Raw genomic sequence first — 451,957 nt, 5'->3', positions numbered from 1 at the left:
CGCCCACGGTGTTCATTGACGGCAAGCAGTGGGATGGCGGCACCGACCTGAACGCGGAGATCCAGGCGGCAATCGACTCCAAGGCCTAAAGCCTTCCGTACCATTCCCAGCCAGCGGCCCGCTCCCGGATTCTTCCGGGAGCGGGCCGCCCGCGTTAAGCCGGATTCCCATGGAACCGCGGACGTTTTTACCACCGGCACCAGTTGGGCTAACCTTATCTAGCGCCGTTCAGGCGCCCGCCCGCAGGGGCACGCCTCCTTAGCTCAGTTGGCCAGAGCACCGCTCTTGTAAAGCGGGGGTCGTCGGTTCGAATCCGACAGGGGGCTCCACCGCAAAACCCTCCAGGCCGCCCGCCGCCTGGTGCTCCCCGCAGCTAAGCTGGGGTCATCCGCATGATCAGCCTGCTGATGAAAGGAGTGTGGGTGCCGTGCCCAAGACCGGCAAGAACGACCACGCCCGCAAGGAAGAGCTGCCCTCCACCCTGCAGCGCTCTGAACAAAAGGCCCAGGACACCTTCGCCAAGACCTACGATTCAGCCCTTGAAAGCTATGACAACGATGAGGGCCGGGCTGCGCGCGCGGCCTACGCCTCCCTCAAGCACAGCTATGAGAAGGTGGGTGACCACTGGGAGCCTAAGGAAAAGCGCGGCCCCTCGGACAAGCGGGCCGAGGAAGGCGGCACGTCCTCCGAGCCCACCGCCGGCGGGGTGAATGCCAACGCCTCCAAGGAGCACCTCTACAAGCTTGCCCAGGAGCTGGACATCGACGGCCGTTCCACCATGGACAAGGATGAGCTGGTCAAAGCCATCCAGAAGGCCAACGACGCCGCCACCCGGAAGGCGCGCGGCGGCTGACCCGGGGCCCAATGGCTCTTGCCGATCCACCCTCCAGGGTGTCGAATCAGAGGACACGTTTCAGTCCGGTCGGATGGCAAAGACGCCAGGAGGTTTCCCATGTCGGTCAAGGGCACCAAGGACCCAGCCAGGACGGCAGCCGGCCGCAACGGAGCCGAGTCGCGCCGTGCGGACGCCTCTTCCGGTTTTGCCGCGGAAGATCCGGCCAAAATCCGGAATGTGGCGCTGGTAGGACATTCCGGTGCCGGAAAAACCATGCTGATAGAAGCACTGCTCGCTGCCCAGGGCATGATCACGCGCAAAGGATCCATCCCGGACGGGACAACGGTCAGCGATTCCGACCCCGCGGCCGTGCACCAGCAACGCTCAGTGACCCTGTCCCTGGTGCCGCTGCTGATCGACGGCATCAAAGTGAACCTCCTGGACACCCCTGGCTACCCCGATTTCATCGGCGAGCTCCGGGCCGGCCTGCGCGCGGCGGACGCCGCCTTGTTCGTGGTGTCCGCCGTGGACGGCATCGACGCCACTACCACCGCGCTGTGGGGTGAATGCGAGCTCATACAGCTGCCCCGCGCGGTCGCCATCACCCGCATGGACCACCCCCGGGCGGATTACGACGGCGTCCTGGCCGCCTGCCGGAAGGCATTCGGCGAGGGCGTCCTGCCGCTGTATGTCCCAGTGCGGACGGGCGGTGAGGTCACCGGCCTGCTGGGACTGCTGTCCGGGACGGTCACGGACTATTCGTCCGGGGAGCCCGCCGCTGCCCTCCGGGCAGCGGATGCGGCGGAGCTTGCAGCGTCCACTTCCGCAAGGGGCGAGCTCATTGAGGGGATCATCGCCGAGAGCGAGGACGAGACCCTGATGGACCGCTATCTCGAAGGCGAGGACATCGATACTGACGTCCTGGTCGCCGACCTGGAAACCGCCGTCGAACGCGGCACCTTCTTCCCGGTGCTGTCCACATCCGCCGTGAGCGGGCTGGGCACCGCGGAACTGCTGGAAGTGCTGGTCCGGGCCTTTCCGTCTCCGCCGGCCGGCCGCCTGCCCGGGGCGGCCGACCTGGCGGGGGTACCGGCGGAAGCCCTGCGGTGCGATCCCGCGGGGCCGCTGGCGGCTGAAGTGGTCCGGACCTCCGTGGATCCATTCCTGGGAAGGGTGTGCCTGGTCCGGGTATTCTCCGGGACGCTGCGGGAGGATGCGCCGGTGCACGTCGGAGGACACGGGCTGGCGGACCGCGGCCACCAGGACCATGATTCGGATGAACGTGTCACGCACCTCTACTCACCGCTGGGGGCGTCCCTGCGGCCCGTTCCGTACTGCGTGGCCGGCGACATGTGCGCCGTGGCAAAACTGGGAAGCGCCGAAACCGGCGACACCATCTCCGGGCGGGACCGGCCACTGCTGCTGGCCACGTGGGAGATGCCCGAGCCGCTGCTGCCAGTGGCGGTAGAACCCGATTCACGCAGCGACGAGGACGCGCTGGCGCGCAGCCTGGGGAAGATCGCCGCCGGCGATCCCACCCTCCGCGTGGAGCGGAATGCCGAAACGCACCAGCTGGTCCTCTGGTGCATGGGAGAGGCCCACGTCGAGGTAGTCCTGGACCGGCTTCGCGATCAGGGCGTGAAACTGCACACCGTGGACGTGGTAACGCCCTTGCGTGAAACCTTCGCAGCGCCCGCAGCCGGACACGGCCGGCACGTGAAGCAGTCCGGAGGGCACGGGCAGTACGCCGTCTGCGACATCGACGTGGAGCCGCTTCCCCGCGGCGGGGGTTTCGAATTCGTTGACAAAACGGTGGGTGGCGTCATTCCCGGGACCTTCATCCCGTCCGTGGAAAAGGGCGTCCGAGCCCAGATGGAGAAGGGCGTGAGCGCGGGATTCCCTGTGGTGGACCTGCGGGTCACACTCACGGGAGGCAAGGCGCACAGCGTGGATTCCTCGGACGCAGCATTCCAGGCGGCGGGGGCACTGGCGCTGCGGGAGGCCGCAGCGGCCGGGCGGATCCAACTGCTTGAACCGGTGTCCTCAGTGACCATCACGGTGGCGGACGAGCACGTGGGGTCAGTAATGAGCGACCTGTCAGCCCGTCGCGGCCGGCTCACCGGCACCACATCCTCCGGCGAGGGACTCACTGAGATCGGCGCCGAGGTCCCGGACCAGGAACTCCTGCGGTACGCCGTGGACCTGCGGGCACTCACCGCCGGTACCGGGCGCTTCCGCCGCCGGTACCTGCGGCACGACCCTGTGCCTGCCAGCTTCAGCCCCTCATAGCAGCAACCGCCATGAACGCGGCTGCCCGGAAAATCCAGCGCGTCTACCTCACACTGACCCTGGGAAACACCCTCGCGGCCTCGTTCATCTGGGGGATCAATACGCTCTTCCTGCTGGATGCCGGGCTGACCAATCTTGAGGCTTTTGCCGCGAACGCCTTCTTCACGGCGGGCATGGTGCTCTTCGAGGTGCCCACCGGAGTGGTGGCGGATGGTTGGGGGCGGCGGATGTCCTTCCTCCTCGGGACAGTCACCCTGGCCGGATCCACCTTCCTGTACTTCCTGCTGTGGCAGTTTTCGGCCCCCTTCTGGTGGTGGGCCGCGGTCTCGGTCCTGTTGGGCCTGGGCTTCACCTTCTTTTCGGGTGCGGTGGAGGCCTGGTTGGTGGATGCCCTGCGCTTCTCCGGATATGAGGGCGGGCTGGAGCTGGTGCTCGGGCGCGGACAAATGGTCTCCGGGGTGGCCATGCTCAGCGGCTCCGTGGCAGGCGGGGTGATCGCCCAGGCCACGAACCTGGGGGTTCCGTTCCTGGTGCGCGTGGGTGTGCTGGTGGCAATGTTCGCGGTGGCTTTCCTGCTCATGCACGACGTCGGTTTCACACCCGAACGTTCGGCCCACCCCCTGCAGGCCACCCGGGCAGTCCTTAAAGCGTCGGTGGACGGCGGCCTGAGGCATCCGCCCGTGCGGTACATCATGCTGGCCGCACCGTTCACCGAAGGTGTGGGGATCTACGTGTTCTACGCCCTGCAGCCCTACCTGCTGCAGCTGTTTGGAGATCCCCGGGCCTATGCAATCGCGGGCCTGGCGGCGGCACTGGTGGCAGGAGCGGACATCGTGGGCGGCTGGATGGCGCCGCGCATCCGGAAACGGGTCAAACGGCGGACCAGCGTGCTGATTGCCACCAACATCTTCAGTGCACTCATCCTGGTGGTACTGATGTTCACCACGGTCTTTTGGCTTGCCCTGGCGCTCCTGGCGCTGTGGGCCGTGGTGGCGTCCGCAGGCACCCCCGTGCGGCAGGCATACCTCAACGACATGATTGCGTCGAAGCAGCGGGCAACAGTGCTGAGCTTCGATTCCCTGATGGGTTCGGCAGGGGGAGTTGTGGTGCAGCCTGCGCTGGGCAGGACCGCCGACCTCTACGGCTATCCCGCTTCCCTGGCTGTGGGCGGCGCGCTGCAGCTGATCGCGGCGCCCTTCATCCTGCTCAGCCGCAGGCAGCGCCCGCAAGCGGACACAGCATCGGAGGGGAGCCCGGCTGCGCCCTAGCAGCCGCCCGGGCTGCGCCGGACGTGTTGTTCAGTCGGAGTCCATCAGGTCGAGCAGCTTCCTGGCCGCGTCTCTGATGTCATCTTGCCCGTACTGCCCCGCCCTGCTTTCCAGCGAAATGACGGCGCAGCGGTGGACTTTGCTGAAATCCCCAAAAGGGAAGCTGACACTTCCCTTGGTCCCCTCCGACTTGTCGCCGTCCAGGCCAAGGTGCCACTCCGCGAAGTCGCCGAACCCGTGCTTGTCGATAAAGGTGTTCTCCTGCTCCGTGGACGGCGCGTGTTCACTCCAGTCATCCCGGACATCGCGTTCCACCTTTCCTGCCTGAATGAGCTTGCGGGCGTTGGCGAGTGCCTTCCGGTTCAGCCGTACTGCCATCCTGTGTCCTTCCTGGCCGGGCTCCAGCCGCGGTCAGCCGGAGGGCTTCCAGCGTAGAACCGCGGCAGGGAAACCGCTACGGATTAACGCCGGGGAGACCGCGACGAAACGCGCCCACAACAATAGCTGCATAGGTTTCAGGCATGAGCGCAAACATCCTCGACCGGTTCCGCGCGTGGTTTATTGACACGTTCACCTACGAACCAGGCCAGCACGCTGCCGATGCCATGGCTGACGCCACCCGCTGGGGATGGCTGCCCGCCCTGAGCGGGGTTGCGGTAGGGGGAGAGCACGCCCGGCAGAGCCACGCTGAATCCGTGGCGCAGCGCAGCGGAATGTCTGGTTGAGCACACTATTGCACCGGTAGCGGGATCATGCCCTAAACTGCTTCACTGAGGTGCCTGAAATGGTGCTGCGCAGCAACGAAAGTGAACACGCTATGGCTACCGATTATGATGCCCCACGCAAGCAGGAAGAAGAATCTCCAGCCGACTCGCTGGAGGCCCTCCAGGCGTCCCGTGGCGGCAACGCGCAGACCGCAGTCATCGACGTCGATGAGAACGACACCGCCGAAGGCATCGACCTGCCCGGCGCTGATCTTTCCAACGAGGAACTGACGGTCATTGTTGTTCCTGAACAGTCTGATGAGTTCACCTGCTCATCCTGCTTCCTGGTCCGCCACCGCTCCCAGGTTGCCCGCGAAAAGAACGGCATGAAGTACTGCCGGGACTGCGAAGGCTGACGCCACCGAACTTCCCTGCGCCGGCCACCGCCCCAACGGGGCGGCCGGCGCTTCTTCGCCTCCCGCCGTCGTCGTTATGCCGGTAACGGCAAGGTGCCGGACCAAGGCAACAACGCAGCAGAACCAGCGCATAAGGGCCACGGAACGCCCGGTTTCCGCTCCGGATTTATGTGGGCGTGATGCGCGGCGCCGCACCCTAACGGTTGCGCGGCGAACCGGCCACGGCCCTCGATCTGCGCCGTAAACGCTCCTACCCTTGAGCTATCCAATCGCTCAACGTATGGGTGGCTCCACAATGAAAAAGTTTTCCACCTGGCTCGCCGCCATCCTCATGGCTGCCGGGCTGGGAATCGTTGCACCGGGGCCCGCCTCGGCAACCACCTCCTATTGCGGGCTTGTGTGGGGGTCCCTGGCGAAAGCCGACCCGGACATGGGCACCGCCAACGTCAACAACGTCCGCACGGGGCAGCACTACTGCTTCGACAGGATGGTGGTGGACCTCAACGGCACAGCCGCCGGCTACACCGTGCGGTACGTTCCCCAGATCGTCCAGGACGGCTCCGGCTTCACCATCCCCGTCCGGGGAAACGGGCGCCTGCAGGTGACAGTCAACGCTCCCGCCTACGACGGCAACGGCAACTCCACCTATACCCCGGCTGACCCGAACGAGCTGTCCAACGCCGCCGGCTACCAGACGTTCCGCCAGGTGGTCTGGGCCGGAAGCTACGAGGGCTACACCAGCATCGGCCTGGGCGTCCGGGCCCGCCTTCCCTTCCGGGTCTTCACCCTGGATGGACCGGGCTCCGGGTCCCGCCTGGTGGTGGACGTGGCACACTACTGGTGATATTCGGCCGTAGACGCCAAAGGTGCCGTTCCCCCTGTGTGCGGGGCACGGCACCTTTCCTGCGGCCGGGCGGTTGGACTAGCCCACGGCGGCTACTCCGGCACCACCAGCGCGGGGGTATCCCGCTTAAGGGTTTCGCCGCGGAAGAAGCCGGGGCGGACCTTGGCCATGATGAGCATGACGGCGGCGCCTGAGGCCAGGATGCCGACTCCGAGGACAAACACCAGGCCCACTCCAAAGATCTCCGAGCCGCTGCCGAACTCCGGGGCCACGCTGTCCACTGCGGTCTGCAGGAACACCACGAACAGCCCCACCCCGCCCACCACCGGGCACACCAGGCGGAGAACGAAGTGCCGCAGGCTGTCGAAAACGCTGTGGCGGAAGTACCAGGCGCAGGCCAGCGCGGTCAGCCCGTAGTAGAAGCAGATCATCAGGCCGAGCGCCAGGATGGTGTCGTTGAGGACGTTCTCGCTGACCACATGCATCACCGCGTAGAAGCCCGCAGACATGATGCCGGCGGCAACGGTGGCGAAGCCCGGCGTCGCGAACTTCCTGCTGACGCGGCCGAACGGTGCGGGCAGGGCGCCGTAGAACCCCATGGCCAGCATACTCCGGGAGGGTGACATGAAGGTGGACTGCAGGGAAGCGGCCGAGCTGGACAGTACGGCCAGGGACATCAGGATGGCGAAGGGACCCATGATGGGGGAAGCCAGGGCGGTGAAGATGTTCTCGTGGATCTCGGTATTGTTCAGGCCGTTGCCGGTATCCCCGACGCCGGCGAACATCATGGTGGCGATGCTCACCAGCAGGTAGATCGCCAGGACGATGAGGGCGGTGAGCGTGCCGGCGAGCCCGGAAGTCTTCCTGCCGTTGGACGTTTCCTCATTGACCGTCAGGCACACGTCCCAGCCCCAGTAGACAAAGATGGAAAGTGAGATGCCGGCGGCGATCTGACCGAAGGTCTCGATTTTGGTGACGTCGAACCATTCCCAGCTGAAGGGAATGGCGGTTTCCGAGGAAGACCAGGTGGCGAAGGCCATGCCCACAAACAAGCCCAGGACCAGCAGCTGGAATCCCACCAGGCTGTACTGGACGAGCTTGGTGGTGTGGAGTCCGCGGTAGCTGACCCAGACCGCCAGGGCCACGAACACAAAGCAGGTCAGCACGTTCAGGGCTTTGTTTGCGGACAGGTCGGCGAGCTCCGGGGAGCCGGTCAGCTGCGAAAGGAAGAGGTAGAAGAAGTCGACGGCGACTCCCGCGAGGTTGGAGAGCACAATAATGTTTGCGGCCAGCAGGCCCCAGCCTCCCATCCAGCCCACCCAGGGGCCGAAGGCCTTGGTAACCCAGGTGAAGGTGGTACCGCTGTCCGGGGAATCGGCGTTGAGCTCCCGGTAGGCCAGCGAGACCAGGATCATGGGGATGAACCCGATCAGGAAAATGACAGGCAGCTGGAGCCCGGCCTCATTGACTGTGGGGCCCAGGGCGCTGGTCAGGGTGTAGGCGGGGGCGATGGTGGAAATGCCCAGGACGACGACGGCCAGCAATCCCAGCTGCCCGCCCTTCAGTCCTTTGGGGCTGATGCCGGAAGTCCCCGGGGAGTGCGGCCCGGAACCGGCAGGGGCTGTTCTGGTGCGGATGGTCTCGGTCATGGCACCACTTTCTGGAAGAAGTTGAGACTACGATCACTATATGAATGGCGTTCATTTAGTATGGGGGCGTGTGACGCGCGACGCAAGGGGGAATATGAATGACGTTCTTTTATGTCTCCGCCTGCGGAGTTAGTAAGCTCACTGAGAAATCCCCTGCCGACCGGCCACAGCGCGCTGTTGTGCTGATAGCGTCGGGATTACTGGACCATTTGAGGAGGACGCATGAAAGCTTCACCGACACTGACCAATAACCTGCAGGCCGTGCTCGCCGACCTGATCGAACTGCACATCCAGGGCAAGCAGGCGCACTGGAACATCGTGGGAACCAACTTCCGCGACCTGCACCTGCAGCTGGATGAGATTGTGGATGCTGCCCGCCAGTTCGCTGATGACACCGCCGAGCGGATGCGGGCACTGCACGCTTTGCCGGACGGCCGCAGCTCCACCGTGGCCGAGTCCACGTCCCTGGCCCAGTTCCCTGAAGGCCTGATCAGCACCAAGGACGCGATCGAACGCATCGTTGCTGCCCTTGAGGCTGCCGTGGGCACTATGCGCAAGGTTCACGATGAAGTGGATGAAGAGGATCCCACTACCGCGGACCTGCTGCACGAGTTCATCGCCAAGCTCGAGCAGTACGCCTGGATGGTGAACGCGGAAAACATGAAGCCCACCGCCAGCGTTACGGCGCCGGACGCAAAGTAGGCAGCGCCCGCAGGATTGCGGAGTGCAGGGCGCCCGCTGCTGGAGGTTATCCTCCGGCTGCGGGCGCCTTTGCTGTCCCCGGGCCCGGTGCGCAGTGCAGCTTTCAGCCGTCCGCCTTGGGCACGCTGCGAAGCACGACGGCGGCGAGGACGGCCGCCGTCGCCATCAGTACCAGCCCGATTGCCGCCGTGATGTGCACTCCTGAATCGAACGCTGCCGCTGCAGCCTGGCGTACGGCGTCTGCCAGGGGCTGCGGCAGCCGGGCCGCGAGCTCCATGGCGCCGGCAAGGGTCTCGCCGGCATGCACAGTTCCTGAGGCGGGGGCGGCTTCGGTGATGCCCGCCGGGAGCCGCAGGTTGTGCTGGTAGGAGGCGGTAAGGATGGAACCCAGGATGGCGGTTCCCAGCAGGGCACCCACCTCGTAGCCCGTCTCGGAGATTGCTGCTGCCGGGCCTGATTTTTCCGGGGGAGCGCTTCCCAGGATGAGGTCATTGGAGATTGTCTCGGCAGTCCCCACGCCCAGCGCGAGGACCAGCAGTGCGGCCAGCAGTAGCGAAGGTCCGCCCGCATGGCTGCCAAAAGTCACCAGGCTGTAGCCGGCGGCACTCATCGCAAGCCCGGCCGCCACCACGAAGCCCGGGCGTATCTTCCTGACGGCCGGCACTGCCGCAAGGCCCGCGACGATGGTGGCCACCAGGGCCGGGATCATTGCCATCCCGGCGGCCGAAGGCGACATCCCTTCGATGAGCTGGAGGTGCTGGGCCAGGAAGAGGATGAACCCGTTGAAGGAGAACAGGGCCAGGACATTGGCAGTGATGGCCATGCTGAAAACCCTGTTGCGGAACAGGGAAAGATCCAGCAGCGGGCTGGGCAGGCGCTGCTGGCGGTGGACAAAAACAGTACCCATCAACACGCCGAACGCTATGGTGCCAAGGCCCGCTGCGCCTGGCCCTTCGGTGGCGAACTCCTTGATCCCATAGACCACCGGGGCCATGGTGAACAGCGAGAGCAGGATGCTGGGCGCGTCCACCTTTCCCGGTGATGGATCCCGGGATTCAGGGATGAAGGCGGGGCCGAGGATCAGGAGGGGGAGCATGATGGGTACCGCCACCAGAAGCACTGCGCCCCACCAGAACTGTTCCACCAGCCAGCCGCCAAAGACCGGCCCGAGCACGGCGCCGCCAGAGAACCCCGCAGCCCAGATGGCAATGGCCAGCCGCCGCCGGTTGGGGTCCGGGAAGATGTTCCGGATCAGTGACAGCGTGGAGGGCATCAGCATGGCGCCAAAGAATCCCAGCGCCGCCCTGCCGGCGATAAGCCAGCCGGCATTGGACGCAAAGGCGGTGGCTGCTGATACCGCCGCGAAGCCGATGCTGCCGATGATCAGCAGCCGACGGCGCCCGATCCTGTCACCCAGGCTGCCCATGGCAACCAGCAGGCCGGCCAGTACCAGCGGGTAGGCATCCACGACCCAAAGGAGCTCAACCCCCGAGGTGTTCAAGGCACCCGCGATGGCCGGCAGCGCAAAGGTCAGCGCCGTGTTGTCCACGGCCACCAGGAGGACGGGGAACATCAGCAATGCCAGGGCCAGCCAGTCCCTCCGGGTGCCACGGGATGGGTTGCCCGCGGGCAGGGCGGATGACGTGGGCTGGCAGGTCCTGGGCTGGGAAGTGGCGAACGGGGTCATGAGCTTAACTGTACCGTCTGGACGGTACAGTTCAGTAATCAAATCCCCACCGTGCATGATGGGAACCATGGCCAGAAAACCCGTAGCGCGAGATGCCGTCCTCGATGCCTTTGAAGAGCTCCTCATCGATGTGGGGGAGAGGGCCGCCACCTTGGATGCGGTGGCCAAGCGTGCCGGGGTCTCCAAAGGAGGCCTGCTGTACCACTTCCCCAACAAGGAAGCGCTGATCACGGCCACCCTGGAGCGGCTGGACCGGCTGGCGGGGGAGGACCTCGCGGCGATGGCCGCCGCGCAGGAAGGCGCGGCCGCGTACTTCATCCGGTCCTCGCTCTGGTCCGACACCCCGATGGACCGCTCCTTTGTTGCTGCCACCCGCCTGGCGGAGGTGGCGCACGAGGGCGCACGGCGCCGTTTTGCCGCGATCCAGCAGCAATGGCTGGACCTGATCGGGAAAGATGTGGGCGCGGGAATGGCCAAGGCGGTGCTGTACATGGGTGATGGGCTCTATTTCAATGCCATGTGGGAGAGCGGTCCGTCCGGTAGTCCCGGGAATCGGCAGGAGGAAGTGCAAGAACTCCTTGCGGCGGTGGAGCGCCTGAGGGGTTAGCCGGCATTTGCCCGGCGGCCCGCAGCGTAGGAGAATTGCAGCATGTGTGGGCCGTCACCGGCAAGCACAGACAACAACCCAAATTAATAGCCTTTGATCTGCGGCGGGAGAGTTCTGCCAGAAGGTACAAGCAGGCGCCGTAGGAGCAATACCTCCCCAGGAATCTCACAGGCCCATGTACCGCCGCGGCGAGGCAACTCTGGAAAGCAGCAGGCTGTTCGCGCGGAGATCCGGTTCCGGAACTCCAGGCAGCTGTGCTCACCGACGGTGCAAGCGGGGCCAGCCCAGGCAGGCCGCGCGGAAACTCTCAGGTCCAATACAGAGCGGGGAGGGACACGAATCGATGCGGCGTACCCTGCGCCGCCTTAGTTATGGAGTTCCTCGTGACTGTATCTCCGGCCTCCGCCACCCCGGCCTCCGCCGTCCATGCTCCTGCCGCCGCCTTCGTTGACCGGCACATCGGCGCACGGCGCCAGTCCGACGTCGACACCATGCTCAAAGCCGTGGGCTACGACACCGTGGACGCCCTGGTTGACACCGCCGTCCCCAAGGACATCAGGCAGGACTCGCCGCTGGAACTGGCAGGCGCGCTCAGCGAGGTGGAAACCCTCAGCGAACTCCGCAGGCTGGCCGGCAAGAACAAGACCGCCGTGCAGATGATCGGCCAGGGCTACTACGACACTGTCACCCCGCCGGTGATCCGCCGCAACATCCTCGAGGGCCCGGCCTGGTACACGGCCTATACGCCCTACCAGCCGGAAATCTCCCAGGGCCGGCTCGAGGCGCTGCTGAACTTCCAGACCATGGTGCAGGACCTGGTGGGCCTGCCCATCGCCAATGCTTCCCTCCTGGACGAAGCCACCGCCGTTGCAGAGGCCGTGCTGATGATGCGCCGGGCCAACAAAAATAAGGACGCCCGGGACGGCAAGACCGTGCTGGACGCCGACTGCCTGCCGCAGACCATTGCCATCGTCAAGGGCCGGGCCGAGGCACTCGGCTTTGAGGTCGAAGTAGCTGACCTTTCCCAGGGACTGCCGGGCGGCGCCATCAACGGGATCGTCCTGCAGCAGCCCGGCGCTTCAGGCCGGGTCTTCGACCACAGCCAGGTCATTGCCGAGGCTAAGGAGCGGGGCGCGCTGGTGACTGTCGCCGCCGACCTCCTGGCCCTGACGCTCATCACCCCGCCAGGCGAACAGGGCGCGGACATCGCTGTGGGCTCGGCGCAGCGCTTCGGCGTCCCGCTGTTCTACGGCGGTCCGCACGCCGCCTACATGGCCGTGCAGAAGGGCCTGGAGCGGTCGATGCCCGGCCGCCTGGTGGGTGTCTCGAAGGACAACGCCGGCGTCCCCGCCTACCGTCTGGCACTGCAGACGCGCGAGCAGCACATCCGCCGCGAGAAGGCCACGTCCAACATCTGCACCGCGCAGGCACTGCTGGCCATCGTGGCCTCCATGTATGCCGTCTACCACGGCCCGGAGGGCCTGAAGGCGATTGCCCAGTCGGCGCACGCCCACGCCAGGAGCCTGGCTGCGTCCCTCAAGGCAGCAGGCCTCGACGTGCTGCACACCAGCTTTTTCGACACCGTGACCGTTGCGGTGCCGGGCAAGGCTGCCGGAATCCTCGCCGCAGCCGAGGCCAAGGGGATCAACCTGCGCGGCATTGACGCTGACACCGTCGGCTTCTCCACTGACGAAACCACGACGACGGCAATCGTCGAGGGCGTCCTCGAAGCCTTCGGCGTTTCCGTTGTTGACGCCGAAGGTGACCCTGCCTTCGGCCTGGACGCCGCCGTCGAACGCTCCTCCGACTTCCTGCAGCACCCGGTGTTCAACACCTACCGCTCCGAGACCCAGCTCCTGCGCTACATCCGGAAGCTCAGCGACCGTGACCTGGCGCTGGACCGCACCATGATTCCGCTGGGTTCCTGCACCATGAAGCTGAACGCCACGGCCGAGATGGAAGCGATCTCGTGGCCGGAGTTCGCCTCCATCCACCCGTTCGCCCCGGACTCCCAGACCGAGGGCTGGCGTGAACTCATCGCAGACCTGGAAGCCCAGCTGACGGAGATCACCGGGTACGACCAGGTGTCCATCCAGCCCAACGCCGGATCCCAGGGCGAGCTCGCAGGCCTGCTGGCGATCCGCGGCTACCACCACTCCCGTGGCGACCAGCAGCGCAACGTCTGCCTGATCCCCGCCTCGGCCCACGGCACCAACGCCGCGTCCGCTGTCCTCGCGGGCATGAAGGTTGTTGTGGTGGCCACCGCCGCCGACGGCACCATCGACCACGCCGACCTGTACGCCAAGATCGAGGCGAACAAGGACGCCCTGTCCTGCATCATGATTACCTACCCGTCCACGCACGGCGTCTATGACGCCGACGTCCGCGAGGTCTGCGACGCCGTCCACGCCGCCGGCGGCCAGGTGTACATCGACGGAGCCAACCTGAACGCCCTTGTGGGGCTGGCGCAGCCGGGCAAGTTCGGCGGGGACGTGTCCCACCTGAACCTGCACAAGACTTTCTGCATCCCGCACGGCGGCGGGGGACCCGGCGTCGGGCCCGTCGCGGCGAAGGCGCACCTGGCACCGTTCATGCCGGGCAACGCCGCCACCTGGACGGAAGGCAACGACGTCCCCATCTCCGCCTCCAAGTTTGGTTCCGCCGGTGTGCTGCCCATTTCCTGGGCTTACGTGAAGCTGATGGGCGGCCAGGGCCTCACCGAGGCCACCAAATCAGCGCTGCTGGCGGCCAACTACGTCGCGGCACGGCTGGACGGGCACTTCCCGGTCCTGTACACCGGCGAAGCCGGGCTGGTGGCGCATGAATGCATCCTGGATCTGCGCGAACTTACAGCCCGCACCGGCGTCACTGCCGAAGATGTGGCCAAGCGCCTCATCGACTACGGTTTCCACGCTCCCACGCTGGCCTTCCCGGTGGCGGGCACACTGATGGTGGAGCCCACGGAATCCGAGGACCTCGGCGAGATCGACCGCTTCATCGAAGCCATGATCGCCATCCGAAAGGAAATCGACCAGGTGGCCAACGGCGACTTCACGGTGGCGGACAGCCCGCTCCGGAACGCACCGCACACCGCTGCTGCCGCCATCAGCAGCGACTGGGGCCGCGCCTACCCGCGGGAGCAGGCCGTATTCCCGGTGAAGTCGCTTAAGCAGGACAAGTACTTCCCGCCCGTTGGCCGCATCGACGGCGCCGCCGGGGACCGGAACCTGATCTGCTCCTGCCCGCCGCTGTCCGAATTCGAAAACTGAGGACGCCTGCCATGACTGAGAAGCGCACCGCCCTCTACGACGAGCACAAGAAGCTGGGGGCCTCCTTCACCGATTTCGGCGGCTGGCAGATGCCGCTCAAGTACAGCTCGGAGCTGGCCGAGCACCACGCCGTGCGGAACTCCGCCGGGCTCTTTGACCTTTCCCACATGGGCGAGGTCTGGGTCACCGGGCCGGATGCCGCCGCGTTCCTGGATTACGCGCTGGTGGGAAAGATCTCGGCCATGGCTGTAGGCAAGGCGAAGTACTCACTGATCTGCAATGAGGACGGCGGCATCATCGACGACCTCATCACCTACCGCCGTCCGGCAAGCGCGGGTACCGCGCCAGGCAGTACCGACCGTTTCCTGGTGGTTCCCAACGCAGGCAACGCCGGTGCGGTGGCCGCGGCCCTGACTGAACGTGCAGCCGGCTTCGACGTCCAGGTGGACGACGCCTCCGCGGCCACCTCGCTGGTCGCCGTCCAGGGTCCCAAGGCACAGGAGCTGCTGCTGCGCCTTGTCCCCGCAGCCCAGCACAGCCTCGTGGCGGAGCTGAAATACTACGCCGCCGTGGAGGTCCCCTTCCTGGTGGGCGGTGCCGGGCAGGGCCTCCTCCTCGCCCGCACCGGCTACACCGGTGAGGACGGCTTCGAGGTCTTTGTGGCGAAGGACGACGCCCCCGGCCTTTGGCAGGCACTCGTCGCCATCGCGGAGGACGGGGAGCTGACGCCAGCCGGGCTGGCTTCGCGCGACTCCCTCCGGCTCGAAGCGGGGATGCCGCTGTACGGGAACGAACTTTCGCTGCAGGGCGACCCCTTCGCGGCCGGCCTGGGCCCCGTGGTCGCGCTTTCCAAGGAAGGCGACTTCGTGGGCAAGGCAGCGCTTGCCGCGAAAAAGGGAGCCGGCGCCGGCTCCACTGCCGGCCGCCGGCTCGTGGGACTCAAGGGACTGGGCCGCCGCGCGGGACGCGCACATTACCCCGTGCTCAAGGACGGCAACGTGGTGGGCGAAGTGACCTCGGGCCAGCCTTCGCCCACCCTCGGCTACCCGATCGCGATGGCCTACGTCGACGTCGCGTTTACTGCCGTAGGCACAGCACTGGACGTTGATTTGCGCGGCAAGGCAGAGCCGTTCGAAGTCGTCGACCTGCCGTTCTATAAACGCGCCAAGTAGGTGCACCCGGCCTGACTTACGTCCGGGGACGCCGGACCGGACATTTTCACGCGTGCTGGCTCGTTCCTCGCCTTTGACGCACGCTTTCGAAAAGTCCGGCTCCGCCGGCCCCTCGTGCGCACGTCCCCGTGTGGAAACGGGCAGGAGCCAAGAGAGGAAACGGGTGGACGCGGACTACGTGCGTGTTTCTCCATTTCACCGGCCCACGTTATCGAAAAGTCCGGCTCCGCCAGCCCCTCGTGCGTTCATCACCTTAGGTGACGGGCCCCGGCGGCTGGGCGGATTCCGGAGGCGGGCGTCTAAGGGAGCGTCACGTCCGCTCAGCGGGCGTCCACGCGACCGAGCCCGCGGAGGAATTCGGCCGGCCGCACCCAACCCACCACGAACTCTTTAGTTAGGAACTAATCGCATGGCTGTTGGAGTCTTTGACCTTTTCTCTATTGGGATTGGTCCTTCGTCGTCACACACTGTTGGGCCGATGCGGGCTGCTGCCGTGTTTGCGGAGGAGTTGAGGGCTTCGGGGGTGTTGGCGGGGGTGGCGTCGTTGCGGGTGGATCTGTATGGGTCGTTGGCGGCGACGGGTCATGGGCATGGGACGATGACGGCCATTTTGTTGGGGTTGGAGGGGTTCCATCCGGAGTTGATCCTGCCCGATGAGGTGGAGGAGCGGCTGGCCGCGATCGCGGAGACGGGAATCCTCCAGCTGGCGGGAGCCGTGCCCCTGCCATACGGGGTGAAGGATATGGTGCTGCGGCCGTTGACCGTCCTGCCGCGGCACACCAACGGGATGACTTTTACGGTGTCCGACGCCGAAGGCAACGTCCTCCACAGCGCCACGTTCTTCTCGGTGGGCGGCGGGTTCATTGTCCGGGAGGGTGAGGAGGACGCCGCGCTGCAGGAGCTGGAGGAGTCCAAGAAGGAACTGCCGCTGCCGTTCCGGACCGCCGCCGAGCTGCTGGAGCATTGCCGGGAGACCGGTTTGGGCATCAGCGACGTGATGCGGGTCAACGAGGAAGACAGCCGCACCCCGGAGCAGATCCGGGCGGGCCTGCTGCACATCTACTCCGTGATGGAAGGGTGTGTGGCCACGTCCCTGAAGCGTGAGGGGGTGCTGCCGGGCGGGTTGAAGGTCCGACGTCGTGCGCCTGACTGGTATGACCGGTTGCGGAAGGAAAGCGCCCGGCCCGCCGGTGACAGCCAGGACGGTGAAGGCGCGGATACCGAGTTCCATGACCCGACGTATTGGCAGGAGTGGGTTAACTTGGTCGCCCTGGCGGTGAATGAGGAGAACGCCTCCGGCGGCCGGGTGGTCACGGCCCCGACGAACGGGGCGGCAGGGATCATCCCCGCGGTGCTGTACTACGCGCTGCATTTCGCGCCGGGCATGGAGAACGCCTCCCAGCAGGACCGGGATGACGTGGTGGTGAGGTTCCTGCTCGCCGCCGGCGCCGTCGGGGTGCTTTACAAGGAGCAGGCATCCATTTCCGGAGCTGAGGTGGGCTGCCAGGGCGAGGTGGGCTCGGCGTCGTCGATGGCCGCCGCCGGCCTGGCCGAGGTGATGGGCGGGTCTCCGGCGCAGGTGGAAAACGCCGCTGAAATTGCGATGGAGCACAACCTGGGGTTGACGTGTGATCCGATCGGGGGTCTGGTGCAGGTCCCGTGTATCGAGCGGAACGCGATCGCGGCGGCGAAGGCGATCAACGCCGCGAAGATGGCGCTCTGGGGTGACGGGTCGCACCGGGTCTCGCTGGACGAGGTCATCGTGACCATGCGCGAGACCGGCAAGGACATGAGCTCCAAATACAAGGAAACGGCCATGGGCGGCCTCGCCGTCAACGTCGTCGAATGCTGACAGCCCCAGGAAACGTTCAGTTGTGGACTGCGGCCCACCAGTTCAAGGTGGAAGCGAAGACCAGCCAGGCAATGTAGGGGAGCAGCAGAAGTCCTGCGGTTCGGCTGATGGGGCCGAAATAGAGCACCGTCACCGTAACCGCGGCGATCAGGGCCACGATAATGGCCAGAGCCAGCCAAAGGGCCGCCGTCCCCATAGCGGGGTAGAGGCCGAAGAACACCGGAGTCCAGGCGAGGTTCAGGCCCAACTGGACCGCGTAGGCCGTTAAAGCCGGCCTGGTCTTAGGAGTCCGCTTCCGCCAGACCAGCCAGGCAGCCACCGCCATGGCTGTGTAGAGCAGTGTCCATACCGGGCCGAAGAGCCAGTTGGGCGGGGACCACGGTGCCTTGTCAGCTGTGGAATACCACCCGTCCACATTGTCAACGGTGGAAAATCCGCCGAGCCCGGCCACCAGGAAGGATGCCAACAGGAATCCGGCCAGCACCGCTGCCTGGACCCGCGCGCTGTACGGCTGGCCGCTTCCATCCGGCGGGGATGACAACTCTTCACGGTTTGGCTGCATGCCTCCACCCTTGCCAACCGGTCCACCCGAGTCAAGGCCACGGGCCAAGGCAGGCACGGGCGGGCTGCTGAAAAGCCCTAGGGCCTTCAGGCTTTAGACTTGAGGCTGCATGTCCGCACGCAGACACGAGTACCGAAACCGCGCACAAAACCGATTGGACACGGCCCCCTTGCGAGAATTTACCGCACGTTTTGCCACAGCCGAAGAGATTGAGAACTGGGACAAGCACGTCACGGCCAACCCCAACGGCGGCAACATGCTGCAGTCCGCCGCGTACGCGTCGGTAAAGAACGGCAGCGGCTGGAAAGTCCGCTTCCTGGTCCTCGAAAACGGTGCATCTGCCAGCTACAACCTGGTACTCGAAAAGAGCTTTCCCCTGCTGGGCCGGCTTTGGTACCTCATCAAAGGCCCCGACCTTGAAGCGGCGGCGGACCTGAAAGCGGCGCTGGAGGCCTGCGCAGCTTTCGTGCGCGGCCGGAAGCTCAACGTCTTCACCATCAAGATCGAACCGGACATCGTGGATTCTGAAGAGGCCCAAGCACGACTGTTGGAGGCGGGCCTGGTCAAGGCGCCCAACATTCAGTCCAATGACTCCACTGCGGTGCTAGATATCTCCGGCCCCGAAGAAGCAGTGTTCAAGGCCATCTCCTCCCGGGCACGTAACGCCATCCGCCGGGCCGAGCGGGAAGGCTGCGAAGTGGTCCGCCAGGAACACGGTCCGGAAACCTACCGGGCCCTCTACGACCTCATGGCGGACACGGTCAACGCCAAAGGCTCCATGCCGCTGCGCAGTTACGAGTATTACGCAGCCTTCTGGGACGAATTCTGCAACCGGGGCCAAGGCAACTTCTTCTTCACCTACGAAGACGGAAAACCCAGCGTGGGAGCCTTCGTCATCAACTACGGGGCCAAAGCAACCTACAAGGACGGCGGCTCCACCCAGAACCGCAAGCAGTACGGCGACTCGCACCTGGTCCAGTGGGCTGCCATCCGGCGCATGCAGGAACTGGGATGCATGGAATACGACTTCTGCGGCACCCCGCCAGCCTCACGGATCAAGGACAAGAGCCACAATCTTTACGGGATGGGTATGTTCAAGACCAGCTTCACCAAAACCGTCACCGATTTTGTGGGCTGCCACGACTACGTTCTTTCGCCCGTGAAACACAAGCTCTGGGTCAAGGGAGCCGAGAAGGTGTTCCGCCGGATCGAAACTGCCCGCACCGGCCAGCAGTTCTACTGACCCGGAAGCGGGGAACGCCGCCTTTCCTGTTCCGCGTTCCGCCGCCGACCCAGCCCACAGCCTGCCTCTGCCAGCCCCATTCGTGAAGAAGGTAACCCCTTGACTGCAATTTCCGCCGCCGACCTGGAGCTCGCCGTGCTCAGCGACGCCGAATTCGAACAGTTCGCGCTGAAGCACCCACAAAACAGCTTCCTCCAGTCCCTCGACTTCACAAGGTTCCAGCGCGCCAGGGGGCAGCAGGTTGAGCTCTTCGGCGTCCGCCGCGACGGTGAACTGGTAGCGGCCGGCAAACTGAACTACACCACCACACGCCTCGGCTACACCATCTGCGAATGCGCCAAGGGCCCCCTGATGGACTACACGGACGCTGGGCTGGTGCGCGCCGTCGTCGGACTTCTCCGCAAACGCGCCGTGGAACGGAAAGCCGCGGAGCTGCGGATCTCCCCGAACCTCAAGTACATTGCCCGCGACGCCGACGGCGCGGAACACCCCGAGGTGGAGGACAACAGGCCGCTGGTGGCACAGCTCGACGGGCTGGGCTTCCAGCACCAGGGGCAGGACATGAACTTCGTCAACGTGAACTGGATGTTCATCAAGAGCCTGGAAGGCGTCCAGGACGCGGAAGAACTGATCATGGGCACCAGCTACCGGACCCGGAAAGCCATCCGCAAAGCGGAAAAGAACGGTGTCTTCCTGGAACAGGCAACGCTGGAAACCCTTGACGAGTTCTACGGCGCCCTGAGCCGGGCCGGCGACGAAAAGGGTTTCGTCTACCGCGAACGCGCCTACTACGAACAGCTGCTCCGCACCACCTCCGCCGAGTTCACCAAACTCATGATGGCCAAGATCGACATTCCCGCCTACCGGAAATCCATTACGGACCGGCTTGCCGAGGAATCGGCCACCGCGGCGGAACTCCGCCGCGAAGTGGAAGAGACAGGCAGCAAGAAAAAGGCCAACCGGCTCAAAGTGGTCCAGGACCTGGTGGACAGCTACGAGCGAAGCCTCAAGGACATCGAACGCTTTCCGGATTCCGTTGGCGTGGCCACGGTGGCCGCCATCCACTTCGTCTGCTACGGCGACGAGGTGGTCTGCGTCATCGGCGGCACCGTGCAGGACTACATCTACTTCAATGGCGCCACGTCGCTGTACTGGGGAATGATGCTGCACGCCCTGGAAAAGGGGTACCCGCGGTACAACTTCTACGGCACGTTCGGCATTTCCGGCCAGGACGAGGAAGGCCACGGCGGCTACGAGTTCAAGAAGGGCTTCGGCGGGGAAGTGGTCCAGCTCGTGGGCGACTTCGTAATGCCCGTCCGCCCGGCCGTGTTCCGCGCCAACAAGCTTGCCCGCGCGGCAGCAGGCGCCGCCCGCCTCCTGCTGGCCAAGCTGCCCCTGCGGCGCTCCGCCTGACGCGCCCCGCGGGACAAGCACTGCACATCACCATCACGGGAGGAGGGACCCATGACCGACCGGCCTGACTATCCCGGCGGCGGATCACCGAAAGCAACGCCGCGCACCGACGGCCTACCCAAAACCGAGCCGCTGACTCCCTCCCAAGTACGGCAGAACGCAGCTGCGAAAAGGATGCTGCGGCGCCTGGTCCAGGGTGAGAACCCGCCCACTGCTCCCATGAGCATCGTGGACAGGCTCACCGGAAGCCCCTACGCAAACCCCATGATCCAGGTTGGCGGCGTGGACACGTCCGCCCGGAAGACCCTGGATTTCGCGCTGCACCTGGCCGAAACCATGTTCCGCTACGGTGCAGGAGCCCTCGAGGTTGAAACCAGCATCATTGCCGTCACGGCGGCGCTGGGCCTGAAGAACATCGAAGTGGACATCACCAACCAGTCGGTGGGCATCAACTACGCCCCCAAGGACCAGACGCCCATCGCGCTGCTGCGGGTGGTGCGGTCCTGGACCAACAACTATGCGGGCCTGGCGAAGGTCCACCAGCTGGTGACGGACATTGTTGCCGGGGGAGTGGGGCGTGACGAGGCGATCCGCAGGCTGGATGAGGCAATCACGAGCCCCAAGCCTTTCCCCCGCTGGATGGTGACGGCGGCGTTCGGGATTTTCGCCGCAGCGTTCGTCGCCGTGCTGGGCGGCGGGCCGGTGTCCTCCGCCATAGCGTTCGCCGTCAACATCGGCGTGAGCCTGCTGGCCCGCCAGCTGGGCCGGTGGCGGGTGCCGGACTTCTTCACCACCGCCAGCTGTTCCTTCGCCGTGACCCTGCTTGCCCTGCTCCTGTGGCAGTTTGGGCTGACAACCTCGCCAGCCATCGTGGTGGTGGGGGGAATCCTGCTGCTCCTGCCCACGGGCCGTTTGGTCTCCTCGGTGCAGGACGCCATCAACGGTTTCCCCGTGACCGCAGCGGGGCGGTTCCTTTCCACCCTCCTGACTTTTGGTGCGCTCGTGGCGGGCATCGCCGTCGCTTTTGTGGTGGGCCAGCTGACGGGCATGCAGGGCATCGACGTAACGCAGACCTTCCCGCCGGCCTACGACCTGTGGGTCCTGGTAATCCTTGTGGCAGTGGCAGTGATGGCCATCGGGGTCACGGAGCAGACCACCTGGCAGCTCCTGCTTCCCACAGCGGCAGTGGGCGTCGCCGGTTACCTCGTCCTCTTGGGCGGCGGCCTGCTGGGCATCGGCGACCGGTTCTCTCCGGCACTGGCCGCCGTGGTGATCGGCCTGCTTGCCCGGGTGGTCGCCTTGCGGATGGGTGCACCCCAGCTGGTGGTAGCGGTGCCCGCGGCACTGATCCTGCTGCCCGGCCTCACCATCTTCCGATCGATGTACGTGCTGACCATCGAGGAAGCCGAGATCCTGCTCGGCGCCGGCGGGATGCTCAACGCCGGTGCCATTGTCCTGGGGACTGCCGGCGGGATCGTGCTGGGGGATACCCTGGCGAGGCCCCTGACCCGCAGCCTGGCCAGCAACGAGCGCCGGCGGGCCCGCCGCCGCTGATCCGGCCCGGCCGCCTAGAGCTGCCCTACGGGCAGTTTCTTCTCCGCCTGGAAAACGTCTTCAACGCGGCCCTTGGCCCAGTACCCCGACAGGGACACCTGCTTGCGCTCCAGGCCGCGCTGGACGAGCAAGACATCGCGGAGCGCCTTCATGTACCCCCGCTCGCCGTGGGCAAAAACGTCCACTCTGCCGGCGGGCCAGTCAGCATCGGCGACGGCCTGCACCAGGAGGCTGCTTTCGCCAGCCGGGACGCCACGGCGGAAGAGCCAGTGCAGTTCAAGTCCGGCCGGGGCGGCAATGGGTTGGATGTCGGCCTCGGAATCAACCTCGAGGAAAGCGACGCCGGCCGCTTCCGCCGGGAGGGATTCGATGCAGGCGGCAATGGCGGGCAGGGCTGCCTCGTCACCTGCGAACAGGTACCAGTCAGCTTCGGGGTTCGGGTTGTACGCACCGCCCGGGCCGGTGAAGGTCAGGCTGTCTCCCGGCTGGGCCCTGGCCGCCCATGGCCCTGCCAGCCCTTCGTCGCCGTGGACCACAAAGTCGATGGCAAGTTCCCGTGCTCCGGTATCCACCCAGCGAAGGGTGTAGGTGCGCGTGAAAGGCCATTGTTCCCGCGGCATGGTCTCGCGGATGCTCCACAGATCAAGGGGTGAGGGGTACTGGACACCTGGCTGCGGGAAGACAATCTTGACGTAGCGGTCAACAAAGCCGTTGTTGACGAAATCGGCAAAACTGTCCCCGCCCGCAACAATCCGGACCATATGCGGCGCCAGTTGTTCGCGGCGCACCACCGTGAGGTTGACCTGGGGGCGGCTTTTCTTGCTGGCGCTGGTGGCGGCGGGAACAATGCTCATAAGGCAAGCCTAAGCTAGGGCACTGCCGGGAGCTCCCAGGTTACGCCGGCTGCCCCCTGCTCCCGCAGGAGCGCGTTGACGCGGCTGAAGGGGCGGGAACCGAAAAAGCCCCGTGAAGCCGACAACGGGCTGGGGTGCGCGCTGGACACCGCGGGGACCCCGGGCAGCAGCGGGCGCACGCTCTCGGCGTCCTTTCCCCACAGGACCGCGACCAGCGGCAGGGGTGACCCGTCCGGTGCCCGCCGCGCGCCCAAAGCCTTGACTGCCGCCGTCGTAATTTCTTCCCAGCCCTTCCTTCGGTGGGATCCCGCAGACCCTGCCCGTACCGTCATCACGCGGTTCAGGAGCAGCACCCCCTGGCCGGCCCACGCAGAGAGGTCACCGTGCACCCTCGGTGGAATTCCCAGGTCTTCCTCGAGCTCGCGGTAGATGTTCGCGAGGCTCCGGGGAATGGGCCGGACGTGCGGATCCACGGAGAAGGACAGCCCGACTGCATGCCCCGGCGTGGGGTACGGGTCCTGTCCCACAATCAGGACCTTCACCTCCGCAAGGGGCTGGCGGAAGGCCCGCAGGACGTTCGACGGCGCCGGGAGGACCTGGTGCCCTGCCGCCACTTCACCGGCCGCGAACCGAAGAACGGCGCGAAGTCCGGCGTCCACGTCCGAGAGAGCCGCGGCCCAGTCCGGTGCCATCAGCTCTGCCAGTGGAAGCTGGGCCTGCCCGGCGAAGCCCGTGCTGCCGGCCGGTTCCTGCTCCAGCTCAAACAAGGCGTCTGATTCAAACATCAGTCCATTCTTACAGGCGGCAGGAGGCGCCGGCTGTGCCTGCGGCGGGTGCGTCTCAGCTTCCGCGCAAATGACAACGGTGTTGTTCGTCCGTAGCATGGGGGTCAGACATTTACGCAACCAGCTAAGGAGAGTGCGCCGTGGCGGAGCCAGCTCGGGAGCACCTGCCGGAGCAGGAGCAACGGAACACCCTGTTGGCGGACTTCACGCTGCGGGAGTCGCCGCTCAGCGAGCGGGAGCAGCAGATGCTTGCCCTGGAGCGGCAGTGGTGGAAGTATGCCGGCGCCAAGGAACAGGCCATCCGGGAACTGTTCGATCTGTCCGCCACGCACTATTACCAGCTCCTCAACGCCCTGATCGACACCGAGGATGCGCTGGCGCATGACCCCATGCTGGTCAAGAGATTGCGTAGACTACGTACGTCGCGTCACCGTGCACGCACTGCACGCCGCCTGGGGTCCGACGCTTAAGACGCTCACGCTGACTCCTCAGCAGCTACACACAAGGATGTCTCTTTCCCATGACCAAATACGCCCGCGATGAATTCGACAAGGTTCCGCAGACCGCGTCGCGACAAGGTGTACACCGCACAGCATCCGCTCCGGCCCGGGTCCGTCTGTGGCCCATCCTGACCGCAGGGATTGTTGCGCTGGCCATCGGCATGGTTTCCTTCCTGATCCTGCCCAAGCTTGGATTCGACGGCCCTGCCACCCAGGCGGCGTCGAGCCTGGAAGCAGCACCGCTGGCTGAAACCGGTCCGACCCCGTCCGCTGCTCCGGGCGCGTCAGCAGGCGCCTCCACCGAACCGGACCCGTCGTCTTCTTCCGAGCCGGACGCAGTGGGCAACGAGACTCCGTCCAGCCCAGAGCCGACAGTTCAAACGGCAACGGTGGATAAAACCCAGGCCGTGGCGGTGTACAACGCTTCCGGAATTGCCGGGTTGGCAGGCCGGGTGGGGGGAACCGTGCAGTCGGACGGCTGGACCCTGGGCCAGGTAGGCAACTGGGCAGGGGCGCCGCAGCAGGGCTCCGTCATCTTCTACGCGGGAGCAGCGCAGGAGGCCAGCGCGCAGGCCCTCGCTGAACTCCTGGGCGTTCCCGCCGTAGTGGAGAGCGCCGAATTCCAGGTTCCCCTGGTGGTGGTGCTCGGCCCCGGATACCGGTAGCGCCGGGTTCCCCAACAAAACACTTTCCGTAGCATGCTCCCCTGTCAGGGCCAGGGGTTACGCCTGAATAACGTTTGCCGACGGCCATGCCGTGCCCCGGCGCTGCCGGTGTGTATTGGCTAAAGTGAATTCCGGGCTTCGAGTCACGGCGGCACCGGCGCAACACCCCGCACCTAACGGAAAGAGTGGTCATCATGGCACGAGGAACCGTCAAATGGTTCAACGCGGAAAAGGGCTACGGCTTCATCACCGTTGACGGCTCCGGGGACGACATCTTTGTCCACTGGTCCGCCATCCAGGGTGAGGGCTACCGTGCGCTGGATGAAGGCCAGCGGGTGGAACTTGAAGTCGGCGAAGGCGAAAAAGGCCCGCAGGCCGAAAGCGTCCGGCCGGCCGAGTGAAGCACCCGTTTTCCTCCGCTGCACCCATCCGTCCGTTGTTCGCCGCAGCGCTCTGCGGCACGCTGGCCCTGACCGCCTGCTCCGGAGTGACCGGAAATGCGCGCACGGAACCGGCGGAGGCCTCGGGGGACGGCACGCTGCGGGTTGGGCTGATCCTGGACAACGCCGGTGCCAACAGCTTCCTGAACGGTCCCCAACTGGCGGCCGCCAGGCTCGCCGTCAAGGAGATCAATGCCGCCGGCGGGCACAAGGGCCGGCCGGTGGAACTCCTGCCTGTTGAAGCCGGCGGGGACACGGCGTCCCAGGCGCAGGCGCTGGTCCAGGCCAAGGCGGATGTGGTCATCGGCCCTACCGACTCCAGCCATGCCGCCGCGGCCGTTGACGTCCTCTCCAGGGCTCGGACGCCGCTGGTTTCCCCTGCCAACACCGCGGCCGCGCTCAGTGGCCTTGCCAGCGGCGGATACTACTTCAGGACGGCCGCCGCCGACGTCGCGCAGGGACCCGTGCTGGCCAAGCTCGCAAAGGACGCCGGAGCCGCCACCATCTCAGTGGTGTACCAGGAAGGTTCCTACGGCGGCGATGTCTCCGCAGCCGTTTCCGCGTCCGCTGAACAGGCGGGCCTGGATGTGCTGGCATCAGTTGGCTTCACCCCGGGCGAGGCGGGGGCTGCCGCGGCCGCAATCCGCGAGGCGCAACCGGACGCCGTCATCCTGATAGCACGTGACGGCGCGCAGGGCGCCCTGGCTGAGCTGAACAACGCAGCCCTTGCGGGCTCAAGGCTCATTTTGAGCGACGGCGCCTTCAGCCGGTATGGCTCCAGGCTGGGAACCCAAGCCCTGGACGGTGCACGGGCGGTAGTCCCGGGGCAGCTTCCCTCGGCAGGGTTCCAGGAAAGGCTGCTGGGCATCGACCCGGCCCTGAAGGACGTGTCCTTTGCGGCCGAGACGTACGACGCCGTGACCCTTGCCGCGCTCGCGGCGGCAAAGGCTGAGGATGATGCCGGGCGTTCCATCGCTGCAGGGCTGATCGCAGTTTCAGGCGGCACCGCCGACGGCGCGGGCGCAGCCGGAACGGCGCCCTGCTCCAGCTACAAAGACTGCCTGGCGGGCAAGGCGGCCGGTGCGGAGATTAATTACGACGGCGAATCGGGCCCTGTTGCGTTCGATGCCAACGGTGACATCACCTCAGCCACCTTCACGGTGTTCACGTACGGCGCGGACAACATTCCCGCGGCCACCGGCGTTGAAACGGCAGGCCGCACCGCCGGTTGATCGCCCTCGGCGAAGACGCGCCCGCCAGGGCGCTTTACGCTGCTTATTCGCTTGCACTCTCACGTGGGGAGTGCTAATTATTGAGTTAGCACTCTGACGTACCGACTGCTAAGCAAAGCGTGGCTTCGGCCAGCGGCGCCGGCACCGGTCAAGGAGCGAAGAAACACCTAACTGGAGTGAGACCCACACCCCGAAGGCATACAGAGGCCGCCGGTAACGGGTCGTCCGTCGCGGGCACTGCAGCGAAGGTTCATTCTTAACGACTGTCCCGAAAGGACTACTGCCGTTATGGCCAAGATCATTGCATTTGATGAAGAGGCACGCCGCGGCCTTGAGCGGGGCCTGAACATCCTCGCCGACGCCGTTAAGGTCACCCTCGGCCCGCGTGGACGCAACGTCGTCCTCGAGAAGAAGTGGGGCGCTCCCACGATCACCAACGATGGTGTTTCCATCGCCAAGGAGATCGAGCTGGACGATCCTTACGAGAAGATCGGCGCCGAGCTGGTCAAGGAAGTTGCCAAGAAGACTGACGATGTCGCCGGCGATGGCACCACCACGGCTACCGTGCTGGCCCAGGCCCTGGTCAAGGAAGGCCTGCGCAACGTTGCCGCCGGCGCCGACCCGCTGTCCCTCAAGCGCGGCATCGAGAAGGCCGTTGAAGCCGTCACCGCCGAGCTGCTGAACTCCGCCAAGGAGATCGAAACCAAGGAAGAGATCGCCGCCACGGCATCCATCTCCGCCGGTGACGAGGAAATTGGTGCACTCATCGCCGAAGCCCTGGACAAGGTGGGCAAGGAAGGCGTCATCACGGTCGAGGAGTCCAACACCTTCGGCCTGGAACTCGAGCTCACCGAAGGCATGCGCTTCGACAAGGGCTACATCTCCGCCTACTTCGTCACCGACGCTGAGCGCCAGGAAACGGTCCTCGAGGATCCGTACATCCTGATCGTCAACTCCAAGATCTCCAACGTCAAGGAACTGGTTGCTGTCCTGGAAAAGGTCATGCAGTCCAACAAGCCGCTGCTGATCATCGCTGAGGACATCGAGGGCGAGGCCCTGGCCACCCTGATCGTCAACAAGATCCGCGGCACCTTCAAGTCCGTCGCCGTCAAGGCTCCGGGCTTCGGCGACCGCCGCAAGGCGCAGCTTGCCGACATCGCCGTCCTCACCGGTGGCCAGGTCATTTCCGAGGAAGTGGGCCTCAAGCTGGAGAACGCCGGACTGGAACTCCTGGGCCAGGCCCGCAAGGTTGTTGTCACCAAGGACGAGACCACCATCGTCGAAGGTGCCGGCGACGCCGACCAGATCGCAGGCCGCGTTTCCCAGATCCGCGCCGAGATCGAGAACTCGGACTCCGACTACGACCGCGAGAAGCTGCAGGAGCGCCTGGCCAAGCTGGCCGGCGGCGTTGCAGTCATCAAGGCAGGTGCTGCCACCGAGGTTGAGCTCAAGGAACGCAAGCACCGCATCGAGGACGCAGTCCGCAACGCCAAGGCTGCAGTTGAAGAAGGCATCGTTGCCGGTGGCGGCGTGGCCCTGATCCAGGCCGGCGCCAAGGCATTCGCCAACCTGAACCTGACGGGTGACGAGGCGACCGGTGCGAACATCGTCCGCGTTGCCATCGACGCCCCGCTGAAGCAGATCGCCTTCAACGCAGGCCTCGAGCCCGGCGTGGTCGTGGACAAGGTCCGCGGCCTGCCCGCAGGCCACGGCCTGAACGCAGCGACCGGCGAGTACGTCGACCTGCTGGCTGCCGGCGTCAACGATCCGGTCAAGGTAACCCGCTCTGCCCTGCAGAACGCGGCCTCCATCGCCGGCCTGTTCCTCACCACCGAAGCAGTGGTGGCTGACAAGCCCGAGAAGAACGCTGCCCCCGCAGGCGGAGACGACATGGGCGGCATGGGCGGCATGGGCGGCTTCTAAGCCTTCCTGCCGGGACCTGTCCCGCTGCACATAAATGTGGCCCCCTCTCCGGAGGGGGCCACATTTGTGTTTACCGCGGGCTGTTACTACCTGGCGCTGGCCAGCATCCCTTCAACTTCCTTCTTGAAGGCTTCAGCGGCGGCCTGGGGGCTGAGGTGGTCATACAGAACCTCATCGGTGTAGCGCTTGATGACGTTCTGCACGCTGCCTGCGCCCACCGGCGGGACCGGCGGAGCCTCCTTGATATCGGGCGCAATGTCCTTCAGGAAGCCCACAACCGTGGTGTCGGCAGGCTTCAGGGACGTCGTGATGCTCTCAACGATTTCAGGGTTGGTCGGCACGCCGCGGTCCGTCATCAGGATTGCCCCGGCCTCCGGGCTGTTGGCCAGGTAGTTGATGAAGGTGGAAGCGGCTTCCGGGTGCTTGGAGCGTGACGAGGCGGACCAGAACATGGTGGGCTTGTAGTACATCCCGTTCTCAGCCGCTGAACCGTCGATGCTGGGTGCCCGGAGCATCTTGATGCTGCTTCCGGTGGTGGACTCGAGGGATCCGAGCTGGTTGGTCCACCACCATGCCATGCCCACCCTGTTGGTGCCGAAGAGGCTTTCCTCGAGCCCGGCGCCGGAGTCCTCTGTGGCCACCGTGGCCGGCGGGCTCGCCTTGGAGTCGCGCTGTTCCTTCAGCCGTTCCCAGAACGATGCTGCGGTGGCGGTATCGAAGTCGAGATTGCCGTCCTGGGAGTAAAGGTTTTCCCCGTGCTGGCGCAGCCAGATGATCAGGTCTGCTTCATTGCTGCCGTACGCGGCGCCGTAATTCTTGCCGTCTCCGGCGGCGCTGATCTTCGAGGCTGTTTCCATGAATTCGTCCCACGTCCACGTGGTGTCATCCGGAATGGGAACATTCGCTGCTTCAAAGACCTTGGTGTTGGCCATGATGACATAGGCGTTCTGGCCGGTGCTGAGTCCGTACTGGGCGCCGTCATACTGGCCGGAGGCCAAGGCTTCCTTATCGAGTTTGGAAGTATCGATGCCTTCCTGCTTGGACAGGTCGAGGAGCGCCGCGCGCCCGCCGTATTCCGCGATGTACTTCTGGTCCATCTGGATGACATCCGGTGCATCGTTGGCCGCAGTCTTGGTGGCCAGCTTGTCCCAGTAGCTGCCCCACTCGCCGGGCTCGGATTCAATCTTGATGTTCGGGTGTTCCGCCTCGAAGGCGTCGATCACCTTTTCGGTCTGGGCGTTGAGGTACTCGTTGCCCCACCAGGCAAACCTGAGGGTTACTTCCTCGTTGCTCTCCGAGCCTGAAGAGGTGCCGCAGCCTGTGGCGAGGAGGGAAAACGCAACTGCTGCTGCGCCGAGCTGGAATTTCCTCCGGCTGAGGGTTGGGATCGTCATTGATGTGCCTTCCTGGTGCTGAGGGCGCTTCCCGTCGGCTGCCGCTGCATCTGTGTACATCGGGTGGATGAGAAAACGCTTTCTCGTTTCAATACAGCGATTCTGCCTGTCCCGCTCTGTCCGCGTCAAGTACTTTCGGTAACCGCTTTCCAGGCACTGGCCGGGGCCGGTCTCCGGTTTGTCGTAACCGTCTGGCAGGATGGACCGGTGACGATAACTGCAGCGGCTGACGGCTCGGCCTTGGGAAACCCTGGTCCGGCCGGCTGGGCCTGGTACGTGAATGACGACTGCTGGCGTGCCGGCGGGTGGCCCCATGGGACAAACAACCAGGGCGAACTGATGGCGGTCCTGGACCTGTTGCGGGCCACGGCCCACCTTCCCCAGGAGGACCTTCACATCCTCTGCGACAGCCAGTACGTCATCAATTCGATTACCAAGTGGATGCCGGGGTGGAAGCGGAAGGGCTGGCGCAAAGCCGACGGCAAGCCGGTCCTCAATGTGGACCTGCTCAAGGAACTGGACCGGGAGCTTGCCGGCCGGAAGTACACCTTCGAGTGGGTGAAAGGGCATGCCGGGCATGACCTGAACGAGGCCGCCGACGAACGTGCCAGGGCAGCCGCGACGGCCTACCAGCAGGGCGTGGCTGCCCGTTCAGGGCCAGGCTTTCCCGGGGCCCACCATGCCCACCCGGTGGCGGCAAAGCAGGAAGCCGGAAGCGCACCCCTGCAACCAGAAAAACCGGCAGTGGCCTACGAGGAACTGGACCTGTTCAGCCAGCTGGATAACGGTGGGTTCGACGAGCCCGGGACTGCAGCGAAGGCAGCTGAAGCGCCGCCTGAGGCCATAGTGGAGGAACTTGAACGGGAGCTGCTGGGGCCGCTGGTTCGCGGGGATATCGGCCGGACAGCGGTCCTGCTCCACCCCGACTTCACGGAGATCGGCAGTTCGGGCAGGATGTGGACCCGGGACGCCATGATGATGGCACTCGAGGAGGACCCTGGCGAGCGTACGGATATTGAGATCCTGGGCGCGGAACGCATCGGTGCGGAGGCGGTCCTCCTTACCTACCGCAGCTATGCGCGCGCAGGCACCACGCTGCGAAGTTCACTGTGGGTGTTGGACGGCGGCCGGTGGCGGCTGCGGTTCCACCAGGGGACACCTGAAGCCTAGCCGCCGCTCAGCTGAACCGCTGGGTGTTGCCCTGCTCCGCCTGCGCGTAGGTGGCCGCTGCTGAGGCAAGCGCCGTGTTGATGGATGCAAGTGAGGCTTCCACCCGTCCCTGCGTTAGAGTCCATTCGGTTATGAGTGCCTGGAAGTTCGTGGCGGCAGAGCCCCGCCACGAACCCTGGAGTTCGTCCAGGCCTCGTTTCATGGCCTGGACGTCGGCGCTGATTCTGTCCACTGTGGCCTGGACACTGGCGGACTTCAGCTGGAGGAGCTCGGTATCGACGGAGATAATGCTCATGGTGGTGCCTTTCGCTGTGCGGCAGCTTGCGCCTGCGGGCCCGGCCGGTCCGGCCCCTTGCCCTCGAGCGTAGGGAAACCGCACCGGACGCTTCCACCGCCGGCGGCTATATGTGCATAACCTCGCCGTTGCCCTTATTCTCGTCCACACGGTCTGCTTCCCCGGGGCTCTCGTCCACGCGCATCCCTGAATCCGGAACGTCGTCACGCTGCGGGAGGCTGACCACAAGGGTGGCGCCGCCGCCGTCGGTATTTTCAACCCGTACGCTGCCGCCGTGGGAGCCCACGATCGCGGCGACAATGGCGAGTCCCAGCCCACTGCCTCCCGTGTCCCGCGTCCTGGACGTGTCCGCCCGGTAGAACCGCTCGAAGACCTTGGACGCGTCTTCTTCCGAGATGCCCGGACCGTGGTCCCGAACTTCGATGACGGAGCGCAGCTGACCGTCTTCCGCCGGCCGGACCCCCACCGCCAGCTCGATGGGGCTGCCCTCCGGGGTGTAACGCAGGGCGTTGCCCACCAGGTTGCCTACCACCTGGCGGAGCTTGGCTTCGTCGCCCAGGGCAGGGGCCGGCATGGCGGGACCGCCGTCGAGGCCCGTCAGCGATATCACGCGGGAGCGGTCGCTGGCCTGGGTGTCCACCACAGCGTCATGCGCAATGAGCTGCAGGTCCACGGGCTTTTGCTGCAGCGGACGCTGCTCATCAAGGCGGGCCAGCAGCAGCAGGTCCTCCACCATCGAACCCATGCGCTTGGCTTCGCTTTCGATCCTCCCCATGGCAGTGGACACGTCTTCCTCCGTGGCCAGCGCGCCATGCCGGTACAGCTCGGAGAACCCCCGGATGGTCACCAGCGGGGTCCGCAGCTCATGGGAGGCGTCGGCCGCGAAGCGCCGCATCCTCGCCTCCGACGCTGTGCGGGCCGCGAAGGCTGTTTCGATATGGGCGAGCATGGCATTCAATGACCTGCTCAGCCGCCCGAGCTCGGTGCCGGGGTTTTCGACCTCCACGCGGCGGGAGAGATCACCGGCGGCGATGGCGGCCGCGGTCTTTTCCACCCGGGCAAGGGGCCGGAAGGAACGGGAGACGGTCCAGCTTGCAATGAGGGAGGCGAGCAGCAGGGTCAGGAGGCCCACTCCGGTCACCACCAGGGTGGCGTGCTTGAGGACGTCGTCCACGCTCCGCAGGGGCAGCCCGATGGCCACCACCGCAGTCGTCTGGCCGTTCTGGACGGGTACGGCGACCACCCGCCAGTTCTCGCCGTCCGTGCCGCGCACCTGGTAGGGGACCGCCCCGCGTGCCTGGGCCTGTTCCACTGAGATGGAGCTGATGTCCGGGCGGTTGTCCACATCGCCGCCGAACGGATACGGGTCTTCGCCCGGGGCGAAGAGAATCAGCGAATAATCTGTGGGGACCATTGGGTTGGTGGGAGCCTGCAGGGGCGTAAAGGAGCGCTGTTTCCGGGCCAGGTCAACAGCTGCATACAGTTTGTCGTCCACCTGCGCCTGCAGGTAGCTGTGCAGCAACGCCAACGTTCCAGCTCCGGTCACCGTCAGGGCAACTATCAGCAGCGCCATGATCATGGCCACCAGCTGCGTCCTCAGGGACGCCGACTTCCATCGCTGCAGCAAGGTCAGCGCTTTTCTGCCGTCCGGAGCACATAGCCCACGCCGCGCTTGGTCTGGATCAGCGCGGGGGCGTCGGGATCGATGTCCACCTTCCGCCGAAGGTAGGAAATGTACGATTCCACGATGGAGGCGTCACCGTTGAAGTTGTATTCCCAGACGTGGTCCAGGATCTGCGACTTGGAGAGCACCCGGTTGGGGTTGAGCATGAGGTAGCGGAGCAGCTTGAACTCGGTAGGGGAGAGCTCAATGACGGTGCCGCCGCGGCGTACCTCGTGGGCGTCATCGTCGAGCTCAAGGTCGTCCACGCGGATCACGGCGTCGTCATCCACCATAGGCTGCGTCCGGCGCAGGACAGCCCGGATCCGGGCCACCACCTCATCGAGGCTGAACGGTTTGGTGACGTAATCATCCCCGCCGACAGTGAGCCCGGTGACCTTGTCCTCGGTGTCGTCCTTGGCGGTGAGGAACAGGACAGGGAAGTGTTTCCCGGCGGCGCGGAGCCGGCGGGTGACAGTAAAACCGTCCATGTCAGGGAGCATGACATCCAGCACGGCCAGGTCCGGGGTGTGGGCATCCGCGGCGGCAAGGGCGTCACGTCCGTTCGACGCCGAAACGACGTCGAATCCGGCGAACCGCAGCGAGGTGGACAGCAGCTCGCGGATGTTGGGTTCGTCGTCGACAACGAGGAGCTTCGCTTCTGGACCGTTCTTGTTCATGCTTCCATCATGCTCCCGGACTCTGGGAGTTGTCTGGACGTTGGGTGGAAGCCGGGTGGGGAAAGCCGGCGCCTACCAGCCCATGGTCCCCGGTTCGCCCTTGAACGGGCCGGCTACCCGGTCAGTGATCCAGCCGCCGTAGAAGCCCCCTGCCTGCGGACGGACACGCTCGCCCTCCACTTCGCAGTAGTCCATCCTGCCCGGGTACACGGCCACCCGGTCAGCCAACGCCTCGTACCCCTTTGACGGCTCCGGGTAGAACCACGCTGCTGCTTCAGCCACCGCCCCGCCCCCTCGGACAGTGAGGTAGTGCGCTGCACCTTTGAACTCGCAGAAGCTGCTTCCGGGTGCCGGCTCCAAAGCTCCTGGCAGAAACGCCGACCGGGGCAGGTAGTAGACCGGCGGGTGGCTGGTTTCGAGGACCCGGAGCGAGTCAACGGTGTCGAGGATCAGTTCGCCGCCCAGGACGATGCGGATCCGTTCGGTCCCCGGCTCGACGCGTGGGGGCCGGGGGTAGTCCCATACGGATTCCTGTCCGGGACGGGGCACATCGGGGGTAACTTTGCGGCGCATGCCTCCAGTGTGCCCGACGGGAACCCAAACCGGAGTGAGAACGTTCCGTGCTGCACTCCTTCCGCCCGGTGCAGCACGGGAATACAGTGATGGTGCCGGGCTTGGCTCCGTCCCGATCCGGCATCGCAGGGCCCTCCCGGCGCCCGCAGATCCGCGCTTGGCTGCTCCACACCACGTTTTTCAATGATTTCCAACCCAATGAAGGGCATAACCATCATGACTGACCTGAGTGCATCCGAAAACACCGCATCCAACGAACGCAGCATCCGGGACTGGGCGGACCTGGCAGAGGAAATGTGGTCATATCTCACCGGCAAGGGTGCGGCGATCAACTACCAGTTCGTGGACATGACCATCGAAGTGCCGCGAGACATTGGCCCCGATGCTCCGCGCGCCACCTGGAAGCTCAATGGCAGCCTGCGCGTCACAACCAGCGACAAGGATGCCGCCGGCTCCGATCTGAACCGTGGCTGACGGAGATGGCTGAATACCGCCTGGACGTGGACCTGGACTTCTCCTACACAGACGGGGCCGGATCGGTTACCAGGGGAAGTGCCCGGTCCTCGGGCATGGACGTCACGGTGTCCATGGACAGCCTGGCACCCCTGGGAGGCGGAGGCATCCCGTCACTGGAGGAAATCAGGCCCCTGGCGGAGATGCTGGCCGGGAAGGGGCTCAGTGTCACCCTCTCAGGTCCGGACGGCAGCATCGTCAGCCTGGGCGCGGTGAACAGCCCGGCATCGCAGCGCCTGGTGACCCGCTCCCCGCACATCAAACTGGGCAAACTGGGAGCGCTCGTGCCGGTTGTCAGGCAGGGCCGGCGCAAGTCTGCGGGTCTCCCGCTGCTGCCGCCCTCCACCCCCTTGCCCCTGCTGCCCACCGTCAGGCGGAAAATCAGCCGCCGGATCACCACGACGCACTACACCCGGGGCAGTGGCCGGCCACGGCTGATCTTCGTCCAGGACGCGGACACATGGACCGGGCAAATCCCCCGGGAGGTAACGCTTGCAGGGGAGAAGACCACCATCGGCAGCGACCCGGGCTCCGACATCGTCCTGGACGGCCTGGAAGGGCTCCACGCCGAGATCAGGCATGACGAGCTGGACGAGTACGTCCTGGTTCCGCATGGCTCTGTCAGCGGCAGCGTGGCGCAGGGCGGGCCTTCAGTGCTCCGTACCGGCGCCAGGATACAGATGGGGCAGTGGTGCCTCGCCTTCTTCCGGGAAGAATTCGCCGACCACGGGCGCCCCTACGGCGGCCGCAGCGGTGGAGAACTGGCTTACGAGCGCCCGCAGTTCGATCCGCGGACCGGAACCATGGAAAGGGACAGTTCGCGCGGCGTTAGCTGACCCTGCTCTGCCTGACGGGCGACGGTCCTAGTCAGCCGTTTCCACATCCTTGGCGTCCATGATCCGGTACGCGTAGCCCTGTTCCGCAAGGAACCGCTGGCGTTTGGCGGCGAAGTCCTGGTCCAGCGTGTCGCGGGCCACGAGCGAGTAGAAGCGTGCCGAGCGGCCGTCCTTCTTGGGCCGCAGGAGCCTGCCCAGCCGCTGGGCTTCCTCCTGCCGGGAACCGAATGAGCCCGAGACCTGGATGGCCACCGAGGCCTCGGGAAGGTCGATGGAAAAGTTGGCCACCTTGGAGACCACCAGCGTCTGGATTTCCCCGGTACGGAAGGCGTCAAACAGTTTTTGGCGCACCTTCACCGAGGTGTCGCCCTTGATCACGGGCGCGTTGAGGCGCTCGCCGAGCTCATCCAGCTGGTCGATGTACTGGCCGATGACCAGCAGCTGTTCACCGGCATGCCGGCCAACCAGCTGCTCCACCACCTGCGTCTTGGACTCCGAGGTGGCGCACAGCCGGTACTTGTCGGCGTCCTCAGCCATGGCGTACGCAACCCGTTCGTCCTTGGGCAGGTCCACGCGGACTTCCACGCAATCAGCCGGCGCGATGTAGCCCTGCGATTCGATGTCTTTCCAGGGCGCGTCGTACCGTTTGGGCCCGATCAGGCTGAACACCTCGCCCTCCCGGCCGTCCTCCCGCACCAGGGTTGCCGTCAGTCCAAGGCGCCGCCTTGCCTGGAGGTCCGCCGTCATCCGGAAGATCGGCGCGGGCAGGAGATGCACCTCGTCGTAGATGATCAACCCCCAGTCGTGCCCGTCCACCAGCTCCAGGTGGGGGTAGAGTCCGCCGCGCTTCATGGTGAGGACCTGGTACGTGGCAATGGTCACCGGGCGGACTTCCTTGACCGCTCCGGAGTACTCGCCGATTTCGTCCTCGGTGAGGGACGTGCGCTTGAGCAGTTCGTCCTTCCACTGCCGGGCTGCAACTGTGTTGGTGACGAGGATCAGGGTAGTGGTGGAGCCGGTGGCCATGGCCGCGGCCCCCACCAGCGTCTTCCCGGCACCGCAGGGCAGCACCACCACGCCGCTGCCTCCGGACCAGAAGTTGTCGCTCGCCATCTGCTGGTACGGCCGCAGCTTCCAGCCGTCCTCATTCAGCGCGATCAGGTGCGGAGTGCCGTCCACGTAGCCCGCAAGATCCTCCGCAGGCCAGCCGATCTTCAGCAGCAGCTGCTTGAGCTGGCCCCGCTGGGAGGCATGCACCACCACGGTTTCGCCGTCAATCCGGGGGCCCAGCAGCGGCTGGATTTTCTTGGCCCGGATCACTTCCTCCAGGACAGGATAGTCATCGGTGCGCATGACCAGCCCGTGCTGCGGGTCCTTCTCCAGGCGCAGCCGTCCGTACCGGGACATGGTTTCTTCGACATCGATCAGCAGCGAATGGGGTACAGGGAAGCGCGAGTACTTCAGCAACGTGTCCAGCACCTTTTCCGCATCCAGTCCGGCGGCGCGGGCGTTCCAGAGCCCCAGCGGCGTGAGCCGGTAGCTGTGCATATGCTCCGGCGCACGCTCGAGTTCGGCGAAAGGTGCAATGGCATGGCGGGCTTCGGTGGCCAGCTCGTGGTCCACCTCAAGCAAGATGGTCTTATCGCTTTGGACAATCAAAGGTCCGTCGTTCACGCCGGGAAGTCCCTCACTGGCGCAGATTCCCCTGCAGCCTCAATATCGATGATGCGGTGGATGGACAGCACCCGTTCTGTTTCCTTGGCGGGATCAAATACCCGGACGCGTCCGCCGCTTACAGAGAGCGGAACAACCGTTTCCAGGTTGGCATTCCCCAGGCCGTCCACCACGTTCATGCTGATCCGCTGCTTGAGCCTGATGGCGCGCTGCAGGGCCTCAAGCCCCAGTTGCGTTCCTGCCTCGCCGGCGTGGTCTCCGGAACCACCGCGGTGTCCGACGGCGGCGCCCCCCTGGCGCAGGACCGCGAGCTGGGCTTCCACCTCCTCCGTCCCGGGCGCCGTACGCGGCGCGGTGTACACCGGGCGGGCGTCCTGGGCAGTGTGGGTTCCGCGGAGCCGGACCACGGGCTCATCCGCGCCGTCCACGGAAGGGGAAAGGCCCAGGCTGCGGAGAACCTGCGCGGTTTCCCGCGGCGGCGCGGAGGAGACCAGGACTGTGGGGGCGATCTTCTCCAGTTTCAGGGCGGCTGCCTTCGGCCCGGAAAGGAGCTCCAGCAAGGTGCCCTCGTCCTCGCTGTGGACAAAGCTGGCCGCTGTCCCCACGCGGAGCCTTCCGTGCCGCAGGGCGGTGTCCTCCACGAGGTATTGCAGCGGCTGGGGCACCGCGGTGGCGGAGTGCTCGCGGAGGAAGTCCATGATGCCGGCAGCGTCGTATCCCGTGTCCAGGGCCCGCTTGATGGAGGCTTCCGAGAAGCGGTAGATGGTGGCCGGCCCCTGGCCTTCGGCATCAGCCATGACCAGCAGTTTTTCGGTCAGCGCGGGGGCAAGGTAGCCGGGGGCGACTGCGGTCAGGTCTGCCTGGAGCAGGACATGGCTCAAAGCCGCCGGCAGGTGCTCGCCCAGGATGCCAATGGCGGCCTCAGGGTTGTCTTCCGCCAGCGCGCTGCCCAACTGGCTCAGGGCGCCGGACCCCACAAGGCCCAGGAATTCAGCTTCGGCGAGCACGCCGCGGATCATCGAGCTGAAACGCCGTGCCATCCGCGGCTGGGCCCATTCGGCGCGCTGGAGAACCGCTGCCGCGTCCAGCACCGGCGCGGTGCCGTCCGCCGGGCCCGCCTCCACGGTCAGCTCGTGCAGGATTTCGAGGATGCGTTTGCGGACCAGCGGGGCATCAGGCCGTTGGGCTTCCGCCGACAACGCAATGATGGTGCTTCCAGAGGCTGAACGGTGCGCCCCCGGCACGCCGCGCGACCCGTTGATGGGCTGGCCCACCAGGGACGGCACCCGCTCGCTGGCCAGCCAGGCGTTTACCAGCCAGAGCCACTGCTCCTGGCGCGGCAGGACAAGCCATTCAAGCTGCGGAGGCTGGACCCAGGACGAGGAATCGACGTCCAGCCGGATCAGGCCCGCCAGCGCGGCAAATTCCAGCAGGAGGCCCGCCTGCTGCTGGTCGATCCGCAGCAATTCGGCCAACCGCCTCATCTCGCGCACCCCTACGCCGCCGCTGCGCAGCGTGGCCAGGGGTTGGTCCCGTACGGCGTGGAGGAGCTCGCCCATGAGCCGCAACGTCTCCGATATTGCACTGAGCGCAGCGTTCCTGCGCAGCACCGCCGAGGTCCGGCCGAGCTCAGGGACGGGGGGCTGCAGGGTGAAATCGTTGATGATCGCACCGCCGCGCAGGGAGAGCCCCACGCTGTGGGGCAGCTCCACGTGCGCGGCGTCCAGCGGCACCAGCAATCCGCGCGCCAGCAACCAGTCGACGGGCCCGACGTCGGACCCCTCCGCGGCGATGGAAGCCTTCCGTTGCGCCTGGGGGACTGCGCCCATGGCCCAGTTGCGGAACCTGGCGAGCAGCGCCGTCGTCCGTTCCGGGGCCGTGGACAGGATGCTGTTGAGGGCGTCAGGAGAGGAGGTCCAGTGCTGCAGCGCAAGCGCCGCCTCCATGGGGGTGGTGGCGTCGTGGATGGCCACGCCGCTGCGGTGCAGCTCGGAGACCAGCTGGACAACGCGCTGCGCGAAGGCGGGCTGAAGCCGGACCAATTCCGTGTAGCTCCTGCCCAGCCCGGCGGGATAGATCCCCACCACGTCCTTCAGGGAACCCACCGGGAGGTAGTGGCGCTGTTTTGCTGCGGAATCCGGGGTCCCGTGCGGAGGCTCGGCGCGGTGCACCAGCGCCAGGTCCTGCAGCGTATGCAGGATCCGCTCAATCGCGGCTCCCGACGATCCCGGAATCATTTTGCGGAGTCCGGCCGCCGAGACGCTGTGCCCGGTGTCCGTATTGGTGCACAGGTGGAGTGTTTCGAGGACCTGCATCTGCGGCCTGTTAAGCCGCTCCAGCGCACGCTGCACGCTGAGCCGGGCGCTGGCCCGCGCCGCGAGGGCGCTGAAGTCGGGGACCGGCGGGGAGATGAGGTCCGGCCGGGCGTCGAACAGTGCACGCAGGGAATCGTCGCTGCGTGCCTCCAGCTCCTTGCTCAACGCACGAATGAGGGACATCAGTCCAACGTTACCGCTGGTCCGGCTTTCCTGCCCGGCGCCGCCCGGCAACGCTGTCCAGAACCAGGAAAAGCATCAGGAGGAAGGCGAGCGGCAGGCCGTAGAGCGCCGAGTACGTCACCCAGGCGGGGGCCACTGACCCGGCGAAGGCCAAAGCCATCACGGCGCCCACTGCCACCAGGGAGAGCACAGCGACAGCTGCGGCGGTGATCATCAGGGCACGCCGGTAACGCGAGGGTGTCATGGACGTAACGCTACAGCTCCCGCACCCTGCGGCGTGAACGCTGCCGCACGAAGCCCTTAGATGCCTCCGCGAGGCGGGTTAAAGCAGGAATAGGGCGGTGGGCAGGATAACCTTGAGGGATAGACCAACACGGTCTGCAGCCGCCATACCCTAAACCCGCACAGCAATGCGGATGCGGTGGCGGGCGGCCGTGTCAGAAGACGCAGAACGAAGAAGGTTGATTACGTGCCTACCGGCAAGGTCAAGTGGTATGACAAGGACAAGGGCTTTGGTTTCCTCGCGGGCGAGGACGGCCAGGAGGTATTCCTGCCCAAATCGTCGCTGCCCGAGGGCGTAACTGAGCTTAAGGCCGGCACCCGGGTTGAATTCGGTGTGGCTGACGGCCGGAAGGGCGCCCAGGCCCTGGGCCTGCGCGTACTGGACAAGACACCCTCCATTGCCAAGGCAAAGCGGCCCAGTGCAAAGGACCTCGCTCCTCTTGTGCAGGATCTTGTGACGGTCCTGGACAACCTGTCCGGAACCCTCTCCGCTGGAAAATACCCGGAAGGCAACAAGGGCAAGGCCATCGCCGCTGCCCTGCGTAAGGTTGCCGACGAGCTGGACGTTTAGGCACTGATGAACCCGGAAGCTGAACAGCCGGTCCCAGCTGTGCCGGAACAGGACGGCACGACGACGGCTGGCCCAGCCGCTGCCGGCCCGGCCGTTGCAGGGGCCAAGGCTGCGTCCAAGCGCCGCGCGGGCGTCCCCGTATGGCGGACAGGGAAACCGGATGCCTTCCTCGCCGCTGCCGTGGACACGGCGCGTGCCGCTGTGGAGGAAATCACGGCTGCGCCCACTATTGGCCGCCACCTGGCTGCCAAAAGCGAGGGCGACCGCCTGGTGACGCACCTGTTTGAATCCAGGCTGCCTGGCTACCTGGGCTGGCAGTGGTATGCGGTACTTACCCGCAACTCCCGCTCCAAGGTGGTCACTGTCAGCGAGCTCGGCCTGCTGCCGTCGGAAGATGCGATCCTTGCCCCGGAATGGGTGCCGTGGGCTGAACGCGTCCGGCCCGAGGACGAGCAGGAGCAGGACCAGGAGCAGGACCAGATACGGGTAGGGAAACCGGAAACTGGCGGGCAGGAAGCCAATCCTGCAGACGGCGAAACCCCTGCCGACGCCCAGGGGGCCGGGAGCCTGGACGCGGCCGCCACGGAGCCTGCCGCAAGCTGGCCAGCCGTCGAGCCCGCTGATGCCGTAGCCGCTGCCCCTGGTGCGCCCGACCAGTTCGCAGAAGCTCAGTTCGCAGAAGCCCAGCCCGCAGAAGCCCAGCCCGCGGAAGACCGCGCCGCCAAGCCTTAGGCAGGCCGCGCCCCAGGACGCAGTCCTTACGACATGCACAAAGGCGCCGCCCGGAACTGATCCCGGGCGGCGCCGTCGTACATTAATGCGCCGTCGTACAACAATGCTCTGTTCAATTCGGTAATGCCCGGCAGTTCGGTGGGCCCGCGGCCGAACTGCCGGCGGACCGCTACTTGCGCATTTCGCCCACCACGAAGTCGATGCTGGCCAGCAGCGCAGAAACGTCGTCGGGTTCGATGGCCACGAAAGTGGCGATGCGCAGCTGGTTGCGGCCGAGCTTGCGGTAGGGTTCGGTGTCCACGACGCCGTTGGCCCGCAGGACCTTTGCCACCAAGGCTGCGTCCACTGACTCGTCAAAGTCGATGGTGGCGATGACGTTGGAGCGTTCGTCCGGGTTGCTGACGAACGGGGTGGCGAATTCGGAAGCTTCTGCCCAGCTGTAGATGCGGCCTGCGGAGTCAGCAGTGCGCGCGGAGGCGAAGTCCAGGCCGCCGTTGGCGTTCAGCCACTGCACCTGTGCGTCCAGGGTCACCAGGGTGGACAGGGACGGCGTGTTGTAGGTCTGGTTCAGCCGTGAGTTGTCGATTGCGGTCTGCAGGTCGAGGAAGTCGGGGATCCAGCGGTTGGTGGACTTGATGCGCGCCGCGCGGTCCAGGGCGGCGGGGGAGAACAGGCCAAGCCAGAGTCCGCCGTCGGAGGCAAAGTTCTTCTGCGGGGCGAAATAGTAGACGTCGCTCTCCGCCACGTCCACGTCCAGGCCGCCGGCGGCTGACGTCGCGTCAACCAGCACCAGCGCGCCCTCGTCTGCGCCAGCTACGCGCTTGACGGGGGCGGAGACGCCCGTGGAGGTCTCGTTCTGCGGCCAGGCGTAGGCATCGACGCCCGCTTCAGCCTGGGCGACCGGGCGGGTACCTGGTTCTGACTTGATGATGGATGAGGCATCCAGGAAGGGCGCCTTGTTGGTGGCGGCAGCGAATTTGGACCCGAACTCACCGAACGAGAGGTGCTGGGCCTTCTGCTCCACCAGGCCGAAGCTGGCAATGTCCCAGAACGCAGTGGAACCGCCGACGCCGAGGACTACTTCATAGCCCTCGGGTGCCCGGAAGAACTGGCTGAGGCCCTCGCGTACGGACCCCACCAGGTTTTTCACCGGTGCCTGCCGGTGCGAGGTTCCGAGGATGGTTTTCGACGCAGCGGAAAGCGCATCGATCTGCTCCTGCCGGACCTTTGACGGCCCGGCGCCGAACCGTCCGTCCTTGGGCAGGAGGTCGGCGGGAATAGTGATGCTGTTTTCGCTCACAGGTGCTCCAATTTCGGCGTGGACGCGGTTGGGGTCCGGACGGGTGGTTGCTTGGCGGACAGTCGGCTGTGACTGCAACTTTCGGCCCTCCTCATTCTGCCTGAACAGGCGTTGGGGCGGGAACCGGCACCGTCATAGTCCAGAAATTGAGACAGGGCCCAGACACTGGGACAGGCCTCCTGTGACGGCCGTGAACTATTCGGACAAAGTCAAAATAGGCTAAGCTTTCCAACGGACTACGTCGCGCGGACGGCGATACGGTGGGACAACGCAAGGTACTGCGCTCGAGGAGCTGAGCTGGATGACGGATCTGATCGACACTACGGAGATGTACCTTCGGACCATCTTGGAGCTTGAGGAAGAGAACATTGTTGCCCTCCGCGCCCGGATCGCCGAACGCCTTCGCCACTCAGGACCTACGGTCTCCCAGACCATCGGCAGGATGGAGCGGGATGGCCTGGTGGTTGTCTCCGGCGACCGGCACCTGGAGCTGACGGAAACCGGCCGGAAACGCGCTACCGAAGTGATGCGCAAGCACCGGCTCGCGGAGCGGCTGCTGGCAGACGTTATCGGGCTGGACTGGGCTTACGTCCATGACGAAGCCTGCCGATGGGAGCACGTTATGAGCGAACGCGTGGAGCGGCGCATCTACGAACTGCTTGACCACCCGACGGAGTCCCCGTACGGAAACCCCATCCCGGGCCTGGCCGCCCTCGGGGGCCAGGCATCCGCAGGCTTCGCTGACGGGGCCATCAGCCTGCTTGAAGCAATGAAGTCCTATGGCCCGGCGTCGGAAGTGACCGTCAGCCGGCTGGCTGAGCCGATCCAGGTGGAGCCCGAGCTGCTGGTCCAGCTGGACGAGGGCGGAATCCGTCCGGGAGCCGCAGTCTCGCTGGAGCGGGTGGGGGACTACATTTCAGTCCGGGTGCCCGGCATCGAAGGTGCGCTGGAGCTGCCGCCGGAGGTGGCGGCCCACGTGTTCGTCGCCATCCGTTAATTCTGGCGCTGTACCCGCCGGGAGTGGATTGGCCAAAGATAACGGAATTGTTACTTTGGGACTTCTGGCCCTATAGTTAAACCCAAGCGTAGATACTAAAGCGTTACCTGATCCGGAGCCGAGCTCTGCCAGCGGATCAGGTGCACGAGTCATTACTGGCAGAGGCGGGGGAACCACAACTGGCAGACGGGGGACTGCCTTGGGGTGAAGTCCGTCAGCAGCAAGCCTCTTCCAGCGAAGGATCCTTCCGGGGATATCTCTGTGCCGAGCTTGCTTAGGCGGACCGGGTCTTTGAACTCTCTGACCCGAATCCGACAGCTAACTTCGCAGGCTTTCCAGAGAGGAACCCTTCTTGTCCATAGAGACCCCCAAGGGGCGCCGCCGCGCGGCGTCTCCCGTTTCAACGCCGCGCGTTGTCGAGGTCGTCACCACGGAACGCCCCCGCGATCCGCACCGTGATGCGCGCCGCCGTCGAGGACCCTTCCGGCAGATCACCGAATTCGCCGCCGCCAGCGGGATCGGCCAGAAGGCGGGAATCGCACTTGCCGCCACCGGCCTGGTGTTGACCGTCACCGTTCCGGCAACAAGCCCCGTCATGGCAACCGACAACGCAAGCGGCGTTACTCCGGTGGCAGCGTCAGCAGTTACCCCGCAGCCGCAGGTATCCGCCGAGGCCGGCGCCCAGATCGACTTCAGCCGCTCTGCCGTGGTGACCCAAGCGGACCCTGATGGCAAGCTGAAGCAGTTGCTCAGCGCCCAGTCCGCAGGTTCGGTGTCCCGTGCAGCCTCGGCCGGAAGCCTCGGGGCCCCGCTGGCCGCGCTCTCCACAGCCTCCCCGTTCGGTTACCGGGTCAGCCCCATCACCGGCGGCGCCGGTGACTTCCACCGCGGCCAGGACTACGTGGCCCAGTGCGGCACCTCGGTCCTGGCGGCTGCCACCGGCACCGTGACGTTCGTGGGCTGGCACCAGTACGGCGGTGGAAACCGCGTTGTCGTGGACCACGGCAACGGCCTGGAAACCACGTACAACCACCTCTCGTCCTTCAGCGTCACCGAGGGCCAGACGGTCTCCCGGGGCGATGTCCTGGCCCTCAGCGGAACCACGGGCGCTTCCACCGGCTGCCACCTCCACTTCGAGGTCCAGGTCAACGGTGAAGTCGTCGATCCCACGGGCTGGCTCTAGTCAAATGATGGTTTGCTATCGAATCATCGTGACCCGCCGTGACCTGAATGTGACATTCAACGAAAACTGCTGTACCGTCTAACTCGCGTCAACTTTTCCGAAGTTGACGCTCTTGTGCGGATTGCCTAGCTCTGCCACCGCTCAAGGTCCGTTCGCATTTCATCGTCTGGCAGGGGCGGGGGAACCAATTTTGGTCTTTGCTTAAGCGAAGGCCTTGGGGTTAAGTCGCAAAGCTTCCTTGGAAGACGCGCGGCCGGGTGACTCCCATCCGAATCCGACAGCTCACCTCGCAGGCATTGGGAGAGGCTACCTTCGTGTCTTCACGCCATCATTCTGCGCGCCACCGTGCGCAAACGGTTCGTACCAACCCCTTGGACACCGTGTCCAAGGCTGTTAGTGCCAATGCCGGGACAGTAGGTCGCCAGGCTGCGGTTATCGCAGCTGCTTCCGGTCTCATCCTCAGCATGGGCCTGCCTGCCAACGCCGCGGACACCACCGCCGGCGTTTCCGCTTCCACCGAGTCCGGGTCGGCCCAGTCCGCCCTGGCAGTGACTGCAGCACCCACCGCCACCGTCTCCTTCGAGCGCCCCGTGGTGAAGACCACCGCCGCACCGAAGCCGGCCCCGGTGCGGGCGCAGTCCACCGATTCCGAGGACCGCGCTGCCGCCGCTACCCGGACGGCCTCCACCGCAACGGCTCCCGAAGCTGCAGCGGAGAAGCTGGCCGAGACGGTTTCCTCGGCCTCCACCTCCGGCATTGCCGCACTCGCATACACCGGCATCGGCCGTCCCTACGTCTGGGGAGGCACCACTCCCAACGGCTGGGATTGCTCCGGATTCACCCAGTGGGTCTACGCCCAGGCCGGCATCAGCATCCCGCGCGTCAACGCCTGGACGGCAATGACGCCCACCTCCACTCCGCAGCCGGGCGACCTGGTCATGCAGAACGGTGGCGCGCACGTGGGCATCTACGTGGGCAACGGCATGATGATTAGCGCGCTCAACCCCTCCCAGGGCACGCTCCTCCACTCGGTAGCCGCCACCGGAAGCTCCGCCTTCTTCACGATCAACAAATAGTTCTTGGGCCTTCGGGCCCAAGAGCTATTTCTTTGCTCCATCACGCTTTCCACACACACCACATCCCCGTTCGGGGCCTGCCGGCGTACCCCCAAGATGCCGGCACGCCCAGACCCTTGGTGCCCACAACGGCCTGAGGAAAACGAAAGAGAGAACTGATGACTACTCGTGCCACCGCACGGCATCGCGCCGAAGTCACCAAGACCAACTCAATCGCTGTTATTGCCAAGGCTGTTGGCGGCAACGCCGGTGGCATGGGCCGCCAGGCAGCGGTTATCGCCGCCGCTTCCGGCCTGGTGCTGACCAGCGGCATCGCTGCAAACGCAGCTGACTCCAGCGTCCAGCGCGACTCCGCCCCCGCGTCCACCCTGGAAGTAGAGTCCTCCGTCGAGGCGCCGATCTCCGCTGCCTCCACCATCGCCATCACCTTCGAAAAGCCGGCCGTCACCACCACGCCCGCGCCTGTTGTCGTTGTCGAAGAAGAGCCCGCTCCTGTTGAGGTCGAGGAAGCCGAGCCGGCTCCCGCCGTCGCCCAGCCTGCTGCGGCCCCTAAGGTCACCGCCAAGGTAACCACCGCCTCCGCACCCGCTGCAGCTCCTGCTGCTTCGGCCAGCGGCAAGGGCGCAGCCATCCTCTCGGCAGCGTACGCCCAGCTGGGTGTCACCCAGGACTGCACCATGCTGGTCACCAACTCCCTGGCAGCAGTGGGCATCAACTTCCACGACTGGCCCGCAGGCTACCTCTCCCTGGGCCGCACCGTAAGCGCCGCCGAAGCGCAGCCGGGCGACCTTATCTACTACGCAGACGGTGGCGCAGGCATGGCCCACATCGCTGTCTACGCCGGCAACGGCCAGGCTGTCCACGGTGGATACAACGGAAACCAGACTGTCGTCTTCAGCGCCAACGTTGGCTCCGGCCCCGTTTTCATCCGTGTGAACTAATAACGCTCCGCGTCAGGCTGTCCCACAGGGACGGCACAAGAACCCCTGCCTTTGCGGCAGGGGTTCTTGCTTTTAAGCGCCGGATGGGTGAGCGCCAGCCAGGCGCAGGCCGCACCCGCCCGATCAGCGCCCGCCGGCCCGACACGGCAGTTTTGGGAAACGGCGATTAGCTGATAGTGGGCTTCTATGTTTACTCTTGTGGTGTCGATCCATAGCCCGGACATGCCGAGGGCAGCCGGCCCTCGTGCCCCTGACGGGTGCGGCCGTGAAGAGGTACGTGCATGCGCACTCTCGTTCTGAATGCTGGATATGAACCGCTGGCGGTCATCACGTTCCGCCGGGCGCTGGTGCTTGTGCTCACGGGCAAAGCCAGTGTGGTTGCCGAAGGTGACGATCCCGTGGTGGGGCCCCAGGAGATATTGGGCCGCCCGTCCGTTATCCTCCTGAACCGCTATATCCGCCCCAGGTACAACCAGGCCACCGCTGTCAGCCGCCGCGGCGTGCTGAGGCGCGATGGCCACCGGTGCGCCTACTGCGGAAAAGCGGCCCACACCATCGACCATGTCCAGCCCAAGTCCCGCGGTGGTGCCGATTCCTGGGAGAACCTGGTGGCGGCTTGCCTGCGTTGCAACAACGTCAAGGGCGACCATACTCCTGCTGAGATGGGGTGGAAGCTGAGGTTCGTCCCGGAACCCCCGCACGGAACCATCTGGCAGATCAAGGAACTCGAAAAGCCCACCCCTGCCTGGGACCCGTTCCTGCTGCCCGAGCGCGCAGCCTGACCCAGCCTGCGCCAGGCCTTCCTGATCCATACAGTTAGGCTGGGGGAGTGGAAGAGAACCGGTTGCCTTTCGATGCCGTGATCCTGGCCGGCGGACGGTCGTCCCGGCTGGGCGGAGTGCCCAAGCAGGACCTCGTCTTCCACCATGCCACCCTCCTGCAGCGCGCGTTGGCCGCGTCCGCGGGCGCTGCCGGCACCGTGGTGGTGGGTCCGCGCCCGGAATTTTCGCTTCCGGGGGTGATCTTGTGCCGTGAAGAGCCGGAGTTCGCGGGTCCGGCGGCTGCTATCTCGGCCGGACTGGAGGCTCTTGCGCGGCACTGCACCAGCGCATCGGAGTACACCCTCGTGCTGGCGTGCGACATGCCGCTTGTCCAGGACGCCGTGGCGGTGCTGAAGGAAGCGCTGGTCCCAGCAAAGGGAGACGGCGTCATGGCCCGCTCTGGTGACGGGACCCTTCAGCCGCTGGCGGGGATCTACCGCACGACTGGGTTAAAAAAAGCAGCGGAGGAGCTGGCTTCACGCGGCACGTTAAACAACGGTTCCGTACGTTCCCTCCTTGCTAGTCTGGAGGTGCAGCCTGTCACCGTCCCCGCAGGTTCCACGGCAGACGTGGATACGTGGGATGATGCCGCCGCACTAGGGATTGCCGCCGGTAACCAGGACAAAAAGCCAGGACCGGCGCAGCCGCAGTTAACTTGGGAGGCACGTTCGTGAAAAGTCAGGATGAAACGCTGGAGGAGTGGTGCAGGTCCCTGCTCCAGGCCTATGAGCTTGAGGACGTCCAGGTGGATGTCAACGCCATCCTTGCTTTGGCGGGCGTGGCCGCACATTCGGTGGTCCGCCCGGCAGCACCGCTGACCACCTTTATTGCCGGCTACGCCGCTGGCCTGGCATCCGGGTCCGGGCAGCCAACGAACGCCGCTTCCATGGAATCCGCGCTCGCCGTGGCCCGTGCCCTGGCCGCCGACTACGATGCTGAAGCCGCCGGGACTCCCGGCGGATGACCAGCGACGCCCAGAAGGAACCAAGCAAATCCGACGCTGACCATCCCCGGCACCTCGACCACACGTGGGACGAGGCCCGCCAAGCCGCCTTTGACGCTGCCCATCCGATTCCCGCCGGGCCGGTCGCGCTGGAGCTGGCGCTCGGACGAAAACTCGACCAGGACATCGTGGCACTGCAGGACATGCCCCATTATGCGTCGTCGGCCATGGACGGCTGGGCGGTGAACGGCACCGGGCCGTGGATCCCGGTTGAACCCGGCACCCCCCTTGCCCCCCACCAGGCCAGTCCTATCGCCACGGGGGGACTCATCCCACCGGGTGGCAAGTCGGTGCTGCGCAGTGAAAGTGCCCGGCTGGACAAGGACGAGGACGGACTGCCCGTCCTGGTAACGGGCGGGACGGCCCGTCCCGGCGAGCCCCGCACCGGCCAGCATGTGCGTAAAGCGGGTGAAGAGGCTTCGGAAGGCGACGTCCTTGTCAAGGCAGGCGTGGTGCTCAACCCCGCGCATCTGGCGCTGGCCGCCCTTGCCGGGTATGACGAACTTGTGGTCCAGGGTAAGCCGATGGTCCGGCTTCTGCTGACCGGTTCCGAGGTGGTTGGCCACGGCGTGCCCGTCCCCGGGCAGGTGCGGGACACCTTCGGCCCCCAACTGCCGGCAGTGGTGGGCATGCTGGGCGGGATCCCCGGCGGGCAGCAAAGGATCGGTGATTCCTATGCTGAATGGCTGGGCGCGCTGGAGGACGTGGTCCCGGAGGTGCCGGGCGCACCGGACCTGCCGGCCGACGTCGTTATTACCACCGGCGGGACGGGAAAATCCGGCACTGACCATCTTCGCAGGGCAGTAGCTGAGCTGGGAGGCCGCCTGATCATCGACGGCGTGGCCATGCGCCCGGGGCATCCTGCGGTCCTGGCCGAACTTCCGGACGGACGCTTCGTGCTCGGATTGCCGGGGAATCCGCTTGCCGCCATGATTGCGCTGTCCACGGTGGGCGCGCCGCTGCTGGCGGCGCTGGGACACGGCGACATGCCGGCGGTACAGGAAGTGCCGTGTGGAATCACCCTTGAGCCGGAGCCCGGGCGCACCCGCCTTATGCCGTTCCGGCTGCTGTACGGCATGGCCTCGCCTGCCCAGCACACGGGCCCGGGCATGATGCGGGGGCTGGCCTTCGCCGACGGCGTTATGGTTGTTCCTCCCCACGGGGTGAAGCTCGGCGAACAGGTGCCGGCCTTTGCCCTGCCCTGGGGGCCGCCCATCCCCGCGCCCCCTGACCCCAACGCGAAGCCGAAGACGCGCAGCGCCGGTCGGACGGGCCGGACAGCTGCCAAACCCGCGGCCACCGGCCCGGTGGACTGGGGCGAGCTCCTTGGCTGACGACGCCCGGGGAACGGCCGCTGCGCTGGCATCACCCCGGGGCGGTTGCGATGATGGAATCATGAACAGGAACGGTGGAAGATGGGACGTGTAACCCAGCGCCGCAAGGTGCACAAGTACGTGCTGGATGGCTCCCCGAACGCCCTCGAGTTCCCGGTCCGGTACCGGGAGGATGTCCTTGCGGTGGAGGAACCGCTGGAAATCCGGCTGGGCAGCATGTCCTACTCCGTGACGATGCGGACCCCTGGCCATGACTTCGACCTGGTGGCCGGGTTCCTGGTGTCCGAAGGCGTCATCTGGGATTCCGGGCAACTGGTCTCGCTGCGATTCTGCGCCGGCGAGGACGAAAACGGCGTGCAGACCTTCAACGTGGTGGAGGCCCAGCTGCGGCCGGATGTCGAGGCTCCGTCCATGGGCCGGCACGTGTACACCTCCAGCTCATGCGGCATCTGCGGCACCGATTCCATCGAGTCCGTCAGTAAGTCCTCGCACTTCACTCCCGCCGCGGATCCCCTGAGCGTTTCCGCGGAGGTGCTCGCCTCGCTTCCGGACATCCTTCGGCAGTCCCAGCGCCTCTTCGACGACACCGGCGGCGTCCATGCGGCCGGCCTCTTCCGCATCGGGGACGACGGCGGCGCGAACCTTCTGTGCCTTCGGGAGGACGTGGGACGGCACAACGCCGTGGACAAGGTGGTGGGGTGGGCCTTACGTGAAGGTTTGCTGCCACTGAGCGGCACGGTCCTCCAGGTCTCGGGCCGGGCATCCTTCGAATTGGTCCAGAAGGCTGCTTTGGCCGGGATACCAGTACTGGCTGCCGTGAGTGCGCCATCCAGCCTTGCGGTTGAACTGGCTGAGGCCAGCGGCCTGACACTTGCTGGCTTCAGCCGGGGAACCAGCCTCAACATCTATGCAGGTGACGGGAGGATACGGCGGCCGGTAGCTGCTGCGCCGGCGTAGGCCTATCCAGCCGCCCTGACAATCCAGCCGCCATGCCAGCCCGGAGCACTCCCGGAGCACTTCGCAAACAGTCCGGGAAACGGTTTCGAAAGGGTTGGTAAAAGGGGTACCAGCAGGTAGATTTATCCATCGAATGGACACCAGGATCCAGTCCCAAACGCTAAAGAGGGCACATATTGCATGACGACCGCCGGATCACGGAAGTGCGCCTGCATAGGTTCGTGCGGGAGCGTATTGCCCCTGCGGTCTACAGCCGGACACTTCCCCTCACGCTGAGCAGCTGGGACGCCCCGGATGAACCCGTCCCGGCGCTGGACGCCATGCGGCAGGAGTTCCAGCCGCAGGAACACGGAGCGTTGTGGGGCAAACCCTGGGGAACCAAGTGGCTCCGCCTCCAGGGGGAGGTCCCCGAATCATGGGGCACGGAACCGGACACCACTGTTGAAGTGCTCGTGGATCTCGGGTTTACGGTCGAAATACCCGGCTTTCAGTGCGAGGGCATCGCGTGGCGCCCGGACGGCACCATTATCAAGGCGGTCTCGCCCCGGAACCAGTACATTCCGCTGAAGCTCCTGGGCGGCGGCATGGCGGTGGACTTCTACGTCGAGGCTGCAGCGAATCCAGACGTCGCCCAGGGCTGGACCTTTGCTGCCACGCCCTACGGCGACAAGTCAACGGCCGGGACAGCACCGCAGTACAGGCTGGGAAGCATTGCCATTGCAGAACTGAACCAGAACGTTTGGGAACTGCAGCAGGACATTTCCACCCTTTCGGGACTCATGGCAATGCTGCCCCTCGAGCTGCCCCGGCGGCACGAGATCCTCCGGGCCCTCGAGCGCATGATGGACATCATGGATCCGGACGATGTTGCCGGAACCGCCGCCGCAGGACGCGAAGCGCTCGCAGAAGTACTTGCCCGCCCGGCCTATGCTTCTGCGCACCAGCTGGTGGCTACCGGCCATGCCCACATAGATTCGGCCTGGCTCTGGCCGGTCCGGGAGACTGTCAGGAAATGCGCAAGGACGTTCTCCAACGTCGTGGCACTGATGGATGAAAACCCGGATTTTGTCTTTTCCTGCTCCTCAGCCCAGCAGTTTGCCTGGATCAAGGAGTTCTACCCCGAACTCTTCGGCCGCATCCGCGAGAAAATCCGTGCCGGCCAGTTCGTTCCCGTGGGCGGGATGTGGGTTGAATCGGACACCAACATGCCCGGCGGCGAGGCAATGGCGCGGCAGTTCGTGGAAGGGAAGGGTTTCTTCCTGGCGGAATTTGGTGTGGATTGTCAGGAGGCCTGGCTGCCGGATTCGTTTGGGTATTCTGCGGCGCTGCCGCAGATCGTCAAGTCTGCAGGCAGCCGGTGGTTCCTGACCCAGAAAATTTCCTGGAACCAGATCAACAGGATGCCGCACCACACTTTCAACTGGGAGGGCATCGACGGGACCCGGCTCTTCACCCACTTCCCGCCTGTGGACACCTACAATTCGGAGTTGAGCGGGCGTGAACTTGCGCACGCGGAGCGGAATTACCGCGACCACGGCCACGGCAGCGTGTCACTGGTGCCGTTCGGCTACGGCGACGGCGGCGGCGGACCAACGCGGGAAATGCTGGCGGCTGCGTCACGCGCCGCGGACCTGGAAGGATCCCCGAAGGTCCGGATCGGCTCCGCGGAAAGCTTCTTCACGCAGGCCGAGGCCGACTACCCGGTCCTGCCCGTGTGGGTGGGCGAGATGTACCTTGAGCTGCACCGTGGAACCTACACCAGCCAGGCCAGGACCAAAAAGGGGAACCGCCGCAGTGAGCACCTGCTGCGGGAAGCCGAATTGTGGTGCGCAACGGCTGCTGTGCGCACCGGCGGCAGCTTCGCCTATCCGGCTGTGGAACTCAAGCGCCTGTGGCGGCTGGTCCTTCTGCAGCAGTTCCACGACATTCTTCCAGGGAGCTCCATCGCCTGGGTCCATCAGGACGCCGAGCGGAACTACCAGGCCGTAAGTAATGCCCTTGAGGCCATCATCGGTGAGGCTGCCACCGCACTTCTGGGCAGCGGCGAGCGGACCTTCCTGCTGAACGCGGCGCCCCATGCCAGGGACGGAGTGCCTGCACTGGCCGCAGGCGAGCCGGCCTCGGCGGATGGCGCGGTCCAGGCCGACGCCTATAACGGGGGCTTCGTCCTGGACAACGGAGTCATCCGCGCTGTCCTGGACGCCGACGGGCTTCTCGCCTCGCTGGTGGACCGCGCCAGCGGACGCGAAGCAATCGCCCCCGGCCAGCGCGGTAACCTGCTTGAACTTCACCGCGATACTCCCAACGAGTGGGACGCCTGGGACATCGACGAGTTCTACCGGCGCAACGTCACGCCGCTGACCCAAGCCGCTTCCGTCCGGCTGGTCCGCGAAGGGGCAGACGCCGTCGTACTCGTGGAGCGGCTTGCCGGGACGTCCACCACTACCCAGCGGATCAGGCTTGGCGCAGGGAGTCCGTCCCTCTCAATCACCACCTCGGTGGACTGGCAGGAACGCGAGAAGCTGTTGAAGCTTGGCTTCGCCCTGGACGTCCGGGCGGACAGGTCCGCTGCGGAGACGCAGTTTGGCCACGTGTTCCGGCCCACCCACACCAACACCTCATGGGAAACGGCGAAGTTCGAGATTTGTGCGCACCGGTGGATCCATGTGGCGGAGCCGGGCTATGGTGTGGCGATTTCCAACTCGTCCACGTACGGCCACGACGTCGCGCGGAACATCAGGGATGACGACGGCGGCACCACCACGACAGTGCGGCTGTCCCTGTTGCGCGCTCCCAAGTTCCCCGATCCGGAAGCCGACCGCGGGGTGCATGAGCTGACCGTCACCATCCGCCCGGGGGCGGACATTGCCGACGCCGTGGAGGAAGGCTACCGAACCAATCTGGTTCCCCGGCTGGTTCACGGCGGTTCGCCGGCGGAACCGCTGTTTTCGGTAACGAACCCCGCCCTGGTGATTGAAGCCGTCAAGCTGGCCGAGGACGGCTCCGGGGACGTGATCGTCCGCCTCTACGAGTCCTTGGGCCAGCGGTCGGCAGGAAAGGTGACCGCGAATTTTTCCGTGCAGGGCGTTACTTCTGTGGATTTGCTGGAGCGTCCGCTCGAGGCGCCGGGCGTGAAAGCCTGCGCTGACGGAGCGGAACTGGGCCTGCGGCCCTTCCAGTTGGTGACCCTGCGGTTCGGCCGCGACTAGGGGTAGCCGCTTCTACAGCTCATGGGACCGTGAATTCTGGCCAGGCATTGCGGGGTGTCTGCGTCAGGAAAGCACGCGCCCAAACCGGCTTTAACCAGGCTGAGTGGGGGCGGTCCCCAACGGCCGCCACCACTCATCCCCCCAATAGGTGTGAAGGCCCCCGGAGCGGCCAACGTTTTGGAATTTATCCCCGTTCGAAAACGACCTTCGCTCCACCTTCACACATTCATGATTGTTTCACATTCTAATGAATTTGTGAAAGCCAGTAGGGTTACTTTTCGGTATATGTCCTTTTGGCGGGCGACGTCTTTCTGTTCTGCACCCGTGCCGCCCAGATCAGCGCCAGGCCAAGGACGTAGCACAGCACGGCGGTGTAGTTGATGACGAACTCCGCCGCCCCCCACTCAGGAGGCACCACGGGAAAGAGCAGTGTCAGGGCGATAGCCACCCCGCCCACTGCCAGGAGTGCAGCGGCAACCCGCACGAGGACCGGCAAACGGCTCCGGACAGCGCGGACCATGGCGGGCAGCAGCACTAGGGATACGTATGCGGGATAAGCCCTTCCGGCTGCTCCGTAGTACTCCACGAGGACAAAGTTCCGCTCGTTCTTTGCTGACACGGCGGCAAGTCCTGCCGAGGACCCCACCGTGTCCATCATGAAGAACAGGGCCACGAGCACAAGGGAAATGATCAGCAGGACAACCATGCCGGCTTTCCCCGTGATGAGCCGGTGGGCGCTGTCGGCGCCGAAACCGCGGGTGACCCGGATCCCCACGAAGTAGATGGCTGCGAAGATGATGAAGCGGAGCAGCAGGTTGGCAAGGTTGATTCCGCCCAGGGCCTGGTCGATGGCCACGTAGGGGGCTTCGATGCTCAAGAGGATGGCGGCGGTCATCAGCGCGAAGATGTAGAACAGCGACCTGTTCTCTCCGCGGATGGCGCTGGGCACCCGGGCTGCTGCGGTGAGCGCGCAGATGGCCAGCGTGGACCATTGAAGAATGTCGATCATCCCAGGTTCTCCCAAATTTTTTCAGTTTGCGCTTGGTCCTGCTCCTGGCGCTTGAGCACCTTGCCCAGTGCCTGCAGCCGGTCGCCCGCCAAGGCGGTGAGGTCGCCGTCGGACAGGCTGTCCAGGGCGGCCTGCCGCGCACCCGGCGGCCAGCCCGCTTCCTCTTCTGTGACCAGGCCGGTGGCCACCAGGCCACCAGCCGGTCCGACGCCGGCAGCAAGCGCGGTGGCAAGCGCCAGCTCCGGAGACAGGCGGTTGGCCGTCAGCTGCGCCGAATAGTTCTGCGGGGCCACTCCCGTGGCCGCGGAAACGCGGTGCCGCACTTCGCCGTCGTCGATGGCGTCAACCCAGTTCTTTACCGAGGTGGCGTGCGGGGCGGCGGTAAGGGGTGGTGACGCTGACCCCGAAGTGCCGGCGGGCTCCATCACCGGACGCGCAAGGACAGCCCGCAGGAGATCGGCCGTGGAAACCTGGCTGACAAGTTCGCAACGCGTTGGCGGAGCCTGGGGACCGGCGAGGTCCCGGTATGCCTCGAAAGTGGCCAGGGCCGCGAGCGGGTTGACGTTGTAGGCACGGCTGATGCTGACCACGGTGCTGACCGAGACTTTTCCACGGACCAGCTGCTGGGCCAGGGTAGTCCGCTTGATCCCTGAGATCCTGCAGACGTCAGCCGTGCTCACGTCCGGCGCAATGCCTTGCAGCCACCGCTGGAACGCCTTGGCGGGGATGGTCATGGAGGGCTCTCTGCAGAACGGATGGTGTGTCGATTTTAGCGTGCCGCATCAGGGCGGTTTTACCCGTGCTGCCGTTTCGACTATGCTTGTTGGTCGAGCCCGTTGGTCCGTACACCCCCCAAGTCCGGACCAGCGGGTTCTTTCATGTCCTGCCGCCCGCGCTCCTTCCTCCGGGTAAAAGTCAGGGCCCTGCCAGCCAGTGTCCGGGCAGGAAACCCGCTGCGGACGCAGTGGCGAAAGGATAGAACGATGACTGCAACCCTCGTAGCGAAGGACGTTTCCGGCGGTCACGACCACCGGCAGCTTTTCTCCGGGCTCTCCCTCACAGTGGCCCCCGGGGACGTGGTGGGCGTGGTGGGTGCCAATGGGGCGGGAAAGTCCACGTTGCTGCGGCTCCTCGCCGGCGTGGACCAGCCGCAGGAAGGCTCGGTCAGCCTCGCCCCCGCCGATGCGTTCGTGGGCTGGCTTCCCCAGGAACACGAACGCGTGCCTGGTGAAACAGTGGCGGGGTACATCGCCCGGCGCACCGGCTGCGCCCAGGCCACCGCCGAGATGGAATCAACGGCTGAAGCCCTTGGCAGCGGCGCGCCAGGAGCGGACGACGCCTACGCGCTCGCCTTCGACAGGTGGATGGCCTCCGGCGCTGCCGACCTTGATGACCGGATTCCTGCTGTCCTGGCGGACCTTGGCCTGGAGACCGGTCCGGAGGCTGCAATGACCGGCCTCTCCGGTGGGCAGGCAGCGAGGGTGGCGCTGGCGGCGCTGCTGCTGAGCCGGTTCGACGTGGTGCTGCTCGATGAGCCCACCAATGATCTTGACCTCGAAGGCCTCGCCAAACTGGAGGACTTCGTCACAGGCCTTCGCGGCGGCGTTGTGCTGGTAAGCCACGACCGCGAGTTCCTTGCGCGGTGCGTCACCACGGTGGTGGAACTGGACCTGGCGCAGAACGCCGTGGGCGTGTACGACGGCGGCTACGACGCCTTCCTGGAGGAACGGGCAGTTGCCAGGCGGCACGCCCGGGAGAAGTACGAGGAATTTGCGGCCACCAAGGCCGACCTGGTGTCCCGGGCGCGGACCCAGCGTGAATGGAGCTCCCAGGGAGTCCGGAACGCCATGAAGAAGAGCCCGGACAATGACAAGATCCGACGCGCAGCCAGCACGGAATCCTCCGAGAAACAGGCCCAGAAAGTGCGGCAGATGGAATCGCGGATCTCGCGGCTGGACGCGGTGGAGGAGCCGCGGAAGGAATGGCAGCTGCAGTTCTCCATCGGTAAGGCCCCACGCTCCAGCTCAGTGGTGGCAACCCTCCGCGATGCCGTGGTCCGGCAGGGCGGCTTCACCCTGGGTCCAGTTAACCTCCAGCTGAATGCCGGCGAGCGGATCGGCATTACAGGACCCAACGGCGCCGGTAAGTCCACGCTGCTGCGCCTGCTGCTGGGCGGCGTCGAGCCTGACTCGGGCAGTGCCGCGATGGGCGCTTCCGTGGCCGTCGGGGAGATCGACCAGGCCCGCGGACTGCTTGCCGGCGAGCTGACCCTGGGCGAGGCCGTGGAGGCAGTCCTCGTGGACCTTAATCCGGCCGAGGTCCGCACACTCCTGGCGAAGTTCGGGCTGAAAGCCGACCATACGTCACGGACCGTTGAATCCCTTTCGCCGGGCGAGCGGACAAGGGCTGCGCTCGCGCTGCTCCAGGCCAAGGGAGTGAACCTCCTTGTCCTGGACGAGCCCACCAACCACCTGGACCTTCCCGCCATAGAGCAACTCGAAGAAGCCCTGGAAAGCTACGAGGGCGCGCTGCTGCTGGTCACCCACGACCGCAGGCTGCTGGAAAACGTACGGCTGGATGTACGTTGGAATGTGGTTGACGGTGTGGTCACAGAAGTGTTGGCCGCCAGCGCCCCGAAAGGCACCAAAAAATGAGTATGGACAGGGTTGCCTGGAGCTCCCTCTACAACATCACCCGCGCCTCCAACGGCTCCAAGCCATTCTCCAAGGAGCTCCTCAAACGGGTGTTTGGCTTCGCGCGGCCGCACCGCAGCCGGCTGATCGCCTTCGTTCTGCTGTCCATCGTGATGGCCGTCCTGGCGGTGGCAACGCCGGTGCTCGCCGGGCAGGTGGTGGACGCGATTATCGCCAAGGCAGACGCCGGCACCGTGATTTGGCTGGCAATACTGATTGCGATCGTGGCCGTGGCAGAGGCAGGGCTTGGGCTTGTAACCCGCTGGCTGTCCTCTTCGATCGGCGAGGGCGTGATCCTGGACCTGCGCACCAAGGTGTTCGACCACGTACAGAAGATGCCAATCGCCTTCTTCACCCGGACCCGCACAGGTGCGCTGGTAAGCCGGCTTAACAACGATGTGATCGGTGCGCAGGCGGCCTTCGCCGGCACGCTCTCCGGCGTGGTCAGCAATGTGGTGGCGCTGGCCCTGACGCTGGTGGTGATGCTGAACAAATCCTGGCTGGTGACAGTGCTGGCCATGATCCTGCTGCCGATCTTCCTCCTCCCCGCCCGCCGGATGGGTTCGAGGCTTGCCGAGCTGCGCCGCGAGGCCGCCGAGCACAACGCCACCATGGGCACGCAGATGACTGAGCGCTTTTCCGCCCCCGGCGCCACCCTGGTGAAGCTCTTCGGGCGCCCGGACGAGGAGTCCCGTGAGTTCGCGCTCCGGGCCGGACGGGTGCGGGACATTGGTGTCCGCACGGCGATGCTCCAGTTCACCTTCGTCACAGCCCTGACCCTGGTCTCCGCGCTGGCCTTGGCCTTGGTGTACGGCCTGGGCGGCTGGCTGGCGCTGGGTGGACAGTTGGCCGCCGGTGACGTCGTGGTGCTGGCTTTGCTGCTCACCCGGCTCTACGCTCCGCTCACGGCACTCTCCAACGCGCGTGTGGAGATCATGAGTGCCTTGGTCAGCTTCGAGCGCGTCTTCGAAATCCTTGACCTCAAGCCGCTCATCAGCCAGAAGCCGGACGCTGTGGAATCGCCCCGCGGCCCGCTCTCCGTAGAGTTCGACGACGTCCGGTTCTCCTATCCGTCAGCGGACAAGGTATCCCTGGCCTCCCTCGAAGACGTCTCCACCCTGGATACCCGCGGCGGCGAGGAAGTCCTGCACGGGGTCAGCTTCCGGGTTGAGCCCGGGCAGACGGTGGCGCTGGTGGGCTCCTCGGGTGCCGGCAAATCAACCATCGCCCAGCTGCTGGCCCGGCTGTATGACGTGGATTCCGGCGCCGTCCGCTTTGGTGGCGTGCGGCCCGGAACAGGGGTGGACGTCCGCGACCTGACCTTCGACTCGATGCGGGAAACGCTGGGCATGGTGACCCAGGACGGCCACCTGTTCCACGAGAGCATTGCCTCCAACCTGCGCCTGGCCCGGCCGGACGCAACCGAAGAGGACATGTGGGAGGCCATCCGGCAGGCCCGGCTGGAAGCTATGATCCGGTCCCTCCCAGACGGTCTGGACACTGTGGTGGGGGAGCGCGGCTACCGGCTTTCCGGCGGTGAACGCCAGCGGCTCACCATCGCCCGGCTGCTGATCGCCCAGCCCCGCGTGGTCATCCTCGATGAGGCAACGGCGGCGCTCGACTCCACCAACGAAGCCGCCGTGCAGGCTGCCCTGGGGGCCGCACTCGAGGGGCGCACCGCCGTCGTGATTGCGCACCGCCTGTCCACCGTCCGGGCAGCGGACGCCATCCTGGTGGTGGAGGACGGCCGGATTGTTGAACGCGGGACCCACACCGAACTCCTGGCTGCCGAGGGACGGTACGCCGAGCTCTACCGCACCCAGTTCAACGAGGCCACCGCTGTGGCCCAAGAAGCAGTTCCCGAGCTCTAGGCCTGACTGGCCGTGCGGCCGGAGCTGCCGAGTTCCGGGAGGATGTGGTCCGTCAACAGCGGGGCAAGGTCCTGGGTGGGCTCGGCGCCCAGTTCCAGCCACCTGATCTCGGCGATTTCCGCCGAGAGGTGCGCCTCCCACACTCCGGGGGCCAGGAAAACTGTTGCTTCGATGTCCGTGGCCGCCTCATTCGCCGCATCGGCGATCCACACGCCCATCAGCTCCAAATCCTTCGGGTCGAGGACGATGCCCACTTCTTCCTCGAGTTCCCGCGCCGCCGCCTGGACGGCTGTCTCCCCGGCCTCCGGCTTGCCGCCGGGATGCATGAACATGCCGGTGCCGCGTTTCCTAACGGTCAAGAGGCGGCCTGCCCTATCGAAGACGCAGACGGCCGAAACCACAATGCGGTTCTTCATGCTGCCGCGCCGTGCCTGCGAACCAGGTGGGAGGTCAGCAGCAGGTCCTTGCGCGGGCCCTGGACATCCCAGGTGTAGCTGAACCTGTCCCCGCCCTCGTAAACGTAGGTAACCCGGTAGGTATCGGGATCGCACCAGTGGTTGTCAAGGTTGGACTCCGGAGCGAAGCTCATCCGGTGGAAGGGGCGGCCGTCCGGAAAGAACACATCCAGCGTGTCCGGGCTCCCGGTGGTCCGCAGCAGGTACTCGCGGGAGGCCGGGCCCGTGAAGGAGGGCCAGCGCATGGTGCCTTCCTCACGGAAGGCCAGTCCGCCGTCGTCCGCAGGGACAAAATGTACGACGCCGGAGAAGGTTCCGCGGGTGCCCTCCGCCCGGTCCAGCAGGTCCCGCTGGACCGTCCACTGCCCGGCGCTGACCGCGTCCGCGGTGGGGCCGGGCTGCGTGGGGCCAAGAAGATAGGCGCGGAGTGCGAACTGCGGGGGAGGAAAGTTCAAGTGCCCTCGATTGGAATCGAACCAACGACACCGGCTTTAGGAGAGCCGTGCTCTATCCACTGAGCTACGAGGGCTTGCATCCGTTGGATCGGCAGGCCAGTCCGGCCGGACACGGATACAAGCATACAAGGTGCTGGGCAGTACTACGCTCAAGGCATGAGTTCCGCGCCGTCCGCCGCCAGGCCTGCCACACTAATTCCGGACACCGCGTCCACCCGCCAGTACATTGGCGCCTGGTCGGTGCTGAGCGTGCTGCAGTACTTTGCGGCGGAGGCAGCGGTGATAGGAGCCTGGGCGGGCCCCCGGCCCTATGACCTGCGGACCGGCTACATCAGCGACCTCGGCGCCCTGAACTGCGGCATCTTTGACGGCCGCGAGGTCTGTTCCCCTCTGAACTGGCTCATGAACGCCTCATTCGTGGTGCAGGGCCTCGGCATGCTGCTGGGTGCCCTTTTGCTGAGCTCCGGGCTGCTCTGCGTGGCGGCCCGGGCGGATCTGCGGGTGCAGCCGCGGCGGCGGCCGTGGCTGGCGGCTGTCTGGGTCCGGATCCTGACCGGGACCGCCGGCGCCGGCACGGTAATCGTGGGACTGGTGCCCGAGGACGTGGGTTCCAGCTGGCACATTGTTGGCGCTGTGATGTACTTCCTCGCCGGGGCCGCCGCCTTGCTGGTCCTGGGCATCCTCTGGTTGCGGAAAACAAACTTCGCCTGGTTCATCCTGGTGTGCGGTGCCGTGTCCCTCACCGCTCTGGGGACAGGGGGCCTGACGGGAATGGACATCCCGGAGCCCGGCACGCTGGAGCGGCTCATGGGGTATCCGGTCACCCTGGGGATGGCCACCGCAGGACTGGTTATTGCACGCCAGGTCCACCGCCACCGCAAGGAGATGCGGGCCAGGGCGGCCCTCAGCTAGCGGCTTTGGGCTGGCGGGCCCCGAGGAAGACGGCGGCGGCACCCGCCAGCAGGCTGAGGACCAAGAGTACCCAGCCGGCCACCGTGAGCCCAGAGGCAAGGGCCACCTGGCCGGCATCGGCAGTGCCGGAAGCCAGCACTCCGTCGATGGCGGCGTTGCCCCAGAGCCGGACCACAACGAACAGCAGCGGCAAGGACCAGAGAGCCCAGCGCAAGGCTTTACGGGCCACGTTCGTCCCGATCAGCAGCAGCCAGGTGAATCCGAAGATCAACGGGAACAGGGTTCCCGCCGTTTTGTGCACGTAATTGAGCTGGCCGCGGGCGTCATCGTTCATGGCCGCCTGGAGCTGGCTGACGTAAGCCGCGTCGAAACCGCCGATGAGCGAGTCCGGCATGGCCAGGTCCGCGGAGAGGTCACCGAGCTGGTCCAGGGTCAGCAGGTGCAGGTACCAGAAAAGGAACAGGCTGGCCACCACACCGGCGATCAGGATGAGGCTGCTGTTGCTCTGGGCTTTTTCCGGCGTGCGCGCCGTGGTGGGATTCACCACGGCCGGAAGCTGGTGCTGCGGTACTACCGCCTTGGAGCCGTGCTTCTTGATCCGCTGGGCAGGTGTTTTGGCCATGGCTTAATTATCGCGCCCCATAAACTGAAGCCATGACCACTGGCCGGCACAGCGCTGTTGAACTTGACCCTTCTTTGGACGACTACCAGCTGGCAGCAGCCCTGGTGCGGGAGGCCGGGCAGCTGGCACTGCTCATGCGGATGGCGGGCCTGCAGTCGCAGCAGAAGACCTCCATTTCAGATGTAGTAACCGCCGCTGACCATGCCGCAGAAGCCTATGTGCTGGAACAACTGCAGCGCTGCCGTCCCGAGGACGGCATCCTGGGGGAGGAGGGCGCCTCAGTACAGGGCAGCAGCGGCCGGACCTGGGTTATCGATCCCGTGGACGGCACCTACAACTTCCTGCATGGCTCAACCTACTGGTGCTCGGCGATCGCATTGAAGGACCGCTCCGATGTGCTGCTCGGTGCCATCTTCCAGCCGGAGGAGGACAAGCTTTGGCTTGGTGGCAGGGAACATCCGGCCAGCCTGAACGGTGAACGGTTGACGGTATTCCACGACAACAGGGGAGAGCGCAATGCAACACCCGCGGCCCAGCTGGGGGCGGCAACCTACATCCACCCCAGCTGGCTGATGGATCCGCTCTGCGCCATGCCATGGCATGCAGCCGCGACCTCCGCCGCTGCGCTGAGGATGCTGGGCTCCGGCTCTTGCGACCTTGGCCGGGTGGCGGACGGCCAGCTGGGGTGCTGGTTCCAGCACAGCTGTCCGGAATGGGACTGGCTGCCCGGTAAAGCGATTGTCCGGGCCGCCGGAGGCGCAGTGGACACGGTGCGCGTTAACGGCCTGGAATGGTTCATGGCGGGAGGGACGACGGCGGTCCGCGAGTTGCGCGCAGCCCTCGAGTCCGGCTCCGTGGCTTAGCCCATGCCCAGGCCGCTGCTGAGTCTGCGCCGGTAGGACTAGGGCGGTGCAGCTGCAGCTGCAGCTGCTGCGGCCAGGGGCCGGTGCGGTACAACACGGCCCAGTACGACGACGCCGTGTTTCCTTTGCTGGCCGGACTTCGGCAAGCCCTTCGGCAGGGTTTCCGGGTCAGTGCAGTTCGGGCCCGCTCCGGCAACATCGGGTGCGGTGCCGGGTGGGGGTGGGGCAGTGGAGTGGTAGGTGTGGCTGGTGGGGGTTTGGAGTTCGACTGTGTGTCTGGGTCCGGGAACTGGTCTGGCTGAGAACCCGGGTGTTTCTTTGGTGTGGTTGCAGGCTTCGCAGAGGCCTTGGCCGTTGTTGCTGGTGGTTGGGCCGTCCTGGTGCCGGGGGATGATGTGGTCGTGGTGGCGGATGGGTGCGTCGCAGTAGGGGGTGCGGCAGGTGTCGTCGCGGATCTGGAGGAATCGGCGGAGGCCGGGCGGGAAGAGCCGGGCCTTGGAGTCCATGGCGAGGAGTTCTCCGGTGCCGGGGGCTGTGTAAAGCCGGCGGAGCCAGATGTTCAGTTCCCCGGCGTTAGCTTCCGATTCGGTGCGGACTGCTTTCCTGGCCCATTCGGCGGGGACGATGCCGTAGCCTGCGAGGCGGGCGGGTTCGCTGTCGCCCTGGAAGAGGGTGCGGTCGGTCATGACCAGCTGCACCTCGAGGCCGGCGACCCCGCCAGGGGTGCCGGTAACGTTCTCAACGAGCTGGTCGGCCATGATCTGGCCCTTGGACCGTTCGTCCCCGGAGGACCGCAACGTGTCCGCATGCCGGGTCAGGGCGGCGTAGGCGGCGACCCCCTGGGCGACGGGCAGCAGGGCGGTCAGGCGGGCCATGGTGTCTGGCGCCGGGCGGAGGCTGACCGTACGCTCATTCACCGCATGGCTGGCCCGTTTCGCCACTGACCTCGGATCCCGCCGGTAGGCAGCCGCACGCACGGCGGCAATGATAGCCCGGTCCCCGCATCCTGAAAGCGTTCCGGTGTTGGCGGCGAGTTCCTCGTCCACGGCGCACCGGTCTTCGGCGGACAGGCACGCTGTTTCCTTCACGATGCGGGTGGCGCGCCATTCGTTCAGCTGCCCGGTTTCCAGGGCGGCCAGGGCGTGGGGCATCTCGGTGGCGAGGGCTTTGGCCAGTCCCAGGAGCCGGCTGCCGCGGGCCGGGGACTCCCGGCGTGCCAGCGCGACCTGCGCGGCAACGCCGGCGCCTTGTTCTTTGGCCGGGACGCCGGCCGCGGCCTGCTCCCGCCGCTGGGAGAGATCAAAAGCCACGGTAATCCGGGCCTGTTTAGCAGCGGCCAGTGACTTCAGATCCTCAAGCTCCCGCAACTGATCAATCATCCCCGGACCGGTAGAAGCAGGACGGACGGACGCCAGGACTTTCACGACGTCGCCAATGCGAGTGCCATCGAGGCTCCCCGCACTTTGCGCTGGCACCGCCGTCGTTATTGCATCCATCACCTAAGCCTTCCAACTGCATGCCCTCCTTGCACGCACCCTTCAGCGCTATGTGGATAAAGCCTGCAGGACCGCTAAAAGCGCACGGGTCTGGAGCCGGTAATTCACAGCCTGGAAGTCCGTGTCGGTCCCACCGCCTAGACTTGTAGGCACCATGGATATGTTGTTTGACCCGTACTCTGACGGACCGTTCAAGGCTGCTTCCCCGGCGGCTGCCCGCACCAAGTCACGCCCTGAAGGCGCTACGGCGGCCGGTCCAGGCGGTGCTGCGCCGTGGGAAAACCGGCAAGGAATGGGGCTGTCCGGGGGGCAGCAGCGCGATGGGCTGCACGCCGAGGGCCAGCAAACGGAGGGGCACCGCCACGGCCACCACCGGCCGGATGCGGCCCAGCTCCTGGAAGGGCTGAACCCGCAGCAGGAGGAAGCGGTAAAGCACGCAGGCTCCGCGTTGCTTATCGTTGCCGGCGCCGGTTCGGGCAAAACCCGCGTGCTCAGTAACAGGATTGCCTACCTGATCGCCACGGGGCGCGCCCACCATGGCGAGATCCTGGCGATCACCTTCACCAACAAGGCAGCCGCGGAAATGCGGGAACGCATCGAGGCGCTGGTGGGCGGCCGCGCCAAGATCATGTGGATTTCCACTTTCCACTCATCCTGCGTCCGGATCCTGCGCCAGGAAGCCGCGAACGTCGGGCTGAAATCGAATTTCTCCATCTACGACTCCGCCGACTCCCTCCGGCTGGTAACCCAGGTGTCCAAGGCCCTGGACCTGGATCCAAAAAAGTTTGCGCCCAAGGCCATCCAGCACAAGATCTCCGCTTTGAAGAACGAGCTCATCGATGCTGACTCCTACGCCTCCGCCGCGAACTACAACGATCCTTTCGAGCAGGCTGTTGCAGAGGTCTACAAGGGCTACACGCAGCGGCTGCGCCAGGCCAACGCCATGGACTTCGATGACCTGATCGCCGAAACCGTGTTTATGTTCCGGGCCTTCCCGGCCCTCGCTGACTCCTACCGCCGGAGGTTCAGGCATGTCCTGGTGGACGAATACCAGGACACCAACCACGCCCAGTACGCTTTGGTCCGCGAAATCGTGGGCGAAGGTCCCGGCGCATCAGAGCTGACCGTCGTGGGCGATTCGGACCAATCCATCTATGCCTTCCGGGGCGCGGACATCCGCAACATCGTGGAGTTCGAAAAGGACTACCCCGAGGCACGGACCATCAAGCTGGAGCAGAACTACCGCTCCACGCAGAACATCCTCAGCGCGGCCAACTCGGTTATTTCCCGGAATCCCAACCGCCCCGAGAAACGGCTGTGGACCGCTGAGGGCGACGGCCACAAGATCATCGGCTACGTGGGCGAGAACGAGCACGACGAAGCCCAGTTCATTGCCAAGGAAATTGACCGGCTCCAGGATGAGGACAACCTCCGTCCCGGGGACGTCGCAATCTTTTACCGCACCAACGCCCAGTCCCGCTCCATCGAGGATGTGCTGGTCAGGGTGGGCCTGCCGTACAAGGTGGTGGGCGGCACACGCTTCTACGAGCGCAAGGAAATCAAGGACGCCCTCGCCTACCTGCGCGTCCTGGTAAATCCGGACGACGACGTCAACTTGCGCCGGGTGCTCAACGAGCCGAAGCGGGGGATCGGCGACCGTGCCGAAGGTGCGGTGGCGGCATTGGCCCAGCGTGAACGCATTTCGTTTATGGCCGCTGCCCGCCGCGCCGAGCAGGCTCCGGCGATGGCAACCCGCTCCGTCAATGCCGTCCTCGGCTTTGTGAAGCTGCTGGACGACCTGGCCGAAGTGGCTGCAGGTTCAGGCGCCGCAGCAGCCCTTGAGGCCGTCCTGGAGCAGACCGGCTACCTGGCCGCACTGCGTTCCAGCACTGACCCGCAGGACGAGTCCAGGGTGGAGAACCTCGCAGAGCTCGTGGCCGTGGTGCGTGAGTACGAACAGGAGAACCCGGAAGGGTCGCTGGGTGCGTTCCTGGAGCAGGTCTCGCTGGTGGCGGACGCGGACCAGATCCCGGACGCCCCGGGCGCGGATATCGACGCGGCAGTGGCGGAAGCTAAGCGGCTGGGCGTCGTGACACTGATGACGCTGCACACCGCCAAGGGACTCGAGTTCCCGGTGGTGTTCCTCACCGGCATGGAGCACGGGCTGTTTCCGCACCAGCGGTCAGCCACTGACCCCAAGGAGCTGGCTGAAGAACGACGGCTCGCCTATGTTGGCCTGACGCGTGCCCGGAAACGGCTGTACGTCACGCGTTCCGAGGTCCGGAGCATGTGGGGCCAGAGCCAGTACAACCCTGCCAGCCAGTTCCTGGAAGAGATCCCTGCCGAGCTCCTGGAATGGAAGCGCGAAGGAACCAGCAGGCAGGCTGGCGGGTGGGGCGGCGGATCAATCGGTTCGAGCCGCTACAGCGGATCCTTCTGGGGCGCCGGGACGGCACGCGGCGCGGCTGCAGATTCGTCAGCCGGATTCAACGCCGACGTTCCCGCAGCTATTGCGAAGAACCGTGTGCAGCCGCAGAAGGAAATCGTGGCGGTCAGCGTGGGGGACAAGGTCAACCACACGAGTTTCGGCAACGGAACCGTCCTGGCGTTGGAAGGCGCCGGGGACAAGACCGTGGCCAAGGTGAAGTTCGACGTCGGCGAGAAGCGTTTGCTGCTGCGGTACGCGCCGCTGACTAAGCTCGACGCCTGAACGTATGCGACGGACTGTACGGGGAATGCTCGCCGCCCTTTTCCTGCTGGCTTCAACAGGCTGCACCGTGACGGTGGAGGACCCTGGATACGTGGCGCCGCCTCCGCTGCCGCCGATGGAGCAGCTGGAACAGGCGCCGCTTGTTGACCCGCAGGAATACGCTGGCGGTGATGACATCCTGTCCTTCGTCACCGAGGACCGGACAGTGGCGTGCTCGCTCACGGCAGCCCGCGGGCCGCATATCAACCTCCCCTATGAGCAAAACACCTTCAGTGACAGCGAAAACAACAAACTGGCCATCGTGCCGGTGGCCCACTGCGAGCTGGCCAAGTATCCGAAACCTGTCCCGGACGATGTGGCGGATGATTGCGCGGGAACGAACCTCGGCTATCTGGGCGGAGTAGCCCTGCTGACACCGGACAAAGCAACGTATGGAGAGTGCCGGTCCGGCGTCACACAAATGGAGGCAACGTACGGTCCCCGCGGAAACAAGGCCGGACCGATCGCGGAACTGGCTGTGCTGGGTGACGGGCAGAACCTCGAACGCAACGGGCTGCGCTGTTCCGCCTACAACGGCGGCGTAGCCTGCGGAAACGTCTCGGCCGGCGTCGGGTTCTTCGTTTCGGAGGACCGTTACGAGCTAATTTCAGGCTCCCCGGAAAGTACAGCGCCGGCACCCTGAAGCCCCCAAAAACCGCGTAAATCCGCGGTTTTTCTACGCTCCATAGAATAGTGTCCTTACTCACATAAGGGGTAGTCTGGGACGGCCCGGTCCTCCCAAAGGACTAGAGTTCCCAATGGAGCATCACGCCGCGTGGCTCGTTTCCAACAGGCCGCCGGTGCGTGCAATTCCGCAGCCCGGTCATCGTCTTCGATGGTGTCCGACTGTACAGAAACTACTTCGACGTAGAAGGACACTAAACCGTGGACCTGTTTGAATACCAGGCGCGCGATATGTTCGAGGCGCACGGTGTACCCGTGCTTGCCGGCATCGTGGCGTACACCCCAGAAGAAGCAAAGGCAGCTGCCGAGAAGATCGGCGGCGTTACCGTTGTCAAGGCACAGGTCAAGGTTGGCGGCCGCGGCAAGGCCGGCGGCGTCAAAGTCGCAAAGTCCGCCGACGAGGCATTTGAGCACGCCTCCAACATCCTGGGCATGGACATCAAGGGCCACACCGTCAAAAAGGTGATGATTGCCCAGGGTGCGGACATTGCCGAGGAGTACTACTTCTCCGTCCTGCTGGACCGGGCCAACCGCAACTACCTGGCCATGTGCTCTGTTGAAGGCGGCATGGAAATCGAACAGCTCGCCGTCGAACGCCCCGAGGCGCTGGCGAAGATCGCCATCGATCCCGCCGTCGGCATCGACCAGGCCAAGGCTGACGAAATCGTTGCAGCCGCAGGCTTCGCCGAGGAACTGCGCGGCAAGGTCGCCGCCGTGATCCTCAAGCTCTGGGATGTCTTCAAGAAGGAAGACGCCACCCTGGTTGAGGTCAACCCGCTGGTCAAGACCGGCGCGGGAGACATCGTGGCACTGGACGGCAAGGTCTCGCTGGACGAGAACGCCGACTTCCGCCACGCCAAGCACGCCCTCCTTGAAGACAAGGACGCTGCCGATCCGCTCGAGGCCAAGGCCAAGGCGCAGGACCTGAACTACGTCAAGCTGGACGGCTCCGTAGGCATCATCGGCAACGGCGCCGGCCTGGTCATGTCCACCCTCGACGTCGTTGCCTACGCCGGTGAAAACCACGGCAACGTCAAGCCCGCCAACTTCCTGGACATCGGCGGTGGAGCTTCCGCCGAGGTCATGGCGGCCGGCCTCGACGTCATCCTGGGCGACGAGCAGGTCAAGTCGGTGTTCGTGAACGTCTTCGGCGGCATCACTGCGTGTGACGCCGTCGCCAAGGGCATCGTTGGTGCGCTGGCCGAGCTGGGCCACTCCGCGAACAAGCCGCTGGTAGTCCGCCTCGACGGTAACAACGTTGAGGAAGGCCGCCGCATCCTGGCCGAGGCCAACCACCCGCTGGTTACCCTGGCCGCAACCATGGACGAGGGCGCCGACAAGGCCGCCGAGCTCGCCAACGCAGCTAAGTAAAGGGACGCACCATGTCTATCTATCTGAACAAGGACTCCAAGGTCATCGTCCAGGGCATCACCGGCGGCGAAGGCACCAAGCACACCGCCCTGATGCTCAAGGCCGGCACCAACATTGTTGGCGGCGTCAACGCCCGCAAGGCCGGCACCACGGTCCTGCACGGCGACAAGGAAATCACTGTCTTCGGCACCGTCAAGGAAGCCATGGCCGAAACCGGCGCTGACGTCTCCATCGTCTTCGTGCCGCCGGCATTCACCAAGGCAGCTGTCGTCGAAGCCATCGAGGCCGGCATCGGCCTGGTCGTCGTTATCACCGAAGGCGTGCCGGTCCAGGACTCTGCCGAGTTCTGGGCACTGGCCCAGTCCACGGTGGACGCCGACGGCAACCAGGTCACCCGCATCATCGGACCGAACTGCCCCGGCATCATCACCCCGGGTGAGGCCCTCGTTGGCATCACCCCGGCCAACATCACCGGCAAGGGCCCCATCGGCCTGGTTTCCAAGTCGGGCACGCTGACCTACCAGATGATGTACGAGCTGCGCGACCTGGGCTTCTCCACCGCCATCGGCATCGGCGGCGATCCCATCATCGGCACCACCCACATCGACGCCCTGGCCGCGTTCGAGGCTGACCCCGAGACCAAGGCGATCGTGATGATCGGCGAAATCGGCGGCGATGCTGAAGAGCGCGCTGCCGACTTCATCAAGGCCAACGTAACCAAGCCGGTTGTCGGCTACGTGGCAGGCTTCACCGCTCCTGAAGGCAAGACCATGGGCCACGCCGGCGCCATCGTCTCCGGCTCCGCCGGAACCGCCCAGGCCAAAAAGGAAGCACTCGAGGCCGCTGGCGTGAAGGTCGGCAAGACGCCGTCCGAGACCGCAAAGCTGCTGCGCGAAGTCTACGCAGCGCTCTAGTACGCAGTACCATCCAACGCGGGGTCGCCTCCCGCCCGTCACACGTGGATGGGCGGGGTTGCGGCCCCGCGTTGCCGTTTAAGTACGACGGCGGGCGGTTACCTTCCAAGCCAAAGGTAACCGCCCGTCGTCGTACTTTTGCGTCCTACACCTTTGCCCCGCTGAGCAGCTCATCGAGCCGCTCGTAGCCTTCGGACATGCCGCCTTCCATGCCTGACTGCGCCATGCCGTCGCGGGCCTCCTGCGTGGGATAGACGGAATGCCCGCGGAGGCGGCACCGGCCATTGCCCAGGTCCTCGAACGTCATGAACTCCAGGCTGACGACGTCCGGGTACCCGCCGAACTCGAACGTCTGGATGGCGAATTCATTTTCCCGGACCGTGTGGAAGACGCCCTTGAACTCATACGGCACCCCCTCCGGTCCGGTATGCAGGTAGCTGTAACTGCCGCCGGTCCGGAAATCGTAATGGTCGACGTCCATTGTGTAGCCCCGCGGACCGAGCCACTGGACTATGAGGTCCGGATCCTTGTGGGCCCGGAACACATCCGTGACCGGGAAATCGAACTCGCGCTCGTAGTCGATGAAGGGGACTCCCTCAGGAACGCTGAGTTTCAGGGAATTGCTCATGATGATTCCTTCGAACTAGTCGCTGCCATCTGCAGCTCGTGACCTAAGCACGGCATCAAGGCTGCGGAACTGCCCCTCCCGGACCAACCTGTACTGGTCAATCCAGGCGGTGAGCGCCTCAAGCCGCGCGGGATTCAGGTGCACGGGCCGCCGCTGGGCCTCCCTAGTCCGGGTGACCAGCTCCGCCTGCTCGAGTACCTGGATATGCTTCGAAACCGCCTGCTTGGAAATTTCGAAGGGTTCCGCCAATTCATTTACTGTGGCCGGTCCCCGGCTGAGCCGGGCAATGATGCTCCGCCGCACAGGATCCGCCAAGGCCATAAACGCCGAGTCCAGCCCCGTTCCGTCGGTTTCCACTGCCACTCCGTTAATTACCCAATTTCTTAATCAACTACTTAGTTTATCAACCTTTCGGTTGTTTAAGTCTAAGCCCGCTCCGCCTGTCCGGCAATACCCTTTCTTGCGCACCGTTCGCCAACTTTGTTAGTATGTCAGTACAAATATTGAGGAGAGAAAGTGCCACTCGTTCGAATTGATGTAAACCAAGGCCGCAGCCAAGAGGATCTGCAGCGGCTGAGCCGAGGGATCCATGACGCAATCCTTGCCGAGTACGGCATCCCGGAGCGCGACTACTTCCACATCCTGAGCGAGCACCCCGCCGGGCAGATATATGCCCAGGATGCGGGGCTTGGTTTTGAGCGGACAAGCGGGGTTGTGATGATCCAGATTTTCACCCAGGGCGGCCGTTCGCAGGAGGCCAAGCAGCGCCTCTTCGCCGCAGTGGCGGACAAGCTCGCGGAGGTCGGCGTCGCCGGCGAGGACGTATTCATCGGCTACGTGGAGAACACTGCCGGTGACTGGTCATTCGGCTTCGGCCGGGCCCAGTATGTCACCGGCGAGTTGGCCGTACCCCGGAAGTAGCGCCGTCTTCGGCGCGGCTCGTCGTTAGGCAGCCACCGACAAAATAGGCCGTTATGGCAACTTGTAAACATGTCAGTACAAACCTTTGACAGGACATTGATTCTAGGGCAAAGTAGTGGATGTGACCCCGCTCATGGCAGGGCCAGCCAAGGCACCGGAGCTCTAGCTGTTGAGGTACAGAGTTCAAACGAGAAAGGTCCGCAACACCGTGACCCACGAACTGCTCACGATCGGGCGCATCAGCGTTGATATTTACCCGAATGACATCGGGGTTGGCCTGGAGGACGTCACGTCCTTCGGCAAGTACCTTGGCGGATCGCCGTCCAACGTTGCAGTAGCCGCTGCCAGGCACGGCCGCCGTACGGGGGTCATTACCCGCACCGGTGACGACCCCTTTGGTACCTACCTGCACCGCGAACTCAAGAAATTCGGGGTGGACGATTCCTTCGTCATCCCGGTCCAGGGCCTCCAGACGCCGGCCACCTTCTGTGCCATCCAACCGCCAGAGGATTTCCCGCTGTATTTCTACGGACGCTTTCCCACTGCCCCGGATCTGCAGGTAAGGGCCGAAGAGCTGGACCTGGACGCCATCCGCAGCGCGGGAATCTTCTGGTCCACGGTGACTGGCCTCTGCCAGGAGCCCAGCAGGACAGCGCACATCAGGGCACACGAGGCCCGGCCTCGGACTGCCCTCAAAGAAGGCCAGTTCACCATCCTTGACCTCGACTACCGGCCCATGTTCTGGGCATCTGAAGAGGAAGCGCGGGCCGAGGTGGCCAAGATCCTGCCGCACGTCACCGTCGCCATCGGCAACGACAAGGAATGCGCCGTGGCGGTAGGGGAGGGAACCCCCGATGAGCAGGCCGACCGCCTGCTGGCCGCCGGCGTCGAGATCGCCGTCGTCAAGCTCGGCCCCGAAGGCGTCATGGCGAAAACCCGTACTGAGCGCGTAGTCTCCGCCCCCGTCCCGGTGGAGACCCTCAACGGCCTCGGTGCCGGCGATTCCTTCGGCGGTGCCTTCTGTCACGGACTGCTGGCCGGCTGGCCGCTCGCCCAGGTCCTGGACTACGCAAACGCCGCCGGCGCAATCGTCGCCTCGCGCCTTTCCTGCGCCGACGCCATGCCGACGCCGGATGAGGTCACCTCGCTGCTGGCGGAGCGCGGCCGCCTGGTGCCTGGCCAGTTTGCCACCGAAGGAGCAGCACTGTGACCCTCACGCCACTGGCCTCGAACAATGCGCTGGACGACGACCCGCGCCGCTACGCCCACCTGAGCACCATCAGGCTTGAGGATCCGGACGCCATAGCCCGGGCAGCCAAGGCGCGGCGCCGCCACCCCGGCCTGAAGTATGGACGGCAGAACTTCATCGTCGCTGCCGACCATCCCGCCCGCGGCGCCCTGGCCGTCGGCAACGACCCGGTGGCCATGGCAGACCGCCGGCAGCTCCTTGACCGGCTGCAGGTCGCCCTGGCAAACCCGGACGTGGATGGCGTGCTTGCGTCGCCGGACATCATGGATGACCTGCTGCTGCTGGGTGCTCTGGAAGGCAAGCTCGTCTTCGGCTCGATGAACCGCGGCGGGCTCGCCGGCCTGGTCAACGAATTCGACGACCGCTTCACCGGACATACTGCAGCCGCGCTGGAAGCACTCGGTGCCGACGGCGGCAAGATGCTCACCCGCATCTGCCTCGGGGACCCGGACACCGTTGCCACCCTTGAGGCCACTGCCAGGGCCATCGATTCGCTGGCTGAGCGCAAACTGATCGCCATGGTGGAACCCTTCCTGTCGGTCCGCGAGAACGGCAGGGTCCGGAACGACCTTTCTACGGACGCGGTGATTAAGTCGATCGCGATCGCTGAGGGCCTGGGCTCCACCAGCGCCTACACGTGGATGAAGCTCCCCGTCGTGGCGGACATGGAACGGGTCATGGCGGCCACCACCATGCCCACCGTCCTGCTGGGCGGGGATCCGGACACCAGCCAGGACGAGGTTTTCGCAAGCTGGCAGGCAGCCCTCGCGCTGCCCGGAGTTCAGGGCCTCACTGTTGGCCGGACGCTCCTGTACCCGGCGGACGGCGATGTTGCCGGCGCCGTGGCCACTGCTGCCTCACTGCTGAACCACACCACCCCAAACCGAACCGAAGAAGTATCGGAGTAGCCTTCCCATGGGAACAACATCAGGAACCGCCACCCGCAGAATGACGGTCGCCCAGGCCGTCGTCGAGTATCTTTCGAAGCAGTACACGGTGGACTCCATTGGAGGCGTTGAGTACCGTGAGCGGCTGATTCCGGGAACCTTCGGCATTTTCGGGCACGGGAACGTGGCCGGCGTGGGCCAGGCGCTGAAACAGTACCAGCAGCTGGATCCGGCCATCATGCCGTACTACCAGGGCCGGAATGAGCAGGCCCAGGCGCATCAGGCCGTGGGGTATGCCCGGCACACCCGCCGCCGCCAGACCTTTGCCATCAGCACGTCCATCGGACCGGGCTCCTCGAACCTGCTGACCGGCGCAGCCCTGGCGACGACAAACCGCCTGCCGGTGCTGCTGCTGCCCAGTGACACCTTCGCCACGCGGGCCGCAGACCCCGTGCTCCAGCAGCTCGAGCAGCCCTACGCCTACGACATCACGGTCAATGACGCGTTCCGGCCGCTGTCCAAGTTCTTCGACCGCGTCTCCCGGCCCGAGCAGCTGTTCTCCGCCTTCCACCATGGCCTGCGTGTCCTGACGGATCCGGCGGAGACCGGCGCGGTGACCATCTCGCTGCCGCAGGACGTCCAGGCGGAGGCCTTCGACGTCCCTGCGGAGTTCCTGGCAGAGCGCGAGTGGCGGATCCGCCGCCCGGACGCGGACGATGACGACATCGCCCGCGCTGCCGAGGCCATCCGTGCTGCAAAGCGGCCGCTGATCATCGCCGGTGGCGGCGTTCTATACTCCTACGCCAACGAGGAACTCGCGAAGTTCGTGGAACTGACCGGCATCCCGGTGGGCAACACCCAGGCCGGCGTTGGCGTCCTGCCGTGGGACCACAAGCACTCCCTCGGAGCCATTGGTTCCACGGGCACGACGGCGGCCAACGCCATCGCTGCCGAGGCGGACCTGATCATAGGCATCGGCACGCGCTACGAGGACTTCACCACCGCGTCCCGCACCGCGTTCCAGAACCCGGACGTGCGCTTCATCAACATCAACGTCGCCCCGATCGACGCGTACAAGCACGGCACCACGCTGCCCATCGTGGCCGACGCCCGCAAGGCGCTGGTCAAGCTAAACCAGGCCCTGGGCGGCTACCGGGTGGGCGCGGACCTGGAGCAGAAAATCGCGGCCGAGAAGAAGCGCTGGGACGCCACCGTGGACGAGGCCTTTGACACCCGGCACACGCCGCTGCCGGCGCAGAACGAGATCATCGGCGCCACCAGCCGGGCCATGGATGCCCGGGACGTCGTGATCTGCGCAGCGGGTTCGCTGCCCGGTGACCTGCACAAAATGTGGCGCGTCCGCGACCCCTTCGGCTACCACGTGGAATACGCGTACTCCTGCATGGGCTATGAAATCCCCGGCGGCCTGGGCGTCAAGCGTGCCGCCCTGGCTGAGGCCGCGGCAAGTACGACGGCGGCCGGCGACGGCCGTGCGGACGTAAGGGACGTCGTCGTCATGGTGGGGGACGGCTCCTACCTGATGATGCACACCGAACTGGTCACCGCCGTCGCCGAACGGATCAAACTGATTGTTGTCCTGATCCAGAACCACGGCTACGCCTCCATCGGTTCGCTGTCCGAATCGCTGGGCTCACAGCGGTTTGGCACCCAGTACCGGACGCTGGACGAAGAGCATCACAGCTTCGACGGCGGTGAAACCCTGCCCGTGGACCTCGCCCTGAACGCCGAATCCCTGGGCGTGAAGGTCATCCGGATCGAGCCGGGGGACAAGGTCATCGCCGAACTCGAGCAGGCTATCCGCGATGCCAAGGCCGCCCCTGAAGGCACCGGTCCCATCCTGATCCACGTCGAGTCCGACCCGCTCCTGGACGCCCCCAGTTCAGAGTCGTGGTGGGACGTTCCCGTCTCCCAGGTCTCCGAACTGGACACCACGAAAGCGGCTTTCCAGACCTACGCCGAGCACAAGGCCCGCCAGCGCAAGCTGCTCGGCTGATTCCCCTTCGACACCCGAATGCTTACAACTCAAGGAAGAGTCGCCATGACTGTTGCAACCGAGACCTCCACCATCAACCACTTCATCAACGGCGCCGAAAGCGCCGGCGAGGGTGACCGCACCACATCCGTCTACAACCCGGCCACCGGCGCCGTGTCCGCACAGCTGCGCCTGGCCAACCGGGCCGACCTGGACACCACCGTCGCCGCTGCCCGCAAGGCCGCCGACACCTGGGGCGACATCTCCCTGGCCAAGCGCACCGCCGTGCTCTTCAAATTCCGCGAACTGGTGGCCTCCCACGTGGACGAGCTCGCCCAGCTGGTCACCGCCGAGCACGGCAAGGTCATCTCCGACGCCAAGGGTGAAATCGGCCGCGGCCTGGAAGTCATCGAGTACGCCTGCGGCATCCCCACGCTGCTCAAGGGCGACTACTCGGACCAGGTCTCCACCGGGATTGATGTCTTCAACTTCCGCGAGCCCCTCGGTGTGGTTGCCGGCATCACGCCGTTCAACTTCCCGGTGATGGTGCCGCTGTGGATGGCACCGATGGCCATCGCCACCGGCAATGCGTTCATCCTCAAGCCCTCCGAGCGCGACCCGTCCGCCTCCATGCTGCTGGCCAAGCTCTGGAAGCAGGCAGGCCTGCCCGACGGCGTGTTCCAGGTCCTGCACGGCGACAAAGAAACGGTGGACGGGCTCCTGACCCACCCGGACGTGGACGGCATCTCCTTCGTCGGCTCCACCCCGATCGCCCAGTACGTCCACGAAACCGCCACCAAGCACGGCAAGCGCGTCCAGGCCCTGGGCGGGGCGAAGAACCACGCCATCGTGATGCCCGACGCCGATCTGGACAACGCCGCCGACCACCTCGCCGCCGCCGCCTTCGGCTCCGCCGGGGAACGCTGCATGGCCATCTCCGTCGCCGTCGCCGTCGGGGACGCCGCGGACCTCATCGTCAAAAAGGTCGAAGAGCGCGCCCTGGCCGTCAAGGTCAACAACGGCACCGCCGCCGACGCCGAAATGGGCCCGGTCATCACCCCCGCCTCCAAGGAACGCATCGTACGGATCGTCACCGAAGCCGAACAGGCCGGCGCCGCCATGGTGGTGGACGGCCGCGACCTCGTGGTTCCCGGCCACGAAGACGGCTTCTGGGTAGGCCCCACCGTCATCGACCACGTGAAGACCGAAATGACTGCCTACACCGAGGAGATCTTCGGCCCCGTCCTCGTTGTGGTCCGCGTGGATACCCTTGAAGACGGCATCGCGCTGATCAACGCCAACCCCTACGGCAACGGCACCGCCATCTTCACCTCCTCCGGCGCCCACGCCCGGAAGTTCCAGCGCTCCGTCACGGTGGGCATGATCGGGATCAACGTGCCCCTGCCCGTCCCGGTGGCTTACCACTCCTTCGGCGGCTGGAAGGCCTCCCTCTTCGGGGACAAGCACATCTACGGCCCCGAAGGCGTCTCCTTCTACACCCGCGGCAAGGTCATCACCTCCCGCTGGCCCGAACCCACCCACGCCTCCGGCGCCTCCTACAACTTCCCGTCCAACTGAATCCTCACGCCCGACAAGAAAGACAACGCTGTCATGACTGAGAACAAGCTGATCATCGGCACGGCACCGGACTCCTGGGGAGTCTGGTTCGCGGATGACCCCAAGCAGACGCCCTGGGAACGGTTCCTGGACGAGGTGGCCGAGTCCGGCTACAAGTGGATCGAGCTGGGCCCGTACGGCTACCTGCCCACCGACCCCGCACGGCTGGCCGAGGAACTGAAGCAGCGTGACCTCAAGGTCACCGCGGGCACGGTGTTCACCGCCTTCCACCGCGGGCTGGACCAGTGGGAAACCGCCTGGGAGCCTGCACGCAAGGTAGCCGAACTGACGGCGGCCATGGGTGGCGAGCACATTGTGGTCATCCCGGCCATGTGGCGCGACGACGTCACCGGGGAGGCCGTGGAGAGCGGCGAACTCAGCGACAAAGCCTGGAGCGACCTGTTCGCCGGCCACAACCGCCTGGGCAAGACCCTGCTGGAGGACTTCGGCCTGAAGCAGCAGTTCCACTCCCACGCGGACTCCCATGTTGGCGCCCAGGAAGACATTGAAACCCTCCTGGCCGCAACGGAGGCGAAGTACCTGAACCTGTGCCTGGACACGGGCCACGCCGAGTACTGCGGCGCGTCCAGCCTTGAGCTGATCAAGAACTACCCGGACAGGATCGGCTACCTGCACCTGAAGCAGATCAACCCGGAGATCCTCAGGCAGGTCAATGAGGAAAACATGACGTGGGCCGCAGCCAACCTGGCCGGCGTCATGACCGAGCCGCCGAACGGGCTTCCCGATTTGCGTGCCGTCATCGAAGCAGTGGAGGCCCTCAACCGGCCCATCTTCGGCATCGTGGAGCAGGACATGTATCCGGTCGCTTTCGATGTGCCCATGCCCATTGCCAAGCGCACCCGCAACTACCTGCTGTCCTGCGGTTCCCGGACCACCGTCAACTGACAGCCACACCGCCCGCATCCGTAACAGACCCTGAAGGAACGAAACAATGACTGAAGCACTCCGCGTCGCCGTCATCGGCGCCGGGCGCATGGGCGCCGACCACATCCAGCGCCTCAACACCCGCATCCACGGAGCCGAGGTTGCCGCCGTCGTGGACGTTGACCTTGCCCGTGCCCAGGCGGCCGTGGATGGCATCCCGGGCGCCGTCGCGCTTGCCGATGCCGAGGAAGCCCTCAACAACGGCGACGTCAATGCGGTACTCATCGCCACGCCCGGATTCCTGCACGAGGACATCCTGCTGAAGGCCATCGCCAAGGACATCCCGATCCTTTGCGAGAAGCCGCTGACCCCCGACGCCCAGTCCTCCTGGAAGATCGTGCAGGCTGAGGTTGAGCTGGGCCGCAAGCGGATCCAGGTTGGCTTCATGCGCCGCTTCGACGCCGAGTACGCCGCGCTGGGCCAGATCATCCGGAACAACGAACTGGGCGAACTGCTGATGCTGCACCACCAGCACCGCAACCCCACCACGCCGCCTGGCTTCACCAATGAGATGCTGATCAACGATTCCGTGGTGCACGAGTTCGATGCCATCCGCTACTTCACCGGTGAGGAGATCACCAGCGTCCAGGTGCGCCTGGGCAAGGCCACCAGGAACGCCCCGGCCGGCCAGCACGATCCGCAGCACGTCCTGCTGGAGACCGAATCAGGCGTCCTGGCTGACGTTGAGATCTTCGTCAACGCCAAGTACGGCTATGAGGTTGGAACCCAGGCTTCGTTTGAAGAAGGTGTTGTCAGCATTGGCGGCGACAAGGGCCCTTACACCCGCAGCGCCGGCCGCTGGGGCGGCAACGTCACCCCGGGATTCGAGGAGCGCTTCGGCGCGGCGTACGACGTCGAAATCCAGTCATGGGTGGACGCCGCGCTGAAGGGCGAAATCGGTGGACCCACCGCGTGGGACGGCTACGCCACCGCAGCATGCTGCGAGGCCGGCGTCGAAGCGCAGAAGTCGGGAGAAAAGGTGAAGGTCCAGCTCAACTCAAAGCCGGACCTCTACAACTAGTCGCCCGCTGGAGTTTTTGTCCAGATATGCCGACTTTCGGGCATGCCAGCCCTCCATATCTGGACAAAAACTCCTCCAGCCTTACTGATCCACCATGGAGTGTTTTACGTGAAAATCGCGCTTGACCCCACCCCGTTTCACCACTCGCACAGCCTGCTTGAGTTTCCGAGGGTGGTGGCCGATCTCGGATACAAGTACATGCAGATGACTCCGCACGCGGACTTCATTCCCTTCTACAACCATCCCAAGGCCGATGATGAACTGGTGGGCCAGCTCAGCAAGGCCTGCAAGGACGCCGGCGTGGAAATCGCCTCCGTCCTTCCTGTGCTGCGCTGGTCAGGCCCGGACGAGGATGCCCGCGAAGCGGCTGTCCGGTACTGGAAGCGTGCCATCCAGATCACCGTGGACCTTGGCGTCAGCACAATGAACACCGAGTTCAGCGGCCGCCCCGAGAAAGCGGAGGAGTCCGAGCGGGCGTTCTACCGCTCCATGGAGGAACTCCTGCCGATCATCGAACGGGAGGGCATCGACCTGCTCATTGATCCCCACCCTGACGACTTTGTCGAGGAGGGGCTGGCCGCCATCCGCGTCATCCGCGGCCTGAACTCGAAGAACGTGGGCCTGGTCTACGTCGCCTCGCACAGCTTCCATATGAAAAACGACCCGCTGGAGATCATGCGTGCGGCGGGGGACAAGCTGCGCCTGGTCCATGTTGCTGACACCATGAACCACCATGCTTCGCACGGTCTCCGGTACATCACCAACCCGCCGGGCAACCCCGTCCGGGTGCACCAGCACCTGAAAATTGGCGACGGCGATGTGAACTGGGACGGGTTCTTCGGCGGCCTCAAGGAAATCGGCTTCCTGGACAAGGACAACACCGTCATGGTGTCCAGTGTGTTTGCAGAGGACGAGCACGCCGGGGACGTTTCCCGGTACCAGCTGGAAACCATGAAGCAGTACGTCCAGAAGGTCAGCCTATGAGTGTTGCCGGCCCGGCCGGGGCCATCAAGAACCGGCAGCCGTCCAACCACAAGCGGGCGCTCCGGACCGTAACCATTATCTCCACCTTCGGCGGGCTGTTGTTTGGCTACGACACCGGCGTGATCAATGGCGCGCTTCCCTACATGCAGGAAGACCTCGGGCTCACGCCGCTGACCGAGGGCCTGGTCACATCCTCCCTCCTGTTTGGAGCAGCCTTCGGTGCACTGTTCGGCGGCCGCCTGGCCGACCGGAACGGCCGCCGAAAGATGATCATGGTCCTGGCGATGATCTTCCTCGTGGGAACGCTGGCCTGTACGTTCTCGCCGAGCACGGAGGTGATGATCGCAGCCCGGTTCGTCCTGGGACTGGCAGTGGGCGGCGCTTCTGTCACCGTCCCCGTCTACCTGGCTGAGGTTTCGCCCAGTGCACGGCGCGGCCGGATCGTCACGCAGAACGAACTGATGATCGTCACCGGGCAGCTGTTGGCCTTCATCTTCAATGCCTACCTGGGCAACACCTTCGGCGAAACCGGGGGGATTTGGCGCTGGATGCTGGTGATTGCCACCCTGCCCGCCATAGCACTGTGGATCGGCATGACCTTTATGCCGGAAAGCCCGCGGTGGCTCGCCTCGATGGGCAGCTTCGGTGAGACGCTCAGCGTCCTGCAGCGCATCCGGTCCGAGGAAGAAGCCCGGAAGGAATTCGAAGAAGTCAAGGCCATGGCCGTGGAGGACTACAAGTCCAAGATGGGCTCGTGGAAGGATCTGGGTGTTCCCTGGCTGCGCCGGATCTTCGTCGTGGGAATCGGGCTTGCGGTGATCCAACAAATCACCGGCGTCAATTCGATCATGTACTACGGAACCCAAATCCTTGCGCAGTCCGGCTTCGCCCGGGAGGCTGCGCTGACCGCCAATATTGCCAACGGCGTCATCTCCGTGCTCGCGACGTTCGTGGGGATATGGCTGCTCGGCAGGGTGGGCCGCCGTCGGATGCTTATCACGGGGCAGATAGGCACGACGACGGCGCTCCTGCTGATCGGCCTGTTCTCGCTGATCCTGCCAGAAGGCTCAGCCCGCGGTTTCGTGATCCTTTCCCTGACAGTGACTTTCCTTGCCTTCCAGCAGGGTGCCATCTCCCCAGTGACGTGGCTGATGCTCTCCGAGATCTTTCCGCTGAAGATCCGCGGGCTCGGGATGGGCGCCTCCGCCTTCGTCCTGTGGACCGTTAACTTCATGGTGGGCTTCGGATTCCCGCAGCTGCTGGCGGCGATCGGCCTGTCCAGCACCTTCTTTGTGTTCGCCGTGCTCGGAGTGGGTGCCATTGCGTTTGCCGCCAAGTTCGTCCCGGAAACCAAGGACAAGAGCCTTGAAGACGTGGAGCACTACTTCAAGAACGCCGCTGCTGTGAAAACTGAAGCAACCGCCGGGGCAGGTGCCTCCTAGCTCACCCCGATTACAGGCCTGCCAAAGAAGCACCCTCGTCCTCCCGGACGAGGGTGCTTCTTTGCGTTGAGGAGGCGTTGGGCAGCGCGTGCCAACCGATCATTTTCGAACTTCAAACCGCACATTACGTGTTTACATACTAATGTCAGGACAAAGTCTTGACATGTGTGGCTCAAGTCACGATGATCGTACTAAGCACATTCCGGCAGCTGCACCGCGGCAGCCCGGAGCTGAAATCAAAGGAGATTCACGTGGCTAAATTTTCTTGGCGCAAGGCGACCCTGGTGGCAGCCATTGCGCCGATGCTGGCCCTGAGTGCATGCTCAAGCACCGGCGGCAGGACCGAAGAGGCAGGCGGCGCAGGCGGAGGGGGGCAAGTCGCCACAACAGAACGCATGAAGATCGCCCTCATTACCCACGCCGCTCCCGGCGACACCTTCTGGGACATCCTCCGCAAGGGTGCCGAAGAGGCCGCCGCCAAAGACAACGTTGAATTGCTCTACACCTCGGATCCTGAGGGTGGACGCCAGGCCCAGCTCATCCAGCAGGCCATCGACCAGAAAGTGGAAGGGATCGCCGTCACCCTCGCCAAGCCGGACGCACTCAAAGACGCCCTGAAGAAAGCTACTGACGCCGGCATCCCCGTCGTCAGCCTGAACTCCGGAGCGGATGTGTGGCAGCAGGTAGGCGCTTTCACCCACTTCGGATCCGATGAGAACCTCGCCGGTGCCGCTGTTGGCGACAAGCTCAACTCGCTGGGAGCAAAGCGCCCCATCTGCGTGATCATGGAACAAGGCAACGTGGCCCTGGACGCCCGCTGTGCCGGCGTCAAGTCCAAGATCCCGGCAACCGAGAACCTGTTCGTGCAGGGCACTGACATGACGCAGGTGTCCTCGACCGTCAGTGCGAAGCTCCAGGCCACTCCGGATGCAGATGCCATCATCGGCCTCGGAGCGCCCTTCACGCTGACCATCCACAAAGCAGTCGAATCCTTGGGCCTGAAGGACAAAGTCAAGGTTGCGTCCTTTGACATGAACGGTGAACTGGCCCAGGCCATCATCGATGGCAAGGTTGCCTTCACCGTAGACCAGCAGCCGTGGCTCCAGGGCTATGGCGCCATCGACGCTCTGTGGCAGGTCAAGAGGGCCGGCATTCACGTAGGTGGCGGGCTCCCGGTCCTGACCGGCCCGTCGATCATTGATCAGGCAGCCGCTCCTGACGTTCTCAAGTTCGCCAAGGAAGGCATCCGCTAAGGATGACTGAGCCGGGTTCCGGGGCCTTGCGGCTCCGGAACCCGCCTAGCAGGAGAAACCCATGACACAGACACTCACCAAAACATCCACCGTCGTAACCGATGAGCGCGTCGGCAAACGAAACCCTCTCCAGAAGCTGCTCGCCCGCCCCGAGGTCGGCGCCCTTGTGGGCGCCATTGTCCTCTTCATCTTCTTTGCATTGGTGTCCTCGACGTTCACCCAGCCCAATGCGCTGGCTACTATCCTGTACGGCAGTTCCACGATCGGGATCATGGCGGTCGGGGTGTCGCTGCTGATGATTGGCGGGGAGTTCGACCTGTCCACCGGTGTCGCCGTGATCTCCTCGGCACTGACGGCCTCGATGTTCAGCTGGTACTTCAGCACCAACGTCTGGGTGGGCGTCCTCCTGGCTCTGCTGGTGTCTCTTTCCATCGGGTACATCAATGGGTGGATCCTGATGAAGACCAAGCTGCCCAGCTTCATCGTCACCCTGGCTACCTTCCTGATGCTGACCGGCCTGAACCTGGGCCTGACCCGCATGATCGGCGGCGGTGTTTCGTCCCCCTCGATTTCGGACATGGACGGCTTCGCCTCCGCCCGCGCGGTTTTTGCCTCTTCAGTGCGGATCGGCGGGATAGATGTCCAGATCACGGTCTTCATCTGGATTGCGCTGGTTGCGGTGGCCACCTGGGTGCTGATGCGGACCAAGGTAGGGAACTGGATCTTCGCCGTCGGCGGAGACGAGAACGCAGCCCGTGCCGTGGGCGTTCCGGTCAAAGCCACCAAGATCGGACTGTTCATGGGCGTCGGTTTCTGCGGCTGGATCCTGGGCATGCACAACCTTTTCGCCTTCGACACCGTGCAGTCCGGTGAAGGCGTGGGCAACGAGTTCCTCTACATCATCGCCGCTGTCATCGGCGGATGCCTGCTCACCGGCGGCTACGGCTCAGCGATTGGCGGTGCGATCGGCGCATTCATCTTCGGTATGGCCAACAAGGGCATCGTCTACGCCCAGTGGAACCCGGACTGGTTCAAGTTCTTCCTGGGCCTGATGCTGCTGCTGGCCACCATCGTCAACCTCATCGTCAAACGCCGCGCGGAACTGAAGTAAGGGGTCCAGAGATCATGAACGCACAAGAGATCAACCAGCAGACGCTGCTTCAGAACGAGCGCGACCCCCTCACCCACACTCCGGTGCACCTGCTTTCACTCGAGGGAGTCGGCAAGCACTACGGCAACATCGTGGCCCTGAGGGATGTCACCATGGCGGTGGACAACGGCCGCGTCACGTGCGTCCTGGGAGACAACGGCGCCGGCAAGTCCACGTTGATCAAGATCATCGCGGGACTGCATCAGCACGACGCCGGGACGCTGAACGTCATGGGGGAGGAGCGGAAGTTCGATTCACCCCGCGACGCGCTGGATGCCGGAATTGCCACCGTCTACCAGGACCTGGCGGTAGTTCCCCTGATGCCGATCTGGCGGAACTTCTTCCTCGGCTCTGAACTGACCAGCGGTTTTGGTCCTTTCAAGAGCATGGATGTCCAGAAGATGAAGGACATCACCAAAAAGGAACTGGCTGAAATGGGCATCGACCTCCGCGATGTGGAACAGCCCATCGGTCAGCTCTCCGGCGGCGAGCGCCAGTGCGTGGCCATTGCCCGCGCCGTCCACTTCGGCGCCAAGGTCCTGATCCTGGACGAGCCGACGGCGGCGCTTGGCGTGAAGCAGTCGGGCGTGGTCCTGCGCTACATCCTGCAAGCCAGGGACCGGGGACTCGGCGTCATCTTCATTACCCACAACCCGCACCATGCCTTCCCCGTGGGGGACCGGTTCCTGCTGCTCAAGCGCGGCAAGTCCATCGGTTACTACGACAAGAAGGACATCACCCTGGACGAGCTCACGGCCCAGATGGCCGGCGGCGCCGAACTTGCCGAACTCGCCCACGAACTTGAGCAGCTGGGCGGGCACAGTGATGTGGTCAAGGAAGTCCAGGCCGAGGTGGCCGACGTCGCCCACACCGCAGAGATGCCAAAGGAAGGCAGCGCACGGCACCTCTAGCAGGACCGGAGCGGTACCCGCCGGACATGCCCCGCCGGACATGCCGGCCGGGCACTGCGGGACTGGTGCTGGAATGCTTCGAGGCCATGACACCGGTGCTGTGCAATCCGCCCTCCTGACCCATTGTTGTACGCCCCATCGAAAGGACGAGCCATTGGCTTACATCTCCCAGCAAAGTTCGGTAACACCCGTACCGGTACGCATCGGACTCATCGGCTCAGGCTGGATGGGTGCGTTCCATGCCGAGAGCGTTGCCCGCCGCGTCCCCGGTGCCGCCCTGGCGGCCATCGCGGACCCCAATATCGAGTCCGCGCAGAACCTCGCCCTGCAGCTGGGTACGGCCAAAGTGACGGCCAGTGCCGAGGATATCTTCGCCGATCCGGAGATCGACGCCGTGGTCATCGCCAGCCCGGCCCGGTTCCATTCCCCACTGATTGCCCAGGCCGCCGCCGCAGGAAAGCACGTATTTTGCGAGAAACCGGCCGGCCAGTCGCTGGCGGAACTCGACGCCGCGCTCGCGGCTGTGGAGCAAGCGGGGGTGCACTTCCAGATCGGATTCAACCGCCGGTACGCCGATGGCTTCCGGGCAGCGAAGGAAGACCTCGCCGCCGGAGCAGCCGGAACCCCGCAACTCCTGCGCTCGCTGACCCGCGATCCCGGGACCGGAAGCATTCCCAACGCGGCCAGGGTGCCGGCATGGACTATCTTCCTGGAAACGCTCATCCACGACTTCGACACCCTCAACTGGTTCAACGAGGGGGCCGAGCCCACCGAGGTGTACGCCGTGGCGGATGCCCTCGTGGAGCCGTCCCTGCGCGACCAGGGATTCCTGGACACTGCAGTAGTAACCATCAGGTACAGCAACGGTGCCATCGCCGTGGCCGAGGCGAACTTCAGCGCACTCTACGGGTATGACGTCCGCGGCGAGGTGTTTGGCTCAAAGGGCATGGTGCAGGCGGGCCGGACCACCGAAACGGAGGCCCGGCGCTATACCGCCGAGGGACTCTCGGCGGATACGCCACGCCTCAACGTCGAGCTGTTCCGCCAGGCCTACACCGACGAACTCGCGGACTTCGCCGCATCCGTGCGGGCAAAGCGCGACGGCGGGACCTCGCCGTCGTCGGACATCACCCTTACGCCCGGCGCCGCCGACGCCCGCCGCGCCCTGGCCATGGCACTTGCCTGTATCGAATCGGTGAAAAGCGGCGCCCCGGTCGCCGTCGCCGAAAAGGCGGCCGTCTGATGCGGCTGGCGGTCTGCGCGGAAATGGTCTTCCTGGACCTTCCGTTCGAGGAGCGGGTGCGGCGGGTCCACGAGGCGGGATTCGACGTGGAACTCTGGGATTCCCGGCACAGGGACATTCCCGCGCTGGCAGCCACTGGGGCCGTCTTCTCCTCCATGACCGGCTACACGTCCGGCAGCCTGGTGGATCCGGACACGGCCGGTCACGTGGTCCAAACAGCCGAATCGCTGATCCCCACCGCCCTTGAGCTCGGAGTCAGCCGGATGGTGGTGCACCCTGCCGAACTCATTGACGGCAAGGCCGCCAGGCCCGTCTTCCGTTCCAGCGGGAGGATGTGGAGCACTGGTGCCAGGACCCTGGAGCGGCTTGGCAGGCTGGGCGAAAAACACGGCCTCACGTTCTGCCTGGAAAACCTCAACACGGTGCTTGACCATCCAGGCATTCCGCTGGCCCGCGCCAAGGACACCCTTGCGCTCGTGGAGGCGGCCGGGCACCCCAACGTCAAGCTCATGCTGGACCTGTACCACGCGCAGCTCGGGGAGGGGAACCTCATTGAGCTGGTTCGGACGGCCCTCCCTCATATCGGCGAAGTCCAGGTGGCGGATGTTCCCGGACGCTGCGAGCCAGGCACCGGGGAAATCAATTACGCAGCTGTGGCCCGTGCCCTCGCGGAGGCCGGCTATCAGGGCACCGTGGGCATGGAGGCGTGGGCGAAGGATGACAGCAACGCAGCCCTCGACGCCTTCCGGACCGCCTTTACGGTCTATGCAGAGGAAAAAGCATGAAAAACGTAACGCTTGGACTGGTCGGAGTGGGCCGGATCGGCGTCATGCATGCCAACAACATCGCGTCCCTCAACGGCGTTTTGAATCCGGAGGGGATCAACGTGCGCCTCCTGCTGACGGACGTGGCTGAAGAGCATGCCCGGCGAGTAGCAGCAGGCCTGGAGGCGGAGTATCTGCCCTCGGTTGACGCACTGCTGGCCTCGGGAGTGGACGGCCTGGTGGTGGCCACCGGCACCGCCACCCATCCCGAACTCATCAAGGCGGGAGTGGACGCCGGCATCCCGGCTTTCTGCGAGAAGCCCGTGGCCATGAACGTTGCGGACGCCCTGCCGGTGCTGGACTACATCCGGGACAAGAACGGCGTTGTGCAGATTGGCCACCAGCGCCGGTTCGACGCCGGCTACCTGGAAGCCAGGAGGGCTTACCGGGCCGGCGAGCTGGGATGGATCCACTCCCTGCGCGCGGTGACCTGCGACATGGCCCCGCCGCCCGTGGAGTTCCTTGCAACCTCCGGCGGGCTCTTCCGCGACTGCTCGGTCCACGACTTCGACATCCTGCGCTGGCTGACCGGCCGCGAAATCGTCGAGGTCTACGCCAAGGGCTCGAACAACGGTGACCCGGCCATCGGCGGAGTCGGGGACGTGGACACCGCGCTGGCCCTGGTGACGTTCGACGACGGCACGGTGGGGACAGTGTCAGCCACCCGCTACAACGGGGCCGGCCATGATGTCCGGCTGGAAATCCAGGGGTCCAGCCGTTCGCTCATGGTGGGGCTGGACGATAAGACGGCGATGGTGTCAGCCGAACCCGGCGTCGCTTTCCCTTCGGGCGAGCCGCACCGGACGTTTGCCGAGCGCTTCGACCAGGCCTACCGTTCCGAAATGGCCGCTTTCGTTGAGCTTGTCCTGGGCCAGCGGGACAACCCGTGTACCCCCGAGGACGCTGTGGCCGCCTCCCGGGTGGCCGACGCCGCCCAGGAGTCCCTGGCCAGCGGCCTTCCGGTGCGCGTGGCAGGAGCCGTGGCCAGCCAACTGTCCTGAGCGGCCCCGAACCCGTTCAGGACACCGCGTGCAGCTTGGGAAGCGCGTCAACCAGGGGGGCCAGTTCAGGGATGTCCTGCGCTGCTGCCAGCGCACGCTCGAGGGTGGCGTCGTGCGCCGGCCTCGCTTCCTCAAGGAGGCTGAGGCCGGCGGGCGTCAGTTCCGTGTAAATACCCCTGCGGTCGTCATCGCACAGGATGCGCGTCAGCAGGCCCCTGCCCTCCAGCCGGTTGACCAGCCGGGTGGTGGCGCTTGGGCTCAAAGCAGAAGCGCGGGCCAGTTGCTGCATCCGCATGTGCCAGCCGTCCTGCCTGCTCAGCGCGTCCAGGACTGTGTACTCCACCACGGACAGCTTTGACTCAGCCTGGAGGGCGCGCTCCAGCTCGCCCTCGATCAGCCCGTGAAGGGCCGCCAAAGTCCGCCATCCCTGCGCCCGGACCTCGACGGCGTCGTCCTTAATGCCCATGGTGCTGCTCCTTATCCATATAGTTGCTTGCGCGGGATAATTGCGTATGCAACAATAAATACCGCGCCTGCAACTAGTTTATGGCGTCATTCTGCGCCCAGCAACATGCGCGTTCCCACACAACACGGAGGAGTACCGGCATGCCCGTCGGTTTGATAGCCCTGGCCCTCGGAGGGTTTGGAATTGGTCTTACAGAGTTCGTCATTATGGGGCTGCTGCCTGAAGTGGCAGCGGACGTTGGTGTAACCGAAGCGGAAGCCGGCTGGCTGATCTCCGGCTATGCACTGGCGGTGGTGGTCGGCGCCCTCGGTCTCACCGCCGCCGTCACCCGTTTCCCGCGGAAGCCTGTGCTGGCGGCGCTGCTTGTCCTGTTCATCGTGGGAAACCTGTTGTCGGCCACCGCAGCAGACTACTGGCCCATGATGGCCGGCCGGGTAATTGCCGCACTGGCCCACGGTGCCTTCTTCGGCATTGGGGCGGTGGTCGCCGCGGGCATGGTTTCCCCTACAAAGAAGGCCGGTGCCATTGCGCTGATGTTCACCGGGCTGACTGCGGCCAACGTTCTGGGGGTGCCGTTCGGCACCCTCCTCGGGCAGGCCGCCGGATGGCGCGCCACGTTCTGGGCGATCACCGCTATTGGTGTTGTGGCCCTCGCCGGGATCCTGGCGCTCGTCCCCAGGGCAGCCGGAGCGCCCGGGGAAACAGGAGGGCTGCGCGGCGAGCTGCGGGCCTTCCGCTCCCGGCAGGTATGGCTCTCGATTGTGGTGACCATCCTCGGGTTCGGAGGCATGTTCGGTGCCTTCACGTACATCGCCTACACACTGACCGAGGTATCCGGCTTCGCTGCCGGCACGGTGCCCTGGCTCCTGATCCTGTTTGGCCTGGGACTCTTCGCGGGCAACACGCTCGGCGGAAAGGCCGCCGACCGGAACCTTGACCGCACCCTGCTTGTGGTCCTGGCCGTCCTGTTCGTTGTCCTGGTGGCCTTCGCGCTGACCGCCGCCAGCCAGGTACTGGCCACTGCGTCCCTGGTGCTCATGGGTGGCTTTGGCTTTGCCACCGTCCCCGGGCTGCAGATGCGCGTCATGAAGTACGCCAGCAGTGCACCCACCCTGGCATCGGGCGCCAATATCGGGGCGTTCAATGTGGGCAACGCCCTGGGCGCGTGGCTCGGCGGTGTCACCATTACCGCCGGGCTCGGCTACACCTCACCCATCTGGGCCGGTGCCGGTATCACGCTGGTGGGGGTGGCTGTCATGGCCTTCGCTGCCGCCGCCGCCAAGCGGAGCAGCGTGGGGCCGCGTCCGGAAGCGGAAATGCCAGCGGACCGCACGGACGCCCTGCACGTGTGAGTTTTCGTCCATTTATGCAGGGCTGGAGGCCCTTTAAGTCTCCATACCTGGACAAAAACTCCAGCCGGATCGCGGGATGTGCGGGCGCTCAGGCGCCGAACGGGAGCCGCGGGTCCACGTCCTGGCCGTCCCAGGTCTGGCGCACCCAGCCGTGGTGGGGGTCGTCGCTGATGAGCCATTCGCGCACGGGCCCGGGGCCTGCCATGACGTTCAGGTAGTAGAGGTCGTATCCCGGCGCAGCCATTGCGGGACCGTGCCAGCCGTACGGAACCAGGACAACGTCACCGGTGCGCACCTCCGCCGAGACGTCGATGGGGCGCTCGTCTGATGCGTAAACGCGCTGGTAGCCGATTGCGTCCGCATCCGCCGGCGCCGCTGACCCGTCCGCCACGCGCGTCTCGAAGTAGTAGATCTCCTCGAGGTGCGTCTCGCCGTCCTTCTCCTCGTCGTGCTTGTGAGGGGGATAGGAGGACCAGTTGCCTGCCGGAGTGAGGACCTCGCAGACAATGAACCGGTCAGCCTCCAGCGCGGCGGGTGTCCCGAAGTTGTGGACCTGGCGGGAGCAGTTGCCCGCGCCGCGCAGCTCAACCGGGGTTTCGGCGGCGGTCACCAGCCGGGTGGGGTACGCGTCCTTTGCCGGGGCCGTGGCAACCGCTACCCTCCCGCCGTCGGCCGAGGTGATGCTTACGGCGCGTCCGGTGCCCGAGTACAGAACGTCGCTGGGGCCGTGGAACACGGAGTCGCGGCCGCCCAGGTCGTATTCGGTGCCGTCGACCGTAACGGTGAAGGAGCCGTTGAGGGGCACCACGATGCGTTCCTCACCTGCGGCGGGAAGGACGACGTCGGCACCGGCAGCGAGCGTGGCCACCTTCAGTCCGGTATGTGCCCAGCCGTCCACGGACAGGGAGGAGTCCGAGGTTCCGATGGAAACGTCCCATGTGCCGTCGGTGGCGGTGCCCAGGGGGTAGACCCAGTTGGTCATGGAGTGTAGCTCCTTGCGTCAGCGCTGTACGAGTGTCATTTCAAAGCTGTAGGAATCCCCGCGGTACACGTGGTGTCCGGTTTCCACGCGCCGGCCGGTGTCATCGGTGGCAGTACGCTCCATGGTGACCAGCGCGGACCCGGGCGCGGTCTCGAGGAGTGAGGCCTGGTAGTCGTTGGCCACCACGGCGCCGATCCGCTGGTTGGCGAGGCGGAAGTTCACGCCGCCGCGGCGCAGGATGGCGTAGAGGCCCTCAGCGGACAGCGCGGCTTCATCCATCTCGGCAATGTCATCCCGGACCCAGTTCTCCATGAGCGCCAGCGGCTTGCCCCCCACTTTGCGCAGGCGGGTGAAGTGGTAGACCTTGGAGCCGGCCGGCAGCTGGAGGGTTGCCAGCGTGGCGTCGTCGGCCTCCACATGGGCGAAGCTCAGGACGTCGGTGGTGGGCTTCTTGCCGTTGTTGGTGAGGTCGTCGTAAAGGCTGGAGAGCTCAAGCGGACGGCGCACCTGGCTTGAGACCACCTGCGTTCCGACGCCGCGCTTGCGCACCAGCAGCCCGGATCGGACCAGCTCGTCCATGGCCTTGCGCATCGTGGGGCGGGAAAGGTTCAGCTGGGCCGCGAGGTCGATTTCGTTATCAAGCCGGCTGCCGGGCTCCAGGACTCCGCTGAAGATTGCGGCTTCGATCCCCTGCACCACCTGGTGGTAGAGCGGGACGGGGGAGGAGCGGTCGATGCTGAGACCCAGGTTGTGCGCCACGGTACTTCCCTCATGTTCCTTGTTGCGGGACGTCTCCGCCCGGGTGGGGCGCGAACGGCCGCCTTGCCGCTATATGTTCGCTTGATAGGACATACTATTTACTTCTTCGATCCTAGCAGCCGTGCCATCCCGGTCAAGGGGAGCGCCGGGAACCAGCGCAGCGGCGTCCGGCCTTGCAATAGGTTTGGACAGTGAACCTTTCCGGAAACGTGGGCCCCCACCCGCACAACCTCGAAGTACAGGACCTGGACAGCTTCGACCGGCTGGTCGGCGCCGGTGCGGTGGACATGCGCGGCTGGCACGCGCAGTCCCTGGACCTGCGGGGGAGGACCGATGCCCTGCAGCGCCTGCGCGTGGAGGGCGCCATCTTCCTCGGCTGCACGTTCGACGACGGCGTGGAGGACCTGCTGCGGCGAAGGGGAGCGCTGATCTTCCCGCGGCTGGAGACTGTGCCGTTCAACCCCTACCGGGCCGCCTTGTACTCGCCGGAGGAACTGTACGCCGGACTGCCCGGTGCCCCGTACGAAGCCCTTCCGGATGCCCGTATCTACCAATGGAGCATCCAGCCCGGCATGCGGCACCGGCTGGATGCAACCCTGGCCTCAGCGCTTCACGACCACGCCATCGGCGATGCCCTGGGCGACGCGATCCGGACAGGCCCGTTCCAGGGCCGGGCCATGGTGGGTGTCATGGGCGGGCACGCCGCGCAGCGCGGCAGCAGCGGCTTTGCCCAGGCCGCCCAGCTGGGCAGGCTCCTCGCGCGGGACGGACACGTAGTGGCCACCGGAGGGGGACCGGGGGCCATGGAGGCGGCCAACCTCGGTGCCTACCTCAGCGAAGCGGACGACGACGGCCTGCAGGCTGCGCTTGACCTGCTCGCCTCCGTCCCCGGGTTCCGTCCCTCGGTGTCGGCGTGGGCGCGGGCGGCTGCCGCCGTCGTCGAACGCTTTCCGGGCGGGACGCCATCGCTGGGCATCCCCACCTGGTTCTACGGGCATGAGCCGCCCAACTACTTCGCCACGCACATCGCAAAATATTTCGCCAACGCCATCCGGGAAGCGATCCTCCTGGAACTGTGCACAGGAGGGATCGTGTTCCTGCCCGGGGCCGCCGGCACTGTGCAGGAGATCTTCCAGGATGCGTGCGAAAACTACTACGGCGCGCGGGAAAAGGTGACGCCCATGGTGCTGGTGGGCCGGCATCACTGGGAGCGCCAGTACCCTGCCTGGCCCATGCTCCAGAGCCTGGCGGCCGGCCGGCCCATGGAGGACCGGATTTTCCTGGTGGACACAGTCCAGGAGGCAGTAGACGTACTGCGGCTGTCCCCTTAGCCCCTGGGGCAGCAGCAGGTCAGAGATCCTTCCGGCACTGCGCCTTGCTGAGCTCATAGAGCCCGTTGAGGTCCCCGGCAGAGAGCCCCTCGGGGGTGCCGATCTCGGGATACATCAGCTGGGTGGGGTCATCCACGTGGTCGAGGCCCATTACGTGGCTGAGCTCGTGCAGGATCACGGCACGCGCATACAGGTGGCCGTCCGGGTTGAGCAGTTCATCGGCAATCTGCGGTGCGTCGAGGTCCAGGCCGCCCGTGACGAAGGCCTTGGGACCGTCGTCGTAACTGAAATGGGTGCTGCCCCCGGTTCCGATCACCTTGCCTTTGAGCTGCGGTGCAACCTCCGGTGTTGTCCAGGCGATGAGCAGCGGAGCCCAGCGCTCGCCGTAGGCCTCGGGCTGGTAGGGCGGACGCTGTGGGGACGGCTGCTCTGCGGTGGTGCCGTCGTAGATGAACCGGATGCCGGTGGCGGCCGAGATGGTGGCGATGGATTCCGTGACCAGCTGCTGCGAGCCTGCCGGTGCGAGATCGTCATTGATGACATAGTGCAGCGGCCTGCAGGGGGAATAGCCAACCGGGCTGCCGTCCCCGTTGACGGCCAGGAAGCGGTAGGAATCGCTGCCCAGAGGCGGAGGATCGGCGGCGGACAGGGGAGCGTCCGACTCCTCCAATCCCGGAGGCGGCGCGCCCATCCGGCCTTCGGCCCGCGGCGGCTGGCCGGCTTCCCCGGAAGGGCCCGCATCCTGCTGCCCGGCGGACTGCCCGTTTCCGGGGCCGATCCGGACATCCAGCAGCTCTTTGAAGCGCGGGTCATTCAGTGCCAGTGCTGCTCCAAACACGGCGCCCGCGGTGAGGGCGGCGGTGAGCAGCAGCTCCAGGCCCCGGCGCATGCCCAGGCGGGCTTTGGTCCCCGCATGGCGCGACGCTGCGCGGCGCGGCGGCCGGGTCTCCACTAGGCCACAACGGTGCCGAAGGCCAGCCCCAGCAGGTAGGTGACTGCCGCCGCGCCCAGCCCGATGGCCAGCTGGCGGAGTCCACGCGTCAGGGGCGACGTGCCGGAAAGCAGGCCCACCGTGGCGCCGGTGACCAGGAGGGCGAGGCCCACCAGGATGCCGGCCGCCACCAGGGCGGCGATGCCGGTCAGGCCAAACAGGAACGGCAGGATGGGCACGATGGCGCCGGAGGCGAAGAAGCAGAAGCTGGAAAGTGCCGCGCCCCAGGCGGTCCCCACGGCTTCGTGCTGGTCCTCGACGTCCGGCAGTTCCGGCTGCAGCGACAGGCTGGGATCGCAGTCGCAGGGCAGCAGGCCCATGCGTTCAGCCACGCGGTGCTCGGCTGCCTCCTGCGTCATGCCCCGGGCAAGGTACACCAGCAGCAGTTCGTTGTGCTCAAGGTCCAGCTTGGGAGCCGCCACCAGGGTGACCTGGGTGGGGCGTGTTGCCGCGAGCAGTTCCCGCTGGGAACGGACCGAAATGAACTCGCCGGCGCCCATGGACATGGCACCGGCCAGCAGCCCGGCGATTCCGCTGAGCAGCACCACGCTGCTGGCAACGCCGGAGGCCGCCATGCCCATGACCAGGGAAAGGTTGCTGACCAGGCCGTCATTGGCGCCGAACACAGCGGCGCGGAAGGTGCCTGCCAGGCGGTTGCGCCCCCGGGTTGCCAGCCCTCGAACCACTTCTTCATGGATCTGCTCGTCCGCTGCCATCGCATCCGTGGCGTTGGGGTCCTTTGCATAGGGGGAGCGGCCTTCTGCACGCTGGGCCAGGGCAAGCACAAACACCGACCCGAAGTGGCGGGCCAGGAAGCCCAGCATGCGGCTCCGCAGGGATGCCCGCCGGGGCTTGCCCGCACGGTCACCCAGCAGGCCCAGCCAGTGTGCTTCATGGCGGCCTTCGGCTTCAGCCAGCGCAAGGAGGATGTCGCGCTCTTCGCCCTGGCGGTTCTGTGCCAGGTCCCGGTAGACGGCGGCTTCGGCCCGTTCGTCCGCCAAATACTGCCGCCACCGCTTGACGTCCGACGGCGAAGGCTGGGCCTGCTGCGCGTGCCTGGCTGGTCCCCGGGCCGGGGAAGGTTGCGGCGCTTGCGGCGCGGACGGGCGGTTGAACTCGGCGTGCTGAGACACGGAAACTCCTGGGCTGGATGGGGCATGGTGCGGCCCCATTGCAGAGCAAGCTTACTGCGAAAATCCGCGGATTTTTGGCAGGTATTCCTGCCTCGGATATTTCGGCTTGCCTTAATCCGGGTGGTATCCACAGGTACCGTGACACGCTATTGACCACCCTTCGGTGCGGTGCTGTGATGAAGGTGTGGCGCGGCCAGCGCCCTCACTGAAAGAGCACGTCAGGCGAACAAACGGAGGTTCAATCATGAGCACCACCGGACAGCACCCGGACATGCCGCACCTGGATGCCGTAGAGGCGGATCCCGCCTATGACTACGCCGAGGATGCACCGGTAGTTGAGGACGACTGGGATACCGAGGACGACCTCCTGGACGAGGAAGAGCCGGTGGTCCAGGTGCCTCCCGTCGTGGTCGACGCCGAGGACCGTGTTGTCCCGCTGGATGACCCTGACGAGGTCCGCGAAACCGACTAGCGAACCCGGCAGGACATAACGACGGCGGCACCCCGCCTTCGCCGGAAAGCGAAGGTGGGGTGCCGCCGTCGTGCTCCTCTGCTGCTGTTGTCCTGGTCTGCCGGGCCTAGCGGGCTGCGGTGGGAAGGGGCGCTTCTTCTGCGGCCTGCCCTGCCACCCGGCGCTGCCAGTTGCGCATTACCTGCGGGTCGGTCGGTTTGCTCAGCAGGGAAACCGCAACGTAGACCAGGGCGGACGCCAGCAGGCCGTAGTAGATGGGCTCGTTCGCGTAGATGCCTTCCAGCGGTGCCTCGGCGTTGACTTCCAGGATGATCATGGTGCCCAGCGTCACCACGGAACCCACGGCCATGGATGCTGCCGCAGCGATGCCCGTACCGCGCTTCCAGACCAGGCCGCCGAGGATCGCCACGAGGAGGCCGCCCACCAGGATGTCATAGGCAATGGTCAGGGCTGCCACCACGTCCTTGGTGATGATGGCGATGACGATGGCGATGATTCCCAGCGCAAGGACCCAGATGCGGTTGGCCTTGACGTCATGCTCGGGGTTGTCCGAGTCGTCCGTGTTGATGTCCTTGCCGAACCAGCTGGCAACGAACGGCAGGACGTCGGCACGGGCCACGGTTGCGGCAGCGATGAGGGCGCCTGACGCGGTGGACATCATCGCTGCCACGGCTGCTGCCAGGACCAGCCCGCCGATGCCGACGGGCAGCAGGGTCTGGGCCACCTCCGCGTAGACGTCGTCCTTGACTGCGATGTCGACGCCGGAGAGGGCCACGCTGGCGGCCATGCCGATCAGGGCGCCGGCAACTCCGTAGAGGATGCAGTAGATGCCTGCGGTGGCGCCGCCCCAGCGTGCCACGGTGGGGGTCTTCGCCGTGAAGACGCGCTGCCAGATGTCCTGGCCGATCAGCAAGCCCAGTGTGTAGACAACGAAGTAGGTGATGATCGTCTGGACGCCGATGCCGTCGATCTGGAAGAAACTCTCGTCCACCCGGCTGCGGATGCCCTCGAAGCCGCCCGCCGCGTTGAGCGTGAAGGGCAGCATCAGGAAGAAGATGCCCACGGTCTTGATGATGAACTGCACCTGGTCGGCCAGGGTAATGGACCACATGCCGCCCACCGTCGAGTAGACCAGTACGATGGCTCCGCCAACGGCGATCGCAATCGGACGCTCCCAGTCGAAAAGCACCACGAAGATGGTGGCGTAGGCGCCGGTGGATGTGGCACACAGCATCAGGGTGTAGGCGAGCATCACAATGCCGGAGGCCTCCGTGGCCCTGCTGCCGTAGCGCAGGGTGAGCATCTGGGACACCGTGTAGATCTTCAGCTTCTGGATGGTCCCGGCAAACAGAAGGCTCAGGAGCAGGACGCCGGCGCCGATGGCCACTACCAGCCACATGCCCGAGATGCCGAACTTGTAGCCCAAGCCCACACCGCCCACTGTGGAGGCGCCGCCCAGGACGACGGCGGCCATGGTTCCGGTATAGAGGAACGGGCCGAGGCGGCGGCCGGCCACCAGGAAATCGCTGTTGTTCTTGGTGCGGGACTTGCCCCACCAGCCGAAGGCCAGCATCGCGAGCAGGTACACCACCACGATGGCGATGTTGATGAAACTTGCATCCATGTTGGCTCCTTGGAGCGTGTTTGGCAGCGTGGGGCGCCCCGGAGACGGTGGGCCGGATGCCGCTGCGGAATTTTGGGGAGTGAGGGGGCTCAGCTATTGCTCTATAGGCAACAAGTGTTTCCAAAGCGTAGGCTGTGACGGTGATAACAGTCAAGGCAACCCTGGGTGCCGGGCCACGCGTGCAATGAGCCGTCACAGAAGGGGCAGGCCATTAGTATTGCTCCAAAGTGGAGCCGGGCTGCCGGCCATGAAAGGTTCGTAGATGAAGGCACTGCCAGTTGAGCCGAGCAACGTACCGGTGGCCATCGGCTCGAGGATCCGGGCCGCCCGGCAGTCACAGCGGTTGACCATCGAGCAGGTTGCTGACGCGACGGGGCTGACCAAGGGGTTCCTCAGCAGGGTGGAGCGGGACCTCACGTCCCCGTCCGTGGCGTCCCTGGTCACGCTGTGCCAGGTCCTCTCGGTCTCCATCGGCGACCTTTTCGCGGCGCCCGAAACGCATCTGACCAAGCGCAATGACGGTCCGCGGATCTCGCTGGGCGGCCAGGGGATCGTGGAGCGGCTCCTCACGGCGCGTTCGGAACGGCGCGTCCAGATTATCCAGGCCTGCATCGAACCACACGGCCGCGGCGAATCCGAGCTCTACGCCGTGGACTGCGACGTTGACGTCCTCCATGTGATCAAAGGCAATATCCGGCTGATCCTCACCAACGAGGAATATGATCTGAGCGCCGGGGACACCGTCACCTTCCCCGGCCGTGAGCCGCACACGTGGATCAACCCCACCGACAAGCCTGTTGAGGTTCTCTGGGTCCTGGTTCCGGCCGCAAGCCGCTAACTCTCCCGCCCAAGTAGGTAGCACTAAGTGTCGTTATGAGCGCTCATAACGACACTTAGTGCTACCCAGTTGCGGCCAGATGCCGTTTCGGTAAACAAGTGGTGCACACTGAGAAACAAGATGTATGATGGCAGTCACATCAGTCCCTCAACTCCTTGAAGGAGAGGCCTCCCTTGGAAGAGCTGCGCATCGAAGCCAACGGCAACCTTGGTCCGATCGATTCATCCCGGATTCCCCGGTACGCGGGAGCTGCCACGTATGCCCGCCTTCCGCGCCTGGACCAGGTGGCCAAGGCCGACGTCACAGTGGTGGGCGTCCCCTTCGACTCCGGTGTCTCCTACCGCCCGGGTGCCCGCTTCGGCGCCAACCATGTCCGCGAGGCCAGCCGGCTGCTGCGCCCGTACAACCCGGCGTGGGACGTCAGCCCGTTTGAAAACATCCAGGTGGCCGACGCCGGGGACATGGCCGTCAACCCGTTCAACATCAATGAAGCCATCGAAACCATCCAGCAGAACGCCCTTGACCTGACGGCCGGCGGCAGCAAGCTGGTGACCCTGGGCGGTGACCACACCATCGCCCTGCCGCTCCTTCGCGCCGCCGCCGAGCGAGCCGGAGAGCCCATCGCCATGCTCCACTTCGATGCGCACCTGGACACCTGGGACACCTACTTCGGCGCCGAGTACACCCACGGCACCCCGTTCCGCCGCGCCGTCGAGGAAGGCATCCTGGATACGGAAGCCATCAGCCACATCGGCACCCGGGGGCCGCTCTACGGCAAAAAGGACCTCGACGACGACCACCGCTTTGGGTTCGGCATCGTCACCTCCGCTGACATCTACTACCAGGGCGTCCTGGAAACCGTGGCCAAGGTCCGCGACCGGATCGGCAACCGCCCGCTGTACATCTCCGTGGATATCGACGTCCTGGACCCCGCCCACGCGCCGGGCACCGGTACCCCCGAGGCCGGTGGCATTACCAGCCGCGAGCTGCTGGAAATCATCCGCGGCTTCCGCGGCATGAACCTGGTGGGCGCCGACATCGTGGAGGTTGCCCCCGCGTACGACCACGCCGAAATCACCGGCGTCGCCGCCAGCCACGTCGCCTACGAATTGGTCACGCTGATGGCTGACAACGCCGTGGCGGGGGACCGCTTCGGAGCGGCCACCGGTTACGCCGCCCAGGCGCTCGGGCAGGAGGCCCGCCGACCGGCAGGTTTCGCTCCGGCAGGCAGGGAGTAACGGTGGGCGACGCCACTGCGGGTGTGGCCGCTGTGCCCGCAATAAACAGTTCGGGCGTGCGCAACGGCGGGGACCTCGTCGTCGAAACCCTCGAGGCGCTGGGTGCCAAGACCGTCTTTGGCATCCCGGGCCAGCACGCCCTGGGCCTCTTTGATGCGATGGGCCGCGGGAACCTGCAGTTCGTCTCCTCCCGGGTGGAAAACAACAGTGCCTTTGCCGCGGACGGGTATTCCCGGGCGACGGGCGAAGTGGGAGTCCTGTTCCTCTCCACCGGACCCGGCGCGCTGACGTCCCTGGCCGGGCTGCAGGAAGCCTATGCCACGGGAGTTCCCATGGTTGTGGTGGCCAGCCAGATCCCGCTCGAGGGGCTCGGCGCGCGCCGCAAGGGCATGCTGCACCAGCTTGACGACCAGAAGGCGTCGGCGGCTAACGTCACCAAGAGCCAGCGGCTGATCCAGCACGCGTCCGGCATCCCGTCCGCCATCCAGGACGCCTGGACCGAGGCGATCTCCTCGCCCCAAGGCCCCGTCTGGCTGGAGATCCCGCAGAACGTCCTGCTTGATCCCATCATGGTGCCACCGGTGGAGGATGCGCTTGCCGAGGCGGCTGACAACCCGCCCCGTGTGGAACTGGTCCGGGAGGCGGTGAAATGGCTTCAGTCCGCGGAGCGTCCGGCCATCATCGCCGGCGGCGGCACACGGCGGGGCCGGGCAGAAAAGTCCCTGCTCTCGATTGCCGAGAAGCTTCGCGCGCCCGTGATCTGCACTCCGGGCGGAAACGGCGCCTTCCCCTGGAACCATGAGCTGTCGCTGCAGTCCTGGATTGAGGACCGCTACATGACCGATCTCCTGGAAGACGCGGACGTCCTGGTGGTGATCGGCTCGTCCCTGGGCGAGGTCACCTCCAACTACTTCACGTTCGAGCCCCGGGGCCGGATCATCCAGATCGATGCCGAACCCAGGGTCCTGGAGTCCAACCGGCCCGGGCTGGGCATCCGGGCAGACGCAGGCCAGGCGCTCGCGGCCCTTGATGAAGCCCTGGAGGCTGGGGCTGGCCGGACTGTTCCCAGCTGGCACGGCACGTCGCCGGAAAACCTGGTGAGCGAATCCCTGGCGAAGGTCCGCGCACGGCTGGAATCGCAGGACCTGGCCAAGGAACTGAAGTTCATGGCGGACATCCGCGAAGCGGTGCCGGCGGACATGCAGACCTTCTGGGACATGACCATCGCGGCCTACTGGGGCTGGAGCTGCTGGGACGCCCGCGAGGGCCAGTTCCATTCTGCCCAGGGAGCCGGCGGGCTGGGCTTCGGCTTCCCGGCGGCCATCGGCGCGGCCGTAGGACTCGAGACGGTGGGCAGGCCCGCTGGCTCTGCCCGAGTGCTGGCAGTATCCGGCGACGGATCCTCGATGTATTCGATCTCTGAACTCGCCACGGCGAAGCAGCACAACGTTCCGGTCACCTGGCTGATTGTGGACGACGGCGGCTACGGCATCCTTCGCGAATACATGGTGGGCGCCTTCGGTAAAGCCACGGCCACGGAGCTGGCCCGCCCGGATTTCGTCAAGCTTGCCGAGGCGTTCGGCGTGCCTGCCGTCAAGGTGGCGCCGGCGGATGTGGGGGACGCGTTGAAGGCGGGGTTCGCTGCCGACGGGCCAAACGTCGTTGTGGTGGAAACCCTGCTGAAGATGTTTGCCCCCACGCACCTGGCGGACTGACCAGCACCTCCTCCTTACCTTGGTCCCCTTGAGGCCCCGGCTCGCACAGAGCTGGGGCCTTTCGCGTTCAGCCCTTCAAGCGGTTAGTTTCCCAGCAACAACTTTGAGTATATAGTTGCTTCAGGCAAGCAACTGAGGAGTCGAGCAACCATGGCAGTAGCGCCGGATACGGCAGCCGACCTTGTGTACCAGATCTTCGATCTCCAGCGCGCAGTGCGGTGTATCGCCACCGCCAGCGTGCGCGGGCAGGACACCGGGGTGGCGCTGCAGGGCGTACTGCGCTTCGTGGGCGAAGGGGAGAGCAGGGCCACGCGCCTGGCCGAGCGGCTGGGAGTCAGCGCGCCGGTGCTCAGCCGGCACATCGCGGACCTGGAGGAGCACGGGCTGGTGGTCCGCAGACAGGACCCCGACGACGGCCGGGCCCAGCTGGTTGCCCTGACACCCCTGGGAGCGGCAAAACTCCGCAGCATCGAGCACCAGCGGACGGCGGTCCTGCAGGACTACCTGCGCGACTGGAGCGAGGAAGACGCTGGCACTACGGCCAGAATCCTGCACAAGCTCACCGAATCACTCAAACAATCAGCCCGGGCAACGGCGGCCGGCACCATCACAACCAGCGCTTAGGAGCAGACCCATGGCAAGACCAGCCGCCCCCGCCGCATTGGCCGGCGCACCCGCGGGCACGCCGCCCGAGATGTCCCACCGCCAGATCATGGAAGCCCTCACCGGGCTCCTCGCCGCCTTCTTCACGGCCATCCTCAGCAGCACCATCGTGGCCAACGCGCTGCCCACCATCATGTCCGACCTGCACGGCACCCAGACCGACTTCGCCTGGGTCATCACCGCCGCGCTGCTGGCCAACGCCGCCACCACCCCCATCTGGGGCAAACTCGCCGACCTCTTTAACAAGAAGGTCCTGGTCCAGCTCAGCATCATCATCTTCGTGGCCGGCTCCGTCATGGCGGGCCTGTCCGAAACCATCCCGCTGCTGCTGGGCGCCCGCGTGATCCAGGGTGTGGCCATGGGGGGACTCACGGCACTGTCGCAGGCCATCATCGGCACCATGATCCCGCCGCGCAACCGCGGGAAGTACTCCGGTTACATGGGCGGGGTCATGGCAGTCGGGACCGCCGGCGGGCCGCTGCTCGGCGGCTTCATCGTGGACAGCCCGCTCGGCTGGCGCTGGACGTTCTTCGTCTGCGTGCCGCTCGCCGTCGTCGCCCTCATCCTGCTGCAGGTCACCCTCAAAATCAGCCACATAAGGCGGCCCGCCAAGATCGACTGGCTGGGCTCCATCCTGCTGACCTCCGGCGTGAGCCTGCTGCTGATCTGGGTCTCCTTCGCCGGCAACCCCGCCTACTATGACTGGGTCTCCTGGCATTCCGCCGTCATGGTGGGCGGCGGAATCCTCCTGCTGGCCCTGCTGGTGCTGGTGGAATCCAAGGTGGAGCAGCCCATCATCCCGCTCAAGATCATCTCCGAACGCACCACGGCACTGGCCATCCTCGCTTCCGTGGCCGTGGGCGTGGCGATGTTCGGCTCTTCAACCTTCCTGGGCCAGTACTTCCAGGTGGCGCGCGGTGCCAGCCCCACCGAGGCCGGGCTCCTGACCCTGCCGATGATCGCCGGAAACCTGGCGGGTTCTGTGGTGTCCGGGCAACTGATCAGCCGGACGGGCAAGTGGAAGGGCTACCTGATCGCCGGTTCCATCCTGCTGATCGGCGGGCTGGGACTGTCCGGAACCCTGGACCACACCACCGAGCTCTGGCACGCAGGGCTCTTCACCGCAGTGCTTGGCCTCGGCCTGGGCATGCTGATGCAGAACCTCGTGCTGGCCGTCCAGAACACAGTCCGGGCATCGGACATCGGAACGGCGAGTGCTTCGGTTGCGTTCTTCCGGTCCGTGGGCGGCGCCATCGGCGTCTCCGTCCTGGGCGCCATCCTGGCCAACCGCGTCAGCGAGCTGGCAACTCAGGGCCTGGCAACTGCAGGCATCCCCGTTGAAGGAGGCGCGGCCGGCGCCAGCATGGACCTGGCGCACATGCCGGAACCCGTCCGCGACATCATGCGGGCCGCCTACGGTGACGCCACCGCCGAGGTGTTCCTGATCTCCGCTGCCGTGGCCGTTGTGGCGCTGGTGTCCGTACTGTTCATCAAGGAGAAGCCCCTCCGGCGCACGGTGGACATCCAGCCGGGGGCCGGGGAAAAGAGCACGACGGCGGAGCTCGCCCCGGCAGGCAGGTGACCCTGAGGGGTAATCCCCACGGATGATCTTTCCCTGGGCCTGTTTCGCCAGGGGGAGGAGTTTCGTAGAGTGGGAAAGCTGAACTGTCGGCCCCGGCTGCTACTACTTAGGCCTCCTGCTCTTGCGAACCATCACCGAACTCACCACTAAGGACCCGTGGGCATGCTCCTCACCCTCATACGGCGGTTTTCCCGGCCGTATAGGCCGTACATCGCGGCCGTCATTGTGTTCCAGCTGGCGTCCACCATCGCCGCGCTGTACTTGCCCAGCCTGAACGCCCAGATCATCGACGAAGGGGTGTCCCGCGGGGACACCGCCTTCATCTGGCGGACGGGCGCGGTGATGCTGGTGGTGGCGTTCATCCAGGTGGGCACCGCCATTGCAGGGGTCTATTTCGGCTCGAAGACGGCCATGGCCATAGGCCGGGACCTGCGGCGCGGGGTTTTCCGCAAAGTCACCAGTTTCTCGGCCATGGACGTTAACGCTTTTGGCGCCCCCACGCTCATCACCCGCGGCACCAATGATGTCCAGCAGGTGCAGATGCTTGTGCTGATGGGGCTGAACTTCATGGTGGCAACGCCCATCATGTGCATTGGCGGCATCATCATGGCGCTGCGCGAGGACCTCAACCTGTCCTGGCTGGTGTGGGTTTCCGTGCCCCTCCTGACGGTGGTGGTGGGGTACCTGGTGGTCCGGCTCATGCCGCTGTTCCGGTCCATGCAGAAAAAGATCGACCGCATCAACGCCGTGCTGCGGGAGCAGATCATCGGCATCCGGGTGGTCCGGGCCTTCGTCCGGGAACCGTATGAAACAGGGCGCTTTGGCGAGGCGAACAAGGAACTGACGGATGTCTCGCTGAAGATCGGCGCCCTGTTCGTCCTGATGTTCCCTGCCATCGGCATGATCCTCCACCTGTCCACCGCGGCCGTGCTGTGGTTCGGCGGGCAGCGCGTGGATTCCGGCGAGATGCAGGTGGGTGCCCTGACCGCCTTCCTGCAGTACCTGCTGCAGATCCTGGTGGCCGTCATGATGGGCACCTTCATGGCCATGATGATCCCGCGCGCGTCTGTCTGCGCGGACCGCATCGGCGAACTGCTCGACGTCGAGCCCTCCATCCATGATCCGGAACGGCCCGAGGTGCCGGGCGCGCTGGCCGGCGTGGTGGAGTACCGGAACGTCACCTTCGCCTATCCCGGTGCCGAGTCACCGGTGCTGAGCAACATCAGCTTCACGGCCCGTCCCGGCCAGACCATCGCCATTATCGGGTCCACCGGCGCGGGAAAAACCTCCCTGCTCTCCCTCCTGCCCCGGCTTTACGATCCCGCCGAGGGGGAGGTTTTGCTGGACGGAGTCCCCGTCAGCAGGATGGACCGGGCCGACATCACCCGGCGCGTGGCCCTGGTGCCCCAACGCCCATACCTCTTCTCCGGAACCATCGAGCACAACCTCAGGTTCGGAAAAACCGAGGCCACCGACCAGGAACTGTGGGAAGCGCTGCAGGTGGCGCAGGGCGACGAGTTTGTCCGCGCCAAGAAGAACGGCCTCGGATCCCGCATCTCCCAGGGCGGAACCAACGTCTCCGGCGGCCAGCGCCAGCGCCTTTGCATCGCCAGGGCACTCGTGAGCAGGCCCCGGGTGTACCTCTTCGACGATTCCTTCTCCGCACTGGACGTGGCCACGGATGCCCGGCTCCGGACCGCGCTGAAAGGCATCACCGCCGATGCCACCGTGATCATCGTGGCGCAGCGGATCTCCACCATCACCGAGGCGGACCAGATCCTGGTGCTGGACAACGGACGCATCGTGGACCGGGGAACCCACCAGGAACTCCTGGAAACCTCGCCCACCTACCAAGAAATCGTCGAATCCCAGCTGAGCGTGGAGGAAATGGCATGAGCGCCCGCAGGAAGGACTCCACGGACGTCACTGCAACAGCAGCTGCCCGGGACTCGAGCGGCACGGAGCTGACGGAGGAACCCGTCGAGGATGACGACTTCGTGGAGGAGGAGTTCAAGCCCTCCGAAGCCGACGGAGACATGTTCGGCGGGATGCCCGCCAAGAAAGCCCAGCACTTCTGGCCCTCCGCCAAGCGCCTGATGGGGCTGCTGAAGCCCGAGGCCCTGGGCATCTACGTGGTGGTGGGCATGGTGGTGATCGCCGTGGTCCTGAACGTCATCGCCCCCAAGATCCTGGGCCAGGCCATGGACGTCATTTTTGCCGGAGTGGTGGGCAAGCAGCTTCCGGCCGGCGCCAGCAAGGAACAGTTCGTGGACGGGCTGCGCCAGCAGGGCCAGGACAACTTTGCGGACATGGTCTCCCGGATGGAACTGGTGCCCGGCACCGGCATCGACTGCAACAAGCTCAGCATGCTCATCGCGGTGGTCCTGCTGATGTACTTCGTAGCCAACATCTTCCTCTGGCTGCAGGGCTACGTGCTGAACCGCATCGTGATGAAGGTAATCCGCCGGCTCCGCGACGACACCGAACGGAAGCTGAACCGCCTCCCGCTGAACTACTTCGACACCCGCCAGCGCGGGGACGTGCTGTCCCGGGTAACGAACGACGTCGACAACATCCAGCAGGCGCTGCAGCAGGCCTTCGCCCAGCTCATCAATTCGCTGCTGACCGTCATCGGCATCGTGGTGATGATGTTCATCGTGTCCTGGCAGCTGGCCCTGATAGCGCTGGTTGCCCTTCCCCTCTCCGGAGTCGCGGCGGGCATGATCGGCGTGCGCAGCCAGAAGCTCTTCGCCGCACAGTGGAAGAACACGGGGGCGCTCAACGGGCAGATCGAGGAGTCCTTCTCGGGGCACGACCTTGTGAGGGTCTTCGGCCGCGACAAGGACATGCTGGCACGGTTCGAGGAACGCAACGAGGAACTGTACAAGGCCAGCTTCGGTGCTCAGTTCGTCTCCGGCATCATCTTCCCGGTCATGCAGTTCGTCTCCTACCTCAGCTACGTGGGCATCGCCGTGGTGGGCGGCCTGCGGGTGGCGTCCGGATCCATGACCCTGGGCGACGCCACCGCGTTCATCCAGTACTCACGCGAGTTCACGCAGCCGCTGGGCCAGATGGCCGGCATGGCAAACATGCTGCAGTCCGGCGTGGCCTCCGCGGAAAGGGTCTTCGAGTTCCTCGACGCCGACGAGCAGGACGCCGAAACCGCCACCGAGCACCTCCCGGCCAGGACTGACGGGCACGTCGACTTCAACAACGTCACCTTCAGCTACACCGAGGACAAGAAGTTGATCGAGAACCTCTCCTTCACCGCCGAACCGGGAAACACCGTGGCCATCGTGGGGCCCACTGGTGCCGGAAAGACCACCCTGGTCAACCTGGTCATGAGGTTCTACGAGCTCAATTCCGGTTCCATCAGGCTGGACGGCGTGGACATCATCCACCTCAGCCGCTCCGAGCTCCGCTCGAAGGTGGGCATGGTGCTGCAGGATGCCTGGCTGTTCGGGGGATCCATTTACGACAACATCCGCTACGGCAACCTGGAGGCCACCGAAGAGCAAGTGATGGCAGCGGCCAAGGCCACCTTCGTGGACCGCTTCGTCAGGGCCCTGCCGGAGGGCTATAACACCGTCATCGATGAAGAGGGCAACAACGTCAGCGCCGGCGAGAAGCAGCTGATCACCATTGCCCGTGCCTTCGTAGCCAACCCGTCACTGCTCATCCTGGATGAGGCCACCAGCTCTGTTGATACCCGTACCGAACTGCTGGTGCAGAAGGCCATGGCCGCGCTCCGCACGGACCGCACCAGCTTTGTGATTGCCCACAGGCTCTCAACGATCCGCGACGCCGACACCATCCTGGTGATGGAAAACGGCAGGATCGTTGAACAGGGCAACCACAAGGTCCTCCTCGCCTCCAAGGGCGCGTACTACCGCCTGTACATGTCCCAGTTCGCAGGAGCGGACGCCGGGGAAGTCCCGGTGGACGATTCGACGGCGGTGCACAGTTGAGCACCGGCCGCCGGATCGAGGTCCTGGTCCCCATGCGGTGGGGGGACATGGACGCCTACGGGCACATCAACAACGTCCAGATCGTCCGGATGCTGGAGGAAGCGCGGATCGCGGCCTTCGGCCCGCCGCGCGGTGCCGGGTTGCCCGGAGTTGATCCGCACGTCTCCCTGTTCAATGACGTCCCGGATGGCACCATGGCTTTGGTGGTGGACCACAAGATCCGCTATGTCAGGACCCTCGAGTACCGGAACGTGCCGGCTGTGGTGCAGGTGTGGATCGGCGCCGTCAAGGGGGCCAGCTTCGACATCCACTACCTCATCCAGGACCCCGTCACCCGGGAGGACTGCGTGAAAGCCAGCAGCCACCTGGCGTTCGTGGACGAGGCCACGGGGCGCGTGCAGCGCCTGACGCGTGAACAGAAGGAACGCCTGGCCCCGTTCACGGCCTGAGGGCGGATGCGCCGGCACCGGCACGCCCCGTTGCGCAGGAGCAGCAAGCATCGGAAACTGAAAACCTAAACAAGGAGCAAACATGGCCCAGAAAAAGACCTGGAAAGAAATGTCCCCGTCAGCAAAGGCCGGCACCATCCTGGTGGCCATCGCGCAGGTGTCCCTGCTGGTGGCAGCGCAGCGGGACATCTCGAAGCGGCCCGCTGCACTCATCAACGGTCCCAAGGCAGCATGGCGGGCGGCATCCTTCATCAACTTCATCGGCCCCGTGGGCTACTTCACCTTCGGCCGGAAGCGTCCCGGCGCCGGCAAGTAGCGGCGTTGGAGCACCGGGGCCAGGGGCTGTTGAGGGCCCCTCCAGCTTGACCCTGTAAATTTGGAGGCATGACCCCCACCTCCACTGCTGCCATGACCCGCGCCCTCGGCATCTCGCAGGAGATCGAGGATGCGGCCTGGTTTGTGCTGGGCCCGGGCCTGGTGGGCAAGCCGTCGGCGCTGGATGGCCGGACCCTGACCTGGACATCGGAGGCGGCCGCCGAGCTCCTGGAGCGGCTGGAACGGGGCACCCCGGACACCAAGGCCCCCATGATGACTAACCTCCGGCAAAACCTGGCGGGCGCCTCCCGGGAAGCGAAGCAGCTGGCCGTCGAACTGCTGTTCCTGCAGTCCCTTCCGCTGGCCCACGAGGTGAAGTCACTGAAGGTCAAGCGTGCCCGCGTGGCCGAGGCCGCGTCCTGGCTTGAGCCCACGCTGGAGCTGCCGGAGGAGCTCTACCGGGGCATGACGGACCACGGGGTCATCAGGGACCGCACGGCGGAGTTCAACTGGACCATCTGGGACCACCTGAAATGGCTGTGCCGCTTTGTGCAGCACGTGGACCAGCAGCCCACCGCAGCCATCGCTGCCGCGCTGCAGGACCCGGTGGAGTTCCACCGGTTGGCCGCCGCCACCCCGGACGACCAGCCCGCCATCCGCCGCAGCATCGAGTTCCTTACCTGCCCCAGCTACTTCGAGCCCGTGGTGGCGGACGTGGAACGCCAGGAGATCCGGGATGCCTTTGCCTCCCTGGTGGGCGGCGCCAAGGGGGACGCCGAAGAGGACATCACCGCGGACATCCACCGCATCCGCCTGCACCTGGACGAGCAGGCTGGCCAGCGCATCGACTGGTACTCCCGCCAGCTGGTGAGCCAGTGGCGAAAGGTGGGCGATCCCGGGAGGCGGGCCTGGCTGCTGCGCACGCACAGCGACAACACCGAACTGCTCACCGCCTGGCAGGGCGAGGAGAAGGTGACCCTCGACGTCGAACACCTCCGCCTGCTGGATCCCGGCGTGACCGCAGGGCTGGTCCAGCACGCCGTGGACGAGGACTACAGGCACCTGGGCTACGTGGAGCGCGAGGACACCAAGACGGCTGTCTTTGCCTTCCTGACCGTCATGAAACCAGGGGACCTGGTGCTGTACCAGCACGCGGGCACGGTGAGCCTGGGCGTGGTGCTGGGGGAGCCCGAACACAATGACGACAACCGACGCCTGCGCCGCAAGGTCCGCTGGTTCGACGAAGGGCACGCCACCACCAGCCTGCCCCGGCACATCCAGCGGCAGCTGGCCACGCCCGGAATCGTCGTGGACGTGACCAAGGTGGTGCAGGCGCTGCAGGCCCTGCTCCCGGCAGAGGCGGAAACAGGGCCCGACGACGACGCTGAAGCAGCCGCCGTCGCGCCTCCCGTGCAGGAGGGCTTCCGCCCGCTGACCCGCGAGTTCGCCGACACGCTGCACATGGAGCTTGAGCCGCTCCAGGAGATCGCCGAACTGCTGGAGGAGAACCGGCAGCTGGTCCTCTACGGCCCGCCGGGCACCGGCAAGACCTACCTAGCCAAGCACCTCGCGGCGGAACTGGCTGATGACACCACCGACGAGCGGGTCAAACTTGTCCAGTTCCACCCCTCTTACGCCTACGAGGACTTCTTCGAGGGCTACCGGCCGGACAAGACGGACGAAGGCCAGGTGTCCTTCAAACTCGTCGCCGGACCGCTCCGCCGGCTCGCGGAAGAAGCGGCCAAACCGGGCAACGGGAAGAAGCCGTACTTCCTGATCATTGACGAGATGAACCGCGCCAACCTGGCCAAGGTGTTCGGCGAGCTGTACTTCCTGCTCGAATACCGGGACGACCGGATCTACCTGCAGTACAGCCCCAACGAGCCGTTCACCCTGCCGGACAACCTGTACATCATTGGCACCATGAACACGGCGGACCGCTCCATCGCCATGATGGACGCGGCGATCCGGCGCCGTTTCTCCTTCATCGAGCTGCACCCCCAGACCGAGCCGGTGAAGGGCTCGCTATGGCGGTTCCTGCAGGCCCGGCAGCTCGACGCCACGCCCGCGCTGCTGCTCGATGCCCTCAACAGTGCCATCGACGAGTGGGACCGTGATTTGATGATCGGTCCGTCCTACTTCATGAAGCCGGCCGCCCAGAACCCAGCGGGCCTGCGCCGGATCTGGAAATACGAGCTGATGCCGTTGCTGGAAGAGCACTACCACGGCCAGCTCACCAGGGCCCAGCTCGAAGAGCGCTTTGGGCTGGACCGGCTGCTGGAACGCCTTGCCCGGGGCTGACCCAGGCGCCGGCAGTATCGCCCCCGTCCGGTACCTGGTCCTGGATGAACTGTCCCGCGGCATCGTGGAACGGCTCGATCCCGCCAGCGCCTCCTTCCTTAACTCCAGCGGGCTGGCAAAAGCCTCCCCGATGGGACTAGGGCTGTACCGGATCGAACCGGTGGGCAAAGTGGGTTCCGTGCGGACTCCCACAGTGCAGCTGGATGTCCGGCCCAAGGACCGGCTGGGCCTGGGCCGGCTGCTGTTCCTGCTCAGCTATGCAGGTGACCAGGGATTCCGCCCGGACTCGGTGGCCGCGGTGGAGGACCGGGAGCTGTGGAGCGCACTCGCCGAATCTTTGGCGCAGCTGGCCGGGCGGGCCCTGGGACGCGGGGTCCTGCAGGGCTACCTCACGGTGGACGAGTCGCTCCGGACGGTGAAGGGGCGTATCCGCATATCCGACCAGGTTTCCAGGCGCCCCGGCATGCTGGTGCCCCTGGAAGTGTCCTACGACGAGTTCACCGAGGACATTGCCGAAAACCGCATCCTGCGTGCGGCGCTGGAGCGGATGGGGCAGGTGCCGGGCGTGCGGCCGGAGGTGCTGGGCAGGCTGCGCCAGCTCAAGGGAAAGCTCGACGCCGTCACGCGCCTTCCAGCAGCAGCGCCCCTGCCGCGGTGGAAAGCCACCCGCATGAACCTCCGCTACCACCCCGTGCTGCGCCTGGCTGAACTGATCCTGCGCAACGCCTCCGCTGAAGCGGGCCAGGGCACCCAGCAGGCTGCTTCGTTTGTGGTGGACATGGCCCAGGTGTTCGGGGACTTCGTGGGCACCGCACTTCGTGAGGCGATGGCCGCCTACCCGGGGGAGCTCAGGCTCCAGTTCAGCACCCTCCTGAGCGAGGCAGTCAACGACGCCGACCGGCTCTCGGTGCGGTCGGACGCCGTCCACCTCCTGGGCGGGCGGCCCGTGGTGGTGTACAACGCAAAGTACAGGGCGGCCGCTGATCCCGGCGCCTCCCTGACCGTGGACCACTTCCAGATGCTGGCCCACTGCACGGCGCTTGCCGTCCCCACTGCGTGGCTGGTCTACGCCGGCGCCGGTGAGATGAAGCTCCGCCGGATCCTCAACACGGACATCGACATTGTGGAGTTCCCGCTTGACCTGTCCAGGCCGCCGTCGGAAATCCTCGCGTCCGTCCGGGAACTGGCACGCCAGTCCTGGGGCGAGGTGGTCCGGCAGGCTGGGTCCACGCCCGCAGGGTTCCCTGGCTGAGCTTGCGAGGTTAGGGTGCGGGTGGGGACTAGGCCGGAACCCGGAACGTGAAGGTGGTCCCTTCGCCCAGGGCGCTGTCCACTTCAATGGTCCCGCCGTGTGCCTCAACAATGGCCTTGCTGATCGGCAGGCCCAGACCCACGCCGGGAATGGCTGTCCGGCGGACAGTGCTGGCACGGAAGAACTTGGCGAAAACCTCGGACGCGTCTTCCGGGCTCATGCCCATGCCGGTATCGGTGACCCGGCATGCCAGGTGTCCGTCCTCCCGCGCGAGCGAGACCATCACGCTGCCGCCGTCAGGGGAGTATTTGATGGCGTTGGACACCAGGTTATCCAGCACCTGCGAAATCCTGGGCCCGTCCACATGGGCCTCCAGCCGTTCCGGCGTGTGGGCCTCCAGTGCCACTCCTGACGCCGCGGCCCGGGGTATGGCCGAGGAGACGCTGGAGCGCACCAGCTCTGCCACATCAACGGCCTCGGGCGTCACGATCAGCTGGCCGTTCCGGCTGGAGAGAAGGTCCGAAACCAGGGTCAGGAGCCGCTCGGAGTTGCGGCGGATGATTTCGAGCATGTCGCGCTGGACGTCCTCAGGCTCATCACCGAGCAGGATTTCCACATAGCCCAGGATCGAGGTCAGCGGCGTCCGGAATTCGTGCGAGACGCTGGAGACGAAATCATCCTTGGCCGTCAGGGCGTTCACCAGGTCCGTCACATCACTGAAGGCAATGACGGAACCGGCGAACGCGCCGTCGTTGTCCTTCATGGCCCGGGCGGTGGTCACAAAGGCGCGCTGATCGCTCCCCGTGCCCAACCACACAAGGTAATCCGTGAAAGTTTCGCCGAGGACCGCGCGGCGGACCGGCCGTTCCTCCACGGGGACCAGCGTCACGCGGTCCGGCCCGAAGACCAGCAGCTGGGACTCGTTCGGGTCCGCGATGTCCTTGGGCCGCGCGAGCTCGTGGTTGATCCGCTGCCTCCTGTTCATCAGGACATCGTGCCCGTCCGCATCCACTGCAAGGACCCCCAGGTGGACAGTCTCCAGGATCGTGTTAAGCAATGCCCCCTGGCGCTGGCTGGTGCGCAGGTTGTCCTGCAGTTGGGCATCCTTCTCCTCAAGTTCCCGCTGCTGCCGCGTCATGCTGAGCGTCAACACACTGACCGAAACCCCGATGCCGAGCATCATGACAGGGAGGAGCAGGGACCGCGCCAGGTCCTGGGGCGTCGGATTTCCCTCCAGCAGCAGCGGAACCCAGATGATGGCAAGCGGGGCAAGGAAGGACAGCCACAGGGACGTCCGGGGGTAGTATCCGGACGCGCAAAGCCAGATCACCGGGAAAACAGCCAGCAGGCTGATTCCGGTGAGGCTCTCCTGCCCGCCGCCCTCCCGGCCCACCGCAATGGAGACGAAGTCCAGCAGCGGAATGATGAGGAAACTCGTGTACGGCAGCCGGTCCCAGGGGACCAGGTAGCACAGGGCCATGATGACGAGCTGGGACACCAGGAAGGTCACGAACAGCGGGTTGTCCATGGTGACGGGGAAGAAAGCCCACACCAAAAATGCCGTGAGGAGCGTCGTCACGAACAAGGGCATCTGGCTCAGCGCCACGCGGTCCGTCAGCCGGTACTCGTGGAAGGGCCGGCGGAAAAACCTCAGCTTGCCCGAGGACCAGGCCGCGGGGTGGTCCATGGCACGGAACTTGCGGGGCGGGGTGTGTGAGGCCATGCCAGCAGGATATCGGCAGCCAGCTATACTTCAGACGTTGGCTGCTGAGGGGGCGCTATGAGTGATGCACGAGTGGGACTGGTCATCGAGGATGACCAGGACATCCGGGAACTGGTACGCACTGTGCTGTCCCAGGCCGGTTTCGACGTAAGCGTGGCCAGCAGCGGGGCAGAAGGTGTCCTTGTGGCCAAGAACCTCAACCCGGACGTCATCACCCTGGACCTCGGGCTGCCGGACATCGACGGTTTTGAGGTGTCCCGCCAGATCCGCGAATTTTCAGACGCCTACATTGTGATGCTCACGGCCCGCACGGAGGAGCTGGACACCCTGATCGGGCTGGAGTCCGGGGCGGACGACTACCTCACCAAACCGTTCCGCCCCAGGGAGCTGCGCGCCCGCATTGCCGCAATGATGCGCCGTCCCCGTTCGGTCGCCGATCCTGCCGACGCTGTGCCCGCAGATGCCGCAGCCGACGGCGGAGCCGTCCATCCTGAGCGGGGAAATTACAGCCACAACGGGCTGGAACTGAGCTACTCGTCCCGGACCGTGGTTGTTGACGGCAAGGAAATGAACCTGACCCGCACCGAATTCGAACTCCTGCACGCCCTTCTGGAAGCGGGCCGGACCGTCCGGACCAAATCCGACCTGGTGCGCCGGCTGCGGGACGAGGATTACGACGTCGGCAGTTACATCAGTGAGGCGGACGAACGGTCCGTCGAAGTCCACATGGGCAACCTGCGCAAGAAGCTGGGCGATTCACCGCAGAAGCCTCGCTGGCTGCAGACCGTCCGTGGCGTGGGTTACCGCCTGGCGCCGGGAGAGCACTGAGACTGCAGCCGGTGCATGGTCTGCCGGCTGCACTGGTTGATGGGCCGGAGGAATGCGGCGGCCAGCTGCGGCAGGACAACCGCCACATCTGAGTGGCGGGCTTCGCGGCGGAGCTCGCCCTCCAGGTCCATGGCCAGGCTGGCCAGCCGCTCGGCGCCCACCATCTGGCTGGAGGTTTTCAGGCTGAGGACTGCGTCCACGGAACCTTCCAGGTCTCCCGTGGTCAGCGCCAGCCGGAGGCGTCCAATCCGGTGCGGCAGGTACTCGATGAAGTTCCCCACGAAGACCTTGCAGTACCCCTCGTCCTCTTCCAGCTCCTCCCTCAACCGATCGAGAACCGACTGGTCCACCAAGGGCCGGGGGGCATCATCTGCGGCGCTCATGACGGTCCTTTCGGCGGAAACAGTCCCTTCCAGGAAGGGGGCGATTAGGTGGGGCATATGTTTCACTTCAGGTTAGGGGCGTTGCTTTCGCGCGACGGGTTTTAGAAACAGAATTGTGGGTTTCTTGATGAGACTGCGGGTTTACCCCTGACGCCCTGAGCCCGTGGCTTTGCGCCGAATTTCGCGCCTGGTTTGGCCTCCCATTTACATGCCCGGTCCGCAGTCCGGAGAACCCATCCATCCTTCCGGTCCGCACGCAAGAACCGCGGCGGGAATGCCCAAAGATTCGCTCAAGATCCTTTTACGGGCGGTGACTCTGGATGGGAGCAGGCACGCCGGAGCGGCTCAGCGGCCGGTTTCCAGGAAGCGCACCAGCTCCGTTTCCAGGGCGGAACTGTCCTTGAGTTCGCATTCCCACACCGTGAGCACCTGCCAACCTGCATCTTCGAGCAGGCGGCGTTGATTGGCGTCCCGGTCGCGGGTCCGGTTGCGTTTGGCGGCCCAGAACTCAGCGTTGGCCTGGGGCGCGTGCTGGCCCACCCGGCAGTCGTGGAAGTGCCAGAAGCAGCCGTTGACAAAGATGACCTTGCGGCGGCCGGCGAACACCAGGTCCGGGTTGCCGGGCAGCCGGGCGGCGCCAGCTTTGCCGTGCAGCCGGTACCGGTATCCCTTGGCATGGAGGAGCCTGCGCACCAGCAGCTCCGGCTTGGTGTCTTTGCCCCGGATCCGGGACATGTTCCAGCTGCGCCGCTCAGGAGTGAGCTTATCCGCCATGCCTTCAGTCTAGGAGCGGTTAGGATCTCCTAGATTTCGCGTTCGGGCTGTTCGCCGAACTCGAAGTGGCGGCCGCTCACGGCCGTGGGCTCAATCTCCACATAGAAATCCTTCAGTGTGGGCACCCAGGTTTTCAGCCCCAGTTCTTCCACCGCTGCCAGCTCCGCAGAGTTGCTGAGGACGCGGGCCTTTCCACGCAGCACCACGGACCAGGCCTCCTCCGAGAGGATGCCGTCCGTTTCGAAGAGAACCGTGGAGTTGATGGTCAACTGGGCCAGCTTGTTCCCCGGCGCCGTCCGCAGGTAGATCTTCCGGTTGGCCGTGACGTAGTTGACAGGAAAAATATCCGGCTCTCCCGCGACGGAGACCACCAGCCTCCCATGCTTGGTGCCCTCCAGCAGGCGCCAGGACTGCTCGTCGTCGAGTTCCAATACGGGTTGTCCATCCACATGTTCAAACATCATGGAGCCATTCTTCTACCTAATGTAGAAACGCGCCAGAGGGGTTGGGGAACTTTGGGTGCCGGTCAGGAGGTGGAGGTTCCGTGCCGTGAGCAGGTGGCGCTCCAGGCGTGCGGTGATACCTGGACTTTGAGGCGGCGCCCGCACCGCCTGCAGTAGCGCGGCGGTTCCAGCTGAAGCCGGGCAGCGCACTCCTGGTGAGCCGCTCCCTGGGCAGGAACGTCCGACGGCGGTGCGCTGCCGCCGTCGGACGTTTCCTTCGGGTGCGCCTTGCCGCAGTGGCCGCAAAAGCCGCCGGTGGTTGGGCTTGTGGAGCGGTTGGGGATCATAGGGTTTTCTGGAGTTCCTTGATGGGCATGTTGAGGTCCACCAGCAGGTTGAGGTCGGCGGCGGCGGGGCGGCCCAGGGTGGTGAGGTAGTTGCCGACGATGACGGCGTTGATCCCACCCAGGAGTCCCTCGCGCGTGCCCAGGTCGCCGAGGGTGAGCTCCCGGCCTCCGGCGTACCGCAGGACGGTGCGGGGCATGGCCAGGCGGAACGCGGCGATGGCGCGCAGGGCGTCCTTGCCGTCCATCAGCTGCTGGTTTTCCAGGGGCGTGCCCGGCCGCGGATTAAGGAAGTTCAGCGGTACTTCATGCGGTTCCAGGGCAGCGAGTTGCGCCGCCAGTTCCGCACGCTGCTCGAGTGACTCACCCATGCCGATCAGCGCCCCGCAGCACAGTTCCATGCCGGCGTCCTTGACCATGGCGCAGGTCTCCAGCCGTTCCTCATAGCTGTGGGTGGTGACCACCTGGGGGAAGTAGCTCCGTGCCGTCTCCAGGTTGTGGTTGTAACGGTGTACGCCCCATGAAGCGAGCTGGTCCACCTGGCGCTGGGTGAGCATGCCCAGCGAGCAGGCGATGTTGATGTCCACTTCCTCATTGATGCGGTCGATGGCGAACTTGATCTGGTTCATGAGTTTGATGTCCGGCCCGCGGACGGCTGCCACGATGCAAAATTCAGTGGCCCCGGTTGCTGCTGTTTCCTTGGCGGCCTTGACCAGTTCGGGGATGTCCAGCCAGACGCCGCGGACGGGGCTGTCGAAGAGGCCCGACTGGCTGCAGAAATGGCAGTCCTCGGGGCAGCCGCCGGTTTTGATGGAGATGATGCCTTCAACCTCCACGTCCTCCCCGCAATGCTTGAGGCGGACCTCGTGGGCAAGCTCCAGGGCTGCGGGGACGGCAGCATCGGGGAGCCGCAGAACCTCCACCAGCTGTGCTTCCGTGAGGCCGATTCCGTCCTCCAGGACCTGCTGCCGGGCGGTTTCCAGGATTGGGTGTTCCGGGGTGTGGGTAGTGCGTGTCATTGCCGTCCTAGCTTTCGGGTGCGTCTCTTTCCTGACAGTAATTCGGGTCTGAAGGGCCGGTTTTGTGGAAAGGCAACAACGTAGGGGAACCCGTTTTGTTTACAGCAAAAGTCAAGGATTAACGCCACTGAAACAACCCCGTGACCACGCTGTCGTTCGGGCCGAATAGCGTCTCATCAGATCCCTTAGAGACGAAAGCGACGCAATTCCATGAGCAATGACAAAGAGACAACGCAACTGCTGGACCCGCCGGCACAGCCGGGTGGCGCCGTCGTCGGAAGCCTTCCCGCGGCTGCGGCGGGCAACGCTGCCGCACTGAACGCCACAAAGGAAAGCCTGGAGGACTACACGCTCCGGTTCGCGCCGCGCTCCTACCGGAAGTGGAGTGCTGGGGTGGTGGCAACCAGTGCACTGGGCGGGATCGCGTATCTGGCGGATTTCTCAATCGGCGCGAACATTGGCATCGCGTACGGCACCGTCAATGCCATCTTTGGCATCCTGGTGGCCGCCGTGATCATTTTCGCCACCGGCTTCCCGCTGGCATACTACGCGGCGCGGTACAACATCGACCTTGACCTCATCACCCGCGGCTCAGGCTTCGGCTACTACGGGTCGGTGGTCACCAACGTCATCTTCGCGACGTTCACGTTCATTTTCTTTGCCCTGGAAGGCTCCATCATGGCGCAGGGCCTGGAAGTGGGCCTGGGTATTCCGCAGTGGATTGGGTACGCCGCCTCTACCGTGATCATCATTCCGCTCGTGATCTACGGGATGAACACCCTGGCCAAGCTGCAGGTGTGGACCACCCCGCTGTGGCTGCTCCTGATGGTGGTGCCGGTGGGATACCTGCTGGTCTCGCACCCGGAGAGCATCAACACCTTCTTCGCCTACACCGGAGAATCCGGCGACGGCGGCCCGAACCTTGCCTCCGTCATGCTGGCTGCCGGCGTCTGCCTGTCCCTGATGGCACAGATTGCCGAACAGATCGACTACCTCCGTTTCATGCCGCCGCGCACGGAAGCCAACAAGGGTGCGTGGTGGCGGGCGGTCATCCTGGCCGGACCCGGCTGGGTGATCTTTGGGGCCATCAAGCAGATTGTGGGCCTGTTCATTGCCATCTACCTCATTGCAACGCTGGATCCTGCGGCCTCTGCCACAGCCAATGAACCGGTGCACCAGTTCCTGGGTGTGTACCGGGAAATGATGCCGGCCTGGCTTGCCATGACCCTCGCGGTGGTGCTGGTGGTCATTTCGCAGATCAAGATCAACGTCACCAACGCCTATTCGGGTTCGCTGGCCTGGACCAACAGCTTCACCCGCATCACCAAGACCTACCCGGGTCGCATGGTGTTCGTGGTGGTCAACCTGGCCATTGCATTGGTCCTGATGGAAGCCAACATGTTCGACTTCCTCAACAGCATCCTTGGTTTCTACGCCAACTGTGCCATGGCCTGGGTGGTCACGGTTGCGTCCGACATTGCCATCAACAAGTACCTGCTGAAGATTTCCCCCAAGGTGCCCGAATTCCGGCGGGGCATGCTGTACGCCGTAAACCCAGTGGGCTTCATTTCGATGCTGGCGTCCGCGGGGATTTCGATTGCGGTGTTCTTTGGCGCCTTTGGTTCCGCGATCCAGCCGTTCTCGCCGATCTTCGCGGTGGGCCTGGCCTTGGTCCTTCCGCCGGTGCTGGCTTTCGCCACCCGCGGCCGGTACTACCTCCGCCGGACGGACGACGGCATCGACCTGCCGATGTTCGACGCCGACGGGAACCCCAGCGACGCGAAGCTCCTCTGCCACGTCACGAGCATTGAGTTTGAGCGTCCGGACATGGTGCGGTCGGCGCAGGACGCTCCCGACGGCGGCCCGCAGTATGTCTCGTCGCTCGCCTTGTCCACGGACAAGACAGGGGAGCTGGTGTTGCCTCCGCAGAAGTAGGTGGCCTTCGCGGCCACTGGAAAGTGCTTTGAAGTAGGGAAGCCGGCGCGTTCATGCGCCGGCTTTTCTTATGGCTACTTTTACTGTCTCTGTGGTGATAAACCTTTGGCCGTCGCTGTGGATAAGTCTTATCGTCCAAATGTGACCTGGGCTACCCTTAAGTCATTGTCCGGAGTTAGCCGTCTTGAAACTACTGGGGGATTAGCGGCCCATGACATCGATCAACGTCTCTACGCCTTTGAGAATGCGCTCAGCTGCTGCGGGCGCTGTTGTTGCTGCGGCGCTGCTGCTGGCCGGATGCGCGGGCGGGGCGCCGGCGGACCCCGGGACTGTAACCTCCACGCTTACGGGATCGGCCACGGCCAGCTCATCTGCCACCCCGACCCCCACCCCCAGCGCCGTGTACAAGCCGGCCGACGCCTCCGGCCCCGCCCAAAACGTCCCCGTCCCCGTGCTGCCCGAGGTGGCGAAGACGGAGACGAAGGAGGGGCTCGAAGCGTTCGCGAAGTATTGGTTTGAGCTTCTGAGCTATGGATACGAAACCGGCGACACGAAGCCCCTATCCGCCGTCACTAGTTCCTCTTGCACCATGTGTGAACGAGCAAAACAGGTTCAAGAAGGGTGGCATCAAGACGGTCGTTGGCTGGTTGGTGGAAGGGTGACCACACCCTCTGTCAACACCACTTTCAACGAGGCCCCTGGCGGCAACTATCAGGTTGCCGTACAGGTCTCGCAAGAGCCGCTGAGCTATTACAACCCAGACAAGTCGCTAGACAGCATGGATCCCAAACCAGCGGATTCCGGGAGCCTGATGTTGGTGGCATTCCGAGACGGTGCTTGGTTCGTTCAAACAGTTGAGCCGATCGTCGGTTAACGACATGAAAGTCCTTTTCCGGATCTTCTCCGTGGGATTTCTGCTTTGCTCGGTGATTATGCCAATTGGGGCAAGCGCTGACTCATCCGCAATCGTTTCATTGACTCTGGCTGAAGAAAACGAGCCGTCCGCTATGCCGAAGCCCGTGACTTCGCCTCCAAAAGGTCATTGGAGTTCGGGGGGAGCCGGCGTCAGCGGATGGCAGTTGAATCCGGGATCAGGGGATTTTTCCCGTGCCGAGCCGGGCACTGTAAATACCGACCCCAACGAGTACAAGTACGAACTCCAGTGCCACCTCGGTGGGGGCGACTTCGATACTCCTTGCCTAGCCCGGCAGTTGGAGTGCAAGGACGGGCCCGACGGTGAGGATGGAATTCCGGTCACCTGGCTGTCGAGGCCCCGAGGTGTACCCGGCGCCGTGTGGGCTCACCACTCCGGCCCCACCTGCCTTTTCGACGCCAGGCCCGAGGACTTGCTGCCCAGGATCGCAGCCGACATCCAGCGGGAGTTCCAGAGCCTTCCGGTCAACGCTGGAACGGTCGTGGCCCAACCGAGTCCGCACACGTTGCGGGGCGCTGAGACCAACTTCTACGCGGAGGCGGCCGAGCAACAGTTCGACGTCACCATGTTTGGCCAGCAGGTGCACATCGTGGCCACCCCGGTCCAGTACACGTGGGACTACGGCGACGGCACCGTGTTCGGGCCCCAGTCCTCCATGGGCGGCCCGCTGCCGCAGGACCGCTGGGGCGAAAAAACCCGGACAAGCTACGCCTACGGAGCAACAGGCGACTTCCAGGTGGTGCTGACAACCACCTTCCAGGGAACCTACTCGGTCAACGCCGGACCGCCCCTGCCGATTCCTGGCCAGGGCCAGTTCAGCGCCCCTCCGCAAACCATCAGTGTGTGGCGCTCATTGACGCGCAACTACGCCGACGACTGCAATGCCAACCCCCAGGGCCAGGGCTGCCCAGGGGCGGCAAGGTAGCGGAATCCCCTAAGCCTCGAAGTTGCCCGTCCGCCTGCTGTGATTCCCGTCGCAACCGGAATAGTTGCACCTGCATGCCGGTTGCCCAAGGCAGTAAGTCTTTAGCCTTCGAAAGGAACCGCGCATGCTGTTTTCCCCTCTCAACCTCGGCGAACTTGAGCTTCCGAACCGCCTGGTCATGGCACCTTTGACGAGGCTCCGCGCAGGTGAGGCAGGGGTTCCCGGTCCGCTCGTGGCAGAGCATTACCGCCAGCGCGCGTCACTCGGCCTGATCGTCAGCGAAGGCACCTTTCCAACCCCGGCGGGCCGCTCCTACGCCGGCCAGCCGGGCATCGTCACCGAGGAACAGGTTGCCGGCTGGAAGAAGGTCACCGATGCCGTGCACGCCGAAGGCGGCCGCATGTTCGCCCAGATTATGCACGGCGGGCGGGTTTCGCACCCGGACATCACCGGCGGACTTGAACTGGTGGCGCCCAGCGCGGTTGCCATCGACGGCATCGTCCGCACCCCGCAGGGTAAGCAGCCCTACCCGGTGCCGCATGCACTGACCACCGACGAGCTTCCCATGGTGATCCAGGAATTCGTCAACGCATCTCTCAACGCCATCGAGGCCGGATTCGACGGCGTGGAGCTCCACTCAGCCAACGGGTACCTGCTGCACGAGTTCCTGGCTCCGAACTCAAACGTGCGCGACGACAGCTACGGCGGCTCACCCGAGAACCGTGCCCGGTTCGTCATCGAGACCGTCAACGCCGTGGTGGCAGCCGTGGGCGCCAACCGTGTTGGCATCCGAATCTCCCCGGAGCACAACGTGCAGGGCATCGCCGAAACCGACGCCGCTGACGTCCGTGCCACCTACGAGGTACTGGTTGACAGCATCGCCCCGCTCAACCTCGCCTACCTGAGCATCCTGCACCACGAGCCTACGGGTGAACTGGTCCAGGACCTGCGGGCCCGTTTCGGCGGGACCTTCCTGGTCAACACCGGCTTCGGCGTGATCACCACCCGCGACGAGGCAGCGTCACTGGTGGACGCCGGACATGCCGACGCCGTCGTGGTGGGCCGTCCCGCCATCGCCAACCCGGACCTCGCCCGCCGCTGGAAGGAAAGCCTTCCCCTCAACGAGCCGGATCCCTCCACGTTCTACGCGGACGGTGCGGAGGGCTACACGGACTACCCCGCCTACCAGAACTAGGACGGCAGTTAACGACGGCGGCGGCACCCGGCTTGGGTGCCGCCGTCGTTGGCTGCGCGGTGTGCTGTCCCGGCAGCGGGCGCCGCAGGCCATCCGACGGCCTTTGGCTCAAGCTCTGGAAATTTGGCCCGCCGGGTCCTCCAGGATGCCGGCGGTGATCAGATCGTACTCCAGCGAATGGACTTTTACTAGGGCCATATGTGAGCTGCGTCAACCCGCTACAGCAGGGCCTCCCTGCCGGTTCCTTCCTTCATGACCAGCCTGCCGCCGTCGATCGAAACGAGCACGCTTTTTGGCCTGCCGCTCACCTTCGTGATGGCCTTCAGGCCGCGGTTTGTGACCTCGACGCCCACCTGCGCGCCTTTCGCAGGCAGCTCCACGGATACCTCGTTGGCGATGCCAAGGATCGGATTGGTGGAGACCCCGATGTCCCGCCGTGCCTGCTTCCCGTTGACCGTCACGGTGATGTTGGCCTCGTCGAACCCCTCCTGAAAAATGATAAGCAGTTCCCTCATGGTGGCCTCTTCCTCGAGCAATGGGTGCCTGTGACGGCACCTCCACTACAGCACTTTGCCGGCGGCAGCGGAATACCCTTGCCGGGAACACTCGCGGGCAGGGCGGACCCGTGCCCAGCGGTGGAGACGCGCAACCCGGTAAGGCAAGATGTTCTGGTGACTCAACTGCCGCAGGCCCCTTCCGCCCCTTCCGTCTCCCCGAAATCGGACGATGCCATCTACACGCAGATTGCCAATGAGCTGGGTGTCAAAGCCTGGCAGGTGAAGGCCGCGGTTGAACTGCTCGACGGCGGATCTACCGTGCCGTTCATCGCCCGGTACCGCAAGGAAGCCACCGGGACGCTGGACGACACCCAGCTCCGCGACCTCGACGAACGCCTCCGCTACCTCCGCGAACTTGCCGATCGGCGTCGGGCCGTCCTGGAGGCGATTGACGCGCAGGGCCAGCTGACGCCGGAGCTGAAGAAGGCCATTCTTGCCGCGGACACCAAGTCCCGGCTGGAGGACATCTACCTCCCATTCAAAGCCAAGCGGCGCACCAAAGCGCAGATTGCACGGGAAGCCGGCCTTGAGCCGCTGGCCGAGTCCCTCCTGAAACGGCCGGACCTGGACCCGGAGCGCGAATCCGGTAAGTACCTCAACCCCGAACACGCCATCACGGACGCCGCAGCGGCGCTCGCCGGGGCCCGCGCCATCCTGGTGGAACGCGTGGCCCAGGATCCGGACCTGGCAGCCGACCTGCGCGAGCGGCTGTGGGCCCAGGGACGCCTGGTGTCACGGGTGAAGAAGGGGAAGGAAACCGACGGCCAAAAGTTCGCCGACTACTTCGAGTTCGCCCAGGCCCCTGCGGGCATGCCGTCCCACCGGGTGCTCGCTTTGCTGCGCGGGGAAAAGGACGGCGTCCTTGAGCTGGACCTTGCGGAGGCGGATCCAAAGGACGACGACGCCCTTGCCGCCGCCCGCAAGCGCTACGAGTCTGCGGTGGCCAGGTGCCTCGGGGTAACCGACCGCGGACGTCCCGCCGACTCCTGGCTGATCCAGACCGCGCAGGTGGCGTGGCGGTCCCGCCTGCTGTCACGGCTCACGGCCGACCTTCGGGGCAGGATGTTCGCAGCCGCCGAGGACGAAGCCGTGCGGGTCTTCGCGGCGAACCTGCGTGACGTCCTTTTGGCCGCCCCCGCAGGGAACCGGGCCACCCTGGGGCTGGACCCCGGGCTCCGGACCGGCGTCAAGGTGGCCGTGGTGGACGGCACCGGCAAGGTCGTCGCCACCGACACCGTGTACCCGCACGCCCCGGCACGGAAGTGGGACGAAGCATTGGCAACGCTGGTCGGGCTGGCCCGGCAGCACAGGGTGGAACTCGTGGCCATCGGAAACGGCACGGCGTCCCGGGAAACCGACAAGCTCGCGGCCGAGCTGATCAAGCGGCTGCCGGACGTGGACCGCAAGCCGCAGAAGCTGGTTGTCTCCGAAGCGGGGGCATCCGTGTATTCCGCCTCGGCCCTGGCTGCGGCAGAACTTCCTGGCATGGACGTGTCGCTGCGCGGCGCTGTGTCCATCGCCCGCCGTCTCCAGGACCCGCTCGCGGAGCTGGTGAAGATCGACCCCAAATCCATTGGCGTGGGCCAGTACCAGCACGACGTGACGGCCTCAAAGCTGGACCGCAGCCTGGATGCGGTGGTAGAGGACTGCGTGAACGCCGTGGGCGTGGACGTCAATACTGCCTCGCCGGCGCTGCTCAGCCGCGTTGCCGGCGTCGGGCCCTTGCTCAGCGAAAACATCGTGGCGTACCGGAACGAGCACGGGCCCTTCGCCAGGCGCACCGACCTGAAGAAGGTGCCGCGGCTGGGGGCGAAGGCGTTCGAGCAGTGCGCAGGCTTCCTCCGGATCAACGGGGGACCCGAACCGCTGGATGCCTCCAGCGTCCACCCCGAGTCCTACTCGGTTGCCCGAAAGATCCGGGCCGCTGCCGGATCGGCCGCGGCCTCATCGCTGGACCCCCGCGAATTCATGGACGAGACGTTCGGCCTGCCCACGGTGCAGGACATCCTTTCCGAGCTGGACAAGCCGGGACGGGACCCGCGCCCTGCGTTTGCGGCCGCGGCGTTCGCCGACGGGATCGAGAAGATCGCCGACCTCAAACCCGGGATGGTCCTGGAAGGAACCGTGACGAACGTTGCGGCGTTCGGCGCGTTCGTGGATGTTGGCGTCCACCAGGACGGACTGGTGCACGTGTCCGCCATGGCCAACCGCTTTGTCTCCGATCCGCGGGAAGTGGTCAAGTCCGGCCAGGTGGTCCGCGTCAAGGTGCTGGAAGCGGACCCGGACCGGAAGAGGATCTCACTGACACTGCGGCTCGACGACGATCCCGCCGCCGGCAGGACGGGTTCCGGACGCGCTGGCGGCAGGGAGCAGGGCGCAGGACGCGCCCCTGAGCCGAACGCGGGAAGCCGCAGGGAGCAGGGCGGCAAGCCGGCGCGGAACGTGCCATCGCCGGGCCGTCCCTCGGCGCCGCCGGCACCGGCCAAAAAGGAAGCGCCGGTCAATACAGCCATGGCCGAGGCATTGCGGAAAGCCGGCCTGGGCAAGTAGCCGCTTTCGAGGAGGGCTAAGCGAGCGACAGGACGAACGCCAGGACGAAACCCGCCGCGGTGCTGAGGGCCACGGCCGGTCCGCCGTGTTCGTAGGCTTCCGGCATCAGGGTATCCGCCAAGGATGCGATGACGGCTCCGGCGGCGAAGGCCAGTGGTATGGAGATGGCTTCCGGGTCGGTCCCGGACAGCGGCCCTGCACCAACAACGACGGCGATGACCAACAGGGCGGCACAGGCCACCCACAGGCCGATGATGCTGACGGCCGACCGGCCCTGGCTCCGCATGGAGGCTGAACCTACCAGCGCTTCAGGGAAGTTGGAGACAAAGATCGCGGCCAGCAGTGCCAGCCCGCCCGTTCCTTCGCCCAGGGAGATTCCCAGGGCAAGGTTTTCCGGGACGCCGTCCAGGGTGACGGCAGCCAGCAAGGCCAAGCCTGCCGCTCCGGCTGTCGACGCCGACGTGGGGCGTTTGTCCCTTGCCGCCGCGTCAGTATCGAGCTTGGCGCTGCCCTGGAACTCGTCCGCCGCCTTGGCCCGCTTCGCGTCTCCGGCCTGGGCCCACCGGTCCAGCAAGGCGCTCAGGACAGTAAAGACCACTGCACCCAGCATCAAGCCGATAGCGGCACGGATAATGCCGCCGCGTTCGTAAGCGTCCTCAAACAGTTCGAAAGCGAGGGCGGTGATCAGCGAACCGGCGGCGAAGGCCAGGAGCATGGCCAGCAGCCGCTTGGGGAGTTCGAACCGGACACCGATGACGGCACCCAGAACCAGAGCACTGGATGCTATGACGCCAAACCACAGCGACATCATCATCCGGCAAGTATAGGAGCGTCCGGTTGACGTGGGAAGACTTGGTTGTGCCCGTTTGAAAGGTGGGCTTTCGGCACCAAGAGGTTTTCTGCAAAGGTGGATTCATGACGTATTTCCTCGAGTACACGATTCCTGCAGCACCCGAAGACGCCGGGTTCGACTTCCCCCATGATGAGATCAACCCCGGCACCACCATTCCGCTCTCGGAGACCGGCGCCGAAGTCATCCACACCCCGGAACTCCCGGCCAGGACCGGCATCATCGGTGCCACCGTTCCGGAAGCGAAGCTTGAAGCTGAGCAACTGCTCACCCATAGCCGTGCCGCCGAGGGTTCCCTCTACTTTGATCCGTCCAACTCACTTCAGGCCGGGGTTGGAACGCTCGTGGCCACGTTCAGCGAAGGCCGGGGCTGGCAGGACGCCTGATGTCCTGCCCCTGGCCCTGCTGCCGGCTTTGACCCCGGACACCGAGAGAGCCGGTGACCACCCTCGGCCAGCCGAACTGCGTCCGCACCCCGGGGGAGTAGAGGACCGATTCGGGCGGGCCGCCCACCTCGATGCCCGCCGAGCTGATGAGGCCATCCTGAAGCTCGTGGACATCAGCGTGGTGTAAAGCCCAGGGTTCGTGGGTGTTGGGTATGTGGATGGTCCGTCCGAAGAACCTGCTGTGCAGCCCGAACCGTGCTGTGACGTGGATGGACAGGGGGTCATCGGCCACTGATCCCAGATCGGGAGTGACGCTGAAGCGGCTGGCCGCGCCCTTCCGGAATCGGCTAACGGAGTAGCCGCTGGTGCCGCCGCCCGTGCCTTCAGGCGTCCCCGGCGGTGTTCCCCACGACCGGATGCGGGACCACACATAGGGTATGCCCGCTTGCCGGGCAGCCAGGACAACAGGAAGCCGGTTCGCGTCAAGGCTCAGGAACACCACGCCCCTGGTTCCGTCCGGCTCCCGGGAGTAGAGGCGCACATTGACCTCATTGAAGCTGCCCAGGTACGGAATCCCAGGGCCGCGACCTATTCCGGCGCCTTTCATCCGGAAGCCGATGAGGCCCACCCAGGAAGAGCCGTCGAAAACGTCCGGCTCCACCCCTGGCGGCATGAACCGGGCAGCGGATGATTCCGGGATCCGCCAGTGCAGGAAGACCGCATCAAGCCAGCGCTGGGCCATGATGGCCGGCAGTGGCAGTTCAGGCGGGTCTGGCCACAGTGCCGCGGCGCTCAGGTGCTTGTTCACGTGCGAAGCCTACCGGAGACCGGCGGCTCAGCCTGCAGAAGCCGCCGCTGGCTCGGCGGGCTTGGAGGATTCCTTCTGCCAGGGCCAGCGCCCGGTGATCTCCAGTTCAAGGGAGAAACTGAGGAACGTACGGATCAGCACGATGATGGCCAGGACCCCGACGCTTTCGAACGTGGGGGTGACAGCCACCGTGCGGATGATGTCGGCCGCAACCAGCAGCTCCAGGCCCAGAAGTATGGAGCGGCCCAGCAGTTGCCGGTAGGAGCGGTAGAAGCTCAGCCTGTCCGCGCCGGGGGGAAGGTTGCGTGGCTGGTGCCCGCGGAGCGCCAGGGGAATGGAGATGAGCGCGCCGATCACCATGACGGCAACGCCCGCAAAGTCGACGAACTCTCCAACAGTCTCGATGATGTGCCGAAAATCCATGGTTCACGCCTTCCTCTGCGCCCGCCGGTCCAATCAGCCAGCCTAATGCCGGCGCTCTCAGCCAGGCCGCAGCTACGCGCTCGCAGCCACGCCGCAGCTACGGGTGGCGGATCCCGGTACCGGCAAGGACCGCCCGGTAGCCTTCCCGGAATGTTGGATAGGTGAACGTGAATCCGGTACTGAGCAGGAGACTGTTGCGGCAGCGCTTGTTGCCGCCCCGCGCCGGCCCTGCATCGCCCGCCGGGGGCTCGGTGAGGCCCATTTCCGTGGCGAGGAAGCGCAGCACAGTCCCGAGGTCGGCAGGATCGTTGTCCACGCCAACGTAGGTGGCTTCGGGCCTGGCGGCCATCGTGGTGAGATGGACGATGGCAGCCGCAGCGTCGTCCCGGTGGATGCGGTTGGTGTACCTGACATCCTCCGGAATAACGGCGGAACCGTTGCGGACCTGGTCGATCAGGCGGGTGCGGCCAGGGCCGTAGATGCCGCCCAGCCGGAGGGATGTGGCCGTGGTGGCCAAGCCGCTGAACCGGGCCTGGATGAGCTGCTCGGCTTCCAGCAGGACGCGTCCGGAAAAGCCGCCGGGCGCAGCCGGCGTACGTTCGTCCACCCAGCCACCTGCGGCATCGCCGTACACAGCCGTGGAGGAAACGAAAAGCACCCGGCCCGGCTGGACGCCGTCGCGTTCCAGGGCGTCGAGGACGTGGGTGAGTCCATCCACGTAGCTCGCGCGGTAGGCGTCTTCGGAGGGCGAATCGGCAGCAACGGCTATAACGACGGCGGTGGTGTCGGCGGGAACGGGCGGCAGTTCCGGCGCGCTCAGGTCGGCCGCGACACCTTCGATGGCGGACGGCAGCTTTGCGGGGGAGCGGCGCCAGCCCACCACGCGGTGGCCCAGCGCGTGGAACCGCAGCCCCGCTTCAGTTCCCAGGTCACCACAGCCGGCTAGGAGGATGGTCATGGGTTACGGTGCCTCCACCGGGAAGAACACGCGCGGGTCCTGCAGGAGGGCCGGATAGGTGAACGCGGAACGGTCGATGATTTCCGTGACCTTGAAGTTCCTGCCGAACCTGCCGTCCTCCAGCGTGATGGGCCGGCCGACGACCTGCCCCACCGCAAACTTCGCACCGTGTTCGAACGGGACAGCAACGGGAGTCTTGCCGGGGAGGGTAGAGAATGCTTCCTCCTGCGCCAGACGCTTGCGGGTGGGCTTCTTCACCAGCTGCTTCGGCGGTGCCTTGCGGGACTGCCGGGACGGGCGCCGGGACCCGTCGTCGACGAAAACGGGGGAGTAGTCCGCGTCCGCACCCGACGCATCAGCGGCGGCAGCGGGGCTCCCGTTGACCGGCGGAAGGGCTACGGTATCCAACAACTGGGGGTCGACGTCGTCATGCGGAGACCTCAGGATCCACAGGATGTCACCCTCAGGCTCCTGCGGCAGGAACTCATGCCGGGGCTCGGGCCAGACGTAGTCCATCTCCGGTACCGCATCGGTGAAAAGCGGCGTGTAGAACTTGGGTTCCTTGCGTACCAGCTTTGAGCGGTGGCTCAGGTGGAAATCCGGGTCCCCAAGCCACGGCGGCATGGGGATCTTCGCCGCGTAGTCCGGGTGGGCTGCCTGCGGCGCGAACTCCGCGATGTTGGCGCGGGTGTTGTCCGGGTGGCCGCGCTGGGTCCACTCGTCCACCATTGCCAGCCCATACATGGTGAGGGCGGGCACGTACCCCATCCACATCCGGATGGCCGGGTGCGTCTGCCAGCCGTAGCCGGGAATCACCAGGGCACGCAGCGTCTGCAGCGCCTCAACGCGCTGCTTGCCCAGCCTGGCGGTGTCCAGGGCAGCGGCGCTCTGCCGGAAATCAGGGTACGGGAGGAAGGTTTGCATCCCTTCAGTCTGACGGCACCCGGCGGATGTGCCAATTGCAGTGCCACGGACCACATGCGCGGGACCCGGATGTTCACATAGTGGACCTATGCATACGCGGGCACTCCCGAACCACTAAGATCACCGCAACCACCCCAGCGTTTTGGAAGCTCCCTCATGACATCAACACCTGAAAAAACCACTGCAACCATCCCTTCGCTGCCCCGCTACGGGCAGATGCTGGGCCCGGAAGCAAAGGGCATCCTTGTCCTCGACGAGTTCACCCTTGATCCCGCCGCGGCCCGCAAGGACCAGCACCGCTTCCGCGACGGCATGGCCGCGGTCGCCCTGACTATGCGCCGCATCGCCGCGCTCCGCATCGTGATCGCCATCGTGGCCATCGGAAACCTGCCGCTGTTCCTGCTCTCGAGCGGCTGGTGGATCTACGGCGTTTCCCTCACCCTCGTGGTTGCCGTCCACGCCGCCGTCACCTGGCTGAACCGGCACGAGCCGCGGCTGAAGCAGCGCTCAGCCCTGGAACTGCACAAGCACCGCGAAAGCAGCGCGAACTACCGCAAGGTCCGCGATGCCGTGAAATACATGATCGACACCCCCGCCCGGATGAACGAGCACCTTTACCTTGAGCTGCTCGCCGCCAAGCGGGTCGCCCTCAACCTGGCCCACGGCACGGTCGCCCTGCTGGACACCAGTGATGACTCGGCGTGGAAGGTGCGGATTGTCCGGGAGTTGCCCGGCGCGGCGTAGGGTCCGTCCCAGGCTGCGGCCTGGAAAGCCATTAAAGAACGACGCCGGCACATCCCCTTGTGGGGGCGTGCCGGCGTCGTAGTTGGTCAACGGAATTTGTCTATCGCCGACCTGATCTTGGTGCCCTTACGGGCAGCTGCTGCGCAGCTTCAACAGCCACTAAGCCGGAAGCTGGATGACCTGTCCCTCGAACACGAGGTTGGGATCGGCAATGGTGTCCAGGTTGGCGTCAGCAAGGTGCTGCCAGCCGCCCTCGATCCCCAGCTTCTCAGCCACGATGCTCAACGTGTCGCCCGCCTGCAGCGTGTAGGTTTCGCCGCTCAAGGCCACGGCCGTCACGTGCTTGGCGACCGGAGCAGCCTGCTCTGCGGGCACGCTCTGCACTGGTGCGGCCTGGACCGGAGCCGCCTGCACTGGCGCGCTCTGGACCGGAGCGGACTGCACGGGAACAGACTGGGGCGCAACGCCGCTGCCGCCACCGCTCAGGCCCAGCTGGGCCGAGCAGGAAGGCCAGGCGCCCCAGCCCTGCGAGGCCTGGACCTGTTCGGCTACGGCGATCTGCTGCTCGCGGCTGGCGTCAGCGGCTGAACCCGTGCCGCCATAGGCAGCCCAGGTGGTGGGGCTGAACTGCAGGCCGCCCGAGTAGCCGTTGCCGGTGTTGATGGACCAGTTGCCGCCGCTCTCGCACTGTGCCAGGGCATCCCACGTGGAGGTGCTGGTGGTGGCGTTGGCCGCCGTGGCTGAGAGGGCCAGGCCAGCCGCGGAGATGGCGGCTACGGTGGCTCCGCGGCGTGCGGCAGTACGGAATTTGGTGTTTTTCATGATGGGTGATGCTCCTGAAGGCCACCTGCGCTGCTTCCGTCCCCGGAGATCATCGCGCCACTGCCCGCCCCTGACGAATAGAGGTCAACTTCGGTGGCTGCCTGCTGGGCAGTTGTGGTGAAGGCAGCACCGGGCATTCATGGGCCCGCCAGCAGCGGGCATGCTTTTCACGCTAAGACATTGGGCTGCTGTTATCAAATCGAGATTATTCTGGGCGTTGGCTGGTAGTTTCCTGGCCGAGAGCCGTCGCCAGGTACGGGGCGGTGCGGCTCCGGGTGAAACGGGCGACGGCGGCCGGCGTCCCGGTGGCCACGATCAGGCCGCCTTTGTCCCCTCCTGACGGGCCAAGGTCAATGACCCAGTCGGCGCCGGCGACCACTGCCATATCGTGCTCAACAACCACCACGGAGTTTCCCGCATCCACCAAGCCGTGGAGCTGGGCCATCAGGAGCTGCACATCGGCGGGGTGCAGCCCCGTGGTGGGTTCATCCAAAAGGTAGAGGCTGTGGCCGCGCTGGGTCCGTTGCAGCTCAGTGGCCAGCTTGATCCGCTGCGCCTCGCCACCCGAGAGCTCGGTGGCCGGCTGCCCCAGCCGCAGATAACCCAGGCCGACATCCCGCAGGCTCTTGAGGCTCCTCGCCGCGGCGGGGATGGGGGCCAGGAAGTCGGAGGCGGCGTCCACCGTCATGGCCAGGACTTCGGCGATGTTCAGGCCGCGGTACCGGACCTCAAGCGTCTCAGGGTTGTACCGCGATCCCGCGCATTCCGGGCACGGACCGTAGCTGCCGGGCAGGAAGAGCAGTTCGACGGCGACGAACCCCTCGCCCTGGCAGGTTTCGCAGCGTCCGCCCGCCACGTTGAAGGAGAACCTGCCGGCGCCGAAGCCGCGGGCCCTGGCCTGCTCCGTGGCGGCGAATTCCCTGCGCACGGCGTCGAAGAGTCCGGTGTAGGTGGCCAGGTTGGATCGCGGGGTCCGGCCGATGGGCTTCTGGTCCACCGTCACCAGCCGGTCGATGCGGTGGTCGCCCACGATGGCTCCCAGTTCAAGAGGCTCCGCAGATTCATCCTGCTCCGCCGGGGTCCTGAGTCCGGAGCCCACCACCTCGCCGAGTACTTTGCTCACCAGCGTGGACTTGCCGGAGCCGGACACCCCGGTGACTGCCGTCAGGACGCCCAGGGGGAACTGGGCATCCAGCCCGCGCAGGTTGTGCCGGGTGATGTCCTTCAGCTCCAGCCACTCTTCCGGTTCCCGGACCCGGCCGGCACCGGAACCGCCGCGCGGGACGGAACCGCCGTCGTCGAACAGGAAAGGCCTGGTGACTGACGCCTCAATCCCGGCGAGGCCGTCAACCGGCCCGCTGTAGAGCACTTCGCCGCCGCCTTCGCCGGCGCGGGGGCCCACATCCACCAGCCAGTCCGCCCTGCGGACCACGTCCATGTTGTGCTCCACCACGAACACTGAGTTGCCGGACGACTTCAGCTGCGCCAGCACCTCCAGCAGCGGCTCGGCGTCGGCAGGGTGCAGCCCGGCGGACGGTTCATCCAGCACGTAGATCACACCGAACAGGCCGGACCGCAGCTGCGTGGCGATCCTGAGCCGCTGCATCTCGCCCGGCGAGAGGGTGGGGGTGGCCCGGCCGAGCGCCAGGTAGCCGAGCCCGAGGTCCAGCAGCACCGTGATGCGCTGGAGCAGGTCCCGGGTGATGGCCACCGCCACCTCGTTGGACTCTCCGGAAAGCTGCGTGCGGGAGGCCGTGCCGGCGTCGTCCAGTACAGCGGTGGGGCGGACAACCTCGGCGAGCTCCGCCATGGGGAGGCCGTTGAGTTCCGCGATGGTCCTGCCCGCAAACGTGACGGCCAGGGCCTCGGGCACCAGCCCCGTGCCCGCGCAGCGCGGGCACGGACCGGACTCCATGTAGGCCAGCACGCGTTCACGCATAGAAGCGCTCTGTGAATCGGCCAGCGTATGGAGGATATAGCTGCGGGCGCTCCAGAACTTCCCCTTGTACGGTTTGGCCACGCGGTCCCGCTGAGGGGTCACCTCCACCACGGGCTGTTCCTCGGTGAAGAGGATCCAGTCCCGGTGCTTCCTTGGCAGCCTGCGCCACGGGATGTCGACGTCGTAGCCCAGGTGGGTAAGGATGTCCCGCAGGTTCTTCCCCTGCCAGGCGCCGGGCCAGGCCGCGATGGCGCCGTCGCGGATGCTCAGTGACGGGTCGGGGACCAGCGAGGACTCCGTGACGGTGTGCGCGATTCCCAGGCCGTGGCATTCCCGGCAGGCGCCGGCGGCTGTGTTGGGGGAGAAGGCGTCCGAGTCCAGCTGGGTGCTGCCTGCCGGGTAGGTGCCCGCCCGGGAGAACAGCATGCGGAGGGAGTTGGAGAGCGTGGTGACGGTTCCCACGGTGGACCGGCTGCTGGGAGCGCCGCGGCGCTGTTGAAGCGCGACGGCGGGCGGCAGCCCGCTGATCAGCTCCACCTTGGGGTTGTGCCCCTGCTGGATCAGGCGGCGGGCGTACGGGGCGACGGATTCGAAATAGCGCCGCTGGGCCTCGGCGTAGATGGTTCCGAACGCCAGGGAGGACTTGCCGGACCCCGAGACACCGGTGAAAGCCACGATCGCATCGCGCGGGACATCCACGTCCACGTTGCGGAGATTGTTTTCGCGGGCGCCCCGGACCCGGACAAAACCGTCTGCGGCGGGGGCAGGAGACGGGTACTGCAGGTCATCAGCGTGCTTAGCGTTCTGCATTGGTTCGACTCTAGTGGTGATTCCGGCGCTGGGCATTATCCTGACCCGATGGATAACTTTGCCGGCGGCACTGCCGTGCCCGAGACAGAACTGGACGCAGCAGAGCTGGAAGTCCCCGCCAGGATCCTTCCGGTGGCCGAGCTGCACCTGCACATTGAGGGAACCCTCCAGCCGGAGCTGATCTTCGCGCTCGCGGAGCGGAACGGCATCGCCCTCCCGTATGCAGGCCTGGACGAGCTCCGGGAAAGGTATGAGTTCACGGACCTGCAGTCCTTCCTCGACCTGTACTACGCCAACATGGCCGTGCTGCAGACGGAGCAGGACTTCGCCGACATGACCCGCGCCTACCTTGAACGGGCCGCCGCCGCAGGGGTGCGGCATGCCGAGATCATGATGGACCCTCAGGCGCACCTCTCCCGCGGCATCCCGCTGGAAACGTGCGTCAACGGCGTTGCATCCGTCCTGGCCACCTCCCAGGAAGAGTTCGGGATCTCAACACTGCTGATCGCGGCTTTCCTCCGTGACCTCACCGAGGAATCCGCACTGGATGTCCTGGACGGCCTGCTGGCTATGAAAGCCCCGATCGCCGCCATCGGCCTGGACTCCGCCGAGGTGGGAAACCCGCCGTCCAAGTTTGAGCGGCTCTACGCGAAAGCCCGCGAAGCCGGCCTGCGGCTGACCGCGCACGCAGGGGAGGAGGGCCCGGCGTCGTACATCATCGAAGCCCTGGACATCCTTGGCGTGGAACGGATCGACCACGGCATCCGCTGCATGGATGATCCGGACCTGGTGGAGCGCCTGGTGGATGCGCGCGTCCCGCTGACGGTGTGCCCGCTCTCCAACGTCCGTCTGCGCGCCGTGGACACCCTGGCAGACCACCCCCTGCCCGCCATGCTGGCAGCCGGCCTGAACGTGTCCGTGAACTCCGACGATCCGGCCTACTTTGGCGGCTACGTGGATGACAATTTTGCCCAGCTGGGGGCTGTCTTTGAGCTCTCGGACTTCGACAAGGCCCGGCTCGCGGCCAACTCCATCCACTCGTCCTTCGCTTCCGAGGAGCGTAAGGCGGAGCTGCTGGACGAACTGAACCGCGGGGAGGCCGTGCACCCGTAACGTGTCTGAGGCAACAACAGCCGCGTCATGCGGCTAAACTTGGTGCCGCAGGCGTGTCTGGGAAGTGCAGTGCGGCACCCATGTCAGCGCTCAAGGGTTGTGCAGCCAGCCCGTTTCCCGAGACCTCAGCCTCACTTGTTGGGACGTCCGCTTAACAGTCGGTCACGACACGCAGTGTTAACCATTTCAAGTCGCGCGATTTAACGGGCAGTTGGCAAGATGCCTAAGACCGATCGCTTTTATAAAGGGGAATCATGGCCAAGTCCACCGCAGAAAACACCTTCCTTCGACTCAAGACCGTACTGGATGTCCTGACCGAAGGTGTGTGGTCAGGCGATGCGCTGAACGCGGGCCAGGTCCTCGCCGAGGCAACGGCCCGGGTGCCGTTCAATGAGCATGAGGCCGAGCTGCTCAGCGGCGGCATTCCCCGCGGCCACAAGACGCTCACCTCGGCCACGGCAAAGCTGGTCAAGGCCGGCTGGCTGGTCAAGGGCCGCTCCGGCTGGACCATCACCGACGAAGGAATGCGCGCCACGGTCGCCTTCCCGGATGCGGTTTCCTTCGCCAGCGCGCTCGACGCCGGCACGCCCATCCCTGCCGACGTCCAGGTTCCCACTGCTCCTGAGGGCTTCGTCCGGAAGACCACCGCGTTTCCCGAAACGGCAGCTGCTGCCGCTGAACCCAAAAAGGCCACCAAAAAGACGCCTGCCAAGAAGGCCGCCGCCGCCGTTGGCAAGGCAGCCAAGGTGCTCGAGGATGCCGTCGAACCCGTTGTGAAGGCTGTCCGCAAGGGCAAGACGCCGGCCAAGACAGAGGCAGCTGCCGCCACTCTAGCGACTGAGCCGTTCGAGGACGCGGACATCGAGACGCACCCGCAGCCCGAAGCCGTGGCTGTTGCCGGTGACTTCAACACCATCCTGGGTGCGCCCGAAAACTGGGCCCCGCAGTACGACGAAGCGCAGATGGAATTCGACTTCCTGGACCAGATCTGGAAGAAGAGCGCCGAACTGCCTGCCGGTTTCTACACCTTCAAGATCGCGCTCAACCGCTCTTGGGATGAGAACTACGGCGCTTACGGCACGTTCGACGGCCCCAACCACGAACTGCACCACGCCGGCGGCACCGTGACCATCCGCTACAACCACAGCACCCGCGACATCACCATCAACTAGCGGGTTGCCCTCCCGCCCAACTAGGTAGCACCAAGTGTCGTTTTGGAGGCTTAAAACGACACTTACTGCTACCTAGTTGGGAGGGGGAGGCGCTGACGGACGGGAGGCACCATGGCCAGGCACGCAGGGCCGTCATCCGGGGTGCCCGATCCTTCCAACGGTGCGGCTTTCCCCGGCGCGACAGATCCATCTGACGCGGATGCGGTCCGGCTGGAGGCACGCGTTTACGGCATGGTGCAGGGAGTGGGCTTCCGGTTCCGAACCATGGGCAAGGCCGAGGAACTGGGCCTGGCCGGCGAAGTGGAGAATCTCAGCGACGGTTCGGTGGCCGTGGTTGCCGAGGGCCCCGGGCTGCAGGTCCGGGCACTTCTCGATTGGCTCAATTCCCCGAACACCCCCGGCCGGGTAGAGCGTGTTGAGGACTCGTTCTCCGCCGTGCACGGCAACTTCCGCGGCTTCAGGGCGCGCTGACCGGCATCTCCCGTCAGGCGCGCGGGCTCAGGCCCAGGAACGCCCCCAGCTCCTCCAGAGCCGCGGGCCGGTGCGGCATATAGCTGGTGAGCTCGGGCGAGCGGATGATCACTGCCCGCCACTGCCCCCGCGAGACAGCAACATTGATCCGGTTCCTGTTCAGCAGGAACTCCGCTCCCCGCGGCGCCTCAGCTACGGCAGAGCAGGCCATGGACACGAGCACCACGGGCGCTTCCTGCCCCTGGAACTTGTCCACCGTCCCCACCCGGACCTGCGGCAGGCCGGCTTCCTCCAGTGCCCTGCGGACCAGGTGGACCTGGGCGTTGTAAGCGGCCACCACCAGGAGGTCCTGCTGTCCGAGGGGCCGGAGCTCATCCCCGGCGCCGGGCTTCCATTTCAGGCCCAGGTGCCGCCGTGCCTGCCGGACCACCTCAGCGGCCTCCTCCGGGGATGCGGTGGCGTTGCCGGAGTGCTCCACGAACACGGTTTCGACGCCGGGCGGCAGCTCCTCGAGATTACGCAGCGACGCCGCCGGCGCGGACTGAAGCTTTCCCTCGTAGCTGAGCCGTGACACCGCCCGGCACAGGTCCGGATGCATCCGCCAGCTGTCCGCCAGGAAGTACCCCAGGCTGGCAGGCAGGGTGGCGTGCCCCGCAGCCAGCCAGCCCAGCGCCGATTCATCCACCGGCTCCGGGTGGGCGCCCTGCGTGACCTGGGGCAGCTGCTGCGGATCGCCCAGCAGGAGGAGCCGCTTGGCCGCGCGCGAAACCGCAAGGGTGTTGGCCAGCGAGAACTGGCCCGCCTCGTCGATCACCAGGAGGTCCAGCGAGCCCGCCGGGACTTCCTTGCCCGTCATGGTCCACGCCGTTCCGCCCACCAGGCAGCCGCCGGGGGATGCGAGTAGCCGGGCGACGTCGCCGTCGGCCGTCCGGGTCCAGGGAACATCGTGCGGCGCAGCCAGCTTCTTCGCCACAACCGTGGGGGAGACGCCGCCGGTGGCGATGGCACGGCAGAGCAGGTTTTCCACCACGTTGTGCGACTGGCCCACCACGCCGATCTTCCAGCCGTCAGCCACAAGGCGGCCGACGACGTGGGCGCCCACGAACGTCTTTCCTGTTCCCGGAGGGCCCTGGACTGCCAGATACGAGTGGCCAAGGTCCCGGAGCGATGCCGTGATGGCCGCAGCGTAGTCCGGGGCGCCCGCGGTGTCATGGCGCACCCCTGCCGGGCCGGGAAGGGTGCGGAACTGCGGGGGCCGTTTCCGCAGGATGTCCAGGCCGGGATGGGCCGGCAGTGACGGAAGGGAGGCGCCTACCGTGCGGGCAAGCTCGGCGATGGCAGCCTCAATGCTGGTGGTGGCTAGTGGCTGGTCCTCGGTGAGGGCGACGGGAAGGTGCGGGTAGGCGGCCACCTTCCCGGTTTCCCGCTCGGCAACCGTGATGATGGTGTGCTCCGGGTTGTCAGGCGCGGGAGCGACGCCGCTGATCCTCGTCCCAAAGGAGAAAGCCCGTGCGCCGGGGGCAGCATCCTGGGCAGCCATGCCCTCGGGCGGCGGGGCGTCGTAAAGCCGGCACCAGGTGGAGTCCGCGCGGAAGTCCGAGCCCTCCGTCATGGTGCCGCGAAGCCGGAGGGTCCGGGTCCGCATCCGTTCCCGGGGCTTGGCCAGTGCCCAGTCCGAGGCCACCTCCGCCGAGGACACCAGGAACACGTTCCGCTGGTCCGCCCAGTTCTCCACCGGTGCCTCTACGCGGTCGAAGTGCTGCCACCAGAACTGCTTGCGTTCGCGGCGGTGGTAGCCGGTGGCGGCGGCCACCATGGCGATGGCGCGTTGGTCGTTACTCCAGGCCAGGTCCTCCGGGAGTCCCGCCAGGAATTCGCGCAGCCTGGTTTCCTCAGGCGTCTCCTCCGCGGCCGGCGCGCGCTCCGGGGATGCTCCCTGAGGCGGCTGGCCGGCGGAAGCCCCCGGATCAGCTTGTGCCCCGCCGGGCTGTCCTGCCACGTCCAGCAACCAGTCCCGGAGCCGGAGCGTGGACAGGCAGTCGTACTGGTTGTAGTCGGAGATGGATGCCAGGACCCTCCCTGCTTCGGCTGAGCGGCCTGCGTCCCTGGCTGCGCAGTAGGCGGCGTAGGCAACAACGGACGCTCCGGCGTCTTTGACCTCACCAGAGCGCAGGTTGCTGCCCATGTACAGCGGTTCGAGTTTCTTGATGGAGTAGGACGCCTCCGATATGCGCAGTGACTGCCGGACGGTGGCATAGAGATCCACCAGCAGCCCTTCCCGCAGCCATGTGTCCACCGTGTCTTCCCCGGCCTGGTGCGCCAGCGAGAGGTTCCGGAGGGCTGTTTTTTCGTAGGCGGCGTAGTGGTAGACGTGCATGTCCGGATAACGGGCGCGGCGTTCTTCCACGTACGCGAGGAAGTCCAAGAAGGCACGGCGTTCCTCGGCCCGGGAATGGGCCCAGAACGGGCGGAACACGGGCTCACCGTGATGGTCCGCGGACGGCGCCTCAACAACGCCGAACAGGTACTCGATGCCCCAGGCGCCGGTGGCCGGATCCTGCCAGAGGGGATCGCCCTCGAAGTCGAAGAAGATGTCCCCGGCGCTGGGCGGTGGGAGCGACCCGATGGTGTTTTCCGGGAGGACGGTGAACGAGACGGTGTGGGGCTCCCCGTCCTTGGTGAACGTCCGGGAACCCGTCACGGCGTCCAGTCCCAGCTGCATCCGCGCCTGGGCCCGCAGCCGGACCACGGAATTCCTGGCGTCTCCGGCTGGCATGGCCGCCAGTTCATCGATAGTGGTGATGCCCGCCGCATGGAGCTTCTTCCGCTGCACCACGGACATCCCCGCCACCATCAGCAGGTCCCGGTGCACCTGCACCTGCTCCGCGCAGTAGTCGCACCGGCCGCAGTGGACCACCCCGTGTTGCTGCCACTGCACAGGAGCGTCCCCCGCCCGGTGCTGCGCAGTGAGGTCGCGGAAGCGCCGCCGCCGTTCCCGGAACACCGGCAACAGGTCCGGCAAGGAATGGCTGCTGCGGAGCCAGTCCTCACCCACGCGGGTCCCCAGCACCAGGGTGACCACCGGCGAGGGCTCCAGCCCCATCCCGAGCAGCTGGTCGCCATAGGCCGCAAGCTGCAGGAGGGCACCCACCTTTGCGTGGCGGGCAAGCTTGGTGTCCCAGACCTCGTACCGGCCGGGGTTGCCGGTGCCTGCGGCCTCGTTGACCAGGAAGTCCGCGTAGCCCAGGAACTCCCCGTCAAAGAAGGTGGCCTGGAACACCGCGTCCGCCCCGGACCGCAGGGCAAGCTCCGTTTCCGCGTTCTTGGCCTGCAGGTCCCCGCGCAGGTTCTGGCCGCGTTCCAGGGAGTAGACGCCGGCGCCGCGGCTGGCATCCCACTCACCGAATTTGCCAATCAGGCTGGCCAGGACGGTCTGCTCGTGGTGGTCGCCCAGTTCGCCGGCGCGCACCTGCATCTCGTCCGCGGGGAACTCGGCCTTGGGGGAGCGGCCCAGCTTCTCGTCAAGGACCCGGAGCGTCCGGTACTCACACTCGCTGGCGGCAACAAGGTCACTGGCAGAAAACACCAGGTCCGGCGGCGCACCGGCCGCTGCGGCTTCGAGCAAGAACACGGGGCCTCCCCATCGACAGCCCGGCTGTCATCCTCAGGCTGTTATTGCCAGAACCGGAGACTGTTCCCTGGCCCTGGTCCAAACGTAGCAAGGGGCACAGACAAACAGGCAAGCTTCAAAAGTAGGTAGCAGCAAGTGTCGTTCTGAGCCCTCAAAACGACACTTACTGCTACCTAGTTGGGTGGGGCGGTCAGTTCTCGGCGGCCGCCCGCACCTGGGCTTTGTCGTGCTCGTCGTGGGCTTTCCGCAGCAGGTCCAGGAACTCGGTCTCGTTGCGGATCAGGCGCTTGTACTTCTCCGGGAGTTTGCGGATCTCGTTCTCCTCGCGGCACATGGCGGCGAAGATCTTGTCCCGCTCGTTCATGTCCGTCTCGTAGTTGAGGTCCAGGTACTCCACGGCGTGCCGCCGGGCGCCGGAGACAGCGTTCTTGGCTTTGCCCTTGGGGCTGAAAATGGACGCCAGGACCGTGACCACCAGGACGCCGAGGATCACGCTCAGCGAAACGCCCGTGCTGACCTCCACCACGCTGACATGCTCGCCGTCGTTGATGAACGGGAGGGTGTTCTCGTGCAGGGCGTGCAGGATGAGCTTCACCCCGATGAAACCCAGGATGACGGCCAGGCCGTAGGACAGGAAGATCAGCCGGTCCAGGAGCCCGTCGATCAGGAAGAACAGCTGACGCAGGCCCATCAGGGAGAACGCCGTGGCCGTGAAGACAATAAAGACGTTCTGGGTGAGGCCGAAGATCGCCGGGATGGAGTCCAGCGCAAACAGGATGTCCGTGCCGCCGATTGCCACCATCACCAGCAGCATGGGCGTCAGGACGCGCTTGCCGTTTTCAACGGTGAACAGCTTGTCGCCGTCGTAGTGTTCCGACGCCGGCAGGAACTTCTTGGCGAGCCGCACCACCAGGCCTTCGGAGTCGTCGTCGTGGCTGCCCGGCTTGAGCAGGTTGCCGGCGGTGATCAGCAGGATCAGGCCGAAGATGTAGAACACCCACGCGAAGCTGTTGATCAGTGCGGCGCCCAGGAGGATGAAGCCCGTGCGGGCGATCAGGGAGAAGACGATGCCGAACAGCAGCACCTTCTGCTGGTCCGCGCGGGGCACCCGGAAGCTGGCCATGATGATCAGGAAGACGAAGAGGTTGTCCACGGACAGTGCCTTCTCCGTGATGTACCCGGCGAAGTATTCGGTACCCATCGTGGGTCCGCCAAACAGCAGCACGCCCAGGCCGAAGAGCACCGCGATGCCCACATAGATCGAGGACCAGAGGGCAGCTTCCTTGAGTGAGGGCGTGTGGGCCTTGCGCACATGGAAGAAGAAGTCGAAGGCCAGGAGGCCCACGATCCCGGCAATGGTCAGGGTCCAAACATAAGCAGGTACTTCCACGCTGGGGGCCTTTCGTCGGAGTCTCCTTAAAGCCTACCCACCTATGCCGGCTTCAGGAGTTCGTGTTCCACGACGGCGGCGCGCGAGAGGGTTTTGTAGCCCTCCTGTTCGAACAGTACGGTGATGACGTCGTCCTCGTGCCGCATCACCAGGCCCGGCCCCCACTCCTTGTGGACCACGGCGGACTGGAGCGGGAACGGCTCCGCCGCCCGGCCACCCGAGGATGGTGTGCCGCCGTCGTCCGCTCCGTCACGGGCGTGGTGCCTGGCGGCGTCGGCGCAGGCGTCGCAGTTGCCGCAGGCCTCTGCCAGTTCCTCACCGAAATAGCCCAGCAGGAACTGGCGCCGGCAGCCATCCGTTTCGGCGTAGGCGCGCATCATGGTGAGCCGGGACTGGTCAACGCGCTGCCGGGCTTCGGCGAGTTCGACGGCGCCGCGCACCAGGGTGGGCAGCTTGGCCTTGGAGGACAGGCGGACGCCGCGCTTGCCAAGGGCGACGGCCCCGGTTTCCTCGAGCTGGTTCAGCAGCCCGGTGATCCGCCGGGCGGGAAGCCCTGTCAGCTCAGGCAGCGAAGACTTGGGGGTGGGCCCGTCCGCTGCTTTCAGTACTTTCAGCACCGCCAGGAGGGATTCCGGATCAGGGGAGTGGGTTGCGAAGAACTTCCGCAGGCCCAGGTCCTCTGACCGGTAGTGCAGCACCGCGGCCGCCGGTTCCCCGTCGCGCCCGGCCCGGCCGATCTCCTGGTAGTAGGCGTCCAGCGCCTCCGGAATGTCCGCATGGACCACGAAGCGCACGTTGGGCTTGTCGATCCCCATGCCGAAAGCGGTAGTGGCCACCACCACGTCGAGCTGATCGTCCAGGAACTGTTCGTGGATGCGCTCCCGGTGCGCCGCGGAACGGCCGGCGTGGTAAGCCTCCGCGCGCAGCCCCTCCTTGCACAATTTGGTGGCGTATTTCTCGGTGTCCTTGCGGGTGGCGGCGTAGAGGAGCCCCTGCCCGTCGCGGGCCAGGGCGGCCACCTGCTTCAGCACGGCCTTCCGCTTGTCCTTGTCCTCGTGGTGGCGCACCACGTCCAGACTGATGTTGGGCCGGTCGAACCCGCGGACCAGGACCAGCGGGTCCTTCATGCGCAGCCGCTCCACGATCTCGTCACGGACCGGAGGCGATGCGGTGGCGGTGAGGGCGGCTACGGGAGGATTGCCGAGCTGTTCGCGGACGTGGCCCAGGCCCAGGTAGTCGGGGCGGAAATCGTGGCCCCAGGACGAGACGCAGTGGGCCTCGTCCACCACGAACAGGGAGATGTCCAGGGCTGCGATGCGGTCCACGGTCTTGTGCTTGGCCAGCTGCTCCGGGGCCAGGAACAGGAACGTGGCTGTGCCGCTTTCCACCGCCTGCCATGCCGCCTCCACCTCCGAACCGCTGCGGGAGGAGTTGACGGCCACCGCAGCGCCCGGCCCCAAGTCCCCGTCGAGGCCCTCCAGCTGGTCCTCCTGCAGGGCAATGAGCGGGGAAACCACGACGGCGGGACGTCCCGTTGCGTTGTGAAGGTGCTGTGCCGCGACCTGGTAGATCGCGGACTTGCCGTAACCGGTGGGCATGACCGCCAGTACGTCGCGGCCGGCGGTGAGGGCGGCCATCCCGGCCAGTTGGCCGTCCCGCAGGTGGGCCAGGGAGAAGGAGGATGCCGCGAGGGCGGCGAGGTCATGAGCGTTGGACATGGGGGCGCTCCGCACAGAGTGGTTCCTGCGGCCGCTTGCTTCAGCCAACGTAAACAGCCTAGCGCCAGCCGCGTGCCGCCGTCGCCCGTTGCCCGTGGTGCCTGCCCGGCAGGGAAGCTGCCTCCTTGACTTCCCCGTCCCCCTGAACAAGTGTGGGAAAGGAACCGGCCCGCCGAAGCATCGGAATGTGGCCGCGCCTGCAGAACGCAAGGAGAACCAGCCGTGACGCGCAAGAATCCCGATGTTGAAGAGGCCGACGAATCTGACATCGAAGTCAGCAGCCACCCGAAGACCTGGGCCGCGGGAGTGCCCGGCGTCTACCACTCCATGCAGCCGGCGCTGAAGCATATGGGCCTGGAACGCTCCAGGAAGACCCTGCTGGCGCTGAACCAGAAGGACGGTTTCGACTGCATGAGCTGCGCGTGGCCGGACCCCGGGCACCGCAAGACGTTCGAATTCTGCGAGAACGGCGCCAAGGCCGTGACGTGGGAGGCCACCCCGGTGGTGATTGGCTCTGATTTCTGGCAGGAGCATCCCGTCAGCGAGCTGCTGCAGCGTTCCGAGTACTGGCTGGGCATGCAGGGACGCCTGACGGAGCCGGTGTACAAGCCTGCCGGGGAGGACCACTACCGGCCCGTCAGCTGGGACCACGCGTTCGGCATCATCGCGGGCAAGCTGGCGTCCCTGCCCAGCCCGGACCAGGCGGCGTTCTACACCAGCGGCCGCACCTCGAACGAGGCCGCGTTCCTGTACCAGCTGTTCATCCGCGGGTACGGCACCAACAACCTGCCCGACTGCTCCAACATGTGCCACGAATCCTCCGGCTGGGGCATGGGCCAGACCATCGGCGTGGGCAAGGCCACGGTGTCCTACGACGACTTCGCCAAGGCGGACCTGATCATCATCATGGGCCAGAACCCCGGCACCAACCACCCCCGGATGCTCACCGCCCTGGAGGAGGCCAAGGAAGCGGGGGCAAACATTGTTGCAATCAATCCGCTGCCCGAGGCCGGCCTGATGCGCTATAAGAACCCGCAGAAGGTCAAGGGCATCATTGGGCGGGGCACGGACCTGGCGGACCAGTTCCTCCATATCCGCATAGGCGGGGACATGGCGCTGCTGCAGGCGGTTTCCAAACGCGTCCTCGATGCCGAGGCAGCCAATCCGGGAACCGTGCTGGACCATAAGTTCCTCGAGGAGCACTGCCAGGGGCTTGAGGAGCTCCGGGCACACCTGGCCGGACTGGACGAGGCCGCCGTCCTGGAAGCCACCGGCCTGCAGGCCCGGGAAATCGACGAGCTGGCCGACCGCTACCTCCGAGCCGAAAAGGTCATCATCACCTGGGCCATGGGCATCACCCAGCAGAAGAAGGGTGTGGCCACCATCAAGGAGATCATCAACCTGCTGCTGCTGCGCGGCAACATCGGCAAGCCCGGCGCCGGCGCCTCGCCCATCCGCGGGCACAGCAATGTCCAGGGGGACCGCACCATGGGCATCTGGGAGCAGATGCCGCCGGCGTTCCTGGACGCCCTGGGCAAGGAATTCAGCTTCGAGCCGCCCCGCGGGCATGGCGCGGACGCAGTGGAGACCATCCGGCAAATGCGCGACGGCGGGATCAAGGTTTTCATCGCCATGGGCGGCAACTTCGTGGGCGCCATGTCGGACACACAGGCTGCCGAAGCGGCGATGAGCGGCACGGAACTCTCCGTCCAGATCTCAACGAAACTCAACCGGTCCCACGCCGTGACAGGGGCCGAGGCCCTGATCCTGCCCACGCTGGGGCGCACGGAGATCGACCGGCAGGAGTCCGGCCCGCAGTTCGTCTCGGTGGAGGACACTGTCTGTGCCGTGCACGCCTCCCACGGCACCGTTGAACCGGTGGCCCCGGGCCTGCTCTCCGAAGTGGCGATTGTCTGCCAGCTGGCGCAGCGGGTGCTGGGGGACAGGATTTCGGCCGACTGGGCCGGTTTCCAGAAGGACTACGACCTGATCCGGGAGCACATCTCCCACGTGGTGGTGGGCTGCGAGGACTACAACCGGAAGATCCGGCAGGAAGGCGGCTTTGTCCTGCCCAACGGTCCGCGCGATTCCCGCACGTTCAACACGCCCACCGGCAAGGCCATGCTCACGGTAAACGAACTGGAGCATGTGGAGCGCCCGGCCGGCACCCTGATCCTGCAAAGCATGCGCTCGCACGACCAGTTCAACACCACCATCTACGGCCACAACGACCGCTACCGCGGCATCAAGAAGGGCCGCGAGGTGGTGTTCGTGAACCCCGAGGACCTGGCCGAGCTGGGCCTGGAAGACGGGCAGCACGTGGACGTGCGCGGCGTGTATCCGGACAACGTGGAGCGGGTCCTGCGGAACTACCGGCTGGTGTCCTACCCGTCAGCACGCGGATGCGCGGCCGCCTACTATCCGGAAGCGAACGTCCTGGTGCCGCTGGAGAGTGTGGCGGAGGGCAGCCAGACGCCGGTGTCCAAAGCGGTGATTGTCCGGCTCGAACCCGTTACCGCGCTCGAGGAGGAGCCGACAGCCGCGGGCTAGGGTTCCCGGCCCGCACGCGCGGCCCGCGCCCGCATAAGCGGCGCGGGCCAGCACCGCGTTAGCGGCCAGGGCCGCTACTGCGCCGTGTCCGCCCAGCCTTTGCTGGCCGGGCCGGCGTCGGGCCCGTCCTCGCACAGCTGGAAGGCGACCTCTGCCGCTTTCGCCACTGACGCCGTCGACGCTTCCTTGGTCCCGGCGCTGCCGGTCCCTGCCTCCAGCCCTGCCGCATACCCCACCATGAAGGTGGTCACCGGAGCCGCTGCATGGGTCACGGAGTCGGCCGATTTGCGGGCCAGGTCCAGGAGAAGGTCGTGGTCCACCTTCAGGTCCAGGATCTGCAGCGCCTGCGCCAGCCGGTTGCTCCACTGGTCCAGGATCTGCATTTCGTCCTCGTTGGCTGGCATGTCCGCTCCTTGGTCTTCCGTCAGTTTTAGGACATTGGATCGTCCTCCGTGCCGAGACTACAAGGCTTCGCAGCGGAAGTCATCGGTACCGGCCGTTCCCCGAGTAACCCCTAATCCACAAACAGGTAGACAGCCGGACTTACTACCCCTAGATATGAGGGCTGCCCGTGCTTAGACTGGGCGCACCCCACTCCAGGAAGCTCTCCGGCAACTGATTCCCAGCCATCACCAGATGCTGGACGGTGCCTGTCCGGCGGGGTGCGCATCACCACTCATGAATCACGGCAGCCCTACCGGGCGGACCGTGGGATAACAGGAGAAAAAGATGACAGGGAACAAAGCCGTTGCCTACAAGGGGCCCGGGAAAGTCGAACTGATTGATATCGACTACCCCACGTTCGAACTCAAGGACGGGCCGGGCGTCAACCCGGCAAACGTCGGGCGCGCCGTCAACCATGGCGTGATCCTGAAGACAGTGGCCACCAACATTTGTGGCTCGGACCAGCACATGGTGCGCGGCCGCACCACGGCACCGCCGGACCTGGTGCTGGGGCACGAGATCACCGGTGAAGTGGTGGAGGTTGGCCGCGACGTTGAATTCATCAAGGTGGGGGACCTTTGCTCAGTCCCGTTCAACATTGCGTGTGGCCGCTGCCGGAACTGCAAGGAGCGCAAGACCGGCATCTGCCTGAACGTGAACCCGGACCGCCCGGGCAGCGCCTACGGGTACGTGGACATGGGCGGCTGGGTGGGCGGCCAGGCCAACTATGTGCTGGTGCCGTACGCCGACTGGAACCTGCTGAAGTTCCCGGACAAGGACCGGGCCATGGAGAAGATCCTTGACCTGGCCATGCTTTCGGACATCTTCCCCACGGGATTCCACGGTGCCGTCAGCGCCGGCGTGGGAGTTGGCTCCACCGTCTACGTGGCAGGCGCAGGTCCCGTGGGCCTGGCAGCGGCCACCAGCGCGCACCTGCTGGGCGCCGCCGTCGTGATTGTGGGCGACCTGAACGAGGACAGGCTGGCGCGGGCGCGCAGCTTCGGCTGCGAAACGGTGGATCTCACCAAGGGGGGCCCGGCGGAGCAGATCGAGCAGATCCTTGGCGTACCGGAAGTGGACTGCGGCGTGGACGCGGTGGGCTTTGAGGCACGCGGCCACGGCCACGGCAAGGACGCCGAAGAGGCACCGGCCACGGTGCTGAACTCGCTGATGGACATCACCGCTGCCGGCGGTGCGCTGGGCATTCCGGGGCTGTATGTGACGGGCGATCCCGGCGGCATCGACGAGGCAGCCAAGAAGGGTGCCCTCAGCCTGAGCCTGGGTACCGGTTGGGCCAAGTCGCTGAGCTTCACCACCGGCCAGTGCCCGGTGATGAAGTACAACCGCCAGCTGATGATGGCCATCCTGAACGACAGGGTGAACATCGCCAAGAACGTGAACGCCAAGGCGATCACGCTCGAGGAGGCCCCGCAGGGCTACGCGGAGTTCGACGCCGGCGCGGCCACCAAGTACGTCCTCAACCCGAACGGCTACCTGAGCTAGGCGGGACGGCGTCACGCGGCGCCGCCGGAAGCGGGGCGGCGGACGGTGCTGTCCGGTAAGGGGCGGGTGCGGAAATAGATGCCCTTCGGCTGGGGTTAGGCGGAAGGACACACCGCATCGAAGGAGATTCCCTTGAGTGACATCACTGTCCGCCACAACCCCGGCCGCGAGCGCTTCGAGATCCTCGACGCCGGCAATGTGATTGGCAAGGCGGCGTACAAGGCGTACGACGGCGGCGCCTCGCCGGAGCGGATTTTCTACCACACGGTGATCAATGAGGAATACGGCGGGCAGGGCCTTGCAGGCCAGCTCGCCACGGTTGCCCTCGATGAGACGGTTAAGGCGGGCGTGGGCATTGTCCCGGTCTGCCCCTTCATCAAGAAGTTCCTCGCCAAGCACCCTGAGTACGCCGGCGATGCGGTGGCCGTGAAGCCCGCGCACCTGGAGTTCCTCAACGGAGCCCTGGCCAGCCGCGCCCGCTGACGTGCAGGGCATCCGCCCCACTTTGTGATCGTCGAGTTGGCAGGAGCTGCTATGCCGGCGGACCCGGTGCTGCGTCCGGCGGGGCGACATTTCCGCCAGCCCCGCCGGGGGCGGAAGAGGCTCGTGGCGCTGTTCTCCGCAGTGGTGCTGGTCATCGCGGCAATCGTTGGCGTGGCCGCGATCCGTTCCGTGCCCTTCTCCGGCACGGCGGTCCCGGTCCCTGCAGCAATCCAGGAGACTCCGGTGGCTGTTGCCCCGGCGTCACTCCAGGACCGCATCGACGCCGCCCTGGGGGAGGCCACCGGCTACAGGGCCGGGCTGGCATTGGCTGACGTGTCCGGCGATGCGGCGCTGGCCTTCGGGGACACCGAGGCCTTCGCGGCCGCCAGCACGGCGAAGATCATTACGGCCGCGGCCTACTACCACCTGGTCGAAACCGGCAAGGCTGCCCTGGACGCGCCGTTGGGGGACTACGACGCCTCGTTCCAGCTCGAAGCGATGGTGAACCAAAGCAACAACGATTCCTGGCTGCTGCTGATGGATGCCGTGGGGTACCCGGAACTGATTGACTATGCAGCCTCCATCGGCGTCACCTATGACCCGGAGGAGAACCGGCTGACGCCCGCGGAGATGGCCCTGGTCCTGAAGAAGCTGTACGCCGGGGACCTCCTGGATGAGGACCACACGGCCCAGCTGCTCGGGTACATGCAGGAGACCAACAATGAGGACCTGATCCCGGCGGGGTCCCAGGCTGGTGTTGAGGTGTTCCACAAGTACGGCGAGCTGGGCGGCGCCCTTCACGACGCAGCCGTGCTGAGCTACCGCGGCTCCGCCTTTGTGCTGGTGATCTACACCGAGAATCCCGAGGGTACGGAACTGCCCGGACAGTCCGAGGTGATCCGCAAGCTCACCGGCATTGTTGAAGACTCCCTGTTCCCGCCCGTGCAGGCAGGCGCGCCAGGGCCATAAGTTCCATCAAGTCGCGCCGGCCTGGGGGTATGCAGCAGACTGTTTCCGTGAGCAACAAACCCCGGACTGCGCTGGCCGTCGCCGGCCTCAGCCTGGGCACGGCACTGAACCCCCTCAACTCCTCGATGATCGCCGTCGCCCTGGTGGTGCTCCGCGGGGACTTTGGACTCGACGTCGCCGCCGTCACCTGGGTGGTGACCTCGTTCTACCTGGCCTCAGCCGCGGGCCAGCCGGTGATGGGCCGGCTTGCCGACAGGTTCGGGCCGCGGCGGATGTTCATGCTGGGCATGGCACTGGTCGCGGCCACCTGCGCGCTGGCGCCGTTCGCCCCGAACTTCGCGCTGCTCTGCGTGGCCCGTGCCGTGATGGCGCTGGGCACGGCTACCGCCTATCCCAGCGCTGTGGTGATGGTGGGCGCCATTGCGCACCGGGCCAACGTGGAGCCGGCGCGTCCGCTGGGCAGCCTCCAGATGGCCAACACGTCGGCGGCAGCGGTGGGACCTGTGGTTGGCGGGCTGCTGGTGGGCTTTGTGGGCTGGGAGGCGTTGTTCCTGGTCAATGTCCCGCTGGCGCTGGCTGCGCTGCTGATCGTGCGGCAGGCGGCTCCGGCAGACAAAGCCAGGGAACGTGGCAGCGTCGCCGAGCTGCTGCGGGACTCGGACATTCCCGGCATCCTGGGTTTTGTCACCGCGCTGCTGCTGGTGATGATGGCCGCCCTGAACGTCTTGCCGGGATACCGCTGGTGGATGCTGGCCGCGGGAACGGCCGTGGCGGCATTGTTTGCCTGGCGGGAGCTCCGCTTTGCCCGCCCTTTCCTGGATTTGAGGCTCCTGGGCCGCAACAGGCCGCTGATGCTCATTTACCTTGCCTTCGCGGTGTTCAGTAGCGTCTATTACTTCGTCTTTTTCGGCCTGCCCCAGCTCCTGCAGGAAGCCGGCGGCTACGATCCCGGCATTGTGGGGCTGCTGATGCTGCCCCTGGCTGGCATGTCCGTCCTGGCAACCCCCTGGGCGGTGAAGGCAATGGGAAGGTTCGGCGTGCGGCGCGTGCTGATTGCCGGCGTCGTGCTCCTGGCCGCGGCCGCTGCACTGATGTGGCTGCTCACCGGCACCCTGGCGATCCCGCTGGTGGTGGTGCTCACTGCCCTGATGGGAATCCCGTACGGAACGGTGGGCATCGCCACGAACCAGGGCATGTTCGTGTCCATCCGGCCCCAGGAGCGCGGCGTCGCTGCCGGGATCTACCAAACGTGCCGGTACGTTGGCGCGATCACGGCCACGGTGATGATCGGTGTGTTCGCGGGCGGCGGCGTGGACCAGGAAAGCTGGGCACGGATGGTCCTGGCGATGCTGGTCTTGTGCGTGGTGACGTTCGCCGTGAGCCTGCTGTGGAGGCAGCGGGACGTGTAATGGAACCGGGTTTATCGTGGAGATATGGCTTCTCCACAGGTTCAGCTGTACCTCGACATCACCGCGAAAGGCCTCTGCATCCTGGGCGCCGCCCTGATGATCTTTGGCCGGGGCGGCTGGTTCTACGCGGGCGTCGCCACCGTGGTGCTGGGGGTCCTGTTCATCGGCGCTTCCCTGCTGGCCACCCGGAAACTGCGGAATCGCCGGTGGGACGGCACACGCCGGACGTGATCCGGCGGGCGAAAGTCCATCGAGTGCTCCGCAGATGCCGTTATGGGGAGTCAAAACGGCAGTTACGGAGCAATCGATGGACAACAGCGGCTTCAGGTGTACATCAGTGAGCCCGGCGTGGTCAGCTTCTCCCCGGTCTCCAGCCAGGTCTTCAGGCCGGAGAGGATCATTGGCCAGCCGCCGTAGAGCTGTTCATTGGCGCCTTCGCGGAGGTCGCTGTGGGTGACGGTCAGGCGGCAGGAATCGCCCACGGGCTCGATGTCCCACGTGATCCTTGAGGTTCCCTCGGCCTTGACGTCCTCACCCCAGAGGGCCCGCATGGTCTGGACCAGCCGGCGGGGCGGGTCCACCTCCAGGTTTTCGCCCTCACCCAGCGGTGCGCCGGCTTTGGCATTGTTCATGGTGTAGCTGGTGCCCGGGGCCCAGTCCGTTTCAATGGTGTTCCCGAACTGGTACTTGCTGCGGATCCCGCTGTCCGTGATGGCTTCCCAGAGCCGTTCCGGCGTGGTCTTGATGTAGATTTCGAAGATTTTTTCCATGGGACTTTCCAATCTGGATTTGAGGTCGCTGAGGCCAGCGGCCCATGGTTCTGAATATTTGCTCACCCAGCGGTCGTGGATAAGCCTGATGGGCACGGGGTTCAGGAAGTGCAGCTTTTCCCGCCCCCGACGGCGGCTCACCACCAGTCCTGCATCTTCCAGGAGCTTGAGGTGCTTGGCAATCCCGAAGCGGGTCATGTCGAAGCGGGCCTCAAGCGCGCTCAGGGACTGCCCGTCCTGGCGGAACAGCTCATCGAGGAGGTCCCTGCGGGTGGGGTCGGAGAGTGCTTTGAACACCGCGTCCATAAAGAAAATGATAGGTGACCATAAGGTCACCTATCAAGGGTTTTTCTTCGGTTGGAGGGGAGAGCCTAAGAGCGCCCGCTGACCTTGTCCGGCAACGGCTTGGCAATGGGCCGCGGCTCCAGCCATATCCGCTCCCGCGGGCCCTGCGGATACGCGTGCTTCTTGTTGGCCAGGGTGATGATCCAGGCTGCCACTACCGGCAGCGCCGCGGCCACAGGAACCAGCATCGGACCCCCCACTACCAGCGCCGCTGAGCCGTACAATGCGCCGACGGTGATGCCGAGCTGGATGGTCAGCACGGTGAGGCCGTTCGCTGCTTCCTGGTACTCGCCGCCGGCCCGCAGGATGGCGGACTGGTTGTAGATGCCTATTGCGCCGAGCCCTGCACCCCAGACGGTCATGAGGACCAGAGCCACGGTGAAGTTGCCTACCGCGAGGGGCAGGAAAAACATGGATAGGGCGATCGCCGCAGTGGTGACCAGCAGGGAACGCCGGGGGCGGGAGTCAACGGTGAGGCCCGCGATCCAGATGCCCAGCAGCCCGGAGCCGCCCAGCACGGTGAGCGAGAGGCTGATGGCGTAGTCCGGGAAGCCGGCGTCGCGGATAAACGGAGCAATGTAGGTGAACAGGGCGAAGTGCGCCAGGACCAGCAGCGGCCAGGCGATGGCGACCGGCTTCACCCCGGGCTGGGCGATGGCCTTGCGCAGTGAGGGGCGGACGGCGTCGGAGATCTTCTGGACGCGCGGCAGCAGGAAGAAGGCCAGCACGGTGAGGACCAGGCCGAAACCGGCAAGCACCATGAACGCGGCCCGCCAGCCCAGGAACCCGCCCAGCGCGGTCCCCACGGGCGCGCCGATGGCCAGGCCCAGGCTGTTGCCGCTGAAGACAATGGCCAGGGCCTTGCCCACCTTGTCCGCCGGAACCACCCGGGTGACGAACGGGGCCATGGTGGTCCAGAGCAGCCCGTGGGCCAGTCCGCCCACCAGGCGGGCAATCATCGCGGAGGTGAAGTCAGGTGCCAGTCCCACCATGGCGTTGCTGGCAGCGAACGTCAGGACCAGCCCCACCAGCAGCGCGTGCCGCGATATCTTCCCCAGCAACCGGGCAGCCGGAACCACAGTAACCACAATGACCGCGGCATAGGCCGCAGCCAGGTAGCCGGCCACCGGCTCGGACACATCCAGGCCCGCGCTGATCTGCGGCAGCAGCCCGGACGGCAAGAGTTCGGTAGTGATGGCGGTAAAGGCGATGGTGGACAGGACCACCATCGCGGCGTAGGGGAAACGGGCAGGCGCCGGCGCGGAAATCGCGGAAGACATGGGGGAGGGGTCCATTCAAGGGGGAGGGGTGGAACGCGGCTCGCTGGCCGGACAATTCCTCCCTTAAATTTACAGGATCCCGCCCCCTGCTCCGTGCCGTTCCCGGCGCGTCCCCGGCGCCGTTTACGGTGTGCCGTGCCGCACCGCTGGAATCAGCGGGCGGCCGGTTCCCTGACCTCCGCGACGGCGCCCAAACGCGAGTCCAGCAGGCCTGCCGCGACGGCTGGAGCAAGCCCCGGCGCCAGCGGAAGCCGCGGCACCACCAGGCAGTGCCAGAGGTGATAGATGTCCGCCTTGCCCGACCAAACGGTGGAGGTGACATTGCCGTGCTCGTCGAGTTCCTGCTTCCAGGAGCCGTGCTCGTAGTCGATGAACCAGTCGCGGGCGTGGTCCCAGATCCGCTCGTACCAGTCCGCATACTTCTTCTCGCCGGTGGCGATGTAGAGGGCTGCGGCCCCGCCGATTGCCTCCGCGGGAACCCACCGGATGCGGGTGGTGACCACCGGTTTGCCCTCCCAGTCCACCGTGTACACAAATCCGGGATGGCCGTCCGGCTCCCAGGCGTCACGGATCGCGGCGTCGAACAGGCCGCGCGCGTCTTCCAGCAGCCAGGCCGGGACGTCCAGGCCGCGGGCCTCCAGCCCGGCACGGAGGTGGAGGAGCAGCCGCGCCCACTCAACCCAGTGACCGGGCGTTCCGCCATAGGCCCGGAACTGGCTGGCCCGGTCATCGGTGTTGTACTCCGGCATCGGGGTCCACTCGGGGTCGAAGTGCTCGAACACCCGGTAGTTGTTGTTGCGCGCAAATTCGTGGATGAGCACCTCGGCAATGTGGAGGGCCCGTTCCAGCCAGCGGTCCTCGCCGGTCACATCAGCGACGATCAGGTACGCCTCGACCGAGTGCATGCTCGCGTTGCCGCCACGGTAGGCCTCGGTTTCGGTGAACTCCCGGTTCCAGGAGTCAAAGCACATGTTGGCGTTGTGGTCCCAGAACTTTGTGTCGGCTACCCGCAGGGCCTCGTCCAGCAGTTCCCGGGCTCCTGGACGGTTTGCCGCAACGGCACTGGCAGCGGCGAGGAGCACGAAGGAGTGCTGGTAGCCGGACTTGGTGTCGTTCACCGGCCCGTTCGCGTCGATCTCGGCGTACCAGCCGCCAAACTCATCGTCGTGGAAGGCCCCGTTGAGTGCTGCGATGCCGTGGTCCACGAGCGTCGCGGCACCCGGCCGCCCCATCAGCGCGGCGACAGCGAAACTGTGGACCATCCGGGCGGTGATCCAGAGATGGGTCGGCTTGTCGGTGAATACCTTGCCGTTGTTGTCCAGCCAGCCGAATCCCGTGGGCACCTTTGACCCTGAGGCGAAATTGATCAGCCGGTCGGTTTCTGCCTCGAGCCATCGTGCGTGGGCGGCACTGTTCAGCCACGTCATGTCAGTTCCTCTTTCTGATACGGGGTGCAAGTTTGGAGCCGGTCCACTCAGCGGGTGCCGAAGTCGGTATCTGTGTATGCGCCGGCACGCCGGGCGCCACCACAGCTGCAGTCGTTTCCGACGTCAAGCTGGATGTTCACCGGTGCACCGGGGTCAATCGTCAGTGAGATGGTTTCGCCGCTGGTGGTGGACACGCGCAACGGGCTTTTGTGCGGGGAGATGGCACTCATGGCCGCCCTTTCGTTAATGGTGTTGGTTGGATACATGCATCTGTTACCCGACGGTTGTTACCCGACCATGTCGAGCACGCCGCGGACAATGGTCGCTGCCGCGCCAAGGTAGGCAAGGACAATCAGCAGGATCTGCGCGGCGCGGGCGGGGACAAAGCGGGCAGCGACGTCGCCCAGCACCAGACCCACCAGGCAGGCCCCGGCAACCGACGCCCACATCGCAGCGGGCAGGGAGGGGAACGTCGCGGGCGCCGTCAGGGCTTTGGAGACAAGGGAGAGCGCGCCGATGGTGAAGAAGTACGGCTGCATGGTGGCTGCGAAGGACTTGTGCTGCCACCGGGTGGCGATGGAGTACATGCTCACCGCCGGCCCGCCGACGCCCGCCGCGGTGTTCATGAACCCGCTGAGGCCGCCTGCGGTGAAGAGGTAGCGGCGCCGGGCCGGCAGCGTGGCGGATTTCAGGGCCAGCAGGACGGTCAGTCCGACGGCAAGGATCACCCCGATGGAAATCTCCAGGACCGCCGGCGGGATGAGCCGGATCAGGAAGGCCGCCGGCACGATTCCCAGCACCGCCGAGGCCGTGAGGGCCGCGTACCGTTTCCAGTCGATGTCCCGGACAACCCGGAAGATGATGGCTCCGGCAGTCACGGCGCCGCAGACGTTCACCAGCACCACCCCCTCCACCGGGCCCAGGAGCAGGACCAGGAAGGGGGCGGCCACCAGGGCGAACCCCATGCCGGTGATGCGCTGCATCCCTGCACCCATGACGACGGCGCCCAGCACCAGCCCGGTGGTCAGCATTTAGGGCCGCCAGGCCACGTATTGGACCTCCTCGAACTCCTCCAGGCCCAGGCTTGCGCCTTCCCGGCCCAGGCCTGACTGCTTGGCACCGCCCATGGGCGCGAAGGCCACGGACGGCAGGGGATCGTTGACGCCCACGATGCCGGCCTCGAGCTGCTCCGGAATCTCCCAGCCGCGCTTTGGGCTGCTGCTCCAGACGTAGGCGGCCAGGCCCATCTCGGTGGCGTTGGCTTTCCGGATGGCGTCCTCCTCCGAGGAGAAAGTCACGACGCCGGCTGCCGGACCGAAGACTTCCTCGGTCACCAGGGGTGCGTCCTCCGGAACGTCCGCCAGGAGCGTGGGAGCCAGGAAGGAGCCGTGGGCGGGCACGTCGGTCCGCTGCGTGACGCGGCGGGCGCCGCGTTCCAGGGCGTCGTCCACCAGCGCCTGCACGGCGGACACCCGTTCGGCGTCGATCACGGGGCCGAGGTCCGGGACGGGAGTGCCGTCGTCGGGAACGCCGTGGCCGATGCTCATCGCGTCAAACCGCGCGGCCAGCCTGGCGGCGAACTCCCCGGCAATGCTGTCCTGGACCAGGAAGCGGTTGGCGGCGACGCAGGACTGGCCTGTGTTGCGCAGCCGGCCCAGGACTGCGCCCTCGACGGCCGCATCCAGATCGGCGTCCTCGAAGAGGATGAACGGCGCATTGCCGCCCAGTTCCAGCAGCGGCCGGACCACCCGGTCCGAGGCGGATGCCATGATTTGCTTGCCCACGCCGGTGGAGCCGGTGAAGCTGACGGCCCGGACTGCGGGGTGCTTGAGCAGGGCCGCGGTGATCTCCCGGGAGGGGCCGTGGACCAGGTTGACCACGCCCGCCGGGAATCCGGCGTCGTGGAGGACCTCGAAGAGTCCGGTGGCGGCCAGCGGCGCCTTTTCGGAGACTCTGCCCACCACGGTGCAGCCTGCGGCGAGCATCGCGGCGAGTTTGCGGGCCTGGATGGAGACCGGGAAGTTCCATGGGGTGAGGCTGAGGGCCACACCGATGGGCTTCCGCAGGCTCAGGTGGCGGCGGCCCTGCAGCTCGGGCGGGCTGACGGTGCCGGTGGTGCGCCGTACTTCTTCGGCGAACCAGCGGAAGTATTCCACCGAGAAGTCCACCTCTCCCTGGGCTTCGGGGAGCCGCTTGCCGGCCTCGAGCGCCAGGGTGTGGGCGAGTTCATCGCGGCGTTCGGCAAGGAGGTCTGCTGCGTTGCGGAGCAGGTCGGCGCGGTTCCGCACCGTGGTGCGGGACCAGGACCCGAAGGCGTCCGCTGCTGCGTCGGCTGCCTGGGTGGCGTCCGCTGCGGTGCCCCAGGCGATCTCTCCGACGGTGCTGCCGTTTCCGGGGTCCGTCACGGTCTTGGAGGTGCCGGTGGCGTGCCAGGTGCCGTTGACGAGGTGTTGGGCTGATTTGAGGTTCACGGATGATGCCTTTCGGAGGGCGGGGAGAGGTCCGGGACGGCGGGGCGGGCGCGGAAGGCCGCCGCCGCCGTCGTAATGCTCATCCCTTGCTGGCGCCGGCGGTGATGCCGGCAACGAAGTAGCGCTGCAGGAAGACGTAGGCCACCACTACGGGCAGGGAGGCCAGGATGACGCCGGCGAACAGCAGCGGGTAGTCGGTCTGGAACTCGCCCTGGAAGCTCAGCAGTGCCAGCGGCAGCGTGCGGTTGCCGGGGGACTGGATGAACAGCAGCGGGTACAGCAGTTCGTTCCAGTGGATGACGAACAGGAAGATGGCAGCCGCGGCGATGGACGGCGCGGACAGCGGCAGGGCGATGGAGACGTATGTCCGCCAGGGGCCGGTGCCGTCAATCGAGGATGCTTCGTAGAGTTCCTTGGGCAGGGTCCGCATGAACCCGCCGAGGATGAAGACGGCGATGGGCAGGGTGGACACCAGGTTCGCCAGCACCAGCCCGGCCAGGCTGTCCAGCAATCCCAAACGGCCAAAGAGGACATACAGCGGAACCATGTTGGCCTGCGCCGGGATGGCCATGCCCAGCACCAGGAAGCCGAAGATGGCCCAGGACATGAACCCCTTGAGCCGGGAGACGGCGTAGCCGGCAAGGCTGGCCAGGAACAGGGTGAGCGGGACGGAAATGGCGGTGACAATGACGCTGTTCATGAAGGACGAACCGAGGTCCTGGCCGCCGATCACCTCTGCGTAGTTGCCGGGGGAGAGGGACTGCGGCAGGCTGAACGGCCCGGCAAACAGTTCCTGCGTGGACTTGAAGCTGCCGAACCCCACCACGGTCAGCGGAACGATGATGATGACCGCGTAGATCGCGAGGATTCCGCGGCGGGTTATTGACGAGAGCATGCTGTCATTCCCCCTTCGGGGTGAGGCGGAGCAGCCGGCGCTGGAGCCAGGTGACCAGGGCGATCATGGCCATGAAGATGATCGACTGGGCGGCGGCGTAGCCGAACTCCGAGTTGGCGAAAGTGCTGTAGATGCGGGTGGAGAGGATATCCAGGGATTGCTTGGGCGGGTTGCCCGCGATGCCCAGGATCAGGTCGAAGGCCTTGAACGACTGCACGGTGGTGTACGCCACCACGATGGACGTTGCCGGGGCCACGAACGGCCAGGTGATGGACTTGAACTGCTGCCACTTGTTGGCGCCGTCCATTTCGGCTGCCTCATAGAGTTCCCGCGGGATGGCCTGCAGGCCGGCGATGTAGACCACCATCATCTGCCCGGCGTGGAACCACACCTGCGTCACGGCAACCCAGTACAGCGCCTGGGCGTCGTTTCCCAGGTAGGAGCTTTGAAGTGCTTCGAGCCCCACGCCGCCCAGCACCGCATTGGCCAGGCCGAAGTTGGGATCGTAGATGAACTTCCAGATGAACGCCACTGACACCGAGGACAGGATGGTGGGGAAGAAGAACAGTGCGCGGAGCAGGACGCTCCCGCGGGAATTCTTCGTCAGCAGCAGGGCCAGGATCAGCGAGAACAGCGTCTGCGCGATCACCACCAGCAGCACGAACTTGAGGTTGTTCATGAGGGCGTTCGTGAACAGCGAGTCGTTGGTGAAGGCCCGCATGAAGTTGTCCAGCCCCACGTAGTTGAACGCGGCCGAGAAGCCGTTCCAGTCCGTGATGGCGTACTGGAAGGCCTGGAGTGTGGGCATCACCAGGAAGAAGGCGATGACCGCGACGGCGGGAAGCGGGAAGAGGTAGAGCGCCGGATTTACCCGGGTGGGGGAGCGGCGGCGCCCCTTGGTGGCGTTCACGTCTGGAGGGCTGCCTGGTGCCTTCCGCTTCGCAGGCAGCCCGGTATGGGTGCTCATATCCGTTCGTCAACAATCTTCTGGGCGGCCTCTGCTGCCTGCTCGGGGCTGGTGCCCGAGATGACGGCGGTGGCGCTGGCTTCCACGGCGTTGCGGACATCCAGGTTCTGGAACTGGAACCGCGCGGCCAGTGCTGTGTTCTTGTCCAGCCAGGGGCTCAGGCGCTTCAGGTCCGGGTTGGTGTAGTCCACGTCCTTCACGGACACGTGCTGCGCCGTCTCGTTGGCATAGTAGGCGGCGTTCTCCGGCTCGGAAAGGAAATCGATCCAGGCAGCCGCTGCGGCCTGGTTCTTGCTGGCCGAGTTGACGCCCAGGATGAAGGTTGCGTTGTAGACGCCCTCATACTTGGCGTTGCCGTCCGAGGTGTTGGGGAACACCAGCTCGATGGGGAACTGGGCGCCAAGGCCGCGGACGGCGGCAATGTGGTACGAGCCGGTGGCGAGCATGGCTGCCTGGCCCTGGGAGAACAGGTTCTGGGCCGGCTCCACGGCGGTGCCGGTGGCATTGGGCTGAAGGTAGGGGACCAGGTCCTTGTACTGGTTCAGCATCTTGATGAACCAGTCATCCGTGACCTTGAGCTTGCCCTGTTCTATTTGGGCGCACATGTCGTCCACAGGGGCGTTGTTGGCAATCATGCAGTTGAAGAGCTGGCCGCCGTTTCCAACATCGCCGCCCGGCCACGAGATGGGGATGACGCCGGAGGACGCCAGCTTCTCGCACATGGCAAGGAATGAGTCCCAGTCCTTGGGGGCGAGGTCAGCGCCGGCCTTGTCGAACAGGTCCACGTTGGCCATCGGCATGGGGAACACCACCTGGTACGGCAGTCCCAGCTGGCTCTCGCCGGACTTTCCGGCGGAGAGCAGCCCTTCCTGGTAGTTCGAGACGGCCTTGCTGTCCTTGAGCTCGGTGTAGATGCCGGCCTCGGTGAAGTTCTTGAACTGGGACCCGCGGAAGGTGGCAAACGCGTCGCCAATGGAGCCGCCGCGCAGCTTCTGCAGGGCCTGGGCGTTGTAGTCGTTGGACGTCGAGATGTCCTGGGCCACTTCAACGCCGTCGTGCAGTGCGGCAAAGCGCTTGATGAGCTCGTCGAACACCACCTTGTCCTCACCGCGCCAGTGGGCGAAGGACACCTTGCCGGTGATGTCACCGGTGGCGGGGGCTGCCGGCCCGGTGGCACCGCCGGGTGCCGTGGATCCGCCGGGCCCGGCACAGGCTGCGGCGGTGGCGCCGAAGCCCAGGGCCCCCAGGAGTGCGATGGCCTGCCTGCGTGAAATCTGACTCACAATAATCTCCTCGTTGAGTGTTTTGCTGTGCCTTGCTTGCTTGACTGCCGAAAGGGGCTTGCCACGGCCCTGACGCTGTGGCGCTCCCCGAGTGGTTACGCGTTGGTCCTTTGCGCGGTGACAACGTCGTCCACCACGGCGCAGAGGCGCTGCAGCCGCCGGACAGCGTCCGTGGACAGGGATTCGACGACGTCGGGCGCACCGATGCAGGACGCCCAGACCGCGCGTCCGGACAGGAAGCCGCTGGCACCTTCCAGGCAGGCCCACCGGACTGCATCCGGGAAAACGTCTTCGGGGACGCCGGAGGAGAGCACCACCCAGGGTCCGTCGATGGCGTTGGTGAGCTCGGCGCACGCGGCGCGGACGTCGGCTTCGGGGGCCTGGCCGTGGAAGGGCACCTCGGCCTTGTACAGGTCTGCTCCCAGGCTGCCCAGCTCCCTGGCGGCGGCGAGGATGCCGGCGTTCCAGTCGAAGTCCCCGCCGGCCAGGGGCTTGCGGGAGACGGGCTCGATGATGCTGATGAGCCCCGCGGACCGGCAGCTCTCCACGAATTCGCGGACCATTTCCACCCTGCCTTCGGCGGGCTCGTCCGGGCGGTACAGCACCAGGAGCTTGAGCGCTGTGACGCCCAAGGCCTTGTATTTGTGCGGGTCCACCAGGCGGTCGATGGTTACCTCGCCCACCAGCTCGCCGTGCGCGGGTTCGAAGTGGTCCGCCGAGGCGATCAGCCCGCAGCTGGGATCCACCACGTTGTCCGCGATGGCCTGGTCCAGGGCGAACTGCCGGTCGATGAGGACGCCGGACGCGTAGGGAGTGAGGATTTTGGCGGCCTGCAGCTTGAAGTCCTGCAGGTCCTGGTCTGTGACGGGCTGGTCGGTGTGTTCGGCGAACATGTTGCGCATGGCTTCGCGTTGGTCGACGGCGAGCATTGCGAAGGCGCCTGACGGGCGCTGGAGGGGTGAGAGGTCTGTGGGGCTCATGGGCTGCTTCTTTCAGCTAGGCGGTGTGGTTGGAAGTAAGGACAGGTGTAATGGCCTGGTGCGGGATGGCGGAGCGGCCGTCCAGCCCTTCGCAGGATGCGGAGGCGGTGCGGCCGGCGAAGGCTGCCGCGTCAGCCAGGGAAAGGCCGGCCGCGACGGCGGCGAGCAGGGCGCCGTGGTAGACGTCGCCGGCGCCCAGCGTGGAGACAATCGTGGCCGGGGTTGCGGGCACATGGAGCGGGTCCGCGTTGCCGTCCCTGACCCAGGCGCCGTCAGAGCCGGCGGTGGCGACGACGGCGGAGGCGCCGTCGTCGACCGCTTTGCCCAGGAGCGCCGCGGGGGAGTGGTGCCCCCCGTACTCCGCGTGGAGCCGTTCGATGGTTGGGACGTAGAGGGCCACGCCCCGCGGGCTGAAGGACGCGATGGGGTTGCCGGCGTCCACGCTGACGTTCAGGCTGCCGGCGCTGAAGGCCGGAAGGGTCGTCACGGCGTTCCAGCCCAGGTGGTCCACGTGGACCCAGGCCGCCGATTCAACCAGTTCATGGAACCGGCTGCCGGCCGGAAAGCTGACCGGCGGCACGGGCCGGGTGACAATCGCCCGGCTTTCGGACGCCTTGCTGACCACGATCACGCTGGCACCCGTTTTGACGGTGGGATCACGGATCACGGCTGAGGTGTCCACGCCCTCGGCCTGCAGGCCGGCGATGATGCGGTCGCCCTCCTCATCGGTGCCGAGGACACCTGCGAAGGCTGTGTTTGCTCCGGCACGGGCGGCCGCTACGGCTGCGGTGGCGGCCGGGCCGCCACCCGCCGTCGCGAAGTCCGAAGCGACGGTGCGGCTGTCCGCGGCGGGGTAATCCTCCACCAAAGCGATGGAGTCAAGCGTGGCGCAGCCTACGAAGAGCAGGGTTCCAGTTGACGGTTGGGGCACGTTCCACCTCGTTGTAGTTCCGGCTGGTACTGAAGAAATATACACACGCTATGTTGGAATAACAACACTTTCTGTATAGTTCTGTTTGGGATGCAACGCCACGGTCCCCCAGAACTCAACGTAGAGAAACGGAGCAGCACATGTCATTGCCTTCTGCGGAAACGGTCCGGATCATCCGATACGGCCTCATCGGCGCCGGCCACATGGCCCGCGAACATGTCCGGAACCTGGCCCTGATTCCCGGAAGCCGGATCACCGCCGTATCTGATCCCCAGCCGTCATCCTTGGAGGAGACCGTTGCCGAGATCGGCTACGAGGTGCAGACCTTCCCCTCGCACCAGGAACTGCTCGCTTCCGGCCTGGTGGACGCACTGGTGATCGCCAGCCCCAACGACACGCACCTGGCCATCCTCAAGGACATCTTCGCCAGCGGAACCAACCTGCCCGTGCTCGTGGAAAAGCCGGTGTGCACCACCGCCGCGCAGGCAGATGAACTGGAAGCGCTCGCCGCGGACTACCCGGCACCTGTATGGGTTGCCATGGAATACCGCTACATGCCGCCGGTCCAGGAAGTCATCCAGGCCGCACACAACGGCAAGCTCGGCAACATCTACATGCTGTCCATCGTGGAGCACCGTTTCCCGTTCCTGCACAAGGTGGATGCCTGGAACCGCTTCGCGGAGCGGACTGGCGGAACCCTCGTGGAGAAGTGCTGCCATTTCTTCGACCTGATGCGGCTGATCCTGCAGGATGAGCCCGTCCGCGTGTACGCCAGCGGCGGCCACGACGTGAACCACATGGATGAGGTGTACGACGGCCGGGTGTCGGACATGATCGACAACGCCTACGTGATTGTGGACTTCAAGGGCGGCCGCCGCGCGATGCTGGAGCTGTCCATGTTCGCCGAGGGCTCCAAGTTCCAGGAGCGGATCTCCATTGTGGGGGATGCCGCCAAGATCGAGACGCTCATCCCCGTGGCGGCCAACCACTGGATCGAAGGTGATGAAGCGGAAGCCACGGTGGAGTTCAGCCCGCGCTCGCCGCTCGGACCGGAAAAGCATGAGGTTCCGGTGGATGAAGCAGTGCTTGCCGCCGGTGCCCACCACGGCTCCACCTACTATGAGCACCTGGGCTACCGGAAGGCGATCCTGGGCGAAGGCCCCGTTGAGGTGACGGTGGCAGATGGCCTGCAGTCGGTCCGGATGGGGCTCGCGGCCGAGCGCTCGATCGTGGAAGGACGCCCCGTTGAGCTTACGAATGCCGGTGCCGGGGTACGTCACTAGGTAAGTTGGTGTTGGAAAAGCAACACGCCGCGGGCTGGGGCCCGCGGGTGGGGCGGGAAGAAGGGGATAGGGGATATGAGCACCGCACGTGAAGAGGCGCCGCTGACGCCCCGCCAGCGCACCATCCTGGAGGAACTTGGCCGGCGCGGGTTTATTTCCACCACGGACCTGGCCGAAACCTTTGCGGTATCGGACATGACCGTGCGCCGGGACACCCGGGTACTGTCCAAACTGGGCCTGGTCAGGGTGGTCCACGGCGGAGTCAGCGCCATCCACGGCCAGGGCCAGAACGCGGACTTCGCCGCCCGCGTGCGGGAGGATTCCGACGCCAAGCTCCGGGTGGCCCGTGCGTGCGTCTCCATGATCGGGGAACGCGACGCCATCATCCTGGACGCCGGCACCACCACGTACCAGATCGCCCAGGAGCTGCCCAGCTCCTTTACGGGCACCATCATCACGCACTCCGCACCGGCCATCCAGCGCTGCCTGCAGCTGACCGCTGCCCGGACCATCTGCCTGGGCGGTGAACTGCTCCTGGACAGCCAGGCATTCAACGGTCCCATAACTGTCAGCGCCGCGGCCGGCCTCCGCGCCAAGACGGCCTTTATCGGCGTGAGCGGAATCCACGATGAGGCGTTTTACATTGAGCGGGACGTGGAGCGGGCCACTAAGATCGCCCTCATGAACTCTGCGGAACAGGTGGTAGTGGTGGCAACACACCAGAAGATGCTGCGGTACGCGCTGGCCAGGCTGGCCGCCTTTGACGCGGCCGACGTGCTGGTGACGGATGCGCCCCCGCCGCGGGAAATCGAGACGGCGCTGCGTGCCGCGGACGTCAAGCTTGTGGTGGCCGCGTGAGGGCGCCGCTGCAGGTCTCCCTGCCCGACCAGAAACTGCTGGACGCGCTCGCGCCGGCTTCCGGCGTCGAGTTTTATGTGTGGGACTTTTCCGGGCCCGCCCCCGCTGAACGGCTGGACATTGTGGTGCCGCCGTACATGCGCGGGCCGGAGGTGCTGGCCGCGCTGGAGTCCGTGGAAATCGGCCTGATCCAGAGCCAGTCCATAGGGTACGACGGCGTGGCGGACGTGCTGCCCGCGGGTTGCGTTTTCGCCAACGCGGCAGGGGTCCATGAAACCTCGACGGCGGAACTCGCCCTGGGCATGATGATCGCCAGCCAGCGCGGCATGGACGACTTCGTGCGCAACCAGGCCAGCGGCACGTGGGACAACAGCCAGCGGCCCAGCCTTGCGGACAGGCGTGTGCTGCTGGTGGGTTACGGGGGAGTGGGCAAGGCCATCGAGGCCCGGCTGCTGCCCTTCGAAACGCAGGTGACCCGGATGGCGAGCCGTGAACGCGAGGATTCCGGCGGGAAGATCTTCGGGATCGATTCGCTGTATGAGCAGCTGCCGCTGCACGACATCGCGGTGGTCAGCGTGCCCCTCAGCGAGCAGACCCGGCAGCTGGTGGACGCGAAGTTCCTGGCCTCAATGCCGGACGGGGCGCTGCTGGTCAACGTGGCCCGCGGGGCGGTGGCGGATACGGATGCGCTGCTGGCCGAGACGTCCACTGGCCGGTTGCGTGCCGCTGTTGATGTGACGGATCCGGAGCCGCTGCCGGCGGACCATCCCCTGTGGACCACACCCGGCGTGCTGATTACGCCGCACGTGGGCGGGGCGAGCTCGGCGATGTTCCCGCGGATGGTCCGGCTTGTCCAGCAGCAGATTGGACTGATGCTGGAGGGCAAGGAGCCGGTGAACGTGGTGTTGGGCGGCGCTGCCGGATAGGGTCATTCGCCCGTATCTGGGCGTTATCCACATAGGAGTCTGGGCAGCCTGTGATTGTCAGGGGTCGCTGGAAGACTGTGGTTATGGATGGCACCGTTCAGGACTTGATTAGCCGGGTTCGGTGTTTGCCCGTGTCCCCGGACAGTGCCGGGCTGATTGACCAGTTGCGGGGCCTGGAGGAGCTGAAGGCGGCCATTGGGGCTGCGCAGGCGAGGGTTGCTGTGGCGTTTGATGTTGCCCAGCGGGCTGAGCAGGCCGAGGCCGGGATACCGGTTGCGGAGCAGGGGCAGGGCGTAGCGGCGCAGGTTGCGCTGGCGCGGGGTGAGTCCCCGTCCCGGGGCGGGCGGCTGCTCGGGCTGGCCAAGGCGCTGGTGGCGGAGATGCCGCGTACCCTGGCTGCGCTGGATGCTGGCCGGCTGAATGAGTGGCGGGCCACGCTGGTGGTGCGGGAGACGGCGTGCCTGAGCGCGGCGGACCGGTGCGCCGTTGATGAGGAGCTCGCCGCTGACACGGGTACTTTTGCTGGGGCCGGGGACCGGGCGGTCGTGGCTGCGGCGAGGGCGGCGGCGTATCGGCGGGATCCGCGTTCGGTGACGCAGCGGGCGGCTCATGCTGCCGGGGAGCGGTGCGTGAGCCTGCGTCCGGCCCCGGACACCATGGCGCGGCTGACCGCGCTGCTGCCGGTCGCGGAGGGCGTGGCGGCGTACGCGGCGTTGAGTGCGCATGCCGACACCCTGCACGCCGGCGGTGATGACCGTTCCCGGGGGCAGATCATGGCCGATGCCCTGGTGGAGCGGACCACCAGCACCCCGGGCGGGATCAGTGGCGTGGAAATCCAGTTGGTCATGACCGACAGGACGTTGTTCCAGGGTGATTCTGAACCGGCACGCCTTCCCGGCTATGGGGTTGTCCCCGCCGGCTGGGCACGCAGCCTGGTTACCAAGGGTGCCAAGGGCGGCAAAGCCAGGAATCCGGGATCAGCTGCCAGCGCCCAGGAGCCTGCGCGGGAGTCGGCGGCCGGAGGCGTGGAAGGCCCGGGGAGCAGGACGCCCGCATCCGGTGCCGCCCAGGAACCTGAAGCAGGTGCCCAGGATTTTAGAGTGTGGTTGCGACGGCTGTACACGGCCCCGGTGGCGGGGGACCTGGTGGGGATGGATTCGCGGGCGCGGTTGTTCCCGTCAGGGTTGCGCCGCTTTATCCAGGCCCGTGATGACACCTGCCGCACACCGTACTGCGACGCTCCCATCAGGCATCACGACCACGTGGTTGGCTGGCATGCCGGCGGAGCCACCAGCCTGGGCAACGCGGCCGGGCTCTGCGAGGCCTGCAACCACACCAAGGAAAACCACGGCTGGAAAACCATCCCCCGGCCGGGCCCCAGGCACACCATCGAATACCGGACACCCACCGGACACACCTACCACTCAACAGCACCCCCACCACCCGGAAGCTCCGTATCTGGTCAGTTGGTGCGTGCCACGAAGCTGGTTCGAACCTAGCTACCCGGGCGTGCGCCGCGCAGTTTTTGGCGGCTGGCCTTGCGGATGGCCTTGGTGACGCGATCGAGCCGTGGTGAGTCCAGGGTCCAGGTCTGCCAGTAAAGGGCCACGTCATGGTGCTCGCGTTCCTTCAGTACTACCAGGGAGCCGTCGGCGAGGTCCGTTCCCAGCTGCAACTCGGGAATCATGCCCCATCCAAGGCCTGCCCTCAAACCTGCAAGGAATCCCTCGGATGAAGGGATGAAATGTGTTGGTGGCGCCTGCTGTACGCCGCGGGCCTTGAGCTGCAGCTGCTGCAGGTTGTCCTTGGCATTGAACTGGAGCATGGGCATGCGCTGCCAGTCCACCCCGTTGCCGGCTTTGAAGCGCTTGCGCAGCCCCGGGGTGGACACTGGCAGGTACCGCATATCGCCAAGCCGTTCCACCCGGCAGCCGTTGACGGGCGTGGGGTCGGAGGTGATCGCCCCGAGAACGTCTCCGCGGCGCAGGAGGTGGCTGCTGTGGTCCTGGTCCTCCACATGCAGGTCCAGGGTGGTCTCGGCCCACGTGCCGGCCTCGTGAAGTACGTCCACGAACCATGTGGCCAGGGAATCGGCGTTGACGGCAATGGGGGTCACTGCCCGGGAAGAGGCGCCGTTTCCCAGTGACTCCCAGGTTTCTGCCTCGAGGACCTGCACCTGCCGGGACATGCGCAACAGGACCGACCCGGCTTCGGTGGGGGTGCACGGCACGCTGCGGCGGACAACCACCTGCCCCACCGATTTTTCCAGTGCCCTGATGCGCTGGCTGACGGCGGAGGGACTGATCCCCAACAAATCGGCCGCAGCCTCGAAAGTTCCCTCGTCCACAATCGCTGCCAGGGCCCGGAGATGCTCGAAGTTCATGAAGTTATTCTAATGGAACTGTAGAATCTATCGTTTGTCTTCATATGAGCGATCGGGCTACGGTCTAGGCATGTGGAGCATTTGGAGTACCGGGCTGATGACAGGCCTGGCGTTGATCATCGCCATCGGCGCCCAGAATGCGTTTGTGCTGCGGCAGGGAATCCGCCGTGAACACGTGGGTGTGGTGGTGGCGCTGTGCATGCTCAGCGATGCGTTGATGATCCTCGGCGGCACAGTGGGGATCGGTGCTTTGGTGTCCCGGTTCCCGTTGGCACTGGACGTGCTGAGGTGGGGCGGTGCTGCCTACCTGGCGTGGTGGGCGCTGCGGTCCTTCAGGTCCGCACTCAAGCCTTCAACCCTGACGGCTGAGGCGCCACGGTCCAAGGGATCGGTCATCGCCACCACCCTGGCGTTGACCTACCTGAATCCCCACGTCTATCTGGACACCGTGGTGCTGCTGGGCGGCCTGGCCAACCAGCACGGTCCGGACGCGCGGTGGGTCTTCGCGGCCGGGGCCGTGGTGGGAAGCGCCCTCTGGTTCTCAGCCTTGGGATATGGAGCCCGAAAGCTTTCCGGGGTGCTCAGCAGCCCGCGGACGTGGCGGATTGTGGACCTGGCAATCGGTGTTGTGATGCTGGCGCTGGCCATCAAGCTCGTGCTGTGCTGACGCAGGCTCCAACGGCACCCCGGGCCGTGAAGGCAGCCAGGAAGCGGCTTCATCAAAACAGGTTGAGGCCGGCGGGGAGTACTAACCCCTGAATTCAATTCGGATTTGAGTACTACCGCCTGAATTGGATGCGGACTGAGTTGTCGTCCGGGAGGACGATGACCGTTCCGTCCCGCGGTGTCCAGCCGTCGTGGAGGAAGAAGAAGCGCCCGCCGCTGAGCACCAGCAGGCGGAGGCCGTCGTACCGGTAGAGCGCCGCGTCCCCGGTTCCCACCTGGACTTCCGTGACCGCGGCTGAGCCGATACCGAGCGGTGTGGGCGAGTAGACCTCCGCCCGGGGCATGTACTGGACGCCCTGTTCGAAGTTCAATGCCAGCCGCCGGCCCACCGCCTGGGCGTAGTCGGCCGTGCCCCAGAAGAGCAGCAGCGTCACGATACTGAGGATCAGCGTGGTTTCCACCGCCCGCTGCTCGGAGCTGAGGACTGGCAATGCGCCCGTCCGGCCCAGCCGCCGCAGGCGCATGCACCACGTGGCCACCAGGACACCCAAAGCCATCAGGTACGGCGTGAACAGCGCTGTCCGGGCGGGTTCCACAACCGCCAGGACCAGGCTGACGCCCACAAGAACGCCGCTGAGCAGGGCGGCGATGCCGGCGGCCCTGACAATGAGGGCCCTGCCGCGGTCCTCTTCGATGCGGCGGCGCAGCCAGCGGTCCAGGGCCAGCCAGACGACGCTGGCGGCCAGGATGCAGACGAGCGGCAGGAACAGTGCGTTGATGCTGATCAGGATGTAGTCCTGCACCGCGTACCCAAACAGGCTGACGTTCAGGCCCATCTGTGCCGCCTGCGCCTCCGCGCGGGCCCAGCCGAAATAGAACAGCAGGGCCGTGGCTACCGTGACCGGCGGACCGATGGCCGAAATGACGCCCAGGGCGCGGGACCAGGAGGAACGCTCGTCCCCACCGGCCTCCGTCATGGCGCGGTGCCTGGCGCCGGGGTGCATGTGGCCTGGTCCGGTGCGTATTCCAAGGAAGCAGAGCCGCTCACCGGCCAGTCGGCGTCGGCAATGCTGACCTCGGCCGTGGTTGGCTGCCCCGCTTCCAGGGGCGGTGCCAGGAAGTGGAACTCAAGCGGATGGTTTGTGTCGATGAGGCTCTGGCGCTGCAGGACCTGGGCTGTTGTGGCGCCAACGTAAACCGAGCGGACGGTCCCGGTGGGCAGGCCGGTGATGTTTCCCGACAGGACAATTGCCTGCCCCGGGCAGACCAGGAAGGGCGGCGAATTGCCTTCGCTGTCCTCAAGACCCGTCAGCTCCGGCAGGCATGCGGTTCCGGGACGAGGGGCGAGTTTCACGGAAACACCCGGCTTTTGCTGCCGGACGGCGGCTATCGGGCGGAGGACCTCGAGGGCGGTAGCGGACCAGCAATCGCCCTCGAATGGCGGCGGCATGGTGTCAAGGGCGGCGGCCGCCGCATCCCAGGCAGCCTGGTTTCCGGTCAAACCGAGGCACAGCGCTTTCGCCGCTTCCTCCACCGTATTGAAGGGTTCGGAGTTACCGGGGAGAACCCCGCAGTCCAGGCCCCTCAGGTTCCTGTACCAAATGGGGTCGCCCCCTGCCCACCGGGCCGATGGGCAGCCAGTCGAGCACCACGGTCTCCGGTACCGGTGGCAGGTTCGGGGCGGGCGGACCCGGTGGCGGGGCAGGTGGTTGGTTTGGGGCGGGCGGAGCGGGCGGCGGGGCAGGTGGTTGGTTTGGGGCGGGCGGAGCGGGCGGCGGGGCTGGCGGCTGGTTTGGGGCAGGCGGTCCGGGCGGCGGGGCGGGTGGTTGAGCAGGCGGCTGGTTTGGGGCCGGCGGGCCGGGTGGCTGGGCCGGTGGTTGTGCCGGCGGCTGCGCCGGGACAGGGCTTTGCTCCCCGCCAGGTGCAGGCAGTGGCTGGCCCTGTTGCGGATCTTGGGACTGGCTGCGTTCTCCGCCGGCGGTGGGGCTGCCACTAGAACCGCCGGGCTCGGTGGCCCGGTTTGAGTGCGACGTGCTGCTGGCAGCCGGCTCCTCACCACCGCCGGTTGCCATGCAGGCAGGCAGGAGCAGCGACAGGGAGACCGCCCAGATGAGGGCAATCGGGCGGCGGCTGCAGATGTGCATCTCGCACCATCACTATCTGTACTGCCTGGGTTCCAGCCCTGGAGGTCCGGCCGGCCAGGGAAAGCATCGACCGTGGGGAGGCCTTTGCGTCCAACGGAATTAAACCGTGCCGGCGTTACTGCGGCGTTACTGCCGGCGGAGTTGAGAGCGTACGACGGCGGGGAGGGGCCGCCGAAGCAGCCCCGCCTTGGGTGCGTCCACGGAAAAGTCCGGCGCCGTCGTCGTCCGTTGCCTGGATCTGCTGGCGCTAGACGGCAGGCTCGCGCCGCCGCCGGAACACCATGCGGAGGTTCTCCCGGAAGCTCAGGCTGCTCCGCCGGCTCACCACAATCACGGCCGCCACGGCCGCCAGCAGCACGATGATTCCCCCGGCCGCCACCGACCAGCGCGCGCCGAACTCCGAGCCGATCCAGCCCATCAGGGGAGCGCCCACGGCGGTTCCGCCCTGCAGCACGGCGAGGTACAGGGCCAGCACCCGCCCGCGGAACTGGGGCTCCACGGACAGCTGGATGCTGGTGTTGCAGCTGTTCAGGAAGGTGATGGACGCCAGGCCCACCGGGATCAGGACTGCCGCGTAGAGCCAGAACGACGGCGACACGCTGCCCAGGAGCGTAAACGCGCCCAGCCCGAGCGCCCCGCCCAGCAGGAACCTCAGCCGGGGACCGGCCCTGCGTGCGGCAAGGAGCGCCCCGGCCAGGGTGCCCACTGCCATGATGGATCCCAGCAGCCCGAATTCGCCGGCGCCCACCCCGAACTCGGTGGTTGCCATGAGCGCGTTGATGATGGGGAAGTTCATCCCGAAGGCGCCGAGGATGCCCACCAGGACCATGATCAGCATCAGGTCCGGCCGGTTGCGCACGTAGCGGACACCCTCCGCCACCTGGTGCTTGCCCCTGCTGGCCGGCGCGGCAGGAGCGAGCTCCGAGGCCCGGATCCTGAACAGCGAGATGATGACGGCCCCAAAGCTGGCTGCGTTGAGCAGGAACACCGGCCCCGTCCCCACCCAGGCGATCAGTACGCCTGCGATGGCCGGACCGGTAAGCCTGGCCGTGTTGAAGGACGCGGAGTTCAATGCCACCGCGTTGGAAATGTTGTCCTGGCCCACGAGTTCGGAGACAAAAGCCTGCCGGGAGGGCGCGTCCACGGCGCTGGCGATTCCCAGGCACAGGGCGGCCACGTAGGCGTGCCACAGTTCGGCGGTACCGCTGACCACCAGCAGCCCCAGCGCCAGGCCGGTCAGGCCCATGGCCACCTGGGTCCACAGCAGGATCACGCGTTTTTGGTAGCGGTCCGCCAGCACTCCGCCGTACGGTCCGAGGAGCAGCATGGGAAGGAACTGCAGGCCGGTGGTGATGCCGACGGCGGCGCCGGAGTAGTTGGTGAGGACGGTCAGCACCAGCCAGTCTTGGGCTATCCGCTGCATCCAGGTGCCGATGTTGGACACCAGCGCACCGTTGGCCCAGATCCGGTAGTTCCGGTTCTCCAGGGCCCTGAACATGGCGCTCATTTGCCGCTCATTTCCTGCATGATCTGCGCCGCGCGGCTTAGGACCAGCCGGTCCTCTTCGCTAAGTCCGGCCACCCGCTGCGCCAGCCAGGCTGTCCGTTGGTTCCGGGCCTCGGCCAGGACTGCCCGTCCGGCGTCGGTGATGTCCACGCGGACCTGCCGCCCGTCGTCGGGGTTTGCCGCCCGGGACACGAACCCCTGCTCCGCCAGCGCGTTGACGATCCGCGTCATGGACGGGGCCTGCACATGCTCGCTTTCGGCGAGGGCGCGGAGGGTACTGGGACCGTAGCCGTTGAGGAGGGCGAGCACCGTGTACTGGCCCGGGGTGATGGCGTCCCCGGTGGCCTCGACGCGGAGCCGCCGCGAGGTGCGCATAACGGCTGTGCGGAGTTCGATGGCCAGGCTGTCCGGGCTGGCCGTTCCGGTGGTTTTGCGGTTCTCGATGTCGGTGGTGGTCACGCCGCGATTGCGCCTCCTGAAAATACTTAGCAGTGCTAATTAGTCCTGCTAATAAGTATGCTCCTGTTCCGGAGATCGGGCAAGGAAGTGTGCCGGGGGTAACAGTGATTCGGGCGGGTCCGATAGTTTCTGCATTCGGTCCGAAAAGGTGGGGCCGACAGTGCCGCACGCCCAACTCGGGCCGCCGAGTCGCGGCCCCACGGTGCATCGTCAGGCGAGGGTGGTTCCTGCCGTGGCGTGGGAGTGCACCTTCGTTTCACATCAGACTGTTGTTATTGCTGAAACTTTACGATAGTTTCTTCGTGTGATGCAGGTCGCAACGGTGGGGAGCCGGCGGCCACTTGCCTACCGAAGGACAATGATGACCAGCGAGCCTCACGCAAGCACCCCCGAAATCCGCCTTAAACGCCTGCACGAGCGGCTGGGCGGCATAGCGTACGGCGGGGACTACAACCCGGAGCAGTGGCCCCGCGAGGTGTGGCAGGAGGATGTCCGCCTCATGAAGGAGGCGGGCGTCAACCTGGTTACCCTGGCTGTCTTTTCCTGGAGCCGGCTGGAAACCTCGGACGGCGTCTATGACTTCGGCTGGCTGGACCAGATCATGGACCTGCTGCACACCAACGGCGTCGGCGTGGACCTTGCCACCCCTGACGCCGTTCCGCCGGCCTGGCTCGTTGCCCGGCACCCGGACATCCTTCCGGTCCTGGCGGACGGCACCATCTTCGGTTTCGGGTCCCGCCAGCACTTCGACGTCTCCCATCCCGCGTACCGGGAGAAGTCCCTGGCCATGGCCGAGAAGATGGGGGAGCGGTACGCGAAGCACCCCGCCCTCTGCATGTGGCACGTCAACAACGAATACGGGCCCGTCTCCTACGGCCCCCACGCGGACCGGGCCTTCCGTGAATGGCTGCAGCAGAAGTACGCCAGCCTGGACCAACTCAACCAGGCCTGGAGCACGGACGTCTGGGGCCAGGTCTACTCGGACTGGGCGCAGGTGAACGCCCCCGCCCAGCCCCGCACCTGGTCCAACCCCTCCCGGCGCCTGGACTACCACCGCTTCACGTCGGACAGCATGCTGGAGCACTACAAGGCCGAACGGGACATCCTGCGCCGGCACACCCCGGACCTGCCCATCGTCACCAACTTCATGCGCTTCTACAAGAACAACGACTACTGGGCCTGGGCCGCGGAAGAGGACGCCGCCGCCCTGGACATCTACCCGGACCCGCGCGAGGAAGACGCCCACGTGGCCGCTGCCCTCAACTTCGACCTGATGCGCTCGCTCCGGAAGGGCCAGCCCTGGCTGGTTATGGAACAGGCCACCGCAGCGGTGAGCCAGTGGTCCGTCAATGTCTCCAAACTCCCCGGCAAGATGCGGCTGGGCTCCTACCAGGCGATCGCCCAGGGCGCGGATTCCATCCTCTTCTTCCAGTGGCGCCAGGCCAAGGGCGGCACGGAGCGCTTCCACTCCGGCATGGTCAACCACGCCGGGCCCAACACGCGCGTTTTCCGGGAAGTCTGCGAGCTGGGCCGGGAGCTGAAGGGGCTCGGCGGCATTACCGGCACGCAGTCCGCCGCCAAGGTGGCCATGGTGTTCGACTGGGACTGCTGGTGGGCCCTGGAACTGGGCAACTCGCCCCGCTCTGACCTGAGCTACACCCAGGAGGTCCTCCGCCTCTACCGGCCCTTCTTCGAGGCGAACATTCCGGTGGACTTCGTCAACACCGCCTCAGACCTCAGCCAGTACAGCCTGGTGGTCCTGCCGGCGTCGTACCTCCTCTCCGACGATGCGGCGCAAAGGTTCGAGGACTACGTTGCCGGGGGCGGCCGCCTGGTTGCCAGCTACCTCTCCGGCATCGTGGACCCGGACAACACCATCCGGCTGGGCGGCTACCCGGGCGCCCTCCGGAACGTCCTGGGCGCGTGGAGCGAGGAGATGCACCCGCTGGCCGGCGACGGCGAGGAAGTAAAGCTTTCAACGGCCGACGGCGGCACGGCCTCCGCCAGTTACTGGACTGAGCACCTGCACACCGAAACAGCGGACGTCCTGGCGAGCTACGCCTCCGGCCGGCTCGCGGGATCGCCCGCCGTCACCCGGAACGCTTTCGGCGAGGGCACGGCCGTCTATCTGTCCGCCCGGGTGGACAGCACCTTCCTGGAGGAACTGCTGGCGGCCGAGCGCGCTGCTGCGGGGATTGTTCCGGAACTTGACGCTCCGCTGGGAGTGCAGGTCCGCCGTCGTACGGGCAACGGGCGCAGCTACCTGCTGGTCCTGAACCACAACGACGCCCCGGCCCGCGTGGACATTAAGGCCGGCGGCACCGACCTCCTCACCGGCAACGCCGTCCAGGGAACCGTAGAGCTCGCTGGCTACGGCGTCCTGGTGATTGAAGAACCCACAGAATCCATTTCCGCAGAAACCGCCCGATAGGAGGCCCCACCATGGCCCTGCGACTGGAAGTACCTCCCGAGGCGGTCACCCCGGACCCGCCCGGCGCCACCCGGAACCGCCGCAACAAACCCGGCAGCTGGGGGCTGGCCCTGAAACGGGACTGGCGGCTCTACACCCTGGTGCTGCTGCCGCTGGCCTACTTCGCCGCGTTCCGCTACCTGCCCATGGCCGGCAACGTGATCGCCCTCCGGCAGTTCCAGCCCGGCGGCAGCATCTTCGGCGAGAAATGGGTGGGGCTGAAATACGTCACCCTGTTCATCAACGATCCCAGCTTCTGGCAGGCGTTCCAGAACACCATCATCCTGGGCGTGCTGACGCTGCTGTTCTGCTTCCCCATGCCCATCATCTTCGCGCTGATGCTGAACGAGCTGCGCTCGCAGAAGTTCAAGAAGTTCGTCCAGACCGTGGCGTACCTGCCGCACTTCATGTCCGTGGTGATCATCGCCGGCATGATCCTGCAGAACTTCTCCATGACCGGCACGGTCAACCAGATCGCCAACACTTTGTTCGGCACCACGGTGAACTTCACCCAGGACGCCGGCTGGTTCCGGCCCATGTACATCAGCTCCGAGGTGTGGCAGACCATGGGCTGGGGCGCCATCCTCTACCTCGCGGCGCTGACCCGCGTGGACGAATCGTTGTACGAGGCCGCCCGGATTGACGGTGCCAACCGCTGGCAGCAGACCTGGCACGTGACGCTGCCGGCCATCAGGCCCACCATCATCACCCTCCTGATCCTGAACATCGGCACGTTCATGGCCGTGGGCTTCGAAAAGATCCTCCTGATCTACAACCCGCTCAACTACGCAACGTCCGATGTCATCTCCACCTACCTGTACCGGGTGGGCCTGGAGTCCAGCAACTTCAGCTACGCCGCGGCCATCGGCATGTTCGAATCCGTCATCGGCCTCACGCTGATCCTCTCCGCCAACGCCATCTCCAAGCGGCTGGCCGGAACGAGCCTGTGGTGAAAGGGCCAACCATGAAAGAAACCGGCGTCCTGCTCAAGGACATGAAGGTCTCCCGCGGCATGCGGGTGTTCCGGATGTTCAACCTGGTCTTCCTGCTGGTGGTGGTGTTCCTGACCCTCTACCCGTTCCTGAACATCATTGCCCAGAGCTTCTCCAGCGAAGGCTTCATCAACGCGGGCCAAGTCAATCTGTTCCCCATGGGGTTCAACACCGAAACGTACAAGCTGATCCTCGCCGACTCCACTTTCTGGAACAACTACGGCAACACGGTCCTGTACACGGTGGTGGCAACGGCCATCTCCATGGTGCTGACCACCAGTTTCGCTTATGCCATCGCCAAGAAGGACCTGAAGGGCCGCAGCGTATTCATTGGCATCGCGGTTTTCACCATGTTCTTCAACGGCGGCCTCATTCCCAACTACGTGCTGATCAGCTCACTGGGCATGCGGGACACTCTGTGGGCCGTGGTGCTGCCCAATGCCATCAGCGTCTTCAACCTGCTCATCATGAAGTCGTTCTTCGAGAACATGCCCCGGGAGCTGGAGGAAGCCGCCGCCATTGACGGGCTGACCCAGTACGGGGTGCTGTTCAAGGTGGTCCTTCCCCTGAGCAAGGCCATCGTGGCCACCATGGTGCTGTTCTACGCCGTGGCCAACTGGAACTCCTGGTTCCAGGCCTTCCTCTACCTGGACAACCCGGACCTGTTCCCGGTGACCATCTACCTGCGGAACATGATCGCCGGGGTCACCACCGCGGACTCTGCCGGCGGCACGGCCGAGAACCTGGGCCAGATCGCGGCGAACATCCAGTCGGTCACCATCGTCCTCACTGTCATCCCCATTTTGTGCGTCTACCCCTTTGTCCAGAAGTACTTCTTCACCGGCGTCATGCTCGGTTCCGTCAAGGAATAACCCCTTATGAAAGGAAAACTTATGATCCGCAGACGAGAGTTCCTCGGCCTCTCCGCCCTCGCCGCCTTCGGCCTGGTGGCGGCTGGCTGTGACTCCGATTCAGGCGCCAAGGTGGATACCTCCAAGGCCCGCACCGGAGCCATGGACAGCTTTGGGGTGGGGGATACGTTCAAGGCGACGGCGCCGGTGAGCTTCACCTTCCTCTTCAGTGACCAGCCCTCGTACCCGTTCAAGAAGGACTGGCTGCTGTTCACCCAGATGGCGAGCGCGAACAACGTCACGCTGGAACCCACCATTGTGCCCAGCAGCGATTATGAGCAGAAGCGCAGCCTGCTGATCAGCTCGGGCAACGCCCCGGAAATCATCGCCAAGACCTACCCGGGCCAGGAGAGCGCGTACGTCTCCTCCGGGGCGGTTCTGCCGGTCAGCGACTACGTGGACTTGATGCCGCACTTCCAGGACAAGGTGAAGAAATGGAAGCTCGAGCCGGAGATCGCGGGGCTCACGCAGGAGGATGGGAAGTACTATGTGCTGCCCGGCCTGCATGAGGAGCTGTGGCCGGACTACACACTGGCCTTCCGCACCGACATCCTGGAGAAGGAAGGGATCGCGGACCCAAAAACGTGGGACGAGTTCCGCGAGGTGCTGCGCAAGCTGAAGAAGGCCTACCCGGACGTGGTGCCGTTCTCTGACAGGTTCAACGGCAACAGCGTGCTGAACATTGCCGGCAACGCGTTCGGCACGGCGGCGGGCTGGGGCCTGGTGGACGGGCTGAACTTCGACGAATCGAAGAAGGAGTTCGAGTTCGCCGCCGGCACCTCCAAGTTCAAGGAACTGGTGACCTACTTTAACTCCCTGGTGTCCGAGGGCCTGATGGACCCCGAAAGCTTCACCCAGACGGACGACTCCGCCATCCAGAAGTTCACCTCCGGCAAGTCGTTCGTGATCAGCGCGAACTCGCAGAACATCATCACCTACCGCACGTCCATGGAGCAGTCGCTGGGCAAGGGCAACTTCACCGTCCGCAAGATCACCGTCCCCGGCGGCCCGGCAGGGGACGTCATCGGCGGCTCGCGGCTGGAGAACGGCATCATGCTCAACTCGTCCGTGAAGGACAAGGACACGTTCGTGGCGCTCATGCAGTACATCGACTGGCTCTTCTACAGCGATGCCGGGCAGGAGTTTGCGAAGTGGGGGGTGGAGGGAACCACCTTCACCAAGGAAGGCGGGAAGCGCGTCCTGGCCAAGGACATCAACTTCCAGGGCCTCAACCCGGCCGGCACCAAGGACCTGCGGATGGAATACGGCTTCTCCGGCGGCAACTTCGCCTACGGCGGCACCACGGACCTGCTGCACTCCACCTTCAATGAGGAGGAGCTCGCGTTCCAGGAGGCCATGAAGAGCAAGACGCCGAAGCCGGTGTCCCCGCCCGTGCCGTTCAGCGACGTGGACCGTGAGCAGGCCACCCTGGTGCTCACCCCGCTGAAGGACCACGTCAAGCAGAGCACCCTGAAGTTCATCACGGGGCAGCGGAGCCTGGGCGAGTTCGACGCCTACCTCAAGGAACTGGACAGCAAGGGCATGTCCAAGTACGTAGAGTTGGCGAACAAGGCGTACACGGCTTACGCGGAGAAGAAGTAGCAAGTACGACGGCGGCGGCCAGCTTTGGCCGGCAACCGAGAGGCAGTGCGTGGTTCAGAAGAAAGCGGAGTACGGTGCCGGCCCCCTGTTCAGGGCGGCCGGCACCGTCTCCGGCGTGATGATGGGCCACGCGCTGCTGGTGCTTGCCAACGTGCCGCTGGTGGTAGCGCCGCTGCTGGGCAACTGGCTCCCGGTGCTGCTGGCCTGCGTTCCGGTTGGCCCGTCCCTGGTGGCCGCCATGTACGCGTTTAACCGGCTGCTTGCCGGCCATGACACCGGGGTGTTCCGTGACTTTGTGCGGGGCTACCGGATGAACTTCGTGCCTGCCCTGATGGTGTGGCTGCCGTACCTGCTGGTCCTGGCCGTGATCGCCTTAAACCTGGCCGGACTGCCGCTCATCCCCGGGGCCGGGCCCGCCGCGGAACCGGCCATCCGGGTGGCGCTGCTGGTCCTGGGGCTCCTGGTGGCAACGGCGTCACTGAACGCGTTGCTGCTGCTCTCCCGCTTTTCCTTCCCGGTGCGGGACATCTACCGGTTGTCGCTGTACAGCTTCGGCGCGCAGAAGAGGGTGGCGCTGGGCAACGCCGGCATCCTGTTTGTGGGCGCATTCCTGCTGCTGATGACCACTACCTATCTCATGCTGGTGACCGCCGGGGCCCTGGTGTTCCTGGTGTGCCTCAACTCCCGGCCGCTGCTGCGGTTCATCGAGGATAGGTTTACCGCCTAGGTTCATGTCGTTGCGGGCTGTGGATCACAGGAGTGTTTGGCGCACGGTGCATATGGGGAGAAGAAGGCCGGCAAACAGTGCCGGTCTTCTTCTCTCCGCCGCCTCGCTGCCAGCCATCCATTACGGAAGGTGCGGGAGCTTTAAGGTGCGGTCTCCGAAATGGTCGTATCGATCGCGGTCCAAGTCGTGGCAGTTCCCGCAGGCATAGATCCCTGGGGTTTTGTCAGCACTTCCCGTTCGCCGATCAGCAGACCTGTCTTGGGGTCGATGATGATGTCTTGGCGGCGGTTGGAAGTCGTCTCCACGCGTCCGATGGCAATGCCTCTTCTTCCATCGAGCGTGGCTTGCTCATCCGTGACTGTCACCCCCGGAATGAGCGCTGCAGCTTTGTACAGTGCGGCGCGGAGATCGGCAGGGACCATGCCGGTGCGGAGCAGGTCAGCGATGAACACTAAGGACTCGCCATCCCTGGACTGCCCCTTGCCCTCTGTTTGCCGGCGGATTTCAGCTAGGAGGGCACTTGGATCTCGGGGAAAGACAGCCAGGGCATCCTGTGACGGAAAGCTGGACTGATCAGGGGGTGTGCCGTAAAAGCCACCGTTATTGCCGCGCAGCACGTACCCTTCGGACGGTTCCGTACTCGAGGCGTATGCCTTCGATTTCTCATCAAAGAACGTCGTGGGGATCCGTCCTGATCTTTCCCAAACCCACTCTTCCTGACGGTTGGCGGGGATGTAGATAGTGCTTTCTTCTGTATCCAACCACTCATGCACGCTGCCATCTGCGGCGACGGCGACACTGCCCCAGATATTGGTGCTCTGGATCTTCAAGTATTGCCCCGGGCCCGGAACAAGGTCTGCTGTCCGGATGGTTGTCTCGGCAGCTGCGTTGAGCACCTCCGCGGCCTGCGCGGTAGCGGCTCCGCGCAGTGGACCGGGCACGAACACGTCGCCGCCGACCAATGCGGCAGCGACCAACGCCGTTGCCGCTGAAGCAAGACCCCATCTCATCACCGCGCGGCGACGAGGCTTCTGCTGAAGCTTTACCGACCGCGGATCAATACGTTGCAGCAGCTTGGTCCGGCCTCTGTCGATAGCGGCATCGGTGGCTAGGGGAGTCCTGTCACGCATTTCGCGCAGGAGTGATAGCTCGTCCATGCTCGATCTCCTCTTCATCTGTGTTCAGCAGGCCGGCTGCATCTCGAATGATGCGCCGCGCCCTGTTAAGCCGTGACCGGACAGTTCCAACGGGAACGCCGGTTGCCAGTGCTATGCCCTCATAGGTCAGATCAGCCCACGCATAGAGCAACAGACATTCCCGGTCTGCTGTCGAAAGCGTCCTGATCGCTGCGGCCAAGTTGGATGACTTCGCGGTTGCGTCCAGCCGTTCAGCCACACGATCGGCGCCATCCTCGTAGCTGTCTCTGCCTGCAGCTTTCGCCAAGGCTCTTAGACGTCTGGCTTCAGTACGGTGGTGCCGGCGGAGCAGATTGGTCGCGATCCCGAACAGCCAGGGCCTGGCATCATCCCACTCGTAGTCAAAAGCCTCCCGGCTTTCGTAAGCGACCAGGAACGTTTGCGACATGACGTCTTCGGCTACTGAATCACCTGCCCGGGTAGCCGCGTAGCGGTACACCGCCCGCGAATACTTGTCATAAAGCGCAGCGAAGGCCTGCGGGTCCTTGCTGGATCGGCGAATCAAGTCGCTATCGGTAGTCACAAACTGTATTGCCCCCACGGGTGAAAAGAGTTCACGGCAGTCTAGGTGGAAACTGCAACATTGCAGGACTGCCGATAAGCGGTGGGGCAAAACGACCATCTCTGACCTGCCCCCGCCACGCCTCACAAAGCCGCGAGATAACCCTGTGGGGACCTGGATGTAGGCGCTCCGCAAGGTGAGTGCGATCGAATCGAACCGCAATAGTAGGGTGCGGAATGAACCATACCGGCAGGCTTGTAGTCGAAGGGAGGAACCGTGATCTCAGCGCTGAACCAACTCGTGGATTTCATCGAAGAGCACCTCACCGAGGAGATCGACATTGAGGACCTGGCGGTCAGTCTCGGCACGACGGAGTACCACCTCCGCCGAATGTTCTCATCACTGGCCGGTATGCCGCTCTCTGAGTACGTCCGCAGGCGCCGCATGACGGTGGCGGCGACGGACGTTCTCGAAAGGGGCGAGCTGCTGGCAATCGCGGTGCGGTATGGCTACGGCTCGACCGAGGCTTTCAGCCGGGCATTCCGATCAGTGCACGGCGTCGGACCCAGCGACGTCCGCCGGGACGGCGGGCCCCTTCGTGCCCAACCCCAGCTCAGGTTCCGCCTGACCGTAGAAGGAAAAACCGCAATGAACACTCGCATCACAGACCGGCCGGCATTCCGGCTCATCGGCCACTCGGTCCGCGTGCCCCTTATTCACCACGGCCCAAACCCGCACATCCAAGCGCACATCGCCTCGCTACCGGCAGCAGAGCACGCCCGGCTCAAGGAACTGAGCAACACCGAACCCGAGGGCCTGCTCCAGGTGAGCGCCGACGTCGATCCGGACTACACGGAGGGGAGCGAGCTAACCTACCTCCATGGCGTCGCCGTCACCGAAAGGACGCCGGTGCACGGGGACCTCGACGCGATCGAGGTCCCCGCAGGCACTTGGGCGGTATTCCACGCCGAAGGGGCGTACCCGGAGGTTCTGCAGTCCACCTGGGCATCCACCGCCACCGATTGGTTCCCCTCGAATCCGTGGCGGCTGCGCCCGGGCCCGTCAATTGTGGCAGTCCTGGATCGCAGTGCCGACTTCAGCACAGCGAGCTGCGAATTGTGGCTCCCGGTAGAACGAGCCTGACAGACCAGTCCGCGGAAGGGACAAGGTCACGCCAGCGGCGCCCCGACCAAGGATCTTTATCCGGCGATGAGCTCCTTTACCGGTCCTTCGTGCAGAGCCAGGTAGACATCGTCGCGGATCTGGTTGGCCTGTAAATCTGTCATCGTCCTGGTCAAAGGGCGAAGAACTAGCCGTATCAGCGCGTTGGCTTGTCCGTCACGAATCTGTAGCCGTTCCTGCGCTGACACCGGAAGTTCAGTACGGGGAGTGAGGGCCAGCAGTTCGACGCTTTCCAGGTCGTCTGCCTGCCCGTTCAGGGCTGTTCGGACTCGATCTCCCAGTACTTCCGCGTCCATGTCCGCGGGAACGACTATTGATATGTCGCGTCGGATTGGTGGCAGCTGGGAGACCGGCCGCCACGGTGCCAGATCAATCATCTGCTGTTCGATGCGCTTGTCCGTAGACCGGAGCAACCTGATGTCTGGGATGCCTTTACGCAGCATCAGGGCGCGGTCCAAGCCCATGCCAAGGGCTAGCCCGGACCACTTGGTGGGATCCAGGTCAGCTTGTGAGAACAGGTGCGCGGCCATGAGGCCGCATTCGGCGAGTTCGAGCCATTCCCCGTCCATGAGGACATCGATCTGCAGGCCATGCTCGGTGTAGGGGTGGACGGCAGGGACTGCGCGCCACTGGGCGCCGGGAAGCACGGCCTGGACCAGGGACGCGACCATGTCTTGAAGGTCACCGACGTCGAGGTTTGCCTGCGAGCTCACGCGCCACAGGTCTACCTGGTGCGGCGTTCCCACATGCGTGCGGTCAATGGAATCGCGTCGGTAGACAAGGCCCGGGACGGTCCACAGCTCGTCCGAGAATTCCCGGGGGTTCAGGGCTCGGAGCAGCGACGGGATAGACGCTGAGGTGTGACTGCGCAGCATGACCGTTGGGCTGATATAGCGGGAGTATCTTTGATCCCGCGTCACGTCTGACCCCTTGAATCCGAGGTGGTCGTAGTTGTCGACCACGCTGACCAGCGGGCTGTTGCGGATAATCCGTTCCGGCACATCCCATCGGTTGCGGAGCGCATCAGTGACGCTTTGCAGGAGCTCCTGCATTGCATGGGGACCGCTGAGGGGATCCGAGAGGTCCCGGATGCTCAGGGCGTCATGGAGTTCATTGGGGCTGAGGTAATTGGGCATGGTGGTCCTTGGGTTTGGATATGAGTGGTGGTTTCCGCCCCCGACTCAGATCCGGCGCCAGGACCTAGGCGCGCGCCAGTAAGCCCTCGCGACCGGAAACCGGTCGGGGGCAAGTAAATCGGCGCGTAGAAAGCATGAGGCCGAGTTTACCTCCGTCAACCGCTGGCCTGTACAACGGATACCGGCTCACGGGAAACTGGCGCCATGCGCAAACTGGCCTTCGGCATGAACGTGAGCCTCGACGGCTACATCGCCGCGCCCGGCGACGACCTCGGCTGGAGCGTCCCGAGCGACGAGCTGTTCCAGTGGTGGTCCGACAGGGTGGGGGCGACAGGCCTGGCCCTATACGGGCGCAAACTGTGGGAGGCGATGAGCTCCCACTGGCCCACCGCCGACCAGCAGCCTGGTGCCACGCCGGCGCAGATCGAATACGCCCGCCGCTGGCGGGACATGCCGAAGGTCGTGTTCTCCTCGACGACCAGCACAGTTGACTGGAACACCCGCCTGGTCACGGGCGACGCCGTCACCGAGATCACCCGCCTCAAGGCCGGCGACGGCGGCTCCATGGACATCGCCGGTGCCACACTCGCCGCGGCGGCCATGCGCGTCGGGCTGGTCGACGAGTACGCGCTTGTCACCCATCCGGTCCTGGTGGGCGGCGGCACGCCGTTCTTCACAGCCCTGGACAACTGGGTGAACCTGAGCCTGGTGGAGACCCGGACGTTTCCCGGCGGTGTGGTCCTGACCCGGTACGAGACCAGGCGCTCTGCTTGAACTGCAGGGTCAGCCGCCGGTTCTGGGTGCAAGGAGGATCTGCACGGCCTCGAGCCGTTTGGCCACACCCGACGTGCCCGCCGTTCCGCCGTCGGCGACCCATGACTGCCAGCCGAAATCCTCCACGTGTGCGCGATAGTGGATCCTGTAATGGTTCGCCATCGCACCGGTCAGCCTGGCTTCGAACGCTTCCAAACGTAGCCCTTGCCCAGTTGTGCCGATGGGGTTGGCCGACGATGTCCACGGCTGCCAGCCGATCGACTGCACATGCCCCCGCCATTGGATGTCCCCGGTATACGCCGTGCTGGACACGTTGAGGCGCAACGCCTCGACCCGAAGGGCCCGGCCCGTGGTCCCGGCGACGGTGCCATCCGAAACGTTCGCCATCCAGCCGAGATTCTGAACGTGCGCGGCGTACACGGCAGTGAATGCTGGTGCCACCTTCGGAACCAACTCGATCACAACGGCCTCCACCCGCCGGCCTTCCCCAACAGTGCCGGCTGTGGCGCCGTCGACCCCGTACGGCTGCCAGCCGACGTCCTGCACGTGGGCGCGGTACCTGATGCTGTACTGCGAGGCCAGATCCCCCATCAACCGCAGCTCAAACGCCTCCAGGCGCAGACCGAGCCCGGTCGTTCCGATCGGGGACGCCGACGTCGTCCATGGCTGCCAGCCGACGTCCTGCACATGCCCCCGCCACAGAATGTCGCCCGGCAGGAAGTCTCCTGCCACCGACAGGCGCAACGCCTCCATCGGCAGTGACCGGCCGGTCGTTCCTGCGGTGGCGCCGTCCGAGACGCTCGACTGCCAGCCGATCGTGGCGACGTGGGCCTGGTAGACCCCGATGCACGTCATGTCGTAGTCGTAGGTGCCGTCCGTCCATTGCGCGATATGGACGGTGCCCCCGGAGAAGCTGGGATTCACACAGAGGTCGGATGCTTCACTGGCGAAGTCGAGACGCCCTGCCGGCGACCAGACGGGCACGTCGGGAAGCTGCCACGATCCGGTGATGGCCTCCCAAGCGCTCACATAGGAGTAGATCCCGTGCGGATACCCGGCGTCCGCCAGTGCGGCCAGGAGCCCGGAGATGACGTACCGGTTCTCCTGCCGCTGGGCTGCTGTCGAGCTGGGCCAGGGCTGTCGCGGGCGGGGCTCGACGTCAACCCAGATTCTCTCCGGCCGCCATCCCACCTCATCGAGGGAAGCAAGAGCCGCGCGGCCCTCGGCGTACCCGACGTTGCGCAGCCGGTCCGGCCTGGTGCTTGCGGGCCAGGGGCCGTCGTCGCCGTAGGTGTCGTATTGCGCGGCGGTGGGGAACGTGGCCATGGCGTAGGCCTGGGCCCGGACGCCGTGCTCGAGTACCCACTGGAACTGCCAGTCCAGGCAGGGGTTCTCGGTGAAAGCGAGTCCGTTCGTCAGCCCCACGACCACGAACTCCGTGTCATCCGGAGGCATCGGAAGGCCGCCCGGACACTGTGGCCACGACACGTCATGTCCGTAGTCGACTGCCCGGGCTGGTGCAGCGAACAGCACGCCGAGTGCGAGCACAAGCAAAACCGCCACGAGCCGGGGCATGGATGCCCGGGAGCGGCGGCCAGGTCGAAGAACACCAAGGCCGGCCATGATGGCCCCCTTTATTTGAAAGGATGACCGAATTATCCCACTCGGCCACCTTCGCCGCTAGCCAGGTTTCAGCCCTGCCGGGTGATCCGCACCGGCGTCAGCATTTCGCGATCGAAACCCACCACGCGGCGCTCGCCGTGAAGGATGACCTCGTGGGTGTGGACGTCCTGAGTGCTGGAGGTGGCCACGTGCAGTTTCACCAGACCGGGCGTGACCACGCGCTTCAGGTCCACGCCGGTGAAGGACGTACGGTCCGCGTGCACGGTGAACTCGACCGATGCCGAGGACCCTGCCGCGAGTTCCACCCGGGCAAATCCGATCAGCTCCCGGACCGGCCGGACCACCTCGCCTACCGGGTCCGCCAGGTAAAGCTGCACTACCTCGGCACCGTCAACGGCCCCGGTGTTGGTGACCGTGCAGCTCACGGTGACCGCTTCCGCCGTCGACATCGCAGGGGCGCCGGCCACGTGGTCCGAGAACCCGAAGTCCGTGTAGGAAAGCCCGTGGCCGAAGCCGAACAGCGGCGACGGGTCCAGTGCGCTGACACCGGACGGGCCGGCCAGCCGGCTGCGGAGGTAGGTGCCGGGCTGCCCGCCGGGGGTCCGCGGCACGGACACCGGCAGCTTGCCCGAGGGATTGACGACGCCGGTCAGCACGTCCCAGAGCGCCTCGCCGCCCTCCTCGCCGGGGAAGAAGCCCTGGATGATGGCCCCGGCGCGGTCCACGAAGTCACCGAGCGCGTACGGCCGGCCGCTGAGGACCACCACGACGGTCCGCGTGCCCGCAGCTTCGGCGGCCGCCAGTACGCGGTCAAGCATGCGGTGCTGGTCACCCGGGAGCCGGAGGTCGGCGGCGTCGTTGCCTTCCCCGGACGTGCCGCGGCCGAAGAGGCCGGCGTTGTCGCCCACGGCGATCACGCAGGTGTCCACCTCTGAGGCGACGGTGCACGCCTCCTCGATCTGTTCCTCCGTGATGTTCTCGCAGGTGCCGGTCGCGGCGCTGCGGAGGGACCCGAAGCGGGACGCGGCAGCGTCCGCGACGGTGGGGATCAGGATGCCCATCGGTACGTCAGGATGCGAAGCTCCCACGTGCGCGTCGAAGGAGTAGCAGCCCAGCATTGCGAAGGGGTCCTGTGCCAGCGGCCCCACCACGCCGAGTGCACCGCCCAAGGTGCCGGGCAGCGGCAGGGCAGGGCCGCCGTCGTGCGTCCTGTTGCTCAGCAGCACCAGCGACTGTGCTGCGATTTCCCGCGCCAGGGCGCGGTTCACCGCGGGGTCAAGGTTGATGGACCCGGCGGTAAGGACCGGCGGAGCGGGGTTGAAGCTGGGGGACAGCAGCCCGGCCTCCTGCTTCTGGGTCAGCACCCGCCGCAGCGCGGTGTCCACCAGATCCTCGGCAACCGCGCCCCCGCGGATCCGCTCCTCCAGGGGCTTGCCGTAGCAGTTCACCGTGGGCAGTTCCACGTCCACGCCGGCGGCCAGGGCAAGGGCAGCGGCTTCGCCGGAATCAGCGGCCACACCGTGGGTGACGTTGAGGAAGGCAACGCCGAAGTAGTCCGCTACCACCGTCCCCGCGAAGCCCCACTCGTCCCGGAGCAGGGACGTGAGGAGTGCACGGTTGGCGGCTGCCGGCACGCCGTCGGTATCCGTGTAGGCATGCATCACGGACCGGGCGCCGCCATGCTTGATGGCCAGTTCGAACGGCGGCAGCATCACATCGGCGAGTTCCCGGGGGCCCATGGACACCGGGGCGTGGTTGCGGCCGGCGCGGGACGCGGAGTAGCCAACAAAGTGCTTCAGGGTCGCCACGATCCCCGCACCCTCCAGGCCCTCAACGTAGGAGCTGGCCAGGACGCCCACCAGGTGCGGGTCCTCGCCTATGGTCTCTTCCACCCGGCCCCAGCGCAGGTCGCGCACCACGTCCAGCACAGGGGCCAAGCCCTGGTGGACGCCGAGCTGCCGCATCTGCTCCCCGATCAGCCCGGCCATCCGGCGGACTAGGGCGGGGTTGAAGGTGGCGCCCCAGGCCAGGGGCACCGGGAACGCAGTGGCTTTCCATGCAGCCAGGCCCGCGAGGCATTCCTCGTGGACCTGCGCGGGGATGCCGAAACGGGAGGCAGCCATGATCTGTTCCTGCGCGGCCGCCAGCCGGCGTGCACCCTCCAGCGGCTCCACGGGGACGGTACCGTACATGCGGGTGATCTGGCCCAGGCCGTTGGAGATCACTTCATCCCAGGACCGGCCGTCGCCGGCCATCTCGTTCTGCAGGGGAGCCACAGAGTCGCCGTCCGTCGAGGCATTCACCCAGACGCCGGCCAGCTGCGCCAGCTTCTCTTCCAGCGTCATCTCACGGATGAGGCGTTCGACGGCGTCGCTGCCGCCAGCCGGAACGCTGTCCTGGCTTAGTGCTTGCTTCTCGGCGGCACCGCTCGTCACGGGCTTCTCCTAGGGATCGTGAACGTTTCTCTGAAACTATCAGAAACTTATTACAACTTTCTAGGCATGAAATCCTTGACGTGGGATCGCGAAGCTCCATACGGTTGATTGCAGGAGCCAGGACGAAGCTCAACCTTGTGTTCGAAACTTCTGTAACTTCCTAGAAAGTTTCGAAACCTTCACTGCAACGACATTCGACGGAGAGATCATGCGGACGTACAGAGTGGCCATCGTGGGAACCGGCGGGATAGCGGCGGTGCACGCGGACAACCTCGCCCGGACAGACGGGAGGGCGGAGCTCGTGGCCGCATGCGATGTGGACCAGGGCAGGCTGGACGCCTTCGCCGGCCAGCATGGAATTGAGGGCAGGTACCTCAACCTGGCCGAGCTGCTGGCCGGGGCCAAACCGGACATTGTGCACCTCTGCACCCCGCCCATGTTCCACATCGACCAGGCCATCGAATGCCTGGAGGCGGGCGTCCACGTCCTGTCCGAGAAGCCGCCGGCGCTTAGCCTCGCTGACTTTGACCGACTGGAGAAGGCGCAGGCAAAGGGCGGCGCCCAGTTCTCCTGCGTCTTCCAGCACCGCTTTGGCGATGCTTCGGCGGCTGCCAGGGAACTGATCGGAGCAGCGGACTTCGGCCGTCCCCTGGTGGCCCGCTGTGACACGCTCTGGTACAGGCCGGACAGCTACTGGGACCTGCCCTGGCGCGGCACCTGGAACGCCGAAGGTGGAGGACCCACCATGGGCCACGGCATCCACCAGTTCGATCTTCTCCTCCACCTGCTGGGCCAGTGGGAGGAAGTCACCGCCATCGCCGCCCGGCAGGACCGTGCCACGTCCACCGAGGACCTGTCCGCGGCGCTGGTCCGCTTCGGGAACGGCGCGGTGGCCACCATCGTCAACTCGCTGCTGTCGCCCCGCGAGACCTCGGACATCCGGATCGACTGCGAGTTCGCCACCGTGGAACTGAACCACCTCTACGGCTACAGCACCGACAACTGGACCATCACGGCCGCCCCCGGCCATGAAGAGCAGGTCAACAAGGCGTGGACCGGGCAGCCGCTGGAGCGGGGGAGCGGACACTCGGCGCAGTTCCTGGCCATGTATGACGCGCTCGACGACGGGCGCCCCCTTCCTGCCGGCGCCGACTCCGCACGGCAGACACTGGAACTCGCGGCCGCCATCTACGCCTCGGCTTTCACCGGCACCCCGGTCCGGCGCGGCGACATCGTCCCCGGCCACCCCTTCTACGCCGGCATGGACGGCGAGGGACTGGGCGCCGAAGTGCTGGACGCCACCGCCCTGCGCGCCGTCCGCGCCTGACAACCCGCAACTTTCAAGGAGACTTTTCCATGACCACCCCCGCAGCCACCACAACCCGCCAGCTGAGCGTCCTGGACGACGGCGCCGCCCTCAGCTTCACCGCCAACGGCCGGACCATCGCCACCTATACCTACAAGCCCACCGACGCCCAGTACGAAAGCCCCCGGCCGTTCTTCCACCCGCTGGCAACCCTGGAAGGCGACGAAGTCACCATTTCGCGTCCGTGGGACCACGTCTGGCACAAAGGCCTGTCCTGGGCCCTGCCCAACGTGGGAAAGCACAACTTCTGGGGCGGCGCCACCTACACGCGCGCCACCGAGTACGCCAACCTGGACAACAACGGCGCCATGACCCACCAGGCATTCGCTTCGGTCAAGGAGACCGAAGCCGGGATCACGGCGTCGGAATCCCTTACCTGGACGTCCCAGGAGGGGGAACCTGTCATCGCGGAGAACCGCCGTTTCAGCATCCAGCTCCTGGACGCCGAAGGTACGGAGGGCGCCTACGCCATCCTGTTCGAGTCCGAAATGAGCAACATTTCCGGCGAGGTCATCACCATCGGAAGCCCCACCACCGAGGGCCGGGACAACGCCGGCTACGGCGGGCTGTTCTGGCGCGGACCGCGGTCCTTCACCGGCGGCGAGTTCCGCAGCCCGGAGGGAACCGGCGGGGACGAATTCATGGGAACCCGCTCACCATGGATCGCCTTCACCGGGAAGCATGACGACACGTGCCGGTCCTCCACCATCCTCTTCACGGAGGACGGTGCCAACCCCGGCGCTCCCACCCAGTGGTTCGCCAGGTCCTCGATGTTCGCCTGCCTGGGCTCTGCGCCGTTCTTCAGCAAGGAGGTGCCGCTGGAGGAAGGCTCACCCCTGACCTACCGCTACGCCGTGGTGATTGCCGACGGCGCCGTGGACGGGGCACGCGCCGCCGCCCTGGCCGGAGCGGCGCAGCAGGCACTGGAAAGCTGGGCATAACCGTGGGAACAACTTTCCCCGGGGCCACCGGGCTTTCCGAGGTCACCATCTATGACTGGCCCGGCGCGGACGGCTGCGCGGGCGGGTCACCGCACATGCACACCGCCTCCACCGAGGCGTACGTGGTGCTGGAAGGGTCAGGCCGGCTGGAGACGCTGAACTCGGACGGCTTCACCTCCTCGCCGCTGGAGCCGGGAGCGGTGCTGTGGTTCACCCCCGGAACGGTGCACCGTGCCATCAACGATTCCGGCAACCTCAAGGTCCTGGTGGTGATGCAGAATGCCGGGCTGCCGGAAAACGGCGACGCCGTCATGACGTTCCCGCCGGAGCACCTCGCGGACGCCGAAGCGTACGGTAGGGCCGCGGCCCTGGAGATTAAGGATGCCGAGGCCGGACTGGCCGAGGGGGAGGAAGCGGCCCGCCGTCGTCGTGACCTGGCGCTGGAAGGCTACCTTGCGCTGAAGGCTGCGGTGATTGAGTCCGGGTCCACGGCACTGGCGGACTTCCATGCCGCGGCCGCCCGGCTGGTGGCTCCAAGGACAGCAGCGTGGGCAGACGTCCTGGCCAGCGGCGCAGCGGAGCAGGCGGAGACCACGCGGCAGCAACTGGCTTCTCTGGACGCGGCGGAAAGTTTCTACCTGGGCAAGGCGCGGACTACCATGGGGCAACGGAAGAACCGCAGGTTTTACGGCATGTGCGGCCGCATCCAGACGTGGGAACTTTCCGAAAGCTGACCCGGGCGCTGTCCCGGATGAAAGGACGGCTTGGTGAGCAAGCAGGAAACGGGACGTGCCACGATCAGTGAGATTGCGCGCGAGGCCGGGGTCTCCGTTCCGACTGTTTCGAAAGTGCTGAACGGGCACGCCCATGTGGCGGCGGAGACCCGGGCGCGGGTGGAGGAGATCATTGCCCGGCGGGACTACGCCCGCCGCCCGGCCAAGCGGCGCCAGAAGGCCGGGCTGGTGGACCTGGTGTTTCCGGGAATGGGCTCGGAATGGGCACTGGAAATCATCGAGGGCGTTGAGCGCGTGGCACAGCTTGCCGGCTACGGCACGGTGGTCAGCAGCCTCAGCCTGGACGGCTCACGCATCCGGCCCTGGCTGGCGAACGTTGCGGAGCGGAAATCGGACGGCCTGCTGATGGCGGTCTACCAGCTGGACGCCAAACAGATCCAGCGGATCAAGTCCCTGGGCATCCCGGTGGTGCTGATCGATCCCGTGGGCCAGCCCGGCCCGGACCTGATGACAGTCGGCGCCGCCAACTGGGACGGCGGATACTCGGCCACCCAGCACCTGCTGCAGCTGGGCCACAAGCGGATCGGCATGATCGGCGGCCGCGAGGACCTGCAGTGCAGCAGCGCGCGCGAGGACGGCTACAGCTCTGCCCTGCGCCGGGCGGGAATTGCGGTGGATCCCGCACTGATGGTTCCCGGCGACTTCTCCATCGAGTCCGGCGAGGCCGCCACCCGCAAGCTGCTGCAGCTGGAGGACGGGCCCACCGCGATCTTCACTGGCAACGATGACCAGGCCCTGGGTGCCTACCGGGCGGCGCGCGCCGCCGGGCTGAGCATCCCCGAAGACCTGTCCATTGTGGGTTTTGACGACATCCCCGCGGCCGAATGGGTGGAGCCGGGGCTGACCACGGTCCGCCAGCCCGTGGTGCAGATGGCCGAGACAGCCATGCGCGCCCTGCTCCGCCACCTGGACGGGGACGAGGAACTGCCCCAGCGGATAGAGCTGGGAACCGAGCTGGTGGTGCGCGGCTCCACGGCTCCTCCGCGCAAGGGCTAGCTGGTCCCGGCGGGCATGCCGGCCAGGGAGCCGAGCTCGGCTGTTGTGGGAGGGTTGGCGCCTGGCCGGGAGCACGTGATGGCGGCCGCCCTGTTCGCGTAGGCGGCCAGGGCCTGCAGTTCCCCGGGGGAGAGGCGGTGTAGGCATGACCTGCCGTCGCCGCCCAGCGCGCCCAGCTGCCCCAAACCGGAGATCAGGGCCGCCATGAAGGAATCGCCGGCACCCACGGTGTCCGCCACGGTAATGGCTTCCGCCGGCATCTCAGCACGCCCTTGCCGGGTCAGGATCACGGGCCCGTCCGCGCCGCGCGTCAGTGCAACCAATGCCGGTCCCAGGTCCAGCCAGGCGGCCAGCGACTCATCCGGGGTCCTGCCGGGATACAGCCAGCGCAGGTCCTCGTCGCTGGCTTTGACGATGTCGCTCACGGACACGAAGCCTTCAATGTCCCGCCGGGCAGCGTCGGCGTCGCCGCTGATGGCCGGCCGGCAGTTGGGATCGAAGCTGACGGTGGCATGGGGCCGGGCAGCATCCACCAGCCGGCGAACCGTCTGGTTGCCCGGAGCCAGGACGGCGGCGATGGATCCGGTATGGACATGGAGTGAGCTTTCCACCGCCGCCAGGGCCGGGATGGAGGCGCCGCTGACGTCCCAGCCAATGGAGAACGTGTATTCCGCGGCGCCGTTCCCGTCCAGGGACGCCGCCGCGGACGACGTCGGCACGGAACCTCCCACAATCGCCTCCACGTTGTTGCCGCCCAGATGGTCAGCGATCAGCAGGCCGTGGGGATCGTCGGCGTAGTGCGTCACGAGCGTGGTTGCCAGGCCGAGACGGGCAACACCTACAGCGACATTGAGGGGACTGCCGCCGGGATGTCCCTGCGTGCGACCCACCTCGCGTGGATCGCTGATGATGTCGACCAGGGATTCGCCGATGACGGTGATCATGGTCAGCGGCCCGGGTAGACAACGGCCTTGAGCTGGCCGGGCTGCCTGCCTGCCTTGAGCGCCTCTTCGGACTCGGACAGGGCGAACCTGCCGGTGACCAGGATGTCGAGGTCCACTTTCCCGTCGGCGATCAGCTGGATGGCCAACGGCCAGGTGTTGGTGTAGCGGAACACGCCGGAGAGCCAGATCTCCCGGTTTTGGATATAAGAAACCGGCAGTTCGACGTCGTCGGCGCCGAGCCCCACCAGGATTACCCGGCCGGCCGGGGCCACCGCCTTGATCCCGGAACGGACCGCCTGCGGTGCGCCGGACGCGTCAATGAACGCATCGACGTCGAGCCCTTCCGCGCTGTCCGTCGTGGCGTTGAGGGCGTGCGTTGCGCCGTGCTCCAGGGCGAACGCCAGGCGGTCCTCGGCGATATCGGAGATGTAGATCTCGGTGGCGCCGAAGGCGCGCGCGGCCTGGGCGGCGATGATGCCAATGGGCCCGGCGCCCGCGATCAGGACCCGGCTGCCTGGCTTGATCTCCGCGCGCTCGCAGGCCCAAAGGCCCACGGAGAGCGGCTCGATCAGGGCTGCCGCCTCGTCACTGACGCTGTCCGGGATGTCGTAGGCGAAGTCGCTCTGGATGCTCACGTATTCGGCGAACGCGCCGTCCACCGGCGGGGTGGCGTAGAACTCGATGTCCGGGCAGAGGTTGTACCTGCCGGCCTTGCACTGTTTGCACGTGCGGCAGGGGCGCTGGGGCTCGACGGCGACCCGCCGGCCGATGCGCGCGGGGTCCACGGCGCTGCCGACCGCGGCGATCCGGCCGGAAAGCTCGTGGCCCAGAACCAGCGGGTGGTCCACCACGTAGGGGCCAATCCTGCCGTGTTCGTAGTAGTGCACGTCGCTGCCGCAGACGCCCACGGCGGCCACCCGCACCAGGACCTGGTCCGGATCGAGCTGCGGAAGGGGCAGGGTTTCCATGGCCATGTCACCCTGGCTTTTGAGGATGTTCGCGCGCATGGTGGCGGGCAGTTCCTGCTGCTGGGCGGGCACGGTCCGGGTGGTGGGTGTTGTCATCGACGTAATCCTTGGAAAGAGTTTGGTGGGGAAACCGGAGGGTGATTTCACGGCGCTGGTTACTTCACGGCGCCGAGGGAGAGGCCCTGGACGAGTTTGTCCTGGGCGGCGAAGCCCGCGAACAGCACCGGCAGGGAGATCACGACGGCGGCCGCGCAGACCTGGGCGAGGAAGAGGCCCTGGCCGGAGACGAAGCCGGTGAGGAAGACGGGCGCCGTGCCTGCCACCACGCCGGTGAGGACGCGGGCCAGGAGCAGTTCGTTCCAGCTGAAGATGAAGCAGATCAGGGCGGTGGCGGCGATGCCCGGCATGGCCACGGGGGCGATGATTTTGCGCAGGATGAGCAGGAGGTTGGCGCCGTCGATCTGAGCGGCCTCCAGCATTTCTTCGGGCACCTCGGCGAGGAAGGAGCGCATCATCCAGACGGCGATGGGCAGGTTCATGGACGTGTACATGAGGATCAGAAACCAGATGTTGTCCAGTGCCCCGACCGTCCGGGCGAAGAGGTACAGCGGCAGGATCGCTGCCACCACGGGCATCATCTTGGTGGAGAGGAAGAAGAACATCACGTCTGTCCACTTCTTCACCGGCCGGATGGAGAGCGCGTACGCCGCCGGGAAGGCCAGGAGCAGCACCAGGACGGTGGACAGGATCGAGGCGGTGGCGGAGTTGATCAGCGACGGCCACGGGCTGACGCCGGACGTTTCGCCGAAGAACTCCCGGTACGCGTCCAGGGTCAGGTTCGCGGCGATCGAGGGCGGGTTGGTTGCGGCGTCCGTCTCGGAGTGGAACGAGGTGAGGACCATCCACAGGACCGGGACTGCGAAGAGCAGCGCGAGCAGCCAGGCTGCGATGCCGGCGGCGGTGTTGTTGCGGGTGGGGTCCATCCGCGCCTTGCCGCGGCGGCGTGGCGCGCGGCCGGTGTTCAGTGCGGTGGGCGATGTGGAACGGGCAGAGCCTGAGCTTTGCGGTGCAGCGGGGGTGAGGGTGCTCATCGTGCTGCCTCCTTCTTGAAGAGTGAAAAGACGGTGCGGAGGGCGAAGGTGGCCACGATGATGGTGCCGATGACCACCACGACGCCGGCGGCGGATGCCAGGCCGTATTCGTTGGCGAAGTAGAACGTCTGGTAGATCGCGTAGGGCAGGTTGGCCGTGCCCAGTCCGCCGGCGGTGAGGGTGAAGACGGCGTCGAAGTTCTGCACGATGTAGATTGCGCCGAGGAGTCCGCCGAGTTCCAGGTACTGGCGCAGGTGCGGCAGGGTCAGGTGCCGGAAGATCCCCCAGGGTGTGGCGCCGTCCATCTGGGCAGCCTCCACGGTGTCCATGGGGCGTGACTGCAGGCCGGCGAGCAGGATGAGCATCATGAACGGCGTCCACTGCCACACCAGGGAGAGGATCACGGCCATCATGGGTGCCTGGGAGAGCAGGTCCAGTTGCGGCGCCGCGGCGCTGCCGAACAGTGACCAGACCCAGGTCAGGATTCCGTTGATGAGCCCGTAGGTGGGGTTGAGCAGGGCGTGCTTCCAGATCAGGGCCGCTGCCACGGGAACCACCAGGAACGGGGCGATCAGCAGGGTCCGTGCCAGGCCCCGGCCGATGAACTTCTTGTCCAGCAGAAGCGCCAGTCCCAGTCCGATGAGCAGGCTGATCAGGACAACGGAAACGGTGAGGAGGATGGTTGTGAAGATCGCCTGGCGCAGATCAGGGTCGGTCAGGACCGTGGCATAGTTCTCCAGGCCGGCGAAGGCCGTTTTGTCCGGGCTAAGGCTGTTCCAGTTCATGAACGAGATGATCAGGGTCGCCACGAACGGAAGCTGCGTGACCAGGATCAGGAAGACCAGGGCGGGAAGCAGTGGTGCCCGCCGCGCCCATGCCAGGGCTCGTTCGCGCGATTTGGTGTCCCGTGTAGGTTTGGCTGCGGTGTGTCCCGGGCGGGAGATGCGCGCCGTTGCGGTAGTCATGATGTTCTCCTGCGGTTAGGTTAGGGCTGCTTGTATTTGTCGCCGACCTTTTGGGCGGCTTCCTGGCCCTTGGCCAGCGCGTCAGCCACGCTGCCCTGGCCGGCGATGGCGGAACTGACACCCTGGGACACGTTTGTGCCGAGGGCTGCGAACTCGGGAATGCCGACGAACTGGATCCCGACGGCGGGGCGTTCCTGCGCGCCGGGGTTTTTGGGGTCGGCGTTCTCGATGGCGAAGCGCTCGGCTTCGAAGAACGGCGCTGCCTTCTGGAACTCGGCGTTCTCATAGGTGGAGATGCGCTTGCCGGACGGAACCTTTGCCCAGCCGAGCTCGGACGCCACGAGCTCCTCGTAGTCCTTGGAACTTGCCCAGGCAATGAACTTCTCGGCAGCGTCCTGCTTCCTGGACGCGGCCTGCATGGCCCAGGACCAGGTCCACAACCAGCCGGAAGAGGCTGTTTCCTTGACCGGTGCCTGGGCGTAGCCGATCTTGCCCTTGACCGGGGAGTCCTCAGCTTCCAGGGCGCCTGCGGCGGACGTTGCGTCGTACCACATGGCCACATTGCTCTGGCTCATGTTGTTCAGGCACTCGGTGAAGCCGGCCTGTGCGGCGCCTGCTTCGCCGTGCTCGCGGACAAGTTTGGTGTAGAACTCCACAGCTTCGGTGAACTCCGGGGAGTTGACCTGGGCATTCCAGTCCTTGTCGAACCAGGTCCCGCCGAAGGTGTTCACCACGGTGGTCAGGGGTGCGAAGACCTGGCCCCAGCCCGGCTGCCCGCGGAGGCAGATGCCCTTCATGCCCGGTTCCGCGCCGTCCACTTTCGCGGCGATGTCCGCCACCTCGTCCCAGGTGGGTTTTGCCGGCATGGTCAGGCCCTCGGCGTCCAGGATGTCCTTGCGGTACATCAGGAACGAAGACTCACCGTAGAACGGTTCGCCGTAGAGCTTGCCGTCTTCACCGGTGAGGGACGCCGTATAGGCGGGCAGGATGTCTTCCTGGTCAAACCCGGGATCCGCAGCAACATCATCCAGCGGAGCAAGCCAGCCGTTCGCGGAATAGAAGGGAATTTCATAGTTGGACAGGGAGGCGACGTCGTACTGGCCGGCCTGGCTGGAGAATTCCTGGCTGATCTTGGCCCGCACGTCATTCTCCGGCAGGATCGTGTAGTTGACCCTGATCCCGGTTTCCTTGGTGAAGTTCTCCGCGGTAAGCCGCTGCAGATCCTCCATCTGCGGGTTGTTGACCATCAGGACACTGATGCTGTTCGGGTCTCCGGCGGAATTGCCACCGCCGGCACCTGCACAGGCCGAGGCGCTCAGCGCGACACACAAAGCGCCGGCGGCCAGGGTCGCAGCACGCATTTTTGGGCGCATTAAGGACTCCTTTGTTCTTCAGGGGTGCACAGTCACCGCACCCGACTGCCACGTCGGGGTACTGGACCTGGGCGAGGGCCATCCACCGGAGATCCCGGTGTTCCTCGCTGATGTAGTTCAAGGTTAGGCCTGGGGCGCAGGCCACAACTAGCGTCCTGCTTGCCAATTTCTGATACTTATTTTCCGGACAGCACGGCGGATCAGGCGCTACTCTGGGACCGGGACCGCCCACGCCTGTCCATACTTCATAAACCCACACACCTACGGAGCACCACGATGACCGCCGCGGATACTGCTGACGGAGCCACGGCAAGGCTGGCCGAACGCCTGCTGGGGATGCGGGCGAACCGGGAGGTCATCCCGCCGGACCCCAACCATTCAGTCCGGTGGCACCAGCACAGCTACCCCAGCCCGGTGGCACGCTGGAACTACCATCCCGAGTACGAAATCCACTTGATCCGCAAGGGCACGGGAAAGTTCATCGTCGGAGACCACATCGGCACGTTCGAGGCCGGCCATGTTGCCTTGGTGGGGTCCGGCCTGCCGCACGACTGGGTCAGTGACCTGGAGCCCGGCGAGGTGCTCGAGAACCGGGATGCCGTGATCCAGTTCGACGCTAAATGGGTTGAGCAGGCTGCGGCCATGGTTCCCGAACTGGCCGAGGTGAGGCCGCTGCTGGAGCAGTCCCAGCGGGGGATCGAGTTCCTGGGACGTTCAGCGGAGGACGCGGCGGCGGCCATCGAGGCGATGGGTGCCACCTCCGGCCTGGCCCGGCTCCAGCACCTTTTTGAGTTGTTCGGGGTCCTGGTCCGGGCGCCGCAGGAAGACCGGCGCTACCTGGCCGAGGAATGGTTCCGCCCGCAGCTGGACGGCCAGGCCGCCGCCGTCGTGGACCTTGTCCTGGAGTACGTCTTCAGCAACCACGCCGGCAGCGTCAAGATGTCCGAGGCGGCGGCATTGGTGGGCATGCCCGAACCCACCTTTTCCAAGTACTTCAAGCGCGCCACCGGCCAGAATTTCAGCGATCTTGTGCGCAAGCTCCGCCTGGCCCACGCGCGGCGCCTGCTGGAACGGACGGACAAGGCCATTTCGGACATCTGCTACGAAGTGGGCTTCTCCAACCTGTCCAACTTCAACCGGCACTTCCTGAACGATGCCGGGGAAACGCCGCGGAACTACCGCCAGCGCGTTCAAAGCTGACGGCGGCGGCCCGGCAGCAGGTCTGTTGCCCGTGACCAGCGCCCATAGGGTGGGGCCATGGCTGATACATTCGCGTCCCTGATTGAAGCATTCAAGAACATTGGCGTCTCTAAGGCGTACGGTGCCCCGGTCCAGGTCGGAGGGGAAGAGGTCATTCCAGTGGCGCTGGTGTCTTTCGGGTTTGGCGGAGGCGGCGAAGCCGGGCCGGACGGTGCCTCCGGCGGCGGGGGAGGCGGAATGGTGCTACCGCTTGGTGTGTACCGGAACGTCGGCGGGCAGGTGTCCTTCCGGCCCAATACCGTGGTGGCACTGTTTTGCCTGGTGCCCGTCATTTCGGCCGTCGGGGCGGCGGTGCGTAAGGCGATCCGGGCCGCGAAAGCGTAGCGGGAAAACCCGCCGCACCGGGCTGCGCAACGAGGCCCTGGGTCGGTGCGCGGGGACCGCCCCTGCGCGCTGACGCCGGGCGTTACTGCGCCAGACTGCAGCGCAAGGGAACTGCCGTGGCGCTGGGACCGGCCGTCCCGCCGTCGTACGCCCGGGTCTAGACTGGCCGCATGGGTGACGTTGACGATTCCCTTGCCGCCTTGCCTGAACCTGAACGCGGCTGCCTGCAGCGCGTTATCGCGGCCGCGCGGCGCATTGTCCCCGAGGCCGAGGAGGGCCGCAGCTACGGGATGCCCGCCTTGAAGCTGGACGGCAAGCCGCTGATCGGGGTGGCGGCGGCAGCCAAGCACCTGTCCATCTTCCCGTTTTCGCCAGAGGTGGTGGACGCCGTCGCGCCCAGGCTGGAGGGCTTCTCCCTGTCCAAGGGCACCGTCCGGTTCACGCCGGGCCATCCCGTCCCTGATGAGGTGGTGGAGGAAATGGTTCGGCTCCGCCTGGCGGAGATCCGGAAGTAACGCAGGGCCCGCGCCCCGAGGATAAAGGAAGGGAACCGTGAAAACCAACGAACTGCTGCTGGACGCCTTTGCCCGGGTCCGTGAGACCGTGGAGGCCACCCTTGATGGGCTCGACGGCGGGGCGCTGGCCCTGCGGCCGGACGGCACCGGCAATTCGATCGCCTGGCTGGTCTGGCACCTGGGCCGCGTGGAAGACGCACAGCTCGCGGATGTGGCCGGCCGCGAACAGGTGTGGACGGCGCAGGGTTTTGTGGGCCGGTTCGCCCTGCCGCTCACAGCCAACGACACGGGGTACGGCCATTCCAGCGAGCAGGTGGACGCGGTGCGCGCTGAGCCGGGACTGCTGCTGGAGTACTACGACGCCGTCCACCGGCAGACCGTGGAGTTCCTGGAGGCCCTGGGCGATGGTGACCTTGACCGGATCGTCGACACCCGCTGGGACCCGCCGGTCACCCTCGGTGTGCGGCTTGTCAGCACCCTTGCGGACTGCCTGCAGCACGTGGGGCAGGCGGCGTACGCCAAGGGACTGAAGCCGCCGCAGGGCCGGTAAAAATCCCCTATTTCCGTGGGCGCATTTCGGTTCCATAATGGCCTCGTAGGCTTCGGGGACCCTGGCGCCATTGATGGCTGGCGGGGCACGCAGAGTTCCAGGTGGCCGCCCCGGCAGTGGCGCGAAGGGCGGCCAGGCGTTGTCCCTGACCGCCAGGTCCGGGCAGCGCAACCGGGGGAGAGCAGCCGCCATTACGGCAGACAATGCACTAAGGAATCACCATGCTCAAAGATTCAGCAATCATGGCTGTCCTTCCCGCAAAGGACATTAACAGGGCCAAGGATTTCTACCGGGACAAGCTGGGACTGGAACCCTCCGAAACCATCGAGGACAGCCTGATGTACCGCTGCGGCAACGGAACCAGCTTCCTCATCTACCAGACCGACAACGCCGGCTCTGCAAAGAACACCCAGATGGGCTGGGAGACGGACAACCTCGAACGCGAGATGGAGGAGCTGCGCGGCCGAGGCGTCACTTTTGAAGACTACGATTTCCCCGGCCTGAAGACGGAGAACGGCGTGTCCACCGACTCATTCGGCAAGGGCGCCTGGTTCCTGGACAGCGAGGGAAACATCCTCAACATCGCCCAGCGCGCGTAAGTCAGGGGCGGTTCCCGAAGGAGGATTACGACGGCGGCACGCGCCGCCGTCGGCCGCCGCACCGTGGTGTGGAGGGCTTTTGTTCGCAGTGTTACACGAAATATCAAGGCGGGATCAAGACGGAATCAAAGTTGCCTCAGGCTTCCCGCAGTTTCCGCATTACCGGTTCTGCCGGGAAATAGGCTCCTCACCATAACCACTTGTGGCTAAGCAAAGGCCCGGCGTGCTGCCGGGCCTTTATTTGTTGGGGGACAACATCAATGACGAACAATGGGCCCGGGCCTGTCCAGCCGGCTCCGGATCCCGGACCGGGGCCGGCACGGCGGCCGCGGTGGAAGTTCGGCGCCATCGCGCTCGGGGTCTCGCTGGCATTCTTCGTTGCCGGTGCTGCTTCACTGCCGGCGGCTTTCTCCGGAGGCCTGGCGCCGGTCACCGCGCAGAGCCGGGCTGCGGCGGCCACCTCCACAGCCAACACTGCCCCCTCAGCCATGCAGGCGGCGTCGATCGCTCCGCCAGCCCTGGAGACGGGCGCGCCGCCGGATGTCGAAACCACTCCTCTTGTGGCGCCGGTCGCCGTGCAAGCTTCAGGACCGCAGCCTGCCTTCGCCACCACAGCGTCGGAGCTGCTGGCCACCCTTCCGATCAAGGGCCGCGCCCCCAAGACCGGCTATGACCGTGCCCTGTTCGGGCAGGCCTGGGCGGACGTGGACCGGAACGGCTGCGACACCCGGAATGACATCCTCCAGCGTGACCTGACGGGTATCACGTTCACGAACAGTGTCCCCTGCAAGGTGCAGTCCGGGACGCTGGCGGACCCCTACACGGCGACGTCCATCAGCTTCCTGCGGGGGAGCGGGACCAGCAGCAGGGTCCAGATTGACCACGTGGTTGCGCTCAGCGACGCCTGGCAGAAGGGTGCACAACAGCTGACCACCGAAAAACGGACGGCGTTCGCCAACGATCCGCTGAACCTGCAGGCCACGGACGGGCCCACCAACCAGAAGAAGGGCGACGGCGACGCCGCCACCTGGCTGCCGCCGAACAAGGGGTTCCGGTGCGAATACGTTGCCCGGCAGATTTCGCTGAAGGCGGCGGACAGTCTGTGGGTCACCCAGGCCGAGCACGACGCGATGTCCGCCATCCTGGCCAGTTGCGCGGACCAGCTGGCGCCCACGAACCAGGCTCCGGCCGCTCCTGTACCAGCACCTGAAGTTGCTCCGGCGGAGCCCGCGCCGGTGGCGGCGGCACCCGCGCCGGCGGCTGTGCCACCGGCTCCCCTGGCTCCTGCGCGGGTGGTGCCCGCGCCTGCTCCTGCTGCCCCGGCACCTGGCGTGTATTACGCCAACTGTGCCGCTGCCCGGGCCGCCGGAGCCGCGCCGCTGTTCACCGGACAGGCAGGCTACCGGGCCGGGCTGGACCGCGATTCGGACGGCGTTGCCTGCGAAAGCTGACCCATTGACTTGGGGTTTACACGCCCCATTGCATCACCATCTCAACCATTTCCTAGGGGGAAACATTGAAGAAGACACTGTCATTAGTCCTGCTGACCGGCTTGATGCTTACCGGATGCGGTGGCCAAAAGGCGGCGGTGCAGCCGGCCGAGACTGCCACCGCCGTTGCCGCGGTTGAAGAAGCCGTCACGCTTCCGGACGTTGTGGGCCTGACCCTGGACAAGGCCACGGACCAGTTGGAGGATCTTGGTTTTGAGGTCGAGGCTGTGGATACCGTTGAGGGCAAATCGATCTTGATGAAGAAGAACTGGCAGGTGACATCGCAGGACCCGACGGGCGGTGCAGGCCTGGCGAAGGGCTCCACCGTGAAACTGGGAGTGACGTCACTGGACAAGCTGGCGGCGGACAAGGTTGCCGCCGAGAAGGCAGCGGCAGAAAAGGCAGCCGCTGAGCGGGCTGCTGCCGCGCAGGCTGCGGCGGAAAAAGCTGCGGCGGACAAGGCTGCAGCCGACCAGGCCACCGCGCAGCAGGCCGCCGCAGAACAAGCTGCCGCAGCTCAGGCGGCCGCAGCCCAAGCAGCGGCTGAGCAGGCGGCACGGGACGCTGCTGCCCGCCAGGCTGTACCCGCGCCGGCACCCGCAGCACCGGCGCCGTCGTCCGTCCAATACGCCAATTGCACTGCGGCGCGAGCGGCAGGAGCAGCACCCATCTATGCCGGTACGCCGGGCTATGGAAAGCACCTGGACAGGGATGGCGACGGAATCGGTTGTGACAAATAAGGCTTGGGCCCGAACGGGCTCATCGTCGAATTAGCCCTCGGCAACACGATGCCGTGGATACCCTTCGCAGGTGTCCACGGCATTTCGTTGCTCGGTCCCGGCAGTCCCATGATCAGTGCGACGTCAGTTCGCGCATCAGTCCGAGCTGTGACAGGAACTCCACCTGGTCGAAGTAGAAGTGGTGGGATGTGATTTCGCCTCCTTCAACCCGGGCGATGTCGCAGCTCCGGACCCTGACCTGCTTGCCCGTAGCCGGCATTGTTTCGCCGGTGGGCAGGCTCAGCGGTCCGGTGTTCGTCCCTACAACGAAGCCCTCGTCGATGGCCACGTTCCCGGCCTCGTAGCTGTCACCGTGCTCGTACCGGACGTCGGGCATCGATTCCCAGAAGTGGAAAAGGTAGTTGGTGATGGCGTCGCGCCCCGTCAGTTCCCCTTCATCGGGGGTGTAGGCAACAGCGTTGGCGGCGTAGCACCGGGCCAGCGTCTCTTTGTCCTTGTTGTCCATGGCCGTGGTGAGACGGTCCATGACTTCGCGTGCCTGTCCCATTGTGGACCTCCAATTTTTGGGCGGCCTCACGGAAGCGGGGGCCGCTTCGTGGATTGGTTCCGGCTGCTGCCGGAACCTCTTTAATTGCACGTCCGCCAAAATTTGCTGTCAACGGACGCTGCTACCCTGCTTCAGAACGGCAGCGTCACCAGTGCCAGCAGGGCCGGGACGGTAGCGCCCAGGGTGCCCGGGATGCTGTCGCCCTTCTTCGGATAGTGGCCCAGCATGTCCGCCAGGAACATGGCCGGAGCGGTCAGCACCATGTTCAGGCAGCAGTAGACCACCAGGGTGTAGCCCACCACCAGGTAGCCCATGTTTACCGCGGCCACCCCCGCCAGGACTCCCAGGCCGATCACCAGGTTCCGGAACCCGGTGGGGATGGCCCACATCATCACGGCCGGAACGTTCCGCGGCGGGGTACTCAGGAACTTTTGCGCCCACGGCCGGTGCATCAGGAAGCTTTCCAGCGGGAACACCGCGATGTACACCACGGCGGCGAGGACCGCGAAGATCTGGGATACGGCTTTCATGAGGGAAGAGTACGACGCCGGTGCGCGCCTTCCCCATCCCCTCCAAGGGGGTTCCGGGGTGCTTGGGAAATCCCCACTCTGGGGGATTGCGGTGCGGCCCCTCGGGCGGATACTGGAGCTATGTGGGAGGAGCGCGCTGAGCGTGCCCGGCGGGACATCGCCGCCCTGGCCACCAGCGGAATGAACCTGGCGGACCTTTACCCCGCCGCGCTCGCCGTGGTGCAGCGGACGGTGCCGTTCGAGCAGGGGTGCTGGGCCGGCGTCGACCCCCACACCCTGGTGATGACGTCCATTACCAACTGGAAGCCGTGGCCGGTGCGGGAAGACGAGTATGTGGAGTATTCGGCGCGCTTCGCCGAGACAGAATATGCGGGCAATGAACCGAACACCTTCGCCCAGCTGCTGCAGCGCCCACGTCCCATCGCGCGCATGTCCGACGCCCCGCACCGGGAGGTGGTCCGCAGCGTACGGATCAACGACCTGCTGAAGCCGCAGGGCCTGGAGCACGAGCTGCGGGCGGCCTTCCGGGTGGACGATGCCTGCTGGGGTGTCGGCAGCATCTTCCGCGATGCCGGCCGGGATTTCACGGACCGTGAGGTGGAGTTCCTGGCTGCGGTGACAGCCACCCTCGCGGCAGCCACCAGGATCGCCGTAAGGGCGGGGCACCCAACCGGGGCAGCCGCCGCCGGACCTGTGATTGTCATCGCCGGCCCGCGCGGGGAACTGAGGGCGGCAACCCCGGCCGCCGTTTCCTGGCTGGCCGGGGTGGAGGATGCCTTGCCGGGCCGTTTCAGCATGGTGCTGTACTCGCTGGTGTCGCAGGCCTCAGCCGCAGTGTCCGGCACGGCCCGGGCCAGGATGCGCGACGCCGGGAATAACTGGGTGGTGCTGCAGGCCAGCCGCCTGATCACCGGTGACGATCCAGGGCAGATGGTGGTCACCGTGGAACCCGCCACCACCCATGACCTGGCCACCCTGCTGCTCGCAGCCTATGGAGTCACGGCACGCGAGCAGGAGGTCTGCCTGGAGGTGCTGTCCGGGAACGCAACGGCAGACATCGCCCGGCACCTGTTCATCTCGCCGCACACTGTCCATGACCACCTGAAATCGCTCTTCGAGAAGGTGGGTGTGGGCAGCCGCGGCGAACTGGTGGCCAGGCTGGTGGCCTGACAGCAGGCCTGGGGGTGCCGCCCCTGTGCCAGTGCTGTAAAGCCCTTCCTCGCTGGTGCCGGCGCTTGTATGCTGTGGATCGGAGAGCCGGGAAGCCTGGTCGGCCCGCAGCCAGCGGCTGCGGAACGCCTTGGCGCCGCCACAGGCGTTCGCGTGACGAGCCAAGGAGCGGACTGTCCATGGATGCAGCAGCACAACCCGTGATCGAAGCCCGCGGCCTGGTTAAGGACTTCGGCAAAACCAGGGCCCTGGACGGGCTTAACCTGAGCGTGGCGCCGGGGGAGGTGCACGGCTTTCTGGGCCCCAACGGTGCCGGCAAATCCACCACCCTGCGGATCCTGCTGGGCCTGATCCGGCCCACCTCGGGCACCTCCCGGGTCTTCGGGCTGGACCCGTGGGCCGAGCCGGTAGCCGTGCACCGGGACGTCGCGTACGTTCCCGGTGACGTGAGCCTGTGGCCGAACCTTTCGGGCGGCGAAGTGATCGATCTGCTCACCGGCCTCCGCGGCGGCGCTGACGAAAAGCTGCGCCGCGGCCTCATCGAGGAGTTCGAGTTTGATCCCCGCAAGAAAGCCAGGACCTATTCGAAGGGCAACCGGCAGAAGGTTGCCCTGATTGCCGCCTTTGCCCGCCCGGCGCGGCTGTACCTGCTGGATGAGCCGAGCGCCGGCCTGGACCCTGTGATGGACGCCGTGTTCCGGCGCCAGGTGGAGCGGGTCAGCGGGGACGGGGCTACGATCCTGCTGTCCAGCCACATCCTCAGCGAAGTGGAACAGCTCTGCCACCGGGTGACCATCATCCGTGCCGGGACTGCCGTGGAAACAGGCACCCTGGGCGAGCTGCGGCACCTGCAGCGAACGCATTTCCGGGTTACCGGGCTGGCCGATCCCGCACGGGTGGCCGCGTTGCCGGGCATCCACGGGGTGAGCGTTGCCGGGACCGCCGCAGAGTTCGACGCCGATCCCGGTGACCTCGGGTCTGTCCTGGCCGGCATCGCGGAACCGGGCATCAGCGGGCTCTCGGTGGCCCCGCCGTCCCTGGAGTCTTTGTTCCTGCGCCACTACAGCGACGGCAACGGCAAGCGGACCGGCAAAGGCAGGCGGACCGGCAACGCCACAGAGGGCAGCGAGCGCACTGACAGCGGGGTGCTGTAATGTCCGGTGTGCTGCGGCTGGTCCTGTTCCAGGCCCGGCGGGACAGGGTGGCGCTGCCCGTCTGGATCCTGGGCATCACGCTGCTCAGTTTCGCCACGTCCGCCGCGGTGGCCACCCAGTTCGGGGACGAGGCCGGCCAGGCCGCTATCCTCCGCCTTGCCGCAGCCAACCCGGCGTTCCTGTTCCTCCGCGGCCTGCCTGACGGGACCGGCACCGGCGCGGTGGTGTTCTTCCAGGGTTTTGCGTTCACGGCTGTCCTGGCAGGCCTGATGAGCACATTCCTGGTGGTGCGGCACACCCGCACGGACGAGGAGCTCGGGAGGGCCGAGCTCCTGGGCGCGGTGCCCATCCCACGGGCCGCGTCCCTCGCAGCGACGCTGCTGCTGGGCACGGCCGCGAACCTGGTGCTGGCTGTTTCTGCGGCGGGCGCCTTCATGGGAGCCGGACTGCCGGGGACCGGCTCGGCTGCGGCGGGTGCCGCCGTCGGGAGTGTCGGCATTTTCTTTGTTGCCCTTGCCGCCGTCACCGCCCAGGCCCTGCCCTCGGGCAGGAGCGCCAACGGTGCCGCCGCGGGCCTGGTGGGCGGGGCCTACCTGGTGCGCGGCATCGGGGACGCGCTGGGGACTCCTGCGGCGGACCTGCTGCACGTTACGAGTGCCTGGCCCTCGCTCCTCTCGCCGATCGGCTGGGGCCAGCGCACCAGGCCGTTCAGCAGTCCGGACCCGGCTTGGCTGCTGGTGCCGCTCGCTGCCGCGGCGGTCCTGGGTGTGGTGGCAGTAACGGTCCGACGACGGCGGGACGTGGGTGCCAGCCTGCTGCCCGAGCGTGTGGGCAAAGAGCGTGCAGGGGTGGGCGGGACCTCTTTTGTGGGGCTGGCGTGGCGGCTGCAGCGGTCCACGGTGGCTGGCTGGTGCATTGCGGCCGCGGCCCTGGGCGCCGTGGCAGGGGCCCTTGGCCCGGCGGTCACCGAGACGGTATCCAGCCTGGGGCCGGTGAAGGCGATGATTGAGCGGCTGGTGCCCGGCGGGCAGGCCGGACTGATCGACGTGTTCGTCACGGCGCTGCTGGGTGTGGCGGGGGTGTTCGCGGCCGCCGCAGGCATCCAGGCAGTTCTCCGGATGCGCGCCGAGGAAGCGGAGGGCAGGGCGGAGCTGCTGCTTTCCGCGCCTAAGTCCCGCCTCCGATGGCTCGGCGCCAACCTGGCCGTGGCTGCCTTTTCCGCCGCCGCTGTTTCCACGACCGCGGGAGCCGCTGCCGCCGTCGGCCTCGCTGCCTCAGGCACCTCCGATGGACCTGCCTGGTCACTGGTGCCGGCGGCACTGGCCCATGTCCCCGCAGCCCTGGTTTTCCTTGCAGCGGCAGCGGTTGCCTTCGCGGTGGCGCCGCGGCTCAGCATCCTGGCCGGCTGGGGGATACTCGCCGCGGGAATTATCCTGGGCGAGTTCGGGGAGCTGTTCGGCCTGCCGGTGTGGCTGCAGGACGCAAGCCCGTTCCGGCACTCTTCGGCCATGCCGGTGGAATCCTTCGACCAGGCCGGGGCGGCGGGCCTGCTGCTTGTGGCGGGGGCCGGGGCCGCGCTGGCCGCCTACGCCCTGCGCCGGCGGGACCTGACCGCATGATGCCGGCCCTGACACGATGAAACGGACCCTGAAGCCATGAAGATGATGCTGCTGACCGCCGGAACGCGCGGCGACGTGGAACCCTTTTTTGCCCTGGCGCGGGCCGCTGGGGCGCGCGGACATGAGGTCCGGACAGCCATTCCGGAGAACTCCGGTGCGGATACCGCCAGCCTGGACACCGTCAGCCTGCGCATGGACTTCGCCCAGCTGGTCAGCGACCAGGGTGTTTCTCCCCGGGCCGCGGCCAGGACCTTCAAGACGGTGATCCGGCCGGCGGTGGGCCGGCTTCTTTCCGCGGCTGTGGAGCACATCGTTGCCTTCGCCCCGGATGTGGTGGTCTACCACCCCAAAGTCCTCAGCGCTCCGGCCGCGGCCCAGAGGCTGGGAATCCCGTCCGTGCTGGTTGAGACCGTGCCCGCGCTGACGCCCACCAGGGAGTTCCCGTCGCCCATCATCCCCGCGGCCAGCCTGGGCCCGCTGAACCGGTTCAGCTACGCACCGGCGAGGGCGGCCACACTGATGTTCAGGCGGGAACTGCAAGCTGCGCTGGACCTGCTGCCGCCAGGACGTACGCCGGCAGCGGGGACCCGTGCCACACTGATCCCCGTTAGTCCCCACCTGCTTCCCCGCCCGGCTGACTGGCCGGCCTCGGTGCGCCTGACGGGCCACTGGGCCGCGAAACCCATGGCCATGGAGATCGATGACGAGCTGGCGGCCTTCCTGGACGGCGGGGATTTTGTGTACGCGGGGTTCGGCTCCATGAAGGCCGGCGACGCCAGGGAACGGGGCGCGGCGATCGTTGAGGCAGCCCGGAGGAACGGCTTGAGGGCGCTGGTTGCCACGGGATGGGGAGGAATCGAGGTTCCAGCGGCTGTGATGGGCGGCGATGTCCTGGTCAGGGAGTCGGTGGCCCACCACATGGTCCTTCCGCGCGCCGCGGCAGCCATCCACCACGGCGGCGCGGGCACGGTCCATGCCGTGGCGCGGGCCGGGATCCCGTCCGTGGTGGTGCCGTTCATCGCTGACCAGCCGTTCTGGGGTGCTGTCCTGCACCGTCGGGGCCTGGGCCCACAACCGGTACCGTACCGGAAAGTCACCGCGGACAGCCTGGCCCGGGCCCTCGGCGAGGCCCGAAGCTGCCGGATCCAGGCAGCCCGGACAGGTGGGCTGGTGCGCGCCGAGGACGGGACCGCCGTCGCGGTTGGTGTCCTGGAAGGGTTGGCGGGTCCTTAAATTTCCGCGGCCAGCTGTCAGGCAGGACCGTGAATACTTGCGGGACGGTGCCGGGCGGGGTCGAAGTTGTCAAAAGACGAGGCTCCAATCAGGAAGATGCCCCGCTGTGGGATCCAGAAGCCGCCCAGCCGGGTCTGCACCCGCAGGGGCTGCAGGCTACCGAGGTCCTGGCCATTGAGCGAGGCGGAGCTTCGGGAAACGAACCACATGCGGCGGGGTTTCGCCCGGAAGCCCTGCCCGTTGGGAACGGCGCCCGTCAGTCCCAGCCGGCCCGCGCGGAGCACCGGACCGGAGGCGGCGCCCATGGCCTTCAGCACGGTCTTGTTCTCCAGGGCTGAAGCAGGGAGGGCTGTCAGTGCTGCCGTCATGACGCGGGTGACGGGGGTTGACGCTAGCTCCAGGTCCCATGCCAGGTCAACGTCCCCGCCAATGCGGACGCTGAGCGCCGCGTCCCCCGTCCAGGTGACCGTGATGGGGCATTGGACTGTAGCCTCCAGGGCGGAGCCGAAGTAGCGGGCGCAGGACACCGCGGGCGGCGCGTCGGCGTAGATGGTCCAGGAGCCGGAGGGCCGGCGCAGCCAGACGGACCTGTATCCGGGGCCGATACTGGTGACGGGAAAGCGCCGCATGGCAAGGACATAGCCGGTATTGAAGGACAGGCCCATCACCCCGTACCCGGAAAACCGTTCGTCGTCCCCGGGCCCCAGGGCAGCACTCTGTTCAACTTCGAGGACCTGCGCCCGGATGCTCTTCATGGCTTCCTGCCTCCACCGTCAGCGGTGGCGTCAGTCTACGCCCGGCTGCCCGCCCGCGGGAGTCACCCGGATCCGGGAAATGCGCAGCCGGTCCATCGCCGTCACCGTCAGCACATGGCCGGCCACCTCCACGCTGTCGCCCACCTTGGGGAGCCGGCCCAGCCGGTCGATGATGTACCCGGCCACGGTCTCATAGTGGCCCTCCGGCAGTTCGATGCCGGACGCCGTTTCGAACTCCTGCAGGATCAGGGCGCCGTCCACACTTAGCGTCCCGTCGGCCTTGGTGACGCGGTCCTCCGGGTCAGTGCCGGTGTCGTACTCGTCGTAGATCTCGCCCACCAGTTCCTCCACGAGGTCCTCCAGGGTGACGATGCCGTCCGTGCCGCCATACTCGTCCACCACCAAGGCAATGTGCTGGCCCAGCCGGCGCATCCGGGACAGCGAAGGCAGGACTTTGTTGGTGCCCGGCAACGGAAGGATCTCCCGCACGATGTCCCGCACCGGGCCGTCGTCGTACTCTCCGTCGCGGGGCATAAGGTCCCGGATGTGGACGAAGCCCAGGACGTCGTCGGGCGATTTGCCCATAACGGGATAGCGCGAGAACGGGCCGTCCCGCACCATGCTGCGCGCCTCGCCGATGCTCATGCTGCCGTTGATGAAGGTGACGTCCGTGCGGGGGCGCATCACCTCCTGCAGCGAACGCTCGCCGGCGCCGAACACATCGCTGAGGATGCTGCGGCTGTGCTCCTCCAGCATCTCGCTCTCAGCCACCATGTCCCACAGTTCCTCGGAGCTGATGCTCTCCTGCTTGGCGTTGGGGTCGCCGCCGAACAGCCGCACCACCGCGTCCGTGGAGACGGACAGCAGCCAGACGACGGGCCGCATGATTTCGGAGAGGACGCCCAGCGGAGGGGCAAGGACCCTGGTGAAGCCGACGGCGCTCTGCATGGCAAGGCGCTTGGGCACCAGTTCGCCGAGCACCAGGGAAAGGTAGGCCACCAGCAGCGTCATGCCGATGAAGGCGACGGGCTCCGCGGCGGGGCCGAAGCCGATGCCTTCCAGGAGGGGTTCGACGTCGGGGGCGATGGTGGAGGCGCCGTATGCGGCGGAGAAGAAACCGGAGAGCGTAACGCCGATCTGGACCGTGGACAGGAACCGGTTGGGATTGCCGGCCAGTGCCGCGATCCGTGCCCCGCGCTTCCCGGTTCTCTCCATCTGGCGCACTTGGCTCTCGCGGAGGGACACCAGCGCCATTTCCGTGCCCGCGAACACCCCGCCCAGCAGCACAAAGAAGAGGACCAACAGGAAATTGAGCAGGGTGTCGCTGTCCATGATCAGACAGTACCGAATGCCGCTGCCCGGGTTACGCTCCGGGCCTTTGCGGCGTAGGGTCTGAGGGACCATGACCGAACAGCAACCGTATGAGCTCGTGAGGCGCTACCCGCACTTCGAGCTGCGCCGTTATCCCGCCTATGTTGTGGCGGAAGTCCAGGTCAATGCGACCTTTGACCGTGCCGGAAACGCTGCTTTCCGGCACCTCTTCAACTACATCAGCGGCAGCAACACCGCGCGGCAGAAGCTTGCCATGACGGCGCCCGTCATCCAGGAGCCGGGGCCCCCGCAGAAGCTGGCGATGACCGCCCCCGTGCTGCAGAGCGGTCCGCTGCGGGGCGGTGAACCCACTGATTTTGCGGTGGCGTTTGTGCTCCCTGCGGGCGTGACGGCGGAGACGGCGCCGGAGCCGCAGAACCCTGACGTGAAAATCCGTCCGGTCCCCGGCTCCCTGACCGCAGTTGTGCGGTTCTCGGGCAGCGGTTCGGAAGCTGCGTTTGCCCGGCACTACGAGGGGCTGCAGGCAGCGCTGAACCTGGTGGGGCTTGCGCCGGTGGGGCCGCCTCGGTTTGCCCGCTTTGATCCGCCGTTCAAGCCATGGTTCCTCCGCCACAACGAGGTGCTGCAGGACGTCGCGGACGCCTGACCGCCGCTGAGCGGCGCCGGCCAGCGCTGGCCGGCGCCGCTCAGGATGCAGGTTCCTTCGCCAGGAACCTGCGCAGTACGGTGGCTGTCAGCCAGGTGACCAGGCTGCAGGCAGCGGCGCCCCAGAGGATGTCCGTTACCGCCACGGCGGCGGTGAAGTCCTTGAGCACGGCGAACGCCGTCAGCGCCCAGGTGGCGTAGGTGAAGAAGCCGAACAACGCCGCCCCCGTGACCCGCTGCCGGAGGGTGGCCTGGGCGTCGTTGGGCCGGACACCGTAGTGCACCATCCCGGCCACGAAGATGAGGTAGAAGGCAACAGCGCCGGCAGCGTTGGGCCTGGGCGCGATCAGGTGGCCGATCTGGCTTTGATAGAGGTTGCTTGCCACGAAGCTGATCCAGACGAGGTCCAGCACGGCGAAGATCACCGCGGTGACCGCGTAGGAAATAAGCCATCTCTTGGCGCGGGTGTTCATGCTTGGCTCCTTGACTCGGCGTAGAGGTTCTCCACGATGTGGCGGACGCGCTCGGTGAACGCGGTGCGTTTGAGCTTCATGGTGGGCGTGACCATTCCGTTGGCCTCGCTGAGGTCGGCCAGGAGCAGCACGAATTTGCGCACCTGCTCGGAGCGGGCCAGCTTCGCGTTGGCGGCACTGACCGCTGCGCCGATGGTGCTGAGGAGGCGGGCGTCCTCGATCTGGACTGCCCCGCCGTCGTCCGGGATCCGCAGGCCGGCAAGATCGGCGATGCCCTGCCGCTCGGCCCACGCCGTGACGGATTCGGGGTCCAGCAGCACCAGCCCGCCGAGGTACGGTTTGCCCTCGCCCACCATGACGGCGTGCGCCACCAGCGGATCGCCCTCCACGTAGCCTTCCCAGATGGCCGGGGTGACGGTCTTGCCGCCGGCGGTGACAATCACGTCCTTGATCCGGCCCTTGAGGGTAAGCCGGCCCAGCTCATCGAGCTCGCCGAGGTCCCCGGTGCGGAAGTACCCGTCCGTGAACGCGTCCTGGTTGTCCGCCGGCCTGCGGTAGCCGGCGAACACGCCCACGCCGCGGGCCAGCACCTCACCCCGGTCCGAGATACGCACGGTGGTTCCGGGCATCGGGACGCCCACCGTGCCGGCGCTGATGGCACCGGGCATGTTCCCGGTCAGCGGCGCGGTGGTCTCCGTCAGGCCGTAGCCCTCGATGACGGGCAGGCCCAGGCCGCGGAAGAACAGGGACAGCTCGGCATCCAGCGCTGCTGCGCCGGAGAGCAGGTAGTCCAGGCGGCCGCCCACCAGCGCGCGGAGCCGTGCGTAGAAAAGGCGGTTGAACACTGCGTGCCGCGCACGCAGGCCGAACGGGGCGCTAACGGAGGGGTCGGCGTCGTGCGCTTCCGCGAAACGGCCGTACTCGACGGCGGTGCGCTGCGCCGCTGCCCACACCCCGCCCAGGTGCTTCCGTGCCGCGGCGGCGGCAGCGGACGCCTGGATCTTCTGCAGCACGCGGGGGACCACCACCAGGAACGTGGGCTTCAGGACGCCGAGGGCGGGCACCACGTCTTTGGGGTCGGACAGGTGGGCGATGCGCATGCCGTTGGCCAGGCAGATCAGCTGCAGGCCGCGGGCCAGTACGTGGGCCATGGGCAGGAAGATCACGGTGTTGCCGCCTTCGCGGACCACGCCCGTGTAGGCGGCGCCCACGTTCAGCACCTGCCCCACGAAATTGCCGTGGGTAATCAGTGCGCCCTTGGGGGCGGCGGTGGTGCCGGAGGTGTAGACGATGGTGGCCACGGCGTCGAGGTCCGGCAGCAGGCGCCGCTCCTCAACGGCGCTGTCCGGGACAGCGGCGCCGCGCTCAGTCAGTTCGGCCAGGTCCGCGCCGGGACGAGCATCCATGGTCCAGACGCCCAGGTGCTCCGTCCCGGCCTGTTCAAAGCCCTGCTTCAGCAGGAGGGCATGCCCGGCGGTGCCGGCGATGGCGAGGCGGACGTCGGCGTCGTCCAGGACCGCGGCCACCTGGGGCAGGGCGGAGGTTTCGTAGACGGGGACCACGACGGCGGCGGCGAACCAGGCCGCCATGTCCGCCACTGCCCATTCGTACCGGGTGGGGGACATGATGGCCAGGGACTCGCCGGGCTGCAGGCCGGCGGCGATGAGGCCTTTGGCGAGGGCGCGCACCTCCTCGACGAACTGCCGGGTGGTCACCTGGCGCCAGGGATCCGTGACGGCGCCTCCCGGGGTCCGCACCTCGAAGGCGACGTGGTCCGGGGACGTCTGGAACCGGTGCATCAGCAGCTCCGTGGCGTTCCGGTGGCCGGCCGGCTCAACCAGCAGCGGGGTGGAGAACTCTTTCAAATGGTGTCCTTTGTGGAAAGCGTGTGCAGGTGGTCCTTCATCAGGCCTTGGGCGGCCCGAAGGAAATCGGCCACCGCGTCCTGCTGGGCGGCGGGCAACGATTCGATTTGCTGGTTGGTGGCGTCCATGAGGGGGCGCATCAGGCGCATGATGTCGCGGGAAGCGGCAGCCGTGGCGCTGACGTGCACATGGCGGCGGTCCCCTTCGCCGCGGAGGCGTTCGGCGTAGCCGCGGGTTTCCAGCCGGCTGACGATCGCGGTGGTGGTGGCGGCGGTGGCGCCAAGCTCCAAGGCGAGGTTCCCCACCGTCATGGGTCCGGACTGGGACAGTGCGGAGAGGGCGCGGTAATCAGTGAGGTTCAACCCGAGCCTGCCCGCCACTTCACGCTCAGTTTGGTTGGCCAGGGCCAGCACTGCCTGAAGGGCGACGGCGGCCGGGTGGTACGACGGTCGGCTCATGGCTCCTCCTCTCTTTCGCTAGTCTATATAGTAATTAGATAAGCTTGTAATCAAATCAGTTTGAATAGGCGGTTGCGCCGGTGCCCTACGCGGCTCCCGGCCCGGCGCGGGAAAGGAACGTCCTGATGAAGGATTCGGACCGTAAGGCGCTCATCATTTTTGTGGTCTCCGTGCTGGTGGGGGCGCTTGTCGCCGTTGCCGGCAGCCAGGGGGGTGCCGCTGTGGGCGGTTTCCCGCTGTTTGCGCTGGGGGTGGCTGCGGCGTTCGTCATCCAGTGGCTGGCCTTCATCCCGGCGTTCAAGGCGCAGACCGAAAAGTACTACGACCTCACCGGCGCCCTGACCTACATTGGCATCACCGGCCTCCTTGTCCTGCTGACTCCGGGCGTTGATGCGCGGGGCCTGCTCCTGGCGGCCCTGGTGGTGGTCTGGGCGGGGCGGTTGGGAAGCTTCCTGTTCCGGCGCGTCAGCAAACACGGCAAGGACGACCGCTTCGACGAGATCAAGCCGTCCTTCTTCCGCTTCCTGAACACCTGGACCGTGCAGGGCCTCTGGGTTGTCCTCACCGCGGCCGCTGCCTGGATCGCGATTACTTCCGCCACCAGGGTGGGCCTGGACTGGTGGGCGCTGGCGGGCTTCCTGGTGTGGGCTGTTGGCTTCGGCATTGAAGCTGTGGCGGACAGCCAGAAGGGCCGCTTCAAGGCGGACCCGGCCAATGAAGGCAGGTTCATCTCCACGGGCCTGTGGTCCAAGTCCCGCCACCCCAACTACTTCGGCGAGATTGTGCTCTGGATCGGTGTGCTCCTGATCGCCGTGCCGGTGCTGGAAGGCTGGCAGTGGGTGGCCCTGCTGTCCCCGGTGTTCGTGGCCTTGCTGCTGATCAAGGGCAGCGGCATCCCGCTGCTGGAGAAGAAGGCGGACAAGAAGTGGGGCGGCGAGCCCGGGTATGAGGCCTACAAGAAGAACACGCCGGTGCTGATCCCCAAGCTGTAAGGAGCTTCTCGGGGGCCCGGCTGCTGATAGGGACGCAGGGCCCTAGCCCTGGCTGTCCCCGGTGGGTACGGTGTCCGCATGCAGAAGATATCGATTGATGCCCTGGCCCGCCAGCAGCTCGAGGCAGCGGTGGCGGCTTCCAGCGGGCGGGCGGCGGACACGGCCTTCGGCGGCCATGAGAAGAAGCTGCGCCAGACTGTCATGGCGTTCCGTGCCGGCACCGAGCTGAGCGAGCACCAGAATCCCGGCGAGGCCACGGTCTACGTCATCAGGGGATCGGTCTGGCTGAAGTCCGGCGGTGAGGCGTGGCAGGGCAAGGCCGGGGACCTCCTGATCGTCCCGGACGGGCTGCACAGCCTGGAGGCCGAGGAAGACTCGGCGGTGCTGTTCACGGTGGTCAAGACGGACCGCTAGTCTCCGTGCGGCGCAGCCGCGCGAGCAGCCACACCGTTCGCGGGACGGACCAGGCGAGGGCCAGTTCGGGCGCTTTGACCGGGCTTTCGCTCTACGTGGTTCCTTCGGGTGCGGCAGGCCTTCCGCCGGGCCCGTCCTGCACCGTCACCGGGAGCAGGGACGCTGCCATGTAGCTGGTGATGTGCCGGGCGAAGCGTGGCAGGGACCAGCCCCGCTTCAGCACGAGGAGCTCGTAAAGCTCGGCCGAGCTGCAGACCCAGAGAACGTCGGCCGCCTCAGCCGCTGAGACGCCGTCGCGCAGGTAGCCGCGGTCCTTGAGGTACCGGGCGTGGTGCCGCATCCGTTTGAGGCGGTTATCCTCGATGTCCTCGAGAAGGGCAGCCATTTCCTGGTCGTTGACGGCGGCCGCGCGCATCAGCAGCCGGACCGGGGTGACCATCGAACCTACCTCGGCGGTGAGGAGGCCCCACTCGCGCAGTATCGCTGCCGGCTCGGATTCACGTTCCCTCATGGCATCGGAGCGCTCATATGCGGAAACAGTGCCGGCGCCGGCCAGATTCCGCTCATAGAGGGCCCGGACCAGGCCCGCCTTCCCGCCGAAGGCCTTGTACACCGTTTCCATCGAAACGCCGGCCTCGCCGGCGACGGCTGCAACCGTGGTGCCGGCATAACCGCACTCGTTGAGCTGCCGCTCCGCTGCCTGCAGGACCGCATCCCTGTTGCGCCGGGCCTGCTCTTGCCGCCCGCTGGAGTTGTACCGGCGCTTACCCTTGACCTCTGCCACTATTCGTTCCATGCTTGAGTATCAGATACAGGCGACTGTATCAAATCATTCGAGGAGTGGGAATGATGGGAACGGCAGCTCCCGCGGAAGAGGTATTGCAGCGGTTGCTCACTGCTGTGAACTCCCACCGTCTGGACGATCTTGCGGCCTGCTTCTCCCGCGACTATCTCAATGAGACCCCCGTCCACCCGCAGCGGGGCTTCCGCGGGCGGGACCAGGTCCGCAAGAACTGGCTGGAGATCTTTTCCCAGGTTCCGGATCTTCGCGCACGCGTCCAGAGGAGCGCCGCGAAGGATGACACGCTGTGGACCGAATGGGAGATGGCCGGGACACGGCGCGACGGCGCTTCCTTCCTGATGCGCGGCGTGGTCATTTTCAAAGTTACCGACGGGCTCTTTTCTGCCGCCCGGTTCTTCCTCGAACCGGTGGAGGATGCCAGCGGCGACGTCAACGCAGCAGTCAGCCGGGTGCTTGGCAGCACCCCGGATTTCAGGGAGTAGGCAGCATCATGATTCTTGTTGCAGGGGCCACCGGCCAGCTGGGCGGCCTTCTTGCCCAAACATTGCTCACCAAAGGCTTCCCGGTGCGGGTCCTGGTCCGGAAAGGCTCAGCGCATGATGCCCTGGTGATGGCCAGCGCCGAGGCCGTCACCGGTGACTTGAAGGACCCTGGCTCACTCGCGGCGGCCTGTGACGGGGTGGACACCGTGGTGACCACAGCCAATTCCTCCGCCCGCGGCGGCGCGGACACCGTGGACTCCGTGGACCGCCTGGGCAACCGGAACCTTATTGAGGCAGCCAGCAGTGCCGGCGTCGGCCGTTTTATCTTTGTGTCCAACCTCGGCGCAAGCCCCGCCAGTCCGAACCCCTTCATGGCCGCCAAAGGTGAGACCGAGCAGCTGCTGCGCGGCAGCACGATGTCCTGGACCATCATCCAGCCCAACCTTTTCATGGATAAGCTGCCGGTCCTCGTGGTGGGGATCCCGGCTCTTTCCGGCCAGCCGGTCACCCTCGTGGGGGAGGGCAGGCGTGAGCATTCCCTGGTGGCCATGCGGGATGTGGCACAGTACGTGCTGGCCGCGGTGGAACACCCGGAACGGGACGGCCGGGTACTGGTCCTCGGCGGGCAGGAGGCGGTGTCCTGGCGTGATGTGGTGGAGGCTTTTGAGCAGGAGCTCGGGCGCAGTATTCCGGTGCGGACGGTTCCCCCGGGTCAGCCCGTACCCGGCATGCCGGACCTGCTGGCCGGGTTCCTCGCGCTGCTGGAATCCTACGATTCACGGCTGGAAATGGCGGATCTGGCCGCGCAGTACGGAGTGGTGCCCACAAGTCTCAGGTCCTGGGTGCACCGGTTCGTGCTGGAATCGTCCGGCGCTCCGGCCGGGGGCGTTCCTAAGGTGTGACCGTCACTGGCTAGGCTGGCGCCATGGACTTTCAGCTTCGCCAGGCCACACCCGAGGACGCCGAGGCGGTGGTGCTCATGCAGACACTGGCGCATGAGGAGTGCTACCCCCACCTGCTCTCACCCGGGTTCTTCCGCGGCCGCAGGGCCACCATCCCGGAACGGGTGGAGCGGCGCCGGCCTCACCTGGCTGTTCCGGATCCGCGGATTGTCGCCGTGGACGCCAACAACGAACTGGTGGGGTTTGCGGACGCCGGGCCGGGCCGCGACGACGACAGCCCCGTTGCCCTGGAGCTGTACTCGATCTACACCCTCCGCCGGACGTACGGAACGGGGCTTGGTGCCGCGCTTTTGCGTGCCGCCATCGGCGACGGCCCGGCCTACCTCTGGGTAGTGGAGGACAATCCGCGGGCGCTGGCCTTCTATGTGAAGCAGGGCTTCCGTCCCGACGGGAAGCGCAACACGCTGCCACCGGAGTGGGAGTCGCTGCCTGAATTCCGCTTGGTCCGGGGCGGCGCCCATCCCGCGGGCCGCGGCATGGGCTCGCCGGCATGAGTGACGGCCACACTGACATCGACTGGGACTCGGCACGCGCGAGCAACCTGGCCAACTGGGAGGACCGGGTCCCCCTGCACGAGGAGGCGTACGGCCTCGGTGCTTTGGACGATCCCGGGCACCTGACCAGCGTGGTCCGCACGGACCTGGCCGCCCTGGCACCCTTCCTCCCGGACGGCACGGTCTCAGGCCTGGATGTGTGCCACCTTCAGTGCCACATTGGAACGGACACGCTGTCCCTGGCCAGGGCAGGGGCCCGCGTCACCGGCGTTGACTTCTCTCCCGCCGCCCTGGCGTCTGCGGCCGCCCTGGCCGCGCGTCTTGGCCTGGACGCCACGTGGGTGGAGACGGACGTCCTCGAAGCCCGCGCCGCCGTCGCCGGCTCCTTCGACCTGGTGTACACAAGCATCGGCACCATCACCTGGCTGCCGGACCTGGACCGCTGGGCCGCCCAGGTTGCCGGGCTCCTCGGGCCGGGAGGAACGTTTTACATCCGGGACGGCCATCCCATTCTGTACGCCCTTGATGAGAATGCCGAGGGGCTGCAGCTCCGCTACCCGTACTTCGGCACCGGCCAGGCGCAGGTGTGGGACGACCCCACCACCTACGCGGGGGACGGCACGGTGGCGCATTCCCGGACCTATGAATGGGCGCACCCGCTGTCCGAAATCATGAACTCGCTCATAGGGGCCGGACTGCAGATTCTCCGCCTGGACGAGGGCAGGACCCTCCCGTGGAAGTTCTCTCCGCGCATGGTGGAAGTGCCGGACGGTTTTGCGTGGCCCGAGGCCGAGCGTGACCGTGTGCCCTGCACGTACACGGTCATCGCCCGGAAGCCGGGGGAGTTGCCTACTCCGTAACTGCCACGGGAGCCGGCTCACCGGTGCGGGAGGCGGGAGTGCTGCGGCGGCGCCAGTAGGCGGCCAGGACCGCGCCGGACACGTTGTGCCACACGGAGAAGATGGCGCCGGGCAGGGCCGACTCGGGGGTCAGGTACTGCCGGGCCAGGCCCGCCGCAAGGCCGGAGTTCTGCATGCCCACTTCAACGGCGGTGGTGCGCCGGGACGGAACAGGCAGCTTGAACAGGCGGGCGGCGCCGTAGCCCAGGGCATAGCCCAGGCCGTTGTGCAGGATCACGGCCACAAGGACCAGCAGCCCGGCAGCGAAGATGGCCTTCGCACTGGCGGAAACCACTGCAACCACCACGGCCGTGATGGCCAGGACCGAAATCCAGGGAAGGGCCGGCAGGGCCTTGGTGACCAGGCGCGGCAGGAAGAGCCGGATGACAAGCCCCAGCAGCACGGGGAACAGCACGATCTGGACAATCGACAACGCCATGGACCCGGCGTCCACCGGCATGTACTGGCCGGCCAGCCACAGGGCCAGGACGGGCGTCAGCAGGGGAGCGAGCAGCGTGGACACGGTGGTCATTGCCACGGAGAGCGCGACGTCGCCCCGGGCCAGGTACGAGACCACGTTGGAGGCTGTCCCGCCGGGGCAGCAGCCCACCAGGATGACGCCGGCGGCCAGCGCGGGCGGCAGGCCCAGTGCCGCCGCGATCACCCAGCCCAGCAGCGGCATGATGGCGTACTGCGCCACCACGCCGATCACCACGGGGATGGGCCGTTTGGCGATGACGGCGAAATCAGGGGGAGTGAGGGTCAGCCCCATGCCGAACATGATGACCCCCAGCAGGGGGTTGATCCAGGGTGCGAGCCCGGTGAAGGCGGTGGGGGTGGCAAGCGCCACGGCACCTCCGGCCAGGATCAGCAGGGGGAAGAGGGTGACGGCGATGCGGGCGCTGCGTTCTTCGGCGGCAGGGGCCGTCGTCGAAGATTTGGGTAAGGAAGACATACCTACCGGATTATCACAGCGGAGGCCGGGTTTTGGAATCAGGGGGACTTGATGACACGGCCCACCCGCCGGGCGGGTGGGCAGTCTGGCCGTGCGCCACGCAAATGCGCGGCGCACGGCCGGGTGTGTACCTAGCGCGGTGCGAGCTAGATGCGCGCGGATTCCTTCTCGCGCTCAGCCGGCTTGTAGGACTCCCAGAACGTGGCCCCGGTGATGCCGAGGGGACGGGGGTCGAAGACCGGGTCGAGGCCGAGCTTCTGCTGCCGCTCAAAGTCCTTGAGCGCCTTGAAAGCGGGCTTCTGCAGGACCAGGATGCCCACGATGTTCAGCCAGGCCATGAGGCCCACGCCGATGTCCCCCATAACCCAGGCGTCGGCGGCCGTGTTCACGCAGCCGTAGGCGGCAGCGACGAGGATCGCCACCTGCAGGGCGATGGTGGTCGCGCGGCCCAGGCTGGTGCGCAGGCCCGGAATCATCCTGCTGGACGAGTTGCCCAGGAGGAAGCGCAGGTTGGTCTCGGCCATGTAGTAGTACGCGATGACGGTGGTCAGGCAGAAGAAGACCAGCGTGATGGCGATGAACGCGGCGCCCACGCCGGGGAAGACCGAGTCGAATCCGGCCTGCACATACTGTGGCCCCACGACGGCGCTCGCCGACAGCAGGCCGCCCTCGGCAAGGACCTCACCGTCTTCGCTGCCGCCCGAGAAGACCCGGTAGGCGCCGGTGGAGAGGATCAGGAAGCCGGTGGCAGAGCAGACGAACAGCGTGTCGATGTACACCGCGAATGCCTGGACCAGGCCCTGCTTGGCCGGGTGGGACACCTCGGCGGCGGCAGCGGCGTGCGGGCCGGTGCCCTGGCCTGCCTCATTGGAGTAGACGCCGCGCTTGACGCCCCACATTACGGCCAGGCCGATGATGGCGCCGAGGGCCGAATCCATGCCAAAGGCGCTGCGGAACACCAGCGAGAGGATCTCCGGGAGCTGGGCCGCGTTGATGACCACGACAATCAGGGCGAGGATGATGTAGCCGGCGGCCATAAACGGCACCACGAACGCAGCAACGCTGGCTATGCGCTTCACGCCGCCCATGACCACGAGGGCCAGGAGGATGACGGAGCCAACGGCCACGGCCCAGGACGGGATGGTCCAGGCGCCGCTGATGGCGGTGGCCATGGAGTTGGTCTGGACACCGGGCATCAGAACGCCGCAGGCAAGGACGGTCACGGCGGCGAAGACGTAGCCGTAGACCTTGAAGAAGCCGGCGCCCTTGGTGTGGGCAAACGCGCGGGAGAAGTAGTAGGCCGGGCCGCCGCGGTACTCGCCGGTCAGCGGGTCGCGGGTCTTGTACATCTGGCCGAGGGTGGATTCGACGAAGGACGTGGACGCGCCCAGGAAGGCCACCGCCCACATCCAGAACAGGGCGCCGGGGCCGCCGAAGGCGATCGCGGTGGCGACGCCGGCGACGTTGCCGGTGCCGACGCGGCCGGACAGGGACATGGCCAGGGCCTGGAACGAGGAGACGCCGGAGGCCGACTTTTCGCCGTGAAGCAGCTGCTCGATCATTCCCTTGACGTGCCGGACCTGCAGGAAGCGTGTCCGGACCGAGAAGTAGACGCCGGTGGCGAGGCAGAGATAAACGAGCCAGTCGCTCCAGATCACGCTATTAATTGCTGACAAAACACCGCTCATAAGTGTGGGTTCCCTCCATGGAAGAGCGCGGGTGATGCGGTTCGGGGGTGCGCGCTGTCGGGTGGACGAAAGTGGCGCACGCCACACCAAAACCTGTGAAGTGTTGCACAAAGGAGCGTCGTCCGTCCATTTGACTAATTCCCAGGCTGCCGAACACGTCATATTGGCGAATTTGTGGTGGATGCTGCAATGTGCGCGAGACTTGGAGTCCGGCCCCGACGAAAGCAGTTGTTCCTTGATCACTCTCCAGCAGGACGCAGAAGGCTTCATCCGGATGAACCGGCACTACCCCGCCAGCGTCCGCATCCGGATCAATTTCCAGGACGGCAGCACCGGCGAGTACTCAGGCCAGGCCCTCAACAACGCCTACGATGCGGCCCTTGCGGAGTTCCGGGCGAAGAACAACCTCGACGCGCGCGGATACTCCAGGACGACTGCGGGCCGCTCGAACTCCGGCAACAGGATCGACTTTGTTCCGGTGCACCCCGGGATGGGCGCGGAGTAGGCGCTCCCGCGCTCAAGGCATGGCCCGCCCGCAGTGATTTTCCTAAAGATAAGACCGTGAGAGGCTATTTTGGTCATGACTTGTTTGGGGGAATCTTGATTTCAATAGTTGCGTCCATAGTTGCCATTGTCTTACCCGCGCTTCTCGTTGCAGTCGTCCTGTACTGGATTATTCGCTTGGGTGTAAAGCACGGCATGAGGTCCTATTACTCAGAGAAAATTCGCGAGTCTGAGACGATTTAGGAGGCTTTGCGGGTCATTGACACCCGACCCTGAATCTTCAGTTCGTTGTTCCAGCCGACCGGGTTGGAACAACGTTGCTTTCGCTGCCGTAGGCTGAGGCAACCGACATCTGCGGCACATATTTGGGGGTATTCAGAGTGCTATTCGAGGACCAGCTGGGGAACTTCCTGTTCATCGTATTTTGGTCAGTGATCCTGCTGGTGGCCGTCTATTGGGTCGTGAGGCGTGCAATAAGAGATGAATCTAGTCAACGCACCAAGAACGACTAGCTTCCCCTCAAAGCCGCCGCTTCGACCCCTCCGTCGTTGGGTCGGCTTAGCCGACGGCGGTCGTCGGAGGTGCTCCTGGGAGCCAACTCTGGTACCAATTCCGTTGCAGCCGGAGATGAATTATCACTCCGTTCTTTCCCTGACGGTTCTTGGTAGGTTGGAGAACAGTCATTTCTGGGGGAAATAATGAAAAGTCGGGTTTCTAAGACGGTGGCCATCGCTGCTGCACTACTGTTATTGCCTGCCTGCTCTGGCTACCAGGGAATTACGGCTGTCCACCGGGAAGTGGACGCGCGGGATAATCTGCCGGCCGACGTTCGGAACGCTAGCCCCGACCAGCCTTCCGATTTCAGGCTTCTGGTCGAGGACGCGGGAGTGAAGTACTTCGCGGCCGAAAGCGAAGACTTCACCAAGGCATGCATAGCCGTTTATCCCGTCGATGAGCCCGACCAGTGGAGCATCGGATGCAGCGACGGGATCACGAATGACCGGGAGATTGTGACGGTAGGCCACGTCGGCCAGCCGACAGCGAAATTGGTGACGACGGGCTTTGATACCCGCGCTCTTGAAGACAGTGGTTGGAAGAAGATCCACGACAATGTCCTCATCGGCGGAATGTAAAAACTGCTCAGTACGTCAGCGCGGGTTCTCCAGGGAAATGGTCTCCAGGTGCTCCGGGACGCGGACTTTCCAGCCGAGTTGGTGCTTGATGCGTGCCCGGAGGGCGTCAGAGGCGTCCGGTTCCCCGTGGGTGATGTACGTCATGGACGGCGCCTGGGGTGCAGCCTTCATCCATTCGATGATGCCGGTGGAATCAGCGTGCGCGGACAGTCCCTCCATCTGGATGACCTCGGCCTCGATCCTGACCTCCTGCCCGTAAATGCGCAGGTACTTCCCGCCCGCTGCCAGTGAGGCGCCCCTGGTTCCGCCCGCCTGGTAGCCGCTGAGGATGATGGCGTTCCGCCGGTCGGGCCCGTAGCTTGCCAGGTGGTGGAGGATCCTGCCGCCGGTGAGCATGCCGCTGGCCGAGATGATGATCATGGGCCCGCCGCGGAGGTTCAGCAGCTTGGACTCGTCCGGGCTGCGGACGGGGACAGCCACTTTGTACATCGCCTCGAATTCGCGGTCCTTGAGCCGGTGTTCCTCGCGGTGCCGCTGGTACATGCCGGACGCGTCGATGGCCATGGGGCTGTTCAGGTAGACAGGGATGGGCGGGATGGCGCCCTTCGCCAGGAGGCGGGAGAGGTGCAGCAGCACCGTTTCGGCCCGGCCCACCGCGAATGCTGCGATCATAATGACCCCCTGCCTCTTGGCCACCCGCGTGATGATCGCTCCTAGTTCCGCTTCCGGGTTTCCGGCCGGGTGTTCCCGGTTGCCGTAGGTGGATTCGGTGACCAGCACGTTGACCGGTTCCAGCGCCCGGGGCGGGTACATGAGGGGGTCGTTGGCGCGGCCAAGATCGCCGGTGAAGTGGACGGTGCGGCCGCCCAACCTGAGATGCACCTGTGCGGCGCCGAGGATATGGCCGGCCGGCAGGAAGGTTGCCTCGATGCCCCCGGGCAGCGGGAACGGTGCATCGAAGTCGCGGCTGATGAAACTGTCCAGCGACCGGACGGCGTCCGCTGCCGTGTAGAGGGGCGCGGGAGGGTGGTGCGAGGTGGATCCCGCGTGGTCTGCGTAGCGGGCCTCCTCTTCCTGGAGGTAGCCGCTGTCAGGCAGCAGCAGCTTGCACAGCTCCGTTGTGCCGGCAGTTGCGTACACGGGGCCGCGGAAACCGTCCCGCACCAGCGCAGGGATGTAGCCGGTGTGGTCCAGGTGCGCGTGGGTCAGGACAACGGCGTCGATGTTCGCGGGATTGACCGGGAAAGGCACACGGTTGCGGTCGCGGAGGCGTTTGTATCCCTGGAAGAGCCCGCAGTCCACCAGGACCTGCCGGCCCTGCGAGCGGACAAGGTAGCGGGAGCCCGTCACCGTGTCCGTCGCCCCCAGGAAACGCAGCGTCGGCGGATGCTGTTCCCTCATGCCCGCTCCTGGTGCTCGACGCTTACCGTACCGGCGTCGCCATCCACGGTGACCTGCTGCCCGGTGGCCAGCCGCTGCGTGGCCACGCCGGTGCCCAGTACGGCCGGGATGCCGTACTCGCGGGCCACGATGGAGCTGTGGCTCAGCGGGCCGCCCACGTCCGTCACTATCGCGGAGGCCATGGCGAACAGCGGCGTCCACGCGGGAGTGGTGATGCGGGCAACCAGGACATCTCCGGGCTCCATCCGGCCGAAGTCCCGTGGCCCGCTCAGGACGCGGGCCGGAGCGGTGACCCGCCCCGAACTGGCGCCCACACCCTTGATGACGTCGCCGCGCTGGCGCTGCGACGCCGCCGGCATCATGGACCCGAGGGCTTTCTCCATCCACCGGCGCTCCGGGAGCATCTGCGGGGCAGCCGCCCTCGCCTGGCCCCGCCACAGCATCCGGCGTTCCTCGACGGCGGCGTCCCGGACCGGGCGGTCCGCTCCGGTAATGGCGGCCCGCGCCCCGGGAGCGGCGAGGCCGAACTCGACGGCGGTCCGCAGCTCCTGGAAGCGCAGCCAAAACACGTCGGCGGGTTCGGCGATGACGCCGGAGGCCACCAGCCGGCGCCCGAGTTCCAGCAGCATCCGCCGCAGCAGCGGCCAGGCGAGCCCGACGTCGGCCAGCGCGTCCTCGCGGACCGGTGCGGTGTCCTGGGCCCACCGGAGCAGCCGGAGGAAGGCGGCGCGCCGGCGCGGCCCCAGCCGGGCGGCCACCTGTTCAGTGAGTTCCTCCCGGCGCTCGGTCAACAGCCGCTGCCGCTCATGCGGGTCGGTGCCCTGCCCCCGCAGGTAGAACTTCACCGTTGCCAGGAGGGTGGACGGATCATCCGCGGCCACCGGGGTGGCGAAGTCAAGGTTGTAGACCGCGTGGCCGTAGCGGTCCAGGTGCTCCCGGAAGGTGAAACGCCACTCCTGCCACAGGGCATCGTCCACCCCGGCGGGCGGCGAACCGGTTCGCTGGCACTCGGCGAGCTCCGCCGTCGGCCGTTCCAGCAGCACCTCTGTCAGGCCGGGATCGCTGAGGGCCCAGGCGGCCAGGTCCCACAGCGACTTCTCCGCCTGGATGGGTTGGCTGTCGTAGCCCAGGAGGAATGTCTGGGCGGGGGGATCCCCGGCGCGACGGACCAGCTTGTCGTAAAAGGTGCGGAACGCCAGTTCGCTGCTGGTGGCCAGCGGAATGATGGACTGCACGGCCGTGTAGTACACGGTGCCGGCGTCAAGCAGCGCCTGCGCGCCCGCCAGCAGCTCTTCGCCGGTGAGCTCCGCCAGGGGCTTCGCCTGCCGGTCCTTGATGGCCTGTTCGTAGCGGGGGTGCGAGAACTCCCGCCACCCGGCGATCCCCATGTGGGCCTTGCCGCGGGCCAGCGCACCCAAAGCCGTCGGCAGCTTGCCCATCATCCGCCACATGCCCGAGCTGCGGTAATAGTAGTAGGCGTAGCCGTTGACGGTGGGCAGCCCCACGTCGCCGTCACGGATGACGTTCCTGCCCAGCGCCTCCGCCATCAGGGCCTGCAGCGACTTTGCTACGGAGCCGTCCACCAGGTCCGCGAACAGCGGCGTGAGGGGATCGGGCAGTTGTTCCACGATGCTGGCGCGGAAGTAGAGGCCGTTCGGATACGGCACGGGCCAGGATTCCGGAGTGTCGGCCGTTGGCTCGGGCAGCGCCGTGATGGGCCGGGACTGCAGGATGAAGAACCTGCCGCCGGCCCGCGCCCACTCAATGTCCTGCGGCGCACCGAAGTGCGCGGCGGCCCGCTGGCCGTGGCCGGCAAGTTCCGCGGCCTCCCGGTCATCAAGCACGGGTTCACGACGGCGGGCTGCCGCCACCGGCTGCTCCCGGGTGCCGTTTTCCGCGTACACGGTCATGACATCCTTGCTGGCTGTCCGCCGCGACACCACGGCGCCGGTCCCGGCGTCCACCACCACGTCATCGGTGGTGACCGCCCCGCTGACCACCGCTTCGCCCAGGCCCCACGCCGCGCTGACCACCGTCTGGTCCCGCCGGCCGTTGGCGGGGTTGGCGGTGAACATGACCCCGGCGGCCTCGGCCTCCACCATCTGCTGGATGACGACGGCGAGGCGCACCTGGCCGGGGTCCACTCCTTCGCGGGCACGGTAGGACATGGCGCGCGCCGTCCAGAGGGAGGCCCAGCTATCAATCACCGCAGTGGAGAGCTCCACCATGCCGCGGACGTTCAGGAAGGTTTCCTGCTGCCCGGCGAAACTGGCGGTGGCGAGGTCCTCGGCCGTGGCGGAGGAGCGGACTGCCACGGGCGTTCCACTGCCGAGGCGCCCGTACGCGGCGCCGAGTTCGGCGGCAATCCCGGCGGGCATGGTGCCGGTTTTGAATAGGTCGCTGATCCGCCGGGAGGCATCCGCGTAGGCCTGCGGCTCCGCCTGCGGTGGCAGCGCGGCGAGGTCCTGGATGCCCGCCGCGAGGTTGTTTTCCTCGACGAAATGCGAGTAGGCGGCGGTGGTCAGGACGAACCCGGGCGGTACCGGCAGCCCGGCCAGGATGAGGCCGCCCAGCCCCACGGCCTTGCCGCCCGCCGCGGCAATATCGCCGGGTCCCACATCGCTGAGGTCCTTGATATAGCTCATGGCCGCGCGTCCTTGCTGCCCGGCTGGGGGCGCCTGGGGGTGAACCTGATGCTCACATACTGGCACTGCCGCGGGCGGCCCGCCATGGGTCCAAAGTCAGGTGCCGCCGTCGTAATTTACGACGACGGCACGCGGCTTTGCGGACAGGCCCGCAACCGTTCGCCGCGCATTCCCTACCGTTCGGCGCACAAAAGATACGTTTGCTTAGTATCTGCACCATGATTGCCGGAGGCCGCGGCGGCATAAGAGGGACTTTCGCCTCTGGAGGGGTGTGCGTTGCGGCAGCCACAGGACACTGACGTCTTTGACGAGCAAGGGAGCACCATGGGCTGGCTGGACCGAGAACGAACCGTTGCCCCGCCGGGATTCAACCGCTGGCTGGTGCCGCCCGCGGCGCTCGCCGTCCATCTGTGCATCGGCCAGGCCTACGCCACGAGCGTGTACAAGACGGCGCTGGTCAAGCATTTCGGTGCCAGCCTGACCGAGATCGGCGTGATCTTCTCCATCGCCATCGTGATGCTGGGCCTGTCCGCCGCCATCATGGGCACCTGGGTGGACCGGAACGGCCCGCGCAAGGCCATGTTCACCTCCGCCATGTTCTGGGCGGGCGGCTTCCTGATCGGATCGCTCGGCATCTTCACGCAGCAGCTGTGGCTCGTGTACCTCGGCTACGGCGTGGTGGGCGGGATCGGGCTGGGCATCGGCTACATCTCGCCGGTATCCACCCTGATCAAGTGGTTCCCGGACCGGCCGGGCCTGGCCACGGGCATGGCCATCATGGGCTTCGGGGGCGGCGCGCTGATCGCCAGCCCCGTGTCCACGGCGCTGCTCAAAATGTACGATCCCAACTCCGGCGCCAAGGACTGGGTGGCCAGCGGCGATGCCGTGGGCAGGCTCTTCCTGACGCTCGCCGTCGTCTACCTCGCGTACATGCTGTTCGGCGCCTTCACCATCAAGGTCCCCGCGGACGGCTGGAAGCCGGCCGGGTTTGATCCCAGTAAGGTCAAGGCCGCCAAGCTGGTCACCACGGAGAACGTGTCGGCCAAGAACGCCGTGAAGACCAGGCAGTTCTGGCTGGTGTGGATCGCGCTGTTCTGCAACGTGACCGCGGGCATCGGCATCCTGGAGCAGGCCGCGCCGATGATCCAGGACTTCTTCCGCCAGTCCGACGGCGTCTCCCTGGTGAGTGCCGCCGTCGCCGCGGGCTTCGTGGGGCTTCTCTCAATCGGCAACATGGCCGGACGCTTCGCCTGGTCCGCCACCTCGGACGTCACCGGCCGCAAGCGCATCTACATGGTGTACCTGGGCGTCGGCGCCGTGCTCTACACGGTGCTGGCGCTGGCCGGCTCCACCACCACGGTGCTCTATGTGGCGCTGGCGTTCGTCATCATTTCCTTCTACGGCGGCGGTTTCGCCACCGTCCCGGCCTACCTGCGGGACCTCTTTGGGACCTACCAGGTGGGCGCCATCCACGGCCGGCTGCTCACCGCCTGGTCCGCAGCTGGGGTAGCCGGGCCGCTGATCGTCAACGCGTTCCTGGACGCCCAGGGCAAGCCCGGGCAGCTGAACGCCGTGTCCTACCAGCCGGCGCTGCTGACCATGGTGGTGCTGCTGGTGATCGGATTCCTGGCCAACCTGATGGTCAAACCGGTGGATGCACGATTCCACGAACCCCGCCCGGACCGCGGACGGGCACACGAACCTGCCATGGAGGCCTGAGATGAGCACCGCACACACCACCGGCGCGCAGGCGCCCGCCAAAGTATCCACCGGCAAGCTCGCCGTCGCCTGGGCGCTGGTGGGAGTTCCGCTGGCGTACGGGATCTACCAGACCCTGACCCGGGTGGCGGCGCTGTTCGGGTAGCCTCACCAGGTCACGGTTCCGGCGGCACCGTCCACTGTGACGTTCTGGCCGTCGCGCAGCCGCGTGGTGGCATCGGCAACGCCCACTACCGCGGGGATGCCGTATTCGCGGGCCACCACGGCCCCGTGCGAGACGACGCCGCCCATCTCCATGACCAACGCCCCCGCGGTCATGAAGAGCGGCGTCCAGCCGGGGTCCGTGGAGGGTGCCACCAGGATTTCCCCGGGTTCCAGGCGGGCACCGACGGGGTCCATGATTACCCTGGCTTTTCCGGTTGCAGTGCCTGCCGACGCCGGCGTCCCCGTCAGCCGGTCGTCCGCAGCCTGTTGGGGCAGGGCGGCGGCCGCCGCCATCATCTCAGCCTCCACGTCCGTGCCGTCTGAGAGCAGGAGGCGCGGAATGCGCCGGCGCCGCAGCTCGACGTCGTACAGCCTGCGACGGCGGGCGACGATTCCCTTAAGGTCCGCTCCGCGAAGGCCCACCCGCAGTTCGTCAAAGTCCAGGAAGAACACGTCACCGGCGTCGCCGATGGTTCCGTTCCCTGCCAGTTCGGTGCCCACCTCCCTCAGCTGCCGGTGCATCTCCGCCATCACCAGCACGATGCAGAACTTCGGCAGCTCCCGCAGGCCGGAAAGCTGCCGCGTCCGGCGCAGGCAGAGCGCCACCAGGCGTCCCCGCAACCGGCTCTTTGCCCCGGCGCGCTCCACCAGTTCGCTAATCCGGGTTTCGGCGTGTTCGGCCGCCCTGGTGAACTGGCGGTCCGGGGCTTGTTCGGGATCCTCCACGCGAAGATAGTTGGCGATCATTCCCAGGATGTGCTCCGGCTTTTCGGACCATCTGGGCATTCCCAGGTCGATCTCCGCCACGGCCCGGTGGCCGTACTGTGACAGGAACTCCTGTATCCCGGACTGGGCAGGGGCGGGCAGCGTACCCGCCCTGTAGCGGTCAGCCAGCTCGCCCGGCGTCAGCTCAGTGAACGCCCGGCGGGACTCGGGATCAGCGCCAAGGGACACCGCCAGGTGCCACAGCTCCAGGTCCATGATGGTGGTCACGTTGCGGGGAAGCCCGCGAAGCACGGCCTCCAGCTCACGCGGCTCGGCAATTCCACGCAACAGCCTGCGGGCCACAGCAAGCATCAGGTACCCCACGGACGGTGCCGGCAGCGTGGCCTGGATCAACCCGTTGATGGACGTGGCCAGGATGTCCTCGGTGTGCTGGAGACGCCTGGCGGCAGTGGCCGGCAGGGGGAGGGCCAGCCGGGCCGCCAGGCGGTCCTGGTACCGCCGTGCCCGCCGCAGTTCGCGGTCCGGCCACAGCAGGGCGCGGACCATGCCGGGAATGATCCCCAGGAAGACGCCCAGGCTCTGGGTGCCTTGCGCGCCTTTGGCTTGTGTCCGTGCCGGGGCGGTGTTGGCCTTTGATTTTCTGCGCGGAGGCCGGGCAGCGCTGAACCGCGGATCCTCCAGGAGCGCAGGGAGGATGGCGGCCGACCGTCCGTCCGCGAGCGGCAGCATCCTGGCCATCAGGTCGCGACCGGATTTGTTGCGGAGGATCGGCGTCAGGTCCACGTACATCCGCAGGCCCGGGTTCACGGTTTTCCACGGCCCGTTGTTGTTGCCGCGCATGAGGGCCAGCACATGGAGGCCCATCGGCGTGATGGGGCGGGTGAGGCCCTGCATCAGTGTTCCGCACAGGTACACCCGGGCATCGGTGCCGGCGATCGCGCTGGCAGTGCCGTCCGTGCCGGCCTGCCCGGTGAACGGGTCGTCCTCAGGCAGTGGGTACAGCGTGGTGATGGGGCGGGACTGGGTCAGCCAGGCCTTGCCGGCGCCATCGACCACCCATTCCACATCCTGGGGCGCGCCGAACAGCCGCTGGGCATCGTCACCGAGGGAGGTGAGTTCGCGGAGCTGTGCGTCCGCCAGGCTGGGCGGCGTGTCCTGTGGCTGCTGCAGGATCCGGCCCGAGGCCGTCTCCACCACGAAGTGGTCCGGGTTCACGGCACCGGAGACCACCTGCTGTCCCGGCCCGGCGCTGGCGTCGATGACCGTCTGCGTCCGGGTGCCGGTCACGGGGTTGGCGGTGAACAGCACGCCGGCCGTGGCGGCGTCCACCATGCGTTGTATCACGACGGCGAGGCCCACCTCGCGGTGGCTGATCCCGTTCGTGGTGCGGTACGCCACAGCACGGTCCGTCCAGAGGGAGGCCCAGCAGCGCCGGACCGCCTGGACGACGGCGTCGGCCCCGACCACGTCCATGAAGGAGTCCTGCTGCCCGGCGAAGCTGGCGAAGGGCAGGTCCTCGGCGGTCGCGGACGAGCGCACCGCCACCGGCCCGCCGCCCATGGCGGCGTAGGCCTCGCGGATGGCGGCCTCGACGTCGGGCGGGACAGGTGCTGCCAGCACCGCCTCACGGGCCTGCCGCGCGAGGCCGTCCCGGTCGTCGTCCTCAAGTCCGCTGCCGCCGTCGGACGTTTCCGTCCCTTCGCTTCCGACGCCGTCAAGCCGGGCGGCGATGGTGTCCAGGCCGGTGGGCGCGGCCTTCCGGTAGGCCGCCGTCGTCAGGCAGAAGCCCGGCGGAACCTGGAAGCCTGCGGCAACAAGCCGGCCCAGGTTGAGGGCCTTGCCGCCCGCCGCGGCCAGCGACGCTGATGCCAGCCGGCTGAGGTCAACCACCAGGTCCGCGCCGGCGCCTGTACTTCCTGAAGCCATGGCCTGCTCCTAGCCGTTGCCCGCACCGTCTCCGGTGTCCTCCCACATCACGTCAAGGTTGTGGAAAATCACGGGCCCGTCGCACAGCTTCGCCATGGTGGCCGCGAACTCGGACGTTTCCGGCCTGCCGGAATTCTCCATGGCCGAGTCAAAGGAATCGAATTCGACGATGGTGAAATAGGTCCCCGGATGGTCCCTGTCCGCTGTGGCAATGATGCTGCGGAACGTGGCCGGAGTGCTTCCCCCGGCCCGTGAGGGGCGGCCCAGCTCCTCGATTTCCGTGATGCGGGAGGTCCTGAATTCGATGATCTGCACAAACCCGGGCATAACGGCTCCTCGACGGCGGTGGACGCTGATGCGGATCAGGCTAGTCCGGGGAGCGGCCCGTGCACAGGGGAGAAGTGCCCTACTTTGGGGAACTACGTGGTCAGCTCGGCGGCGGCGAAGGACACGGCGAAGCGGGCGCACCAGATGCTGACCGACGTGTAGTCGCCCAGTACCGTGGCGGCCGGAATCTCGTAGTTTTGATCGCCCTTGTTGGCTTTGAGTGCACCCAGGTCCAGGTAGGCGCCGTCGTCGAAGACGTGCCAGCCTGCCACTCCCTCAAGGACCGGGGCGTCGCTCAGCCACACCTTCAGGTCCGGCCCGTCAGAGGTGTCAAGGCCTTCGAGCCGGAGGATCCGGCTGCCGTCCGCGAGCTCAAGGATCCGGACCGTTCCCGAGCTGGCATGTTCGTGGCTGATGAGCTGTCCCGCTGCGAGTTCCCGGGGAGACGCGGGCGCGGCTGGCTCGCTGGGTGTGGCTGACGCAGGGGGCGCGCTTGGCTCCGCCGTTGATTCCTGCGACGGGATTGCGAGCGGGGCAGCGGCCGGGATGTCCTCGGTCACGGTGGAGCTGGTGAAGATCCGCCAGGGCTGGAACAGGTAGAGCCCCACAGCCAGTGCAATTGCAGCCACTAACAATCCTGCCGAGATGGCAGCGCGTTTTCCCATATCACCTCAACGAGCGGACCGATCCGGCCGTTCCTCGGCGGGCCCGATCCTCCACAGGGCCACCGCGAGAACCGCCACCCACAGCAGGAACGCCCCGATGCTGATGCGCTCACCGATGCCCAGCACCAGGTTCGGCCCGGGAGCTGCCATGAACGCCACCATGCCCATGAGCGCGGAGGCGGCGAGCGAGAGGATCGAATACCACCGCATCCGGCCGTGGAACCCCGCCGCCACGAAGCACATCGCGGCCACCATCAGTGCGAGCTGGATGTTCGTGGCGAAGATATGCATGGGAATGGACGCATCGTCTCCCAGCGTCAGCGGGTACAGGGCGCCCATGATGTTCCACAGCCCGTACGCGATGAGCAGGCCGCCGGCGATGCGCAGCGCGCGGTTCCCGTGCACGGAGTTCCACACGCCCACACCGAAAGCGGTGACCAGGGCTGTGTAGAGCCACGTGAAGGGGACCAGGACATCCCGGCCGGGGGAGCCGACGGCGAACAGTTCGCTCACCATCTGCTCGGTGGAGCGGTACCCGTCCCACCGGGATGCCGCCAGCCCGTCCGTGGCAACCACGTAGAGCAGGGAAGACAGCGGCCCGGCAGCCAGGAAGACCTTCCGGACGGCGTTCCGCCGCGGGCTCCCGGTTCGTGCGGCCGGGGTGCGTTGGGGGTGGCGCCCTTTGGCGATTGGCATTCTGGAACGTTCCTCAGAGCCCGCGGGCTGGTAGGGGTTTGGGGCAGGATCTGCGGGCGCTGGGCCCTGATGCCTGCTTGTTTCAGCGTGTGCCGGCTTGCGGGATGCGGGTAGGGCCGAACGGCCTTGCCCGCCCGGTCAGTCGATGGCCTCGATGCCCTGCCCCTTCAGTTCCTCCAGGTGGCCGAGCATGTGCTGCAGCGCCTCGGGGGAGTGCGGCTGCCACTCCGGAACCTCACCGAGCACGCGGAGGGGTTCGCGGGTGCGGTAGGACCGGGTGGGGTTGCCGGGGAACTTCTTGTCGGTCAGGTTGGGGTCGTCCTGGAACGGCCCGGTGGGCTCCACCCGGTAGATCCTGCCGGGCCCCTCGCCCGCGCTGAGTTCGGCGCCCCAGGTGGCGGCGTCCAGGGTGGCGGTGAAATAGATGTGGTTCGCGGCGTTCCGTCCCCCGTAGTTGGAGCGGTACCCGGGAACCAGCAGGTCCCCGGGCCTCACGTCGGCCTTGGTGCCGTGATAGAAGGGCCCGGAGTCGTTGGGGCCGGCCGGGGTCTTTTCCAGTGCGCGCAGGAACGACTTGGTATCCGCGGCCACCCGGTCCGGGCACTCCCACAAGATCAGGTGCCCGGCGTCAGGGTAGACCCTCAGTAGGGCACCCGGGATCCGCGAGGCCAGGACCTCCTGGTCCTGCAGCGGCAGCAGGTCATCCTGGCCGCCGTAGATGATCAGCGTGGGCGTCCGGATGGTGCCGGCTTCGGTGGGCGGGGCGGCTGCAGTCAGGCCGGCGAGAATCTTCTGCCAGGCGTGGGCAGGCATCCGGACGCCGTCGCGCACCCGGTCCTCCAGGTACCAGTCCGGAACAGGCTGGTGCAGGGTGAACCAGGAGAGCGACGCCCGGACCCAGTCTTCATCGAGGGGATCGGCCAGCCGGTCCACCTCCTCGGCGAAGGCAGGACGTCCCTTAAGGCTCAGCGGTGACCCCACCAGGACCAGCGCCGCCACCCGACGGGGATGCGATGCAGCGAGCTGCTGGGCCACGTAACCGCCGCTGGAGGAACCGAGGACGAACGCCGTCGTCACTCCCATTGCGTCCAGGATGGCCGCCGCGTCCTCCGCCTGTTCCGCCAGGGAGTAGCCGTCCTCCGGTTTGTCCGCCTCGCCTTGGCCGCGGAGGTCCGGTGCGTAGACCCGGAAGCCGGCCACTCCGGGTAACAGGCGGTCGAAGCAGCGGCTCGATTCGCCCCACGCGTGCAGCAGGAGGAACGGTTTCGCGTCTGCGTCGCCCTGGATCAGGCACGGCACCGTGATGCCGGTGCGCAGGGGTAGGTTCCGGACCTCGGATTCCATGGCTTCAGGGTACGCCGGGTTCTTGAAGGGGAGTACGACGGCGGCACGCCGTTTGGGTGCGCCGGCTTCAGAACCGGCGGCCCCACCTGGTCCGGGGGGCTCAGGCCGGAAGGCCGGCCCTGATCTGGATGAGGGTGAGGTCCAGCAGGGGCGTGGGGACGTCGAGGTCGCGGGCCCTTCGGCCGAGATCTCCGAGGATGTGCTCGGCTTCCGAGGGCAGTCCTGCGGTGAGGTCCCGGTACAGGGAGGAGGTGAAGGCCGATCCCTTTTCGGTAAGGATGGAGACTGCCTGTGCGTGGCCGGCGTCGGAAACGGGATGTCCTGCCGCGGCAGCCACCGCTTCCGTCTCGCTGATGGCGTCTATGATCCTGGCCTCGCCGCCGGCATCGATGATGCGGCCCACGGGTGCCCGGAACAGGCAGTTGACGATTCCCGCTGCGGCGATGAAGGCCCACTTCTCCCAGAGCGCGCGTTCGATGTCATCCACCACGGAGAATTGCACGCCGGGGACGGCAAGCGCCCGGGAAACCTCGGCGGGGACACTGCGGCCGGTCAGGCCGCCGATCGTGAGGGATGTCAGGGCTACCTGCTGCCGGACCACATCGCCGTCCAGCGTGGCGACGATCCGGGCCAGGCCGCCGAGCACCTGGCCCGGGAACAGCTGCTCGAGGCGGTCCACATGGGCCATGCCGTTCAGGATGGGGATGATGGCGGTTCCGGGCATCACGAACGGCCGGATATCGGCCACCGCGGCCTCCAGAGCGGTGGCTTTGACCGTGATGAGGATCAGATCGTACGTTGCCGGTTCGTCAGTGGCCGTGATGGTCTGGACCGGAAGCGTCCGGTCAGCGGCGGTGGAGATGAAGCGCAGCCCATCCCGGCGAAGGGCTTCCTGCTTGCGAGGGCGCACCAGATACGTGACATCCCGCCCCGCTTCCTGCAGGAGCGTACCGAACGCCCCGCCTGTGGCACCGGCTCCGACGACGAGAATCCGCATGGTGTTTGGCCTTTCCGAAGGTTTCCTGTGTCCAGTGTCAGTGCTGTGCGGGCCTTACGCCCGCGGGGCACCGACGTACCGCGGCACCCTTGCAGCGTATTCACGGTACGCGGGTCCGAAGAGACGGGCCAGGGCGGCCTCCTCGCCCAGGATGGAGCGGTGTTCCACCAGAAGTTCGGCGGGCATCGTCACCAGGGCCCAGCATGAACCGGCCAGAGTCCCCGCACCCAACTCGATGAGCCACCAGCCCACGTACATCGGATGGCGGGTGAACGCGTACGGGCCGGTGGTGACCAGTTCCTCCGGCCGTTCCAGCACGAAGGGACCTTCCGAGAGGCGCCGCCGCTCCGCGAGGGCCCAAAGGTTAAGTCCGACGCCGGCAATCACCAGCGCGGCCCCTGCGGTCCGGTGGGCGGAACGGGGGCCGGGAAGTGGCACGGGGCGGAGCCGCTGGAGGAGAACGTCTCCGGCCATCGCGGCCACGACGGGGAACGGCAGCGGCAGGTTCCCGTAGGCCTCCTTTACCCGGCGGGCCAGGGAACCGATGGAGCGGCCCGTCACGGTCAGGAGGGTTCCGCGGCGAAGCCCAGCCCCCGCTCCGCCAGGGCGGTGTCGAGGAGGCGGATCGCCTTGGGGCCCACGCCGTGCAGGGCCAGCAGTTCACTGGACGGGTGTTCGGCCACCTGGGCCAGGGTGGTGATACCTGCCTGGACCAGCGCGTTGGTGGCCGGGCGTCCGATGGCCGGAAGGTCGCCAACCTGCGAAGGCGTGTCTGGAGTGCTCATGGGAATCAGGGTCTCATGCGCAACCGGGTGCTTCCATGGACGGCAGGGTGCGCTGCGTGCCAGCCCGGGAGCAGTGGACGTTCAGCCGAGCGGACGCAGGAACGCCGTGGCATCCGACGCCATTTGGCCCGGGTGCGGCGGCTACGCCTCCCGCCCCTCCCGCTGGTACGCGCGCACGGCCTCGCTCGTGGTGGGGTAGAAGTGTGCGGGGGAGAAGCGCGCGGCCATGCCGTACCGCAGCAGCCTGTCCTTGACCGGCCCTTTCATCTCCGCGAACACCAGGTCCACGCCGTGCCGTTCCAGCCATTCGTCCAGCTGGATCAGCTCATCCAGCGCGGTGGTGTCGATTCCTGTTACGGGCTCGGCCGCCAGCACCACGCGTTCGGTGCCGGGCGGGGCCTCGTCCAGTGCGTTGCGCACAAAGGACCCCAGCAGCGCGCCGTTGCCGAAGAACAGCGGCGCGTCGAAGCGCAGGATCAGCAGGCCCGGGACGCGCTCGCCGTCCGGGTGGCGGCTCACGTCGTGGTAGCCGGGGACGCCGGGCACGTCCACCAGTTCGGCACGGTAGGGGTCCCAGGCCCGCCGCAGGAAGTCCAGGATGGCAAGGCCGACGGCCACGACGATCCCGGGGAGGACGCCCAGGACAGTGACCCCGAGGAACGCCGCGAGCATCACCAGCGATTCGCTGCGGCTCATGCCCAAAAGCCGGCGCACCCCTGCAGGGTCTGCTATTCCCACGGCTGCGGCGATCACGATGGCGGCAAGGGTGGTGGACGGCAGGAACTCGGTGACCCTGGGCGCCGCAAGCATGAAGCCGAGCACCAGGACTGCGCCAACCACGCCCGTCAGCTGGGATTTCGAGCCCGACTCCACCGCCACCGGCGTGCGGGAGGTGCTGGCTGAAATGGGGAAGCCGCCCAGCAGGCCGCTGGCTGCGTTCGCCGTGCCAAGGGCCGCCATCTCATGGTTGCCGGAGACCTTGCCGTTGCGGGCGGCGGCAAGGGACTGGGACAGGGTTCCGGTGTCCACAAAGACAATCAGGGCGATGCCCGCGGCGGCGGGCAGCAGCGCCAGGACGTCGGCCCAGCCGATCCCGCCGAGGGCCGGCGCAGGGAGCCCCTGCGGGAGGGCGCCGGTAACGTCCACCCGGTCGCGGAGCCCCAGCAGTGCCACTGCGGTGCAGGACACGACGACGGCGATCAGCACGCCGGGGACCTTCCACTTCAGCCACCGCGGCACGAAAATGAGCGCCAGTGATGCAAGCCCCAGCAGCAGCGCCGCCATATTGGTTTCACCGGCGAGCATCTTGGGCACCGCGGCGAAGAGCTTGTCCCAGGGCGTTTCACCGTCCACGGAGATCCCCAGGAGGACGGGAACCTGGGAGGCCATCACCAGCAGGGCAATGCCGTTGAGGTAGCCCAGCCGGATGGGCTTGGACAGCAGTCCCGTCACGATGCCCAGCCGCAACGCCGAACCCACCAGCATGATCGCGCCGATCAGGATGGCCAGGAGGCCCGCCAGGGCCACGGACCTCTGCTCGTCGGCCGCGGCCAGGGGCAGCAGGGCAGCCACGATCATGGGGGCGAGTGCCGAATCCGGGCCCAGCACCAGCACACGCGAGGGCCCTACAGCCGCGTAGGCAAGCAAGGGCACCACTGTCGCGTAGAGGCCGGTGACCGGCGGGAGGCCGGCGGCCTGGGCATAGGCCATGCCCGCGGGCACAAGGACTGCGAAGAGCGCGGCCCCTGCCACCAGGTCGTGCCGCAGCCACTCGGTCCTGTAGCCGCGAAGCGACGGCGGGATCCACAAGGATCGGGGCTTTCCGGAGCGGCGCATGCTCCGATCATGGCCCATCCTGCCGTTGCCCGCCATTGTGCAGCGCCGTGAAGGCGGAGGCTTTGGGTGTAGGCGTATTGACTGCCTGTGGCCGGAGGAATAGCGTCTGCGGTTAACGGGGCCGGTTGCCCCGTTTCCACGGGTTTAGGGGCCGGATCTGGGCCGCTCCTGCATGGCGATGGAGCCAGGTGAGGAGGATTCTGCGCGGATGCCATCCTGCGCCAAACGTGCCCGGGCTCCGCGGGTACCTTCCGGATGGCCACAGAAACCGGGTTAGGGATCCAGGGAAGGAAAGAACCGTGCCGAAGTATCTGTTTGAGGCCACATACGTGGGCCAGGGCATCAAGGGGCTTATGCAGGAGGGCGGCACCAAGCGGCGTGACGCGCTGGTGGAGGCATTGCAGTCCGTGGGCGGAACGCTGGAGAGTTTCTACTACGCCTTTGGCTACTACGACGTCCTGGGCGTTTTCGAGGCGCCGGACGATGCAAGCGCCGCAGCACTGTCGTTGCTGATCAACTCGACGGGGAACGTCAACGTCCGCCTGAAGCCCCTCCTGACGGTCAAGGACCTCGACGAGGCCGCCAAGAAGACGCCGTCCTACCGCGCGCCGGGGAAGTAGGTGACAGTCCGGCACCTTGCCAGCGTGCCGCCGTCGTAATTCACGACGGCGGCAATCCCGGCCGGCCCTGCCGCCCACCAAGGCAAGTGGTAGGGTCGCTGGCGTGTCGTGGGTGAACGGGACGGTGATATTGAGCCTGCCCCTGGCTGGGCGCTCCCTGGTACAGAACAGCCCGGCCCGGCGGGTGCCGAGCCACGGCACGGATCTCATGGCCTCCACCTACGCCATCGACCTGGTGCCGGTCGACTCTTCGGGACGCAGCGCAGCACGGAGAGACTGGCGCACCATGCTGGCCGCCGAGCCGCCCGAGAGGTTCGTGGGCTTCGGCGCTCCCGTCCTGGCGCCGGCCGGAGGGACAGTGGTGCACGTCCATGACGGCGAGCCTGACCACGAGGCCAGGCGCTCACAGCTTGCCCTCGTCCCCTACATGCTCGGTCAGGCAGGCAGGCTCCGCCGGGGCGCCGCCGGGCTCGCCGGAAACTATGTGGTGCTGCAGCTTGAGGACCGGCGAGGCTTTGTCGTCCTCGCGCATCTGCAGCGCGGTTCCATTCGGGTTGGCCAGGGAGACGCCGTGCGGCCGGGCCAGACCCTCGCCGCATGCGGCAACTCGGGCAACTCCACCGAGCCCCACCTTCACGTGCAGGCCATGGATCAAGCCGATCCGATGTCAGCTGCCGGTGTTCCGATAGGTTTTGCGCGGTTCCTTGAGCATCGCGGCCGTGCCACCCGGCTGGTGGAGTACGGGCTCCCCGCGGAAGGGTCCATCATCGAACCGGCGGGCTGATTCTGCTTTTCGTTGTTGCCGCCGTCGCCGCTGACCGTGAGGGCCATCTGCTGGCGGACCACATCGCCGGAGACCGTAGACTCGGGGTCATGTCTTATGGGGGGACGCCGGCTCGGCGCATAGGAGTGTTCATGGTTGGGGTCGTTATGGCCATATCAATGGCGGGGTGTGAGTACAGCGGCCCGGACCAGCCGCCGGCACCTTCGTCCCCGCCGGCCGAAACGCCGTCGGCCGCGTCCTTCGAGGAGAACATCGATGAAGTGGCCCGTTTGCTTGCGGCGCCCCCTACGGACCCCGGCATGCCGTCCGAGACGGAACCCGCTGGCAAGCTGTCGCTGGACCTGGCACCCGGAGACTATCTGGTCACCGGCGCCTGCGCAGGGGTTTACGGGGCCAAGCTCACCGTTGTGAAGGCTGACGGCGTCCCGGAGGCGGCGAGCTTTGAGTGCACCTCCACGCTGGCCCGCTTTGTAAGGCACGACGGCGGTCCCCTCACCATCAGCGCGGTACCGCCCACGGGCAGGCCGGCAGCAACGGGCGTCAAGGTGCAGGCCAACCCTGACCGCAGGCTTTCGGAGCTCGAAGACCTTTCAGACTGGGCAGCACAGCAGCTGCAACCGCCTGTACCCGGCGAGCTGCGGGGCACCAGCAGCGGGAACACAACCACCACCGCCGGTCTGTCGGCCCCACCAGGCCAGTATGAACTGCACCTGGTCTGCGCCGGACTGCCGGTAGCTGAGCTGTCTGTCTCCACTTGGAAGGGAGCGGAAGTCCTCGCCCCCGTGCAGGTCCCTTGCAGCGGGAGTGTGTTCAAGGCGCCCGTGGCGCTGCCCACTGAAGGGGCCGACCTCACGATGGGACCTGGTGGCCTGGACAGCCGGTTCGCCTACCGGCTCGTCCCCACAGGCCAGCCCTGAATCCCGTCCGGACGCCCCCGATCGGGCCGGGCGTAGGGTGGGAGGCGGACGAAAGGAGCATTTCATGAAGAAAATCCTCATGGTACTGACCAGCGTTTCCGAGATCGGCGATACGGGAGAGAAGACCGGCTACAACGTGGCCGAGGCTGCACATCCCTGGAAGGTGTTCAAGGATTCCGGGCATTTTGTCGACTTCGCGTCCATCCAGGGCGGCCAGCCCCCGCGCGACGAGGTGGACACGAAGGATCCCATCCAGGTCGCCTTCACGGAGGATGAGACCACGCGCGCCGGCCTCTACAACACTGCCCGCGTCGACGTCGTTGATCCGGAACAGTACGACGCCGTCTATCTCGTGGGCGGCCACGGCACCATGTGGGACTTCCCGGACAGCGAAGGCCTGCAGAACCTCGTGGCCAGCGTCTACAACAACGGCGGCCTGGTGGGCGCGGTCTGCCACGGACCGGCCGGTCTGCTGAACGTGGAGCTGGAAAACGGGCTTCGCCTCGTCGAGGGCCGCAAGGTGGCCGCCTTCACCAATGACGAGGAAGTCGCCGCGGGCAAGGACAAGGTCATTCCGTTCTTCCTGGCAGACCGGCTCGAGGAGCAGGGCGCCACGCACGTCTCCGCTGATGTCTTCGAGGAAAAGGTTATTGTTGACGACCGGCTGGTGACCGGCCAGAACCCGGCGTCGGCTGCCGGCGTGGCCAAGGAGATGGAGAAGCTCTTCGCAGCGGTCATCCACCAGGAAAAGGCCGAGGAAAAGCACGACGCCAAGGCTCTGCGCGCCGAGAAGGACGCCATCAAGGCTGCTGCCGCCGCGGAAGCGGAGCAGTAACCCCGCAGGCACTGAAACTGGCGGCCACCCGGATGACTGGGTGGCCGTCAGTTTGCGTCCGGGCGGCAGGAGCCGCGTGCAGCTTTAGGCTTGGCCTATGTCTACTGATGATGAGAAGGACCCTCCCGTCCCCGCTGACGTTGAGGGCAAGATCCCGAAAAAGGTTCACGACAAGCCAGACACGAATGATCGTGAGGCAGTGGCCGAAAAACCCAACGACTAACCGGTAGCCACCAAGGAGTACCGCATTAGGCCTTGAGCGGTTGGGGCCGATCACCATACAGTGACTGCCAACGACACTTTCAGGAGAGACGCCATGTCCCTTGTCCGCGTGCATAACTTCTCGTTCTCCCTCGACGGCTTCGGCACCGGCGAAGGCCAGCAACTGGACGCTCCCTTCGGCCACGCAGGCATGCGGCTGATGGAGTGGGCCTTCGAGACGCGGACCTTCCGCGCGATGGGCATCCATGGGGAAACGGAAGGATCCTTCGGTGTCGACGAGGCTTTCGCCAGCCAGTGGGGACCCGGGGTCGGCGTCGAAATCATGGGGCGCAACAAGTTCGGTCCTCAGCGCGGTCCCTGGGAGAACGAGGATTGGAAGGGGTGGTGGGGCGATAACCCCGTGTTCCACACGCCTGTGGTTGTCCTGACGCACCATCCCCGGCCGGTCCTCGAGATGGACGGCGGAACAACCTTCCATTTTGTTGACGCGGATCCTGCCTCCGCCCTTGAACAGGCCCGGGCCTTGGCACCCGGCATGGACGTCAGGATCGGCGGCGGCGCCAGCACAGTGCGGCAGTTCCTCGAGGCCGACCTGATAGACCACATGCATTGTGTCCTCGTGCCGATCGTCCTGGGCCGGGGTGAACGGCTCTGGGACGGACTCGAGGGCCTCGAAGAACGCTTTGACATTGAAGCGACGCCCTCTCCGCAGGGGGTTGTCCACTTGGTTTTCACCCGTCGCGCGGCGGTGTAGGCGGGGGCTCCCGCAACTCCACTTCCAGAGGCCGTCCCGAACTGTTGGGTTCAGAGGTCGTGCGGACAAACTTCAGTGCCCGCGAACTCAGGCCTTCCCTGTCCGTAAGAGCGCTCGTCCTCGCTTCCCGCCCAGATGACGCCGCCTCCGGGGCAGGGCGTTACATCGAACGCCCAGCCATCAAGGTGCGCCCGCATGTGGCGCCCATCATCCGCCACCACTTCCCAGCCCGCCGCCGGCAGCGCTGCACGATAGTGCTGCAGCACGTCGACGCCTCCTGGGAGCACAAACCAGCGGGTACAGCCGGCCACACCGTTCATGCCGCCACCCTTGAATTGGCCGATGTGCTCGATGGAATCGAACACCTGCTGGGCCTCACGGTCCGCGGTGGCCATGGGCTCGTCCGTGCCCTGGGTCACGCATTGCGGAGCGGAAACAAACTGGTTCGCCATCTTCTGCCCCAGCGCCAAGGGGGTGACAACGAACATCCCGAGCAGCATGAAGGCCGGGATGGCCGCGGCCGTTAGCCGCATCCACAGTTTTGTCGAGAGCATGAGGCCGATCAGGGCAACCACCAGGACCACGCCGAGCGCCAGTCCGGAGGGCCCGGCTGCCAACCCCCACGTGAGCCCCTCGAACGCGGATCCGGTGACATCCCCGTACATTGCCATGAAACCGTAATGGACCAGCACGGCCAGCAGCGCCAGTCCTGCCCCAACGATGAGCAGCACCGCGGCGGAAACGGTCCGGCCGGTCGCGGGCATGGCTTATTCTATTCCCGCTCCCGGCCGCGAGACAGGGGGACGAAGTCCCTTGCCCGCGCCGACGGCGGCACCAGGGTTTACCCTGCCACAGCCGCCTTCGCTGCCTGCGAGGCCGCCATCCACTCGGTCAGCCACGGCGCCCGGACGCTGGACGTGATGCGGCAGTCGGCCACGAAGGTTCCCTTGGCGCCAGCTTCGATCCAGTCCGTAAGCGCGGACAGGTCCGCCAACGATCGGATGACTGCCGACTCAGCTCCTAGTGCCCGGGCGACACCGCTGAAGTCAACCTCGGGGATCAGCATGGGCTTTTCGGTCAGGCCCTGGGAACCGTACTGATGGATTTCGGCCCCGTAGGCGGCATCGTTGTAGATCACCACAATCGCACTGCGAGCCGCACCGATGAGCGATTCGAGGTCGGCGAGGCCCATGAGGAAACCGCCGTCGCCGGAGGCCAGCACCAGGGTACGGCCGTCCTCCACGGCACGGGCTGCCCCGACGGCGCTCGCGAGTCCCAGCCCGATGGACTGGAAGGCGGTCCCCACCATCACCAGGTCCTGCGGCCGCGGGATGTTCCAGTACATGGGCGCCCAGCCGATAAAGTGCCCGCCGTCCTGGACCACTGTGCGGCGTTCCGGCAGGACGGCGTCGAGCGCGGTGGCAAGGGCGCGCGGGTCCAGCCGGCCGTCCGGGGTCACCTCAGATCCCGGGTGGTGGCCGGGGCCTTCAGTCAGACGCCGGGACGCTTCCGCGCGCCAGCCTTCCGCCGCAGCCTCGCCATTCAGCAGCTGGAGCAGACGCGAAGCAGCCGTCTTCGCATCCGCGCTGACGAACAGGTCCACCCGGGGGTGTGTCGGCTGCAGGCCGGCGTCGATCTGGATGACCGTGCTGTCCGGGCCGAGCAGGTGCCCGAAGCGCATGGTGAAGGGGCTCAGGCTTGCCCCGGCCACCAGGACAACGTCGGCCTCGCCCATGAGCCCGGCCGCGGTGTCCGTGCCGAAACCACCCGCGACGCCCAGGTACCCCTCGCCATTGAGAAGGTTGAGCGCCAGGGCGGTTCCGGCGGTCAGTGCGCCGAGCCGGTCGGCGAGCCCGCGGAGTTCCGGCCCGGCGCCGGCGAGGTGCGCACCGCGCCCGGCCAGGATCAGCGGCCGCCTGGCACCGGCGAGGAGGCGGGCTGCCTGCCCAAGGCCGCCGTCGACGTCGTCCGTCACCTTCGGTGCGTGCGGCGCCGGAAGTTCCTCGTCCCCGGCTTCGAGAGAGGCGAGGTCGTAGGGGATGGCCAGCACGACGGCGGTGCGCCGGGTGAGTGCGTACTCCACCGCCTGCCGGGTGACGGCTCCGGCGGCGTCGCGGGTGACGGTGAAGGTGGCCGAGCCGAGGCCCGCGGCGATGGCCGTCTGGTCCACGTCCTGCGGCCGGGCGCCGCTGGTGGGGGCGTCCCCGGTGACCAGCACCACGGGGATCTGCGCCTGGACTGCCTCGGCCAGGGCGGTGAGGGCATTGGTGTAGCCGGGGCCATAGGTGGTGGTGCCCGCGGCGAGGCGTCCGGAGGACCGGTAGTAGGCGTCGGCGGCGGCGACCGCGGCGCCTTCATGCCGGACCGGGGTGAAGCGGAGGCCCTGCTTCTCCGCGGCGTCCAGGAAGTAGACGTTGCCGTTGCCCATGACGCCGAAGACGTCGCTGACATAGCTGCTGAGAACCTGCGCTACACGGCCTGAGACGGTAAGAGTAGTCATGCAGGAAGGGTGTGGCCTGCATCTCGCATTTGCAATACCCGTGGATGCAGTTGGGACTTTTGGCAGCAGAGGGCTCTTGCAGTGACAATTTGCCCACTTGTGGTGCCCGTCACTCGCACTTAGTCCGAGGTGCGGGATTCCTGCTCGGAGAGCCGGCTGATGAGGCCGTCGTAGCGGGGCGGCATGAGTTCCATGACGGAGATGGCGGTGCTGGTCCGCTGGATCCCGTCGATCTCCAGGATCTGGTTGGTGATGCGGTAGAGGTCGGCGGTGCCGCGGGCCACTACCTTGGCCATGAGGTCCGCGTCCCCGGTGGTGGCATGCACCTCGATGACCTCCGGGATGGCGGCGAGCCCGCTTTCCACCGAGCCGAACCGCGTCTGGCTGATTTCCAGCGAGAGGAAGGCCATCAGTTCGTAGCCGAGTGCGGCGGGGTCCAGCCGCCGGCTGAAGGAGCGGAGGGCGCCGCTGCGCTCCAGCCGTGCCAGCCGGGCGTGGACCGTGTTGCGTGCGACGCCGAGGGTCCGGGAGAGTGCCAGGGCGCTGGCTTCGGGGTCCTTGTCCAGGGCAAGGATGATGCGGCCGTCGAGGGAATCGAGGGTGCGAGAGTTCGCGATGGTCATATTTTCACCACAAGTACTAGAAGTTGAGCAGAAGTCCCAATGGCTAGAGCGTATCTTGCAATGTGGGCCGGGTCACTTCCATGATCAATCCTCATGACCCCCGATCAACTCTTGACTGCACCGGACACTGCGCTGCCCACCCTTCGTGGCGCCGTCGCCGGCCTTCCGTCCTACGTCCCGGGCCGGCGCAGCGCCGGCGCGGACATCGCAGCCCTCGCCAGCAACGAAAGCCACTACGAACCGCTGCCCGCGGCCATCACCGCGGTGGCCGAAGCGGCGGGCAGGATGAACCGCTACCCGGACATGGCCGCCGTCGAACTCCGCGAACGGATTGCCCGGCACCTGGGCGTCACCGCTGGTGAGGTGGCGGTGGGGCCCGGCAGTGTCGGCGTCCTCCAGCAGATCATCACCGGACTGTGCGACGCCGGGGATGAAGTGATTTTCGCGTGGCGCTCCTTCGAGGCGTACCCCATCCTGGTGGAGCTGGCAGGTGCCCGGCCGATCCGCATCCCGCTGGACCACGTTGAGGGCCATGACCTTGATGCCATGGCCGCGGCTGTCACCGAGCGCACCAGGGTCATCCTGCTGTGCACCCCCAACAATCCCACCGGCGTGCCGATCAGCCACGACCGCATCGAGGCCTTCCTGGGCGCTGTCCGCTCAGACATCCTGGTGGTGATTGACGAGGCCTATGTGGAGTACGCCGAGGCGGGCAGCGGCCCTGATTCCCTGGCGCTCTACCGCGAATACCCGAACGTCTGCATCCTGCGCACCTTCTCGAAGGCCTACGGGCTCGCCGGCCTGCGCGTGGGATACGCCGTGGCGGCGCCGGCCATCGCAGAGGGTCTGCGCCGGACCGCCCTGCCCTTTTCGGTGAGCGCGCTGGCCCAGAAGGCGGCCGTCGCATCGCTGGACGCGCGGGAGGAGATGGAAGCGCGGGTGGCTGCCGTCCGGCAGGAGCGGTCACGGATGGCCGCACAGCTTGAAGCCCAGGGCTGGAAACTGCAGCCGAGCCAGGGCAACTTCCTGTGGATCCGGGCCGGTGAAGACCTCCTGTCCAGGCTGATGAACGCGTTCGATGCCGCCGGCGTCATGGTCCGGGCGTACCGGGGCGACGGCGTGCGGATCACCGTTGCCGATGCCGCCTCCAACGACCGCGTGCTCCGGCTCCTGGAAGCCCACGCGGCCTGAAGTTTTATCCCCAACAGTTCCACCCACTAACCAGAGGAATCCCCATGGAACAACAGACAAAGACGTCTGCCCGCGCCCTCGGCGCGGCCCTCAAACCCCGCCAGCTCACGATGATGGCCTCGGCAGCGCCATCGGCGCAGGCCTGTTCATCGGCTCCGGCGCCGGCATCCAGGCGGCCGGCCCGGCCGTGCTGATCTCCTACCTCGTGGCCGGCACGCTCATCATCCTGGTGATGTGGGCCCTCGGCGAGATGGCCGCCGCCAACCCGGACAGCGGCGCCTTCTCCGTATATACCGCCAAGGCTTACGGACCTGTGGCTGGCGCCACGGTCGGCTGGCTGTGGTGGATCCAGCTGGTGGTGGTCATCGCCGCCGAAGCACTGGGTGCGGCAGGCCTGCTGGCCACCATCTTCCCCGCCCTGCCGGTGTGGCTGATGGCCTTCGGGTTCATCGTGGTGCTCACGGCTGTGAACCTGACCAGCGTGAAGAATTTCGGCGAGTTCGAGTTCTGGTTCGCGCTGCTCAAGGTGGCGGCCATCGTCGCGTTCCTGCTGGTTGGCTTTGCGCTGCTCTTCGGCTTGGTACCGGGCGTGACGTCGCCGGGCCTGTCCAACTTCATGGGCGAGGGCTTCGCGCCGAGCGGGTTCGCCGGTATAGCCACGGCACTGTTCGTGGTGGCGTTCGCGTTTGGCGGCACCGAAATTGTGTCCGTGGCGGCAGCCGAGACAGCCGAGCCGGCCCGGAGCGTGAAGAAGGCAGTCCGCACCGTGCTGTGGCGCATCCTGGTGTTCTACATCGGTGCCATCTTTATCATCGCGGCCGTGGTTCCGGTTGGGTCGGAGGGTCTGAAGAGCCCGTTTGCCGCCGTGCTGGACGCCGCCGGCATGCCCGGTGCGGCCACCGCCATCACCCTGGTAGCCGTCGCGGCACTGCTCTCCGCGCTCAACGCCAACCTCTACGGTGCCTCCCGGATGGCGTTCTCCCTCGCGGAGCGGGGCGAAGCACCACGTTTGCTTGCTGCGGTGTCCAAGGCGCGGGTTCCCGTTGTCGCAGTGCTGGCCAGCGTGGCCTTTGGCGTTGTCACGGTGGTGCTGGAGCTGGCTTTCCCCGAGATGGTCCTTGGCGTCCTGTTGAACATCGTGGGGTCCACCTGCCTGCTGGTGTGGACGTCCGCGCTCCTCGCCCAGCTCGCCCTGCGCCTCCGTGCCGACCGCGAAGGAACGGTCCTTCCCCTCCGGATGCCCGGCTTCCCGTGGCTCACGGGCTTCGGCCTGCTCATCCTGGCGGCGATATTCACGGTGGGCTTTATCGGCGAGGACTCCCGCCCCCAGCTCCTGAGCACTTTCGGACTCGTGGCGCTGCTGGCCGTGGCGAACTGGCTGAACCACCGGAAGCGGGACGCCCAGCCACCTATCGATTCTTCGGACGGTGACAAGCAGCCGGTTCTCATCGCCTGAACCAGGTGCTGTGAACCCTTTTCGTGGGTTCGCGTGAACGGAGGGCGTGTCTGAACTGGTCCGGCGGCGCGCCCTTTGTCGTCCATGCCGGTGGCCAGGCTCGACGACAGTCGACAGGGCGGCCGCACCAGCCGCTCCCCGCTGTCGTTCTCGGTGAGTCGTGATTTCCGTGTCCGCTCTCCGGCGCGAGACTAGCGAACCGGTCCCGGCATGGCACGAGGCGAACTACCGAGTGTGTTCGGCCCTCGTCCCCAAAGCAACTTCGGTGGAGCGGAAGCTCTATAGTGGCGCTCATGCTCGACGACCAAGAGCGGGAACCCCGGATGCCTGGCGCGAAGACAGTCCTGCTTACTCACGAGGATGGCATCGAGGGGCTCTTCGACAGCATTACGAGAGAAATTCTCGTGGAAGCTATCGAGGATGGCTTCAAGGTTCTGGATGAGATCGAAGACATGCGGGGGAGTTGGCTATCATGGGCACCCCTGAGCAGGCGGCAGCAAGCCGACGACTGGGAAACCAGATACTTGGCGCGGTGGGGGCTATGGAACTGTTTGCGCGGTATCCCGACGCGTCGGAAGAGATACGGGCCATCGGTCACGCGCGGGATGCCTTCGCCGACGCCGCCCGCAGCACCCTAGTCACAGTTTCCAAATGACCGCCTGCAATTCGCCCTAAAGAGAGGGAGAGGGGTGACCCCTTCCGAGGTCGCCCGCCCCCCTGTGGTCATAGCGCCTTTTTGCGCGAACGGATTGGAGATTGTCCGGAAGCCGAGCAGGTAGCGGAAGCCTGAAGCGCTCGGCGGAGGCGACTACCTTTGCCGCTTCGACCGCGGCCCAGCTGATCCGTCCGTATCGCTCTTTCCTTTTCCTTTTCGTGTTCGGCCCTTTTACGGGCTCCATGTGTGCAGCGTTCACGGATGGGGGAGTTGTGCAGAAGTGGTGGTCCAGTCCGAGGCGGGGACGGTGGTCATCTATCAGGAGGTCCCAGACGACGCGGTGGGCCATCCAGAAAACTTAGTTAGCGCCTTCGGGGCACGAACTCACCACATTCCCTATGAACTCGTGCACTCCAAAGCCAACAGCCGTTGAAGGCTACGATGCTGTTGCCTACACGGGAGAGGTTCATCTCCTCGACCTCGGGGTCGGCGCAGGTGCTCCACCTCGTGGAGTCGACAGTAGCAGCGCCTTTCCAGTTGCGGGCTGTGCTGGGGCGGCCATCAGCTTGAGATTGCTTGCAGCCATCCCACTGGCAACGCCAGTTTCGGTTGCGGGCATACCACTGCGCGAAGTGGGCGGGGCACAAGACCCGGCGGGTTGCTTTTACCGGGCAGCAGAGGTCGTTGGCCTCCCGTCGAGTGCAGCGTCCAGGGGCTTTTCTCCAATTCGGAGTCTTCATCCACAACAATTTGGGCGCACGAAGGCGCAACATATTTGTCGTGGTTGTGAAGGACCGCTGAACACGATTCACCGTGTGCCCGCCGGGAAGCGGGTTCGTGGGACCAGAGAAACCCCGCGCCGCATTGTTAGACAGGCGGAACGGTTCCCAGCCAAGATACACGGGCCGCATAGCTCCAATGGAGCGGCCCTTGAACGTGGACCTGCGTCGATCGGGGACCTGCGCCCGCAACTCATGTAACTTGGCAGGAAATACTTCCGCCGCACCACGAGGGACTATGCCGACTTCAACTGCCACCCTTCTCCATTGCCCCATTGGAGGGGACCTCCAGGCTTCGAGCCTGGCTGCTGACGGGCTTACGCTGACCGAGGAAGCTCAGCGAATCGACTTCCCAGAGTTCCTGCTGGACCAGCGGAACTATCCGGCCTCTCACATTGCCGTGGAGGCCGTAGTTATGAGCAATATCAGCAACGCCGGCCGCAACAGCCTGAGAGGTGACGTGATCGTCTACGCTGAGCCGACCGAGCGCCTCGCAGGTAAGACAATTGCTGAGCGACTTGAGCACGCCTTGCTCGTAGCCGAGATCAAGCGCGAAGGAAGCGGCCGGGCCAGCGCGGTGGCGAATCAGCTTGAGCCAGCGCTTAGCGTGTTCCCACGGACGGACACGCTTGGCGTCTACTGGGATGACCAGAGCCACGACCTTTCCGCGAAACGGTTTGAGGCTGGCTCCGTCCGAGTTAATAAGGGCCGCAATGAACATGGGTAAGCGGCTTGAGGCGCATGCCACGGCGCAAACGGCTTGGGCTCAGGTGGGAACAGAGGATGGCCGTCGGCCGATTCTCAACTCACCCTTGATCGGACTAATTGACGGCGCAGATGCCGTTGGTGAGGCGGACTGACGCAATGGCAAACACAAAGGGTAGTGGCACGGCTTACCTGGAAGCAGTATATGGGCTGGAAGATTTCGGCATCTCTATGAAGAAGCTAATCGAGCAACTACTCCGAGCCGGTGATATTGCCCACTACTCAGTCAACTATCGGGTCAAATCTGAAGAGAGTGCCTCCAAGAAGCTTGCAGACCCGGAGGCGGCGTACGAAAGCTTTTCGTCGCTCCATGACCTGCTGGGGCTCAGGGTGACCTGCTATTTTTCGGATGATGTCAACGAGGTGGCGGCTATCATCGAGAAGGAATTTGCCGTCGATCCCACCAAGTCTGAGGACAAAGGTAAGCGGCTGTCGGCAAGGGAGTTCGGTTACCGCTCTGTCCACCGCGTTGCACAACTCGGACCGCAGCGCGCTGACCTTGCAGAGTACGCAGACTTCAAAACCAAAAGGTTCGAGGTCCAGATCAGAACCGTCGTTCAGCATGCTTGGGCCGAGATAGAACATGATCTCGGCTACAAACAGGAGACCACTCCTGAGCCAATCAGTCGCAGGTTTTCGATGTTGGCGGGGGTGCTGGAACTCGTTGACTACGAGTTCATGGCGCTCCGTGATGAGCTGCTGGAGTACGAGAAAGCTGCCGACAAGAAGGCAAAATCGCCTGCCCTCAAGATGGCGTTGGATCAAGCCACCCTAACTGCCGTCCTCAAATTGCCATCGTCCTTCAGCACAAGACTCGACGCAGCCCTAGTCCGGGCCGTGGACATAAAGATGCAGAGGGGCATGCCGGAGGCAGAGTATGTGGCCAAACGAGTGCGGCAGTTGCATGAGGTGGGCATCGTGGACATGGCCCAGCTCCGGGAAGCAGTCAGGGCCTGGCAGCCTCACATCCTGGACTTTTCGGTTCGGTGGATCGAGCGACCGGACAGCATGAGAACAATGGAGCGGGATAGCCAGCGACGCCGCCAGATCCTCCAGCGTGGGTTGCCGCGGGGCATCGGGCTTTTTTACATGTGGCTGGCGATCAAAGCTGAGGCCGTTGCGCACGGCGACGAAGAAGAGCCTGAGCTACTTGACTGGTATGCCGTCCCCTCGGTGTGGGAGCAGACCGTGAGCAAGCTCGGTCCACCACCGCCGCTGCCGGGACCGGCGAAAGCATAGCTAGGAGACGCACTACCTGCGTGTTGCGTCAGGCCGTTTAGCGGACTGCCATAAAGCAGACTCACAAATTCCTGGAATGTGAGAAGGCATAGTGTGTGGATTGCGTTCTAAGGAAACCTGGGCTGCCAGGTATGTGCACTATGCACTAAAAGCCGCTAGCAGAGACATCGGGCGGATGGTCGCCTCAAGTAGAACGGCGCAGCTTAAATGCCTTCTATAACCATGTGCATCTGGGCTCCCCAACGATTTCGGCTGGCTCCGGACGCAGCTGCGCCGTGGTTGCACGTCAGTCAGCAGCTTAGACCCCGCCCTGCGCCAGCCCCATAAACCTGGTCCGGTGCAGGATGTCCACGTGCTTCCGGGAAACCTCCACCGCTTCCTCCACGTTGCGGGCGCGCGTGGCAGCCACGAGAGCGATGTGGTCGCGGTTCGAGGTGTGCAGCTTCTCGATGGGGTAGGGGGATGAAATAGTCGTACAGTTCGGTGAGGGTCTCGTGGTAGACCTCGACGGCGGAGTCCAGGCATGACGCAGTCCCCACCAATTGATGGAACTGCTCGTCCATCCGGTGGTAGTAGGACCAGTCGGTCGCCTCCGCCATGTCCCGGGTCAGGCGCTCCAGCTCAACCAGCTGTTCAGCGGTGGCATTGACCGCCGCATAATGCGTCACCGCGCACTCGAACAGCAGCCTCAGGTCCACCAGCCGGTTCACGGCCTGTGACTCGGCGCGCGATGCCGAGAGTTCCGCCAAAACATCCGACGGCGGTGAATCCGCCACAAACGTTCCGCCGGCCCGCCCGCGCCAGCGCACCACCGCACCCTGCTCCGCCAGGCTCGCCAGTGCACGGCGGGCAGTGATCGGGCTGACCGAAGGCCCAAGGCCACATCCTCCTGGTCAGGCAGCCGCTCCCCAGGCTTCAAGAGCCCCAAAGAAATTGCCATCCCGATCCAAATCCTCACAGCGTCCATGGCGCTGCGGCGCTCCATCCCGGGCATCCTGTCGGCGCCGAGACGCGAGGGCTCGGCGGTGTCCTCCAGCTGACGGGTCATATCCGCTACTTTACGGCCCCACTTCTTCAGTAGGCCCACTCCCAAACCGGGCAGCAGGGGGCTGCTCGGGAATTCTTGGGGCAGAAAGAGGCAGCTTAGGATCAAAAGGTGAACAAAGAGGATAGGCGTGAGGCGAGTACACAATCGGATTCCCGGACAAGTCTAGGGCTGGGTTGGGTCGTACTTTTATCAATTGCGGGTACGGTGGCACTTGGAGCCGCCTCAATGGTCCTGTTTGCTGACTTGCTTTCGGGCAGCACTTGGCCGTTCGGCGGAGCTAGCTGGCCAGCTGTGGAACCCGCCAAGTGGTACGACATCTCTCGTAGTGCCATCGCAATGGTTGGTTTAGTAGGTCTAGGGGGCGGGGCCATAATCGCATATAGGCGCCAGCGTGTAACCGAGTACAGGCAAGACCTAGAGCAACAGCGGCATGACTTTGAGGTAAATAAGTACTCAGACAGCGGAAGCGCAGATTTACATGCCAGGTTCGAGTCTGCGGCTGAGCAACTTGGGCATGAGAAGGCTGCTGTCCGGTTGGCAGGCGTTTATTCTATGGTGGCCGTTTCAGAAGGCTGGCTAGCAAGGGGTGACAAAAGGCAACAGAGAGTATGTGTCGACGTTCTTTGTGCTTATCTGCGAATGCCATATGATCCGGACACTGCATCACAGGGCGAAAAGGAAGTCCGACTCACGCTCCTCAGCATCCTCAGACAGAAGCTCCTGAGTGAAGAAGACCCAGCGACGTGGTGTCGTATCCCATTGGATTTCACCGGTGCTACATTCGATGGCGGTAGTTTGAGCGGTGCCAGGTTTTTCTCTACCGTAAAGTTTGACAGCGCGAAGTTTGCGGGCAACGGGTTGAGTTTTGACGCGGCGACGTTCTTGGCCGGACAAGTCTCCTTTGCACGCGCTCGTTTCATCGAAGGAACGGTTTCCTTTTCAAAAGCAAAGTTTTCAGGGGGTTTCGTTGATTTCGGCTCCGCGGCCTTGCGTGGGGGAGTGGTTTCCTTCCATGGGGCGGAATTGAAGAGCGAACGCCTATCATTTATGCGAACTAGCATTGATGGAGGTGGTATCGAGTTCACGCAGATGCAATTCCTTGGCGGGCGTGCCGAATTTCGTCTTCTGCATGACCGCGGTTTCGTTACATTTGATGAAGCGACGTTTGCGGGCGGGGAAGTTGACTTCGATTCATCGAAGTTTCAGGGAGGCAGCATCCGCTTCCGCGATTCAGCCTTCAACGGGACTTCGGTGGATTTATCGAAAGTTATAATACGCGAAGGGTCGCAGTTCGATTTTGAGCGCCCTTCATCGTGGAATGTACCGCCAATTGTACCTTGGGGCGACGGTCCCGTCTCTTTGCGCTCAGACGTGTATCCTGAAGTGTGGCCGCCAGTGGTTGGCAGTTTTTCACCCAGTCAAAGCTAAATGCTATCTCTACAGGACGTGCAAATAGCAAGAGGCTATGGTGGATTCTGCCCGTCGCGCCTGCAATTAGAAAGCGACCGGTGCTCAATATCCTGGGAGTACACGGCGGTTCAGGTGTGCGCGTTCAACATGCTGACGGCATGTGCAACGACACTAAAGGCAATTGAAAAACCTAACGTTTGCCGTCCTCACATGTGTGACTTCTGCAAGGCCCGTCGCTTGGCGCGGCAACAATCGCAACGGCGCGCGCGGTCGCTACACGGCCTTGCCGGTGAGAACAGGGCTGTTGGTACCTTCGACAGTGACGATGGCAGGCAGAAGATTAATGTTCAGCCTCGCGACAACTCATTGCCACATCGTTCCACGTTGCTGACATTCAGCCATCACTGTACTTTGTGATGGGACAATGAGTGAATCGAAGACGGGATATCACTGATGGTACGACGCAATCGCCAGGCACCGGATCCCGAGCTGGTCCATATGTACCGCCTGGGTTTAAGAATCGATAAGATTGCAGCCCTGGCCAATTTATCGGAGAGCACGGTCCGATATCATATACGGACAGCTGCAATAGCGGATTTGTCTCTTCGGGATGAACACCAAGCCGCTGTGATCGCCAAGCACAAGCCGAACAAACGTGGTCGTCAAAATCTGTTTGAACTCGTCCATATGTACGAAACGGAAGGGCGCTGGCCATCACCCCACTCGTCGAACAGCCGCGAGCGTGCTCTTGGGGTTTGGTTGCTTCGAAAGCGCAACGAGGCATCTGAGGGGACTCTTTCCCCGTTTTATAAACAAGCGCTGAGCGCACTTACTGGCTGGGACGAGGTAGAACCCCGTCGTGCGAAGGAAAACGTCCTTTGGAAGCAACGGTTAGAGCAGCTTATCCAGTATAGGATGTCAGGCCAGGACTGGCCCCGTCACAGCAAATCCACTAGTGCCGAGGAACGCGTGCTCGGAGTGTGGTTGCATAGCCAGCGTATTCGCCTCAGGACCAGAAAGATGGATCCTGTCCGAGAAGGACAGCTAGACGAGCTCCTTCCCGGATGGCGGGAGGGACGGAAGAAAACCAGCGGCCGGCGATCCATTCCTTCCGACGGGAGTTCACAATGATTTTTTCTAATGTGCGGAACAATAGAAGGATGTCGCTCCAGCATTAGGTCGCAGTACTCGACTGTGCAGTTAAAGAAGACACATGCTTGATGACCAGTAATAGAGTCGGCGGCTCGGAGTGGCGGCGGAGGTGGATATTGGTGAGGCGATTCCGGTCGCATAAACACATGAAGTTTCCCGTAAAAGGGCAGTAAGTACAGCTTTCATGTGCGAGTCGCAGCGGTGCTTTAGTGGTACTGCTTCCCGCTAACGCTCAAGCTAAAAAGACGTCTAGACAAGATTGCTCAGATTATTGGTCCTAAAGAATGAGCAGGAATCCTGTACAGGCGTTCACGGAACTTGGTTGTGGGACAGCTGATTGGTCTGTATAGAGTAGGCTGCCATGCCCGCAAGCGCAGATCCAACCTCGCTAAGATTCATACCCGGCCTCAGAAGCATCGCGCCCAGGTTAAAGCGGTCTCGATAGCCTTGTCGGAAAAGCACCGTGGGCATCTTTTCGGTACGCCAGTTCGTATCTCCGTTCATGCCGCTCGGGGCGGCAGGAACTATCACATAACCAGAAACCACTAATGCGCGGTCTCGTTCACCAATAGTAGGAGAGGAACGATTTTCCTGTATAAGGGCATCTTTATACATATGCAAAGACACAATTGCCTCATTCAGCTGCGCTTCGACTCGATACTTAGCATCCAAAATTAAAAAATTCTTTAATCCTTTGGGGCCGGGGAATTCGAGTACCACATCAGGGATCATTCGTCTTGAGTAAGACCCGATCCCGTCCTGAGTTCGCCAAACTTCCTCAAACACTGGCTTGAAACGAAGTGTGTGTCCCTTGAACTCGACTGCAGTGGAGTTTAGTGACAGCGTCAACTTGCCCTTTGATGGGTCATCGATGAACATGGATGAAGCATCCAGACCTGAATCGAGTGTTCCAGCAGCTCTAGCAAGTCGTAGCGCAACCCATGTCTCATAGAGACGGTAAGTTTCTTGGAGGGGGACGGAAGCAAAGTCTCCATCTACTCCTGACACGCCCGACTGAACGTCGCGATAGATTCGGTAGAGAGAGCGGTACGGTTCAACGCGCTGGTACAAGTGAGAGTGATTCCACTGGCCCAAGGCAGGAGTTAATCCGGAAAAAACGCCAAAAGATTGAAGGACATCAATTTGTCGTCGACCCCGCAAACACCGGTCCTGCAAGCCACTATTGCCTTGTTCAGGGTCTGCTGCGGCTAAGGCACGTAGCGCCCTACTGAGTTGCCCTTTGAGGGACGTAAGCAGACCTAAGATTTCGCTATGCTCGCGACGAGAGGAAGTCACCTCACTTCTTGTTTGCGGAACTCGATGGGGTAGGATCCCCCCGTTCTGACTGACTAAATCTCTCAAAGCAGGCGGCAGACGTTGAATCAGTTCCCTATCTACAACCGTGGCACTTCGGCGACTACTATTTAGTTGTTGGGATGTTAGTCTCCGAGCATCACGCAAAGGCACACTGCGCTGACTTCGGCGCAGGCGCCCGCGACTAGCTGAATTTAATTCAGCAATCAGCTTCTGCAGTCGCGGAAGAGTCTCCAAAATAAACTCGAGCGTCGCGATGGGCAGCTCATGCTTGCCTTTCGATACTGGGACCCTAAGACCAGATGTCGAAGCGAGTGAGCGTGTGTCCGCAATTATGTCGCGAAGCATTAGCCGGAAGTCCTGCCGCACAAGCTTGGAGACCACGGGATCAACTTCCACCCGGCTTGTCCAGATTCTGGTGTCCACGCCCTTTAGCTCGATGTCCGCGAAACCAGCCTGGAACCCGATGTCCCAGCGGAACCATATCTCAGTGGGCGAGGCTATGTCGCGCGATAACTGGACACCATTCACGTTTAATTGCACTGTGAAAGGCGATGCGAAATCGCCCTTCAACAACCACCAGTAGGTGGAGTTTTCAGCCAGCGTTCCTGGCTCGGGGTGTACATACTCCTGCGATGTGGAGACGGCCAACAGCACGTTTGCGCCGTAAGATTTCGCTTCACGAAGTGACAGCTCCCACTTCATAGCAAAATCACCGGTACTTGAAATAGTCGGTCAGTTCCAAATCGGACCGCATTTGCCGGACGCGCAGTCGCGATTGCGGACGTGAAGCTAATGCTGCCTCTAGAGACTCAAGCATGTTGATACATTCAGGACCCCCACGTAGTTTGGGCAATACCTTTTGATCAATCTGTCGATCGATAGGATCTACGGATGCTTTGATAACTTCTGCCCCGTGTGCGTACATGGCAATTTCGCGGATCGTTCTGTTGCCAAAGTGCAGCTGAAAAGGTGCCAGTATGTCAGCTAGAGATGCGAGTTCATCCAGGAGAGCCGAAGTGAGGACAGCCTCAAGATTTGGTTCACGACGCCTCAGCCAGTTGCCGTAACCGCGCACATCTACTGAGCTTAAGTCCTGAGAATTAGCACGATCCAGAACCATAGGGCTAAATGGAATTACACTCTCATCATCATTTACAGTGCCAGTGATGTATAGGTTATGCGGCCATGGAATAGTGGTAGGTATTTTCTTAATTTTAGTCGGATTGGCGTGTAGAGTGATATTCCCCTCGATCTCCATGACGCTAAGCATGTTTGAGAAGTAATGTTCTACTTGTGCGCGGTTCATTTCATCAAGCAATACAAACACGGGCTGCAGTGGATCGGAGCAAGCTAAGAGGATTGCTTCAAGAAAGGCAGTACGGCGATAGCCGTCCGAAGCCAAAACGTCCTCATGGCCTATGAGAAAGGAAGGGTCGGTCCAATGCGGCTCTACAGGTATCACAGTGAAACGATCATGGACGGCATCAAGACCTTCAAGACCGAGCACGGCGTAGGCATAACATTTGGCTAAACGTGACTTCCCGGTACCAGAAATACCACGAAGAATGACGAAATGCTTCCGCGGGTTGTGCACGGTGTTGAGATGATACGTCTCTAAAACATCCTTGCTGAAATGACCACCGAGATCAGCAACGGCGCGTTCGATTCTATCGATGGAAACTAAATGTGGCAGTGCCATAGTTGCTTCAACAACGCCATTCTCTTCGAGCCGCACGATCTTTTCCGGATTAGAATAATCGCGCCGGAGGCGCCGGATGACATCGACCTCCTGAGAGGTCAATTGTCCGTTTACTTCGACATCGGCATATACGATTTCATCCACAGGAATTGGGGCTCCATAGCCAGCGGGGTCCGCGAGTGGATCAATGCTATCGGCTTCTGGGAGCACCGTGGCGTAGAAGCCCGAGGCATGCAATAGAAATCGCGTATTATTCGTTGGTGGCCTAGAAGTGTTACGCGCCCTAGCCTCGATCTCCTCGAGGCGTTCCTCTAGTTTGTGAAGGTTTTGGCCTTTGAAAATCAATGCAATATACAATTCGGAGTCACGCAGGCCAGCAGGTATGATTTTAGACGCCCAAGCCCACGGTCGGTCATGATCCCGAGCACGTTTGAGGTTGCTGCGTGTCGCCAAGTTTGGAATGCCGGCTTTAAACGCATTCTTCAAAATGCGGGCGCTATTGGCGGAACCGACGCTGGGCTTGGTGGCCATGACCACCCCAGGGTGCCGGCGTTCGACTCTGCGTTTGAACTCCTCCCAACTACTCATGACGCCTCCATTTTAGACGAATTTATGGCGGAGTTAATCCCTTGCCGCATTGATTGCGCCAGTTGGTAGGCAAGGAGCGGTGCGACAGCATTACCAATTTGTCGAAATGCGGGATTCATAGTTCCACGGAATTGAAACCCATCCGGGAAACTCTGGAGCCGCGCTGCTTCGCGCACACTAATGGTACGTGCTTGAGTCGAATCGTAATGGATATGGGAGTAGGAATCCTTTCCGAGATGAGCCATCAACGTGCGAGCAGGTGTGTTTGCCTCCATTTTTCGCCACTTGTTTGGGAACTTTGTGGGATCGTAAGGGGGCACATAGTTTTTGAGTAAAGAGGGAGAAGCACCTGCGTTCACCCAGAGCTCGTGAGCCAAACGGTGAGCTTCGGGGTACTGGTCTCCGGGCTGCATGGCCGCAAACAGCCGAAGGTCACGTTCACCGAGTGAACGAGTAACGTGATCACCGAGTGCACCTGTATTTTCAAAACCTGGCCAGGAACGCATATGTTTGGCGAACGAACTGATCTTGCTGGGCGCAGGGGTGGCCAACGGGGTGTCAAACCGCCTAGCTCCCCGCGCCAGCTGATCAATAATCCTTGGGAGGTCGGCGAGCGCCTCTTCCGCGGTAACGGCGGCTGGGAGCCTGGGCGAAGGAGCCGCAGGTGGCGAGTAGTAGGGGTGAGCTTCCAAATCGCCCAACAGGCGCAGCGCCACGTCGCGTGAGCTCTTGTATCCGCGGGGCATTTCGAGCCAGTGTGTAGGATCCGGGAATTTGGGTCTGCGCCCTAGTTCCTTTGCATATGCCATCAGGAAGAATCGGTCTCGAGTTTGCGGAACACCGTAGTTTGCAGCGTTCAAAAGACTGTAGGACACTTCGTAGCCGATGCTACTCAGGTAATCGGCCATCTCGTCCCCAACAGATCGGCCACCCTGGTTGAGCACGTCCGGAACGTTTTCGAGTAAGACTGCTAGCGGCCGTGTCTGTTCGATCACGCGCATTGCATGAAGATATAGGGTTGTACGTTCGTCGAGCTTGAAAGCCTCCGGATGGTCCATGACTTCACGTAGCTTTGCCCGCCCTACCCTAGTAAAACTAGGACACGGCGGCCCCCCAATAACTACATCGACAGCATGCGGTATCTCGTCTTCGGAGAGACCGAGGAGCTCGCACAGGTCCAGCTGCCGGATGTCGCGAGCTCGGGCGAAGTGCTCTTCGTTAACACCAGGATGGAAGTTCCGCGCGTAGGAGGCAGCAGCGAACGGATCGAACTCAACTCCACCAACAGATTCAAATCCTGCTCGGACGAAGCCAGTGGTCAAACCGCCACAGCCGCTGAATAGATCGAGCAGTCGAAGGGGACCTCCTCGGCTCACCCTGTCCAGTTTGTCGATTATGGATGAGGGACCGGCACCAAGGAGTGAAAGCATGCCTTTAATACTGCCCTATGGCTACGACAATCCTGGACATGACAGGAACATCCCCGAACTCGTGCCCCGGAAAGCCTCCGGGGAGCTTCTGGGCCGCCGTAAGTTAACCCATCGCTGCTTCGCCCCCCGCTCGGTCTGCCTTCCGCACTCAGGGCTAGTAGGACAAGAAATTGAAGGCGTGATCCAGCTACATGGACAGTCGAAGTTTCGACACAGGCCTGCGCCCGGGTTCGATAGCGACAGGGGCGGTACCGGATAACTGGAACCACTGCACGGCCATCGCGGGCCTCAGAGCTGAAGTCCTGTCCGTGTAAGGAGGATTGTTCCCAGCTAACGAAACTGCAGGATACCCGGGCGCGTGGAATGGGTGCCGTGCAACGAAAGGATCTGACTCATGAGGGGCTCCCTTAGGCGGAGCACTGGAGCCCAGCGCTTCGCGTACCGCGTCGTGAAGGTGACCGATAGGCGTGTATCGACATGGAGCTGATACATCGACTCTTCTTCCGTATCAACGTTGTTGAGGAAGGACACGGACCGCTTCACAGAAGCTGCAGGCTTTTTCTTCCATGTCTTTCGGGGCCGAACTAAGCCACCAACCAAGTAGGGCACAGGTCCTGACTTCTGCTGAGCAAAGTCACATTGCGCACCTGCCCTAACCATGACCAAAACAGCGTCTTCCCGCTCCTTCACATCAACCCCCAGGCACTCCCAGACTTCCTCGGGGGTAAGGTCTAGATAGCGCCTGAACCAAGCTTCGTTTTCCTCTTCAATCCGGACTACGGCGCCCCAATCGCTCGAACTAAATGACTCGGCCGAGGGCGGTGAGATGTGGGCCATGCGGTTGAAGCGTGCTGCGTCCACATCGGATAGCGCAGGCAGTTGATTGGCCGCTTGGGTAGTACCCTTCTGCCAGACGTCGCGGTTGTCTTTCCCCTCGTCTGCATGCAAAATTTCGTCGGCAAGTAGCGGTCCTACTGCATACGCAAAAGCCGACCGAGGGTCAGTCAGAGCTCCTGATTTTCCATTGCTGACAGCAAAGCGGCTAAGAACAATGTCCAGCTCAGAACGCGTTGTGCCCGCGGAGAATGCCTGGTTCGGGATGAGTCCCGTCAATTTGGAGGAGATGCGTGATGCAGATTTGTGAACTGTATATTCCCAGTCTAGGAGCGCCGCAAGGCTCGGGTGCTCCCTAATCTTAAGCGACACTTCAGCTCTGAGCTGCTCTGGGTCCTGCACTTCCCCCGAATCGATATTTATGAATGTGTCTTTGCTTATACAAAGTACCGCCATCGGAATAACATGAGGACTTTTGGCCAGCCTATCGCGCAAGAACTGTTCGAGTTGGGCCGCCTGATCAGGAAACTTTGTCCAAATTACCAAAAGATAAGGTTGGTTTGATTCGCTAATAGTAGATGTCAGGATGGAGGCAATCGTGGCATTGTCCATTTTCGGATCACTGGCAAACGTTAAACCAGAAAGATGAAAATCCATGAACACTACACGAGCTCCGCGCAGCAGGAAAGGACTAATTTCTTCTTCAGGTCTATAAAGTACATCGAGGCAGGTTGAGCCCAGTGACTCAATGGTGGTCTTGATTGCGTGGAGGTGCGTGGGATTATCGTCGATGACAACAAATCGAGCCGGGGTATACAACGTCTACTTCTTTCCGTCTAAAACTAAGGCGACCGCGGCGCCATTGAAATCTTCGCTTGGCCTTTTGATCTGATCGAGAGTTGGAAAGGCAAGGCGGCCACCGTGAAGTTCCATCGCCAGACTAACGTAATAAAGGCCCACGCCCATGCCGTTAGGTCGTCGGGTGAAGAAGGGCTCTGTCAATTCCTCGGGGGCATCCTTGAATCCGGGACCATTGTCAACAATGAGGATTGCCGGGCCCTCAATAAAATCTTCATCGTAGTCGATGAAGATGCGCTTTTTCCGGCCGTCTCGGTAGGTGTTGTTGAGCCAAAATAGGGAATTATCAAAAATATTGTTCAAGGCTCCGAGGAGGAGGCCGAATGAAAAAGATCGCTCCGCATCCTGTTCCGCGCTCAAGAAGGGAGCGATAACCTCGACTTCGTGATGGGTCAAACGAACTTGGTTAAGGGTCACGACACGCCGAATGAGGCCCTTTATGCTGTTATTTTTGACTTCGCCCTTACGAACGATATCGGCGAAACCGTCGAGGACGCGTGCAATTGTTCGAGCCTGTTCTGCGATCGAACTAGCTGTCGCTCCTCCTTCGCTTGATTTTATTAGAAGCCTAATGCTGTGCTCTAATTCGTGGAATACTACAACAAGCGCCATGCCGGAGAGATTTGACCGCAGCATTGTGGTTTTGAATCGAGTGAATCTTTCAAGAGTAGCTTCGATTAGCGGTTCGACTTCTCTTAAAATACCGTGCTTTCCCGCAATGCTTCGGATCTCAGCCAATGGTTCTGCTATATCATTTGAGTTGATATTCTTTTTCTTCGCCGTCGCTATGCGAAGTGCACGCTTATCAATATTGCGCTCGACCTCGAAACGCGCGATAACCGCCAAAAGAATATCCTGCAGCTTCTTATATGCGATGTTCTCTATGAACCCTTCGCGGTTGGTTTTTTCATGAAGGTCGGTACTTGAAGCTAGATCAATCTCAAGGAGCCCAATAACGATGTTGTTACTTATGCGCTCACTAGGAGTATTGATTCGTCTAACGTCTAACCCGAGCCAGTCATCACCGGGTTCCCCATAATTATATACGCGAATGCCATCGCGATATATGCGTATGCCGCCATTTTCATTCAGATACTGGCGTAAAAGGGTAGTTTGCCCCAGGCGTTTGAGAATAGACGCATCCCTATCGAAGGTATAAAAGACGCCTTTTAGAGGTCCTATTCCCATCAAACTCGCGGCATCTACTGGCCACTCGCCATGGTCATCGAGGGCGAAAAGGATATCGCCTTCCGAATTCTCGGTTCGCGGATGTGAATCGATGCCTGCGACCCCATTATAGGTGTACGTCCAATCAAAACTTCCGAGGGTATCCACCGTGAATTCGAACTTCCAGGGAGCTAACCTAAGTATAGCCTCGGGGTCTTGAATCTGCTCCAACCACTGGCGGTGCTGTGGGAATTCGACGAATGCGCGGAAGTCGTCATTTTTTCTTTCGAAAGGAGAACAGATGGACAGGACTTGCCTTTGCAACCATCTAACTTGCCGTCTATCCCAGGCGCTACCGCGAAGGGCAGTTATGTGTATCTGTGTACCCGTCTTGTCGCCGATGAATACTTGCGGTTCTCGGGTGAATACCTGGACACGTGCTTCATCGAGATACTCTTGCCCGGAAAGGGCTGTCCAGTTGATTGTTAGGTAGCACTCGTCTTCGTCGGCGGCTCGCGTGACCATAGAAATTTGGTCGCCGAGCTTATGTACAGCAAAGCGTCCGAGCCCCTTCTCGCCTAGAGGAAGTCGTCCCTGCTTTGAACGGCGGCCTTCGTTTCGTTGATTGGCTCGATGATCGTGACCTGGTGTTAGCCAGATGTCCCTCAAAGTTTCGAGAGTCATCCCGTCACCATCGTCAGTGACGGTGATAGACGAGCCCTCGGATTGGTGAACGTTGTTCAATACGATCTGCACCGAAGAAGCGTCCGCATCGTAGGCGTTCTTCACTAGCTCCAACACCGCAAGCCGGGGAGAGCCGATGAGTTGATCACCCAGAAGCTGAAGTATGCGGGCTCGGGGGCGAAATGGAGCATCCACCGGTCCGGCGGATGATGTCTGCTCTGTCATTTGTAATATGCCCCTCGGTAGCTTAGTACATGCTAATAGATGGTCTATCAGCGACTTGCTGGCACATCGGATCCTACCTGAACTGCTGCCAACAGGGTCTTGGGTCGGACGACATCCGTATCACGGGTCTTATAGGTACGGATGATGTCACCACCAGTTGTTGTAGGCCGTCGGGGTTTACTTCGCTGGGGGCACTGAAGGGTGCGAAGTAGTTTTGCATTTGGTTCCCACATGTCCTCGGTCGTGATGGAGATCTGCAACATGTGCCTTCGCTGCACTGTGCCGCTATGGAGCCGCATCCGGTACGGCTGGAGAGCGTACAACCTCCCTCTAATGCGCGACGCTTTTAGCGTATATCAGGACTATTCTTTGTTGTCAAAGAGGTCGGGCAAGGCTAAGAATTCATTGGGGGTCAGTGCATTGAAGCGATTCTGCCGATATAGTGCTGTTGAACCAGGAGGGGAATTGATATGCCTGCGGAACCCAAGCTCACTCTTAGTACTGATGAAGTGCGCGCTTCCGGTCTTTTTACCGGTCGCAACATTTATGATATTCCATATTTCCAGCGGCCATACAAATGGGACAGTGAAAAAACGAATCAGCTACAAGCGGATGTTCTGAAGCTCGTTGATGGTGAGACGGACGTTCATTTTCTCGGGGCTATAATCACTCATCAGCGCGCACGCGCCAATGCAGCTCAGTCGCATGTTATCGAGGTTATCGACGGCCAGCAGCGTTTGACGACTATTTATTTATATATTCTGGCCGCGGTCAAAACCCTCATTGATTGCGATCAGCTTGACGAGGCGAAAGCCCTTTTTATGAACTTCATCGTCGATGGCCTCAGTACGGGTGGTGGTTCGAATCTCCGGCTTCACACGAGCCATGAGGACCGTGCACGGCTCAACATGGTGGTACAGGAGGTCCTCGATACTAAGAACTTTTCGAACCACCTAGTAGGCTTCGCATTTCGAAGGCTTGCAACTTCAGACAGTTCTAGTACTACCAAAGGTAGATCGATCAAGAACAATTATGCCGCGGCAAAGCGGTTCTTTAAGGCGCAGTTTGATCAGGGAGGTTCAGAGCGCGTCGCCGCAGTCTATGGCGCAATTCTGGAGCATCTCACGGTTGTACAGATTGAGGTTCAGGACCCGACAAATGGGCCAAAGATTTTCGATAGCCTCAATTCCCGGCAGCAGCCAATGACTGCAGGCGATCTTATCCGGAACGACATCTTTGCGCGGGCCGCCGACAATGACCCCTCAGAGGTCGACCGCATCAACACCGAGGACTGGCTTCCCTTTTATCGTGGATTTTGGATTGGCGACAAGAACTATTTTGACGAATACTTTTTTCCGTACGGGTTGGTCCAAAACCCAAAATTGACGAAGTCGCAGGTATATAAGGCTCTTCGTGATTCCTGGCAGGGTAAGGATCCTAGGAGTGTAGTTCAGGAATTAGCCAAGTACCAACCCCACTTCATGGACCTCGTAGCCGGTGGTAACCGCACAGCGCATACTGCTCCCATTGCTGAGCGCATGGCTAGGCTGCACGCTGCCGGGGCGCCCAGCTCCGTCTATCCCTTTGTTATGCGAATTTCGTCCGGCGTCGCTGATCATCTATTGGATGAGGGTAAAGCCGCAGAGGTGCTGGACGTAGTAGACGCCTTTCTGACAAGACGAGCGATTTGCGGGATTGAGCCAACCGGACTGCACGCCGTTTTCAAGGGTCTATGGAACGAATGTGGCGGAGAAGTCACCGCTGAAAGGGTTGTCCAAATTATTCGAAATCATCGAACCGTGGCGTGGCCGAGTGATGACGATGTTCGTCGCGACGTTGCGTCCCGTCCCTTGTTCGGTACTTCCATCGTGAAGTATGTCGTCCGCGAGTATGATAGGTCGCTTGGGGGGGACAAGCACAATACAGTCGCGCACTTGGAGCATGTGCTGCCCCAAAAATCGACAGCATTGTGGCCGTTCTCGAAAGATGAGCACGGTGAACTTAGTAACTTACTGGCCAATTTGCTTCCGCTTTCAGCGAATATGAACTCCTCCATAGGCAATGAGCCGTACGCGAAGAAGCGAGTGCGTTATTCCGCTGACTCCGTTTTTAAGTCAGTTCGTGAGTTCGCCGATCTTAATACCGAGTGGACTCCCAAAGATCTGCGCGTGCGAAGCAAGGTGATGGCCGATTGGGCTGTAAAGCGGTGGCCAAGCTATAGAACGTGACCGCCCTATGGTACAGGGCGCGTGAAGAGCCCCTTTCAGTTCTCGCCACGTGACGGGCGGCAGCTGAGCTTTTAGGATTCCGGGCGTTGTATGCGGGCTATCCGGAGGTGGCGGGGGTGAGGGATCCAGCTCAGGCCTGCCGAACGGCATTAACTGGGCAGTCCAGAATAGTGCGCAGGTCATCAACGTGAGCTTGGTCGTTGGGGCGTCAACCACCCTGGAAACTGCGGTGAACAACGCCTGGAATGCGGGCGTGCTGCTGGTTGCTGCAGCCGGCAACGGTGGAAACACCAACATGAACACCCCGCCGCCTACCCCATTGTCATTTCCGTGTGGGCAACGGACAACGATGACAACAAGTCGTTGTTCTCCACATATGGCGCGTGGGTGGATATCGCGGCCCCGGGGGTCAGTGTCGACTCCACCTTCCCCAACCACAGATTTGTCCTGGCGAGGGAGTACAACCGTTCCCAGGCTTATGACATCGGCAGCGGCATGTCAATGTCCTCACCAATCGTCGCCGCCGTCGTTGCGCTTGCCCGCAGCGCCAGCCCTGGCTGGACGAACTCGGCCATTCGCAACAAGGTCGAATCCAGCACCGACCCAGTTGGCGCCATCGGGACCGACTGGGCGCATGGCCGGGTGAACGCGTACAACGCCGTCAAGCCGCCGCTTCCCCAGCCAGCGCGCCGGTTGGGTCGGCGCCCCAGCCGCATGCTCTGTTACGGTCGGGCACCATGACCGATCATGGCACCGACCCCGCCGGCAAGGTCGGCTTCCTCAACACGGCGGCGGTCCACGTGGCGACATTCGAGACCCTCTCCCGTACGCATCTGCCGTCCGGCTCCACGGTCCACCGCTTGGATCCCGAAGCCCTGGAGCTTGCCCGGCAGGACGGTGCCGCGGAGAGGGTACGTGCCGTCGTCGCCGCCCATCTCGCGGAACTTCGAGATGCTGGATGCGGAATCGTCTTGTGCACCTGCTCCACATTGGGCGAGGTAGCGGAGGACCTGTCCGGTGACGGACTGGCCGTTATCAGAATCGATCGGCCGATGCTTCGCCGCGCCGTGACCCTCGGCCCACGAATCGGAGTCCTCGTGGCTCTCACCAGCACCATCGAGCCAACCACCGGAGTCCTCGCCGAGGGGCCGCGGAGGCGGAAACTGACATAACCGTTGAGGTCAGCGTGGTTGAGGGTGCGTGGAGACGCCTTCCTGGCCGGAGACGCGGAGGCCTACCACTCAAGCATTGCCCATGCGGCGCGTGTGGTCGCAAGCCGCTGCGACGTCGTCGTCCTCGCCCAGGCGAGCATGGAACCTGCTGCCGCCCTGCTGGCCGGCCTCGAAACACCTGTTCTCACCAGCCCCCGCTCAGCCGTCGAAGCCGTCGCGGCAGTACAACAGGGCTACAAAAATGACCCCGGCAGAGGGCTCCGGCAGAGCAGGTGCCTAGGAAAGGGGCTGCCGTTCACCGACACTGACGGAGGACGACGGCGCAACGTAGTCCCGCCGTCGTCGTTCCATCCGTTGCTGCTGGGACGGCGACGGGATCCTGGCACGCTTGGTGCGGTTGCACTGGGCGCAGGCAGCGACGAAGTTCTGCAGGCTGGTGGAGCCGCCCTTGGACCACGGATAGAAGTGGTCGCCGTGCTCGGCCGGGCGGCGGCAGCGGCGACCGAATCCGCTTTCCATCTCACATTGGCCGCCAGCCCGGGCCATCCCCTCGCGGTGCTGCTGGCGGGTGAAGCGGCGTATAAGGTCCCGGCGTCGGACGTCGCGGCTGTTTAGGACGGCGCCGACAATGCCCAGCACTACAACGGCTACGCCCGGGAGAGCGACAGCGGCGACGACGTTGTCCACCATTCCGCCCAGAACCTCGGCGGCCGAGGATGGTGCCGTTCCAGCGACAGATGTTCCCTTCGGCATGAGCGCCGTCATCACGGCGAGGGCAAGCCACACCATTAAGGCTGAGTAGGCCAGGCGAAGGCCCTGTCGTGTCCAATAGATGCGGCCCAGTTCCTGCATCGATTCCCCCCGTTTTTCAGTTCGCCCGAAGCCCTCGGGTCCCGGATGTCCAGGAAATCGTACAGGCCGAGCGGTGGCGGATGTCCCAGGTTTAGCTCAGTTTTTGCCGAGTTTCCCTGCCCAACTGGTGGCCGGGTCAAGCGCTGTGGCGGCCCAGGGGAGTGGGAACGGCTGTGCAACAATGACGTCATGACGCACGAGCAGCCTCAATCCGCCACGCTGGAACTGGACAGCAACGACCTCTCCGCGTTCGAAGTCGCTTATCAGGCCGCACAGAAGAGCTTGGCTGAAGGCGGCATTCCCATCGGGGCTGCGCTCGCCGAGGATGGCAGGGTCATTGCCAACGGACACAACGAACGGGTCCAGAACGCCGATCCGATCGCCCACGGGGAGATGTCCGCGCTCCGCGCCGCCGGCCGGCAGAAGAGCTACCGGGACACCACGCTCTACACCACCCTTGCTCCGTGCGCCATGTGCGCCGGAACCATCATCCAGTTCAAGATTCCACGCGTGGTGGTGGGGGAAGCGCGCACGTTCGACGGCGAGCTGGAGCTTCTCCGCTCACGGGGCGTTGACGTGGTGGTTCTGGACGATCAGCGTTGCGTGGACATGATGCGCACATTCCAGGCCGAGCGTCCGGAATTGTGGGCGGAGGACATCGCCGAGTAGTTACCCGCTCCAGGAATCAGTCAGCGGTCGCCGCGCAGGTCGTCCAGGATTTCGGCACTGCTCGCGTCCGAGGTTACCCGAGGCCGCGAACGGAAGTCTTCGTGTGCAGACACTTCGGCCACCTCAACTCGCACCCCGGCGTCGCGGAACTTCTGCACCTGCCGGGGGTCGGCGCCGTCGTCCGTCACCAGAGTCCAGGGGAGTGCGAGCCTGGCCCAGGCGTGGAACGGCCGAAGCCCCAGTTTGGACGAGTCCGCCAAGACGTAAACGGAACGGCCGCGCCTGGCCATGAGTTCCTTGAGGCGGGTTTGGGCGTGGTCGGCTTCGCAGATGCCGTCTTCGGCGGTGACGGCGTCGGCGCCCAGGAATACGCGGTTGAAGCTCATCCGCTCCAGCGCGGCCTCCGCCAGCGGCCCCACAAAACTCTGCGAAAGGCTCCGCAGCCGGCCGCCCAGGCAGTCCACCTCGATGCCCTCCGAATCGGCCAGTTCCTGCATGGTGTTGATGCCCGGGGTGGTCACGGACAGCTTCTCGAACCCGCGCAGTTCGTGGGCCAGCGCACCCACGGTGGAGCCGGCGTCGAGCAGGATGTTCTCCCCGGGGACGATCACGGACGCCGCCCAGCGCGCGATGGCATGCTTCTGCTCAAACGCCTCACCGGTGCGCTGCCGCAGCGACGCCTCCGGGTGCGCGCCCAGGGCCATGGCACCCCCGTAGGTGCGGGCCAGCCTGCCCTGCCCGTTCAGCAAGGCCAGGTCCCGGCGGATGGTGGACGCTGTCACCTCGAACCGGGCGGAGAGTTCCTCCACGGAAGCGAGGCCGGTGGTCACGGCAAGGTGGTAGATCTCCTCGCGCCGCGCGTTTGCGCTGAGCATTCCCGGTCTCCTTCCCGTGGCAGTGGTACCCATGCTAGTTCCGGCCCCCGCCCAGTCCCCGCAGCAACGCCTACACAGCGACGGCAGGCCGGGTGGCCATCTCCGCCGCCTGGTGCAGGGCCTCCACCATGGACCGGGAATCGGCGATCGCCTTGCCTGCGATGTCGAATGCGGTGCCGTGGTCCACGGACGTGCGGATCACCGGCAGGCCCACCGTGATGTTCACGCCGGCCTCGATGCCGAGCACCTTCACCGGCCCGTGGCCCTGGTCGTGGTACATGGCCACCACCAGGTTGTAATCGCCCCGGCCGGCCAGGAAAAACAGCGTGTCCGCCGGCAGCGGGCCCACCGCGTTGATGCCGGCAGCCTGCGCGGCCTTCACGCCCGGCTCGATCTTCTCCGCTTCCTCACCCTGGCCGAACAGGCCGTTCTCGCCGGCGTGCGGGTTGATGGCGCAGACGCCGATCTTCGGGTTCGGGATGCCCGCCCGGACCAGCGCCTCGTGGCCGCGGCGGATGGTGCGCTCCACCAGGTCCGGGTTAATCTTCCGGATCGCATCCATCAGCCCAATGTGCGTGGTCACGTGGATCACCCGGATCTTGGGCGTGGACAGCATCATGGACACTTCCTCCGTGCCCGTCAGGTGCGCCAGCAGCTCGGTGTGCCCGGGGAAGATATGCCCGGCCGAGTGCAGCGCCTCCTTGTTCAGCGGCGCGGTGCAGATGGCCTGCACCTTCCCGGCCATCGCCAGCTCACTGGCCACCCGGATGTACTCATACGCGGCGTGCCCGGCCACGGAGGAGAGCTGCCCCCACGGCAGGTCCTCCGGCAGCAGCGCCAGGTCAATCACGTTCACCCGGCCCGGCGTGAACACCGCGTCCTCCACGTTCTCAATGCTCTGGATGTCCGCCTCGATCCCCAGGACGTCAGCGGCCTGGCGCAGGCGCAGCGCATCGCCGATCACCACGGGCCGGCACTCGGCGTTGCTCTGCGGATCCAGCACGGCGGCTACCACCACCTCCGGCCCCACCCCGGCGCCGTCGCCCATGGTCACGGCCACGTAGGGGAGTTCCGAAGGATGTGTGCTGTTCATGGGGTGTCCTTTTCCGGGCAGGGACGGCTGGGGCGCCGTCGTTAGGGGAGTGCGTGTGGCGGGGGAGCTAACCGGCGCCGCGTCTGAGTCGGGGTAGCTGGCCAGTGCGGCCAGGATGGTGCGGAGACTGTTCGTGGTGCCGAAGCTTCCGGGGCGGGTGACCACCGGATCTCCGGCGGGAGTCAGGGACAGGACGGCGCCGTGCTCAATCTCGCCGAGCACTTTCAGCTCCCGAACGCACAGGGCATCCAGCATCGATCGGGCCGTTTCCCCACCGGTAAGCATCAGCGGACGGTCCTTGGCGAGGAGCGCTAGTGTCGTGGCCAGCGCTGTGGCTATTCGGGATGACGACGCCGGATCCACCGCGGACGCATCCACCGTCACCGCTGCCGGACCCGAGGTGAGCGCCTTCTCCAGCGGAGCCAGATCCGCAGTTTCCGCCAGCAGATCCGACGGCGACAGGGTGATCACAGGAACACCGTCATTGGCGAGTGCCTGCAGCTGCTCCCGTGCCGGGCCCGACGCCGAGCCAACCACCAGCAGGGGAAAGCTATCGGTTTCTCGCTCGCCGAGTGGAGAACGTACGACGGCGGCATCGGCCTCGGGTGCCTTGCCCGCGGTCCCTGCCAGGGCGGCTCCGAGAGCGGAAGCACCCGCAAAGCGGGTGCCCGGAATGCTGAGGGCTGCGGCGGCAATCGCCTCCAGATCGGCGGATGTTTCCGCATCGCAAATGAGTATTGGGTGAGGGCCGGCACTGGCTTCCTTGAGTGCGGCGCCGAGGGTTTCGGTTCCGCTGCGGACGGTGGCCAGATCCACCAGCACCGTGGGCAGGGGATGCAGTGCGGCGCCGATGCTTTTCGCTGGAGCCGTTGGTTCGGCATGCCACAGCGACGTCTCGTGCAGTGGAACGCCCTGGTGATGGATGACGCCGTTGACCGTGCTCCGGCCCAGTGGCGGCAGCGCAGGAGCAAGAATCACGGGACCGCCCTCAGCGAGAACCGAAAGCTGGGAGGCCACCGGTCCGCGGAGCAGGGAATCGATCTTGAGGAAAACAATCGGGGCGCTCTCCGCAGCCGCCAGCGAGTCCAGGACCTGGCGCAGGCGCATTGCCGCCGCCTCGGTCGGAAACGCCCGGTTATCCGTGTCCAGAACTACGAGGCTGCCGTCCGGCGTAACCTGTTCCAAGGCTGACCCAAGCTTCTCCGGAAGGTGGGGGAGCAGGTAAACGCGCGGGGCGCCGTCGTCGGCTGTTCCCGGGAGGGAACTCCCACTTTGCGCATTGTGCGCACAAGAGTTGATCAAGATTGGCGAGGCCGCCAGCAGCGCGGCAGCAGTCTCGGCGGCGCCTGAGAGATCATCAGCAATGGCCAGAATGCGCTGCATCGCTGTCTCCTTCGGCGTTGGCTAAGAGTAGTGCTTGGTTCGAATCCTCAAGTCCTGCACAAAACACGCTAACTTGCTTGCGCGCTTTGCGCAATCGTGGCATGGTGATCGGAGTAACAGCAGCGGGGCTCGTATCAAACCAGGATGCAATGCCTCGGCCGGCAGGTGCCGGCCCTTACGTGGAGGTCAAAGATGACTCGTTCCAACAGCGTTGCCGGCGGCAGTGGATTCCTCGGCGAAGTGGCACAGCGTTCCCTCTCCCGGCGTTCCCTGCTCCGCTGGGGCACCCTGGCCGGAGCGGGCGCCGTCCTGGCCCCCGCGGTCACAGCCTGCGTTGCCCCCAGCGCCCCAGGTGGTGGAGCCACCGGCTCCAGCACCCTCACCCTGGGACTGAACCGCTCGCTGGTGAGCCTGGACAACAAGCTCAACCAGTTCGACGCCGCTGTCACCGTTCAGCGCGCAGTCCGCCAGGCACTGACGGAGATCGGGGACGACCTCAAGCCGCGCAACGTCCTGGCCGAAAGCTTCGAACTGACCAGCCCCACGCAGTGGACCGTCAAGCTCCGCGATGACATCAAGTACTCGGACGGCACCAGCGTTGCCGTGGAGGACGTGGCCAAAGCGCTGGAGATGTACAGCCAGGTCAACGGCTCTTTCCTGGCCCCGCAGTTCCCGGAGTGGCCCACGGTCAATAAGAAGGACGAGCTGACCTTCACCCTGGACACCAAGGTGCCGCTGCCCGTACTGAATACGCTGATGTCCAACATCCTGATCACCCCGGCGGCGGCCAACAAGCCCGAAGAGCTGCAGGAAGGCGTGGGCACCGGCCCCTACAAGGTGTCCTCCGCGGACCGCGGCACGGGCACCTACAAGCTGGTCATCAACGAGAACTACTGGGGCGAGAAGCCTTCGGTCAATGAGATCAACGTCCGGTTCATGTCCGAGGAATCCAGCCGCGTGGTGGCCCTGCGCTCCGGTGAGGTGGACGTCATCGACTCCATCACCCCTGACTCGGTGGCCCAGCTGAAGACCGTTGACGGCATCGAGATCGAGTCCGTCACCGGCACCCGCTACAACCAGCTCTTCTACAACTTCCGCAAGCCCGCCGACAGCCCGATGTCAGACCCCAAGGTCCGCGAGGCCCTCTCCTACGGGTTCGACAGCAAGTCCGTGGTGGACGGCATCCTGGGCGGCACCGTTACCTCGGCCAAGGGCGTGGTCCCGCAGACACTGGCCGGGGCCGTGGAAACCGGCGAGTACAAGTACGATCCCGCCAAGGCCAAGAGCATGCTGGCGGACCTGGGCGTCTCCAACCTGGCCGTGAAGGTGATCTGGGAAACCGGCGAGTTCGCCGCTGACGTGTCCATCATGGAAGCACTGGTGGAAATGATGAAGGAGATCGGCGTGACAGCCGAGCTGCAGCAGTTCGAACCAGGCGGGGACATCTCCTCCTGGCGCCAGGGCAAGGCCGGCGACTGGGATATCCTGGGCAACGGCTACGGAAACCAGACGGGACTGGCCCTTACAAACCTGCAGGGCATGTATGCCGGCACTGCCGAGAAGGAAGCCACCCGGGACACCTACCACGGCTTCGTTTTCCCCGAGATCAGCAGCAAGATCATCACCGCCACCTCCGAGACGGACCAGGACAAGAGCACAGAGCTGCTCACTTCGGTCCAAAAGGACATCTGGGCCAAGTGGCCCTGCATGTGGGCCTTTATCCCCAACGCCGTTCTCGCCCGCCGCTCCCGGGTGGAAGGCCTCAAGCTGCGCCCCACCAACTCCTACCAGGTCTCCGCAGTCAAGGTGAACGGCTAGCCAATGCTCTCCTACGTCTCCAAGCGGTTGGGGCAGAGCCTGCTCACGATCTTCCTGACCGTGTCCACAGTCTTTGTCCTGATCCGGATGGCTCCCGGCGACCCGGCCTATGCCCTGGCCGGGCCGCTGGCCTCCACCGGAGACCTCGAAAAAATCCGTATCTCCATGGGGCTCAACGAACCCCTGCTGACCCAGTACGGCATCTTCCTTCGGGACCTGGGCGCCGGAAACATCGGCAAGTCCTACTCCTTCCAGGCACCAGCCCTGGACGTGGTGCTGTCCCGGCTGCCCAACACCATCTTCCTGGCCGTGCTCGCCATCCTGCTGGCCATCGTGGTGGCCATCCCCCTGGGCGTCTGGATGGCCAAGCGCGCGGACACCAAGCGGGAACTCGGCGTCAACGTGCTGACCATCACCGGGCAGTCCATGCCGGACTTCTGGATTGGCATCATGCTGCTGACCCTGTTCGCGGTGGTGTTCCCCATCTTCCCGTCCTCCGGCTTCACCAGCTGGTCCGGGGTAGTGCTGCCGGTGGCCACCGTGGCCATCCTGCAGATCGCCCTGGTGTCACGCATGGTGCGCCGGGAGGTTGGCACCAACATGGCAGCCCCCTACCTGACGGTGGCCCGGGCGCGTGGCACCGGAGAGCAGAAGCTCACCTGGGCCTACGCCATGCGCAACTCCTCCATTCCCATCCTCACCGCCCTGGGCACCCGGTTCGCGGGCATGCTCAACGGCGTGGTGGTAGTGGAAGTGGTGTTCAACTGGCCCGGCCTTGGTTCCCTGGTGGTCCGTGCCCTTGAGACCCGCGACTACCCGTTGATCCAAGCCACGGTCCTGGTGACCGCAGTCCTCGCCGTGGGCGTCCAGCTGCTGATCGATCTCTGCTACCCGCTCCTGGACCCCCGGGTCCGGCTCGGAAAGGTGTCCGTGGCATGAGTACCATCAACGAAATCCCGCTCGCCGCACAGGCCATGAAGCGCCCGACGGCGGTCACCAAGCAGCTGCTCCGCCGCTCCTCCGCGGCGCGGCGTGAGCGCTCGGCGAAGGTGAAGATGGTGCTGGGAGGCTTCCTCACCGCCGTCGTGGTCCTGCCCATCGTCCTGGCGCAGGTCCTGCCGCTGCCCGACGTCGACGCCCAGGCCATCACCTCCCGCTTCCTGCCGCCACTGAGCGAAGGCCACCTCTTCGGCACGGACCAGCTGGGCCGGGACATCCTCTCCCGGGTGCTGCACGGCGGCCAGGTGTCGCTCACCATCGGCGTGCTCGCCGTCGTCATTTCGGGGATTGTGGGCGTTGTCTTGGGGGCGCTCGCAGGCTTCTTCGGCGGCTGGGTGGACGCAGTGGTGTCCCGCCTGATCGAGGCGCAGCTCTCGCTGCCGCTGCTCATGATGCTCCTGCTGGTGGTGGCCCTGTTCGGCCCCTCCGTCCCGGTGATCACCTTCGTCATCGCCATTGCCCAGTGGCCCGAGCCGGCCCGCCTCACCCGCTCGCTGGTGCTGGTGGAACGCGAAAAGCCCTACGTCCAGGCCGCGAAAGTCCTGGGCCTACCCCAGCTCACCACGCTGGTGAAGCACATCATCCCCAACGTCATCAACCAGGTGATCGTGGTGGTCCTGCTGCTCCTGGCCACGGCCGTGCTGATGGAAAGCGCGCTGAGCTTCCTGGGCGCAGGCCCGCAGCGGCCCTTCGCCACCTGGGGCCGGATCATCTCCGACGGCCAGGACTTCATCACCACCTCCTGGTGGATCGTCACCCTCCCCGGTGCCGTGATCGCCACCCTGGTGGTGGGGGTCAACCTGCTGGCCGACGGCCTGCGGGACCGTGTACGCCGCCGGAAGGGAGCAACCGCATGAGCGTGCTGGAGGTCCGAAACCTTTCCGTGGAACTGATGACCACCGCCGGCGTGATCCGCGCCGTGGACGGCATCACCTTCTCCATCGACCCCCGGCAGACCGTCACCATCATCGGTGAGTCAGGCTCCGGCAAAAGTACGACGGCGATGGGCCTCCTGAGGCTCCTGCCGGACGACCTCGCCGTCATCTCCGGCCACGCCGTGCTGGACGGTGTGGACGTGGTGACCGAGCCGAAGAAGTTCGCCAAGCTCCGCGGCCGGTCCGTGGCGCTGATCCCGCAGGACGCCATGACCGCGCTGTCCCCGGTACACACCATCGGCAGGCAGTTGGGCGAGGCGGTCCTGCGCAAGGGTGCTGCCCCTAAGGCGGAGGTGGCCCGGCGCTCCCTTGAACTGTTGGAGCAGGTCCGCATCCCGGACCCAGCGGTGCAGCTGAAGAAATACCCGCACCAGCTGTCCGGCGGCATGCTGCAGCGCGTCCTGATCGCCATGGCGCTCGCCGTTGACCCCGTGCTGCTGGTGGCCGATGAACCAACCAGCGCACTGGACGTGACGGTGCAGGCAGGGATCCTGGACCTCCTGCTGGAGCTGCAGGAACGGACCCAGGTGGCCATCCTGATGATCACGCACGATCTTGGCGTGGCCCGGCTCGTCTCGGATCGGATCCATGTGATGAAGGACGGCAGGTTCGTGGAAAGCGGCGAAGTGGAGCAGATCGTGGAAAACCCGCAAACGGAGTACACCAAAAAGCTCCTGGCAGCAGTGCCGAAGCTGGGCCACTGGGACGGCGAACCGCACGCTGATTCCACGCAGGCGAGCCTGGACGGAGCTCGCTCATGAGTTCCCAGGTGGACACCTCGGCTGTGGCGCAGGACCTGGTGCTGTCCGTCCGGAACCTCACCGTGGACTACGCCGTGCACCGCAGCAGCTTCCGGGCCGTGGACGATGTGAGCTTCGACGTCCCCCGTGGCAGTACCGTGGCCATCGTGGGGGAGTCGGGCTGCGGCAAATCCACCATCGCCAAGGCAATCGTCCGGCTGCTCACGCCGACCTCGGGGGAAATCCTGCTCAACGGCCAGGACATCGCGCGGATGCCGGCGCGGCAGCTGCGCCCGCTCCGGTCAAAGGTCCAGATGGTTTTCCAGGATCCCTACGGCTCACTTGACCCGCACCTGACTGCGGAGGACATCGTGGCCGAACCGCTGACCCTGCGCGGTATCCGCTCCGGGAAGGAACGCCGGGCGGAAGCGGCCAAACTGATCGACCAGGTGGGGCTCCCATCCTCGGCCCTGGGCCGGCGTCCTGCGGAATTCTCCGGTGGCCAGCGGCAGCGCATAGGCATCGCCCGGGCTTTGGCCTCGAAGCCGGAACTGCTGGTCTGCGATGAGGCCACCAGCGCTTTGGACGTCTCGGTCCAGGCGCAGGTGCTGGATCTCCTGGCGGACATCCAGCGGGACCGCGGGCTGACCTACTTGATGATCAGCCACAATCTTGGTGTGGTGAGGGAAAGCAGCAGCCACGTGGTGGTGATGTCCAAGGGCAAGATTGTGGAACAGGGTCCTACCGAGCAGGTGCTGACAAGGCCGCGTGACCCCTACACCCGCGCGCTCCGGGCCGCGGCGCTTGACCCCTTGACCATGACCGGACGCAAGCCCCGGGAGCTGGTCTCGAGACTGAACAAGGTGGCGCCGCAGGGCGGACCCGTACTGATGGAGGAAGCAGTTTGATGCAGGGAACCACCGTGGAAGGCCTGGAGCTTCCCATTTCTCAGCTGGCGCTGGGCACCATGACCTTCGGGGATACGGCGTCGGAAGAGGTGGCTGCGGACATGCTTTCCGCAGCGCTCGACGCCGGGATCACCGTGGTGGATACAGCAAACGGGTATGCCGGGGGAGCAAGCGAGGAAATCCTGGCCAAGCTCCTGCCCGCGCACCGTGACGCCGTCATCCTCGCTTCGAAGGCGGGGATGCCGCACCCCGACGCCGGCGAGCACTCACCGCTGTCCGCGGAGGGGCTGCGGTTGTCGGTTGAAGGCAGCCTCCGGCGGCTGGCGACGGACCGGCTGGACCTCTTCTATCTCCACCAGCCGGACCGGAAAGCGCCGCTCACGGAGACGCTCGCCGCCGTCGGGCAGCTGATCCGCGACGGCAAGATCCGCGCCTGGGGCGTGTCCAACTTCGCCGCCTGGCAGATCGGCGAGCTGAACGCAGCGGCCGATGCCGCCGTCGTGCCCCGTCCGGTGGTGGCCCAGCAGCTGTACAATCTGCTGGCCACCCGGATCGAGGACGAATACATGGAATTCGCCCAGCAGACCGGTTTGCTGACCATGGTTTACAACCCGCTGGGCGGCGGGCTGCTGACCGGGAAGCACTCCTTTAGCGAATCGCCCACGGAGGGCCGGTTCGGGAACTCCCGGCTGGCCGAGATGTACAAGCAGCGCTACTGGGACCCCCGGCTGTTCGAGGCGGTCCGCCAGTTGGGTGACATTGCCGACGGCGCCGGGTTGCCCCTGCCGGAACTGTCCTTCCGCTGGCTGCTCAGCAAGCCGGGCGTCGGGTCCATACTGCTGGGCGGGTCCAAGGTGGAGCAGCTGCAGGCCAACATCGCCGCTGCTGCCAAGGGGCCTTTGCCTGCTGATGTTGTGGCGGCCTGCGACGCGGTGGCTGCAGAAATCCACGGACCGATGCCCAAGTACAACCGCTGACCTTACGCTGACCATTGAATCTCCCCATTGAAGAGGAATCCGCCATGAGTGCCGCATCATTTGCCGCAAAAGCCCGAGCCAATGAGCCCGTCGTCGGATACTGGGTGGTCCTCGACTCGCCCGTGTCCACGGAGCGGGTGGCGCGGCTGGGTTATGACTACGTGGCTTTGGACGCGCAGCACGGCCTGATGGGTTACTCCGGGTGGCTGCACGGGCTGATGGCGATTGACGCGGCCGGGGCTGCGGGCATAGTCCGCGTTCCGTCCAACAATGCAGCGTTTATCGGACAGGCTTTGGACGCCGGTGCCGCCGGTGTCATTGTGCCGCTGGTCAACAACGCGGAGGAAGCTGCCGCCGCGGTCCGGGCTGTTCGCTACCCGCCGCACGGCTTGCGGTCCTACGGTCCCATGCGTTCAGCGCTTCGCATCGGGCCGACGCCGGCCGAAGCCGACGCCACCGTGCTGTGCCTGGCCATGATCGAGACGCCCGAAGGTTTGGCCAACGTCAAGGAGATCTGCGCAGTGCCCGGGATCGACGGCGTGTACATCGGCCCGTCCGACCTCTGCCTGGCTGTGGGCGGCAGGTTCCCGAACGATCCGGACGTGGCCGAGGAGTTCAACGCTGCCCTGGTTTCCATCCGGGAGGCGGCTCAGGACGCCGGCGTCATCGCAGCCATCCATACGGCCAGCGGTGAGATCGCTGCCCAGCGGCTTTCGGAGGGCTTCACTTTCGTCACCGTGGCATCCGACCTCACGCACCTCGAAATTGCCGCCGCGAACCACCTGTCCACCGCCCGCGGGGAGTAGCCCAACGCCCTGTCACCTGATGCGGCTTTTCCGGCGATCCAGTATCACTTGATGCGGCATGCGCTGGGACGCACTGTGACCTTTAGGGTCCGGACCCGCCGTCCGACGCCCGCCGCGCCTCCCGATGGTGCTTTTGTGGACAAGCGTGGATCCAGGCAGGGCCTCCGTACGCTGGGGCCCGTATCAGCGAATTGGTCCTAAATTGTGCCGATCCGGAGCTCCTGGCAGGGTTCTGGTGCAAAGTCCTCGGATATGTTGAGCTCGACCGGGAGGACGGCGCCATCGAAATCGGTCCCCCCGGACGCCGGGTTCGACGGCCTGCAGCCCACCATCATCCTGAGCCCGAGCAGCAACCCGCGGACCGGACGCCTCCCCCAGCATATCGATGTCAACCCGGCGGACCGGGACCAGGACGCCGAGCTGGAACGCCTGCTCGCCCTCGGAGCCCGGCCGGCTGACGTCGGGCAAAAAGGCGACGAGCAGTGGCACGTCCTGGCCGACCCTGAAGGCAACGAGTTCTGCCGTCTGCGCAGGCGGCTTGACCCCTGACCGGGTGCCGCAGCTAATCGGCAAGTCCCTTCCCGTATGGCTGATGCCACATCGGAACGGACGGCGGAGATGCGCCGCATGCTCCAGGCGACGTTGCCCCACGTACAGCCAGCTAACTGGGCGCTCGTCCAAGATGCCACCGGCAGCGTCAGCGCTGCCGGAACTATGCAAGGAAGCCCTTGTACTTAGGGAGGTGGGGCATCCCCGCGCAGGTATTGTTGGCGAGGGGGACCGTACACGGTCAAGTCCTACACCGGTGTTGGGTTGACCGCGGCAGGCGGCGCAGCAGGATGTCGCCGGTGTCCGAGTTGACGGTGGTGGCGCCGTCCGGAATTACTGAGGAGCGTGACTGGTGAGCAATGCCAGTGATTGGGCAGGGAAGCTCAAAGAAATCCATGAGAAGCAACTGGACCGTCCCCGCCGTGTACACCGGCTGGGCCGCACCAAAGTCCTCTTCACAACGGGCCATGCAGTTTGCACGGTGGGCGCGGCGGTCGGGGCAGTATCGGTGGATGCTCCGGACCTTTTGTTCTGGGTTGCAACGGTGGCAGGGTTTTTCGGCGGAAAGTACTTTTACCCCGTCCCCCGCAGCAGCGTAGCGAGCCCACACGGCTCCAGGGACTTCGCTAGGAAATCTCCTGGCGACCTGGACTTTTTGACCCCAGCGGAGATCCGGGCCTACCAATTTAACGCACAGTTCGCCCAAAAGGGCGTGACACCTTTGGCTCTGGGGACCGAAGACGCTCTGGGCCGCCAGCGTGAGGCAGTTCGAACAGCGTCCCAGGTTTCAGGCGTGGACGAAGTGTTATTGGGGAATCTTTCCCTGGCGGATCTAAAGGAATACGGAAGGACCGCAGACCGGCACGACCTGCTGAAGCGGCGGTGGCTCACCTACGAGGTGGACCCGCAGTTGCAGTTCGACTACCCTGCGATGTCAGATACGTCCCTTCCGGCCACTTCAGCCATGATCAGGGCCATGCGCGCCGCCGACCACGAGAAAACCGCAGGTAACCCGGCTGAGTACAAGCTCGCGGTGGACAGGTTTTCCCAAGCCCTGGCGGCGGCGGAATCTGCAGCCGGAGTGCCCTGACCACGCACGTTTCTACGCACCGTTGTCGTTCCATCAGTTGCCCTCCGAGTCGCCGCAGATACCGTCGGCCAGCAGGAGGACTGGCACGGCGGCAGCCGGCGTCAGAAGAAATGACCCCCAGTAAGGATGGACCCATGAACCAGAGCAGCATCCGCCAATACCAGGAGTCGGTCACGGTCCAAGCATCAGCTGAGACACTTTACGACCTGGTCTCCGACATCACCCGCACCGGTGAGTGGAGCCCGATCTGCACGTCGTGCTGGTGGGACGACGAGGACAGCGCCGGTCGACCCGGTGCTTGGTTTACCGGGCGCAATGAGCTGCCGCAGCGGACCTGGGAGACCCGGTCCCAGGTGGTGGCTGCCGAGCGCGGCCGCGAGTTCGCCTGGGTGGTGGGTGGCAGGTTTGTCCGTTGGGGCTTCACCCTCACACCGGCAGACGCCGGGACCACGCTCACTGAGTCGTGGGAATTCCTGCCGGATGGGATGGCCATGTTCGAGGAGAAGTTCGGCGAAGGGGCATCAACCCAGATCGCCGACCGCACCCAGCAGGCGCTGGACGGCATTCCGAAAACGCTCGCCGCGATCAAACGAATCGCCGAATCCATCGCTGCACATGAGGAGGTCCCGTCCTAAGACGGGAGCTGCTGCATCAATGAGAGGTGCCCGGCACGGGCCCGATGGCCTTACCCCTGTCCATTGCCGGTACGGGAACGCCATGCCTCGAGCTGCTCGATGGTTTCCGGATGCTGGTAGGCAATCTTCTGCCCGCTGTCCAGCGAGATGGTGTTGCTGTGGGTCCTGATGCCCTCCGGGATCTGCCGCCCGGTGCCGCTGGAGCGCACGAAGTTGTCCTTGGCGCCCACAAAACTGTTGCGGGCAATCTCGATGTCGCAGGGCAGCTCAACGTCGTAGGTCAGCAGGTGCGTGCCCATGCCTGCCTGGTCCGGCCGGATGTTGGCAGCCCAGGAGAAGCCGGCATCGCGGCAGTCGTTGTCCGTAAACGAGCACCGGATGTGTCCCGTACCTGCAGCCGGTGTTCCCCGGGACCAGACCTCCAGGCTCTGGTTGCAGTTCTCAATGGTGTTGCCCACGAACCTGCAGTCCGTCCACGCAACGTTGGATCCCTCGGCACTGCCCTGCATGGTGGTGCCCGTGTCATACGTCTGCCGGATCGTGTTGCCCTGGACCAGCACGTTCGCGCAGCCGATCCAGATTTCCACGCCGTTCCCGTACCGGGTGGTCTTTGATACCCGCGAACCGCCGATTTCCTCAATCAGGCAGTCCGTGATCTGCGCGTTCTGGGTCCCGTAGATTCCCACGCCGTGGGCGCCGTGGCCAAGGATGTGCAGGTCCGAGGCGTTGGTGTTGGAGGCGGGACGGAAACCCTGCTGCTTCACGGCTATCTCCACGCCGGCACCCGGGGATGCGCCCAGCCTCACGTACACGTGGGTATCGTCGCTGTAAAAATCCCAGTCCTGCGCCAGGTCAGCCAGGTTCCACCGCTTCCAGCCGTGGATGGTGCCGCCGGCCTTCAGGAATCCGACGTCGGTTGAGGTTCCGGCCGTGTTGCCGGTGAACTCACCGGATCCGGCGGTCAGGTTCAGCTTCCACACGTTGGGGCTGTGCAGCGCCCACGCGTCAGTGCTCACCTTGTAGCCGTTGATCTGTGGCAGCGACCCACTGCCGTAGGAGCCGAGGGTAAAAGCTCCCGTTGTCCCTTTCAGCACAGGAACCTTGAGGGAGCCCCAAAACACGTCACCGCGCCGCAGCAGGACCGCGTCGCCGCGCCCCACTTCGCCGGCGTCGAGCGCGGCCCTGACCCTTCCAAGCGTCTGCCAGGGTGCTGTCTTGGTGCCCGGGTTGGCATCGTCCCCGCCGCTGCTGACGAAGCGGGTGTTCGCGTAGGCAGGGGACGGAACAACTGCCGTGGCCGGGGGAGTAAGCGCGCTGGGCACCCCGGCCGTTACCGCCGCTGCCCCAACCCACTCCAAGAAGCGCCGGCGCCCCAGCATCATGAGTTCTCACCGGCCAGGGACTCGGTACGGCGGCAGCTGAAAGGGCGGGGGAGGGGTCTTGAAAAAGGCACCAAAAGATTTTACAGGTCCTGGACTGCATTGGCTGAATCGCCGCTACCCGCGCGTTAACGGGGGGTAATGCCACCTTGGCATTTGGCACACGTACATGTGCCTGCGTTCGGGGCGCACTCATCCCTAAAAGCAGGCGTGACCCGTTGACAGGCAAAAGTTGCCCAGGACGGGCAGACGATACCGATCCGGGGGAGTGTCCCCTGCGAAACGCCCGACGCCTCGCCTCGGCGCACGTTCTAGACAAACATCAATTCCCAGACAGTCCGGGCATGGTCTTCGTACACTGGGGTTCATGGTCTCCCGTATCAGCGAACTGGTCCTGAATTGTGCCGATCCGGAACTCCTGGCGGGTTTCTGGAGCCAGGTGCTCGGATATGTCGAGCTCGACCGGGAGGACGGTGCAATCGAGATCGGCCCGCCCGATGCCGGGTTCGGCGGCCTGCAGCCCACCATCATCCTGAGCCCGAGCAGCAACCCGCGGACCGGACGCCTCCCTCTGCACATCGACGTCAACCCCGTGGACCGGGACCAGGGCGCCGAGCTGGAACGCCTGCTTGCCCTTGGGGCCCGCCCGGCCGACGTGGGGCAGACAGGCGACGAGCAATGGCACGTCCTGGCCGACCCTGAAGGCAACGAGTTCTGCCTCCTGCGCAAGCGGCTTGACCCCTGACCGGCTACGGAAGCGGTTGCCTCTTGCCGACGGCAACCGCACCGTCAGGCGGGACGTAGGTCCGCCGTCGCCGCTCCAGCCGCATCTGTTGGCCCGGCGAAGGGATCCGTGCGCCCTTGGCGCGGTTGCACCGGCTGCAGGCGGCCACAAAATTCTGCAGGCTGGTGGACCCGCCTTTAGACCAGGGATAGAAGTGGTCGCCATGCTCGGCCGCGCGGGAGCACCGGCGGCCAAAACCAGTCTCCATCTCACATACGCCGCCGGCCCGCGCCATCCCTGCGCGGTGCTGCTGGCGCGTAAATCGCCGCACTGGATCCCGCCGTCGAACGTCCCGTGCGTTGATAACGGCCGCGGCAATGATGAGGACGACGGCGATCGCGCCCGGGAGCGTCACCCCGGTCACCACGCGGTCCAGCATGGAGCGGAAAACTCCGGCTGCCGTGGCCGCTCCGGACCCGGCGCCGGCATCCGCCTGCGGCATGAGCGAAAGAATGGCTGAGCCGAACAACCACAGGGTGACAGCCATGAACGCCAGGCGAAGGCAAATGCGTGTCCAATAAATGCGTTTCAGTTCCGGCATTCGGATGTCCCCCAACTCGTCCGCAGACCGTGACGCTGCCGTCCCGGGCATAACGAGATCGTACAGTCGTCATCCCAAATACGGGCTCATTCGCGGTAGTTTAAGGCGTCGAACTGCTCCTGCCAGTGCGACTTCTCGCCCTCGACGTACCGCCTGTGCGACGTGTTCCATTTGGGCCATATCTCGGACGCAACCTTCCTGTCGGGCTCCGCCGTGCCTGGGGCCCGGGTTGCGTGCGGTGGTGGCGGCGCCCGGAGTACGTTCCGGTTGAGGCCAGCGGCGGTTTTTCGCTGCACGCTCGGCCGGGTGTTTCCCCTAATGAGCAGGTGCGCGAGGTTCGCAAGCCCAACTACCAGACCGAACGCCGCCCAGAAGATACCGACCAGGACCAGGGCACCCAGAAGGACGCCAATCCAAAGCAGCAGCCCGATCGCAGGAAACAGGAAGACCATGGTCGGCCTTTAAAGCGTCTCGGGGACCGGGCGCCCAGGAAAGAGCGTCGAGTACTGTTTCCGGAACATTCTGCGCCCGATGAGGCGGTAGCCCAGGCGGACCGGCGGGGGGATCTCCTTGAACAGTTCCTTCCGGTCTGCGGGCGGATTCGTGGCCAGCACCATCCCCAGGTAGGTGACCAGGAATTTCTTGTCGAACTGCTCAATGCTGTGCTGCCCCAGCCCCTCCATTTCCTTCTCGGTCATCACCCTGTCCGCAACGGGCATCACCTCCGTGACCTCTCGGCGCAGGTGCACTTTGAGGATTGCTGACAGGTCCTCGTAGCGCGCGGCCAGTTCCGCAGCGGACTCTGCATCCGGCGTCGCCATCCAGCGCAGGCGGATAGGCTTGATGTCCTCGAGCCGCTGGGTGACCTGCCGGTGCTGCTCCAGCATCTGCGCCACGTGCAGGGCGCACGCAGGTGCCCGCTGGCCCAGCTGCGGGTACATCAGCAGGTCCTCGCCCTCGTGGTGGATGTGGAGCACCTTGTCGAAGTTCCCCAGCACTTCCCCCACGTAGGCGGCGCGGGCAGTGTCGCCAGCACCCACGGAGCGCACCAGGCCGGGCGCCTCGTCGTACGCCCACAGGAAAAAGCGGTGTATGCGCCGCATGCCCGCAGTCCCGGTGCACAGGACGGGTCCGGGCGGCAATGGAGGTGCGGTCTCGCCGGGCTGCATGGTGAAGAAGTCGGTCATTGGAGGGCCCCTAACGGCGGTCAAGCGAGACCAGGACCTCTCCCCGGGAGCATTTTATCGCTTGCACCAAAGCCGAACAATGGCCCGGACCAGCCGCCGGTGCCACGGCAGAGGCTGCTACCAGGAGCCCGATTGAGGCGCAAGGCGTGCCCTTGACAGCCCATCCGGGCCTAAGGAACATCAGAGGTGCCGGTGCGCCTGGTTGTCCCTCGCAGGACCACCCGAAGGCCGGTTTCATGGAGGGTTACCGGATGCAGCCAGCACTCCCGCGACGCAGGTCCTTCCGGAGCGTGGCCGCGGCTGCCGCAACCCTCCTGGCCGTCTCTGTTGCGGGTTGCACTTTCACCCCGCAACCTGCCCCGCAGCCGCCGGGCCAGCCGTCCCCCACTGTCTTGTCCCCGGCGCCCGCCCCTCCGGCAGCCGTGCCGCCACCTTATGGCAAGCCTGTCTTTCCCCTGCGTGATGTCCGGATCGCTGCCGTGGGCGACATGAACGGCGTCAGGACCTACGCGCCTGACAGCCCGTCCGGCCGGAACGCCGCGGCGATCACGCGGCTCGTTCAGAACAACGAAATCGACGCGTTCCTGGGGATCGGGGACTTCCAGTACGACGCCGCTTACTGCGAGGACTATGTGAAGTACTGGTCGAGGCTCTGGGGCGGCACACTGCCCAAGCTGTACTGGGTATCCGCCCCCAACCATGACTGGAAACCCGGCCGCAATGAGGACCTCGACGATTTCATGAATGGCCAATGCCCGGGGTCCTCTGCCAAGGCCGCAATCAACCATGAGCGCGGGTTCATCGAAAACGGGCAGCCCTACTCGAAGGACTTCGGGAACTGGCATTTCGCGTTCCTGTCCTCCGCGCACTGGCGGTACAACCCCGCGCGGGCCCAGGCGCTCACAACGTGGCTGGACCGAGACCTTGCTGCCGCCAAGGCTGCGGGCAAGCACCTGGCAGTGGTGCACCACGAGCCGTACTTCACCTCCAGCACGGAAACGCATGAGCGGAATGTGGATCACAAACCGTGGATCGACGTGATGTGGAAGCACCGGGTCCGCCTGACCCTGTCCGGGTCGCAGCACAACTACGAACGCTCGTGCCCGGTGAACAACGACGACCAGTGCGTCAGCGACGGGATGACGTCCTTCCAGGTTTCCACGGGCGGCGTCGGCCTCCGCCCCTTCACCAGCAGCCCGCCGTACATCGTCAAGCGCTTCAGCGACACCCACGGGTTCCTCCGGCTGACACTGCGGGTGGACGGGTCCTTCGACTGGAACTTCGTGCCGACGTCGGGGTCCAGCACGGATGCGGGAACGCGCTCCGCGGCGGAGTAATAGAGAGAGTACGACGGCGGTGCTGCCGCCGGCTTCGCCGCGGGCGGTGACGCCGGTCCTGCCGGCATGGGACACTACGGCCATGGGCATCGAACAGTGGTGGACGAAGTTGCAGCCATCGACGCGGCAGTGGCTGATCAACAACAACGGCGATCAGGTTCCGGCTGCAATAGTGGCCGAGATTGCGGAGGCCGGCGGACCGGCCAGCGATGACTCCTGGTGGGCCAGCCAGGATGAAACCCCGGGGCACTGCTTCCCGGACGACGCCATCGACTGGGTCGAGGCCACCGCGAACGAGGAAGAGCCGCAATAACTACTGCTTCTTTGTCTTCTTTATGCTTCGGGATTTGGCCTGGACGGCACTGTTGCGGACCACAAGCGTGGGTGCGATGGGGGTGCGGTCCACGTCCCGCCCCTCCATCGCACCGAGAAGCACCTCCATGCTCATATGCGCCAGCGCCGTGAAATCCTGGCGCACGGTGGTGAGTGGAGGCAGGAAGTAATCGGAACCTTCAATATCGTCGAAACCCACCACGCTCACGTCGTCCGGGACCCGGACCCCGTTTTCGGCGAAAGCGCGGATCAGCCCGAGCGCCGTGTGGTCACTGGCGGCGAAGATGGCCTGGGGTATCTTTTCTTCCCGCACGAGTTTGAGGGCGGTTTCGTAGGCCCAGCGCGGGCTCCAGTCGCCCTCCGGGCATAGCCCCGGTGCAAGTCCGGCGTCGCGGAGCGCGGCCTCCCAGCCGCGTTTGCGCACCCGCCCGTCGAACCAGTCCATGGAGCCGGCGAAGTGGGCGATGTCCGTGTGGCCCAGGTCGATCAGGTGCTGGGTGGCCAGCCGTGCGCCAAGCTCCTGGTTTTCCGAGTACGTGAAGACGTTTGGCGTGGACGATGCTCCCGCGGCGATCATCTCCACGGGCACACGGCACGAGGCATTCCATACAGCTGCCGCCATGTCCACCACAGGTGCAATGACAATGATTCCACCCACCCCGGTATCGTCCAGGGTGTCGAGGGCGGCCTGGACTGACTCTTCGTACGGCTGTTCGACACTAATGACGGTTGTGGCGTAGCCCTTCGTGCGTGCAACGTTCTCGAGGGCCATCAGTGTTCCCACCGGGCCGAAACGCGGGGAACCATCGGAAAGTATGCCGATGGACGTGGACCGGCTGGTGACTAGTGCCGTTGCCGCCCTGTTCCTGCGGTACCCGATGTCCTTGATCACCTGCAGAACCCGTTGCCGCGTTGCCGCGCTCACGTCCGGTGCATCATTGAGGACCCGCGAAACCGTGCCGAAGGAAACGCCGGCCATGCTCGCCACATCATTGATGGTGGGCTTCCGGCGCAGCGGGCCATCCGCCAGCCTCTCGTTCGCCTTGTGGGGAACCGCTATGCCTGCCACTTGCTCTCCTTCTTGCACCGCACGGACACACCCCGGCTCCGTGCCTTATCGATCTTACGTCGGCCAGGCCATCGCAGCCGCTTAAAACAGCTCCCAAAGTGATCCTTGACACAAATCTCCGTAAACGTTTACGATGATTGCCGTAAACGTTTACGGAAAAACCGTAAACGCTTACGGAGCAAGTATTTCAACGAGGAAAGGAGCGGGATGCCCGGCCCCATCGTCTACGCACTCGCGCTCGATCCGAACGCAGCGCTCCGGGACGTCGACCGCACCCAGTGGGCAAACCTGGAAGCACTGCTGGGGGATACGGCGCCCGGCGATCTTGCAGCCGCCGTCCGCGCCTTCGTCTCCGCAGGCTCTTCGGCGGTCATTGGAATCTTCGATGACAATCTCCTCTGGGCCAGCCTGGTGGTCTCCGTTGACAACTCAGGCAAACCCTCGTCAGTGTCCACCATCCACGGCCCGGCCGCGGAAGCTCCCGGCGGCATGGCCAAGGCCGCCGGCGAGGCGGTCAAGTGGGTTCAGGCCCACCACGGACCGTGTTCCCTGGGCTTCTTCGTAGACAAGGTGCATGCAGAAGCGCTCCTGAGAGCCGCAGACAAGGCCGCTGCAATACGCTCAGCCTCGGCCTCCGGCGCACTCGTCCTGTCCCCGGTGCCACCGGCACTGGCCCTTGCCCTCGCCTGACCCGTTCCAGGCATCCACCCCTATCCATCCACCCAAGCACTGGAGAACAATGATGATCCGCAGGCTTCCCTTTGTGGCCCTCGCCGCAGCCCTGTCACTTTCCGTCGCTTCCTGCAGCAGTTCGACGTCGGGCGCCTCAAGCGTTCCCGACGCCGGCGTGTCCGAGAAGGCCCAGCAGGCCCTTGACGAGATCAAGGGACAGGTCCTCAGCAAAGGGCCCAACGGCGAGACGCCGTCCCCGGCGTCCGCAGCAGACCTTACGCCCGAAGACATTGAGAAGGTCAAGGCGCTCAACGCCACGGCCGCCATCGTGATGCACTACGGCGGAAATGACTGGGCCACGGCCCAGGTCAACGGCCTGAAGAGCGAATTCGAACAGCTCGGCATCAAGGTCATCGCCACAACCGATGCGAATTTCAAGCCGGACAAGCAGGTTTCGGATATCGAGACTGTCATGACGCAGGAGCCTGACATCATCGTTTCCATCCCCACGGACCCCATCGCCACGGCATCCGCATACAAGAAGGCCGCGGAGGCCGGCACCAAGCTCGTCTTCATGGACAACATCCCCCAGGGACTGACCGCCGGCCAGGACTACGTCTCCGTTGTTTCTGCCGACAACTACGGCAACGGCGTTGTCTCAGCCCACCAGATGGCCAAAGCACTGGGTGGCAAGGGGAAGATCGGGCTCGTGTTCCACCAGGCCGACTTCTTCGTGACCAAGCAGCGCTATGACGGCTTCAAGGAAACCATCACCAAGGAATACCCGGACATCCAGGTGGTCGAAGAAAAGGGGATTGCCGGCCCTGACTTCGCTGGGGATGCCCAGGCCGCTGCCAACGCCATGCTGAGCAAGTACCCTGACCTGTCCGGCATCTGGGCGGTGTGGGATGTTCCTGCAGAAGGCGTCATGGCCGCTGCACGGGCCGCGGGCCGGCAGGACCTGAAGATCGCCACGGAGGACCTGGGCAAGAACGTCGCCATTGCGCTGGCCAAGGACGAACTCGTAGTCGGCCTCGGCGCCCAGGTTCCGTTCGACCAGGGTGTCACGGAAGCCCGGCTGGGCGCAGGGGCCCTCATCGGCAAGGAAGCGCCCGCCTACGTGGCCCTGAGTGCCCTCCCGGTTGACCACTCCAACGTCCTGGAGGCCTGGAAGCAGGTTTACCACGAGGACGCCCCGAAGGACATCCAGGACTCCTACAAGAAGTAGCCAAAAACCGGCGGTGCGGGGTGTCCACCCCGCACCGCACCGAAAGGGCAACGATGAACACCGCAGACAATGTCGTCGAGATGCGCTCGATTTCCAAGGGCTTCAACGGCGTTCCCGTCCTGAAGGACGTCAGCTTCGACGTCCGCAAGGGCGAGGTCCACGCACTGGCGGGCGGCAACGGCGCCGGGAAGTCCACGCTCATGAAGATTCTCCAGGGCGTCTACCAGGCAGATGCCGGGGAGATCCTCATTGGAGGCAAGCCGGCCGTGATCAATACGATCCAGGACGCGAAGGCCGCCGGGATCGGCATGGTCTTCCAGGAATTCAGCCTGGTGCCGAGCCTGACCGTTGCACAGAACATCTTCCTGGCCGCGGAACCGCTCGGTCCCGGACGGCTCATCGACGACCGTGCGGCGGTGCGCCGGGCCAGGGAAGTTTTCGCAGAGATGGAGGTCGACGTCGATCCCCGCGCCCAGGTCTCCCGGCTCGGTACTGCCTACTGGCAGCTGACCGAGATCGCCAAGGCACTCGCACAGAACGCGCAGGTGCTGATCATGGACGAACCCACTGCCAGCCTGGCCCGGCACGAGTCCGAAGCGCTCTTCGAACTGATTGACCGCCTCAAGCAGCGTGGCATTTCAATCATCTACATCTCCCACCGCATGGATGAGGTGTACAGGCTCGCGGACAGGATCACCATCCTCCGCGACGGCCGCCACCTGCTCACCGCGCCGCTGACGGACGTCACCCCCGAGCAGATCGTGGAAGGCATCGTGGGCAAGAAGATCGAGGGCCAGCTTTCCTACCGTGCGCGTGACCATGAGGAACACACCGGGGCGCCGCTGCTGGAAGTCCGCGGCCTCAACGCGGGGCCGCGGGTCCGGGATATTTCTTTCGCGCTCCGGCCCGGCGAGATCCTGGGCCTGGCGGGACTGATGGGCAGCGGACGCACTGAACTCGCCCGTGCGCTCTTCGGCATTGACAAGGTGGACAGCGGCGAAGTCCTCCTGCGCGGCAAAAAGGTCACCCTTGCCTCGCCGCAGCAGGCCATCAACGCCGGCGTCGCCCTCATCCCGGAGGACCGCAGGGCCCAGGGCCTCGTCCTGGACCACTCCGTCCGGGACAACCTGCTGCTTCCCCTCCTGGGCCAGATCCAGCGGGGACCGCTCCTGGACGGTGCCAAGGGCAAGGAATTGTCCTCGTCCTTGATCAAGAAGTTCGCGGTGAAGGTTGCGCACCCCCACCGCCCGGTGCGTCTCCTCTCCGGCGGCAACCAGCAAAAGGTGGTCATCGCCAAGTGGCTGGGCACCGATCCGGACATCCTGATCCTGGACGAGCCAACGGCCGGCGTCGACATCGGTACCAAGAGCGAAATCCTGGACATGATCCGTGCGCTCGCCGGCGCAGGCAAGGCCGTCATCGTCATCTCCTCCGAGTACCCCGAACTACTCGCGGTCAGCGACCGCGTCCTCGTCCTCAAGGACGGCTCCATCATCCGTGATATTCCCCGCAGCGAGATCGCTGACGAGGAATATCTCCAACTCGCAGTGCAGGGAGTCTGAAAGTGAGCAAGGCAAACACCATCGCGCCGCGGGACACCGCGGCCCCCCGCAATATCAGCACCATCCTCAAGGACCTCGACTGGCGGCGCTACGTCATCTACATCGGCTTCGTCGTCGTCTTCCTCTTCTTCGCCGTTCTGCTCCGAGACCAGGGCTTCCTGTCGCCGAACAACCTGCTGAACATCTTCCGGCAGACCGCCACCATCACCGTCATCGCCGTCGGCATGACCTACGTGATCGCGTGTGCGGAGATCGACCTCAGCGTCGGATCCGTGGCCGGCCTCTCCAGTGTGTGCACGGCAATGGCCCTGTCCCAGTTTGGCCTGATCCCCGGCATCCTGGCCGGGCTCGCCGTCGGACTGGTGGTCGGGTCCATCAACGGTGCCCTGGTCAGCCTCCTTGGCATCCCGTCCTTCCTGGTGACACTCGGCATGCTGGGGATAGCCGTGGGCGTTGCCCAATGGATCACCGCATCGGCGCCCCAGCCCATCCTGAACGACACGTTCAACACGCTGTTCGGATCCGGCAACTTTGGTCCAATACCTGGCCTGGTGGTCTGGAGCGCCATCTTCGTCGCCATCGGCGCCGTGGTGCTGAACCGCACCAAGTTCGGCCGCCAGGTCCTGGCCACGGGCGGCAACCGCAACGCCGCAGATTTCACCGGCATCAACACCAAGCGCATCAAATTCCAGGTGCTCCTCATCTCGGCCATGGCGGCAAGCGTCGCCGGCATGCTCTACGCCGGCCGCCTCCAGTCCGGACGGTTCCAGTGGGGCTCCGGAGACGAGCTTTCCGCCATCGCCGCCGTCATCCTGGGCGGAACCAGCCTCTTCGGCGGGTTCGGCTCCATCATCGGCACCCTCTTTGGCGCCCTGTTGATCGGCCTGATCAACAACGGACTCATCCTGGCCGGCCTCGACAGCAGCCAGCAGCAGGTGGTCCGCGGCGCAATCATCATCCTGGCCGTCGCACTGGCCCGGAAGAAGTAGCACCCATGTTCTCCAAAATCTCCTGTGGCACCTGAAAGGCACAAGCAATGAAACTTGGTTACTGTTCCATTACCTGGGGCGGCGTGGTGGGCCACCCCCAAGGTGTGACGAGCGTCAAGGACCTTTTCTACATGACCCACGGGTCCATGAAGGACGCCGTCCAGGACATCGCATCGGTGGGCTACGAGGGCGTTGAGATGTTTGATGGCAACCTCGCGGAATACGCGGATAAGCCGGAGGAGCTCAAGGAAATACTGGGCACCTCCGGAGTTGCCCTGACCAGTGTGTATACCGGCGCCAACTTCATCTATGCCGATATCCTCCCCGACGAACTGCACCGGATCCACCGGGCTGCCGAACTGGCCGCGGACTTCGGGGCGGAACGCCTGGTAGTCGGAGGGGGCGCCCGCCGTGCGGCCGGAACCACCGAAGAGGATTACCACCGCCTCGGCACGGCCCTGGACAGGGTCACGGACATCGCAGAAAGCTTCGGGCTCTCCGCCAGCTACCACCCGCACCTGACCACCATCGTGGAAAGCCCGGACGAGCTGGACAAGCTCATGCCGCTCACCCGGATCGGCTTCTGCCCCGACACCGCCCATCTTGCGGCCGGGGGAGCGGACCCGGCCGCGGTCATCCGGAAATACCCCGACAGGATCCGGCACGTCCACCTCAAGGACCTTCGGCGGGACCCGTTTGCGTTCCTGCCCCTGGGCCAGGGCGAACTCGACTTCCCGGACATCCTCGCCGCCATCCGGGAGAGCGGCTACGACAGCTGGCTCATGGTCGAGCTGGACGGCTACGACGGCGATCCCCGGGAAGCCGCCGAGATCAGCAAGAAGTACCTCGAGAAAATCCTCTGACTCCACCAGCCATCACGGGCCGCCACCGCAGGCGCTCCCACCGTTTTTCCGAAAGGAACCAGATTCACATGCAGAACCTCAATGTTGGCCTCATCGGAGGCGGCTTCATGGGCAAAGCCCATTCACTGGCCTACGCGGCCATGCCCATGTTCTTCTGGCCGGCACCGGCCCTTCCGGTCCGCAAGGTCATCGCCGAGGCCAACCCGGAGCTGGCCTCGGAGGCTGCCCGGCGCTTCGGCTTCGAGAACTCCACCTCGGACTGGCGCAGCATTATCGACGATCCGGACATCGACGTCGTGGATATCGCCACACCCAACCATCTCCACGCCGAAATCGCGATCGCCGCGGCCGAGGCGGGCAAGCACATCATCTGTGAAAAGCCGCTGGCACGCACAGGCGAGGAATCCAAGGCCATGTACGACGCGGTCAAGGATAAGAACCTCGTCCACATGGTGGCCTTCAACTACCGGCGCACTCCCGCGGTTGCACTGGCCAAGAAATACATTGAGGAAGGCGCCATTGGCCGGATCCTCAGCTTCCGCGGCACCTACCTGCAGGACTGGAGCGCCGACCCTAACTCCCCGTTGTCCTGGCGTTTCCAGAAATCGATCGCAGGCTCGGGCGCCCTGGGCGACATCGCCACGCACGTCATCGACATGGCCCGGTACCTCGTCGGCGAGTTCAGCGCCGTCAACGCCCTCCTGTCCACCTGGATTCCCGAGCGGCCCCTCCAAACCGGTGGTGCTGACGCGCTCGGCACTGTGAGAGGCGGGGAGGGCCCGCGTGGCGAAGTCGATGTGGACGATGAAGTGATGACGATGATCCGTTTCGCCAACGGCGCTGTGGGATCTGTAGAGGCAACACGCAATGCCCACGGGCGGAACAACTACATCACGTTCGAAATCCACGGAACTGAAGGCAGCATCGTCTTCAACTACGAGCGGCGCGACGAACTCCAGGTCTGCTTCGCGTCCGACCAGGCCGACCGCCGCGGATTCCGGACCGTTTACACGGGGCCCGCCCACCCCTACGGAGAAGGACTCTGGCCCATCCCTGCTCTCGGCATCGGATACGGCGAAACCAAGATCATCGAGGCCTACGACTTCTTCAAGGCCATCGCGGAAGGCGGCAGCGTGAGCCCGAGTTTTGCTGACGGTTATCAGGTAGCGCTCATCGACGACGCAATCGTTGAGTCCGCTGCCAAAGAATCGTGGGTCGAAGTTCCGCAGATCAACGCATGACCCAACGGGAGGGGGCGGCGATCCTGCCGCCCCTTCCGCGGGCACAAGAGCACCCGAGGACGAGAAATTGACGCACCAAACAGTGAGCCAGGGCGAAGCCCAGGTCTGGCTGCTGCCAGTGTTCACCGCAAAAGCAGGGCACGAAGCAGCGCTTCATGAAGCACTCGTTGGGCTGCAGTCCGCGAGCCGAAAAGACGCCGGATGCCTGGAATACACCGTCTTCTCTGACGACCAAAGGCCCGGTACGTTCGTCCTCTTTGAGGGATGGGCCCGCCACGAGGACCTCAAGGCCCACAACGAAGAAGACCATGTGAAGGAATTCGTGAAAGGGGTGCAGCCACTCCTTGCTGCACCGTTCTCCGTAACTCCCATCACGCCCCTTACCGGGCCCTAAACGAAACGGCCTCCGGCGAACCCCTGCCCCCGGGGTTCGGTGACCATTTCGGGACCAATGGCACGTCCCCGCCGCCGCGCGGTCCATCAATATGGAGAAGGCAAGATTGGAGGACACCCATGACTGTTTTAGTTGCTTATGCCAGCGCGATGGGTTCCACGCAGGAGATCGCCCAACATATAGCGGACCGCATGGCGTCCACGCTGGACGGCGTCGAGTGCCGGTCCGTGGACGAGGTCGAGTCGGTCTCCGGCTACGACGCCGTGGTGATTGGCAGCGCCGTCCACAATCAGTCGTGGTTGCCCGCGGCCGACCAGTTTTTCGCCCGGCATGCGCCCGAGCTGGCCAAGCGGCCCGTCTGGGCCTTCAACGTGGGGATGGCCGACGCACTGCCGAAGCCTTTCCGCAAAAAAGGGGCGGCACTGCAACAGGCACGCCTGGCAGGAGTGCTGCCCCAGGACGTTGCGCTTCGCGGCCACCGCATGTTCTCCGGCGTCTACAAGGCAGACCAGATGTCGTCAGCGCTGCGCTTCCTGTTCCGGCTCACCGGCGGCCGCTTCGGGGACTTCCGGGACTGGACCGCTATCGACGCTTGGACCGACGAGATCGCGGCCCAGCTGGCCACACCAGCGTCGCCTACCTCCCCAGGCAGCGCCACCGCTTGACGACGGTGGCCTGCGCGCCGCCGTCGTGCCCCTTAGGAGTGGCGACGTGCGCGCCCGCCTGAAACCGCTTTAGGAAACCTGCAGTCCGCCGTTGATGTCGTAGGTGGCCGCGGTGATGAAGCCGGCGTCCTCGCCCATGAGGAAGGCCATCAAAGCGGCCATGTCAGTCACTGTTCCCACGCGGCCCACCAGGATGTCCTTGGACATCTCCTTCTTCCGCTCATCGGTCAGGGTGCCGCCCATGATGTCCGTGTCCACGGGCCCCGGGGCGATGCAGTTGACGGTGATCCCGTGCTCGCCCATCTCGCGGGCCAGCGCCCGGGTGAAGCCGATGATGCCGGCCTTGGCGGAGCTGTAGGCGACCTTGGAGTAGGTGCCGCCGCCGCGCTGGGCGGAGATGGACGAGATGCTCACCACCCGGCCAAGCTTCCGGTCGATCATGCCGCCAAGCACGCGCTGGGTCACCAGAAAGGTGCCTGTCATGTTGATCGCGAAGACCCGCTCCCAGCCTTCCTTGGTTTCCTCCATGAAGGGCCGCGGTGAGCTGATGCCGGCGATGTTGGCCAGCGCCACGATGGGAGGCAGTTCCGCCTCCACGCGGCTGATGGCGGCATCGATGGACGCCTCGTCCGACACATCCGTCTGGAGGCCCAGCGACTGCACGCCGTGCTTGTCCGCAATTTCCTTGGCGGCCAGGGCGGCAGCCTCGCCGTCGATGTCCAGGATGGCGATGTTCCAGCCCTCGCGGGCCAGCCTGTCTGCCGTTGCGCGGCCAATGCCGCGCTCCGAGGCAGCGCCGGTCAGGACGGCCGTGCGTGCAGTGGGAAAAGCGGTGGTTTCGGTCATTCTGGTTCAACTCCTGTGTTGGATTCCTGGGCTTTGATGAAGCGTGCGTAGTCGTCGTAGGTCTGGTTGATGTGCTCGTCCATGGCCCTGCGGGCTGTTTCCGGTTCTCCCGTGGCAATCGCCGCCAGGACCAGCCGGTGGTGCTCCAGGGCATGGCGCTGGACTTCCGGGAACGCCGAGGTTTCCCGGCGGGTGGTGTAGAGCAGGTGGCCCAGCTGGCCCAGCAGCGCCGGGAGGAACGGGTTCGCCGATGCCTTGAACACCACGTTGTGGAAGGCGAGGTCCGCCAGCGTCACGGCGTCCAGGTCTGCGGCCTCGTGCGCTGTTTCCAGGTCCGCAATCGACTTCTCCATGGCGGCGAAGTGCTCCGGTGTGGCGTGCCGGGCGGCCAGTTCGGCTGCCCCGGTTTCCATGATGCGGCGGACCTCGAGGAGCTTCAGCGCTGCCTCGTCGATCCCGGTGCCGCGGGCGGCTGCGCGGAGGATGGCCTCCAGGCCCGTCCATTCCTCCGGCGGGTTGACGAAGGTTCCCAGGCCGCGCCGCACCGTGACGATGTTCTGGGCCTGCAGGGTCTTCAGGGCCTCGCGGACCGTCAGCCTGCTGACATCGGCGGACTTGGCCAGCTCCGCCTCCGCCGGCAGCGACGACTGGGGCGGGAGCTCGCCGGAGAGGATGCGTTCCAGGAGGTCGGCGAACACAGAGTCCGCCAGCGTTATGCGGCTCACCGGCATCCCTCCTCCGTTGGCTTGTCAGATGTCTTATGTCCCGATAGTGTGGCACCCGTCACTCGACGGAGTCAATTCCAAAAGGCACTGGCGTCCTTCGAGGAGAGCCGGGCAGCGCGCCCGGGCTCTTGTCCCCAAGGAGTACATCAACGTGGATATACAACTGCTACTTGCGCTGGTACTGGGCATCGCGACCATCGTCGTGCTCGTACTGCGCACCCGGCTCGACGCGTTCGTCGCGCTGCTCATCGCCGCCCTTGTGACCGGCCTCGTGGCCGGCCAAAGCCCCCTCGACATCGTCAAAGCCATCACCACAGGCTTCGGCAACACCCTTGCCTCGATCGGCATCGTGATCGGGCTCGGCGTGGCCATCGGCAAGATCCTTGAAGTCTCGGGCGCCGCCAACGCGCTGGCCCTGGCCTTCCTGCGGCTCTTCGGCAAGGGCCGGGAGCCCTGGGCCATGGGCACCGTGGGTGCCCTGGTGTCCATCCCGGTCTTCTGCGACTCCGGCTACGTGATCATGAACCCGCTGGCCCGCTCCATCGCACGGGTCAAGCGCGCCGGCTACGTAACCCTGGCCCTGGCACTGGGCGTCGGCATGACCCTGACGCACCACCTGGTCCCGCCGACCCCCGGACCCCTTGCCGTCACCGGCCTGCTGGGCGCGGACCTGGGCGCCGTCATCCTTACCGGCCTGGTGTTCACCGTCCTGCTCCTGCCGATTGCCGTGACCTACGCCAAGTGGATGGGACCCAAGCTCGAAAGCGCCGTTACCGAGGAAGTCCGCGAAGCCGTCTACGGCCGCGCCGCACTGGTGGGTGCTTCCGACGGATCCCACCACGGCAGCACGGGAACCATCACCGCCGACGACAGCCCTGCTCAGGACGAAGACCTGCCGGATGATCCCGAACTGGATCTGGGCACCCCGCCGGAGGGCGCCAAGCCGCACCGCGTCGGTGCATTCCTGGCCTCCCTGCCCCTCCTGGTCCCGCTGCTGCTGATCGTGTTGAACACGGTCACCGGCGCCATGGACCAGAACGCCCAGGGCGTTGTGGGCGGCAAGTACGAGCCGTCCGCCTGGGTTGTTCCCTTCGCCTTCATCGGCAACCCGGTGATCGCGCTGATCATCGGCGTCCTGCTGGCCGTCTACGTCCTGCTGCCGCGGTGGACCCCGCGCAGCCGGGTCCAGCACTGGTTTGCCGAGGCTGCCGCTTCGGCCGGCCTCATCCTGCTGATCACCGGTGCCGGCGGTGCCTTGGGACAGGTCCTCCGCAGCTCGGGCGTGGGTGACGCACTGGCCGAGGCCATCGCCGCCACGGCCCTGCCCGCCTTCCTGGTGCCGTTCCTGGTGGCCACCCTGGTCCGGCTGGCCCAGGGCTCGGGCACGGTGGCAATGATCACCGCCGCCTCCGTCACGGCCCCGCTGGTGGGCACGCTGGGCATCGACCCGCTGGTGGCAGCCATGGCCTGCACCGCCGGATCCATGATTCTGAGCTACTTCAACGACTCCTACTTCTGGGTGGTCACCCGGTTCACCGGGCTCGAAGGCACCGCGGCGCTCCGCGGCTGGTCCGGCATCACCACCGCCGTTTGGGCTGGCTCCATCCCGCTGCTGTTCATCCTGAACCTCATCCTGGGTTGAGCCGCTCCGCTGTAGGTCTCTGACCAAAGCGCCGTGAGGGCCTGGGTCCGGTTTCAAACCGGGCCCAGGCCCTTCCGTGTTGGGCCGCGAATCTCGCCGGCAACCCTGCCGCCGCCCCCCTGGCCGCGGAGGGCGGGGACAACCGCCGTCCCATCCACGGGCCCTTGGACTCTGGCCGCACGGAGGGCAGCCGGGCAAAGTGGAGCCACACGCTGGATAGCCAGGGAAAGAAGGCACCATGCCCCGCACATCTGTCCTCACCGGCGCTGCCTCGGGCATCGGGAAGGCAACGAAAGACCTGCTCGAGCAGCGGGGCGAACGCGTCATTGGGGTGGACATCCACGACGCCGAGGTGGTGGTGGATCTTTCCACCGCTGAAGGGCGCGCCGCCCTGGTCCAGGAGGCAGGCAGGATCAGCGGCGGATCCATCGATGCCGTCTACGCCGTCGCCGGCCTGGCCGTCCCGGCGCCCGCCACCGTGGCCGTGAACTTCTTCGGCACGGTGGCCACCCTTGAAGGCCTCCGGCCCCTTCTGGCGGGATCAGAGGCTCCACGGGCAGTCCTCGTTTCCTCAATGGCCGCCCTCCTGCCCAGCGACGGTGAGCTGGTTGCCCTGCTGACCGACGGGGATGAGTCAGCGGCCATGGCACGCGCCGAGGTCCTGGCCAGGGATCCGGCAACCACGGGACAACTGATCTACGCTTCGGCCAAGCTGGCGCTCTCCCGGTGGGTCCGCCGCGAGGCCGCCACAGCGGCGTGGGCCGGGGCCGGCATCCCGTTGAATGCCGCAGCGCCCGGCATCATCGCCACCCCGATGACAGCCGGCCTCATCGCCACCGCGGAAGCACGGGAGCAGTTGCTGCACGTGGTCCCGATGCCGCTGAACGGCATTGCCGAGCCCATCGTCGTCGCCCGCCTGCTGGCGTGGCTCAACAGCGAGGAGAACACGCACCTGTGCGGGCAGGTCATCTACGTCGACGGCGGCAGCGACGTCGTCCTGCGCGGCGACTCCGTTTGGTGACCGGGGCGCCCGGCGTCGGACCTAAGTCCCTGTTCCGGAGGGCAGCACCGGCGTAGCTTCAAAGTAGGCGCTCGAACCCAGCGTCTGCACCCGAGGGAGCATCATGACCAGGCCCAGGCTTTCGGTATTCAGCGTTCTCACCTTCAGCGCCCTGGTCATTCTCACAGGGTGCTTCGGCCTGCCGGCCCCGGCGCCCACGAGTACCTCCACCGCCCCAACAACGACGGCGGCACCCACCACCAGCGCGGCCGCACCAGCCACGACGGCGGGCCCCACCGCGGCGACCAGCGCGCCGGTGACCCCGCCCTCCACAGCCGGGGCACCGCCGTCGTCCGCTCCCGCAAGCCCGCCGCCTACGGAGGAACCTGCCCCGGGAGGGCTTCCGGAACAGGTGGCCCCGCTGACCATCTACTACGTGGCCGTTGACGACAACGGCGTCTCCGGTCCCTTGATCGGCTGCGGCGACAGCCTCGTGGCCACCACCACGGCGCCGGTCCGCTTCACTGACCAGGTGCGTCCCAGCATCGAGGCCCTGCTCGCGAACAAGAGCCGCGACGTCGGCCTCTCTGGGCTCGTGAACGTCCTGTACCAGTCAAACCTCACCTACACCGGCGGGGAGATGGCCGGCAGCACCATCACCATCTACCTCACCGGGCAGTTCATGCTGGGCGGCGTGTGCGACGTTCCACGTGCGAAGGCGCAGCTGGAATACACGGCCATGGCAGCGGCCGGGGCCACGAGCGCCCAGGTGTTCGTCAACGGCCGCCCCATCGACGAGGTACTGAGCCTCAAATAACGCATGCCTAGCAGCCAGCGGCGGGGCGGCCCGCAGAAATGCTCACCGCCCCGCCTCGTACTTCGGGAGAAGTTACCCGCGCGCCTGCAGGCCCGGCACGCCGTCCTGGATGGCAAAGGACGCCTTCGTCGAAACCGGTGCGCCCGGCGTCGTCACGTAGTCCAGCGTGCGGAAGTCCGCCGTCATGGCATCCCGCGTGATCTTGGTGTTCACGTAGCCGCGGTTGTCGTTGAAGAACTTCAGGTGCGGGTTCCACGCCATGACCGGGTCCGTGGTGGAACCGGTGCCGTTGCCGGTGGAGGTGATGGACGTGCACACCAGCTCCGAACCCACCACGGGCGAGGCCGGATCCTTGTAGTCCACCTTGAGGTCGTTGGCCCAGTTGCGGTGCACGTCGCCGGTGAGCACGACGGCGTTGCGCACCTTCGCATCCAGCCAGCCCTGGGTGATGCGGCGGCGGGAGGCGGTGTACCCGTCCCAGCCGTCCATGGAGACGTCGTCGATCTCCAGCGCCTGCGCCCGGTCCCGCTCGGCGAAGAACACCTGCTGGCCCAGGATGTCCCAGCGCTGGGTGGAGTTCCGGAACCCCTCCAGCAGCCACTTCTCCTGCTCCGCGCCGGTGATGGTCCGGTTCTCCGCGAGCCGTTCGGCCACGTTCTTCTTCCACCCGTCACCGGCCAGCTGGTCGTCGCGGTACTGCCGGGTGTCCATCATGTGGAAGTTGGCCAGCTGGCCCCACTGGATGGTGCGGTAGATCTTCATGTCGAACCCGGCCGGCACCGAGGACCTCCGCAGCGGCATGTTCTCGTAGTACGCCTGGAACGCGGCGGCGCGGCGCTGGCGGAACCGCTCGGTGGTGTCGTTGAGCTGGCCCGCGTCCCTGTTTTCCGGGATCTCGTCCGCCCAGTTGTTGTCCACCTCGTGGTCATCCCACACCACCAGCCAGGGCGCCACCGCGTGCGCTGCCTGCAGGTCGGCGTCGGACTTGTACTGCGCGTGCCGCTGCCGGTAGCCCTGCAGCGTGGTGGTCTCCGGGCCCTGGTGGTCGCGCGGGTTGCCGCCGCCGATCACGTAGCTGTCCTTCTTGTACTCGTACAGGTAGTCGCCCAGGTGCAGCACCAGGTCCGGCTGGTCCTCGGCCAGGCGCGTGTAGGCGGTGAAGTAGCCATGCTCGTACTGCGAGCAGCTGGCGAACGCCATGGCCAGCGCGGCAGGCGTCTCGTGCGGCGCGGGGCTGGTGAGCGTGCGCCCCACGGCGCTGAGGTGGCGGCCGCTGCGGAAGCGGTAGAAGTATTCGCGGCCGGGCTTGAGGCCCTGGAGCTCCACGTGGACGGAGTGGGCGGTTTCAATCCGGGCGTGTTCGACGCCGCGGGCTACTACGGTGCGCATGCTTGCGTCCTCAGCCACTTCCCAGGCCACGGGGACCGGGCGTGCGGGCATGCCGCCGAGGCCGTCCTCGGCCAGGGGGTCCAGCGCCAGGCGCGTCCAGATCACGAAGCCGTCCGGCCACGGCTCGCCCGACGCTATGCCGAGCATGAACGGGTCGGTGCGGAGGCCGGCGTCGTCTGCTGTTGACACGGCGACGGCGGCACCCGGCAGGGCGGCGACAAGCCCGGCACCCAAGCCGGCGGAAATGAGGGATCTGCGGGAGATGTTGTCCATGCGTCCGAACCTAGGGAGGCCGGTTGGACAGGTCTTGAGGGGAATGTAAATGGACAGTTAACTGCGTGACAAGAGATGTCTTTTTGGTCAGATTCCTTTTGCTGCGCCCAACAACTCCACTGAAGCCCCTATCCAGCCAGGGCTGCGGGGAGCAAAATGACGGGATGAAAAGACTTCTTACGGCCAGTTTCGCAGCGGCAGCGTTGGTGTTGGGCGGCCTCACACTGGCAGCCCCGGGCGCCGCGGCCGGCCCGTCCCATACAGCCGGGCAGATCATGGTCAAGTTCCGGGACCACGGCGCAGCGGCCGCGGTGCTGCGCGGGTACGGCCTCAGCGACGGACCAGAAATCGGCGGCACCGGCGCCCGCCTGATCAAGGTTCCGGCCGGGAAAGAACTCCAGCTCGTTGACGCCCTGGGCCGCAACCCGGCCGTCGAGTACGCCGAGCCGGACCAAATCGTCACTCCCGCTGCCGCCGACCAGTACATCGACCGCCAGTACGCACTGAACAACAGTGGCCAGTCCTTCACGAACACCGCCGGCACGCTGACTGTCGGCGGGGGCACAGCGGACGCGGACGTGGACGCCGTTGAAGCGTGGGGCGTCACCCAGGGCTATGGCATCCGGGTGGCCGTGCTCGACTCCGGAGTTGCCAGCGACAACCCGGACATCACACCGAAGGTTGTGGCACGGGGCAACTTCAGTGGTGCCAGCACCGGCGAGGACAACTACGGCCACGGCACACATGTGTCCGGTACCGTTGCCGCCTCCGAAGGCAACACCATCGGCGTTGCCGGGGTATGTCCGGGTTGCAGCATCCTGGACGGCAAAGTCCTCAACGACAGCGGCGTGGGTTCGAGCTCAGGCCTTGCGAACGGGATCAACTGGGCGGTCACTAACGGGGCGAAGGTGATCAACATGAGCCTCGGCGTCCGGGCATCACGCACTCTGGAGACTGCCGTCAACAACGCCTGGGCCAAGGGCGCCGTGCTGGTGGCCGCTGCGGGCAACGGCGGGAACCAGACCAAAATCTACCCGGCCGGATACACCAACGTCATCGCCGTCGCAGCCACCGACAACAAGGACGCCAAGGCCTCCTTCTCCACCTACGGGGCAAGCTGGGTGGACATCGCTGCCCCAGGCGTCAACGTCTACTCCACCTTCCCGAACCACAAGTTCTACCTGGGAACGCAAAACAACCGCTCGATGGGCTACGACGTGGGCAACGGCACCTCGATGTCCGCGCCAATTGTTGCGGCCACGGCAGCCCTCGCCTGGAGCGTCAACCCAGAATTGGACAATCAGGCCATCCGGGAAAAGGTCCAATCAAGCGCCGACAACATCCCCGGCACCGGCACCTACTGGGCCAAGGGCCGTGTCAATGCGAACAATGCGGTCCAACCGCCGCCGCCTGCAGGCTGAAAGCTATAACCCCGTTGCCCGTCCGCGGCGGAGGTTTCTCACGTGGAGGTAGGCCATCAGTGCCAGCAGGGGAGTGTGGATGGCCGGCAGGTTGTGCGCGAACCACCTGGGCAGGTAGATGTCCGTGACGGAGCCGGACTCGGCGCCGTACCGCTTGGCCAGGCCTGTGAGGGGGCAGCGGAACCCGTTTCCGGCGAACACCAGGGTTTCGGTGGCAACCACTGCTGCAGCTACGCCCGCACGTTTGTCGGTGCGTCCGGCCAGGCCGGTGATGAGCAGGTAAACAACGCACGACTCAATCGACAGCCACGCCAGCGTGTGGACTGACTTGATAGCGACGACGGCAGCATGGTTGGGCTTTGTCCCGTTGCCGGCAGCCTCACGTTGCCGCAGCCGGGGGTTCCGCCGGGGTGTCCTGCTCACCCCTGCAACTTCCCATGCGATGCCCCCGGTGCAGAAGTGCCATTAGTCCCGCCGGACGTCCAGGCCATCCACGCGAATGGCCCCGGCCGCAGCGGGAAGCTGCGGCCGGGGCCATTGTGGTTCTGGTGCGGCGGGGGCGCCGCCGCGGATCACCTTTAGGCGCGGGCCTTGTGTCCCTTGGTGAGGACCAGTGCCAGGGCCACCATGCCAATGCCCAGCACCAGGTGCAGGATGTTGTCAAAGCTGTTCAGCGGCACGAAGTTGCCGGCCGAGTCCTGGGGAACCACCAGGCCGTAGACGAACAGCACCAGGTAGATGGCGCCGCCGTAGAGAAGGTAGGAGCGGGCGCCGCCGGCCGTCTTTGCCAGGGCGATGCCGGCCACGCCGAACAGCAGGTGGACGATATTGTGCAGGGCCGAGACCTGGAACAGGCCCAGCAGCAGGGCCTCGGAGTGGTGGCCGGCAAAGTGCAGCTGGTCGAAGTTGGCCGTGATCCCGGGAACGAAGCCCAGGATGCCGACCAGCAGGAACACGGCGCCGACTGCCAGTGATGCCTTTTGGACGTTGGTGCGGGTAGCCATCCCGGTGCTGGTGTGTGTTGCCACAATAGTCTCCTCATACGATATGCGTTTATGGATTAGCCGGTTTATATTCCTGCTAACCCAAGGGGTTATGCCTGCTATTCGCGGCGTTATCGCACGTCGGATGGGTTTAGTGACAAAAGAATTTGCTAAGCGAGTTTCGCATCCGCCGCTGCGGCTCCGGCACTGAATGACAAATACCGTGCATCGCGCAGGCCCACCAGTTTCCCCAGCGCCTCCACCGCCGGCATGTCCGACGAGCCCATGTCCGTGGACAGCCACCGCATAAGGAGAGCGGGGTCCGTACTGGCACGAACGGCTGCCCGCAGTGCCAGGTCCAGCCGGTCCCGCAGGAGCTGTATGGCCATGTTTCCGGAGCGGCTGAGCAGGGGAGCGCGGTAGGCTTCCAGCGCCGCAGCCGCTTTGCCCTCGCGCAGCAGCCGCAGCACCTGGCCCGCGTCCGACCGCCCGGCGAGCCCCTCACCCAGCCGGTAAGGGTTGGATGCAATGGCATCGCCCAGCAGAGACCGGACCCGGAACATCTCGGTGCGGATGGATGCCGCAATGCCCGCGTCACCGTGGAGCTCATAGGCCAGTTCCTCGGCACTCCAGCCCTGGCTCCTCGAATCCAGCAGCGCCAGGATCTCCGCCCGGCGCAGCGTCAGCGGCACGCGGCTGCCGTCCCGGAAGAACGCGGCCGGCTGGTCGCCGAGCAGCTCAAGCGACGCAACTGCAGCCGCCGGCCGTGCAGCCGATCCGGTCCGGGAGGACTGCCGGGAAACAGGAACGGGGGAAGGGGCACCCAGGGGCGTGCCGGCGTCGGACATTCTCAGGAGCGCCTCCGCCATGCTCACGGCGCACCGCACCATGCGCAGTGTGTCCGCGGTGAGGGACTCCAGCGGCCCTGAAACGTCCAGCACGCCCAGCAACGCACCCGTCAAAGGATCCCTGATGGGTGCTGCGGTGCAGGCCCATTCGTGGTGGGTGCGGACCAGGTGCTCGGCGGAGAACAGCTGCACCGGGCGGCCGGTGACGAGCGCCTCGCTGATGGCGTTGGTGCCGATTCCGGCCTCGGACCAGTCCGCGCCCTCGGAGAACTCCAGCCGGTCCGCCCGCCGGAGCACCTGGGCACTGCCCACCCGCCACAGGATCTCGCCGCCGGCGTCCGTCAGCACCAGCAGGTGCCGCCCGTCGCTGGAGTCGTCCGCCAGCAGCTCGCTGAGCGCGGGCATGACCTGCTGCAGCCGGTGCGCCCGCCGCAGTTCCAGCACCTCGGACGCCTCGTGCAGGTGGCGTGGGCTGTGCTGGTCGGGACTGATGCCCAGCGCCATGGAGCGGCGCCAGGAGCTGGCCAGCCCTTCCGGGATTTCGGGCCGCGGAACGCCGGAGATCACCTGTTCATGGGCGCGGCGCAGCAGCCGCGAATACGCCGCCGGGTCCGAGAACTTCAGGCCGTGGTCCATGGCTCCCTCCCACCGCCGTCGCCCTCGTCCGGCGGTGCTGAATGCAACGCTGCTGTAACCCCCACTGCGTTTCACTGGAGTGACGCAGCTCACGCCCGCCCAGCATACCGCAGGGGGAAGGACGGAAACGGGGCCCACCAAACACGGACCATCACACAAAGGAGTGGACATGACCGAATCACCAACGGCCGCCGCGCAGGCCTGGCTCAAACGCCTGGATGACGCGCTGCAGCACCGCGACGTGGACGCGGCGCTGGAGCTTTTCGGGGATGACGGCTACTGGCGGGACTTCGTGGCCTTCACCTGGAACCTCAAGACGCTCGAAGGCAAGGCGGATATCCGCCGGATGCTGGAGGCCACGCTGGACCGGGTGCAGCCTGCCAACTGGGCCCTGGCCGAGGACGCCACCGGCAGCACCGCCGCCGGCGGAACAGTGGAAGCCTGGATCACTTTCGAAACCGGTGCTGCCCGGGGCTACGGCCACCTCCGGCTGCGGGACGGCAAGTGCTGGACGCTGCTCACCACCATGCAGGAACTCAAGGGCTTCGAAGAGAAGAAGGGCCCCCGCCGCGACCAGGGCGTGGCGCACGAGATCGTCCGGGGACGCCGGTCCTGGCTGGAGCTGAAGGAAGAGCAGGAAGCGAAGCTCGGCTATGAGGAGCAGCCGTACTGCGTGATCATCGGCGGCGGGCAGGGCGGCATCGGCCTCGCGGCGCGGCTGCGGCGGCTGGGCGTGCCCACCATCATCATCGAAAAGAACCAGAAGCCGGGGGACTCCTGGCGGAACCGCTACAAGTCCCTGCACCTGCACGATCCCGTCTGGTACGACCACCTGCCCTACCTGCAGTTCCCGGACGACTGGCCCGTCTTCGCCGCCAAGGACAAGATCGGCGACTGGCTGGAGCACTACACCCGCATCATGGAGCTGAACTACTGGTCCGGCACCGAGTGCGTGGGGGCAAAGTTCGACGACGGCACGCAGGAATGGACGGTCAGCGTCCTTCGCAACGGCGAACCTGTGACCCTCCGGCCCAAGCAGCTGGTGTTCGCCCTTGGCGTCTCCGGCTACCCCAACATCCCCACGTTCGACGGCGCCGAAAGCTTCCTGGGGGAGCAGCGGCACTCCTCGCAGCACCCCGGCGGCGGGGACTGGACCGGCAAGAAGGCCGTGGTGATCGGCTCCAACAACTCGGCGCACGATATCTGCGCGGACCTCTGGGAGCACGGCGCCGACGTGACCATGGTGCAGCGGTCCTCCACGCACATCGCCCGGAGCGAATCCCTGATGGACCTTGCGCTGGGCGGGCTGTACTCGGAGAAGGCGCTGGCGAACGGGGTGACCACCGAGAAGGCCGACCTGCTGTTCGCCTCACTGCCCATGCGGATCCTGCCGGAGACCCAGGTGCCGGTGTACCAGCAGATGGCCGAGCGGGACGCGGAGTTCTACTCGCAACTGGAGGCCGCTGGCTTCGATTTGGACTTCGGCGTGGACGGCTCCGGGCTCTTCGTGAAGTACCTGCGGCGCGGCTCCGGCTATTACATTGACGTGGGCGCGTCCCAGCTGATCATCGACGGGCGGGTGAAGCTGAAGTCCGGGCAGGTCTCCAAGATCACCGGAAACGCCGTGGTCATGGCGGACGGCACGGAGCTGGAAGCGGACCTTATTGTCTACGCCACCGGTTACGGGTCCATGAACGGCTGGCTGGCGGACCTGGTCTCGACCGAAGTGGCGGACCAGGTGGGCAAGTGCTGGGGATACGGCTCAGACACGCCAAAAGACCCTGGTCCGTGGGAGGGGGAGCTGCGCAATATGTGGAAACCAACCAACGTCCCCAACCTCTGGATCCATGGCGGCAACCTGCACCAGAGCCGGCACTATTCCTCCTACCTGGCGCTCCAGCTCAAGGCCCGGATGGAAGGGCTGGAGACGCCGGTGTATGAACTGCAGCCCAGCCACCACACCCGCTGAGTTGGACCCGCTGAAAAAGGAAGGACCATCATGAAGGCAGCTCGATTCCACGCCCGCAAGGACATCCGCATCGAGGACATCCCGGAGCCGGAACTCCGGGCAGGGGCGGTGAAGATCGATGTCGCGTGGTGCGGCATCTGCGGCACCGACCTCCACGAATACCTGGAGGGTCCCATCTTCTGCCCGGCACCGGGACATCCGCACCCGCTCTCCCGCGAGGAATCCCCGGTGACCCTGGGGCACGAGTTCTCCGGGACGGTCTCTGACGTGGGCGAAGGGGTGACGGGCCTGGCCAAGGGTGACAACGTCGTCGTCGAACCGTACTTCGTGGACGGGACCTGCGACATGTGCCAGGCCGGCAGCTACCACCTGTGCCGGCAGATGGGCTTCATCGGCCTGTCCGGCGGCGGCGGAGGGCTGAGCGAGAAGATCGTGGTGGATGCGCGGTGGGTGCATCCCATCGGGGATATTCCACTGGATGAGGCGGCGCTGATCGAGCCGCTGTCCGTGGCCCACCACGCCGTTGCCCGCAGCGGCGTGAAGGCGGGGGACACGGCACTGGTGGGCGGTTCCGGCCCCATCGGCTTGCTCACCGCCGCTGTCCTCAAGGGCATGGGGGTGACCACGATCATCAGCGAACTCACCCAGGCCCGGAAAGAGAAGGCCACCTCCAGCGGCGTGGCGGACCACGTCCTGGATCCGAGCAAGGAGGACGTCCCCGAGAGGGTGCGGGAACTCACCGGCGGGACCGGCGCGGACGTCGCCTTCGAATGCGCCGGCGTGAACGCGGTGCTGGACACCATGCTCGACGCCGTCCGCCCAGGGGGAGTGGTGGTCAACGTGTCCATCTGGGGCGCTCCGGCCACGCTGGACATGCAGAAGCTGGTGCTCAAGGAGATCGACCTCCGCGGCACCATCGCCTACGTCCGCGACCACCCCGCCGTCATCAGGATGGTGCAGGAGGGCAAAGTGGACCTCAAGCCGTTCATCACCGGGAGGATTGCGCTCGATGACCTGGTGGAGCAGGGGTTCGACACCCTGATCAACCACAAGGACACGGCCGTCAAAATCCTCGTGCATCCATAGCTGGCCCGGGCGGGGAGGCGGGCGTGGCGGTCACGGCCGCCTCCCCGCCGGATCCCTAGGATTGCAGACCATGGCGTACACACCGGCAGGCAGCTTCACCACCCGGCCCACCCTCCAGGGCACGTTCGGCATGACGGCCTCCACCCACTGGCTGGGCACGGCCTCGGCGCAGGCGGTGCTGGAGCGCGGCGGAAACGCGTTCGACGCCGCAGCCGCCGGTGCGTTCGTCCTGCACGTGGTGGAACCCCACCTGAACGGTCCCGGCGGGGACATGACGGGCGTGTTCGTCACTGCAGGCAATCCTTCCGAGCCCGTTGTGCTGATGGGCCAGGGACCCGCCCCGGCCGCGGCTACCCGCGAGCACTACCTCGCCGAAGGACTGGAACTGGTGCCGGGCGCCGGTGCGCTCGCCGCCGCGGTGCCGGCCGCCGTCGACGCCTGGCTGCTGCTCCTCCGCGACCACGGCACCTGGGAGCTGACGGACGTGCTCTCCTTCGCCATCGGCTACGCCCGGAACGGTCACCCCGTCCTGGACCGCGTGGGCAGCACCATCGCCTCGGTTGCGGCGCTCTTCACAGAGCACTGGCCGACGTCGGCCGCCCTCTGGATGCCGGACGGCAAAGTTCCCGCAGGGGGTGACATCGTTAAGAACGTGGCGTACGCGGACGTGCTTGAGCGGCTCATCGCCGCCAGCGAAGGTGTGGCGGACGACGGCGGCACGCCTGCGCCGCGGTCAGCACGGATCGACGCCGCGCGGCGGGAGTGGCGCGTGGGTTTCGTAGCCAAGGCGGCGGTTGCGTTCCTTGCCACACCGCACCGCCACTCGTCCGGCACGGACCATGCCGGCGTGATGACGGAAGCGGACTTCGCGGGTTTCTCGGCCGGGTACGAGCCCGCCGCCACCCTGGAGTTCCGCGGCCACACCATCGCCAAAACCGGGCCCTGGGGGCAGGGGCCAGCCCTGCTCCAGACGCTCGCCATCCTGGACGGGTTCGACGACGAGTACCTGGATCCGTCCACCGCCCTCGGAGCGCACACCATCCTGGAGGCGCAGAAGCTGGCCATCGCGGACCGCGAGGCCTACTACGGCGATGCCGCGGTGCCGCTGGACTACCTGCTGAGCCCGGAGTACGCGGCGGAGCGCAGGCAGCTCATCGGGGAACAGGCCTCACACGCATTCCGGCCCGGCGGGGTTCCCGGCCACAAACCCTTCCTGCCGCCGCTGCGCACGGAGTACCTCCCGCCGTCGCTCGCTGCCCGCGGGGAAGATGCGTTTGCCGGAGTGGGGGAGCCGACGGTGCAGCCCAGCGGGGAAACCCGCGGCGACACCTGCCACATCGACGTGGTGGACCAGTGGGGAAACATGGTCTCAGCCACCCCGTCCGGCGGCTGGCTGCAGTCCTCCCCGGCCATCCCCGAACTTGGGTTCTGCCTGGGATCACGGCTGCAGATGACCTGGCTGGAGGACGGCGCCCCGTCCACCCTGGCCCCGGGCAAACGGCCCCGCACCACGCTGACGCCCACGCTGGTGCTCAGGGACGGCAAGGCGGTGGCGGCCCTCGGATCACCGGGCGGCGACCAGCAGGACCAGTGGCAGTTGCTGTACCTGCTCCGCACCATCGTGGGCGGCTATGAGCCGCAGCAGGCCATCGACGCGCCCGCCTTCCACACCACGTCCATCCCGGGCTCCTTCTGGCCCCGCACTTGGACGCCCGGCGGCGCGGTTGTGGAGGACAGGCTCGGGGGCAACGTCATCGCCGGACTCGAGGCGCGCGGCCACATTGTGACCCGGGCGGGGGACTGGTCCCTCGGGCGCCTGTCGGCTGTGGTCCGCGATCCGGAGACCGGCGTCCTGAAGGCTGCGGCCAACCCGCGGGGCGGACAGGGCTACGCGGCCGGGCGGTAAGTGTTGGGGTAGTAGGCACTTTCGGCGGCGTGGCTTACCGGACGTCGATCACGCCCATCATGCCCAGGTCCTCATGGTCCAGGATGTGGCAGTGGTACACGGAACGGCCGGTGAAACCGGTAAAACTCACCCGGACTTTCACCTGCCCGTTCGCGGGGATGTTGACCACATCCCGCCAGATGACCGCGTCCTGGGCGGTCCCGGATTCCTCGATGACCTGCATGGGCCAGACATGAAGATGGAAGGGATGGTCCATGGGGCTGGGGTTGAGCAGTGTCCACTCTTCCACCGTCCCCGCGGCCACAACAGTGTCCGTCCGGTCCGGATCGAAGGTCCGCCCGTTGATGGTGAACGCCATCATTCCCATGCCCATCCCCCTACCCGTGCCCGTGGCAAGGGTCAGCTGCCGGCGGGCTGCCACCACCGCGGTCCGCAGGTCCTCCGGTGCCGGCCGGGCGGGCAGGGGCGGCGGAGCTGGCTGCTCGGTGGCAGCGGCTCCGGACACCGAGAACGTGGCCAGCACCAGGTCCCCGGTGCCTCCGGCATCGCCCCTGCGGGCTGCCGGTCCCATCATGCCTGCCATGCTTCCCCGGTTGTAGTAGCTGGATCTGAGGGCGGACACTCCCTCGCCGGCCGTGACCAGGACATCGGCACGGTTTCCCGGCGCCAGAAGCAATTCGTCCACCATCTGCGGTGCGGGGAGACTTGCCAGGTCAATGCCCAGCAGTTCCCACTGCTGCCCTTCCAGCCGCAGCCGCAGATAGCGGGCAACGCAGGTGTTCACGATCCGCCACCGCTCGCGTTCGCCTGGCCGGGCTGGCAACTCCGGGTTGCTGTGGCCGTTCACTAAGACAAGCTGGCCTTCGCGCCCGAGCATCCGGTCCATCGGTGTTGCCTCCGCCAGGGCGCCTGTTCCGTCCAGGGTAATGTCCGAAACCACCAGGAGGCGTTCCCGGCTGACAGCTGGCGGGTCCCCTTCCTCGACGACGATGGCGCCGAACAGGCCGCCGGAAACTTGGTCCGCCACCATGCCGTGGTGGTGTGGGTGGTACCAGTACGTTCCGGGCGGGTGGTCCGCGGGGAGTCGGTACTGATAGCTGAACGACTGGCCCGGCCGGACCGTGACAAAGACGTTGTCGCCACTGCCCTGGGGCGATACATGGAGGCCGTGGACGTGCAGGTTGGTGGGGACCCCCAGGTTGTTGACCAGCTCGATCTGGAGTGTGTCTCCACCTCGAACCCGCAGGGTGGGGCCGGGGACGCCTCCGTTGTAGCCCAGGATTGATGCCTGCAGGCCGCCGAGCGGCACCGACACCGGGGAGGCCTCCAGCCGGACCTTCAGTTGTCCGTCAGCGCTGCGCAGTTCCTCCGGCTCAGTAAACCCACCGCCGGCTTCGGGGGAGAAGCGGGACGTGGCCGTCCACCAGAGCCCGGCTCCGCCAGCTACGGTGGCCGCCGCGCCCAGGCCTCCCAGCAGCAGCGCCCGCCGTCGGCTGATGGCACGCATCAGTGGTCCTCGCGGAGGACCCTCAGCCGCTCGCGGTATTCCTCCTCCGCGATTTCACCCCGGGCAAAGCGTTCATCGAGGATCTGCTGCGCCCGCGTCCGGCCGGCGTCAGGTCCCGGCAGACCCCGCCATTCTGGATGACGTTCAGGTGTCCTTCCGGGGCCAGACAACCGCACGGCCACCAGCACCAGCAACGCGATCCCAACGAGCAGGAGGAAGCCCCAGAGCCACATCATCCAGCCCATGTTCGTGCCGTAACCCCACATCATGACCAGAACCCTTTCGCCCGGAGACGCCTGATAGGGCGATACTCCGCCGGTTCCCTGCCGGCCGCCAGAGTCCGAAGTCCTTTGGCCTGGTTACCGGTCACCGCGGAGGTCGTCCAAGATCTCCTCCGTGCTGGATTCCAGAGTGACCCGGGGCATGGTGCTGAAATTGTCCGCTCTCCCCGCCCGGCTTCTTTCCGCCTGCTCCCAGTGCCGCTGCAGCAACTCCGCCAGCCGTACGGGCTCCATCCGGTGAGGTGGATCGAAGTGGTGGCGCCTGGGGAACACTTCAAGATGGAAGTCCGGGAAGAAAACCCGCGCCAGCCGGCCGGCAATCTCGCCGTAGTCATCCGGGTTGCTCAGGCCGCCGAGGGCAAAGAACACGGGCGGGCGGAACGCGGCCAGGCGCGCACGGTCCAGGTCATAGCTCCTGAAGGTGCGCAGAAATGCCTTGATTCCCGCCGGCCGCTTTGCCATCCACGGCGGCGGGGGACCCGGCGGCGGTGGCGGCAGGACGATGTCGGACTTGACTCCCAGCCTCATAAAGGCGGGAAGGAGCTGCTCCGGCGGAAGGGCCTCCAGTTCCCCGAATTTCTTCCAGACCTCGGCGTGGGCGGGGCTCCAGTCCAGCTCCCGGCCCAGGCCGGCTCAAGCAGGGCAAGGCTCAGCAGCCGTTCGGGGTGCTTCGCGGCGAAGGCCAGCGCCGCGGCCCCGCCCCCGGAGTAGCCGGCAAGGTGGAAGGTCTCCCACCCGAGGGCATCGGCGTCGCGGAGCACGCCGTCGATCTCTGTATCAAGGCTCCAGCCGGGCGGCGGCTCACTGTCCGCGTAAATCTCCAAGTCCTTGGCCACGGCCTGGACATCCGGCCCCAAGGCTTCAATCAGCGCGCCGTACGCTTCCTGCGCAGGGAGGACAGCGCCAGGGAGGAGGATGGCCCGAATCGGTTCCATGGAAAGAACCCTACGCCGCGGCCGGACGTTGGCAAGGGCCACCAGGCTCAGCGTCCCGCGACATGCTCCGCGACGTACCTTGCGTCATCGCCCACCAACGCCAGCGTGGCTGAGAGGTGCCTGGTGAGCCATGGCAGTCCGACGGCGTACAGGCCGGGAACGTCTGTGACGCCGCGGGTGTGCCGCGGATAGTTCCATTCATCCAGCACCGGCATGTCCAGCAGGCTGAAGTCCAGCCCGTACCCGGTGGCCCAGATGACGGAGGTTATGTTTTCCGCGGCCAGGTCCAGCCGTGCGCCGGACTCCCCGGGCAGCCAAGTGTCGTCGGGGCGCGCTTCGGCCGGCGGCGCATCTATGCCCGCTGCCTCGATGTAGGCGTCCGCCATCAGTTTCAGGCGCTGGCTGAACCCGGCCTCAACCATGGCGAGGCGTCCGGGGAGGTCGTCGCTGAAGACGAGGACGCCGTTGTCCGTTCCTTCAAAGTGGCCGTGCAGCCGCACCCCGCGGCGGCCGAGTTCCCGCAGGTGGATACTGTGTCCGCCGTCGTTGCCGGAGAGGAGCGGATTGCACATGAACCGGGCTGCGGGGGAGGGGAGCTGTGCCGTCTGGAGTCCGTTGATGCCGTACTCAGGGCCGTGCATGTTGACCTGCAGGATCCAGTGGAAGATGTCCCGGCCGCGGTAGCGGCGCGGCGCCTCCGGGCAGGCGGACACGGACAAGTGGACCACGCGGCCGGCGTCCAGCAGGTCCTCCGTGATCTGGCCCCCGGACTGGCCGGTGCCCACCACCAGCACGGCGCCGTCCGGGAGCTGGCGGGGGCTGCGGTAGTGGTGGCTGTGCAGTTGCAGGACGTTCCCGGGGAATCCGGCCGACGACGGCGGGACGCGGGTGCGCTGGAACGCGCCGTTCGCCAGAACCACGTTCGCCGCGGCGAACGTTCCGCCGGAGGTTTCCACGCGGAAGCGGCCATCTGCCGCCGCGATGCGGGTGGCTTCCGTTCCCATCTGTACCGGGGCGGCGATCCGGGTTGCGTAATCGCGGAAAAGGTCGATGACGGCGTCGCGGGGGAGGAACGCGTCCGGATCGGGGCCGTCGTACGTCAGGTCCGGCAGGAGGAATGAGAAGTTGGGCGTGTTCAAGTGGAACGAATGCCACCGGTCCTGCCATGCCCCGCCCAGGGTATCCCGCGCCTCCAACAGCAGGTGCTCCACCCCGCCCTGGGCGAGCCAGTAACTTGCGGCCAGCCCCGCCTGCCCGGCGCCGATAACCAGGGTGTTGACCTCCTGCGGAGCAGTCTTGCCTGTGGGTGCGGGCATCTCCATGATTCTTCTCCCGCGGCTCGGGGCGGAGTTGGACCTGCTGGCAGGATATGCCTGCCGCGGGCCTGCGTACAGGGGGCGACAGCGGTGCCCGGCCCGGGGTGCCTGGGCCCGGCCTCGGTGCCTAAAAGTGGCACTGGTAATTGCTGTCCGCAATCTCCTGTAGAGTAGATCCTGTTGTTGTGTTTATGCAGTTCGTAGTTCAGGCAGTACGCACGGTCGAAAGCCCGTGTTCTTCTGAAGCAGCGGTTTTGAGCACCCCAAACAGGAGGACCCGAAAGTCGGGACAGTTCCTCCACCTTCACGAAGGACAAAAATAATGGCTACTGGTACCGTCAAATGGTTTAACGCTGAAAAGGGCTTCGGCTTCATTTCCCCCGATGACTCCTCACAGGACGTCTTCGCACACTACTCTGCGATCGCCTCCTCCGGCTTCCGCTCACTCGAAGAGAACCAGAAGGTCTCCTTCGAAACCGAGCAGGGCCCCAAGGGTCCCCAGGCCGTAAACATCCAGTCCCTCTAATTTCTTAGAGAAACTGGGGCCTTAGGGTTTCAAAGTTTGAAAAGCTGGGCCGGTCACTGACCGGCCCAGCTTTTGTTTAACCCGTTTGTGCCAGCAGCCCCCCGGGGGCAATGCCGTCAGGGCCGGAAGTGCACATTCGTGCAGGAACCGCGAGCAGAAGACCAATCCGGTCCTGCCTGAGAATGCGGCCGGCCTGCGCCTCGAAAGCTACTGGCCAGTAACAATGCCTGCCGTGGGAGGCCATACGACCAACGTCCCGCCAGCTCCCGCAGCTGCGCACATTCGTGCACGTCACGCCGCTGCCGCACCGATCATGCCTAGCATGAAACCCGGCCGATTACCCGGCTCCCGGCCCTGGCCGCACCTGCTGACACAAAACAAAGAGGTTTCCATGTCGCTGCTCACCAGAACCCTGTCCATCGCCGCCTCCGCACTCCTGGCCGGATCCCTGGCCGTGGCGCCCGCCCAGGCGGACGTCGTCGAAATTTCCCCTCCCGGCGCCAACGACTGGTCCTGCACGCCGACCGCTGAACACCCCTACCCGGTGGTCCTGGTGCCCGGGACCTTCGAGAGCATGGTGAAGAACTGGTCCACCCTCTCGCCCTACCTCAAGAGCCAGGGCTACTGCGTGTTTGCCCTGAACTACGGGGAGACAAACGGCGTCTACGCCACGGCCCCTGTCGCGGACTCCGCACAGGAACTCGCCCCGTTCGTCGACGCGGTACTGGCTGCCACCGGCGCCAGGAAGGTGAACCTGGTGGGCCACAGCCAGGGCGGCATGATGCCCCGCTACTACATGGGCTTCCTGGGTGGTGCCAAGAACGTCAACCAGCTCATCGGCATCGCGCCCTCAAACCACGGCACCGAAGGCGTGATCATCCCGCCGCCGGAAGTCGTGGGAGATCCGGACTTCGCCGCCCTCGGCTGTGCCGCCTGCGCAGATCAGCAGGCCGGCTCGGCGTTTATGCAGGAGCTCAATTCCATTGGCGACACTGTGGCCGGGCCGTCCTACACCGTCATCTCCACGGTCTACGACGAGGTTGTGATTCCCTACAACAGCCAGTTCCTCGCGGGTCCGGCCCGGCAGGTCACCAACATCACCGTCCAGGACAAGTGCCCGCTGGACGTCTTCGAGCACGACCAAACGCCCAATGATCCCGTGGTCCACCAGATCGTGGCCCACGCGCTGGGCAGGAGCTCGGGACCTGCGGACCCGGCCTACCAGCCCCGCTGCATCTAGCAGACGGCCGGATCCGGCCTCTTTGTTACTCGTCCGGGCTGGGGCTGCGGACGTCCTTCTGGCCGATATCGGCTGCACCCAGGGCCTCCGCCGCCGGGCTGTGGACGGGGGCGTGCTCACGGACCCGGATTTCCGGGTGGTGCAGGTCCAGTGCCGGCCGCTCCGAACGGATCCGGGGCAGTGAAGTGAAGTTGTGCCGCGGCGGCGGGCAGGACGTGGCCCACTCCAGCGAGGCGCCGAAGCCCCACGGATCATCCACGGTGACCTTCTTCCCGGTCCGCCAAGTGATGTAGACGTTCCAGAAGAACGGGAGCAGGGATGCGCCCAGGAGGAAGGACGAAATGGTGGAGAACTGGTTCATCCAGGTGAAGTTGTCTTCCACCAGGTAGTCGGCGTACCGGCGGGGCATGCCCATGACGCCCAGCCAGTGCTGGATCAGGAAGGTGCCGTGGAAGCCCAGGAACAGCATCCAGAAGTGGATCTTTCCCAGGCGTTCGTTGAGCATGGTGCCGGTGAATTTGGGCCACCAGAAGTAGAAGCCAGCGAACATGGCGAACACCACGGTACCGAACACCACGTAGTGGAAGTGGGCCACCACGAAGTAGGTGTCCGACACATGGAAGTCCAGCGGCGGTGAGGCCAGGATGATGCCGGTCAGGCCGCCGAACAGGAACGTAACCAGGAAGCCGATGCTCCAAAGCATGGGGGTTTCGAAGGTCAGCGAGCCTCCCCACATGGTGCCGATCCAGTTGAAGAACTTCACGCCGGTGGGCACTGCGATCAGCATGGTCATGAACGCGAAGAACGGCAGCAGCACCGAGCCGGTGACGTACATGTGGTGCGCCCAGACGGTCATGGACAGTGCGGCAATGGCAATGGTTGCGTACACCAGGCCCTTGTAGCCGAAGATCGGCTTGCGGCTGAACACCGGGAAGATCTCCGAGACGATGCCGAAGAACGGCAGGGCGATGATGTACACCTCGGGGTGGCCGAAGAACCAGAACAGGTGCTGCCAGAGGACCGCGCCGCCGTTCTCCGGATCGTAGATATGGGCACCGAAGCGCCTGTCGGCACCGAGCGCGAACAGGGCTGCTGCCAGCGGCGGGAAGGCCATGATCACCAGGATCGAGGTGACCAGGGTGTTCCAGGTGAAGATCGGCATCCGCCACATGGTCAGGCCCGGGGCGCGCATGCAGATGATGGTGGTGATGAAGTTGACCGCGCCCAGGATGGTACCGAAGCCGGACAGCGCCAGGCCGAACACCCAGAGGTCCCCGCCGATTCCGGGGCTGAAGGTGGTATCCGAGAGCGGCGCGTAGGCGAACCAGCCGAAGGAAGCGGCGCCCTGGGGCGTGATGAAGCCGGACAGCGCAATGGTGGAGCCGAAGAGGAAGAACCAGAAAGCCAGGGCATTGAGCCGCGGGAATGCGACATCGGGAGCACCGATCTGCAGCGGCATGATGAAGTTGGCGAACCCGGCGAACAGCGGGGTGGCGAACATCAGCAGCATTGCGATGCCGTGCATCGTGAACAGCTGGTTGTACTGCTCCTTGGTCTGCAGGATCTGCATGCCGGGCTCGAAGAGTTCCGCCCGGATGAGCAGGGCCATCACGCCGGCCAGGCAGAAGAAGGCAAACGACGTTATCAGGTACATGTACCCGATGGTTTTGTGGTCAGTGGTGGTGATCCAGTTGACCACCAGGCTGCCTTTGCGGCGCCGCGTGACGGCAGGCGCGGCCGTAGCGGCAAGCCCTTCAGCTGAATGTTCTGTAGTGGCCATCTTCCACCTCACCGAATCTTCCGTATGGCGCGGCAGGTCCTTCGTGGGCCTTACTTTGAAGGCTACTCAGGATCATGGCCCCCGGGAAGGGGATCTTTCAGCCGCCCAGGCCCATCGCTTCCCGCACTTCATCCAAAATGTGGTGCATGGCCGACTCCGCCACCGCCGTATCTCCGCGCGCCACCGCTGCTGCGACGTCCTGGTGCGCCTGCAGTGCCTCGTCCCGGGGCTTGAACGGCATGAGCCCCTGCTGGGTCCGGCTGGTCAGCACTTCCGCCACCATCCCCTCCAGGGCCTGGAACATTTCGTTCCCGCAGCTTCGCAGAAGCAGCTGGTGGAACTCGATGTCCGCGGACAGGAACCCCTGCAGATCGCCGGCCTCGCCCAGCCGCCGGAGTTCGGCCCCCAGGGCAACGAGCTGGGCGCGTTCGGCAGCACTGGCACGCCGGGCGGCGCCGGCGGCGGCAATGGGTTCGACGGCGATGCGCAGTTCGGTGAGGCTGCTGTACTGGAGCTCGCGCCGGTCTGAGGCCAGCCGCCAGCGCACCAGCTTCGGATCAAAAACGTTCCACAGCGACCGGTCCTGCACCACAATGCCCACGCGCCGCCGCGAATAGACCAGGTTCATGGACTCAAGGACCTTCATGGTGTCCCTGGCTACGGTCCGGGATATCCCGTATTCCTGCTGCAGGCCCTCGAGCGTGAGCCGGCTGCCGGGCGGAAGCTTGCCGGAAGCGATGGCAACGCCAACCACCTCCAGGATGCGCTCGTGCATCGCGGGGGAGGCCCCGCCGTCGTGCGCTTCATCCGCGCCCTCATCTGTCGCCGTCGACATTCTGTCCGCCTCTCCTGCGCCGCAGCGCCTTCCCAGAATACCGGGAAATTTGGCAAAGGTATGACCTGTAACACGAAAAGATAGTATCTTTTGGTTCAAAAGGTGATACCTTATGGCGTAGCCCACTTCTTCATGGGCTCGCAGTGAGCTTCTTCGAAAGCCAAAGACGTCTTCTCCGGAGGTATGACATGCAGTATCCCCCCACGCACCTCGTGGTCATGGGCGTTGCCGGGTCCGGCAAGACCACCCTTGCAGCGGCCCTGTCCTCGCAGCTGGGCTGGGCCTGCGCCGAAGCGGACGAGTTCCACCCCGAAGCCAACATCACCAAAATGACGCAGGGAATCCCGCTCCAGGACGAGGACCGCTGGCCCTGGCTCCAGGAAATCCGCAACTGGATGACAGCCCAGGCGCAGGCCGGCTGCAGCACGGTCCTGACCTGTTCCGCCCTCAAGAAGAGCTACCGCCAGCTCCTCTCCGAAGCGGAAGGCCGCGTCGTCTTCCTCCATCTCGACGGCGGCGCGGACCTGATCAGCCAGCGCATGCAGGGCCGGGAAGGCCACTTCATGCCGCCCACCCTGCTGCCCAGCCAGCTGGCCACCCTCGAGCCGCTCAGCCAGGAAGAGCTCGACGCCGGCAGCCTCCGCCTGGACATCTCGCAGTCACCTGAACAGCTGGTCGCCGCCGTCGTGAAGGCTTTGCAGCTTCCCGCCGGACAGGCGCCCTGCGCACCCTGACCTTTCCCAAAACCCCAACAGATACTGTTTCAAAGGAGAACCATGACCATCGAAGGATGGACCCAAACGCTGGGCGCAGGACCCCTGCTGCTCATCGCGGGAGCCGCGATCCTCGTCCTGCTGTTCCTGATCATCAAGCTGCGCATGCACGCCCTGATCGCCCTGATCCTCATCAGCCTCGCAACCGCCTTCGCCACCGGCATTCCCGCCAACCAGGTGGTCCCGGTGCTGATCAACGGCTTTGGCACCACCCTCGGCACAGTGGCCCTCCTGGTAGGCCTGGGCGCCATGCTCGGCCGCATCGTGGAAACCAGCGGCGGCGCCAAGGTGCTGGCCGACTACCTCATCGGCGTCTTCGGTGAGAAGCGCGCCCCCTTCGCGCTGGGCCTGGCCTCCCTGATCTTCGGCTTCCCCATCTTCTTCGACGCCGGCCTGGTGGTCATGCTGCCCGTCGTCTTCGCCGTGGCCCACCGCCTCGGCGGGGGAGTGCTCCGCTACGGCCTGCCCGCCGCCGGTGCGTTCTCCGTGATGCACATCTTCCTGCCGCCGCACCCCGGCCCGGTCTCCGCGTCCGCGTTCTTTGACGCCAACATCGGCCTGGTCACGATCGCCGGCCTGCTTGTCGCCATCCCCACCTGGTACGTCACCGCCTACCTCTTCGGCCTCTACACCGGCAAGAAACTGGTCCTTCCCGTGCCGGAAATCCTGGGCCACGCCTCCGCGGAAGCGGAATCACACCCGCCGCGCTTCCGCACCGTGGTTGGCCTGCTGCTCCTGCCGCTGGTCCTGATCTTCATGAACACCGGACTGAACACCCTGGCCTCCTCCAACGTCCTGCCCGAAGGCGTCAAGGAAGAGCAGTGGTACCAGGTCCTGCGGACACTGGGTGAAACGCCCGTGGCGCTGCTGATCTCGGTGCTGGTGGCCGTGTTCGTGCTGGGCAGCAAGCGCGGCAAGGACGCCGGAGCAGTCGAGAAGCTCCTCGAATCCTCGCTCGGCCCGGTCTGCTCCGTCATCCTGATCACCGGCGCCGGCGGCATGTTCGGCGGCGTCCTGCGCACCTCGGGCATCGGCCAGGCACTCGCCGACGTCCTGGGCGACCTGGGCATCCCGCTGATCCTGGCCGGCTTCCTGATCTCCAGCATCCTGCGCATCGCCCAGGGATCCGCCACGGTGGCGCTGACCACCACCGCGGGCCTGATCGCCCCGGCTGTGGCACTGGCCGGACTCAACGGCATGCAGGTGGCCGCCATGGTGATCGCCGTGGCCGCAGGCTCCGTGGTGGTCTCCCACGTGAACGACTCCGGCTTCTGGCTGGTGGGCCGCTTCTTCGGCATGGACGTCAAGACCACGCTGAAGACCTGGACCGTCATGGAAACCCTCATCGGCGTGATGGGCTTCGCCATCGCCGCCGTGATCTTCCTGCTGGCCGGGGTGGCGGGCTAGCATCCTTCCCAGCCACGGCTGACTGGACAACAACGGCGGGGCGGGCAGCAGAAATGCTGGCCGCCCCGCCGTCGTCGTACCCGGAGTCTTTATCCCAGCGGCCCAAGGCAGGGCGGTGCTAGGTGCGGGCGTCGATGTCCTTCTGGACCACCGCGGAGAGTGTCCGGAGCACCTGCTGGTCGGACGCGGAGAAAGTCCTGGGCTCCTGGTCGATGACGCAGAGCGTTCCGATGTTCCAGCCCCTGGGCCCGTGCAGGGGATAGCCGGCATAGAAACGGATGTAGGGCTCGCCGGTGACCAGCGGATTGGAGGCGAAGCGGTCGTCGGCAAGGGTGTCGTTGATGACCAGCATCGCGTTCTGCTCCACCGTTTCCGTGCAGAGCGCGATGATGCGGGGAGTCTCCTCGCGCAGCGGCCCGATGGCGGACTTGAAGAACTGGGCATCCTCGGCGATCAGGGACAGGGATGCCGCCCCCACGCCGAAGAATTTCCAGGCGGCGGCAACAACGCGGTCGTACGTTTCCTCCGGGCCGGTGAACAGAAGGTCCGTCTCATGCAGTGATTTAAGGCGTTCCTCCTCCGCCCGTTCCGGGGAAAGCAGCGATTTGCCTGCCGCGCCGAGGGCGGCCAGCGCGTCTTCCTTGTCAGGCTTCCGGGGACCTCCTGGTCCGCCCCGTTCCGGGTTCATGCTCCGCTGCTCCGCGGGCCGGGCCGGCTGTTCCGCGCTGGCGTTCTTGACTGCATCTGGCCCGCGTTCGATCGCGGGCAGCCTCAGGGCCTCGTGAAGGTAGGCGTCCAGCTCGAACGCGGAACACGGTGACCTGCCGAAGTAGGACGGCCAAAGCTTCTGAGGATCCAACCCGATCGTGGCAGCAAGTTCGAGCCGCCGCCTCACCTCTTTGTCGATTGCGTCCACCTCCCCTGAGACGCGTTTGCTGGGTTCGCGCACTCTGTAGTTGCAAAAGCCATGTTAATAAGCTTACTTAGTAATCTGGCCCCCGGCTACCTGGGATGGTTGGGGCCTCTCCGGGAGCACGCGGGCGTGCTGGCTGTGGCCGCGGCGGGGGTTACAGGCGGGGGTTAGTTTCCGGCGGTACGGGTTTTGCTTTTGGGCTCTTTCGGCGGCAGGCCCGCCACGTGCTCATACGCCTTGCGGATCCACGCTTTCGCGCGGGCGTCGTCGCCGTCGCCTTCCTCGTTCCAGATTTCCGGCAGGCCGGTGTACTCGCGCATCGGCCGGTCCGCCGGGCCGAACGGGACGGTCCGCTCGCCGCTCTCGAGCTGCTCTTTGTCCTCCGGGGAAAGCCTGATGCCGATGGTGCGCCCGAAAAGCCCTGCGAACATATTGCCGTTGACGAACGCCCCCAGGTTGCCGAACATCGGTTTCACCGACACCTCCGGACTGTCAGGGACCAGGGACCGGAAGCGCTCCTTGGCCTCGTCCGGCGCTTTGGGCATCTCCATGTCTTCCCCCTGGGATCGGACCGCTGGGTGCGGTGCCTGCTGGTCTGTGCAGGATATGCCCCGTGCGGTGCGCCGGGGAACACCCTGCCGCCCGCCGTCGTTGTGCCGGTAGGCAGCGCGCCCAAGCCGGGCGCCGGACGTTCCCCAACCAAAGGACACCCCTTGACCCCTCGCACCATTGTGATCACCGGCGCCAGCGACGGCATCGGCGCAGCAGCCGCGCGTACCCTGGCCAAGGCAGGGGACCAGGTGGTCGTCGTCGGCCGCTCCGAGGAAAAGACGCGGGCCATCGCCAAGGAGCTGGACGCGGACTACTTTGTCAGCGACTTCTCCGAACTCGCGCAGGTCCGCACGCTGGCCGCGCAGCTGGAGTCCGACTACCCGCGCATCGACGTCCTGGCCAACAACGCCGGCGGCATCATGGGCAAGCGCACCCTCACCGTGGACGGCAACGAGTCAACGTTCCAGATCAACCACCTGGCGCCGTTCCTGCTCACCACGCTGCTGATGGAGACGCTCGTTGCCAGCAATGCCAAGGTGATCAACACCTCCAGCGGCGCCAACAGCTTCGGCAAGCTGGACCTGTTCGACCTCAATTCCGAGCAGGGCTACTCCACCAACCGCGCCTACGGCACCGGGAAGCTGGCCAACATCCTTTTCACCTCCGAGCTGCACCGGCGCTTCGGCGAACAGGGGATTACGACGGCGGCGTTCCACCCCGGCGTTGTGCGCACCAACTTCGCGGCGGACTCCACCAGCCCGTTCCGGCACGCCTACAAGACCCTGCTGAACCGCTTCATGCTCACCCCGGACCAGGGCGCCGATACCCTGCTGTGGCTCATCAATGGCACTGCGGGCAAGGACTGGATCTCCGGTGCGTACTACTACAAGCGCGCGCTGGCCAAGGCCAACCCCCAGGCCTACGACGCCGAGCTGGCCCGCCGCCTGTGGGAGCAGAGCCAGGAGCTGGTCAAGGCCGCCTGAAGTCCGGGGGCGGTGACGTCACGGGGTGCTGAGGATAAAACTGGGTAGCAGCAGATGTCGTTATGGGCCGTCAAGACGACATCTGCTGCTACCTAGTTGGGTCGGGGGCGCGCCTGCTCCACATCCGCCGCCGCCTCGGCCTGGCCCCGCGCAGCCAGGCCGGCCACGACGCCGTCAACGTCCGCTGCAGGCCGGTTCTGGCTCAGCTTGGCCTTGGCCTCGATCCGGGTGATCACCAGTTCCACGCCCACGATTGCCCGCAGCTGCCCGGCAATGAAACGCTCCGGTGCGTCGTCCACGTCCCAGGGGTGGTCGAAGCCGGACTCGTGGACGCCGGTCAGTCGCCGGACCTGCCGGTCCAGCCAGGCAGGATCGTCATGGATCACCAGATGCCCGTACACGTGCGCCGTGGTGTAGTTCCAGGTGGGGACAACGCGCCCGTGCTCGGCCTTGGACGCATACCAGGACGGGGAAATGTAGGCATCCGCACCCTGGATGATGGCCAGAGCCTCCCCGGCGGCGGGCTCGGACCACTGCGTGTTGTTCCGCGCCAAGTGCCCCTGCAGCGCGCCGTACTCGCCGGCGTCGGGATCGTAGACGAACGGCAGGAGCGTGGCCATAAGCCCCTGCGGGGTCGCGGTCACCAGGTTCGCTGCGCCTAGCCTGGTGAGCAGGTGCCGGACGGTTTCGGGGACCGCGGCGAAGTGGGCCGGAATGTACATGGGGCTAGTCCTTTACTGTCTGAAGCGGTGCGGGATCGAGTTCGGAAGACGGCGCCGGGGCGGGCTGGAGCCGCACCCTGACAGCGGCGGCAGCGCACAGGATGACGGCCAGCCCGCCCAGGACCGTGGACCAGGCCAGGGATTCACCCAGCAGGAGCGCCGCCCAGCAAATGGTCAGCACGGGCTGGACGAGCTGGATCTGGCTTACCCGGGCGATGGGGCCGATGGCCAGGCCGCGGTACCAGGCGAAGAACCCCAGGAACATGCTCACCACGGCGAGGTACCCGAACGCTGCCCACTGTGCGGGAGTTGCCGACGGCGGTTGCTGGGCGGCGGAGGCGGCGGCCAGGACCAGCATCAACGGCGAGGCGAGAACCAGCGCCCACGAGATGGTCTGCCAGGAACCCAGTTCGCGGGCCAGCAGGCCGCCCTCCGCGTAACCGACCGCGGCGGCCACCACGGAACCAAGGAGCAGCAGGTCCGCCCAGTGCAGGACTCCAAGGCCGCCGGACTGGGCGGAGGCGAAAGCGGTCACCGCAAGGGCGCCCACAGCGCTGACCAGCCAGAAGGCTGCCGGCGGCCGTTCCCGCCCGCGGATTACGGCTGCGGCGGCCGTCGCGGCCGGGAGCAGCGCGATAACCACGGCGCCGTGGCTTGCGGCGGTGCTGGTGAGGGCGAAGGAGGTGAGTAGCGGAAAGCCAATTACGACGCCGGCCGCCACTACCGCAACACGGAACCACTGCGTCCCGCGGGGGAGTGCCTGCCGGGTCAGTGCCAGTGCGGCGCCGGCCAGAACGGCCGCCACAACTGCACGGCCTGAACCGATAAACAGCGGCGCCAGGCCAGCGACGGCCACCTTGGTGAAAGGGACGGTGAGCGAGAATGCCGCGACTCCAAGGAAGCCAAGCCAAAGCCCGGCCGGGCTGGATCGGGATAACACTGTGCGCACAGGTACAGTAGCGCTACTATTTGCTCTCATGAGCAACGATAGCAGTTCACGTATTGTGGCGCACCTGAAATCGTGGATGGCCAATGCCGCGCCCGGCGCGAAGCTGCCGTCCACACGTTCCCTGGTGGCCCAGTACCAGGCAAGTCCTGTCACCGTGCAGAAGGCCCTGCAGGCCCTGACGGCACAGGGGCTGATCGAGAGCCGGCCCGGCGTCGGTACCTTCATGCGGGCAGTCCGGACGGCACGCCCGTCCGATTACGGCTGGCAGACGGCCGCCCTCCGCTCACCACTGGCAGCACTGCCGCCGGCCTCATCCACCATGCGGAACGTGCCGCAGGACGCCATCTCCTTCCACTCGGGCTACCCCGCACGGGAGCTCCTGCCCGAGCGGCTGGTCCGGGCTGCTCTCACCCGGGCCGCCCGCGGAGACGCGGCGCTCTCCCGGCCTCCCGCCGCGGGGATGCCGGAGCTGCAGTCGTGGTTCGCCCACGAGCTCGGCGCGTCCACGCCTGCGGGGACCACCCCGCCCAACCCGAGCGACGTCGTCGTACTTCCTGGCAGCCAGAGCGGACTGAGCTCCATCTTCAGCGCCCTGGTGGGCAGGGGGCAGCCGCTACTGATGGAGTCGCCCTCCTACTGGGGCGCCATCCTGGCCGCGGCCCAGGCGGGGGTGCGGGTGGTGCCGGTGCCCACGGGACCGGACGGGCCGGACCCGGGCGAGCTGGCCCGCGCCTTCGAGGAATCAGGCGCGAGGGTTTTTTATGCGCAGCCCAACTATGCCAACCCCACGGGCGCGCAGTGGCCAGCGGAAACGCGGGAAAAGGTCCTTGATGTTGTCCGTGCCAAGGGTGCGTTCCTTGTGGAGGACGACTGGGCGCATGATTTCGGCATCAGCTCCATCCCCGTGCCGGTCGCCTCCCGTGACGATTCGGGGCACGTCGTCTACCTGCGCTCGCTGACCAAGAGCGTCTCCACATCCATCCGGGTGGCGGCGCTGATTGCGCGCGGCCCGGCGAGGGAGCGTATCCTCGCCGACCGTGCGGCAGAGTCAATGTATGTCAGCGGGCTGCTGCAGGCGGCAGCGCTCGACGTCGTCACGCAGCCCGGGTGGCAGACTCACCTGCGCAGCCTGCGGCACCAGCTGGAATCCCGCCGCGAGCTGCTGGTCACCAGCGTCCGGGAGCACATCCCGCAGGCGCATATTGAGCAGGTGCCCAAGGGCGGGCTTAACCTGTGGCTGCGCCTGCCCGACGGGACGGATCTGCAGCGGCTGGCCCGGGACTGCGAAGCCGCCGGTGTGATCATTGCCCGCGGGGACGAGTGGTTCCCTGCCGAGCCTGCGGGGCCGTTTATCCGGCTCAACTTTTCGGGCACAAATCCGGGCGCCTTCCCCGAAGGCGCCCGGATCATCGGGCAGATGCTGGAGCGGAACCTGGGCTAGGAGTCAGTCGGCCAGTTCTGCGCAGACATCGACAGCCCGGCCGGAGGTGCTAACTAGCGTAAAGACACCCGTGGCGGGGTCGACGTTGAAGACAATCCTGCCGACGTACTGCGTAGTAGTAGGACCGGCGGGCACGTCGGTTGGGAACATGATGAGTGCGTTGTGCCCGGTGGCTGTGTAGGTCAAAGTACCGTCTGGGTTGGTGACAATTTCTGTTACCGAACCGTCGGTCCGGAAGGTTATAGACTCGCCAGCAACAGCATCTTCTGGGTCGGGGTCCGGTCCCATATTCGTATATGTAAGAAGGAAGCCTTTGCCGGCCGTGATTGTGCGAACGACGTTGCCTTCCGCGTCATAGAATTCCTTTTCGTGGAGATTGCCTCCAGTTGACGACAATTGAATGCTGAAGTCGGCACAGCCCTGACCGGCTGGGACAAAGATCGGGTCATCGGCAAGAGCCTGCTGCGCAGGCGCCGCAAAGGATCCTGCTACCAGGGCCGAGAGAGCCAGACCACGGGTGATGCTGCTGGTTTTCATGGATCTTCCTTTCAGATGTACTCGGGTTGAGTGGCTCAAGAGTTGCCCCGAGGACTTAACGGAGCCTTAATCCAGCGGCTGACTCTGGATCCAGAACGGGTCCGGGCGCATGATGGGGTTGATGCCGCTCCTCCGGGCGCGGTATGGCAGGGCGGGCGCTAGGGGTCGCTGGTCGGTAAGCGCCACGGGACAGGGCGCAGTCTGTTCCCGTGGCCGGTCAGTGAGGGGTGCTCGGCAATGGGCGCACTGTGGATCAGGGCATTGGGCCCGTTGCAGGTGATCGCTGACGGCGTCCAGGTTCCCGTCAGCAGCCGCAACCTGCGTATTGTCCTCGAATGCCTGGCGCTGCGGGCGAACTCGGTAGTAGCAGCCGACTTCCTTGCTGAAGCCATCTGGGACGGCCACCCGCCGGCGCATCCGGGCCCGCAACTGCAGGTCTACGTCGCGAACCTTCGGAACCTGCTGGAGCCCAACCGCCATAAGGAGGTTGCCTCGCACCGCCTGGCCAGCCGTCCCGGCGGCTACCTCCTGGCTGTTGCGGATGACGAACTCGACCTGCTGCAGTTCCGCGCGCACCTTGCCGCCGGCGAGCGCGCAGTAGAAGCTGGCGAACTCGCCGGCGGCGCGGTCCGCCTGCGACAGGCCCTGGACTTGTTCGTCTGCCCTGCGTTTCCGGATCTTGCCGACATTGAGCTGCTGGTCCCTGACCTCGAAGAGGTGGAGGAAGCCCGGCTGGTTACTTACCAGGACCTCTTCGACGTCGAACTGGCACTGGGCCGCCACGCCACGTTGGTGGGGGAGCTGCAGCGGCTGGTCTCGCAGCATCCCTTCCGGGAGCGCTTGTGGGCGTCCCTTGTGCTTGCGCTGTACCGCTCCGACCGGCAGGCAGACGCCCTAGCCGCATGCCGGGCAGCCCGGAAGACCTTTGCGGCGGAGCTGGGCATTGATCCCGGGGTGCGCCTGCAGGAGCTGGAAGCACTGGTGCTGCGCCAGGATGCCTCCCTTGGGCCGCCCGCCGTGAACGAAAACCGCCGCGCCAGGCAGCGCCTCGACAACTTGCCTGCCGCGCTCACCCCCATGGTGGGCCGGGATGCTGAACTGGGGGAGGTGTGCTCGCTCTACCGCTCCGAGGGATGCCGGCTGGTCACCGTAACGGGCGCGGGCGGGGCAGGGAAGACCCGCCTCGCCATGGCGGCGGCCGCACGTTTGGGCGAGCGCATGCCCGACGGTGCGGGCTGGGTTAGTCTGTCCCCACTCACCCGGGTTGAGCAGGTGCCGGGGGCCATCGCGGCGGCACTTGGACTGGAGGCACCAGCGGGCGAAGACCCGCTGAAAATCGCGTCCCGTTTTCTCCATGCCCGCCGCCTGCTGCTGGTCCTGGACAACTTCGAACACTTGGCAGACGCGTGGCCCGTGGTGCTGGACCTGCTCACTGCAGCCCCTGAGCTCCGGATCCTCACCACCAGCCGGAGGCGGCTTGGGTTGCGTCCCGAGTATGAGTTCGAACTTGCGCCGCTGGAGTTGCCACCGCTCGACCCGCCCCTGCCTCCCCGCCAGCTGCGGGAGGTGCCGGCAATGAAGCTGCTCTTGAACCGGGGCCGGACGGTCCGCCCCCGCTTCTCCGTAGACCACGGAAACGCCGCAGTACTGACACACCTGTGCCACCGCCTGGACGGGCTGCCGTTGGCCATTGAACTGGCTGCGGCCCAGCTTCGACATATTAACGAGCACGATCTCCTCGCGGACTTGGAGGTCAGCCTGGCCGCGTTGCGGGCCACCTTCCCGGACCTTCCGGACCGGCAGCAAACCCTCACCGCCACGATCGAGTGGAGTTACCAACTGCTGGCGGACGCTGAACGCGTACTCTTCGGCCAGCTCGGTGTTTTCGCCAACGATCCAACTATTGCAGCGATCGACGCCGTGCGCGGCTCCCTTCCCCTTGGAGCGCCATCCACTGAAGAACTGCTGTCCGCGCTCGCGGACCACAGCCTGCTGCGGCGCTACACCGACCATGCAGGACGGCGGCGTGTGTCGCTGCTGCAATCCATCCGTGAGTTTGCCCGTAACCGGCTGGCGCTGCTTCCCGAACAACACGAGGTGCGCCGGCGGCATGCCGACTACTACCTTGCCCTGGCCGAGGCCGTATGCCCCCTGCTGTTTGGCAAGGACCAGGTGGAGGCTTTCCGTTCGCTGAAGGCTGATGCGCTGGATTTGCGCACTGCACTGTTGTGGGCAGCGGGACCCGAGGGCTCCATGGACTTGGCGCTGGGACTGGTGGGGCAACTCTGGCATTACTGGGAGCTGACCGGCGACGTGGCGGAACAGTGCGGGATCGCCCTGAAGCTGCTCGATGGCTCACCAGACGCTTCTCCGGCGCTGCAGGCTCCCGCTCTCAGCGGAACGGCCACGTTGTGCTGGATGCTCGGACGCGGTGACCAGGCGTCCAGGCTCCATCACCGAGCAATCCAGGCTTTCCACGACGCCGGCAACGACCAAGGCGTTGCGTGGGCCACAATGTGCCTGGCAGTGCAGGCGATGGAGCGTGACGATGACGCCAACGCCCAGCGGCTCGCTGCGGGAGTATTGTCGATGCCGCTTGCCACCCCGCGCACAAGGGTTGGCGCTTTGATTCTCCTCAGCATTCTGGCCTACTACGGTGGCGACCATGCCCGGGCCCTGGAGTTGCGCCACGTGAGCGTCGAGCTTGCCCGCCCGATCGGCGATCGATGGTTGCTCGGAATTGCCCTGACCAACCTGGCCGAGAGCACACAGCAGGCCGGCGACTACGATGCCGCGGAGCGCCTGCTCGTCGAGGCAGTCACCGCAGGGCTCGAGCTCGATGCACAGGGCCAGGTTGCAGGTTTCCTGGAACAAATTGCCGACGTCTACGTCAGCCGGCACCGCGTCGAGCGGGCCATCCACTTGCTTGCGGCCACAGACAGCTACCGCACTGACCGTGGACTACCGCTTTACCCCGCCGAACAGCAACACATTGCATCCGTTATCACCAGGGCGCGCAATGAAGCCGGCCCGATCCGCTTCGGCCTTGCCTGGGAGGGCGGAAGAAGCCTCAGCCTAAGGCAGGCTGCTAACGAGGTGCTGCAGGGCGCACGCTACACCGGATTGCCGCCCAGTCCTGCCCCGGCTCCAACAGGAGGGCATCCCTCTACTCCGGGGAGCGCCACCGACCCGGCTCCCTGGACGTGACCTCGGCGCCACCGGACCTGCGTAATAGCGTGCAATATAAGCATGACCTCATGTATCTGATGACTATAAATTCGGCAGCCGTGCTACTTTCAACACTGCCGCCGCGCATTTCTTCGTTGCCAAGGACCGGGACCAGGGGACTGCGCGCGCTCCCATTGCAGAGTCCGATCATTGGAGACGCCCGTGGAACCCACAACAGACGTGAAGCTGGACGCCCAGCCGGCCAGGCCCCCCGCGGCCGACTCCGGACTCCGCCGCTCCATGGGCCCGCGCCACCTGGTGATGATCGCCATGGGCGGCGTGATCGGCTCCGGCCTGTTCCTTAGCTCCGGCTACACCATCTCCCAGGCCGGCCCGCTCGGCGCGGTCATCGCGTACCTCATCGGCGCTTTCGTTGTGTACCTGGTGATGGCCTGCCTCGGCGAGCTTGCCATCGCCTACCCGGTGTCCGGCGCATTCCACATCTACGCCGCCCGCTCCATCGGCCCCGCCACGGGTTTCGCCACCGCCTGGCTGTACTGGCTGTGCTGGGCGGTTGCCATCGGCTCGGAGTTCACCGCCTCCGGGCTGCTCATGCAGCGCTGGTTCCCGGACGTGGAGGTCTGGGTCTGGTGCCTGGTGTTCGCGGCCGTGCTCTTCGGCTTCAACGCCGTGTCCTCCAAGTTCTTCGGCGAGTCCGAGTTCTGGTTCGCCATCGTCAAGGTTGCAGCGATCATCGGCCTCATTGTCCTGGGCGGTGCGGCCCTGTTCGGTTTCCGCCCGCTCGGCGGCGGGGGAGAGCACCCGTTCCTGTTCGAGAACTTTGCCACCGAGGGCGGACTGTTCCCCAACGGCTTCACGGGCGTCCTGGTCACCGTGCTGGCCGTCTTCTACGCCTTCTCCGGCTCGGAACTTATCGGCGTGGCCGCCGGTGAAACCAAGGACCCGGCCACCAGCATCCCCAAGGCCCTGCGCACCACGGTGCTCCGCCTGCTGATCTTCTTCGTCGGAGCCATCGCCGTCATCGCCGCCACCATCCCGTACAACGAGGTAGGCCTGGATGAGAGCCCGTTCGTCACCGTCTTCTCAGCGATCGGCCTGCCGTTCGCCGCTGACATCATGAACTTCGTGATCATCACCGCGCTGCTCTCCGCCGGCAACAGCGGCCTGTTCTCCTGCGCCCGCATGCTCTACTCCCTCGCCGACGAAGGCCATGCCCCCCGCGCCTTCAAAAAGTTGACGGGCCGTGGCATCCCCCTCATCGCGCTCTCTGTGAGCATGGTGGGCGGCGTCGCATCGCTGATCAGCAGTGTGGTGGCTCCGGAGACGGTCTACCTGGTGCTGGTTTCCGTGGCCGGCTTCGCCGTCGTAGGCGTATGGATGTCCATCACCGCCTCGCACTTCTTCCACCGCCGGGCGTTCGTCCGCAGCGGCGGCGACGTCTCCGCCCTCGCCTACAAAGCCCCGCTGTTTCCGCTGGTGCCCATCCTGGCGTTCTCGCTGTGCGTGATCTCCCTGATCGGCATCGCCCTCGATCCCACCCAGGCCGCCGCGCTCTACTTCGGCATCCCCTTTGTGGCCGCGTGCTACATCTGGTTCCACTTCCGGCACGGCCGCAAGGCCGCTGCGGCGAGGTAGACGCAGTAAAGGAGCGGACGACGGCGGCTGCCGGAACAGGTGCGTTGCGCACCTTCCCGGACGGTCGCCGTCGTCCTTTCCGCCGCAGGCCCCAACGCCCCTGAGAGGCGGGGCGTGGAAGAATGGGGCCTTGTGACCGGCCGGGAGGTGCAGATGAGCGTGGATTCGTCCGCTGAGGCGTCGTCAATGGCGCAGGGGCTCCGGATTGTCCGGCTCGTGGCAGGCAGGGAGAAACTGGGACGCCAACTGCTGGGCGTTTCGCAGCTGGCCGCGGAGCTGGACATGGAACAGAGCCGGGTCTCCCGCCTGGCGCAGGAACTGTGCGACCTCGGACTGCTGGAGCGCGTGGACCGCGGGCCGTTCCGGACAGGTCCGCGCTTCTTCAGCCTGGCCGCGGCACTGAACACCGGCTGGGTCCGGGAAGCGAAAACCGAACTTGAGGCGCTTGTTGCGGCGCTGGGACTGCGCGCCCGGCTCTCCGTCCGGGACGGCTACCGCGTGATCCTGGTCCGGGCCTCCAGCAACGACGCCATCCCCGGCAGCTTCGTCAAGCCCGGCATGGTGACCCCGGCCTGGTGCACCGGTGCCGGCCGGGCGCTGCTGTGGGACCTTGACCGGCCGGCGCTGGATGCCCTGCTGCAGGACGTGAACTACATCGGCATCGGCGGACCGGGGGCCGCGCACTCCACCGACGGGGTCTGGGACCTCATGGTCCGCGACCGTGATGCCGGGGTTATCACCGCCGCCGAAGAATTCGAACACGGAGTGGTGGAACTCGCGGTGCCCGTCCGTGACGCCGCCGGCGCCGTCCTTGCCTCGCTGAGTGTGCTGGGCAGCCGTGCCGGAATCGGTCCGGACGGGGCAACTGCCGCGGCCATGCTCACCAGCGCCGCTGAACGGCTCGGATCCCGCGGGAGCGCCCGCTAGGGTTGCCGGTACCCGAGCCTCTGCTCAAGCCATTTTCCCCGGGCCACCAATGCGTCCGCGCACGCTTCCCGGCGCGGTTCCAGCCTGTCCTTGATGCCCACGATCTGCAGCGCCGCCGCCACGTCACCCTTGAAGTCCCGGACGGGGACGGCCAGGGAATAGAGGCCCGGTTCCGCCTCCTCATCCACGATCGAGTAGCCCCGCTTCCGGGCAGCTTCACGCCGCGCCAGGAAGTCGTCCACGCTGGTGGGCGTGTTGGGGCCGTGCCGCACAAACGCCACATCCGCGAAGACGGTCCGCACTTCCGCCTCTGACGCTTCCCACAGCACCGCCTGCCCGGCATCGCTGCAGTACGCGGGGTAGGGCCGGCCCAGCCAGGAGCCCACCAGATTGCTGCTCGCCGGGACGCTTTCGCCCATGGTCACCGTGCTGTCCCCGTGAAGGACCCCCAGGAAACATGCCTCATCCGTTTCTCCCGCCAGCGCGTCCAGGGCGGTGCCGCCGTCGGACTCTAGACGGCGCTCGGTGAGCAGCTGCGCGTCAGTAAGGACGGACCAGTCCAGGCTGTAGGTGCGCTGGCTCGTTTTGCGGAGAAAGCCCTCCTGTTCGGCACTGCGGAGGTTGCGTGAAACCTGGCTGCGGTCCTTGCCGAGATCTGCGGCGACGTCAGCGACGGTTCCTCCGGGATGTCCCGCTGCATGGCGTGCACCCACAGCAAGGAGGGCCATGATTCCGCGGCCCATGCTGGAGGTTTTTGGCATGGTGTCGAGTCTAGTGGAGGTGCTTTCCCTGCCCGGCTTCCGATGTGTCACCGACTGGCGCGCCGGATTCGCCGGAGCAGTACGTGGTCGCCTGACACACAGGGACGCCCCGGCGACCGTGTTCTCTTCCGGCGATTGCGGAGCTGCCGGCCGCAGGGCAGGGGCCCGCAGCCGCATCAGCAGATGGCAAACACCCTTGCCGGGAAGCCGCTGCCGCCGAGGGGCTTTGGCCAGGAAGCGACGACGGCGGCACCGGATTCCGGCAGCCCGTCCAGGTTGGCCATCAGTTCGATCTGCCAGCGCCCCTGTTCCAAGACATAGGTTTCCAGGCTGAAGTCCTGCCGGGAGGTTGCCAGGCCAGGGTCCGTGTCTGTCTGCTCGTGGCCGACCGCGGCCACGGCACGGTGCTCAACCAGGAAGGACAGCACCTCCATGGACCAGCCGGGCGTGTGGCTCAGGCCCTCGCTGTCCCGGTTTGCCATCGCCCCGGCGTCGGGCCACCGGCCGCTCCATCCAGTGCGGAGGGCAACGAAGGAACCCCGCGGGACGGGGCCGTTCCGGGTTTCCCACTCCTGGACGTCCTGCAGGGTGGGGGTGGCGTCCGGGTTGCCGGCCACCCGCTGGCTGATATCCAGGACCACCAGCGGAAGGATCATCTCCTCCACCGGGATCTGGTCCAGCGTCCTGCCGCCGCAAATGAAGTGGGAGGGCGGGTCAACGTGGGTTCCCCACTGGCCCACGATTGTGTAGCGGTGGGCGGTGAAGCCGTCACCCTTGTCCAGGTCGAAAAGGGCTTCGCGCTGCTCATCCGGAAAGGCGGCGAAGTGGGGCTGTCCCGGGTGGAAGGCGTGCGTCAGGTCCACGAACTGCCTGCCCGCGATCACCGCCTGCAAGCCCTCCCAGAGCGAGGTTGTGCTGGTGTCCGTCATGATGCTGCGGCTCCTTCTGCCATGGGCGCTTCAGTCTTTGATGCTTCTGCCGGCGGCGCCAGTGCGGTGCTGGAGACGCTGACGGGGCCGGTCACCTCAATGACCGGCACCTCCCACGGGTGGATGTCCACGAGGCGGCGCATAAACCGCTCGACGGCGGCGTCCCCCAGTGAGGCGTCGAAGTACGTTGTGAAGACGAAGGTTGGCGAGAGGGTCTGCTCACCCACCCGTCCCAGGGTGGGATTGGCGCCCTCGGCCGTGGTGAACCCCTCGAAACCGAGGCTGGACTCAAACACATGCTTGTAGTTGCCGAAGTCCCCGAGTTCCCGGAATTCGGCAAGGGCCTGCAGCAGGTGCGCGATGCCCGGATCATCCCGGAAGGCGTCCGGCTCGCCCTTGGACAGCTGCCCGAAGGTGCTGCTGCTGATGGGCCAGTGCACGCGGAGCTTGCGTACCGGGTGAAGTTGAACGTCCAAGAACCTAGCCTCTTTCCTCCGCCGGTTGACGGCTGCCAGCCATCGTGACAGAAAGAAATAATCATTACAAGCATAAGTAAATGCGTATTATGACTACTATGTCTTCCATTGCGCCGCTCTCGTCCCTGCTGGAATCCGGGGAGCACCTCGTCACCGACGGCGCCCTGGCCACGGAACTCGAGGCCCGCGGCTGCAACCTGGACGATCCCCTGTGGTCTGCCAAGGTCCTGCTGGAAGACCCGCACCTGATCAGGGACGTCCACCGCGACTACTTCTCCGCCGGGGCCCGGATTGCCACCACCGCCAGCTACCAGGCAACGCCGCAGGGCTTCGCACGGCGGGGCATGAGCGCCCACGATGCCCTGGAGCTGGTGGCGTTGTCGGTGCGGCTGGCGGATGAGGCCCGCCGCATGCACCTGGCCGCCGCGCCGGACTCGGGCACGCTGCTCATTGCCGGCTCTGTTGGCCCTTACGGCGCCTACCTTGCAGACGGTTCCGAATACCGCGGCGACTACACGCTGGGGAAAGATGAGTTCCTGGACTTCCACCGGCCCCGGGTAGCCGCACTCGTTGAAGCGGGTGTGGATTTCCTGGCGTGCGAGACGCTCCCGTCATTTGCCGAAGCCGCGGCGCTGGCCGCCCTCACGGAAGAGTTCGGCGTCGAATCCTGGTTCACCTTCTCCCTGCGGGACGGCGCCCACATCAGCGACGGCACCCCGCTGACGGCCGTTGCCGGGCTCCTTGACGCACACCCCCTGGCCGCAGCGATCGGCGTGAACTGCGTGCCGCTGCACCTGGTCACTCCCGCGCTCGCCGCCCTCCACAGCGCGACGGACAAACCGCTGGTGGCCTACCCCAACTCAGGCGAAACGTACGATCCCGCGACCAAGACCTGGGGTCCGGCCACAGCCTCCGCACAGGGTGCGGACGCCGAACCAACAGACCCCGCCGGCGGGGCCGACGCCTGGCTGGAGCACGGCGCACGCATCATCGGCGGGTGCTGCCGCACGACACCAGGCGACATCGCCGCCGTCGGACGGATCATTGCCGCGCGCCGCTGAACCATCCCGGGTGAACCATCCGCGCTGAACCTGCAGCGCAACGCGGCGCCTGAAGGCCTCAGCCCTTTGCCGGAGCGTCCTTTTGGTTGTCCTGGTCTGGGTTGTCTTGGTCCGCGGTGTCCCCGCCCGGGGCGCCCTGTTCGTCCGCGTGTTCGGCCTTCTCACGGGCTTCCTGCTGGTGCTGCTCGAGTTTCGCCTCGGCGTCCCTGCGCCGGTATCCGATGGAACGGGCCTGTTCAGGCGTGGGATGCCGGTGCTCCCGCTCCCAGGCATGGTCATTGACGCCGGTGCCGGGAACTGCACCGTCATCCGGATCCAGAGGTTCTTTACCCATATCCAAACCCTGTCACAGTAACGGCACTGATAGTAGGGCTTACGCCTCAAGCCGCCCGTAGGTGGTGATCACGTTGCCCTTGCTGGTCCGGGACTGGTCCAGGAGTACCAGCCGGGTGGTGGGGTCGCCGTCCTGGAAGAGGCGCCGCCCGCTCCCCGCCACCACCGGGTGCGTCATGAGCGTCAGGGAATCCAGCAGCCCGGCGAACAGCAGCTGCCGCGTGACCGAGATGCTGCCGCACACGGCGATCTCGCCGCCGTCGCGCTTTTTGAGCCCTGCTACGAACTCTTCCAGCGGCGCGTCCATCAGGTGCGAGTTTTGCCATTCGAGCGGTTCCGCCAGGGTCCGCGACGCCACGAACTTCTCCACTGGGTTGATGAACGCGGCGAAGTCCTCGTCCACGGGCGCGGTAGGCCAGTACGCGGCCCACTCCTGGTAGCTCACCCGGCCCAGCACCACTGTGTCCACCGTTTCCATCATGGTGGTCAGGCCGGCGCCCAGTTCGTCGTCAAAGCTGTCGAACTGGAACTTGTAGGGATCGGACACAACGCCGTCCACGGAGTGGAACAGGCCGGCAGTGACTTTGCGCATGGGGACCTCCAGCAGGGGTTTTTGAGCGGACACGCCTCACGCTAGTGCGCCCCTTGAGCCAGCGGAAGATCCCTGCAAAAGCGCACGACGGCGGCCGCCCCAGTTACGTTCATCACTCGCCGAGGCGTCTTGCAGGGTTTGGCTGATCCTGAGCCGCATACTTGTGGTGAGCGGCTGTTGCCGTGCCCCGGCCAGGCAGGAGGAAAGTGCATGGAAACCCTGAAAAAGATCGTGAGCAACCAGTATTTTCCGGCCGCTGCAGTCCTTACCGCCGTGGTGCTGTTCTGGGCCGTGGGACTCCTGGGCGGGCTGTCCCTGCTGCACAACAACCAGCCCCCGCTCACCACTCTGACCTGGATGCTGTTCGTCTACACCGTGGCGGTCCTCAGCCCGCTGGCGGGCATCCTGGCCGCCACGGACCTGCTCCGCCGCTGGCGCCGCAACCGGGCCGCCGCAACGGCCTACACCGGGTATTCCGTTGACCCCCAGGCCGGGGAAGGCCAGGTGGCGGTCGAGCCGGCAGGAGGAGCCCAGTCAATGGACGCACCCGAAGAGCCGGCAGTCCAGCACCCGGCGCCTCCCGCCCCCAAAGCAGCAAAGAAAACCTCCAAGCAGGCAGGCCGCAAGCAGGCCGCCTAGCAGGCAAGCCGCCGTCGTCCGTCCTATCGGTCCTTCAGCACAGTGAGCGCTTCCTCCGCCTGCTGCAGCGCGTTCTCCAGCCGACGACCCGGCTGCGGCAGCGAAAACAGGTAACCCTGCAGCGAATCGCAATCCAGGGCCGCCAGGTAATCCGCCTGCGCCGCCGTTTCCACACCTTCCGCCGTGACGGTCAAACCAAGGCTGTGGGCCATGTTGATCATGGAACTGAGGATGGGCAGCCGCTCGTTGCCGGTGCGCACCATGGAGACAAACGTCCTGTCGATCTTCACCGTGTCCACCGGCAGGTCCTGCAGCCTGCCCAGGGAGGAATAGCCGGTGCCGAAATCGTCCAAGGCAACCCTGGCCCCCTCCTCCCGGAGCGAGCTGAGCTGTTTGATGAGGCTGCAGTCGGCGTCGAAAAACACGCTTTCGGTGACCTCAAGGACAAGCTGGTAGGCGGCCACACCGCTGGCCTCGGCAAGCCGAAGGACCGTCTGGGCAAACAGGGGGTCCTGCAGCTGGACCCCCGAAACGTTCACGGCGAGCGACCGGGACGGGTCCTCGCTCAGCCACGGCGCCAGCTGCACCATGCCCAGCGCCATCACTTCCGTGCCGATCTCGTTGATCAGCCCCGTGCGCTCGGCCAACGGAATGAAGACCGACGGCGGGACCCTCCCGCCATCCCTGTCCCACCGGGCCAGCGCCTCGAACGTGACCACCTGCCCCATGCGGTGGGACACGATTGGCTGGAAGTCGACCGATATTTCGCCCCGGGCCACGGCCAGCTGCAGGCCGGCTTCCATATGGGTCCGCTGCACCAGGGCAGTCATCATGTCCGGATGGAACCGCAGGAAGCGGTTCTTGCCGGCGGCCTTTGCCGCGTACATCGAGATGTCTGCCTGCCGGAGCAGCTCGGAGGCACCCACGCTGTCCCGTCCCAGCGATGCGAGTCCCAGGCTGAGGCTGGGCCGCAGGACGGTGCCCTGGATCGTAACGGGGACGTGCAGGCACCGGACGATGCATTGGGCGATCGTATCCGCGTCAGGGCATGCGGTCAGGAGCACCACAAACTCGTCTCCGCCCAGCCGGGCCACCACGTCGGCAGTGGGGACGCAGCCGCGGAGCCTTCGGGCCACTTCAACCAGCATGTCATCGCCGGCCTGGTGGCCAAGGATGTCGTTGACTTCCTTGAAGTCGTCCAGGTCCAGGAGCAGGACGTCAACGGTCTTGAGCCGCGGTTCCTGCAGGGCTCCAGCCAGGGCGTCGTTGAACACGGCCCGGTTTGCCAGGCCCGTCAGCGGGTCCTGGAAAGCCATCGCCCGCAGCTTCTCCGCCTGCTCGGCGAGGTCCATCATGGCCTGGTGGGCCTGCTCCTGGGCTTTGCGCCGTGGCGTGACGTCGCGGAAACTCCACACCCGCCCCACGATGTTTTCACCGACCCTCTGTGGCCGCGAATATCGTTCAAAGGTGCGCCCGTCCGCGAATTCCAGGACGTCGTGGCTTTCTGCTGCCGGGTCTTCCCCAAGCGCCCTGATCCGCGCCAGGAAGCCCGCAGGATCCGCCACCTGCTCGATGATGAGCCGCAGGACGGGCTCCTCACTGTCTCCCTCCATGAGCTCCGGCGGGATACCCCACATGGTGAGGAACTGGTCATTGAAACCGGCCACCCTGCCCTCGGTGCTCATCACCAGGATGCCGTCGGCTGTCGATTCCAGCGTGGCGGTCAGCAGGGACATCGCTTCCCGCAGGTCGGCATCCGCTGCCTGGCGGTGGGAAGTACCCCGGACCGAAAGAAGCAGCAGGCCATGGTCGGGGCCGCCGTCGTCGGGTCCCCGGCGCCCTTCCGGGCCCCCTGGAGCTGACGCAGCGCCAAAAGGTCCCGGATGGAACGGCAGGGCCGCTTCCCACGGCAGCAATGAGCCCGTTGCCTCGGCGGGGAATTCCGTCCCGCTGCTGTGCAGGCCGTAGATTTCACGCGGCGGCGGATGCTCCGCGGGCCGGGCACGGAGCCGGGTGAAAAGCTGGTCCGCCTCGCTGCGGAAGCCTTCGGCCAGCAGTGTTCGGTGGTCCCGCCCGGTGAGGTCCCCGGCGGCGTATCCGAACAGCCTCCCGGCCGCGGCGTTGGCCAGCGCGATGCTGCCATCTGCTGCTATGGCCAGCAGCGCATCCGGACTGGCATCCAGAACGGTGCCGAAAGTTTGTGCTGCCGCAGTCCTGCCGTGGCTCCAAGAATCATTCAAGACACCACCCCCCTCGGACATCATAGAGCGCAGGAACCGAAATTTGGTGAGCTGCCGGGGCCCGGTTTCCCACGGACTGTTGCGGACCTGCCGGCCTTCCTGGCAATGCCAACACAAAAGCGCTGCCCCCAGGGGGACAGCGCTTTTAGGGTTTGGGAATAAAGGGACCGCTATACGCGGCGGTGGCTGCGGTTAGTGACTGCACCATAAACGAGCAGGACGATGATTGAACCAAGAATTGCCAGCAGCCAGGTGCGGATATCGAAGAATTCGGCCAGGCCGCCGCCGAAGATCAGCGAACCGATCCAGCCGCCCAGGATGGCGCCGACAACGCCGAGGACCAGGGTGACCACCCAGCCTCCGCCTTGGCGGCCGGGCAGGATTGCCTTCGCAATGGCTCCGGCGATCAGGCCCAAAATGAGAAATCCGAGAATGCCCATGTTGTCACTCCTTGTCAGTAAGTTGTGCCGGGCCCCCATTTCCGGTTCCATAATTCAATCAGCGTGCTTACTGCTCTGCAAGAGTTTGATTATCACGGGATGACTGTCAGTTTTTCCGGCCGGAATGCACCACTTTCGCTATTTGCTGGTGAATCCCGCCGGGGCAGCGGGCATGGCCTTCGATAGGATTGATTGTCCCCGCAACAAACCAAGGAGTTTTGGCATGCCCAGCCAGCAGACAGTCCGGCCACGTGCCATCTTCCTCGACATCGACGGCACCTATGCCGACCACGGGCTGGCGCCTGCTGCGCACGTCGACGCGGTGCGGACCGCACGCCGGCTGGGACACCTGGTCTTCGTCTGCACCGGGCGGCCGCTGTCCATGGTCCCAAGCCACATCCTGGAGGCCGGCTTCGACGGCAGCATCACCGGGGCCGGAGCCCGGGTGGAGCTCGGGGGAGAAGTCCTCAAGGACACGCGCTTTGATCCGGACCTGGCTGCCCTGATCGTGGAAACGCTGGACGCACATGGCGCCGCCTACATCTTGGAAGCACCCGAGGCCCTGCACGGCCGGACAGGCGTGGACCAGAGGCTGCGGGAGGTGCTGGGCCCGATCTTCGCCGGCCGGCCGCAGCACGACGGGGTCCTCAGCACCGACGTGGATCCGCTGGAGGACATCCTGGGGCCGATGCAGTACAGCGACGACCTTCGCTCCACGTCCTACGCCAAAATATCCTGCTTTGATTCCCCGGTGCCGCTGCAGCAGCTGGTGGACGCGCTGGGGCCGCAGGTGGGCCTCATTCCCAGTTCCCTCTCCGCCCTGGGCGACCGCGCCGGCGAGATCTTCATGGCCGGAACACACAAAGCCGTGGGCATCCAGGTGGTGGAGGAACACCTGGGCCTTGACCGCGCGGACATCGTGGCCATCGGGGACAGCGCCAACGACATCGAGATGCTGGAGTACGCCGGCGTGGGCATCGCGGTGGAAGGCGGGCACCCGGCGGTGCTGGCAGTCGCGGACCGGACCACCGCCGGGCCGGCCGGAAACGGAGTGGCACTCGCCTTTGAGGAGCTCGGCCTGCTGGGCTGACCGGCTTCCGGGCGGAAAGACGTCAGGAAGAAAGCGGGGCGGGTGCCTGCTCGGACGCGTACGCCGCAGCGCCGGTCCCCAAACCGCGCACCAGCCAGCCGGAGGCCTGCCAGGCCGCGGCGTCCAGCACGTTGCGCGCGTCCAGCACCACCCGGCGTCGTACCCGTGCGCCCGCAGCGGCGGGGGAGAGGCTGCGGTATTCATCCCATTCCGTGAGCAGCATCACCAGCTCCGCGCCCTCGAGTGCCTGCTCCATCGACGCTTCGAACTTGAGGCGCGGATAGCGGCGCCAGGCCTGGTTGACCGCCTTGGGATCCGTGACGGTCACATGGGCGCCGCACGCGGCAAGCCGGTCGGCAACATCCAGGGCGGGGGAGTCCCGGATGTCGTCGGTGTCCGGTTTGAAGGACGCGCCAAGGACCGTGATGGAGCGGCCGGCAACGCTGCCGCCGCAGAGTCCGGCAGCCAGGCTGACCGTCCGTTCACGCTGGCCCAGGTTGACCGAATCCACCAGCCGCATCCAGTCGTCAAGGGCCGTGACCCCTGCATGGATGGCTTGGGTCCGGAAGCTGCGGATGTCCTTGGGGAGGCAGCCGCCGCCAAACCCCAGGCCGGCGTGCAGATACCGTCCGCCGATGCGCGGGTCCATACCCATGGCCTCGGCCAGCTCCGCCACGTCCGCCCCTTTTGCGTCGCACAGTTCGGCCACGGCGTTGATGAAGCTTACTTTGGTGGCAAGGAAAGCGTTCGCTGCGGACTTGATGAGCTCCGCCGTGGCGAAGTTGCAGACCAGGCGGGGGATGCCGGCCTCAAGGAGCGGCTCGTACACCGCATCCAGTGCCGCCGTAACCCCGAGCGGTGCGCCGGTGCGGGGATGGAAGGCGGACGCGCGCCCGCCGTCCACCCCGTACACCAGCCGGTCCGGTACCAGCGAGTCCTTCACCGCGGTCCCCTGGCGGAGGAACTCCGGGTTCCAGCCCAGCAGCACGTCCGGCCGGGAGGCCAGCACGCCGCGCAGCATCTCCACCGTGCCGACGGGCACCGTGGATTTACCCACGACGACGGCGCCCGCGGCCAGGTGCGGCAGCAGCGTTTCGATGGCGGAGACCAGGAAGGTGAGGTTGGCGGCGTCGGACGTTTTGTCCTGCGGGGTGCCCACGCACAGGAAGTGGACCTGTGCGCCTTTCGCGGCAGCGGCGTCCGTGGAGAAAGTGAGGCGGCCGGTGTTCCGGCCGTCCCGCAGGAGTTCGTCCAGGCCGGGTTCGTGGAAGGGGGCGGCGCCGCGCGCCAGCTGTTCCACCTTGCCGGGATCGACGTCGATTCCCACCACGGTATGGCCCATGGACGCGAGGGTGGCCGCATGGACGGCGCCAAGGTAGCCGCAGCCGATCACCGAGATTTTCACTGTGTTGCTCCTGCCCGGAAACCTGTTGGTGTTTGCGCCGGTGCGGCCGTGATGGCTTCCTGGTAGTGCCGGACCAGTTGCCCGCACAGTGCCGGCCACGTCCTGTCCTGCACGGACGCATGGGCTGCAGCAGCGAACGCGCGGCGTTTGGCGTCGTCGCCCATCAGGTCGAGCACGTGGCCGCGCAACCCGGACAGGTCGCCCGGCTCATAGAGCCAGCCGGTCCGGGAATTCTCCACCAGGTCCAGCGGCCCGCCCCGGCCCGTGGCCACCACCGGAACCCCCGATGCCATGGCCTCCTGGATGGTCTGGCAGAAGGTCTCGAACTCACCCGGATGCACAAAAAGGTCGAAGGATGCCACCGCGCGCGCCAGCTCCTCACCGCCCAGGAAGCCGGTGAAAACCGCATCCGGCAGGGCGTCCTCGAGGACCGCCCGCTGCGGCCCGTCACCGACAATCACCAGCCTGGCGTTGGGAATCCCGGCCAGGGCAGCCAGGTCCTCCACCTGTTTCTCCACGGCCAGCCGGCCCACGTAGCCGATGATCCGCTGGCCGCCGGGGGCCACGGAAGCCCGCCATCCGTCGTCGCGCTTTTCCGGCGAAAATCGTGCCGTATCCACTCCCCGCCTCCACATCTTCACCCTTGGGATGCCGCGGCCGCGCAACTGGTTCAGCGCGAAGGTGGACGGCACCAGGGTGCGGGTGGCCAGCAGGTGGATGTTTTCAACCCGGTTCCAGGCCCAGTTCTCCAGGAACGGCACACCGTATCTCGCCGCGTAGCTGGGAACCTCGGTCTGGTAGACGGCCACAGTGGGAATGCCCAGCTGGTGCGCCGCCTGCGCCGCCCGCCAGCCAAGCACGAACGGCGAGGCGAGATGGACAACGTCCGGTGCGTAGTCGGCAAGGATTCGCTTGACCCGGTACACACCGCCCATCGCCACCCTGACGTTCGCGTAGCCGGCCAGCGGCACTGCCGGCAGCCGGAGGATTTCCGCGCCCCGCACATGGTCCGGCGCCTCCCCGTCCAGCGTGGAAGGCGCGATCACCAGGACGTCGTCGCCCCGGCTCTCAAGGTGTTCCAGCACGCGCAGGATGGAATGCGTTACGCCGTTCATCAGCGGCAGGAATGATTCAGCAACAATTGCGATCCTCACCCCTCCACGGTGGGCGGCCGGCGTTGCCGTGCGGGGGAGAAAACGTTACCCGGAGGGAAAGGCTGCGTGAACAGGAGGACGCCGAACTGAAAAAAATTACTAAGTAGGCTTTGCATATGATGCTAAGCATGCTTAGTGTAGGAGGGCAGCTAACGCAGAGCCTCAAGCAGACGGGGCGGAACCCGGCACCGGACCCCGGTGCAGGACCATCCAAATTTGTTAGTTAAGCCCAGCGCAACGACACATCCAAGGAGACGTCATGCTCAACAGGGAAAACATCGAAAGCCTGCTCACCAAGGGTGGCAACGTCATCGGTTCAGATGGCGAAAAGATCGGCTCAATCGGCCAGCTCTACGCGGACGACGATACGGGCGAGCCCACATGGGTCACCGTCAAGACGGGCCTTTTCGGCACCTCGCAGTCCTTCGTTCCCGTCGAGGGAGCACACAGCCAGGACGACGACCTGGTGGTGCCGTACACCAAGGAACACGTCAAGGACGCCCCCCGCGTAGACGTGGACGGGCACCTCACCCCTGAGGAAGAGGACCGCCTCTACACGTACTACGAGCGCGGTGCCCGCACCTACTCGGACACCCGGAACGACGATCTGGACACCCGGAAGGATGTTGACTTCCAGGGCGATGCGGACCTGAACGCCGGCACTCCCACCACGGGTATTGGCCGCGACCGCGACCTTGACCGCGACACCACCCGCGGCACTGTGGGCCACGACACCTCCGGTCCCACCACGGACGACGCCATGACCCGCTCCGAGGAGCGGCTCCACGTCGGCACCGAGCGCGAAACCACTGGCCGGGCACGGCTGCGGAAATACGTCACCACGGAAAACGTCACCAAGACCGTCCCCGTGCAGCGTGAAGAAGTCCGCCTGGAGCGCGAGCCCATCACGGACGCCAACCGCGGCGAGGCCCTTCGCGGCCCGGACATCAGCGAAGAGGAGCACGAGGTGATCCTCCATGAGGAGCGCCCCGTGGTGGAGAAGGAAACCGTTCCGGTAGAGCGGGTCCGCCTCGACAAGGACGTTGTGCAGGAGGACGTCACCGTGAGTGAGGAAGTCCGCAAGGAACACATTGACGCAGACGGCGTTGACCGCGAAGGTCGCCGCTAACCTGCACCGTTGATGCACCTTTGACGCGCCGTTGAACGGACCGGCGCGCCAGGCAAGCGAACAGCACACGACGCCGGGAGCCCCCTTGGGGGCTCCCGGTATCGTTGTGCGTGCGGAACTTTCTTGGACGCTGGTGCAGCCCCCGCAGATGGCGGAAACTGCACCAGCCAGTAGGACGAATATCTTCAGAACTTAAGGTTGTTCCTTCATTCGCGGCTCCTGTTTCCCGGTTTACGGATTCCGGGCTATGTCCTGCGGGCCGCCGTCCTGGAGAACAGCCAGCCGGCAACAATCATTACGGCGCCCAGCACCAGATGGGCCCAGTTATCCATCATGTTCAGGGCCAGGAAATTCGCCGCCGAATCTACTCCGACAACGAGCCCGAAGATGGCCAGGACGATGTACAGTGCGCCTGCCCCCAGGAGGAAGTTCCGTGCTCCGTGTTCTGTCCGGGACATGGCCCAGCCGGTGGCACCGATGGCCAGCTGCACGATGTTGAGCAGCATGGACACCTGGAACAGCCCCAGGAACATGGCGTGCGACGCCGGTCCGAGGAACATCAGTTCGCTGTATTGGGTGGTGACACCCGGGATGAAGCCCAGGACACCGACCAGCATCAAAACAATTCCCACTCCCATGCCAGCGTTTTGGACGTCTGCCCGGCCAAAATGAACGCCGTGTGCATGTGGGGATGCGGTAGTCATTTCTTCCTCCAATCCACTCGTTGTGGACAGTTCAATTTTACGGCCGCCCACGGCGAAAAGCTCCGGCACAGCGTGCGGTGGAGTTCCGCCGATCCAGCGGATGAGCCTGTCGTTCCCGGCCCGGACGCCCCTGCCGTGACACCATGGGGCACGATGAAAATGCGTGCTGACCAGACCGGAGACCGTGGCCTTCCCATGCCCTTGTGGCTGCAGGGTGCCCTCGAAACGGCGCAGGCAGCCATCATTTCCGCGCTGGTGGTGATTGCCCCGATCATCGCAGTGTGGGCCACTGCCGGCTTCCAAAACGGCGCTTTCGACGCCCTGGCCCGGCTGGCGGGGCAGTCCTGGCTTTTGGTTCACGGAGTCCCGCTGGAACTCAGCGCCGCGGGCTCCGACGCCGCCGGCAACGGGGAGACCGGCGTTCTGTCGCTGGTTCCGCTGGGCCTCACCCTGCTCCCTTTCCTCCTTGCATGGCGGGCCGGCCGCCGCCTTGCCCGCGCGTCCTATACAGACCAGCTGTGGCAGGCATTGCTCGGCTCCTGGGTTGTCTACGCCGCTTTCGGTACGGCTACCGGCTTCGTGTGCCGTACTCCCGACGTCGGCATCAACCCCTGGTTCGCCGTGCTGATCCCGCTCATTCCCTATGCGCTGGGCATGGTGATCGGCGCGCGGCGCGAGGCCGGTTCCTGGAGCCGGCTGATCGGCGTCGACGCCGTGGACTGGATTTCCCGCACCAGCCAGCATTCGCGGTGGGCCGGCTCCTACCTTGCCTCCGCCGCCAAGGCCGGGTTTGTTGCCACCCTTTCCGCGCTGGCATTGGCTGCCGTGCTCCTGGCCGTGGACCTGTTCATCCACTGGAACCTCGTGGTCGCCGTCTATGAGGCGCTCGACGCCGGCGCCGTCGGGGGTGCCGCACTGACCATCGCGCAGCTTGGGTTCCTCCCCAACCTCGCGGTCTTCGCCCTCGCCTGGACGTCCGGGGCCGGTTTTGCCATGGGGATCGGCTCGCACGTAGGCCCGCTGGGAACCGCCGTCGGACCGCTGCCTTCCATCCCCGTGCTGGCCGCCATTCCGTCCGGGCCGCTGGACTACGCCTTTGTGGCCCTGATTGTCCCGGTGCTGGCGGGAGTGCTGGCCGGATGGTGGTTCCTGCGCGAGGGTGAGAACCACTTCGATGAGTGGCTTTCCATCAAGATCCGTGCCCGCTGGTTCACGGCAACAGTCTCCACCCTGGTGCTGGGGATCCTGGCGGGACTGGCAGCCGGGCTCCTGGCCTTTGGCCTGGCTTGGATTGCGCGCGGCTCGGCGGGAATCGGCCGTCTCACTGACATTGGTCCGGACCCGTTCTGGACGGGAGTGTGGCTGGCCGCGGAAGTGGCCGCCGGCGTCGTCATCGGTTACGCGGCCGGGCCGTGGCTGGAACGTGAGCAGGCGGCGTCGGAAGAGGACGCTGAACTGGTTTCCAGGTCCTAGCGGAACTGCCCGGGCAGCGAGCTTTCCAGCTGGACCCGGCACGCCGACTGCGCCTGGTCCGTGAGTGCCCGTCCCACGCATGCCTGGTACTGCCGGACTTCGTTGAAAAACACGGCTGTCACAAGGATCAGCAGCACCATGATGGCGGACACCACCAGGCCGGAGATGGTGCCGATCAGGACCAGCCTGGATTCCTTCAGCTTCGCGGCCCGGACCAGGAGTACCGTGCCCAGCGCCACGCTGGCTGCCGTGAGGATCCCGGTCAGCCACAGGTAGTTGACGTCCAGCTGGTAGACGAAGAAGGCGCCGAGCACCGAGATGACGAACATCCGGAACAGGGTATGGGTCTTGGCCAGCGAGGCTTTGGCTGCCTCGCTGAGCGGCGGCCTGGTCCGCTGCTGCCCAGCCGGTTCGGGGGAGGTGTTCATGTTTTCCAGCCTACGCGAGCCTGCCCATAAGCTAGAGCCATGCGCATCGTAGTCCTCGTTTCCGGTACCGGGTCCAACCTCCAGGCTGTTATCGACGCGGTAAAGGCGGGGGACCTGGACGTGGAGATCGCGGCCGTCGGTGCAGACCGCCAGGGCACCTACGGGGTGGAGCGGTCCGCGGCCGCCGGCATCCCGACGTTTGTGGTTGACTTCAAGGCGTACCCGGAGCGCGCTGCCTGGAACGCCGCGCTGACCGACGCCGTGGCGAGGTTCGAGCCGGATGTGGTGGTCTCCTCGGGGTTCATGCGCATCGTCAGCCCGGAGTTCATCGATGCCTTCAACGGCAGGTACCTGAACACCCACCCGGCACTGCTTCCGAGCTTCCCGGGAGCCCACGGGGTACGGGACGCTATGGCCTACGGCGTGAAGGTGACCGGATGCACCGTGCACTGGGCGGACGCCGGGGTGGACACCGGCCCCATCATCGCCCAGGAGGCCGTGGCCATCGAGGACTCCGACACCGAGGAAAGCCTGCATGAGCGCATCAAGGTAGTGGAGCGCCGGTTGCTGGTGTCCACGCTCGCCTCCCTCGCCGCCGCCCACCGTGCCAGCACTTCGACCCCCCCCACCTGACCCCTCCTCCCCACCCAACTAGGTCGCAGCAGATGTCGGAATAGGGGTTCAAACCGACATCAGCTGCTACCTACTTGGAAGGCGACGGCGCTCCTGTGGATAACTTCGGCAGTCCCGGCCGGAAATTTGCCACGATAAGCCATGAGAACTCCGCGGCCAATGCCCGACGTCCTCCCATCCGGCGCCTTCACTTTCCATGAAGCGGTCGACGCCGGAGTAACAGTCGGGCGGTTACGGCACCATTCCATGGCCGCACCGAGCCGGGGAATCAGGCAGCCGCTTGCACCTCAAACTCCTGAGCTGGCGTCAATTGTTCGGCCATTGACGCTGGTCATCGAGTTTTCCGCAGCTTCCCATGCGACGGCCTTCACGTTGTGGGGATTTTCAGGTTTCCTTCCGGGAAAAGACGATCCCGTTACCCACATATCCAGGCCGGACACGCTGGCCATACCGCGTCGGTCCGGCGTTCGGGGACATCGTGGCCAGTTCTTTGACGATGAAATCACCACACTCAACGGGCTCTTCATCACCTCCCGGACCCGCACATGGCTGGATTGTTCCCGGAAGATGAGCATCGAAGAACTGACGGTTGTGGCTGATCACCTGCTGCGGATCCCGCGGCCGGACTTCGAGGGCAGGTCCAAGCCCCATGCAGCCCGGGACGATCTTGAGGAAATGCTCGACCGGCACAAAGGGACACCCGGTATCAGGAAAGCCCGGGTTGCCCTTGACCGCGCCCGGGTGGGCTCCGATTCCGCCCCTGAAACCAGGCTGCGCCTGGCACTGGAAGACGCAGGCCTGCCCGAACCCCTGCTGAACGTTCCCACTCAACTGCATGCCGCCGTCGTACGCCAACCTGACCTGAGCTACCCAAAACAGAAGGTGGCGGTGGAGTACGACGGCGAGGGCCATTCCGAGGCGGCGCAAGTCGTTAGGGATATCGCCCGCGACGAGGATTTTGCCCGCACGGGATGGATGCTGGTCCGCATCTCCAAAAGGCACATGGAAAACGAGGCACGGGCCGCCGTCGCTAAAGTCCGCTCGGCACTGCGTAGCCGCGACTGGCAGCCCAAGTAGGTAGCAGCAGATGTCGGTTTGAGGGCTCAAAGCGACATCTGCTGCTACCTATTTGGGAGGGGGAGGGGTTACTCGAGGCGGCGCTGCTTGGTTTCCGGGGAGAAGAACGCCATCCACAGCACGGCCAGCAGCACCAGCCCGCCGGCGAGGGCGAAGGACGTGGCCAGCCCCAGCTCGGGCCAGAAGTAGTTGGCGAAAATCAGCGGCCCGAACCCTGCCCCCAGCCGCGAGAAGGTGGAGGCCCAGCCGAATCCGGTGCCGCGCAGCTCGGTGGGGTACAGCTCGGACACGTAGGCGTACAGCACCGGGATGGCCACCTGCACCACGAACCCGAACACCAGTAGCCAGAACACCGCCGCCGTGGGGATGTCCACCACGAAAGCCACGATCACCAGGGTCAGCGCGGACAATGGCCCGGTGATGGCCAGGATCCATTTGCGCCCAACCCGTTCCACCAGCAGGGCGGCCACCACAACGCCCAAAAGCCCGACGGCGGCCATGGACGCCGTGGTGACGAACGCCTTGTACTCGGCGAAGCCGGCGCCGATCAGGATCCGCGGCATCCAGGTCAGGGACAGGTAATAAACCAGCAGGATCGAGAAGAACAGTGCCCAGGCCGTGGCCGTAATTTTCCAGTTGAACTGCCACACCAGCCGCAGCTGGTGCCAGGCGCTGCCGGCGGAAAGCCGCGGTACCTCCCTGGCATCGGGCAGGCTGTAGGCGCGGGGTTCCGCCCCGGTGGCGGCCACCAGCCCGTCGATCACCTTGGCCGCCTCCTCACGCCGGCCCTTGCGGATCAGGAAGAGCGGCGACTCGGGAACGCTGCGCCGGACCCAGAACACCAGCAGGGCGGGCAGGACCATCACCAGCATGGTCAGCCGCCAGTCGCCGTACAGGGCCACAAGGCCGGCGGACACAAAGCCTGCCAGGGCTGCCCCCACCGGCCACCAGCCGTCCATCGCCGTGAGGACCCTGCCGCGCTGCTTGCGGGGGGTGAACTCACCCACCAGCGCGTAGTCCACCGGGATGCAGCCGCCCAGGCCGAACCCGGCCATGAACCGGAACACGCAGAACCAGATGAAGTCGGGGGAGAAGGCGCCCAGGACTGTGAAGAGCGAGAAGATCAGCAGCGTGGCTGTGAAGGCTTTCTTGCGCCCGATGGTGTCCGCGATGGTGCCCCACACGAACGCGCCCAGTGCCATGCCGATCAGGTTGGACGTGCCCACCCAGGCCGCCTCGCCCGGGGAAAGGGCCCAGTGGGTTGAAAGCAAAGGTATGAGGATGCCGTTGAGGGTCACATCCCAGGCGTCGAACATGAAGCCGAGGCCGCCGATCAAAAAGATCCTGCCCTGGACTTTCCATCGCCAGGGCAGTTCCTGGACCACCTGTTCGCCGCTCGGCACAGTGGTGTAAGTATTCATCGCAGCCTCCTGGGAAAACTTTAGCCGGGCGCACCGGGGTTCACACTCCGGCCTACTCGCGGGGCAACCTCCGCTTCGGGATAAACTGGGCCGTATCCCCACCAACCGCGGCACTGTTCCGCGAGATAAGACGGAGACATTTGTGAGCTTCACGCAGCATGAGCGCGTATCCATCGACCGTGTTCCCATCCGCCGGGCACTGATCTCGGTTTACGACAAGACCGGTCTGGAGGAGCTCGCGCAGGGCCTGCATGCGGCCGGGGTGAAGCTCGTCTCCACTGGTTCCACGGCCAAGAAGATTGCCGCCGCAGGCATCCCGGTCCAGGAGGTCGAGGAAGTCACGGGTTCCCCCGAAATGCTGGACGGGCGGGTCAAGACCCTGCACCCGCGCGTGCACGGCGGCATCCTGGCGGACCGCCGCGTGGCAGCCCACATGGAAACGCTCACCCAGATGGAGATCGAACCCTTTGATCTTGTGGTGGTGAACCTCTACCCGTTCGTGGAGACCGTCAAGTCCGGCGCCGCCCAGGACGACGTCGTGGAGCAGATTGACATCGGGGGCCCCGCCATGGTGCGCTCCGCGGCGAAGAACCACGCCGCCGTCGCCATTGTGGTGGACCCCTCCTTCTACGGACAGGTTGTCACCGCCGCCGCTGAAGGCGGCTTTGATTTGAAGACACGACGCCGGCTGGCCGCCAAGGCGTTCGCCCACACGGCGTCCTACGACAACGCCGTGGCCACCTGGACGGCGAGCCAGTTCCTGGACGAGGACGGCGACGGCGTCATCGACTGGCCCGCCTACGCCGGCCTGTCGCTGGAGCGCTCGGAGGTGCTGCGCTACGGCGAGAACCCGCACCAGCAGGCTGCCCTCTACGTGGACAAGGCTGCCCCGGTGGGCATCGCGCAGGCAGACCAGCTGCACGGCAAAGCCATGAGCTACAACAACTTCGTGGATGCGGACGCTGCCCTTCGCGCCGCCTACGACTTCAGCGAGCCGGCCGTGGCCATCATCAAGCACGCCAATCCCTGTGGCGTCGCTGTGGGCTCCGCTAATGCCGCGGACCCGATCGCCGACGCCCACGCCAAGGCCCACGCCTGCGATCCCGTCTCGGCGTTCGGCGGCGTCATCGCGGCCAACCGCACCGTGACCGCGGGCATGGCCAACACGGTCAAGGACATTTTCACCGAGGTTGTCATCGCCCCGGGCTTCGAGCCGGAAGCGGTGGCGATCCTGTCCAAGAAGAAGAACATCCGCCTGCTTGCCCTGCCCGAGGGCTACGGCCGCTACCCCACGGAGTTCCGCCAGGTCTCCGGCGGCATGCTGGTCCAGGTAGCGGACAAGGTGGATGCCGACGGCGACAACCCCGCCAACTGGACCCTGGCCGCCGGTGAAGCGGCGGACGCGAAGACCCTGGCCGACCTCGCCTTCGCCTGGACCGCCTGCCGCGCAGCGAAGTCCAACGCCATCCTCCTCGCCCAGGACGGCGCCGCCGTCGGTATTGGCATGGGCCAGGTCAACCGCCTGGACTCCTGCCGCCTGGCCGTGGAGCGGGCCAACACTCTCGGCGTGACGGTGGAGTCCGACGTCGAAGGTGCCGGCGGTGCGTCCAACGCCAGCGGTTCCGGCGCACCCCAGCGGGCCCGCGGCGCCGTAGCAGCCTCCGACGCGTTCTTCCCGTTCGCCGACGGACTGCAGATCCTGATCGACGCCGGCGTCCGCGCCGTGGTGCAGCCCGGCGGCTCGGTCCGGGACGAGGAAGTCATCGCAGCCGCCAACGCTGCAGGGATCACCATGTACTTCACCGGGGCACGCCACTTCTTCCACTGAGTCCACCGATTGCTCCGTAGGTGTCGTTTTCGGACCCGAAAACGACCATTTCGGAGCAATCGACGGTGAGTTAACGAACGACGGCGCCCGCCCCCTGCGAAGGGGACGGGCGCCGTCGTCGTTGTGCTGGCTTAGTCCTGGTCGTCTTCACCGGTGCCGGGCTCCGGAAGCCGCAGCTCCCGGGGCTTGGCCTCGGCCATCCGTTCCTCCGTCCAGTACTCGAGGATCTCCTCGTGGGTCTGGTTCAGGTCGGCGTGGCTGACGGGGTCCTGGCCGGACGGGGTGTCCTTAGGAGGTTGCTGCACTGGCGTAGGTCTGCTGGATGACGGATCCCCAGTACGGGCCGTACATCACTGCGGAACGGTTGTAACCGTAGCTGTTGACGGAGTTCTGCAGGCCCGCGGAACTGGTGCCGATGAACCACGGGCCGCCTGACGAGCCGCCGGTCATGTCGCAGGGGATGCCCTGGGTTCCAAACTGCGGGTTGTTGGGATCGTTCGTGGCCGTTCCGGTGCAGCTCTTGAGGGTCTGGCCGTTGAAGGGCGATGCTGCCGGGTAGCCGAAGGACTTGTAGGTGAGACCGCGGGGCTCGTTGAACGCCACGCCGGATCCGCCGACAACATCGGTGAGGGTCTGGCCGTTCAGCGTGTTCATCACGGCAAAGCCGGTGTCGTAGGCCATGTCCCCGTTGGCGCTCCACTGGGTGGGGGCGTGGAGTGACTTGGCGGTCCACTTGCCGTAGGGCTCGGCGCCGTTCTCGTAGGCCGGCACAAAGGCGAAGTTGGTGGCGAACTTGCCCGGTCCCTCGTTGAGGCAGTGGCCCGCCGTGGAGACGGTGCTCTCATTGGCGGAGGTTACGGCGTTGCCGGAGCAGACGTAGTTCGAACCAGCCAGGGTGAAGAAGACCTTGCCGATGTGCTTGACCGGGGTCTCGCTCTGGGCGATGGTGGGCTTGCCCTTGGTGGCCCTCACCTCGGACTTCTTGCCCTTTTCCACGAGCCCGGCGCTGGAGCGGTTGCCGCGTTCCAGGGCTTTTCCGGCGAGGACGTCACCAGGGATGGCGTTCTGCATCCGGTCGGCCGTCCAGTAATCGGCCACGCCGGCGGTGTTCAGGACAATGCTTGTGACGGAGGGGTTTGCCTTGTCCTCCGCCGGGGCAGCGGTAGCCCCGCCGGCGGAGGTGAGTGCCAGAACGGCAGCGGCTGAAAGGCTCAGGAAGCCGGTAGCCAGAGACCTGGTGCGTGTCATTGTTGTCCTGTCTGAACGGGGAAATAGCCCCGGGAGGGGCGGGAGTGACCCTGCGAATTTATCGTCATATGACAACTTTGTAAATAGTAGTGACGTATCATGTAGGGCCTCCAGCGGCCCCCAAGGAGGCGTGGCGAGGAAAGCGCGACGGCGGGCGGGCGCCAAAGGTGCGTGCCGGCGTCGGCCGTTCTCCATCGCTGTAATCCGGCCCGTGCCGGGGGTAACGCGGCAGCCCCGGTAGGGGTGAAATCCCTGCGCTCGGGTAAGTTGTACATGGTGAAATAGACCGAATTTTCACAACCAAGCCGACCCACAGGGAGACGCCCGCGCATGTCCAAGATTATCTACACCCACACCGACGAAGCGCCGATGCTGGCTACCTATTCGTTCCTGCCCATCATCGAGGCGTTCGCCTCGACAGCAGGTGTGGAGGTGGAGACCCGCGACATTTCGCTCGCTGGCCGCATCATCGCCGTCTTCGGTGACTACCTGACCCCCGAGCAGCAGATCGGTGACGCCCTTGCTGAACTCGGTGAGCTGGCGAAGACGCCGGAAGCCAACATCATCAAGCTGCCCAACATCAGCGCGTCCATCCCGCAGCTGAAGGCCGCTATCGCCGAGCTCCAGGAGCAGGGCTACGCCCTTCCGGATTACCCGGACAACCCGTCCTCGGACGAGGAGACGGCCATCCGCTCGCGCTACGACAAGATCAAGGGCTCCGCCGTGAACCCGGTCCTGCGCGAAGGCAACTCGGACCGCCGCGCCCCGCTGTCCGTGAAGAACTACGCCCGCCAGAACCCGCACTCCATGGGTGCCTGGACTGCCGAGTCGAAGACCAACGTGGCCACCATGGGCCAGGACGACTTCCGCTCCAACGAGAAGTCGGTTGTCATCGACTCCGAGGGCACCATCGCCATCCAGCTGGTCCGCGAGGACGGCTCCGTCAAGGTCCTGAAGAAGTCCTTCCCGGTCCTGGCCGGCGAGGTCATCGACGGTACCGTCATGCGCGCCGCCGCCCTGGACGAGTTCCTCCAGGCTCAGGTTGCCCGCGCCAAGGAAGAGGGCGTGCTCTTCTCCGCCCACCTCAAGGCCACCATGATGAAGGTCTCGGACCCCATCATCTTCGGCCACGTGGTCAAGGCCTACTTCTCCGAGCTGTTCGAGACCTACGGCAAGCAGCTCGCCGCCGCCGGCATCAGCCCCAACAACGGCCTGGCCGCCATCCTGAGCAGCCTCGAGGACCTGCCGGAGGACGTGCGCGAAGGCGTGCAGAACCTCATCAAGAAAGGCCTCGAAGAAGGTCCCGCACTGGCGATGGTGGACTCGGACAAGGGCATCACCACGCTGAACGTCCCCAGCGACGTGATCGTGGACGCCTCCATGCCCGCCATGATCCGCAGCTCCGGCCACATGTGGGGCCCGGACGGCGAGGAAGCTGACACCCTGGCCGTCCTCCCGGACAGCTCCTACGCCGGCATCTACCAGGTGGTTATCGATGACTGCCGGGCCAACGGCGCCTACGATCCCACCACCATGGGCACCGTTCCGAACGTTGGCCTTATGGCCCAGGCTGCCGAGGAATACGGCAGCCACGACAAGACGTTCGAAATCCAGGAAGCCGGAACGGTCCAGATCGTTGACGGCTCAGGGAACGTCCTGATCGAACACCAGGTTTCCGAGGGTGACATCTGGCGCGCCTGCCAGACCAAGGACCTGCCCATCCGCGACTGGGTCAAGCTGGCCGTGACCCGCGCCCGCGCCTCCCAGACTCCGGCTGTGTTCTGGCTGGATGAGGAACGCGCCCACGACGCCAACCTCATCGCCAAGGTCAATGAGTACCTCAAGGAGCACGACACCGAGGGCCTGGATATCCAGATCATGTCCCCGGTCAAGGCCATCGCCTTCACCCTGGACCGTATCCGCAAGGGCGAGGACACCATCTCCGTGTCCGGCAACGTCCTCCGCGACTACCTCACGGACCTGTTCCCCATCCTTGAGCTGGGCACCAGCGCCAAGATGCTCTCCGTAGTTCCGCTGATGAACGGCGGCGGGCTGTTCGAGACCGGTGCCGGCGGGTCCGCCCCCAAGCACGTCCAGCAGCTGCTCAAGGAAAACCACCTGCGCTGGGACAGCCTGGGCGAGTTCCTGGCCCTGGCCGTCAGCTTCGAGCACCTGGCCACCACCACGGACAACAAGCGCGCCCAGGTCCTGGCCGACACCCTGGACCGCGCCACCGGCACGTTCCTGCTGGAGAACAAGTCGCCCAGCCGCCGTGCCGGCGAGCTGGACAACCGCGGCAGCCACTACTTCCTGGCCCGCTACTGGGCAGAGGAACTGGCCAAGCAGACGGACGACGCCGACCTGGCCGCCTCCTTCAGCTCCATCGCCGGAGAGCTTGCCTCCAAGGAGCAGGCGATCGTTGGCGAGCTGGCTGAGGTCCAGGGCTCGCCGGTGGACATCGGCGGCTACTACCACCCGGATGACGCCAAGGCTTCTGCCGTAATGCGTCCTTCGGCAACACTCAACAAGGTCATTGCAACGCTGAGCTAGACCTGCACGAAGCGGCGTTCCGGAGATCCGGGACGCCGCTTTGTTGTTTTTCAGGGTCGGCAAAAAACTTGTGGCAGCAGGAATCGTTGCTAGGGTACTAAGTACGCTTAGTATCTCGGTTTGCGCCGATGACTGCTGAGGTTGCCGATCCTGAGGAGAAAAAATCGTGCCAGAAGAGAGCAATATCCACATCCCCGGTGTCCCCGCCAGCGAGCCTGCCAGCCTCCAGGAACCCACAACGCCGCGCGAACCGCTGCCGCCGAAACCGGACCAGCAGGCACCAGAGGCTGTGTCGCCCACGGGAAGCCCCACCGGCGCACCGGCCACTGCCCGCGCCCAGTCCGGCCAGTACCTCACCACCGCGCAGGGCCTGCGCCTCGGCGATACGGACCACTCGCTGAAGGCAGGCTCCCGGGGTCCCATCCTGCTGCAGGACCACCACCTCCGCGAAAAGATCACGCACTTCGACCACGAACGCATTCCCGAGCGCGTGGTCCACGCCCGCGGTGCAGGCGCACACGGAGTGTTCCGTTCCTACGGGACCGCAGCCAACATCACCCGCGCGGGGTTCCTGGCCAAGGACGTGGAGACTCCCGTCTTTGTCCGGTTCTCCACCGTGCTGGGCTCCCGCGGCTCCGCCGACACGGTCCGCGACACCCGCGGTTTCTCCACCAAGTTCTACACGGACGAGGGCACCTACGACCTGGTGGGCAACAACATCCCGGTCTTCTTCATCCAGGACGGCATCAAGTTCCCGGACATCATCCACGCCGGCAAACCGCACCCGGACCGGGAAATCCCGCAGGCCCAGAGCGCCCATGACACATTCTGGGACTTCGTTTCCCTGCACACCGAGGCGCAGGCGCACACCATGTGGAACATGTCCGACCGCGGCATCCCGCGTTCGTACCGCACCATGGAGGGCTTCGGTGTCCACACCTTCCGCTTCATCAACGCAGAGGGCAAGACCACCCTGGTGAAGTTCCACTGGAAGCCGAAGCAGGGTGTCCACTCGCTGGTGTGGGAAGAAGCCCAGATCATCAACGGCATGGACCCGGACTTCCACCGCCGGGACCTTGCGGACGCCATCGAGGCCGGCGCCTACCCTGAATGGGAGCTCGGCGTCCAGACCTTCCCGGACACTGAAAACCAGATGTTCGAAGGCATCGACCTGCTGGATCCCACCAAGTTCGTCCCGGAGGAGCTGGCACCTGTCCAGCCCATCGGCGTCATGACGCTCAATGCGAACCCCACGAACTACTTCGCCGAGACCGAGCAGGTGGCCTTCCACCCCGGACATCTGGTGCCGGGCATCGACGTCACCAACGATCCGCTGCTGCAGGTGCGGCTGTTCTCCTACCTGGACACGCAGATCTCCCGGCTGGGCGGCCCCAACTTCGCCCAGATCCCCATCAACCGGCCGCAGGCCCCGGTCAATGACATGCTGCGCGACGGCATGCACCAGCAGGCTGTCCACGGCGGTGCGGCCCCGTACCGGCCCAACTCGCTTGACGGCGGCTGCCCGTTCCTGGCCGGTCAGGATGTGGGGGCCTTCATCGACGTGCCGGAGGAGCTGGCTGCGTCCATCAAGGAGCGGAAGAACCCGGCATCCTTTGACGACCACTTCAGCCAGGTGCGGCTCTTCTTCCGCAGCCTCAGCCCGGTGGAGCGGGACCACGTCATCCAGGCGTACACGTTCGAACTGGGCAAGTGCTACGAGAAGTCCATCCGCGAACGGCAGCTCGCGGCGCTTGCCAACGTGGATGCGGAACTTTGTGCCGCCGTCGCAAAGGGGCTGGGCCTTCCCGCGCCGGAGGCAACAGAGCAGGTGCCGGACTCAGACCCCAGCCCGGCACTGTCCCAGGTGGGCAAGACCTGGCCGGTGGCCGGCAGGGTTGTGGGAATCCTTGCGGACGGGGACAGTGACCTGGCTGCCGTCAATGCCGCCCGGAAGGCTTTCGATGCGGCGGGCATCGTGCCGCTGGTCATTGCCCCGGCGGGCGGCTTCCTTGGGGCCGAGAACGACGGCGGGGTCCCCGTCCAGCGGACCTACCTCACCGCTCGTTCGACAGAGTTCGATGCCGTCGTCGTGGCGGCGCCGGCCGCCCCGGCTCCCGACGCCGCACCAGGACTTGACGCAAAAGCCGGCGCTCCCGGCGGTGCCGCCGACCCGCGGGCGGTGCTGCTGCTCACGGAAGCGTACCGGCACGCCAAGGCAATCGGTACCTGGGATTCCGGCGCCGAGGCCCTCGCCGCAGCGGGCATCCCGCGGGAAACCCCGGGCATCGTGTCCGCGGGCGACGCTGAGTCACTGGTGTCTGAGCTGACGGCGCTGCTGGCCGCACACAGGGTCTGGGAGCGGTTCCCGGCATCGCCGGCCCGGGCCTGAGTCGGGACGGCAGCCGGGGCAGCCGCACGTTGCTGCCACAAATGATTGACGCAACCGCTGGCTGACCTGGGCGCTGCCTGGGAAAGCCAACTGCCGGAGGGGAGCGCCGCCGTCGTAATGGCGGGCGCTCCCTTCCTTGTGCGGTGTCAGTCGTTGCCTTTGCCCTTGCCCTCGTTGTCCTTTTTGTCGTCGTCCTTCTCCGCCTCCGGACCTGGCGCAGGGGCGGGGGCCTCGGCGGCTGGCGGGGGAGTGGCCGCAGCGGCCTGCTCCGCGGCGATCCGTGCCTCTTCGGCTGCCTTGTCCGCGGCCGCTTTCTCTGCCGCTGCGATCGCTCCGTTGAGCTCTGCACGGACGGCCGTGGCAATCGTGGTGATGCTCCGGCGGCGTTCCTCGGAAATCTGGCCTTCAGACTGCGCCGCTTCCAGTTCGGCTTCCAGCCCCTCCAACGCCCGCAAGGCTGCGGCGGGGTCGTTCTCCGACGACGCCTGGGTCACCTCGAGGACGCGTGCCTGCAGCTGCCGTGCCGCCTCGCGCTCAAGGCCGGCCTCGGTCGTGGCGCAGCCGCTCAGGAGTGCGGCCGCCAAAACGGCAGCGGAGCATACGAGCACGGAGGTGCGTCCAGCTGGGAAGGCCAGCCTCACGGTTCCACGCTTTTCTGGAGTTCCTCAAGGTGCTCGCCCAGGACTCCGGTCACCGTGGGATAGGGCACGACGTCGGGCGGCGACTGGGAAGACAAGGTCATCAGGGCCGCAGCCACCGCGGCGGCAACCACCACCAGCGCCAAGACCGCAGCCAGCCAGAACCGTTTTGTCCGCTTCTTGCTGTCCTTCGCGCGGTCCTGGCTCAGGGCCTCACGCGGGCTGGCTGGAACCTGCGCCCCGGCCGGGGCAGCGCCCGGCCCGGCAGCCTCCCGCAGCTCATCCACAGATTCCTCGGCAGTGATGGACGGCGGGTGGAACGGCATGGCCGGCAGCACCCTGGTGGTCTCCGGCGCAAGTTCACCCGGGGTGGATGCCGGTGAGACCAATGCCTGGCGCAGCGCGGTTTCAATGTCCGCGGCAGCCGGCCGCTCAAGCGGTTCGAGCGCGGTCATGGAGCGGATGAGATCAGCCCATTCGGAAGGCAGGTCCTCGGGAATTTCCGGTGCCCGGTGCAGCCGCGCCACAGCCGATTCCACCGCGCTGCCGGGGTATTCCACTGTGCCTTTGATGCATTCGAGCAGCACCAGGCCGAGCGAGTAGATGTCCGTGGAGGGGGCCAGCGGCTGGCCCAACGCCTGTTCGGGGCTGAGATAGGCGGCCGTTCCCACCATGGTCCCCGTGGCGGTCAACCGGGTGGAGTCGACGATCCGCGCGATGCCAAAGTCGGTGAGCTTGGGCCGCAGCGGTTCACCGGGGCGGATCTGGACCAGCAGGATATTGCCGGGCTTGATGTCCCGGTGGATAATTCCGAGGCCGTGGACGTATGCCAGTGCGTCTGCGATGCCGGCGCCGATAACGGCAAGCTCCTCCAGCGGTACGGTGCTGTGCCGGATCCGGGCGCGCAGGTCCTGGCCTTCCACGAGTTCCATGGTGAGGAAGGGCCTCGGCTCGTCAGGGATCCGGGTATCGATCCCGGCGTCGAACAGCGTCACCAGTCCGGGGTGGTTCAGGGTGGCAAGAAGCTGGATCTCCGCTTCCTGGCGCTTCAGTTCATCGGCGTCCGGGGCTTGCGGAGCGAAGAGCTTCAGTGCCACGTCACGGCCTAGATTTTCGTCGCGGGCACAGTAGACCGATGACATACCGCCGCGGCCAATGACCTCACCCAACCGGTAACGTCCGCCGACCACTTCATTCTTGATGGAGCTAGGCGATTCCGCCACCATGACCCGTTCCTCCCGGTGCGCTGCGGCACTGTCGTACCTCAAATTATACGGGCGGTGGAGTAAACGGAAGATTCATCCTGGCCTGGCGAACTGCGGCACGCCGGCGGTCCGGCGGCGAAAACCACTTCCGCCGCCGGACCTCCGTTCACAAGGACATGTGTGCTGAATACATGTTGTGCGTGGTCTTGTTTCGTTGCCTGGTCAACCTCCTTTCCCTCAGCCCGCCCCCTGCTGCCGCTTCAGGCGCGCGGGGCAGGCGCTGTCAGTAGGTGGTCGGCGCTACGACACTTTCCGCTTGCGGAGCATCAGGAGTCCTGCCACGAGAAGCAGCAGGGCGAGCGGGGCAAGGGAGGCGTCCATGCCGGTCTTTGCCAGGGCAGTGGCCCCCTGGCCCGGCATGTTGCGGGTGCCGGTGATGTTTGCATTGGTGTCTACGGCGATGGCGCCGCCAACTGCGGTGGACCCGGCAGCAGGTGCTGTGGAGATTCCTGCCGCAATGGCGCCTGCGACGCTTCCGCTGCCCGTGGTGTCGGTGGTGCCCGCAGTTCCGTTGTCAGCGCCAGGATTCGTGCTCCCCGCGTCCACGGTGCCGGCGCCGCCTGCGTTGCCGTTACCCGGATCAGTGCCGCCAGGGTTCTCGGTTCCTGGTGTTCCGGTTCCCGGGTTTTCGGTGTCGACGGTGCCGTTGCCGCCGATGCCCAGATCAACGTTGGCATCTACCAGTTCGCCGGTGGTGCCGTTGTTGTTGCTGCCGATGGTGGCGTCGATGTTGGCATCTACGAGGTCGCCGCTGGTGCCGGTGCCGGACCCGTTGCTGCCAATTGTCAGATCAACGTTGGCATCTACCAGTTCGCCGGTGGTGCCGTTGTTGTTGCTGCCGATGGTGGCGTCGATGTTGGCATCTACGAGGTCGCCGGTGGTGTCGGTGCCGGACCCGTTGCCGCCAATTGTCAGATCAACGTTGGCATCTACCAGTTCGCCGGTGGTGCCGTTGTTGTTGCTGCCGATGGTGGCGTCGATGTTGGCGTCCGCGAGGTCGCCGCTGGTGCCGGTGCCGGACCCGTTGCCGCCAATTGTCAGATCAACGTTGGCATCTACCAGTTCGCCGGTGGTGCCGTTGTTGTTGCCGCCGATGGTGGCGTCGATGTTGGCATCTACGAGGTCGCCGGTGGTGTCGGTGCCGCCGATGGTGAGGTCGGCGTTGGCGTCCACGAGGTCGCCGGTGGTGTCGGTGCCGCCGATGGCGAGGTCGGCGTTGGCGTCGACGAAGTCGCCGGTGGTGCCGTTGCCGCCCAAGGTGGCATCGACGTCGGCATTTACGAGTTCCCCGGTGGTGTCGGTGCCGCCGATGGTGGCATCGACGACGACCGCCGCGGCGAGGGTTGTGGCGTCCGTGGCCGTGCCGGTGGCACCGCCAAGCGCGACGTCGGCTGCGACGGCAGCGTCCGCTGAAACGGACGGCGTTGGGTCACCCAGCTGGCCCAACGACGTCGAGTCAGCGGAGGCCGCCGCCGAGATGAGGGCGGATGCGGAAAGGTCCGATCCGCTGCTTGTGTCCGCGGCGTTTGCCGCAGTGCAACTGAGGGCTAGGAGCCCGCCTGCAAAGAGGGTGCCGAGCATTCCCCGGCGAAGGTTGGGATTCATGGTGATGTCTCCTGAAAAGTTGAATGAAGGCCGCTTGTCAGCGGCCCGGATGGCCGCGTTCTGCCGTAAGGGCAGGCGTGCCTCAACTAGTCAGGAGATGAACCGGGGTCGAAAGACACCGGTGCGGGGGCATGCTCGGAGAACTCACCGGCAAGGACAATGCCGGTGGGTGGAAGGGTGAGGTTGAAGGGGCTCAGCCATGCCGCAGTCCCGGAGCCAGCGGCAGAAGTCACGCTGCTTCCGGTGCCCGACCCTGGCGGGGGAGGGGCCTGGGATGGGGCGGGTGAGGGGTCTGCCGTACCCGGTTGCTCTTCGGCGGAATCGGGCAGGACTACCGCGGTCTGAAGAGGCACGTAAGCGGCAGTTACCAGCACCTGGCCAGCCGGGGCGGCGTTCGATTCTGCAACCTCGAGTGTTCCAGTCCTGGCCGCCCCTGAAAGCACCGCCTCTGTTGGCGTCGCAGACACGTTCAGCGTTGCGGGCACGGCTACAGCGTCGGGCACGGCCCCAGCCGGGACGTCGTTATCGGGAACGGCCAAGGGAAGTTCCGGAAGTGGAAGAACTGAAGTGTCTGATGCCAGGTCTGCAACGGGCTGCAGGACCGGTTCGAGTACAGGGAGTACTTCCGTCACGGATGGGGCTAAAGCTTCCACGGCCGCCGCCGTTGCGACGTCCACAGATTCGGCGACCGGAACTGCAATGACGGATATCGTTCCCGACGGAATGACATCGCCCACGACGGGTACCGATGAAATAACCTGATCCGCAAGCCCGGAGACCTCACCCGCAACGGGCTGCAGCAGGCCCGGCGATGTATTCGGCACCGGCGCGGAGACTGCAGGCGCGGCATCAGCAGCAAGGCCGGCCACGGGAAGGGGCAGCTCTTCCGTCACCGAAGATACTGAACCGGTGACGCCCCCCAACAGGGAAGTTGCATCCTGCAGCGTGTCCGCTGAAGCGGCCGACGCCGAGAAGGTCAGCCACGTGAGGGTGGCTGCGCCTGCGAGGAACACCGGGCGAAGGGCACGCCACGGCGAGCGACTACGAGCCATGCGTACCACCCCCAGTACTGATGCATTCGACGTTGGCTACAGCCTAAGACGGAATGTTGCAGGAAGTCTAGGGTCTGCTCAAACAACTCGACAAAACTGAAAACTTCGCAGCTCAGGAATTACAGAGCGGCCGGAACCGGTCATATCTGCCGGTGACCCTAAACTTTGGGGCTGGCTCAGTGCTTGTCGTTCGGGTAGCTCACGCCGAGCTGGGCGCGGACGCCGTCAAAGAGCCGCATTGTATTCAGGGTGTCCTCCAGCGGCATTACCGGGCTTTCCGTGAGCCCCTGCTGGATACAGCGCGTTACTTCGCGCAGCTCGTAAACGTATCCGCGGCCCACCACCTCGAAGGCTTCGGTCCTGCGCGAGTCCCAGCCCGTGGATACCGTCAGCTCGCCGGGATTGTTGATGGAGCCCACGCTTTGAAGGAAACCAAGGCTGCCCGCCACGGTGGCGGTCCGGGGACCGTGCGCGAGCAGTGAGGATGTGAGCTGCACCTGTGCCCCGTGGTTGTACCCCAGCGTCAGCGCATTCTGGGCGTCCACGCCGTCGTCGTTGATGAACCCGGTGGCACTCACGGTCTGCGGAAATCCAAGGGTGCCCAGCGCCCACAGGAGCGGGTAAACCGAAAGGTCCAGCAGTGCGCCGCCGCCGTCCTTCCTGGCCCACAACCTGGCCGTGGGGGAGTAGGGGGCCGGGAAACCGAGGTCTGCCGTGACCCAATGGATGTCGCCCAGCTCACCGGACGCGGCAATCTCGAACGCCCGCTGCATGCTCGGCAGGAAGCGGCTCCACACCGCTTCCATGAGGAACAGGTTGCGGCTGCGGGCAAGGTCGATGAGTTCTGAGGCTTCCCGGGCGTTGATAGTGAAGGCCTTTTCGCACAGGACATGCTTGCCGGCGTTGAGCGCGGCGAGAACGATCTCGTGGTGCTGGGCGTGGGGCGTAGCAACGTAGACGACGTCCACCTGTTCGTCTGCGAGCAGCCGCTGGTAGCCGGGCACGCCGCCGACGTCACCATACGCTTTGGCGAAGTCATAAGCCACGGCAAAGGCATCCGCCGTGTCCTGGCCCCTGGAACTGACGGCGTACAGCTCAGCGTCCGCCAACAGGGCCAGGTCCTGCGACACCGAGCGGGCGATCCCGCCCGTGGCGATGATCCCCCAGCGCAGGGGAGAACCTGTAGCGGAACGGGGGTCCTGGTCGGACTGGCTGGACAGCCACGGCTTGGCAATGGGGGCACTCATGGTGACCATCCTCTCATTCAGGTGAGCAAGGGTTCAGTTATGACCTGCGGGAAGTGCGGAAGCGACTGATAGTGCCGGGCGCCCAGTGTGACAAACCCTTGACAGCGTTGTCGCGGGGGACGTAAGAATAGAGAACCGCCGCAAGAAACCGTTTTCTTTCGGGGTACTAAATTCCCAAGATCCGCACCCACCTAGGCATGTGGCCTGTTTGGCATGCCGGAAAAAAGGCCAATGACGTCCAGAACACGCAAGAAAAGTCCAAACGTCCGGACCAGGTTCCGCATCGGAGCCGGAGTGGCCGCATCCGGATCAGCTCTTGCGCTGGCGGCGGGGCTGGCGGTGGCCGCACCCGCAGCCGCCGGCATGACGCCCGCCAGTCCGGCGCCGACCGGAGGAGGCATTATCAGGGCCGACGACGCGGCACCCACTGGCTGGGCCGCCGTCGGAAGTGGTACGAACGGCGGCGCCGGCGCCCCTGCTGAAAGCCGCTATGAGGTCGGCACCCTGGCCGGGCTTAAGGCGGCGCTGGCGAACAACGGCGACCCCAGGGCTCCCAAGATCATCTACGTCAACGGGACCATCGACGGCAACCAGGCGCCCGATGGCCGGATACTGGGGGAGCAGGATTACGCGCCGGGGTACGACATTAACAAGTACATTTCCTGCTTTGGGCCGGAGGGAAAGGCCTGGAGCGACCAGACCTATGAATACTGCAAGAAGCAGAGGCAACTGCGGCAGACCGGCAGCAACAACATGAAGCGGCAGATCGAAGTAAGCCTGCCCAGCAACACCACCCTGGTTGGCCTTGGCTCCGACTCAGGATTCGTTGGAGCCAACATCGTGATCCTTAGCGCCACCAACGTTGTGATGCGCAACCTCAGCGTGGAAGCGCCCGTGGACTTCTTCAGCACCTGGTCCCCTGACGACGGTGATGGCGCCTGGAATGCGAGGTTCGACGCCGTCTCTTCCGTTACCTCCGACCATCTATGGATAGACCATGTCCGGCTGACCGACGGGCGGTTCCCCGACAGCGAGGCACCGATCGGGCCCAACGGCAAGCCTGCCAACCGGCACGACGGCCTTTTGGACCTCAAGGACGGTACCGACTACGTGACCGTCTCCAACAGCAAGCTGTACAACCACGACAAGACCATGCTGCTCGGGTCCGGTGACGAACATGTGGACAAGGACGGGGGGAAACTGCGCGTCAGCTACATCGGCAACCACCTCGAAAATATCCAGCAGCGGGGTCCGCGGGTGCGGTTCGGGAAAGTCCATGTGCTGAACAACTACTTTGTGGCAAGCACAGAACACCCGCAGTACCCGATGATCAGCGAGGGCCAGGGCGGTACCAGCTACTTCCTGGGTGCTGGGTACGAGTCGCGGATCTTCTCCGAGCGCAACGCCTTCGACTACACCGGACACGGGGCTGACGAATCAATCATGGTGAGCAGCTATAACGGACACCGTTTCAAGGACAGCGGATCCTGGTTCAACGGTGAGGAGGCTGACCTCAACGCCGTGGCGCAGGCATCCTTCGAGCAGAACCGCGCGGAGGCCCTGGCGGAGGCAGAACTCACTGGGGAGCCTGCTCCGGACTGGACGGGCTGGGACTTCAGCACCGACGTCGGCTGGGACCCTGCGGATGCATACAGTTACAAGGCATTCGCAACGCCCCAGGCGGTGCGGAACCACGCCCTGAATTTTACGGGTCCGGGGGTCCTCACCGTTAAGCAGTAGGGCCGGCAGCAGAACTGAGCACAGCAGGCACAGAAACGCCCGGCCCCCAACAGGGGACCGGGCGTTTTGCTGCTGCTGCCTACTTGGTGATCGGTTCGAGAACCGGGTCGCCTTCGTAAGCGGTCTTTACATTCGCAGCGGTGACGATGACCGGCTCCAGCAGGTAGGCCGGAACCGTCTTGACACCGTTGTTGTAGGAGTTCTCGTCGTTGATTTCCAGGTCCTTGCCGGCCTGGAGGTCCTTCACCATGGTGATGGCGTGCTCAACGAGCTTGCGGGTGTCCTTGTTGATGGTGGAGTACTGCTCGCCAGCCATGATGGACTTGACGGACTCAACCTCGGAGTCCTGGCCGGTGACAACCGGAAGCTCCTTCCCGGCCGCCTTGACGGAGGTCAGGACTGCGCGGGCCAGGGTGTCGTTCGGGGAAAGAACGCCGTCCAGGGACTCGCTGGAGTAGCTGCCGGTGAGCAGGGTGTCTGCGCGGCGCTGTGCATTTTCAGCCTTCCAGCCCTGGGTAACAGCCTGCTCGAAGCTGTTCTGGCCGGAGAGGACCTTGAGGGTGCCGTCATCGATCTTCGGCTTCAGGACGCTCATGGCGCCATCGAAGAAGACCTTTGCGTTGGCGTCATCGGGGGAGCCTGCGAAGAGTTCGATGTTGTAGGGACCTTCGCCCTTCTTCTCTTCGAGGCCTTCCAGCAGCGCCTGGCCCTGGAGCTCGCCCACCTTGAAGTTGTCGTAGGCCACGTAGTAGTCCACGTTCTCGGTGTTCAGCAGCAGGCGGTCGTAGGCGATGATGGTGGCGCCGGAGTCCTTGGCCTGCTTGAGCTGGGTGCCCAGCTGGGAACCGTCGATGGCACCCACGATGATGACCTTGGCGCCCTTGGTGACCATGGCGCTGATCTGGTTCTGCTGCTCGGACACGCCGCCGTTGGCGAACTGTACGTCAGGCTTGAAGCCTGCCTCGGTGAGGCCCTCATTGAACAGCTTCTCCGCGAGTACCCAGTTTTCACTGGTCTTCTGGGGAAGGGCGACGCCAATGGAGGAGTCCTGCTCAAAGCCGCTGGCGCCCTCGGTACCGCCGCCAGTGGAGGTCTCTGACCGTCCGCAGCCCGTCAGCGCCAGTGCTGCGATGGCAGCGACCGCTGCTGCCTTTCCTGCTTTGCCAATCATTCGCATTGTTGGTTCTCTTTCTTTGTGGTGGTGTAACGCTATTCAGGCCGCAAGTCTCAGGCTTCCCTGGCGATCGCTTCCTTGGTCGAGGTGGTTTCGTCCGGCTGGTTGGGGTTGGAAGGCCCCTGCTTCCGGTTGAAGTTCTGGGTGAGCATGCCGATGATCGACTTCTTGCCCTGGCTCTTGTTGTAGACGTCGAAGGCGACGGCGATCAGGAGGACGAGGCCCTTGATGATCTGGGTGAGGTCGGCGCCGACGCCGAGGAGCTGGAGGCCGTTGTTCAGTACTGCCATGACCAGGCCGCCGATGATGGATCCGACGACGGTTCCCACGCCGCCGGTGACTGCGGCGCCGCCGATGAAGACTGCGGCGATGGCGTCCAGTTCCCAGCCGACGCCGTCGAACGGGCCTGATGCGGTGGAGCGTCCTACGAAGATCATGCCGGCGAGGCCAGCGAGGATGGACATGTTCATCATGACCAGGAAGTTGACCTTCTTGGACTGGACGCCGGAGAGTTCGGCCGCGTGGCGGTTGCCGCCGACTGCGTAGACGTGGCGGCCCAGGACGGTGCGGGAGGAGATGAAGCCGTAGATCAGGACCAGGACGGCGAGGATCAGGCCGGGGATGGGGAACGAGGTGCCGGGCCGGCCGGTGGCGAAGAGGTATGTGGCGTAGAGGATGGCACCGCAGATGAGGACCAGCTTCAGCGCCGTGACCCACATCTCCGGAACCTCGGCGCCCAGTGCTTTGGCGCGTGCGCGGGACCGCAGTTCGCCTACCACCACGAATGCGGCGGCGGCGATGCCCAGCAGCAGGGTCAGGTTGTTGAATCCTGTGTTGGGTCCGACTTCCGGGAGGTAGCCGGAGCCGAGGTACTGGAAGTCGGCGGGGACGGGGATGGTGTTGGACTTGCCAACGAACTGGTTGAAGCCGCGGAACAGGAGCATGCCGGCCAGGGTCACGATGAAGGCGGGTATCCCCACGTAGGCCACCCACCACCCTTGCCAGGCACCGATCAACGCACCGAGCGCCAGGCCCAGGAGCACGCCGGCGTACCAGGGGATACCCCAGTCGCGGATGGCCAGGGCAACGGTGACCCCCACGAAGGCCGCGATGGAGCCCACCGACAGGTCGATGTGTCCTGCGATGATGACCAGGACCATGCCGATGGCGAGGATCAGGATGTAGGAGTTGCCGTTGAAGAGGTTGATGACGTTGCCGGGGGTGAGGGTCCGGCCGTCGGTGGCGATCTGGAAGAAAACGATCAGTGCAACCAGGGCGAAGATCATGCCGAATTGGCGGGTGTTTCCGCCAAACAGCTTTTTGAGGGCGTTCATGGTGTCAGTCCTTGTGTCCGGAAGGTTCTGGGATGATCCAGAGGGTCAGGCGGCTTCGGCTTTGCGGGCGGAGGTCATCAGTTTCATCAGGCTTTCCTGGCTGGCCTCATCTTTGTTCAGGACACCGGTGATGGCGCCTTCGAAAATCGTGTAGATACGGTCGGACAGGCCCAGGAGCTCGGGGAGCTCGGAAGAGATGACGATGACTCCCTTGCCCTGGTTGGCAAGCTGCTGGATGATGCCGTAGATCTCGTACTTGGCGCCAACATCAATGCCGCGGGTGGGTTCGTCCAGGATCAGCAGGTCGGGGTCGGTGAACATCCACTTGGCCAGGACCACCTTCTGCTGGTTGCCGCCGGAGAGCTTGGCCACGCCTTCCTCCACCGACGGGGTCTTGGTCCGCAGCGATTTGCGGTACTGCTCCGCCACGGTGAATTCCTGGTTCAGGTCCACCACGGAGTTGTGGCTGATCTTGCGCAGGTTGGCTGCCACGGTGGTGGTCTTGATGTCGTCCAGCAGGTTCAGTCCCAGGGACTTGCGGTCCTCGGTGACGTAGCCCAGTCCGGCGTCGATGGCCTGGCGTACGGACTTGAGGGTGATCTCTTTGCCGTCCTTGTAGATGTGGCCGTCGATGAAGCGGCCGTAGGAGCGGCCGAAGACGGAGCGTGCCAGTTCGGTGCGGCCTGCGCCCATGAGTCCGGCGAAGCCCACGATCTCCCCGCGGCGGACGAAGAAGCTGGAGTCCTTGCACACCAGACGGTCTGCGACGTTGGGGTGGCCCACGGTCCAGTTCTTGACTTCGAAGAACACCTCGCCGATGTTGGGCGTGTGCTCGGGGAAGCGGGATTCGAGGGTGCGTCCCACCATGCCCTTGATGATCCGGTCCTCGTCCACGCCGTCCGCCTTGACGTTCAGCGTTTCGATGGATTTGCCGTCACGGATGATGGTGATGGAATCGGCGATCTGCTCGATCTCGTTCAGCTTGTGGGAAATGATGATGGACGTGATGCCCTTGGCCTTCAGGCCGAGCATCAGATCCAGCAGGTGCTGGGAATCGGATTCATTCAGCGCCGCGGTGGGCTCATCGAGGATCAGGATCTTCACGGACTTGTTCAGGGCCTTGGCGATTTCCACCAGCTGCTGCTTGCCGACGCCGATTTCCTTGATGGGGGTGTCCGGGTCCTCGCGCAGTCCCACCCTGGCCAGCAGGTCCAGGGAGCGGAGGCGGGCTTCGGCCCAGTTGATGACTCCGCGTTTGGTGGGCTCGTTGCCCAGGAAGATGTTCTCCATGATGGACAGCTCGGGGATGAGCGCCAGTTCCTGGTGGATGATCACGATGCCGGCGTGCTCGCTGGCCCGGATGTCCCGGAACTGCTGGACCTGGCCCTGGTAGACGATGTCGCCGTCGTAGCTGCCGTACGGGTACACGCCGGAAAGGACCTTCATCAGGGTGGACTTGCCAGCCCCGTTCTCGCCGCAGATCGCGTGGATCTCAGCGGCCTTCACCCGCAGGCTCACGTTATCCAACGCTTTAACGCCCGGGAATTCCTTGGTGATAGACCGCATCTCAAGGATGATCGGCTCCGTTTGCGTGGTCTGGGACGTCATGAACCCTAACCCTCCAATGCAATGACTTCTTTGTCCGGCCGGCAAAGCGCAGGGCCGTCTGATCCAAAAGTAAACTGGATCACGCCTATTGTCGTCAAGTCTTTAACGCAATCGGCGGGTAACGAAACGGTCTAGGTTTTACGTATTCCAGCATGTTGGAAGACCAGAGCAGCCGCCCCAAGCGCCTCGGCGCGGTCGCCCAGCGAGGACATGGCCAACGTGGTGGTTTCCCCGATAACCGGGACCGCATGCCGGATCAGGCCGCGCCTGATGGGGTCCAGAAGGATGTCGCCAAGGCCCGCGAGCGGCCCTCCCACCACAATGACCTCGGGATTGATCAGGTTGGCCACGTTGCCCAGCGCCCGGCCGACTGAGAGCCCGGCGTCGTCCACTACGCGGAGTGTTGCGGGGTCCCGGTTCAGGGCTTTCCTGACGATATCCGCGGGAGTCAGCGGCCTGTCCTCGCCCCTGCTGAGAAGCTCGATCATGGTGGTGGTGGAGGCGATGGTCTCCAGGCACCCGCGGTTTCCGCAGCGGCATACGAGGCCTTGTTCGTGGATGGTGGCGTGGCCTATCTCGCCGGTGATTCCGACATTTCCGTAGTAGGGGGCCCCGTTGAGGATCAAGCCCGCGCCGATGCCGGATCCGATCTTCAGGAACATCAGGTTGCTGACCCCCGAATGTTGTCCCCACGTGACTTCGGACCAGGCGCCCAGATTGGCGTCGTTGTCAACGAACACGGGGATTTGTAGCGTCTCCTCGAGGTGCTGGAGGATGTTGATCCCCACCCATTCCGGGAGGATGGCGCCCTGGGCCACCGTTCCGGTGCGGCGGTCGATTGGCCCGGGAATTCCGACGCCGGCACCCACCATGGCACTGCGTTCGATCCCGCTTTCCCGCAGCAGTTTGTCCAGCAGGGCTGTTGCGGCGCGGATGCCTTCCTCGGCCTGGTGGCCCAGTGGAAGCATGACGGATTCCTCGGCGATGACGTGGTAGCTGAGGGAGGCCAGGACCACCCGGAGGTGCCGCCGTCCGAAGTCGATTCCGACGGCGACGGCGCCGTTGCTATTCAGGCGGACGTTCAGTGCGCGGCGGCCGGAGCTGGTGATGGGTTCTGTCGATGCAAGGCCGGAGTCCAGCATGATTTTGACGATGTTTGAAACCGTTGCCGTGGACAGGCCCGTCTGCCGGGCAAGTTCAGCCTGCGTGGCGGGTCCGCCCATCAGGGTTTCGATAATCCGTTGCTGGTTCAGCTGGCGCAGGGCGGACTGCGATCCCGGATTTTTTGGCTTGCTCCTCGTTGAGCGCGGGGTTGCGGGCATGCTAAGAAGATTGCCCTATCACGGCTCTTGTAGTCAAGAAGTTAACGCAAAGGCCGGTTCCGGCAGGAAGACTGGAAGCCGGGACAATCTGACCCGTTCAGGCCCGAAGGGGTGCAAACAGCCCACCAGCGTAGCGAGGGGGGCTCGCTACGCTGGTAGAAGGCCCATCCCGCGGCCGCTCCAACGAAGGAAGGTGGTAGCAGTGCTGCTGGCACTCCTGCAGGAAAACTCCGCGGTCCTTGATGTGGAGGCCAACTGCCGCGCCGTTGACGCAGCTGCCCGGACCGCGGCAGGACGTGGGGCGGCCGTGCTGGTCACCCCAGAGCTTTTTCCCGTGGGCTATGCTCCCCGCCGGGTGCGTTCCGGGCTTGATCCTTCCCTGCTGCCGGCAATAGAGAAGCGGATGGCGGGCATTGCGCGCAGTAACGGCATCGGACTGGTCTACAGTCTCCCGCGGGTTACCGCTCAGGGTGACTGGCAGATCAGCGCGACCCTCCTGGATGCCGGCGGCGCCACCCTGCTCAGCTACGGCAAGGTGCACCTGTTCGGCGACGACGAGCGGGCGGCCTTCAGCCCCGCAGGGGAGGCGCCCGCCGTGGTGGACTTCAACGGCATCCCCACCTCCCTGGTGATCTGTTACGACGTCGAGTTTCCGGAGTCCGTCCGCGCCGCTGCCGTCGCGGGCGCGGAGCTGCTGTTGGTTCCCACCGCCCTGGCGCACGGCTTCGATGACGTGCCCCAGGTCCTGCTGCGGGCGCGGGCGCTGGAGAGCCAGCTGACCATTGCCTACGCGAACCACTGCGGGGAAGAAGACGGTTGCACGTTCCTGGGCGGCAGCGTTGTTGCCGGGCCCGACGGCGGACTGCTGGCCGGGGCGGGCGGGGAGCCACAGCTTCTCTACGCGGAGGTGGATCCGGGCGCCGCCGCACGCGAGCGGCGGAACGTGCCTTACCTGGCAGAACGCCGTCCTGACCTTTACCGGACCTGGGGGCTCTGAGCAGGGTCCGCAGGCTCGGCGTCATCCACGTACTGCAGGGCAATCCACAGCTCGGCCCGGGTCTGGGCCTGCCCAAGATCCATGCCCAGCAGCTCTTCCACGCCGTTGATCTGGCGGCGGACGCTGTTTCGGTGCAGTCCCAGGTCCTTGGCGGTGGCATCCCAGCTCCCGTGGGCGCGCAGCCAGGAGCGAAGCACCCGGAGCTGTGACGTCCGGCGTTCCGCATCCTGTTCAAGGACCGGCGCCAGGAGCCGCGATGCCAGCAGGGCGCCGGCATCGCCGCCGAGCAGGCCGGTGACGGACCACGTCAGGTCCTCCTCCCTGAGGCTCTTTCGGGCGCCGGCCACCCGCGGGCGCAACGCACCTGCCCGCCGGTACGCAGCGGCCAGTCCGGGCAGCTCGGTGGGTCCGCCCACCACCAGGCGCCAGCCCAGCTGCTCCACCTCTGCCAGCAGGGATTCGTCTACCTTGAGCCGCGTTACGGCCGCGAACCCGTAATCCGTCAACTCCACCATCTTGGTGTCGAAGAGCCTGCGCCACTGGAGCAGCTCCCGGACTGGGCCATCAGCAATGGCGGTGGAAGGCTCCGCGCGCACGCCCTGCACCACGCGGACCGGCCCCGGCCGGGTCCCGGAGACGCTCTGGGCCAGCAGGTCCTGGAGGCCGTTCAGCTCACGGCTGTTGTTCCCGGTCAGGCTTTCCGGGTGCAGCAGCAGGGCCGTAGCCAACTGGCTGGGCGCCAGGGAGCCGCTGGTCCGCTGCCGGACCAGCAGCTCCAGCAGTCCCACCACCGACGAGACCACGTTGTTCTGCGCCGGGGTGAGGGGCTTTTCCGTCCCAAGAACCAGGCACCCCAGGGTGGCGTCCCGGGTGCTGCGAAGCGGGTGGCCAAACACCAGGGCCCGCCCTCCGGCTGTTTCCAGTGATTCAGTTTCCACGCGGGGACCGCTGCCGCTGAGAAGCTTCCTCAGCAGGGGCTGGAGCTGGGAAAGTCCGACGGCGGCGCCCGCCCGGGCGCGCACCCTCCCGTCCGTGCCGGCAAGGACAGCCCACACGGGAACGCGCTGGATCAGCGCCGCCAGCAGCTCGTGTTCCGGGCGGGCGGAGAGGACCGCCCGCATCAGGTGCCGGTTGGTCTCAGCCAGCTGCCGGAAGACCTGTGCGTTGCCGGATTCGAGAAGCTTGGAAAATTCGAGCCCCAGCGCAGCGAAGGGAACACTGGCCGGTACCTCCACCAGCGTGAGCCCGTGCCGCCGGCAGGCCTCCACCAGAGGGTCCGGCACGGCGTCGTAATAGGGCTCCAGGCCGAAGCCCAGGGCCGCCACCCCGGCCGCCACGAGCCGCCGGACGTACTCGTCCGCCTTCGCGGCGCTGCTGCCGCCGCCGCGGAAGGGCAGGCCCGCCGTCAGGACGAATTCGCCGTCCATGAGGTAGGGGGTGGGGTCCTCCAGCTCGCTGGGCTCCACCCAGCGCAGCGGGACTTCGGCGGTGCCGGCGTCGTTCATCACCGAAACTTCAGGAGGAAGCGCAGCCAGGAACTGCCCCAGCGTGACGGCGTCGAGCTGATCCGGGGCGCCGCTTATAGCTGGTGCATTACGTCTCATGGTTGAAGACTATAGGTCATTCTGCACCCTGTGAGATGCCGCTCACACCCCTACGCTGGGTGAGGGGAAAACCAGACCAACCAGCCAACGACATGAACGGACGTCAACGATGACTGTGCCTACACTTACCGGCCCGGCAACGGGCGCTCCCGGCGGAACCCCCGCCCGTCCCGCCCTGGGCGCACAACTGCTGCGCCGCAAGCCGATCGCCCAGATGGTCAGCGAGGCCGAGAACAACGGCGGCGGCCCCCGCCTGGTCCGGAGCTTCGGTGTCCTTCAGCTGACCATGATCTCCGTGGGCGCCACACTGGGGACCGGAATCCTGGTGATCCTGGGGGAGTCCGTACCCCTTGCCGGCCCGGCCATCTGGATCTCCTTCGCCATCGCCGGCCTCGCCGCCCTGCTTTCCGCCGTCTCCTATGCGGAGATGGCCGGCATGGTCCCGGTGGCCGGCTCCAGCTACTCGTACACCTACGCCACCATGGGCGAAGGCATGGCCTGGATCTGCGGCTGGTGCCTGGTGCTCGAGTACGCCGTTTCCGTCGCCGCCGTCGCCGTTGGAGCGGGCCAGTACGTCAACGAAACCCTGGCGGTGTTCGGCTCGGTCCTCCCGGATGCGGTGTCACAGCCGCCCGGCGACGGCGGCGTGGTCAACATACCAGCCATGGTGATCGTGGTGCTGGCTACCATCCTGCTGGTGCGCGGCGCGAAGGAGAGCGCCTGGATCAACACCTCCATCGTGGTGGTCAAGGTAGGCATCCTCCTGTTCTTCTGCGCCGTGGCGTTCACCGCTTTCAACGCCGGCAACTTTGAGCCGCTGCTGCCCATGGGCGCCGCCGGCGTCTCAGCCGCAGCCTCCCGTGTGTTCTTCTCCTACATCGGATTCGATGCCGCCTCCACGGCAGGCGAGGAAGCCCGCAACCCCAAGCGTGACCTGCCCCGCGCCATCATGCTTTCCATGCTGATCGTCACCACCATTTACGTCCTGGTGGCTGTCACCGCGATCGGTGCCCGGCCGTGGGGCTGGTTCGACGGCACCGAGGCTGCGCTGGTGAAAATCCTCGAGGAAACCACCGGCCAGCCCTGGATTGCCCTGGTGTTTGCGGTGGGCGCCGTGCTGGCCATCGCCAGCATCGTCCTCACCGTGCTGTACGGCCAGACGCGTATCCTGATGTCGATGTCCCGCGACGGCCTCATCCCCAAAATCTTCGGCCGCGTTTCCCGCCGCACCGGCACCCCTGTTGCCGGCACCCTTCTGGTGGGAACCGCCGTCGCGCTCACCGCCGGGCTGGTGCCCCTTGGCGCGCTCGCCGACGCCACCAGCATCGGCACCCTGTTCGCGTTCGCCCTGGTCAACGTGGCCGTCATCTACCTCCGCCGCACCCGGCCGGAGCTGGAGCGGACCTTCCGGGTGCCGCTCTTCCCGCTCACGCCCATCCTGGGGGCCGCGATGTGCGCGTTCCTGATGGCCAACCTCGGCGCTGACACCTGGGTGGTGTTCGCCGTCTGGATGCTGGTGGGCGTGGCCGCCTACTTCGGCTACGGACGCCGGAACTCCAGGGTGGCTGCCATGAGCAATGAGGAATACCGTGAGCTGTCCGGTCCCCAAACTCCAATCCAGCAAAACCCCGAAACGACGAAGGCAGAAATCTCATGACCATCGCCACCGAACTGCCGGCATCCGACCCGTCCAGCACCTCCGCCGGCCCGGCTGCTCCTTCCAGCGCGGACGGCGCCCCAGCCGGTCCCATCACCATGCTGAACCCGGATTTTCCGTTCAGCTACGACCATTACCTGGCGCACCCGGACGGACTGGGCTCCGTGCCGGCCGAACTGCTGGGGACCGAAGTCGCCGTCATTGGAGCGGGGCTCTCCGGCCTGGTAACGGCCTACGAACTCATGAAGCTGGGGCTGCGGCCGGTTGTCTATGAAGCCGACCAGATCGGCGGACGCCTCCGTACGGCGGCGTTCCCGGCGGCGCCAGGAGTAGTGGCAGACCTCGGCGGCATGAGGTTCCCCGTGTCCGGCAAGGCGTTCTACCACTACGTGGACCTGCTGGGACTGGACACCCAGGAGTTTCCCAACCCCCTGTCCCCGGCTACGTCCAGCACCGTGATCGAACTGGCGGGCAAGAAGCACTATGCGGAAAAGCCGGGCGACCTCCCGCCGTTCTTCCGGGAAGTGGCGGACGCCTGGAAAGCCGCTGTGAACGACGGCGCCAAGTTCGTTGAGATGCAGGACGCCATCCGGTCCAGGGATACCGCCCGGATCAAGGAACTGTGGAACCAGTTGCTGCCCCTGATGGACGAACAGACCTTCTACGGCTTCATCGCGGCCAGCGACTCCTTTAAAAAGGCCGGGTTCGCGCACCGGGAGGCCTTCGGCCAGGTGGGCTTCGGCACGGGAGGGTGGGACACCGACTTCCCGAACTCGATCCTGGAGATCCTCCGCGTGGTGTACACCGACGCCGATGATCAGCACCGGCTCATCAGCGGGGGAGCGCAACGGCTGCCCGAGGCACTCTGGCAGCACGCGCCGTCGGACATGGCCCACTGGCCCGAGGGAACGTCCCTGGCGTCCTTGCACTCCGGTTCGCCCCGCGGTGCCGTCGGAAGAATCAGCCGCGATCCCGACGGGAACCTGCGGATCCGCGAACGCTGGGGCCGCGAGGCCAGCTACCCGGCGGTGGTCACAACGTGCCAGTCCTGGCTGCTGTCCACCCGGATCCATACGGAGGAGGCGCTGTTCCCCGCGGAACTGTGGACCGCCATCGAGCGCTCGCACTACATGCAGTCCTCCAAGACCTTCGTGATGGTGGACCGGCCGTTCTGGAAGGACATCGATCCGGACACCGGCAACGAGGTGCTGTCCATGACGCTCACGGACCGGCTCAACCGCGCCACCTACCTCCTGGACAACGGGCCGGACCAGCCCGCCGTCATCCTGCTGTCCTACACCTGGAACGACGACGCGCTCAAGTGGCTGGCGCTGGACGCCGACGAACGCGTGGAACTGATGCTGCATTCGCTGGAACAGATCTATCCGGGAGTGGACATTGCCAGCCACATCGTGGGCCAGCCCATCACGGTCTCCTGGGAGGCCGATCCCAACTTCATGGGTGCATTCAAGGCGAACCTGCCCGGGCACTACCGCTACCAGCAGCGGCTGTTCACGCACTTCAAGCAGGACGCCCTGCCCGAATCGCAGCGGGGGATCTTCCTGGCCGGCGACGACGTCTCCTTCACCGCCGGCTGGGCCGAGGGCGCCGTGACCACCGGCCTGAACGCGGTCTGGGGCGTGGTGAACCACCTGGGCGGTTCCTCCGCGCCGGGCAACCCGGGCCCGGGTGAGCTGCTGGCCGCCATCGGGCCGATAAGCCTGGACTAGGAGTGTGCCTGTCCTACGGGGCGTGCAGTTCCCGGTGGGCCGCAGCCAGCTCGCGGTAGCGGGCGGCGTTGGCCCGGACGCCGTCGTACTCCTCATCGGTGAGTTCCCGGCGGACCTTGCCCGGGACCCCGGCCACCAGCGAGCGCGGGGGCACCACCGTCCCCTCCAGGACCACGGCGCCGGCGGCAACCAGCGAGCCGGCGCCGATCACCGCCCCGTTGAGGACCGTGGCGCCCATCCCGATCAGGCAGTCGTCCTCCACAGTGCAGCCATGGACGACGGCGGCGTGCCCCACGCTGACGCGTTCGCCCACCGTGCAGGGGAAGCCGGGATCGGCGTGGAGCACCACGTTGTCCTGCAGGTTGCTGCCTTCACCCACGGTGATGGCAGCGGTATCGGCCCGTACGGAGACACTGTAAAAGGCGCTCGAGTCCCGGGCGAGGGTCGCGTTGCCGATGATCGAGGCCGTCGGGGCAACAAAAACGGATTCGTGGACGGCCGGGGTGGTCCCGGCGAATGGGTACAGAGGAGCCATGGGCCAAGCCTAGGACATCGCCGCGCGGACAGGGGTGCGCAGGACCAGGAACTGGTAGTGCTGCGTCCATTGGCCACGCCCGGGACCCGATTCGGCGCCGGTTCCCTCCGGCCACGTCTCGAAGTGCGCGACTTCGCCGTGCCTGCCGAAGATCCGCCGGACGGCGTCATCGCTGCGCCTGCTGAAGAACCGGCGGGGCTCTTCAAGGTCTTCGGGGTTCAGTACTTCTTCATCATTCCCGGACCAGAGTCCGACGGCGATTGGCGCGCCGGGTGCGCATACCCGCACCAGCTCGCTGACGACGTCGTGGATCCTGCTGTTGGGAACGTGGAGGAGCGTACTCATTGTCCATCCGGCCGAGAACGAGCCGTCCGGGAAAGGCAGGTTTCGCCCACTGGCCACACTGACGTCGAGGCCCTGGCCCCGCGCCAGCCGGACGCTCTCACCGGACAGGTCAACGCCGCCGTAATGCAGGCCGGCGCGCACGAATTCCAGGCCTTCGACGCCGGTGCCGCATCCGAGCTCGAACAGCGAGTGGCGGTGCTCGTCCTTCAGTAGCCGAACGAACCACTCCCGACACTGGACGCGGAGCGGCGTCAAGGCGCGCGTGCTGCCGACGGCTGCCTCCCGGTCATAGAACACCGCGAGGTCGGCCTCGTGGTCGGCGTGCTCCGGTCTGCCGTGCATCACGTCGGCCTCCCGTCTCAGCCTCCCGTCCGGGAACTGGTGCTAGTTGAAGACGACGGTCCGGTTGCCGTCCAGCAGCACCCGGTGCTCCGCGTGCCACTGAACGGCCTGGACCAGGGTGCGTCCTTCGACGTCCCGGCCCATCTGGACGAACTGCTCCGGGGTGCGGGCGTGGTCCACGCGGATGACTTCCTGCTCGATGATTGGGCCCTCATCCAGTGCCGCCGTCACGTAGTGCGCTGTGGCGCCGATCAGCTTTACGCCCCGGGCGTGGGCCTGGTGGTACGGCTTGGCGCCCTTGAAGGACGGCAGGAATGAGTGGTGGATGTTGATGGCCTTGCCGGTGAGCTCGGTGCAGAGCTCGTCGGAGAGGATCTGCATGTAGCGTGCCAGGACGGTCAGTTCGATGTCGTGCTCGGCGATGATGGCGCGGAGCTTGTCCTCAGCCTGGACCTTGGTGTCCTTGGTGACCGGGATGTAATGAAACGGAATGCCGTAGAACTCGGCCAGCCCCGCCAGGTCCTGGTGGTTGGAGACAATGGCCGGTATCTCGATGGGCAGCGTCCCGGACCGCTGCTGGAAGAGGAGGTCGTTGAGGCAGTGGGCGGACGTGCTGGCCATCACCAGGGTGCGGACCTTCTGCCCCACAGCGTTCAGGCTCCACTGCATGCCGAAGGCTTCGGCGACTGGCTCCAAAGCTGCCCGGAGCCCTGCCGCGGGGGCCGCCGTGGTCACCTCCACCCGCATGAAGAAGTTGCCGGTGGCAGGGCTGCCGTACTGCTGCGAATCCGTAATATTGCACCCTGCCACCAGCAGGGCGCCGGCCACCGCGTGGACGATTCCCGGGCGGTCCGGGCAGGACAGGGTTACTACGTACGCTTGCTTCAGCTGCTCTTCACTCACGCCTTCTAGCCTACCCGCGCAGCAGGTCCCGCTTTTGGTACGCTGGGAGGGTCGCAACTGGCGTTGGGTGGCTAACCACCAGGGAGCGGCAATCACGAAGACCACGGATCGTACGCCTGGGCCGAGGGTCATGTCTTGCCGGAAGTGCGCTGCGTCAGTACTGTAGCGCCACGCCCGCGGCTTTCACGCGCTGTCATCAGTGCGGCGTGAAGTTGCGCCAGCCGGTAGCCTGACCTTAGCAGTGCCCGTACGCCTAGCCAGGAGTTCTTCGTGACTACAGCCACCTCCACCACAGCCGTCAGCAACCAGCCGCTGGCCGAGCTTGACCCCGAAATCGCAGCAGTCCTTGACCAGGAGCTCGGCCGCCAGCGCGGCACCTTGGAAATGATTGCCTCCGAGAACTTCGCCCCCCGCGCCGTCATGGAAGCGCAGGGCTCGGTCCTCACCAACAAGTACGCCGAGGGCTACCCGGGCCGCCGCTACTACGGCGGCTGCGAATACGTTGACGTGGCAGAGCAGCTGGCCATCGATCGCGTCAAGGCCCTCTTCGGTGCCGAATACGCCAACGTCCAGCCGCACTCCGGCGCGCAGGCCAACGCCGCTGCACTCTCCGCCATGATCACCCCCGGCGACAAGATCCTGGGACTGTCCCTGGCCCACGGCGGCCACCTGACCCACGGCATGAAGCTGAACTTCTCCGGCAAGCTCTACAACGTGGCTGCCTACCAGGTGGAAGAGGACACCTTCCGCGTGGACATGGACAAGCTCCGTGAGCAGGCCATCGCCGAGAAGCCCCAGGTGATCATCGCCGGCTGGTCCGCCTACCCGCGCCACCTGGACTTTGCTGCCTTCCGCTCCATCGCCGACGAAGTTGGCGCCCTGCTCTGGACCGACATGGCGCACTTCGCCGGCCTGGTTGCCGCCGGCCTGCACCCCAGCCCGGTGCCGCACTCCGACGTCGTCACCTCCACCGTGCACAAGACCCTCGCCGGCCCCCGCTCCGGCGTGATCCTGGCCAAGCAGGAGTGGGCCAAGAAGCTCAACTCCAACGTCTTCCCGGGCCAGCAGGGCGGCCCGCTCATGCACGTCATCGCCGCCAAGGCCGTGGCCTTCAAGATCGCCGGCACCGAGGAATTCAAGGAGCGCCAGGAGCGCGTCCTTGAGGGCGCCAAGATCATTGCCGACCGCCTCAACCAGGCCGATGTTGCCGAAGCCGGCGTCTCCGTCCTTACCGGCGGCACCGACGTCCACCTGGTCCTCGTTGACCTGCGCAACTCGCAGCTGGACGGCCAGCAGGCTGAAGACCTCCTGCACTCGGTGGGCATCACCGTCAACCGCAATGCCGTTCCGTTCGATCCCCGCCCGCCGATGGTCACCTCCGGCCTGCGCATCGGCACCCCCGCCCTGGCCACCCGCGGCTTCGGCGCCGCCGAGTTCACCGAAGTGGCAGAGATCATCGCCACCGCGCTGAAGGCCGGCAACAGCGCGGACGTGGAGTCCCTGCAGGCCCGCGTGGACAAGCTCGCCGCCGACTTCCCGCTGTACCCGCAGCACGAGCAGTGGTGATCCATGACTGAGATGACCAAGACCGCGCGCATCCTTGACGGCAAGGCAGCAGCTGCAGCCATCAAGTCCGAACTGACTGAACGCGTGGCCGCGCTCAAGGCCAAGGGCGTCACTCCCGGCATTGCAACAGTGCTGGTGGGTGCAGACCCCGCCTCGCAGCTGTACGTGTCCATGAAGCACAAGCAGTCCGAGCAGATCGGGATGAACTCGATCCAGCGGGAGCTGCCGGCGGACGCCACGCAGGCACAGGTTGAGGCCCTTATTGACGAGCTCAATTCGGACCCCGCCTGCCACGGGTACATCGTGCAACTGCCGCTGCCGAAGCACCTGGACACCGACGCCATCCTGGAGCGCATCGACCCCGCCAAGGACGCGGACGGCCTGCACCCCACCAACCTTGGCCGGCTGGTGCTGAACGTCAACGGGGAGATCACCTCGCCGCTGCCGTGCACGCCCCGCGGCGTCATCGAGCTCCTGGAGCGCAACGGCTTCAGCCTCGACGGCAAACACGTGGTGGTGGTGGGCCGCGGCGTCACGATCGGCCGCTCCATCGGCCTGCTGCTCACGCGGCGGGCCGTGAATGCCACCGTGACCCTGACCCACACCGGCACCAGGAACCTTTCGGAACTGCTCCGGCAGGCTGACGTGATTGTGGGCGCCGCGGGCGTCAAGCACATCGTCAAGGCCGCGGACGTGAAACCGGGTGCGGCCCTGCTTGACGTCGGCGTCACCCGCGAAACCGACCCCGAGACGGGCAAGAGCAAGGTCTATGGCGACATCGACCCAGCCGCTGCCGAGGTAGCCGGCTGGATCTCGCCGAACCCAGGGGGCGTCGGTCCCATGACCGTGGCGCTGCTGATGACCAACGTGGTGGAAGCCGCCGAGCGCCAGGCGGCACAGGGAAGCGGTCCGGCAACTGCCGGCTAGTTCCTTTTCCTCACGCCCGACGGCGGTACCGCATCTTACTGAACAAAGGTGCGGTACCGCCGTCGTACATTAAGCGCAGAACCTTTAGCGCAGAACTGAAAGTCCCCTTCCACCTGCCCGCCCGCTCTACTAGTCTGCGGAGGGTGCACAACAAAGCCACCGTGTCCTCCGGCGCCGAAAACGGCGCCGTCCAGCCAGCCCAAGAGCCATCCACCGAAGCCCGCCGGACCGTCATCACGGCAGAGAACCTGACCAAGACCTACGGCGACGTTGCCGCCGTGGACGGCATTTCGTTCAGCGTCCCCGCGGGGGAGTCCTTCGGCCTGTTGGGGCCCAACGGCGCCGGCAAGTCCACCACCATGAAGATGATCGGCGGCGTCACCCGGCGCACCTCCGGCGCCCTCCACATTATGGGCCTGGACCCTGACCTGCACGGGCCCGAGGTACGGGCGCACCTGGGGGTGGTGCCGCAGCAGGACAACCTGGACGAGGAACTCCGGGTCCGCGACAACCTCCTGGTCTACGGCCGCTATTTCGGCCTGCCCATGAGCTACCTGAAGCCAAAAGCCGATGAGCTGCTGGAGTTCGCCCAGCTGACGGACAAGGCAAAATCCAAGGTGGACGCGCTGTCCGGCGGGATGAAGCGGCGCCTGACCATCGCCCGTTCACTGATCAACGAGCCCCGGATCCTGCTGCTGGATGAACCCACCACCGGGCTCGACCCGCAGGCCCGCCACATTCTCTGGGACCGCCTGTTCCGGCTGAAGGAACAGGGCGTCACGCTTATCCTGACAACCCACTACATGGACGAGGCCGAGCAGCTCTGCGACCGGCTGATCGTGGTGGACAAGGGCAGGATCATGGCGGAGGGCTCGCCCGCGCAGCTGATCCGCGAGCACTCCACCCGCGAGGTGGTTGAGCTGCGGTTCGGGTCCGAGCGGAACACCACCATCGCCTCGGAACTGCAGGGGATCGGGGAGCGGCTGGAAGTACTGCCGGACCGGGTGCTGATATACGCGCACGACGGCGAGTCCGCCCTTGAGCAGGTGGCGTCCCGCGGCCTGCGGCCGCTGACATCCCTGGTGCGGAGGTCCTCGCTGGAGGACGTGTTCCTGCGGCTGACAGGCCGAAGCCTTGTTGACTAAGGGCCCTGCGGTGACGGAGGGCCCTGGCAAGGAGGCCCTTCGGGCCCACAGCCCCGAAACAGCGGCCGCCAGGGCAAGGCGCTGGGGCGCGTTCTACTACGCCGAGCAGGTGCTGCGGGTGATGAAGGGATACGGCTGGTCCATCATCATGTACAGCGTGGGCCACCCTGTGGCCTATCTGTTTGCCATGGGGGTAGGCCTGGCCACCCTCGTTGACGCACAGGGTGCCGGAGCCTTCGGGGGAGTGGGCTATGTGACGTTCGTGGCGCCGGCGCTGCTCGTTTCCGCGGCCGTTATGACAGCCGCCAACGAGTTCACGTTCCCTGTGATGGACGGCTTCAAATGGCGCCGCACCTACTACGGGCCGCACGCCTCGCCGCTGACTCCCCAGCAGATTGCGGCGGGCCACATCATGGCGGTGACCCTGCGGCTCCTCCTGCAATCCGCCGTCTACTTCGCCGCGGTTGTCCTCTTCGGTGCCGCGCCGGGCGGCTGGGGCTGGGCCACCGTTGTGGTGGCGACGGTTGCCGGCCTCTCCTTTGGCTTGCCGCTGATGGCGTACTCGGCCTCCATTACCGAGGACAAGGGCCAGTTCGCGCTGGTGATGCGTTTCGTCGTGATGCCGCTGTTCCTGTTCTCAGGGACCTTCTTTCCGCTGGACAGCCTTCCGCTGGCCGTGCGCTGGGTGGGCTGGATCTCGCCCATCTGGCATGCCACCGAACTGGGGCGCGTTTTCAGCTACGGGTACCAGCAGCCGCCGATGCTGACCGTCCTCCACGCTGTGGTGCTCGCGGGCCTTGCGGTGCTGGGCTGGTTCCTGACCCGGCGGCAGTTCGCGGCAAGGATGGGCCGATGAGCGCCGGGCTGCCACTGAAGAGCGCGCCGGACCAGGCCCGCAGCAGGTCGTTCGGGCCGCTGTATTCGCGCAACGCCAGGGCGGTGATTTCGCGCGGCCTGCTGGCCACCCGGAGCACCAACTGGCTGGTGATGCTCTCCGGGTTCTTCGAGCCGGTCCTGTTCCTCATCTCCATGGGTGTGGGGCTCGGCTCTATTGTCGGTACCGTCCAAGGGCCCGGTGGCGGGGAGATCAGCTACGCCGCGTACATTGCCCCGGCCCTGCTGGCAGTCTCCGCGATGAACGGCGCGGTCTACGACTCGACATGGAACGTGTTCTTCAAGATGAACTTCGCGAAGCTGTACCAGGGCATGCTGTACACATCGCTGGGGCCGCTGGATGTCGCGTTGGGGGAGATCTTCCTGGCGCTGCTGCGCGGCCTGCTCTACGCCATAGGGTTCACAGCGGTAATGGGGGTTATGGGGCTGATCACCACGCCCTGGGCGCTCCTGATGGTGCCGGCCTCGGTGCTGATTGCCTTCGGGTTTGCGAGTATCGGGATGGGGATCACCAGTTTTTTGAAGACCTTCCAACAGATGGACTGGGTCAACTTCGTGATGCTGCCCATGTTCCTCTTCAGCGCCACCTTCTATCCGCTGAGCGTCTACCCGCAGGCCATCCAGTGGCTCATCCAGGCCATGCCGCTCTGGCACGGTGTGGAACTGCTGCGCCAGATCAGCGTGGGCGCGTTCACCGCAGCCACCCCCATCCACATCGGCTACTACCTGGTGATGACCGCCGTCGGCATGCTGCTCACGACTGTCAGGCTGCGGCAGCTCTTCCTGAAGTAGCCCAAGTAGGTAGCGGCAGATGTCGTTTAGAGGGGTCTAAGGGACATCTGCTGCTACCTATTTGGGTCTGTTCGCCGGGGGTGGAAGGCGGCGGGAGCATACTCCGGCATTTGAGAGAATGGGTGCATGCAATCTCTGGGCAGCTCCAAGTCATCCTCCAAACCCGCCAGGGGCGGATTCTCCATGTTCCGCATCAGCGGGCCGGGACTGATGGTCCTCGTCACCGCGTTCGTTGTGGCTGTCATCTTCGCGGCCAACCAAAACGACGTCGTGGGCTGGGTTGTCGCCATCATCGCCGCCTTCTGGCTTGCCCTCGCCTGCTTTGTTGTCTTCAGCATCCAGAAGGCCGCCAAAAAGGCGGGAGCCAAGCTGACTGAAGCCCAGAACGCCTTCACCACCGCTGCGGGGCGGGGCCCGTACTCCGCAGCAGACCACGGCGGCACCAGGGTTGTGGCCGAGCGCAGCCAGGCGGACGAGGTCCGGGACCTTAAGCTGGACCACTCCTTCAAGATCGTCCAGGTGCAGATCCGCGTGGTGGAGGAGGAGCGTGCCAAGGGCGCCGCTGCGAACCAGGACACCATCAACCGGGCCCTGGAAACCATTGAGATCACAGCCACCAATGCCCGGGACATGATCAAGTCCTCCGGCGGCAGCGGAGAGCCGGTCACCGGAACCATCATCGACTAGAGTGGAGCGGGTGATCTCGGCATTGAAGAAGGACCACCTTCGCATCGCTTCCGTTAATGTCAACGGCCTCCGGGCTGCCTACAAAAACGGCATGGCGGCGTGGCTCGAGCCGCGCGGAGTGGACATCCTCTGCCTGCAGGAAGTCCGTGCCCCTGACGCCATCGTCCGGCAGTTGCTCGGCGAAGGCTGGCACATCCTGCACGCCGAGGCTGAAGCCAAGGGCCGGGCCGGCGTCGCGATCGCTTCCCGGGACGAACCCCTGGCCACCCGTAACGGCATAGGCGACGACTACTTTGCCACCGCCGGACGCTGGGTGGAGGCCGATTTCCGGTTTGCCGATGCCGCCGGACACCCTGTCCAGCTGACTGTTGCAAGTGCCTACGTCCACTCCGGTGAGGTGGGCACGCCCAAGCAGGATGACAAGTTCCGGTTCCTGGATGTCATGACCACGCGGCTGCCGGAACTGACCAAGCACAGCGACCACGCCCTGGTGGTGGGTGACCTCAACGTGGCCCACACGCCCCTGGACATCCGGAACTCGAAGGCCAACGTCAAGAAGGCGGGCCACCTGCCGGAGGAACGCGCGTACTTTGACCGGTTCTTTGGCGAGGAGATCGGCTGGCGTGACGTCCACCGCAACCTGGCCGGCGAGGTGGACGGACCCTACACGTGGTGGTCCCAGCGCGGGAAGGCGTTCGACAACGACACCGGCTGGCGCATCGACTACCATCTGGCCACCCCGGCCCTGGCTGCCGCGGCCATCTCGGCCGTTGTTGACCGGGCGCCATCGTGGGACACCCGCTTCTCCGACCATGCCCCGCTGGTAGTGGACTACCAGCTCTGAGCCCCGAAGGTTTCCTCCCCAATGAATAGCCAGATTTCCCCGGCAACCAAGAAGCGCATCCTGTCCGGCGCCAAGCCCACGGCCGACTCCCTGCACCTGGGCAACTACATCGGCGCTGTCCGCAACTGGGTGGACATGCAGGCTGAATACGATGCCGTCTTCTTCATTCCGGACCTGCACGCCATCACCGTGGACTTCGATCCCGCTGAACTGGCCAAGCGCACCCGGATCGTGGCCGCCCAGTACATCGCCGCCGGCATCGACCCGGACAAGAGCATCTTTTTTGTCCAGTCCCACGTGCCCGAGCACGCGCAGCTTGCCTGGGCACTGAACTGCATCACCGGATTCGGCGAAGCCTCGCGGATGACCCAGTTCAAGGACAAGACACAGAAGTCCGGCGCCGACGCCGCCACCTTGGGCCTGTTCGCCTACCCCACCCTGATGGCTGCCGATATCCTGCTCTACCAGACCGACCTGGTGCCCGTGGGAGAAGACCAGCGCCAGCACCTGGAGCTCACCCGCAACCTGGCCCAGCGCTTCAACACCCGGTTTGGCCACACGTTCACTGTTCCCGAGGCGACCATCGTCAAGGAGAGCGCCAAGATCTACGACCTCCAGAACCCCAGCGCCAAGATGTCCAAGACGGGGGAGTCGCCCAACGGGGTCATCCAGCTTCTGGAGGACCCCAAGATCGCGGCCAAGCGCATCAAGTCGGCAGTGACCGACGCCGGAACGGAAATCCGCTTCGACGCTGAAGAGAAGCCGGGCGTTTCAAACCTGCTCACCATCTACTCGTCCCTGACAGGCAAAACCGTCCCCGAGCTCGAGGCCGAGTACCAGGGAAAGATGTATGGCCACCTTAAGGTGGACCTCGCTGAGGTGATGGTTGAGTTCGTTACGCCTTTGCGGAACCGCACCAATGAGCTGATGAGCGATCCTGCGGAGCTGGACAGGCTGCTCGCACACGGCGCCGAGCGCGCCCGCGAAATCGCTTCGGTGACGCTCGCCCAGGTCTACGAGCGCATGGGTTTCCTTCCGTCCCTCAGCCTCGCCGGAGTCCGCTAGCGCCATGTCCTCCAGCAAAGTCGCGGCAAGGGAAGGTGCCCGTTCCACCCACCGGGTGGCGGGGACGCCCGGTGGTTCCCACGGAGAGCCTGCGGACCACCGTGCTGCGGCAGCAAGCCCCGCGTCCCGCCCGGAAGACATCAGCGTTGGCGTCATCCTGGGATTCCCGCCGGAGATTGCCGAAGAGCTGCAGCGCTGGCGGGCGTCCTTCGGCGATCCCCTGGCGGACGTAGTACCGGCCCACATCACGCTGGTCACCACAACCACCACGCGCGACTGGGAGGCCACCCTGGAACATGTCCGCGAGGTGGCCCGCCAGCAAAGCCCTTTCAAGGTCACCATCGCGGGCACCGGAACATTCCGGCCCGTTTCCCCGGTGGTCTTCATCAATGTGGAGGACGGATTCGAGGACTGCGTTGCCCTCCACGGAAAACTCCAGCAGGGCCCCCTCCACCGTGAGCTGCCGTTTGCCTACCACCCGCATGTGACCATCGCCCACGACGTCGCGCCGGAAAACCTCGATGAAGCCGAAACGGTGTTGAGGAACTACAGGGCCACCTTCCCCGTGGTTAGCATGGGACTTTACGAGCACGATGCCAACGGCATCTGGCAGCTACGGGAAGAGCTGGACTTTGGGACCCAAACTGACAACGACGGCACCCGATCCGCGGATTCCGCCCCGGACACAGCCGACGGCGGGACAGCAGCCGCTTCCCACTGACCGCGCCCACCTGAAGCTGGCCGTCATCCAGAAACGGATGGAGTGGAACAAGGCCCGCAGGTCCGGCGGCGGGCCCGTGGCCGGCGTGATGGCCATGGTCCAATGGCTGCTTGCCCGCCTGAACGTGCTCCGGCCCATGCGGGCCTTCCGGCATTACAGCCTCCAGCACGGCCCGCTGATGAGTGCCGGCATCGGGTTCAACATGTTTTTCTCCATCACCGGCCTCCTGGCCACCGGCTTTTCGATCGCCGGGCTGGTCCTGAGGGGGCAGCCGGTGCTGCTGGAGACCATCATCGGCAGCGTGGCCCAGAGTGCTCCGGGCCTCTTGAAAGTCAACGGCGGCGAAGGCCTGGTTGATCCGCAGGACCTGCTGAATCCGGACGGCCTGGGCTGGACGGCCGTTATCGCGGCAGCCGTAACCGTCTATACCTCGCTGCGGTGGATCGCCAGCCTGCGGGACGGCCTCCGCGGCGTGCTGGAACTTCCCCCGTCGCTGGTCAACCCCATCCTCCTGAAGCTGCGCGACGCCGGCACTCTGCTGCTTTTGGGCGTGGCCCTGGTCATCAGCGCCGGCGCGTCCCTTGTCTTTGGCACGGCCGCCGGGTGGGTCGCGGACTTCCTCCGGCTCGACGACGCACTGGCCGGCCCGCTGACCACTTCCATCAAGATTGGCGTACCCCTGGTTTTGAACTGGGTTACCGCGCTCATCATGTTCCGGCTGGCGGCAGGCCTGAAGCTCTCCCGCCGCGCCCTGCTGGAAGGCACCATCCTGGCAGCGCTGGGCACCACGGTCCTGCAGATCTTCAGTACTGAGCTTCTCGCCGGTGCCGGCCGCAACCCGCTCCTGGCACCGTTCGCCATCATCATCGGCCTGTTGATCTGGTTTAACCTGGTGAGCCAGGTGTACCTCGTTTCCGGAGGCTGGTCCGCGGTCCGCGAGGCTGACTACGGCACCGCATCCTCCGGGCACGAGAAGGGGACCTGGGGCGCCCGGCAGGTCCAGCCGGGAAAGGTGCCTGTGCAGCCGGGGAAAGTGCCGGCGAACGCGGAGGCCGGCATGCAGAGCCCGGCCCGTGCCGCAGCTGCCCGGCGCAGGGGCAACGGCCGGACGCGGCAGCGTTGACCGCAGCCCCGCGGGCTGGCGCCGCCCCGCACCTGGATGCTGCCCTGCCGTGGGGAGCGGGCGCTATGGTGCAGCCACCAGCCCCTCCCACGCCACTGTCCAGCCGGCGGGGAATCCTGGGGCGTGCCGGTCCGGGCCGCCGTCCCAGCCCGCGGCCATCAGGGCCGTGGCGGCAAGCAGGCCGCCGTTGCCGGGAAGGTACAGCGGCAGCGAGTCGGTCTGGCGGTTATGCCCGTTGGGCAGCACTGTGTTCTTCCGGGCGTCCAGGAGGAGGGCGTTGACGGCGGCCTCCGGGTCCTCAAGGCGCGCGGCGGTCATGGCCAGCACGGGGTAGTCCCAGCCCCAGGTGCTGTCCCAGTCCCAGTCGGCAAGGACGCTGGCGAGGGTCGCCCGCATGATGTCCTTATCGATCAGGTCGGTTTCGGGCAGGACGCCGAGGGCGCACAGCATCGAGGGGTGGTCTGTCCTGATGGTGAAGGGCTCCACGTCAATGGCAGCGTAGACGCCATCCATTACCCGTGGCTTCACCAGGAGCCCGGCCACCTCCTGCCACTCCGGAACCGGTTCAAGTCCTAAGCGGTCCCGCCAGGTGGCCGCAACCCGAAGCGCCCACTGCCAGTACGCCAGCTCAAAGGTGGGATTGGTGACAGATGCCCGGATGGAGCCATAGCTCTCCTGGGCGGGAATCAGGGGCGGGCCGAGTTCAAAGCCGCGGGGCGTCCGGTGGGCGAAGCTCGCCATGAACATGGCGGATTCGAAAACGATCTCCGCAAACTCCTCGAGCACTTCCCGGCACGGGTTGGCGCGGTAGACGAGTTCCGCCAGGTGGATGGGATGCGGCTGCTGCCAGACCAGGAAGGTGCCGATGGGGCTGGGGCTTTCCCGCCCGTCCGGACCTACCTGCTTCGGCCAACGGACGCCGTCGAAGCCCTGTGACCTGGCGGTCTGCCGCGATGCCTCCAGCACCGTGGAGTACCAGCGCAGCGATGGGAGGAGGAGCTCCACGCGGTTCCAGTGGGCGAAGTGCGCGGCATGCCACCAGTGCATTTCCAGGTGGAAGCGGCCCCGCCAGGAGTTGCACACCAGCCCGGTTTCCTGCGGAGGCAGGGAGCCGGAGCAGTTGATGGCCGTCAGGTACTGGGACAGGACGATCCTGCGCTCCAGCTCCTTGGCCCGGGGGTCGTGCGTCGCTGCAAGCTCAATGGCGCCACCGGACAGCCAGAACCCGGGCCAGTAGGCTTCCGAGGCGGCTGCCACACTGCTGCCTGCCGGGAGGCCGGCAGGGCCGGAAGGCACGACGGCGGGCCTGGCCGTCGTGCCCGCGTCCTGCCGTGCTGCGGCCAGGGTTGCGCCGGTGTCACCACGGGGGACACAGTCCCCGTCCCCGGCGGAGGCGAAAGCAACCGCCAGGTCCATCACGCCCTGGCCCTCGTTGCCGCGGGGGTTGGGGCTTATCCGGAGACGGTGCTGCCCGGTCTGCGCCACGGTGAGGCAGCGTCCCGTGATCACAACCTCGTAGCGGGAATCATCCAGCTCGCGGCGGGTGGTCCAGGCCGTGGACCCGGCATGCAGCCCGGACGCGGCAGGCTCCCCGAGTGTTGTGGAGTGGGCGTCCTGGCTTGTCCAGTCGGCGGCGTCGTGCCACGCTTCGGAACCGTAGGGGAAGTCGATGGTGATGGCCAGGCTGTCCTGGAGGCCCTGCAATTCCACCCGAATGCCGAGTTCGTCCCGTTCGGGGTGGCAGGCGGTCGTGACCGTCACGGGGTGCCCGGCGAGCAGGAAGCGGCTGGTGACCGTCCCCGTCCAGAGGTCGAGTGTCTGCTCGGCCTGGGTGACATCCCCTTCGGTGAGGGCGCGGTCTTCTCCTGCCTCCGCCAGCCTGAAGCCGATGCGTCCCAGGTCAAGGCGGTGCGGGTTGGCCCGCAGCCAGGTTTCGGCGACCGACGTGCCTGCTTCACGGTCGTTGACGATGTCGCCCACCATGTCCACGTAAGGCACGGGTCCGCGCGGCGAGTCGTAGAGGACCGTGGAGCCCGAAAGCTCGTACGTCTGCGCGGGAGGAACGGAGTGCCATGCCCACTGGGCCTGCGTGCCAAGGAGCGTGCCGGGCGGAAGGTCATCCCTTGCTCCCACGGGATACGAACCCGGGAGCGACTGGAGGCCGGTGAGGTCCATCGTGAAGGCGAACTCGCCGTTGCCTATTGACACCGGGCTCCGGGGGTCGAGCGCCTGCTGGTGGACGTTATGCCGCCGGACGAGTGCGTTCCTGTCAATGGGGCCGCCCACGGGGACCTTTGGGGACGGCACTTTTGGGGACGGCGCGGTCGGGGAGGTGATGGCTGGAGTGCTCACAGTGCCTGCCTTCCCGGAGTTGTTCCGCTGTTACCGATGCCAGTTGATGGGGGAGCAAGGACCACGGTGTCCTCCAGTTCTTTGAGGTGATGGAAGGAAGCCCGCTCATGCGGGCTGTTGTTCGGCTGATGCAGGGTAAGGAAGAGCTGCCCGTTGAAAGTCCGGGCGATCATGCCATGGCCGCCGTCGGTACCCCACAAGGGCCCGTCCTCCTGGCGCCATGGACCCAGGACCGTGCCGGACCCGCTGCGTGCGATGCCCATGGCGTATCCATGGTCTCCGAAGCTCGACCACAGCATGATGAGGCTGCCACTGCTGAGACGGTGCAGGTATGGGCCGTCGGTGACGTAGGCCGGGAAGTCCAGTTCCGCTGTTGAGGGAACCTGCAGGGGACGGGACCAGGGTGCTTCCGAACCTCTGAACAGGAGGACGGGAGTGCCCTCGGCTTGTCGGAGGTCGGGGCTCAGCCGCTGGGCCATGACGGTTCCGTCGTGGACCTGCTTCCACTCGTGGCAAAAGACCATCCATGGTGCGCCGTCAGCATCCACGTGCAGCGTGCCGTCGAGGCACTGCCAGTTCCGGGGAGTCACGGGCCCGTCGCTCCAGGGCGTGTAGGGGCCCTCGGGGCGGTCTGCTGAAAGTATCTGTGTGCCGCGGAAATGTCCGGGTGCAGAGAAGGTGGCGAACATGAAGAAGCGGCCCTGGTAGCGATGCACTTCCGGGGCCCAGAATTGCTCGTGGCTCCAAAACCCGGGCAGGGGCCGGAACGCCGGCACTGGACCCTCCCAGTGGAGCAGGTCCGTACTGCGGTAGCAGTCGAATCCCGTAGCGGGTCCGGACCAGATGTTGGGGTCCGTGCTTCCGAACAGCAGGTATTCGTTGGCCTCGGGCAGCGGCAGGACGAAGGGATCCCGAATCTGGATGTCATTCAACTGCAGTGCCATCATGTCCGTTCTCTGGTCCTACGGAGCCGCCCCCTTGTGGGCTTCGGGAAGCTATTGACCCCTCGGCGGCAGCTTGATACGTTTCACGAAACCGTTTTCTGACGTACAAGGAAGCATACCCAATGGAGCGTACGATTTTCCGAACTGTCCGTAAATCAGTTGCTGCCCTTGCAGCGGTGAGCCTGCTGAGCGTGACGGTGGCCTGTTCCAGTACCCCGTCCAACGAGGCCCAGGACGGACCCGTTGAAATTCGTTTCTCATGGTGGGGAAATGAGGGGCGGGCGCAGCTGACCACCAAGGCCATCGCGGAATTCGAAGCCGCCAACCCGGACATCAAGGTGAAACCCGAATACGGTGACATCAGCGGCTACTTCGACAAACTTGCCACACAGGTGGCCGCCAACGATGCTCCGGATGTCATCACCATGGGCGGGGCCTATCCTGCCGAGTACGCCAACCGCGGCGCGCTCCTGGACCTGTCCGAGGTCAGCGAATCCCTTGACCTGTCCGCGATGGACCCGGGAGCGCTGGAGAACGGCCAGGTGCAGGGCACCCAGTACGGGGTCTCCACCGGAGCCAACGCCCTGGCCATTGTGGTCAATCCCGCTGTTTTCGCCGCCGCCGGGGTACCCCTGCCGGATGACAGCACGTGGAGCTGGGACGACTTCGCGAAGACCGCGGCGGATATCACGGCCAAGAGCCCCAAGGGCACCTACGGAACGGCAACGGTCCTCACCCACGATTCACTGGATGCCTTTGCCCGCCAGCGCGGTGAATCCCTCTACACCCAGGACGGCCGGCTGGGCCTGGACAAGGACACTGTCCAGGACTACTTCGACTTCTCGTTGAAACTGAGCGAATCCGGGGCGGCGCCAAATGCCTCCGAAACCGTGGAGAAGCTGAATGTCAGCACTGAGCAGACCCTGATGGGCATGGGCCAGGCAGGCATGATGCTCACCTGGAGCAACTCGCTGTCCGCGCTCAGCAAGGCCTCCGGCGCTGACCTGGAACTGCTCAAGCTTCCCGGCGAAACGCCCACCGCGGGCATCTGGCTCCAGTCATCCCAGTTCTACACACTCTCGGCCCGCAGCAAGCACCCCGAGGCTGCGGCCAAGCTGGTGGACTTCCTGGTCAACAAGGAGTCCGCCGCGAAGATCATCCAGAGCGACCGCGGCGTTCCCAGCAACTCCGGCATGCGTACCGCAATCCAGGACCTGTTGACGCCGCAGGGCAAGGTGGAAGCTGAGTACATCGACCAGATCGGCAAGATGGACTTTGCCCCCACTTACATCGGACCCACCGGCTCTACCGCGGTTTCCGAGATCACGGCCCGCATGAACACCGATGTCCTCTTCAAGCGGCTTTCGCCCGAGAAGGCTGCGGAGCAGTGGATCAGCGAAAGCAATGCCGCGATCGGCAAGTAGGCACCGGGCAGCAGGCAGCCGCGGGCCGGCTACTGCCCGGCGTCGAGGTACTGGTCCGCCCAGGCCGCGATGATCCGGGCAGCCCGGGCCGCCTGGCCCTTTCCGGTAAGGAGATGGTCGCTTCCCTCAAGGGATACGAAGTTCCGGGGGTGGCGGGCTGTCTGGAAAATGGTGCTGGCATTCTCGATCCCCACAGTGTTGTCCGTGGGGGAGTGGAGCACCATCAGCGGCTTGTGAAGCTGCTTGATGCAGTCCGTCAGGTCCGCGTTCTCCAGGTCTTCCACGAAGTGCTTGCGGATCTCCACGCGCTTCCCGCCAAGGTCCACTTCGGCGCTGCCCTCGCTCAGGATCTTGTCCAGGGCGGCGTCGAAGACGTGTGCCACATGCTTGGGCGAGAAGGGGGCGCCAACGGTGGCAACGGCGTCGAGCTCCGGGATCTCCCGTGCGGCGGCCAGCACGGCCGCGCCGCCGAAGGAGTGACCCACAAGCAGGGAAATCTGCTTCCCTTCGGCACGCATGAACTCGGCCGCCTTGACGGTGTCCGCCACCTTGTGGCTGAACGATCCCGCGGACCACTCACCGGCGGAGCCACCCAGGCCAAGGTTGTCGAACCTCAGCATGCCCACGCCGCTGTCCGCCAGCGCCTTGCACATCCGCGCGGCGGAAGGGCTGTCCTTGCCGAGGGTGAAGCCGTGCGAAAACACGCCCCAGCCCTTGACCGGCCCTTCCGGGACATCGATGATGCCGGAGAGCGTCTCACCGGTGGAGCCTTCGAAGGTGACCTTTTCGGAGCGGGACACGGCGTCCCCTTTCATTTGGTACGAATGGCTATGGGCCCACGCCCGCCGGGTTCCCTGGCCGCGCTTGCGAGGTCAGGGGGCGGGTGGGGAGAAACAACGACGGCGCCATCCCCCTAAGTGGGGGACGGCGCCGTCGTCCGCTAAATCCTTTGTCAGATCTTGCGGGAGAGAATTGCCTGCTTGACCTCGGCGATGGCCTGGGTCACCTGGATGCCGCGAGGGCATGCTTCGGAGCAGTTGAAGGTGGTGCGGCAGCGCCACACGCCTTCCTTGTCGTTGAGGATTTCGAGGCGCATGTCCCCGGCGTCATCGCGTGAATCGAAGATGAAGCGGTGGGCGTTGACGATCGCGGCCGGGCCGAAGTACTGGCCGTCGGTCCAGAACACGGGGCAGGACGACGTGCACGCGGCGCAGAGGATGCACTTGGTGGTGTCGTCGAAGCGCTCACGGTCCTCGGCGGACTGGAGGCGCTCCCGGGTGGGCTCGTGGCCCTTGTTGATCAGGAACGGCATGACCTCGCGGTAGGACTGGAAGAACGGCTCCATGTCCACAATGAGGTCCTTCTCCACCGGCAGTCCCTTGATGGGCTCAACCGTGATGGGCTTGGACGTGTCCAGGTCCTTCAGCAGCGTCTTGCAGGCAAGGCGGTTGCGGCCATTGATGCGCATGGCGTCCGAGCCGCACACGCCGTGGGCGCAGGAGCGGCGGAAGGACAGGGTGCCGTCAGTTTCCCACTTGACCTTGTGCAGGGCATCCAGCACACGGTCCGTGCCGTACATCGTCAGGTGGAAGTCGTCCCAGGTGGCTTCCTCGGAAACCTCCGGGTTGTACCGGCGGACGCGCATGTGCACATCGAACGTGGGGATCTCGCCGCCACCGCCGACGCCGGCAGGCAGTTCAATCTTTGAGGCTGGCTCAGCGATTTCAGCGGTCATCTTAGTACTTCCTCACCATCGGCTCGTAGCGGGTAAAGACGACCGGCTTGGTGGCCAGGCGGATGCCGGCGATTGACTCTGCCGATCCGTCTGCCGGCGCGTGGTCATCCTTGTACGCCATGGAGTGCTTCATGAATTTTTCGTCGTTGCGGTCCGGGAAGTCCTCGCGGAAGTGTCCGCCGCGGGATTCCTCGCGGTAGAGGGCTGCAACGGTCATTACCTTGGCCAGTTCCAGCAGGAACCCGAGTTCAACGGCTTCGAGTAGGTCAAGGTTGAAGCGCTTGCCCTTGTCCTGGACGTTGATCCGCTTGTACCGCTCCTCGAAGGAGGCGATGTCGCGCAGGACCTGGTTCAGGGTTTCCGCCGTGCGGAACACCTGCATGTTGGCGTCCATGGTGTCCTGGAGTTCCTTGCGGATCACGGCCACCTTTTCGTCGCCGGTGCCGTTCCGGGCAATGTCCAGCAGTTCGGTGGTGTAGGCCAGCGGGTTCTCCGGCAGTTCCACGAAGTCGGCCGTCTTGGCGTACTCGGCCGCGGCGATGCCGGCGCGCTTGCCGAACACGTTGATGTCCAGCAGCGAGTTGGTGCCCAGGCGGTTGGAGCCGTGCACCGAAACGCAGGCCACCTCGCCGGCTGCATACAGTCCGGGGACCACGGTGTCGTTGTCCTGCAGGACTTCGGTGGTGATGTTGGTGGGGATACCGCCCATGGCGTAGTGCGCCGTCGGGAACACGGGGACCGGCTCCGTGTAGGGCTCAACGCCGAGGTAGGTGCGCGCGAACTCTGTGATGTCCGGCAGCTTGGCATCGATGTGTGCCGGCTCCAGGTGCGTGAGGTCCAGGAGGACGTAGTCCTTGTTCGGGCCGCAACCGCGGCCTTCGCGGACCTCGTTGGCCATGGAACGGGCCACGATGTCGCGGGGCGCGAGGTCCTTGATGGTGGGGGCGTAGCGCTCCATGAAGCGCTCACCCTCGGAGTTGCGGAGGATTGCACCCTCGCCACGGGCAGCTTCGGAAAGCAGGATGCCCAGGCCGGCGAGGCCTGTCGGGTGGAACTGGAAGAATTCCATGTCCTCCAGGGGAATGCCGCGGCGGAAGGCGATGCCCATGCCGTCACCGGTGAGGGTGTGGGCGTTGGAGGTGGTCTTGAAGACCTTGCCTGCGCCGCCGGAGGCGAACACCACGGACTTGGCCTGGAAGACATGCAGTTCACCGGAGGCGAGGTCGTAGGACACGACGCCGGCAACACGCTTCTGCTTGAAGGGCGTGCCGTCCTCGCGGACAGCGTCCTCTTCAACGGTCAGCAGGTCCAGGACGTAATACTCGTTGTAGAACTCAACGTTGTGCTTGACGCAGTTCTGGTACAGGGTCTGCAGGATCATGTGGCCGGTGCGGTCCGCGGCATAGCAGGCACGGCGGACGGGGGCCTTGCCGTGGTCGCGGGTGTGGCCGCCGAAGCGGCGCTGGTCAATCCGGCCCTCGGGCGTGCGGTTGAACGGCAGGCCCATCTTCTCCAGGTCCAGCACGGCGTCGATGGCTTCCTTCGCCATGACCTCGGCGGCGTCCTGGTCAACCAGGTAGTCCCCGCCCTTGATGGTGTCGAACGTGTGCCACTCCCAGTTGTCTTCCTCGACATTGGCGAGTGCTGCACACATGCCACCCTGCGCGGCACCTGTGTGCGAGCGGGTGGGATAGAGCTTGGTCAGTACTGCTGTGCGCGCGCGCTGACCGGATTCGATCGCAGCGCGCATGCCGGCGCCACCGGCACCGACGATGACGACGTCGTACTTATGGACCTGCATACCAGATGCTCTTTCTCTCAAAATTCGCTATAAAACAACGGGCGGGCGTTGCCTGCGCCGCAAAACAGGGCCCGCGGAGATTCCCGCGGGCCCGGGGTGGTGCTGGTGCTAGGCAGGGCAGAATCCGCCAGGCAGGGGAACGCCGTCAACCACAGGGCAGGGATCGAAAGTGAAGATCACCAGGGTGCCCAGGACGATGATGACGACAGTGGCCGAGTAAAGGACGGTCTTCAGCCAGCGGCGGGTCGAGTCCTTTTCTGCGTAGTCGTTGATGATGGTGCGCACGCCGTTGGTTCCGTGCAGCATGGCCAGCCACAGCATCGCGAGGTCCCAGAACTGCCAGAACGGGTCAGCCCACTTACCGGCCACGAAACCGAAATCAATGGCCTTGATGCCTTCCCCCACAAGGAGGTTCACGAAGAGGTGCCCGAAGATGAGGACTACCAGGACCACGCCGGACAGGCGCATGAAGAGCCATGCGATCATCTCGAAGTTGCCCTTGCTGCCACCGTGACGACGGTACTGGGGGGCGATGCGCCCGCTGCGGGGACTCTCGATTGTTGCACTCATGGCTTAGTGACCTCCGAGGGCGAGGGACAGGTGGCGGATGGAGAAGGCGACCATGGTGACCAGCCAGAGGCCAAGGACTGCCCACAGCATCTGCCGCTGGTACTTGGCGCCCTTCTTCCAGAAGTCAACAGCAATGATGCGCAGGCCGTTGAACGCGTGGAAAACGATGGCGGCGACAAGGCCGGTCTCGCCCAGGGCCATAAGGGGGTTCTTGTACGCACCGATCACGGCGGTGTAGGCCTCTGGAGACACACGCACCAAGGAGGTGTCCAAAACGTGGACCAACAAGAAGAAAAAGATCACTACACCGGTAATGCGGTGTCCTACCCAGGACCACATGCCTTCACGGCCGCGGTACAAGGTGCCAGCTGGTTTTGTCGGCACTGATAAACCTCCCTGCAACACAGCGGCGCTGGCATGAGATCCACGCGGGGGGAACGCCTGCTGCGAGAGCACTCGTAGCTCAGGCCTAAATCTAGGCTCCGCTAACAGCTTATTCAATTTAGGAGCTCCTTGGTGACCAGCAGTGGCGCGGATCTTCCAAATTTATGAGACAAAGGACACACTGCCCCGTTGCGGGTGCGCAGTGCGTGCATGCGACACGGCGGATCCGGGGCGGAAACTCCCGCCGGAAGCGGCGCGCCGGGGTTCCGCTAAAGTAGGCGGTGATGAGTACAGACACAGTGACAAGCCCGGCATCACCCCTTGACCGCTTCATTGCGGTGATCCCGGCCGGCGGTGTGGGGACCCGCCTCTGGCCCCTGTCACGCGCCGCAGCTCCCAAATTCCTTCACGACCTCACCGGCTCGGGCAGTACACTCCTGCGCGCCACCTACGACCGGCTGCATCCGCTCGCCGGAAGCAAGATGCTGGTGGTCACCGGAAAGGCCCACCGGGATGCCGTGTGCCGCCAGCTTCCCGAACTCCACGATTCGGACCTCGTCCTCGAGTCCGAGCCGAAGGACTCCGCGGCTGCGATCGGCCTTGCCGCGGCTATCCTGCACGAACGCGATCCGGACACCATCATGGGTTCATTCGCCGCTGACCAGGTGATCAGCCCGGACCACCTCTTCCAGCAGGCCGTCCGCGAGGCAATCCACACTGCGGCGGCCGGCAAGATCGTGACCATCGGCATCAAGCCCACCCACCCCTCCACGGGGTTCGGCTACATCCGCTCCGGCCAGGAACTGCACATCGAAGGCGCCCCCAGTGCACTTGACGTGGTGGAGTTCGTGGAAAAGCCGGATGAGGAAGTGGCCCAGCAGTACGTGGACAGCGGCAACTACGTGTGGAACGCCGGGATGTTCGTTGCCCCGGTGGCCCTGCTGCTCAAGCACCTGGAAGCCAACCAGCCCGAACTGTTCAGGGGCCTGCAGGAAATCGCCCAGGCCTGGGACACCCCCGCCCGCGACGAGGTCACTGCCCGGGTGTGGCCCACCCTGCCGAAAATTGCCATCGACTACGCGGTGGCCGAGCCCGCCGCCGAGGCCGGGGACGTCGCCGTCGTGCCCGGTTCCTTCCGCTGGGACGACGTCGGGGACTTCGCCTCCGTGGGCCGGCTCAACAGTGCCAAGGAAGTCGACGACGTCACCGTGCTGGGCGAAGGCGCACGCGTCTTCACGGAGAACTCCTCCGGCGTAGTGGTTACCGACACCAAGCGCGTCATCGCCCTGATCGGAATCCAGGACGTCGTCATCGTTGATACTCCGGACGCGCTCCTGGTGACCACCATGGCAAACTCCCAGCGGGTAAAGGCCGCCGTCGACGCCCTCAAGGCCAGCGGCGACACCGACGTCCTTTGATGTAACGCTGCGACCGTGATGGCCGGTAATCAGCTGACCCTCGCTAGAGTGAAACAGTGCGCAACTACACTACTGAAGCCGAGCCCACCGACCTGGTGGCTCCCTGGCTCGAGCCCCTCCTGCCGGAACTGATCGACTTCCGGCGGGACCTGCACGCACATCCGGAACTGTCCTTCAAGGAGTTCCGCACCACGGACAAGCTTGCCGAGCGGCTCGAGGCGGCGGGACTCACGCCCCGCCGCCTCGAGGGAACCGGCCTCACGGTGGACGTAGGGGAGGGGCCCATCGCCACTGCCCTGCGCGGTGATATCGACGCCCTGCCCATCATTGAGGAAACAGGCCTGCCCTTCGCCTCGAAAAACCATGGTGTCACCCACGCCTGCGGCCACGACGTCCACACCACCACCATGCTGGGCATCGCCCTGGTGCTGCACCGGATGCACCAGGAAGAGCCGCTGGGGGCCACCGTCCGCATCATCTTCCAGCCCGCCGAGGAAACCATGCCCGGCGGCGCCCACGCCTGCATCGAGCAGGGCGTGCTGGAGGGAGTTCCGCGGATCCTGGCACTGCACTGCGATCCGCGGATCGAGGTGGGCAAGATCGGTACCCGCATCGGCGCCATCACCTCAGCCTCGGACACCATCCGCATCGAGCTGTCCGGGCGCGGCGGGCACACCTCCCGCCCGCACCTGACCGAAGAACTGGTGTTCGCGCTGGCACAGATCGCGGTCAACGTGCCCGCCGTCCTGTCGCGCCGGGTGGATGTCCGCAGCGGAGTCTCCGTGGTCTGGGGGCAGATCTCCGCAGGATCCGCACCCAACGCCATTCCCGGCACCGGCTACATGGCGGGAACCATGCGCTGCCTGGACCGCGACGCCTGGCACGAGGCCGGCGAGCTCCTGGACGAGGTGGTCCATCAGGTGGCGGCACCCTACGGCGTGGATGTCCGGCTTGAGCACACCAGGGGAGTGCCTCCGGTGGTCAACTCCGAACATGAAACCGCCGTCATCGAGGCGGCCGCCCGCGCCGAAATCGGCGAAGATGCCGTGGTCCTGACGCCGCAGTCCATGGGCGGGGAAGACTTCGCCTGGTTCCTCGCCGAACTTCCCGGTGCCATGATGCGGCTGGGCACCAAGACTCCCGGCGGCGAGGAGTATGACCTGCACCGCGGGGACTACATCGTGGACGAGCAGGCCCTCGGCCTGGGGATCCGGGTCCTGACCGCAGCGGCCCTGCGCACCATCCGCCACCGGTAGGCCCAGGCTGCCCGCCGTCGTCGGGCCTCACCTCTTACTTTTGCCTAGGGCGCACAAGTAAGTTGTGCACAACTTACTTGTGTACTATCGTTTAGTGTATGACCGATGCACCCAGGCTGGACCACCAGGTTTGCTTTGCGCTCTATTCCGCTTCCCGGGCTGCCACCGCGGTTTACCGCCCCGTCCTCGAGGAGCTGGGCCTGACCTATCCCCAGTACCTCGTGATGCTGGTGATGTGGGAGAACGAGCCCCGCGGCGTGAAGGAGATCGGCGAGGAGCTCGGGCTGGACTCCGGCACCCTGTCGCCGCTGCTGAAACGGCTGGAGGCCCTGGGGCTCTGTGGGCGGCGCCGGTCCGGCGAGGATGAGCGCCGCGTCGCCATCCACTTGACTCCCGCCGGCCGGGAGCTGAGCGGCAAGGCCGGTGCCATACCGCAGCGGCTCGCGCAGGCTGCGGGGCTGACCGCAGAGGAACTCGACCAGCTGCGCGACACGCTGGGCCGACTGACGGCCGCCCTGCACGATGCTCATTGACAGCACCGGTCCGAAACTTTCAACCCACCAACAGGACGGACAACCCGTGAAACCTCTTTACACTGCCGAGGCCCTCGCTTCGGGCGAAGGACGCGACGGCACTGCACGGACCAACGACGGAAAGCTGGATGTCACCCTGTCCAGCCCTGTCGAACTGGGCGGAAGCGGCCAGGGGACCAACCCTGAGCAGCTGTTTGCCGCCGGCTATGCGGCCTGCTTCCACTCTGCCCTCCGGCTGGTTGGCCGCAAGGAACAGGCCGACCTGACCGACTCCGCCGTGGCCGCGAAAGTGCACCTGGGCCAGCTCGAGGACGCCGGCTTTGGACTTGCCGCTGAGCTGGAGATTGCGCTGCCCGCGCTGGACCTTGCCACCGCCGAGGCGCTGGTGGCCAAGGCGCACCAGATCTGCCCCTACTCCAACGCAACCCGCGGCAATATTTCCGTAGACATCAAGATCCTGGAGTTCGCCGCATGAGCCTTCCTTCCGTTACCCGCGAAATCCAGCTGGCCTCGCGCCCGGTGGGCCGTCCCGTCCCGGAGAATTTCCGGCTGGCCGAGTCTGCGCTGCCCGAACTTGGTGACGGCCAGATCCTGGTCCGGAACCTGTTCATCTCGGTTGATCCCTACATGCGCGGTCGCATGAATGACGTGAAGTCCTATTCCGCTCCGTTTGCCCTGGACAAAGCGCTCGACGGCGGCGCGGTGGGCGAGGTGCTGGCCTCCCGTTCCAGCCAGCACAAGGAGGGCGACGTCGTCGTGCATTCCCTTGGCTGGCGGGAGTATGCGGTGGTTGAGGGAGATGCGGCCACCACCGCCGACACTGGGCTGGCGCCGGCGTCCGCGTTCCTGGGCGCCCTGGGCATGACCGGACTCACGGCCTATGCAGGGCTGCTGAAAGTTGCGGCATTCGCTCCGGGAGATGCGGTGTTCGTCTCCGGTGCGGCCGGAGCCGTGGGATCGCTGGTGGGCCAGATTGCCAAGGCAATGGGCGCTTCGCGCGTCATCGGATCGGCGGGCTCGCCCGCAAAGGTGGCCCGGCTGCTGGAGCTCGGCTTTGACGCCGCCTTCGATTACCACGACGGCCCGGTGCGGGAGCAGCTGGAAAAGGCTGCCGGCCCCAACGGCATCGATGTCTACTTCGACAACGTGGGCGGGGAGCATCTTGAAGCGGCGCTCTCCGTCCTCAACGTGGGCGGACGGGTAGCCATGTGCGGCGCCATAGCCCAGTACAACTCCACCGAACCAACCCCCGCGCCCCGCAACCTGATGCTCGCCATCGGAAAGCAGCTGACGCTCAAGGGATTCCTGGTGGGCGGCCAGCGGCAGCACGCCGCGGAGTTCGCCGGGAAGATGGCGGGCTGGCTGGCTGACGGCACTGTCCGGTACGACGAGACGATCGTTGATGGCCTGGAGAACGCTCCGCAGGCCTTCATGGACCTCCTGGACGGTGCCAACACCGGAAAAATGCTGGTCCGGCTCCAGGGCTGACCGGCCCCGTTCATCCAGTAGGGGTGCCGCTTTCCGCGGCACCCCTACTGGTTGGTAACAACTTGTAAACAATCTTCGGGATACCCGGCCCACGTGCTACGGGCACGTGGCGCAGGCCACTAAAGTTGGTGCCATCAGTGCGCTCCGGCGCAGTGCTGCGTGCCCTCAGTGAAAACAGAATTTCAGTGCAGAAACGGACACTCATTGAATTCGAGCCGTAGCGCCTCTCTCTTCATCCTGGAGGAAAATTGAAGAACTCACTGCGTGCAAGCTTCAAACGGGGGTCAATGGCCGGCGTGGCTACCCTCGGTGCTTCGGCGCTTCTGTTGACCGCCTGCGGCGCAGCCCCCGAAGCCGGGAGCACCTCAACGGCCGAAGCCAGCGACTACACCGGCTGCATCGTCTCCGACTCCGGCGGGTTCGATGACCAGTCCTTCAACCAGTCCTCCTACGAGGGGCTGAAAAAGGCCGAGACCGACCTGGGCATCAAGGTCAACCAGGTTGAGTCCAAGACCAACAACGACTTCGAGCCGAACCTGCGCGCCATGGTCAGCGCCGGCTGCGACCTCACCGTCACGGTGGGGTTCCTGCTGGGCGACGCCACCAAGGCACAGGCTGAGGCCAACCCGGACAGCCACTTCGCGATTGTCGACTTCGGTTACGAGACGCCGATCGCCAACGTCAAGCCGATCATCTACGACACCGCCCAGGCCGCGTTCCTCGCCGGGTACCTCGCAGCCGGCACCACCAAGACCGGCACGGTTGCCACTTTCGGCGGCATCAAGCTTCCCACTGTCACGATCTTCATGGACGGCTACGCGGACGGCCTCAAGTACTACAACGAGCAGAAGGGCAAGGACGTCAAACTCCTTGGCTGGAACAAGGAAGCCCAGGACGGCAGCTTCACCGGCGACTTCGAGAAGCAGGACGTCGGCAAGCAGCTCACCCAGAACTTCCTGGACCAGGGCGCGGATATCGTGATGCCCGTGGCCGGTCCGGTGGGCAAGGGCGCAGGTTCCGCGCTCAAGGAAGCCAAGGCCGCCGGCAAGGACGTCAAGCTGATCTGGGTTGACTCCGACGGCTACCTGACGGCTCCCGACTACAAGGACATCATGCTCTCCTCCGTCATGAAGACGATGGGCGACGCCGTGGAGAACGTGGTCAAGGAGGACAAGGAAGGCAACTTCGACAACACCCCGTACGTGGGCACGCTGGCCAACGAAGGCGTCCAGCTGGCACCGTTCCACGACCTCGACTCCCAGGTCCCCGCAGAACTGAAGTCCGAGCTTGAGCAGATCAAGAAGGACATCATCGACGGGAAACTGAAGGTCGAATCCGCGGCAAGCCCGAAGGCCTGATCCCTGCCTGAGCGCCACCCCCGGCCGGTTACCGACTGGCCGGGCGGTGGCGCTTTTTGCTGGCTGCCCCGCACCGGACGGCAGCCCGCGTATCCCAGGACTGCACCCACTAGGCTGGTGCTGCAGCCACATATCCCGTCCGGTCGATCACTGGACGCATCGAGATTGGTCAGAGTTTTGAAACTTGAACTCAGAGGGATCACTAAACGCTTTGGCACCCTGCTTGCCAACGACCACATCGACGTGGTGGTTGAGCCCGGACAGATCCACTGTCTCCTGGGTGAAAACGGGGCCGGCAAGTCCACCCTCATGAACGTGCTGTACGGCCTTTATGAACCGTCCGAGGGCGAAATCCTGGTTGACGGCAAGCCTGTTTCCTTCCGCGGGCCCGGTGACGCCATGGAAGCGGGCATCGGCATGGTCCACCAGCACTTCATGCTGGTTCCCGTCTTCACCGTCGCGGAGAACGTGGCACTCGGGGCCGAGCCCACCAAGGCCGCCGGCTTCCTCAACCTGGACGAGACGCGCCGCCGGATCAAGGAAATCTCGGACCAGTACGGGTTCGACGTTGACCCCGACGCCCTCGTCGAGGACCTGCCCGTCGGCGTCCAGCAGCGCGTTGAAATCATCAAGGCGCTGGTCCGCAACGCCAAAGTCCTCATCCTGGACGAACCCACCGCCGTCCTGACACCCCAGGAAACCGACGAACTCCTGGACATCATGCGGCAGCTCAAGTCGGGCGGGACGTCCATCGTCTTCATTTCGCACAAGCTGCGGGAAGTCAAGGCGGTCTCGGACACCATCACGGTGATCCGGCGGGGCAAGGTGGTAGGAACGGCCGACCCGGCCGCCTCCACCACCGAACTGGCGTCCATGATGGTGGGCCGCGCCGTCAGCCTCACCTTGGACAAAGCCCCGGCACAGCCCAAGGAAAAGACGTTCGAGGTCCGGAACCTTACCGTCATCGCCCCCAACGGCCAGCACATCGTGGACGGCCTCAGCCTCGAGATCGCCCGCGGAGAAATCCTCGCGGTAGCCGGCGTTCAGGGCAACGGCCAGACGGAACTGACCGAGGCCATCCTCGGCCTCCAGGACCGGGTCCACGGTTCCATCCTGCTGGACGGCCAGGAGCTCCTGGGCCGCAGCGTCAAAGAGGTGCTGAACGCCGGCGTCGGATTCGTCCCCGAGGACCGCTCCGTGGACGGCCTGATCGGCACCTTCTCCATCGCTGAGAACCTGATCCTGGACCGGTACGACCAACCCCCCTTCGCCAAGGGCATCAGCATGAGCCCTGCCAGGGTGCTGGAGAACGCCAAGACCCGGATCGAGGAGTTCGATGTCCGGACCCCGTCCGGTGCACTTGCCGCCGGAACACTGTCCGGCGGCAACCAGCAGAAGGTGGTGATGGCCCGCGAGCTGTCCCGCCCGCTGCGCCTGTTCATTGCCTCCCAGCCCACCCGCGGCGTGGACGTGGGATCCATCGAATTCCTGCACAAGCGGATCGTGGCAGAACGGGACCAGGGCACGCCGGTGATGATCATCTCCACAGAACTGGACGAGGTCATGGAACTGGCGGACCGGATCGCCGTGCTCTACAAGGGAAAACTCGTGGGTGTGGTCCCGGCCGGAACCAGCCGGGACGTCCTGGGCCTCATGATGGCCGGCATCCCGCCGGAGGAACATGTCCAGGCCCGAAAAGCCGCGGACACCACCACCATCAGCACCTCCGACGCCGAAGGAGGCGACCATGTCTGAAAAGCACCCACCCAAACACGCCGGAGGCGAGCCCGCTGACCGGCGGCCGCAGGCCACCCCCGCGTCCGAGGAAACCGCCGCACTCGTATCCGTTGATACCGCCGGCGGCGCCATGGAACCGTCGGCAGTCCCCGCGACGGCCCAAAGCGGCCAGCTCCCGGGTGGCCCCGATACCCTGCTCCGGAAAATCTTCACCGGCAGCGGCATGGTTTCGGTCCTGGCTGTCCTGCTGGCCCTCATCATCGGCGGGCTGCTCATCGCCAGCACGGACAGGCAGGTTGCCGCCACGGCCACGTACTTCTTCGCCCGGCCTACCGACTTCTTGGCTGCCGTCTGGAACGCGGCCACACGGTCCTACATTGCCCTGTTCCAGGGTTCGGTGTTCAACCCGCGGGGCAACGGGGTGGCGGCCCAGTTCGCGCCCTTCATGGAAACCCTCACCATCGCCACCCCGCTCATCACGGCCGGCCTGGGCGTGGCCCTTGCCTTCCGCGCGGGCCTGTTCAACATTGGCGCCCAGGGGCAGATCATCGTGGCCGGCATCCTGGCCGCGTGGGTGGGGTTCGCGCTCGACCTGCCGATGGGCCTGCACCTGCTCCTGGTCCTGGTGGCCGGCATCATCGGCGGTGCCTTCTGGGGCGGACTCGTGGGCGTCCTCAAGGCCCGCACCGGTGCCCATGAGGTCATCCTGACCATCATGTTCAACTACATCGCGCTGTATTTCCTGCGGTACCTCCTCAACACTCCTGCCTTCCAGCGGCCGGGGGAGTCGAACCCGATTTCGCCCATCCTGGACCCCACCGCCGTCTACCCGCAGATTTTGGGCAGCCAGTACCGGCTTCACCTTGGATTCCTCCTGGCCATAGCCGCCACCGTCCTGGTGTGGTGGCTCCTGAACCGCTCCACTGTGGGCTTCGAGTTCCGTGCCGTGGGGGCAAACCCCAAGGCCGCGCAGACTGCGGGCATCAACGTGTCCCGCTCCACCATCCTGGTCATGGCCATCGCCGGAGGGCTGGCCGGCATGTCCGGCGTGGCACAGGTTGCGGGTACGGAGAAGGTCCTCACTGACGGCGTTGCGGCCACCTATGGTTTCGACGCCATCACAGTGGCCCTCCTGGGACGTTCGACGCCGTGGGGCACCTTCGCGGCGGGCCTCCTGTTCGGCGCCTTCCGCGCCGGAGCAGTCCAGATGCAGATCCAGACCGGAACCCCCATCGACATCGTCCTGGTGGTCCAGTCCCTCATTGTCCTGTTCATCGCGGCTCCGCCGCTGGTCCGGGCCATCTTCGGCCTGAACCCCCGGCGCCGGAAGCCCGCCCGCCCGGCCAAGTACCGCGAGGCAGCAACCACCGGAGGTGCAGCATGAGCACGACAGTATCCTCATCCAGGCCCGGCAACCCGCAGCCCGGAAACGCAGGCAAAGATGCTGCCGCCGCCACTGTCTCGGCCAAGCCCGTGGGCTGGAAGACACCCGTGTTCCTGGCCGCCTTCGCGGTCATCGCACTGGTGTTCTTCGGTCTGCTTGCACCCAACCAGACGGCCAGCTTCGGGATCTCCACGGGCAGCGACTTTTTCCAGCTGCCGGCCCTCCAGGTGAACGCCTTCGTTGGCGGCCTGGTGCTGTCCATCCTCCTGCTGGGACTGGCGGCGTACGCCATCTACCTCAAGACCAGGGACAAGCCCGTCCCGGGCTGGCTGACCGTGGCGTTCATCGTCCTGTTCGTGGCCGCGTTCCTCATTTGGGTGGTGGGCGGCGCCCGGACCCCCAGCATCTCGCTGGCCGGGCTCATCGCCGGTTCAGTCACCCTGGCCGTTCCGCTGGTGTTCGGATCACTGTCCGGCGTCCTGTGCGAGCGGGTGGGCGTGGTGAACATCGCCATTGAGGGCCAGCTGCTGGGCGGGGCGTTCACCGCCGCGATCGTCGCCAGCATGACGCAGAACCCCTTCATCGGGCTGCTGGCCGCCGCCGTGGCAGGTGCCGTGGTTTCCATGGTGCTGGCACTGTTCAGCATCAAATACCTGGTCAACCAGATCATCGTCGGCGTGGTCCTTAACGTGCTGGTCTCCGGCGTGACAGGCTTCCTGTTCAGCACCGTGATGCAGGCCAACAAGGCGCAGTTCAACTCGCCTCCCGGCCTGGACATCATCGAGATTCCCGTCCTGTCCAGCATCCCCGTGATCGGCCCCATCCTGTTCCGCCAGTCCCTGGTGGGCTACCTGATGTACATCGCGGTCCTGGTGGTCTGGGTGGGCCTCTTCAAGACCCGGTGGGGACTGCGCGTGCGGGCTGTCGGCGAGCACCCGCAGGCCGCGGACACCCTGGGCATCAACGTGAACGCCACCCGGTTCTGGAACGTCACCCTGGGCGGGGCAGTGGCCGGCATCGGCGGGTCCTTCTTCACCCTGGTGGCCATCGACAGCTTCACCAAGGAGATCTCCGGCGGCCGCGGCTTTATTGCCCTGGCGGCCCTGATCTTCGGCCGGTGGAACCCGATCGGGGCTTTCTTCGCCGCGCTGCTGTTCGGATTCGCGGACAACCTGCAGAGCATCGTCACCATTATCGGCACGCCGGTTCCCAGCCAGTTCATGGCCATGCTCCCGTACCTGGTAACGGTCCTGGCGGTGGCAGGGCTGGTGGGTAAATCCAGGGGACCCGCGGCCAGCGGCATTCCGTATGTCAAGGGCTGACAGCGTGGACGGACCTGCAGAAGCGCGCGGCGCCACAGGCTTTGACAAGCTGCAGCCGGTTGACTGGGAGGCATTGAAGGCTGCCGCGGTCGCCGCGATGGAGCACGCCTACGTTCCCTATTCGAAGTTCCCGGTGGGTGCAGCGGCCCTGACCGGCGACGGCCGGCTGGTCAGCGGCTGCAACGTGGAGAACGCCAGCTACGGCCTGACCCTCTGCGCCGAATGCGCGCTGGTGGGCAACCTGCACATGACCGGCGGGGGCCTGCTCCGCGCGTTCTACTGCGTGGACGGGGGCGGCAACGTACTGATGCCCTGCGGGCGCTGCCGGCAGCTGCTGTACGAGTTCCGCGCCCCGGACATGGAGCTCATGACAACCCAAGGCATCAAAACGATGGACCAGGTGTTGCCTGACGCCTTTGGTCCCCAACACCTGGAGGAAACAGCGTGACTGACAAGGTGGCAAAGACCCACGCAGTGGACAACATGGCCGAACCGTTCGACGCCGTCGACATCATCCGCGTGAAGCGGGACAAAGGTGTCCTGAGCCCGGAACAGATCGACTGGACCATCGACGCCTACACCCGCGGCGCCATCGCCGACGAGCAAATGGCGGCCCTGAACATGGCCATCCTGCTCAACGGCATGAACCGCACGGAGATTGCCCGCTGGACGGCGGCGATGATCGCCTCGGGCGAGCGGATGGACTTCTCCAGCCTTCGCCGGCCCGACGGCGGCCTGAAGTACACGTCGGACAAGCACTCAACGGGCGGCGTGGGGGACAAAATCACACTGCCGCTCGCGCCGCTGGTTGCGGTGTTCGGGGTGGCTGTTCCGCAGCTCTCGGGCCGGGGGCTTGGCCACACCGGGGGCACCCTGGACAAACTCGAATCCATCCCGGGGTGGCGTGCTTCCCTGAGCAGCGAGGAGATGCTCGCGCAGCTCCAGGACGTGGGCGCCGTGATCTGCGCCGCCGGCGCCGGCCTGGCCCCCGCTGACAGGAAGCTTTACGCGCTGCGTGATGTCACGGGGACGGTGGAGGCCATTCCGCTGATTGCCTCATCCATCATGAGCAAGAAAATCGCCGAAGGGACCGGCTCCCTGGTCCTCGACGTCAAGGTGGGCAGCGGCGCGTTCATGAAGGACGAAGCCCGGGCGCGCGAGCTTGCCGAGACCATGGTGGCGCTGGGCAAGGACGCGGGCGTGAACACCGTGGCGTTGCTCACCAACATGGACACCCCGCTGGGACTGACGGCCGGCAACGCCATCGAGGTCGAGGAATCCCTGGAGGTTCTGGCCGGCGGCGGTCCGGACGACGTCGTGGAGCTGACCGTCCGGCTCGCAGAGGAAATGCTTGCCTGCGCCGGAGTGTCCGACGCCGATCCCGCCGCCGCGCTCAAGGACGGCCGGGCCATGGACATCTGGAACCGCATGATTGAAGCCCAGGGCGGGGACCCGCGGGCCAAGCTGCCCGTCGCCCGCGAGTCCGAGGTGGTCTACGCCCCGGCGGACGGGGTGCTCGTGGAGCTGGACGCCCTCGCCGTCGGCGTTGCGGCCTGGCGCCTCGGTGCCGGGCGCGCCCGCAAGGAGGACGCCGTCCAGGCAGGCGCCGGAGTCCGGATGCATGCCAAGCCCGGCGCCCTGGTCCGCGCGGGGGAGCCCCTGATGACCCTGCTCACGGACACCCCGGAGCGCTTTGCGCGGGCCAAGGAAGCGCTGGAACACGCAGTGGTCATTGCACCGGAGGGATCGAGGCCGGCACAGCGGTTGATCATTGACCGAATAGCATAGGGATCCATGCAGGCCATCAATGACTTCATCCTTGCCGCCGCAGGACAGCCCTGGGTGCTGTTCGTCGTCCTTGCGTGCTGCATCATTGACGGCTTCTTCCCGCCCATTCCCAGCGAATCGGTGGTGGTGGGCCTGTCCGCAGTCGCCGCCACCGCCGACGTCCCCAACCCCTGGCTGCTGATGCTGGTGGCCGCGCTTGGTGCTTTTTCGGGTGACAACATCGCCTACCTGATTGGCCGCAGGGTGGGCACCCGGCGCTGGTCCTGGATGCGGGGGCCGCGGATGCAGAGCGCCTTCAGGTGGGCCGGCAGGGAACTGCGCAAACGGCCCGCGTCGCTGATCCTGGTGGCGAGGTTCGTCCCGATCGGCCGGGTGGCGGTCAACCTCACCGCCGGGGTAACCCACTATCCGCACCTGCGTTTTGTGGGGCTGACCATCCTGTCAGCCACACTCTGGGCCGGCTACTCGGTGGGAATCGGGCTGTTTTTTGGCCAGTGGTTCGAGGACAACCACCTGCTGGGGGCGGTCATCGCCATTGTGTGTGCGGTGGCCCTGGGGATCGTGGTGGACCTGGCCATCAACCGCCTCCGGCGGCAGCCGCCAATGGTGGAGCGCATGAAGGAACCCGAAGCGTAGGCGAAGCGTTGTTCCAGCAGGCAGGGGCGTAGCGAAGGCGCCCTGCCCATGGGAGACTTAGAGACGATTTCCGCTTGGCCGGGTCACTGACGGCCACGCCAATTTGCATAGGAGCAACACCCGCGTGGAGTTTATTAATGAGGCCGTGCTCCATGCAGCGGGTCAGTGGTGGATCTACCCGCTCCTGCTGGTGTTCTTCTTCGTTGACGGCTTCGCCATGGTGGTCCCCAGCGAAACGCTGATCGTGGCCCTGGCGGCCTTTTCCCGGCACAGCGGCGAACCGAACCTCTGGATCCTGGGCTTCACCGCCCTGGTTGGAGCCATCGCAGGGGACAACATGGCGTTTATGCTCGGCAGGCGCATCGGGCTCAAGCGGTGGAAGTGGATGCGCCGCACCAAAGTCCAGAAGGCCTTCAGCTGGGCCCGCTACGAGCTGGACAAGCGCGGCGCCGTACTGATCTTCACCGCCCGCTACATCCCCTGGGGCCGGGTGGCCGTCAACTACGTCGCAGGCAGCACGGGATTCCCGCACCGCCGCTTCTTCCTGCTCGATGCTTTCGCCTGCTTCACGTGGGTGGGCTACTCCATCGGGATCGGCCTGCTGGCCAGCTCTTTCCCTTGGCTGCACCACAATCCGCTCCTCAGCGCAGGCATCGCGGTGGTCTTCGCCATCATTCTGGGCGTCCTGCTGGACCACGTGCTCCGGCTGTGGCACAAGCACCTCGCCCGGAACGACGCGCAGGAGGTTGACGGGTGGCTCGACGGCGGCCCGTCCGGTGCCCGCGGCCCACGGAACGGCAGCGCGCAGCACTATGCTTCCGCAGCCGGGGACGGCGAACCGGCAGCAAAGTAGCGGCTGGCTTTGGGCTCCTGCCCACCCTAAGGTGGGAACGTGACTGAGCCCATTGTTGACGCTGCCCCTGCCATCGATTTCGACCTGAAGAACTTGCCCAAGGTCTCCCTCCACGACCACCTGGACGGAGGACTGCGCCCGGCCACCATCATCGAGCTGGCGGAAGCCGTTGGGCACACACTGCCTTCCACCGATCCCGTTGCCCTGGGCGAGTGGTTCCGCGAGTCCGCCAACTCGGGCTCGCTGGTCCGGTACCTGGAGACCTTCGACCACACCGTGGCCGTCATGCAGACCCACGAGGGCCTGTTCCGCGTGGCCAAGGAGTTCGTTGAGGACCTCGCTGACGACGGCGTGGTGTACGGCGAGGTGAGGTGGGCGCCGGAGCAGCATCTCCGGAAGGGCCTCTCGCTGGATGAGGCCGTCGAGGCCGTGCAGGAAGGCCTCGAAGCCGGCGTCGAGGCCGTGGGGGAGAGCGGGCGCGAGATCCAGGTGGGCCAGCTCATCACCGCCATGCGCCACGCGGACCGCGGCCAGGAGATCGCCGAGCTCGCCGTCCGCCACCGCAACAAGGGTGCCGTCGGTTTCGACATCGCCGGAGCCGAGGACGGTTTCCTTCCCGCCCGCTTCCGGGATGCCTTCACCTACCTTGCGCAGCACAACTTCCCCGCCACCGTCCACGCCGGAGAGGCGGCCGGGCTGGAGAGCATCCAGTCCGCCCTGGTGGACGGCCGCGCCCTCCGCCTGGGCCATGGCGTAAGAATCGCCGAGGACATCATGGTTGAGTTCGAAGACGACGCCGAAGACACCGTTGGCCTGGTCACCCTGGGTGACCTCTCCAGCTGGATCCGGGACCGCGGCATCGCCCTGGAAATCTGCCCGTCCTCCAACCTGCAGACGGGTGCGATTGCCGGGTTCGGCGAGGGCATCGAAAGCCACCCCTTGGACATGCTGTACCAGCTCGGCTTCAACGTCACCATCAACACCGACAACCGGCTGATGAGCGGCGTTACGCTGACGGACGAGTTCGACCTGCTGGTGGAAACCTTCGATTACGACCTCGACGACCTGCTGGAACTGACCCTCAACGCCGCCGAGGCATCCTTCCTGCCCCTGGAAGAGAAGGAAGCCCTGGTGGAGTACATCAACGACTCCTACGCCAACCTTGGCTAACCAGCCGGAGGCCGGCAGCTACCCTGCGGGTGAAGTGGGGGAGCTTCAGTACGTCATCGCTTCCCTGCGGGAGCACTGCCCCTGGATGGGGGCGCTCACCCACGCATCCCTGGTGGAGTACCTCCTCGAAGAGGCCTTTGAAGTGGCCGAAACGATCGAGGCTGCCGCGCCCGGCGAAGGCGGGGGCGCGGGCGGAGCGGCGAACCCGCAGGGAATTGACGACGCCGAGCTGCTGGGTGAGCTGGGCGACGTCCTCCTGCAGGTGGTGCTGCACGCCCGGCTCGCCGAGGAACGCGGCGCTTTCACGTTCGACGACGTCGCACGCGGCCTGAGTGCCAAAATGGTCCGCCGGAACCCCCACGTCTTCCGTCCGGACGGTTCCCTGCAGGACACGTTCCCCTCAACCGTGGAGGAAATCGTGCAGAAGTGGGACGCCGTGAAGCGCACCGAGCGGCCGGAACGGCAGGATCCGTTCGCGGGGATTCCCCAGGCGCTTCCGGCACTTGCCCGGGCACAGAAATCAATCGACCGGGCCGCGCGGGCCGGGGTCGCCCTGCCGCCTTCCGTTCCCATCCCCGGAACGGAAGAAGAGCTCGGGGAGCTGCTGCTCGCCGTCGTCCATTCCGCACGGACCAGCGGATTCGATGCCGAGCGTGCCCTGCGCGGCGCCGTCCGGCGCTACCAGCAGGGCTAGCCGCACCATCATGACGTCCGGGCGCTGGATAGTTTTCCGTAACCCGGACCACTCTCGACTACGCTGGTCTGTGACGAGTACGTCGAATTTTTCTGTTAGATCCCCCCGTTAATCGCCCATAAGGAGCAAATTCATGGCGCTTATCGATGCCATCCACGCCCGCGAGATCCTCGATTCCCGTGGCAACCCGACCGTAGAAGTTGAGGTCCTGCTCTCCGACGGCCAGATCGGCCGCGCAGCAGTTCCCTCCGGTGCTTCCACCGGCGAGCACGAAGCCGTTGAGCTGCGCGACGGCGACAAGGGCCGTTACCTCGGCAAGGGTGTCCAGAAGGCCGTTGACGCGATCATCGACCAGATCGCCCCGGCACTGACCGGCTTCGACGCCACCGACCAGCGCAGCATCGACCAGGCCATGCTTGACCTGGACGGCACCCCGAACAAGGGCAAGCTGGGCGCCAACGCCATCCTGGGCGTGTCCCTGGCCGTTGCCAACGCAGCCGCCGCCTCCGCGGACCTGCCGCTGTACAAGTACCTGGGCGGCCCCAACGCCCACGTCCTGCCCGTCCCGCTGATGAACATCCTCAACGGTGGCAGCCACGCCGATTCCGACGTCGACATCCAGGAATTCATGGTTGTTCCGCTGGGCGCCGAGACCTTCTCCGAGGGCCTGCGCTGGGGCGTTGAGGTCTACCACGCCCTCAAGTCCGTCCTCAAAGAAAAGGGCCTCGCCACCGGCCTGGGCGACGAAGGCGGCTTCGCGCCGAACCTGCCGTCCAACCGCGCGGCACTGGACCTGATCCAGGAAGCCATCAAGAACGCCGGCTACACCCCGGGCAAGGACATTGCCCTGGCCCTGGACGTTGCCTCCTCCGAGTTCTTCACCGACGGCGCCTACCAGTTCGAAGGCAAGTCGCTGACTTCGGCCGAGATGAGCGCCTACTACGCCGAGCTCGTGGCCGACTACCCGCTGGTCTCCATCGAGGACCCGCTGGACGAGAACGACTGGGACGGCTGGAAGACCCTCACCGATTCCATCGGCGACAAGGTCCAGCTGGTTGGCGATGACCTGTTCGTCACCAACCCCTCCATCCTGCAGCGCGGCATCGACACCAAGACCGCCAACTCGCTGCTGGTCAAGGTCAACCAGATCGGCTCGCTGACCGAGACCCTGGACGCCGTCAGCCTGGCCCAGCGTGCCGGCTACACCACCATCACCTCGCACCGCTCCGGCGAAACCGAGGACACCACCATCGCCGACATCGCGGTGGCCACCAACGCCGGCCAGATCAAGACCGGCGCCCCGGCCCGCTCCGAGCGCGTCGCCAAGTACAACCAGCTGCTGCGCATCGAAGAGGAACTCGACGACGCCGCACGCTACGCCGGCCGCGCTGCCTTCCCGCGTTTCAAGGGCTAGTAGCCGCGTAAAACAATCAACGGTGGCTATGGTTGAAAGACCATAGCCACCGTTGCTGTTTCAGCAGCACGTGTTTCAGCAGTACGTGTTCCAGCCCAGATAGTGGCGGCCCAGGCAGGCTGCGTGTTTCAGGAGTGTCATGGCTACCCGCCGTCCCAAAGTCCCCAAGGTTGCCCCGGCCCGTTCCGCAAAGGACGCTTCCGGCGACGCGGAGGTCATCCGCGCAGACTTCGGCCCGGGCAAGGACACCACGTCCGCCAAGGCGCCCTCGGAATCCGCCGGTGCACCGTCAGCGGCATCACCGGCGGCACGCCGGGAACCGCACGGCCGCAAGGACGGCGGGCAGGCCAGCCGCCGCAAGGGGAGCAGCGCCACCTCGGGCACGGCACAACGTGCCGGCAGCGGGGCCGCAGGCGATGAAGCAGCAGAAGACCAGCAGCCCGTACCGGCCAAGGCGTTCTCCGGACGGATGCTCGCCCTGGCCGTGGTGATGGTGGCCATCACCATCATGCTGGCGCCCACGGTCAAGATCTTCTTCGACAAGAAGGCTGAGATCGATGCGCTGAACGCCGACATCGCAGCCCGCCAGGCCGAGGGTGACGCCCTCCGGCAGCAGGTCTCGCGCTGGCAGGACCCCAACTACGTGAAACAGCAGGCACGCGACCGCATTAACATGGTTATGCCGGGAGAAACCGGCTACTGGGTTTTCGGCAGCGACCTGCCGGCCGGAGAAACCAGCAGCCAGCCCGGCGCAGCAGCACAAGACCCCGCCGATCTGCCGTGGGTGGATTCCCTGTGGGAGTCCATCACGCGCGCGGCTACAGACTGAACCGCAACAGGAAGGACGGCCCGCCACAGTGGAACACAACACGGCAGCCGCCCGGGATGAATCCCGCCAGCCATCAGCACACGACCTTGAAGTACTGAGCCGCCAGCTGGGACGGCCGGTCCGTGACGTGGTGGAGATTCCTGCGCGCTGCGTTTGCGGCAATCCGCTGGTGGCCGCCACCGCTCCCCGCCTCAGCAACGGAACACCGTTCCCCACCACTTTCTACCTGACGCATCCGGTCATCACCTCGGCGGTCTCAAGGCTTGAGGCAGCGGGCGTCATGAACGAGATGAATGACCAGCTGGCCGCCGACGAGGATTTGTCTGCCGCCTACCGCTCGGCCCATGACGCCTACCTGGCAGCGCGCAACGCCATCGGCGAACGCTCGGGGATCGGGGCCGTCCCCGAAATCGACGGTATCTCCGCAGGGGGCATGCCCACCCGCGTCAAATGCCTGCATGTCCTGGTAGGCCATTCACTGGCCGCCGGGCGCGGCGTCAACCCGCTCGGGGACGAAAGCCTGGACCGCATCAAGGAATGGTGGACCGCTGACAGGTGCTACTGCGAGGGAGCCTGGGACACCTCCGGCGAAGCCCCCTCGCGCGACCTCAGCCGCCATGGACCCCAGGGCCTGCCGGACATCGTGGGCCGGCCCGCCCCCGTCCGGAAATCCGCCGCCACCACGGAGGCTCCGGAATGACGAGGGTTGCAGCCATCGACTGCGGCACCAACTCCATCCGCCTCCTGATCGCGGACATCGAGCGCAGCAATGGAACCACCGCACTTACCGACGTGGTGCGTGAGATGCGCGTGGTCCGGCTGGGCCAGGGTGTGGACGCCACGGGGGAACTCGCGCCCGAGGCCCTGGAACGCACCTTCGCCGCCACCGCTGACTACGCGCGGCTGATCCGGGACCACGGGGCAACGAAGGTCCGCTTCGTGGCAACCTCGGCCAGCCGCGATGCACGGAACCGGCAGGTCTTCGTGGACGGAATCCGGAACCTGCTCGGCGTGGAACCGGAAGTGATCTCCGGCGACGAGGAAGCAGCCCTGTCCTTCGCCGGAGCAAGCAGCGTCCTGCCCATCCTTGACGGCCAGGAAGTGCTGGTGGTGGACCTGGGCGGCGGCAGCACCGAGTTCGTGCTGGGTACCGCCAGCGGGGTCACAGCCGCAAAGTCCGTGGACATCGGCTGCGTCCGCCTTACCGAACGGCACCTCCGGGACGATCCCCCCACTGCCCGGCAGATAGCAGCCGCGGAAGCCGACGTCGACGCCGCCATCACCCGCGCCCGCCAGGACGTTCCGCTGGAACGTGCCACCGCCGTCGTCGGTGTTGCCGGCTCCATCACCACCATCACCGCGCATGCGCTCGGACTGGCCGAGTACTCGCCTGGCGCGATCCACGGCGCCGAACTGTCGCTGGACACCGTGCGGGCCGCCTCCACGGGCCTGCTGGAAATGCCCCGTTCCCAGCGTGCCGCCCTGCCTTACATGCACCCCGGCCGGGTGGACGTGATCGGAGCCGGCGGACTCGTGTGGCGGCGCGTCCTGGAACAGTTGGGTGAGCTTACCGGCGGCCGCATCACCACGGCCACCGCCAGCGAGCACGACATCCTCGACGGCATCGCCCTAAGCATCGGCTGAGCGATGCACCTCTCCATTTCACGGACTGCCCGCCTGCCGCGCGCTGCAGCCGCAGTACTGCTGGTCCTGGTCCTTGCGGCCTCCTGCCTTGGCTTCGGCCTCTACTCCGCCCCCGCGGCGCAGGCGGATGAGCGGCGGGACAAGCAGTACTGGCTCGCCGAGTCCGGCATCACCAAGGCCTGGGAGGTTTCCAAGGGCGCGGGCGTCAAAGTGGCCATCATTGACAGCGGTGTGGACGCAGAGCATCCGGACCTGAAAGGCGCAGTGGCCGGGGGCTATGACGCGTCCGGTTCGGGCCGGCCGGACGGACAACAGGGCGTCGGCGTGAAACCGGAACACGGCACCCTGGTGGCCACCATGCTGGCGGGGCGCGGCCACCAGCCGGCCACTCCCAGTCCCAGTCCCACCGCCAGCGCCAGTCCGGCACCCGCCCCCTCCGGCGCTGCGCCCGATGGCATCGTCGGGGTTGCCCCGGAAGCCCAGATTCTCTCCGTTTCCACCTGGCTGGGTTCGGCCAATCCCTCGGGCAAGAGCGACCAGGACCAGATCCCCGAAGCCGTCCGCTGGGCAGTGGACAACGGCGCAAAGGTCATCAACATTTCCCTGGGCAGCACCACTCCCCAGTGGCCGCAGAGCTGGGACGCCGCGTTCCTGTACGCAGAGCAGAAAGACGTGGTCATCGTTGCCGCTGCCGGGAACCGGGTGGGCGGCAATATACAGGTGGGGGCTCCGGCCACCATCCCCGGCGTCCTCACCGTTGCCGGGCTGGACCGGAAGGGCGCAGCGAGCATTGATGCGTCTTCGCAGGGCATCAGCATCGGGGTGGCCGCGCCGGCAGAGAACCTGCTCGGCGGCCTTCCGGGCGGCGGCTATGCAGAATGGGCCGGAACCTCCGGCAGCGCTCCGATTGTTGCCGGCGTAGCTGCGCTGATCCGCTCCAAGTGGCCGTCCATGAGCGCAGAGCAGGTCATCAACCGCATTGTCTCAACTGCCAGGGATGCCGGTGCGCCCGGCAAGGATCCGCTCTACGGCTTTGGCGTGCTGAACGCGGAGGCGGCACTGAAGGACAGCGTCCCGGAGGCTGCAGGCAACCCGCTGGGCTCCATTGCGGAATGGATCCGGGTCCACCGCAGGGGAAACCTGGCTACCCCCGCTCCGCTCCCCACCACGGACGTACCCAGCGCCGCTCCAACACTGCCTGAAGCCACGGTGCCGGCAGCGGAGCAGCCCTCGCAGCGTGACAGCGCTATTGGGGCGTCCGTCGTCATCGGCTTTGGCGTGCTGTTTGTGGCCATTCTGGGGGCGGCGGCGGTCCAGTTGCGGAGGGCCGCGGGGAACCCGGCGCTGCTCCGGGAGGACGCGGAGACCGGGGCCACCGAGACCGTGGAAACAGGCCCGAAAACCTAGGATACAGCCGGCCCAACCAGTTAGTGAAGATTTTCACAAACTGCTGTATCCTTAAACCCATGGCAACCACCCCAGAGCTCCAGGACCGTCCCAGGGTACTCGTCGTCGGCGGCGGGTACGTCGGCCTGTACGTAGCACTTAAACTGCAGAAGAAGATCGCGAATGCCGGTGGCATCGTCACCCTCGTGGATCCACTGCCCTACATGACCTACCAGCCCTTCCTCCCCGAGGTGGCAGGCGGCAACATCGAGGCACGCCACGCTGTGGTTTCCCACCGCCAGCACCTCAAGCAGACCGAACTGATCCAGGGCCGCGTCACCTCGATCGACCACGCCAACCGGACGGCCGTCGTGGCCCCCGCTGACGGCGGCGCGCACTTCGAGGTTCCCTACTTCGACGTCGTGATGGCCGCTGGCGCCATCACCCGTACGTTCCCCATCAAGGGACTCGCGGACAAGGGCATCGGCCTGAAGACCATCGAGGAAGCCGTTGCGCTGCGCAACAAGGTCCTCGAGCGCATCGAGGTCGCCTCCACCATGACCGATCCTGCCGCCCGTGCACGCGCCCTCACCTTCGTGGTGGTTGGCGGCGGCTTCGCCGGCATCGAGTGCATCACCGAGATGGAAGACCTCGCCCGGGCCGCCGTCCGGAACAACCCGCGCATCAAGCAGGAGGAAGTCCGCTTCGTCCTGGTCGAGGCCATGGGCCGGATCATGCCGGAAGTTACCGCTAAGCAGGCGGAATGGGTTGTGGAGCACCTCCGCAGCCGCGGCATCGAGGTGCTCCTCAATACGTCCCTGGACAACGCCGAGGGCAGCCTCAAGCTCATCAACCTCCCGGACAAGACCCCCGCACAGGAGTTTGAAACGGACACCCTCGTGTGGACCGCCGGCGTGCAGGCCAACCCCATGGTCCGCTCCACCGATTTCCCGCTGGAGCCGCGCGGCCGCGTCCGCGTCCTGCCGGACCTTCGGGTTGCCGGTGACGAAGGCATCATCGACAACGCCTGGGCAGCCGGCGACGTCGCCGCGGTTCCCGACCTGACCGGCAAGGGCCTCCCGGACGGCACCTGCGTCCCCAACGCCCAGCACGCGCTGCGCCAGGCCAAGCGCCTCGCCAAGAACCTGTGGGCTTCCCGCTGGGACAAACCGATGAAGGACTACAAGCACAAGAACCTCGGTGCCGTGGCCGGCTTCGGCCAGTGGAAGGGTGTTGCCAACATCAACCTGGTGGGCAGCATCGGCCTCAAGGGCGCACTTGCCTGGCTGGCACACCGTGGCTACCACGGCATGGCAATGCCTACCTTCGAGCGCAAGTTCCGCGTGATCCTCAACTGGATCATCAGCTTCTTCACCGGCCGCGACACCACGCAGCTGATGGACCTGGACAACCCGCGCGGCGCGTTCGTCGCAGCAGCCACCCCGGCCCCCAAGCCCGCTGCGGCTCCGGCCCCGGTGGGCGGCGGTTCCGGCTCCTCGGCGACGTCCCCGGCCGCTGCTGAGGCCAAGGAAACGGTCTCGGCGAAGGCCAAGTAAGGACCCACGGCCCCTGCGCCGGAATGTACGACGGCGGCTGTCCCCTGTGCGGGGGCGGCCGCCGTTTGCGTCCCGGCATGATCGTCTCCAGGAGGGTGCGTCCCGCCGACGGTGGTCAACGGCTCCTAGACTGGCACCATGACTGGCGGGAAGAACCTCGGGGCGCTGCTTGCCGCGCTGCATCCGGTGCAGCGCAGCGGCGAATATGTCTATGTCCTGTGGCCGGAGGGAAGGCCGCTGGTGCAGGGCATTGAGGCGGCAATCCGCGAAGCCGAAGGCCTGGCGGTGGTGCTGCCCCGGGCGATGGCTGACAGGGAGGGCCTGGCATACGGCTTCGTGGGCGCCTGGATCACGCTGGAGGTCCGTTCTGCGCTGGACGCCGTGGGCCTGACGGCTGCCGTCAGCAAGGCCCTTGCCGAGGCGAGCATCAGCTGCAACGTGCTCGCCGGGTTCCACCATGACCACCTCCTGGTTCCGGTGGCCGATGCGCCCCGCGCCCTGGAAGTCCTGGCCGGGCTTTCCCAGGACAGCAGGCAGGTGCCACGGCCCGAGCTTCTGCTGCGCAGCGAGGCGCGTGAGGACCGCGAGGCCATCCTGGCCCTGACAGCTGACGCCTTTGCGGTCTCCCCGGCCACCGGCCTGAAAGTTGAGGGCGAACCCGTGGAGGTGAGGGTGCTCCGGGGCCTCTTCGAGTCCAAGGAGTACCTGCCCGAGTTCAGTGTGGTTGCCGTCCTGGACGGCCAGGTGGTGGGCCACGTCATCAGTACCCGGGCCCGCGTGGGTGACCACGGGCTGCTGGGCCTGGGGCCGATCGGCGTTACGCCCAGGCACCAGCGGCACGGTATAGGTTCTGCGCTCATGAAGGAGACCATCCAGCGGGCGAACGCTGCGGGGGAGAGCGGCATCGCCCTCCTGGGCAGCCCGGACTACTACTCGCGCTTCGGTTTTGTCCCTGCCACCTCGCTGGGCGTACTTCCGCCTGAGGAAGCGTGGGGCGACTACTTCCAGTTGTTGCCCCTGGCTCTCTGGCCCGGCGGCATCCACGGGACGTTCCGGTATGCCGAACCCTTCGCACTCGCCTGACGGGATACCATTGACCGGGCGCCCCAGTAGCCCAATTGGCAGAGGCAGCGGACTTAAAATCCGCGTGTTGTGGGTTCGAGTCCCACCTGGGGTACACGGCAGCTAAGCAAGGCCAGGAACGGAAGCCGTCCGCACCGCGGGCGGCTTCTTCCGTTTAATTCCACATATGCAACTACTGTTATAAGGATGTGACCTCAGTCACTTATCTTCGGCTCCGATTTGCATTAGCTTGAAGCTAAATCAGGAACACCTGATTTTTCGTGTCAAAGGCCGTTCGCACCTTTAGATCGAGGAGCTCGTAAATGACTTTATTCCCCCAGGCGGGAACCCGTGTTGCCAAGCTGACAGCGCTTGGCATCGGCGTCGCCTTTATGGCAACGGCTTGCGGCGGTTCGTCCACACCCACGGCAACCGAATCCTCTGCCACCGGATCAGCGGCAGGGATTGCTTGCCCCGCAACGGAGGGCAGTGGAGGCGCTGCCGCCAGCCAGCCTGCCGAGACCCCCTCGGTGCCGCCGTCAACCGGCTCTACTGAAACCCCCCTGCGGATTGGTTCGCTCCTTCCCACCACCGGATCGCTGGCGTTCCTCGGCCCGCCCGAAATCGCCGGTGTCAACCTTGGCATCGACGAAGTCAACAAGGCCGGCGGCGTCCTGGGCAAGCCGGTCGAAGTGATTCACCGCGACTCCGGTGACACCAAGACGGACATCGCCACCCAGTCCACGTCCGCGTTGCTGGGCCAGGGGGTCAGTGCCATCATCGGTGCAGCGTCCTCAGGTGTATCCAAGACGGTCATCAACCAGATCACCGGCGCCGGCGTCATCCAGTTCTCGCCCGCCAACACCTCCCCGGACTTCACCACCTGGGATGACAAGGGCCTCTACTGGCGCACGGCACCCTCCGACGTCCTGCAGGGCAAGGTGCTCGGCAACTACATGGCCACCTGCGGCGCGCAGACCGTGGGCATGATCGTCCTGAATGACGCGTACGGCACCGGCCTGGCATCCAACATCAAGTCCGCCTTCGAGGCAGCGGGCGGCCAGGTCGTGGCGGAGGAACTCTTCAACGAGGGCGACACCCAGTTCAGCAGCCAGGTGGACAAGATCATTGCTGCCAAGCCGGACGCCATTGCCCTGATCACCTTTGACCAGGCCAAGAGCATTGTCCCGCTGATGACCGGCAAGGGCGTCAAAGCCACCCAGATGTTCCTGGTGGACGGCAACACCTCCGACTACAGCAAGGACTTCCAGGCGGGCACCCTGAAGGGCGCGCGGGGCACCATCCCGGGCACGTTCGCTCAGGAGGAGTTCAAGAAGAAGCTGCTGGCCATCGACCCGGCACTCAAGGACTACAGCTACGCCGGCGAGTCCTACGACGCCGTGAACCTCATCTCGCTGGCCGCAGAGGCGGCACAGAGCACCAAGGGCGTGGACATTGCGGCCAAGCTCAAGGAAGTCTCTGAAGGCGGCGAGAAGTGCACGTCCTATGCTGCCTGCGTCACGTTGATCAGGGAAGGCAAGGATGCGGACTACGACGGCCAGTCCGGCCCCGTAACCTTCTCCGAGGCCGGGGACCCGACAGAAGCCTACATCGGCATCTACGAGTACCAGGATGACAACAAGTACACCGCGGTGAAGGAAGAGTTCGGCAAGCTGTAAACGCCGTACCTGACACACAAGGAAGCCCCCGTCCAGCCGGACGGGGGCTTCCTTGTGTTTGGCCTGGGCCTTACTCGACGGTGTCCGCAAGGGTGCCGAGGTAAAGCTGGATGACCTTGGGGTCCTTCATCAGCTCACGGCCCGTGCCGGTGTAGGCGTCCCGGCCCTGGTCCAGGACGTAGGCGCGGTCGCAGATCTGCAGGCAGCGCCGTGCGTTCTGCTCCACCATGATCACGGAGACGCCTGCCCGGTTGATTTCGTGGACCCGGAGGAACGTCTCATCCTGCTTGACGGGGGAGAGGCCTGCGGAGGGCTCATCGAGGAGCAGTACGGCAGGATCCATCATCAGCGCCCGGCCCATGGCCACCATCTGCCGTTCGCCGCCGGAGAGCGAGCCTGCGCGCTGCGCGCGCCGCTTGCCCAGTTCCGGGAACAGGCCGGCTACGAAGTCGAACCTTTCGGCGAAATCCTTGGGCCGCTGGAACATGCCCATCTGCAGGTTTTCCTCGATGGTCAATGTGGCGAACACGTTGTTCGTCTGCGGGACGAAACCCACTCCCCGGGACACCAGCTTGTTGGCTTTAAGGCCGGTGATGTCCTGGCCGCGGACCACCACCGTCCCGGAATGGACTTTGACCAAACCGAACATGGCTTTCAGGAGGGTCGATTTACCGGCACCGTTGGGGCCGATGATGCCGATCAGCTCGCCTTTGCGGGCTTCGATGCTGCAGCCGTTGAGGATGTTCACTCCCGGCAGATAACCCGCCACGAGGTCGGTGACCTTGACCACCGAGTCCCCATCGCTGACTGGCTGTGCGGCCGGTGCCGCGCTGGTGCTGCTCATTGGCTGTCCTTCTCTGTGGTGCCTGTGTCCGTGCTTCCATGGCGGCCATGGGGGCTGTCGCCCTGATGCCGGCCGCCGCCCCGGCGTTGCGGTTCGGCCTCTCCCGCCACAACGTCCAGCGAGATGATTCCGGCGTTCTCGGTTCCCACAATCGATTCCTCGTCGGCCACGAGTTCGGCCGCAAGCTCCTTCAGGCCCTCGGAGTCCCCAAGGTCCACGTCGTGGTGGGCGCCCAGGTAAGCGTCGATGACAGCAGGGTTCTTCATGACCTCGCCCGGCGGGCCTTCCGCCACCACCTTGCCCTCAGCCATGACCACCACCCAGTCCGCGATATGCCGGACCATGTGCATGTCGTGCTCGACGAACAGCACCGTCATGCCTTCGGCCTTAAGGTTCTTGATGTGGTCCAGCAGGGACTGCGTCAACGCCGGGTTGACCCCTGCCATCGGTTCGTCCAGCATGACCAGCTTGGGCCGCACCATGAGGGACCGGGCCATCTCCAGGAGCTTGCGCTGGCCTCCTGAGAGGGACGCCGCATAGTCGTCCTTCTTGGCGTCGAGCTTGAACTTTTCAAGCAGGACGTTGGCCTCGTCGGTGATCTGCTTCTCCCGGCCGCCCCACATGCCCTTGAAGAGCGCTTTGGACAGTCGCTCGCCGGGCTGGTTTGCGGCGCCGAGCCGCATGTTTTCCATGACGGTCAGCTTGCCCATGACCTTGGTGAGCTGGAAGGTGCGGACCATTCCCATCCGCGCCACCTTGTAGGGGGACACTCCGGCAAGGCTCTTGCCTTCGAACTGCCATTTGCCCGTGTTCGGGGTGTCAAAACCGGTCAGCAGGTTGAACAGCGTGGTCTTCCCTGCGCCGTTGGGGCCGATCAGTGCCGTGATTTTGTGCCGGGGGATCTCGAGGTACTCAACGTCGACGGCGTTAATGCCGCCGAAACTGCGTGTCACGTTCTCCGCAACGACGATGGGGTCGCGCTTCTTGCAGCCGGGTGCTGCCTCGCCTGCCGCGATGGGCCGGGTGTCGGTCATGTAGTCCACGCCAGCTTCGCCGGCGGCTGCGGGTTCTTCGCTGTGCATGCTCATGCGAACGCCAGCTCCTTCTTGTTTCCAAAGACGCCCTGGGGCCTGAAGATCATCAGCAGCATCAGGGCGACGCCAACCAGGATGTAGCGCAGCTGCCCGGCCTGGACCGTATTCAGCCACGTGATGGCCCCTGACTCGATCAGGCCGTAGAGGATGCCCTGGGTAAGTGACAGGACCACCCAGAAGATCATGGCGCCAATGACCGGACCAAGCACGGTGCCCAGGCCGCCGAGCAGGAGGCACGTATAGAGGAAGAAGGTCAGTTCCGTACCGTAGTTGGCCGGCTGGACCGCTCCACGCGGAAGCGTGAAGATCATACCGGCGAGCGCTCCGAGAACGCCGCCGATGATGAGGGCCTGCATTTTGTAGGCGTAGACGTTCTTGCCCAGGGACCGGACGGCGTTCTCGTCCTCGCGGATGCCTTTGAGGACGCGTCCCCACGGGCTGCGCATCAGCAGCCAGACCAGGGTGCAGCAGAGCGCCACCAGCGCCCACCCCACGACGCGGATGAAGAAATCGCGGTTGTTCATGCCGAAGTAGGAGCCTTCAGGGAACGGGTTCATGCTGTAGAACCCGCCCTCGAAGGCCGCAAGGCCGTTGGCCGACCCCGTCACGGACGTGAGCTGGTTGGTGGTCACGATGTAGCGGACAATTTCCGCTGCCGCGATAGTCACGATGGCCAGGTAGTCCGCCCGGAGCCGCAGGGTGGGTATGCCCAGCAGCAGGGCGAAGACGGCAGAGGCAAGGATGGCTATGAGCAGCCCCACGAAGAAGGGGACCCCAAAGCTGAGGGTGGAGATGGCGAAGCCGTAGGCCCCCACCGCCATGAAGCCTGCCTGCCCGAAGTTCAGCAGGCCCGAGTAGCCGAAGTGTACGGCGAGGCCGAGTGCGGCCAGGGCGTATGCCGCCGTGGTCGGGCTGAAAATTTCACTGGCAGCGCTGGCAAGAATGAATCCAAAGTCCATGGCTGTCTCCTAACCCACGCGCTCGCGCCGGCCCAGGATTCCCTGGGGCCGAAACAGAAGGACAACGATCATGATGAACAGGGCACCCACGTACTTCAGGTCCGCGGCGAGCCCGAACACGGTGGTCAGCTCCACGAAGATGCCCACGATGATGGAACCGATCAGGGCGCCGAAGACTGTGCCGAGGCCGCCGAGGGTGACGCCGGCGAAGATGAGCAGGAGGATGGCCGAGCCCATGTCGAACGTCACGCCGGGACGGTAGTAGGCCCACAGGATCCCGCCGAGGGAGGCCAGCATGCCGCCCGTGATCCACACAATCCGGATCACGGAGTCCACATCGATGCCCGAGGCCGCTGCGAGGGCGGGGTTGTCGGCCACCGCGCGGGTGGCCTTGCCCAGCCTGGTCTTCAGCAGCACGATGCCAATCAGGGCGATCACCACGGCGCTGATACCCAGGGACCACAGGTTGTTCGGCGAGATGGAGACCGGTCCAAGCTGGATCTCGGGGCTTTGCGCGTAGGGAAGCTGCTGGGTGGCGCCACCGAAGTAGAACTGGATGACGTAGCGGACGGCCAGTGCCAGGCCGATGCTGACGATCATCATGGGCACAAGCCCGGTGCCGCGGCGGCGCAGCGGCCGCCACAGCCCTCTGTCCTGGGCGTATCCGAAGAGGCCGCCGCCCAGCAGAGCCAGCAGGATGGCCAGCCAGAAGGGAAGTCCCAAAGCGTTGAAGGCGAACACCAGGACGGCGCCCAGTGTCACCATCTCGCCGTGGGCGAAGTTGGTGAGCCCCGTGGTGCCGAAGATCAGGGACAGCCCCACAGAGGCCAGCGCCAGGAGGAGGCCGAAGCTCAATCCTGCGACGAGCCGGTTGAGCAGGTTCTGCCCGAAGTCCTGCTGCTGCACCACGATGCCCTTGCCGAACGCAAAGATCACCGAGAGGTTTGAGGTCTGGCTGAAGGTGACGTCGCGGGGGTTCTCCTGGCCCTCAGCCAGGGCGATGCCCTCAGGCAGGGTGGACTCGTCCAGTTCCACCGTGTAGGTGCCCTGTTCGGGCACCCCAATGTTCCAGGAACCGTTCGCGGTTGACTTCGCGGTGCCGGTGAAGTCGCCCTTCTTGGCCGTGATGGTCACGTCCGCCAGGGGAGCACGGGTGTCATCGCGGAGGAATCCGCTGATGTTGTTTTGGAAGGTTTGGTTCGACGGGGATGGTGTCGGCGATGGGGAAGTGGCCTGCGAAGCCGGTGCTGCCACGAGAAGGATCGCCAGGATGGAAGCGCTGATGGCTCCCAGTATTCTCAGCAACCCTCGCCGTGCGCCGGCCGGCGGGCCTTGGGGTGTACTTCTCAATTGGTAAACCTCCACTTGGGGGCGGTCTCGGCTGCGCCATTGCAGCCGCTGCGAACGGATGCAGGGATAGGATGATGCCATCAGGCCGGCACCGCCACATGTGTGAGTTCCGTCACCCTGCTTGGCTTATGCTACAGCGCGGAAGTACCGGTAAATGCCGAGGTCCAGGCGCCGATGGTAGCGATCGGATAACAACTCCAGGGTCCTGTTTCGGCCGGGGAACTATTGCGGGTGCATTTACGTGAGAATTGGTAGCGTAAACCTTAAGGTTCACAACACATCCCATATGGAGGAATCCCGCAATGGCACTTGGCGGCAACCCGATCTTCAACGGAAAGAGCTTCCGTGGAGCCACCCAGGCACCGCCTGTTCCGCAGGCTCCCTACGGACAGCAGCCGTACGGCCAGGCCCCTTACGGCCAGCAGCCGTATGGGCAGGCACCCTACGGCCAGGCCCCTTACGGCCAGCAGGGGTACGGCCAGCCGCAGAACATGACGGATGAGCAGTTGCGGCAGATGTACAACCAGCCCGCTGCAGGCCCGGCTGACACGGGCCGGATGACCTACGACGACGTCATCGTCAAGACAGCCGCTTGCCTGGCGGTGCTGCTCGTGGGTGCCGGCGTGACAATGTTCGTCGGCCTGGGCCTGGCCTCCATGCTGATGATCGTCGGTGCGCTGGGCGGCTTTGTGCTGGCGCTCGTGAACACCTTCAAGAAGCAGCCGTCACCGGCATTGATTCTGGCTTATGCAGGCCTTGAGGGCCTCTTCCTCGGTGGCCTTACCCGGGTCCTGGACACCATGTACCCGGGCGTTGGACTCCAGGCCGTCATCGGCACGCTGTCCGTCTTCACCGTGACACTGCTCCTGTTCAAGAGCGGCAAGGTGCGCGCCACCCCCAAGGCCATGAAGTTCTTCATGATCGCTTTGGCTGGCTACGCCCTCTTCTCCATCGTGAACCTCGTCATGATGCTCACCGGCCTGACAACGGAACCCTTCGGGCTGCGCAGCGGCATCATTGGCGTTGTCATCGGCATCCTCGCAATCGGCCTGGCCGCGTTCTCGCTGGTCATGGACTTCACCAGCATTGAGGCAGGCGTGCAGAGCGGTGCCCCGCAGCGCTTCTCCTGGACTGCAGCGTTCGGCCTGACGGTGACACTGGTATGGCTGTACGTGGAAATCATCCGCCTGCTGGCCATCCTGCGCGGGGACGAGTAACACCCGCGCCGGCTCCCGCCGTCGGACATCCTTAACAGGTAAGGGCCCCACCTCGCGGTGGGGCCCTTACCTGTTAACCGCAACCAGGGAGCGTCTAAGCGACCCGCCGGGCACCTGCTGCCGGGGACACCGTGAAGATGTCCGGCGCCCTGTAGCCGGCTTCCGCAAATGCCTTGACGACGGCGTCACGCACCTTCTGTTCCAGCGCCGCCGGCGTGAGCGCGATGGCCGCACCGCCAAAACCGCCGCCGGTCATACGGGCCCCGATGGCGCCGCTGGTGCGCGCGGTGTCGACTGCCAGGTCAAGCTCCGGGCAGGAGATCTCGAAGTCGTCCCGCATGGAAGCATGGCTCGCATCCAGCAGGGGTCCAATGGCACCAGGTCCCTCGCTTGCCAAGAGTTCCACGGTCTGGAGCACGCGGTCGTTTTCGGTCACCACGTGCCGGACGCGCCGGAAGGTAACTTCATCCAGGAGGCCGCTGGCCTCTTCCAGGTCGCCCACCTGCACGTCCCGAAGCGCCTTGACCCCAAGCACCTCCGCGCCAAGTTCGCAGGATGCCCGGCGTGACGCGTAGCCGCCGTCGGCATGCGAATGCGAGACCTTGGTATCAATGACCAGCAGCACCAGATCCGCGGGCTGGGTCTCAAACGGAACCAGGCGGGCGTTCTGGTCCCGGCAGTCCAGGAAGACTGCGTGGCCTTCCGAGCCCCGGAGCGACGCCGACTGGTCCATGATGCCCGTAGGGGCGCCGACGAACTCGTTCTCCGCCCGCTGCGTGGCAAGCACCATTTCCTCTGCGTCGAGCCCGGCACCCGCCAGCTCGTTTAATGCAGAGATGACGGCGCATTCGATGGCATGGGATGAAGAAAGCCCGGCTCCGAGGGGAACGTTCGAATCGAGCAGGAGGTCCACGCCCGGAACTTCGATGCCGCGCTCCTGCAGCGCCCACATCACGCCGAGGGGGTACTTGGTCCAGCCTTTGGCGGACCCCGGCCGCAGGGAATCCAGTGCGGTGGACACAACGCCCTGGTCCCCGTAAGTGGAGAGCAGGCGCACGGCGGAGTCGGGGCGGACCCGGACGGCCACCCGTGCTGTCCGGTCAATGGCGAAAGGCAGCACGAAGCCCTCGTTGTAGTCCGTGTGCTCGCCGATCAGGTTTACCCGTCCCGGCGCCTGCCAGACGCCGTCCGGTGCGCCGCCAAACTCCTTCGCGAACCGGGCGGCCAGGTCCTTTGTCCCTGGCTGCCCGCGGGTGGCCAGGGGTTCCGGTGCGGCGTTCAAGCGTGGGCTCCTTCGGGGGTGGCCGCCAGGACGGCTGGGCTTGTGGTGGGGGAGGGCAGAGTGACTTCCCGGAGGCGCTCCGCCACGCTCTCCGGGGTGGTGTCGTTGATGAAAGCACCCATTGCGGCCTCCGATCCTGCCAGGTACTTCAGCTTATCGGCAGCCCGCCGCGGGGAAGTCAACTGGAGGTGAAGGTATCCCGCGGGCCGCAGGACCGGGTCCAGGGGAGCCTGGTGCCATGCCGAGATATAGGGCGTGGGCGTGGGGTAGAGGGCATCAACCCGCTGGAGGAGGTTGAGGTAGACGGACGCGAGCTCATCCTTTTCCTCCCCGCTCAGCGCAGCCAGGTCCGGGACCTGGCGGTGGGGCACCAGGTGGATTTCCAGCGGCCAGCGGGCAGCAAAGGGAACGTAGGCACTGAAGTTCTCGCCCTCCAGGACCATCCTGCTGCCGTCTTCCCGTTCGGAGCGCAACAGGGATCCGGTGAGCGTGTCCCGGCCATCGTGGGCGTCGTGGAACCTGCGGGCGGCGGCCCCAAGGACTCCCGCACGGGGCGTGACGTAGGGGTAGGCGTAGATCTGCCCGTGGGGGTGGTGGAGCGTCACGCCGATGTCAGCACCGCGGTTCTCGAACGGAAAGACCTGCTTGATTCCGGGGAGGGCGCTCAAAGCCTCCGTGCGGTGCGCCCAGGCCTCGATGACCGTGCGCGCACGGGTTTCTCCCAGTTCACTGAATGAACCGGTGTGGGACGGGGTGAACGCCACTACCTCGCAGCGGCCGTACGCAGGTCCCTTGGTGCCCCATGAAGTTGCCTCCGGAACCGGGCCCAGTGCCGGCCCCAGCGAGGGGAACCGGTTCTCGAACACCACCACGTCGTAGTCAGACGCGGGAATCTCGGAAGGGTTAGCGGCAGTGGTAGGGCAAATAGGGCACTGGTCCGCCGGGGGGAGGTGGGTGCGGGTCTGGCGGTGCGCGGCCACCGCAACCCACTCATCGGCCAGTGCGTCGTAGCGGACCTCGCCCGGTTCGCCCCTCGCAGGCAGGCCCCGATGGTCGGTAGTGAGTTGGGCGGCGCGCGACTTGGGCGCTGCAGCGTCGTCGAAGTAGATCAGCTCCCGGCCGTCGGAGAGGCTGGTGCTCGTGATACTTGTCATGAAAAAAGTGTGACACATTCGATCAAAAAAGAATAGTTAACAACAAAATCTCACAAGGGGTGCTGTGTGCGGGGATCGCTCCGCGGTACGGTATTGCTCATGACTTCCAGTTCACCCCAGGAATCCGCGCCGGCACTGCAGGGCTATGCCACCGGCAGGCAGTATGAACTCCGGCGTGGCGATGCCTCGGCCGTAGTGACCGAGCTGGCCGCAGGGCTCCGCTCCTTCAACAGGGGAGGAATCCTCCTGACCGAGACGTACGGTGACGACGACATTCCACCCGGTGCCACCGGCATTACATTGGCGCCTTGGGCAAACCGCGTGGAGGACGGCGTCTGGTTCCTGAACGGGAAAAAGCAGCAGCTGGACATCACCGAGGTTGCCAGGAACAACGCAAGCCACGGCCTCCTCCGCAACTCCGCCTACGCCCTTGTGGATGAGTCGGAACACTCCATCACCCTGGAGGCCACCATCTTTCCGCAGCACGGGTATCCCTTCCTGGCGCGGCACCGGGTGCAGTACGCGATCAACGAGGACCTCGGGCTGGTGGTCCGCCAGACCCTGGTGAACGACGCCAAGGAGCCTGCGCCCTTCGTCCTGGGCGCCCACCCCTACCTGAGGCTGGGCGATGTGCCCATTGACGAACTGGTCCTGACAGTGGCGGCCGAGACGCGCCTTGTGGCCGATGACCGCCTGATACCACGCAGCTCCGCTCCCGTGCAGGGCGATTCGGACTTCAGGGCAGGGCTGAACATTGCTGCCCTCGACGTGGATGTGGCCCTGACGGACCTGCGCTTCGAAGCAGGAAAGGCCCGCCACACGCTGTCGGCGCCGGACGGCAGTCAGGTAACCCTGTGGCAGGACGAAGCCTGCCGTTATGTCCACGTCTTTGTCAGCACCCAGTACCCGGGCCGCAGCCGTGCCGTGGCCGTTGAGCCCATGACCGGGCCGGCCAACGCCTTCAACTCCGGGGACGGCCTGCGCTGGCTCAGCCCCGGCGGGTCCTTCACCATCGAGTGGGGCATCGACTACACCACGGGGGCCGGCGGGTAGTGGTTTCCGAATAAGCTTCCGCTGGGGAAGTATTAGGCTATGACGCCAGCAGAGGATGCCGTTACCTCCCCCAGCCCCGCTCCAAGCCAGCAACAGCCTGCTTCCAGCCAGCCTGTCCGGGTCCTCGCGGACCGCGAACTGGACCGGGACATACCTTACGGCGTACGCATCGCAGCCTCCTGGGCCTGGCGGGTGGGGCTGATCCTCCTAGTTGGCGGTGCGCTCGTCTGGCTGCTGAGCCGGATTAGCTTCCTCATCATTCCAGTCATGGTGGCTGCCCTCCTCGCCGGGCTCCTCAGCCCGGTGGTGCGGTGGCTCAAGCGCTACAGGCTGCCTTCCGGAGCGGCCGTTGCCGTCACTGTTGTGGGCTTCATCGGCCTGATAGGCGGGTCGCTGGCGCTGGTGGGAAGGCAGTTGGTTTCAGGCTTCGGCGAACTCTGGTCGGAGGCGCTGGCCGGGGTCAAGCAGATCCAGGACTGGCTGTCCGACGGGCCGCTGCACCTGACCGCCGCCCAAATGGACCAATACCTGCAGGAAGCAACCACGGCCCTGCAGGACAACACCAGCAGCATCGTCAGCGGGGCGCTGTCCTTCGGCAGCACTGCCGGGCACTTTGCCGCCGGACTCATCCTGGCGCTGTTCATCCTCATCTTCTTCCTGCTGGAAGGGGACCGGATCTGGGCCTTCCTGGTCCGGCTGCTTCCCAGGAAAGCCAGGGCGGCAGCCTTCGGTGCCGGACGCAAGGGCTGGACCTCCATGGTCAGCTACGCACGCATCCAGATGTTCGTGGCCTTCGTGGACGCAGTGGGAATCGGGGCGGGTGCCGCCATTATCGGGGTGCCCCTGGCGCTGCCGCTCAGCGTGCTCGTCTTCATCGGTTCGTTTATCCCCATTGTCGGCGCCCTTTTCACCGGCGCTATCGCGGTCCTGCTGGCGCTGGTGGCGAACGGCCCCATCAACGCCCTGATCATGCTGGGCATCGTGCTCCTCGTCCAGCAGCTGGAAAGCCACATCCTGCAACCGCTGATCATGGGCAAGGCAGTCGCCCTGCACCCGGTGGCGGTAATCCTTTCGGTGGCCGCAGGATCCTACCTTGCAGGCATCCCTGGCGCCCTGTTCTCGGTGCCCATCCTCGCCGTCGCAAATTCCTCCATTCGCTACATCGCCGCCAGAACGTGGGAACATGAACAAGTGCCGGCTTTCGCCGGAGGACCCATGACGGCAGGCGCGGGCCCGGACAACACCATCCGGGACGTCCGGCCGCCGGCCGGACTCAAACGCGGCAAGGGCGCCGCCGCCGGCACCAAAGCAGAACTACCTGATGCCTCTCCCACTGCGGAACCGGGCGCAGGGGCCGAATCCAGAGGAGAATAGTCCGTGAACATCCTTGAAACCCTTCCCGTCACGCTGGACGATGTCCTGGAGGCGCAGAAGCTGCTCGACGGGATTATTGCGCGTACACCGGTGGAATCGTCCCGCGCCCTGGGAAAGATGGCCGGCGGGGATGTCTACTTCAAGTGCGAAAACCTCCAGCGCGCCGGATCGTTCAAGGTGCGCGGCGCCTACGTCCGGATGGCCAAGCTTTCCCCCGAGGAGAAAAAGCGCGGCGTGGTGGCAGCCTCCGCAGGCAACCACGCCCAGGGCGTAGCCGTGGCCGCCAAGAGCCTGGGCATCAAGGCCCGCATCTACATGCCGCTGGGTGTTGCGCTTCCCAAGCTGGCAGCCACCCGCAGCCACGGCGCGGAAGTCATCCTGCACGGCCACAATGTTGACGAGGCGCTCGCCGAAGCCCAGCGGTACAGCAACGAGACGGGAACCGTCTTTGTGCACCCGTTCGACAACGTCGATGTCGTGGCAGGACAGGGAACCCTGGGGCTGGAAATCCTTGAGCAGGTACCCAACGTGGACACCATCCTCATGGGCGTCGGCGGCGGCGGACTCCTGGCGGGGGTCGCCGTCGCCATCAAAGCCCGGGCCAAGGAGCTGGGGCGGGAGATCCGCATCATCGGGGTCCAGGCGGAGAACGCCGCTGCCTACCCGCCGTCACTGGCCGCTGATGCGCTGGTACCCCTGAAGAAGGTGTCCACCATGGCGGACGGCATCGCTGTCGGCCGTCCCGGGCAGCTCCCGTTCAGCATCATCCGCGAACTCGTGGACGACGTCGTGACGGTCAGCGAAGATTCGCTGGCCCGTGCCCTGATCTTCCTGCTGGAGCGGGCCAAGATGGTGGTGGAACCGGCCGGCGCGGTTGGCGTGGCGGCGCTGATGGACGGCAAGATCGAAAATCCGGGAACCACGGTGGTGGTCCTCTCGGGCGGCAACATCGACCCCATGCTCATGCTCAAGGTCATCCAGCGGGGCCTCTCCGCTGCAGGGCGCTACATGACGGTCCGCATGATGCTCGATGACCGCCCCGGTTCTCTGGCCACCATCGCCAGGATCATCGCCGAAAACGATGCCAACGTCACCGGCCTTGACCACACCCGGGTGGGCGGCTCCATCAGCATGGGAGACGTGTCCATCACGGTGAACCTGGAAACAAAGGGCCACGAGCACGGGGAACAGGTGCTCAGCGCCCTCCGGGCGGAAGGCTTCCAGCCCATCGTGGTGCATTAGGAAAATCCATGGCCGGACTGACGGGAAACGGAAGCTTCGGGCAGCGCAGGACCGTGGCCGCCCGTGCCAAGGGCGGCCTGCTGGTGCTGGGCACCTTCGTGGTTCTCCTCTTTGTCATCGAGCTGTTCAACATGGTGATGCTGCGCTCGCTCAATGCAACGTTCGGGCTCCGGCCCAGGAGTGCCGACGGGCTGCTGGACATCTTCACGTTCCCGCTCCTGCACGCAAACCTGAACCATCTGCTCTCCAATAGCCTGCCGCTGATCGTTTTTGGTTTCCTGGTGTTCCTCTCGGGACTCCGGGTGTTCCTGACCGCCCTTGCCTTCAGCTGGCTGGGCTCCGGCCTCACGGTCTGGCTGATTGGCGACGGCGGCGTCACAGTGGGCGCCTCGGGCCTGGTTTTCGGGCTGTTTTCGTTCCTGCTGGTGCGCGGGTTCATCAACCGCAGCTGGCGCCAGATCCTCCTGGCCGTGGTCCTCTTTATGGGTTACGGGAGCATCCTGCTGGGTGTTCTGCCCATCGGAGCCGGCTACATTTCCTGGCAGGCCCACCTGGGCGGGGCGGCCGGGGGAGTGGTGGCGGCCCTGCTGCTGCGGCGCCGCAGCCACGCCCCTGGCCCGGCCCTGTAGGTATCTGGCCCATTAACGCAAAACGCCGGCCGTCCCTTTTCCGGGACGGCCAGCGTTGTGTGTGCCTCTGCCAGCTCTCAGCAGTCAGGCGGCGTACGGCTTGGCGGACAGGATCTCCACCTTGATGTCCTTGCCGTTGGGCGCAACGTAGCTCAGGGAGTCGCCTTCCTTGTGCCCCAGGATGGCCGCACCCAGCGGCGACTTCTCGCTAAAGACGTCCAGGTCGGAGTCGCCGGCAATTTCACGGGATCCGAGCAGGAACGTTTCTTCGTCGCCGGCGATCTTCGCTACCACGATCATGCCGGGCTCCACGATTCCGTCGTCCGCCGGGGCCTCGCCCACGTGGGCGTCGCGGAGCAACGCGGTGAGCTGGCGGATACGGGCCTCAATCTTGCCCTGTTCCTCCTTGGCTGCGTGGTAGCCACCGTTCTCCTTGAGGTCCCCCTCTTGCCGGGCTGCTTCAATCTTCTGGACGATCTCTGCCCGGCCTGCGCCGGAAAGGTGGTCCAGCTCTGCCTTCAGGCGGTCAAAAGCTTCCTGGGTGAGCCAGGCTGCAGCTGCGCTGTTGGTGGTAGACACGGACTTCTCCTCTGGTGGTCATACATGCAAAAGACCCCGCCACGGTGGCCACTTGTGGAACAGTAACCAGCTCAGCGGGGTAAAGGTATTGCTCCATTGTAGTCAATCCCTTGGACTTAACCCAACAGGGAAGCGGCGCACGTCACACGCCCTGCCCTGGTTCCGGCCAAGATTATCGGTGCTATGTGCCGTGCTACGTGCCGGCAGCCCAGCAGCTGTCCACCACGCCGGATACCGAGAGTGATTCGGTGCGCACGGCCGCGCGCTGGGCAACCGTGCGGCCGCCGTCGGCTGTTTCAGTGCTCTCCGTGGGGGGAACATCCACAACCTTCCATCCCACCACCGCAAACTTGGAATCCAGTGCCTTGACCGCGCACTTGACGGCGGTGCCTGGCTCGCGGGTGACCTGGAAGTCCACCTCCGCCAGGGTGGCATCCGTGGTGCTGTAGCCGATGTCCTTGAACGAGACATCGGACAATGACTGTGACGTGGAAACCCAGGCCAGGAATCCGATTCCTGCAGCCAGTGCCGCCCCGCCGACGATGCGTTTGGCTTTGGGCGTAAGCCTGCGCTTTTTAGCCCCATAGCGATTGGCTAGGCTAGTGTCTGCGGGCGCGGGTTGGGCCGGCTGGTCCGGGGAAGTCACCTCACCAGTTTAGTGCCCTTTCCGGGGGCGGCTTGTCAGCATCCCCCGCCAGGCGTCCGCCCTTTTAAGCGATCCGATCAGCGGCCACAGGCAGCAAAAGAATAAGGAGCCGTCCTTCGATGACAGCGTCCAGCACCACCCAGGCGCCGCTACGGCTGCTCGCCGTCCATGCCCATCCGGACGACGAGTCCAGCAAGGGCGCTGCGACGATGGCCAAATACGCTGCCTCCGGCGTCGACGTCCTGGTGGCCACGTGCACCGACGGCTCCAGGGGAGACATCCAGAACCCCGCCGTTGAGGGGGAGCCGCACCCGAAGCGGGACATGGCAGGTGCCAGGCGCCTGGAGATGGAACGGGCGGCGGCCATCCTCGGCGTCAGGCAGCGGTGGCTCGGATTCGTGGACTCCGGCCTTCCTGAAGGCGATCCGCTTCCTCCCCTTCCCGCAGGATCATTTGCCACCCTGCCCCTGCAGCGCGCTGCCGCGCCCCTGGTGCGGCTGGTCCGGTCCTTTAAGCCGCACGTCATCCTCAGCTATGACGAAAACGGCGGCTACCCCCATCCGGACCACATCATGGCGCACCGCGTTGCCGTGGAGGCCTTCGAATCGGCCGGTGACGGTTCGCGCTATCCGGACGCCGGGGAGCCGTGGGAACCCAGCAAGCTCTACTACGACAGGGCATTCAGCCCGGAACGCTTCAGGGCACTGCACTTCGCCCTGGAGGAAGCTGGACTCCAGTCCCCGTACGCCGAGCGGCTTGCGGCCTGGCTGGAAGCGGATGCCGAGGGCCACACGCCGCCGCCCGCCACGCATCCCACCACCACCCAGGTGGACTGCGGCGATTTCTTCGAGGTGCGCGACGACGCGCTCCGTGCCCACCGCACCCAGGTGGACCCCCTGGGGTTCTTTTTTGCCGTTTCCCCCGACATGCAGCGCCGGGCCTGGCCGTGGGAAGACTACTCGCTCATCCACTCCCGGGTTCCGTCCGAGCTCCCGGAGCGGGATCTGTTCGCAGGGCTAAGATAGAAGCAGCCGGCAATTTCTATGTCGCGTAGAAGTCCCATCCGCGACCCCTGCGACCCGCTCCACAGAAGGTAAATAACCGTGCATCATCTGCTCCTCAGCTTGGCCACCACCCCGACGCCCCTGCCCACGCCAACGCTGCGTGAGGGGATCTCCGAGGACCAGGTGACCCCCGGCCTGCTGGGCTTCATCATGACGGCGTTCTTCGTAGTTGCCACCGCACTGCTGATCGTTGACATGGTCCGGCGCATCCGCCGCGTGCGGTACCGGGCGCAGGTGGAGGAGGACCGCATGGCTGCCGCTGCTGCGGCGGACGTTGAGGCGGCGGAGGCTGCCGAGGCGGGGGCGTCTGGCCAGCAGGCCCGCGGTGGCGCGGCGCAGGGAACGGCCGACGACGGGACGGACCCCGCACAGGACCAGCGTCCCTGACGCGCGCGAATTGGCTAGCCCCGCGCCTGCTTTGGCCGCGGCGTGCGGCTGCCCTAGCTGAGGACGGCCGTGGCGATGGCCGCGAAATGCGCGGCGAAAGCGACCACGGTCAGGGCATGGAACAGTTCGTGGAACCCGAAGTGGTGGTAGCTGAAGTTTGGTTTCTTGAGCGCATAGAAGACTGCCCCGGTGATGTACAGGATGCCGCCCACGCAGATCAGGACGGCAGCGGACACGCTGGCCTGGAAGAACTGCGGCAGGTAGAAGAGGGCGCCGCAGCCCAAGGCAATGTAGATGGGTACGTAGAGCCAGCGGGGGGCGTCCGTCCACAACAGCCGGAACAGTACCCCGAGGATGGCCCCTGACCAGATGACCCACAGCAGGAGGACTGCCTGCGGCCTTTCCAGGAGGGTCCAGGCAAGCGGTGTGTAGCTGCCGGCGATCACCAGCATGATGTTCGTGTGGTCCAGCCGCTTGAGGACGATCTTGACCCCGGGCGACCAGTTGCCCCGGTGATAGACGGCGCTGACGCCAAAAAGCAGCACGCCCGTGGCCGCGTAGATGGCTGAGGTGATTTTGCGGTCGGCCGTCGGCGCAAGGACCACCAGGACGATCCCGGCCGCCAGGGCAAGAGGGGCTGTGACGGTGTGGATCCAGCCACGCCATTTGGGCTTGATCATCAGGAGTTCGGCGAGCCGGACTGCGGCGTCGTCCATGGCGTTGTTTGTTGCGCCCTTTGCTGCGCCGTTTCCCGCGCCAGGACTGTCCTGTGGCTGCGGCGTCCGGGGGGCGTCCGGGGTGTCCCTGTTCATGCTCCCAGAATAACTTACGGATCAGTAAGTTACCGATGGGTAGGTTTGTGGGGAGGGCTGCCCCGGGCGGGTGGAACGGCCCCTCGGCGCTTCGGACGGTAGCCTAGGATGTGCAAGTACGTACAGCGAGGAAGTCAGGTGAGTGGACGCGTGGAGTTGCCCGGGTTCCTCTATGGCTTCTACGAGCGCAGGCTGCTGAAGGATCTTGCCCGCGACCGCATTCCCCGCCACATCGGCGTCATGGTGGACGGGAACCGCCGCTGGGCCAAACAGTTCAACGCGCCCACCAGCCAGGGCCACCAGGCCGGTGCCGACAAGATCCACGAGTTCCTTGGCTGGTGCCAGGAGCTCGGAGTCAAAGTGGTCACCCTGTACATGCTCTCCACGGACAACATGAACAGGTCCAGTGAGGAACTGGACCTGCTGATGGGTATTATCGCCAACACCCTGGACCGGCTGGATGAGGACGCCAATATCTCCGTCCACGCGATGGGTGCTCCGGAGCTTCTTCCGGATTACCTCGCCGAGCGGCTCAACAAGCTGACGGCACGCACCCCGGTGCTGGAGAAGATCCACGTCAATGTGGCGGTGGGATACGGCGGCCGCCGGGAAATTGTGGACGCCGTGCGTGAGCTCCTCCACGACGCCGTAGCCAAGGGCAGGGACATCGGCCAGCTTGCGGATGAGCTCTGCGTTGATGACATCTCGCGCTTCCTTTACACCCGCGGCCAGCCGGACCCGGACCTGGTGATCCGGACATCGGGGGAACAGCGCCTGTCCGGATTCCTGATGTGGCAGAGCGCCTACAGCGAGTTCTACTTCTGCGAGGCATTGTGGCCCGCGTTCCGCAAGGTGGACTTCCTGCGGGCCCTCCGCGATTACGCGGGCAGGCAGCGGCGCTTCGGCGCCTGACAGCTCCGGTTCATCACAAGTTCACGCCACCGCAACAGGAATCGCCGCGTAATGGTTGCGGAAATTACTTGGCGTGGATTTACGTTGTATCCATCAGCTGGCAAAACCGCCGGCTGATCGGGGAGGCCAGTACATGGAGCGAAACATCGCACCGGTTGTATGGGAGGCCGGACCCGGCCTCCTGGCCGAGCCGCCTCACCAATAACAATTCCGGGCTGGTGCCCGGGGCTGGAGTCGATGTGGCTACTTCTGAACATCTGCCCAAGGTCGTTTTGGACCAGGCAGAGAAAGCTACCTCTCGCGGCACGCGAGCCACCTCACGAACCGGTTCAGCAGCGGATGCTGCGGCCGGTTTTGCTGTCTCCGGAAGGGAATCGGCCATTAACACCTTCGTCATCGACACCTCTGTCCTGCTGTCAGACCCCCGCGCCCTGCTGCGATTTGCCGAGCACGAGGTCATTGTTCCGGTTGTGGTCATCACCGAGCTGGAGTCCAAACGGCACGACCCCGAGCTGGGCTATTTCGCCCGGAAAGCGCTGCGGCTCCTCGACGACCTGCGGGTGAAACACGGCGGACTGAACCAGCCCATTCCCATCGGTGACGACGGCGGCTCCCTCATGGTGGAGCTCAACCACATCTCCTCTGAGGTGCTGCCGCTGGGCTTCCGGAGCGGTGACAACGACAGCCGCATCCTCGCCGTCGCCAAGAACCTCGCCAACGAAGGCAGGAACGTCACGGTGGTGTCCAAGGACCTGCCCATGCGGGTCAAGGCCTCGGCCATGGGGCTCACCGCCGACGAATACCGCAACGAACTGGTGAAGGACTCCGGCTGGACCGGTGTTGCCGAGGTCGAAGCCAATGAGCAGGAGATCTCCACCCTGTACGGCCACGAGCCGGTGTTCATTCCGGCGGCGGCGGAAATGCCGGTCAACACCGGCCTTGTCCTGCTGTCCAACCGGGGGTCCGCCCTTGGCCGGGTGGGCCCGGACAAGCAGGTCCGCCTGGTCAAAGGCGACCGCGACGTGTTCGGCCTGCACGGGCGCTCCGCCGAGCAGCGGCTGGCCATCGACATGCTGATGGATCCCGCCGTCGGCATCGTGTCCATTGGCGGCCGGGCCGGCACCGGCAAGTCGGCGCTGGCGCTGTGTGCCGGCCTGGAAGCAGTGCTGGAACGGCGCGAGCACCGCAAGGTCATCGTGTTCCGGCCCCTCTACGCCGTGGGTGGCCAGGAACTTGGCTACCTCCCCGGTTCCGAATCCGAGAAAATGAACCCTTGGGCGCAGGCAGTCTTCGACACGCTCGGCGCCCTGGTGAGCCAGGAAGTGGTGGAGGAGGTCATGGACCGCGGCATGCTCGAGGTCATGCCCCTCACCCACATCCGGGGACGGTCCCTCCACGATGCCTTCGTGATCGTTGACGAGGCCCAGTCGCTCGAGAAAAACGTCCTGCTGACTGTCATGAGCAGGATCGGGCAGAACTCGAAGATCGTCCTCACCCACGACGTCGCCCAGCGCGACAACCTCCGCGTCGGCCGCCACGACGGGATCGCCGCAGTCGTCGAAACCCTGAAAGGACACCCGCTCTTCGGCCACATCACCCTGACCCGCTCCGAACGCTCGCCCATCGCCGCACTGGTGACAGAACTGCTCGAAGGCTAGTCCCGGTTTCGTAGCAAGGGCCGTGGTCAGGTTCGCCGGGCCACGGCCCTTTGCGTGTCCGTCATTGGGTTCGGTGGGCCAGCTTCCGTGAGGAGGACCTTGGCCTTTCGCCGTCGCTTAGACACCTCCCGCCGCGCCACTTCGGTCGCTGGGCGACCTGCGCAGCGCTCTGGTCGGCGATGCGCTCCTACGCGAAACACCAAGGTCCTCCTCGTACCTCACGCACAGCAGCGTCACAGTCCTTCTCGTAGGAGCGCATCGCGACGCATCGGGCACCGGAGGTCGCTCAGCGACCGAAGGTGCCCCTATGCGTTGTGTCTAAGCGACGGAGAAGGGCAGTGGCGCGGCGACTCAGCCACGGCTGCGCAACTAGGCGACGGCGAAGTGCTGGGGCCGGACGGACCCGGCCACGGCTGTACACCTGAGCGCGGAGAAGGTCTGCCTCGCGGCGCACTGGACCGCGGACACAGGCTCAGGTGACCTTGAGGAACTTCGCTGCTGCTTCGTGGCCTTTGACTTGTAGTTCCCAGTCGGGGCGCTTGAAGGAGCCCGGGGTGAGGCGGACGTGCTGGACTGTCTCGATTTGGGTGCCCCAGGCCTTGCGGGTGACGCCGTTGAACTCGTAGCCGAGGGAGCGGGAGACGCCCAGGGAGGCTTCGTTCCAGTCCGCTGCTTCGGACTCGGCTACTTCTGCGCCCAGCCAGTCGAACGCGTAGAGCACGACGGCGGCACGCATCTCCTTGCCCAAGCCGCGGCCCTGCACCGACTGCTTGAGCCATGATCCAGTGCTCACGGTCTTCAGCGCGGCGAAGTCCTTGGCACCGATGTCCTGGCAGCCGATCAACTCGTTCCCGTGCCAGATGCCCAGGAGGAGCGTCCAGGATTCCGGGGTGCACTCGGCGCGGCAGCGCCAGTGCCACTGCGCCATCCTGGGGCCGAGTTCTTCCAGGGGAGCTTCCGCCCACGCAGTGCTGAACGGGTTCCTCCCAGGCTCGTGAATGCCGCTATGCGCCGCTGCAACCGCCGCCGGGATCTCATGGTCCTGGATGGGACGGAGTTCCAGCCGCGGCGTGGCAAGGGTGAGGCCGAAGAGAGGCCAAACGGAGCTGAGCGTAGTCATCCGCGAAGCCTAGCCGAGAAACCGGGTGCTGGCCTGTCATGGTCAGGCGGGAACATCCCAGCTGATGTGCCGCCGGACGTCGGTGAGGTTCATGGATTCCGCCAGGAAGAGATCGTCCAGCATGTATTCGTCCACGGCAATGATGCGCAGCCAGTGGCCGTACTGGTCCGTTTCAGGTTCAAGGGAGCGGCTGGAGACACAAACGCCGGTACCCAGGTCCATCCTGACCCTGGAATGGCCCGGCATGCACAGCGGAGCGGCAGGATCCACCGGATGGTAGGCGGCGGTCGGGACCACCACAGCCTCAAGCGCCGGCCGGCCCTCATGCTCAACCCGGCGGACCTCCTGCACCTCCACAGGATTGCTGCCGGGAAACTCGAGGGGCACGGGGGCGTTGCCTGCGAGCTCCACCGGATCCAGCGCCGCGGAGAAGCGTCCATTGCCGAAGCCAGGCTCCCCGTAGGCCGCCTCGGGGCGCCGCCTGACCAGGCCGAAGTCGTCATAAACGGGCGTCACCAGATGGGGCGGCAGGAGCCATGATTTTCGTGTGGAGCTTATGTAGAGCCCGTCCCTGGAATCGTTGATGCCGGTGGTGCTGTGCAGGACCAGTCCCTCAGGGCTTTCCAGCCGCAGGGCTCCGGGGCGCCGCAGCCAGGCGCGGACCAGGGGAGCGGCAGGGCTGGGGGCTTCAGCGAAGGGCTCATTCCAGTACTCGAAGCGCAGCGACTGCCATTTCCAGGGCGAGGACCGGCACAGGTTCCGGAACATGGCTGAAAGGTCCGTGGGGGCAGCTCCACTGTCCGGATCCGGCTGGTGCCGGAAGTCCCACGTCGCCATATCCACAGTTTACGCGCGGGCGGTGGGTGGGCGCGTGGAAATCCAGTAGCATCCGAGGGTGATCCATCGACTGGGCGAACTATGGCAGCACACTCCGGCGGCGTTCTGGCTGGTGCTTGCCGCGTGCGCCTATTTCGCGGTGATGGCCGTCCGGCTCACCGTGATCGATGTCCGGCACCACCTGCTGCCGAACAGGATCGTTTTCCCGTCCTATGCCGTGGCCGGCGTCCTGCTCCTGGCGGCGGCAGCGTTTGCCGGAGAGCAGGGTCCTGCTGGTCCCGTCGCGGGCCTGGCATCCCAGCCGGTGCTCCGGGTAGTGGCCGGGGCCGCCATCCTGTGGCTCTTCTACTTCATCCTCCGGCTGGTCTACCCGCCGGGTATGGGCTTCGGGGACGTAAAACTCGCCGGGGTCCTGGGCATGTACCTCGGCTACCTGGGGTGGGGGCATCTTTTTGCCGGCACTTTCCTGGCCTTCCTTTTGGGCGGCCTCTGGTCTGTCGCACTCCTGGCTGCGCGCAGGGGGACGCTCAAATCGTCCATCCCCTTCGGCCCGTTCATGCTCGCCGGAACCGCCGCCGCGATGCTGCTGCCGGCCTGACCCGCAGCCGCAGCCGCACCGCAGCCGCAGGGGCCAGGGCGGGCGGGCAGGGCAACGCAGGCAGACGGTTCGGTAGGCTGGCACCATGCCTGCGCCTGACTACGTCCTGAAGCTCCGCAAGAAAATCGGCACGGACCCCCTGTGGGTCCCGGGAGTGCGGGGCGTGGTGATGGACGCCGGGGGCCGCGTGCTGCTGGCCCAACGGGCAGACAACAGGCAGTGGGCCCTGGTGAGCGGCATGCTCGAGCCCGGCGAGCAGCCTGCACGCGGGCTGGTGCGGGAAATCTTTGAGGAAACGGCGGTGGTGGCCGAACCGGAGCGCGTGGTGTCCGTGGGGGCCGTGGGTCCCTTTACGTATCCCAACGGCGATGTGTGCGAGTTCCTGGACGTTGTGTTCCTGTGCCGCTATGTGTCCGGAACTGCTCGGGTGAATGACGACGAGTCCCTGGCCGTCGGCTGGTTCGGACTCGATGAACTGCCTGAACTCATGGCCGGACACCTCACCAGCATCCACCGCGCCCTTGCGCCCGCCGAGGCCGCGCACTTCGAGCCCTGACCGCGCCACAGGGGCGCCGCAACCCCCAAGATTGCGGCGCCCCTGTGTGGTTCCTCATGCACTCCTGTGCCGCGGCGGGCAGGAGTACGACGGCGGTCAGCTGCGCTGGGAGACCAGCCCGCCGTCGTCGTCCTTGATGCTGTCCCCATCCCCAGCGTCCGGTGCCTTGTCCGCACCTGCTGCCGGCCCGGTCAGTGCCGCGGCCAGCCGCTCGGCTTCCTCGCCGCCCACGGCCTCGCCTCGGGCCACCATGCCGGCTGTCTCCGAGAGCGGGATCTGCTTCAGCGTGACGGCCAGGATGAGGGCCGCCGCGATGAAGGGGATCAGGTACCAGAACACCGGGGCCAGGGACTCGGCGTAGGCGGTGACGATGGCATCGCGCAGCTGCTCCGGAAGCTGGGCCAGTGCCTGCGGATCCAGCGTGCTGGTGGACTGGGCCGCCTGGTCAGCCGAGGCTCCGGCGCCGGTAAAGGCACTGGTGAGGGACTCCGAGAGCCGGTTGGTGAAGATTGCGCCGAAGACGGCCACGCCCATGGCGGCGCCCACTTCGCGGAAGTAGTTGTTGGTGCTGGTCGCGGTGCCGATCTGGTCGGCAGGGACGGAGTTCTGCACCACCAGGACCACGACCTGCATGATCAGGCCCAGCCCGGCGCCGAAGATGAACAGCTGGACGCAAATGATCCAGATGGGGGTACTGGCGGCGAGGGTGGTCATCCAGAGCATGGCGGCCATGGTCAGAGCCGCCCCGAGGATGGGGAACATCTTGTACTTGCCGGTCTTGGAGATGCGGATGCCGGAGTAGATGGACGTGCCCATCAGGCCGGCCATCATGGGCAGCATCAGCAGGCCGGACTCAGCCGCGGAGGTGCCCGAGGACATCTGCAGGAAGGTGGGGACGAACGCAATCGCGGAGAACATGCCCAGCCCCAGGGTGAAGCCGATGGCTGTGGCGTTGACGAAGATGCGGTTGCGGAACAGGCTCAGGGGAATGACGGGATCTTCGGCACGGCGCTCCACCATCACGAACGCGGCCGCGGAAAGGACCATGCCTGCGCCAAAGGCCCACGTGACCGGGGAGTCCCAGCCTTCGTCCTTCTTGCCGCCGAAGTCCGTGAAGAAGATGAGGCACGTCGTGGCGGCCGAGAGCAGGACGACGCCCAGGATGTCGATCCGCTTTTCTGCCCTCTTGTTCGGGAGGGTCAGGGTGAACCATGCGATGGCAAACGCTGCGATGCCGATGGGGATGTTGATGTAGAAGGCCCACTCCCAGGTCAGGTGGTCCACGAAGAAGCCCCCGAGCAGGGGGCCGGCCACGGCGGAGAGGCCGAAGACGGCACCGAGCGGGCCCATGTATTTGCCGCGGTCCTTCGCCGGCACGATGTCGGCGATGATGGCCTGCGAGAGGATCATGAGCCCGCCGCCGCCCAGGCCCTGGATGGCGCGGAAGGTGACGAAGCCCCAGAAGTCGGTGGCAAGGGCACAGCCCACGGACGCCAGGGTGAAGAGGGCGATGGCCGTAAGAAAAAGGTTGCGCCGGCCCAGCACGTCACCGAACTTGCCGTAGATGGGCATCACGATGGTGGTGGCCAGCAGGTACGCGGTGGTGATCCAGGCCTGGTGTTCCACTCCGCCCAGCTTGCCCACGATCGTCGGCATGGCTGTGGAGACAATTGTCTGGTCCAGGCTGGAGAGCAGCATGCCGGCAATGAGGGCGGAGAAGATGATCCAGATGCGTTTTTGCGTCAGCAGCAGCGGGCCGGCTGCTGCCCTGGGGCTGGTGGCGGTGCTCATGAGTGTCCTTCTGCGGGTACCGGGAGTTCGAATGGCTGTGAAAAGAGCTGGCTGGCGGCAGAGATGTTTTCCATCAGCAGCTCGGCGTAAGGGCGGGTGTTGCCGTCGGAGAAGTAGGCCATGCTGCTTTTCCGGGCGATCGTCCCCAGCAGGACCACAGCCATCTGCACCACGGGGTGGTCAGGTGCCACGCCTTCCCGCAGGGCGACATCCCGGGCGAACTGGGCTTCGCGCTGCTCGGTCACTCCGATGATCCTGAGGATCAGCTGCGGCTCCTTCTTGACGACGCCGATCAGCTGGCGGGTTTCCTCCTCAGAGGCGGCCATATGCTCGGACAGCCTCAGGGAAAGCCGGACGAGGTCCTGGAACAGCGTGGGGGAGATTTCCCCGGCGGGCGATGCGTTCCCGCCCGCAATGAATTCCTCCAGGACGTCCGCGGGAATGTCGTCGTCGATGTGGCCGAGGACGGCGTCTTCCTTGGTGGGGAAGTAGTTGAAGAACGTCCGGCGGGAAATGCCCGCCCGCTCGCAGACCTCCTCCACGGTGTAGCCGCTGAGGCCTCGTGCGGCGGTCAGCTTCCGGGTGATCGAGGTAATCGCGGCGCGGGTTGCTGCCCGTTTGCGCTCGCGGAGGCCGCCCTCAAATTCTGCACTATCAGTCACGAAGTAAAGTTTTGCACTAATACAACAACAGTGCAACTTTAAGGGGAGGGTGATGGAGTTTTTGTCCACGTATACAGGGTTGAGCTGCGGGGGGCGCCTGCGTATCTGGACAAAAACATCAAGGAACGACGGCGGCCGCCCACCTTCGCTTGGAAGGTAGGCGGCCGACGTCGTGCTTTAGCTGGGGCCTTTCGCCGGCGGACCGGCGGGGGATGGGATTAAGCCTTGTGGGCGGGAGCGGTCATCGTGGTGACATCCAGTGCCTTATCCAGGTCGGCTTCGGAGACCTGGCCCTCGCCGTCACCCACGAAGCCCAGCTTCTCGGTGGCCTGGCGGACGGTCAGGCCCTCCGCCACAGCCGTCTTGGCGATCTTGGCAGCGTTCTCGTAACCGATGTACTTGTTCAGCGGGGTCACGATGGACGGCGATGCCTCGGCCAGGAAGCGGGCACGCTCCACGTTGGCGGTGATGCCGTCGATCATCTTGTCTGCCATGACCCGGCTGGTGTTGGCGAGCAGGCGGATGGATTCCAGCAGGTTGGACGCCATCACCGGGATGCCGACGTTCAGCTCAAACGCACCGTTGGTGCCGGACCACGCGATCGCGGTGTCGTTGCCGATGACCTGGGCGGCGACCATGATGGACGCTTCGCAGATCACCGGGTTGACCTTGCCGGGCATGATGGACGAGCCGGGCTGCAGGTCCGGAATGGCAATCTCGCCAAGGCCCGTGTTGGGGCCGGAGCCCATCCAGCGGAGGTCGTTGTTGATCTTCATGAACGAGATGGCGATGTTGCGCAGCTGGCTGGACGCCTCGATCAGGCCGTCGCGGTTGGCCTGCGCCTCGAAGTGGTCGCGTGCTTCGGTCAGGGGCAGGCCCGTGTCCGTAGCCAGCAGTTCGATCACGCGCTCCGGGAAACCGGCCGGGGTGTTGATGCCGGTGCCCACTGCCGTACCGCCGAGCGGAACTTCGGCAACGCGGGGGAGGGAAGCGTTGATGCGCTCGATGCCGTAGCGGACCTGGGCTGCGTAGCCGCCGAATTCCTGGCCCAGGGTCACCGGGGTGGCGTCCATCAGGTGGGTTCGGCCGGACTTGACGACGTCCTTGAATTCAACGGCCTTGCGCTCCAGGGACTCGGCCAGGTAGCCGAGGGCGGGGATGAGGTCGTTGATCAGGGCGGAGGTGGCGGCAACGTGCACCGACGTGGGGAAAACGTCATTGGAGGACTGTGAGGCGTTGACGTGGTCGTTCGGGTGCACAACCTTGTCGCTGCCGGCCGCCTTGAGGGCGCGGGTGGCCAGCTCTGCGATCACCTCGTTGGTGTTCATGTTGGAGGACGTGCCCGAGCCGGTCTGGAAGACATCGATGGGGAAGTCGCCGTCGTACTTGCCGGTGGCTACCTCATCCGCGGCCGCCGCGATGGCCTTGGCCAGCTCGCCGTCGAGCACACCCAGTTCAGCGTTGGCCTGGGCGGCAGCCTTCTTGACCCGGGCAAGCGCTTCAATGTGCGCAGGTTCCAGGGTCTTGCCGGAAATCGGGAAGTTCTCCACTGCACGCTGCGTCTGCGCGCGGTACAGTGCGTTCACGGGGACGCGGACTTCGCCCATCGTGTCATGTTCAATGCGGAACTCTTCAGTGGAAGTCATGGGGCTAGCTTAGGACGCCCGGGCGCCGCACCGAAAACCGTGAACTGCTTGCTACACGCTGCCCGCCGAAGCCGTCTCAGCGAGCTGTCAGAGGTCGCCAATTCCGGAAACAAGGTTCGCGCGGCCCTCGGCCAGGCTGTACGACAGCCCGATCACGGCGGCCTTGCCCGAGCTAATTGCGTCGGAAATCACACGG

Annotated in this window: 413 protein-coding genes, 3 tRNA genes, 5 pseudogenes and 3 riboswitches (2 of these 424 only partly in view); of the genes and pseudogenes, 240 read left to right on the top strand and 181 right to left on the bottom strand. The window is 65.6% G+C overall.

All coding sequences use genetic code 11. The features are described from left to right. The 5 genes from WHH00_RS15010 to WHH00_RS14990 all read left to right on the top strand — a co-directional run. A protein-coding gene (locus WHH00_RS15010; RefSeq protein WP_406633994.1) for a DsbA family protein crosses the window boundary here: on the top strand, positions 1-89 show its end. The gene continues 784 nt to the left of window position 1, outside the view; the window shows 89 of its 873 coding nt (coding positions 785-873); the start codon falls outside the window, past its left edge; the stop codon is at positions 87-89. A gap of 163 nt (positions 90-252) precedes the next feature. Then, positions 253-329, top strand: a tRNA-Thr gene (locus tag WHH00_RS15005). A 98-nt stretch (positions 330-427) separates the two neighbouring features. Continuing rightward, a complete protein-coding gene (locus tag WHH00_RS15000) occupies positions 428-853 on the top strand; it encodes a ChaB family protein (protein WP_406633993.1) in 426 nt (141 codons plus the stop codon). Positions 854-952: 99 nt separating this feature from the next. Next, the gene (locus WHH00_RS14995; protein WP_406633991.1) at positions 953-3,124 is read left to right on the top strand and encodes an elongation factor G-like protein EF-G2; all 2,172 of its coding nucleotides are present in this window, start codon (positions 953-955) and stop codon (positions 3,122-3,124) included. An 11-nt stretch (positions 3,125-3,135) separates the two neighbouring features. After that, positions 3,136-4,392: an MFS transporter gene (locus tag WHH00_RS14990; RefSeq protein WP_406633989.1), complete on the top strand. Its 1,257-nt coding sequence runs from the start codon at positions 3,136-3,138 to the stop codon at positions 4,390-4,392. 30 nt (positions 4,393-4,422) lie between these two features. Here WHH00_RS14990 and WHH00_RS14985 read toward each other — a convergent pair whose 3' ends face one another. Beyond that, complete coding sequence (locus WHH00_RS14985) at positions 4,423-4,770, bottom strand: hypothetical protein (RefSeq protein WP_406633987.1); 348 nt, start codon at positions 4,768-4,770, stop codon at positions 4,423-4,425. Between the two features lie 143 nt (positions 4,771-4,913). Here WHH00_RS14985 and WHH00_RS14980 point away from each other — a divergent pair, with 143 nt between their 5' ends. The 3 genes from WHH00_RS14980 (at position 4,914) to WHH00_RS14970 (ending at position 6,356) form a co-directional block, all read left to right on the top strand. Further along, positions 4,914-5,117 (top strand): hypothetical protein, encoded by a 204-nt coding sequence (locus WHH00_RS14980; protein WP_406633984.1) that lies wholly within the window; start codon positions 4,914-4,916, stop codon positions 5,115-5,117. A gap of 92 nt (positions 5,118-5,209) precedes the next feature. Continuing rightward, positions 5,210-5,512 carry a DUF4193 domain-containing protein gene (locus WHH00_RS14975; protein WP_066280293.1) on the top strand — a complete coding sequence of 101 codons (303 nt, stop codon included), beginning with the start codon at positions 5,210-5,212 and terminating at the stop codon, positions 5,510-5,512. A gap of 295 nt (positions 5,513-5,807) precedes the next feature. Then, entirely contained in the window at positions 5,808-6,356 is a 549-nt protein-coding gene (locus WHH00_RS14970; protein WP_406633982.1) for a hypothetical protein, read from the top strand. Positions 6,357-6,448: 92 nt separating this feature from the next. Here WHH00_RS14970 and WHH00_RS14965 read toward each other — a convergent pair whose 3' ends face one another. Then, positions 6,449-8,005: an APC family permease gene (locus WHH00_RS14965; protein ID WP_406633980.1), complete on the bottom strand. Its 1,557-nt coding sequence runs from the start codon at positions 8,003-8,005 to the stop codon at positions 6,449-6,451. Positions 8,006-8,227: 222 nt separating this feature from the next. Here WHH00_RS14965 and WHH00_RS14960 point away from each other — a divergent pair, with 222 nt between their 5' ends. Continuing rightward, entirely contained in the window at positions 8,228-8,707 is a 480-nt protein-coding gene (locus WHH00_RS14960) for a Dps family protein (RefSeq protein ID WP_066273843.1), read from the top strand. Positions 8,708-8,810: 103 nt separating this feature from the next. On the opposite strand, the gene WHH00_RS14955 is transcribed toward WHH00_RS14960, so the two are convergent. Continuing rightward, entirely contained in the window at positions 8,811-10,394 is a 1,584-nt protein-coding gene (locus tag WHH00_RS14955) for an MFS transporter (RefSeq protein ID WP_406633978.1), read from the bottom strand. A 67-nt stretch (positions 10,395-10,461) separates the two neighbouring features. Between WHH00_RS14955 and WHH00_RS14950 the strand changes: the two genes are divergently transcribed. The 4 genes from WHH00_RS14950 (at position 10,462) to WHH00_RS14935 (ending at position 17,294) form a co-directional block, all read left to right on the top strand. Further along, the gene (locus WHH00_RS14950; protein WP_406633976.1) at positions 10,462-11,001 is read left to right on the top strand and encodes a TetR/AcrR family transcriptional regulator; all 540 of its coding nucleotides are present in this window, start codon (positions 10,462-10,464) and stop codon (positions 10,999-11,001) included. Between the two features lie 94 nt (positions 11,002-11,095). Continuing rightward, a riboswitch (glycine riboswitch) is annotated at positions 11,096-11,194 on the top strand. Positions 11,195-11,372: 178 nt separating this feature from the next. Next, the gene (gcvP, locus tag WHH00_RS14945; protein WP_406633974.1) at positions 11,373-14,270 is read left to right on the top strand and encodes an aminomethyl-transferring glycine dehydrogenase; all 2,898 of its coding nucleotides are present in this window, start codon (positions 11,373-11,375) and stop codon (positions 14,268-14,270) included. Positions 14,271-14,281: 11 nt separating this feature from the next. Continuing rightward, positions 14,282-15,442, top strand: a complete 1,161-nt coding sequence (gcvT, locus tag WHH00_RS14940) for a glycine cleavage system aminomethyltransferase GcvT (RefSeq protein ID WP_406633972.1) — start codon at positions 14,282-14,284, stop codon at positions 15,440-15,442. A 409-nt stretch (positions 15,443-15,851) separates the two neighbouring features. Then, positions 15,852-17,294 carry an L-serine ammonia-lyase gene (locus WHH00_RS14935; RefSeq protein WP_406633970.1) on the top strand — a complete coding sequence of 481 codons (1,443 nt, stop codon included), beginning with the start codon at positions 15,852-15,854 and terminating at the stop codon, positions 17,292-17,294. Between the two features lie 16 nt (positions 17,295-17,310). On the opposite strand, the gene WHH00_RS14930 is transcribed toward WHH00_RS14935, so the two are convergent. Further along, the gene (locus WHH00_RS14930) at positions 17,311-17,856 is read right to left on the bottom strand and encodes a TspO/MBR family protein (RefSeq protein WP_066273847.1); all 546 of its coding nucleotides are present in this window, start codon (positions 17,854-17,856) and stop codon (positions 17,311-17,313) included. A 109-nt stretch (positions 17,857-17,965) separates the two neighbouring features. On the opposite strand from WHH00_RS14930, the gene WHH00_RS14925 reads away from it, so the two are divergent. The 3 genes from WHH00_RS14925 (at position 17,966) to WHH00_RS14915 (ending at position 22,066) form a co-directional block, all read left to right on the top strand. Further along, the gene (locus WHH00_RS14925; protein WP_406633968.1) at positions 17,966-19,099 is read left to right on the top strand and encodes a lipid II:glycine glycyltransferase FemX; all 1,134 of its coding nucleotides are present in this window, start codon (positions 17,966-17,968) and stop codon (positions 19,097-19,099) included. 99 nt (positions 19,100-19,198) lie between these two features. Beyond that, positions 19,199-20,512, top strand: a complete 1,314-nt coding sequence (locus tag WHH00_RS14920) for a peptidoglycan bridge formation glycyltransferase FemA/FemB family protein (protein ID WP_406633966.1) — start codon at positions 19,199-19,201, stop codon at positions 20,510-20,512. A 51-nt stretch (positions 20,513-20,563) separates the two neighbouring features. Next, positions 20,564-22,066: a threonine/serine exporter ThrE family protein gene (locus WHH00_RS14915; RefSeq protein WP_406633964.1), complete on the top strand. Its 1,503-nt coding sequence runs from the start codon at positions 20,564-20,566 to the stop codon at positions 22,064-22,066. Positions 22,067-22,080: 14 nt separating this feature from the next. On the opposite strand, the gene WHH00_RS14910 is transcribed toward WHH00_RS14915, so the two are convergent. Further along, the gene (locus tag WHH00_RS14910) at positions 22,081-22,920 is read right to left on the bottom strand and encodes a siderophore-interacting protein (RefSeq protein WP_406633962.1); all 840 of its coding nucleotides are present in this window, start codon (positions 22,918-22,920) and stop codon (positions 22,081-22,083) included. 14 nt (positions 22,921-22,934) lie between these two features. Further along, positions 22,935-23,705 (bottom strand): uracil-DNA glycosylase, encoded by a 771-nt coding sequence (locus WHH00_RS14905; RefSeq protein WP_406633960.1) that lies wholly within the window; start codon positions 23,703-23,705, stop codon positions 22,935-22,937. A gap of 140 nt (positions 23,706-23,845) precedes the next feature. Between WHH00_RS14905 and WHH00_RS14900 the strand changes: the two genes are divergently transcribed. The 5 genes from WHH00_RS14900 (at position 23,846) to groL (ending at position 28,465) form a co-directional block, all read left to right on the top strand. After that, positions 23,846-24,175, top strand: coding sequence for a DUF3263 domain-containing protein (locus WHH00_RS14900; protein WP_350004891.1), 330 nt, complete (start codon positions 23,846-23,848; stop codon positions 24,173-24,175). 50 nt (positions 24,176-24,225) lie between these two features. Then, positions 24,226-24,870 (top strand): LytR C-terminal domain-containing protein, encoded by a 645-nt coding sequence (locus WHH00_RS14895; RefSeq protein ID WP_406633957.1) that lies wholly within the window; start codon positions 24,226-24,228, stop codon positions 24,868-24,870. A 194-nt stretch (positions 24,871-25,064) separates the two neighbouring features. Next, complete coding sequence (locus WHH00_RS14890) at positions 25,065-25,271, top strand: cold-shock protein (protein ID WP_146031895.1); 207 nt, start codon at positions 25,065-25,067, stop codon at positions 25,269-25,271. Then, positions 25,268-26,542 carry an ABC transporter substrate-binding protein gene (locus WHH00_RS14885; protein ID WP_406633955.1) on the top strand — a complete coding sequence of 425 codons (1,275 nt, stop codon included), beginning with the start codon at positions 25,268-25,270 and terminating at the stop codon, positions 26,540-26,542. The genes WHH00_RS14890 and WHH00_RS14885 overlap by 4 nt, the downstream gene beginning before the upstream one ends. A 288-nt stretch (positions 26,543-26,830) precedes the next feature. Further along, the gene (groL, locus tag WHH00_RS14880) at positions 26,831-28,465 is read left to right on the top strand and encodes a chaperonin GroEL (protein ID WP_231456752.1); all 1,635 of its coding nucleotides are present in this window, start codon (positions 26,831-26,833) and stop codon (positions 28,463-28,465) included. A gap of 86 nt (positions 28,466-28,551) precedes the next feature. Here groL and WHH00_RS14875 read toward each other — a convergent pair whose 3' ends face one another. Then, on the bottom strand, positions 28,552-29,859 hold the full coding sequence (locus WHH00_RS14875) for an ABC transporter substrate-binding protein (RefSeq protein ID WP_406633953.1): 1,308 nt from the start codon (positions 29,857-29,859) through the stop codon (positions 28,552-28,554). 207 nt (positions 29,860-30,066) lie between these two features. Here WHH00_RS14875 and WHH00_RS14870 point away from each other — a divergent pair, with 207 nt between their 5' ends. Beyond that, the gene (locus tag WHH00_RS14870; protein WP_406633951.1) at positions 30,067-31,029 is read left to right on the top strand and encodes an RNase H family protein; all 963 of its coding nucleotides are present in this window, start codon (positions 30,067-30,069) and stop codon (positions 31,027-31,029) included. Between the two features lie 7 nt (positions 31,030-31,036). Here WHH00_RS14870 and WHH00_RS14865 read toward each other — a convergent pair whose 3' ends face one another. The 4 genes from WHH00_RS14865 to WHH00_RS14850 form a co-directional block, all read right to left on the bottom strand. Continuing rightward, complete coding sequence (locus WHH00_RS14865) at positions 31,037-31,324, bottom strand: WXG100 family type VII secretion target (RefSeq protein ID WP_350004883.1); 288 nt, start codon at positions 31,322-31,324, stop codon at positions 31,037-31,039. A 106-nt stretch (positions 31,325-31,430) separates the two neighbouring features. Then, positions 31,431-32,951, bottom strand: coding sequence for an ATP-binding protein (locus WHH00_RS14860; RefSeq protein ID WP_406633949.1), 1,521 nt, complete (start codon positions 32,949-32,951; stop codon positions 31,431-31,433). Between the two features lie 2 nt (positions 32,952-32,953). Continuing rightward, on the bottom strand, positions 32,954-33,664 hold the full coding sequence (locus WHH00_RS14855; RefSeq protein WP_231456747.1) for a response regulator transcription factor: 711 nt from the start codon (positions 33,662-33,664) through the stop codon (positions 32,954-32,956). Positions 33,665-33,736: 72 nt separating this feature from the next. After that, on the bottom strand, positions 33,737-34,237 hold the full coding sequence (locus WHH00_RS14850) for a DUF427 domain-containing protein (protein ID WP_406633946.1): 501 nt from the start codon (positions 34,235-34,237) through the stop codon (positions 33,737-33,739). 216 nt (positions 34,238-34,453) lie between these two features. Between WHH00_RS14850 and WHH00_RS14845 the strand changes: the two genes are divergently transcribed. Then, a complete protein-coding gene (locus WHH00_RS14845; protein ID WP_066273863.1) occupies positions 34,454-34,711 on the top strand; it encodes a hypothetical protein in 258 nt (85 codons plus the stop codon). A 5-nt stretch (positions 34,712-34,716) separates the two neighbouring features. Continuing rightward, complete coding sequence (locus tag WHH00_RS14840; RefSeq protein ID WP_406633944.1) at positions 34,717-35,586, top strand: FHA domain-containing protein; 870 nt, start codon at positions 34,717-34,719, stop codon at positions 35,584-35,586. 27 nt (positions 35,587-35,613) lie between these two features. Here WHH00_RS14840 and WHH00_RS14835 read toward each other — a convergent pair whose 3' ends face one another. The 3 genes from WHH00_RS14835 to WHH00_RS14825 are packed head-to-tail and all read right to left on the bottom strand — an operon-like array spanning position 35,614 to position 40,002. Further along, on the bottom strand, positions 35,614-37,260 hold the full coding sequence (locus WHH00_RS14835; RefSeq protein WP_406633942.1) for a DNA repair helicase XPB: 1,647 nt from the start codon (positions 37,258-37,260) through the stop codon (positions 35,614-35,616). Further along, entirely contained in the window at positions 37,257-39,758 is a 2,502-nt protein-coding gene (locus WHH00_RS14830; RefSeq protein ID WP_406633940.1) for a helicase-associated domain-containing protein, read from the bottom strand. Before WHH00_RS14830 ends, WHH00_RS14835 begins: the two co-directional genes overlap by 4 nt. Positions 39,759-39,768: 10 nt before the next feature. Further along, positions 39,769-40,002, bottom strand: a complete 234-nt coding sequence (locus WHH00_RS14825; protein WP_350004869.1) for a hypothetical protein — start codon at positions 40,000-40,002, stop codon at positions 39,769-39,771. A gap of 225 nt (positions 40,003-40,227) precedes the next feature. Between WHH00_RS14825 and WHH00_RS14820 the strand changes: the two genes are divergently transcribed. Both WHH00_RS14820 and WHH00_RS14815 read left to right on the top strand, forming a co-directional pair. Next, a complete protein-coding gene (locus tag WHH00_RS14820) occupies positions 40,228-40,611 on the top strand; it encodes a cold-shock protein (protein WP_066273868.1) in 384 nt (127 codons plus the stop codon). Between the two features lie 6 nt (positions 40,612-40,617). Further along, positions 40,618-41,343: a DUF3027 domain-containing protein gene (locus WHH00_RS14815; protein WP_406633938.1), complete on the top strand. Its 726-nt coding sequence runs from the start codon at positions 40,618-40,620 to the stop codon at positions 41,341-41,343. A gap of 169 nt (positions 41,344-41,512) precedes the next feature. Here WHH00_RS14815 and serC read toward each other — a convergent pair whose 3' ends face one another. After that, complete coding sequence (gene serC / locus WHH00_RS14810; RefSeq protein ID WP_406633936.1) at positions 41,513-42,643, bottom strand: phosphoserine transaminase; 1,131 nt, start codon at positions 42,641-42,643, stop codon at positions 41,513-41,515. A 301-nt stretch (positions 42,644-42,944) separates the two neighbouring features. Between serC and WHH00_RS14805 the strand changes: the two genes are divergently transcribed. The 10 genes from WHH00_RS14805 to WHH00_RS14760 all read left to right on the top strand — a co-directional run bounded on the left by WHH00_RS14805 (position 42,945) and on the right by WHH00_RS14760 (position 54,164). Then, on the top strand, positions 42,945-43,640 hold the full coding sequence (locus WHH00_RS14805) for a metal-dependent transcriptional regulator (RefSeq protein ID WP_350004863.1): 696 nt from the start codon (positions 42,945-42,947) through the stop codon (positions 43,638-43,640). Between the two features lie 106 nt (positions 43,641-43,746). Next, positions 43,747-43,988: riboswitch (cyclic di-AMP (ydaO/yuaA leader) on the top strand. Positions 43,989-43,998: 10 nt separating this feature from the next. Next, positions 43,999-44,823, top strand: coding sequence for a M23 family metallopeptidase (locus WHH00_RS14800; RefSeq protein ID WP_406638628.1), 825 nt, complete (start codon positions 43,999-44,001; stop codon positions 44,821-44,823). Between the two features lie 136 nt (positions 44,824-44,959). Continuing rightward, a riboswitch (cyclic di-AMP (ydaO/yuaA leader) is annotated at positions 44,960-45,133 on the top strand. A 70-nt stretch (positions 45,134-45,203) separates the two neighbouring features. Next, positions 45,204-45,899 (top strand): C40 family peptidase, encoded by a 696-nt coding sequence (locus tag WHH00_RS14795; protein WP_406633934.1) that lies wholly within the window; start codon positions 45,204-45,206, stop codon positions 45,897-45,899. Positions 45,900-46,057: 158 nt separating this feature from the next. Beyond that, a complete protein-coding gene (locus tag WHH00_RS14790) occupies positions 46,058-46,840 on the top strand; it encodes an NlpC/P60 family protein (RefSeq protein WP_406633932.1) in 783 nt (260 codons plus the stop codon). A gap of 281 nt (positions 46,841-47,121) precedes the next feature. Continuing rightward, complete coding sequence (locus WHH00_RS14785; RefSeq protein WP_066273874.1) at positions 47,122-47,622, top strand: HNH endonuclease; 501 nt, start codon at positions 47,122-47,124, stop codon at positions 47,620-47,622. Between the two features lie 47 nt (positions 47,623-47,669). Beyond that, positions 47,670-48,335 carry a molybdenum cofactor guanylyltransferase gene (locus WHH00_RS14780; RefSeq protein WP_406633930.1) on the top strand — a complete coding sequence of 222 codons (666 nt, stop codon included), beginning with the start codon at positions 47,670-47,672 and terminating at the stop codon, positions 48,333-48,335. After that, positions 48,332-48,625 (top strand): DUF6457 domain-containing protein, encoded by a 294-nt coding sequence (locus WHH00_RS14775; protein ID WP_231457541.1) that lies wholly within the window; start codon positions 48,332-48,334, stop codon positions 48,623-48,625. The genes WHH00_RS14780 and WHH00_RS14775 overlap by 4 nt, the downstream gene beginning before the upstream one ends. Continuing rightward, the gene (locus WHH00_RS14770; protein WP_406633928.1) at positions 48,622-49,998 is read left to right on the top strand and encodes a molybdopterin molybdotransferase MoeA; all 1,377 of its coding nucleotides are present in this window, start codon (positions 48,622-48,624) and stop codon (positions 49,996-49,998) included. The genes WHH00_RS14775 and WHH00_RS14770 overlap by 4 nt, the downstream gene beginning before the upstream one ends. Before the next feature lie 81 nt (positions 49,999-50,079). Further along, the gene (gene fdhD / locus WHH00_RS14765; RefSeq protein WP_406633926.1) at positions 50,080-50,955 is read left to right on the top strand and encodes a formate dehydrogenase accessory sulfurtransferase FdhD; all 876 of its coding nucleotides are present in this window, start codon (positions 50,080-50,082) and stop codon (positions 50,953-50,955) included. Positions 50,956-51,131: 176 nt separating this feature from the next. Then, on the top strand, positions 51,132-54,164 hold the full coding sequence (locus WHH00_RS14760; protein WP_406633924.1) for an alpha-mannosidase: 3,033 nt from the start codon (positions 51,132-51,134) through the stop codon (positions 54,162-54,164). A 271-nt stretch (positions 54,165-54,435) separates the two neighbouring features. On the opposite strand, the gene WHH00_RS14755 is transcribed toward WHH00_RS14760, so the two are convergent. Beyond that, complete coding sequence (locus WHH00_RS14755) at positions 54,436-55,173, bottom strand: hypothetical protein (protein WP_406633922.1); 738 nt, start codon at positions 55,171-55,173, stop codon at positions 54,436-54,438. Further along, positions 55,170-55,907: a hypothetical protein gene (locus tag WHH00_RS14750; RefSeq protein ID WP_406633920.1), complete on the bottom strand. Its 738-nt coding sequence runs from the start codon at positions 55,905-55,907 to the stop codon at positions 55,170-55,172. Before WHH00_RS14750 ends, WHH00_RS14755 begins: the two co-directional genes overlap by 4 nt. 249 nt (positions 55,908-56,156) lie before the next feature. Here WHH00_RS14750 and WHH00_RS14745 point away from each other — a divergent pair, with 249 nt between their 5' ends. Both WHH00_RS14745 and WHH00_RS14740 read left to right on the top strand, forming a co-directional pair. Next, positions 56,157-57,827, top strand: coding sequence for an ABC-F family ATP-binding cassette domain-containing protein (locus tag WHH00_RS14745; RefSeq protein WP_406633918.1), 1,671 nt, complete (start codon positions 56,157-56,159; stop codon positions 57,825-57,827). Next, positions 57,824-59,737, top strand: a complete 1,914-nt coding sequence (locus WHH00_RS14740; RefSeq protein WP_406633916.1) for an ABC transporter ATP-binding protein — start codon at positions 57,824-57,826, stop codon at positions 59,735-59,737. The genes WHH00_RS14745 and WHH00_RS14740 overlap by 4 nt, the downstream gene beginning before the upstream one ends. On the opposite strand, the gene WHH00_RS14735 is transcribed toward WHH00_RS14740, so the two are convergent. The 3 genes from WHH00_RS14735 to WHH00_RS14725 form a co-directional block, all read right to left on the bottom strand. Then, the gene (locus tag WHH00_RS14735; protein WP_406633914.1) at positions 59,734-60,153 is read right to left on the bottom strand and encodes an NUDIX domain-containing protein; all 420 of its coding nucleotides are present in this window, start codon (positions 60,151-60,153) and stop codon (positions 59,734-59,736) included. The two genes, WHH00_RS14740 and WHH00_RS14735, sit on opposite strands and share 4 nt — an antisense overlap. Further along, positions 60,150-60,647, bottom strand: coding sequence for a DUF6314 family protein (locus WHH00_RS14730; RefSeq protein WP_406633912.1), 498 nt, complete (start codon positions 60,645-60,647; stop codon positions 60,150-60,152). Before WHH00_RS14730 ends, WHH00_RS14735 begins: the two co-directional genes overlap by 4 nt. Before the next feature lies 1 nt (position 60,648). Beyond that, positions 60,649-60,721, bottom strand: a tRNA-Arg gene (locus WHH00_RS14725). Positions 60,722-60,803: 82 nt separating this feature from the next. Between WHH00_RS14725 and WHH00_RS14720 the strand changes: the two genes are divergently transcribed. Beyond that, the gene (locus WHH00_RS14720) at positions 60,804-61,559 is read left to right on the top strand and encodes a DUF998 domain-containing protein (RefSeq protein ID WP_406633910.1); all 756 of its coding nucleotides are present in this window, start codon (positions 60,804-60,806) and stop codon (positions 61,557-61,559) included. Here the strand turns inward: WHH00_RS14720 and WHH00_RS14715 are convergent. Next, the gene (locus WHH00_RS14715; RefSeq protein WP_406633908.1) at positions 61,552-62,181 is read right to left on the bottom strand and encodes a hypothetical protein; all 630 of its coding nucleotides are present in this window, start codon (positions 62,179-62,181) and stop codon (positions 61,552-61,554) included. The genes WHH00_RS14720 and WHH00_RS14715 overlap by 8 nt on opposite strands. A gap of 32 nt (positions 62,182-62,213) precedes the next feature. Between WHH00_RS14715 and WHH00_RS14710 the strand changes: the two genes are divergently transcribed. Next, positions 62,214-63,044 (top strand): inositol monophosphatase family protein, encoded by an 831-nt coding sequence (locus WHH00_RS14710; RefSeq protein WP_350004829.1) that lies wholly within the window; start codon positions 62,214-62,216, stop codon positions 63,042-63,044. 38 nt (positions 63,045-63,082) lie between these two features. Here WHH00_RS14710 and WHH00_RS14705 read toward each other — a convergent pair whose 3' ends face one another. Beyond that, positions 63,083-64,423, bottom strand: a complete 1,341-nt coding sequence (locus WHH00_RS14705) for a DUF222 domain-containing protein (protein WP_406633906.1) — start codon at positions 64,421-64,423, stop codon at positions 63,083-63,085. 271 nt (positions 64,424-64,694) lie between these two features. Between WHH00_RS14705 and pcrA the strand changes: the two genes are divergently transcribed. From pcrA to sucD, 4 genes are all read left to right on the top strand, one after another. Continuing rightward, positions 64,695-67,250, top strand: coding sequence for a DNA helicase PcrA (gene pcrA / locus WHH00_RS14700; protein ID WP_406633904.1), 2,556 nt, complete (start codon positions 64,695-64,697; stop codon positions 67,248-67,250). Positions 67,251-67,275: 25 nt separating this feature from the next. After that, positions 67,276-67,932, top strand: a complete 657-nt coding sequence (locus WHH00_RS14695) for a hypothetical protein (protein ID WP_406638626.1) — start codon at positions 67,276-67,278, stop codon at positions 67,930-67,932. A 242-nt stretch (positions 67,933-68,174) separates the two neighbouring features. After that, complete coding sequence (sucC, locus tag WHH00_RS14690; RefSeq protein ID WP_406633902.1) at positions 68,175-69,344, top strand: ADP-forming succinate--CoA ligase subunit beta; 1,170 nt, start codon at positions 68,175-68,177, stop codon at positions 69,342-69,344. 11 nt (positions 69,345-69,355) lie between these two features. Further along, on the top strand, positions 69,356-70,258 hold the full coding sequence (sucD, locus tag WHH00_RS14685) for a succinate--CoA ligase subunit alpha (RefSeq protein ID WP_231456441.1): 903 nt from the start codon (positions 69,356-69,358) through the stop codon (positions 70,256-70,258). 145 nt (positions 70,259-70,403) lie between these two features. On the opposite strand, the gene WHH00_RS14680 is transcribed toward sucD, so the two are convergent. Together WHH00_RS14680 and WHH00_RS14675 are read right to left on the bottom strand one after the other, a co-directional pair. After that, positions 70,404-70,886 carry an SRPBCC family protein gene (locus tag WHH00_RS14680; protein WP_406633900.1) on the bottom strand — a complete coding sequence of 161 codons (483 nt, stop codon included), beginning with the start codon at positions 70,884-70,886 and terminating at the stop codon, positions 70,404-70,406. A 15-nt stretch (positions 70,887-70,901) separates the two neighbouring features. Then, complete coding sequence (locus WHH00_RS14675; RefSeq protein ID WP_406638624.1) at positions 70,902-71,207, bottom strand: ArsR/SmtB family transcription factor; 306 nt, start codon at positions 71,205-71,207, stop codon at positions 70,902-70,904. 195 nt (positions 71,208-71,402) lie between these two features. On the opposite strand from WHH00_RS14675, the gene WHH00_RS14670 reads away from it, so the two are divergent. The 15 genes from WHH00_RS14670 to WHH00_RS14600 all read left to right on the top strand — a co-directional run bounded on the left by WHH00_RS14670 (position 71,403) and on the right by WHH00_RS14600 (position 88,327). Continuing rightward, positions 71,403-71,807 (top strand): tautomerase family protein, encoded by a 405-nt coding sequence (locus WHH00_RS14670; RefSeq protein WP_406633899.1) that lies wholly within the window; start codon positions 71,403-71,405, stop codon positions 71,805-71,807. A gap of 208 nt (positions 71,808-72,015) precedes the next feature. Further along, complete coding sequence (gene iolC / locus WHH00_RS14665) at positions 72,016-73,017, top strand: 5-dehydro-2-deoxygluconokinase (protein WP_406633897.1); 1,002 nt, start codon at positions 72,016-72,018, stop codon at positions 73,015-73,017. Continuing rightward, a complete protein-coding gene (locus WHH00_RS14660; RefSeq protein ID WP_406633895.1) occupies positions 73,014-73,964 on the top strand; it encodes a deoxyribose-phosphate aldolase in 951 nt (316 codons plus the stop codon). Before iolC ends, WHH00_RS14660 begins: the two co-directional genes overlap by 4 nt. A gap of 40 nt (positions 73,965-74,004) precedes the next feature. Continuing rightward, entirely contained in the window at positions 74,005-75,957 is a 1,953-nt protein-coding gene (iolD, locus tag WHH00_RS14655; protein ID WP_406638622.1) for a 3D-(3,5/4)-trihydroxycyclohexane-1,2-dione acylhydrolase (decyclizing), read from the top strand. 45 nt (positions 75,958-76,002) lie between these two features. Then, on the top strand, positions 76,003-77,514 hold the full coding sequence (locus WHH00_RS14650) for a CoA-acylating methylmalonate-semialdehyde dehydrogenase (protein ID WP_406633893.1): 1,512 nt from the start codon (positions 76,003-76,005) through the stop codon (positions 77,512-77,514). Between the two features lie 33 nt (positions 77,515-77,547). Further along, on the top strand, positions 77,548-78,459 hold the full coding sequence (locus WHH00_RS14645; RefSeq protein WP_406633891.1) for a sugar phosphate isomerase/epimerase family protein: 912 nt from the start codon (positions 77,548-77,550) through the stop codon (positions 78,457-78,459). A 46-nt stretch (positions 78,460-78,505) separates the two neighbouring features. Continuing rightward, a complete protein-coding gene (locus WHH00_RS14640; protein WP_406633889.1) occupies positions 78,506-79,519 on the top strand; it encodes a Gfo/Idh/MocA family protein in 1,014 nt (337 codons plus the stop codon). Positions 79,520-79,627: 108 nt separating this feature from the next. Next, a complete protein-coding gene (locus tag WHH00_RS14635) occupies positions 79,628-80,503 on the top strand; it encodes a sugar phosphate isomerase/epimerase family protein (protein ID WP_406633887.1) in 876 nt (291 codons plus the stop codon). Then, positions 80,500-81,945, top strand: coding sequence for a sugar porter family MFS transporter (locus WHH00_RS14630; RefSeq protein WP_406633885.1), 1,446 nt, complete (start codon positions 80,500-80,502; stop codon positions 81,943-81,945). The genes WHH00_RS14635 and WHH00_RS14630 overlap by 4 nt, the downstream gene beginning before the upstream one ends. 251 nt (positions 81,946-82,196) lie before the next feature. Next, on the top strand, positions 82,197-83,198 hold the full coding sequence (locus WHH00_RS14625; RefSeq protein WP_406633883.1) for a substrate-binding domain-containing protein: 1,002 nt from the start codon (positions 82,197-82,199) through the stop codon (positions 83,196-83,198). A 61-nt stretch (positions 83,199-83,259) separates the two neighbouring features. Further along, positions 83,260-84,309: an ABC transporter permease gene (locus tag WHH00_RS14620; RefSeq protein WP_231456430.1), complete on the top strand. Its 1,050-nt coding sequence runs from the start codon at positions 83,260-83,262 to the stop codon at positions 84,307-84,309. Positions 84,310-84,323: 14 nt separating this feature from the next. Beyond that, the gene (locus WHH00_RS14615; RefSeq protein WP_406633881.1) at positions 84,324-85,259 is read left to right on the top strand and encodes an ATP-binding cassette domain-containing protein; all 936 of its coding nucleotides are present in this window, start codon (positions 84,324-84,326) and stop codon (positions 85,257-85,259) included. Between the two features lie 154 nt (positions 85,260-85,413). Further along, positions 85,414-86,502 carry a Gfo/Idh/MocA family oxidoreductase gene (locus tag WHH00_RS14610; RefSeq protein ID WP_406633879.1) on the top strand — a complete coding sequence of 363 codons (1,089 nt, stop codon included), beginning with the start codon at positions 85,414-85,416 and terminating at the stop codon, positions 86,500-86,502. Next, entirely contained in the window at positions 86,502-87,287 is a 786-nt protein-coding gene (locus WHH00_RS14605; protein WP_406633877.1) for a TIM barrel protein, read from the top strand. The genes WHH00_RS14610 and WHH00_RS14605 overlap by 1 nt, the downstream gene beginning before the upstream one ends. After that, a complete protein-coding gene (locus WHH00_RS14600; protein ID WP_406633875.1) occupies positions 87,284-88,327 on the top strand; it encodes a Gfo/Idh/MocA family oxidoreductase in 1,044 nt (347 codons plus the stop codon). The genes WHH00_RS14605 and WHH00_RS14600 overlap by 4 nt, the downstream gene beginning before the upstream one ends. Positions 88,328-88,343: 16 nt before the next feature. Here WHH00_RS14600 and WHH00_RS14595 read toward each other — a convergent pair whose 3' ends face one another. After that, positions 88,344-88,793 carry a MarR family winged helix-turn-helix transcriptional regulator gene (locus WHH00_RS14595; protein WP_231456423.1) on the bottom strand — a complete coding sequence of 150 codons (450 nt, stop codon included), beginning with the start codon at positions 88,791-88,793 and terminating at the stop codon, positions 88,344-88,346. Positions 88,794-88,933: 140 nt separating this feature from the next. Here WHH00_RS14595 and WHH00_RS14590 point away from each other — a divergent pair, with 140 nt between their 5' ends. Continuing rightward, a complete protein-coding gene (locus tag WHH00_RS14590; RefSeq protein ID WP_406633873.1) occupies positions 88,934-90,145 on the top strand; it encodes an MFS transporter in 1,212 nt (403 codons plus the stop codon). Between the two features lie 88 nt (positions 90,146-90,233). Here WHH00_RS14590 and iolB read toward each other — a convergent pair whose 3' ends face one another. Both iolB and WHH00_RS14580 read right to left on the bottom strand, forming a co-directional pair. Next, positions 90,234-91,127, bottom strand: coding sequence for a 5-deoxy-glucuronate isomerase (iolB, locus tag WHH00_RS14585; RefSeq protein WP_406633871.1), 894 nt, complete (start codon positions 91,125-91,127; stop codon positions 90,234-90,236). 18 nt (positions 91,128-91,145) lie between these two features. Further along, positions 91,146-91,886: a GntR family transcriptional regulator gene (locus WHH00_RS14580; protein ID WP_406633869.1), complete on the bottom strand. Its 741-nt coding sequence runs from the start codon at positions 91,884-91,886 to the stop codon at positions 91,146-91,148. Between the two features lie 191 nt (positions 91,887-92,077). On the opposite strand from WHH00_RS14580, the gene WHH00_RS14575 reads away from it, so the two are divergent. After that, positions 92,078-93,217: an LOG family protein gene (locus tag WHH00_RS14575; protein ID WP_406633867.1), complete on the top strand. Its 1,140-nt coding sequence runs from the start codon at positions 92,078-92,080 to the stop codon at positions 93,215-93,217. Between the two features lie 19 nt (positions 93,218-93,236). Here the strand turns inward: WHH00_RS14575 and WHH00_RS14570 are convergent, their stop codons facing one another. Together WHH00_RS14570 and WHH00_RS14565 are read right to left on the bottom strand one after the other, a co-directional pair. Then, complete coding sequence (locus tag WHH00_RS14570; RefSeq protein ID WP_406633865.1) at positions 93,237-94,169, bottom strand: matrixin family metalloprotease; 933 nt, start codon at positions 94,167-94,169, stop codon at positions 93,237-93,239. Continuing rightward, the gene (locus WHH00_RS14565) at positions 94,169-95,341 is read right to left on the bottom strand and encodes a VIT1/CCC1 transporter family protein (protein ID WP_406633863.1); all 1,173 of its coding nucleotides are present in this window, start codon (positions 95,339-95,341) and stop codon (positions 94,169-94,171) included. Before WHH00_RS14565 ends, WHH00_RS14570 begins: the two co-directional genes overlap by 1 nt. Before the next feature lie 244 nt (positions 95,342-95,585). On the opposite strand from WHH00_RS14565, the gene WHH00_RS14560 reads away from it, so the two are divergent. Further along, the gene (locus WHH00_RS14560; RefSeq protein ID WP_188811155.1) at positions 95,586-95,813 is read left to right on the top strand and encodes a hypothetical protein; all 228 of its coding nucleotides are present in this window, start codon (positions 95,586-95,588) and stop codon (positions 95,811-95,813) included. 106 nt (positions 95,814-95,919) lie between these two features. On the opposite strand, the gene WHH00_RS14555 is transcribed toward WHH00_RS14560, so the two are convergent. After that, the gene (locus WHH00_RS14555; protein ID WP_406633860.1) at positions 95,920-97,437 is read right to left on the bottom strand and encodes a sodium:solute symporter; all 1,518 of its coding nucleotides are present in this window, start codon (positions 97,435-97,437) and stop codon (positions 95,920-95,922) included. A gap of 262 nt (positions 97,438-97,699) precedes the next feature. On the opposite strand from WHH00_RS14555, the gene WHH00_RS14550 reads away from it, so the two are divergent. The 11 genes from WHH00_RS14550 (at position 97,700) to WHH00_RS14500 (ending at position 111,758) form a co-directional block, all read left to right on the top strand. After that, on the top strand, positions 97,700-98,275 hold the full coding sequence (locus WHH00_RS14550; RefSeq protein ID WP_406633858.1) for a helix-turn-helix domain-containing protein: 576 nt from the start codon (positions 97,700-97,702) through the stop codon (positions 98,273-98,275). Positions 98,276-98,448: 173 nt separating this feature from the next. Beyond that, complete coding sequence (gene speB, locus WHH00_RS14545) at positions 98,449-99,513, top strand: agmatinase (protein WP_406633855.1); 1,065 nt, start codon at positions 98,449-98,451, stop codon at positions 99,511-99,513. Positions 99,514-99,515: 2 nt separating this feature from the next. Further along, complete coding sequence (locus WHH00_RS14540) at positions 99,516-101,228, top strand: thiamine pyrophosphate-binding protein (protein WP_406633853.1); 1,713 nt, start codon at positions 99,516-99,518, stop codon at positions 101,226-101,228. A gap of 150 nt (positions 101,229-101,378) precedes the next feature. Then, complete coding sequence (locus WHH00_RS14535; protein ID WP_406633851.1) at positions 101,379-101,852, top strand: MarR family winged helix-turn-helix transcriptional regulator; 474 nt, start codon at positions 101,379-101,381, stop codon at positions 101,850-101,852. A gap of 10 nt (positions 101,853-101,862) precedes the next feature. Further along, complete coding sequence (locus tag WHH00_RS14530; protein ID WP_406633849.1) at positions 101,863-103,473, top strand: MFS transporter; 1,611 nt, start codon at positions 101,863-101,865, stop codon at positions 103,471-103,473. A 162-nt stretch (positions 103,474-103,635) separates the two neighbouring features. After that, positions 103,636-105,369 (top strand): ABC transporter ATP-binding protein, encoded by a 1,734-nt coding sequence (locus WHH00_RS14525; protein ID WP_406633847.1) that lies wholly within the window; start codon positions 103,636-103,638, stop codon positions 105,367-105,369. Further along, positions 105,366-107,441 (top strand): ABC transporter ATP-binding protein, encoded by a 2,076-nt coding sequence (locus WHH00_RS14520; RefSeq protein WP_406633845.1) that lies wholly within the window; start codon positions 105,366-105,368, stop codon positions 107,439-107,441. Before WHH00_RS14525 ends, WHH00_RS14520 begins: the two co-directional genes overlap by 4 nt. Positions 107,442-107,473: 32 nt before the next feature. Next, a complete protein-coding gene (locus tag WHH00_RS14515; RefSeq protein WP_406638620.1) occupies positions 107,474-107,890 on the top strand; it encodes an acyl-CoA thioesterase in 417 nt (138 codons plus the stop codon). A gap of 82 nt (positions 107,891-107,972) precedes the next feature. Continuing rightward, the gene (locus tag WHH00_RS14510) at positions 107,973-108,206 is read left to right on the top strand and encodes a PLDc N-terminal domain-containing protein (RefSeq protein ID WP_104186210.1); all 234 of its coding nucleotides are present in this window, start codon (positions 107,973-107,975) and stop codon (positions 108,204-108,206) included. A 68-nt stretch (positions 108,207-108,274) separates the two neighbouring features. After that, positions 108,275-110,506, top strand: a complete 2,232-nt coding sequence (locus WHH00_RS14505) for an McrB family protein (protein ID WP_406633842.1) — start codon at positions 108,275-108,277, stop codon at positions 110,504-110,506. Next, positions 110,493-111,758 carry a 5-methylcytosine restriction system specificity protein McrC gene (locus WHH00_RS14500; RefSeq protein ID WP_406633840.1) on the top strand — a complete coding sequence of 422 codons (1,266 nt, stop codon included), beginning with the start codon at positions 110,493-110,495 and terminating at the stop codon, positions 111,756-111,758. Before WHH00_RS14505 ends, WHH00_RS14500 begins: the two co-directional genes overlap by 14 nt. 28 nt (positions 111,759-111,786) lie before the next feature. Here the strand turns inward: WHH00_RS14500 and WHH00_RS14495 are convergent, their stop codons facing one another. After that, positions 111,787-113,445, bottom strand: coding sequence for a sensor histidine kinase (locus WHH00_RS14495; protein WP_406638618.1), 1,659 nt, complete (start codon positions 113,443-113,445; stop codon positions 111,787-111,789). Positions 113,446-113,538: 93 nt separating this feature from the next. Here WHH00_RS14495 and WHH00_RS14490 point away from each other — a divergent pair, with 93 nt between their 5' ends. Beyond that, positions 113,539-114,309, top strand: coding sequence for a response regulator transcription factor (locus WHH00_RS14490; protein WP_406633838.1), 771 nt, complete (start codon positions 113,539-113,541; stop codon positions 114,307-114,309). Here WHH00_RS14490 and WHH00_RS14485 read toward each other — a convergent pair. The 4 genes from WHH00_RS14485 to bioB all read right to left on the bottom strand — a co-directional run bounded on the left by WHH00_RS14485 (position 114,282) and on the right by bioB (position 117,272). Beyond that, the gene (locus tag WHH00_RS14485) at positions 114,282-114,692 is read right to left on the bottom strand and encodes an Hpt domain-containing protein (protein ID WP_231457397.1); all 411 of its coding nucleotides are present in this window, start codon (positions 114,690-114,692) and stop codon (positions 114,282-114,284) included. The two genes, WHH00_RS14490 and WHH00_RS14485, sit on opposite strands and share 28 nt — an antisense overlap. Positions 114,693-115,037: 345 nt before the next feature. Next, positions 115,038-115,466, bottom strand: coding sequence for a very short patch repair endonuclease (locus WHH00_RS14480; protein WP_406633836.1), 429 nt, complete (start codon positions 115,464-115,466; stop codon positions 115,038-115,040). A 29-nt stretch (positions 115,467-115,495) separates the two neighbouring features. Continuing rightward, positions 115,496-115,930, bottom strand: a complete 435-nt coding sequence (locus WHH00_RS14475) for a pyridoxamine 5'-phosphate oxidase family protein (RefSeq protein ID WP_406633834.1) — start codon at positions 115,928-115,930, stop codon at positions 115,496-115,498. Positions 115,931-116,252: 322 nt separating this feature from the next. Beyond that, entirely contained in the window at positions 116,253-117,272 is a 1,020-nt protein-coding gene (gene bioB, locus WHH00_RS14470; RefSeq protein WP_406633832.1) for a biotin synthase BioB, read from the bottom strand. 210 nt (positions 117,273-117,482) lie between these two features. On the opposite strand from bioB, the gene WHH00_RS14465 reads away from it, so the two are divergent. From WHH00_RS14465 to WHH00_RS14450, 4 genes are all read left to right on the top strand, one after another. Continuing rightward, positions 117,483-119,207, top strand: a complete 1,725-nt coding sequence (locus WHH00_RS14465; protein WP_406633830.1) for a purine-cytosine permease family protein — start codon at positions 117,483-117,485, stop codon at positions 119,205-119,207. Between the two features lie 211 nt (positions 119,208-119,418). Continuing rightward, on the top strand, positions 119,419-120,081 hold the full coding sequence (locus WHH00_RS14460) for a DUF6318 family protein (RefSeq protein WP_406633828.1): 663 nt from the start codon (positions 119,419-119,421) through the stop codon (positions 120,079-120,081). A gap of 418 nt (positions 120,082-120,499) precedes the next feature. Further along, positions 120,500-121,066 carry a hypothetical protein gene (locus WHH00_RS14455; protein ID WP_406633826.1) on the top strand — a complete coding sequence of 189 codons (567 nt, stop codon included), beginning with the start codon at positions 120,500-120,502 and terminating at the stop codon, positions 121,064-121,066. A gap of 124 nt (positions 121,067-121,190) precedes the next feature. Next, a complete protein-coding gene (locus WHH00_RS14450; protein ID WP_231457035.1) occupies positions 121,191-122,261 on the top strand; it encodes an alkene reductase in 1,071 nt (356 codons plus the stop codon). Between the two features lie 218 nt (positions 122,262-122,479). On the opposite strand, the gene WHH00_RS14445 is transcribed toward WHH00_RS14450, so the two are convergent. Further along, positions 122,480-122,776 carry a hypothetical protein gene (locus WHH00_RS14445; protein WP_231457036.1) on the bottom strand — a complete coding sequence of 99 codons (297 nt, stop codon included), beginning with the start codon at positions 122,774-122,776 and terminating at the stop codon, positions 122,480-122,482. Positions 122,777-122,932: 156 nt separating this feature from the next. On the opposite strand from WHH00_RS14445, the gene WHH00_RS14440 reads away from it, so the two are divergent. Next, positions 122,933-125,368, top strand: a complete 2,436-nt coding sequence (locus WHH00_RS14440) for a Tex family protein (RefSeq protein WP_406633823.1) — start codon at positions 122,933-122,935, stop codon at positions 125,366-125,368. A 16-nt stretch (positions 125,369-125,384) separates the two neighbouring features. Here the strand turns inward: WHH00_RS14440 and WHH00_RS14435 are convergent, their stop codons facing one another. Beyond that, complete coding sequence (locus tag WHH00_RS14435; RefSeq protein ID WP_406633821.1) at positions 125,385-126,182, bottom strand: ZIP family metal transporter; 798 nt, start codon at positions 126,180-126,182, stop codon at positions 125,385-125,387. A gap of 101 nt (positions 126,183-126,283) precedes the next feature. Between WHH00_RS14435 and WHH00_RS14430 the strand changes: the two genes are divergently transcribed. Further along, on the top strand, positions 126,284-126,604 hold the full coding sequence (locus WHH00_RS14430; protein ID WP_406633819.1) for a hypothetical protein: 321 nt from the start codon (positions 126,284-126,286) through the stop codon (positions 126,602-126,604). On the opposite strand, the gene WHH00_RS14425 is transcribed toward WHH00_RS14430, so the two are convergent. The 4 genes from WHH00_RS14425 to WHH00_RS14410 form a co-directional block, all read right to left on the bottom strand. Then, complete coding sequence (locus WHH00_RS14425; protein WP_406633817.1) at positions 126,573-127,412, bottom strand: YqjF family protein; 840 nt, start codon at positions 127,410-127,412, stop codon at positions 126,573-126,575. The two genes, WHH00_RS14430 and WHH00_RS14425, sit on opposite strands and share 32 nt — an antisense overlap. Positions 127,413-127,439: 27 nt before the next feature. After that, on the bottom strand, positions 127,440-127,835 hold the full coding sequence (locus WHH00_RS14420) for a DUF1622 domain-containing protein (RefSeq protein ID WP_406633815.1): 396 nt from the start codon (positions 127,833-127,835) through the stop codon (positions 127,440-127,442). A 97-nt stretch (positions 127,836-127,932) separates the two neighbouring features. Further along, positions 127,933-128,793, bottom strand: a complete 861-nt coding sequence (locus WHH00_RS14415) for an SDR family oxidoreductase (protein WP_406633813.1) — start codon at positions 128,791-128,793, stop codon at positions 127,933-127,935. A 3-nt stretch (positions 128,794-128,796) separates the two neighbouring features. Next, positions 128,797-129,717: an MSMEG_6728 family protein gene (locus tag WHH00_RS14410; RefSeq protein ID WP_406633811.1), complete on the bottom strand. Its 921-nt coding sequence runs from the start codon at positions 129,715-129,717 to the stop codon at positions 128,797-128,799. Between the two features lie 156 nt (positions 129,718-129,873). Between WHH00_RS14410 and WHH00_RS14405 the strand changes: the two genes are divergently transcribed. Continuing rightward, entirely contained in the window at positions 129,874-130,461 is a 588-nt protein-coding gene (locus WHH00_RS14405) for a hypothetical protein (RefSeq protein ID WP_406633809.1), read from the top strand. Between the two features lie 159 nt (positions 130,462-130,620). Here WHH00_RS14405 and WHH00_RS14400 read toward each other — a convergent pair whose 3' ends face one another. Together WHH00_RS14400 and WHH00_RS14395 are read right to left on the bottom strand one after the other, a co-directional pair. Then, positions 130,621-131,283, bottom strand: a complete 663-nt coding sequence (locus tag WHH00_RS14400; RefSeq protein WP_406633807.1) for a transglycosylase family protein — start codon at positions 131,281-131,283, stop codon at positions 130,621-130,623. A gap of 205 nt (positions 131,284-131,488) precedes the next feature. Beyond that, a complete protein-coding gene (locus WHH00_RS14395) occupies positions 131,489-134,032 on the bottom strand; it encodes an ABC transporter (protein ID WP_406633805.1) in 2,544 nt (847 codons plus the stop codon). Between the two features lie 48 nt (positions 134,033-134,080). Here WHH00_RS14395 and WHH00_RS14390 point away from each other — a divergent pair, with 48 nt between their 5' ends. The 3 genes from WHH00_RS14390 (at position 134,081) to WHH00_RS14380 (ending at position 136,788) form a co-directional block, all read left to right on the top strand. Then, entirely contained in the window at positions 134,081-135,145 is a 1,065-nt protein-coding gene (locus tag WHH00_RS14390; RefSeq protein ID WP_406633803.1) for an adenosine deaminase, read from the top strand. 254 nt (positions 135,146-135,399) lie between these two features. Then, positions 135,400-136,317: a glycosidase gene (locus WHH00_RS14385; protein ID WP_406633801.1), complete on the top strand. Its 918-nt coding sequence runs from the start codon at positions 135,400-135,402 to the stop codon at positions 136,315-136,317. Between the two features lie 111 nt (positions 136,318-136,428). After that, positions 136,429-136,788 carry an acylphosphatase gene (locus WHH00_RS14380; protein ID WP_406633799.1) on the top strand — a complete coding sequence of 120 codons (360 nt, stop codon included), beginning with the start codon at positions 136,429-136,431 and terminating at the stop codon, positions 136,786-136,788. A 13-nt stretch (positions 136,789-136,801) separates the two neighbouring features. On the opposite strand, the gene WHH00_RS14375 is transcribed toward WHH00_RS14380, so the two are convergent. The 3 genes from WHH00_RS14375 to WHH00_RS14365 all read right to left on the bottom strand — a co-directional run bounded on the left by WHH00_RS14375 (position 136,802) and on the right by WHH00_RS14365 (position 143,527). Continuing rightward, complete coding sequence (locus tag WHH00_RS14375; protein WP_406633797.1) at positions 136,802-140,419, bottom strand: TM0106 family RecB-like putative nuclease; 3,618 nt, start codon at positions 140,417-140,419, stop codon at positions 136,802-136,804. Positions 140,420-140,609: 190 nt separating this feature from the next. Continuing rightward, positions 140,610-141,809 (bottom strand): TerC family protein, encoded by a 1,200-nt coding sequence (locus WHH00_RS14370; RefSeq protein ID WP_406633795.1) that lies wholly within the window; start codon positions 141,807-141,809, stop codon positions 140,610-140,612. A gap of 41 nt (positions 141,810-141,850) precedes the next feature. Further along, positions 141,851-143,527, bottom strand: a complete 1,677-nt coding sequence (locus tag WHH00_RS14365; protein ID WP_406633793.1) for a RecQ family ATP-dependent DNA helicase — start codon at positions 143,525-143,527, stop codon at positions 141,851-141,853. A 222-nt stretch (positions 143,528-143,749) separates the two neighbouring features. Between WHH00_RS14365 and WHH00_RS14360 the strand changes: the two genes are divergently transcribed. After that, positions 143,750-146,077, top strand: coding sequence for an FdhF/YdeP family oxidoreductase (locus WHH00_RS14360; RefSeq protein ID WP_406633791.1), 2,328 nt, complete (start codon positions 143,750-143,752; stop codon positions 146,075-146,077). Positions 146,078-146,151: 74 nt separating this feature from the next. Here the strand turns inward: WHH00_RS14360 and WHH00_RS14355 are convergent, their stop codons facing one another. Continuing rightward, positions 146,152-146,481, bottom strand: coding sequence for a DUF6457 domain-containing protein (locus WHH00_RS14355; protein WP_231457052.1), 330 nt, complete (start codon positions 146,479-146,481; stop codon positions 146,152-146,154). A 325-nt stretch (positions 146,482-146,806) separates the two neighbouring features. Here WHH00_RS14355 and fdhA point away from each other — a divergent pair, with 325 nt between their 5' ends. The 5 genes from fdhA (at position 146,807) to WHH00_RS14330 (ending at position 151,116) form a co-directional block, all read left to right on the top strand. Next, complete coding sequence (gene fdhA, locus WHH00_RS14350) at positions 146,807-148,024, top strand: formaldehyde dehydrogenase, glutathione-independent (protein WP_231457053.1); 1,218 nt, start codon at positions 146,807-146,809, stop codon at positions 148,022-148,024. A gap of 132 nt (positions 148,025-148,156) precedes the next feature. Beyond that, positions 148,157-148,507, top strand: coding sequence for a GNAT family N-acetyltransferase (locus tag WHH00_RS14345; RefSeq protein WP_400516326.1), 351 nt, complete (start codon positions 148,157-148,159; stop codon positions 148,505-148,507). A 51-nt stretch (positions 148,508-148,558) separates the two neighbouring features. Next, on the top strand, positions 148,559-149,476 hold the full coding sequence (locus WHH00_RS14340; protein ID WP_406633788.1) for a serine hydrolase: 918 nt from the start codon (positions 148,559-148,561) through the stop codon (positions 149,474-149,476). Between the two features lie 47 nt (positions 149,477-149,523). Then, positions 149,524-150,885, top strand: coding sequence for an MFS transporter (locus WHH00_RS14335; RefSeq protein ID WP_406633786.1), 1,362 nt, complete (start codon positions 149,524-149,526; stop codon positions 150,883-150,885). A 24-nt stretch (positions 150,886-150,909) separates the two neighbouring features. Continuing rightward, positions 150,910-151,116 carry a hypothetical protein gene (locus WHH00_RS14330; protein ID WP_406633784.1) on the top strand — a complete coding sequence of 69 codons (207 nt, stop codon included), beginning with the start codon at positions 150,910-150,912 and terminating at the stop codon, positions 151,114-151,116. A gap of 92 nt (positions 151,117-151,208) precedes the next feature. Here the strand turns inward: WHH00_RS14330 and WHH00_RS14325 are convergent, their stop codons facing one another. The 11 genes from WHH00_RS14325 to WHH00_RS14275 all read right to left on the bottom strand — a co-directional run bounded on the left by WHH00_RS14325 (position 151,209) and on the right by WHH00_RS14275 (position 162,234). After that, positions 151,209-151,961, bottom strand: a complete 753-nt coding sequence (locus WHH00_RS14325; RefSeq protein WP_406633782.1) for an ArsR/SmtB family transcription factor — start codon at positions 151,959-151,961, stop codon at positions 151,209-151,211. A 65-nt stretch (positions 151,962-152,026) separates the two neighbouring features. Beyond that, positions 152,027-153,280 carry an MFS transporter gene (locus WHH00_RS14320; protein ID WP_406633780.1) on the bottom strand — a complete coding sequence of 418 codons (1,254 nt, stop codon included), beginning with the start codon at positions 153,278-153,280 and terminating at the stop codon, positions 152,027-152,029. Between the two features lie 152 nt (positions 153,281-153,432). Beyond that, entirely contained in the window at positions 153,433-154,707 is a 1,275-nt protein-coding gene (locus tag WHH00_RS14315) for an AGE family epimerase/isomerase (RefSeq protein WP_406633778.1), read from the bottom strand. A 47-nt stretch (positions 154,708-154,754) separates the two neighbouring features. After that, the gene (locus WHH00_RS14310) at positions 154,755-154,937 is read right to left on the bottom strand and encodes a hypothetical protein (RefSeq protein WP_406633776.1); all 183 of its coding nucleotides are present in this window, start codon (positions 154,935-154,937) and stop codon (positions 154,755-154,757) included. A 57-nt stretch (positions 154,938-154,994) separates the two neighbouring features. After that, a complete protein-coding gene (locus WHH00_RS14305) occupies positions 154,995-155,738 on the bottom strand; it encodes a sulfite exporter TauE/SafE family protein (RefSeq protein WP_406633774.1) in 744 nt (247 codons plus the stop codon). Further along, positions 155,739-157,178: an NAD-dependent succinate-semialdehyde dehydrogenase gene (locus WHH00_RS14300; RefSeq protein WP_406633772.1), complete on the bottom strand. Its 1,440-nt coding sequence runs from the start codon at positions 157,176-157,178 to the stop codon at positions 155,739-155,741. Between the two features lie 79 nt (positions 157,179-157,257). After that, positions 157,258-158,073, bottom strand: a complete 816-nt coding sequence (locus tag WHH00_RS14295; RefSeq protein ID WP_066273968.1) for a carbohydrate ABC transporter permease — start codon at positions 158,071-158,073, stop codon at positions 157,258-157,260. 4 nt (positions 158,074-158,077) lie between these two features. Next, positions 158,078-158,983, bottom strand: a complete 906-nt coding sequence (locus tag WHH00_RS14290) for a carbohydrate ABC transporter permease (RefSeq protein WP_406633769.1) — start codon at positions 158,981-158,983, stop codon at positions 158,078-158,080. A gap of 53 nt (positions 158,984-159,036) precedes the next feature. Beyond that, on the bottom strand, positions 159,037-160,323 hold the full coding sequence (locus tag WHH00_RS14285; RefSeq protein WP_188730777.1) for an ABC transporter substrate-binding protein: 1,287 nt from the start codon (positions 160,321-160,323) through the stop codon (positions 159,037-159,039). 95 nt (positions 160,324-160,418) lie between these two features. Continuing rightward, positions 160,419-161,303 carry an aldolase gene (locus WHH00_RS14280; RefSeq protein ID WP_406633767.1) on the bottom strand — a complete coding sequence of 295 codons (885 nt, stop codon included), beginning with the start codon at positions 161,301-161,303 and terminating at the stop codon, positions 160,419-160,421. Between the two features lie 16 nt (positions 161,304-161,319). Continuing rightward, positions 161,320-162,234, bottom strand: coding sequence for a carbohydrate kinase family protein (locus WHH00_RS14275; protein ID WP_406633765.1), 915 nt, complete (start codon positions 162,232-162,234; stop codon positions 161,320-161,322). A 140-nt stretch (positions 162,235-162,374) separates the two neighbouring features. Between WHH00_RS14275 and WHH00_RS14270 the strand changes: the two genes are divergently transcribed. From WHH00_RS14270 to WHH00_RS14255, 4 genes are all read left to right on the top strand, one after another. Continuing rightward, on the top strand, positions 162,375-163,517 hold the full coding sequence (locus tag WHH00_RS14270; protein WP_406633763.1) for a Gfo/Idh/MocA family protein: 1,143 nt from the start codon (positions 162,375-162,377) through the stop codon (positions 163,515-163,517). A gap of 75 nt (positions 163,518-163,592) precedes the next feature. Then, positions 163,593-164,375 (top strand): DeoR/GlpR family DNA-binding transcription regulator, encoded by a 783-nt coding sequence (locus tag WHH00_RS14265; protein ID WP_406633761.1) that lies wholly within the window; start codon positions 163,593-163,595, stop codon positions 164,373-164,375. After that, the gene (locus WHH00_RS14260) at positions 164,372-165,301 is read left to right on the top strand and encodes a 2-hydroxyacid dehydrogenase (protein ID WP_406633759.1); all 930 of its coding nucleotides are present in this window, start codon (positions 164,372-164,374) and stop codon (positions 165,299-165,301) included. Before WHH00_RS14265 ends, WHH00_RS14260 begins: the two co-directional genes overlap by 4 nt. 83 nt (positions 165,302-165,384) lie before the next feature. After that, a complete protein-coding gene (locus WHH00_RS14255; protein ID WP_406633757.1) occupies positions 165,385-166,800 on the top strand; it encodes a DUF222 domain-containing protein in 1,416 nt (471 codons plus the stop codon). Here WHH00_RS14255 and WHH00_RS14250 read toward each other — a convergent pair. Continuing rightward, positions 166,797-167,684 carry a LysR family transcriptional regulator ArgP gene (locus tag WHH00_RS14250; protein ID WP_406633755.1) on the bottom strand — a complete coding sequence of 296 codons (888 nt, stop codon included), beginning with the start codon at positions 167,682-167,684 and terminating at the stop codon, positions 166,797-166,799. The genes WHH00_RS14255 and WHH00_RS14250 overlap by 4 nt on opposite strands. A 70-nt stretch (positions 167,685-167,754) precedes the next feature. Here WHH00_RS14250 and WHH00_RS14245 point away from each other — a divergent pair, with 70 nt between their 5' ends. Beyond that, positions 167,755-168,351, top strand: coding sequence for a LysE/ArgO family amino acid transporter (locus WHH00_RS14245; protein WP_406633753.1), 597 nt, complete (start codon positions 167,755-167,757; stop codon positions 168,349-168,351). Between the two features lie 112 nt (positions 168,352-168,463). Here WHH00_RS14245 and WHH00_RS14240 read toward each other — a convergent pair whose 3' ends face one another. From WHH00_RS14240 to WHH00_RS14225, 4 genes are all read right to left on the bottom strand, one after another. After that, the gene (locus tag WHH00_RS14240) at positions 168,464-169,327 is read right to left on the bottom strand and encodes a hypothetical protein (protein WP_406638709.1); all 864 of its coding nucleotides are present in this window, start codon (positions 169,325-169,327) and stop codon (positions 168,464-168,466) included. Further along, positions 169,324-169,884 (bottom strand): hypothetical protein, encoded by a 561-nt coding sequence (locus tag WHH00_RS14235; RefSeq protein ID WP_406633751.1) that lies wholly within the window; start codon positions 169,882-169,884, stop codon positions 169,324-169,326. The genes WHH00_RS14240 and WHH00_RS14235 overlap by 4 nt, the downstream gene beginning before the upstream one ends. A gap of 857 nt (positions 169,885-170,741) precedes the next feature. Beyond that, positions 170,742-172,001 (bottom strand): MFS transporter, encoded by a 1,260-nt coding sequence (locus WHH00_RS14230; RefSeq protein ID WP_406633749.1) that lies wholly within the window; start codon positions 171,999-172,001, stop codon positions 170,742-170,744. After that, positions 171,998-172,375, bottom strand: a complete 378-nt coding sequence (locus tag WHH00_RS14225) for a MarR family winged helix-turn-helix transcriptional regulator (protein WP_406638616.1) — start codon at positions 172,373-172,375, stop codon at positions 171,998-172,000. Before WHH00_RS14225 ends, WHH00_RS14230 begins: the two co-directional genes overlap by 4 nt. Positions 172,376-172,820: 445 nt before the next feature. Here WHH00_RS14225 and WHH00_RS14220 point away from each other — a divergent pair, with 445 nt between their 5' ends. Genes WHH00_RS14220 through WHH00_RS14200 form a run of 5 tightly spaced genes read left to right on the top strand, consistent with a single transcriptional unit; the run spans position 172,821 to position 179,161 of the window. Next, a complete protein-coding gene (locus WHH00_RS14220) occupies positions 172,821-174,890 on the top strand; it encodes a beta-galactosidase (RefSeq protein ID WP_406633747.1) in 2,070 nt (689 codons plus the stop codon). 11 nt (positions 174,891-174,901) lie between these two features. Then, entirely contained in the window at positions 174,902-175,882 is a 981-nt protein-coding gene (locus WHH00_RS14215; protein WP_406633745.1) for an ABC transporter permease, read from the top strand. An 11-nt stretch (positions 175,883-175,893) separates the two neighbouring features. Beyond that, complete coding sequence (locus tag WHH00_RS14210; protein WP_400516308.1) at positions 175,894-176,793, top strand: carbohydrate ABC transporter permease; 900 nt, start codon at positions 175,894-175,896, stop codon at positions 176,791-176,793. A 6-nt stretch (positions 176,794-176,799) separates the two neighbouring features. Further along, positions 176,800-178,434 carry an extracellular solute-binding protein gene (locus tag WHH00_RS14205; RefSeq protein ID WP_406633743.1) on the top strand — a complete coding sequence of 545 codons (1,635 nt, stop codon included), beginning with the start codon at positions 176,800-176,802 and terminating at the stop codon, positions 178,432-178,434. 49 nt (positions 178,435-178,483) lie between these two features. After that, positions 178,484-179,161: a DUF624 domain-containing protein gene (locus WHH00_RS14200; RefSeq protein WP_406633741.1), complete on the top strand. Its 678-nt coding sequence runs from the start codon at positions 178,484-178,486 to the stop codon at positions 179,159-179,161. Between the two features lie 140 nt (positions 179,162-179,301). Here WHH00_RS14200 and WHH00_RS14195 read toward each other — a convergent pair whose 3' ends face one another. Both WHH00_RS14195 and WHH00_RS14190 read right to left on the bottom strand, forming a co-directional pair. Then, positions 179,302-180,318, bottom strand: a complete 1,017-nt coding sequence (locus WHH00_RS14195) for a CU044_5270 family protein (RefSeq protein ID WP_406633739.1) — start codon at positions 180,316-180,318, stop codon at positions 179,302-179,304. Beyond that, positions 180,284-180,880 carry an RNA polymerase sigma factor gene (locus WHH00_RS14190; RefSeq protein ID WP_406633737.1) on the bottom strand — a complete coding sequence of 199 codons (597 nt, stop codon included), beginning with the start codon at positions 180,878-180,880 and terminating at the stop codon, positions 180,284-180,286. The genes WHH00_RS14195 and WHH00_RS14190 overlap by 35 nt, the downstream gene beginning before the upstream one ends. Positions 180,881-181,135: 255 nt before the next feature. On the opposite strand from WHH00_RS14190, the gene WHH00_RS14185 reads away from it, so the two are divergent. Beyond that, entirely contained in the window at positions 181,136-182,002 is an 867-nt protein-coding gene (locus tag WHH00_RS14185) for a GyrI-like domain-containing protein (RefSeq protein WP_406633735.1), read from the top strand. A 56-nt stretch (positions 182,003-182,058) separates the two neighbouring features. On the opposite strand, the gene WHH00_RS14180 is transcribed toward WHH00_RS14185, so the two are convergent. Beyond that, entirely contained in the window at positions 182,059-183,177 is a 1,119-nt protein-coding gene (locus tag WHH00_RS14180; RefSeq protein ID WP_406633733.1) for a hypothetical protein, read from the bottom strand. Positions 183,178-183,381: 204 nt separating this feature from the next. Between WHH00_RS14180 and WHH00_RS14175 the strand changes: the two genes are divergently transcribed. Then, the gene (locus tag WHH00_RS14175; protein ID WP_406633731.1) at positions 183,382-183,951 is read left to right on the top strand and encodes a dihydrofolate reductase family protein; all 570 of its coding nucleotides are present in this window, start codon (positions 183,382-183,384) and stop codon (positions 183,949-183,951) included. A 9-nt stretch (positions 183,952-183,960) separates the two neighbouring features. On the opposite strand, the gene WHH00_RS14170 is transcribed toward WHH00_RS14175, so the two are convergent. Both WHH00_RS14170 and WHH00_RS14165 read right to left on the bottom strand, forming a co-directional pair. Further along, the gene (locus WHH00_RS14170) at positions 183,961-185,406 is read right to left on the bottom strand and encodes a hypothetical protein (protein WP_406633729.1); all 1,446 of its coding nucleotides are present in this window, start codon (positions 185,404-185,406) and stop codon (positions 183,961-183,963) included. A gap of 236 nt (positions 185,407-185,642) precedes the next feature. Beyond that, the gene (locus WHH00_RS14165; protein ID WP_406633727.1) at positions 185,643-188,009 is read right to left on the bottom strand and encodes a glycoside hydrolase family 3 N-terminal domain-containing protein; all 2,367 of its coding nucleotides are present in this window, start codon (positions 188,007-188,009) and stop codon (positions 185,643-185,645) included. 208 nt (positions 188,010-188,217) lie between these two features. On the opposite strand from WHH00_RS14165, the gene WHH00_RS14160 reads away from it, so the two are divergent. The 4 genes from WHH00_RS14160 to WHH00_RS14145 are packed head-to-tail and all read left to right on the top strand — an operon-like array spanning position 188,218 to position 192,106. Beyond that, positions 188,218-189,336 carry a Gfo/Idh/MocA family protein gene (locus WHH00_RS14160; protein ID WP_406633725.1) on the top strand — a complete coding sequence of 373 codons (1,119 nt, stop codon included), beginning with the start codon at positions 188,218-188,220 and terminating at the stop codon, positions 189,334-189,336. 29 nt (positions 189,337-189,365) lie between these two features. After that, positions 189,366-190,316: a PmoA family protein gene (locus WHH00_RS14155; protein WP_406633723.1), complete on the top strand. Its 951-nt coding sequence runs from the start codon at positions 189,366-189,368 to the stop codon at positions 190,314-190,316. 2 nt (positions 190,317-190,318) lie between these two features. Then, entirely contained in the window at positions 190,319-191,050 is a 732-nt protein-coding gene (locus WHH00_RS14150) for a cupin domain-containing protein (protein ID WP_406633721.1), read from the top strand. Between the two features lie 30 nt (positions 191,051-191,080). Continuing rightward, positions 191,081-192,106, top strand: coding sequence for a LacI family DNA-binding transcriptional regulator (locus WHH00_RS14145; protein WP_406633719.1), 1,026 nt, complete (start codon positions 191,081-191,083; stop codon positions 192,104-192,106). Here WHH00_RS14145 and WHH00_RS14140 read toward each other — a convergent pair. From WHH00_RS14140 to WHH00_RS14120, 5 genes are read right to left on the bottom strand one after another with little or no spacing between them, the layout of a single operon-like run. Beyond that, positions 192,103-193,050 carry a carbohydrate kinase family protein gene (locus WHH00_RS14140; RefSeq protein ID WP_406633717.1) on the bottom strand — a complete coding sequence of 316 codons (948 nt, stop codon included), beginning with the start codon at positions 193,048-193,050 and terminating at the stop codon, positions 192,103-192,105. The two genes, WHH00_RS14145 and WHH00_RS14140, sit on opposite strands and share 4 nt — an antisense overlap. Before the next feature lie 2 nt (positions 193,051-193,052). Continuing rightward, on the bottom strand, positions 193,053-194,114 hold the full coding sequence (locus tag WHH00_RS14135; protein ID WP_406633715.1) for an NAD(P)-dependent alcohol dehydrogenase: 1,062 nt from the start codon (positions 194,112-194,114) through the stop codon (positions 193,053-193,055). 59 nt (positions 194,115-194,173) lie between these two features. Then, positions 194,174-195,109, bottom strand: a complete 936-nt coding sequence (locus tag WHH00_RS14130; RefSeq protein WP_406633714.1) for a carbohydrate ABC transporter permease — start codon at positions 195,107-195,109, stop codon at positions 194,174-194,176. Beyond that, positions 195,106-196,074 (bottom strand): carbohydrate ABC transporter permease, encoded by a 969-nt coding sequence (locus WHH00_RS14125; RefSeq protein WP_406633712.1) that lies wholly within the window; start codon positions 196,072-196,074, stop codon positions 195,106-195,108. The genes WHH00_RS14130 and WHH00_RS14125 overlap by 4 nt, the downstream gene beginning before the upstream one ends. A 20-nt stretch (positions 196,075-196,094) precedes the next feature. After that, complete coding sequence (locus WHH00_RS14120) at positions 196,095-197,447, bottom strand: ABC transporter substrate-binding protein (RefSeq protein ID WP_406633710.1); 1,353 nt, start codon at positions 197,445-197,447, stop codon at positions 196,095-196,097. Positions 197,448-197,723: 276 nt separating this feature from the next. On the opposite strand from WHH00_RS14120, the gene WHH00_RS14115 reads away from it, so the two are divergent. From WHH00_RS14115 to WHH00_RS14085, 7 genes are all read left to right on the top strand, one after another. Next, positions 197,724-198,647, top strand: a complete 924-nt coding sequence (locus WHH00_RS14115) for an AraC family transcriptional regulator (RefSeq protein WP_406633708.1) — start codon at positions 197,724-197,726, stop codon at positions 198,645-198,647. Positions 198,648-198,704: 57 nt separating this feature from the next. Beyond that, positions 198,705-199,031: a hypothetical protein gene (locus tag WHH00_RS14110; protein WP_406633706.1), complete on the top strand. Its 327-nt coding sequence runs from the start codon at positions 198,705-198,707 to the stop codon at positions 199,029-199,031. A gap of 170 nt (positions 199,032-199,201) precedes the next feature. Beyond that, complete coding sequence (locus tag WHH00_RS14105; RefSeq protein ID WP_406633704.1) at positions 199,202-199,546, top strand: iron chaperone; 345 nt, start codon at positions 199,202-199,204, stop codon at positions 199,544-199,546. 37 nt (positions 199,547-199,583) lie between these two features. Beyond that, positions 199,584-200,096 (top strand): DinB family protein, encoded by a 513-nt coding sequence (locus WHH00_RS14100; RefSeq protein ID WP_406633702.1) that lies wholly within the window; start codon positions 199,584-199,586, stop codon positions 200,094-200,096. 221 nt (positions 200,097-200,317) lie between these two features. Continuing rightward, a complete protein-coding gene (locus WHH00_RS14095; protein WP_188811287.1) occupies positions 200,318-200,695 on the top strand; it encodes a VOC family protein in 378 nt (125 codons plus the stop codon). A 260-nt stretch (positions 200,696-200,955) separates the two neighbouring features. Then, on the top strand, positions 200,956-202,146 hold the full coding sequence (locus tag WHH00_RS14090) for a DUF1524 domain-containing protein (RefSeq protein WP_406633699.1): 1,191 nt from the start codon (positions 200,956-200,958) through the stop codon (positions 202,144-202,146). A gap of 65 nt (positions 202,147-202,211) precedes the next feature. Further along, positions 202,212-202,925, top strand: a complete 714-nt coding sequence (locus tag WHH00_RS14085; RefSeq protein ID WP_406633697.1) for an excalibur calcium-binding domain-containing protein — start codon at positions 202,212-202,214, stop codon at positions 202,923-202,925. Between the two features lie 112 nt (positions 202,926-203,037). On the opposite strand, the gene WHH00_RS14080 is transcribed toward WHH00_RS14085, so the two are convergent. Both WHH00_RS14080 and WHH00_RS14075 read right to left on the bottom strand, forming a co-directional pair. Next, positions 203,038-203,472 (bottom strand): nuclear transport factor 2 family protein, encoded by a 435-nt coding sequence (locus WHH00_RS14080; protein WP_406633695.1) that lies wholly within the window; start codon positions 203,470-203,472, stop codon positions 203,038-203,040. A gap of 131 nt (positions 203,473-203,603) precedes the next feature. Then, on the bottom strand, positions 203,604-204,002 hold the full coding sequence (locus tag WHH00_RS14075) for a DUF1304 family protein (RefSeq protein WP_406633693.1): 399 nt from the start codon (positions 204,000-204,002) through the stop codon (positions 203,604-203,606). Between the two features lie 120 nt (positions 204,003-204,122). On the opposite strand from WHH00_RS14075, the gene WHH00_RS14070 reads away from it, so the two are divergent. From WHH00_RS14070 to WHH00_RS14055, 4 genes are all read left to right on the top strand, one after another. Next, a complete protein-coding gene (locus WHH00_RS14070) occupies positions 204,123-205,172 on the top strand; it encodes a helix-turn-helix transcriptional regulator (protein ID WP_406633691.1) in 1,050 nt (349 codons plus the stop codon). 179 nt (positions 205,173-205,351) lie between these two features. Further along, the gene (locus tag WHH00_RS14065; protein WP_406633689.1) at positions 205,352-206,326 is read left to right on the top strand and encodes an ATP-binding cassette domain-containing protein; all 975 of its coding nucleotides are present in this window, start codon (positions 205,352-205,354) and stop codon (positions 206,324-206,326) included. Further along, complete coding sequence (locus tag WHH00_RS14060; protein WP_406633687.1) at positions 206,326-207,945, top strand: polyketide antibiotic transporter; 1,620 nt, start codon at positions 206,326-206,328, stop codon at positions 207,943-207,945. The genes WHH00_RS14065 and WHH00_RS14060 overlap by 1 nt, the downstream gene beginning before the upstream one ends. A gap of 36 nt (positions 207,946-207,981) precedes the next feature. Beyond that, entirely contained in the window at positions 207,982-209,178 is a 1,197-nt protein-coding gene (locus WHH00_RS14055) for a glycosyltransferase (RefSeq protein ID WP_406633685.1), read from the top strand. 17 nt (positions 209,179-209,195) lie between these two features. Here the strand turns inward: WHH00_RS14055 and WHH00_RS14050 are convergent, their stop codons facing one another. Together WHH00_RS14050 and WHH00_RS14045 are read right to left on the bottom strand one after the other, a co-directional pair. After that, on the bottom strand, positions 209,196-209,933 hold the full coding sequence (locus tag WHH00_RS14050) for a hypothetical protein (RefSeq protein WP_350003872.1): 738 nt from the start codon (positions 209,931-209,933) through the stop codon (positions 209,196-209,198). A gap of 30 nt (positions 209,934-209,963) precedes the next feature. Further along, positions 209,964-211,265: a hemolysin family protein gene (locus tag WHH00_RS14045; protein ID WP_406633683.1), complete on the bottom strand. Its 1,302-nt coding sequence runs from the start codon at positions 211,263-211,265 to the stop codon at positions 209,964-209,966. 70 nt (positions 211,266-211,335) lie between these two features. On the opposite strand from WHH00_RS14045, the gene WHH00_RS14040 reads away from it, so the two are divergent. After that, positions 211,336-211,911, top strand: coding sequence for an SOUL family heme-binding protein (locus WHH00_RS14040; RefSeq protein WP_406633681.1), 576 nt, complete (start codon positions 211,336-211,338; stop codon positions 211,909-211,911). A gap of 40 nt (positions 211,912-211,951) precedes the next feature. Here the strand turns inward: WHH00_RS14040 and WHH00_RS14035 are convergent, their stop codons facing one another. From WHH00_RS14035 to WHH00_RS14025, 3 genes are read right to left on the bottom strand one after another with little or no spacing between them, the layout of a single operon-like run. Next, on the bottom strand, positions 211,952-212,383 hold the full coding sequence (locus tag WHH00_RS14035) for a DUF2177 family protein (protein WP_406633679.1): 432 nt from the start codon (positions 212,381-212,383) through the stop codon (positions 211,952-211,954). Beyond that, positions 212,380-214,248, bottom strand: a complete 1,869-nt coding sequence (locus tag WHH00_RS14030; protein WP_406633677.1) for an AMP-dependent synthetase/ligase — start codon at positions 214,246-214,248, stop codon at positions 212,380-212,382. Before WHH00_RS14030 ends, WHH00_RS14035 begins: the two co-directional genes overlap by 4 nt. Beyond that, positions 214,245-214,706, bottom strand: a complete 462-nt coding sequence (locus tag WHH00_RS14025) for a MarR family winged helix-turn-helix transcriptional regulator (protein ID WP_406633675.1) — start codon at positions 214,704-214,706, stop codon at positions 214,245-214,247. The genes WHH00_RS14030 and WHH00_RS14025 overlap by 4 nt, the downstream gene beginning before the upstream one ends. Before the next feature lie 125 nt (positions 214,707-214,831). Here WHH00_RS14025 and WHH00_RS14020 point away from each other — a divergent pair, with 125 nt between their 5' ends. Both WHH00_RS14020 and WHH00_RS14015 read left to right on the top strand, forming a co-directional pair. Then, on the top strand, positions 214,832-215,698 hold the full coding sequence (locus tag WHH00_RS14020; RefSeq protein ID WP_400579890.1) for a DUF1295 domain-containing protein: 867 nt from the start codon (positions 214,832-214,834) through the stop codon (positions 215,696-215,698). 78 nt (positions 215,699-215,776) lie between these two features. Then, positions 215,777-216,112, top strand: a complete 336-nt coding sequence (locus WHH00_RS14015) for a cupin domain-containing protein (protein ID WP_350003866.1) — start codon at positions 215,777-215,779, stop codon at positions 216,110-216,112. 91 nt (positions 216,113-216,203) lie between these two features. Here the strand turns inward: WHH00_RS14015 and WHH00_RS14010 are convergent, their stop codons facing one another. Further along, entirely contained in the window at positions 216,204-216,908 is a 705-nt protein-coding gene (locus WHH00_RS14010) for a TetR/AcrR family transcriptional regulator (RefSeq protein ID WP_406633673.1), read from the bottom strand. A gap of 50 nt (positions 216,909-216,958) precedes the next feature. Between WHH00_RS14010 and WHH00_RS14005 the strand changes: the two genes are divergently transcribed. Genes WHH00_RS14005 through WHH00_RS13990 form a run of 4 tightly spaced genes read left to right on the top strand, consistent with a single transcriptional unit; the run spans position 216,959 to position 219,712 of the window. Continuing rightward, positions 216,959-217,396, top strand: coding sequence for a nuclear transport factor 2 family protein (locus WHH00_RS14005; RefSeq protein WP_400579886.1), 438 nt, complete (start codon positions 216,959-216,961; stop codon positions 217,394-217,396). An 8-nt stretch (positions 217,397-217,404) separates the two neighbouring features. Next, a complete protein-coding gene (locus tag WHH00_RS14000; protein WP_406633671.1) occupies positions 217,405-218,298 on the top strand; it encodes an NAD(P)H-binding protein in 894 nt (297 codons plus the stop codon). A 23-nt stretch (positions 218,299-218,321) separates the two neighbouring features. Beyond that, positions 218,322-218,852, top strand: coding sequence for a GNAT family N-acetyltransferase (locus WHH00_RS13995; RefSeq protein WP_400579882.1), 531 nt, complete (start codon positions 218,322-218,324; stop codon positions 218,850-218,852). Beyond that, positions 218,849-219,712: a class I SAM-dependent methyltransferase gene (locus WHH00_RS13990; RefSeq protein WP_400579880.1), complete on the top strand. Its 864-nt coding sequence runs from the start codon at positions 218,849-218,851 to the stop codon at positions 219,710-219,712. Before WHH00_RS13995 ends, WHH00_RS13990 begins: the two co-directional genes overlap by 4 nt. Here the strand turns inward: WHH00_RS13990 and WHH00_RS13985 are convergent. Both WHH00_RS13985 and WHH00_RS13980 read right to left on the bottom strand, forming a co-directional pair. Further along, the gene (locus WHH00_RS13985; protein WP_406633668.1) at positions 219,702-220,706 is read right to left on the bottom strand and encodes a bile acid:sodium symporter family protein; all 1,005 of its coding nucleotides are present in this window, start codon (positions 220,704-220,706) and stop codon (positions 219,702-219,704) included. The two genes, WHH00_RS13990 and WHH00_RS13985, sit on opposite strands and share 11 nt — an antisense overlap. Before the next feature lie 146 nt (positions 220,707-220,852). Continuing rightward, a complete protein-coding gene (locus tag WHH00_RS13980) occupies positions 220,853-222,394 on the bottom strand; it encodes an alanine/glycine:cation symporter family protein (protein ID WP_406633666.1) in 1,542 nt (513 codons plus the stop codon). 235 nt (positions 222,395-222,629) lie between these two features. Here WHH00_RS13980 and WHH00_RS13975 point away from each other — a divergent pair, with 235 nt between their 5' ends. After that, complete coding sequence (locus tag WHH00_RS13975; RefSeq protein ID WP_350003858.1) at positions 222,630-222,899, top strand: hypothetical protein; 270 nt, start codon at positions 222,630-222,632, stop codon at positions 222,897-222,899. Between the two features lie 721 nt (positions 222,900-223,620). Then, the gene (locus tag WHH00_RS13970) at positions 223,621-224,031 is read left to right on the top strand and encodes a hypothetical protein (RefSeq protein ID WP_406633664.1); all 411 of its coding nucleotides are present in this window, start codon (positions 223,621-223,623) and stop codon (positions 224,029-224,031) included. Between the two features lie 15 nt (positions 224,032-224,046). Here WHH00_RS13970 and WHH00_RS13965 read toward each other — a convergent pair whose 3' ends face one another. Beyond that, complete coding sequence (locus tag WHH00_RS13965) at positions 224,047-225,432, bottom strand: MBL fold metallo-hydrolase RNA specificity domain-containing protein (protein ID WP_406633662.1); 1,386 nt, start codon at positions 225,430-225,432, stop codon at positions 224,047-224,049. Continuing rightward, a complete protein-coding gene (locus WHH00_RS13960; protein WP_406633659.1) occupies positions 225,429-228,077 on the bottom strand; it encodes a PEP/pyruvate-binding domain-containing protein in 2,649 nt (882 codons plus the stop codon). Before WHH00_RS13960 ends, WHH00_RS13965 begins: the two co-directional genes overlap by 4 nt. Before the next feature lie 324 nt (positions 228,078-228,401). On the opposite strand from WHH00_RS13960, the gene WHH00_RS13955 reads away from it, so the two are divergent. Then, positions 228,402-229,796, top strand: coding sequence for an OFA family MFS transporter (locus WHH00_RS13955; RefSeq protein WP_406638614.1), 1,395 nt, complete (start codon positions 228,402-228,404; stop codon positions 229,794-229,796). A gap of 1 nt (position 229,797) precedes the next feature. After that, a complete protein-coding gene (locus WHH00_RS13950; protein WP_191035177.1) occupies positions 229,798-229,941 on the top strand; it encodes a hypothetical protein in 144 nt (47 codons plus the stop codon). 2 nt (positions 229,942-229,943) lie between these two features. On the opposite strand, the gene WHH00_RS13945 is transcribed toward WHH00_RS13950, so the two are convergent. The 10 genes and pseudogenes from WHH00_RS13945 to WHH00_RS13900 all read right to left on the bottom strand — a co-directional run bounded on the left by WHH00_RS13945 (position 229,944) and on the right by WHH00_RS13900 (position 239,302). After that, positions 229,944-232,652 (bottom strand): PEP/pyruvate-binding domain-containing protein, encoded by a 2,709-nt coding sequence (locus WHH00_RS13945; RefSeq protein ID WP_406633657.1) that lies wholly within the window; start codon positions 232,650-232,652, stop codon positions 229,944-229,946. Positions 232,653-232,661: 9 nt separating this feature from the next. After that, positions 232,662-232,979, bottom strand: a complete 318-nt coding sequence (locus WHH00_RS13940) for a hypothetical protein (RefSeq protein WP_406633655.1) — start codon at positions 232,977-232,979, stop codon at positions 232,662-232,664. 92 nt (positions 232,980-233,071) lie between these two features. Further along, positions 233,072-233,608 carry a DM13 domain-containing protein gene (locus tag WHH00_RS13935; protein WP_406633653.1) on the bottom strand — a complete coding sequence of 179 codons (537 nt, stop codon included), beginning with the start codon at positions 233,606-233,608 and terminating at the stop codon, positions 233,072-233,074. Between the two features lie 42 nt (positions 233,609-233,650). Next, complete coding sequence (locus WHH00_RS13930) at positions 233,651-234,340, bottom strand: DUF998 domain-containing protein (protein ID WP_406633651.1); 690 nt, start codon at positions 234,338-234,340, stop codon at positions 233,651-233,653. Positions 234,341-234,478: 138 nt separating this feature from the next. Then, positions 234,479-234,907 (bottom strand): NAD(+)--rifampin ADP-ribosyltransferase, encoded by a 429-nt coding sequence (gene arr / locus WHH00_RS13925; RefSeq protein ID WP_406638612.1) that lies wholly within the window; start codon positions 234,905-234,907, stop codon positions 234,479-234,481. A gap of 27 nt (positions 234,908-234,934) precedes the next feature. Beyond that, positions 234,935-235,684, bottom strand: a pseudogene (locus WHH00_RS13920) (alpha/beta fold hydrolase); the annotation flags it as partial. Between the two features lie 100 nt (positions 235,685-235,784). Beyond that, complete coding sequence (locus tag WHH00_RS13915; RefSeq protein WP_406633649.1) at positions 235,785-236,681, bottom strand: ketopantoate reductase family protein; 897 nt, start codon at positions 236,679-236,681, stop codon at positions 235,785-235,787. 54 nt (positions 236,682-236,735) lie between these two features. Next, positions 236,736-237,242 carry a methyltransferase family protein gene (locus WHH00_RS13910; protein WP_406633647.1) on the bottom strand — a complete coding sequence of 169 codons (507 nt, stop codon included), beginning with the start codon at positions 237,240-237,242 and terminating at the stop codon, positions 236,736-236,738. 2 nt (positions 237,243-237,244) lie between these two features. After that, a complete protein-coding gene (locus WHH00_RS13905) occupies positions 237,245-237,466 on the bottom strand; it encodes a hypothetical protein (RefSeq protein WP_400602591.1) in 222 nt (73 codons plus the stop codon). 141 nt (positions 237,467-237,607) lie between these two features. Next, positions 237,608-239,302, bottom strand: coding sequence for a SulP family inorganic anion transporter (locus WHH00_RS13900; RefSeq protein WP_406633645.1), 1,695 nt, complete (start codon positions 239,300-239,302; stop codon positions 237,608-237,610). Between the two features lie 299 nt (positions 239,303-239,601). Here WHH00_RS13900 and WHH00_RS13895 point away from each other — a divergent pair, with 299 nt between their 5' ends. The 6 genes from WHH00_RS13895 (at position 239,602) to WHH00_RS13870 (ending at position 243,434) form a co-directional block, all read left to right on the top strand. Continuing rightward, the gene (locus tag WHH00_RS13895; protein ID WP_406633643.1) at positions 239,602-239,922 is read left to right on the top strand and encodes a GYD domain-containing protein; all 321 of its coding nucleotides are present in this window, start codon (positions 239,602-239,604) and stop codon (positions 239,920-239,922) included. A gap of 103 nt (positions 239,923-240,025) precedes the next feature. Continuing rightward, positions 240,026-240,706, top strand: a complete 681-nt coding sequence (locus tag WHH00_RS13890) for a M23 family metallopeptidase (RefSeq protein WP_400602585.1) — start codon at positions 240,026-240,028, stop codon at positions 240,704-240,706. Positions 240,707-240,837: 131 nt separating this feature from the next. Beyond that, a complete protein-coding gene (locus tag WHH00_RS13885; RefSeq protein ID WP_406633641.1) occupies positions 240,838-241,623 on the top strand; it encodes a hypothetical protein in 786 nt (261 codons plus the stop codon). A 64-nt stretch (positions 241,624-241,687) separates the two neighbouring features. Continuing rightward, positions 241,688-242,458: a type 1 glutamine amidotransferase domain-containing protein gene (locus WHH00_RS13880; protein ID WP_406633639.1), complete on the top strand. Its 771-nt coding sequence runs from the start codon at positions 241,688-241,690 to the stop codon at positions 242,456-242,458. A gap of 97 nt (positions 242,459-242,555) precedes the next feature. Next, the gene (locus WHH00_RS13875; RefSeq protein WP_406633637.1) at positions 242,556-242,681 is read left to right on the top strand and encodes a hypothetical protein; all 126 of its coding nucleotides are present in this window, start codon (positions 242,556-242,558) and stop codon (positions 242,679-242,681) included. 93 nt (positions 242,682-242,774) lie between these two features. Next, positions 242,775-243,434, top strand: a complete 660-nt coding sequence (locus WHH00_RS13870; protein ID WP_406633635.1) for a dihydrofolate reductase family protein — start codon at positions 242,775-242,777, stop codon at positions 243,432-243,434. A 50-nt stretch (positions 243,435-243,484) separates the two neighbouring features. Here the strand turns inward: WHH00_RS13870 and WHH00_RS13865 are convergent, their stop codons facing one another. From WHH00_RS13865 to WHH00_RS13855, 3 genes are all read right to left on the bottom strand, one after another. Continuing rightward, complete coding sequence (locus tag WHH00_RS13865) at positions 243,485-244,198, bottom strand: hypothetical protein (RefSeq protein WP_406633633.1); 714 nt, start codon at positions 244,196-244,198, stop codon at positions 243,485-243,487. Between the two features lie 77 nt (positions 244,199-244,275). After that, positions 244,276-245,934 (bottom strand): thiamine pyrophosphate-binding protein, encoded by a 1,659-nt coding sequence (locus WHH00_RS13860; RefSeq protein ID WP_406633631.1) that lies wholly within the window; start codon positions 245,932-245,934, stop codon positions 244,276-244,278. A 119-nt stretch (positions 245,935-246,053) separates the two neighbouring features. Continuing rightward, entirely contained in the window at positions 246,054-246,557 is a 504-nt protein-coding gene (locus WHH00_RS13855; protein ID WP_066274068.1) for an Lrp/AsnC family transcriptional regulator, read from the bottom strand. 93 nt (positions 246,558-246,650) lie between these two features. Between WHH00_RS13855 and hisC the strand changes: the two genes are divergently transcribed. The 3 genes and pseudogenes from hisC (at position 246,651) to WHH00_RS13840 (ending at position 249,842) form a co-directional block, all read left to right on the top strand. Then, positions 246,651-247,748: a histidinol-phosphate transaminase gene (hisC, locus tag WHH00_RS13850; RefSeq protein ID WP_406633629.1), complete on the top strand. Its 1,098-nt coding sequence runs from the start codon at positions 246,651-246,653 to the stop codon at positions 247,746-247,748. Positions 247,749-247,792: 44 nt separating this feature from the next. Then, a pseudogene (locus WHH00_RS13845) lies at positions 247,793-249,204 on the top strand (amino acid permease). Positions 249,205-249,497: 293 nt separating this feature from the next. Beyond that, positions 249,498-249,842 carry a hypothetical protein gene (locus tag WHH00_RS13840; protein ID WP_406633627.1) on the top strand — a complete coding sequence of 115 codons (345 nt, stop codon included), beginning with the start codon at positions 249,498-249,500 and terminating at the stop codon, positions 249,840-249,842. 1,043 nt (positions 249,843-250,885) lie between these two features. Here WHH00_RS13840 and WHH00_RS13835 read toward each other — a convergent pair. Continuing rightward, the gene (locus WHH00_RS13835; RefSeq protein WP_406633625.1) at positions 250,886-251,359 is read right to left on the bottom strand and encodes a hypothetical protein; all 474 of its coding nucleotides are present in this window, start codon (positions 251,357-251,359) and stop codon (positions 250,886-250,888) included. A 143-nt stretch (positions 251,360-251,502) separates the two neighbouring features. On the opposite strand from WHH00_RS13835, the gene WHH00_RS13830 reads away from it, so the two are divergent. Then, positions 251,503-252,642 (top strand): GTP pyrophosphokinase family protein, encoded by a 1,140-nt coding sequence (locus WHH00_RS13830; RefSeq protein WP_406633623.1) that lies wholly within the window; start codon positions 251,503-251,505, stop codon positions 252,640-252,642. 530 nt (positions 252,643-253,172) lie between these two features. On the opposite strand, the pseudogene WHH00_RS13825 reads toward WHH00_RS13830, so the two are convergent. Next, a pseudogene (locus WHH00_RS13825) lies at positions 253,173-253,310 on the bottom strand (FCD domain-containing protein); the annotation flags it as partial. 605 nt (positions 253,311-253,915) lie between these two features. Here WHH00_RS13825 and WHH00_RS13820 point away from each other — a divergent pair. After that, a complete protein-coding gene (locus tag WHH00_RS13820) occupies positions 253,916-255,118 on the top strand; it encodes a pentapeptide repeat-containing protein (RefSeq protein ID WP_406633621.1) in 1,203 nt (400 codons plus the stop codon). Between the two features lie 1,443 nt (positions 255,119-256,561). On the opposite strand, the gene WHH00_RS13815 is transcribed toward WHH00_RS13820, so the two are convergent. The 5 genes from WHH00_RS13815 to WHH00_RS13795 form a co-directional block, all read right to left on the bottom strand. Continuing rightward, positions 256,562-258,271, bottom strand: coding sequence for a DUF2357 domain-containing protein (locus tag WHH00_RS13815; protein WP_406633619.1), 1,710 nt, complete (start codon positions 258,269-258,271; stop codon positions 256,562-256,564). Between the two features lie 7 nt (positions 258,272-258,278). Further along, positions 258,279-259,799, bottom strand: coding sequence for an McrB family protein (locus tag WHH00_RS13810; protein ID WP_406633617.1), 1,521 nt, complete (start codon positions 259,797-259,799; stop codon positions 258,279-258,281). 53 nt (positions 259,800-259,852) lie between these two features. Then, positions 259,853-261,286, bottom strand: a complete 1,434-nt coding sequence (locus tag WHH00_RS13805) for a DNA cytosine methyltransferase (RefSeq protein WP_406633615.1) — start codon at positions 261,284-261,286, stop codon at positions 259,853-259,855. 330 nt (positions 261,287-261,616) lie between these two features. Next, the gene (locus tag WHH00_RS13800; RefSeq protein ID WP_406633613.1) at positions 261,617-262,939 is read right to left on the bottom strand and encodes a hypothetical protein; all 1,323 of its coding nucleotides are present in this window, start codon (positions 262,937-262,939) and stop codon (positions 261,617-261,619) included. A gap of 3 nt (positions 262,940-262,942) precedes the next feature. Continuing rightward, a complete protein-coding gene (locus tag WHH00_RS13795) occupies positions 262,943-265,054 on the bottom strand; it encodes an ATP-binding protein (protein WP_406633611.1) in 2,112 nt (703 codons plus the stop codon). A 470-nt stretch (positions 265,055-265,524) separates the two neighbouring features. On the opposite strand from WHH00_RS13795, the gene WHH00_RS13790 reads away from it, so the two are divergent. From WHH00_RS13790 to WHH00_RS13780, 3 genes and pseudogenes are all read left to right on the top strand, one after another. Beyond that, positions 265,525-267,282, top strand: a complete 1,758-nt coding sequence (locus WHH00_RS13790; RefSeq protein WP_406633609.1) for a DUF262 domain-containing protein — start codon at positions 265,525-265,527, stop codon at positions 267,280-267,282. 76 nt (positions 267,283-267,358) lie between these two features. Then, positions 267,359-268,023: pseudogene (locus WHH00_RS13785) on the top strand (S8 family serine peptidase). After that, on the top strand, positions 268,020-268,454 hold the full coding sequence (locus WHH00_RS13780; protein ID WP_406633607.1) for a hypothetical protein: 435 nt from the start codon (positions 268,020-268,022) through the stop codon (positions 268,452-268,454). The pseudogene WHH00_RS13785 and the gene WHH00_RS13780 overlap by 4 nt, the downstream one beginning before the upstream one ends. Positions 268,455-268,730: 276 nt before the next feature. On the opposite strand, the gene WHH00_RS13775 is transcribed toward WHH00_RS13780, so the two are convergent. Further along, complete coding sequence (locus tag WHH00_RS13775) at positions 268,731-269,243, bottom strand: HNH endonuclease (protein WP_406633605.1); 513 nt, start codon at positions 269,241-269,243, stop codon at positions 268,731-268,733. A 252-nt stretch (positions 269,244-269,495) separates the two neighbouring features. On the opposite strand from WHH00_RS13775, the gene WHH00_RS13770 reads away from it, so the two are divergent. Further along, positions 269,496-269,975: a nucleoside deaminase gene (locus WHH00_RS13770; protein WP_406633603.1), complete on the top strand. Its 480-nt coding sequence runs from the start codon at positions 269,496-269,498 to the stop codon at positions 269,973-269,975. A 20-nt stretch (positions 269,976-269,995) separates the two neighbouring features. Here the strand turns inward: WHH00_RS13770 and WHH00_RS13765 are convergent, their stop codons facing one another. Together WHH00_RS13765 and pdxA are read right to left on the bottom strand one after the other, a co-directional pair. Continuing rightward, the gene (locus tag WHH00_RS13765; protein WP_406633601.1) at positions 269,996-270,850 is read right to left on the bottom strand and encodes a DeoR/GlpR family DNA-binding transcription regulator; all 855 of its coding nucleotides are present in this window, start codon (positions 270,848-270,850) and stop codon (positions 269,996-269,998) included. Between the two features lie 70 nt (positions 270,851-270,920). Then, on the bottom strand, positions 270,921-273,326 hold the full coding sequence (gene pdxA / locus WHH00_RS13760; RefSeq protein ID WP_406633599.1) for a 4-hydroxythreonine-4-phosphate dehydrogenase PdxA: 2,406 nt from the start codon (positions 273,324-273,326) through the stop codon (positions 270,921-270,923). 192 nt (positions 273,327-273,518) lie between these two features. Between pdxA and WHH00_RS13755 the strand changes: the two genes are divergently transcribed. The 10 genes and pseudogenes from WHH00_RS13755 (at position 273,519) to WHH00_RS13710 (ending at position 282,783) form a co-directional block, all read left to right on the top strand. Further along, positions 273,519-275,144, top strand: coding sequence for an ABC transporter substrate-binding protein (locus WHH00_RS13755; RefSeq protein ID WP_406633597.1), 1,626 nt, complete (start codon positions 273,519-273,521; stop codon positions 275,142-275,144). A gap of 3 nt (positions 275,145-275,147) precedes the next feature. Next, positions 275,148-276,083, top strand: a complete 936-nt coding sequence (locus WHH00_RS13750; protein WP_406633595.1) for an ABC transporter permease — start codon at positions 275,148-275,150, stop codon at positions 276,081-276,083. Further along, positions 276,080-277,000: an ABC transporter permease gene (locus WHH00_RS13745; protein WP_258805112.1), complete on the top strand. Its 921-nt coding sequence runs from the start codon at positions 276,080-276,082 to the stop codon at positions 276,998-277,000. Before WHH00_RS13750 ends, WHH00_RS13745 begins: the two co-directional genes overlap by 4 nt. Beyond that, positions 276,997-277,839 carry an ABC transporter ATP-binding protein gene (locus WHH00_RS13740; protein ID WP_406633593.1) on the top strand — a complete coding sequence of 281 codons (843 nt, stop codon included), beginning with the start codon at positions 276,997-276,999 and terminating at the stop codon, positions 277,837-277,839. Before WHH00_RS13745 ends, WHH00_RS13740 begins: the two co-directional genes overlap by 4 nt. Continuing rightward, positions 277,836-278,726 carry an ATP-binding cassette domain-containing protein gene (locus tag WHH00_RS13735; protein WP_406633591.1) on the top strand — a complete coding sequence of 297 codons (891 nt, stop codon included), beginning with the start codon at positions 277,836-277,838 and terminating at the stop codon, positions 278,724-278,726. Before WHH00_RS13740 ends, WHH00_RS13735 begins: the two co-directional genes overlap by 4 nt. Then, positions 278,726-279,703 (top strand): aldo/keto reductase, encoded by a 978-nt coding sequence (locus tag WHH00_RS13730; RefSeq protein ID WP_406633588.1) that lies wholly within the window; start codon positions 278,726-278,728, stop codon positions 279,701-279,703. Before WHH00_RS13735 ends, WHH00_RS13730 begins: the two co-directional genes overlap by 1 nt. A 44-nt stretch (positions 279,704-279,747) precedes the next feature. After that, positions 279,748-280,509, top strand: coding sequence for an HpcH/HpaI aldolase family protein (locus WHH00_RS13725; RefSeq protein WP_406633586.1), 762 nt, complete (start codon positions 279,748-279,750; stop codon positions 280,507-280,509). A gap of 149 nt (positions 280,510-280,658) precedes the next feature. Further along, positions 280,659-281,058 (top strand): annotated as a pseudogene (locus WHH00_RS13720) (VOC family protein). A gap of 793 nt (positions 281,059-281,851) precedes the next feature. Then, complete coding sequence (locus tag WHH00_RS13715) at positions 281,852-282,148, top strand: hypothetical protein (protein ID WP_406633584.1); 297 nt, start codon at positions 281,852-281,854, stop codon at positions 282,146-282,148. A gap of 134 nt (positions 282,149-282,282) precedes the next feature. Next, on the top strand, positions 282,283-282,783 hold the full coding sequence (locus tag WHH00_RS13710) for an SRPBCC family protein (RefSeq protein ID WP_406633582.1): 501 nt from the start codon (positions 282,283-282,285) through the stop codon (positions 282,781-282,783). A gap of 50 nt (positions 282,784-282,833) precedes the next feature. Here WHH00_RS13710 and WHH00_RS13705 read toward each other — a convergent pair whose 3' ends face one another. Then, positions 282,834-284,105, bottom strand: a complete 1,272-nt coding sequence (locus WHH00_RS13705; RefSeq protein WP_406633580.1) for a right-handed parallel beta-helix repeat-containing protein — start codon at positions 284,103-284,105, stop codon at positions 282,834-282,836. A 424-nt stretch (positions 284,106-284,529) separates the two neighbouring features. Here WHH00_RS13705 and WHH00_RS13700 point away from each other — a divergent pair, with 424 nt between their 5' ends. Continuing rightward, positions 284,530-284,907 (top strand): VOC family protein, encoded by a 378-nt coding sequence (locus WHH00_RS13700; RefSeq protein ID WP_406633577.1) that lies wholly within the window; start codon positions 284,530-284,532, stop codon positions 284,905-284,907. Positions 284,908-284,911: 4 nt separating this feature from the next. Here WHH00_RS13700 and WHH00_RS13695 read toward each other — a convergent pair whose 3' ends face one another. From WHH00_RS13695 to WHH00_RS13685, 3 genes are all read right to left on the bottom strand, one after another. Further along, positions 284,912-285,433 (bottom strand): HNH endonuclease, encoded by a 522-nt coding sequence (locus WHH00_RS13695; protein ID WP_406633575.1) that lies wholly within the window; start codon positions 285,431-285,433, stop codon positions 284,912-284,914. A gap of 140 nt (positions 285,434-285,573) precedes the next feature. Continuing rightward, complete coding sequence (locus WHH00_RS13690; protein WP_406633573.1) at positions 285,574-285,939, bottom strand: hypothetical protein; 366 nt, start codon at positions 285,937-285,939, stop codon at positions 285,574-285,576. A 9-nt stretch (positions 285,940-285,948) separates the two neighbouring features. After that, on the bottom strand, positions 285,949-286,674 hold the full coding sequence (locus tag WHH00_RS13685; RefSeq protein ID WP_406633571.1) for a hemerythrin domain-containing protein: 726 nt from the start codon (positions 286,672-286,674) through the stop codon (positions 285,949-285,951). A 251-nt stretch (positions 286,675-286,925) separates the two neighbouring features. Between WHH00_RS13685 and WHH00_RS13680 the strand changes: the two genes are divergently transcribed. Together WHH00_RS13680 and WHH00_RS13675 are read left to right on the top strand one after the other, a co-directional pair. After that, the gene (locus WHH00_RS13680) at positions 286,926-288,011 is read left to right on the top strand and encodes a hypothetical protein (protein WP_406633569.1); all 1,086 of its coding nucleotides are present in this window, start codon (positions 286,926-286,928) and stop codon (positions 288,009-288,011) included. Between the two features lie 82 nt (positions 288,012-288,093). Continuing rightward, positions 288,094-288,324 (top strand): hypothetical protein, encoded by a 231-nt coding sequence (locus WHH00_RS13675; protein WP_406633567.1) that lies wholly within the window; start codon positions 288,094-288,096, stop codon positions 288,322-288,324. On the opposite strand, the gene WHH00_RS13670 is transcribed toward WHH00_RS13675, so the two are convergent. Beyond that, positions 288,325-289,413 carry a LacI family DNA-binding transcriptional regulator gene (locus WHH00_RS13670; RefSeq protein ID WP_406633564.1) on the bottom strand — a complete coding sequence of 363 codons (1,089 nt, stop codon included), beginning with the start codon at positions 289,411-289,413 and terminating at the stop codon, positions 288,325-288,327. 207 nt (positions 289,414-289,620) lie between these two features. Here WHH00_RS13670 and WHH00_RS13665 point away from each other — a divergent pair, with 207 nt between their 5' ends. From WHH00_RS13665 to WHH00_RS13630, 8 genes are all read left to right on the top strand, one after another. Further along, positions 289,621-290,103 (top strand): hypothetical protein, encoded by a 483-nt coding sequence (locus WHH00_RS13665; protein WP_406633562.1) that lies wholly within the window; start codon positions 289,621-289,623, stop codon positions 290,101-290,103. A gap of 49 nt (positions 290,104-290,152) precedes the next feature. After that, entirely contained in the window at positions 290,153-291,313 is a 1,161-nt protein-coding gene (locus WHH00_RS13660; RefSeq protein WP_406633560.1) for a substrate-binding domain-containing protein, read from the top strand. Between the two features lie 53 nt (positions 291,314-291,366). After that, entirely contained in the window at positions 291,367-292,875 is a 1,509-nt protein-coding gene (locus WHH00_RS13655) for a sugar ABC transporter ATP-binding protein (RefSeq protein ID WP_406633558.1), read from the top strand. Positions 292,876-292,877: 2 nt separating this feature from the next. After that, the gene (locus WHH00_RS13650; protein ID WP_400634211.1) at positions 292,878-293,864 is read left to right on the top strand and encodes an ABC transporter permease; all 987 of its coding nucleotides are present in this window, start codon (positions 292,878-292,880) and stop codon (positions 293,862-293,864) included. 47 nt (positions 293,865-293,911) lie between these two features. Further along, positions 293,912-294,727, top strand: coding sequence for a sugar phosphate isomerase/epimerase family protein (locus WHH00_RS13645; protein WP_406633555.1), 816 nt, complete (start codon positions 293,912-293,914; stop codon positions 294,725-294,727). Positions 294,728-294,795: 68 nt separating this feature from the next. After that, positions 294,796-295,968 carry a Gfo/Idh/MocA family protein gene (locus tag WHH00_RS13640; protein ID WP_406633553.1) on the top strand — a complete coding sequence of 391 codons (1,173 nt, stop codon included), beginning with the start codon at positions 294,796-294,798 and terminating at the stop codon, positions 295,966-295,968. A gap of 67 nt (positions 295,969-296,035) precedes the next feature. Next, positions 296,036-296,362 carry a putative quinol monooxygenase gene (locus WHH00_RS13635; RefSeq protein ID WP_406633550.1) on the top strand — a complete coding sequence of 109 codons (327 nt, stop codon included), beginning with the start codon at positions 296,036-296,038 and terminating at the stop codon, positions 296,360-296,362. Positions 296,363-296,481: 119 nt separating this feature from the next. Next, entirely contained in the window at positions 296,482-297,027 is a 546-nt protein-coding gene (locus tag WHH00_RS13630) for a flavodoxin domain-containing protein (protein WP_406633548.1), read from the top strand. Positions 297,028-297,096: 69 nt separating this feature from the next. Here the strand turns inward: WHH00_RS13630 and WHH00_RS13625 are convergent, their stop codons facing one another. Next, positions 297,097-297,873: an SDR family NAD(P)-dependent oxidoreductase gene (locus WHH00_RS13625; RefSeq protein ID WP_406633546.1), complete on the bottom strand. Its 777-nt coding sequence runs from the start codon at positions 297,871-297,873 to the stop codon at positions 297,097-297,099. Further along, positions 297,870-298,604: a FadR/GntR family transcriptional regulator gene (locus WHH00_RS13620; protein WP_406633544.1), complete on the bottom strand. Its 735-nt coding sequence runs from the start codon at positions 298,602-298,604 to the stop codon at positions 297,870-297,872. The genes WHH00_RS13625 and WHH00_RS13620 overlap by 4 nt, the downstream gene beginning before the upstream one ends. A gap of 145 nt (positions 298,605-298,749) precedes the next feature. Here WHH00_RS13620 and WHH00_RS13615 point away from each other — a divergent pair, with 145 nt between their 5' ends. Together WHH00_RS13615 and WHH00_RS13610 are read left to right on the top strand one after the other, a co-directional pair. Beyond that, positions 298,750-300,240 (top strand): GntP family permease, encoded by a 1,491-nt coding sequence (locus WHH00_RS13615; RefSeq protein ID WP_406633542.1) that lies wholly within the window; start codon positions 298,750-298,752, stop codon positions 300,238-300,240. 238 nt (positions 300,241-300,478) lie between these two features. Then, on the top strand, positions 300,479-301,261 hold the full coding sequence (locus WHH00_RS13610) for an SDR family oxidoreductase (RefSeq protein WP_406633540.1): 783 nt from the start codon (positions 300,479-300,481) through the stop codon (positions 301,259-301,261). Positions 301,262-301,282: 21 nt separating this feature from the next. On the opposite strand, the gene WHH00_RS13605 is transcribed toward WHH00_RS13610, so the two are convergent. Continuing rightward, positions 301,283-301,669, bottom strand: coding sequence for a hypothetical protein (locus WHH00_RS13605; protein ID WP_406633538.1), 387 nt, complete (start codon positions 301,667-301,669; stop codon positions 301,283-301,285). Between WHH00_RS13605 and WHH00_RS13600 the strand changes: the two genes are divergently transcribed. Further along, entirely contained in the window at positions 301,653-302,057 is a 405-nt protein-coding gene (locus WHH00_RS13600) for a hypothetical protein (protein ID WP_406633536.1), read from the top strand. The two genes, WHH00_RS13605 and WHH00_RS13600, sit on opposite strands and share 17 nt — an antisense overlap. A gap of 72 nt (positions 302,058-302,129) precedes the next feature. On the opposite strand, the gene WHH00_RS13595 is transcribed toward WHH00_RS13600, so the two are convergent. Beyond that, positions 302,130-303,719 (bottom strand): alkaline phosphatase D family protein, encoded by a 1,590-nt coding sequence (locus WHH00_RS13595; RefSeq protein ID WP_406633534.1) that lies wholly within the window; start codon positions 303,717-303,719, stop codon positions 302,130-302,132. A gap of 164 nt (positions 303,720-303,883) precedes the next feature. On the opposite strand from WHH00_RS13595, the gene WHH00_RS13590 reads away from it, so the two are divergent. Next, positions 303,884-305,140, top strand: a complete 1,257-nt coding sequence (locus WHH00_RS13590) for a S8 family serine peptidase (protein ID WP_406633532.1) — start codon at positions 303,884-303,886, stop codon at positions 305,138-305,140. 3 nt (positions 305,141-305,143) lie between these two features. On the opposite strand, the gene WHH00_RS13585 is transcribed toward WHH00_RS13590, so the two are convergent. From WHH00_RS13585 to WHH00_RS13575, 3 genes are all read right to left on the bottom strand, one after another. Continuing rightward, the gene (locus tag WHH00_RS13585) at positions 305,144-305,563 is read right to left on the bottom strand and encodes a hypothetical protein (RefSeq protein ID WP_406633530.1); all 420 of its coding nucleotides are present in this window, start codon (positions 305,561-305,563) and stop codon (positions 305,144-305,146) included. Positions 305,564-305,718: 155 nt separating this feature from the next. Further along, on the bottom strand, positions 305,719-306,168 hold the full coding sequence (locus tag WHH00_RS13580) for a DUF4383 domain-containing protein (protein ID WP_231454480.1): 450 nt from the start codon (positions 306,166-306,168) through the stop codon (positions 305,719-305,721). A 125-nt stretch (positions 306,169-306,293) separates the two neighbouring features. Further along, a complete protein-coding gene (locus WHH00_RS13575; RefSeq protein ID WP_406633528.1) occupies positions 306,294-307,607 on the bottom strand; it encodes a GAF domain-containing protein in 1,314 nt (437 codons plus the stop codon). Between the two features lie 169 nt (positions 307,608-307,776). Here WHH00_RS13575 and WHH00_RS13570 point away from each other — a divergent pair, with 169 nt between their 5' ends. From WHH00_RS13570 to WHH00_RS13560, 3 genes are all read left to right on the top strand, one after another. After that, the gene (locus WHH00_RS13570) at positions 307,777-309,576 is read left to right on the top strand and encodes an NAD(P)-binding domain-containing protein (protein WP_406633526.1); all 1,800 of its coding nucleotides are present in this window, start codon (positions 307,777-307,779) and stop codon (positions 309,574-309,576) included. 30 nt (positions 309,577-309,606) lie between these two features. Then, entirely contained in the window at positions 309,607-310,662 is a 1,056-nt protein-coding gene (locus WHH00_RS13565) for a 2,3-butanediol dehydrogenase (RefSeq protein WP_406633524.1), read from the top strand. A gap of 70 nt (positions 310,663-310,732) precedes the next feature. Beyond that, entirely contained in the window at positions 310,733-312,568 is a 1,836-nt protein-coding gene (locus WHH00_RS13560) for a gamma-glutamyltransferase family protein (RefSeq protein WP_406633522.1), read from the top strand. 34 nt (positions 312,569-312,602) lie between these two features. Here the strand turns inward: WHH00_RS13560 and WHH00_RS13555 are convergent, their stop codons facing one another. The 5 genes from WHH00_RS13555 to WHH00_RS13535 form a co-directional block, all read right to left on the bottom strand. Continuing rightward, positions 312,603-314,075, bottom strand: coding sequence for a multicopper oxidase family protein (locus WHH00_RS13555; protein ID WP_406633520.1), 1,473 nt, complete (start codon positions 314,073-314,075; stop codon positions 312,603-312,605). Beyond that, positions 314,075-314,344, bottom strand: coding sequence for an SHOCT domain-containing protein (locus WHH00_RS13550; RefSeq protein WP_406633518.1), 270 nt, complete (start codon positions 314,342-314,344; stop codon positions 314,075-314,077). Before WHH00_RS13550 ends, WHH00_RS13555 begins: the two co-directional genes overlap by 1 nt. A 90-nt stretch (positions 314,345-314,434) precedes the next feature. Continuing rightward, on the bottom strand, positions 314,435-314,884 hold the full coding sequence (locus WHH00_RS13545; protein ID WP_406633516.1) for a hypothetical protein: 450 nt from the start codon (positions 314,882-314,884) through the stop codon (positions 314,435-314,437). After that, positions 314,881-315,291, bottom strand: a complete 411-nt coding sequence (locus tag WHH00_RS13540; RefSeq protein WP_406633514.1) for an alpha/beta fold hydrolase — start codon at positions 315,289-315,291, stop codon at positions 314,881-314,883. The genes WHH00_RS13545 and WHH00_RS13540 overlap by 4 nt, the downstream gene beginning before the upstream one ends. 47 nt (positions 315,292-315,338) lie before the next feature. Beyond that, a complete protein-coding gene (locus WHH00_RS13535; RefSeq protein ID WP_406633512.1) occupies positions 315,339-316,613 on the bottom strand; it encodes a flavin-containing monooxygenase in 1,275 nt (424 codons plus the stop codon). A 316-nt stretch (positions 316,614-316,929) separates the two neighbouring features. Between WHH00_RS13535 and WHH00_RS13530 the strand changes: the two genes are divergently transcribed. Next, positions 316,930-317,133: a cold-shock protein gene (locus tag WHH00_RS13530; RefSeq protein WP_066274236.1), complete on the top strand. Its 204-nt coding sequence runs from the start codon at positions 316,930-316,932 to the stop codon at positions 317,131-317,133. A 391-nt stretch (positions 317,134-317,524) separates the two neighbouring features. Continuing rightward, on the top strand, positions 317,525-318,373 hold the full coding sequence (locus tag WHH00_RS13525) for an alpha/beta fold hydrolase (RefSeq protein WP_406633509.1): 849 nt from the start codon (positions 317,525-317,527) through the stop codon (positions 318,371-318,373). A gap of 25 nt (positions 318,374-318,398) precedes the next feature. On the opposite strand, the gene ctaD is transcribed toward WHH00_RS13525, so the two are convergent. Further along, positions 318,399-320,153 (bottom strand): cytochrome c oxidase subunit I, encoded by a 1,755-nt coding sequence (gene ctaD / locus WHH00_RS13520; protein WP_231454453.1) that lies wholly within the window; start codon positions 320,151-320,153, stop codon positions 318,399-318,401. Between the two features lie 97 nt (positions 320,154-320,250). Then, entirely contained in the window at positions 320,251-320,988 is a 738-nt protein-coding gene (locus WHH00_RS13515) for a FadR/GntR family transcriptional regulator (protein ID WP_406633507.1), read from the bottom strand. Between the two features lie 188 nt (positions 320,989-321,176). Here WHH00_RS13515 and WHH00_RS13510 point away from each other — a divergent pair, with 188 nt between their 5' ends. Then, positions 321,177-321,722 (top strand): gluconokinase, encoded by a 546-nt coding sequence (locus WHH00_RS13510; RefSeq protein ID WP_406633505.1) that lies wholly within the window; start codon positions 321,177-321,179, stop codon positions 321,720-321,722. Positions 321,723-321,764: 42 nt separating this feature from the next. Next, positions 321,765-323,168 (top strand): GntP family permease, encoded by a 1,404-nt coding sequence (locus WHH00_RS13505; protein WP_406633503.1) that lies wholly within the window; start codon positions 321,765-321,767, stop codon positions 323,166-323,168. Between the two features lie 118 nt (positions 323,169-323,286). On the opposite strand, the gene WHH00_RS13500 is transcribed toward WHH00_RS13505, so the two are convergent. Then, complete coding sequence (locus WHH00_RS13500) at positions 323,287-324,117, bottom strand: GAF domain-containing protein (protein ID WP_406633501.1); 831 nt, start codon at positions 324,115-324,117, stop codon at positions 323,287-323,289. A 131-nt stretch (positions 324,118-324,248) separates the two neighbouring features. After that, the gene (locus tag WHH00_RS13495; RefSeq protein ID WP_406633499.1) at positions 324,249-324,632 is read right to left on the bottom strand and encodes a TfoX/Sxy family protein; all 384 of its coding nucleotides are present in this window, start codon (positions 324,630-324,632) and stop codon (positions 324,249-324,251) included. Between the two features lie 162 nt (positions 324,633-324,794). On the opposite strand from WHH00_RS13495, the gene WHH00_RS13490 reads away from it, so the two are divergent. Continuing rightward, complete coding sequence (locus WHH00_RS13490) at positions 324,795-325,616, top strand: SDR family NAD(P)-dependent oxidoreductase (RefSeq protein ID WP_406633497.1); 822 nt, start codon at positions 324,795-324,797, stop codon at positions 325,614-325,616. Between the two features lie 92 nt (positions 325,617-325,708). On the opposite strand, the gene WHH00_RS13485 is transcribed toward WHH00_RS13490, so the two are convergent. Beyond that, positions 325,709-326,338: an FMN-binding negative transcriptional regulator gene (locus tag WHH00_RS13485; RefSeq protein ID WP_406633495.1), complete on the bottom strand. Its 630-nt coding sequence runs from the start codon at positions 326,336-326,338 to the stop codon at positions 325,709-325,711. A 4-nt stretch (positions 326,339-326,342) separates the two neighbouring features. Next, entirely contained in the window at positions 326,343-327,317 is a 975-nt protein-coding gene (locus WHH00_RS13480; protein ID WP_406633493.1) for a DMT family transporter, read from the bottom strand. Here WHH00_RS13480 and WHH00_RS13475 point away from each other — a divergent pair. Further along, positions 327,316-328,728: a PLP-dependent aminotransferase family protein gene (locus tag WHH00_RS13475; protein ID WP_406633491.1), complete on the top strand. Its 1,413-nt coding sequence runs from the start codon at positions 327,316-327,318 to the stop codon at positions 328,726-328,728. The genes WHH00_RS13480 and WHH00_RS13475 overlap by 2 nt on opposite strands. 3 nt (positions 328,729-328,731) lie before the next feature. Here the strand turns inward: WHH00_RS13475 and WHH00_RS13470 are convergent, their stop codons facing one another. After that, positions 328,732-329,265 carry a hypothetical protein gene (locus tag WHH00_RS13470; protein WP_406633489.1) on the bottom strand — a complete coding sequence of 178 codons (534 nt, stop codon included), beginning with the start codon at positions 329,263-329,265 and terminating at the stop codon, positions 328,732-328,734. 237 nt (positions 329,266-329,502) lie between these two features. Here WHH00_RS13470 and WHH00_RS13465 point away from each other — a divergent pair, with 237 nt between their 5' ends. The 3 genes from WHH00_RS13465 to WHH00_RS13455 all read left to right on the top strand — a co-directional run bounded on the left by WHH00_RS13465 (position 329,503) and on the right by WHH00_RS13455 (position 335,016). Further along, complete coding sequence (locus WHH00_RS13465) at positions 329,503-332,472, top strand: BTAD domain-containing putative transcriptional regulator (protein ID WP_406633487.1); 2,970 nt, start codon at positions 329,503-329,505, stop codon at positions 332,470-332,472. Positions 332,473-332,655: 183 nt separating this feature from the next. Further along, positions 332,656-334,089, top strand: coding sequence for an amino acid permease (locus WHH00_RS13460; RefSeq protein ID WP_406633485.1), 1,434 nt, complete (start codon positions 332,656-332,658; stop codon positions 334,087-334,089). A 159-nt stretch (positions 334,090-334,248) separates the two neighbouring features. Then, a complete protein-coding gene (locus WHH00_RS13455) occupies positions 334,249-335,016 on the top strand; it encodes an IclR family transcriptional regulator (RefSeq protein WP_406638610.1) in 768 nt (255 codons plus the stop codon). Here the strand turns inward: WHH00_RS13455 and WHH00_RS13450 are convergent. The 3 genes from WHH00_RS13450 to WHH00_RS13440 form a co-directional block, all read right to left on the bottom strand. Beyond that, positions 335,013-335,777 carry an IclR family transcriptional regulator gene (locus WHH00_RS13450; protein WP_406633483.1) on the bottom strand — a complete coding sequence of 255 codons (765 nt, stop codon included), beginning with the start codon at positions 335,775-335,777 and terminating at the stop codon, positions 335,013-335,015. The genes WHH00_RS13455 and WHH00_RS13450 overlap by 4 nt on opposite strands. 176 nt (positions 335,778-335,953) lie before the next feature. Further along, a complete protein-coding gene (locus WHH00_RS13445; protein WP_406633481.1) occupies positions 335,954-336,706 on the bottom strand; it encodes a cyclase family protein in 753 nt (250 codons plus the stop codon). Further along, entirely contained in the window at positions 336,703-337,182 is a 480-nt protein-coding gene (locus WHH00_RS13440; protein ID WP_406633479.1) for a hypothetical protein, read from the bottom strand. The genes WHH00_RS13445 and WHH00_RS13440 overlap by 4 nt, the downstream gene beginning before the upstream one ends. 98 nt (positions 337,183-337,280) lie before the next feature. On the opposite strand from WHH00_RS13440, the gene mmuM reads away from it, so the two are divergent. After that, a complete protein-coding gene (gene mmuM, locus WHH00_RS13435; protein ID WP_406638608.1) occupies positions 337,281-338,243 on the top strand; it encodes a homocysteine S-methyltransferase in 963 nt (320 codons plus the stop codon). Positions 338,244-338,301: 58 nt separating this feature from the next. On the opposite strand, the gene WHH00_RS13430 is transcribed toward mmuM, so the two are convergent. Next, complete coding sequence (locus WHH00_RS13430; RefSeq protein WP_400516680.1) at positions 338,302-338,577, bottom strand: hypothetical protein; 276 nt, start codon at positions 338,575-338,577, stop codon at positions 338,302-338,304. A 39-nt stretch (positions 338,578-338,616) separates the two neighbouring features. Then, on the bottom strand, positions 338,617-339,168 hold the full coding sequence (locus WHH00_RS13425) for a dihydrofolate reductase family protein (protein ID WP_400516679.1): 552 nt from the start codon (positions 339,166-339,168) through the stop codon (positions 338,617-338,619). A gap of 210 nt (positions 339,169-339,378) precedes the next feature. On the opposite strand from WHH00_RS13425, the gene WHH00_RS13420 reads away from it, so the two are divergent. Further along, positions 339,379-339,807 (top strand): hypothetical protein, encoded by a 429-nt coding sequence (locus WHH00_RS13420; RefSeq protein ID WP_406633477.1) that lies wholly within the window; start codon positions 339,379-339,381, stop codon positions 339,805-339,807. A gap of 23 nt (positions 339,808-339,830) precedes the next feature. On the opposite strand, the gene WHH00_RS13415 is transcribed toward WHH00_RS13420, so the two are convergent. Both WHH00_RS13415 and WHH00_RS13410 read right to left on the bottom strand, forming a co-directional pair. Continuing rightward, the gene (locus tag WHH00_RS13415; protein WP_406638606.1) at positions 339,831-342,068 is read right to left on the bottom strand and encodes an EAL domain-containing protein; all 2,238 of its coding nucleotides are present in this window, start codon (positions 342,066-342,068) and stop codon (positions 339,831-339,833) included. Positions 342,069-342,217: 149 nt separating this feature from the next. Then, positions 342,218-342,487, bottom strand: a complete 270-nt coding sequence (locus tag WHH00_RS13410) for a GlsB/YeaQ/YmgE family stress response membrane protein (protein ID WP_350004310.1) — start codon at positions 342,485-342,487, stop codon at positions 342,218-342,220. Between the two features lie 223 nt (positions 342,488-342,710). On the opposite strand from WHH00_RS13410, the gene WHH00_RS13405 reads away from it, so the two are divergent. Beyond that, positions 342,711-343,577: an HAD hydrolase family protein gene (locus WHH00_RS13405; RefSeq protein WP_406633475.1), complete on the top strand. Its 867-nt coding sequence runs from the start codon at positions 342,711-342,713 to the stop codon at positions 343,575-343,577. Between the two features lie 22 nt (positions 343,578-343,599). Here WHH00_RS13405 and WHH00_RS13400 read toward each other — a convergent pair whose 3' ends face one another. Together WHH00_RS13400 and WHH00_RS13395 are read right to left on the bottom strand one after the other, a co-directional pair. Continuing rightward, positions 343,600-344,982, bottom strand: coding sequence for a UDP-glucose dehydrogenase family protein (locus WHH00_RS13400; RefSeq protein ID WP_406633473.1), 1,383 nt, complete (start codon positions 344,980-344,982; stop codon positions 343,600-343,602). Continuing rightward, a complete protein-coding gene (locus WHH00_RS13395; protein ID WP_406633471.1) occupies positions 344,979-346,136 on the bottom strand; it encodes a glycosyltransferase family 4 protein in 1,158 nt (385 codons plus the stop codon). The genes WHH00_RS13400 and WHH00_RS13395 overlap by 4 nt, the downstream gene beginning before the upstream one ends. Positions 346,137-346,395: 259 nt before the next feature. Here WHH00_RS13395 and WHH00_RS13390 point away from each other — a divergent pair, with 259 nt between their 5' ends. After that, positions 346,396-347,265: a PRC and DUF2382 domain-containing protein gene (locus WHH00_RS13390; protein ID WP_406633469.1), complete on the top strand. Its 870-nt coding sequence runs from the start codon at positions 346,396-346,398 to the stop codon at positions 347,263-347,265. Positions 347,266-347,510: 245 nt separating this feature from the next. Here the strand turns inward: WHH00_RS13390 and WHH00_RS13385 are convergent, their stop codons facing one another. Beyond that, on the bottom strand, positions 347,511-347,969 hold the full coding sequence (locus WHH00_RS13385; protein WP_231455842.1) for a DUF4383 domain-containing protein: 459 nt from the start codon (positions 347,967-347,969) through the stop codon (positions 347,511-347,513). A 153-nt stretch (positions 347,970-348,122) separates the two neighbouring features. On the opposite strand from WHH00_RS13385, the gene WHH00_RS13380 reads away from it, so the two are divergent. Next, positions 348,123-349,442, top strand: a complete 1,320-nt coding sequence (locus WHH00_RS13380; RefSeq protein ID WP_406633467.1) for a DUF6350 family protein — start codon at positions 348,123-348,125, stop codon at positions 349,440-349,442. On the opposite strand, the gene WHH00_RS13375 is transcribed toward WHH00_RS13380, so the two are convergent. Next, entirely contained in the window at positions 349,439-349,870 is a 432-nt protein-coding gene (locus WHH00_RS13375; RefSeq protein WP_406633465.1) for a hypothetical protein, read from the bottom strand. The two genes, WHH00_RS13380 and WHH00_RS13375, sit on opposite strands and share 4 nt — an antisense overlap. A gap of 39 nt (positions 349,871-349,909) precedes the next feature. On the opposite strand from WHH00_RS13375, the gene purN reads away from it, so the two are divergent. Beyond that, complete coding sequence (gene purN, locus WHH00_RS13370; RefSeq protein ID WP_406633463.1) at positions 349,910-350,503, top strand: phosphoribosylglycinamide formyltransferase; 594 nt, start codon at positions 349,910-349,912, stop codon at positions 350,501-350,503. A 567-nt stretch (positions 350,504-351,070) separates the two neighbouring features. After that, a complete protein-coding gene (locus tag WHH00_RS13365; RefSeq protein WP_406633461.1) occupies positions 351,071-351,580 on the top strand; it encodes an endonuclease domain-containing protein in 510 nt (169 codons plus the stop codon). A 68-nt stretch (positions 351,581-351,648) separates the two neighbouring features. Here WHH00_RS13365 and WHH00_RS13360 read toward each other — a convergent pair whose 3' ends face one another. Beyond that, complete coding sequence (locus tag WHH00_RS13360; protein WP_406633459.1) at positions 351,649-353,001, bottom strand: MFS transporter; 1,353 nt, start codon at positions 352,999-353,001, stop codon at positions 351,649-351,651. A 142-nt stretch (positions 353,002-353,143) separates the two neighbouring features. Here WHH00_RS13360 and purH point away from each other — a divergent pair, with 142 nt between their 5' ends. After that, positions 353,144-354,829, top strand: a complete 1,686-nt coding sequence (purH, locus tag WHH00_RS13355; RefSeq protein ID WP_406633457.1) for a bifunctional phosphoribosylaminoimidazolecarboxamide formyltransferase/IMP cyclohydrolase — start codon at positions 353,144-353,146, stop codon at positions 354,827-354,829. A 131-nt stretch (positions 354,830-354,960) separates the two neighbouring features. On the opposite strand, the gene WHH00_RS13350 is transcribed toward purH, so the two are convergent. Then, positions 354,961-355,134, bottom strand: a complete 174-nt coding sequence (locus WHH00_RS13350) for a hypothetical protein (protein WP_406633455.1) — start codon at positions 355,132-355,134, stop codon at positions 354,961-354,963. Next, positions 355,118-356,077 (bottom strand): trypsin-like serine peptidase, encoded by a 960-nt coding sequence (locus WHH00_RS13345; RefSeq protein WP_406633453.1) that lies wholly within the window; start codon positions 356,075-356,077, stop codon positions 355,118-355,120. Before WHH00_RS13345 ends, WHH00_RS13350 begins: the two co-directional genes overlap by 17 nt. Before the next feature lie 330 nt (positions 356,078-356,407). Here WHH00_RS13345 and WHH00_RS13340 point away from each other — a divergent pair, with 330 nt between their 5' ends. Both WHH00_RS13340 and WHH00_RS13335 read left to right on the top strand, forming a co-directional pair. Next, a complete protein-coding gene (locus WHH00_RS13340; RefSeq protein ID WP_406633451.1) occupies positions 356,408-358,627 on the top strand; it encodes an NADP-dependent isocitrate dehydrogenase in 2,220 nt (739 codons plus the stop codon). 166 nt (positions 358,628-358,793) lie between these two features. After that, a complete protein-coding gene (locus tag WHH00_RS13335; RefSeq protein ID WP_406633449.1) occupies positions 358,794-361,016 on the top strand; it encodes a catalase in 2,223 nt (740 codons plus the stop codon). Between the two features lie 146 nt (positions 361,017-361,162). On the opposite strand, the gene WHH00_RS13330 is transcribed toward WHH00_RS13335, so the two are convergent. The 5 genes from WHH00_RS13330 to WHH00_RS13310 form a co-directional block, all read right to left on the bottom strand. Continuing rightward, the gene (locus tag WHH00_RS13330; protein ID WP_406633447.1) at positions 361,163-361,657 is read right to left on the bottom strand and encodes a hypothetical protein; all 495 of its coding nucleotides are present in this window, start codon (positions 361,655-361,657) and stop codon (positions 361,163-361,165) included. After that, positions 361,654-362,880, bottom strand: coding sequence for a serine/threonine-protein kinase (locus tag WHH00_RS13325; RefSeq protein ID WP_406633445.1), 1,227 nt, complete (start codon positions 362,878-362,880; stop codon positions 361,654-361,656). The genes WHH00_RS13330 and WHH00_RS13325 overlap by 4 nt, the downstream gene beginning before the upstream one ends. Before the next feature lie 279 nt (positions 362,881-363,159). Beyond that, positions 363,160-364,524: a beta strand repeat-containing protein gene (locus WHH00_RS13320; RefSeq protein ID WP_406633443.1), complete on the bottom strand. Its 1,365-nt coding sequence runs from the start codon at positions 364,522-364,524 to the stop codon at positions 363,160-363,162. 86 nt (positions 364,525-364,610) lie between these two features. After that, positions 364,611-365,576, bottom strand: coding sequence for a hypothetical protein (locus tag WHH00_RS13315; protein WP_406633441.1), 966 nt, complete (start codon positions 365,574-365,576; stop codon positions 364,611-364,613). Positions 365,577-365,752: 176 nt separating this feature from the next. Next, positions 365,753-366,823, bottom strand: coding sequence for a Gfo/Idh/MocA family protein (locus WHH00_RS13310; protein ID WP_406633439.1), 1,071 nt, complete (start codon positions 366,821-366,823; stop codon positions 365,753-365,755). 231 nt (positions 366,824-367,054) lie between these two features. Between WHH00_RS13310 and WHH00_RS13305 the strand changes: the two genes are divergently transcribed. Then, positions 367,055-368,563, top strand: coding sequence for a polysaccharide lyase family 1 protein (locus tag WHH00_RS13305; RefSeq protein WP_406633437.1), 1,509 nt, complete (start codon positions 367,055-367,057; stop codon positions 368,561-368,563). Between the two features lie 79 nt (positions 368,564-368,642). Here WHH00_RS13305 and WHH00_RS13300 read toward each other — a convergent pair whose 3' ends face one another. From WHH00_RS13300 to WHH00_RS13285, 4 genes are all read right to left on the bottom strand, one after another. Next, positions 368,643-369,740 (bottom strand): substrate-binding domain-containing protein, encoded by a 1,098-nt coding sequence (locus tag WHH00_RS13300; RefSeq protein ID WP_406633435.1) that lies wholly within the window; start codon positions 369,738-369,740, stop codon positions 368,643-368,645. Positions 369,741-369,790: 50 nt separating this feature from the next. Next, the gene (gene mmsB, locus WHH00_RS13295; protein WP_066274312.1) at positions 369,791-371,071 is read right to left on the bottom strand and encodes a multiple monosaccharide ABC transporter permease; all 1,281 of its coding nucleotides are present in this window, start codon (positions 371,069-371,071) and stop codon (positions 369,791-369,793) included. Positions 371,072-371,116: 45 nt separating this feature from the next. Then, the gene (mmsA, locus tag WHH00_RS13290) at positions 371,117-372,679 is read right to left on the bottom strand and encodes a multiple monosaccharide ABC transporter ATP-binding protein (protein ID WP_231455874.1); all 1,563 of its coding nucleotides are present in this window, start codon (positions 372,677-372,679) and stop codon (positions 371,117-371,119) included. 131 nt (positions 372,680-372,810) lie between these two features. Continuing rightward, positions 372,811-374,001, bottom strand: coding sequence for an ROK family transcriptional regulator (locus WHH00_RS13285; RefSeq protein WP_231455876.1), 1,191 nt, complete (start codon positions 373,999-374,001; stop codon positions 372,811-372,813). Between the two features lie 202 nt (positions 374,002-374,203). On the opposite strand from WHH00_RS13285, the gene WHH00_RS13280 reads away from it, so the two are divergent. After that, the gene (locus WHH00_RS13280; protein WP_406633432.1) at positions 374,204-374,998 is read left to right on the top strand and encodes a nitrilase-related carbon-nitrogen hydrolase; all 795 of its coding nucleotides are present in this window, start codon (positions 374,204-374,206) and stop codon (positions 374,996-374,998) included. On the opposite strand, the gene WHH00_RS13275 is transcribed toward WHH00_RS13280, so the two are convergent. Beyond that, on the bottom strand, positions 374,977-376,602 hold the full coding sequence (locus tag WHH00_RS13275) for a PucR family transcriptional regulator (RefSeq protein ID WP_406633430.1): 1,626 nt from the start codon (positions 376,600-376,602) through the stop codon (positions 374,977-374,979). The genes WHH00_RS13280 and WHH00_RS13275 overlap by 22 nt on opposite strands. A gap of 109 nt (positions 376,603-376,711) precedes the next feature. Between WHH00_RS13275 and WHH00_RS13270 the strand changes: the two genes are divergently transcribed. Together WHH00_RS13270 and WHH00_RS13265 are read left to right on the top strand one after the other, a co-directional pair. Continuing rightward, positions 376,712-378,259, top strand: coding sequence for an amino acid permease (locus WHH00_RS13270; RefSeq protein WP_406633428.1), 1,548 nt, complete (start codon positions 376,712-376,714; stop codon positions 378,257-378,259). Continuing rightward, a complete protein-coding gene (locus WHH00_RS13265) occupies positions 378,256-379,989 on the top strand; it encodes a flavin monoamine oxidase family protein (RefSeq protein WP_406633426.1) in 1,734 nt (577 codons plus the stop codon). Before WHH00_RS13270 ends, WHH00_RS13265 begins: the two co-directional genes overlap by 4 nt. 13 nt (positions 379,990-380,002) lie before the next feature. On the opposite strand, the gene WHH00_RS13260 is transcribed toward WHH00_RS13265, so the two are convergent. The 3 genes from WHH00_RS13260 to purU are packed head-to-tail and all read right to left on the bottom strand — an operon-like array spanning position 380,003 to position 382,114. Beyond that, entirely contained in the window at positions 380,003-380,524 is a 522-nt protein-coding gene (locus WHH00_RS13260; RefSeq protein ID WP_406633424.1) for a gamma carbonic anhydrase family protein, read from the bottom strand. A 9-nt stretch (positions 380,525-380,533) separates the two neighbouring features. Beyond that, positions 380,534-381,211 (bottom strand): class I SAM-dependent methyltransferase, encoded by a 678-nt coding sequence (locus WHH00_RS13255; RefSeq protein ID WP_406638604.1) that lies wholly within the window; start codon positions 381,209-381,211, stop codon positions 380,534-380,536. Positions 381,212-381,253: 42 nt separating this feature from the next. Continuing rightward, the gene (purU, locus tag WHH00_RS13250) at positions 381,254-382,114 is read right to left on the bottom strand and encodes a formyltetrahydrofolate deformylase (protein ID WP_406633422.1); all 861 of its coding nucleotides are present in this window, start codon (positions 382,112-382,114) and stop codon (positions 381,254-381,256) included. A gap of 270 nt (positions 382,115-382,384) precedes the next feature. On the opposite strand from purU, the gene glyA reads away from it, so the two are divergent. The 10 genes from glyA (at position 382,385) to WHH00_RS13200 (ending at position 391,878) form a co-directional block, all read left to right on the top strand. Next, a complete protein-coding gene (gene glyA / locus WHH00_RS13245) occupies positions 382,385-383,680 on the top strand; it encodes a serine hydroxymethyltransferase (protein WP_231455889.1) in 1,296 nt (431 codons plus the stop codon). Between the two features lie 3 nt (positions 383,681-383,683). After that, positions 383,684-384,607, top strand: a complete 924-nt coding sequence (locus WHH00_RS13240; protein WP_406633420.1) for a bifunctional methylenetetrahydrofolate dehydrogenase/methenyltetrahydrofolate cyclohydrolase — start codon at positions 383,684-383,686, stop codon at positions 384,605-384,607. 143 nt (positions 384,608-384,750) lie between these two features. Further along, positions 384,751-385,752, top strand: coding sequence for an ABC transporter ATP-binding protein (locus WHH00_RS13235; RefSeq protein WP_374200962.1), 1,002 nt, complete (start codon positions 384,751-384,753; stop codon positions 385,750-385,752). A 10-nt stretch (positions 385,753-385,762) separates the two neighbouring features. Further along, the gene (locus WHH00_RS13230) at positions 385,763-386,608 is read left to right on the top strand and encodes an ABC transporter permease (RefSeq protein ID WP_406633418.1); all 846 of its coding nucleotides are present in this window, start codon (positions 385,763-385,765) and stop codon (positions 386,606-386,608) included. Next, entirely contained in the window at positions 386,605-387,438 is an 834-nt protein-coding gene (locus WHH00_RS13225; protein WP_406633416.1) for an ABC transporter permease, read from the top strand. Before WHH00_RS13230 ends, WHH00_RS13225 begins: the two co-directional genes overlap by 4 nt. Positions 387,439-387,564: 126 nt before the next feature. After that, on the top strand, positions 387,565-388,125 hold the full coding sequence (locus WHH00_RS13220) for a hypothetical protein (RefSeq protein WP_406633414.1): 561 nt from the start codon (positions 387,565-387,567) through the stop codon (positions 388,123-388,125). Positions 388,126-388,135: 10 nt separating this feature from the next. Then, complete coding sequence (locus WHH00_RS13215) at positions 388,136-388,969, top strand: exodeoxyribonuclease III (protein WP_350004279.1); 834 nt, start codon at positions 388,136-388,138, stop codon at positions 388,967-388,969. 21 nt (positions 388,970-388,990) lie between these two features. Further along, positions 388,991-390,034: a tryptophan--tRNA ligase gene (trpS, locus tag WHH00_RS13210; RefSeq protein WP_406633412.1), complete on the top strand. Its 1,044-nt coding sequence runs from the start codon at positions 388,991-388,993 to the stop codon at positions 390,032-390,034. A gap of 4 nt (positions 390,035-390,038) precedes the next feature. Continuing rightward, a complete protein-coding gene (locus WHH00_RS13205; protein ID WP_406633410.1) occupies positions 390,039-390,755 on the top strand; it encodes a 2'-5' RNA ligase family protein in 717 nt (238 codons plus the stop codon). A 37-nt stretch (positions 390,756-390,792) separates the two neighbouring features. Continuing rightward, positions 390,793-391,878, top strand: coding sequence for a YihY/virulence factor BrkB family protein (locus WHH00_RS13200; RefSeq protein WP_406633408.1), 1,086 nt, complete (start codon positions 390,793-390,795; stop codon positions 391,876-391,878). A 63-nt stretch (positions 391,879-391,941) separates the two neighbouring features. Here the strand turns inward: WHH00_RS13200 and WHH00_RS13195 are convergent, their stop codons facing one another. Continuing rightward, entirely contained in the window at positions 391,942-394,053 is a 2,112-nt protein-coding gene (locus WHH00_RS13195; RefSeq protein WP_406638602.1) for a hypothetical protein, read from the bottom strand. Between the two features lie 173 nt (positions 394,054-394,226). Beyond that, the gene (locus tag WHH00_RS13190; protein ID WP_406633406.1) at positions 394,227-395,177 is read right to left on the bottom strand and encodes a glycoside hydrolase family 43 protein; all 951 of its coding nucleotides are present in this window, start codon (positions 395,175-395,177) and stop codon (positions 394,227-394,229) included. 119 nt (positions 395,178-395,296) lie between these two features. Here WHH00_RS13190 and WHH00_RS13185 point away from each other — a divergent pair, with 119 nt between their 5' ends. Further along, positions 395,297-396,598 carry an ABC transporter substrate-binding protein gene (locus WHH00_RS13185; RefSeq protein WP_406633404.1) on the top strand — a complete coding sequence of 434 codons (1,302 nt, stop codon included), beginning with the start codon at positions 395,297-395,299 and terminating at the stop codon, positions 396,596-396,598. A 29-nt stretch (positions 396,599-396,627) separates the two neighbouring features. Here the strand turns inward: WHH00_RS13185 and WHH00_RS13180 are convergent, their stop codons facing one another. The 5 genes from WHH00_RS13180 to sdhC all read right to left on the bottom strand — a co-directional run bounded on the left by WHH00_RS13180 (position 396,628) and on the right by sdhC (position 401,088). Further along, the gene (locus tag WHH00_RS13180) at positions 396,628-397,398 is read right to left on the bottom strand and encodes a S9 family peptidase (RefSeq protein WP_231455909.1); all 771 of its coding nucleotides are present in this window, start codon (positions 397,396-397,398) and stop codon (positions 396,628-396,630) included. A 152-nt stretch (positions 397,399-397,550) separates the two neighbouring features. Next, entirely contained in the window at positions 397,551-398,333 is a 783-nt protein-coding gene (locus tag WHH00_RS13175) for a succinate dehydrogenase iron-sulfur subunit (protein ID WP_406633401.1), read from the bottom strand. A gap of 1 nt (position 398,334) precedes the next feature. Further along, positions 398,335-400,134, bottom strand: coding sequence for a succinate dehydrogenase flavoprotein subunit (gene sdhA, locus WHH00_RS13170; RefSeq protein ID WP_406633399.1), 1,800 nt, complete (start codon positions 400,132-400,134; stop codon positions 398,335-398,337). A 108-nt stretch (positions 400,135-400,242) separates the two neighbouring features. Further along, the gene (locus WHH00_RS13165) at positions 400,243-400,704 is read right to left on the bottom strand and encodes a succinate dehydrogenase hydrophobic membrane anchor subunit (RefSeq protein WP_231457913.1); all 462 of its coding nucleotides are present in this window, start codon (positions 400,702-400,704) and stop codon (positions 400,243-400,245) included. Between the two features lie 3 nt (positions 400,705-400,707). Further along, the gene (sdhC, locus tag WHH00_RS13160; protein WP_074446982.1) at positions 400,708-401,088 is read right to left on the bottom strand and encodes a succinate dehydrogenase, cytochrome b556 subunit; all 381 of its coding nucleotides are present in this window, start codon (positions 401,086-401,088) and stop codon (positions 400,708-400,710) included. 284 nt (positions 401,089-401,372) lie between these two features. Between sdhC and WHH00_RS13155 the strand changes: the two genes are divergently transcribed. The 24 genes from WHH00_RS13155 to WHH00_RS13040 all read left to right on the top strand — a co-directional run bounded on the left by WHH00_RS13155 (position 401,373) and on the right by WHH00_RS13040 (position 426,295). Further along, positions 401,373-402,506: a mannose-1-phosphate guanylyltransferase gene (locus tag WHH00_RS13155; protein WP_231457912.1), complete on the top strand. Its 1,134-nt coding sequence runs from the start codon at positions 401,373-401,375 to the stop codon at positions 402,504-402,506. A gap of 56 nt (positions 402,507-402,562) precedes the next feature. Next, positions 402,563-403,762 carry an amidohydrolase gene (locus WHH00_RS13150; RefSeq protein ID WP_406633396.1) on the top strand — a complete coding sequence of 400 codons (1,200 nt, stop codon included), beginning with the start codon at positions 402,563-402,565 and terminating at the stop codon, positions 403,760-403,762. A 98-nt stretch (positions 403,763-403,860) separates the two neighbouring features. Continuing rightward, positions 403,861-404,295: a MarR family winged helix-turn-helix transcriptional regulator gene (locus tag WHH00_RS13145; RefSeq protein ID WP_406633394.1), complete on the top strand. Its 435-nt coding sequence runs from the start codon at positions 403,861-403,863 to the stop codon at positions 404,293-404,295. A gap of 46 nt (positions 404,296-404,341) precedes the next feature. Continuing rightward, positions 404,342-404,770: an organic hydroperoxide resistance protein gene (locus WHH00_RS13140; protein ID WP_406633392.1), complete on the top strand. Its 429-nt coding sequence runs from the start codon at positions 404,342-404,344 to the stop codon at positions 404,768-404,770. Beyond that, the gene (locus tag WHH00_RS13135) at positions 404,767-405,783 is read left to right on the top strand and encodes an NADP-dependent oxidoreductase (RefSeq protein ID WP_406633390.1); all 1,017 of its coding nucleotides are present in this window, start codon (positions 404,767-404,769) and stop codon (positions 405,781-405,783) included. Before WHH00_RS13140 ends, WHH00_RS13135 begins: the two co-directional genes overlap by 4 nt. 287 nt (positions 405,784-406,070) lie before the next feature. Then, positions 406,071-407,141 (top strand): BMP family protein, encoded by a 1,071-nt coding sequence (locus tag WHH00_RS13130; protein WP_406638600.1) that lies wholly within the window; start codon positions 406,071-406,073, stop codon positions 407,139-407,141. Positions 407,142-407,318: 177 nt separating this feature from the next. After that, positions 407,319-408,896: an ABC transporter ATP-binding protein gene (locus tag WHH00_RS13125; protein ID WP_406633388.1), complete on the top strand. Its 1,578-nt coding sequence runs from the start codon at positions 407,319-407,321 to the stop codon at positions 408,894-408,896. Then, positions 408,889-410,262: an ABC transporter permease gene (locus WHH00_RS13120; protein ID WP_406633386.1), complete on the top strand. Its 1,374-nt coding sequence runs from the start codon at positions 408,889-408,891 to the stop codon at positions 410,260-410,262. The genes WHH00_RS13125 and WHH00_RS13120 overlap by 8 nt, the downstream gene beginning before the upstream one ends. After that, a complete protein-coding gene (locus WHH00_RS13115; RefSeq protein WP_406633384.1) occupies positions 410,259-411,584 on the top strand; it encodes an ABC transporter permease in 1,326 nt (441 codons plus the stop codon). The genes WHH00_RS13120 and WHH00_RS13115 overlap by 4 nt, the downstream gene beginning before the upstream one ends. A 4-nt stretch (positions 411,585-411,588) precedes the next feature. Next, the gene (locus WHH00_RS13110) at positions 411,589-412,032 is read left to right on the top strand and encodes a cytidine deaminase (RefSeq protein WP_406633382.1); all 444 of its coding nucleotides are present in this window, start codon (positions 411,589-411,591) and stop codon (positions 412,030-412,032) included. 35 nt (positions 412,033-412,067) lie between these two features. Next, positions 412,068-413,372, top strand: a complete 1,305-nt coding sequence (locus WHH00_RS13105; RefSeq protein ID WP_406638598.1) for a thymidine phosphorylase — start codon at positions 412,068-412,070, stop codon at positions 413,370-413,372. 6 nt (positions 413,373-413,378) lie between these two features. Then, entirely contained in the window at positions 413,379-414,008 is a 630-nt protein-coding gene (locus tag WHH00_RS13100; protein WP_350004266.1) for a DedA family protein, read from the top strand. 124 nt (positions 414,009-414,132) lie between these two features. After that, on the top strand, positions 414,133-414,861 hold the full coding sequence (locus tag WHH00_RS13095; protein ID WP_406633381.1) for a DedA family protein: 729 nt from the start codon (positions 414,133-414,135) through the stop codon (positions 414,859-414,861). 39 nt (positions 414,862-414,900) lie between these two features. Continuing rightward, complete coding sequence (locus WHH00_RS13090; RefSeq protein WP_406633379.1) at positions 414,901-416,031, top strand: adenosine deaminase; 1,131 nt, start codon at positions 414,901-414,903, stop codon at positions 416,029-416,031. Positions 416,032-416,116: 85 nt separating this feature from the next. Beyond that, entirely contained in the window at positions 416,117-416,725 is a 609-nt protein-coding gene (locus WHH00_RS13085; protein WP_406638596.1) for a MazG nucleotide pyrophosphohydrolase domain-containing protein, read from the top strand. Between the two features lie 133 nt (positions 416,726-416,858). Then, on the top strand, positions 416,859-418,139 hold the full coding sequence (gene eno, locus WHH00_RS13080; RefSeq protein WP_406633377.1) for a phosphopyruvate hydratase: 1,281 nt from the start codon (positions 416,859-416,861) through the stop codon (positions 418,137-418,139). 139 nt (positions 418,140-418,278) lie between these two features. Next, the gene (locus WHH00_RS13075) at positions 418,279-418,968 is read left to right on the top strand and encodes a septum formation initiator family protein (RefSeq protein WP_406633375.1); all 690 of its coding nucleotides are present in this window, start codon (positions 418,279-418,281) and stop codon (positions 418,966-418,968) included. 28 nt (positions 418,969-418,996) lie between these two features. Beyond that, complete coding sequence (locus tag WHH00_RS13070; protein WP_406633373.1) at positions 418,997-419,668, top strand: DUF501 domain-containing protein; 672 nt, start codon at positions 418,997-418,999, stop codon at positions 419,666-419,668. Next, entirely contained in the window at positions 419,665-420,612 is a 948-nt protein-coding gene (locus WHH00_RS13065) for an exopolyphosphatase (protein WP_406633371.1), read from the top strand. The genes WHH00_RS13070 and WHH00_RS13065 overlap by 4 nt, the downstream gene beginning before the upstream one ends. A 3-nt stretch (positions 420,613-420,615) precedes the next feature. Further along, positions 420,616-422,019: a S8 family serine peptidase gene (locus WHH00_RS13060; protein ID WP_406633369.1), complete on the top strand. Its 1,404-nt coding sequence runs from the start codon at positions 420,616-420,618 to the stop codon at positions 422,017-422,019. Positions 422,020-422,078: 59 nt separating this feature from the next. Further along, positions 422,079-423,554 (top strand): NAD(P)/FAD-dependent oxidoreductase, encoded by a 1,476-nt coding sequence (locus WHH00_RS13055; RefSeq protein WP_406633367.1) that lies wholly within the window; start codon positions 422,079-422,081, stop codon positions 423,552-423,554. Between the two features lie 138 nt (positions 423,555-423,692). Further along, complete coding sequence (locus WHH00_RS13050; protein WP_406633365.1) at positions 423,693-424,637, top strand: N-acetyltransferase; 945 nt, start codon at positions 423,693-423,695, stop codon at positions 424,635-424,637. A 20-nt stretch (positions 424,638-424,657) separates the two neighbouring features. After that, positions 424,658-424,731, top strand: a tRNA-Leu gene (locus tag WHH00_RS13045). A gap of 208 nt (positions 424,732-424,939) precedes the next feature. Next, the gene (locus WHH00_RS13040; protein WP_406633363.1) at positions 424,940-426,295 is read left to right on the top strand and encodes an ABC transporter substrate-binding protein; all 1,356 of its coding nucleotides are present in this window, start codon (positions 424,940-424,942) and stop codon (positions 426,293-426,295) included. Between the two features lie 70 nt (positions 426,296-426,365). Here WHH00_RS13040 and WHH00_RS13035 read toward each other — a convergent pair whose 3' ends face one another. From WHH00_RS13035 to WHH00_RS13020, 4 genes are read right to left on the bottom strand one after another with little or no spacing between them, the layout of a single operon-like run. After that, positions 426,366-427,139, bottom strand: a complete 774-nt coding sequence (locus WHH00_RS13035) for an ABC transporter ATP-binding protein (protein ID WP_231457236.1) — start codon at positions 427,137-427,139, stop codon at positions 426,366-426,368. Continuing rightward, positions 427,136-428,227, bottom strand: a complete 1,092-nt coding sequence (locus WHH00_RS13030; RefSeq protein WP_406633360.1) for an ABC transporter ATP-binding protein — start codon at positions 428,225-428,227, stop codon at positions 427,136-427,138. The genes WHH00_RS13035 and WHH00_RS13030 overlap by 4 nt, the downstream gene beginning before the upstream one ends. Then, positions 428,224-429,192, bottom strand: coding sequence for a branched-chain amino acid ABC transporter permease (locus WHH00_RS13025; RefSeq protein WP_231457234.1), 969 nt, complete (start codon positions 429,190-429,192; stop codon positions 428,224-428,226). The genes WHH00_RS13030 and WHH00_RS13025 overlap by 4 nt, the downstream gene beginning before the upstream one ends. 9 nt (positions 429,193-429,201) lie before the next feature. Next, positions 429,202-430,497, bottom strand: coding sequence for a branched-chain amino acid ABC transporter permease (locus tag WHH00_RS13020; protein WP_374152997.1), 1,296 nt, complete (start codon positions 430,495-430,497; stop codon positions 429,202-429,204). Between the two features lie 347 nt (positions 430,498-430,844). Here WHH00_RS13020 and WHH00_RS13015 point away from each other — a divergent pair, with 347 nt between their 5' ends. Continuing rightward, positions 430,845-431,759: a Bax inhibitor-1/YccA family protein gene (locus tag WHH00_RS13015; RefSeq protein WP_406633357.1), complete on the top strand. Its 915-nt coding sequence runs from the start codon at positions 430,845-430,847 to the stop codon at positions 431,757-431,759. A 94-nt stretch (positions 431,760-431,853) separates the two neighbouring features. Here the strand turns inward: WHH00_RS13015 and galK are convergent, their stop codons facing one another. Further along, positions 431,854-433,041: a galactokinase gene (gene galK, locus WHH00_RS13010; protein ID WP_406633355.1), complete on the bottom strand. Its 1,188-nt coding sequence runs from the start codon at positions 433,039-433,041 to the stop codon at positions 431,854-431,856. Beyond that, on the bottom strand, positions 433,038-434,195 hold the full coding sequence (gene galT / locus WHH00_RS13005) for a galactose-1-phosphate uridylyltransferase (protein ID WP_406633353.1): 1,158 nt from the start codon (positions 434,193-434,195) through the stop codon (positions 433,038-433,040). Before galT ends, galK begins: the two co-directional genes overlap by 4 nt. A gap of 99 nt (positions 434,196-434,294) precedes the next feature. On the opposite strand from galT, the gene WHH00_RS13000 reads away from it, so the two are divergent. From WHH00_RS13000 to WHH00_RS12985, 4 genes are read left to right on the top strand one after another with little or no spacing between them, the layout of a single operon-like run. Next, complete coding sequence (locus WHH00_RS13000; RefSeq protein WP_406633351.1) at positions 434,295-435,248, top strand: aldose 1-epimerase family protein; 954 nt, start codon at positions 434,295-434,297, stop codon at positions 435,246-435,248. 39 nt (positions 435,249-435,287) lie between these two features. Continuing rightward, a complete protein-coding gene (locus WHH00_RS12995) occupies positions 435,288-436,622 on the top strand; it encodes an AI-2E family transporter (protein ID WP_406633349.1) in 1,335 nt (444 codons plus the stop codon). Between the two features lie 3 nt (positions 436,623-436,625). Continuing rightward, the gene (ilvA, locus tag WHH00_RS12990; protein WP_406633347.1) at positions 436,626-437,864 is read left to right on the top strand and encodes a threonine ammonia-lyase; all 1,239 of its coding nucleotides are present in this window, start codon (positions 436,626-436,628) and stop codon (positions 437,862-437,864) included. A gap of 8 nt (positions 437,865-437,872) precedes the next feature. Continuing rightward, a complete protein-coding gene (locus tag WHH00_RS12985; protein WP_406633345.1) occupies positions 437,873-438,493 on the top strand; it encodes a rhomboid family intramembrane serine protease in 621 nt (206 codons plus the stop codon). Positions 438,494-438,577: 84 nt separating this feature from the next. Here the strand turns inward: WHH00_RS12985 and greA are convergent, their stop codons facing one another. Continuing rightward, positions 438,578-439,072: a transcription elongation factor GreA gene (gene greA, locus WHH00_RS12980; RefSeq protein WP_231457761.1), complete on the bottom strand. Its 495-nt coding sequence runs from the start codon at positions 439,070-439,072 to the stop codon at positions 438,578-438,580. 193 nt (positions 439,073-439,265) lie between these two features. Then, positions 439,266-439,718: a DUF4307 domain-containing protein gene (locus tag WHH00_RS12975; RefSeq protein ID WP_406633343.1), complete on the bottom strand. Its 453-nt coding sequence runs from the start codon at positions 439,716-439,718 to the stop codon at positions 439,266-439,268. A 119-nt stretch (positions 439,719-439,837) separates the two neighbouring features. Here WHH00_RS12975 and mca point away from each other — a divergent pair, with 119 nt between their 5' ends. Together mca and WHH00_RS12965 are read left to right on the top strand one after the other, a co-directional pair. Further along, entirely contained in the window at positions 439,838-440,743 is a 906-nt protein-coding gene (mca, locus tag WHH00_RS12970; protein ID WP_406633341.1) for a mycothiol conjugate amidase Mca, read from the top strand. A gap of 78 nt (positions 440,744-440,821) precedes the next feature. Next, the gene (locus tag WHH00_RS12965) at positions 440,822-441,169 is read left to right on the top strand and encodes a hypothetical protein (protein WP_406633339.1); all 348 of its coding nucleotides are present in this window, start codon (positions 440,822-440,824) and stop codon (positions 441,167-441,169) included. A gap of 53 nt (positions 441,170-441,222) precedes the next feature. On the opposite strand, the gene WHH00_RS12960 is transcribed toward WHH00_RS12965, so the two are convergent. Continuing rightward, on the bottom strand, positions 441,223-441,885 hold the full coding sequence (locus WHH00_RS12960) for a hemolysin III family protein (protein WP_350006159.1): 663 nt from the start codon (positions 441,883-441,885) through the stop codon (positions 441,223-441,225). 246 nt (positions 441,886-442,131) lie between these two features. On the opposite strand from WHH00_RS12960, the gene WHH00_RS12955 reads away from it, so the two are divergent. Next, the gene (locus WHH00_RS12955; RefSeq protein ID WP_231457770.1) at positions 442,132-442,893 is read left to right on the top strand and encodes an isoprenyl transferase; all 762 of its coding nucleotides are present in this window, start codon (positions 442,132-442,134) and stop codon (positions 442,891-442,893) included. Between the two features lie 239 nt (positions 442,894-443,132). Further along, positions 443,133-444,551, top strand: a complete 1,419-nt coding sequence (locus WHH00_RS12950; RefSeq protein WP_406633337.1) for a PhoH family protein — start codon at positions 443,133-443,135, stop codon at positions 444,549-444,551. A gap of 472 nt (positions 444,552-445,023) precedes the next feature. Here WHH00_RS12950 and WHH00_RS12945 read toward each other — a convergent pair whose 3' ends face one another. Then, complete coding sequence (locus tag WHH00_RS12945; protein ID WP_406633335.1) at positions 445,024-445,671, bottom strand: GNAT family N-acetyltransferase; 648 nt, start codon at positions 445,669-445,671, stop codon at positions 445,024-445,026. A 42-nt stretch (positions 445,672-445,713) separates the two neighbouring features. After that, positions 445,714-446,508 carry a hypothetical protein gene (locus WHH00_RS12940; RefSeq protein WP_406633333.1) on the bottom strand — a complete coding sequence of 265 codons (795 nt, stop codon included), beginning with the start codon at positions 446,506-446,508 and terminating at the stop codon, positions 445,714-445,716. Positions 446,509-446,566: 58 nt separating this feature from the next. On the opposite strand from WHH00_RS12940, the gene WHH00_RS12935 reads away from it, so the two are divergent. Beyond that, complete coding sequence (locus WHH00_RS12935; protein WP_406633331.1) at positions 446,567-447,106, top strand: prepilin peptidase; 540 nt, start codon at positions 446,567-446,569, stop codon at positions 447,104-447,106. Positions 447,107-447,191: 85 nt separating this feature from the next. After that, a complete protein-coding gene (locus WHH00_RS12930) occupies positions 447,192-447,662 on the top strand; it encodes an NUDIX hydrolase (RefSeq protein ID WP_406633329.1) in 471 nt (156 codons plus the stop codon). A 96-nt stretch (positions 447,663-447,758) separates the two neighbouring features. On the opposite strand, the gene WHH00_RS12925 is transcribed toward WHH00_RS12930, so the two are convergent. From WHH00_RS12925 to WHH00_RS12910, 4 genes are all read right to left on the bottom strand, one after another. After that, positions 447,759-449,453, bottom strand: coding sequence for an MDR family MFS transporter (locus WHH00_RS12925; RefSeq protein WP_406633327.1), 1,695 nt, complete (start codon positions 449,451-449,453; stop codon positions 447,759-447,761). Then, entirely contained in the window at positions 449,450-450,115 is a 666-nt protein-coding gene (locus WHH00_RS12920) for a TetR/AcrR family transcriptional regulator (RefSeq protein ID WP_406633325.1), read from the bottom strand. The genes WHH00_RS12925 and WHH00_RS12920 overlap by 4 nt, the downstream gene beginning before the upstream one ends. A 218-nt stretch (positions 450,116-450,333) precedes the next feature. Continuing rightward, positions 450,334-451,761 carry a class II fumarate hydratase gene (locus WHH00_RS12915; RefSeq protein WP_406633323.1) on the bottom strand — a complete coding sequence of 476 codons (1,428 nt, stop codon included), beginning with the start codon at positions 451,759-451,761 and terminating at the stop codon, positions 450,334-450,336. Between the two features lie 87 nt (positions 451,762-451,848). After that, a protein-coding gene (locus WHH00_RS12910; RefSeq protein ID WP_406633321.1) for a carbonic anhydrase crosses the window boundary here: on the bottom strand, positions 451,849-451,957 show its 3' portion. 506 nt of this gene lie beyond the right edge of the window; 109 of the gene's 615 nt are visible here — the last part of the coding sequence; its start codon lies beyond the right edge, outside the window — the gene reads right to left on this strand; the stop codon is at positions 451,849-451,851.

This window comes from Pseudarthrobacter quantipunctorum, assembly GCF_045291495.1.
GTDB classification, from domain to species: Bacteria; Actinomycetota; Actinomycetes; order Actinomycetales; family Micrococcaceae; genus Arthrobacter; species Arthrobacter quantipunctorum.
The sequence above is the reverse complement of the archived record's forward strand: the minus strand, read 5'-3'. Positions and strand labels throughout refer to the sequence as shown.

What these genes read in the sequence shown, in the direction of transcription:
- WHH00_RS14615 (WP_406633881.1), top strand. Translation starts at nt 84,324, where the DNA reads ATGAACGCACAAGAGATCAACCAGCAGACGCTGCTTCAGAACGAGCGC.
- WHH00_RS14560 (WP_188811155.1), top strand. Translation starts at nt 95,586, where the DNA reads ATGAGCACCACCGGACAGCACCCGGACATGCCGCACCTGGATGCCGTA.
- WHH00_RS13545 (WP_406633516.1), bottom strand. Translation starts at nt 314,884, where the DNA reads ATGAGGCTGGGAGTCAAGTCCGACATCGTCCTGCCGCCACCGCCGCCG.
- pcrA (WP_406633904.1), top strand. Translation starts at nt 64,695, where the DNA reads ATGGATATGTTGTTTGACCCGTACTCTGACGGACCGTTCAAGGCTGCT.
- WHH00_RS14890 (WP_146031895.1), top strand. Translation starts at nt 25,065, where the DNA reads ATGGCACGAGGAACCGTCAAATGGTTCAACGCGGAAAAGGGCTACGGC.
- WHH00_RS14790 (WP_406633932.1), top strand. Translation starts at nt 46,058, where the DNA reads ATGACTACTCGTGCCACCGCACGGCATCGCGCCGAAGTCACCAAGACC.
- WHH00_RS14905 (WP_406633960.1), bottom strand. Translation starts at nt 23,705, where the DNA reads ATGTTTGAATCAGACGCCTTGTTTGAGCTGGAGCAGGAACCGGCCGGC.
- WHH00_RS14435 (WP_406633821.1), bottom strand. Translation starts at nt 126,182, where the DNA reads ATGATGATGTCGCTGTGGTTTGGCGTCATAGCATCCAGTGCTCTGGTT.
- WHH00_RS14815 (WP_406633938.1), top strand. Translation starts at nt 40,618, where the DNA reads ATGAACCCGGAAGCTGAACAGCCGGTCCCAGCTGTGCCGGAACAGGAC.
- hisC (WP_406633629.1), top strand. Translation starts at nt 246,651, where the DNA reads ATGACCCCCGATCAACTCTTGACTGCACCGGACACTGCGCTGCCCACC.
- WHH00_RS14460 (WP_406633828.1), top strand. Translation starts at nt 119,419, where the DNA reads ATGACATCGATCAACGTCTCTACGCCTTTGAGAATGCGCTCAGCTGCT.
- WHH00_RS14420 (WP_406633815.1), bottom strand. Translation starts at nt 127,835, where the DNA reads ATGGATTTTCGGCACATCATCGAGACTGTTGGAGAGTTCGTCGACTTT.
- gcvT (WP_406633972.1), top strand. Translation starts at nt 14,282, where the DNA reads ATGACTGAGAAGCGCACCGCCCTCTACGACGAGCACAAGAAGCTGGGG.
- WHH00_RS14750 (WP_406633920.1), bottom strand. Translation starts at nt 55,907, where the DNA reads ATGACCATCCCCGCCAAGGCGTTCCAGCGGTGGCTGCAAGGCATTGCG.
- WHH00_RS13165 (WP_231457913.1), bottom strand. Translation starts at nt 400,704, where the DNA reads ATGAGTGCAACAATCGAGAGTCCCCGCAGCGGGCGCATCGCCCCCCAG.
- WHH00_RS13470 (WP_406633489.1), bottom strand. Translation starts at nt 329,265, where the DNA reads ATGAAAACCAGCAGCATCACCCGTGGTCTGGCTCTCTCGGCCCTGGTA.
- WHH00_RS13385 (WP_231455842.1), bottom strand. Translation starts at nt 347,969, where the DNA reads ATGACTACCGCATCCCCACATGCACACGGCGTTCATTTTGGCCGGGCA.
- WHH00_RS13305 (WP_406633437.1), top strand. Translation starts at nt 367,055, where the DNA reads ATGACGTCCAGAACACGCAAGAAAAGTCCAAACGTCCGGACCAGGTTC.
- WHH00_RS14845 (WP_066273863.1), top strand. Translation starts at nt 34,454, where the DNA reads ATGACTGACCTGAGTGCATCCGAAAACACCGCATCCAACGAACGCAGC.
- WHH00_RS14010 (WP_406633673.1), bottom strand. Translation starts at nt 216,908, where the DNA reads ATGGAACGAATAGTGGCAGAGGTCAAGGGTAAGCGCCGGTACAACTCC.
- WHH00_RS13465 (WP_406633487.1), top strand. Translation starts at nt 329,503, where the DNA reads ATGGGCGCACTGTGGATCAGGGCATTGGGCCCGTTGCAGGTGATCGCT.
- WHH00_RS13200 (WP_406633408.1), top strand. Translation starts at nt 390,793, where the DNA reads ATGGAGTGGAACAAGGCCCGCAGGTCCGGCGGCGGGCCCGTGGCCGGC.
- WHH00_RS13515 (WP_406633507.1), bottom strand. Translation starts at nt 320,988, where the DNA reads ATGTCGACGGCGACAGATGAGGGCGCGGATGAAGCGCACGACGGCGGG.
- WHH00_RS14515 (WP_406638620.1), top strand. Translation starts at nt 107,474, where the DNA reads ATGCGGTGGGGGGACATGGACGCCTACGGGCACATCAACAACGTCCAG.
- mca (WP_406633341.1), top strand. Translation starts at nt 439,838, where the DNA reads ATGACAGCGTCCAGCACCACCCAGGCGCCGCTACGGCTGCTCGCCGTC.
- WHH00_RS13675 (WP_406633567.1), top strand. Translation starts at nt 288,094, where the DNA reads ATGGGCATCGAACAGTGGTGGACGAAGTTGCAGCCATCGACGCGGCAG.
- WHH00_RS14695 (WP_406638626.1), top strand. Translation starts at nt 67,276, where the DNA reads ATGCTCGCCGCCCTTTTCCTGCTGGCTTCAACAGGCTGCACCGTGACG.
- WHH00_RS14160 (WP_406633725.1), top strand. Translation starts at nt 188,218, where the DNA reads ATGCGGACGTACAGAGTGGCCATCGTGGGAACCGGCGGGATAGCGGCG.
- WHH00_RS13855 (WP_066274068.1), bottom strand. Translation starts at nt 246,557, where the DNA reads ATGACCATCGCGAACTCTCGCACCCTCGATTCCCTCGACGGCCGCATC.
- WHH00_RS13885 (WP_406633641.1), top strand. Translation starts at nt 240,838, where the DNA reads ATGGTTGGGGTCGTTATGGCCATATCAATGGCGGGGTGTGAGTACAGC.
- WHH00_RS14075 (WP_406633693.1), bottom strand. Translation starts at nt 204,002, where the DNA reads ATGAAAGCCGTATCCCAGATCTTCGCGGTCCTCGCCGCCGTGGTGTAC.
- WHH00_RS13065 (WP_406633371.1), top strand. Translation starts at nt 419,665, where the DNA reads ATGACGAGGGTTGCAGCCATCGACTGCGGCACCAACTCCATCCGCCTC.
- WHH00_RS13340 (WP_406633451.1), top strand. Translation starts at nt 356,408, where the DNA reads ATGTCCAAGATTATCTACACCCACACCGACGAAGCGCCGATGCTGGCT.
- WHH00_RS14390 (WP_406633803.1), top strand. Translation starts at nt 134,081, where the DNA reads ATGGATAACTTTGCCGGCGGCACTGCCGTGCCCGAGACAGAACTGGAC.
- WHH00_RS13315 (WP_406633441.1), bottom strand. Translation starts at nt 365,576, where the DNA reads ATGGCTCGTAGTCGCTCGCCGTGGCGTGCCCTTCGCCCGGTGTTCCTC.
- WHH00_RS14605 (WP_406633877.1), top strand. Translation starts at nt 86,502, where the DNA reads ATGCGGCTGGCGGTCTGCGCGGAAATGGTCTTCCTGGACCTTCCGTTC.
- WHH00_RS14715 (WP_406633908.1), bottom strand. Translation starts at nt 62,181, where the DNA reads ATGGCCAAAACACCTGCCCAGCGGATCAAGAAGCACGGCTCCAAGGCG.
- iolB (WP_406633871.1), bottom strand. Translation starts at nt 91,127, where the DNA reads ATGACCAACTGGGTCTACCCCCTGGGCACCGCCACCGACGGCACATGG.
- WHH00_RS13835 (WP_406633625.1), bottom strand. Translation starts at nt 251,359, where the DNA reads ATGTTCATTGCGGCCCTTATTAACTCGGACGGAGCCAGCCTCAAACCG.
- WHH00_RS13050 (WP_406633365.1), top strand. Translation starts at nt 423,693, where the DNA reads ATGACTGGCGGGAAGAACCTCGGGGCGCTGCTTGCCGCGCTGCATCCG.
- WHH00_RS13700 (WP_406633577.1), top strand. Translation starts at nt 284,530, where the DNA reads ATGGTCTCCCGTATCAGCGAACTGGTCCTGAATTGTGCCGATCCGGAA.
- WHH00_RS13135 (WP_406633390.1), top strand. Translation starts at nt 404,767, where the DNA reads ATGAGCCTTCCTTCCGTTACCCGCGAAATCCAGCTGGCCTCGCGCCCG.
- eno (WP_406633377.1), top strand. Translation starts at nt 416,859, where the DNA reads ATGGCGCTTATCGATGCCATCCACGCCCGCGAGATCCTCGATTCCCGT.
- WHH00_RS13075 (WP_406633375.1), top strand. Translation starts at nt 418,279, where the DNA reads ATGGCTACCCGCCGTCCCAAAGTCCCCAAGGTTGCCCCGGCCCGTTCC.
- WHH00_RS14220 (WP_406633747.1), top strand. Translation starts at nt 172,821, where the DNA reads ATGACCAGCGAGCCTCACGCAAGCACCCCCGAAATCCGCCTTAAACGC.
- WHH00_RS13225 (WP_406633416.1), top strand. Translation starts at nt 386,605, where the DNA reads ATGAGCGCCGGGCTGCCACTGAAGAGCGCGCCGGACCAGGCCCGCAGC.
- WHH00_RS13445 (WP_406633481.1), bottom strand. Translation starts at nt 336,706, where the DNA reads ATGACGGACACCAGCACAACCTCGCTCTGGGAGGGCTTGCAGGCGGTG.
- WHH00_RS13220 (WP_406633414.1), top strand. Translation starts at nt 387,565, where the DNA reads ATGCAATCTCTGGGCAGCTCCAAGTCATCCTCCAAACCCGCCAGGGGC.
- WHH00_RS13155 (WP_231457912.1), top strand. Translation starts at nt 401,373, where the DNA reads ATGAGTACAGACACAGTGACAAGCCCGGCATCACCCCTTGACCGCTTC.
- WHH00_RS14930 (WP_066273847.1), bottom strand. Translation starts at nt 17,856, where the DNA reads ATGCAGCCAAACCGTGAAGAGTTGTCATCCCCGCCGGATGGAAGCGGC.
- sdhA (WP_406633399.1), bottom strand. Translation starts at nt 400,134, where the DNA reads ATGCAGGTCCATAAGTACGACGTCGTCATCGTCGGTGCCGGTGGCGCC.
- WHH00_RS14485 (WP_231457397.1), bottom strand. Translation starts at nt 114,692, where the DNA reads ATGAGCGCCGCAGATGATGCCCCCCGGCCCTTGGTGGACCAGTCGGTT.
- WHH00_RS13120 (WP_406633386.1), top strand. Translation starts at nt 408,889, where the DNA reads ATGTCTGAAAAGCACCCACCCAAACACGCCGGAGGCGAGCCCGCTGAC.
- WHH00_RS13450 (WP_406633483.1), bottom strand. Translation starts at nt 335,777, where the DNA reads ATGCCAAAAACCTCCAGCATGGGCCGCGGAATCATGGCCCTCCTTGCT.
- WHH00_RS13740 (WP_406633593.1), top strand. Translation starts at nt 276,997, where the DNA reads ATGAGCGTGCTGGAGGTCCGAAACCTTTCCGTGGAACTGATGACCACC.
- WHH00_RS13255 (WP_406638604.1), bottom strand. Translation starts at nt 381,211, where the DNA reads ATGCACGGCAGACCGGAGCACGCCGACCACGAGGCCGACCTCGCGGTG.
- WHH00_RS13285 (WP_231455876.1), bottom strand. Translation starts at nt 374,001, where the DNA reads ATGCCCGCAACCCCGCGCTCAACGAGGAGCAAGCCAAAAAATCCGGGA.
- WHH00_RS13000 (WP_406633351.1), top strand. Translation starts at nt 434,295, where the DNA reads ATGACTTCCAGTTCACCCCAGGAATCCGCGCCGGCACTGCAGGGCTAT.
- WHH00_RS13410 (WP_350004310.1), bottom strand. Translation starts at nt 342,487, where the DNA reads ATGGGCATTCTCGGATTTCTCATTTTGGGCCTGATCGCCGGAGCCATT.
- WHH00_RS13790 (WP_406633609.1), top strand. Translation starts at nt 265,525, where the DNA reads ATGCCTGCGGAACCCAAGCTCACTCTTAGTACTGATGAAGTGCGCGCT.
- WHH00_RS14510 (WP_104186210.1), top strand. Translation starts at nt 107,973, where the DNA reads ATGGCCCAGAAAAAGACCTGGAAAGAAATGTCCCCGTCAGCAAAGGCC.
- WHH00_RS14770 (WP_406633928.1), top strand. Translation starts at nt 48,622, where the DNA reads ATGACCAGCGACGCCCAGAAGGAACCAAGCAAATCCGACGCTGACCAT.
- trpS (WP_406633412.1), top strand. Translation starts at nt 388,991, where the DNA reads ATGAATAGCCAGATTTCCCCGGCAACCAAGAAGCGCATCCTGTCCGGC.
- WHH00_RS13865 (WP_406633633.1), bottom strand. Translation starts at nt 244,198, where the DNA reads ATGCCCGCGACCGGCCGGACCGTTTCCGCCGCGGTGCTGCTCATCGTT.
- WHH00_RS13840 (WP_406633627.1), top strand. Translation starts at nt 249,498, where the DNA reads ATGCTCGACGACCAAGAGCGGGAACCCCGGATGCCTGGCGCGAAGACA.
- WHH00_RS14825 (WP_350004869.1), bottom strand. Translation starts at nt 40,002, where the DNA reads ATGACACCCTCGCGTTACCGGCGTGCCCTGATGATCACCGCCGCAGCT.
- WHH00_RS13195 (WP_406638602.1), bottom strand. Translation starts at nt 394,053, where the DNA reads ATGGACCTCACCGGCCTCCAGTCGCTCCCGGGTTCGTATCCCGTGGGA.
- WHH00_RS13965 (WP_406633662.1), bottom strand. Translation starts at nt 225,432, where the DNA reads ATGAGGGAACAGCATCCGCCGACGCTGCGTTTCCTGGGGGCGACGGAC.
- WHH00_RS14125 (WP_406633712.1), bottom strand. Translation starts at nt 196,074, where the DNA reads ATGACTACCGCAACGGCGCGCATCTCCCGCCCGGGACACACCGCAGCC.
- WHH00_RS14465 (WP_406633830.1), top strand. Translation starts at nt 117,483, where the DNA reads ATGAGCAATGACAAAGAGACAACGCAACTGCTGGACCCGCCGGCACAG.
- WHH00_RS14255 (WP_406633757.1), top strand. Translation starts at nt 165,385, where the DNA reads ATGGATGGCACCGTTCAGGACTTGATTAGCCGGGTTCGGTGTTTGCCC.
- gcvP (WP_406633974.1), top strand. Translation starts at nt 11,373, where the DNA reads ATGGAGTTCCTCGTGACTGTATCTCCGGCCTCCGCCACCCCGGCCTCC.
- WHH00_RS13175 (WP_406633401.1), bottom strand. Translation starts at nt 398,333, where the DNA reads ATGACCGCTGAAATCGCTGAGCCAGCCTCAAAGATTGAACTGCCTGCC.
- WHH00_RS14595 (WP_231456423.1), bottom strand. Translation starts at nt 88,793, where the DNA reads ATGGGCATTAAGGACGACGCCGTCGAGGTCCGGGCGCAGGGATGGCGG.
- WHH00_RS13190 (WP_406633406.1), bottom strand. Translation starts at nt 395,177, where the DNA reads ATGATGGCACTGCAGTTGAATGACATCCAGATTCGGGATCCCTTCGTC.
- WHH00_RS13735 (WP_406633591.1), top strand. Translation starts at nt 277,836, where the DNA reads ATGAGTTCCCAGGTGGACACCTCGGCTGTGGCGCAGGACCTGGTGCTG.
- WHH00_RS14895 (WP_406633957.1), top strand. Translation starts at nt 24,226, where the DNA reads ATGACCAAATACGCCCGCGATGAATTCGACAAGGTTCCGCAGACCGCG.
- WHH00_RS14935 (WP_406633970.1), top strand. Translation starts at nt 15,852, where the DNA reads ATGGCTGTTGGAGTCTTTGACCTTTTCTCTATTGGGATTGGTCCTTCG.
- WHH00_RS14005 (WP_400579886.1), top strand. Translation starts at nt 216,959, where the DNA reads ATGATGGGAACGGCAGCTCCCGCGGAAGAGGTATTGCAGCGGTTGCTC.
- WHH00_RS14175 (WP_406633731.1), top strand. Translation starts at nt 183,382, where the DNA reads ATGCGCAAACTGGCCTTCGGCATGAACGTGAGCCTCGACGGCTACATC.
- WHH00_RS14755 (WP_406633922.1), bottom strand. Translation starts at nt 55,173, where the DNA reads ATGATCGACATTCTTCAATGGTCCACGCTGGCCATCTGCGCGCTCACC.
- WHH00_RS14955 (WP_406633978.1), bottom strand. Translation starts at nt 10,394, where the DNA reads ATGACCCCGTTCGCCACTTCCCAGCCCAGGACCTGCCAGCCCACGTCA.
- WHH00_RS14600 (WP_406633875.1), top strand. Translation starts at nt 87,284, where the DNA reads ATGAAAAACGTAACGCTTGGACTGGTCGGAGTGGGCCGGATCGGCGTC.
- WHH00_RS14705 (WP_406633906.1), bottom strand. Translation starts at nt 64,423, where the DNA reads ATGATTGATCAGTTGCGGGAGCTTGAGGATCTGAAGTCACTGGCCGCT.
- WHH00_RS14850 (WP_406633946.1), bottom strand. Translation starts at nt 34,237, where the DNA reads ATGCGCCGCAAAGTTACCCCCGATGTGCCCCGTCCCGGACAGGAATCC.
- WHH00_RS14050 (WP_350003872.1), bottom strand. Translation starts at nt 209,933, where the DNA reads ATGAAGAGCATCCGGGCGCAGGTCCTCGAAGTTGAACAGAGTGCTGCC.
- WHH00_RS13555 (WP_406633520.1), bottom strand. Translation starts at nt 314,075, where the DNA reads ATGCGTGCCATCAGCCGACGGCGGGCGCTGCTGCTGGGAGGCCTGGGC.
- WHH00_RS14910 (WP_406633962.1), bottom strand. Translation starts at nt 22,920, where the DNA reads ATGAGCATTGTTCCCGCCGCCACCAGCGCCAGCAAGAAAAGCCGCCCC.
- WHH00_RS14270 (WP_406633763.1), top strand. Translation starts at nt 162,375, where the DNA reads ATGTCATTGCCTTCTGCGGAAACGGTCCGGATCATCCGATACGGCCTC.
- WHH00_RS14230 (WP_406633749.1), bottom strand. Translation starts at nt 172,001, where the DNA reads ATGAGCGCCATGTTCAGGGCCCTGGAGAACCGGAACTACCGGATCTGG.
- WHH00_RS13055 (WP_406633367.1), top strand. Translation starts at nt 422,079, where the DNA reads ATGGCAACCACCCCAGAGCTCCAGGACCGTCCCAGGGTACTCGTCGTC.
- WHH00_RS14875 (WP_406633953.1), bottom strand. Translation starts at nt 29,859, where the DNA reads ATGACGATCCCAACCCTCAGCCGGAGGAAATTCCAGCTCGGCGCAGCA.
- WHH00_RS13540 (WP_406633514.1), bottom strand. Translation starts at nt 315,291, where the DNA reads ATGGAACCGATTCGGGCCATCCTCCTCCCTGGCGCTGTCCTCCCTGCG.
- WHH00_RS14315 (WP_406633778.1), bottom strand. Translation starts at nt 154,707, where the DNA reads ATGACGTGGCTGAACAGTGCCGCCCACGCACGATGGCTCGAGGCAGAA.
- WHH00_RS13950 (WP_191035177.1), top strand. Translation starts at nt 229,798, where the DNA reads ATGAGCACCGCACACACCACCGGCGCGCAGGCGCCCGCCAAAGTATCC.
- WHH00_RS13755 (WP_406633597.1), top strand. Translation starts at nt 273,519, where the DNA reads ATGACTCGTTCCAACAGCGTTGCCGGCGGCAGTGGATTCCTCGGCGAA.
- WHH00_RS13405 (WP_406633475.1), top strand. Translation starts at nt 342,711, where the DNA reads ATGCCCAGCCAGCAGACAGTCCGGCCACGTGCCATCTTCCTCGACATC.
- WHH00_RS14915 (WP_406633964.1), top strand. Translation starts at nt 20,564, where the DNA reads ATGACCGACCGGCCTGACTATCCCGGCGGCGGATCACCGAAAGCAACG.
- WHH00_RS13940 (WP_406633655.1), bottom strand. Translation starts at nt 232,979, where the DNA reads ATGCCCGGGTTTGTGCAGATCATCGAATTCAGGACCTCCCGCATCACG.
- WHH00_RS13530 (WP_066274236.1), top strand. Translation starts at nt 316,930, where the DNA reads ATGGCTACTGGTACCGTCAAATGGTTTAACGCTGAAAAGGGCTTCGGC.
- WHH00_RS13380 (WP_406633467.1), top strand. Translation starts at nt 348,123, where the DNA reads ATGAAAATGCGTGCTGACCAGACCGGAGACCGTGGCCTTCCCATGCCC.
- WHH00_RS13680 (WP_406633569.1), top strand. Translation starts at nt 286,926, where the DNA reads ATGCAGCCAGCACTCCCGCGACGCAGGTCCTTCCGGAGCGTGGCCGCG.
- groL (WP_231456752.1), top strand. Translation starts at nt 26,831, where the DNA reads ATGGCCAAGATCATTGCATTTGATGAAGAGGCACGCCGCGGCCTTGAG.
- WHH00_RS12925 (WP_406633327.1), bottom strand. Translation starts at nt 449,453, where the DNA reads ATGAGCACCGCCACCAGCCCCAGGGCAGCAGCCGGCCCGCTGCTGCTG.
- WHH00_RS13100 (WP_350004266.1), top strand. Translation starts at nt 413,379, where the DNA reads ATGCAGGCCATCAATGACTTCATCCTTGCCGCCGCAGGACAGCCCTGG.
- WHH00_RS13655 (WP_406633558.1), top strand. Translation starts at nt 291,367, where the DNA reads ATGAACACCGCAGACAATGTCGTCGAGATGCGCTCGATTTCCAAGGGC.
- WHH00_RS13570 (WP_406633526.1), top strand. Translation starts at nt 307,777, where the DNA reads ATGACCGAATCACCAACGGCCGCCGCGCAGGCCTGGCTCAAACGCCTG.
- WHH00_RS14620 (WP_231456430.1), top strand. Translation starts at nt 83,260, where the DNA reads ATGACACAGACACTCACCAAAACATCCACCGTCGTAACCGATGAGCGC.
- WHH00_RS13625 (WP_406633546.1), bottom strand. Translation starts at nt 297,873, where the DNA reads ATGACCGAAACCACCGCTTTTCCCACTGCACGCACGGCCGTCCTGACC.
- WHH00_RS13990 (WP_400579880.1), top strand. Translation starts at nt 218,849, where the DNA reads ATGAGTGACGGCCACACTGACATCGACTGGGACTCGGCACGCGCGAGC.
- WHH00_RS13105 (WP_406638598.1), top strand. Translation starts at nt 412,068, where the DNA reads ATGGCCGAACCGTTCGACGCCGTCGACATCATCCGCGTGAAGCGGGAC.
- mmsB (WP_066274312.1), bottom strand. Translation starts at nt 371,071, where the DNA reads ATGAACGCCCTCAAAAAGCTGTTTGGCGGAAACACCCGCCAATTCGGC.
- fdhA (WP_231457053.1), top strand. Translation starts at nt 146,807, where the DNA reads ATGACAGGGAACAAAGCCGTTGCCTACAAGGGGCCCGGGAAAGTCGAA.
- WHH00_RS14320 (WP_406633780.1), bottom strand. Translation starts at nt 153,280, where the DNA reads ATGTCTTCCGCGATTTCCGCGCCGGCGCCTGCCCGTTTCCCCTACGCC.
- WHH00_RS13260 (WP_406633424.1), bottom strand. Translation starts at nt 380,524, where the DNA reads ATGGCTCCTCTGTACCCATTCGCCGGGACCACCCCGGCCGTCCACGAA.
- WHH00_RS13505 (WP_406633503.1), top strand. Translation starts at nt 321,765, where the DNA reads ATGACCATCGAAGGATGGACCCAAACGCTGGGCGCAGGACCCCTGCTG.
- WHH00_RS14450 (WP_231457035.1), top strand. Translation starts at nt 121,191, where the DNA reads ATGCTGTTTTCCCCTCTCAACCTCGGCGAACTTGAGCTTCCGAACCGC.
- purN (WP_406633463.1), top strand. Translation starts at nt 349,910, where the DNA reads ATGCGCATCGTAGTCCTCGTTTCCGGTACCGGGTCCAACCTCCAGGCT.
- WHH00_RS13420 (WP_406633477.1), top strand. Translation starts at nt 339,379, where the DNA reads ATGGAAACCCTGAAAAAGATCGTGAGCAACCAGTATTTTCCGGCCGCT.
- WHH00_RS13765 (WP_406633601.1), bottom strand. Translation starts at nt 270,850, where the DNA reads ATGCTCAGCGCAAACGCGCGGCGCGAGGAGATCTACCACCTTGCCGTG.
- WHH00_RS14975 (WP_066280293.1), top strand. Translation starts at nt 5,210, where the DNA reads ATGGCTACCGATTATGATGCCCCACGCAAGCAGGAAGAAGAATCTCCA.
- WHH00_RS14505 (WP_406633842.1), top strand. Translation starts at nt 108,275, where the DNA reads ATGACCCCCACCTCCACTGCTGCCATGACCCGCGCCCTCGGCATCTCG.
- WHH00_RS13240 (WP_406633420.1), top strand. Translation starts at nt 383,684, where the DNA reads ATGACTGAGATGACCAAGACCGCGCGCATCCTTGACGGCAAGGCAGCA.
- WHH00_RS13710 (WP_406633582.1), top strand. Translation starts at nt 282,283, where the DNA reads ATGAACCAGAGCAGCATCCGCCAATACCAGGAGTCGGTCACGGTCCAA.
- WHH00_RS14095 (WP_188811287.1), top strand. Translation starts at nt 200,318, where the DNA reads ATGCTCAAAGATTCAGCAATCATGGCTGTCCTTCCCGCAAAGGACATT.
- WHH00_RS13415 (WP_406638606.1), bottom strand. Translation starts at nt 342,068, where the DNA reads ATGTCCGAGGGGGGTGGTGTCTTGAATGATTCTTGGAGCCACGGCAGG.
- WHH00_RS13915 (WP_406633649.1), bottom strand. Translation starts at nt 236,681, where the DNA reads ATGCGGATTCTCGTCGTCGGAGCCGGTGCCACAGGCGGGGCGTTCGGT.
- WHH00_RS14080 (WP_406633695.1), bottom strand. Translation starts at nt 203,472, where the DNA reads ATGGGACAGGCACGCGAAGTCATGGACCGTCTCACCACGGCCATGGAC.
- WHH00_RS13025 (WP_231457234.1), bottom strand. Translation starts at nt 429,192, where the DNA reads ATGGACTTTGGATTCATTCTTGCCAGCGCTGCCAGTGAAATTTTCAGC.
- WHH00_RS13930 (WP_406633651.1), bottom strand. Translation starts at nt 234,340, where the DNA reads ATGCCAATCGCCAAAGGGCGCCACCCCCAACGCACCCCGGCCGCACGA.
- WHH00_RS14855 (WP_231456747.1), bottom strand. Translation starts at nt 33,664, where the DNA reads ATGAACAAGAACGGTCCAGAAGCGAAGCTCCTCGTTGTCGACGACGAA.
- WHH00_RS14070 (WP_406633691.1), top strand. Translation starts at nt 204,123, where the DNA reads ATGTGGGAGGAGCGCGCTGAGCGTGCCCGGCGGGACATCGCCGCCCTG.
- WHH00_RS13560 (WP_406633522.1), top strand. Translation starts at nt 310,733, where the DNA reads ATGGCGTACACACCGGCAGGCAGCTTCACCACCCGGCCCACCCTCCAG.
- WHH00_RS13905 (WP_400602591.1), bottom strand. Translation starts at nt 237,466, where the DNA reads ATGAGCACTCCAGACACGCCTTCGCAGGTTGGCGACCTTCCGGCCATC.
- WHH00_RS13960 (WP_406633659.1), bottom strand. Translation starts at nt 228,077, where the DNA reads ATGAGCTATATCAAGGACCTCAGCGATGTGGGACCCGGCGATATTGCC.
- WHH00_RS14305 (WP_406633774.1), bottom strand. Translation starts at nt 155,738, where the DNA reads ATGCTGACCACCGGGCTGGTGCTGGGCGCCGTCGTCATGGGTGCAGGG.
- WHH00_RS13575 (WP_406633528.1), bottom strand. Translation starts at nt 307,607, where the DNA reads ATGGACCACGGCCTGAAGTTCTCGGACCCGGCGGCGTATTCGCGGCTG.
- WHH00_RS14530 (WP_406633849.1), top strand. Translation starts at nt 101,863, where the DNA reads ATGGCAAGACCAGCCGCCCCCGCCGCATTGGCCGGCGCACCCGCGGGC.
- WHH00_RS13275 (WP_406633430.1), bottom strand. Translation starts at nt 376,602, where the DNA reads ATGAGACGTAATGCACCAGCTATAAGCGGCGCCCCGGATCAGCTCGAC.
- WHH00_RS13775 (WP_406633605.1), bottom strand. Translation starts at nt 269,243, where the DNA reads ATGGTGTGGCTTGCCCTCGCCGTGATGACGGCGCTCATGCCGAAGGGA.
- WHH00_RS14365 (WP_406633793.1), bottom strand. Translation starts at nt 143,527, where the DNA reads ATGTCCAACGCTCATGACCTCGCCGCCCTCGCGGCATCCTCCTTCTCC.
- WHH00_RS13115 (WP_406633384.1), top strand. Translation starts at nt 410,259, where the DNA reads ATGAGCACGACAGTATCCTCATCCAGGCCCGGCAACCCGCAGCCCGGA.
- WHH00_RS14830 (WP_406633940.1), bottom strand. Translation starts at nt 39,758, where the DNA reads ATGTCCCTCATTCGTGCGTTGAGCAAGGAGCTGGAGGCACGCAGCGAC.
- WHH00_RS13425 (WP_400516679.1), bottom strand. Translation starts at nt 339,168, where the DNA reads ATGCGCAAAGTCACTGCCGGCCTGTTCCACTCCGTGGACGGCGTTGTG.
- WHH00_RS14985 (WP_406633987.1), bottom strand. Translation starts at nt 4,770, where the DNA reads ATGGCAGTACGGCTGAACCGGAAGGCACTCGCCAACGCCCGCAAGCTC.
- WHH00_RS14355 (WP_231457052.1), bottom strand. Translation starts at nt 146,481, where the DNA reads ATGCCAGCCAACGAGGACGAAATGCAGATCCTGGACCAGTGGAGCAAC.
- WHH00_RS14645 (WP_406633891.1), top strand. Translation starts at nt 77,548, where the DNA reads ATGACTGAGAACAAGCTGATCATCGGCACGGCACCGGACTCCTGGGGA.
- WHH00_RS13805 (WP_406633615.1), bottom strand. Translation starts at nt 261,286, where the DNA reads ATGCTTTCACTCCTTGGTGCCGGTCCCTCATCCATAATCGACAAACTG.
- WHH00_RS14720 (WP_406633910.1), top strand. Translation starts at nt 60,804, where the DNA reads ATGAGTTCCGCGCCGTCCGCCGCCAGGCCTGCCACACTAATTCCGGAC.
- WHH00_RS13870 (WP_406633635.1), top strand. Translation starts at nt 242,775, where the DNA reads ATGTCCCTTGTCCGCGTGCATAACTTCTCGTTCTCCCTCGACGGCTTC.
- mmuM (WP_406638608.1), top strand. Translation starts at nt 337,281, where the DNA reads ATGTCTTCCATTGCGCCGCTCTCGTCCCTGCTGGAATCCGGGGAGCAC.
- WHH00_RS14490 (WP_406633838.1), top strand. Translation starts at nt 113,539, where the DNA reads ATGAGTGATGCACGAGTGGGACTGGTCATCGAGGATGACCAGGACATC.
- WHH00_RS13610 (WP_406633540.1), top strand. Translation starts at nt 300,479, where the DNA reads ATGCCCCGCACATCTGTCCTCACCGGCGCTGCCTCGGGCATCGGGAAG.
- WHH00_RS13430 (WP_400516680.1), bottom strand. Translation starts at nt 338,577, where the DNA reads ATGGGTAAAGAACCTCTGGATCCGGATGACGGTGCAGTTCCCGGCACC.
- WHH00_RS13320 (WP_406633443.1), bottom strand. Translation starts at nt 364,524, where the DNA reads ATGAATCCCAACCTTCGCCGGGGAATGCTCGGCACCCTCTTTGCAGGC.
- WHH00_RS13660 (WP_406633560.1), top strand. Translation starts at nt 290,153, where the DNA reads ATGATGATCCGCAGGCTTCCCTTTGTGGCCCTCGCCGCAGCCCTGTCA.
- galT (WP_406633353.1), bottom strand. Translation starts at nt 434,195, where the DNA reads ATGACAAGTATCACGAGCACCAGCCTCTCCGACGGCCGGGAGCTGATC.
- WHH00_RS13995 (WP_400579882.1), top strand. Translation starts at nt 218,322, where the DNA reads ATGGACTTTCAGCTTCGCCAGGCCACACCCGAGGACGCCGAGGCGGTG.
- WHH00_RS14525 (WP_406633847.1), top strand. Translation starts at nt 103,636, where the DNA reads ATGCTCCTCACCCTCATACGGCGGTTTTCCCGGCCGTATAGGCCGTAC.
- WHH00_RS14245 (WP_406633753.1), top strand. Translation starts at nt 167,755, where the DNA reads ATGTGGAGCATTTGGAGTACCGGGCTGATGACAGGCCTGGCGTTGATC.
- WHH00_RS13550 (WP_406633518.1), bottom strand. Translation starts at nt 314,344, where the DNA reads ATGATGTGGGGTTACGGCACGAACATGGGCTGGATGATGTGGCTCTGG.
- WHH00_RS14640 (WP_406633889.1), top strand. Translation starts at nt 78,506, where the DNA reads ATGACTGAAGCACTCCGCGTCGCCGTCATCGGCGCCGGGCGCATGGGC.
- WHH00_RS14550 (WP_406633858.1), top strand. Translation starts at nt 97,700, where the DNA reads ATGAAGGCACTGCCAGTTGAGCCGAGCAACGTACCGGTGGCCATCGGC.
- WHH00_RS14000 (WP_406633671.1), top strand. Translation starts at nt 217,405, where the DNA reads ATGATTCTTGTTGCAGGGGCCACCGGCCAGCTGGGCGGCCTTCTTGCC.
- WHH00_RS14415 (WP_406633813.1), bottom strand. Translation starts at nt 128,793, where the DNA reads ATGACCATCCTCCTAGCCGGCTGTGGTGACCTGGGAACTGAAGCGGGG.
- WHH00_RS13345 (WP_406633453.1), bottom strand. Translation starts at nt 356,077, where the DNA reads ATGACACGCACCAGGTCTCTGGCTACCGGCTTCCTGAGCCTTTCAGCC.
- WHH00_RS13085 (WP_406638596.1), top strand. Translation starts at nt 416,117, where the DNA reads ATGGGGGCGCTCACCCACGCATCCCTGGTGGAGTACCTCCTCGAAGAG.
- WHH00_RS12960 (WP_350006159.1), bottom strand. Translation starts at nt 441,885, where the DNA reads ATGGACGACGCCGCAGTCCGGCTCGCCGAACTCCTGATGATCAAGCCC.
- bioB (WP_406633832.1), bottom strand. Translation starts at nt 117,272, where the DNA reads ATGACACGCACTACCCACACCCCGGAACACCCAATCCTGGAAACCGCC.
- WHH00_RS14195 (WP_406633739.1), bottom strand. Translation starts at nt 180,318, where the DNA reads ATGGACGAGCTATCACTCCTGCGCGAAATGCGTGACAGGACTCCCCTA.
- WHH00_RS13690 (WP_406633573.1), bottom strand. Translation starts at nt 285,939, where the DNA reads ATGGTCTTCCTGTTTCCTGCGATCGGGCTGCTGCTTTGGATTGGCGTC.
- WHH00_RS13985 (WP_406633668.1), bottom strand. Translation starts at nt 220,706, where the DNA reads ATGTCTTCCTTACCCAAATCTTCGACGACGGCCCCTGCCGCCGAAGAA.
- WHH00_RS14405 (WP_406633809.1), top strand. Translation starts at nt 129,874, where the DNA reads ATGACATCAACACCTGAAAAAACCACTGCAACCATCCCTTCGCTGCCC.
- WHH00_RS14295 (WP_066273968.1), bottom strand. Translation starts at nt 158,073, where the DNA reads ATGCTCTCGTCAATAACCCGCCGCGGAATCCTCGCGATCTACGCGGTC.
- WHH00_RS12930 (WP_406633329.1), top strand. Translation starts at nt 447,192, where the DNA reads ATGCCTGCGCCTGACTACGTCCTGAAGCTCCGCAAGAAAATCGGCACG.
- WHH00_RS13475 (WP_406633491.1), top strand. Translation starts at nt 327,316, where the DNA reads ATGAGCAACGATAGCAGTTCACGTATTGTGGCGCACCTGAAATCGTGG.
- WHH00_RS14015 (WP_350003866.1), top strand. Translation starts at nt 215,777, where the DNA reads ATGCAGAAGATATCGATTGATGCCCTGGCCCGCCAGCAGCTCGAGGCA.
- WHH00_RS14950 (WP_406633976.1), top strand. Translation starts at nt 10,462, where the DNA reads ATGGCCAGAAAACCCGTAGCGCGAGATGCCGTCCTCGATGCCTTTGAA.
- pdxA (WP_406633599.1), bottom strand. Translation starts at nt 273,326, where the DNA reads ATGCAGCGCATTCTGGCCATTGCTGATGATCTCTCAGGCGCCGCCGAG.
- WHH00_RS14960 (WP_066273843.1), top strand. Translation starts at nt 8,228, where the DNA reads ATGAAAGCTTCACCGACACTGACCAATAACCTGCAGGCCGTGCTCGCC.
- ctaD (WP_231454453.1), bottom strand. Translation starts at nt 320,153, where the DNA reads ATGGCCACTACAGAACATTCAGCTGAAGGGCTTGCCGCTACGGCCGCG.
- WHH00_RS14965 (WP_406633980.1), bottom strand. Translation starts at nt 8,005, where the DNA reads ATGACCGAGACCATCCGCACCAGAACAGCCCCTGCCGGTTCCGGGCCG.
- WHH00_RS13875 (WP_406633637.1), top strand. Translation starts at nt 242,556, where the DNA reads ATGTCTACTGATGATGAGAAGGACCCTCCCGTCCCCGCTGACGTTGAG.
- WHH00_RS14805 (WP_350004863.1), top strand. Translation starts at nt 42,945, where the DNA reads ATGACGGATCTGATCGACACTACGGAGATGTACCTTCGGACCATCTTG.
- WHH00_RS13820 (WP_406633621.1), top strand. Translation starts at nt 253,916, where the DNA reads ATGGTCCTGTTTGCTGACTTGCTTTCGGGCAGCACTTGGCCGTTCGGC.
- WHH00_RS13300 (WP_406633435.1), bottom strand. Translation starts at nt 369,740, where the DNA reads ATGCGAATGATTGGCAAAGCAGGAAAGGCAGCAGCGGTCGCTGCCATC.
- WHH00_RS14325 (WP_406633782.1), bottom strand. Translation starts at nt 151,961, where the DNA reads ATGGACGCGGTGTTCAAAGCACTCTCCGACCCCACCCGCAGGGACCTC.
- WHH00_RS13015 (WP_406633357.1), top strand. Translation starts at nt 430,845, where the DNA reads ATGGCACTTGGCGGCAACCCGATCTTCAACGGAAAGAGCTTCCGTGGA.
- WHH00_RS13695 (WP_406633575.1), bottom strand. Translation starts at nt 285,433, where the DNA reads ATGGCTGTCACCCTGTGGTTGTTCGGCTCAGCCATTCTTTCGCTCATG.
- WHH00_RS14735 (WP_406633914.1), bottom strand. Translation starts at nt 60,153, where the DNA reads ATGAAGAACCGCATTGTGGTTTCGGCCGTCTGCGTCTTCGATAGGGCA.
- WHH00_RS14225 (WP_406638616.1), bottom strand. Translation starts at nt 172,375, where the DNA reads ATGCGCACCTCGCGGCGGCTCCGCGTCGAGGCCACCGGGGACGCCATC.
- WHH00_RS14115 (WP_406633708.1), top strand. Translation starts at nt 197,724, where the DNA reads ATGACCGCCGCGGATACTGCTGACGGAGCCACGGCAAGGCTGGCCGAA.
- WHH00_RS13860 (WP_406633631.1), bottom strand. Translation starts at nt 245,934, where the DNA reads ATGACTACTCTTACCGTCTCAGGCCGTGTAGCGCAGGTTCTCAGCAGC.
- sucD (WP_231456441.1), top strand. Translation starts at nt 69,356, where the DNA reads ATGTCTATCTATCTGAACAAGGACTCCAAGGTCATCGTCCAGGGCATC.
- WHH00_RS13830 (WP_406633623.1), top strand. Translation starts at nt 251,503, where the DNA reads ATGGCAAACACAAAGGGTAGTGGCACGGCTTACCTGGAAGCAGTATAT.
- WHH00_RS13665 (WP_406633562.1), top strand. Translation starts at nt 289,621, where the DNA reads ATGCCCGGCCCCATCGTCTACGCACTCGCGCTCGATCCGAACGCAGCG.
- WHH00_RS14745 (WP_406633918.1), top strand. Translation starts at nt 56,157, where the DNA reads ATGACTGCAACCCTCGTAGCGAAGGACGTTTCCGGCGGTCACGACCAC.
- WHH00_RS14170 (WP_406633729.1), bottom strand. Translation starts at nt 185,406, where the DNA reads ATGCCTCCGGATGACACGGAGTTCGTGGTCGTGGGGCTGACGAACGGA.
- WHH00_RS14215 (WP_406633745.1), top strand. Translation starts at nt 174,902, where the DNA reads ATGGCCCTGCGACTGGAAGTACCTCCCGAGGCGGTCACCCCGGACCCG.
- WHH00_RS14040 (WP_406633681.1), top strand. Translation starts at nt 211,336, where the DNA reads ATGACCGAACAGCAACCGTATGAGCTCGTGAGGCGCTACCCGCACTTC.
- WHH00_RS13535 (WP_406633512.1), bottom strand. Translation starts at nt 316,613, where the DNA reads ATGGAGATGCCCGCACCCACAGGCAAGACTGCTCCGCAGGAGGTCAAC.
- WHH00_RS12995 (WP_406633349.1), top strand. Translation starts at nt 435,288, where the DNA reads ATGACGCCAGCAGAGGATGCCGTTACCTCCCCCAGCCCCGCTCCAAGC.
- WHH00_RS13325 (WP_406633445.1), bottom strand. Translation starts at nt 362,880, where the DNA reads ATGGTGGCGGAATCGCCTAGCTCCATCAAGAATGAAGTGGTCGGCGGA.
- WHH00_RS14430 (WP_406633819.1), top strand. Translation starts at nt 126,284, where the DNA reads ATGACGTATTTCCTCGAGTACACGATTCCTGCAGCACCCGAAGACGCC.
- WHH00_RS14925 (WP_406633968.1), top strand. Translation starts at nt 17,966, where the DNA reads ATGTCCGCACGCAGACACGAGTACCGAAACCGCGCACAAAACCGATTG.
- WHH00_RS14445 (WP_231457036.1), bottom strand. Translation starts at nt 122,776, where the DNA reads ATGAGGGAACTGCTTATCATTTTTCAGGAGGGGTTCGACGAGGCCAAC.
- WHH00_RS13510 (WP_406633505.1), top strand. Translation starts at nt 321,177, where the DNA reads ATGCAGTATCCCCCCACGCACCTCGTGGTCATGGGCGTTGCCGGGTCC.
- WHH00_RS13565 (WP_406633524.1), top strand. Translation starts at nt 309,607, where the DNA reads ATGAAGGCAGCTCGATTCCACGCCCGCAAGGACATCCGCATCGAGGAC.
- WHH00_RS14155 (WP_406633723.1), top strand. Translation starts at nt 189,366, where the DNA reads ATGACCACCCCCGCAGCCACCACAACCCGCCAGCTGAGCGTCCTGGAC.
- WHH00_RS13590 (WP_406633532.1), top strand. Translation starts at nt 303,884, where the DNA reads ATGAAAAGACTTCTTACGGCCAGTTTCGCAGCGGCAGCGTTGGTGTTG.
- WHH00_RS14265 (WP_406633761.1), top strand. Translation starts at nt 163,593, where the DNA reads ATGAGCACCGCACGTGAAGAGGCGCCGCTGACGCCCCGCCAGCGCACC.
- WHH00_RS14480 (WP_406633836.1), bottom strand. Translation starts at nt 115,466, where the DNA reads ATGGCGGATAAGCTCACTCCTGAGCGGCGCAGCTGGAACATGTCCCGG.
- WHH00_RS14180 (WP_406633733.1), bottom strand. Translation starts at nt 183,177, where the DNA reads ATGCCCAATTACCTCAGCCCCAATGAACTCCATGACGCCCTGAGCATC.
- WHH00_RS13185 (WP_406633404.1), top strand. Translation starts at nt 395,297, where the DNA reads ATGGAGCGTACGATTTTCCGAACTGTCCGTAAATCAGTTGCTGCCCTT.
- WHH00_RS13640 (WP_406633553.1), top strand. Translation starts at nt 294,796, where the DNA reads ATGCAGAACCTCAATGTTGGCCTCATCGGAGGCGGCTTCATGGGCAAA.
- WHH00_RS14105 (WP_406633704.1), top strand. Translation starts at nt 199,202, where the DNA reads ATGGGTGACGTTGACGATTCCCTTGCCGCCTTGCCTGAACCTGAACGC.
- WHH00_RS12915 (WP_406633323.1), bottom strand. Translation starts at nt 451,761, where the DNA reads ATGACTTCCACTGAAGAGTTCCGCATTGAACATGACACGATGGGCGAA.
- WHH00_RS14055 (WP_406633685.1), top strand. Translation starts at nt 207,982, where the DNA reads ATGAAGATGATGCTGCTGACCGCCGGAACGCGCGGCGACGTGGAACCC.
- WHH00_RS14385 (WP_406633801.1), top strand. Translation starts at nt 135,400, where the DNA reads ATGGCCAAGTCCACCGCAGAAAACACCTTCCTTCGACTCAAGACCGTA.
- WHH00_RS14740 (WP_406633916.1), top strand. Translation starts at nt 57,824, where the DNA reads ATGAGTATGGACAGGGTTGCCTGGAGCTCCCTCTACAACATCACCCGC.
- WHH00_RS13750 (WP_406633595.1), top strand. Translation starts at nt 275,148, where the DNA reads ATGCTCTCCTACGTCTCCAAGCGGTTGGGGCAGAGCCTGCTCACGATC.
- WHH00_RS13310 (WP_406633439.1), bottom strand. Translation starts at nt 366,823, where the DNA reads ATGAGTGCCCCCATTGCCAAGCCGTGGCTGTCCAGCCAGTCCGACCAG.
- fdhD (WP_406633926.1), top strand. Translation starts at nt 50,080, where the DNA reads ATGGGACGTGTAACCCAGCGCCGCAAGGTGCACAAGTACGTGCTGGAT.
- WHH00_RS13945 (WP_406633657.1), bottom strand. Translation starts at nt 232,652, where the DNA reads ATGGCTTCAGGAAGTACAGGCGCCGGCGCGGACCTGGTGGTTGACCTC.
- WHH00_RS13770 (WP_406633603.1), top strand. Translation starts at nt 269,496, where the DNA reads ATGACGCACGAGCAGCCTCAATCCGCCACGCTGGAACTGGACAGCAAC.
- WHH00_RS14240 (WP_406638709.1), bottom strand. Translation starts at nt 169,327, where the DNA reads ATGACGGAGGCCGGTGGGGACGAGCGTTCCTCCTGGTCCCGCGCCCTG.
- WHH00_RS14980 (WP_406633984.1), top strand. Translation starts at nt 4,914, where the DNA reads ATGAGCGCAAACATCCTCGACCGGTTCCGCGCGTGGTTTATTGACACG.
- WHH00_RS13365 (WP_406633461.1), top strand. Translation starts at nt 351,071, where the DNA reads ATGAGCATCGAAGAACTGACGGTTGTGGCTGATCACCTGCTGCGGATC.
- WHH00_RS14310 (WP_406633776.1), bottom strand. Translation starts at nt 154,937, where the DNA reads ATGAGTGCCATCTCCCCGCACAAAAGCCCGTTGCGCGTGTCCACCACC.
- WHH00_RS14330 (WP_406633784.1), top strand. Translation starts at nt 150,910, where the DNA reads ATGGCTTCTCCACAGGTTCAGCTGTACCTCGACATCACCGCGAAAGGC.
- WHH00_RS13980 (WP_406633666.1), bottom strand. Translation starts at nt 222,394, where the DNA reads ATGAGCGGTGTTTTGTCAGCAATTAATAGCGTGATCTGGAGCGACTGG.
- WHH00_RS14025 (WP_406633675.1), bottom strand. Translation starts at nt 214,706, where the DNA reads ATGAGCCGACCGTCGTACCACCCGGCCGCCGTCGCCCTTCAGGCAGTG.
- WHH00_RS14110 (WP_406633706.1), top strand. Translation starts at nt 198,705, where the DNA reads ATGGCTGATACATTCGCGTCCCTGATTGAAGCATTCAAGAACATTGGC.
- WHH00_RS14990 (WP_406633989.1), top strand. Translation starts at nt 3,136, where the DNA reads ATGAACGCGGCTGCCCGGAAAATCCAGCGCGTCTACCTCACACTGACC.
- WHH00_RS14400 (WP_406633807.1), bottom strand. Translation starts at nt 131,283, where the DNA reads ATGAAAAACACCAAATTCCGTACTGCCGCACGCCGCGGAGCCACCGTA.
- WHH00_RS13030 (WP_406633360.1), bottom strand. Translation starts at nt 428,227, where the DNA reads ATGAGCATGCACAGCGAAGAACCCGCAGCCGCCGGCGAAGCTGGCGTG.
- WHH00_RS12945 (WP_406633335.1), bottom strand. Translation starts at nt 445,671, where the DNA reads ATGACTACGCTCAGCTCCGTTTGGCCTCTCTTCGGCCTCACCCTTGCC.
- WHH00_RS13495 (WP_406633499.1), bottom strand. Translation starts at nt 324,632, where the DNA reads ATGGAGATGCCCAAAGCGCCGGACGAGGCCAAGGAGCGCTTCCGGTCC.
- WHH00_RS13525 (WP_406633509.1), top strand. Translation starts at nt 317,525, where the DNA reads ATGTCGCTGCTCACCAGAACCCTGTCCATCGCCGCCTCCGCACTCCTG.
- WHH00_RS14555 (WP_406633860.1), bottom strand. Translation starts at nt 97,437, where the DNA reads ATGGATGCAAGTTTCATCAACATCGCCATCGTGGTGGTGTACCTGCTC.
- WHH00_RS13485 (WP_406633495.1), bottom strand. Translation starts at nt 326,338, where the DNA reads ATGTACATTCCGGCCCACTTCGCCGCGGTCCCCGAAACCGTCCGGCAC.
- WHH00_RS13035 (WP_231457236.1), bottom strand. Translation starts at nt 427,139, where the DNA reads ATGAGCAGCACCAGCGCGGCACCGGCCGCACAGCCAGTCAGCGATGGG.
- WHH00_RS13645 (WP_406633555.1), top strand. Translation starts at nt 293,912, where the DNA reads ATGAAACTTGGTTACTGTTCCATTACCTGGGGCGGCGTGGTGGGCCAC.
- WHH00_RS13040 (WP_406633363.1), top strand. Translation starts at nt 424,940, where the DNA reads ATGACTTTATTCCCCCAGGCGGGAACCCGTGTTGCCAAGCTGACAGCG.
- mmsA (WP_231455874.1), bottom strand. Translation starts at nt 372,679, where the DNA reads ATGACGTCCCAGACCACGCAAACGGAGCCGATCATCCTTGAGATGCGG.
- WHH00_RS14210 (WP_400516308.1), top strand. Translation starts at nt 175,894, where the DNA reads ATGAAAGAAACCGGCGTCCTGCTCAAGGACATGAAGGTCTCCCGCGGC.
- WHH00_RS14650 (WP_406633893.1), top strand. Translation starts at nt 76,003, where the DNA reads ATGACTGTTGCAACCGAGACCTCCACCATCAACCACTTCATCAACGGC.
- WHH00_RS13480 (WP_406633493.1), bottom strand. Translation starts at nt 327,317, where the DNA reads ATGAGAGCAAATAGTAGCGCTACTGTACCTGTGCGCACAGTGTTATCC.
- WHH00_RS13815 (WP_406633619.1), bottom strand. Translation starts at nt 258,271, where the DNA reads ATGAAGTGGGAGCTGTCACTTCGTGAAGCGAAATCTTACGGCGCAAAC.
- WHH00_RS14675 (WP_406638624.1), bottom strand. Translation starts at nt 71,207, where the DNA reads ATGGCCTTGGCGGATCCTGTGCGGCGGAGCATCATTGCCCGGCTCAGC.
- WHH00_RS14135 (WP_406633715.1), bottom strand. Translation starts at nt 194,114, where the DNA reads ATGACAACACCCACCACCCGGACCGTGCCCGCCCAGCAGCAGGAACTG.
- WHH00_RS13595 (WP_406633534.1), bottom strand. Translation starts at nt 303,719, where the DNA reads ATGGACAACATCTCCCGCAGATCCCTCATTTCCGCCGGCTTGGGTGCC.
- WHH00_RS13685 (WP_406633571.1), bottom strand. Translation starts at nt 286,674, where the DNA reads ATGACCGACTTCTTCACCATGCAGCCCGGCGAGACCGCACCTCCATTG.
- WHH00_RS13880 (WP_406633639.1), top strand. Translation starts at nt 241,688, where the DNA reads ATGAAGAAAATCCTCATGGTACTGACCAGCGTTTCCGAGATCGGCGAT.
- WHH00_RS13605 (WP_406633538.1), bottom strand. Translation starts at nt 301,669, where the DNA reads ATGGTCAGCGGGGCCACCTGTTCCGGAAGCCCTCCCGGGGCAGGTTCC.
- WHH00_RS14475 (WP_406633834.1), bottom strand. Translation starts at nt 115,930, where the DNA reads ATGATGTTTGAACATGTGGATGGACAACCCGTATTGGAACTCGACGAC.
- WHH00_RS14140 (WP_406633717.1), bottom strand. Translation starts at nt 193,050, where the DNA reads ATGATCACCGTCATCGGCGAATCCCTGGTCGACATCATCAGCGATCCA.
- WHH00_RS14035 (WP_406633679.1), bottom strand. Translation starts at nt 212,383, where the DNA reads ATGAACACCCGCGCCAAGAGATGGCTTATTTCCTACGCGGTCACCGCG.
- WHH00_RS13745 (WP_258805112.1), top strand. Translation starts at nt 276,080, where the DNA reads ATGAGTACCATCAACGAAATCCCGCTCGCCGCACAGGCCATGAAGCGC.
- WHH00_RS12940 (WP_406633333.1), bottom strand. Translation starts at nt 446,508, where the DNA reads ATGGCGACGTGGGACTTCCGGCACCAGCCGGATCCGGACAGTGGAGCT.
- WHH00_RS13060 (WP_406633369.1), top strand. Translation starts at nt 420,616, where the DNA reads ATGCACCTCTCCATTTCACGGACTGCCCGCCTGCCGCGCGCTGCAGCC.
- WHH00_RS14995 (WP_406633991.1), top strand. Translation starts at nt 953, where the DNA reads ATGTCGGTCAAGGGCACCAAGGACCCAGCCAGGACGGCAGCCGGCCGC.
- WHH00_RS14380 (WP_406633799.1), top strand. Translation starts at nt 136,429, where the DNA reads ATGGCCAGGCACGCAGGGCCGTCATCCGGGGTGCCCGATCCTTCCAAC.
- WHH00_RS14710 (WP_350004829.1), top strand. Translation starts at nt 62,214, where the DNA reads ATGACCACTGGCCGGCACAGCGCTGTTGAACTTGACCCTTCTTTGGAC.
- WHH00_RS13390 (WP_406633469.1), top strand. Translation starts at nt 346,396, where the DNA reads ATGCTCAACAGGGAAAACATCGAAAGCCTGCTCACCAAGGGTGGCAAC.
- WHH00_RS13620 (WP_406633544.1), bottom strand. Translation starts at nt 298,604, where the DNA reads ATGCCGGTGAGCCGCATAACGCTGGCGGACTCTGTGTTCGCCGACCTC.
- WHH00_RS14970 (WP_406633982.1), top strand. Translation starts at nt 5,808, where the DNA reads ATGAAAAAGTTTTCCACCTGGCTCGCCGCCATCCTCATGGCTGCCGGG.
- WHH00_RS13270 (WP_406633428.1), top strand. Translation starts at nt 376,712, where the DNA reads ATGACTGTGCCTACACTTACCGGCCCGGCAACGGGCGCTCCCGGCGGA.
- WHH00_RS14130 (WP_406633714.1), bottom strand. Translation starts at nt 195,109, where the DNA reads ATGAGCACCCTCACCCCCGCTGCACCGCAAAGCTCAGGCTCTGCCCGT.
- WHH00_RS14680 (WP_406633900.1), bottom strand. Translation starts at nt 70,886, where the DNA reads ATGAGCAATTCCCTGAAACTCAGCGTTCCTGAGGGAGTCCCCTTCATC.
- WHH00_RS14250 (WP_406633755.1), bottom strand. Translation starts at nt 167,684, where the DNA reads ATGAACTTCGAGCATCTCCGGGCCCTGGCAGCGATTGTGGACGAGGGA.
- WHH00_RS12985 (WP_406633345.1), top strand. Translation starts at nt 437,873, where the DNA reads ATGGCCGGACTGACGGGAAACGGAAGCTTCGGGCAGCGCAGGACCGTG.
- WHH00_RS14065 (WP_406633689.1), top strand. Translation starts at nt 205,352, where the DNA reads ATGGATGCAGCAGCACAACCCGTGATCGAAGCCCGCGGCCTGGTTAAG.
- WHH00_RS14340 (WP_406633788.1), top strand. Translation starts at nt 148,559, where the DNA reads ATGCCGGCGGACCCGGTGCTGCGTCCGGCGGGGCGACATTTCCGCCAG.
- WHH00_RS14060 (WP_406633687.1), top strand. Translation starts at nt 206,326, where the DNA reads ATGTCCGGTGTGCTGCGGCTGGTCCTGTTCCAGGCCCGGCGGGACAGG.
- WHH00_RS13955 (WP_406638614.1), top strand. Translation starts at nt 228,402, where the DNA reads ATGGGCTGGCTGGACCGAGAACGAACCGTTGCCCCGCCGGGATTCAAC.
- WHH00_RS13360 (WP_406633459.1), bottom strand. Translation starts at nt 353,001, where the DNA reads ATGAATACTTACACCACTGTGCCGAGCGGCGAACAGGTGGTCCAGGAA.
- WHH00_RS13810 (WP_406633617.1), bottom strand. Translation starts at nt 259,799, where the DNA reads ATGGCCACCAAGCCCAGCGTCGGTTCCGCCAATAGCGCCCGCATTTTG.
- WHH00_RS14865 (WP_350004883.1), bottom strand. Translation starts at nt 31,324, where the DNA reads ATGAGCATTATCTCCGTCGATACCGAGCTCCTCCAGCTGAAGTCCGCC.
- WHH00_RS13265 (WP_406633426.1), top strand. Translation starts at nt 378,256, where the DNA reads ATGACCATCGCCACCGAACTGCCGGCATCCGACCCGTCCAGCACCTCC.
- WHH00_RS14395 (WP_406633805.1), bottom strand. Translation starts at nt 134,032, where the DNA reads ATGCAGAACGCTAAGCACGCTGATGACCTGCAGTACCCGTCTCCTGCC.
- WHH00_RS14090 (WP_406633699.1), top strand. Translation starts at nt 200,956, where the DNA reads ATGACGAACAATGGGCCCGGGCCTGTCCAGCCGGCTCCGGATCCCGGA.
- WHH00_RS14020 (WP_400579890.1), top strand. Translation starts at nt 214,832, where the DNA reads ATGAAGGATTCGGACCGTAAGGCGCTCATCATTTTTGTGGTCTCCGTG.
- WHH00_RS14410 (WP_406633811.1), bottom strand. Translation starts at nt 129,717, where the DNA reads ATGCAAACCTTCCTCCCGTACCCTGATTTCCGGCAGAGCGCCGCTGCC.
- WHH00_RS14785 (WP_066273874.1), top strand. Translation starts at nt 47,122, where the DNA reads ATGCGCACTCTCGTTCTGAATGCTGGATATGAACCGCTGGCGGTCATC.
- WHH00_RS14520 (WP_406633845.1), top strand. Translation starts at nt 105,366, where the DNA reads ATGAGCGCCCGCAGGAAGGACTCCACGGACGTCACTGCAACAGCAGCT.
- WHH00_RS14280 (WP_406633767.1), bottom strand. Translation starts at nt 161,303, where the DNA reads ATGAGCCCCACAGACCTCTCACCCCTCCAGCGCCCGTCAGGCGCCTTC.
- iolD (WP_406638622.1), top strand. Translation starts at nt 74,005, where the DNA reads ATGACGGTCGCCCAGGCCGTCGTCGAGTATCTTTCGAAGCAGTACACG.
- WHH00_RS14205 (WP_406633743.1), top strand. Translation starts at nt 176,800, where the DNA reads ATGAAAGGAAAACTTATGATCCGCAGACGAGAGTTCCTCGGCCTCTCC.
- WHH00_RS13630 (WP_406633548.1), top strand. Translation starts at nt 296,482, where the DNA reads ATGACTGTTTTAGTTGCTTATGCCAGCGCGATGGGTTCCACGCAGGAG.
- WHH00_RS13375 (WP_406633465.1), bottom strand. Translation starts at nt 349,870, where the DNA reads ATGAACACCTCCCCCGAACCGGCTGGGCAGCAGCGGACCAGGCCGCCG.
- WHH00_RS14535 (WP_406633851.1), top strand. Translation starts at nt 101,379, where the DNA reads ATGGCAGTAGCGCCGGATACGGCAGCCGACCTTGTGTACCAGATCTTC.
- WHH00_RS13730 (WP_406633588.1), top strand. Translation starts at nt 278,726, where the DNA reads ATGCAGGGAACCACCGTGGAAGGCCTGGAGCTTCCCATTTCTCAGCTG.
- WHH00_RS13130 (WP_406638600.1), top strand. Translation starts at nt 406,071, where the DNA reads ATGGCCGGCGTGGCTACCCTCGGTGCTTCGGCGCTTCTGTTGACCGCC.
- WHH00_RS14630 (WP_406633885.1), top strand. Translation starts at nt 80,500, where the DNA reads ATGAGTGTTGCCGGCCCGGCCGGGGCCATCAAGAACCGGCAGCCGTCC.
- WHH00_RS13795 (WP_406633611.1), bottom strand. Translation starts at nt 265,054, where the DNA reads ATGACAGAGCAGACATCATCCGCCGGACCGGTGGATGCTCCATTTCGC.
- WHH00_RS14120 (WP_406633710.1), bottom strand. Translation starts at nt 197,447, where the DNA reads ATGCGCCCAAAAATGCGTGCTGCGACCCTGGCCGCCGGCGCTTTGTGT.
- WHH00_RS13900 (WP_406633645.1), bottom strand. Translation starts at nt 239,302, where the DNA reads ATGCGCCGCTCCGGAAAGCCCCGATCCTTGTGGATCCCGCCGTCGCTT.
- WHH00_RS14590 (WP_406633873.1), top strand. Translation starts at nt 88,934, where the DNA reads ATGCCCGTCGGTTTGATAGCCCTGGCCCTCGGAGGGTTTGGAATTGGT.
- WHH00_RS13780 (WP_406633607.1), top strand. Translation starts at nt 268,020, where the DNA reads ATGACCGATCATGGCACCGACCCCGCCGGCAAGGTCGGCTTCCTCAAC.
- WHH00_RS14840 (WP_406633944.1), top strand. Translation starts at nt 34,717, where the DNA reads ATGGCTGAATACCGCCTGGACGTGGACCTGGACTTCTCCTACACAGAC.
- WHH00_RS14495 (WP_406638618.1), bottom strand. Translation starts at nt 113,445, where the DNA reads ATGGACCACCCCGCGGCCTGGTCCTCGGGCAAGCTGAGGTTTTTCCGC.
- WHH00_RS13205 (WP_406633410.1), top strand. Translation starts at nt 390,039, where the DNA reads ATGTCCTCCAGCAAAGTCGCGGCAAGGGAAGGTGCCCGTTCCACCCAC.
- WHH00_RS13145 (WP_406633394.1), top strand. Translation starts at nt 403,861, where the DNA reads ATGACCGATGCACCCAGGCTGGACCACCAGGTTTGCTTTGCGCTCTAT.
- WHH00_RS14045 (WP_406633683.1), bottom strand. Translation starts at nt 211,265, where the DNA reads ATGGACAGCGACACCCTGCTCAATTTCCTGTTGGTCCTCTTCTTTGTG.
- WHH00_RS13725 (WP_406633586.1), top strand. Translation starts at nt 279,748, where the DNA reads ATGAGTGCCGCATCATTTGCCGCAAAAGCCCGAGCCAATGAGCCCGTC.